371 protein-coding genes, 7 tRNA genes, 1 other RNA gene, 6 riboswitches and 2 other annotated features (1 of these 387 only partly in view) are annotated in these 390,700 nt (G+C 26.7%); of the genes, 320 read left to right on the top strand and 59 right to left on the bottom strand.

Translation table 11 applies throughout. From position 1 onward, the window contains the following. Positions 1–99: 99 nt before the first annotated feature. The 8 genes from AC4FQW_RS07260 (at position 100) to AC4FQW_RS07225 (ending at position 8,549) form a co-directional block, all read left to right on the top strand. Positions 100–174 (top strand) — tRNA-Asn (locus AC4FQW_RS07260). A 207-nt stretch (positions 175–381) separates the two neighbouring features. Beyond that, a complete protein-coding gene (locus tag AC4FQW_RS07255; RefSeq protein ID WP_303129742.1) occupies positions 382–1,356 on the top strand; it encodes a polysaccharide deacetylase family protein in 975 nt (324 codons plus the stop codon). A gap of 128 nt (positions 1,357–1,484) precedes the next feature. Further along, a complete protein-coding gene (locus tag AC4FQW_RS07250; protein ID WP_303129744.1) occupies positions 1,485–2,168 on the top strand; it encodes a response regulator transcription factor in 684 nt (227 codons plus the stop codon). A gap of 3 nt (positions 2,169–2,171) precedes the next feature. Next, positions 2,172–3,581: a sensor histidine kinase gene (locus AC4FQW_RS07245; protein WP_491148121.1), complete on the top strand. Its 1,410-nt coding sequence runs from the start codon at positions 2,172–2,174 to the stop codon at positions 3,579–3,581. Next, positions 3,571–5,070, top strand: a complete 1,500-nt coding sequence (locus tag AC4FQW_RS07240) for a hypothetical protein (protein WP_303129750.1) — start codon at positions 3,571–3,573, stop codon at positions 5,068–5,070. Before AC4FQW_RS07245 ends, AC4FQW_RS07240 begins: the two co-directional genes overlap by 11 nt. Before the next feature lie 33 nt (positions 5,071–5,103). Then, positions 5,104–6,489 (top strand): TldD/PmbA family protein, encoded by a 1,386-nt coding sequence (locus tag AC4FQW_RS07235; RefSeq protein ID WP_491148119.1) that lies wholly within the window; start codon positions 5,104–5,106, stop codon positions 6,487–6,489. A 12-nt stretch (positions 6,490–6,501) separates the two neighbouring features. Further along, a complete protein-coding gene (locus AC4FQW_RS07230) occupies positions 6,502–7,845 on the top strand; it encodes a TldD/PmbA family protein (RefSeq protein ID WP_491148117.1) in 1,344 nt (447 codons plus the stop codon). 107 nt (positions 7,846–7,952) lie between these two features. Then, on the top strand, positions 7,953–8,549 hold the full coding sequence (locus tag AC4FQW_RS07225) for a DedA family protein (protein ID WP_303129758.1): 597 nt from the start codon (positions 7,953–7,955) through the stop codon (positions 8,547–8,549). A 45-nt stretch (positions 8,550–8,594) separates the two neighbouring features. Here AC4FQW_RS07225 and AC4FQW_RS07220 read toward each other — a convergent pair whose 3' ends face one another. After that, positions 8,595–10,451, bottom strand: coding sequence for an LTA synthase family protein (locus AC4FQW_RS07220; protein WP_303129761.1), 1,857 nt, complete (start codon positions 10,449–10,451; stop codon positions 8,595–8,597). Between the two features lie 165 nt (positions 10,452–10,616). Here AC4FQW_RS07220 and yedF point away from each other — a divergent pair, with 165 nt between their 5' ends. The 3 genes from yedF to AC4FQW_RS07205 are packed head-to-tail and all read left to right on the top strand — an operon-like array spanning position 10,617 to position 13,086. Further along, positions 10,617–11,186: a sulfurtransferase-like selenium metabolism protein YedF gene (yedF, locus tag AC4FQW_RS07215; RefSeq protein WP_491148115.1), complete on the top strand. Its 570-nt coding sequence runs from the start codon at positions 10,617–10,619 to the stop codon at positions 11,184–11,186. Between the two features lie 25 nt (positions 11,187–11,211). Continuing rightward, positions 11,212–12,099, top strand: coding sequence for a diacylglycerol/lipid kinase family protein (locus AC4FQW_RS07210; RefSeq protein WP_491148113.1), 888 nt, complete (start codon positions 11,212–11,214; stop codon positions 12,097–12,099). Between the two features lie 27 nt (positions 12,100–12,126). Then, a complete protein-coding gene (locus AC4FQW_RS07205) occupies positions 12,127–13,086 on the top strand; it encodes an NAD(P)/FAD-dependent oxidoreductase (RefSeq protein ID WP_491148111.1) in 960 nt (319 codons plus the stop codon). On the opposite strand, the gene AC4FQW_RS07200 is transcribed toward AC4FQW_RS07205, so the two are convergent. Both AC4FQW_RS07200 and AC4FQW_RS07195 read right to left on the bottom strand, forming a co-directional pair. Next, positions 13,057–13,635 (bottom strand): GDSL-type esterase/lipase family protein, encoded by a 579-nt coding sequence (locus tag AC4FQW_RS07200; protein ID WP_491148110.1) that lies wholly within the window; start codon positions 13,633–13,635, stop codon positions 13,057–13,059. The two genes, AC4FQW_RS07205 and AC4FQW_RS07200, sit on opposite strands and share 30 nt — an antisense overlap. Positions 13,636–13,649: 14 nt before the next feature. After that, entirely contained in the window at positions 13,650–14,273 is a 624-nt protein-coding gene (locus AC4FQW_RS07195) for a RusA family crossover junction endodeoxyribonuclease (protein ID WP_491148108.1), read from the bottom strand. A gap of 195 nt (positions 14,274–14,468) precedes the next feature. Here AC4FQW_RS07195 and tsaD point away from each other — a divergent pair, with 195 nt between their 5' ends. The 7 genes from tsaD to AC4FQW_RS07160 all read left to right on the top strand — a co-directional run bounded on the left by tsaD (position 14,469) and on the right by AC4FQW_RS07160 (position 22,500). Beyond that, the gene (tsaD, locus tag AC4FQW_RS07190; RefSeq protein WP_303129773.1) at positions 14,469–15,479 is read left to right on the top strand and encodes a tRNA (adenosine(37)-N6)-threonylcarbamoyltransferase complex transferase subunit TsaD; all 1,011 of its coding nucleotides are present in this window, start codon (positions 14,469–14,471) and stop codon (positions 15,477–15,479) included. A gap of 27 nt (positions 15,480–15,506) precedes the next feature. After that, positions 15,507–16,526 (top strand): alpha/beta fold hydrolase, encoded by a 1,020-nt coding sequence (locus AC4FQW_RS07185; RefSeq protein WP_303129774.1) that lies wholly within the window; start codon positions 15,507–15,509, stop codon positions 16,524–16,526. Between the two features lie 162 nt (positions 16,527–16,688). After that, entirely contained in the window at positions 16,689–17,804 is a 1,116-nt protein-coding gene (locus AC4FQW_RS07180; RefSeq protein ID WP_491148106.1) for a S1C family serine protease, read from the top strand. A gap of 199 nt (positions 17,805–18,003) precedes the next feature. Continuing rightward, on the top strand, positions 18,004–18,870 hold the full coding sequence (locus AC4FQW_RS07175; protein WP_491148104.1) for a DegV family protein: 867 nt from the start codon (positions 18,004–18,006) through the stop codon (positions 18,868–18,870). 19 nt (positions 18,871–18,889) lie between these two features. Continuing rightward, on the top strand, positions 18,890–20,251 hold the full coding sequence (locus tag AC4FQW_RS07170) for an MATE family efflux transporter (protein ID WP_491148103.1): 1,362 nt from the start codon (positions 18,890–18,892) through the stop codon (positions 20,249–20,251). 17 nt (positions 20,252–20,268) lie between these two features. After that, complete coding sequence (gene eutH / locus AC4FQW_RS07165) at positions 20,269–21,345, top strand: ethanolamine utilization protein EutH (protein WP_303129781.1); 1,077 nt, start codon at positions 20,269–20,271, stop codon at positions 21,343–21,345. A gap of 18 nt (positions 21,346–21,363) precedes the next feature. Then, positions 21,364–22,500 carry an ABC transporter substrate-binding protein gene (locus AC4FQW_RS07160; protein ID WP_491148100.1) on the top strand — a complete coding sequence of 379 codons (1,137 nt, stop codon included), beginning with the start codon at positions 21,364–21,366 and terminating at the stop codon, positions 22,498–22,500. Here the strand turns inward: AC4FQW_RS07160 and AC4FQW_RS07155 are convergent. After that, on the bottom strand, positions 22,492–23,619 hold the full coding sequence (locus AC4FQW_RS07155; protein WP_491148099.1) for a glycosyltransferase family 4 protein: 1,128 nt from the start codon (positions 23,617–23,619) through the stop codon (positions 22,492–22,494). The two genes, AC4FQW_RS07160 and AC4FQW_RS07155, sit on opposite strands and share 9 nt — an antisense overlap. Positions 23,620–23,741: 122 nt before the next feature. On the opposite strand from AC4FQW_RS07155, the gene AC4FQW_RS07150 reads away from it, so the two are divergent. The 3 genes from AC4FQW_RS07150 to AC4FQW_RS07140 are packed head-to-tail and all read left to right on the top strand — an operon-like array spanning position 23,742 to position 26,488. After that, entirely contained in the window at positions 23,742–24,737 is a 996-nt protein-coding gene (locus tag AC4FQW_RS07150) for a CotS family spore coat protein (protein WP_491148097.1), read from the top strand. Between the two features lie 12 nt (positions 24,738–24,749). Then, on the top strand, positions 24,750–25,427 hold the full coding sequence (locus AC4FQW_RS07145) for a hypothetical protein (protein WP_491148096.1): 678 nt from the start codon (positions 24,750–24,752) through the stop codon (positions 25,425–25,427). 11 nt (positions 25,428–25,438) lie between these two features. After that, on the top strand, positions 25,439–26,488 hold the full coding sequence (locus tag AC4FQW_RS07140; protein WP_303129795.1) for a CotS family spore coat protein: 1,050 nt from the start codon (positions 25,439–25,441) through the stop codon (positions 26,486–26,488). A gap of 23 nt (positions 26,489–26,511) precedes the next feature. Here AC4FQW_RS07140 and AC4FQW_RS07135 read toward each other — a convergent pair whose 3' ends face one another. Beyond that, positions 26,512–27,633: a glycosyltransferase family 4 protein gene (locus tag AC4FQW_RS07135; protein WP_303129796.1), complete on the bottom strand. Its 1,122-nt coding sequence runs from the start codon at positions 27,631–27,633 to the stop codon at positions 26,512–26,514. A gap of 106 nt (positions 27,634–27,739) precedes the next feature. Here AC4FQW_RS07135 and AC4FQW_RS07130 point away from each other — a divergent pair, with 106 nt between their 5' ends. From AC4FQW_RS07130 to AC4FQW_RS07115, 4 genes are all read left to right on the top strand, one after another. Continuing rightward, positions 27,740–28,741 (top strand): CotS family spore coat protein, encoded by a 1,002-nt coding sequence (locus tag AC4FQW_RS07130; protein ID WP_303129797.1) that lies wholly within the window; start codon positions 27,740–27,742, stop codon positions 28,739–28,741. Positions 28,742–28,837: 96 nt separating this feature from the next. Then, positions 28,838–29,719, top strand: coding sequence for a sporulation peptidase YabG (gene yabG, locus AC4FQW_RS07125; protein ID WP_303129799.1), 882 nt, complete (start codon positions 28,838–28,840; stop codon positions 29,717–29,719). Positions 29,720–29,919: 200 nt separating this feature from the next. After that, positions 29,920–30,156: a Veg family protein gene (locus AC4FQW_RS07120; RefSeq protein WP_303129802.1), complete on the top strand. Its 237-nt coding sequence runs from the start codon at positions 29,920–29,922 to the stop codon at positions 30,154–30,156. A gap of 329 nt (positions 30,157–30,485) precedes the next feature. Continuing rightward, the gene (locus tag AC4FQW_RS07115) at positions 30,486–32,048 is read left to right on the top strand and encodes a DUF3794 and LysM peptidoglycan-binding domain-containing protein (protein WP_491148095.1); all 1,563 of its coding nucleotides are present in this window, start codon (positions 30,486–30,488) and stop codon (positions 32,046–32,048) included. A 58-nt stretch (positions 32,049–32,106) separates the two neighbouring features. Here the strand turns inward: AC4FQW_RS07115 and AC4FQW_RS07110 are convergent, their stop codons facing one another. The 5 genes from AC4FQW_RS07110 to AC4FQW_RS07090 form a co-directional block, all read right to left on the bottom strand. After that, positions 32,107–33,105 carry an ABC transporter ATP-binding protein gene (locus AC4FQW_RS07110; protein WP_491148093.1) on the bottom strand — a complete coding sequence of 333 codons (999 nt, stop codon included), beginning with the start codon at positions 33,103–33,105 and terminating at the stop codon, positions 32,107–32,109. A 4-nt stretch (positions 33,106–33,109) separates the two neighbouring features. Then, positions 33,110–34,069 (bottom strand): ABC transporter ATP-binding protein, encoded by a 960-nt coding sequence (locus AC4FQW_RS07105; protein ID WP_491148091.1) that lies wholly within the window; start codon positions 34,067–34,069, stop codon positions 33,110–33,112. Between the two features lie 13 nt (positions 34,070–34,082). Next, on the bottom strand, positions 34,083–34,970 hold the full coding sequence (opp4C, locus tag AC4FQW_RS07100) for an oligopeptide ABC transporter permease (RefSeq protein WP_303130492.1): 888 nt from the start codon (positions 34,968–34,970) through the stop codon (positions 34,083–34,085). A 20-nt stretch (positions 34,971–34,990) separates the two neighbouring features. Then, positions 34,991–35,956: an ABC transporter permease gene (locus AC4FQW_RS07095; protein WP_491148089.1), complete on the bottom strand. Its 966-nt coding sequence runs from the start codon at positions 35,954–35,956 to the stop codon at positions 34,991–34,993. 114 nt (positions 35,957–36,070) lie between these two features. Further along, the gene (locus AC4FQW_RS07090; protein ID WP_491148087.1) at positions 36,071–37,738 is read right to left on the bottom strand and encodes an ABC transporter substrate-binding protein; all 1,668 of its coding nucleotides are present in this window, start codon (positions 37,736–37,738) and stop codon (positions 36,071–36,073) included. 313 nt (positions 37,739–38,051) lie between these two features. Here AC4FQW_RS07090 and AC4FQW_RS07085 point away from each other — a divergent pair, with 313 nt between their 5' ends. From AC4FQW_RS07085 to rho, 10 genes are all read left to right on the top strand, one after another. Beyond that, positions 38,052–38,897 carry a cyanophycinase gene (locus tag AC4FQW_RS07085; protein ID WP_303130488.1) on the top strand — a complete coding sequence of 282 codons (846 nt, stop codon included), beginning with the start codon at positions 38,052–38,054 and terminating at the stop codon, positions 38,895–38,897. Next, on the top strand, positions 38,869–41,481 hold the full coding sequence (gene cphA / locus AC4FQW_RS07080) for a cyanophycin synthetase (RefSeq protein WP_491148084.1): 2,613 nt from the start codon (positions 38,869–38,871) through the stop codon (positions 41,479–41,481). The genes AC4FQW_RS07085 and cphA overlap by 29 nt, the downstream gene beginning before the upstream one ends. A gap of 134 nt (positions 41,482–41,615) precedes the next feature. Then, the gene (gene ispE, locus AC4FQW_RS07075; RefSeq protein ID WP_303130485.1) at positions 41,616–42,458 is read left to right on the top strand and encodes a 4-(cytidine 5'-diphospho)-2-C-methyl-D-erythritol kinase; all 843 of its coding nucleotides are present in this window, start codon (positions 41,616–41,618) and stop codon (positions 42,456–42,458) included. 60 nt (positions 42,459–42,518) lie between these two features. Then, positions 42,519–43,001, top strand: coding sequence for a stage II sporulation protein R (locus tag AC4FQW_RS07070; protein ID WP_491148083.1), 483 nt, complete (start codon positions 42,519–42,521; stop codon positions 42,999–43,001). Then, positions 42,943–43,341 carry a stage II sporulation protein R gene (locus AC4FQW_RS07065; protein WP_491148082.1) on the top strand — a complete coding sequence of 133 codons (399 nt, stop codon included), beginning with the start codon at positions 42,943–42,945 and terminating at the stop codon, positions 43,339–43,341. Before AC4FQW_RS07070 ends, AC4FQW_RS07065 begins: the two co-directional genes overlap by 59 nt. Positions 43,342–43,464: 123 nt before the next feature. Beyond that, positions 43,465–44,454 carry a tRNA 4-thiouridine(8) synthase ThiI gene (locus AC4FQW_RS07060; protein WP_303130482.1) on the top strand — a complete coding sequence of 330 codons (990 nt, stop codon included), beginning with the start codon at positions 43,465–43,467 and terminating at the stop codon, positions 44,452–44,454. A gap of 12 nt (positions 44,455–44,466) precedes the next feature. Beyond that, on the top strand, positions 44,467–44,880 hold the full coding sequence (locus tag AC4FQW_RS07055) for a YwiB family protein (protein WP_303130481.1): 414 nt from the start codon (positions 44,467–44,469) through the stop codon (positions 44,878–44,880). Positions 44,881–44,981: 101 nt separating this feature from the next. Continuing rightward, positions 44,982–45,275, top strand: a complete 294-nt coding sequence (locus tag AC4FQW_RS07050) for a hypothetical protein (RefSeq protein WP_491148080.1) — start codon at positions 44,982–44,984, stop codon at positions 45,273–45,275. 187 nt (positions 45,276–45,462) lie between these two features. After that, positions 45,463–47,073 (top strand): CTP synthase, encoded by a 1,611-nt coding sequence (gene pyrG / locus AC4FQW_RS07045; RefSeq protein ID WP_491148078.1) that lies wholly within the window; start codon positions 45,463–45,465, stop codon positions 47,071–47,073. 422 nt (positions 47,074–47,495) lie between these two features. Beyond that, positions 47,496–48,896, top strand: coding sequence for a transcription termination factor Rho (rho, locus tag AC4FQW_RS07040; protein ID WP_491148077.1), 1,401 nt, complete (start codon positions 47,496–47,498; stop codon positions 48,894–48,896). Between the two features lie 20 nt (positions 48,897–48,916). On the opposite strand, the gene AC4FQW_RS07035 is transcribed toward rho, so the two are convergent. After that, a complete protein-coding gene (locus tag AC4FQW_RS07035; RefSeq protein WP_491148170.1) occupies positions 48,917–50,032 on the bottom strand; it encodes an MGDG synthase family glycosyltransferase in 1,116 nt (371 codons plus the stop codon). A 129-nt stretch (positions 50,033–50,161) separates the two neighbouring features. After that, a complete protein-coding gene (gene rpmE, locus AC4FQW_RS07030) occupies positions 50,162–50,365 on the bottom strand; it encodes a 50S ribosomal protein L31 (protein WP_303129960.1) in 204 nt (67 codons plus the stop codon). A 173-nt stretch (positions 50,366–50,538) separates the two neighbouring features. Between rpmE and AC4FQW_RS07025 the strand changes: the two genes are divergently transcribed. From AC4FQW_RS07025 to upp, 8 genes are all read left to right on the top strand, one after another. Then, positions 50,539–51,126, top strand: a complete 588-nt coding sequence (locus tag AC4FQW_RS07025) for a thymidine kinase (protein WP_491148075.1) — start codon at positions 50,539–50,541, stop codon at positions 51,124–51,126. Between the two features lie 11 nt (positions 51,127–51,137). Further along, positions 51,138–52,910, top strand: a complete 1,773-nt coding sequence (gene prmC / locus AC4FQW_RS07020; RefSeq protein WP_491148073.1) for a peptide chain release factor N(5)-glutamine methyltransferase — start codon at positions 51,138–51,140, stop codon at positions 52,908–52,910. A gap of 52 nt (positions 52,911–52,962) precedes the next feature. Continuing rightward, positions 52,963–54,045 carry a peptide chain release factor 1 gene (gene prfA / locus AC4FQW_RS07015; protein ID WP_491148071.1) on the top strand — a complete coding sequence of 361 codons (1,083 nt, stop codon included), beginning with the start codon at positions 52,963–52,965 and terminating at the stop codon, positions 54,043–54,045. Positions 54,046–54,104: 59 nt separating this feature from the next. Beyond that, positions 54,105–54,692 carry a hypothetical protein gene (locus tag AC4FQW_RS07010; RefSeq protein WP_303129950.1) on the top strand — a complete coding sequence of 196 codons (588 nt, stop codon included), beginning with the start codon at positions 54,105–54,107 and terminating at the stop codon, positions 54,690–54,692. A gap of 17 nt (positions 54,693–54,709) precedes the next feature. After that, positions 54,710–55,756 carry an L-threonylcarbamoyladenylate synthase gene (locus AC4FQW_RS07005; RefSeq protein WP_491148069.1) on the top strand — a complete coding sequence of 349 codons (1,047 nt, stop codon included), beginning with the start codon at positions 54,710–54,712 and terminating at the stop codon, positions 55,754–55,756. A gap of 18 nt (positions 55,757–55,774) precedes the next feature. After that, entirely contained in the window at positions 55,775–56,227 is a 453-nt protein-coding gene (locus AC4FQW_RS07000) for a low molecular weight protein arginine phosphatase (RefSeq protein WP_303129947.1), read from the top strand. Positions 56,228–56,291: 64 nt separating this feature from the next. After that, positions 56,292–56,741: a ribose 5-phosphate isomerase B gene (rpiB, locus tag AC4FQW_RS06995; protein WP_491148067.1), complete on the top strand. Its 450-nt coding sequence runs from the start codon at positions 56,292–56,294 to the stop codon at positions 56,739–56,741. A 19-nt stretch (positions 56,742–56,760) separates the two neighbouring features. Then, entirely contained in the window at positions 56,761–57,390 is a 630-nt protein-coding gene (gene upp / locus AC4FQW_RS06990) for a uracil phosphoribosyltransferase (RefSeq protein WP_303129943.1), read from the top strand. Between the two features lie 56 nt (positions 57,391–57,446). On the opposite strand, the gene AC4FQW_RS06985 is transcribed toward upp, so the two are convergent. Further along, the gene (locus AC4FQW_RS06985; protein ID WP_303129942.1) at positions 57,447–57,941 is read right to left on the bottom strand and encodes a deoxycytidylate deaminase; all 495 of its coding nucleotides are present in this window, start codon (positions 57,939–57,941) and stop codon (positions 57,447–57,449) included. Between the two features lie 259 nt (positions 57,942–58,200). Between AC4FQW_RS06985 and AC4FQW_RS06980 the strand changes: the two genes are divergently transcribed. The 16 genes from AC4FQW_RS06980 (at position 58,201) to mreB (ending at position 72,213) form a co-directional block, all read left to right on the top strand. Next, entirely contained in the window at positions 58,201–59,379 is a 1,179-nt protein-coding gene (locus AC4FQW_RS06980) for an acetyl-CoA C-acetyltransferase (protein ID WP_303129941.1), read from the top strand. 582 nt (positions 59,380–59,961) lie between these two features. Next, positions 59,962–60,324, top strand: a complete 363-nt coding sequence (locus tag AC4FQW_RS06975; protein ID WP_303129940.1) for an ATP synthase subunit I — start codon at positions 59,962–59,964, stop codon at positions 60,322–60,324. A gap of 4 nt (positions 60,325–60,328) precedes the next feature. After that, positions 60,329–60,979: a F0F1 ATP synthase subunit A gene (locus tag AC4FQW_RS06970; protein ID WP_303129939.1), complete on the top strand. Its 651-nt coding sequence runs from the start codon at positions 60,329–60,331 to the stop codon at positions 60,977–60,979. Positions 60,980–61,042: 63 nt separating this feature from the next. After that, positions 61,043–61,288 (top strand): ATP synthase F0 subunit C, encoded by a 246-nt coding sequence (gene atpE / locus AC4FQW_RS06965; protein ID WP_303129937.1) that lies wholly within the window; start codon positions 61,043–61,045, stop codon positions 61,286–61,288. Positions 61,289–61,343: 55 nt separating this feature from the next. Then, positions 61,344–61,835: a F0F1 ATP synthase subunit B gene (locus AC4FQW_RS06960; RefSeq protein WP_303129935.1), complete on the top strand. Its 492-nt coding sequence runs from the start codon at positions 61,344–61,346 to the stop codon at positions 61,833–61,835. A 2-nt stretch (positions 61,836–61,837) separates the two neighbouring features. Then, positions 61,838–62,377: a F0F1 ATP synthase subunit delta gene (locus AC4FQW_RS06955; RefSeq protein ID WP_303129934.1), complete on the top strand. Its 540-nt coding sequence runs from the start codon at positions 61,838–61,840 to the stop codon at positions 62,375–62,377. 10 nt (positions 62,378–62,387) lie between these two features. Then, a complete protein-coding gene (gene atpA / locus AC4FQW_RS06950; protein WP_303129933.1) occupies positions 62,388–63,896 on the top strand; it encodes a F0F1 ATP synthase subunit alpha in 1,509 nt (502 codons plus the stop codon). Between the two features lie 45 nt (positions 63,897–63,941). Next, positions 63,942–64,796: an ATP synthase F1 subunit gamma gene (gene atpG, locus AC4FQW_RS06945; RefSeq protein ID WP_303129931.1), complete on the top strand. Its 855-nt coding sequence runs from the start codon at positions 63,942–63,944 to the stop codon at positions 64,794–64,796. Positions 64,797–64,813: 17 nt separating this feature from the next. Beyond that, positions 64,814–66,211, top strand: coding sequence for a F0F1 ATP synthase subunit beta (gene atpD / locus AC4FQW_RS06940; protein ID WP_303129929.1), 1,398 nt, complete (start codon positions 64,814–64,816; stop codon positions 66,209–66,211). Between the two features lie 14 nt (positions 66,212–66,225). Further along, positions 66,226–66,624, top strand: a complete 399-nt coding sequence (locus AC4FQW_RS06935) for an ATP synthase delta/epsilon chain alpha-helix domain-containing protein (protein ID WP_303129927.1) — start codon at positions 66,226–66,228, stop codon at positions 66,622–66,624. 163 nt (positions 66,625–66,787) lie between these two features. Beyond that, positions 66,788–67,408 (top strand): hypothetical protein, encoded by a 621-nt coding sequence (locus tag AC4FQW_RS06930; protein WP_491148062.1) that lies wholly within the window; start codon positions 66,788–66,790, stop codon positions 67,406–67,408. A 21-nt stretch (positions 67,409–67,429) separates the two neighbouring features. After that, positions 67,430–68,689: a UDP-N-acetylglucosamine 1-carboxyvinyltransferase gene (murA, locus tag AC4FQW_RS06925; protein ID WP_491148060.1), complete on the top strand. Its 1,260-nt coding sequence runs from the start codon at positions 67,430–67,432 to the stop codon at positions 68,687–68,689. A gap of 115 nt (positions 68,690–68,804) precedes the next feature. After that, entirely contained in the window at positions 68,805–69,830 is a 1,026-nt protein-coding gene (gene spoIID / locus AC4FQW_RS06920) for a stage II sporulation protein D (RefSeq protein ID WP_491148059.1), read from the top strand. A gap of 124 nt (positions 69,831–69,954) precedes the next feature. Further along, complete coding sequence (locus AC4FQW_RS06915; RefSeq protein ID WP_491148057.1) at positions 69,955–70,731, top strand: peptidoglycan DD-metalloendopeptidase family protein; 777 nt, start codon at positions 69,955–69,957, stop codon at positions 70,729–70,731. Between the two features lie 68 nt (positions 70,732–70,799). After that, a complete protein-coding gene (gene spoIIID / locus AC4FQW_RS06910) occupies positions 70,800–71,051 on the top strand; it encodes a sporulation transcriptional regulator SpoIIID (protein WP_303129917.1) in 252 nt (83 codons plus the stop codon). A 127-nt stretch (positions 71,052–71,178) separates the two neighbouring features. Continuing rightward, positions 71,179–72,213 (top strand): rod shape-determining protein MreB, encoded by a 1,035-nt coding sequence (gene mreB, locus AC4FQW_RS06905; protein ID WP_303129915.1) that lies wholly within the window; start codon positions 71,179–71,181, stop codon positions 72,211–72,213. Positions 72,214–72,242: 29 nt separating this feature from the next. Here mreB and yyaC read toward each other — a convergent pair whose 3' ends face one another. Next, positions 72,243–72,782, bottom strand: coding sequence for a spore protease YyaC (yyaC, locus tag AC4FQW_RS06900; protein ID WP_303129913.1), 540 nt, complete (start codon positions 72,780–72,782; stop codon positions 72,243–72,245). A gap of 106 nt (positions 72,783–72,888) precedes the next feature. Here yyaC and AC4FQW_RS06895 point away from each other — a divergent pair, with 106 nt between their 5' ends. The 8 genes from AC4FQW_RS06895 to metK all read left to right on the top strand — a co-directional run bounded on the left by AC4FQW_RS06895 (position 72,889) and on the right by metK (position 76,694). Beyond that, positions 72,889–73,497: a hypothetical protein gene (locus AC4FQW_RS06895; protein WP_491148054.1), complete on the top strand. Its 609-nt coding sequence runs from the start codon at positions 72,889–72,891 to the stop codon at positions 73,495–73,497. 164 nt (positions 73,498–73,661) lie between these two features. After that, positions 73,662–73,747 (top strand) — tRNA-Tyr (locus tag AC4FQW_RS06890). Between the two features lie 9 nt (positions 73,748–73,756). Continuing rightward, positions 73,757–73,832, top strand: a tRNA-Val gene (locus tag AC4FQW_RS06885). A gap of 27 nt (positions 73,833–73,859) precedes the next feature. Beyond that, positions 73,860–73,935: transfer RNA gene (locus tag AC4FQW_RS06880), tRNA-Thr, on the top strand. 5 nt (positions 73,936–73,940) lie between these two features. Next, positions 73,941–74,026 (top strand) — tRNA-Tyr (locus AC4FQW_RS06875). Positions 74,027–74,147: 121 nt separating this feature from the next. Continuing rightward, a complete protein-coding gene (locus tag AC4FQW_RS06870; RefSeq protein ID WP_491148052.1) occupies positions 74,148–74,882 on the top strand; it encodes a hypothetical protein in 735 nt (244 codons plus the stop codon). After that, complete coding sequence (locus AC4FQW_RS06865; protein ID WP_491148050.1) at positions 74,883–75,206, top strand: PadR family transcriptional regulator; 324 nt, start codon at positions 74,883–74,885, stop codon at positions 75,204–75,206. It begins immediately after the preceding gene. A 126-nt stretch (positions 75,207–75,332) separates the two neighbouring features. Beyond that, positions 75,333–75,442: riboswitch (SAM riboswitch) on the top strand. Between the two features lie 76 nt (positions 75,443–75,518). Further along, positions 75,519–76,694 (top strand): methionine adenosyltransferase, encoded by a 1,176-nt coding sequence (gene metK / locus AC4FQW_RS06860; protein ID WP_491148048.1) that lies wholly within the window; start codon positions 75,519–75,521, stop codon positions 76,692–76,694. Positions 76,695–76,726: 32 nt separating this feature from the next. Here metK and AC4FQW_RS06855 read toward each other — a convergent pair whose 3' ends face one another. Continuing rightward, positions 76,727–77,353, bottom strand: a complete 627-nt coding sequence (locus AC4FQW_RS06855; protein ID WP_491148046.1) for a hypothetical protein — start codon at positions 77,351–77,353, stop codon at positions 76,727–76,729. Positions 77,354–77,572: 219 nt separating this feature from the next. Between AC4FQW_RS06855 and AC4FQW_RS06850 the strand changes: the two genes are divergently transcribed. From AC4FQW_RS06850 to AC4FQW_RS06840, 3 genes are read left to right on the top strand one after another with little or no spacing between them, the layout of a single operon-like run. After that, the gene (locus tag AC4FQW_RS06850; RefSeq protein WP_491148045.1) at positions 77,573–78,319 is read left to right on the top strand and encodes a DeoR/GlpR family DNA-binding transcription regulator; all 747 of its coding nucleotides are present in this window, start codon (positions 77,573–77,575) and stop codon (positions 78,317–78,319) included. 2 nt (positions 78,320–78,321) lie between these two features. Then, a complete protein-coding gene (gene pfkB, locus AC4FQW_RS06845; RefSeq protein WP_491148043.1) occupies positions 78,322–79,227 on the top strand; it encodes a 1-phosphofructokinase in 906 nt (301 codons plus the stop codon). A gap of 16 nt (positions 79,228–79,243) precedes the next feature. Then, positions 79,244–81,127 carry a PTS fructose transporter subunit IIABC gene (locus AC4FQW_RS06840; protein WP_491148042.1) on the top strand — a complete coding sequence of 628 codons (1,884 nt, stop codon included), beginning with the start codon at positions 79,244–79,246 and terminating at the stop codon, positions 81,125–81,127. Positions 81,128–81,212: 85 nt separating this feature from the next. On the opposite strand, the gene nagA is transcribed toward AC4FQW_RS06840, so the two are convergent. Continuing rightward, positions 81,213–82,349, bottom strand: a complete 1,137-nt coding sequence (gene nagA, locus AC4FQW_RS06835; protein WP_491148040.1) for an N-acetylglucosamine-6-phosphate deacetylase — start codon at positions 82,347–82,349, stop codon at positions 81,213–81,215. 123 nt (positions 82,350–82,472) lie between these two features. Here nagA and recD2 point away from each other — a divergent pair, with 123 nt between their 5' ends. The 7 genes from recD2 to AC4FQW_RS06800 all read left to right on the top strand — a co-directional run bounded on the left by recD2 (position 82,473) and on the right by AC4FQW_RS06800 (position 91,544). After that, complete coding sequence (gene recD2, locus AC4FQW_RS06830) at positions 82,473–84,716, top strand: SF1B family DNA helicase RecD2 (RefSeq protein ID WP_303129719.1); 2,244 nt, start codon at positions 82,473–82,475, stop codon at positions 84,714–84,716. Positions 84,717–84,728: 12 nt separating this feature from the next. Then, the gene (locus tag AC4FQW_RS06825) at positions 84,729–85,709 is read left to right on the top strand and encodes a hypothetical protein (protein ID WP_491148038.1); all 981 of its coding nucleotides are present in this window, start codon (positions 84,729–84,731) and stop codon (positions 85,707–85,709) included. Further along, positions 85,682–86,317, top strand: coding sequence for a ComF family protein (locus AC4FQW_RS06820; RefSeq protein ID WP_491148036.1), 636 nt, complete (start codon positions 85,682–85,684; stop codon positions 86,315–86,317). Before AC4FQW_RS06825 ends, AC4FQW_RS06820 begins: the two co-directional genes overlap by 28 nt. 440 nt (positions 86,318–86,757) lie before the next feature. Then, complete coding sequence (hpf, locus tag AC4FQW_RS06815) at positions 86,758–87,285, top strand: ribosome hibernation-promoting factor, HPF/YfiA family (RefSeq protein WP_303129713.1); 528 nt, start codon at positions 86,758–86,760, stop codon at positions 87,283–87,285. Positions 87,286–87,483: 198 nt separating this feature from the next. Next, a complete protein-coding gene (gene secA / locus AC4FQW_RS06810; RefSeq protein WP_491148034.1) occupies positions 87,484–90,009 on the top strand; it encodes a preprotein translocase subunit SecA in 2,526 nt (841 codons plus the stop codon). 70 nt (positions 90,010–90,079) lie between these two features. Beyond that, positions 90,080–91,184, top strand: a protein-coding gene (prfB, locus tag AC4FQW_RS06805) for a peptide chain release factor 2 (protein WP_303129709.1) whose coding sequence is annotated in 2 segments (ribosomal slippage) — positions 90,080–90,145 and positions 90,147–91,184 — 1,104 coding nt in all. Because the reading frame shifts where the segments join, the coding sequence is not laid out codon by codon here. A 96-nt stretch (positions 91,185–91,280) separates the two neighbouring features. Then, on the top strand, positions 91,281–91,544 hold the full coding sequence (locus tag AC4FQW_RS06800) for a hypothetical protein (protein WP_491148031.1): 264 nt from the start codon (positions 91,281–91,283) through the stop codon (positions 91,542–91,544). A gap of 54 nt (positions 91,545–91,598) precedes the next feature. Here the strand turns inward: AC4FQW_RS06800 and AC4FQW_RS06795 are convergent, their stop codons facing one another. The 3 genes from AC4FQW_RS06795 to AC4FQW_RS06785 form a co-directional block, all read right to left on the bottom strand. Then, entirely contained in the window at positions 91,599–92,189 is a 591-nt protein-coding gene (locus AC4FQW_RS06795; RefSeq protein ID WP_491148029.1) for a metal-dependent hydrolase, read from the bottom strand. Positions 92,190–92,285: 96 nt separating this feature from the next. After that, entirely contained in the window at positions 92,286–93,644 is a 1,359-nt protein-coding gene (locus tag AC4FQW_RS06790) for a M28 family metallopeptidase (protein WP_491148027.1), read from the bottom strand. Between the two features lie 80 nt (positions 93,645–93,724). Further along, a complete protein-coding gene (locus AC4FQW_RS06785; RefSeq protein ID WP_303129697.1) occupies positions 93,725–94,057 on the bottom strand; it encodes a hypothetical protein in 333 nt (110 codons plus the stop codon). 152 nt (positions 94,058–94,209) lie between these two features. Between AC4FQW_RS06785 and AC4FQW_RS06780 the strand changes: the two genes are divergently transcribed. The 11 genes from AC4FQW_RS06780 (at position 94,210) to AC4FQW_RS06730 (ending at position 105,101) form a co-directional block, all read left to right on the top strand. Next, the gene (locus AC4FQW_RS06780; RefSeq protein WP_491148026.1) at positions 94,210–96,369 is read left to right on the top strand and encodes a Tex family protein; all 2,160 of its coding nucleotides are present in this window, start codon (positions 94,210–94,212) and stop codon (positions 96,367–96,369) included. Positions 96,370–96,546: 177 nt separating this feature from the next. Further along, entirely contained in the window at positions 96,547–97,098 is a 552-nt protein-coding gene (locus AC4FQW_RS06775) for a hypothetical protein (RefSeq protein WP_491148024.1), read from the top strand. A 129-nt stretch (positions 97,099–97,227) separates the two neighbouring features. Next, positions 97,228–97,704: a PTS galactosamine transporter subunit IIB gene (agaB, locus tag AC4FQW_RS06770; protein WP_303129690.1), complete on the top strand. Its 477-nt coding sequence runs from the start codon at positions 97,228–97,230 to the stop codon at positions 97,702–97,704. 65 nt (positions 97,705–97,769) lie between these two features. Next, entirely contained in the window at positions 97,770–98,537 is a 768-nt protein-coding gene (agaW, locus tag AC4FQW_RS06765) for a PTS N-acetylgalactosamine transporter subunit IIC (protein ID WP_303129688.1), read from the top strand. After that, positions 98,527–99,378, top strand: a complete 852-nt coding sequence (locus tag AC4FQW_RS06760; protein ID WP_303129686.1) for a PTS system mannose/fructose/sorbose family transporter subunit IID — start codon at positions 98,527–98,529, stop codon at positions 99,376–99,378. The genes agaW and AC4FQW_RS06760 overlap by 11 nt, the downstream gene beginning before the upstream one ends. Positions 99,379–99,542: 164 nt before the next feature. Continuing rightward, positions 99,543–100,271 carry a GntR family transcriptional regulator gene (locus AC4FQW_RS06755; RefSeq protein WP_303129684.1) on the top strand — a complete coding sequence of 243 codons (729 nt, stop codon included), beginning with the start codon at positions 99,543–99,545 and terminating at the stop codon, positions 100,269–100,271. A 75-nt stretch (positions 100,272–100,346) separates the two neighbouring features. Further along, positions 100,347–101,510 carry an SIS domain-containing protein gene (locus AC4FQW_RS06750; RefSeq protein WP_491148022.1) on the top strand — a complete coding sequence of 388 codons (1,164 nt, stop codon included), beginning with the start codon at positions 100,347–100,349 and terminating at the stop codon, positions 101,508–101,510. Positions 101,511–101,533: 23 nt separating this feature from the next. Then, complete coding sequence (agaF, locus tag AC4FQW_RS06745; RefSeq protein WP_491148020.1) at positions 101,534–101,968, top strand: PTS galactosamine/N-acetylgalactosamine transporter subunit IIA; 435 nt, start codon at positions 101,534–101,536, stop codon at positions 101,966–101,968. A gap of 48 nt (positions 101,969–102,016) precedes the next feature. Then, positions 102,017–102,874: a tagatose bisphosphate family class II aldolase gene (locus AC4FQW_RS06740; protein ID WP_491148019.1), complete on the top strand. Its 858-nt coding sequence runs from the start codon at positions 102,017–102,019 to the stop codon at positions 102,872–102,874. 20 nt (positions 102,875–102,894) lie between these two features. Then, entirely contained in the window at positions 102,895–104,205 is a 1,311-nt protein-coding gene (locus AC4FQW_RS06735; RefSeq protein ID WP_491148017.1) for a class II D-tagatose-bisphosphate aldolase non-catalytic subunit, read from the top strand. 70 nt (positions 104,206–104,275) lie between these two features. Beyond that, positions 104,276–104,394: riboswitch (FMN riboswitch) on the top strand. A 125-nt stretch (positions 104,395–104,519) separates the two neighbouring features. Then, positions 104,520–105,101: an ECF transporter S component gene (locus tag AC4FQW_RS06730; RefSeq protein ID WP_303130999.1), complete on the top strand. Its 582-nt coding sequence runs from the start codon at positions 104,520–104,522 to the stop codon at positions 105,099–105,101. Between the two features lie 65 nt (positions 105,102–105,166). Here the strand turns inward: AC4FQW_RS06730 and rimI are convergent, their stop codons facing one another. From rimI to tsaE, 3 genes are read right to left on the bottom strand one after another with little or no spacing between them, the layout of a single operon-like run. Next, positions 105,167–105,613 carry a ribosomal protein S18-alanine N-acetyltransferase gene (gene rimI / locus AC4FQW_RS06725; RefSeq protein ID WP_491148014.1) on the bottom strand — a complete coding sequence of 149 codons (447 nt, stop codon included), beginning with the start codon at positions 105,611–105,613 and terminating at the stop codon, positions 105,167–105,169. Continuing rightward, the gene (gene tsaB / locus AC4FQW_RS06720; protein WP_491148012.1) at positions 105,594–106,313 is read right to left on the bottom strand and encodes a tRNA (adenosine(37)-N6)-threonylcarbamoyltransferase complex dimerization subunit type 1 TsaB; all 720 of its coding nucleotides are present in this window, start codon (positions 106,311–106,313) and stop codon (positions 105,594–105,596) included. Before tsaB ends, rimI begins: the two co-directional genes overlap by 20 nt. Continuing rightward, a complete protein-coding gene (tsaE, locus tag AC4FQW_RS06715; RefSeq protein ID WP_303130993.1) occupies positions 106,307–106,771 on the bottom strand; it encodes a tRNA (adenosine(37)-N6)-threonylcarbamoyltransferase complex ATPase subunit type 1 TsaE in 465 nt (154 codons plus the stop codon). Before tsaE ends, tsaB begins: the two co-directional genes overlap by 7 nt. A gap of 179 nt (positions 106,772–106,950) precedes the next feature. Between tsaE and AC4FQW_RS06710 the strand changes: the two genes are divergently transcribed. The 5 genes from AC4FQW_RS06710 to AC4FQW_RS06690 all read left to right on the top strand — a co-directional run bounded on the left by AC4FQW_RS06710 (position 106,951) and on the right by AC4FQW_RS06690 (position 110,837). Further along, positions 106,951–107,832, top strand: a complete 882-nt coding sequence (locus AC4FQW_RS06710) for a metal ABC transporter substrate-binding protein (RefSeq protein WP_303130991.1) — start codon at positions 106,951–106,953, stop codon at positions 107,830–107,832. Between the two features lie 48 nt (positions 107,833–107,880). After that, positions 107,881–107,956, top strand: a tRNA-Trp gene (locus AC4FQW_RS06705). Positions 107,957–108,141: 185 nt separating this feature from the next. Then, entirely contained in the window at positions 108,142–108,570 is a 429-nt protein-coding gene (locus AC4FQW_RS06700; RefSeq protein ID WP_303130990.1) for a universal stress protein, read from the top strand. A gap of 23 nt (positions 108,571–108,593) precedes the next feature. Continuing rightward, positions 108,594–109,583, top strand: coding sequence for a Gfo/Idh/MocA family protein (locus AC4FQW_RS06695; protein ID WP_491148008.1), 990 nt, complete (start codon positions 108,594–108,596; stop codon positions 109,581–109,583). Positions 109,584–109,799: 216 nt separating this feature from the next. Continuing rightward, positions 109,800–110,837 (top strand): M42 family metallopeptidase, encoded by a 1,038-nt coding sequence (locus AC4FQW_RS06690; RefSeq protein WP_491148006.1) that lies wholly within the window; start codon positions 109,800–109,802, stop codon positions 110,835–110,837. 48 nt (positions 110,838–110,885) lie between these two features. On the opposite strand, the gene AC4FQW_RS06685 is transcribed toward AC4FQW_RS06690, so the two are convergent. Beyond that, positions 110,886–111,953 (bottom strand): NAD(P)H-dependent flavin oxidoreductase, encoded by a 1,068-nt coding sequence (locus AC4FQW_RS06685; protein ID WP_491148004.1) that lies wholly within the window; start codon positions 111,951–111,953, stop codon positions 110,886–110,888. A 152-nt stretch (positions 111,954–112,105) separates the two neighbouring features. On the opposite strand from AC4FQW_RS06685, the gene AC4FQW_RS06680 reads away from it, so the two are divergent. The 12 genes from AC4FQW_RS06680 to AC4FQW_RS06625 all read left to right on the top strand — a co-directional run bounded on the left by AC4FQW_RS06680 (position 112,106) and on the right by AC4FQW_RS06625 (position 125,046). Further along, positions 112,106–112,181 (top strand) — tRNA-Trp (locus AC4FQW_RS06680). Positions 112,182–112,428: 247 nt separating this feature from the next. Next, positions 112,429–113,034: a hypothetical protein gene (locus tag AC4FQW_RS06675; protein ID WP_491148002.1), complete on the top strand. Its 606-nt coding sequence runs from the start codon at positions 112,429–112,431 to the stop codon at positions 113,032–113,034. Positions 113,035–113,141: 107 nt separating this feature from the next. After that, the gene (locus tag AC4FQW_RS06670; RefSeq protein ID WP_303129458.1) at positions 113,142–113,327 is read left to right on the top strand and encodes an alpha/beta-type small acid-soluble spore protein; all 186 of its coding nucleotides are present in this window, start codon (positions 113,142–113,144) and stop codon (positions 113,325–113,327) included. Positions 113,328–113,492: 165 nt separating this feature from the next. Continuing rightward, positions 113,493–114,623 (top strand): metallophosphoesterase family protein, encoded by a 1,131-nt coding sequence (locus AC4FQW_RS06665; protein ID WP_491147999.1) that lies wholly within the window; start codon positions 113,493–113,495, stop codon positions 114,621–114,623. Then, positions 114,613–117,357, top strand: a complete 2,745-nt coding sequence (locus AC4FQW_RS06660) for an AAA family ATPase (protein ID WP_491147997.1) — start codon at positions 114,613–114,615, stop codon at positions 117,355–117,357. The genes AC4FQW_RS06665 and AC4FQW_RS06660 overlap by 11 nt, the downstream gene beginning before the upstream one ends. Before the next feature lie 74 nt (positions 117,358–117,431). Beyond that, the gene (locus AC4FQW_RS06655) at positions 117,432–118,316 is read left to right on the top strand and encodes a metal ABC transporter solute-binding protein, Zn/Mn family (protein WP_303129455.1); all 885 of its coding nucleotides are present in this window, start codon (positions 117,432–117,434) and stop codon (positions 118,314–118,316) included. Between the two features lie 110 nt (positions 118,317–118,426). Continuing rightward, complete coding sequence (locus tag AC4FQW_RS06650) at positions 118,427–120,232, top strand: MutS-related protein (protein ID WP_491148168.1); 1,806 nt, start codon at positions 118,427–118,429, stop codon at positions 120,230–120,232. Between the two features lie 24 nt (positions 120,233–120,256). Then, entirely contained in the window at positions 120,257–121,174 is a 918-nt protein-coding gene (locus tag AC4FQW_RS06645) for a 3'-5' exonuclease (RefSeq protein ID WP_491147995.1), read from the top strand. Positions 121,175–121,245: 71 nt separating this feature from the next. Further along, positions 121,246–121,659: a CBS domain-containing protein gene (locus tag AC4FQW_RS06640; RefSeq protein WP_303129453.1), complete on the top strand. Its 414-nt coding sequence runs from the start codon at positions 121,246–121,248 to the stop codon at positions 121,657–121,659. Positions 121,660–121,798: 139 nt separating this feature from the next. Further along, a complete protein-coding gene (locus AC4FQW_RS06635; protein WP_303129462.1) occupies positions 121,799–122,068 on the top strand; it encodes a metal-sensing transcriptional repressor in 270 nt (89 codons plus the stop codon). Between the two features lie 27 nt (positions 122,069–122,095). Then, entirely contained in the window at positions 122,096–124,780 is a 2,685-nt protein-coding gene (locus AC4FQW_RS06630) for a heavy metal translocating P-type ATPase (protein WP_491147992.1), read from the top strand. Between the two features lie 59 nt (positions 124,781–124,839). Continuing rightward, positions 124,840–125,046: a heavy-metal-associated domain-containing protein gene (locus AC4FQW_RS06625; RefSeq protein WP_303129451.1), complete on the top strand. Its 207-nt coding sequence runs from the start codon at positions 124,840–124,842 to the stop codon at positions 125,044–125,046. Between the two features lie 42 nt (positions 125,047–125,088). Here the strand turns inward: AC4FQW_RS06625 and AC4FQW_RS06620 are convergent, their stop codons facing one another. Then, positions 125,089–125,613, bottom strand: a complete 525-nt coding sequence (locus AC4FQW_RS06620; protein ID WP_491147990.1) for a hypothetical protein — start codon at positions 125,611–125,613, stop codon at positions 125,089–125,091. 153 nt (positions 125,614–125,766) lie between these two features. On the opposite strand from AC4FQW_RS06620, the gene rpsA reads away from it, so the two are divergent. Further along, positions 125,767–126,903: a 30S ribosomal protein S1 gene (gene rpsA, locus AC4FQW_RS06615; protein ID WP_303129449.1), complete on the top strand. Its 1,137-nt coding sequence runs from the start codon at positions 125,767–125,769 to the stop codon at positions 126,901–126,903. Between the two features lie 132 nt (positions 126,904–127,035). Here the strand turns inward: rpsA and pyk are convergent, their stop codons facing one another. Next, the gene (gene pyk / locus AC4FQW_RS06610) at positions 127,036–128,451 is read right to left on the bottom strand and encodes a pyruvate kinase (RefSeq protein WP_303129448.1); all 1,416 of its coding nucleotides are present in this window, start codon (positions 128,449–128,451) and stop codon (positions 127,036–127,038) included. Between the two features lie 186 nt (positions 128,452–128,637). On the opposite strand from pyk, the gene AC4FQW_RS06605 reads away from it, so the two are divergent. The 37 genes from AC4FQW_RS06605 to AC4FQW_RS06425 all read left to right on the top strand — a co-directional run bounded on the left by AC4FQW_RS06605 (position 128,638) and on the right by AC4FQW_RS06425 (position 166,962). Further along, a complete protein-coding gene (locus AC4FQW_RS06605; protein ID WP_491147987.1) occupies positions 128,638–130,089 on the top strand; it encodes an aminoacyl-histidine dipeptidase in 1,452 nt (483 codons plus the stop codon). 113 nt (positions 130,090–130,202) lie between these two features. Then, the gene (locus tag AC4FQW_RS06600) at positions 130,203–131,000 is read left to right on the top strand and encodes an SPOR domain-containing protein (RefSeq protein ID WP_303129447.1); all 798 of its coding nucleotides are present in this window, start codon (positions 130,203–130,205) and stop codon (positions 130,998–131,000) included. Positions 131,001–131,196: 196 nt separating this feature from the next. Continuing rightward, a complete protein-coding gene (locus tag AC4FQW_RS06595; RefSeq protein WP_491147985.1) occupies positions 131,197–131,763 on the top strand; it encodes a Maf-like protein in 567 nt (188 codons plus the stop codon). Positions 131,764–131,806: 43 nt separating this feature from the next. After that, the gene (gene radC, locus AC4FQW_RS06590; RefSeq protein WP_491147983.1) at positions 131,807–132,496 is read left to right on the top strand and encodes a RadC family protein; all 690 of its coding nucleotides are present in this window, start codon (positions 131,807–131,809) and stop codon (positions 132,494–132,496) included. Between the two features lie 18 nt (positions 132,497–132,514). Then, entirely contained in the window at positions 132,515–133,528 is a 1,014-nt protein-coding gene (locus tag AC4FQW_RS06585; RefSeq protein WP_303129444.1) for a rod shape-determining protein, read from the top strand. Between the two features lie 4 nt (positions 133,529–133,532). Then, positions 133,533–134,378 (top strand): rod shape-determining protein MreC, encoded by an 846-nt coding sequence (gene mreC / locus AC4FQW_RS06580; protein WP_303129443.1) that lies wholly within the window; start codon positions 133,533–133,535, stop codon positions 134,376–134,378. Positions 134,379–134,389: 11 nt separating this feature from the next. Then, complete coding sequence (mreD, locus tag AC4FQW_RS06575; protein WP_303129442.1) at positions 134,390–134,881, top strand: rod shape-determining protein MreD; 492 nt, start codon at positions 134,390–134,392, stop codon at positions 134,879–134,881. Continuing rightward, entirely contained in the window at positions 134,878–137,916 is a 3,039-nt protein-coding gene (locus AC4FQW_RS06570) for a penicillin-binding transpeptidase domain-containing protein (protein ID WP_491147981.1), read from the top strand. The genes mreD and AC4FQW_RS06570 overlap by 4 nt, the downstream gene beginning before the upstream one ends. Positions 137,917–138,096: 180 nt before the next feature. After that, entirely contained in the window at positions 138,097–138,741 is a 645-nt protein-coding gene (minC, locus tag AC4FQW_RS06565) for a septum site-determining protein MinC (protein ID WP_303129440.1), read from the top strand. A 26-nt stretch (positions 138,742–138,767) separates the two neighbouring features. Further along, positions 138,768–139,565: a septum site-determining protein MinD gene (minD, locus tag AC4FQW_RS06560; protein ID WP_303129439.1), complete on the top strand. Its 798-nt coding sequence runs from the start codon at positions 138,768–138,770 to the stop codon at positions 139,563–139,565. A gap of 13 nt (positions 139,566–139,578) precedes the next feature. Then, the gene (gene minE, locus AC4FQW_RS06555; protein WP_303129438.1) at positions 139,579–139,851 is read left to right on the top strand and encodes a cell division topological specificity factor MinE; all 273 of its coding nucleotides are present in this window, start codon (positions 139,579–139,581) and stop codon (positions 139,849–139,851) included. A gap of 217 nt (positions 139,852–140,068) precedes the next feature. Next, the gene (gene rodA / locus AC4FQW_RS06550; protein WP_303129437.1) at positions 140,069–141,238 is read left to right on the top strand and encodes a rod shape-determining protein RodA; all 1,170 of its coding nucleotides are present in this window, start codon (positions 140,069–140,071) and stop codon (positions 141,236–141,238) included. Positions 141,239–141,575: 337 nt separating this feature from the next. After that, positions 141,576–142,622, top strand: coding sequence for a galactose ABC transporter substrate-binding protein (locus tag AC4FQW_RS06545; RefSeq protein ID WP_303129436.1), 1,047 nt, complete (start codon positions 141,576–141,578; stop codon positions 142,620–142,622). Positions 142,623–142,732: 110 nt separating this feature from the next. Further along, the gene (mglA, locus tag AC4FQW_RS06540; RefSeq protein WP_303129435.1) at positions 142,733–144,232 is read left to right on the top strand and encodes a galactose/methyl galactoside ABC transporter ATP-binding protein MglA; all 1,500 of its coding nucleotides are present in this window, start codon (positions 142,733–142,735) and stop codon (positions 144,230–144,232) included. 15 nt (positions 144,233–144,247) lie between these two features. After that, complete coding sequence (mglC, locus tag AC4FQW_RS06535) at positions 144,248–145,279, top strand: galactose/methyl galactoside ABC transporter permease MglC (RefSeq protein ID WP_491147978.1); 1,032 nt, start codon at positions 144,248–144,250, stop codon at positions 145,277–145,279. 14 nt (positions 145,280–145,293) lie between these two features. Beyond that, on the top strand, positions 145,294–145,473 hold the full coding sequence (locus AC4FQW_RS06530; RefSeq protein WP_303130890.1) for a hypothetical protein: 180 nt from the start codon (positions 145,294–145,296) through the stop codon (positions 145,471–145,473). Between the two features lie 154 nt (positions 145,474–145,627). After that, a complete protein-coding gene (locus AC4FQW_RS06525; protein ID WP_303130888.1) occupies positions 145,628–147,229 on the top strand; it encodes a response regulator in 1,602 nt (533 codons plus the stop codon). Between the two features lie 9 nt (positions 147,230–147,238). Next, on the top strand, positions 147,239–149,050 hold the full coding sequence (locus AC4FQW_RS06520; protein ID WP_491147975.1) for a sensor histidine kinase: 1,812 nt from the start codon (positions 147,239–147,241) through the stop codon (positions 149,048–149,050). Then, positions 149,037–150,023: a substrate-binding domain-containing protein gene (locus AC4FQW_RS06515; RefSeq protein ID WP_303130885.1), complete on the top strand. Its 987-nt coding sequence runs from the start codon at positions 149,037–149,039 to the stop codon at positions 150,021–150,023. Before AC4FQW_RS06520 ends, AC4FQW_RS06515 begins: the two co-directional genes overlap by 14 nt. Before the next feature lie 22 nt (positions 150,024–150,045). Beyond that, positions 150,046–151,080, top strand: coding sequence for a galactose ABC transporter substrate-binding protein (locus AC4FQW_RS06510; protein WP_491147973.1), 1,035 nt, complete (start codon positions 150,046–150,048; stop codon positions 151,078–151,080). An 87-nt stretch (positions 151,081–151,167) separates the two neighbouring features. Next, positions 151,168–151,914 (top strand): peptidoglycan DD-metalloendopeptidase family protein, encoded by a 747-nt coding sequence (locus AC4FQW_RS06505; protein WP_491147971.1) that lies wholly within the window; start codon positions 151,168–151,170, stop codon positions 151,912–151,914. Positions 151,915–151,922: 8 nt separating this feature from the next. Continuing rightward, positions 151,923–152,792 (top strand): site-2 protease family protein, encoded by an 870-nt coding sequence (locus AC4FQW_RS06500; protein ID WP_491147969.1) that lies wholly within the window; start codon positions 151,923–151,925, stop codon positions 152,790–152,792. A 119-nt stretch (positions 152,793–152,911) separates the two neighbouring features. Next, positions 152,912–153,235: a hypothetical protein gene (locus AC4FQW_RS06495; protein ID WP_491147967.1), complete on the top strand. Its 324-nt coding sequence runs from the start codon at positions 152,912–152,914 to the stop codon at positions 153,233–153,235. A 77-nt stretch (positions 153,236–153,312) separates the two neighbouring features. Continuing rightward, entirely contained in the window at positions 153,313–153,849 is a 537-nt protein-coding gene (locus AC4FQW_RS06490) for a MutS-related protein (protein WP_491147965.1), read from the top strand. Between the two features lie 231 nt (positions 153,850–154,080). After that, positions 154,081–155,937 carry a sulfatase-like hydrolase/transferase gene (locus AC4FQW_RS06485; protein ID WP_491147963.1) on the top strand — a complete coding sequence of 619 codons (1,857 nt, stop codon included), beginning with the start codon at positions 154,081–154,083 and terminating at the stop codon, positions 155,935–155,937. A gap of 215 nt (positions 155,938–156,152) precedes the next feature. Continuing rightward, positions 156,153–158,018 carry a TIGR03960 family B12-binding radical SAM protein gene (locus AC4FQW_RS06480; protein WP_303131025.1) on the top strand — a complete coding sequence of 622 codons (1,866 nt, stop codon included), beginning with the start codon at positions 156,153–156,155 and terminating at the stop codon, positions 158,016–158,018. Then, positions 157,993–158,694 (top strand): TIGR03936 family radical SAM-associated protein, encoded by a 702-nt coding sequence (locus AC4FQW_RS06475; RefSeq protein WP_491148167.1) that lies wholly within the window; start codon positions 157,993–157,995, stop codon positions 158,692–158,694. The genes AC4FQW_RS06480 and AC4FQW_RS06475 overlap by 26 nt, the downstream gene beginning before the upstream one ends. Before the next feature lie 12 nt (positions 158,695–158,706). Then, positions 158,707–160,155, top strand: a complete 1,449-nt coding sequence (locus AC4FQW_RS06470) for an Rne/Rng family ribonuclease (protein ID WP_491147961.1) — start codon at positions 158,707–158,709, stop codon at positions 160,153–160,155. 363 nt (positions 160,156–160,518) lie between these two features. Further along, positions 160,519–160,830, top strand: coding sequence for a 50S ribosomal protein L21 (gene rplU, locus AC4FQW_RS06465; RefSeq protein WP_024613332.1), 312 nt, complete (start codon positions 160,519–160,521; stop codon positions 160,828–160,830). Positions 160,831–160,834: 4 nt separating this feature from the next. Further along, positions 160,835–161,221: a ribosomal-processing cysteine protease Prp gene (locus AC4FQW_RS06460; protein ID WP_303129907.1), complete on the top strand. Its 387-nt coding sequence runs from the start codon at positions 160,835–160,837 to the stop codon at positions 161,219–161,221. A 4-nt stretch (positions 161,222–161,225) separates the two neighbouring features. Beyond that, positions 161,226–161,525 (top strand): 50S ribosomal protein L27, encoded by a 300-nt coding sequence (gene rpmA / locus AC4FQW_RS06455; protein ID WP_024613334.1) that lies wholly within the window; start codon positions 161,226–161,228, stop codon positions 161,523–161,525. Positions 161,526–161,773: 248 nt separating this feature from the next. Next, complete coding sequence (obgE, locus tag AC4FQW_RS06450) at positions 161,774–163,060, top strand: GTPase ObgE (RefSeq protein WP_303129909.1); 1,287 nt, start codon at positions 161,774–161,776, stop codon at positions 163,058–163,060. 11 nt (positions 163,061–163,071) lie between these two features. Continuing rightward, positions 163,072–163,383, top strand: coding sequence for a YhbY family RNA-binding protein (locus AC4FQW_RS06445; protein ID WP_303129901.1), 312 nt, complete (start codon positions 163,072–163,074; stop codon positions 163,381–163,383). Then, positions 163,383–163,988, top strand: coding sequence for a nicotinate-nucleotide adenylyltransferase (gene nadD / locus AC4FQW_RS06440; RefSeq protein ID WP_491147957.1), 606 nt, complete (start codon positions 163,383–163,385; stop codon positions 163,986–163,988). The genes AC4FQW_RS06445 and nadD overlap by 1 nt, the downstream gene beginning before the upstream one ends. Position 163,989: 1 nt before the next feature. Next, positions 163,990–164,556, top strand: coding sequence for a bis(5'-nucleosyl)-tetraphosphatase (symmetrical) YqeK (gene yqeK / locus AC4FQW_RS06435; RefSeq protein ID WP_491147955.1), 567 nt, complete (start codon positions 163,990–163,992; stop codon positions 164,554–164,556). 27 nt (positions 164,557–164,583) lie between these two features. Continuing rightward, entirely contained in the window at positions 164,584–166,023 is a 1,440-nt protein-coding gene (locus AC4FQW_RS06430) for an LCP family protein (protein WP_303129894.1), read from the top strand. Between the two features lie 30 nt (positions 166,024–166,053). Continuing rightward, the gene (locus AC4FQW_RS06425; RefSeq protein ID WP_303129892.1) at positions 166,054–166,962 is read left to right on the top strand and encodes an RluA family pseudouridine synthase; all 909 of its coding nucleotides are present in this window, start codon (positions 166,054–166,056) and stop codon (positions 166,960–166,962) included. Between the two features lie 249 nt (positions 166,963–167,211). On the opposite strand, the gene AC4FQW_RS06420 is transcribed toward AC4FQW_RS06425, so the two are convergent. Next, the gene (locus AC4FQW_RS06420; protein ID WP_491147953.1) at positions 167,212–168,507 is read right to left on the bottom strand and encodes a serine hydrolase; all 1,296 of its coding nucleotides are present in this window, start codon (positions 168,505–168,507) and stop codon (positions 167,212–167,214) included. Between the two features lie 125 nt (positions 168,508–168,632). Between AC4FQW_RS06420 and AC4FQW_RS06415 the strand changes: the two genes are divergently transcribed. From AC4FQW_RS06415 to AC4FQW_RS06330, 18 genes are all read left to right on the top strand, one after another. Continuing rightward, entirely contained in the window at positions 168,633–169,394 is a 762-nt protein-coding gene (locus tag AC4FQW_RS06415) for a helix-hairpin-helix domain-containing protein (RefSeq protein WP_491147951.1), read from the top strand. A gap of 84 nt (positions 169,395–169,478) precedes the next feature. Further along, the gene (selD, locus tag AC4FQW_RS06410; RefSeq protein WP_303129885.1) at positions 169,479–170,504 is read left to right on the top strand and encodes a selenide, water dikinase SelD; all 1,026 of its coding nucleotides are present in this window, start codon (positions 169,479–169,481) and stop codon (positions 170,502–170,504) included. 28 nt (positions 170,505–170,532) lie between these two features. Then, positions 170,533–171,921 carry an L-seryl-tRNA(Sec) selenium transferase gene (gene selA, locus AC4FQW_RS06405; RefSeq protein ID WP_491147949.1) on the top strand — a complete coding sequence of 463 codons (1,389 nt, stop codon included), beginning with the start codon at positions 170,533–170,535 and terminating at the stop codon, positions 171,919–171,921. Continuing rightward, positions 171,918–173,792 carry a selenocysteine-specific translation elongation factor gene (selB, locus tag AC4FQW_RS06400; RefSeq protein WP_491147947.1) on the top strand — a complete coding sequence of 625 codons (1,875 nt, stop codon included), beginning with the start codon at positions 171,918–171,920 and terminating at the stop codon, positions 173,790–173,792. The genes selA and selB overlap by 4 nt, the downstream gene beginning before the upstream one ends. A 78-nt stretch (positions 173,793–173,870) precedes the next feature. Further along, the gene (locus AC4FQW_RS06395) at positions 173,871–174,578 is read left to right on the top strand and encodes a hypothetical protein (RefSeq protein ID WP_491147945.1); all 708 of its coding nucleotides are present in this window, start codon (positions 173,871–173,873) and stop codon (positions 174,576–174,578) included. 22 nt (positions 174,579–174,600) lie between these two features. Beyond that, on the top strand, positions 174,601–174,966 hold the full coding sequence (locus tag AC4FQW_RS06390; protein ID WP_491147943.1) for an RDD family protein: 366 nt from the start codon (positions 174,601–174,603) through the stop codon (positions 174,964–174,966). A 34-nt stretch (positions 174,967–175,000) separates the two neighbouring features. Next, positions 175,001–176,371 carry a 23S rRNA (uracil(1939)-C(5))-methyltransferase RlmD gene (gene rlmD, locus AC4FQW_RS06385; RefSeq protein WP_491147941.1) on the top strand — a complete coding sequence of 457 codons (1,371 nt, stop codon included), beginning with the start codon at positions 175,001–175,003 and terminating at the stop codon, positions 176,369–176,371. Between the two features lie 198 nt (positions 176,372–176,569). Then, complete coding sequence (locus AC4FQW_RS06380) at positions 176,570–177,463, top strand: hypothetical protein (protein WP_491147940.1); 894 nt, start codon at positions 176,570–176,572, stop codon at positions 177,461–177,463. A gap of 313 nt (positions 177,464–177,776) precedes the next feature. After that, complete coding sequence (locus tag AC4FQW_RS06375) at positions 177,777–180,287, top strand: glycyl radical protein (protein WP_491147938.1); 2,511 nt, start codon at positions 177,777–177,779, stop codon at positions 180,285–180,287. A gap of 18 nt (positions 180,288–180,305) precedes the next feature. Next, positions 180,306–181,091, top strand: a complete 786-nt coding sequence (locus AC4FQW_RS06370) for a glycyl-radical enzyme activating protein (protein ID WP_491147936.1) — start codon at positions 180,306–180,308, stop codon at positions 181,089–181,091. Between the two features lie 226 nt (positions 181,092–181,317). Continuing rightward, positions 181,318–181,977, top strand: coding sequence for a hypothetical protein (locus AC4FQW_RS06365; RefSeq protein ID WP_491147934.1), 660 nt, complete (start codon positions 181,318–181,320; stop codon positions 181,975–181,977). 121 nt (positions 181,978–182,098) lie between these two features. Continuing rightward, positions 182,099–182,599: a hypothetical protein gene (locus tag AC4FQW_RS06360; RefSeq protein WP_303129863.1), complete on the top strand. Its 501-nt coding sequence runs from the start codon at positions 182,099–182,101 to the stop codon at positions 182,597–182,599. Positions 182,600–183,083: 484 nt separating this feature from the next. Further along, positions 183,084–183,797 carry a hypothetical protein gene (locus AC4FQW_RS06355; protein WP_303129861.1) on the top strand — a complete coding sequence of 238 codons (714 nt, stop codon included), beginning with the start codon at positions 183,084–183,086 and terminating at the stop codon, positions 183,795–183,797. Positions 183,798–183,824: 27 nt separating this feature from the next. Next, positions 183,825–185,939: a Z1 domain-containing protein gene (locus AC4FQW_RS06350; protein ID WP_491147932.1), complete on the top strand. Its 2,115-nt coding sequence runs from the start codon at positions 183,825–183,827 to the stop codon at positions 185,937–185,939. A 193-nt stretch (positions 185,940–186,132) separates the two neighbouring features. After that, positions 186,133–188,556 carry a UvrD-helicase domain-containing protein gene (locus AC4FQW_RS06345; protein ID WP_491147931.1) on the top strand — a complete coding sequence of 808 codons (2,424 nt, stop codon included), beginning with the start codon at positions 186,133–186,135 and terminating at the stop codon, positions 188,554–188,556. Next, entirely contained in the window at positions 188,549–191,155 is a 2,607-nt protein-coding gene (locus tag AC4FQW_RS06340) for a hypothetical protein (RefSeq protein WP_491147929.1), read from the top strand. Before AC4FQW_RS06345 ends, AC4FQW_RS06340 begins: the two co-directional genes overlap by 8 nt. Continuing rightward, on the top strand, positions 191,142–193,238 hold the full coding sequence (locus AC4FQW_RS06335) for a UvrD-helicase domain-containing protein (protein ID WP_491147928.1): 2,097 nt from the start codon (positions 191,142–191,144) through the stop codon (positions 193,236–193,238). Before AC4FQW_RS06340 ends, AC4FQW_RS06335 begins: the two co-directional genes overlap by 14 nt. A 968-nt stretch (positions 193,239–194,206) precedes the next feature. Beyond that, the gene (locus AC4FQW_RS06330; RefSeq protein ID WP_491147926.1) at positions 194,207–195,559 is read left to right on the top strand and encodes a uracil-xanthine permease family protein; all 1,353 of its coding nucleotides are present in this window, start codon (positions 194,207–194,209) and stop codon (positions 195,557–195,559) included. Between the two features lie 188 nt (positions 195,560–195,747). Here AC4FQW_RS06330 and AC4FQW_RS06325 read toward each other — a convergent pair whose 3' ends face one another. Continuing rightward, on the bottom strand, positions 195,748–197,226 hold the full coding sequence (locus AC4FQW_RS06325) for a C69 family dipeptidase (RefSeq protein ID WP_491147924.1): 1,479 nt from the start codon (positions 197,224–197,226) through the stop codon (positions 195,748–195,750). Between the two features lie 307 nt (positions 197,227–197,533). Between AC4FQW_RS06325 and AC4FQW_RS06320 the strand changes: the two genes are divergently transcribed. From AC4FQW_RS06320 to AC4FQW_RS06260, 13 genes are all read left to right on the top strand, one after another. Next, positions 197,534–198,772 carry an MFS transporter gene (locus AC4FQW_RS06320; protein ID WP_491147922.1) on the top strand — a complete coding sequence of 413 codons (1,239 nt, stop codon included), beginning with the start codon at positions 197,534–197,536 and terminating at the stop codon, positions 198,770–198,772. A gap of 81 nt (positions 198,773–198,853) precedes the next feature. Further along, positions 198,854–198,955, top strand: a riboswitch (purine riboswitch). A 112-nt stretch (positions 198,956–199,067) separates the two neighbouring features. Continuing rightward, positions 199,068–200,411 (top strand): uracil-xanthine permease family protein, encoded by a 1,344-nt coding sequence (locus tag AC4FQW_RS06315; RefSeq protein ID WP_303130550.1) that lies wholly within the window; start codon positions 199,068–199,070, stop codon positions 200,409–200,411. A 124-nt stretch (positions 200,412–200,535) separates the two neighbouring features. Further along, positions 200,536–201,336: an FAD binding domain-containing protein gene (locus AC4FQW_RS06310; RefSeq protein ID WP_303130551.1), complete on the top strand. Its 801-nt coding sequence runs from the start codon at positions 200,536–200,538 to the stop codon at positions 201,334–201,336. Continuing rightward, the gene (locus AC4FQW_RS06305; protein WP_491147919.1) at positions 201,326–201,784 is read left to right on the top strand and encodes a (2Fe-2S)-binding protein; all 459 of its coding nucleotides are present in this window, start codon (positions 201,326–201,328) and stop codon (positions 201,782–201,784) included. Before AC4FQW_RS06310 ends, AC4FQW_RS06305 begins: the two co-directional genes overlap by 11 nt. Positions 201,785–201,787: 3 nt before the next feature. After that, positions 201,788–204,070 (top strand): xanthine dehydrogenase family protein molybdopterin-binding subunit, encoded by a 2,283-nt coding sequence (locus AC4FQW_RS06300; RefSeq protein ID WP_491147918.1) that lies wholly within the window; start codon positions 201,788–201,790, stop codon positions 204,068–204,070. Between the two features lie 152 nt (positions 204,071–204,222). After that, positions 204,223–204,324: riboswitch (purine riboswitch) on the top strand. 188 nt (positions 204,325–204,512) lie between these two features. Continuing rightward, on the top strand, positions 204,513–205,844 hold the full coding sequence (locus tag AC4FQW_RS06295) for a uracil-xanthine permease family protein (protein ID WP_491147916.1): 1,332 nt from the start codon (positions 204,513–204,515) through the stop codon (positions 205,842–205,844). Between the two features lie 68 nt (positions 205,845–205,912). Beyond that, positions 205,913–206,488 (top strand): xanthine phosphoribosyltransferase, encoded by a 576-nt coding sequence (locus tag AC4FQW_RS06290; RefSeq protein WP_303130556.1) that lies wholly within the window; start codon positions 205,913–205,915, stop codon positions 206,486–206,488. A gap of 199 nt (positions 206,489–206,687) precedes the next feature. Then, positions 206,688–207,464, top strand: coding sequence for a hypothetical protein (locus AC4FQW_RS06285; protein ID WP_491147914.1), 777 nt, complete (start codon positions 206,688–206,690; stop codon positions 207,462–207,464). Between the two features lie 154 nt (positions 207,465–207,618). Then, positions 207,619–207,810 carry a hypothetical protein gene (locus AC4FQW_RS06280; protein WP_491147912.1) on the top strand — a complete coding sequence of 64 codons (192 nt, stop codon included), beginning with the start codon at positions 207,619–207,621 and terminating at the stop codon, positions 207,808–207,810. A gap of 222 nt (positions 207,811–208,032) precedes the next feature. Then, positions 208,033–208,239 carry a hypothetical protein gene (locus AC4FQW_RS06275; RefSeq protein WP_303130562.1) on the top strand — a complete coding sequence of 69 codons (207 nt, stop codon included), beginning with the start codon at positions 208,033–208,035 and terminating at the stop codon, positions 208,237–208,239. A 93-nt stretch (positions 208,240–208,332) separates the two neighbouring features. Then, positions 208,333–208,573, top strand: a binding site (T-box leader). Between the two features lie 122 nt (positions 208,574–208,695). Further along, positions 208,696–210,009: a dicarboxylate/amino acid:cation symporter gene (locus AC4FQW_RS06270; protein WP_491147911.1), complete on the top strand. Its 1,314-nt coding sequence runs from the start codon at positions 208,696–208,698 to the stop codon at positions 210,007–210,009. A 224-nt stretch (positions 210,010–210,233) separates the two neighbouring features. Further along, positions 210,234–212,018, top strand: a complete 1,785-nt coding sequence (locus AC4FQW_RS06265; protein ID WP_491147909.1) for an oleate hydratase — start codon at positions 210,234–210,236, stop codon at positions 212,016–212,018. A gap of 193 nt (positions 212,019–212,211) precedes the next feature. Next, positions 212,212–213,060 carry a YitT family protein gene (locus AC4FQW_RS06260; RefSeq protein ID WP_303130796.1) on the top strand — a complete coding sequence of 283 codons (849 nt, stop codon included), beginning with the start codon at positions 212,212–212,214 and terminating at the stop codon, positions 213,058–213,060. 52 nt (positions 213,061–213,112) lie between these two features. Here the strand turns inward: AC4FQW_RS06260 and AC4FQW_RS06255 are convergent, their stop codons facing one another. Beyond that, the gene (locus AC4FQW_RS06255; protein WP_303130795.1) at positions 213,113–213,361 is read right to left on the bottom strand and encodes a CPF_0552 family protein; all 249 of its coding nucleotides are present in this window, start codon (positions 213,359–213,361) and stop codon (positions 213,113–213,115) included. Between the two features lie 260 nt (positions 213,362–213,621). Here AC4FQW_RS06255 and AC4FQW_RS06250 point away from each other — a divergent pair, with 260 nt between their 5' ends. Next, positions 213,622–215,256, top strand: a complete 1,635-nt coding sequence (locus tag AC4FQW_RS06250) for a diguanylate cyclase (protein WP_491147906.1) — start codon at positions 213,622–213,624, stop codon at positions 215,254–215,256. Between the two features lie 33 nt (positions 215,257–215,289). Here AC4FQW_RS06250 and AC4FQW_RS06245 read toward each other — a convergent pair whose 3' ends face one another. The 3 genes from AC4FQW_RS06245 to mscL form a co-directional block, all read right to left on the bottom strand. After that, positions 215,290–215,739: a hypothetical protein gene (locus AC4FQW_RS06245; RefSeq protein WP_303130792.1), complete on the bottom strand. Its 450-nt coding sequence runs from the start codon at positions 215,737–215,739 to the stop codon at positions 215,290–215,292. A 292-nt stretch (positions 215,740–216,031) separates the two neighbouring features. Then, positions 216,032–216,391 (bottom strand): CoA-binding protein, encoded by a 360-nt coding sequence (locus tag AC4FQW_RS06240; protein ID WP_491147904.1) that lies wholly within the window; start codon positions 216,389–216,391, stop codon positions 216,032–216,034. Positions 216,392–216,406: 15 nt separating this feature from the next. Beyond that, on the bottom strand, positions 216,407–216,850 hold the full coding sequence (gene mscL / locus AC4FQW_RS06235) for a large conductance mechanosensitive channel protein MscL (protein ID WP_491147903.1): 444 nt from the start codon (positions 216,848–216,850) through the stop codon (positions 216,407–216,409). Between the two features lie 357 nt (positions 216,851–217,207). Here mscL and AC4FQW_RS06230 point away from each other — a divergent pair, with 357 nt between their 5' ends. The 12 genes from AC4FQW_RS06230 to AC4FQW_RS06175 all read left to right on the top strand — a co-directional run bounded on the left by AC4FQW_RS06230 (position 217,208) and on the right by AC4FQW_RS06175 (position 229,839). After that, positions 217,208–218,563, top strand: coding sequence for an FAD-binding oxidoreductase (locus tag AC4FQW_RS06230; RefSeq protein ID WP_491147901.1), 1,356 nt, complete (start codon positions 217,208–217,210; stop codon positions 218,561–218,563). A 558-nt stretch (positions 218,564–219,121) separates the two neighbouring features. Continuing rightward, complete coding sequence (arcA, locus tag AC4FQW_RS06225; RefSeq protein ID WP_491147899.1) at positions 219,122–220,360, top strand: arginine deiminase; 1,239 nt, start codon at positions 219,122–219,124, stop codon at positions 220,358–220,360. Between the two features lie 114 nt (positions 220,361–220,474). Beyond that, positions 220,475–221,470, top strand: a complete 996-nt coding sequence (argF, locus tag AC4FQW_RS06220) for an ornithine carbamoyltransferase (protein WP_303129498.1) — start codon at positions 220,475–220,477, stop codon at positions 221,468–221,470. Between the two features lie 76 nt (positions 221,471–221,546). After that, complete coding sequence (gene arcD / locus AC4FQW_RS06215) at positions 221,547–222,989, top strand: arginine-ornithine antiporter (RefSeq protein WP_303129497.1); 1,443 nt, start codon at positions 221,547–221,549, stop codon at positions 222,987–222,989. Positions 222,990–223,178: 189 nt separating this feature from the next. After that, positions 223,179–224,123 carry a carbamate kinase gene (gene arcC / locus AC4FQW_RS06210; protein ID WP_303129496.1) on the top strand — a complete coding sequence of 315 codons (945 nt, stop codon included), beginning with the start codon at positions 223,179–223,181 and terminating at the stop codon, positions 224,121–224,123. A gap of 109 nt (positions 224,124–224,232) precedes the next feature. Next, on the top strand, positions 224,233–224,688 hold the full coding sequence (locus tag AC4FQW_RS06205) for an arginine repressor (protein WP_303129495.1): 456 nt from the start codon (positions 224,233–224,235) through the stop codon (positions 224,686–224,688). A 295-nt stretch (positions 224,689–224,983) separates the two neighbouring features. Beyond that, complete coding sequence (locus AC4FQW_RS06200) at positions 224,984–226,297, top strand: ClC family H(+)/Cl(-) exchange transporter (RefSeq protein ID WP_491147896.1); 1,314 nt, start codon at positions 224,984–224,986, stop codon at positions 226,295–226,297. A 16-nt stretch (positions 226,298–226,313) separates the two neighbouring features. After that, positions 226,314–226,703, top strand: a complete 390-nt coding sequence (gene gloA2 / locus AC4FQW_RS06195; protein WP_303129493.1) for an SMU1112c/YaeR family gloxylase I-like metalloprotein — start codon at positions 226,314–226,316, stop codon at positions 226,701–226,703. Between the two features lie 75 nt (positions 226,704–226,778). Beyond that, positions 226,779–226,974, top strand: a riboswitch (cobalamin riboswitch). Between the two features lie 168 nt (positions 226,975–227,142). Beyond that, the gene (locus AC4FQW_RS06190; protein WP_303129492.1) at positions 227,143–227,886 is read left to right on the top strand and encodes an energy-coupling factor ABC transporter permease; all 744 of its coding nucleotides are present in this window, start codon (positions 227,143–227,145) and stop codon (positions 227,884–227,886) included. Continuing rightward, positions 227,886–228,200, top strand: coding sequence for an energy-coupling factor ABC transporter substrate-binding protein (locus AC4FQW_RS06185; protein ID WP_303129491.1), 315 nt, complete (start codon positions 227,886–227,888; stop codon positions 228,198–228,200). The genes AC4FQW_RS06190 and AC4FQW_RS06185 overlap by 1 nt, the downstream gene beginning before the upstream one ends. Beyond that, positions 228,194–228,961 carry a cobalt ECF transporter T component CbiQ gene (gene cbiQ, locus AC4FQW_RS06180; RefSeq protein WP_491147894.1) on the top strand — a complete coding sequence of 256 codons (768 nt, stop codon included), beginning with the start codon at positions 228,194–228,196 and terminating at the stop codon, positions 228,959–228,961. The genes AC4FQW_RS06185 and cbiQ overlap by 7 nt, the downstream gene beginning before the upstream one ends. 26 nt (positions 228,962–228,987) lie before the next feature. Next, positions 228,988–229,839: an ATP-binding cassette domain-containing protein gene (locus tag AC4FQW_RS06175; RefSeq protein ID WP_491147892.1), complete on the top strand. Its 852-nt coding sequence runs from the start codon at positions 228,988–228,990 to the stop codon at positions 229,837–229,839. Between the two features lie 88 nt (positions 229,840–229,927). On the opposite strand, the gene AC4FQW_RS06170 is transcribed toward AC4FQW_RS06175, so the two are convergent. Then, positions 229,928–231,229: an MFS transporter gene (locus AC4FQW_RS06170; protein WP_491147890.1), complete on the bottom strand. Its 1,302-nt coding sequence runs from the start codon at positions 231,227–231,229 to the stop codon at positions 229,928–229,930. 404 nt (positions 231,230–231,633) lie between these two features. On the opposite strand from AC4FQW_RS06170, the gene AC4FQW_RS06165 reads away from it, so the two are divergent. Beyond that, complete coding sequence (locus AC4FQW_RS06165) at positions 231,634–232,524, top strand: patatin-like phospholipase family protein (protein ID WP_491147888.1); 891 nt, start codon at positions 231,634–231,636, stop codon at positions 232,522–232,524. 41 nt (positions 232,525–232,565) lie between these two features. Here the strand turns inward: AC4FQW_RS06165 and AC4FQW_RS06160 are convergent, their stop codons facing one another. The 5 genes from AC4FQW_RS06160 to AC4FQW_RS06140 form a co-directional block, all read right to left on the bottom strand. Further along, positions 232,566–233,177, bottom strand: coding sequence for a hypothetical protein (locus AC4FQW_RS06160; RefSeq protein ID WP_491147886.1), 612 nt, complete (start codon positions 233,175–233,177; stop codon positions 232,566–232,568). 132 nt (positions 233,178–233,309) lie between these two features. After that, the gene (locus AC4FQW_RS06155) at positions 233,310–233,759 is read right to left on the bottom strand and encodes a hypothetical protein (RefSeq protein ID WP_303129485.1); all 450 of its coding nucleotides are present in this window, start codon (positions 233,757–233,759) and stop codon (positions 233,310–233,312) included. A gap of 178 nt (positions 233,760–233,937) precedes the next feature. Next, positions 233,938–234,213 (bottom strand): hypothetical protein, encoded by a 276-nt coding sequence (locus AC4FQW_RS06150; protein WP_303129484.1) that lies wholly within the window; start codon positions 234,211–234,213, stop codon positions 233,938–233,940. 266 nt (positions 234,214–234,479) lie between these two features. Then, positions 234,480–235,097, bottom strand: a complete 618-nt coding sequence (locus tag AC4FQW_RS06145; protein ID WP_303129483.1) for a hypothetical protein — start codon at positions 235,095–235,097, stop codon at positions 234,480–234,482. A gap of 174 nt (positions 235,098–235,271) precedes the next feature. Beyond that, on the bottom strand, positions 235,272–235,781 hold the full coding sequence (locus AC4FQW_RS06140) for a hypothetical protein (protein ID WP_491147883.1): 510 nt from the start codon (positions 235,779–235,781) through the stop codon (positions 235,272–235,274). A gap of 328 nt (positions 235,782–236,109) precedes the next feature. On the opposite strand from AC4FQW_RS06140, the gene AC4FQW_RS06135 reads away from it, so the two are divergent. The 4 genes from AC4FQW_RS06135 (at position 236,110) to AC4FQW_RS06120 (ending at position 238,828) form a co-directional block, all read left to right on the top strand. After that, a complete protein-coding gene (locus tag AC4FQW_RS06135) occupies positions 236,110–236,643 on the top strand; it encodes a 2'-5' RNA ligase family protein (protein WP_303129481.1) in 534 nt (177 codons plus the stop codon). Between the two features lie 288 nt (positions 236,644–236,931). Then, a complete protein-coding gene (locus tag AC4FQW_RS06130; protein ID WP_303129480.1) occupies positions 236,932–237,381 on the top strand; it encodes a hypothetical protein in 450 nt (149 codons plus the stop codon). A 17-nt stretch (positions 237,382–237,398) separates the two neighbouring features. Beyond that, complete coding sequence (locus tag AC4FQW_RS06125; protein ID WP_303129479.1) at positions 237,399–237,824, top strand: MarR family winged helix-turn-helix transcriptional regulator; 426 nt, start codon at positions 237,399–237,401, stop codon at positions 237,822–237,824. 227 nt (positions 237,825–238,051) lie between these two features. Next, positions 238,052–238,828 (top strand): MJ1433 family protein, encoded by a 777-nt coding sequence (locus AC4FQW_RS06120; protein WP_491147879.1) that lies wholly within the window; start codon positions 238,052–238,054, stop codon positions 238,826–238,828. A gap of 47 nt (positions 238,829–238,875) precedes the next feature. Here AC4FQW_RS06120 and ilvA read toward each other — a convergent pair whose 3' ends face one another. After that, positions 238,876–240,075 carry a threonine ammonia-lyase gene (ilvA, locus tag AC4FQW_RS06115; protein WP_491147877.1) on the bottom strand — a complete coding sequence of 400 codons (1,200 nt, stop codon included), beginning with the start codon at positions 240,073–240,075 and terminating at the stop codon, positions 238,876–238,878. 154 nt (positions 240,076–240,229) lie between these two features. Between ilvA and AC4FQW_RS06110 the strand changes: the two genes are divergently transcribed. From AC4FQW_RS06110 to AC4FQW_RS06045, 14 genes are all read left to right on the top strand, one after another. Next, on the top strand, positions 240,230–240,607 hold the full coding sequence (locus tag AC4FQW_RS06110) for a RidA family protein (RefSeq protein WP_303129476.1): 378 nt from the start codon (positions 240,230–240,232) through the stop codon (positions 240,605–240,607). Between the two features lie 199 nt (positions 240,608–240,806). After that, entirely contained in the window at positions 240,807–241,094 is a 288-nt protein-coding gene (locus tag AC4FQW_RS06105) for a DUF503 domain-containing protein (protein WP_303129475.1), read from the top strand. 200 nt (positions 241,095–241,294) lie between these two features. Further along, a riboswitch (SAM riboswitch) is annotated at positions 241,295–241,425 on the top strand. A gap of 117 nt (positions 241,426–241,542) precedes the next feature. Next, the gene (locus AC4FQW_RS06100; RefSeq protein ID WP_491147875.1) at positions 241,543–242,502 is read left to right on the top strand and encodes a methionine ABC transporter ATP-binding protein; all 960 of its coding nucleotides are present in this window, start codon (positions 241,543–241,545) and stop codon (positions 242,500–242,502) included. Then, positions 242,502–243,140 (top strand): methionine ABC transporter permease, encoded by a 639-nt coding sequence (locus AC4FQW_RS06095; protein ID WP_491147873.1) that lies wholly within the window; start codon positions 242,502–242,504, stop codon positions 243,138–243,140. Before AC4FQW_RS06100 ends, AC4FQW_RS06095 begins: the two co-directional genes overlap by 1 nt. A gap of 35 nt (positions 243,141–243,175) precedes the next feature. Then, complete coding sequence (locus AC4FQW_RS06090) at positions 243,176–243,988, top strand: MetQ/NlpA family ABC transporter substrate-binding protein (protein ID WP_491147871.1); 813 nt, start codon at positions 243,176–243,178, stop codon at positions 243,986–243,988. Between the two features lie 234 nt (positions 243,989–244,222). Further along, positions 244,223–245,284 (top strand): YkvA family protein, encoded by a 1,062-nt coding sequence (locus tag AC4FQW_RS06085; RefSeq protein WP_491147869.1) that lies wholly within the window; start codon positions 244,223–244,225, stop codon positions 245,282–245,284. A 17-nt stretch (positions 245,285–245,301) separates the two neighbouring features. Continuing rightward, a complete protein-coding gene (locus tag AC4FQW_RS06080) occupies positions 245,302–245,970 on the top strand; it encodes a ribonuclease H1 domain-containing protein (RefSeq protein ID WP_303129470.1) in 669 nt (222 codons plus the stop codon). 95 nt (positions 245,971–246,065) lie between these two features. After that, complete coding sequence (locus AC4FQW_RS06075; RefSeq protein ID WP_303129469.1) at positions 246,066–246,239, top strand: YtxH domain-containing protein; 174 nt, start codon at positions 246,066–246,068, stop codon at positions 246,237–246,239. Positions 246,240–246,519: 280 nt separating this feature from the next. Then, positions 246,520–247,575 carry a DUF2776 family protein gene (locus tag AC4FQW_RS06070; protein ID WP_491147867.1) on the top strand — a complete coding sequence of 352 codons (1,056 nt, stop codon included), beginning with the start codon at positions 246,520–246,522 and terminating at the stop codon, positions 247,573–247,575. A 276-nt stretch (positions 247,576–247,851) separates the two neighbouring features. After that, positions 247,852–249,153, top strand: a complete 1,302-nt coding sequence (locus tag AC4FQW_RS06065) for a helix-turn-helix domain-containing protein (protein ID WP_491147865.1) — start codon at positions 247,852–247,854, stop codon at positions 249,151–249,153. Between the two features lie 15 nt (positions 249,154–249,168). After that, positions 249,169–250,428 carry a transcriptional regulator gene (locus AC4FQW_RS06060; RefSeq protein ID WP_491147863.1) on the top strand — a complete coding sequence of 420 codons (1,260 nt, stop codon included), beginning with the start codon at positions 249,169–249,171 and terminating at the stop codon, positions 250,426–250,428. A gap of 397 nt (positions 250,429–250,825) precedes the next feature. After that, positions 250,826–253,429 carry an ATP-dependent chaperone ClpB gene (gene clpB, locus AC4FQW_RS06055; RefSeq protein ID WP_491147861.1) on the top strand — a complete coding sequence of 868 codons (2,604 nt, stop codon included), beginning with the start codon at positions 250,826–250,828 and terminating at the stop codon, positions 253,427–253,429. A 104-nt stretch (positions 253,430–253,533) separates the two neighbouring features. Beyond that, entirely contained in the window at positions 253,534–253,932 is a 399-nt protein-coding gene (locus AC4FQW_RS06050; RefSeq protein WP_303129464.1) for a hypothetical protein, read from the top strand. 396 nt (positions 253,933–254,328) lie between these two features. Next, positions 254,329–255,501 (top strand): cation:proton antiporter, encoded by a 1,173-nt coding sequence (locus AC4FQW_RS06045; RefSeq protein WP_491147858.1) that lies wholly within the window; start codon positions 254,329–254,331, stop codon positions 255,499–255,501. 63 nt (positions 255,502–255,564) lie between these two features. Here the strand turns inward: AC4FQW_RS06045 and rd are convergent, their stop codons facing one another. Further along, positions 255,565–255,726: a rubredoxin gene (gene rd, locus AC4FQW_RS06040; RefSeq protein WP_491147857.1), complete on the bottom strand. Its 162-nt coding sequence runs from the start codon at positions 255,724–255,726 to the stop codon at positions 255,565–255,567. Positions 255,727–256,028: 302 nt separating this feature from the next. Here rd and rpsD point away from each other — a divergent pair, with 302 nt between their 5' ends. The 13 genes from rpsD (at position 256,029) to AC4FQW_RS05975 (ending at position 267,499) form a co-directional block, all read left to right on the top strand. Further along, a complete protein-coding gene (rpsD, locus tag AC4FQW_RS06035; RefSeq protein ID WP_303131162.1) occupies positions 256,029–256,622 on the top strand; it encodes a 30S ribosomal protein S4 in 594 nt (197 codons plus the stop codon). 281 nt (positions 256,623–256,903) lie between these two features. Further along, positions 256,904–257,623, top strand: coding sequence for a Bax inhibitor-1/YccA family protein (locus tag AC4FQW_RS06030; RefSeq protein ID WP_491147854.1), 720 nt, complete (start codon positions 256,904–256,906; stop codon positions 257,621–257,623). A 605-nt stretch (positions 257,624–258,228) separates the two neighbouring features. Then, complete coding sequence (locus AC4FQW_RS06025) at positions 258,229–260,304, top strand: molybdopterin oxidoreductase family protein (protein WP_491147853.1); 2,076 nt, start codon at positions 258,229–258,231, stop codon at positions 260,302–260,304. A gap of 57 nt (positions 260,305–260,361) precedes the next feature. Further along, positions 260,362–261,555: a molybdopterin molybdotransferase MoeA gene (locus AC4FQW_RS06020; RefSeq protein ID WP_491147851.1), complete on the top strand. Its 1,194-nt coding sequence runs from the start codon at positions 260,362–260,364 to the stop codon at positions 261,553–261,555. Between the two features lie 2 nt (positions 261,556–261,557). Continuing rightward, entirely contained in the window at positions 261,558–262,133 is a 576-nt protein-coding gene (locus tag AC4FQW_RS06015) for a molybdenum cofactor guanylyltransferase (RefSeq protein ID WP_303128722.1), read from the top strand. After that, positions 262,105–262,641 (top strand): molybdopterin-guanine dinucleotide biosynthesis protein B, encoded by a 537-nt coding sequence (mobB, locus tag AC4FQW_RS06010; protein WP_491147848.1) that lies wholly within the window; start codon positions 262,105–262,107, stop codon positions 262,639–262,641. The genes AC4FQW_RS06015 and mobB overlap by 29 nt, the downstream gene beginning before the upstream one ends. A 5-nt stretch (positions 262,642–262,646) precedes the next feature. After that, positions 262,647–263,138, top strand: a complete 492-nt coding sequence (locus AC4FQW_RS06005) for a MogA/MoaB family molybdenum cofactor biosynthesis protein (RefSeq protein WP_303128726.1) — start codon at positions 262,647–262,649, stop codon at positions 263,136–263,138. Continuing rightward, positions 263,123–263,908 carry a molybdate ABC transporter substrate-binding protein gene (gene modA, locus AC4FQW_RS06000; RefSeq protein ID WP_491147846.1) on the top strand — a complete coding sequence of 262 codons (786 nt, stop codon included), beginning with the start codon at positions 263,123–263,125 and terminating at the stop codon, positions 263,906–263,908. The genes AC4FQW_RS06005 and modA overlap by 16 nt, the downstream gene beginning before the upstream one ends. 1 nt (position 263,909) lies before the next feature. Continuing rightward, a complete protein-coding gene (modB, locus tag AC4FQW_RS05995) occupies positions 263,910–264,566 on the top strand; it encodes a molybdate ABC transporter permease subunit (protein ID WP_491147844.1) in 657 nt (218 codons plus the stop codon). A gap of 14 nt (positions 264,567–264,580) precedes the next feature. Next, complete coding sequence (locus AC4FQW_RS05990) at positions 264,581–265,600, top strand: molybdopterin-binding protein (protein WP_491147842.1); 1,020 nt, start codon at positions 264,581–264,583, stop codon at positions 265,598–265,600. Position 265,601: 1 nt separating this feature from the next. Continuing rightward, a complete protein-coding gene (gene moaC / locus AC4FQW_RS05985) occupies positions 265,602–266,078 on the top strand; it encodes a cyclic pyranopterin monophosphate synthase MoaC (protein WP_303128731.1) in 477 nt (158 codons plus the stop codon). Positions 266,079–266,095: 17 nt separating this feature from the next. After that, complete coding sequence (gene moaA / locus AC4FQW_RS05980) at positions 266,096–267,067, top strand: GTP 3',8-cyclase MoaA (protein WP_491147840.1); 972 nt, start codon at positions 266,096–266,098, stop codon at positions 267,065–267,067. A gap of 3 nt (positions 267,068–267,070) precedes the next feature. Beyond that, positions 267,071–267,499 (top strand): MOSC domain-containing protein, encoded by a 429-nt coding sequence (locus AC4FQW_RS05975; protein ID WP_303128735.1) that lies wholly within the window; start codon positions 267,071–267,073, stop codon positions 267,497–267,499. A gap of 45 nt (positions 267,500–267,544) precedes the next feature. Here AC4FQW_RS05975 and yjeM read toward each other — a convergent pair whose 3' ends face one another. Further along, positions 267,545–269,041, bottom strand: coding sequence for a glutamate/gamma-aminobutyrate family transporter YjeM (gene yjeM / locus AC4FQW_RS05970; protein WP_303128737.1), 1,497 nt, complete (start codon positions 269,039–269,041; stop codon positions 267,545–267,547). Positions 269,042–269,272: 231 nt separating this feature from the next. On the opposite strand from yjeM, the gene AC4FQW_RS05965 reads away from it, so the two are divergent. Together AC4FQW_RS05965 and AC4FQW_RS05960 are read left to right on the top strand one after the other, a co-directional pair. Next, a complete protein-coding gene (locus AC4FQW_RS05965) occupies positions 269,273–271,438 on the top strand; it encodes a YhgE/Pip domain-containing protein (protein WP_303128739.1) in 2,166 nt (721 codons plus the stop codon). A gap of 36 nt (positions 271,439–271,474) precedes the next feature. Then, positions 271,475–273,634 (top strand): YhgE/Pip family protein, encoded by a 2,160-nt coding sequence (locus AC4FQW_RS05960; protein WP_491147837.1) that lies wholly within the window; start codon positions 271,475–271,477, stop codon positions 273,632–273,634. 44 nt (positions 273,635–273,678) lie between these two features. Here AC4FQW_RS05960 and AC4FQW_RS05955 read toward each other — a convergent pair whose 3' ends face one another. From AC4FQW_RS05955 to AC4FQW_RS05935, 5 genes are all read right to left on the bottom strand, one after another. Next, positions 273,679–274,836 (bottom strand): AI-2E family transporter, encoded by a 1,158-nt coding sequence (locus AC4FQW_RS05955; protein ID WP_491147835.1) that lies wholly within the window; start codon positions 274,834–274,836, stop codon positions 273,679–273,681. Between the two features lie 147 nt (positions 274,837–274,983). Beyond that, positions 274,984–275,166 (bottom strand): alpha/beta-type small acid-soluble spore protein, encoded by a 183-nt coding sequence (locus AC4FQW_RS05950; protein WP_303128742.1) that lies wholly within the window; start codon positions 275,164–275,166, stop codon positions 274,984–274,986. 251 nt (positions 275,167–275,417) lie between these two features. Then, complete coding sequence (locus tag AC4FQW_RS05945) at positions 275,418–276,383, bottom strand: P1 family peptidase (RefSeq protein ID WP_303128743.1); 966 nt, start codon at positions 276,381–276,383, stop codon at positions 275,418–275,420. A gap of 56 nt (positions 276,384–276,439) precedes the next feature. Then, positions 276,440–277,030, bottom strand: a complete 591-nt coding sequence (locus AC4FQW_RS05940) for an ECF transporter S component (RefSeq protein ID WP_303128745.1) — start codon at positions 277,028–277,030, stop codon at positions 276,440–276,442. A gap of 273 nt (positions 277,031–277,303) precedes the next feature. Then, entirely contained in the window at positions 277,304–277,522 is a 219-nt protein-coding gene (locus AC4FQW_RS05935; protein WP_303128746.1) for a PspC domain-containing protein, read from the bottom strand. A gap of 182 nt (positions 277,523–277,704) precedes the next feature. On the opposite strand from AC4FQW_RS05935, the gene AC4FQW_RS05930 reads away from it, so the two are divergent. From AC4FQW_RS05930 to AC4FQW_RS05780, 31 genes are all read left to right on the top strand, one after another. After that, positions 277,705–278,661, top strand: a complete 957-nt coding sequence (locus AC4FQW_RS05930) for a PD-(D/E)XK nuclease family protein (RefSeq protein WP_303128747.1) — start codon at positions 277,705–277,707, stop codon at positions 278,659–278,661. 2 nt (positions 278,662–278,663) lie between these two features. Next, complete coding sequence (locus AC4FQW_RS05925; RefSeq protein ID WP_303128748.1) at positions 278,664–279,230, top strand: NUDIX hydrolase; 567 nt, start codon at positions 278,664–278,666, stop codon at positions 279,228–279,230. Positions 279,231–279,385: 155 nt separating this feature from the next. After that, the gene (locus AC4FQW_RS05920; protein WP_303128750.1) at positions 279,386–279,823 is read left to right on the top strand and encodes an ACT domain-containing protein; all 438 of its coding nucleotides are present in this window, start codon (positions 279,386–279,388) and stop codon (positions 279,821–279,823) included. A 147-nt stretch (positions 279,824–279,970) separates the two neighbouring features. Continuing rightward, a complete protein-coding gene (locus tag AC4FQW_RS05915) occupies positions 279,971–280,468 on the top strand; it encodes a GNAT family N-acetyltransferase (protein ID WP_303128752.1) in 498 nt (165 codons plus the stop codon). Positions 280,469–280,479: 11 nt separating this feature from the next. Beyond that, positions 280,480–281,160, top strand: a complete 681-nt coding sequence (locus AC4FQW_RS05910; RefSeq protein ID WP_491147832.1) for an HD domain-containing protein — start codon at positions 280,480–280,482, stop codon at positions 281,158–281,160. 100 nt (positions 281,161–281,260) lie between these two features. Further along, positions 281,261–281,737, top strand: coding sequence for a hypothetical protein (locus tag AC4FQW_RS05905; protein WP_491147830.1), 477 nt, complete (start codon positions 281,261–281,263; stop codon positions 281,735–281,737). A 212-nt stretch (positions 281,738–281,949) separates the two neighbouring features. Beyond that, positions 281,950–283,095, top strand: coding sequence for a 1-propanol dehydrogenase PduQ (locus AC4FQW_RS05900; RefSeq protein WP_491147828.1), 1,146 nt, complete (start codon positions 281,950–281,952; stop codon positions 283,093–283,095). 193 nt (positions 283,096–283,288) lie between these two features. Then, positions 283,289–284,113, top strand: coding sequence for a MerR family transcriptional regulator (locus tag AC4FQW_RS05895; RefSeq protein WP_491147826.1), 825 nt, complete (start codon positions 283,289–283,291; stop codon positions 284,111–284,113). 478 nt (positions 284,114–284,591) lie between these two features. Beyond that, positions 284,592–285,644 carry a DMT family transporter gene (locus AC4FQW_RS05890; protein WP_491148166.1) on the top strand — a complete coding sequence of 351 codons (1,053 nt, stop codon included), beginning with the start codon at positions 284,592–284,594 and terminating at the stop codon, positions 285,642–285,644. A gap of 5 nt (positions 285,645–285,649) precedes the next feature. Continuing rightward, entirely contained in the window at positions 285,650–285,916 is a 267-nt protein-coding gene (locus AC4FQW_RS05885) for a hypothetical protein (protein ID WP_303128764.1), read from the top strand. 22 nt (positions 285,917–285,938) lie between these two features. Continuing rightward, entirely contained in the window at positions 285,939–286,235 is a 297-nt protein-coding gene (locus tag AC4FQW_RS05880; protein ID WP_303128765.1) for a BMC domain-containing protein, read from the top strand. A gap of 16 nt (positions 286,236–286,251) precedes the next feature. Further along, positions 286,252–286,551 (top strand): BMC domain-containing protein, encoded by a 300-nt coding sequence (locus AC4FQW_RS05875; RefSeq protein WP_039316665.1) that lies wholly within the window; start codon positions 286,252–286,254, stop codon positions 286,549–286,551. Positions 286,552–286,578: 27 nt separating this feature from the next. Beyond that, complete coding sequence (locus tag AC4FQW_RS05870; RefSeq protein ID WP_491147823.1) at positions 286,579–288,063, top strand: aldehyde dehydrogenase family protein; 1,485 nt, start codon at positions 286,579–286,581, stop codon at positions 288,061–288,063. Between the two features lie 24 nt (positions 288,064–288,087). Then, positions 288,088–290,634: a choline trimethylamine-lyase gene (gene cutC / locus AC4FQW_RS05865; RefSeq protein ID WP_303128768.1), complete on the top strand. Its 2,547-nt coding sequence runs from the start codon at positions 288,088–288,090 to the stop codon at positions 290,632–290,634. Between the two features lie 65 nt (positions 290,635–290,699). Next, positions 290,700–291,653, top strand: coding sequence for a choline TMA-lyase-activating enzyme (cutD, locus tag AC4FQW_RS05860; RefSeq protein ID WP_303128772.1), 954 nt, complete (start codon positions 290,700–290,702; stop codon positions 291,651–291,653). A 1-nt stretch (position 291,654) separates the two neighbouring features. Further along, positions 291,655–292,023 (top strand): BMC domain-containing protein, encoded by a 369-nt coding sequence (locus AC4FQW_RS05855; protein ID WP_491147821.1) that lies wholly within the window; start codon positions 291,655–291,657, stop codon positions 292,021–292,023. Further along, complete coding sequence (locus tag AC4FQW_RS05850) at positions 292,020–292,454, top strand: EutP/PduV family microcompartment system protein (RefSeq protein ID WP_491147819.1); 435 nt, start codon at positions 292,020–292,022, stop codon at positions 292,452–292,454. Before AC4FQW_RS05855 ends, AC4FQW_RS05850 begins: the two co-directional genes overlap by 4 nt. A gap of 16 nt (positions 292,455–292,470) precedes the next feature. Then, the gene (locus AC4FQW_RS05845) at positions 292,471–293,085 is read left to right on the top strand and encodes a cobalamin adenosyltransferase (protein WP_491147817.1); all 615 of its coding nucleotides are present in this window, start codon (positions 292,471–292,473) and stop codon (positions 293,083–293,085) included. Between the two features lie 4 nt (positions 293,086–293,089). Further along, positions 293,090–293,935 (top strand): ethanolamine utilization protein EutJ, encoded by an 846-nt coding sequence (eutJ, locus tag AC4FQW_RS05840; protein ID WP_491147814.1) that lies wholly within the window; start codon positions 293,090–293,092, stop codon positions 293,933–293,935. Between the two features lie 16 nt (positions 293,936–293,951). After that, positions 293,952–294,254 carry a BMC domain-containing protein gene (locus tag AC4FQW_RS05835; RefSeq protein WP_303128777.1) on the top strand — a complete coding sequence of 101 codons (303 nt, stop codon included), beginning with the start codon at positions 293,952–293,954 and terminating at the stop codon, positions 294,252–294,254. Continuing rightward, entirely contained in the window at positions 294,251–294,517 is a 267-nt protein-coding gene (locus AC4FQW_RS05830; protein WP_303128778.1) for a EutN/CcmL family microcompartment protein, read from the top strand. Before AC4FQW_RS05835 ends, AC4FQW_RS05830 begins: the two co-directional genes overlap by 4 nt. A gap of 128 nt (positions 294,518–294,645) precedes the next feature. After that, positions 294,646–295,320, top strand: coding sequence for a EutQ-related cupin domain-containing protein (locus AC4FQW_RS05825; RefSeq protein ID WP_491147812.1), 675 nt, complete (start codon positions 294,646–294,648; stop codon positions 295,318–295,320). A gap of 23 nt (positions 295,321–295,343) precedes the next feature. Beyond that, the gene (locus tag AC4FQW_RS05820; RefSeq protein ID WP_491147810.1) at positions 295,344–295,982 is read left to right on the top strand and encodes a BMC domain-containing protein; all 639 of its coding nucleotides are present in this window, start codon (positions 295,344–295,346) and stop codon (positions 295,980–295,982) included. 26 nt (positions 295,983–296,008) lie between these two features. After that, on the top strand, positions 296,009–297,604 hold the full coding sequence (locus AC4FQW_RS05815) for an acetaldehyde dehydrogenase (acetylating) (RefSeq protein ID WP_491147808.1): 1,596 nt from the start codon (positions 296,009–296,011) through the stop codon (positions 297,602–297,604). A 25-nt stretch (positions 297,605–297,629) separates the two neighbouring features. After that, positions 297,630–298,289, top strand: a complete 660-nt coding sequence (locus AC4FQW_RS05810) for a phosphate propanoyltransferase (protein WP_491147806.1) — start codon at positions 297,630–297,632, stop codon at positions 298,287–298,289. 66 nt (positions 298,290–298,355) lie between these two features. Continuing rightward, on the top strand, positions 298,356–298,643 hold the full coding sequence (gene eutM / locus AC4FQW_RS05805) for an ethanolamine utilization microcompartment protein EutM (protein ID WP_039311881.1): 288 nt from the start codon (positions 298,356–298,358) through the stop codon (positions 298,641–298,643). Positions 298,644–298,975: 332 nt separating this feature from the next. Then, positions 298,976–299,110, top strand: a complete 135-nt coding sequence (locus AC4FQW_RS05800) for a clostri-philic family protein (RefSeq protein WP_303128787.1) — start codon at positions 298,976–298,978, stop codon at positions 299,108–299,110. Positions 299,111–299,274: 164 nt separating this feature from the next. Next, a complete protein-coding gene (locus AC4FQW_RS05795) occupies positions 299,275–299,712 on the top strand; it encodes a GNAT family N-acetyltransferase (RefSeq protein WP_491147803.1) in 438 nt (145 codons plus the stop codon). Between the two features lie 25 nt (positions 299,713–299,737). After that, the gene (locus AC4FQW_RS05790; protein ID WP_303128791.1) at positions 299,738–300,304 is read left to right on the top strand and encodes an NUDIX hydrolase; all 567 of its coding nucleotides are present in this window, start codon (positions 299,738–299,740) and stop codon (positions 300,302–300,304) included. Between the two features lie 86 nt (positions 300,305–300,390). Continuing rightward, entirely contained in the window at positions 300,391–302,529 is a 2,139-nt protein-coding gene (recQ, locus tag AC4FQW_RS05785) for a DNA helicase RecQ (protein WP_491147800.1), read from the top strand. Between the two features lie 32 nt (positions 302,530–302,561). Further along, positions 302,562–302,858, top strand: a complete 297-nt coding sequence (locus AC4FQW_RS05780) for a YciI family protein (protein ID WP_303128794.1) — start codon at positions 302,562–302,564, stop codon at positions 302,856–302,858. Between the two features lie 112 nt (positions 302,859–302,970). Here AC4FQW_RS05780 and aspD read toward each other — a convergent pair whose 3' ends face one another. Further along, positions 302,971–304,602: an aspartate 4-decarboxylase gene (aspD, locus tag AC4FQW_RS05775; protein ID WP_491147798.1), complete on the bottom strand. Its 1,632-nt coding sequence runs from the start codon at positions 304,600–304,602 to the stop codon at positions 302,971–302,973. A gap of 373 nt (positions 304,603–304,975) precedes the next feature. Beyond that, entirely contained in the window at positions 304,976–306,205 is a 1,230-nt protein-coding gene (gene tyrS, locus AC4FQW_RS05770; RefSeq protein ID WP_491147796.1) for a tyrosine--tRNA ligase, read from the bottom strand. 205 nt (positions 306,206–306,410) lie between these two features. Further along, positions 306,411–306,653, bottom strand: a binding site (T-box leader). A 332-nt stretch (positions 306,654–306,985) separates the two neighbouring features. Between tyrS and cax the strand changes: the two genes are divergently transcribed. The 4 genes from cax to AC4FQW_RS05750 all read left to right on the top strand — a co-directional run bounded on the left by cax (position 306,986) and on the right by AC4FQW_RS05750 (position 310,866). Beyond that, the gene (cax, locus tag AC4FQW_RS05765; RefSeq protein WP_491147794.1) at positions 306,986–308,029 is read left to right on the top strand and encodes a calcium/proton exchanger; all 1,044 of its coding nucleotides are present in this window, start codon (positions 306,986–306,988) and stop codon (positions 308,027–308,029) included. 31 nt (positions 308,030–308,060) lie between these two features. After that, positions 308,061–308,576: a nitroreductase family protein gene (locus AC4FQW_RS05760; protein WP_491147792.1), complete on the top strand. Its 516-nt coding sequence runs from the start codon at positions 308,061–308,063 to the stop codon at positions 308,574–308,576. Between the two features lie 108 nt (positions 308,577–308,684). Continuing rightward, positions 308,685–309,884, top strand: coding sequence for an alanyl-tRNA editing protein (locus AC4FQW_RS05755; RefSeq protein WP_491147790.1), 1,200 nt, complete (start codon positions 308,685–308,687; stop codon positions 309,882–309,884). 16 nt (positions 309,885–309,900) lie between these two features. Continuing rightward, complete coding sequence (locus AC4FQW_RS05750; protein ID WP_491147788.1) at positions 309,901–310,866, top strand: aromatic acid exporter family protein; 966 nt, start codon at positions 309,901–309,903, stop codon at positions 310,864–310,866. 53 nt (positions 310,867–310,919) lie between these two features. Here the strand turns inward: AC4FQW_RS05750 and AC4FQW_RS05745 are convergent, their stop codons facing one another. Then, positions 310,920–311,693 carry a histidinol phosphate phosphatase gene (locus tag AC4FQW_RS05745; RefSeq protein ID WP_491147786.1) on the bottom strand — a complete coding sequence of 258 codons (774 nt, stop codon included), beginning with the start codon at positions 311,691–311,693 and terminating at the stop codon, positions 310,920–310,922. A 95-nt stretch (positions 311,694–311,788) separates the two neighbouring features. Here AC4FQW_RS05745 and AC4FQW_RS05740 point away from each other — a divergent pair, with 95 nt between their 5' ends. The 12 genes from AC4FQW_RS05740 to AC4FQW_RS05685 all read left to right on the top strand — a co-directional run bounded on the left by AC4FQW_RS05740 (position 311,789) and on the right by AC4FQW_RS05685 (position 323,085). Further along, entirely contained in the window at positions 311,789–312,139 is a 351-nt protein-coding gene (locus AC4FQW_RS05740; protein WP_303128808.1) for a hypothetical protein, read from the top strand. A 104-nt stretch (positions 312,140–312,243) separates the two neighbouring features. Continuing rightward, the gene (locus AC4FQW_RS05735) at positions 312,244–313,437 is read left to right on the top strand and encodes a TcaA 3rd/4th domain-containing protein (RefSeq protein ID WP_491147784.1); all 1,194 of its coding nucleotides are present in this window, start codon (positions 312,244–312,246) and stop codon (positions 313,435–313,437) included. A 384-nt stretch (positions 313,438–313,821) separates the two neighbouring features. Next, entirely contained in the window at positions 313,822–313,968 is a 147-nt protein-coding gene (locus tag AC4FQW_RS05730; RefSeq protein WP_491147783.1) for a hypothetical protein, read from the top strand. Between the two features lie 81 nt (positions 313,969–314,049). Beyond that, a complete protein-coding gene (locus tag AC4FQW_RS05725; protein ID WP_491147781.1) occupies positions 314,050–314,871 on the top strand; it encodes a hypothetical protein in 822 nt (273 codons plus the stop codon). Between the two features lie 97 nt (positions 314,872–314,968). Continuing rightward, the gene (gene tig, locus AC4FQW_RS05720; RefSeq protein ID WP_491147780.1) at positions 314,969–316,252 is read left to right on the top strand and encodes a trigger factor; all 1,284 of its coding nucleotides are present in this window, start codon (positions 314,969–314,971) and stop codon (positions 316,250–316,252) included. 148 nt (positions 316,253–316,400) lie between these two features. Further along, positions 316,401–316,997 carry an ATP-dependent Clp endopeptidase proteolytic subunit ClpP gene (gene clpP / locus AC4FQW_RS05715; RefSeq protein WP_303131189.1) on the top strand — a complete coding sequence of 199 codons (597 nt, stop codon included), beginning with the start codon at positions 316,401–316,403 and terminating at the stop codon, positions 316,995–316,997. A gap of 26 nt (positions 316,998–317,023) precedes the next feature. Next, positions 317,024–318,322, top strand: coding sequence for an ATP-dependent Clp protease ATP-binding subunit ClpX (clpX, locus tag AC4FQW_RS05710; RefSeq protein ID WP_491147778.1), 1,299 nt, complete (start codon positions 317,024–317,026; stop codon positions 318,320–318,322). A 129-nt stretch (positions 318,323–318,451) separates the two neighbouring features. Then, positions 318,452–320,761: an endopeptidase La gene (gene lon / locus AC4FQW_RS05705; protein WP_491147776.1), complete on the top strand. Its 2,310-nt coding sequence runs from the start codon at positions 318,452–318,454 to the stop codon at positions 320,759–320,761. Between the two features lie 14 nt (positions 320,762–320,775). After that, positions 320,776–321,372, top strand: a complete 597-nt coding sequence (gene yihA, locus AC4FQW_RS05700; RefSeq protein WP_303130113.1) for a ribosome biogenesis GTP-binding protein YihA/YsxC — start codon at positions 320,776–320,778, stop codon at positions 321,370–321,372. A gap of 150 nt (positions 321,373–321,522) precedes the next feature. Beyond that, the gene (locus AC4FQW_RS05695) at positions 321,523–322,041 is read left to right on the top strand and encodes a hypothetical protein (RefSeq protein WP_491147773.1); all 519 of its coding nucleotides are present in this window, start codon (positions 321,523–321,525) and stop codon (positions 322,039–322,041) included. A gap of 45 nt (positions 322,042–322,086) precedes the next feature. Then, entirely contained in the window at positions 322,087–322,359 is a 273-nt protein-coding gene (locus AC4FQW_RS05690) for a hypothetical protein (protein WP_491147771.1), read from the top strand. Positions 322,360–322,506: 147 nt separating this feature from the next. Next, positions 322,507–323,085 carry a hypothetical protein gene (locus AC4FQW_RS05685; protein WP_491147769.1) on the top strand — a complete coding sequence of 193 codons (579 nt, stop codon included), beginning with the start codon at positions 322,507–322,509 and terminating at the stop codon, positions 323,083–323,085. Positions 323,086–323,219: 134 nt separating this feature from the next. Here the strand turns inward: AC4FQW_RS05685 and AC4FQW_RS05680 are convergent, their stop codons facing one another. Continuing rightward, entirely contained in the window at positions 323,220–324,125 is a 906-nt protein-coding gene (locus AC4FQW_RS05680; RefSeq protein WP_491147768.1) for a hypothetical protein, read from the bottom strand. Between the two features lie 89 nt (positions 324,126–324,214). On the opposite strand from AC4FQW_RS05680, the gene AC4FQW_RS05675 reads away from it, so the two are divergent. Next, a complete protein-coding gene (locus tag AC4FQW_RS05675) occupies positions 324,215–325,432 on the top strand; it encodes an extracellular solute-binding protein (protein WP_491147766.1) in 1,218 nt (405 codons plus the stop codon). A 42-nt stretch (positions 325,433–325,474) separates the two neighbouring features. Here AC4FQW_RS05675 and perR read toward each other — a convergent pair whose 3' ends face one another. Then, entirely contained in the window at positions 325,475–325,882 is a 408-nt protein-coding gene (gene perR, locus AC4FQW_RS05670; RefSeq protein WP_303130121.1) for a transcriptional regulator PerR, read from the bottom strand. Positions 325,883–326,247: 365 nt separating this feature from the next. Here perR and AC4FQW_RS05665 point away from each other — a divergent pair, with 365 nt between their 5' ends. Further along, positions 326,248–326,577, top strand: coding sequence for a hypothetical protein (locus AC4FQW_RS05665; protein ID WP_303130122.1), 330 nt, complete (start codon positions 326,248–326,250; stop codon positions 326,575–326,577). 131 nt (positions 326,578–326,708) lie between these two features. Then, positions 326,709–326,855: a hypothetical protein gene (locus AC4FQW_RS05660; RefSeq protein WP_303130123.1), complete on the top strand. Its 147-nt coding sequence runs from the start codon at positions 326,709–326,711 to the stop codon at positions 326,853–326,855. A 73-nt stretch (positions 326,856–326,928) separates the two neighbouring features. Here AC4FQW_RS05660 and AC4FQW_RS05655 read toward each other — a convergent pair whose 3' ends face one another. Beyond that, positions 326,929–328,404 carry a nicotinate phosphoribosyltransferase gene (locus tag AC4FQW_RS05655; protein WP_303130124.1) on the bottom strand — a complete coding sequence of 492 codons (1,476 nt, stop codon included), beginning with the start codon at positions 328,402–328,404 and terminating at the stop codon, positions 326,929–326,931. 110 nt (positions 328,405–328,514) lie between these two features. Between AC4FQW_RS05655 and AC4FQW_RS05650 the strand changes: the two genes are divergently transcribed. The 4 genes from AC4FQW_RS05650 (at position 328,515) to AC4FQW_RS05635 (ending at position 334,480) form a co-directional block, all read left to right on the top strand. Then, positions 328,515–330,530 carry an ATP-dependent helicase gene (locus AC4FQW_RS05650; RefSeq protein ID WP_491148165.1) on the top strand — a complete coding sequence of 672 codons (2,016 nt, stop codon included), beginning with the start codon at positions 328,515–328,517 and terminating at the stop codon, positions 330,528–330,530. Between the two features lie 89 nt (positions 330,531–330,619). Continuing rightward, on the top strand, positions 330,620–331,804 hold the full coding sequence (locus tag AC4FQW_RS05645) for a M20 metallopeptidase family protein (protein WP_491147763.1): 1,185 nt from the start codon (positions 330,620–330,622) through the stop codon (positions 331,802–331,804). Between the two features lie 67 nt (positions 331,805–331,871). After that, on the top strand, positions 331,872–332,843 hold the full coding sequence (locus AC4FQW_RS05640) for an RluA family pseudouridine synthase (RefSeq protein ID WP_303130126.1): 972 nt from the start codon (positions 331,872–331,874) through the stop codon (positions 332,841–332,843). Between the two features lie 14 nt (positions 332,844–332,857). Continuing rightward, the gene (locus AC4FQW_RS05635; protein ID WP_491147762.1) at positions 332,858–334,480 is read left to right on the top strand and encodes a putative polysaccharide biosynthesis protein; all 1,623 of its coding nucleotides are present in this window, start codon (positions 332,858–332,860) and stop codon (positions 334,478–334,480) included. A 100-nt stretch (positions 334,481–334,580) separates the two neighbouring features. Here AC4FQW_RS05635 and spoVB read toward each other — a convergent pair whose 3' ends face one another. After that, entirely contained in the window at positions 334,581–336,074 is a 1,494-nt protein-coding gene (gene spoVB / locus AC4FQW_RS05630; protein WP_303130130.1) for a stage V sporulation protein B, read from the bottom strand. Between the two features lie 150 nt (positions 336,075–336,224). Between spoVB and AC4FQW_RS05625 the strand changes: the two genes are divergently transcribed. The 20 genes from AC4FQW_RS05625 (at position 336,225) to AC4FQW_RS05530 (ending at position 355,931) form a co-directional block, all read left to right on the top strand. Beyond that, positions 336,225–337,508, top strand: coding sequence for a PQQ-dependent sugar dehydrogenase family protein (locus AC4FQW_RS05625; RefSeq protein WP_491147759.1), 1,284 nt, complete (start codon positions 336,225–336,227; stop codon positions 337,506–337,508). Between the two features lie 151 nt (positions 337,509–337,659). Next, complete coding sequence (locus tag AC4FQW_RS05620) at positions 337,660–338,154, top strand: hypothetical protein (RefSeq protein WP_303130132.1); 495 nt, start codon at positions 337,660–337,662, stop codon at positions 338,152–338,154. Positions 338,155–338,175: 21 nt separating this feature from the next. After that, entirely contained in the window at positions 338,176–339,837 is a 1,662-nt protein-coding gene (locus AC4FQW_RS05615) for a B12-binding domain-containing radical SAM protein (RefSeq protein ID WP_303130133.1), read from the top strand. Between the two features lie 220 nt (positions 339,838–340,057). Continuing rightward, a complete protein-coding gene (locus AC4FQW_RS05610) occupies positions 340,058–340,384 on the top strand; it encodes a hypothetical protein (protein ID WP_303130134.1) in 327 nt (108 codons plus the stop codon). After that, positions 340,371–342,320 carry a V-type ATP synthase subunit I gene (locus tag AC4FQW_RS05605; RefSeq protein ID WP_491147756.1) on the top strand — a complete coding sequence of 650 codons (1,950 nt, stop codon included), beginning with the start codon at positions 340,371–340,373 and terminating at the stop codon, positions 342,318–342,320. The genes AC4FQW_RS05610 and AC4FQW_RS05605 overlap by 14 nt, the downstream gene beginning before the upstream one ends. 25 nt (positions 342,321–342,345) lie before the next feature. Further along, entirely contained in the window at positions 342,346–342,822 is a 477-nt protein-coding gene (locus tag AC4FQW_RS05600) for a V-type ATP synthase subunit K (protein ID WP_491147754.1), read from the top strand. A gap of 18 nt (positions 342,823–342,840) precedes the next feature. After that, complete coding sequence (locus tag AC4FQW_RS05595) at positions 342,841–343,437, top strand: V-type ATP synthase subunit E (protein WP_491147752.1); 597 nt, start codon at positions 342,841–342,843, stop codon at positions 343,435–343,437. A gap of 16 nt (positions 343,438–343,453) precedes the next feature. Then, positions 343,454–344,455, top strand: coding sequence for a V-type ATP synthase subunit C (locus AC4FQW_RS05590; RefSeq protein ID WP_491147750.1), 1,002 nt, complete (start codon positions 343,454–343,456; stop codon positions 344,453–344,455). Continuing rightward, the gene (locus tag AC4FQW_RS05585; protein WP_491147748.1) at positions 344,448–344,759 is read left to right on the top strand and encodes a V-type ATP synthase subunit F; all 312 of its coding nucleotides are present in this window, start codon (positions 344,448–344,450) and stop codon (positions 344,757–344,759) included. Before AC4FQW_RS05590 ends, AC4FQW_RS05585 begins: the two co-directional genes overlap by 8 nt. Before the next feature lie 18 nt (positions 344,760–344,777). Next, positions 344,778–346,556 (top strand): V-type ATP synthase subunit A, encoded by a 1,779-nt coding sequence (locus AC4FQW_RS05580; RefSeq protein ID WP_491147746.1) that lies wholly within the window; start codon positions 344,778–344,780, stop codon positions 346,554–346,556. After that, positions 346,549–347,928, top strand: a complete 1,380-nt coding sequence (locus tag AC4FQW_RS05575) for a V-type ATP synthase subunit B (RefSeq protein WP_491147744.1) — start codon at positions 346,549–346,551, stop codon at positions 347,926–347,928. Before AC4FQW_RS05580 ends, AC4FQW_RS05575 begins: the two co-directional genes overlap by 8 nt. A 3-nt stretch (positions 347,929–347,931) precedes the next feature. After that, positions 347,932–348,573 carry a V-type ATP synthase subunit D gene (locus AC4FQW_RS05570; protein WP_491147742.1) on the top strand — a complete coding sequence of 214 codons (642 nt, stop codon included), beginning with the start codon at positions 347,932–347,934 and terminating at the stop codon, positions 348,571–348,573. A 242-nt stretch (positions 348,574–348,815) separates the two neighbouring features. After that, positions 348,816–349,772 (top strand): MraY family glycosyltransferase, encoded by a 957-nt coding sequence (locus AC4FQW_RS05565; protein WP_303131155.1) that lies wholly within the window; start codon positions 348,816–348,818, stop codon positions 349,770–349,772. A 90-nt stretch (positions 349,773–349,862) separates the two neighbouring features. Further along, entirely contained in the window at positions 349,863–350,405 is a 543-nt protein-coding gene (locus tag AC4FQW_RS05560; protein WP_303131154.1) for a GNAT family N-acetyltransferase, read from the top strand. Continuing rightward, positions 350,380–351,291 carry a homocysteine S-methyltransferase family protein gene (locus AC4FQW_RS05555; protein ID WP_491147741.1) on the top strand — a complete coding sequence of 304 codons (912 nt, stop codon included), beginning with the start codon at positions 350,380–350,382 and terminating at the stop codon, positions 351,289–351,291. The genes AC4FQW_RS05560 and AC4FQW_RS05555 overlap by 26 nt, the downstream gene beginning before the upstream one ends. Positions 351,292–351,414: 123 nt before the next feature. Then, positions 351,415–352,074, top strand: a complete 660-nt coding sequence (locus AC4FQW_RS05550; RefSeq protein WP_491147739.1) for a TVP38/TMEM64 family protein — start codon at positions 351,415–351,417, stop codon at positions 352,072–352,074. Between the two features lie 37 nt (positions 352,075–352,111). After that, positions 352,112–352,990 (top strand): GNAT family N-acetyltransferase, encoded by an 879-nt coding sequence (locus AC4FQW_RS05545; RefSeq protein ID WP_491147737.1) that lies wholly within the window; start codon positions 352,112–352,114, stop codon positions 352,988–352,990. Positions 352,991–353,164: 174 nt separating this feature from the next. After that, complete coding sequence (locus AC4FQW_RS05540; RefSeq protein ID WP_491147735.1) at positions 353,165–353,908, top strand: transglycosylase domain-containing protein; 744 nt, start codon at positions 353,165–353,167, stop codon at positions 353,906–353,908. Positions 353,909–354,151: 243 nt separating this feature from the next. Further along, positions 354,152–355,009 (top strand): CAP domain-containing protein, encoded by an 858-nt coding sequence (locus tag AC4FQW_RS05535; RefSeq protein ID WP_491147733.1) that lies wholly within the window; start codon positions 354,152–354,154, stop codon positions 355,007–355,009. Between the two features lie 283 nt (positions 355,010–355,292). Beyond that, complete coding sequence (locus AC4FQW_RS05530; protein ID WP_303129320.1) at positions 355,293–355,931, top strand: DUF488 domain-containing protein; 639 nt, start codon at positions 355,293–355,295, stop codon at positions 355,929–355,931. Between the two features lie 14 nt (positions 355,932–355,945). Here AC4FQW_RS05530 and AC4FQW_RS05525 read toward each other — a convergent pair whose 3' ends face one another. Beyond that, a complete protein-coding gene (locus AC4FQW_RS05525) occupies positions 355,946–356,461 on the bottom strand; it encodes a ferritin (protein ID WP_303129322.1) in 516 nt (171 codons plus the stop codon). 172 nt (positions 356,462–356,633) lie between these two features. On the opposite strand from AC4FQW_RS05525, the gene AC4FQW_RS05520 reads away from it, so the two are divergent. Continuing rightward, positions 356,634–358,613, top strand: coding sequence for a fructose-1,6-bisphosphatase (locus tag AC4FQW_RS05520; RefSeq protein WP_491147730.1), 1,980 nt, complete (start codon positions 356,634–356,636; stop codon positions 358,611–358,613). A gap of 161 nt (positions 358,614–358,774) precedes the next feature. On the opposite strand, the gene AC4FQW_RS05515 is transcribed toward AC4FQW_RS05520, so the two are convergent. Further along, positions 358,775–359,908 (bottom strand): DEAD/DEAH box helicase, encoded by a 1,134-nt coding sequence (locus AC4FQW_RS05515; RefSeq protein WP_491147728.1) that lies wholly within the window; start codon positions 359,906–359,908, stop codon positions 358,775–358,777. A gap of 230 nt (positions 359,909–360,138) precedes the next feature. Between AC4FQW_RS05515 and AC4FQW_RS05510 the strand changes: the two genes are divergently transcribed. The 10 genes from AC4FQW_RS05510 to AC4FQW_RS05465 all read left to right on the top strand — a co-directional run bounded on the left by AC4FQW_RS05510 (position 360,139) and on the right by AC4FQW_RS05465 (position 370,057). Continuing rightward, positions 360,139–361,512: an APC family permease gene (locus AC4FQW_RS05510; RefSeq protein WP_491147726.1), complete on the top strand. Its 1,374-nt coding sequence runs from the start codon at positions 360,139–360,141 to the stop codon at positions 361,510–361,512. A 115-nt stretch (positions 361,513–361,627) separates the two neighbouring features. Continuing rightward, complete coding sequence (locus AC4FQW_RS05505) at positions 361,628–362,704, top strand: pyridoxal phosphate-dependent aminotransferase (RefSeq protein ID WP_491147725.1); 1,077 nt, start codon at positions 361,628–361,630, stop codon at positions 362,702–362,704. Positions 362,705–362,769: 65 nt separating this feature from the next. Continuing rightward, positions 362,770–363,309, top strand: coding sequence for an ECF transporter S component (locus tag AC4FQW_RS05500; RefSeq protein WP_303129331.1), 540 nt, complete (start codon positions 362,770–362,772; stop codon positions 363,307–363,309). Positions 363,310–363,510: 201 nt separating this feature from the next. Further along, on the top strand, positions 363,511–365,802 hold the full coding sequence (helD, locus tag AC4FQW_RS05495; protein WP_303129332.1) for an RNA polymerase recycling motor HelD: 2,292 nt from the start codon (positions 363,511–363,513) through the stop codon (positions 365,800–365,802). 130 nt (positions 365,803–365,932) lie between these two features. Next, positions 365,933–366,175 carry a DUF1292 domain-containing protein gene (locus AC4FQW_RS05490; RefSeq protein WP_491147724.1) on the top strand — a complete coding sequence of 81 codons (243 nt, stop codon included), beginning with the start codon at positions 365,933–365,935 and terminating at the stop codon, positions 366,173–366,175. Positions 366,176–366,192: 17 nt separating this feature from the next. Next, positions 366,193–366,588 (top strand): hypothetical protein, encoded by a 396-nt coding sequence (locus AC4FQW_RS05485; RefSeq protein ID WP_491147722.1) that lies wholly within the window; start codon positions 366,193–366,195, stop codon positions 366,586–366,588. A gap of 73 nt (positions 366,589–366,661) precedes the next feature. Next, a non-coding RNA gene (gene ssrS, locus AC4FQW_RS05480) (6S RNA) lies at positions 366,662–366,858 on the top strand. A gap of 638 nt (positions 366,859–367,496) precedes the next feature. Beyond that, complete coding sequence (locus AC4FQW_RS05475; RefSeq protein ID WP_491148163.1) at positions 367,497–367,688, top strand: DUF896 domain-containing protein; 192 nt, start codon at positions 367,497–367,499, stop codon at positions 367,686–367,688. 12 nt (positions 367,689–367,700) lie between these two features. Further along, complete coding sequence (gene hprK, locus AC4FQW_RS05470) at positions 367,701–368,609, top strand: HPr(Ser) kinase/phosphatase (RefSeq protein ID WP_303129385.1); 909 nt, start codon at positions 367,701–367,703, stop codon at positions 368,607–368,609. Positions 368,610–368,680: 71 nt separating this feature from the next. Continuing rightward, positions 368,681–370,057: an aminopeptidase gene (locus AC4FQW_RS05465; RefSeq protein WP_491147719.1), complete on the top strand. Its 1,377-nt coding sequence runs from the start codon at positions 368,681–368,683 to the stop codon at positions 370,055–370,057. A 194-nt stretch (positions 370,058–370,251) separates the two neighbouring features. On the opposite strand, the gene AC4FQW_RS05460 is transcribed toward AC4FQW_RS05465, so the two are convergent. Then, a complete protein-coding gene (locus tag AC4FQW_RS05460; protein ID WP_491147717.1) occupies positions 370,252–371,085 on the bottom strand; it encodes a PHP domain-containing protein in 834 nt (277 codons plus the stop codon). Positions 371,086–371,220: 135 nt separating this feature from the next. Here AC4FQW_RS05460 and AC4FQW_RS05455 point away from each other — a divergent pair, with 135 nt between their 5' ends. From AC4FQW_RS05455 to folK, 7 genes are read left to right on the top strand one after another with little or no spacing between them, the layout of a single operon-like run. Continuing rightward, positions 371,221–371,799, top strand: a complete 579-nt coding sequence (locus AC4FQW_RS05455) for an anthranilate synthase component II (protein ID WP_491147715.1) — start codon at positions 371,221–371,223, stop codon at positions 371,797–371,799. A gap of 1 nt (position 371,800) precedes the next feature. Continuing rightward, positions 371,801–373,114, top strand: a complete 1,314-nt coding sequence (gene pabB, locus AC4FQW_RS05450) for an aminodeoxychorismate synthase component I (RefSeq protein ID WP_491147713.1) — start codon at positions 371,801–371,803, stop codon at positions 373,112–373,114. After that, complete coding sequence (locus tag AC4FQW_RS05445; RefSeq protein ID WP_491147711.1) at positions 373,111–373,857, top strand: aminotransferase class IV; 747 nt, start codon at positions 373,111–373,113, stop codon at positions 373,855–373,857. The genes pabB and AC4FQW_RS05445 overlap by 4 nt, the downstream gene beginning before the upstream one ends. Positions 373,858–373,878: 21 nt before the next feature. Next, entirely contained in the window at positions 373,879–374,430 is a 552-nt protein-coding gene (gene folE / locus AC4FQW_RS05440; protein ID WP_303129346.1) for a GTP cyclohydrolase I FolE, read from the top strand. 10 nt (positions 374,431–374,440) lie between these two features. Beyond that, positions 374,441–374,917 (top strand): HD domain-containing protein, encoded by a 477-nt coding sequence (locus AC4FQW_RS05435; protein WP_491147709.1) that lies wholly within the window; start codon positions 374,441–374,443, stop codon positions 374,915–374,917. Positions 374,918–374,936: 19 nt separating this feature from the next. Then, entirely contained in the window at positions 374,937–375,746 is an 810-nt protein-coding gene (gene folP / locus AC4FQW_RS05430) for a dihydropteroate synthase (RefSeq protein ID WP_303129349.1), read from the top strand. Positions 375,747–375,761: 15 nt separating this feature from the next. Beyond that, positions 375,762–376,571, top strand: coding sequence for a 2-amino-4-hydroxy-6-hydroxymethyldihydropteridine diphosphokinase (folK, locus tag AC4FQW_RS05425; protein ID WP_491147707.1), 810 nt, complete (start codon positions 375,762–375,764; stop codon positions 376,569–376,571). Between the two features lie 32 nt (positions 376,572–376,603). On the opposite strand, the gene AC4FQW_RS05420 is transcribed toward folK, so the two are convergent. Then, on the bottom strand, positions 376,604–377,101 hold the full coding sequence (locus AC4FQW_RS05420; RefSeq protein WP_491147705.1) for a DUF4883 family protein: 498 nt from the start codon (positions 377,099–377,101) through the stop codon (positions 376,604–376,606). A gap of 135 nt (positions 377,102–377,236) precedes the next feature. On the opposite strand from AC4FQW_RS05420, the gene AC4FQW_RS05415 reads away from it, so the two are divergent. The 3 genes from AC4FQW_RS05415 (at position 377,237) to AC4FQW_RS05405 (ending at position 380,791) form a co-directional block, all read left to right on the top strand. Further along, positions 377,237–377,686 carry an N-acetylmuramoyl-L-alanine amidase CwlD gene (locus AC4FQW_RS05415; RefSeq protein ID WP_491147703.1) on the top strand — a complete coding sequence of 150 codons (450 nt, stop codon included), beginning with the start codon at positions 377,237–377,239 and terminating at the stop codon, positions 377,684–377,686. A gap of 164 nt (positions 377,687–377,850) precedes the next feature. Next, positions 377,851–378,882, top strand: coding sequence for a pyruvate kinase (locus AC4FQW_RS05410; protein ID WP_491147701.1), 1,032 nt, complete (start codon positions 377,851–377,853; stop codon positions 378,880–378,882). A gap of 295 nt (positions 378,883–379,177) precedes the next feature. Next, the gene (locus tag AC4FQW_RS05405) at positions 379,178–380,791 is read left to right on the top strand and encodes a putative polysaccharide biosynthesis protein (RefSeq protein WP_491147699.1); all 1,614 of its coding nucleotides are present in this window, start codon (positions 379,178–379,180) and stop codon (positions 380,789–380,791) included. A gap of 27 nt (positions 380,792–380,818) precedes the next feature. Here AC4FQW_RS05405 and AC4FQW_RS05400 read toward each other — a convergent pair whose 3' ends face one another. Together AC4FQW_RS05400 and AC4FQW_RS05395 are read right to left on the bottom strand one after the other, a co-directional pair. Continuing rightward, positions 380,819–381,508 carry an MgtC/SapB family protein gene (locus AC4FQW_RS05400; protein ID WP_303129358.1) on the bottom strand — a complete coding sequence of 230 codons (690 nt, stop codon included), beginning with the start codon at positions 381,506–381,508 and terminating at the stop codon, positions 380,819–380,821. A gap of 126 nt (positions 381,509–381,634) precedes the next feature. Then, positions 381,635–382,240 (bottom strand): ECF transporter S component, encoded by a 606-nt coding sequence (locus AC4FQW_RS05395; RefSeq protein WP_491147697.1) that lies wholly within the window; start codon positions 382,238–382,240, stop codon positions 381,635–381,637. A gap of 379 nt (positions 382,241–382,619) precedes the next feature. On the opposite strand from AC4FQW_RS05395, the gene AC4FQW_RS05390 reads away from it, so the two are divergent. Then, positions 382,620–383,546: a hypothetical protein gene (locus AC4FQW_RS05390; protein WP_491147696.1), complete on the top strand. Its 927-nt coding sequence runs from the start codon at positions 382,620–382,622 to the stop codon at positions 383,544–383,546. 134 nt (positions 383,547–383,680) lie between these two features. Here AC4FQW_RS05390 and fliB read toward each other — a convergent pair whose 3' ends face one another. Next, complete coding sequence (gene fliB, locus AC4FQW_RS05385) at positions 383,681–384,817, bottom strand: flagellin lysine-N-methylase (RefSeq protein ID WP_491147694.1); 1,137 nt, start codon at positions 384,815–384,817, stop codon at positions 383,681–383,683. 405 nt (positions 384,818–385,222) lie between these two features. On the opposite strand from fliB, the gene AC4FQW_RS05380 reads away from it, so the two are divergent. The 3 genes from AC4FQW_RS05380 to AC4FQW_RS05370 form a co-directional block, all read left to right on the top strand. Continuing rightward, a complete protein-coding gene (locus tag AC4FQW_RS05380; RefSeq protein ID WP_303129370.1) occupies positions 385,223–385,819 on the top strand; it encodes a lytic transglycosylase domain-containing protein in 597 nt (198 codons plus the stop codon). 192 nt (positions 385,820–386,011) lie between these two features. Next, positions 386,012–389,119 carry a DEAD/DEAH box helicase gene (locus tag AC4FQW_RS05375; protein WP_491147691.1) on the top strand — a complete coding sequence of 1,036 codons (3,108 nt, stop codon included), beginning with the start codon at positions 386,012–386,014 and terminating at the stop codon, positions 389,117–389,119. A 380-nt stretch (positions 389,120–389,499) separates the two neighbouring features. Further along, positions 389,500–390,700, top strand: partial view of an MFS transporter gene (locus AC4FQW_RS05370; protein ID WP_303129378.1) — the 5' portion only. The gene runs 527 nt beyond the window's last position; the window shows 1,201 of its 1,728 coding nt (coding positions 1–1,201); the start codon lies at positions 389,500–389,502; the stop codon falls past the right edge of the window.

Genomic DNA, 390,700 nt, shown 5'->3' with positions numbered 1-390,700 from the left:
GTAACATGTTCAGCTGACTGATACTAATAGGTCGAGGGCTTGACCAATAAAAACGATCAACAAAAGTCATGTGCAATTTTCAGAGAACAAAATTAATAATCCGCGATAGCTCAACGGTGGAGCACTCGGCTGTTAACCGATAGGTTGGAGGTTCGAATCCTCTTCGCGGAGCCAATTTAAATAAGCTTACGGGCTTATTTTTTTTTGCTTAAAAATAATATATTAAATATATAAATAATAACGTATAATCTAATATACAGTTTAATATATAATAAGACAAACTATTACAAAAATGTAATAGATATTAATTATTTTGTAATAGTAAACTACATTTTATGTTAGTATACTTATAATGTAAATAAACTAGGGGGAAATTTAGGTATGGCGATAAAGAGAAACTCAGATAAAAAAACAATTAAAATACAAATAAAACAAAGTCTATTAATATTAGGAATTACTATTTTATTAGTAATTGGTGCTATGGCTATTTATTCTGCAATTTCATCAAATAATAAAAATGAACAAGCTCTTGCTCAAGATGGTGGGAAAGAAAAAGGTAATGGTGAAAAATCAAATTTATCTTCAGGAGTTGAGGAAAATGTAGATTTAGATAATTCAGGATATTTACTATTAGAACAAGATTCTAATGCAGATGATGCAAAGATTGTGGCAAATAGAACTCAAGGTATTATGAAGGGTGAGCTACATTACCCTGTTAGAGATGATGGGAAAAAAGTTGTATATTTAACATTCGATGATGGTCCATCAACTACTAATACTCCCAATGTTTTAAATATATTGGATAAATATAATATTAAAGGAACATTTTTTGTTATGGGTAAAAGTATTACTTCAAATCCAGAAGTAACAAAAAAGATTTTAAAGAGAATAGCATCAAATGGACATGCTATAGCTAATCATAGTTATAGTCATGATTATAGATATTTATATCCTAATAGAGTAATAAATACAAATAATTTTATGGGAGAATATAATAAAACAAATGATTTATTAAAAGAATATTTAGGAAAGGATTTTTCAACTAGAGTTGTAAGGTTTCCAGGTGGTTATTGGTCTTGGAATGGAAGAGAGAAGATAAGACCTATATTAGATAAAAAAGGTATAGAAATTGTAGATTGGAATGCATTAAATGGTGATGCTGCAAATGGTGGTCATAAAAGTAAGGCACAATTATTGGCTGAAACAAAAGATTCAGTAGAAAAGTTAGGTGATAAAGCTGATAGTATTGTATTTTTAATGCATGATACTTATCAAAAGGAAACAACAGTTGAAGCTCTTCCAGAAATAATAGAATATTTTAAAAGCAAAGGATATGAGTTTAGAACAATGAAATAATTTAATTTTATTTTAATAGGTAAAGTGAAATAATTGTATATTAAGAATAAAAAATATAGACTATAATATTAAAAGAAGCTTAAATTATTAAGCTTCTTTTTTGAAAATAGAAAGAGGTGTGGTTAATATTGGCTAAAATATTATTAGTAGAAGATGAAGTGAGTATAAGAGGTTTTTTAAAGATAAATTTAGCTAGGAATGGATTTGAAATAATTGAAGCTAGCAATGGAGAAGATGGAATAAAAAAAGCTATTGAGGAGAAACCTTCTGTAGCTGTTTTAGATGTTATGTTGCCAGGAATAGATGGATTTCAAGTATGTAGTAAATTAAGAGAGGAGTTCCCAGAAATGGGGATTATAATGTTAACTGCAAAAGGGCAAGATATGGATAAAATAATGGGACTAGAATATGGTGCTGATGATTATATAGTAAAGCCATTTAATCCATTAGAAGTTGTTCTTAGAATAAAAGCAATTTTAAGAAGAATAGAGAGCAAAGAAGGGAAAGTTGTAGAAGAATTGGTTAATGGACCATTTGTAATAAATCTATATTCTCAAAAGATAACAAAAGATGGTGTAGAGATAGAACTTACTCCAAAAGAATATTTAATAATGAAAACATTTATTGAGAATCCTAATAAGGCTTTTTCAAGAGATGAGTTATTAAATAGTGTATGGGGATATAATTATTTTGGAGATCCAAAAATAATTGATGTAAATATTAGAAGATTAAGAGCAAAAATTGAAAAGGATTCATCTAACCCACAGTTTATAGAGACTGTTTGGGGGATAGGATATAGATGGAAAGGATAATATATGAAAAGCATAAAGAATAAGATGATAAGAAACTTTATAATAGTTGTTTTCTCAACAATAGTTATATTGGATATATTATTAATGGTATTTGTTAGACAATATTATTATAAAAATATACAAACTATATTAACTAATCAAATAGATTTAGCTATTAATTTTTATGATAGATATTACTCTAATACATCACTAGAACTTAATGTATATGATAATGTTGATGCTTTCTGGAATCAAACCACTGCACAAGTTCAAATATTTGATAATAAAGGTCGTCTTATTATGGATTCTATAGGTAGTAATGAAATATCTGATGAAAGTAAACAACAGATAAGGAAAGCATTAAGTGGAGAAAGTAGCGACTGGGTTGGAAAGGTAAGATACTCTCCATATAATGTTATGGCAGTAACTAAGCCAATAGAGGTAAATGGAAAAGTAATAGGAGCTATAAGATATGTAACTTCTTTAAAAGAGGTTAATGAATCTATAGCATCTATAATGAGTTTTTTTATAGGTATATCAATTTTAGTATTAATTATAGGTGTAGTTATAAGTATAATTATGGCTAGAAATATAGTTAATCCTATATTAAAGTTAAAAAACATAGCAAAAAAAATGGCAAGTGGAGATTTAAAAGCTAGAAGCAATTTTGACTCAAAAGATGAAATTGGTCAGCTTGCAAATACTTTAGATTATATGGCAGAAGAACTTGACCAAAGAGAAAAAATGAAAAATGATTTTATATCATCTGTATCACATGAACTTAGAACACCGCTTACAGCTATAAAAGGATGGGTAATAACTTTAAATAATGAAAACACTGATAGAGAAACTTTAAAATTAGGATTTGATATACTTGAAAAAGAAACAGATAGATTATCTTCAATGGTTGAAGAGTTATTAGATTTTTCAAGGCTTATAAATAATAAAATATCTCTTAATAAAACTTTAGTTAATATTTCTCATTTTGCAAGTTATATTGAATTATATATGACTCCAAGAGCTGAAAAAGAAAATATAAATTTTCATGTATATAATTCGATAAAAACTCCTAATATTAATATTGATATTGATAGAATGAAGCAAGTTCTTATAAATATAATAGATAATTCATTTAAATTTACTCAAGAACAGGGATTGATAGAAGTTAAATTTTCAGAAGATGTTAAAAATATAATAATAGAAGTTACTGATAATGGATGTGGGATAAGTGAGAATGAGTTAGAAAGAGTTAAGGAGAAATTTTATAAAGGGAGTAATGCAAATTCTAACGCAGGTATAGGATTATCAATAGCTGATGAAATAGTAAAATTACATAATGGAACATTAATAATAAATAGTGAATTATATGTTGGAACACAAATAAAGATTGTTATTCCTAAAGAAAGTAATGAGGAGAAGTTATATGAGATTTAGATGGATTAAAGCTATATTTATAATAATATTAATGTTTTCTTTAACTGGATGTAATAGTATTGATATAAATAATATGATGGAATTAAAGGCTCCTCAAAATAAAGATTTAATTATATTAGGAAGATGGCAAGTAAAAGATTATAAGGTGTTAGATAAAAATATGTATTCATTAGGAGAAGTTGATGATATTGAAGATAAATATATTGATATTGGCGAACATAATATTAATATAGATACTAAAACTTATGATGGTGTAAGATATAAATTAAAAGTTGTAAAAGGAGATTATGTTATATCATATCAAAATAACTTTATTGTAAGGGATTTGGGTATTAATAACAGTGAATTAAATGTAATATCTGCATCAGATAAAAATAATAATATTTTTGAATTTTTTTATGTTAATAAGAATGAAAGTTTTATATACTATCAAGGGGTTTTATTAAATGTTAAATGGATAAGTAATGTTTCAGAAGATGCATTTAATGCAAAAAATATTCCAGATAAAAAAAGTGTTAATTACAATGATTATAATACAGATAAAGGTCTTTATATAACTTTTAAGGAACCAAGAAAATTAAAAGAAGATGGAACATATACAGATGAAAAATATAGAACCCTTTGGATAAGCGCAAAGAAAGATAAGATTCAACCAATTGAGTCTGTTAATGGTATAATATTTCCGAGAAAATCTGGAATATGGACTTTATCAAAAAATAGTATTGATACCAACGGTTATCATAAAGAATATTTTGTTGCAAATGCAATAGATAAAAAAAGTCAAATTACAATAGAAGATAAAGAAAAGAATTTTATTAATGAAAAGTCTAATGTTTATAGAGGCTTAAATTATATAGGTGATAATTATATATCAACAGAAATTTATACTGGTAATAATTTTGAAAATAAATATACTCAATATGAAATGATTCCATTAGATAACTTATTTTCAGATAAATCATTAGCATTTCAAGATATATTTTCAAAAAAATACAATTTAACTTATAATAAGGATTATACAAACGCATATCACAAGTTAACAAAGGATCAACAAGAAAAGGTAAAAAAATATATAGATTACAGTAATTTTGGTGTTGTTAGAGAAAATGGTAATTGGAGAATGGAAGGAAGAATATCACCATCTTCATTAGATGGTGATAAGTATGATTATAAAATATCAATTCAACCACCAGTTAATCTAGTAAGATATGATTCATTATTAATACCTTGGAAAATTTTAAAAAATGATATACCTTTAATAAAAGATGCGTATACTTCACCAGATGGAAAATTAGCAATTGTTATTTTAGATGATAAATTAATAGTTTTTAATACCTCAAATAATAAATTATCAACACCAGTTAAAGAATTCAAACTTAAAAAAGGTGAAAAAGTAATAATGGCACAATGGTGTGAAGGTGATTATGTAGATTATTGGGGAAATACATTTAATGAATATCAAAAACAAGTAAATAAAACAGGTAAATAACATAGTTATTTTAAATAAGGAGGGAAAGAAAAAATGTTATCAAAACAAACTATAGGTCTTGTGTTATCAAAGTGTATGATAACAGGGGGAGATTTTGCTGAAATATATGTAGAAGACAGTATAAGTAATTCTCTTAGTATTTTAGATAATAAAGTTGAAAGTGCCATAGGTGGAAGAAGCTATGGCGTTGGAATAAGAATATTTAAGGGGTTAAAAAGTGTTTATGCATATACAAATGATAATTCACTTAATAGTTTATTAGATACAGCTTATAAGGCAGCACTTGCTCTAGGAGATTTAAAAGAAGAAAAAGATATAATTGTAAATGATTCTATATGGGTTCCAAATAAACATATAATAAAATATTATCCACAAGAAATAGAATATGCTAAAAAAATTGGAGTTATGAAGCTTGCTTACAATAAAGCTAAAGATTATAGTAATGAAATAAGTAAAGTAAGCGTTAGTTATGCTGATAAAGATCAAAAGATTTTAATAGCAAATACAGATGGTATTTGTCTTCAAGATAGAAGAGTTAGAACAAGACTTGGTATAAGTGCAGTTGCATCAAAAAATGGAGAAAATCAAATGGGATTTGAAGGACCAGGAAGGTCTAGAGGTTTTGAGATGTTTAAAGATGAAATAGATCCTGAAATGTATGCATTAGAAGCAGCAAGAACTGCTGTTACAATGTTAAATGCAAAAGATTGTCCAGCTGGAAAGATGACAGTTGCAATCGATAATGGATTTGGTGGAGTTTTATTCCATGAGGCATGTGGACATTCATTAGAGGCTACTTCAGTTGCTAAGGGAAATTCAGAATTTGCAGGCAAGATAGGTGAACAAATAGCATCAGCTAAAGTAACAGCAATTGATGATGGTACTATAGAAAATGCATGGGGTTCTATTAATATTGATGATGAAGGTACAAAGTCAAGAAAAAATGTATTAATTGAGAATGGTATATTAAAGGGATATATGATTGATAAATTAAATGGAAGAAGAATGGGAATGGAACCAACAGGAAATGGAAGAAGACAAAGCTATAAGTTTGCCCCAACTTCAAGAATGACTAATACTTATATAGCTGCTGGAAGTGATAAGCCAGAAGATATAATAAAATCAATAGATAATGGTCTTTATGCTAAAAAGCTTGGTGGAGGTTCTGTAAATCCTGTAACTGGAGAATTTAATTTCTCTGTATCAGAAGGTTACTTGGTGAAAAATGGTGCAATAGTAGAACCTGTTAGAGGGGCCAGCCTTATAGGCAAAGGTAGTGAAATATTAATGAATATAGATATGGTTGGAAGTAATATATGTCAAGCACAAGGTATGTGTGGATCATCATCAGGTAGTATTCCTGTAAATGTTGGTCAACCAATGATTAGATTAAAAGAAATAACAGTAGGCGGAAGATAGGGAGGTGTAATTATGGAATTTAATGAGTTTAAGAATAAGTTATTTGATAAAGCAAGAAAAGAAGGATTAGATGAATTTGAAATATATTTCTCTAATAAAGAAAGTTTAAGTATAAATATATATAAAGAAGAGGTTGAAAAATATAATTTAAATAAATCATTTGGAGTTTCATTTAGAGCAAAACTAGATGGAAAGATGGGATATTCTTATACTGAAATAATAGATGAAGATGCTATAAATATGCTAGTGAAAAATGCTAAAGATTCTGCATTATCAATAGAAGATGAAGATATTCAATTTATATATGAAGGTGATAAAAATTACGAAAAGGTAGAAAATTATCACAAGGATTTAGAAAATATTGATGCTAAGGAACTTATAGACTTAGGACTTTCAATGGAAAAGGAATGTAAGATTTATTCTGATAAAGTTGTTAATTTCTTAGGATGTGGAATAAGCTATGTAAATGTTGAGTATGGACTTATGAATTCAAAAGGACTAGAACTTAAAGATAAATCAAACTTATTAACAGCTTATGTTGTACCAGTAGTTGATATAGATGAAAGAAAGTACGACGGGTTTGGTTATGCAATGGCTAAAAAGGTTTCAGATGTAAATCCTAAAAAGATAGCTAAACAAGCTGTAGATGAGGCTATGGAAAAAGTTGATGCAAAATCAATTAAATCCGGTAAATATAAAATAGTAATAAAAAATGAAGCAATGGTTTCTTTATTACAAGCCTTTTGGTCAGTGTTTGATGCTGACTCAGCACAAAAAGGAATATCTCTTTTAAAAGATAAAGAAGGAGAAATTATAGCATCAAATAAGGTCACTATAATTGATAATCCATTATTGCAAGATGGATTAGCATCAGTTGGATTTGATGATGAAGGTGTTAAGACAATTAAGAAAGAGTTAGTATCTAATGGAGAGCTTAAAACATTACTTCATAATTTAAAAACTGCTTATAAAGCTTCAATAAAATCAACAGGAAATGGATTTAAAAATTCATATGCATCACCAGTAAGTGTTGGACCTACAAATTTCTATATAGAAAATGGTAATAAAAACTTTGATAAGCTTTTAAGTGAGTTAGGAGAAGGGCTTATAATAACAGAATTTTCAGGATTGCACGCAGGGGCTAATGCTATAACAGGAGAATTTTCATTAGCTGCTAAAGGATTTATGATAGAAGACGGAAAAAAATCATATCCAGTAGAGCAGATAACTGTGGCTGGTAATTTCTTTACTTTATTAAAAGATATAGAAGAAGTCTGTGATGATATAAAATTCCCAATGTCTAGCTTTGGTTCACCATCAGTGTTTGTAAAAGAATTATCAGTAGCAGGTGAATAATTAAAAAAGTTAAAGGACTATGCAAAATAAATTTGACATAGTCCTTTATTTTTTTGTTTATTATACGTTAATAAATAAATGATATATTAAAATAGGGAGGTGGGTAAATGAATTTTATATCTATTGTAGAACATTTGGCAGGTCATTTAGGTTACATAGGGGTATTTATAATGAGTATATTATTACCAACAGAAGTTCTATTACCCTTTATTGGATTATCAATATCAAAAGGAATTTATAATTTTCAGATGGCTTTACTATTTACATTTTTAGGAGAGTTATGTTCATCAGTATTTAGTTATGGTTTAGGTATTTGGCTTGGAGAAAGAATTGTAAATAAATTTAAAAATAAAAATAAAAGAAATAAAAATATTTCAGAAAAGGTTGAAAGAATATTTGATGAATATGGTAAATATGCTATTTTAATAGCTAGATTAATTCCATTTGCCCGTACTTATGTATCAATATTAGCAGGGGCTAATAAAATGAAAAAAAGATTATTTATTAAATATACTATAGTTGGAATTTTATTAACTAACTCTGCATTGTTAGTATTTGGTTATTATATTGGAGCAAATGAAAATTCAATATGGAATTTTATACATAAGTATGCAATAAGCTTATTGGGTATTATTTGCTTTATAATTATAATGGCAAGATTAAATAAGAAAAGAAAATTAAAAAGAGTAAAAGATAATAGTTAATATAAAAAGTAGTAACTACTTAATATTAAGTAGTTACTACTTTTGTTATTTATTATTAAAATAATCTGCTCTAATCATTTTATCAGACATTTCTAGCGAACCTTCAATAAGTTCAATGTCTTTTTTTGAAAGGTTTTTAGTATCACCAATAAGTTTTCCATTATTTAAAACTGCATAATTTCTATTGGTATTTAATAAATTTCTACCAAGTGCAGTATTCTCATATTTTTCTCTAGGAATACCAAGAGTATATAATAAAGTTGGCATTATATCGATTTGACCGCCTATTGTATCAAAGGTTTTACCTACAGTTTTTTCTTTATTATATATAATAAGTGGTATTGTTGGAACACCATTATTTGAATACCAATTTTCTTTGTGAGATAAGGTATCTATACTATGTTGATAATATTTATGAACTCCAGTATGATCGCCTTCTATTGCAATAACAGTATTATCTAAAATTCCTGCTTTATCAAGTAAGCTTAAGAAGTAACCAATTTGCGTATCTGTATAGTGAACACTTTCAAAATATCCACCAAGTTCAGTCTTATCAAGTTCAGGGTCTAATTTGAACTTTCTCATACTTTCTGGCAAATCAAATGGTCCATGATTTGTAAGTGTTACAGTAAAAGCATAGAAAGGTTGCTTTAATTTTTCAAGCATAGGAACAACTTGTCTAAAATATGATTTATCACTTAATCCTAAACCAATAATTTCATCAGGATTAAATGAATAGAAATCAGTAAATTTATTAAATCCAATTCCAGTTAATCCATTTTTATAATTCCAGAAAGAACCTTTATCTGGATGTATAGCTTCGCTTGTATATCCTTCGTTTCCAAGTATTAAAGGCATTGAATTATAAACTCTATTAGGATATCTGAAGAATGTTGAACCTCTCCTAAGAGGTAACATTGATGTATTAACCATTAAATCTGAATCTGAACTTGTACCTTCATTAACTTGTTCACATATATTAGGAAAGTATATACCATCTTTTATTAATTTATCCATAACAGGAGTTATTTTTTTACCATTAATAGTTTGTCCTAAAACAAAACTTTCAAGAGATTCAACTTGTATAACTATTAAGTTTTTACCTTTATACATACCATAATATTTGTTATTAGGTAGATTTTCATTTTTAAACTTATAATAATTATTTATTTGATTTTTATCTTCTTCTGATAATTTGTATGGTTTTGAATCCTTGTAAACATTAATAGCATCCATTATATGATATCCAACAGATGAAAAATATTTAACTGTATTTGTTGGATCGTAATTATCAAAAAGATATGAGTTTTTAACATCTTTATTTCCTAGAACATAAAGATTAAAAGGAACATAAAGTATAAATATTATTGGAAGTATTAATGTTAGTAAAAATGATTTTATAGCTCTTTTTTGAACCCTCACATAAGATTTTCTTGTTAAGAATACATATATTCCAAGAACAACAAAATCAATTAAAAATAATAAATCATAACCACTAAACATTGAAAATATACTACCAGACATATTATCTAAATTTGCTGTTTGAGTTAATATAAGGACTGAAGGAACTGTTAAAAATCCTCTAAAATATGTAATATCAGTTAATATTAATACAGTTACTAATGCATCAATAATAAACAAATAAATAACTCTTCCTTTACCTTTAAATAATAATGAAAAACTTAAAAATATTAATGCAAAAGCGTAATAATAGTTTAAAAAGTTATTAGCATTTAAAAATCCTAAATGAAAATTTAAATAATAAGGATTTGTATTATTTATAAATCCTTGAAATAATATACCTTTTAGTACTATTGAAAATAGTGGTATTAAAAATAATATAAGTCTAAATACTGTATCTTTATTTAAAGAAATATTCAATTTCTGGAAAAATTTTTTCATTTATTCACCTCTCATGATATAGTCATATAAAATTATATTATAAGGCATATATTTAATCAATAAGTGTCGAATAGTGTTAAAATATAACAAGGGAAAAATAATATAAAAAATAGTGTATAATATTATTAAAAATATAATAATTAAAAAATAGAGAGGTGTTTGGTTATGAAAAATATTAATTGTATTGGACTTGCATGTCCTAAACCAGTAATTGAAACAAAAAAATATTTTGATTCAATAGAAAGTGGTGAAGCTATTGTAACAGTAGATAATGAGATTGCAAATAACAATGTAACAAGATTTGCAGAAAATGCAGGGTTTACTGTTAATAGCACTTTAGAAGGAGATCTTTTTAAAATCAAAATAACAAAGAAATCAGCTGAAGTAGTTTCAGAAAAAAAAGATACATTTTCAATAATAATAACAACTGATAAAATGGGTGATGGTGATGATAGATTAGGAGAAACTCTTATGAAGAGTTATATGTATGCTTTAACAGAAGCTACTGATATACCAGAAGAAATTGTGTTTTTAAATGCTGGAGTTAAATTAGTTACAGAAGGATCTGAAGTTATAGAAAGTGTAAGAGAACTAGAGAAAAAAGGTGTTAAAATAATAAGTTGTGGAACATGTTTAGATTTCTATGGATTAAAAGAGCAATTATTAATTGGAGAAATTTCAAATATGTATACAATAGTTGAAATTATGAATAGTAAAAGAGTTATAAAAATATAAAAGATAAATGGAGTGCACATAATAGATGAAGCATATTTTTGTTATTAATCCCATAGCGGGTAAAGGAAAAGCTATATACTTTGAATATATGATAAGAGACTTATTTAAAAATATAGACGAGCCATATGAAATAATAATTACAGAAGAATCTGGCGAGGCTACTAAAAAGGTAAAAGATATAGTAAAAAAGGAAAAATGTAGAGTTTATTCCATTGGTGGTGATGGAACTTTAAATGAGGTTTTAAATGGTGTAGTTGGGTCTGAGAGTTCACTTGCTATAATTCCAGCTGGGTCAGGAAATGATTTTGCAAGAACTTTGTATGGAAATTTAGAAGTTGAGAAGATTTTAGAAAAACTAATACATGGAAAAGAGAAGTACATTGATGTTGCTAAAGTAAATGATAGATATTTTTTAAATATAGCATCTGTAGGCTTTGATGCGTGTGTAGTTAATAATGCTAGGCAATATAAAAAGCATAAGCTTATAACAGGTTCTATGGCTTATGGAATTTCTCTTATAAAGACCCTATTTACATTTGGTCATATGAATTTAGAGTTTGAAATAGATAATAAAATAATAAAAAATGATATGTATCTTATTGCTGTTGCCAATGGTAAATGCTATGGGGGAGGAATAAAAATAGCTCCAAATGCAATAATAGATGATGGATTGCTTGATATATATGCTATAAAAAAGCCAAGGCTACATAGAATTATAAGATTTTTACCTAAAGTTGTTACTGGGAAAGATGTTAGTGGCATTGAGGAAATAATTTATACAAAGGTTAAAAAAATGAGAGTAAAATCAAAAGATGATATTATAGTGAATATAGATGGTGAAATAGTGGCTTTAAATGAAATAAATTTTGAAATAGTTGATAAAGCTATAAAAGTTGTAGTTCCAAGAGATTAAGTAATAAATAAGGAGATGGAGTTAAATTTGAGAAAATATGATTTAGTAGTTGTTGGTGGTGGAATAGCAGGAATGACAGCAGCTCTTGCAGCCTTGGAAAATGGTATAAAAAAAGTATTACTTATAGAACGTGAAGAAGAACTTGGCGGTATACTAAAGCAGTGTATTCATAATGATTTTGCAAAAAAATATTTAGAGTGTTCTGTTACAGGACCTGAATTTATTGAATTTATTAAAATAAAATTATCTAAATTTGATTTTAATATTAAAAAAAAGACTACAGTAGTAAATATATCAGAAGATAATATAATAACTTATGTTAATGAAAGAGAAGGGATATGTGATGTGTTAGCTGATGCAGTTATTTTAGCTACAGGGTGTAGAGAAAGATATGCTGGAAATGTTCTAACACCTACTAATAAATTTACAGGTATATTTACAATAGGAAATGCTCATAGATTTATAAATTTTGAAGGATTACTTCCAGGAAAAAATCCAGTAATTATAGCTAAAAATAAGTGGGCTTTGATAGTAGCTAGGCGAGTAGAGATAGAAGGCGGAAAAGTAGCAGCACTTATAATTGATGAAGAAAGTGGATTTAATATTACAGATGAAGATAGAGATATAATTGAAGGTTTTGATATAAATGTTATTGAAAGTGCAAAACTTATAGATATTGATGGAAATAAGAGAATAAATAAAGTTAAAATATTTAATAAAATAAAAGGGTGTATAGAAGAAATAGACTGTGATTCATTATTTTTATCAGTAGGATATTATCCTGAACTTGGATCTGTAAATAAGCTTAATCTTGAGATAAATAAAGAAATGAATACTCCTATGACAGATAATTATGAAACATCTAAAAGGGGATTATTCGCTTGTGGAAATATTATATATGGTGATAAATGCATCAATATGAAGGATATAGATGGATATGATGCTGGAGTTGCAGCATCAAAGTATATCCAAGAAGCATTTAAATAATAAAAGATTTCCTTTTATATTTAAATGAATACCATCTAAAAATATCTTTTCAGATAATGTATGATTTTTAGTTAAAGTATAAAAATCAACATATTTGAAAGGATATTTTTTTTGTAAATTTATAATATGACTTCTAAGAGATGATAAATTTTCATCACAATATTTATAATAATTAGAAGGCATAAATAAAGTTTCAGCCAAATCTTTTATTATAATTGGAGGAATTCCAATTATAATTTCAGAATTATTTTCCAAGCCTTCTTTAATCATTAGTTCTAAATTTTTAACTATATAGTCAACATTACGTCCGCATAATAAATCATTAGTACCACCCATAATAAATATTTTTTTAGGGTTTTTACTTAAAACATCTTTATAATATCTAGTTAACATAGAAGAAGTTGTATCTCCATTTATTCCTTTATTTAAGATAATTTTAGACGTAAATTTTTCTTGTAACTTATATACCCAAGAATCTTTTTTGGAAACTCCATAACCAAATGTTAGGCTATCACCAATTAAAATTAAATCTGGATTGTTTTGATTCATAAAATCACCTCCATTTAGAACAATTTATTAAAGCAACTCTTACATATTAATGTTTTGCCCTTATTTGCTTTTATACAGTCATTTAAAGAAAGCTTTTTATTACAAATTTCACAAACGTTACTTTGAGAAATAGTTGTATTTATAGTATTAATTTTTTCTTTCTTTTTAATAGGAGATTTTTTTAAAGAAGAATATGTTGTAGGTGTTATTTCGTCTTTCCTTTCTTCAATTGAAAAGGATAAAGAAAATTTGCTTAATGGATAAAGTTCAAGTTCAAATCTTGGATCTTCTTTATCATAATATTCTTCAACTATTATTTTAACTATTTGAGCATCATTAACTATAAGACCACTTTTTTCAATACCATCAAATATACTTTTTGAGATATTTATAGTATCTGGATGTCTCTTTTCACTTTTATAATAAACTTTGAGTATTGCAATTAAACTTTCTGTAAAGACTACATTAGGATTTTGAACTCTTGCTACGTAAGCAATTTCTTGTTCATATAATGCATATCTATCGTGATATTTACCTGTATTATAAGGAAGTATGGCTCTTCCATCTTTATTATGAAGCTTAAAGTTTGATTTAGTTATAGGAGATCCTTTAACTACAACCTTTGCATATGATGTCATAAAATAACTCCTTTACGTTTTAATAAAATCTTAAGATGATTTTAGTATAAATTTAATTTATAGAATGTATAGTTTTAATATACATTAATAAATTTTGCTAAACAAGGGTAGCAGTTTCATTGATAATAATTTATTAATGAAGTATAATTACAAATAGTTGAATTTTATATGATTATACAAAAAGAGGGAGTTTCTATGGAAAATAAATTAATTTTAGCAATTGAATCAAGCTGTGATGAGACTTCAGCTGCTGTTGTACGCAATGGTAGAGAAGTTCTTTCAAATATCATAGCATCTCAGATAGATACACATAAAAAATTTGGTGGAGTTGTTCCAGAAGTTGCATCAAGAATGCACACAGAGGTTATAAATGGTGTTGTTAAAGAAGCTTTAGAAGAAGCAAATGTAACATTAGATGATATAGATGCCATAGGTGTTACATATGGACCAGGTCTTGTTGGGGCTTTATTAGTAGGGCTTCAGTATGCTAAAGGACTTGCTATGGCAACAAATAAGCCACTTATAGGAGTAAACCATATAGAAGGCCATATTTCAGCAAATTACATACAACATAAAGATTTAAAACCACCTTTTGTTTCATTAGTAGTTTCAGGAGGACATACTTTTATTGTTTATGTTAAAGATTATGGTAAATATGAAGTTATAGGGCAAACTAGAGATGATGCAGCTGGTGAAGCTTATGATAAGGTAGCAAGAGCAATAGGACTAGGATATCCAGGAGGACCTAAAATAGATAAGTTAGCTAAAGAAGGAAATAAAGATGCTATAAAATTTCCAAGAGCTAAATTTCATGATGATACATTAGATTTTTCTTTTAGTGGATTAAAATCAGCAGTACTTAATTACATAAATAAAGCTAAAATGAAAAATGAAGAAATAGTTCCAGCTGATATTGCAGCATCATTCCAAAATGCTGTAGTTGAGGTATTAAAAGATAATGTATTTGAAACTTGTAAAAAGAAACATTTAGATAAAATAGCTATAGCTGGTGGAGTTGCATCAAATTCAGCATTAAGAGAAGCACTAATAGAAGAAGGAAATAAAAAAGGAATAAAAATATTATTCCCAGCACCTATACTATGTACAGATAATGCTGCTATGATAGGAAGTGCTGCATACTTTAGATTTATAAATGGTGAGGAATCATCACTTGACTTAAATGCAAAGCCTAATCTTAAACTTTAGTGTTTAGTGGCTTATAGGAGGAAAGATATGAAATTATTATCTAATTCTAACAGCTTACATACTGTAAATATGAAAGAAAAAATTCCTAAATTTATGCTTTTCAAAAGAATAGTATTAGTGATATTACTTATTATAATTACAGGGATGATAATTCAATGGGGCCATAATTTTTATACAAATGAAAAGTCAAGCTCAAGGATGTCGTATACTAGAGTGAATGGAAAAAAGATGGAGTATAAAGTAAGTGGATTTGGAGATTATACAGTTATTTTTGATGGAACTACTGGAGCAACAGCAGAAGAATGGAATAAAGTTGCTAAAGATGTTTCAAGTAGTTTGGGAGTAAAAACATTTGTATATAATAGAAGAGGTTATGGAGAAAATGATGGTGGTAAATTACAGACACCAAAAGAACAAGCAGAAGATTTGAAAATACTTCTTAGAAAAGCTGCAGTTAGCTCACCATTTATATTAGTTGGAGAAGGATATGGTAGTTTAGTTATGACTAATTTTGCAAGTCTTTATCCAGAAACTGTAGCAGGTGTAGTTTTGGTAAATCCTTATGATGAAGAAAAGTTAAAAGAAGAAAGTTTAGGTATTACAGGAATGGCTGATTTAGTAAGGAAAAAGATAGAGGCTATAGGATCTAATATTTCTTTAACTTTAATTATGGATAAATTAGGACTTGTAAGCAGTATACCTGATTTTTCTAATAATTTATCAGAATCTGAAAAAAAACAATTTGATTATAAAAAGAATCAAAATAATTATAGAGATGCTGTTTATAATGAAACTAAAAATATATATAATATATCAAATGATAGTCAAAAAAATGGTATGTTTAAAGATATTCCTTATTATATAATAAGCAATCAAGATAATAATTCATTGAAAAGACTTGGTGGTAATAATCTAACATTTGAATATAAAAGCAGTTATAGTGGCAATGTATATTCAATGATGGACTCAGATAGCGTTAAAAACTCAATAAAAAAAGTTGTTGAGATAGCTAGAAAAATTAAAAAGGTTAATGAAAAAACTAACTAAAATTATTAAATATTATTAATAAAAAATATATGGATATAATAATACTGGATGAATAAATTCATTCAGTATTTTTTATTAATTAAAAATTTTTTTATATGCCATATAGTTGACACAAAATTTTTTTATACTGATATTAAGAAATCACAGTGCAGGAGGTAATTAATGAATACAGATCAAAATATAAATAATGAATTTAATAGTCAAAAACCAAAGAGAAAAAAGGGTAATACTTTTATTATGGTTGTAGTTGTAATAGTTACTGCAATGCTTGCTGGAATATTTAGTAGTGGAATAACATATATGATTATGAAAAAGGATAGTCAAAAAATAAATACTCAAAATGAATCTCCTTCAAATTTTAAGGAGGTATCTCAACTTACTACAGAGCAAGCTTTTAATAAAGTTGCACCAGCAGTTGTAATAGTTTCAACAAAGGGGTTAAGTCGTCAAAATGGAATTATTCCACAACAGGTTGAAGGGATTGGAACAGGGTTTATTATAAATGATAAAGGAGATATATTAACTAATTATCATGTTATAAAAGGAGCTCAAGAGGTTACTGTAACATTAAGTACTGGAGAAGAGATAAAAGCTAAAGTTATTAATTATGATGAAAATCAAGATATAGCCATGATTAGAATGCAAGGAAAATTTAAAGTTCCTGCTATAGCAGAACTTGGTGATTCTTCAAAACTTAAACCGGGTGAGGAAGTTATAGCAATTGGAACACCTCTTTCAAAGGAATTTGCTCAAACAGTAACTAAAGGGGTTATAAGTGCAGTTGGAAGAACTGTTAATACTGAAACTGGAAAACAAGTGAATTTGATTCAAACAGATACAGCTATAAATCCAGGTAATAGTGGTGGTCCATTAGTAAATACAGAAGGGCAAGTTATAGGAATAAATACTATGAAGGTATCTGGTGGAGCAGAAGGTATAGGATTTGCAATTCCTATAAATGAAGTTAAACAAAAATTAGATGTTTTATCAAAGCCAATATTAACTTTAGGAGTAAAGGTTAGAGAAATAGATAAAGCATTATCAAAACAATATAATTTACCAGAAGGAATATACGTAGTTGAAGTAGAAGAATTTTCACCAGCTGAAAAAGCTGGAATTAGACCAGGTGATACTATCACTGAGTTTGGAGGAAAGAGAGTTAAAACCCTTCAAGAATTAAATGAAATAAAAAATAAGAAAAATGCTGGAGACACAGTAAAGGTTAAAGTTGAAAGAGACGGAAAAAATGAAACTTTAGACTTAACATTGGAAGCATAGTTTATTAATAAATACACACTAATTTAGTTAAAACATAAATTAGTGTGTATTATTTTTTTGTTATAAAAATAACTATATATTATAATTACAATTGAACTTATAATGGAAAAAAATAATATACTTTAATAATAATATCTAGTCTAAATATATGATTATGATATAATTTTATTTATATAATTTAAAATTTGTGGAGGTAGAAATGGGCGTAAGAGTGGTAACTGATAGTACTAGTTATATACCTAAAAATATTAGGGAAAGTTTAGGTATAGAAGTAGTTTCATTAAGTGTAATATTTAATGGACAAGGGTACAGGGAAATGGATTTAACAAATGATGAATTTTTTAAAATGATGAATGAAAGTGGAGAAATACCAACATCATCACAACCAAATATAGGGGAAGTGAAAGAAACTTTTCAAAATATTATAAATCAAGGTGATAAGATTGTAGGGATATTTATATCATCAGATATGAGTGGAACTTATCAATCAGCTAAAATGATTAAAGATATGATATTGGAAGAAAATGAAAATGCACAAATAGAAATTATAGATTCAAGAAGTAATTGTATGCAAATGGGGTATGCTGTAATTGAAGCTGCAAAGGCAGCTAAGTCAGGAGAGGATATATTAGAAGTTGCTAATAAAGCAAAAAGTGTTATAAGCAATAGTAGATTTTTGTTTATACCTGAAACACTAAAGTATTTAAAAAAAGGTGGAAGAATTGGAGGAGCAGCTGCTCTTTTAGGAAATATATTAAAAATTATTCCTATTCTTACGGTAACAGATGGAAAAACAACAGTTTTTCAAAAAGTTAGAACTAGAAAAAAAGCAATAAATACTATGATAAATCAAATGTTTGAAGATATACATGAAAAAGATTTTTGTCATATAACAGTTCATCATATAAACTGTGAAGATGATGGAATTATATTAAAAGAACAGATAGAAGAAAAGTTAAGAGTTAATGGATTAAAGGGAGATGTTATTGTACAACCTATAGGACCTATTATCGGCTTACATGTTGGACCAGGAAGTATAGGAATTGCATATTATACTAAAGGTTAAAGAAGTAAGAGGAGCTAGCATGAATAAAATATTAAATATAGATAAAAGATTTTATAAAAAGGTTGCTATTATAGCTTTACCTATTGTTATACAAAATTTTATAACATCATCTTTAAATATAGTAGATACTATGATGATTGGGAAGCTTGGAGAAAATGAAATTGCTGCAGTTGGAATAGCAAATCAATACTTTTTCTTACTTAGTATATTAATGATGGGATTATTTAGTGGTATAGGAATTTTTGTATCTCAATACTTTGGAAAAAAAGATAATGAAAATATAAAAAAGTTAATTGGAATAGGAATTGTATGTGCAATTGTTATGGGAAGCATATTTACTATTACAGCTCAAATATTTCCAGAGGGCATAATTGGAATATTTAATAAAGATTTTGAAGTTATAAAACTTGGTGTTGAATACCTTATAATAGTATCGCTAAGTTATATTTTTACTACTATTACGTTTAATTATGGAATAGCGCTAAGATGTATAGAAAAAACAACTATACCTATGATAGGAAGCTCAATAGCTTTAATAATTAACACTGTACTTAATTATATACTTATATTTGGTTATTTTGGAATGCCAGAGCTTGGTGTTAAAGGTGCAGCAATAGCAACATTAATTGCAAGAATAATTGAATTTTTAATAATTATAGGTTACGTTTATTATAGCAATAATATTTTAGCTGGAAATTTAAAAGAGTTATTTTCTTTTGATTTATCTTTTGTAAAGAAAATATATATAACAGTTCTTCCAGTAGTTTTAAATGAAGCTTGTTGGGGATTTGGTTCTGTTATGTATAATATTATTTATGGAAGAATAGGAACGCAAGCTATAGCATCTGTCCAGATTGCAACAACTATAAATAATTTATTTATGGTAATTATTTTTGGTATAGGAAATGCTGCTTTAGTTATGGTCGGAGCACAAGTTGGTAGAGGAGACGAAGAAAAGGCTGATGAGTATGGAAAGGATTGTATTAAACTTGGATGTTTAATTGGACTAATTATAGCAATAGCATTATCTTTATGCGCAAGTTCAATAATATCTATATATGATGTTTCAGAGCAAGTTAAAATTTGGTCAAGGTATATAATATATGCAACATCAATTGTTATGGTTATAAGAGTTTATAATATAATAGCAATAGTAGGAGTAATGAGAGGTGGAGGAGATGTTAAAGCTTCATTTCTTATAGAGAGTATAACTATGTGGTTTATAGGAGTACCGCTTGCATTATTAGGAGCATTTGTTTTTAAATTACCAGTTTATTTGGTTTATGCTCTTTGTACATTTGAGGAAATAAGTAAGGGGATTGCTTGCTTTAAAAGAATATCATCAAGGAATTGGATAAAAAATTTAGTATCTGAAGGATAAAGGTAAAAGAGGGGTTTATGGAAAAAATAATATTATATATAATTGCTGTTTTTTTTGTAATAGGAGCAGTTGATTATTTTTTAGGAAATAAATTAAAACTTGGAATGTGTTTTGAAGAAGGAATAAAAAATATGGGAGCATTAGCTATATCAATGGTTGGAATTATATCTTTAACTCCAGTTATAGCATCTTGGCTTCAAAGTGCATTAATGCCAATTTCAAATTATATAAATATAGATCCATCTATATTTGTATCAACTATAATTGCTATAGATATGGGAGCATTTAGTATAGCAAATGATATAGCATTAAATAGTAATATGATTTATTTCTCAGGAGTTTTAATGGCATCTATATTAGGGTGTACTTTAAGTTTCACCCTGCCATTAGCTCTTGGAATTATAAAGAAAGAAAGCTTGAAGGAATTTTTATTAGGAATAATATTTGGTATAGCAGTTCTGCCTTTAGGTTTATTTTTAGCAGGAATATTTCTAAAAATACCTATTAAGATTATATTATTAAATTTAATTCCTTTATTTATAATTTCTATACTTATGATTATTGGTATAGTTTATTTTAAAGACTTAACAATAAATATATTAATTAAACTTTCAAAAGGAATTTTGTTTCTAAGTATACTTGGATTTGTAATTGTAGGATTTCAACAAATATCAGGAGTTATAATATTTAAGGAATTAATGCCACTTAAAGATACTTTGTCTATAGTTGGTAATATTGCAATATTCTTAGGTGGAGCATATGTAATGTTAGAGGTTATAAATAAATTTTTAAATAAGTACTTGCAAAATATAGCTAATAAATTTAGTGTAAATAAATATTCTATAACAGCTTTTATTGGAAGTTTGGCATCAGCTATAATAATATTTACCTCATTTGAAAAATTAGATAAGAGGGGGAAAATATTATGTAGTGCTTTTTCTGTTAGTGGTGCATATGTACTTGGTGGACAACTTGGGTTTGTAGCAAGTGAGGCAAAAGAAGTTATAGGAATTTATATATTTACAAAATTATTTTGTGGAATATTAGCATTAGCTATAGCTATGATATACTTGAAAAAGAAAGTTAAGTCATAGTTTAGAAGGGTTGATTTTATGAATAACAGAATAAAAACTATAATAATAACTATAATTACAGTTATTGTTTCTATACTTATAATAAATTTTTTTACTAAAGATAGAGAAGGTGTTATAAGTGGTACTATAACTGTAGTTACTGATAAATATACTAATGAATATATATCTGAATTAGCAGAGAATTATATGAATGGGCATAGTAGAACTAAAATAAATATTGAGCTAATAGATAATATTAAAGATTTAGATAATAAATTTAAAGAAGGTAAAAAAGACAACCTTCCTAATATAGCTATTTTAAATAGTTATGAGTTAGATTATTTAAAGAATAAATATAAGTTAAATTTTGAAAATGAAGAAGATTTATTAAATATATATAAAAGAAATTTTACAAAAAGTAGTCTTCAACAAATAACTATTGACGGAAAAGAAATGGGTATTCCATTAACAACTAATCCTTTAGTTTTATATTTAAGAGAGGATGTATTAAAACAATATGGATATAAAAGTTCTGATATAAATACATGGGATGACTTTATTAAAGTATCCAAAAATATTTATAAAAAAAGTAATGGTAAATATAAGGGGTTAAGTACAATAGATGATGATTATGAAAATCTTATAAAGGTACTTATTATGCAGAATATTGATTATTTTAATAATAAAGAAGAAGTTATAAAGGCAGTAAAAAAGGATTATAAAAACTTAGAAGACAATAAAATTTTAGCTAGAGAAGGTGATGACTTTTTTGCTATAATTTCATCAATAAATACTATGAAAATACTTAAAGATTTAAGAAAAAAGTGTGAGTGGACTGTAAATGATATTCCAGCCTATAAAATTGGATCAAATAGATTTTTTGTGGCTGATGGATATAGTTCATTTGTAATTAATAATGATAAAAAAAATAGAGAACTTATAAATAGTTTTTCTGAATATATGATTACAAATACAGATATAGCATTAGAGTATGCGCTTAATGGAGATTTGTTTCCAACATATATTTATGCTTATAACAATAAAGAAATAGAGAAGAGTATGAATAATTTTATAGGAAAGAGCCCTCTTGTTGTAATGAGTAATATATCAAAGAAGGCTCCTAAAATAAAAAATTATAATTTATATAAAGAAGTTAAAAAAGAGCTATTAAAATAAGGAATTTAATATATTTTCGTAAGCGTTAAGTGTATTAAGTGCTGTTTTCCTCCAAGAAAATTGGAGGCTTCTTTTATATGCTTTATCTTCTAATTTTGTTCTTAAATCTTTATCTTCTAAAATTTTAAATATATTTTCAGATAAACTATCATTATTTAAAGGGTTAATAAGTATAGCACAATCACTTGTAACCTCTGGTATTGAGGTTGTGTTAGAGGTTATAACTGCAGTTTTACAACTCATTGCTTCAAGTGGTGGAAGACCAAAACCTTCATAATAGGAAGGATATACAAATAAATCAGCACCACTATATAAAATTGGTAGATAGGAGTCTTCTACAAATCCTGTAAAAATTATATCATCAATAATATTTAAATCTTCAGCATATTTTTTTAAGTTAAGTCCCTCATCTTTTAATGATCCAACTAAAACTAATTTATATTTATTAGTTAAGTTTTTATTTATTTTTTTAAAAGAGTCAATTATTCCTTTTACATTTTTTCTAGCACTAAATCCACCTATATATAATAAATATGGAGTATCAAAGTTATATTTATTGTTGACTATTTTTCTTGATATATCTTTATCATGAGGATAAAACTCAGAATTTGTTGATAAGTGTGTAACGAATATTTTATCTTCTGGATAGCCTTTAAAAAATCTTAAAATATCTTTTTTTGAGTATTCTGAAACAGTAATTATTCCTTTTGCGTTTTCTATTATATCAGGCATAGTTTTTAAGAATTTTTTTAAATACGATTGGCCAACTGTTTCAGGCATTATATAGGGTATTAAATCATGAATTGTAACTACTGTATTTATATTTTCATCTAATGGTGAGCCTATTCCATTTTGAGGTATGTGATATAATTCTAAGTTTCTTTCTTTAATAATGTTTGGAATATAATATTTATCAAAAAAATTAGAGCGCCTTCCAGAGCAATGTATTAGTTCAGTATTATTATTTAAAAAGATTGGATCAACTTTTCCAGTCCATATAAGTGTGAATAAAGAATTTTTATCTAAGTTTATCATTTCAGAAATTAAGTTTTTAGTATAGGTACCTATTCCTGTACCACCATGTAAATTAACACTTCTAGAATCTATACAAATTTTCATTAAAACACCTCGAATTAGCTATATATTATAAAATATTATGAATAACATATTTTGTGAATAAAATCACATTAAATTAAATGAACTCATATAATGAAAGATAAATAAGATGGGGAGTGTATTTTATGAATGAAAATAATGTGAAAGTACTCATAGAAAAAGAATATGGTATAGAAGTTAAAAGTATTATAAAGCATAAAAATACTTTTAAGATAAATGGAAATAGTGGATATTGCTTTAAGGTTTTAAATTATGAGTTTGGTCATTCATATTATATAATTTCAGCTATTAAACATTTAAATAATAAAGGCTTTAGTACTGTACTTAATATAATTAAGACAAGGAACGGATTAGATTATGTTGAATTAAATGAAGGTGGATATGGGTATTTAACAGAATGGTTTGAATCTAGGGTAAGTAATTATAATGATTTAAGTGAACTAAAAAATGTATCAAGAGCATTATCTAAATTGCATATAGCAAGTAGAGATTTTAATATAACTCCTATGATGACACCAAGGATATATTGGTTTTCATGGATAAATGTATTTAAAACTAGAAAAGAAGAAATATATGATTTTGCAAAAAGAATAAATCAAAAAGCTCATAAAAATAAATTTGATGAAGTATTTTTAAAAAATTTAAATGAGCAGATAGCAATTGCAGATAAAAGTATTAAGGGACTTATAAATAGTAATTATGTTGAGATAATGGAAAGGCATATGTTAAAAAGAGAGTTTTGCCATCATGATTATGCAAATCATAATATTTTAATAGGGAAAAACAATGAAATTAAAATAATAGATTTTGATTATTGTATACTAGACAGTCATATTCATGATTTAGCTTCATTACTTATAAGAGCTATGAAATATAATAGGTGGGATAAAAATAAGGCAAACGTAATATTAGATGCTTATTCAGAAAATATAGAAATAAGTAAAGATGAATTAAATGTTATAAAAGAATTTATAAGATTTCCACAGGACTTTTGGCAAAGGGGTCTTCAAATGTATTGGGAACAACAACCTTGGGGAGAGGAATTTATTTTAGGTAAGCTTAATAAATATTTAGAAGATAGAAAATATAGAGATGAGTTTATTGAAAATTTTTTTAGGTAAGGGGAAATGATAATGAATGAGGGAGCTTTAAAAAAGTATTTATTAGAGAAGGATATACATTTAATTGGAGATTATTTTAAAAGAGATAGTTCTAAAATCAATGTATCATCACAAATTGATTTAATTATTAAGTTGCAAGATGTTCTTATGGGATATCATTCAATAGAAAAAAATAGTATATTAAGTGAAATTGGTAAAAGAGTAGATAGATTAGTTGTTAGTAATAAGAAGTTAGAAAATATTATTTCAAGAGATAACCTTTATGGAAGGTTAATACTTGCTAGAGCAAAAATTGAACTTGATAAGTTGGATAATATATATCTTGAAGATATATATAAAAGAGCTATGAAAAAAGATGAAATATGCATAGATAAAGTTGATGAAACAAATTTAAGAGTGATGGAAAAAGTTGAGGTTGGTAAAATTAAGAAAATTTCATTTAATATAGTAGAAGATGATTTTATAAATTATCTTTTAAAAATTAAAAAAAAGTCTAGTAAAGATGACTTGAAAAATTATGCTGAAGAATATGTTGAGAAAAATAATTTAAGCAAAGATAGCCTAAATTATATAAATTGTATGGTTAATATACCACATGAAGGTATCAAATATTTATATAAAAATAGATTTAATTTAAATGAATGTAAAGATGATATTAAGAAGATAGTAGAAAAGGAACTTGAATTTTAAGGAGGACTATTATGGGAAAGGATAGATACTCAGAAAGGAAAAATCTCTGTAGGTACGACCTTAGTAAAAAGTTTTTTGATGAAATAGGAATAAGTATTTTAGATGTTACACCACTTAGAAAATTATTTATGTTAACGACTGAAGATGGAAAGAAACTTTTGAAAAAAGTTGATTATAATGAAGATAAGATAAATTTCATTGGAAGATCTATTGAATATATTAATGATGATTTTAAAAATATAATGAATATGAATAAAATAAATAAAGATAAAGAATTTATAAATTGGAATGGAGAGAATTATATACTAATGGATTTAATAGAGGGAAGGGAAGCATCTATCAATAATCCATTAGAGGTTGAAATGTGTATTGATGCTGTTGCAAAATTTCATAAGGCATCTTATGGAATAATTAATTATTTAAATGCTAAAGATACTGTGTGCATATATGGAGAAGATTTGTTTAACTATTATAAAAATGCTGAAGAAGATATGTTAGATATAAAAAGATGGGTAAGTTTATATAGTTATAAAAATGATTTTGATAAGTTATTTATGGAAACTTGTGATGAGTATATATTTGAGTTATCAAAGGCTAAAGACATGCTTTGGATTAGTAATTATGATAAGCTTATAAATGACAATAAATTTATATCACTTTGTCATAATGATCTTGCAAATCATAACTTTATAATAAATGATTCAGGTGTAAATATAATAGACTTAGATTACTCAACAATTGATTTAAGAGCTTTAGATATTGCAGACTTTATATTAAAATGGATAAAAAATAGTACATTTAGTATTGAAAAATGCAAAAAGATTATAGATACTTATAATAAAGTTATACCACTTACAGAAGAAGAATATAAGCTGATATATATATTTATGAGTTTTCCAAGGGATATATATTCAATAATAAAATCATATTATCATAAAAACAAAGAATGGGATGAAGAAATATTTTTGCATAGATTTAAAACAAAATTAGAAAATGATATATTTAGAAGAAAGTTTTTAAGTGATTATAAAATGCTTTATAAAGAAGAGTTAGCTAAATAAATAAGGGTGCAGTATTTGCACCCTTATTTATTTATTATAGAATTATAAGCATTTATTGTATTTTGAGCTGTTCTTTCCCAAGAGAACTGTCTACTTCTAATAATAGACTTTTTAACCATAGCAAGTACAAGTAGACTATCACTTAAAACTCTTTCCATAGCATGACTTAATTCATGAGGGTCATTAGGATTTATAAGTAATGCAGAATCGTAACATACTTCTGGTAATGAAGTTACATTAGAAGTTATAACTGGTGTTCCACAAGCCATTGCCTCTATTGGAGGAAGACCAAATCCCTCATAAAAAGAAGGATATACTAACATTTCTGATGCATTATAAAAATAAGGTAAATATTCTAATGGGATAAAACCAGTAAATATAACATCATTAAGTACATTAAGTTCTCTAGCTCTATTTAAATAGAGATTGTATGATATCCCCTTTTTACCTGTTATAACTAACTTTGTATTTTTTCTGTAAGGTAAAGGAAGTAGAGAATATGCTTCTATAAGTCCTAATATATTTTTTCTAGGACTAAATCCACCAACATATAATATAAAATCTGATTTTATATTATATTTATTTTCTAATATTTTTTTACATTGATGCTTTCCAAGTGGTTTATAAATTTTTTCGGCAGCTAAATGAGTAACAAATATTTTTTCCATTGGAAAATTAAATTCTTTGTGTATATCTCTTTTAGAAAATTCTGAAACTGTTATAATTCCATCACATTGTTTTAGAATATTTGGCATATCATTATTAAAAATTTTTAAATATCTTTTACTAACTGTTTCAGGCATTTTTAGAGGAATTATATCATGCAATGTAATTACTTTTTTACAGTTTACATTATCAGATAATCCAACACCATTTTGGGGAACGTGATACAAATCAATATTACTATTTGATAAAATATTTGGAACTCTAACTTCATCCCAAAAATTTTCACTAAGCAGTTCATTAACCTTTTCAATTTTAAAGTTTCTATTTAAATTTTTAAACTCAGGGTTTTCAGGTGTGAAAATTAAATAATCATTATTAAAATCTATATAATTTAAGCTTTTTATTAACTGATGAGTATAAGTACCAATGCCTGTTCCTCTATACCATTTTGCAGCTCTTCCATCAATTCCAACTCTCATTATTTAATCCTTTCAAATTATTGTTAATTTTATTATATTTTTATAAGTTAGAAAGTGTTAATAAAATAAATATAATGTACATATAAATATTAAGGGGGTGGTTAAAATGATGAGAGAGTTTGAAATAGAAAGACAATTCGATATAGAAATAGAAACTCTGAAAGCGAGTAAAGGCGTATATTATTTAAAAACAAATAAAGGGGAGAGATGTTTAAAGAAAATAAATTATGGACCACAAAAATTATTATTTGTATGTGGTGCTAAAGAGCATTTAATAAAAAATGGATTTGATAAAATAGATAGATATTTTTTAAATACTGATGGAGAGCCGTATGCATTAGTAAATGAAGATTTATATACTTTATCTAATTGGATTGAAGGAAGAGAATGTGATTTTCATGAAATAGAAGATGTTAAAATTGCAGCTGAAACATTAGCTAAGTTACATGAGGCATCAAAAGGATATGATCCACCTGAAAATTCAAAATTAAAAAGTGATTTAGGCAGATGGGTAAATCTTATGCAAAAGAGAGTTAAATCACTAGATAAAATGAGAGATATGGTTAGAAAGAAGCATCATAAAAGCGATTTTGATTTAATATATATTAAGTCAATGGAATTTTATAAAGAAATGGGAAAAGAAGCATTTAATACATTAGAAAGTTCAAATTATCTTGAACTTTGTGAAATTGCTGAAAAGGATAAAAGTTTATGTCATCATGATTTTACTTATCATAATATAATAATTGATAAGAATAATGATGTTAATGTTATAGATTTTGATTATTGTAAAAGAGAAATAAGAGTATTTGATATATCAAATTTTATTACTAAAGTTTTAAAAAGAGTTGAGTGGAATTTTGAATATGCAAAATCAATAATAGAATCCTATAATAACATATCTCCATTAAGAGAAGATGAATACAAGGTTTTATATGCTTACTTACAATTTCCACAAAGATATTGGAGATTAGCTAATAGATACTATTATAATGAAGTAAATTGGGGACAAAATACTTTTGCTAAGAAGCTTCAAAATATAATAGATGAAAAAGAAAATTATTTAAATTTCTTAAGTCAATTTAAAGAAGAATATAATATTAAATAAAAAAGGGCTGTTTTTTAAGCAGCCCTATTATTTTTTAAATCATAAATCTATATTAATACATATAATGAAATAATAAATAATATTTTAGAGGGTTTTATGGTTGTAGGAGATATAGTTGTAAGAAAATCATATGATAAAGATGTAACATTTAAAGTTATAGACATAAAAGAAGAAAATGGAGAAGTACGTTATATTTTAAAGGGAATTAATATAAGAATAATAGCAGATGCTAGTGTTGATGATTTAGAAAAAGTAGAAGATGATTATTCAGCTGAAAAGGATAAAATATTAAATAGCAGAGTAAGTGCTGCATTGAAGTCTGCTATATCATCAAGAGGTGAGCTTGCTAAGCATGGTGTATTAAGAGCAAGCAAAACTATAAAAAAAGGTAAGGGAAATGATGAATTGGTTTTTGGAAGACCTGGAAAAATACTTCATGTAGATGGAGATAAGGAATATATGGATACTTGTTTAAAAGTATATAAGCAATTATCTTTAGATGCAGTAGGAGTATCAATACCAGAATGTGAACAACCTAAAAAAATTGTTGATTTAGTTAAAAGAATAAAACCAGATATAGTAGTATTAACAGGTCATGATGGTGTCTTAAGAGGAACAAGAGATTATTTAGATTTAAATAACTATAGAAATTCGATTTTTTATAGAGATGCAGTTAAGGCGCTTAGAGATTATAACTCTAGTTATGATGAACTAATAATTTTTGCAGGTGCTTGTCAAAGTTGCTATGAATGTATGTTAGATGCAGGAGCAAATTTTGCATCATCCCCAAGTAGAGTGCTAATTCATTGTTTAGATCCAGTATTTGTTTGCGAGAAGTTAGCATACACTAAAATAACTGATGTAGTTTCAATAAAGGATGTTATAGAAAATACAATAACAGGAATAAAAGGTGTTGGAGGTTTACAAACAAGAGGTAAGTACAGAGAGGGGTATCCTAAATCCGAGTATATAATATAAAAAGGAACTTTTAATAGTTCCTTTTTATATTTTAATTCCAATAAACATGTATAAAATTTAGTCTATATACAGATAATAAAAATGTAAATTAAATATCTAAAAAATATTGACATTATAAATGTAAAGTGTTAAAATAAAAATTTTACTTGAAATCAATTCAAAAAAATGGTATAATAATTAAAAGAAAGAGGGTGTTTTTTATGGAAAGTATTAAAACAATTGCTTCAATTAAAAAAAGTATTGAGGGACACCTTGGAGAAAAAGTTACCTTAAAAGCCAATGGAGGAAGAAAAAAAATCCTTGTTAATGATGGTGTTTTAGAAAGTATTTATCCAAGTATATTTGTAATAAGATTAGATGACGACACCCAAAGAACTGTGACATATAGTTATTCAGATGTGTTAACTCAAACGGTACAATTGCATTTTCCAGGTTAGAAAAAGACTTCGATTTATTTCGAAGTTTTTTTATGCAAAAAAAAGAAAGATGGTGGGTTTCCATCTTTCAACTATGGTATAAAAGGGTATTGAGAATTTATGAGAGGTTATATGGTCAATAACCACTTACTATACTACGACAAGAAACTACTTTTGTCAACAAAAAAATTAAAAAATTTTTTATAGAAATTTATAACAAAAACAATTTACCTTAAAATGGATAAAATATTTGATATTTATAAAAATAAATAAAATAATCATCACAATAGTAATACATTTTGAATATTTTTATATACATAGTAGTAGGAAGTTTATAAGGAGGAATGAAAATGTCCAAAATAGATGTTATAAAAGAGAATGTTCAGTTTGAACAGTTATTAAAGGAAAGTAATACTACAACTATGTTAAATGATGAATATTTAATACCAGATACTCATCCAGATGTAGAGAGAGTACTTATGGTAGAAGCTAATCCTTATATATTATCTAAAGAAACATTAGGAGATAAAGTAAATATAGAAGGAAAAGTTGATTATACAGTTATTTATTTAGCTAAAGAAGAAGAAATGGTAGTTTCATCAGTAAACTATTCTCAAAAGTTTAGTAATAGTTTAGATTTAGGTGAAGCTGAACATAAATTAGTATTTGAAGTAGAATGTAAGGTAGAACATATTGAAGCTCAAATAATAAATGAGAGAAAAGTTTCTATTGATGGAGTACTTAATTTTAATTGGGAAATATATAAAGGAAGAGAATTGGAATTAATAAAGGACATTGAAGGTGATGAAAGAATTGAAATACTTAAGAAAAATGAAATTATAAATAGTACTAGTGCAAATGAAAATGTTGATATAACAGGAAAGTCCATTATAAGAGTTAGTATGGATAAGCCTCAAATTGCAAAAGTATTAAAATCTAATATGGAACTTTATAAAAAGGAAATAAAAGTAGGGGAAGATAAAATATATTGTGGATGTTATTGTAAGATTTTTATGGCTTATTTAAGCAATGAAAGTAGAGAAATATATTGCTTAGAAGATAGTATATATTTATCAAAAGAATTAGAAGTTCCAGGTGTTACTCCTGATATGCAAGTTTTAGCAGATTATAATATAAAAAATAAGGACATAAATGTTCAAGAAGATGATTTAGGAGAATCAAGAATTGTTAATACAGAAGTTTTAGTTAATTGCAGTATAAAAGCTTTTTCTAAGAAAAATATTGACGTAATAACAGATGCTTATTCACCTAAGTTTCCTGTAAATATAATTAAAGATGAATATGAAATGGGTATGCTTCAAGGTATTTATAATAATGAAACAATAGTAAAGGACAATATATATATTAATGAAGGAGATATGACACCTGAAAAAATAATAACATATTCAGGTAATATTATAGTAACAGAAAAATCAGTTGTAAAAGATAAAGTTTTAGTTGGTGGTTATATAAAGGTTAATGTAATATATAAAACTAGTGATGAAGAAAATTATTTAGATAAAGTTTCAGGGGAGATACCTTTTAATATAGCTATAGAAACAGACGGAACTAATGAAAATATGAAAGCTATGGTTAAGTGTTGTATAGAAAATATGGAGGCTTCAATAGAAGCTAATACTATAGCTATAAAAGCAACTGTTATAACAACAGCAAAAGTTTTATTTGAAATTAAAAAAGAATTTATAAATGATGTAGTTGAAGGTGAGGGAGAAGAGCTTAAAAAGAAAGCAAGTATAACAATATATGTTGTAGGTGCTGGAGATACGCTTTGGAAACTTGCTAAAAAGTATAATACAACTATGGAAGAAATAATAAAATTAAATGAATTAGAAGATGTAGATAATTTACAAATTGGTGATAAATTATTAATTCCAGGTAGGTTAGTAGTTTAAAATGATGTGGAGAAGATATTTTTAAATATCTTCTCTTTTTATAATTAAAGTTAAATTGTTAGAATAAATGGCATGCTATTAAATGATTAGGTGATATTTCTTTATAACAAGGAGATTTTATTTTACAAATATCCATACAATTTGGACATCTTGTATGAAAGCGACAACCATTTGGGATATTTGTTCCATTTGGAATAGATCCTTTTAATAAAATTCTTTGTTTTTTTTCTAGAGGGTGGCTTACTGGCATTGATGAAATTAATACTTTAGTGTAAGGATGAAGTGGATTTCTTTTCAATTCATCTGTTGGTGCACTTTCTACTATTTTTCCTAAGTACATTACAGATATATCATCACAAAAATTCATAACAACACTTAAGTTATGAGATATGAAAAGATATGTAAGTGAAAGTTCTTCTTTTAAATCCAACATTAAATTTAAAATTTGAGATTGTATTGATACATCTAAAGCAGCTGTAGGTTCATCACACACTATAAATTGAGGATTAAGTGATAAAGCTCTTGCAATACAAATTCTTTGTCTTTGTCCACCACTAAATTCATGAGGATACTTATTTAAATAACTTTTATCCATTCCACATAAGTTTAATAATTCTATACATCTATTTTCAATTTCTGATGAAGGTATTATTTTGTGTTTTTTTATTCCTTCTGATATTATATTTTTAATTGTCATTTTAGGATCTAAACTTCCGTAAGGGTCTTGGAATATTATTTGCATATCTTTTCTAATGGAGTTTAGATGTGCTTTTGGAAGTTTAATATTTTTCTCAACATCAAAAATTAGTTTATTATTGAATTTTACAGTTCCTCCTGTAGGTTGTATTAAATTTAATATAGTTTTTCCTACTGTTGATTTTCCACAACCAGATTCACCAACTAATCCTAAAATCTTACCTTTTTTTATAGAAAAAGATATATCATCAATTGCTTTATTATAAAATTTACTTCTAGAAAAAAATTTATTTTTAACGGGAAAATATTTTTTTAAATTTTTTACTTCTATTAAAGTATCAATATCACTTGAATTTGTCATAAAATCACTCCTTATTAAGCCAACAACATACTGTATGATTAAAATTTATTTTTTTTATTGGAGGAGCTTTAATAAAGCATATGTCTATACATTTATCACATCTAGTATTATAAGGACAACCTTTTATATGTTCATAAGGGCTAGGAATTGAACCTTTTATAGAAAAAAATCTTTTATTGAATTTTTGTGGCATAGATTTTATAAGTGCTTTTGAATATGGATGTAATGGATTATTGAAAAATTCTAATACATCACATTCTTCAACTATTTTTCCTTTATACATTACAATTACTCTATTAGCAAGTTCTGCTATTATACCAAGGTCATGAGTGATAAATAACACTGAACAATTATTATGTGTAGTTATATTTTTTAATAAATCTAATATTTCTGCTTGAGTTGTAACATCTAGTGCTGTAGTAGGTTCATCCGCTATAATAATCTCTGGATTACACGCCATAGCAATGGCAATCATAATTCTTTGACACATACCACCACTTAATTCAAAAGGATATTTTTTTATTATTTCCTCTGGGTTAGGAATTTTTAAGTTATTTAATATTTCTAAAACTTTTTGTTTATTTTCAGTTTTTGATCCTTTTTTATGTATTTTTAAAACTTCAAGTATTTGATTACCAACTGTAAAGACTGGATTTAATGAAATCATAGGCTCTTGAAATATCATTGAAATTTTATTTCCTCTTATATTACACATTTCAGAATCAGATAACTTTAATAAATCATTATTATGAAATAATATTGAACCTTTTTCTATACATCCATTTGGCTTAGGAACTAAATTCATTATTGAGAGAGAGGTAACACTTTTTCCACTACCAGATTCACCAATTATTCCAAGAACTTCCCCTTTTTTTAAGGAAAAAGAGATATCATCAACAGCGATTATTTTACCGCAATCTGTATTAAAAGTTGTTGTAAGGTTTTTTATTTGTAGTAAATTCATTATTGTAATCTCCTTAAATTTTTATTTTAGGATCTAATGCATTTCTTAAACCATCACCTAAGAAATTTATTGATAAAACCGTTAATATTACCATAATTCCAGATGGTACCCATAGCCACCATTCATTTTGAAGAGTTTGTATATTTTGAGCAGCTGATAACATACTTCCCCAACTTGGATTTGGAGGTCTAACACCCATACCTAAGAAACTAAGTGATGCTTCAGTAAGTATTCCATCTGCAACACAAAGTGTTGAAGCAACCAAAATAGGAGATATTACACTTGGAATTAGATGTTTTATTATTATTTCCATAGAACTTAAGCCTAAAGCTTTAGCAGAGAGTATAAAATCACTTTCCTTTAAGGAAAGTATTTCAGCTCTTACTATTTTAGCTATACCTGGCCACATTAATATTCCAATTATTAATATTAAATTAAAGATATTTGGACCAACTATTGATGCAATTGTAATAGCTATAACGAAAAATGGAAAGCACATTATTATATCAATTAATCGCATTATAATAGAATCGACTAAACCACCATAATAACCGGCAATAGAGCCTATTGTAACGCCAATAATTAATTGAATAAACATAGATGCTATTCCAACAGATAGAGATATTCTGCCACTATATAAAAGTCTTGAAAATACATCTCTACCTACCTCATCAGTTCCTAATATGTGGATAGCGTTTGGTGGTGATTTTATATTATATAGGTCAGTAGTACTAGGATTATAATTTGTGATAAATGGGGCAAGTATGGAAAAAAGTGATAATAAAATAATTATTATTAATCCTAATACAGCCAATTTATTTTTGGTGAATTTTTTAATAGACATATATTTTAAAGGTGATAAATTATTTAATTTTTTTGATCTAATCTTAAGTATGTTCATAAAATTTACCTCCGTACGAATCATCTATCAAGTCTTATTCGAGGATCTGCAATTGCATATAAAATATCAGCTAATAAATTTGAAAAAACTATTAAAATAGCTAACATCATAGTTATACCCATAATCAATGGATAATCTCTATTTATAACAGCTTCATAATTTAATCTACCTATACCAGGCCAAAGAAATATAGTTTCTGTTATTAATGCACCTGAAAATAATGAGGGAATCTGCATACAAAGTATTGTTATTATTGATATAAGTGAGTTTTTAAAACCATGCTTCCAGATTGTAGCTTTTAAGCTTAACCCTTTAGCTCTAGCAGTTTGAATATAATTATTTTTAAGTACATCTATCATTGAAGATCTGCTATATCTTATAAGAGAAGCTATTTGGGTTAAAGATAAAACTATAACTGGTAAAATCATATGTTTACCAATATCAAATATTTTAGTTATTCCGCTATGGCTTGCACCTAAAGTGCTCATACCAGATGAAGGTAGAAAATTTGTATTAAAACAAAATATTTTTATAAGAATTAATCCAAAAAAGAATGTAGGAATTGATAAACCTATAAATGATAGTATAGTAGTAATATAATCAAAAATAGAGTTAGGTTTATATGATGATATTACTCCAACTAGTATTGCAATGATAGTTCCAATAGTAAAAGAAAAAATTGATAACAAAAATGTATTCCAAATTCTTGATGATATAACTGTTATAACTGGTAATTTATAATGTATAGAGTATCCAAGGTCGCCTGTAATTGCTCTAGTTAACCATTTAATATATTTCAATGGAAAAGGATCGTAATAACCTATTTTTAATAACATTTTTTCAACTGTTTCTGGTGGTATAGTTGGATCTATCATAGTTGAATAAGGATTTCCAGGTTGAAACTGAACTAATGTAAATACGATAAGGGATATACCTATTAGTATTATAATTGATGTTCCAATTCTTTTGATTATATAATTTATCATATTTTATAGACATTTATTATAAAATGAAATGTCGTAATACCTCCTTTATAATTTTGTATATATTTGAAATATATTAAAATAAAAAGAAGGGACTAAAAATCCCTTCTTTAATTATTATTCTTCTATATACCAATTTTTTATATTATTAAATTCATCGAAAGTAGAAGGTTTGAATTCTTTAAGTTTTGAGTTATACATTATTTCATTGTTTTGTACATATAAAAATGCTTCTGGAACATCTTCGTTTAATATTTTACCAAATTCAGCATAAACTTCTTTACGTTCATCTTGATTTATAGTTTCAAGGCCTTTATCTAATAAAGCATCAACTTTAGAATTTTTATATGAAACTATATTCCAACCTTGTTCACCTTTTTTATCAGAAGCTGCTTTAGAACTCCAAAATGGTTTTGGATTTGGATCAAGTGATAAAGTATTACCCATTAAATATAAATCAAATTCATGATTTGCAACTACTTGTTCCATTAGTGTTGAAAATTCCATAGAAGATAGTTTTACATTAACGCCTACTTTCTTTAAACTTTCTTGAATTATTAGAGCGGTTTGTTCTCTAGATTTTAATCCAGTAGGATATTTTAATTCAACTGTAAATTTTTCACCTTTAGAATTTTCAAGTATACCATCATTATCTTTATCAGTCCAACCAGCTTCTTTTAATAGAGATTTAGCTTTTTCTACATTGTAATTATATTCATTTAATTTAATATCTTTTGGATAAGCCCAACTAGTAGGTAATAAAGGTGTATTTATAACTTCACCATTACCTTCTAACAATTTATCTACTAAAAGTTTTCTATCTATTGCATACATAAATGCTTGTCTAACTTTTTTATCTTGGAATTTTTTTTCTCTCAAGTTAAAGCCCATATATTGGAACATATAATCAGGATAAGTTATTGTATCAAAACCATCCTTTTTTAATGCTTCTACTTCAGATTTACTCATATCATTTACATTAGCTATATCTACATTTCCATTTTTGAATTCAGCTTGTAATGTATCAGGATTAGTTACCTTTAGTATAAATTTATTGGTTTTAGCTTTTCCATTAAAATAATTATCAAATGCTTCTAATTCAACATACTGCCCTGATTCAAATTTAGATAGTTTATAAGCTCCAGAACCAACAGGGTTATTTAATAATTTAGTTTCTTTATCCCAATTTTGTACTGGTGATTTTGACCAAATATGTTTTGGGATTGGTTTTAAGTTTAATATAGCATTTAATGATGGTGAGTAAATTTTTTCAAAATGGATAGTTATAGTATTATTATCTACCACCTTTATTCCTTCAATAGATTTTGACTTTCCTTCAGTAAAAGCTCTTGCACCTTTTATATTGCCTAATTCACCAGCAGAGCCACCTGTATAGTTTGGATTTAACATGGAATATATAGTAAAAGCAACATCTTCAGCAGTTATAGGTTTATCATCATGCCATTTTGCTTTAGGATTTAATTTCAATGTTAAATCTTTTTTATTATCTGAGATTTTATAGCTTTCAGCTATACATGGTTGAATAGAACCATCTTCATTAACAATTAATAGAGGATCATATATGATATCGTTTACCTTAACGTCATATCTAGTATCGCATATTAGTGGATTAAATACACCAGTTGGAGAAGTATTTAATGCATATACTATTTTATCCTTTATTTTTCCAGTTTTTTCATCTGATTTATTGCTACAACCAGTTATTGATAATCCAACTAATAAATTAGTAGCAATTAACATAGATATTAATCTTTTGCCTCTCAAAAAAATTCCCCCTTTAGTAATCTTACAAAATAATTATATATCTATATATGTAATTATTCTATTTCAATTAATTTAATTAAATTAAAGAAAACGTTTAAATTCTTGAAAAAACTAGAAAATACTTTGTTATGCATATAAAAATTAAAATTTACTATTTATTAATGAAATTGTTATTTAGTTAATAATTAGATTATAAAGAATTTAATATATATTTTTAATATTACACGCTATTTTATAGAGGTTATAGAAATCTTTTGAATAAATAGTAATTTTGTTGGAAATAATAAAAAATGCATGATTTGAGGTGATTATTATGAAATCTAGGTTAAACTATAAGCTTATTATAATAGGTGGTGCAGAAGATAAAAAAGGTAGAAAAAAAATATTAAATGAAGTATGTGAATTAATAAATAAAGATAAAGATACATTACTTGTTGCAACTATTGCATCAGAAGTTCAAGATGAAATGAAAGATATTTATAATAAAGTATTTAATGAAATAGGAGTAAAAAACATAGAGTTTTTAAATATAGATGATAGAAAAGAAGCTTATCTAGAAGAAAATATAGAAAAAATTACTTTATCTAAACTTATATTTTTTACTGGAGGAGATCAGCTAAGAATAACCAGTCTTATAGGTGGAACGCCTATTAATGATGCTCTTTTAGACAGTTTACATAATGGAAAAATTATTGTTGGAACTTCTGCAGGAGCTTCAGTTATGAGTTCAACTATGATTTTAGAGGGGGATGATGAAGAAGCCCCTAAAAAGCATAGTATTAATATGTCACCTGGATTAGGTTTTTTAGAAAATATTATAATTGATCAACATTTTATACAAAGAGGAAGAATAGGAAGGCTTCTTACTGGTGTTGCAGAAAATCCAGAATATTTAGGGGTAGGTATTGATGAAGATACGGCTGTAATTATTGATGAGAGAAAGTTATTAAGAGTTATTGGAAATGGTGCAGTTTATATAATAGATGGAAGTAAAATAGATCATACTAATATATCAGAGCAATACAGAAATAAGCCATTAAGTATATTCAATGTAAAATTACATGTATTAATAGAAGGAAATAGATTTGATTTATTAAAAAAGATACCTTTTGAGGAGGAAGTAATAAGAGATGAGGATAACAGGGATAAGAATATTTAATGGAAGGAATATTTACTCTCATAGAAAGTGCGTGAGAATGGATGTCGATTTAGAAGGATATTCTGAAATACCAAGTAAAAAAATTAATAATTTTAATGAAATATTATTAAGAACATTACCAATTCTTAAGGAACATAGATGTGGAATAGATGTAGAAGGTGGTTTTGTAATAAGATTAAATGAAGGAACGTATCTATCACATATATGTGAACATATAATAATTGCAATTCAAAATATGATAGGATTAGATGTATCTTATGGTAAAGCTAGAGAATGTGAAGGAGAACATTATTATATTATTTATGAATATGTATATGAAGATACTGCTATTGAAGTTGGAAAGTTAGCAGTAGATTTTATTAATTCTTTAATAGAAGAAAAGGGAATTAATTTCAATGAAAGATTAGATTTAATTATTGAAAATATGAGATATGAATCCATTGGACCTAGCACAGAAGCAATAAAAAAAGCAGCTGAGGATGTTGGAATGCCGGTCTTTCAGCTTTATAACTCAGGGTATTATCAAATTGGATATGGAAAACAAGGCAGAATGATAGAAGCTACTATAGGTAATTCTACAAAATGTATAGGTGTAGATATAGCTTGTGATAAGTTATTAACTAAAAAACTTTTATGTAGTCAAAGTATACCAGTTGTTAGAGGAGAAAAAGTTTATAACATAATAAATTTATTAAAAGCAGCTGAGGATATAGGTTATCCAGTGGTTTTAAAGCCTAAATGTGGGAATCAAGGCAAGGATGTATATTTAAATATAAAAGATGAAAAAGAACTTATGCAAGTTTATAATAAGTTTAGTTTAGATAAAAAGGAAATAATTATAGAAAAATATATATCAGGAAATGATTATAGAGTTTGTGTTGTAGGTAATGAAGTTGTAGCAGTTTCACTAAGAATACCGCCTAAAGTTTATGGGGATGGTAAAAGAAATATTAGAAGTTTGGTTGAAGAATTAAATTCTGATCCTTTAAGAGGAGAAGATCATGAAAAACCTCTAACAAAAGTTAAAATTAATGAAGAAATGAATTTAATTTTAAACAAGCAAGGTTTTACTATAGATAGTGTTCCAAATGAAGGTGAGGAAATAACTTTAAGAATAAATGCCAATCTTTCAACTGGTGGAGTAGCGGTAGATTGTACTGATTTAATATGTAAAGAAAATAAAGAGTTTTGTATAAGGGCTGCTAAAGCTATTGGACTAGATATATGTGGTGTAGATATAATAGCAAAAGACATAAGTAAGCCAATAAATGAAGATGGGGCTATAATAGAAGTTAATGCAGCTCCAGGAATAAGAATGCATCATTATCCAACAAAAGGAAAAAGTAGGGATGTTGGAAAATGTATATTAAATCATATTTATGGTGGAAATCCTAGAAATATACCTTTAGTATCAATAACAGGGACTAATGGAAAAACAACTACTACAAGAATTATAGCTTATGTGTTGAAATTAATGGGTAATACTGTAGGTATGACATCAACTGATGGAATATGTATAGGTGATGAGTGTATAGATATAGGAGATGATACTGGATATGAAAGTGCAAGAGCAGTTTTATTAAATAAAGATGTAGATGTAGCTGTACTTGAAACTGCAAGAGGTGGAATGATAAGAAATGGTTTAGCATATGATTTAGCTGATGTTGGTATTATAACAAATATCACTGATGATCATTTAGGAATTGATAATATAAATACTCTTGAGGATTTAAGTTTTGTTAAATCTTTAGTTATTGAAGCTGTAAAGCCAAATGGATATTCAGTTTTAAATGCAGATGATGAGTGGAGTAAGAAACTAATAAATAGGGCTAAAGGAGAAGTAATATTTTTTGCAAAATCTAAGGATAATCCGTTGATACAAAAAAATATCAATGAAGGTAAAAAAGCAATATTCATAGAAGATAATATGTTATGTGTGATAAACAATAAAAGAAAATATAATGTTATAAACATAAATGATATACCAATAACTTTAAATGGAACTTTAACATTTAATATAGAAAATGTTCTTGGTGCTTGTTCAGTATTAGTTGGATTAGGTATAGATTATTGTATGATTGCTAGGGGATTAAGTAAATTTAAGTTAGATAGTAATCATAATTCAGGTAGATTTAATATGTATTATGTAGATGGTAAAAAAGTAGTATTAGATTACGGACATAATATTGAAGGATATAAAGCTATTTTTAAATCCTTAAAAAATATGAATTATAAAAAGTTAATTGGAGTAATAGGAATTCCGGGTGATAGAAGTAATAAGATGGCAAAAGAAATAGGAAAAATAAGTGGAGAGAATTTAGATTATGTAATAATAAAAGAAGATGCTGATAGAAGAGGTAGAGAACCTGGAGAAATTGCCAATTTAATAGAAGAAGGATTACAGGAAAGTGTTAATAGAAAAATAATATTAAATGAAGTTGAAGCTTTTAAAGAAGCTTTGAGAGTTAGTGGTGAAGGAGATATTGTTATAGTATTTTTTGAACAGCTAAATCCACTAAGAGAAGTTATTGAATTAATTAATAATAAAATAAAAGAAGATAAAGAGGATTTGGTGAATTTATAATAGTTTGAGCATATAAATTTCTTGAATGATTTCAATGAATTTTATATGCTTATTATTTTATATTACAAAAATAGACATAAAAAATCAGCTATGATAAAATATGAAATAACATTATCAGAGGGAAGGTATACATTATGAAAACTAAAGCGTATGCTAAAGTTAATATAGCATTAGATATAATTGGTAAAAGAGAAGATGGGTATCATTTATTAAGAATGATAATGCAAGCTATAGATTTATATGATGAGATAACAGTAGATAAAATAAAAAGAGGAATAAAAATAAGCTGTAATAAACCGTATGTTCCAACAGATGAAAGGAATTTAGCTTATAAAGCAGCTAAGTTATTTATAGAAGAATTTAATATAGACTGTGGAGTAAACATAAATATAAAGAAAAATATACCTGTATCGGCTGGTTTGGCTGGAGGAAGCACAGATTGTGCAGCTGTATTAAAATTAATGAATGAATTATTTAACACTAAACTTACTGAAAAACAACTTATGGATTTAGGGGTAAGACTTGGTGCTGATGTTCCCTATTGTATAGTAGGTGGTACAGCTTTATGTGAAGGGATAGGAGAAAAATTAACTAAGTTAAAATCTTTCAAAGATAAAATATTAGTTTTAGTAAAACCACCATTTGGTGTTTCAACTAAAGGTGTATATCAAGAATTTGACCTTTCAAAAGTTGTATTTCATCCAAAGGTAGAAAATCTTATAGAGGCAATGGGGAATGATAATTTAGAATTTGTATCACAAAATATGAAAAACTTACTTGAGAATGTAACACTTTCTAAATATAAAGAGATTGTATCAATAAAACAAAGTATGATGGAAAATGGGGCTATAGGTAGTATGATGAGCGGTAGCGGTCCAACTGTTTTTGCATTTTTTGATGATATGCTTAAAGCTCAATTATGTTTTGAAAATATGAAGAAAAAATATAAAGATGTATTTATAACAAGAACTATATAAAATAAATGTATAAAACTCTCTTTAATGGTAATAATGATTACTAGATAAGGGGGTTTTATTATGAAGAAAGTTATATTTGGTATTATGTTTGGGGTTATATTTGTTTTAAATTTTAGTACAAGCTATTTTGAAAGTAGTGCAAAGGTAAAAGATAACTTAAATAATGAAGTAATATATGATTATGATAAAATTAAAGATGAGATTATAAGATTTCATGTTATAGCGAATAGTGATAGTGAAAAGGATCAAAAATTAAAACTTGAAATTAGAGATGAAGTTATAAAATATTTAGAGCCAAAGTTAGCTCAATCAAAAAGTATAAATCAATCAAGGAAAATAATAAAAGAAAATGATAAGAAGGTTAAAGAAATAGCTAAAAATGTGGTTAAAGATAAAGGATATAATTATAAGATAGATAGTCAATTATCAAAAGAAAATTTTCCAGAAAAGGTTTATGGTAACATAACATTACCTCAAGGTGAATATGAAGNTAGCTCAATCAAAAAGTATAAATCAATCAAGGAAAATAATAAAAGAAAATGATAAGAAGGTTAAAGAAATAGCTAAAAATGTGGTTAAAGATAAAGGATATAATTATAAGATAGATAGTCAATTATCAAAAGAAAATTTTCCAGAAAAGGTTTATGGTAACATAACATTACCTCAAGGTGAATATGAAGCTTATAGGATACTTATAGGAGATTCGGTTGGGCAGAATTGGTGGTGTGTAATGTTTCCACCATTATGTTTTGTTGATGTAACTAAAGGAGAGGTTGCGTATAATGAAACTGAAAAGAGAATGGATGAAATAGTACAAAAAGAAGAAAAAGAAAATTATAATTTGAAATTTAAGTTTATAGAAGTATTAAAAGATGTGTTTTAATATTATGTTATATTAAAATTTAACTTGATAAAACTAAAGAAGAATCATAAACTATAATTTGTAACAATTTATGAATTTAAAATATGTAGTTTTGAATTATGTGAAATATAGGAGGAAAATTTAATGACTAGAGCATTAGCAATGATTTCAGGTGGATTAGATAGTATATTAGCTGCAAAATTAATAAAAGATCAAGGGATAGATGTTATAGGAATTTGTTTTAGATCATACTTTTTTAATGAGGAAAATGCCTTAAGAATGACTAAACAAATAGATATACCTTTAGAAGTTGTAGATTTTTCAAAGGAACATTTTGAAATGGTTAAGGACCCTAAAAATGGTTGGGGAAAAAATATGAATCCTTGTATAGATTGTCATGCTATGATGATGAGATATTCAGGAGAATTATTAAAGAAGTTTAATGCTGATTTTATAATAACTGGTGAAGTTTTAAACCAAAGACCAATGTCTCAAAATAGACAAGCTTTAAATAAGGTAAGAAAAGAATCAGGCTTTGATGATAAAATACTTAGACCTTTATGTGCTAAAAATCTTGACGAAACTGATATGGAGAAGAATGGATTAGTAGATAGAGAAAAGCTTCTTAATATATCAGGAAGAAGTAGAAAGATTCAAATGGAGCTTGCTGATAAGTGGGGAATAAAAGATTATCCATCACCAGCTGGTGGATGTAGATTAACAGAACCAAATTATTCATTAAGATTAAAAGAAACACTTCAAAGAAATGGTGATGCAACACCAACCGAAATAGAATTATTAAGATATGGAAGACATTTTGTTAGTGATAATGGATGTACTATAATTGCAACAAGAACTAAAGTAGAAGGTGATGAGATAAAATCATTTTTAACAAAAGAAGATTTAGTATTTTATCCAACTAGTCATAATGGTGCAATGGTAATTATTCATGGCAAATGTAATGAAGATGATAAAATTTTAGCAGCTAAAATAGCGGGAAGATATTGCAAAGGAAAAGATTTAGATGAAGTTGAAATATCTTATGGTAAATTTGGATGTAAGTTTGAAGGTGTATTGAAGGTTAAACCTGCAAGTGAAGAAGAAATACTTAAATACATAATACAAATAAAATAAGGGGGGATAGATTTGGAGAAAAAAGCAGTTATAAAAATAGTAAGTAATGCTACTATGCAAAATGATGAACTTATAGAAGTTATTACACCTGGAATTTTAAGTTTAGAAAATAATGAATTTATTGCATCATATAAAGAAACAGAAATATCAGGAATGCAAGGAACTGATACTAAGCTTAGAATAGGTGAAAATTATGTTGTGCTTGAAAGAGAAGGAAGTACAAGTACTAAAATGCATTTTGAGAAAAATAAACCTACCGTATCTCTTTATAATACACCATATGGGATGCTTGAATTATCTATTGATACTAAAAATTTAGAAATAGATGTTAAAGAAGATGGTGGTAAAGTAACTATAGAATATGAAATGCAAGTTGCAGGACAACCTGCTATAAAAACAAAGTTAAAATTAGATATAAATGCATAAAAAAGATGGTAGATAGAATCTACCATCTTTTTATATATTTTTTTATTATACATATTAAAAATACAAAAAATGGTAATAATTAAATTAGGAGGTAATTATATATGATAATGAAAACAAGATATGTTGAAATTATAGAGGAAATAAGTCAGATGAAAAATTTATCTAATGAGGAACTTATTCATATACTAAAAGAAAAAGAAATGAGATATTTAATACTTTTATTTTTAAAAAAATATGATTGTTTTAATGAAGAGAATATAAAAGAAATTTTAAATGTAAAAACAAAGAAAGGTATAAATTATAATTATCAAAAAGCAGAAGAAAAATTGCTTATAAATAAGAGGTTTAGGGATAAATATTTTGAATTAGAAAGAAAACTTGAAGCAAGAATATAAATGTAAATAAAATTTAAATAAAAAATGACTAGATATTAATAATTAATTATGGTAGTATATTATCTATGTTATTAAAAGAAATTAATACAGCACACATACCCCATAAATAAAATTTATGGGGTAATATCTATTATAATTGTAAAAATGCTGTATGTCAATAAATATTTCTCATAGGGAGGAAATTAAAATGAATAAACAAACTAAATATGTATTTGTAACAGGTGGAGTAGTATCAGCATTAGGAAAAGGAATAACAGCTGCATCACTTGGAAGATTATTAAAAAACAGAGGTTTAAATGTATCAATACAAAAGTTTGATCCATATTTAAATGTTGATCCAGGAACAATGAGCCCATATCAACACGGAGAAGTTTTCGTAACTGATGATGGAGCTGAAACAGATTTAGATTTAGGACATTATGAAAGATTTATAGATGAAAATTTAACTCAAAATAGTAATATAACAACTGGTAGAATATATTGGTCAGTTATTTCAAAAGAAAGAAGAGGAGAATACTTAGGAGGAACAGTTCAAGTAATACCTCATATTACAAATGCAATAAAAGATAAAGTTTATAGAGCAGGAAAAGAAAGAGATGTAGATGTTGTAATAACAGAAATTGGTGGAACAGTTGGAGATATAGAATCACAACCTTTCTTAGAAGCAATAAGACAAGTAAGAAGTGAAGTTGGAGCTGAAAATGTATGCTTTATACACGTTACTTTAGTTCCATACCTTGGAAAAGCTGGAGAGTTAAAAACTAAACCAACTCAACATTCAGTTAAAGAGTTAAGAACAATAGGAATTCAACCAGATATAATAGTTTGTAGATCAGAAAAAGAATTATCAGATGACATAAAAAATAAAATAGGATTATTCTGTAATGTAGATGGAAGATCAGTTATTCAAAACTTAGATGCAGAACACTTATATGAAGTACCATTAATGTTACATTCAGAAGGATTAGATAATTTAGTATGTGAAAAATTACATTTAGGATGTAAAGACATAGATAATTCACAGTGGATTGATATGGTACATAGAATAAAGAATTTAGAAAAAGAAGTTACAATAGCTTTAGTTGGTAAATATGTTGAATTACATGATGCATATATATCAGTTGTAGAAGCATTAAGTCATGGTGGACTTACAAACAATGCTAATGTAAATATAAAATGGATTAATGCTGAAGAATTAGAAAATCAAGATGTAAATGAAGTTTTATCAGGAGTAGATGGAGTATTAGTTCCAGGTGGTTTTGGAGATAGAGGAGTAGAAGGTAAAATAGAAGCTATAAGATGGGCTAGAGAAAATAAAGTACCTTTCCTTGGAATATGTCTTGGAATGCAGTGTGCTGTAATTGAATTTGCGAGAAATGTTGTAGGATTAGAAGGGGCTCATAGCTCAGAATTAAGTAGTGATACAAAATATCCAGTTATAGATATAATGCCAGAGCAAAAAGATATTGAAGACTTAGGTGGAACAATGAGACTTGGATTATATCCTTGTAAGTTAGATAAAGAAACAAAAGCTTATGATTCATATAAAGATGAAGTTATTTATGAAAGACATAGACATAGATATGAATTTAACAATGAATATAGATCACAAATAACTGAAATGGGAATGAAGATTTCAGGAACAAGTCCAGATGGAAGATTAGTTGAGATAGTTGAAATAGAAGAACATCCATGGTTTGTAGCAGCTCAATTCCATCCAGAACTAAAATCAAGACCAAATAGACCACATCCATTATTTGAAGGTTTTATAGAGGCTTCATTAAATCATAAAAAATAATATATTATAAAAAGGATATTCTAATAAAGAATATCCTTTTATTTTTGTGATATTAATATTAATTTCTTTAACAAAATTTTGTAAATTTAAATTATAAGTAGTATTATATAATTAAAGTAAAAAATAAATATATTAGTTTTGTCTATAATAATGAATGATTGTACATAATAATTAATAGTTTTAATTATTACATATATCTTGAAATTGTTATAGGATTAAAAGATAATTAATGTTATAAATCTTATCTAGAAATCTTATCTAAATAATTCCACTAAAATTAGTTTATATAAAGTTAATTTATTGTGTAGATAATATTTATTAGTCTATACAAACTTTTGCTAAATTATTTAAATAGCGATGTTTTAAAATAAAATATATATTAATTTGGGCTTAGGATAAATTAAAAATATGGAGGTGCCATTTTGACAAAAGAAGTTTATGAAGGCATGACTTTAGCAAAACTTAAAGAAGTTGCTAAAGAATTAGGAATAAAAAATATATCAAAATATAAAAAAGGCGAATTGATAGAGGAAATATTAAAACACAGTGTAAATTCAATAGAAAAAGACGGTGTTATATTAAAGGAAAAAATAGCTCCAAAGGTTAAAGAGAATTATAGTAATAATAACAATAGAAATTATTATAATAATAACAACAATAATAATAGTAATAATAACTTAAATGGAGATAGAAGCTTTAATCAAGCACAAGTAGTTTCAGGAATATTAGAAATACAAGAAAATAATAGCTTTGGATTTTTAAGAGGAAAAAATTGTTTAAGTAGTAGTGAAGATGTTTATGTATCTCCAGCTCAAATAAGAAGATTTAACTTATCTACTGGTGATAAACTTGAAGGAAAAGTTAGAGAGCCAAAAGAAGGAGAAAAATTTAAAGCTTTAATATATTTAGAAAAGGTTAATGATGAAAGTCCTGAAAAAGCTATAGGAAGAACACCTTTTGAAAAATTAACACCTATATATCCGAAAGAAAGAATTAGACTTGAAAGACCGGAGGAAAATGATCTTTCAACAAGACTTATGGATATAATATGTCCATTAGGAAAAGGTCAAAGGGGGATGATTGTTGCACCACCAAAAGCGGGTAAAACAACTCTTTTAAAGAAATTAGCTCAAAATATTTCAAAGAATTGTCCAGAAGTTAAGCTTATAGTACTTCTTATAGATGAAAGACCAGAAGAAGTTACAGATATGCAAAGATCAATTAATGGAGAAGTTGTCTATTCAACATTTGATGAAGAACCACAAAATCATGAAAAAGTATCTCAAATGGTTTTAGAACATGGTAAGAGAAGAGTTGAACAAGGTCAAGATGTAGTTATACTTTTAGATAGTTTAACAAGGCTTTCAAGAGCTTATAACTTAACAATAACTCCAACTGGAAGAACTTTAACTGGAGGGCTTGATCCTGGTGCATTAATTATGCCTAAAAAGTTTTTTGGTGCTGCTAGAAATATAGAAGAAGGTGGAAGTTTAACTATATTAGCTACTGCATTAGTTGATACAGGATCAAGAATGGATGATATGATATTTGAAGAATTTAAGGGAACTGGAAATATGGAAGTTCATTTAGATAGAAGACTTCAGGAAAGAAGAATTTTCCCTGCAATAGATATATATAAGTCAGGAACTAGAAAAGAAGATTTATTATTAACAAGCGAAGAAAAAGATGTTGCATATACAATAAGAAAAGTAATGTATAATGAAGGAAATATAGATAGTGTAACAGAAAAACTTATAAAGACATTATCAAAAACTAAAAATAATGAAGAATTTATAAGGAATTTTGAAAAGAATAATATTTAAAAAAAGAACTAATATAAAGGCTATTCCTTTATATTAGTTCTTTTTATTAAATCATCTGCTAATTTTACAATTGAATTTAAAGAATAAGTATTGGATAATTTCGAAATTTTAGATTTCATTTTAGTTAAGTTATTAGGATTATCAATAAGAGAATCTATAATTTTATTGATATCTTCTATCTTTTTTACTTCTATTGCATAACCTTCAGAAGTTAAAAACTCTGTATTTTCTTGTTCTTGACCAGGTATTGCGAAAGGAATTACTAATGGTAAATCTTTAACTATAGATTCGGTAACTGTAAGTCCGCCTGGCTTTGAAATTAATACATCTGAATATTCCATAAAAGATGCTATATCATTTGAAAATCCAAGAATGTGTAATTTTTTATCAGGATATGCTTTAGAGCAGTTTTTTATTAAGTCTTCTTTTAATTTTTTATTATTACCACAAACAACGGTTATTCTAAGTTTATGTTTATTCTTAAGAAGTTCGGTTAGGACATAAGAAATATTTTTTAGTCCCATACTTCCGCTCATTAATAAAATATTGAAAAAATCGTTACTTTTTATATTTGGTATGTTTTCGTCATTTTCAAAAAATGATTCCCTAATTGGTATTCCTAAAGGATAAATTTTTTCTTTTTCAATTTTTTTATCTATTAAAGAATTTTTGGTGAATTCGCTTCCAGTAATGTAGGCGTCCACATTTTTTCCTATGTAACTATAATGAGCTTTAAAATCTGTAACTACTGATACAAATGGAATATTTAATCCGTCTTCCTTTAATTTATCCATTATACATATACTTAAAGGATGCGTCGATATTATAATATCTGGTTTTTCTATATTTATTAAGCTTAAAAGTCTTTTTTTTACTAAAAAGAATGGTATACGTGTTAATGAATTTATATATTTGTTATTAGTTAGTTTGTAGACAAATCCATAAATGTTTGGAAAATTCATGGCAGAAATTTCATACCCACCAACAATAGCTTCTATTAAAAATCTACTGCTATTACTTAAAAAGTCATAACTTACGCATTTAAAATCATTTTTTTTAAATAATTCGCTAAGTGATTTTGCAGCTTGATTATGACCCTGTCCAGTTGAAGTGGTTAATATAAGAACCTTTTTCATGTAATTCACTCGCTTCATCTAAAATTTATTATAATTTCAATCATATATAGTCTATCATTATTTTTGATTAATTAAAATAAAATTTATAAAAAGAAAATGGGAAAGACAAAAAGTCTTTCCCTAAATTTCTTATTTAATGTTGAATTTCTTCTTGAACTTATCAACTCTTCCACCAACGTCAACAATTTTTTGTTTACCAGTGTAGAATGGATGGCACTCTGAGCATATTTCTACTTTAAGTTCTTCTTTAACTGAACCAGTTGTAAAAGTATTTCCACATGCACACTTAACCACTGCGTCGTGATGGTATTCTGGATGTATGCCTTTTTTCATATTTTTCACCTCTTTTGAGAAAATTTCATTGTGATTAACACAACAAATAACCACTAAAGTATATCATATTGGTGTATAGCAGTCAATAAAAGACAAAATTAAAAAAAACTTTTTATAAATAGATAGAAATGCTATAATCGTAATAACTGTTATGTAAAAGGAGAGGAAAAAATTTGAGTAAATTATATTTTAGGTATGGTGCTATGAACTCAGGAAAATCAACGCATTTAATGCAAGTTGCATATAATTACGAAGAAAGAGGAATGAGAGTTATATTAATGAAACCTTCAACTGATAAGAAGGGTGGAAATAAACTTGTTTCAAGATTGGGAGTAGTTAGAGAAGTTGATATATTAGTTAAAAAAGAGGAAAATATTTTAAATTTAGTAAAAAATAATGTAAAAGAATATGGGAAATTAGATTGTATATTAGTAGATGAAGTTCAATTTTTAAAGAAGGAACAGATAGATCAATTATTTGAAATTGCTGTAACTTTAAATATACCAATAATATGTTATGGATTAAGAACAGATTTTAAAATGGAAGGCTTTGAAGGCAGTGAAAGATTATTACTTTTAGCACATAGTATTGAAGAAATGAAGACTATTTGTAAATGTGGTAACAAGGCACTTTTAAATGCTAGAAAAATAAATGATAGATTTGTATTTGAAGGAGAACAAGTTGCAATAGATAACATGGATAATATAACTTATGAATCTTTATGTGGGGAATGTTATTTTAAATATAAAAACAAGCAATAGGAGGGGATATATTGAAAAAATGTGATGTTGGTGGTCAAGCCGTTATTGAAGGGGTTATGATGAGAGGTAGCAAAGGAATGGCTACCGCAATTAGAAAAGATAACGGAGAAATAGATGTAAAGTTTGAAAAAGTAGTTCCTATAACTAAGAAATATAAAATATTGAATATACCGATTATAAGAGGTGCATTTGTTCTTATTGATTCAATGGTTCAGGGAATAAAACTAATAAATTATTCAGCATCATTTTTTGAAGAAGATAGTGAACCATCTAAATTTGAAAAATGGCTTAAAAGCAAATTTGGAGAGAGATTTGATGATATAATAATGGCTGGAGTAATGATATTTGCAATAATAATGTCAATATTGTTATTTGTGGCATTGCCAACTGGGATAGCATCAATATTTAAATGGTTTAATGTTCCAAGTATAGGGCTTAATATAATTGAAGCAACAATAAGAATAATAATTCTTTTAGGATATATGACTTTAGTAAGCAAGATGGAAGATATGTATAGATTATTTCAATATCATGGAGCAGAACATAAAACTATTTTTTGTTATGAAGCAGGAGAACCTTTAAAGGTTGAAAATGTAAGGAAATATTCAAGGTTTCATCCAAGATGTGGAACCAATTTTTTATTTTTAATAATGTTTGTAAGTATAATAATATTTGCATTTACTGGGTGGGGAACTTTTTTAGAAAGATTAGTGCTTAGAATAATATTAATTCCAGTTGTTTCAGGAGTAACTTATGAATTAATAAAATGGCTTGGAAAATCAAATAATAAATTTGCAAAAATTATTGCAGCACCAGGCTTAAAGCTTCAAAAAATAACTACAAAAGAGCCAGATGATGATCAAATAGAAGTTGCAATAAAATCACTTCAAGTGGCGGAAGGATTACCGGAGGAAAAAATGACAATATTAGAACTTTTAGATGAAGGAACAAAAACTTTATCAAGTGTGGATATAGATACTGCAAGATTAGATGCTACTCTTTTACTAGGACATATAATAGGTAGAGATAGATTATATTTATTAACTCATAGTGATGAAAAGATAAATAATGATAACAAGAAAAATTACTTTGAATTAATAGAAAAAAGAAAAGAAAAAATGCCTATAAAATATATTTTAGGTACTTGTGAGTTTATGGGATTAGAGCTTTTTGTTGAGGAAGGCGTATTAATTCCTAGAGGTGATACAGAAATACTAGTAGAAGAAGTACTTAAGAATATAGATGATAATGAAAGTTTAGAAATATGTGATTTATGTTCAGGGAGTGGAGCAATTGGAATAGCAATTGCAAATTATAGAAATAATGTAAAAGTAGATTCAATAGATTATTTTGAAAAACCTGAGAAAGTAACCAAAAAAAATATAGAAAAACTTAAATTAAAAGATAGAATGACCTTTATAAAGAGTGATTTATTAACTGAAGTGATAAATCAAGGAAAAAAATATGATATTATAGTTTCAAATCCTCCATATATTAAGGAAGAAGAAATTAGTAATTTAATGGAAGATGTAAAAGGATATGAGCCTCATACTGCTTTAAGTGGAGGATTAGATGGATTAGTTTTTTATAGAAAAATAATTGATGATAGTGTTTTGGTTTTAAAGGGAAAAGGTATATTAGCTTTTGAAATTGGCTATGATCAAGGAGAAGATGTAAAAAAACTTATGATTGAAAAAGGATTTAAAAATGTTAATGTTTTAAAAGACTTAGCAGGACTTGATAGGGTAGTAATTGGCTATTTACCTATATTGAAAAAAGATTAGTATATATGCTATAATAGTTAAATATGAAAATAGATATTACGGAGTGATAAGAATGTTATTAGATAAATTAGCATTTATAGAGAACAAGTATGATGAATTATCAGTAAAAATTAGTGATCCATCAATAATGGCAAACCAAAATGAATGGAGAAAACTATGCAAAGAACATGCTGAATTAGAAATCATAGTTGGAGCATATAAAGAATATAAACAAGTAATCGAAGATTTACAAGATAGCAAGGATATGCTTGAAATGGAATCTGATAAAGAAATGAAAGAAATGCTTAATGAAGAAATAAATGAGCTTAAATCAAGAGAAGAAGAATTAGAAAATAGAATTCAAATTCTTTTATTACCAAAAGATCCTAATGATAATAAAAACGTATTTGTTGAAATTAGAGCTGGTGCTGGTGGTGATGAGGCCGCGCTATTTGCAGCAAATCTTTTTAGAATGTATACAAGATATGCTGAAAATAACAGATGGACTGTTGAACTTATGAGTGTAAATGAAACAGGAATAGGCGGAATGAAAGAAGTAGTATTTATGATTAAAGGTAATGGTGCTTATTCAAAGCTTAAATACGAAAGTGGAGTTCATAGAGTACAAAGAGTTCCAGATACAGAATCAAGCGGTAGAATTCATACATCAACAGCTACTGTTGCAGTACTTCCAGAAGTTGATGATGTAGAAGTTGAAATAAACGAAAAAGATATAAAATTTGATGTATTTAGAGCATCAGGTAATGGTGGTCAGTGCGTTAATACAACAGATTCAGCGGTAAGACTTACTCACTTACCAACAGGAATAGTAATTTCATGTCAAGATGAAAAATCACAGCTTAAAAACAAAGAAAAGGCTATGAAAGTATTAAGAGCTAGATTATATGAAATGGCAGAAGCTGAAAGAGCAGCTGGAATCGCTGAAGATAGAAAGTCACAAGTTGGTACTGGAGATAGAAGTGAAAGAATAAGAACTTATAACTATCCACAAGGAAGAATAACAGATCATAGAATAGGATTAACTTTATACAAGTTAGAAACATTCCTAAATGGTGATATTGATGAAGTTATAAATGCACTTATAACTGCAGATCAAGCTGAAAAAATGAAACAAATGGGAAATACAGAAATGTAATTTTCCTAAAAGCCTTACATTAATATGTGAGGCTTTTAGAATATAGAAGGAGTATGGCGATGGATATATATTTAGCATTGAAAAAGGAAAAAAAATCTTCAAGAAATTTTTATATATGCATGTCTGCATTAGCTATATTTTTGCCTATGACCTTATGGTTAACTGGAATAATAACTAAATTTTATATAATTTATGTAATAATTTTAGAGTTACTTATATTATTAGCTATTTTAAAGAAAATTGATAATAATAAATTAGAGTTTTCTTATAAAAATAATAAACTTAGATTTAAAGTAGGATTATTTAATCAAAGTAATACTATATTATGTGATAAAATAGCAGTAGTTCATACAGATGGAATTGAAGATTACATGAAAATTATAATTATTACGGATACTAAATTAAGAAATAGAAGAATGAAGCCTGTAACAGAAGGTTTATTAAATAGATATAAAGATGTTGCAGATGAATATAAAAAAGTAAGAATAATAAATCCAGATAAAAAATATTATTTTCAAATAATAAAAAAAGGAGGGCTTAAAAAGTATCCATTTTTAGATGAGATATTTAAATATTCTCCTAAAGCACATTTCACAAAAGATTGTATTCAAAATGTAAAAATTGCTCGTGGGCAAACTTTAGATTAAGAAAGAAGGAATTAACTTTGGAAACAAAGATTGCTACTATAAAAAAAGTAAGCGATGATAAGAAATATATAGAAGACGCCGCATTAGTTATAAAAAATGGTGGAACAGTTGCATTTCCAACTGAAACAGTTTATGGGTTAGGAGCAAATGCATTAGATGAAGAGAGTGTTAAGAAAATATTTATTGCAAAAGGAAGACCGCAAGATAATCCTTTAATAATTCATGTTGCATCTAAAAATATAGATGAATATGTTAAAAATGTACCAGAGGTTGCTAAAAAATTAATGGAAAAATTTTGGCCAGGTCCAATGACATTAATATTAGAAAAAAAGGATATAATACCTATGACAACAAGTGCTAATTTAGATACAATAGGTGTTAGAATGCCATCTAATGAAATTGCATTAGAGTTAATCAAGGAATCAGGAGTTCCTATTGCTGCACCATCAGCTAATATAAGTGGGAAACCAAGTCCAACAGATTTAGAAAGATGCGTGGAAGATTTAACAGGGAGAGTAGACTATATAATAGGTGGAGAAAAAAGTAAGGTAGGTGTAGAATCAACAATAGTGGATTGTACAGTTAATCCTCCACTTGTATTAAGACCAGGTGGAATAACTTTAGAGATGCTTAAAGAAGTTGATAAAAATATAGAAATAGATAAAGGGCTTATTAGTAATTCAAAAGATTTTAAGCCAAAAGCACCAGGAATGAAGTATAGACATTATGCTCCAAATGCAAAATTAAAAATTATAAAAGGAAATAGAAAAAAAACTATTGAAAAAATTAATGAAATGGTACAAAATTATATAGATGCAGGAAAAAGAGTTGGAATACTTACAACAAAAGAAAATAGTAATAGCTATGTAAATGGTGAAAAAGTAATTTTAGGTGAATCAAATAACCTAGAAGAGATTGCATCAAATCTTTTTGAATCATTAAGGGCTTTCAATGATTTAAATGTTGATATAATATTAGCGGAAGCTTTTGATGAAGAAGGATTAGGAGTTGCTATTATGAATAGATTAAATAAAGCAGCTGGATATGATGTTATAAACGTATAAGATTTTGGAGGTTTTTTTATGAAGGTACTCTTCGTGTGTACAGCAAACACTTGTAGAAGCCCAATGGCTGAGGAAATATTTAATAAATTAATAAATAGTTCTGATATAGTAGCTCAATCAGCAGGAATTACTATTGTACCGGGTAGTTTTGTTACTGAAAAATCAGCTGAACTTATAAAAGAAGAGTTGAATGTTGATGTAAAAGATAAGCAAGCTATTCAATTAAATGATAGTATGATTAAGAATTCAGATATTATATTAACTATGACTAATTATGGTAGAGACTTTATAAAAGAAAACTATCCAAATTATAAAGATAAAGTATTTTCAATTTGTGAATATGCTGGCGTTAAGGGGGAAGTGACTGACCCTTACGGTAGCACCATTTCTGTTTATCAAAAAATATATAAAGAGTTAGAAGGCGTAATGCCTTTATTAATAGATAAATTAAAGAAAGTTAGAAGTGTGTAATGTTTTATTACATGCCTTACTTTCTTTTTTTATAAATTTAAATAAATATTTGGAGGTGTTTTTCATGAAAATAGCATTAGGATCAGATCATGGTGGATATAATTTAAAGAATGAAATAATATCATATTTAAAAGAAAATGGATATGAAACAAAAGATTTTGGAACATATAGTACAGAATCATGTGATTATCCAGATTATGCATTAAAGGTTGCTGAAGCAGTAGCTAATAATGAATTTGAGTTTGGAATATTAGTATGTGGAACAGGTATTGGAATTAGTATATCAGCTAATAAAGTACCAGGAATAAGAGCAGCTTTATGTTCAGATACATTTAGTGCTCATGCAACAAGAGAACATAATAATGCTAATATATTAGCATTAGGCGAAAGAGTTGTAGGAACAGGTCTTGCAATTGATATCGTGAAAACTTTCTTAAATTCAAACTTTGAAGGAGATAGACATCAAAGAAGAATAGACAAAATATCTAAAATAGAAGAAAAATATAATAAATAAAATTTGGAGGCGTTAAATAATGAGTAAAGTTACAGAAATCAATCACCCATTAATACTACATAAGTTAGCATTTATAAGAAGTAAGGATACTGGATCAAAAGATTTTAGAGAATTAGTATCAGAAGTTTCAATGTTAATGGCATATGAAGTTACAAGAAACTTACCAACAGAAAATGTTGAAATAGAAACACCGATATGTAAAACAAAATGTAGAATGCTTGCAGGTAAGAAACTTGCAATAGTTCCAATACTAAGAGCAGGTCTTGGAATGGTAGATGGTGTTTTAAAACTTATACCAGCAGCTAAAGTTGGACATATAGGATTATATAGAGATGAAGAAACATTACAACCAGTTGAATATTTCTGTAAATTACCTCAAGATATAGCTGAAAGAGAAATAATAGTTGTAGACCCAATGCTTGCAACTGGTGGATCAGCTATAGATGCTTTAACAATGCTTAAAAATAAAGGAGCTAAATTCTTAAAGCTTATGTGTTTAATTTCATCACCAGAAGGAATAAAGGCTATAAAGGAAGCTCATCCAGATGTTGATATATTCGTCGCTGAAATAGATGAAAAGTTAAATGAGCAAGGATATATAGTACCTGGTCTTGGAGATGCAGGGGATAGATTATTTGGTACTAAATAATTATTATAAGGTTTAAAAATAAATCCTTCTATTTATAAATAGAAGGATTTATTTTTTTAAATATCATCTACATTAAATGAAAGTTCTATTTTTTCTACTGAAGGTTTCAATTGAGTTAATTTAACTCCAGCTGCATTAAACATTTTTTTAGAAGCTTTAACAACATCTGTATTAGAATATTTATCGCTTAAAAAAATCACTTCTTTTATTCCACTTTGTATTATAGCCTTTGCACATTCATTACAAGGGAATAGAGCTACATATAATTTTGCATTTTCAAAAGATACACCTCTATTATTTAATATGGCATTAAGTTCTGCATGAACAACATAAGGATATTTTGTTTCAAGAAATTCTCCTTCTCTATTCCAAGAAAAATCATCATCAGAACAACCAAAGGCAAATCCATTATAACCAACAGATAATACTCTATTGGTAGGACTAACTATACATGCTCCAACTTGTGTACTTGGATCTTTACTTCTTTTTGCTGATAAAAGAGCAAGTCCCATAAAATATTCATCCCAAGATATGTAATCTGTTCTCTTCATAAATAAAAGCTCCTTTTATAAAAATTATGTAATTTTACTATTTATATATATTAATAACATTATTAAATTAATAAACTAATATTAATTTAATTAATATTATAATACAATCACAAAAAAAGTAAAAATATTATAAAAAGTATTTGTTTAAAATTTAACAAAAACTATTGATTATTAGGAATGAAATGGTTATAATAAAAGTATGTTAAGAGTTTAACAAAGATTATGGTTTAAAGTAATCATATATTAGGAGGTTTTGTTAATGAGAGAAGTAGTAATAGTAAGTGCTGTTAGAACAGCGTTAGGATCATTTGGAGGATCTTTAAAAGATGTTCCAGCAGTAGATTTAGGAGCAACAGTAATTCAAGATGCAATAAAAAGAGCAGGAATTAAACCAGAAATGGTAGAAGAAGTATTAATGGGAAATGTTATTCAAGCAGGTCTTGGTCAAAATACAGCTAGACAAGCAGCTATAAAGGCAGGACTTCCAAATGAAGTACCAGCAATGACCTTAAATAAAGTTTGTGGATCAGGATTAAGAGCAGTTAGCTTAGCAGCTCAAATGATAAAAGCTGGAGATGCTGATATAGTAGTAGCTGGTGGTATGGAAAGTATGTCAAGAGCTCCATTTGCTTTAGATACAGCAAGATGGGGACAAAGAATGGGTAATGGAAAAATGATAGATACAATGATAACTGATGGATTATGGGATGCATTCAACAATTATCATATGGGAGTAACAGCTGAAAATATAGCTAAACAATGGAACTTAACTAGAGAAGAACAAGATGCTTTTGCTGCAGCTTCACAACAAAAAGCAGAAAAAGCTATAAAAGAAGGAAGATTCAAAGATGAAATAGTTCCAGTTGTAATTCCTCAAAGAAAAGGAGAACCAAAAATATTTGATACTGATGAATTCCCAAGATTTGGAACAACTGAAGAAACTTTAGCAAAATTAAGACCAGCATTTATTAAAGAAGGAACAGTTACAGCTGGTAATGCATCAGGAATAAATGATGGAGCTGCTGCATTAGTTGTAATGAGCGCTGAAAAAGCTGAAAGTTTAGGAATTAAGCCAATGGCTAAAATTCTTTCATATGGATCAAGAGGAGTAGATCCAGCAATTATGGGATATGGACCATTTGGTGCAACAAAGAAAGCATTAGAAGGAACTGGCTTAGAAGTTAAAGACTTAGATCTTATAGAAGCAAATGAAGCCTTCGCAGCTCAAAGTTTAGCAGTAGCTAAAGATTTAGGATTCGATATGAGTAAAGTTAATGTAAATGGTGGAGCTATAGCTTTAGGACATCCAGTTGGAGCTTCAGGAGCTAGAATATTAGTTACATTACTTCATGAAATGGAAAAAAGAGATTCTAAAAAAGGTTTAGCTACACTTTGCATAGGTGGCGGAATGGGAACTGCTATAATTGTTGAAAGATAATTATAATATATAATTAAAAATATACCTTAAGAAATTTTCTTAAGGTATATTTTTTTTTGAATATTTTTTTGAATATTTTTAATGATTTATAAGATAATAATGTTTATAATAAAAATATAAAGAATAAATGATTATTATAAATAAAAATATGTAGAAATATAAATTAATATATGCATAAACATGAATAAATTAATAAAAATATTAATAATTAAAGAACACAATGAATAAAAAATAAAAGGTTTATTCAAACTACATATGAAGTTAAACATTATAAGCTTTTAAGAAAATGTATACATAGTAGCAAAATTTAAAAAATATTATAAAACTTATGAAAAATATAGTAAAAGTTAAAATGAGGAATGTATTAGAAATCTGAATATTCAGAAAAAAGAAATTAAACAACCTATTTCTTTCTCCATAACTGAAAAATATACTAAATCAAAGGAAATAACAGTAATCAGTAAATAAAATATAATAAACTGAAATAAATTAAGAAAATACAGGTATTTGCTTTAAAATTAAGTTTTAGAGAAAAAAACATATAAACTATAATAGTTAGTATGATTGCCGAGGAGGGAAGTTATGGTTGGAGATTTAAGTGGGATACTAAAACAAACTTTTAAGAGTAGTTTAGTTATCTTGACTGCAGGGCTAATAATTTTATATTTCATAAATATTAATTACCAGATTCCCTTTGTCATTGGATCTATAGTTAGTATTTTTAATTTTTTAATAAGTGGTGCAGTTATGACAAAGACTGTAGAAAGTGATATAGGCTTTAAGGGCTTAATGTTAATGGTTAGTTTTGTAATAAGAATAATTATTATTGCAATAGTTGGGTTGTTATTATTGCAAAACCAATATAATGTTATAGCTTATGTAATAGGTTATATGTCCAACTTTATTTCTTTGTTTATGGCAATTAAATATGAAGAAAGGAAGTGATTGAGTGGAAACATTGTTTAAAGAGATTGGGTCTACAGTATTACAACAATGGGGAATAATAATAATAATAGCTATTGTACTTATATTAATGACAAGAAATCTTTCAGTTATTCCAAAAGGAAAAAGTCAAACAATAATTGAAATTTTCGTTGAAGGAATTAGCAATTGGGTTAAGAACACAATGGGCGATAAATATGCAGGATTTGCAGCTTATATTGGTGCATTAGTATTATTTTTATTCTTTATGAATGTTACAGATCTTATAGGATTACATCCACCAACAGCAGACTATAGTGTTGCTTTAGTGTTATCACTTACAACATTCTTAATTATTCATATAAATTCAATTATAAAGAATGGTGGAATAGGATACTTAAAAGGATATGCCCATCCAAGTCCAGCTTTAATACCAATCAATATACTAGAAAGAATAATGTTACCTATAACATTAAGTTTCAGACTTTTTGGTAATATTACAGTTGCTACAGTAATTATTGAATTGTTATTACAAGCACTAAGTAAAGTGACTTGGTTTGCTCAATTAGCTATCCCAGTGCCATTTATGGCATACTTCGATTTGTTTGATGGTTTCTTACAAACATTTATCTTTACAATATTAACAATGATTTATATAAAGATGACAGCAGAAGAATAATTCAAGCAATAAAAACTAATATTAAAATGAAATCTATTTGTCAATTTTAAGGAGGAATCATTTATGACTGGAGCAGAATTTATAATAGGAATGCGTGCAATTGGTGCAGGACTTGCAGTTATTGCAGCAATAGGTGCAGGAGTTGGTATTGGTAACGCAACAGCTAGTCTTCTAAAGAGCATAGCAAGACAACCTGAAGCAAGCGGTAAACTTATGTCTACATATTTCATCGGTTGTGCATTAGCAGAAACAACTGCAATATACGGATTACTAGTTTCATTAATTTTATTATTCGTTGGTATTCACTAATTAATAATATAATACAGAATAGGGTTTTAATAAGCCTGGAAGGGAGGCTTTAGATTTGGAAATTAATATGAATATTAACATACCAGAAATGATAGTAACTGTAGTTAACCTACTAATATTATTTTGGGTTGTTAAACATTTCGCTTTTGATAAAGTAAACAAGATTTTAAAAGAAAGAAAAAGTCGTATAGAAGATACAATAAATAAAGCTGATGAGGATTTAGAAAAAGCTAGAGTTATAAAACTTCAAAATGAAAAAGAAATCGGAACAGCTAGAAAAGAAGGAAAAGAGATTGTTAGTCAATATAAGGCTAAAGCAGATAACATCTATAAAGAAATAATAGATGATGCAAAAAGGGAAGCTAGCTCTATTGTAGAAAAATCTAAAGTAGAAATTAACAGAGAGCGTACAAAAGCTCAATCAGAAATTAAAACTCAAGCAGTTGAATTAGCTGTATTTCTTTCTGAGAAGGCCCTTGGTGAAGCTATAGACGAGAAAAAACATAGAGAACTTATCGATGACTATATAAATAAGGTAGGTATTTAATTATGTACGAATATTTAGATCGTAGATATGCTTTAGCATTATATAAAGTAGCAGAAGAAAAGGGAAAAGTTGAAGAATATCTAAAAGATTTAAGAGAAATCTGCGATATTATTGATAACAATCAAGAGTTTTACGAAATTATTAAATACCCTCAAATAAGTACTAAAAAGAAGAAAAAAATATTTATAGACGTATTTAAGGGAAAAGTTGATGAGGAGCTATTATCTTTTTTACTAATATTAGTTGAAAAAGGAAGAATTCTTTATTTAAGAGAAAAACTTAACCAAATGGAACAAATCTATTTGGAAAAAAGAAATACAGTAATAGCTAAAGTCAAGAGTGTTATTGATCTTACAGAAGATCAAGAAAAAAGACTAAAAGAAAAGCTAGAAAATAAATATAATAAAAAAGTAATTATAGAACATGAAATTGATAAAAGCATAATAGGTGGATTATATGTAAGAGTTGGAAATGACGTTATTGATGGATCAATAAAGGCAAAACTTGAAGATATGAGAGCACTAATGCTTAAGATGGAATAGAGGTGAACCCATGAATATCAAACCAGAAGAGATTACTTCTATAATTAAGAGAGAAATCGAAAAATATGATAAAGAAATAAAAACAGTTGATTCAGGTACAATCATTCAAATTGGTGATGGAATTGCTAGAGTATATGGTTTAGATGATTGTATGGAAGGTGAATTATTAGAATTCCCTAATGATGTTTATGGTATGGCATTAAACCTTGAGCAAGATAATGTAGGATGCGTTTTACTTGGTTCAGAAGAAGGAATCAAGGAAGGAGACGTTGTTAAGAGAACTGGAAAAATTGTTGAAGTTGGAGTTGGATCAGACTTAATAGGAAGAGTTTTAAATGGACTTGGAAATCCTATTGATGCTAAAGGTCCAGTTAAACCAGAAGCATATAGACCAATTGAAATACATGCTCCTAGTATCTTAGATAGAAGCTCAGTTAACGAGCCATTACAAACAGGAATAAAAGCAATTGACTCAATGATTCCAATAGGTAAGGGACAAAGAGAACTTATAATTGGAGATAGACAAATTGGTAAAACTGCAATTACAATAGATACAATTATAAATCAAAAAGATAAAGATGTTATTTGTATTTATGTTGCAATAGGTCAAAAACAATCAACAGTAGCAAATATAGTTAATACATTAACAGAGTTTGGTGCTATGGATTACACAATAGTTGTAGCAGCTACAGCTTCAGAATCAGCACCACTTCAATACTTAGCACCTTATGTTGGATGTTCAATTGGTGAACATTTCATGCATCAAGGAAAAGATGTATTAGTTGTATATGATGACTTATCAAAGCACGCTGTTGCTTATAGAACAATGTCATTATTACTTAAGAGACCACCAGGAAGAGAAGCTTATCCTGGAGATGTTTTCTATATTCACTCAAGATTACTTGAAAGAGCAGCTAAACTTTCAGAGAAGAATGGTGGAGGTTCATTAACTGCACTTCCAATTATAGAAACATTAGCAGGAGACGTAACAGCTTATATCCCAACAAATGTTATATCAATAACAGATGGTCAAATATTCTTAGAATCAGATCTTTTCTATTCAGGACAAAGACCAGCTGTTAATGCAGGTATATCTGTATCTAGAGTTGGTGGTAATGCACAAATTAAAGCTATGAAACAAGTTTCAGGTACATTAAGACTAGAACTTGCACAATATAGAGAATTAGCATCATTTGCTCAATTTGGATCAGATTTAGACCCAGATACTGCAAGAAGACTTGAAAAAGGTAAGAGAATGGTTGAAGTTTTAAAACAAAAACAATATTCTCCTATGGCAGTTGAAAAACAAATAATGATTCTTTACGCTGCAGTAAATGATTATTTATCAGATATAAAAGTTGAAGATGTAAGAAAATTTGAAGAAGATTTCTTAGAATATATGGATACTCAACATAGAGAATTAGGAAAAGAAATTTTAGCTAAGAAAGTCTTAAATGATGAAATTAAGAAAGAGCTAGAAGAAGCAATTACTGAATTCAAGAAAATATTCTTAAAATAAAGCATAGCTTATTATAAGCTATGCCATCTTTTAGGAGGTGGAGGTATGGCAGGAGCTGGACTTATTGAAATAAAGCGTAGAATTAAGTCAGTAGAAAATACAAAAAAGATAACAAAAGCCATGGGACTTGTTGCCACTTCTAAGTTAAGAAGAGTCAGAATGGAATTAAACAAAAATAACAAATATTTTGAAGCTACTAAAAATATAGCACAAGAAGCTTTTTCATCAGTTGATATTGAAAAAGAAGGTATATATTTTAAAGGTGGACAGTCAAAAAGAAAGTTATATATTGTTGTAACATCAGATTCAGGATTATGTGGAGGATATAATGTTAGTGTTGCATTAGGACTTAAGAATCACGTTGGAGATGAAAAATCAGATAGCTTAGTTATGTGTTTAGGAAAAAAAGGTGTATCTTATATGAAGAGATATGGTTTCCAAACTGTAGCAGAATATGTTGATATAAAAGAAACAAGTGATATGAAAGAAGTTTCAATGATTTATAAACATGCATTAAGATTATATAATTCAAATGAAGTTGGAGAAATTAATGTTGTATATACAGAATTTACATCTCCAGTTTCTCAAGTTGTAAAGGTAGAAAAATTATTACCTATAGAATTTGATGAAATTGAAGAAGATAGAGGTTTCATGGTAGAGCCTCATAGTGAATCTTCAATAGAGGCAACTTTTGATTTTTATTTAAAATCTAAATTAGTTAATTGTATTTTAAATGCAAAAACTAGTGAACAATCTGCAAGAATGACAGCTATGGATGGCGCTACAAAGAATGCAGATGACTTATTAGATTCATTACATACAAAATACAATAGAATAAGACAAAGTGCTATAACCCAAGAAATAGCAGAAATAGTAGGTGGGGCAGAAGCACAAAAATAGTGAGGAGGTATAATCATATGCCTAATAATATAGGAGAAGTAGTTCAAGTTATTGGACCAGTAGTTGATATAAAATTTAATACTGAGTCACTTCCAAACATATATAATGCTATTGAAATAGAAATGGACGGAAACATATTAGTAACAGAAGTTGAGCAACACGTTGGTGATGATATAGTAAGAACAATAGCTATGGAAGCGACAGAAGGATTAAGAAGAGGAATGAAGGCTGTAGATACAGGAAAGCCAATTTCTGTTCCAGTAGGTGAAGTTGTTTTAGGTAGAATATTTAATGTTTTAGGAAATCCAGTTGATTTAGACTTAGCTGGAAAAATTGAAGCAAAAGAGTTCTATCCAATACATAGACCAGCACCATCATTTGCAGAGCAATCAGTTAAGCCAGAAATGTTTGAAACAGGGATTAAGGTTGTTGACCTTATAGCTCCTTATCAAAAGGGTGGTAAAATAGGTCTATTCGGAGGTGCTGGAGTTGGTAAAACAGTACTTATCCAAGAACTTATAAATAATATAGCTAAAGAACACGGTGGATTATCAGTATTTACAGGTGTTGGAGAAAGATCAAGAGAAGGTAATGACCTTTACTATGAAATGAAAGATTCAGGAGTTTTAGCAAATACAGCATTAGTATTTGGACAAATGAATGAGCCACCTGGAGCTAGAATGAGAGTTGCTCTTACAGGACTTACAATGGCAGAATATTTTAGAGATCAAGGTCAAGATGTGTTATTATTCATAGATAATATATTTAGATTCTCACAAGCTGGTTCAGAAGTTTCAGCTTTATTAGGTAGAATACCTTCAGCAGTTGGTTACCAACCAACACTAGCTACTGAAATGGGTTCTCTTCAAGAAAGAATCACATCAACAACTCATGGATCAATCACATCAGTTCAAGCAGTATATGTTCCTGCTGATGACTTAACAGACCCAGCACCAGCAACAACATTTACACACTTAGATGCAACAACAGTTTTATCAAGAAGTGTAGCTGAACGTGGAATATATCCAGCAGTTGACCCACTAGATTCAACTTCAAGAATATTAGATCCAAGAGTAGTTGGAGAAGAACATTATGAAGTTGCATCAAAAGTTAAGCATATATTAGAAAGATATAAAGAACTTCAAGATATTATAGCTATACTAGGTGTTGACGAGTTATCAGATGAAGATAAAGTTACTGTAAGTAGAGCAAGAAAAGTTCAAAACTTCTTATCTCAACCATTTACAGTTGCAGAACAATTTACTGGAATGCAAGGTAGATATGTTACAATTCAAGATACAATAAAAGGTTTCAAAGAAATTATTGAAGGTAAGCATGATGAATTACCAGAATCAGCGTTCCTATTTGTTGGAACTATAGAAGAAGCTATAGAAAAAGCAAAAACTTTAGCGTAAGGGGATGATGCGATATGGCAAATACCTTTAAACTGAAGATAATGACACCAGACAAAATTAAGTTTGAAGAAGATGTTATAAGTATTTTAACAAAGACTGAAAATGGCAAAGTTGAAATACTTGCAAACCATGCATCTATAGTAATCAATACAATACCATGTATTACAGAGATAACTAGATCTAATGGTGAAAAAATAGAACTATTTACTTCAACTGGTGTAATTGGATTTAAAAAGAATGTTTTAGATTTTTGTTGCGAAGCTTCTGAAACTAGAGAAGAAATAGATTCAGGAAGAGCACAAGAGGCAAAACAAAGAGCTGAAAAGCATATGAAAGAAGAAAACTTTGATAAAGAAAGAGCTGAATTAGCATTAGCTAGAGCTTTAACAAGATTAGAGTTAAAGAAAAGATAAAAAAAGACTTAGGTAATATTACCTAAGTCTTTTTTCATTTATAGCTATTTTATGACAATGTATCACAAAAAATAATAAAAATTATATATTATAGTATAAGATAAATTATATGAATAATAAAATATAAAAATGATAATAATTATGATGTAAGGAGTTGGGGATAATGGGGATAAAAAACTTTTTCATCTATATTATTATTTTTTCTATTAATTTATCAGGAGTTTCAATTAATAATTTAGAAAATATATCTTTTTATCAATTAGAAAATTTTTTGATTAATAAAACTGAATTTAATGAAAATGGAGTTAAGTTACAATATAATATTGGATCAAATAAAGATTATGAATTAAATAGAATATTAGGATTGATGAGTGATAAATATAAAATTGAAAATATAAATAATAAATATCATTTTTATTTAAAAAGTAATAATATTATTGAAATAAAAATTTGGGAAGAAGATAATATTACATTTGTTGAAAGCTTCATAATAAATAAAAATAAATGTATGTCAACTGAAGATTTAAAAAGAGAATTAGATAATATTTTATCAAGTAAAGTTAGAAATAAAATATACTTTAAATATTATAAGGGAGAAATATCCAATACAGATAATTTTGATATAGATAATATAGAATTAAAAAAAGAATTATTAAAAATTGAAAATGGATATGTAGGAAAAGAAACATTAAAGAATGGAGAAAAGCTAAGTTATGGAATTATGAAATATAACACAGGAGTATATCTTGTTATAGGTACACCAGTTATATTTACAACATACTAGAAATTTATTATGGAGGAAAATATGGAAAAGATTATAGTGAGAGGTGTAAAAGAACTATCAGGGGAAGTTAATATAAATTCAGCTAAAAATTCAGTACTACCAATAATAGTTTCAACAATATTATCTCCAAACAATATAATAATAAAAAAGACGCCAATGTTAGAAGATGTTCAAGTTATATTAAATTTACTTAAAGAGTTAGGTGCATGCATTAGTTATTCAAAAATAGATAATTCTTTAAAAATAAATACAAGCAGTATAAAGGTTTTTGATTCAACAAATGAATTAGTAAGAAAAATGAGAGCATCGTTTTTGATAATGGGACCTATGCTTTCAAGGTTTGGATATTGTAAGATTGCCATGCCTGGAGGATGTAATATAGGAAGTAGACCTATAGATTTGCATTTAAAGGGATTCGCTGCTTTAGGTGCAGAAATAATAAAAGGACATGGTTATATAGAAGCAAAAGCAAAAAGATTAATAGGAAATAGAATATATTTAGACTTTCCATCAGTTGGAGCTACAGAAAATATAATAATGGCTGCTGTTTTAGCAAGTGGAACTACAATTATAGAAAATGCTGCTGAAGAACCAGAAATATGGGATTTAGCTAACTTTTTAAATTCAATGGGAGCCAAAATAAAAGGTGCTGGACTTGGAAAGATTACAATAGAAGGTGTAGATTCACTAAAAGGATTAGAATATAAACCTATTTATGATAGGATAGAGGCTGGAACATTTATGGTTGCAGCAGCAATGACTAATAGCGTTATAAAAATAAATGATATAAATGAAGAACATTTAAGACCGTTAATAGAAAAGTTAAAAGAATGTGGAATTATATTTAATGAAGAAGAGGATGGAATAATAGTAGATGGTAGGTTTGATAAAAAGCCTGTTGATATAAAGACGTTACCATATCCAGGATTTCCAACAGATATGCAACCTCAGATGATGGCTTTATTATCAATTTTAAATGGGTCTAGTTTAGTTACAGAAACAGTATTTGAAAATAGATTTATGCATGTTCCTGAATTAGTAAGAATGGGAGCTAATATCAAAATTGATGGTAGAGTTGCAGTTGTTGAAGGTGTAAGAGGATTAACTGGATGTGAAGTTAAAGCCACAGATTTAAGAGCTGGTGCTGCTATGATATTAGCAGGTTTAGTTGCTGATGGAGTAACAGAAATATCTGATATATATCATATTGATAGAGGGTATTTAGATATAGAAGAAAAATTTAGAAATCTTGGTGCAGAAGTTTATAGAATAAAAAAATAGAAGGTATAATACCTTCTATTTTTTTATGTGCTTTACATAAATATAGCTTTAAATGTACTATTTTTATTTAAAAATCATATAAATAAATTGTATACATAAAGAGGAGGGAATGGGAATGAGGGAGAAAGATATAATAGAAAATATTAAAGATATATGTATAACAACATTATTTATTATGGTATTTATTCTTATTATTCCATATATACTTATGGGAAGTGGTATAGAAAATTTTACTTCAAATGAAAATTTAAATGATAGTTCTATTATTAATATAAATATAAAGGGTGAGGAGAATGTTAAAGTATTTAGGCATAGTACTAATAAAATTGAAACTATTCCTGTAGAAGAATATTTGTTAGGTGTTGTTTCAAGCGAGATGCCAGCGAGTTTTGAGTTGGAAGCATTAAAGGCTCAGGCTATAGCTGCTAGGACATTTTATTATAGTAAAAGGCTTAATAATTGTAAGGAAGCAAAAGGTGGGGAAATATGTGATGCTGTCCATTGTCAGGCATATATGAGTAAAGAAGAAAGGTTAGAAAAGTGGAGTGATAAGGAACGTAAGAATAATTATGAAAAAATAAAAAAAGCAATAAATGAAACAAAGGATATGGTATTAATATATAAAGGAAAACTTGTTTTATATCCACAATTTTTTTCAACAAGTTCTGGAAAAACAGAAAATGCTGAAGATGTATTTTCATCTGAGGTACCTTATTTGAAATCTGTTTTTAGTAAGGGGGAAGAAGTTTCTAATTCTTATGAATCAGAAAAAATAATAAATAACAATGATTTTATAAATATAATAAATACAAGTTATGCTAAAGCCGGTCTTACAGAAAAAAATATAAGAAGTAAAGTAAAAATAAAATCAAGAACTGAGGGGGGATCTGTAAAAGAAATTAAGATAGGAAATATAACTATTAAAGGAACAGATTTTAGAAAGATGTTCGATTTAAAATCTGCAAACTTTACTTTGGAGTTTTCAAAAGATAATGTTAATATATCTTGTAAAGGTAGCGGGCATGGAGTTGGAATGAGTCAATGGGGAGCGAATATAATGGCCAAAAATAATAAAAAATATGATGATATATTAAAGCATTATTATACTGATATTGAAATTGGTAAGGTAAAATTCAAATAAATTTATAGATATTTAAAGAGTGATATTTGATTAAAAATCAAATATCACTCTTTTTATTATAATTTTTATTAAAAATGTATTATTTTTCATATTATGGACACAATACGAAAAGGAGGTGTTTATTATGAACAAAAAATTAAATGGATTAAATGAAAAATTTAAAGGTGTAAAAACCTTCTTTAAGAAAGAAGGTTTTTATGTAGCGTTATTTGTTGGATTATGTGTAATCACTATAGGTGGAGCTATAGCAATAAAAAGTGCAACAAATAATAAAGAAGATCAATCACAAACTCAATCACAACAAGAGATAACACTTAATGTTGAGGAAAATAAAGAAGGAAAAGTTGATAGTGTTATGGAGAATTCCGAAAGAGTTGATAGTACACAAAACAACAAGAAAGAAGAAAATAAACAAACAAGTCAGGCTGTAGGAAATACTAATAAAATGAATTTTACTAAACCTGTAGATGGAATATTACTACAAGGTCATAACGAACCATACCTATTTAAGGATGGAAAGGTTGTAAAAGATGGAGAAAAGGGAGATTCAAGTTATAGCTATGGTGGAATATCTGTTAAAGCAAAATTTGGAACTCCTGTAAAAGTAGCTGAAGCTGGAGTTGTTGATGAAATTGTCGAAAATGATGTTACTTATGGCGTTACTGTTGTAGTTAAACATGCAAATGGAATGAGAACATCTTATGCAAATTTAGATAAAGCATTAAAAGTTAAAAAAGGTGATAAAGTTACTAAAGGTCAAGAAATTGGAAAAATTGGTAATACATCAAGCACTTTAAAGATGTGTGTTAAAGAAGACTTTTTACATTTAAAAGTTTTATTAAATAAGAACAACAAATACACAGAAGTAGATCCATTAAAATACTTTAATTATAAAAAATAATTAGGTGAAAAATATTAATCAGCCATTTTAATATGGCTGGTTAATATAAATTTAAGGAGGTAGTACTCTTGAAAGATTATATTCAAGAAAGAGTTTTAGAAGTAGCACAATATATAATAGATTCGAAATCAACAATAAGAAAGACTGCTAAAGTTTTTGGAGTAAGTAAGAGCACTATTCATAAAGATATGACCGAAAGATTACCTAAAATAAACCCTATAATTGCTGAAAAGACTCATAATATTTTAGAACTTAATAAAGCAGAGCGTCATATAAGAGGTGGAAAAGCTACTAAAATGAAATATAAATCAGCTGAATAGGACTATTATTAAGAAGCTTAAAGTTAAATAAGTAAGTTGAATTAAATCCACATTCAATATATAATTTACTTTATATTAAAAGTGTAAAATTTTCTAATATATAAATAAATTAGGAGTGGATTTTAAAATGTGGTTTTGGAAAACAGGAAGTGAATTAGGGATAGATTTGGGAACAGCAACTGTATTAGTTTATGTAAAAGGAAAAGGTATAGTATTAAAGGAGCCTTCAGTTGTTGCAATTAATAGAAATAATGGAAAGGTTTTAGCAGTTGGAGAAGAAGCAAGAAAAATGATTGGAAGAACACCAGGAAATATTGTTGCGGTTAGACCTTTAAAAGATGGAGTTATATCAGATTATGATATGACTGAAAAAATGTTAAAAGAATTAATAAGAAAAGCTTGTGGAAGCAAAAAGATAATGGCGCCAAAGGTTATGATATGTATACCATCACAAGCATCAGAAGTTGAAAAGAGGGCTGTTATGGACGCAGCAAGAAATACTGGTGCAAAAAATGTTCATCTTATAGAAGAACCCCTTGCAGCTGCAATAGGCGCAGGCCTTGATATAACTAAGCCAGATGGATATATGATAGTTGATATAGGTGGAGGAACTTGTGATGTTGCAGTAATATCATTAGGCGGAGTAGTAGTTAGAAAATCAATAAAAGTCGCAGGAGACAAGTTTGATGAAGCTATTATAAAGTATGTAAGGAATAAATATAAAATAATGATTGGTGAAAAAACAGCAGAACAAATTAAAATTGAAATAGGATCAGCTTTTGATAATTCTGCAGAAGAGAAAATCTCAGTTAAAGGTAGAAATTTAAGAACAGGGTTGCCAGATGAGATTATGTTAAATTCAACAGAAATAAGAGAATCTCTAATAGATACAGTTAATTTGATAGTAGATTCCGTTAAGTCAGTACTTGAGAAGACACCACCTGAAATATCAGCAGATATAATTGAAAAAGGAATCTTAATGACTGGTGGAGGTTCATTACTTAAAGGATTAGATAAACTCATAGAGGTAGAAACAGGCGTTTCAGTTAAAGTTGCAGAGAATTCAATTGAAGCTGTTGCAGAAGGTACAGGTTCTGTTTTAGGATATATTGATAAATTAGATAAAATTGTAAATCGCGAAGAAGTAGTTTTAATAGAGTAACATTATAAATACCCCTTTTATAGGGGTATTTATAATGTTTTTTTTTCTTGATAATTGTATTCATAATAAGCATGTAAAATACCTTTTGAAATAACTTTTGCAATATCAAATACAAATGATAGTCTTATTGAGCGTTTATAAAATAAATCTGCATGTTCATTTGAATCTATAATACCAACTATGGATTTTTGACCTACATCAGGTAATGATTTTCCTACACCTTTTCCAGGCCTAATAGGAAAATCTCGAATGTGAACTTCACCTATAGAAGATTCTTCACCTAAACAAGCATCTATACCTATAATGTATGAGTTAGGATGGTCAGATAATATAGACTTTAATTTTTTATCTATATTTAATGCATGAATTGGAGAGTCAATTGAACCATAAACAGGAATTGGTAGCATACTTTCTTTTAATAATGTTCCAACTAAAGGCCCAAGGCAATCACCTATACATTTGTCAGTACCTATACAAACAATAACTAAATTTTCAGAGAAGCATTCTAGTATAGATTGAGCAATTGTATAGTAAGCAAAAGGGTCATTGTAATGAACCTTTTTTTCCATATATACACCTCCTTGAAATATATATATGAAATTGAAATATAGAATAGAAGATATGAATAAGAAAAAGTAAAATGGACAATATCTAATATAGGAGGTGTACATAAATATGAAAAAATTAGTAATAACAATTTTATTAGCAATGGCAACATCCTTGACTATTTATTTTATTAGCTTTTGGACTCCTAGCAATAATATTATTGATATAGAAAAATCAAGAGTTAATAATGTAGGGGAAGGTAGTAATGATAAAAATATAGAAGACAATAAAAAGAATGATGTTGTTAGTAAGGATAATATTAAAGATAAAGGGGATAAATCAAAATTAAGTGATGAATCTATTAAAAATAAAAAAGAAAATTTACTAAATGAGAAAGATAATAAATTAAACTATAATGAAGAAATAAAAAAAGATATTAATCATAACAATGAAGGTAAATCAAGCGAAGCGAGCGTAAAAATATTTAATGTAAATAAAAATGAGATATTTGAAAGTCTAAGTTTAAAAGATAAAACTAAGTTATTGTCTGTTGCAAAAAAGATATCAACAGTTGATGGAGAAAAAATAAAAAATAGTATTAAAAATGAAGATGAATTTAGAGGAGTTAGTGAAGCTTTTAAAATAATTAAGCTTAGGCTTACAAAAAAGGATTACAATGAAGTAAAAGAGATACTTTCACCATATATAAATATAGAATTATTAGAACAATTAGTATAATATAAGTTTTATAGTAAAATGGTGAAAAAGATAGAATTTTAAAGTTAAATAAAAATAATTCTGTTAAATGGCATGGTTTTTAATTTGAAATAAATATGAGTTAACTATATACTAACTATTGTCGGTTGAGCGAGTAAGCCAAACGACTTAAAACTTTAAAAGCTGGTGGAGTTCCCGAGTGGCCAAAGGGGGCAGACTGTAAATCTGTTGTCAGTTGACTTCGAAGGTTCGAATCCTTCCTCCACCACCATTTATTTATGGGCGCATAGCTCAGCTGGGAGAGCACCTGCCTTACAAGCAGGGGGTCACAGGTTCGAACCCTGTTGTGCCCACCATTAACTTTTAAAGATGAAAATAAATATGCTGATGTGGCTCAATTGGCAGAGCAGCTGACTTGTAATCAGCAGGTTATCGGTTCAAGTCCGATCATCAGCTCCAAATTAGGTGGAGTTCCCGAGTGGCCAAAGGGGGCAGACTGTAAATCTGTTGTCAGTTGACTTCGAAGGTTCGAATCCTTCCTCCACCACCAAGCACTAAGAGTATTCTTAGTGCTTTTTTTATTTTCCTTAGTACCTTGTTTGACAAAGTATATACCTTGTAATACAATGTATATATAATTATAAATAGATTTTATAAGGGAAGTGAATAAGATGAGTATAAAGGGTGTATATTTAAAAGAAATAAATAAGTTAAGTCGATTAATGAGAGAGAAAGATAAAATAATATATGAAGAAATTATAATATATATGAGATTATCAGGTTTAAAGGATATAGATATAGAAGAAACTTTAATAGAAATAGGGGATATGATTATACAGTCAGAGAATGATAATAAAGATATAAATTATTTGATAGGAGATAATTATATAAAATTTTGTGATAATATAATTAACGAAATAAAATCTAAGTATAGTAGATTTGATAAAATAATAAATAATTTTAAAGTTCAGGTATTTTTAATATCCATGGCTGTTTTATTTACTATAAATTATTTAATTACTCAAGGAATAACTTTATTCAAAGATGAAGGGTTTACTTTAAATTATAATCTTACAATTAATCAATTAATTTCAAATTTAATAATAAGTATAATTTGCTATTTAGTATTTTTAGAGATAAAAAAAGATTCTATAAAGAATTATAAAATCAAATCTGATGTAAATTTTAAAAAAATAGATAACAAATTAATAAAATTCATTATTTTATTTTCTATGATTTCATTTGCTATAATGATAACTGTTAAGACAATAGTTCCGCAAATAAATTTAATTGATACAAAAATATATTTTTTAGTATTACCATTTGGGATTTTATATGAATTAAATGAATATATTAATGAGAAAGAATATAAAAAAAGAAGAGGGATAAAGAAAGAGTTGATATAAATGAATAAAAAAACACAAATGCTTAAGGGAACATTAGAAGGGTGCATATTAGCTATAATATATAAGAAAGAAACTTATGGATATGAAATAATATCAACTTTAAAAGAATATGGGTTCGATAATGCTTCAGAGGGAACTATGTACCCTTTACTTTTAAGATTGGAGAAATCCGGATTTTTAACTGCAACTATTAAGGATTCTGGTGTTGGTGCAAAAAGAAAATACTATAGTCTAACTGAAGAGGGAATAAATGAATTAAATAATTTTATAAAAAATTGGAATGAATTAAAAATGAATATAGATAATATAATTAGTTCAGTATAAATCGATTAAATTTAAATATAATTTAATGGATTTATATATTTAATTAAAATAATACAATATAAAAATATTGACTATTAAAAATCTATGTGTTAAAATTGCGATTAGTAAAATAATTAAATAAAGAAGCTCTTATCAAGAGAGGTGGAGGGAGACGGCCCTATGAAGCCCAGCAACCTACAAATATTTAAATATTATGTGTGGTGCTAATTCCAGTAGTTTATACTACAAGATAAGAAAGATTAGAATACAATCTCTTCTTATCGAAGAGTTTTTTTTATTGTAAAAATATTAGAAAATTCGGAGGAAAAAGGAATGAGAAGATTATTTACATCAGAATCAGTTACAGAAGGACATCCAGATAAAATCTGTGACCAAATTTCAGATTCAGTATTAGATGCTATATTAGCAAAGGATCCACATGCTAGAGTTGCTTGTGAAACATGCACAACTACTGGTATGGTAATGGTTATGGGAGAAATATCAACTAACTGTTATGTTGATATTCCTAAAGTTGTTAGAGAAACAATTAGAGAAATTGGATATGATAGAGCTAAATATGGATTTGACTGTGATACATGCTCAGTAATGACAACTATAGATGAACAATCAGGAGATATCGCTATGGGTGTTGATGAAGCACTTGAGTCAAGACAAGGAGAAAAAGATGAAGTTGAAGCAGTAGGTGCTGGAGACCAAGGTATGATGTTTGGATATGCTACAAATGAAACAGAAGAATTTATGCCTACTCCAATTGCTATGGCTCATAGACTTTCAAGAAGACTTACAGAAGTAAGGAAAAATGGAACATTATCATACTTAAGACCAGACGGAAAAACTCAAGTTACAGTTGAGTATGAAAATGATAAGCCAAAGAGAATAGATACTATAGTAATTTCAACTCAACATGATGAGTGTGCTACTTTAGAACAAATTCAATCAGATTTAAAAGAACATGTTATAAATGCTGTAATTCCAGCAGAATTATTAGATGAAAATACAAGATATTTCATAAACCCAACTGGAAGATTTGTTGTTGGTGGACCACAAGGAGATAGTGGATTAACAGGAAGAAAGATAATAGTTGATACATACGGTGGAATGGGAAGACACGGTGGTGGAGCATTCTCAGGAAAAGATGCAACTAAAGTTGATAGATCAGCAGCATATGCAGCAAGATGGGTTGCTAAAAACTTAGTAGCAGCTGGAGTAGCTGATAAATTAGAAATACAATTAGCTTATGCTATTGGAGTTGCAAAACCAGTATCAATTCAAGTAGATACATTTGGAACTGGAAAAATAGATGAAGCTACTATAGTTAATATAGTAGAAAAAGTATTTGATTTAAGACCAGGAGCTATAATAAGAGATTTAGATTTAAGAAGACCAATATATAAGCAAACAGCAGCTTATGGACACTTTGGAAGAACTGATGTTAAACTTCCATGGGAAGAGTTAAATAAGGTAGAAGCAATAAAGAAATTATTATAATTTAAAAAAGATGCCAGATTTCTGGCATCTTTTTAATCTTCTGAATTAAAATTTTTTAATTTTGGAAACTCACATTTATAGCATTCTATATTTCTTAAAAAGTCTAAACATTCTTTAAGGTTATTCTTTAATGTTAATCCATTTTCTTCTAATACTTCTATTAAATTTTGATTTTCAAATTCATAATATCTATAATATTCTCTAGCTGAATCCTCATAAGCTTTTAGTAAATTTTTATCTTTAAGTTTATTTTTAATTTCCTTACATAAAAAGAAATTGCAAACTGGAGTTCTAAATTGAGGTGGGATAGAGCATCCTTTACCATCTTCAACAAAAGGACATGCTTTAAAATGTATTGATAAATCTGTTCCTTTAAATAAATCACTTCTAGTATGGTTTTTAAATTTTTCATAGTTAATTTTATCAAAATATCCAATTGCTTGGATGTAATAATTAAAAATCTTTATGTTTTTATTATTTAATATTCTTTTTATGACTAATTGTCCTTCTTTAGATTTAGTCATTCTTTGTAAATCAAATAAATTGAACTTAGGGATAATAAAAGCAACATCCTCTATGTTTAAATTTGCATAAACTTTCTGCAATATCACTATGACAATCATAGCATTTATCACAAAAATATCTAGGAATTTTTTCATTAGACTTTACACATAAAACCATAATAATATAACACCTTCTTTAATTATTTTATAGAATAATTTATTTTAAAAAGTATAAGTTAAGTATAAGATAAATATTTGTATTTTCCATAAAATAACTATGTATACAAAGTAAAAAAAGTCTTTGAATTATTTTGAATGAAAATGATTGACTTTGATTGAAAATGATTGTATTATATAGACAAAGAGGTGATGTAAATGTTATCTGAAGAAAGATTTGAAAGAATCTTAAAGCTTTTAGAAGAAAAAAATACAATTACAGTCACAGAATTAGTTAAAGAATTAGATACTTCTGAATCTACAATAAGAAGAGATTTGAATCATTTAGATAAAATGAGAAAACTTAAAAAAGTTCATGGTGGAGCAAAGTCAATAACTAGAACTTATGAAACTAGAGATGATGAAGTGATTGTAAGACAAGGTCTAAACGTAGATGATAAAATTAAAATAGCTAAATATGCAGCAAGTCTTATAAATGAAAGTGATTTTGTTTATATTGATGCTGGAACTACAACTGAACTTATGACAGATTATATAACTGAAAATAAAGCTATATATATAACAAATGGAATAGCACATGCTAAGAAATTAATTCAAAAAAAGTGTAAGGTATATATAATTGGTGGAGAATTAAAATTATCCACAGAAGCTATAATTGGAGTTGAGGCTATAGATAGTTTAAAGAAATATAATTTTACTAAAGGTTTTTTTGGAACAAATGGAATTGATAAAGACTCAGGATTTACAACTCCTGATATTCAAGAAGCATTAGTAAAAAGAGAAGCTGTAAATAGAAGTAATAAAGCCTTTATACTTGCAGATGATTCAAAGTTTGAACACATATCAGCAGTTACATTCGCAGAAATAGATAGAGCAACAATAATTACAACAAATCTTAAACATCAAGAGTTTAAGAAATATGCAGAAATATTGGAGGATAATTAAAAATGATATATACTATGACATTCAATCCATCATTAGATTATATAATGAAGGTTAAAGATTTTAATTTAGGAGTTGTTAATAGAACTTATGAAGAATCAATATTTCCAGGTGGAAAAGGAATAAATGTTTCAATAGTTCTTGGAAATTTAGGAATAGAAAATAAGGCGTTCGGATTTATAGCTGGATTTACTGGAGAAGAAATAGAAAAGAAAGTTAAAAATTCAGGATGTATAGCAGAATTTATAAAATTAAAAGAAGGTAATTCAAGAATAAATGTTAAGCTTAAGAGCAAAGAAGAAAGTGAAATAAATGCTCAAGGACCTAAAATTGATAAATATGCAATAGAAAGTTTATATAAAAAGTTAGATGAAATAAAAAATGGAGATATTTTAGTTTTGGCAGGTAGTATACCAAATACTTTACCATCAGATATGTATGAAAATATAATGAAGCACTTAAATGATAAGGATATAAAGGTTATAGTAGATGCAACAAAAGATTTATTATTAAATGTACTTAAATATAAACCATTCTTAATAAAACCAAATAAACATGAACTTGAAGAAATGTTTAACGTTTCAATAAATTCAGAAGAAGAAATAATTAAGTATGCGAAAAAACTTCAAGATATGGGAGCGATTAATGTACTAATATCAATGGCTGGAGATGGTGCAATACTTATAAATGAAAATGGAGAAGTTTTAAAACATAAAGCTCCTAAGGGAGAAGTTAAAAATTCAGTTGGAGCAGGAGATTCAATGGTTGCTGGATTTACAGCTGGATATATTATGAAACAAAATTATAAAGATGCATTGAAATATGGAATTGCAACAGGAAGTGCAAGTGCATTCTCAGAAGATTTAGCAACTAAAGAGAAAGTAAAAGAAATACTTGAAATGATAAGTTAAACAAGGAGGAAACGTTATGCGTATAATAGACCTTTTAAAAATTGAAGGAATTGAGTTAGATTCAAAAGTAACTTCAAAAAAAGAAGCATTAGATAAGTTAATTGACCTTATGGATAAGGAAGGAAACTTATTAGATAAAGAAGTTTACAAGGAAGCAGTGCTTAAGAGAGAAGAATTAAGTACAACTGGTATTGGTGAAGGAATAGCAATACCTCATGGTAAATCAAAAGGAGTAAAAAATGCAGGACTTAGTTCAATAGTTGTAAAGAATGGTGTTGATTTTGATTCATTAGATGGGCAACCAGCTAAATTATTCTTTATGATAGCAGCACCAGAAGAGGCTAATAACTTACACCTTGATGTGCTTGCAAGATTATCAACTATATTAATGGATGAAGATTTTAGAAATGAACTTATAAATGCAAAAAGTAAAGAAGAATATTTAAAGCTTATAGATAACAAAGAAAAAGAAAAGTTTGAAACAGAGCAAAAGGAAGAAAATAGAGAAGAAGGATACAGAGTATTAGCAGTTACTGCATGTCCAACTGGTATAGCACATACTTATATGGCTGCAGAAAGCTTAGAAGAAAAAGCTAAGCAAATGGGAGTTTCAATAAAGGTTGAAACAAATGGTTCAGGAGGAGCTAAAAATGTTTTAACAAAAGAAGAAATTGAAAATGCAGAATGTATTATAGTAGCAGCAGATAAAAATGTTGATATGGCAAGATTTGATGGAAAAAGATTAATAAAAACTAAAGTTGCAAATGGAATTCATAAAGCTACAGAGCTTATTGAAGAAGCAACAAGTGGTAAGGCTCCAATATATCATGCTGATAAAAAATCAGAAGGTGGAGATGAGAGTATAGAAAAAGAAGGTGTTGGACACAGAGTATATAAGCACCTAATGAATGGTGTATCACATATGTTACCATTTGTTATAGGTGGTGGTATACTTATAGCATTAGCATTCTTATTTGATGATTATAGTATAAATCCAGCAAACTTTGGTATGAATACACCATTTGCAGCATTCTTAAAAACTGTTGGTGGTATTGCATTTGGATTTATGTTACCAGTATTAGCTGGATACATTGCAATGAGTATAGGAGATAGACCAGCATTAGCAGTAGGTTTTGTTGGTGGTATGCTTGCAAATGAAGGTGGATCAGGTTTCTTAGGTGCTTTACTTGCTGGATTTATTGCAGGATATTTAGTGTTATTCTTAAAGAAAGTATTCAGTAAATTACCAGAAGACTTAGAAGGTTTAAAACCAGTTTTACTATATCCATTCTTCGGAATACTTTTAATTGGTGCTATTATAATGTTCTTAATAAACCCACCAGTATCAGCTATAAATACAGGATTAACTAATACTTTAAATTCTATGGGAGAAAGCAGTAAAGTAGTACTTGGAATAATCCTTGGAGGAATGATGGCAATTGATATGGGAGGTCCTATAAATAAAGCTGCTTATGTATTTGGTACAGCAGGACTTGCTAGTGGGCAATTTGATATAATGGCAGCAGTAATGGTTGGAGGTATGGTTCCACCACTTGCAATAGCGTTATGTACTACATTCTTCAAAAATAGATTTACAAAAAGAGAAAGACAATCAGGTATTACTAACTATGTAATGGGATTATCATTTATAACAGAAGGTGCAATACCATTTGCAGCTTCAGATCCATTAAGAGTTATACCAGCTTGTGTTGTTGGGTCAGCAGTTGCAGGAGGACTTTCAATGATGTTTGGTTGTTCACTTAGAGCACCACATGGTGGAATATTCGTAGTACCTGTTATAGGAAATCCATTAGGATACTTAATAGCACTAGTTGTAGGTTCAATAGTAGGAATGATTTTATTAGCTATATTAAAAAGACCTATTAAAGAAAATGCTTAAAAGTTAAATAAAAAAAGATACTAAATTAATTTAGTATCTTTTTTTTATAATTTAATTTTAATAATTAAATTGTTATTTTATATAATTAAGCCTCATGTACAACTTTTCCATTTACTATAACTTTTTTAATATTTATTTTATCATCAAAAAGAATTAAGTCAGCATCATATCCTTCTTTAATAAATCCTTTTCTATCTTCAACATGGCAATGTTTAGCACCATTATAAGTTGCCATTTTAACAATTTCATATAATGGATAATTTGAATTTTCATAAACATTTCTTACAGCCTTATCAAGAGTTAATATAGATCCTGCAAGTGACCCTGATAATATTCTAGCAGCACCATCTGAAACTTTAACTTCTTGACCACCTAATGAATAAGTTCCATCTGGCATACCACAAGCCATCATAGCATCAGTTATTAAAAGAACTTTATCAGTTCCTTTTTGCTTATATGCAACTCTAAGAGCAGGGTATGATATATGAATACCATCAGATATAGTTTCAGTTGTAATATCAGTATCAAATGTTGCCCCAACAACTCCAGGAGCTCTATGAGTAAATGGAGTCATAGCATTGAAAAGGTGAGTAGAATGGGAACATCCACATTTAATACCTTCAACAGCCTCTTCATAAGTAGCTTTTGTATGACCTATTGAGCAGACAACACCTTTATCACTTAAATATTTAATAAGTTCTTTTGCACCAGAAACTTCAGGCGCAATTGTTATAGAAACTACTGCATCTTCACAATCTCCAACCATTTTGTTATATGTTTCAATAGAAGGGATTTGCAAGAAGTTTGGGTTTTGAGCTCCAATGGCATTTGGGCTTATAAATGGACCTTCAAGATGTGCACCTAATACATTTGCACCATCTGTACCCTTAAGCTTAGCTTCTTTAATAGCTGACATTGATTTTCTTATATCTTCTATAGCAACAGTCATAGTTGTTGGGGTAAAAGATGTTGTACCAAATTTACAAATAGTTTTTGAAATTTCATTTATAGCTTCATATGTTCCATCCATAGTATCATATCCTCCAGCACCATGAATGTGAACGTCTATAAATCCAGGAGAAAGATACATTCCATTAGCATCAATAATTTCCGTATCTTGTACATTTTGAGGGTTTATTTCTTTAATTTTACCATTCTCTATTAAAACTGATCCCATCTCTATTTTATCTAAGAAAATTATATTACAATTTCTTATTAACATATTAATACCTCCACATTTCTCAATTTTTATTCCATAGAATATATGTTAAATTTTCTATGATATAATTATATATTATACAGGAAAAAATAAAAATAACTTATATTGAAGATTTGGAGAAAAGGTATGGAAAAGATTGTTGGATTTGTTGAAGCAATTGTTTTTAGAGGAGAAGATACTGGTTATACAGTTGCAAAAGTAAATATGAATAAAGATACTATAACAGCTGTTGGTACGGTACCATTTATGAAAGAAGGTCAGAATGTAAAATTAAAGGGTGACTGGATAGTTCATAAACAATTTGGGAAACAATTTAAAATAGAGGAATTTGAAGAGATACTTCCAACATCAGTAGAAGCTATAGAAAAATATTTAAGTGCAGGAATAATATATGGAATAGGACCTGTAACTGCTAAAAAGATAGTTAATCATTTTGGTGAAGAAACCTTTGATGTTTTAGAAAATAATATAGAAAGACTTATGGAGATAGAAGGTATAGGACAAAAGAAATTTAGAATTATATACGAATCATATATAGAACAAAAAGATTTAAAAGATATAATAATGTTTTTTCAAGCGCATGGAGTAACAAATAATCAATGCATAAAAATATACAAGAAGTTTGGTATAGATGCTAAAAAAATAGTTTCAGATAATCCGTACATATTATGTAAAGAAATATCAGGAATAGGTTTTAAAACAGCAGATAAAATCGCTATGAACTTAGGTGTAGAAGCTGAATCTCCATTTAGAGTTAAAAGTGGAATAGAATATGTAATAAATAAATTTTGTGCTGCTGGTAACACTTATATGCCAAAAGATAAGTTGATAAAAGATGCTTGTGATACATTAGTAGTTAAAGAAGATATAGTAGAAGAAAATATATATAATTCTGTTCTTGAAAATAGAATTATAGCAGAAAAGATAAATGAAGAAGAGGCAGTATTTACATTGCCTTATTATTATTGTGAACTTGGAATAACTAATAAAATAGTTACGCTTGGTATAGAAAATTTTAGAACTATAAATACTGATGTTGAGCATGAAATAGAACTTTTTGAGAAAAAATATAATATTGAGCTTGCTAAATCTCAAAAGGAAGCTATAATTGCAGCATTTTCAGAAGGAATAGAAATTATAACTGGTGGTCCAGGTACAGGTAAAACAACAATTATAAAATGTATATTGGATATATATGAAAAAAATGGAATGAAAGTTCTTCTTGGAGCACCAACAGGAAGAGCGGCTAAGAGAATGAGTGAATCTACTGGAAGAGAAGCTAAAACGATACATAGGCTGCTTGATATGGGAGTTCAGGATGAAAGAGAAGAAGAAAAGTCTGTATTTGTAAAAGGAGAGTCAGATCCTCTTCAAGCTGATGTAATAATTATAGATGAAGCATCTATGATTGATGTAATGTTAATGTATAATTTATTAAAAGCGATAAAACTTGGAACTAGAATAATAATTGTTGGAGATGTTGATCAACTACCATCAGTAGGACCTGGAAATGTATTAAGAGATTTAATAAATAGTGAGCTTATAAAAGTTGTTAGATTAAAAGAAATATTTAGACAAGGTTCTGAAAGTCTAATTACAGTAAATGCACATAGAATTAATAATGGGGAGATGCCTTATCTTAATAAAAAGGGAAATGATTTTTACTTTATAAGGGAAGAAAGTGCAGAAGCTATATTAAATACAATAATTGATTTAATAAATAGAAGATTACCTAAGTTTAACGATAAATGGGATAAATTAAAGGATATACAAGTACTTACACCTATGAGAAAGGGAACTCTTGGAGTAAATAATTTAAATGAAAAGATACAATCAATATTAAATCCTGAGGCAGATTATAAGAAAGAAAAGAAAGTTAAGGAAATGATATTCAGAGAAGGGGATAAAGTTATGCAAATTAAGAATAATTATTCCTTAAAATGGACTAGAATATCAGGAGAAGGAGAACCAGAAGGTGTTGGAGTATTTAATGGTGATATGGGCTTTATTCAGTCAATAGATGAAGAAGAAAAAGTAATAACTGTAGTATTTGATGATGAGAGAAGAGTTAAATACGATTATGTGTATTTAGATGAATTAGAACTAGCTTATGCTATAACAATTCATAAAAGTCAGGGAAGTGAGTTTAAAGTAGTAATATTACCTTCATTTATGGGTTCACCTGTTCTTATGAATAGAAATCTTTTATATACTGGAATAACAAGGGCAAAAGAACTTGTAGTTGTTGTTGGTATGCCAAAAGGACTTAAATTTATGGTAAGCAATACAAAAAGTATGGAGAGATATTCAGCTCTTAATCATAGAATAAAAGACATAATAGCTAATGATATTATAGAAAATGATAATTAGAAGGTGGTTAATGTGGCTAAGGTAGCTAAGGGAGAGATTAGTTTCAATAAAAAAAATATAATAAGTTTTTTAAATAATGATAATGAATTATTAACCTTAATAAATAAGCCACTACATGGAAATAAAGTTTTATATGATGTAATAAGAGAAGCTATATTAAAAAAAAATAAAGTATTATATTTATTTGGAGGAGATAGAGTAGATAAGGACTTATTATCATATATAAATAAAAAAGAACATTATTATACATTTACAAGAGATGATTTAGAAAATAAAAATTTAGTATTTATGAATTTGAAATTTTTATATAATCTAAACAAAAAATATGATCTTATAATAATAGATGATATAAGTAATTATTTAAATATAACAAAAAACAATTTTGATACTTTATATGAAAGGTTAAAAAAACATTCAAAAAAAATAATATTATATTCTAGTATAAATTATAATAATTCCGATTTTATGTATATAAATGATGAAGAAATATTAAGAGAACCTAGAGTTATATCAACAAGAATAGATTTAAGATATGATATACCATATATTTTATATGAATATATACTTTGGTTTAAAAATAATAATAAAAATGTTGCCATATATGTTCCATACAAGGAAGAATTAGATATGGTTTATGAATATTATACAAAAAAGGTAACCTTAAAAGGAGCCAGAATATTAAAAGGTTCCGATAAAAAATTAAAAAGTAATGTATTAAATTTAAGAGATAAGTCAACATTTCTAATAACAAACAATATTGAAGAAATATTAGATTCATCAAATATAAATGCAATAATAGTTATTTGTGCTGATGATAAAAATATAGATTACAAAAAAATATTATTTATGTGTGGCAAGGTTTCTTTAAAGAAAGATAAATTCTCAGAAGTTATATTAGTTTGTAGAGAAGAAAGTGAAGAAATTGAAATGTCTAGAAAAATAACTAGGGAGTTTAACAAAAAATTATGGGAAGAAGAATATTTAAGTTATTAGATTATTTAAAAGAAAGTATACTAGATATAATATTTGAAAGTCCTTATAAATGTATTGTATGTAATGAAATAGAAGCAGATGGAATATGTAATGAATGCGTAAAGACAATACATTGTTGCACAGAAGATGAGTATTATGGATACTATAAAGGAGCTCTTAAAGATTTAATACACTTGTTTAAGTTCAAGAAAGATTTTTTAGCGGGAGATATATTAGTCCATATGTTAGAGTCTAAAATAAAAAACATAGATAAAGATTATATATTAACTTATATACCTATTGGAAAAGAATCTATGAAAAAAAGAGGATTTAATCAATGTGAATATATAGCTAAGAAATTATCTAAAAGATTAGATTTAGAACACAAAGAAACAATAATAAAGTGTAAAGATACAAAAATTCAAAAAGAATTGAGTAAAAATGAGAGAAAAGAAAATATAAAAAATTCCTTTAAAGTAAAAGATAAAAAGTATGTAGAAGGAAAGAAATTTGTTTTAATAGATGATGTAATTACAACTGGCGCAACTATACAAGAGGGAATAAAGGTTTTAAAAGAAAGTGGAGCTAGTGAAATAAAAATATTGACTATTGCTAAAAGTCGTATATAATAATAATGTAAAGTTAGGTCTGTGGTTGAAAGTCGATGCCAGTCGCAGGCAAAACGATCCACATAAGCTAGACAAAGTTCTAGTGAGCATGGTGCGGTATAGAAGTAAGTCCTACCAAGTTTTAACTTGAGAGGGTTAGTAGTGAGAGGTTAATTCCGGGTAGCGAAATCTCCAGTAGGCGAGTGTGGGGGCAAAAACCAGGTCAGCTAACTTTACTAAAAATAATCCATATTAAAGTGATAATTTGTATCATTTTAATATGGATTATTTTTTTATTTAAAATTTGGTAATTATGATAAAATATAAATAAAAATAATTTTCAGTAAATTCAGAAAACTAACTTGTCTTTACATAAGAAAAGTAGTAAAATAAATATATAAAATAAATAAATATTTTAAGTCTTCTAATTGAACTTAAATGTATTGAGAGGAGCTGGACGTATGAAAGTAACAGTTGTAACAAAAAACATTGAATTGACTCCTGCTTTAAAAGATATGGTAGAAAAGAAGGTTTCAAAGCTTGATAAGTATTTTGAAAGTGATGTAAATGCTAAGGCTACATTATCAGTTCAAAAGAACAGACATAGAATAGAAGTAGCTATTCCTTTCAACGGAATATTACTTAGGGCTGAAGAAATGACAGAAGATATGTATAAATCAATAGATAAGGTAGAAGAGAAGTTAGAAAGACAAATAAGAAAGCAAAGAACTAAACTTGCAAGAAAGCATAATAATTCATTAAAATTCTCAGAGCTTGCAGCAGATGCTCAAGAAGATGAACATCAAGGTAAAGTTGTAAAAACAAAGAAATTTGCTGTTAAGCCAATGGATGTTGAAGAAGCTATTTTGCAAATGGAGCTTATAGGACATAATTTCTTCGTTTATAAAGATGCTGAAACTAATGAAATAAGCGTATTATATAAGAGAAAAGATGGAGATTATGGATTATTAGAACCAGATTATAAGTAAAATACAAAATTTAATAAGCTAAATATGGACTCTATAAAGAAGGTTATACTTCTTTATAGAGCTTTTTAATTTTAAAATATCAATAATTGTTAGAAAGTTGAAATACATTAAGTAAAAATGGTATAATTTATAAATGTATACTAATATGTAAATAGAAAAATACTAATAATTATTTATAGTGTTTGAAAGGATGAATATATGGGAATATTTAAAGCCTTATTTGGCTCATATAGTGAAAGAGAAGTAAAGAGAATAAAACCATTAGTTGATAAGATAGAAAGTTTAGATTCAGCGATGGGAGCATTAAGCGATGAAGAACTTAGAGGAAAAACAGAAGAATTCAAGGAAAGATATAAAAATGGTGAATCACTAGATGATTTACTTCCAGAAGCATTTGCTGTAGTTAGAGAAGCTTCATGGAGAGTATTAAATATGAAGCATTACAGAGAGCAATTAATTGGAGGTATAGTCCTTCATCAAGGTAGAATTGCAGAGATGAAAACTGGTGAAGGTAAAACATTAGTTGCTACACTTCCTGCATATTTAAATGCAATATCAGGAGATGGTGTTCATGTAATTACAGTTAATGATTACTTAGCAGCCAGAGATAGAGAGTGGATGGGTCAAGTTTATGAATTTTTAGGATTAACAACAGGAGTTATAGTCCATGATTTAAATAATAATCAAAGAAGAGATGCATATAATGCAGATATAACATATGGAACTAATAATGAATTTGGATTTGATTATTTAAGAGATAACATGGTTGTTTATAAAGAAGAAAGAGTTCAAAGAGGACTTAACTTTGTAATTGTAGATGAGGTTGATTCAATTCTTATAGATGAGGCTAGAACACCACTTATAATTTCAGGTGCTGGAGAAAAGTCAACAGAGTTTTATAAAGTTGCAGATTATTTTGTAAAAACTTTAGTTGAAGAAAAAGATTATACTATAGATGAAAAAGCAAATGCTGCTATGCTTACAGAAGAAGGTATAGAAAAAGCAGAAAAAGCATTTAAAGTTGAAAACTATGCAGATGCTGAAAATATGCAATTACAACATTATGTAACTCAAGCATTAAAGGCCAACTATGTAATGAAACGTGATAAGGATTATATGGTTAAGGATGGAGAAGTTATAATTGTTGATGAATTTACAGGAAGACTTATGGAAGGTAGAAGATATTCAGATGGTCTTCACCAAGCTATTGAAGCAAAAGAAGGAGTTAAAATAGCAAGAGAGTCAAAAACTTTAGCAACAATAACATTCCAAAATTATTTCAGAATGTATAATAAATTATCAGGTATGACAGGTACTGCTTTAACAGAGGAAAATGAATTTAGAGAAATTTATGGATTAGATGTTATAGTAGTTCCAACACACAGACCGGTTCAAAGAGTTGATAATGATGATATAGTATATAAAACAGCTAGAGGAAAATATAATGCTATAGTTGAAGAAATTGAAAAGGCTCATGAAAAAGGTCAACCAGTGCTTGTTGGTACATCAAGTATAGAAAAATCAGAAATAATATCATCTCTTTTAAAGAAAAAGGGAATTAAGCATAAAGTTTTAAATGCTAAGTATCATGAACAAGAAGCAGAAATTATAGCTGATGCTGGAGAAGTTGGATCAGTAACTATAGCAACAAATATGGCTGGTAGAGGTACAGATATTAAGTTAGGTGAAGGTGCATTAGAAGTTGGTGGACTTAAGATAATTGGTACTGAAAGACATGAATCAAGAAGAATAGATAATCAGCTTAGAGGACGTTCAGGTAGACAGGGAGATATAGGGGAATCAACATTCTTTGTTTCATTAGAAGATGATTTAATGAGAATATTCATGTCAGAGAAAACTCATGCTATGGTTGATAAGCTTGGCTTAGAAGAAGATGATGCAATTGAAAGTAAAATAATAACAAGATCAATAGAAAGTGCTCAAAAGAAAGTTGAAGGACATAACTTTGATATAAGAAAGAATCTTTTAGGCTATGATGATGTTATGAATATGCAAAGGGAAGTTATATACAAGCAAAGAAGTCAAGTTCTTGAAGGAGAAAACTTAAAAGAACAAATTGAAGAAATGATAAAAGAAGTAATAAGTGATGCAGTTGATGCGCATATTACAGGAGTAGAGGATAACTATGAAAAAGAATTTAAAAATTTAATTCTTTATCTAGATGACATATGTCTTCCTGCAAATAGAGTAACTATTGATGATTTATTAAATCTTTCAAATGATGAAATAAAAGAAAAACTTACTAATATTGCATTAGAAATATATAAAGGTAAAGAAACTGAGTTTGGAGAAGAAAAGCTTAGAGAGATAGAGAGAGTTGTACTTCTTAAAAATGTTGATATAAAATGGATGGATCATATAGATAATATGGATCACTTAAAGCAAGGAATTGGACTTAGAGCATTCAAGCAACAAGACCCAGTTCAAGCCTATCAAGTAGAAGGTAGTGCTATGTTTGATGAAATGATTGAAGCTATAAAAGTAGATACAGTTAAATATTTATTCCACGTTCAAATGGAAAAAGCACCAGAAGAAAGAGAAAGAGTTGCTAAGGAAACACAAGCAGTTCATGTTGGTGGTGGAGATGGAGAAAGTCCTAAAAAGAAAGAACCAGTAAGAAAAGAAGTAACAGTTGGAAGAAATGAACCTTGTCCATGCGGAAGTGGAAAGAAATTTAAAAATTGTTGTGGCAGAGAAGTATAGGGCTTAAATATTGGGCATCGTTATTTAACATAACGATGCTCTTTAAGATTAAAGATAGAGGTGATTTTGTATGAGAATAGAGCTTGAAAAAGCATTAGGAAAAATGCCAAGTTTAAAGTCAAAAATAGATGAAATGAGGGCTTCACTTTGACAAGGAAGCTTTAGAAAAACAAATTGAAGAATTAAATCTTAAAATGCAAGAGGTAGGATTTTGGGATGATATAAAACAAGCTGAAGAAGTAACAAAAGAAAGTAAATTCTTAAAATCAAGATTAGAAAGATTTAATTTATTAGAAAGAAAAATAGAAGATATAGAAGTTTTAAATGAAATTATGGAAGAAGATGATGATGAATCAATAAATGAAATAATTTCAGAAATAAAGGAATTAGATAAATTAGTTGAAGAATATAGAATAGAAATAATGCTTTCAGGTGAATATGATAAAAATGATGTGATATTAACACTTCATGTTGGTGTAGGTGGTACTGATGCTAATGATTGGACAGAAATGCTACTAAGAATGTATACAAGATGGTGTGAGAAAAAAGGATTTACTGTTGAAACTTTAGATTTAATACAAGGTGATGAAGCAGGAATAAAAAGTGTTACATTAAAAGTAAAAGGTGATTTTGCATATGGGTATTTAAAAGCAGAAAAGGGAATCCATAGATTAGTTAGAATATCACCTTACAATGCTAATGGTAAAAGACAAACTTCTTTTGCATCAGTTGAAGTTTTACCAGAGCTTACAAAAGATCAAGACATAGATATAAGACCTGATGACTTAAAAATTGATACATTTAGAGCAAGTGGAGCTGGTGGACAGCATGTTAATAAAACTGAATCAGCAATTAGAATAACTCATATACCAACTGGTATAGTAGTTCAGTGTCAAAATGAAAGAAGTCAATTCGCTAACAAAGATACTGCTATGAATATGTTAAAGTCAAAGCTTATTGAATTAAAAGATAGAGCACATAAAGAAAAAATAGAAGATTTAACAGGAGAACTTAAAGATATGGGATGGGGAAGTCAAATAAGATCATATGTATTCCATCCATATAATATGGTTAAAGACCATAGAACTGGAGAAGAAACATCAAATGTTCAGGCTGTCATGGATGGTGAAATTGATTCATTTATAAATGCGTATCTTTCAAGTGAACTAAATTAATAAATAAAGCAGGGATTAATATATTAATTAAAGAATATAAAATATAGTATAATTAAGAAGTAAAAATTTAAATTAACTATAGAAGAAGGTATAAAAATGTATAAAGAACAATTAGAGAAAATTTATCTTAATAAAGAAATTACTTTAAAAGAATTTTGGGAAGCTTTTTTTAGTGAATTATCATTTAAGGAATTTATTAAAGAGAATAAGATAAGTGAAAAAGAAGAAATTGGCGATGAGAATATTGTAAATATAAGTTATAAAGGTGAGAAATATAAAATAAAACTTTATGTTGAAGATCTTAGACTTGAAGATTTAAAGGACTGTATTTGTAAAGTAGAATATATAAAAAGTATATAATAAAAATTTAAGGTGAAATTAAAGTTTATAATTTTAATTTCACCTTTTATAATTTTAAATTATAGGTTTAATTTTTAATAAATCTAAAATATTAATGTTAAAAACATTTTTACTTATAATATAAAAGCTATATATTAAAGTTAATGCTGTCAAAAATTTTAGAGTTCTATTAAAATATTTCTCTCCATTAGAATTAGTTTTTATAAAGAAAATACTTATATTAGCCTTAATAGGATAAAAAAGTTCTATTCCTTCCTTTGTTAATAAATCAAGAAAAAGGTGAGATATATATCCTAATAAAAAGCCATAGCACATACTTAAAACTATAATGTTATTATTGCTCGTTTTTATAAAAACTTGAAATGCAAAAAATATAATAAAAACACATACTAGGCTATGAGTAAAACCTCTATGTCTAAATCTTCTTCCAAATAATCTTGATATAAAAGGGTGTCTTTTACTAATAAAAGAACTTTTCATATCTATATCAGGGAAAAGTGAACCAACATGAGAAGTATAGAAAAATATTAATATAGATAATAATGCATAACCTAAATTATAATTTATTAAATATTTTGTAATAAAAGTGTTTAATGTAATAAGAGCAATAAAGAATCCTCCTGATGAATGTGTTTCTCTAGTCATATCTTATAGCACCTTTTAAAATAATTATTTAATCATAGTATACACATTATATAGTTATATGCCAAGTATTACAAATCTTATTTATAAATATTGAAATTATGAATGAGAATTTTTATGATTTTCAATTTTTTTTAAAATTGGATAACTTATTAATACTAAAAAGCAAACGAAGGAAATTGCATGTAATGTAGGATTAAAAATAAATAATTTACTTTTCGGATAAAGTTCATTAACTAAATAATTATCAACAATCTTGAAAACATTATCAACAGAATCTGTAGATATATTTTCAACTTTATCAGATGGAGTGTGGATTTTACTAACATCTGAATGACATATAGTTAAAGCATCAAAATTATTATTTATAAAACTTGCATGATCGCTTGAATCTTCGTATTTTATATTATAGTCTTGATTTTTTGTTAAACATATATTTTCAAAATCTTTAAGTAAAGGTGAAGGCATATCTATAGATTTACTACCTCTAATAAATGTAATAGGATAATTTTTTGCTCCTATCATATCAAAATTAATAACTTTTGCATCTTTTAAAATATCTTTATATTTTGATGAGAATTTTTGAGAACCCAAAAGTCCAAATTCTTCTCCATTTAAGGCTACAAATATAATATCTCTATTTGGTTTTGGAAGAGATGATAAGTAAGAAGCCAGTTCTAATAAAAATGATGTTCCAGATGCATTATCTAATGCTCCACAATATAAGTTATTCAAGCAATCAATACCCATATGGTCAAAGTGAGCAGTTAGGATTAATGGCGGATTATCATTATTTCTACCTTCTATTTTTCCAACTACATTAAATGTTTCTGTATTTACTAATTTATAAGGCAATGTTACTGAAATTTTCAAATCTTTTTTTAAGCTTTTTATCATATAATCATAGGTTTCTTTTGATATAGCAATTGCAAATGATATTGGTGATTGATATACAAAAGAACTTCTAAAATTAAAATTATTTTCTTTGCTAACATAAAATAAAAAAATATCTTTACCTTTTCTAAATGATATTGAAGATGGAGATATATTTATACTATCATCAGAAGATAATGTTACATCTGAAATTTTAAAATTAAGCATATCTTCTTTAAAGTCTTCTCCGTATTTAAAGTCTTTAATAACTTTTTCTGAATTAGTTATTTGTAATTTAGCACTTGTATTATTTTTAATTGGGGTTACTACTTGAAAACTTTCTTTATAATCAGAATCTAAAGGTTTTAAACCTAAAGATTTAAAAGTTTCAGATATGTAGTTTGAAACATTATCATTTTCTTTTGTTCCGCAAAGTCTTCCTGCAAATTTCTCTGATGAAAGAAATTCAATATTATTTTTCACATCTTTTGAATCGAATGTATCAATAGAGCATCTTAAAATTAAAAATGAAATAAAAATAATTGCAGAAATAGCAGTTAATATTTTATAAGTTTTTGACTTCATTAAATTCTCCTAAAAAATTGTTTTAATAAAGTTTATTAACCTTCTGCAATTATTATGATAAAAACAATATTAAGTTTAAGTTAAGCCTTTTTATATAGCATATCAACAATTGCATAAACTATAGTAAATAACAAACATATGCATATTAAGAAATTAACTTTAGATTGATAAATTAAAAGCAATCCACCAAAAAGAGTGGTTGTGAGAATAACATAATTTATAAATTTATGCATACCAGCTTTTTTACCTGTTATAACAGAAACTGATGATATTAATATTAAAGATAAGGTTAAAAAAGAAAGAGATTCTCTTAAAATACTAGAAAATTCTATTATTTTAAAGTAATCAAAGGTTAATAATGTTATAAAAATTATTAATAGCAAAGAAATAACTTTTTGAATTTGAGAATTCATAAAAACACCTCTAATCTGGAAAATATTTACAATTAAAATTATACTAGAACTTAACATAATTACAATATGTAATATTAAGTAAATATTATAAAACAAAATTTTATTATAGGGTATAATAGAAAGATAAGGAAATTTAAGTGTGGAGGTATAAAATGAATATTAATGATAGATTATCAAAAGAATTAGGTCTTAAATTAAATATAATTAATAATGTTATTGAGTTATTAGATGGAGGGAATACAGTTCCTTTCATAGCTAGATATAGAAAAGAAATGACAGGCGGTCTTTCTGATGAAGTTTTAAGAAACTTAGAAGAAAGATTAGTTTATTTGAGAAATTTACAAGAAAGAAAAGAAACTGTAAGAAAATTAATTGAAGAGCAAGGAAATCTTACTGAAGAAATAGAGAATAACTTAAAAAAAGCAGATACTTTAACAGAAGTAGAAGATATATATAGACCATTTAAGCCTAAAAAGAGAACTAGAGCTACAATTGCATTAGAAAAAGGTTTAAAGCCTTTAGGTGAACTTATTTTAAGTGGGGAATTTAAGGGCAATATAGAAGATGAGGCAGAGAAGTTTATAAATGAAGAAAAGGATGTAAATAGTAAGGAAGACGCAATTAAAGGTGCGCTTGATATAGTTGCAGAAATAATATCAGATGAAGCAAAATATAGAAAGTGGATTAGAACATTTGTATTTAATGAAGGTTTAATTGAAACTAAAGGTGGAAGTGAAGAACAAACTCCATATGAAATGTATTATGATTATAGTGAAGAAGTTAAGAAAATACCTTCACATAGAATACTTGCTATAAATAGAGGAGAAAAGGAAAAAATTCTTTCTGTAAAGATAGTTTCAAATGAAGATAAAATAATAAGCTACTTAGAATCAAATTTATTAAAAGGAAATAAGGAAACGGATATATTATTAAGTGAAGCAATAAAAGATTCACTAAAGAGACTTATATATCCTTCAATAGAGAGAGAAATAAGAAGTGAACTTACAGATAAAGGTGAAGAAGGTGCTATAAATGTGTTTAAAGAGAATTTAAAAGCATTATTACTTCAAGCTCCTATAAAAGGAAAAGTAGTTATGGGATACGACCCAGGATTTAGAACTGGATGTAAAATAGCAGTTTTAGATAGTACAGGTAAATTTTTAGAAAATACAGCCGTATATCCAACTGCACCCAAAAATGATGTTGAAGGAACAAAAAATACATTAAAAAATCTTATTAAAAAATATAGTGTTGATGTTATATCACTTGGTAATGGAACAGCTTCAAGAGAATCAGAAGAAGTTATAAGTGAGATGATAAAAGAAATAAAAGATGAAACAGGAAAAGAAGTAGCTTATGTTATTGTTTCAGAGGCAGGAGCATCAGTTTATTCAGCATCAAAACTTGCAAGTAAAGAATATCCAGACTTAGATGTTACAGTTAGAGGAGCTATATCAATAGGAAGAAGACTTCAAGACCCACTTGCTGAACTTGTAAAAATAGATCCAAAGGCAATTGGAGTAGGACAATATCAACATGATGTAACTCAAAAAAGATTAGAGGAATCTTTAAATGGTGTAGTAGAAGATTCAGTAAATAAGGTTGGAGTAGATTTAAATACAGCAACACCAAGCCTTTTAACACATATATCAGGAATAAATTCAAGTATTGCTGATAATATAGTAGCTTATAGAGACGAAGTTGGTTTATTTAAATCAAGAAAAGAATTGCTTAAAGTTAAGAGATTAGGTCAAAAAGCATTTGAACAATGTGCAGGTTTTTTAAGAGTTATGGAAAGTAAAAATCCATTAGATAATACTTCAGTTCATCCTGAATCATATGATGCAGCTAAAAAGCTTATAGAAATTTTAGGATATACTATAGATGATTTAAAAAATAAAAAGCTAACTGACATAGAAGAAAGAGTTAACAAAAAAGGATTAAATAATCTATCAAAAGAAATTAAAGTTGGAGAACTTACTCTTAAGGATATAATTAAAGAATTACAAAAACCTGGTAGAGATCCAAGAGAAGATATGCCAAAACCAATATTAAAAACAGGAGTTATAGAATTAAAAGATCTAAAGTCTGGTATGATACTTATGGGAACAGTTAGAAATGTTTCAGACTTTGGAGCTTTTGTAGATATTGGAGTACATCAAGATGGGCTAGTTCATAAAAGTCAAATGGCTAATAAATTTGTTAAACATCCACTTGATATAGTTAAGGTTGGAGACGTAATAAAAGTTAAAGTATTAGATGTTGATGAAAAAAGAAAAAGAATAGCACTTTCTATGAAAGAGGTTGAATAGTAAAAAATAATATTTTTATTATATAAAGTTTGAAGACTATATAATATATGTAAAAAAATGTCTATCTTAATTAATTAGATAGGCATTTTTTTATGAAATTAATCGGAATTTTTAGAGAACGTTTTCTTGTTAATGGTAAAAAATGGATGATATAATATTATTAGAAAGGAGGAAAATATGAAATATATATTATCAATTTTAATAGTGATGGTTCTCACTTTTATATCAATGTTTATGTTTACTATTAATATGAATAAGGATAAAAGTATAAAGTTAAATGCAAAATTATCATCTGTAATGATTATAGTTGCATTACCTATAATCTCTTTGGTTGGTGGAACATTATTTTTAGCCTTTAAGTTAATAGAAACAATATTAAATTTAAATATAAAAACCTATGATATATTTTTAATTTCAATAATAGGAGTATTTATAATATTTATTTGTGATTTAATAAGTAAAAAAATAATAGGAGAAGTAGTACCATCTATTTTTGCAAAAAAATATAAAGAACAAGATTTAAGTGAAGAAAAAATGTTAGAAATAATAAATAACTCAAGAAAAAACTTTAATATATGTACTTTAGTAATAATGTATCTTTTAAGTCTACTGTTTTATCTTATAGTAATGAAAATCATATCAGTAGAAGTCTCTTTATTATTCTTAATCTTAATATCTTTTATAAATTTAGTCAGCTATAAGATATTTTTTAGAACATCAATAAAATAATAAAAATATGTAATAAAAATAAAAAAATATAAATATTAATTAATAGAGAGAAGAAATTATATAAAAGCTTATAAAAAATTATGTTTTAAATAAAGTGGTACTTACCACTTGGAGTTGGGAGGAGTTAAAATGCCAAATATTTTATTAACAAGAGTGGATAATCGTCTTATACATGGACAAGTTGGAGTAACTTGGGTAAATCATTTAGGTGCTAATTTAATATTAGTTGCAAATGATAAAGTTGCAGCAGATCCTGTTCAACAAAGCTTAATGGAAATGGTTTTACCAGACGCAATACAAACAAGATTTTTTACAATAGATAAAACAATAAATATAATTCATAAAGCTTCAGATAGACAAAAAATATTTTTAGTTTGTAGAACACCACAAGATGCATTAAGACTCATAGAAGGTGGGGTACCAATAAAAGAATTAAATATAGGAAATATGCATTTTAGTGAAGGAAAAGAACAAATATCATCAACAGTATCACTAGATGAAGATGATAAAAAGACAATAAGAAAAATTATTGACTTAGGTATTAAAGTTGAAATTAGAAGAGTTCCTGACGAAAGAGTTGAAGTTGACATAGAAAAGTACGTTTAATTCTAAGTTGCTTTCATTTTAATTATTTAATATATTTTAAAATTTAATAAAGGGGGAACTATTAAATGTTAGTAGAAGCATTGTTAATTGCTATCTGGGCTGGTATAGCTGGTATCGATATGTTCGATGGCTTAACACATATACACAGGCCAATAGTAACAGGACCAATTGTAGGACTTATACTTGGAGATATGACTACTGGACTTATTGTAGGAGCTTCTTTAGAAGTTGTATTTATGGGAATGGTACCACTAGCTGGTGCACAACCACCAAATGTTGTTATCGGAGGTATTATAGGTACAAGTATTGCAATTCTAGGAAAACTTGATCCTCAAGCAGCAATTGGAGTTGCTATTCCATTTGCTGTAGCTGCACAAGCTGGAATTACATTATTATTTACTATTTTCTCACCAGTAATGCATAAAGCTGATAAATATGCGGAAGAAGCAAATACCAAAGGAATTGATAAAATTAACTATATGGGAATGGTAGTTTTATTTATATCATATTTCATATGTGGATTTTTACCAATATTCTTTGGAGCAGAACAAGCTGCTGCAATAGTTAATAAAATTCCTACTGTTATAATTGAAGGATTATCAGTAGCAGGTGGAATGATGCCAGCTATAGGATTTGCTATGTTACTTAAAATTATGCTTAAGAAAGAATATGTTGCTTTCTTAATTGGTGGATTTTTATTAGTAACTTACTTCAATATTCCAATATTAGCCCTTGCTTTAATTGGATTATGCATAGCTTTATATGATTATTATGCAAAATCTAATGAACCTGAAAAAGTTGTTGTAAAGGAGGAGTATGAAGATGGCATCTAAAGTAGAATATAAACAAGCATCTGAATCAGTTAGCTTAGGATATAAAGATGCTAGAACTGATAAGGTAATAACTAATAAAGATTTAAATAAAATGGTATGGAGATCTTTATTCCTTCAAGCATCTTTTAATTATGAAAGAATGCAGGCGTGTGGATGGTTATATGGATTATTACCAGGTCTTAAGAAAATTCATACAAACAAAAAAGACCTTTCAGATTCAATGAAAGATCATATGGAATTTTTTAATACACATCCATTCTTAGTTACATTTATAATGGGACTTGTAATTGCCATGGAAGAAAATAAAGAAGATAGAAATACAATAAGAGCTATAAAGGTTGCTACAATGGGACCTTTAGGCGGAATTGGAGATGCTTTATTTTGGCTTACAGCACTTCCAATTTGTGTTGGTGTAGGAGCATCACTTGCAAGTCAAGGAAATATTGCAGGACCTATAGTATTTTTATTATTATTTAATGCATTACATTTCTTCCTAAGATTTTTCTTAATGAAGTATGGTTACAACACAGGTGTTAAAGCTATTTCAAATTTAAAAGAGCAAACTAAAAAGATTTCACATGCAGCTTCAATTGTTGGATTAACAGTTGTTGGTGGGCTTATAGCATCAATGGTTAACTTAAAGACTACATTTGTTGCAACAGTTGGTCAAGCTGAAGTAAAGATTCAAGAAGGAGTTTTAGATGCCGTAATGCCAAATCTTTTACCTTTACTTTATACATTTTTAATGTATAAGCTTCTTAAGAAAGGTATGTCACCTATTATGTTAATAGGAGCTACTGTAGTAATTGGTATTTTAGGAAAGGCAATTGGTATATTATAAATTAAAAATATTAAACTTTGGGGGATTACTTAATTAAGTCCCCCTATTTTATTGTAAAATATAAATAGGTAGTTACCAGTTTGAAAATTTAAAGTTTATATTGAAAAATTAGTTTGTAATTGATTATAATTAAATTATAATTATAAACAAGGTGGTAATTAACAGTGAAAGTAATAGATAAAAGTTCTAAGATACCTCTATACTTACAGCTTATGGATATACTGATAGATAAAATTAATAAAGGTTTAAAAGAAAATGATAGATTATTATCAGAAAGAGAAATATGTGATATATATGATGTAAGTAGAACTACGGTAAGACAAGCTTTAGATGAATTAGAAAGAGATGGTTATATATATAAGTTACATGGAAAAGGTACGTTTGTAGCGCCAAAAAGGGTTAATCAAGATTTAGTATCATTTTATTCTTTTACAAATGAAATGAAAAAAATTGGGAAAGAGCCATCTTCTCAAATAATTAATTTTGAGATAGTAGAAGCTGGAGAAAAGATTTCAAATAAATTCAATATTAAAGCTGAAGAGTTACTTTATAAATTAGTAAGAGTTAGGAAAGCTGATAATGTACCTATGATGTATGAAGTTACATATTTACCATTTGAAAGATTTTATGAATTATCTAAAGAAAAATTAGAAGGCAAAGCCATGTATGATGTACTTAAAGAAGAGTATAATGCAAACTTAACATTTGCAGAAGAATATTTTGAGCCTATATTAACTAATAAGCTAGAAAGTATTTATTTAGAAATACATGAAGGAGCTCCTAGTTTAAAGATCGAAAGATATACTTATGAAAGTAAAAGATTAATAGAATATACAGTAAGTATAGTAAGAGGAGATAAATTTAAATATAGAGTTCAGTTAAACAATAATTAAATTAAATAAAAATAAAAATAAAAATTTTTAAAACAAGTGGTAATGACAACATTATCAGTTAAGGAGGGTAATAAAATGATTTTTGAATTAACAGAGGAATTTTGGGGAGAGGTTAATGGTATATTTACTGCTAAAGAGATAAGGCAACAACCTGAGCTTTGGAAACAAACTTATGAAATCATAGAAAATAATAAAGAAAATATCAAAAATTTTTTAAATAAAAACTTAACTGAAAAAACTAGAATAATTTTAACTGGTGCAGGTACATCAGATTATGTAGGAGATACTATTTATTTATATTTAGCTAAAAAGTTAAATTTAAGAGTTGAAGCAATTGCAACAACTGATTTGGTATCAAACCCATATGAATTTATAGAAGAAGACACAAAAACAATATTAGTATCATTTGCAAGATCAGGAAATAGTCCAGAAAGTATTGGTGCCTATGAATTATTTCAAAATAATGTTAAAGATATAGCACAAATGGTTATTACATGTAATAAAAATGGTGAATTAGCTAAGAAATCAGAAGAATATGAAAACACACTATGTTTATTAATGCCAGAAAGGTCAAATGATCAAAGTTTTGCAATGACAAGTTCTTTTAGTTGTATGGTGCTTGCAACATTATTAGCTTTTGATATAGATAATTTAAAGGAAAATAAAAAATATGTTGATATAGTTGTAAAGCAAGGAGAAAAAATATTAGAAAATAAATTTAAAGATGTTAAAGAGCTTGTAGATTTAGGATGTAATAGAGTTGTTTATTTAGGTTCAGGAGCATTAAAGGGATTATGTCAAGAAATGGCTCTTAAAAATTTAGAGTTAACTAGTGGAAAGATAGTTACTGTTTGTGAATCAATTTTAGGATTTAGGCATGGTCCAAAGTCTATTATAGATGATAATACATTAGTTATTTTTATGAATTCAATAAATAGTTATACAAATCTTTATGATTTGGATTTAATAAAAGAAATACATGGAGACAATGGAGGGCATAAATTAGCTGTAATTAGCTATAACAAAAACAATGAACTTAATTCATTATGTGATAAGTATATAGAAATAGATGGGAAGGATATTCCAGAAATATATACAGTATTTAATTACATGCTTTTTGGACAAATGTTTGGATTATTTAGTTCACTTAAGTTAGGAATATCTCCAGATAATCCAAGACCTGATGGAACAGTAAATAGAGTAGTCAAGGGTGTAATAATACATGAATATAAGAAATAGTCTATAAGTAGGGGGAATTTTAAATGGTAGGAATAATATTAACAGGTCATGGGAATTTTGCAACAGGCATGTTAAGTTCATTAAAGCTTATTGCAGGAGAGCAAGAAAATTTAAGATGTGTAGATTTTATTGAAGGGGATAGTACAGAAGCTTTAGAAAAAAAATTAAAATGTGCAATTTCAGAATTAAATACTGATGAAATTTTAGTTCTTTCAGATTTAGCAGGTGGATCTCCTTTTAAAATTTCAGTTCTATTAAGTCAAAAATTACAAAATAAAAATATGAGAGTATTAGCAGGGACAAATCTTGGAATGCTTCTTGAAGTTTCATTATGTAGAGATGGAATGAATGTTAATGAGTTAATAGATTTTGCTATTAATTCAGGAAATAATTCAATAAAGGCTTTTGAAGTAAAGAAAGAAAATAAGGAAGAAGTAGATTTTGTAGATGGAATTTAATATGAACTTAGGTACAGTTATAAGAGTTTAAGAAAGAGGGTAAAGAGAATGGGGAAAATATTATCAACTAGAGAAATGCTTAAAAAAGCTCAAAGAGAGGGATATGCGGTACCAGCATTTAATATACACAACTTAGAAACTTTACAAGTTGTTGTTGAAACTGCATCAGAACTAAAGTCACCAGTTATATTAGCTGGAACACCATCAACTATTAAATATGCTGGCGCTGATTATATTGTTTCAATGGCTGAGGTTGCTGCAAAGAAATATAAAATTCCTATAGCTATACATTTAGATCATTTTGAGGATATAAGTGATATAAAAGATTATATAGACAAAGGTTTTAAGTCAGCAATGATTGATGCATCTTATGAAAAGTATGAAAATAATATAAAAATAGTTAAAGAAGTTGTTGAATATGCTCATAAATTTGATGCTACAGTTGAGGCAGAGCTTGGAAGACTTGGTGGGCAGGAAGATGATTTGGTTGTTGATGAAAAAGATACAATGTATACAAATCCTGACCAAGCTAAAGATTTTGTTGATAAAACTGGTATAGATTCATTAGCAGTTGCAATTGGTACTGCTCATGGACTATATAAAGGAAAAGCAAAGCTTGATTTTGAAAGATTAAAAGAAATAAGAGTAAAAGTTTCTATTCCTTTAGTTTTACATGGTGCATCAGATGTGCCTGATGAATTAGTTAAAGAAGCTATAAGGTGTGGAATATGTAAAGTTAATGTAGCTACAGATTTAAAAATACCTTTTTCAGATGCTGTAAAGAAATATTTTGTGAATCATCCAGAAGCTAATGATCCAAGAAATTATATGACACCTGGTAAAGAAGCAATGAGAGATATAGTTAAACATAAGATAATTATATGTGGAAGTAATAATAAAGCTTAAAAAAGAGGTGAATAATATAAATGCATCCTATTAAAGAAATAGTTAATAAATATAAGAGGGGAGAAATAGTAGGAATATTTTCTGTTTGTTGTTCAAATCAATATGTAATTGAGGCTGCAATGGAAAGATTAAGAGATACTAATATGAATCTTTTAATTGAATCAACAGCAAATCAAGTAGATCAATTTGGTGGATATACTGGAATGAAACCAAAAGAATATATAGATTATATTTATAACTTAGCTTATAAAAATAATTTTCCAAAGGAAAGAATAATCCTTGGTGGAGATCATTTAGGACCTTTAACATGGACAAACTTAGATTCTAAAATAGCTATGGAAAATGCAAAAGTATTAGTTAGAGAATATGTTCTTGCAGGATTTACAAAAATTCATTTAGATACAAGTATGCCGCTTAAAGGTGATATTGAATCAGGAAAATTTGGAGATGAGATAATAGCTAAAAGAGCAGCTATTCTTTGTGAGGTATGTGAAAATGCATATAAAGAATTGTTAAATATAAATAAAAATGCAATCCATCCAGTTTATATAATTGGTAGTGAAGTTCCAATACCTGGAGGAGCGCAAGTAGAGAATGATGAAGAAGAAGGAATAAAGGTTACAAGAAAAGAAGATTTTGAAACAACTGTAAATACATTTAAAGAAGCTTTTTACAATAGAGGATTACGAGAAGCTTTTGATTATGTTGTAGGAGTAGTTGTGCAACCAGGAGTTGAATTTAGTAGTGATAATGTTTGGGAATATAATAGAGATTCAGCAAAAGAATTAAGTGATGCTATAAAGAAATATGATAATTTAGTATTTGAAGCTCACTCAACTGATTATCAAACGCCTAAAGCTTTGAGAGAAATGGTTGAGGATGGATATATAATTTTAAAAGTTGGACCAGCTTTAACATTTGGCTTTAGAGAAGGTGCCTTTGCATTAAATGCAATGGAAAATGAATTATTAAAATATAATCCAGATTTAGAATTATCAAGGTTTATGGATGTATTAGATTTTAATATGGTTAAAGATCCAAAGGATTGGATTAAACATTACTCAGGTACAAGTGAAAAAATAAAATTTGATAGAAGATATAGTTTATCAGATAGATGTAGATATTATATGCCAAGAGAAGATGTAAATTTTGCATTGGAAAAGATGATGGATAATTTAGAAAAAGTTGAAATTCCAATAACTTTAGTAAGTCAATTTATGCATAGTCAATTTAAAAAAATTAGAGAAGGCAAGTTAAATATTTCGGCGAAAGAGTTATTAAAGGATAGAATTGGTGAATATATAGATGATTATATTTTTGCGATAAAATAATACAAAAAATATAATGTTATTTTATTGACAATGATAAGTTAAGGTGATAGGATTAAATTGTAAATTAAATAAATATCTTCAGGGCGGGGCGTAATTCCCCACCGGCGGTAAAGCCCGCGAGCTAATGGTTTAGCATGATTCGGTTAGATTCCGAAGCCGACAGTATAGTCTGGATGAAAGAAGGTAAAATATTAATAACTTTAGGTTTGAAACTTAACGCCCTGATATAATTAAATATCAGGGTTTTTTATTTAAAAAATTAGTTATTAATAGTTACCCACCAAAAGAAGATAATTTGGGGGAGGAATTATAAAATGACATCAAATTTAAACAAAACCGTAAAAATTTCATTATTAGCAGGTATGGCTTTCATATTAATGTATATTGAAATACCTTTAATACCAATTTTTCCATGGCTTAAAATGGATTTAAGTGATGTTCCAGCAATTATGGGAGCATTTGCTTTTGGACCAATTGCAGGTGTAATTATAGAATTAATAAAAGTTTTTATGCACTTTCTATTAGCGGGAAGTGGAACTGGTGGAGTTGGAGAAGTTGCAAACTTTATTATAGGAGCATCATTTGTTTTACCAGCTGCATTTATTTATTCTAGAAATAAGTCAAAAAAGACTGCAATATTAGGTATGGTAGTTAGTATAATATTAATGGAGTTAGTTGGAATAATTGCTAATGTGTATTTTTTATTACCAGCTTACGGAATGCATATGGATTCAACACAACTAATGCAATATGTAACAGTAGGATTGTTACCTTTTAATGCTATAAAAGGAGTAATAGTATCTGTTGTAACTTATGCATTATATAAAAAGGTGTCAGTATCAGTATTTAAATGTGATCCAAACTTTGGAGAAAAGCGCAAAGAAAAAATAGCATAACAAAATTGTATTTTATAAAATAAAGGAGTTATTTAAAAATAACTCCTTTTGTTTTGCTTTAAATTTTATATATTATGAAGCCACATTATTATTGCATCTTCTTTGTTATCTTCATAAAAGTTTTTTCTTATACCTTCTTCTTTAAAACCTAAGGATTTGTAAAGATTTTGAGCAATAATATTTGATTTTCTAACTTCTAATGTAATATCGGTACATCCTTTATTTTTTAAAACAAAGATTAGTTTTTCCATTAAATATTTTCCTATTCCTTTGCCCCTAGAATTAGGATGAACAGCTACATTAGTAATTTGTCCTTCAGATGCTATAAGCCATGAGCCTGCAAAGCCTAAAACCTTAGAATCTTCTAAGCATACAATATATGTTGCCAATTTATTATTTAGTTCTTTTTCTATTGAATTTAAACTCCATGTTTCCTTAAGACTTAGAGAGCTAACCTCATATACTCCTTCTAAATCGGAGAAGTCCATTTCTTTAAGAATTAGATTCGCCATTTGTCATTTGTAGCCTTTTTTCTAATTCTCTAACTGCTTGAGGTTTTTTTAAGTAAAGTGGTGATGAATTTTCATCATCTTTTATTCCTTTTTTTAATAGTTTTAAACCAACTTCACCTATTTGAGAAGCTCTTACTGTATTTAGATGAATAGGAGCAAAGTAAGAATTTTTTATATTTTTAGATAAATATTCTTTATGTTTTATTGCACCGTCACCAGTTAGAAGTACTTTTTCATTTAACTTATTAAGTTCTTCTTTTAGTTCAGGTAAATCCATAGATGTACAATCTATCAATGTTTCAATAGTACCATTTTTACATCTATATATTGCAGTAAAAACATTTTCTCTTACTGCATCCATAATAGGACATATTATTCCATCAAAGTATGTAAGAGATGAAGCTAAACCTTCTAATGTTGATACACTTACATAAGGTTTATTACTTCCAAAGCTAAGCCCTTTTATTGTAGCCATTCCTATACGAAGACCAGTAAAAGAACCAGGTCCCTTTGATACAACAAAACCGTCAACATCATTTATAGAAAGATTAGAATCTTTTAATACCTTGTCTATCATTCCCATAAGAAGAACAGAATGTTCTCTTTTATTATTTAATGTATATTCAGCAATAACCATATCTTCATTAAGAAGTGCTACAGTAGCACATTTTGAAGAAGAGTCAACACTTAAAACTAACATAAAGTCAGCTCCTTTACGTAATTATATTTTTCACCATATGGAGTAATAGAAATTTTTCTATAATTTTCTCCTTTTGATAAATCTTTTTGTATATATATATGAAGATAATCTTTAGGTAAAATTTCTTCTATATAATTTGCCCATTCTATAATAGAAACACCTTCACCAAATATGTAATCATCAAATCCAATTGCATAAATCTCATCAGGATCACTTACTCTATACACATCAAAATGGTATAATTTTAATCTTCCAGAGTCGTATTCATTAACAATTGTAAATGTAGGGCTTGTTATATTTTCAGTTATTGAAAGTCCTTCAGCAATACCTTTTGTTATATGAGTTTTACCTGTTCCTAAATCACCAGTTAAACAAACAATATCACCAGGGTTTAAAATTTTACCTAATTGTCTACCGATATTCGTAGTTTCCGCAATACTATTAACTTCAAAATCCATATTAAAAAGCTCCTTTCTATAATTATTAACTTATCCTTATATTCTATCCAAATTTTAAAAAAAAGAAAAGTAAAAGTAATATAATTGTAATTGCATAACTAAAATAAAAAGTGTAGAATATATTAATATAAGTATTTACAAAAAATAACTATAGATTATGGTTTTGAAGAGGTGAAATCATGAAAAAGTTAACAGCTGCAATGCTAATTATAACAGCAGCGTTTTTTTTAGGCATTGGTGTAGTATCTAAACCACTTATGGCAGATACTTCTGAAAATGATAAGAATAATAGAGATGTATATTTAAATATAATGACAATAAATAAACCACAATATGAAATGATTAAAAAATTATGTGGTGATAAACATAATGTACAATATATGTTTAATAATTTTAATGATATAAAGAATTATAAGTATGATAAAAGTATAGTAGATAATATTTCAAATATGGATTTATTCTTTTATTCAGCAGTTACATATAGTGGCTTAGAAATAAACAATATGATTTCAGAACTTGATAAAAGTAAACTTGGAGTAATAAATTTATCAAGAGGGATAAGAGAAATTTCAATTGAATTAAATAAGAAAACTGTAACTAATCCATATTATTTTTTAGGAATTCCTGAATATAAAATAATGATTTATAACGCAAAATCAGCATTACAAGAAAAGGATCCTGCGAATAGAAATTTTTATGAACAGAATTATAATAGTTTAGTTAAGAAATTAGATGAAATTCAAAAAGGTTTTGAAAAAAATATTTCTGATTATAAAAAGTTCAAATTTATATTACAAGATAATAGCTTAGAATATTTCTTTAGAGGTATAGGATTAAATTTTGAAACTCTTCCTAAAGAAAAATCCTTAGATGATTATATTAAGAATAATAATTTAAAATCAGAGGATGTAGTTTTTGTACAAAACTCAGCTGATAAAGAAGTTAAGTCTAATAATAATATTAAGAATATAAAGTTAGAAGTTTTTGATGATAATAAAGAATTTATAGATATTATTCAAGGCAATATTGAAAAAATGCAATCTTTAATAAAAAATAAATAATATTATTGCTTTTTTGATAAATATATATTATAATCATTATTGTCCTAAAGGGGTATGGCTCAATTGGTAGAGTAGTGGTCTCCAAAACCATTGGTTGTGGGTTCGAGTCCTACTGCCCCTGCCATAGTGATAAAGACTAAAAACAATTGTTTTTAGTCTTTTTTTTATAAAAATTTATTTTTATTAAATTATAAAAAATATAATAATGGTAAATTTAAATAATGTATTAATTTACATTTTTAAATAAAGATAAAAAATTGTATAAGATGTATAATTATATAAAATAAATTTATACGAGAGGTGTTAAAAATGGAAAAGAAAAAAATATTAATACCAGTAGATGGCAGTGAAAGAAGTTTAATAGCATTACAATATTTAAATAATAATTTTAAACCAGAAGATGTTGAAGTAGTACTTCTTAATGTAAGAGAGATAGTATTTATAAATGGTATGGCAGTATCAGAAGAAGTAAAAGATTCTGAGATTATAGGAAAAAGAATATTAAAAGATGCAGAAGAACAGTTGAATAAATTAAATAAAGAATTTGATTATAAAAAAGAATTTTCTTTTGGGTATGCAGGTGATGAAATTTTAAGATATGCAGAAGATAATAATATTGATACAATATTAATGGCGAAGAATACTAAGAAGAAGTTTACTGCGCTAGTTGGATCAGTAACAGCTCATGTTGTAAAGAAGGCAAAATGTGTTGTAATAATGATACCAGAGGTATATTAATAAGAAAGTTAGGGGAATGAGAAATGAATAAAGTTAGATTTGGGGTTATAGGAACAAGTGCAATATGTGAAAGATTTTTAAATGCTGCAAGTACACATGAAAATTTTGAACTTATAGCTGTTTATTCAAGAAAGCTAGAAACGGCAAAAGAATTTGGAGAAAAACATTGTGCTAAATTATTTTTTGATAATATAGAAAACTTTGCAAAGTGTAAAGAGATAGATGCTGTATATATAGCATCACCAAATGCTTTTCATGCTGAGCAAGCTATTGTATGTTTAAATAATAAAAAGCATGTTCTTTGTGAAAAACCAATGGCTTCTAATTTAAAAGAAGTAGAGAATATGATAAAAGTTGCTGAAAAAAATAAGGTTTTATTAATGGAGGCTATGAGACTTACTGTATTACCTAATTTTTTAAGTGTTAAAGAAAATATTCATAAGATTGGAAAAATAAGAAGATACTTTGCATCATATTGTCAATATTCTTCAAGGTATGATAAGTACAAAGAAGGTATAATACTTAATGCATTTAAGAAGGAACTTTCAAATGGAGCACTTATGGATATTGGGGTATATTGTATACATCCAATGGTTTCACTTTTTGGAAAACCAAACGATGTTATTAGTAATGGAATATTTTTAGATACTGGAGTAGATGGTCAAGGAACAGCAATATTTACTTATGATGATTTTAGTTCTGTAATAATGTATTCAAAAATAAGTGATTCAAATTTACCTATTGAAATTCAAGGTGAAGAAGGAACTATAATATCAGATGGAATACATTTTAATAATGTAAAAATAGTATATAGAGATGGTAGAGAAGAAAATATATCTATATGTCAGAGAAAAGATGATATGTATTATGAACTTGATGAATTTATAAAATTAATAAATAATAATGAAATAGATTCAAATAAAAATTCTCATTTAAATTCTCTTATTGCTATAGAGCTTATGGATAAAATAAGAAAAGAGATAGGATTAGAGTTTCCTGCTGATTTAAGATAGAAAAATAAGGAGTATTAAACTCCTTATTTTTATTGTTTGAATTAATTTAATAGTGAATATTTAATTGTTCGTATAATATATTTAAATGTTATAATAAAAAGAGAATATTTTTGAATATTTTACTAAAAAATGCTTTGAATAAAAAAGCATTTTTAAAATTAAAAAAATATAGATTAGAATCTATGTTATATATAGAGTTTATAGGAGGGGAAGATTATGAATTTAAATTTAAACAAAGAATATTTATTAAATACTGCTAAACAATTATTAGAGTTTAATAGTCCAAGTGGTTTTTGTTTTGAAATAATAAATATGGTAAAGGAAAAGGTAGAAAAACTAGGTTATAAATGTTATGAAACAAATAAAGGATGTTTAGTAATAGATATAAAAGGTAAATCCAATGAAAAGGTTATTGGTCTTTCAGCTCATGTAGATACGTTAGGGGCTATGGTAAGATCTATTACAAATAAAGGTACACTTAAGTTTACTTTAATTGGAGGGCCAATTGTACCAACATTAGATGGTGAATATTGTACTATAAGAACTAGAGAGGGAAAAGAATATTCAGGTACATTTTTAAGTAGCAGTGCAGCTGTTCATGTGTATGAAGATGCATCATCTAGAAAAAGAGATCCAGAAAATATGGAAATTAGAATAGATGAAGTTGTAAAAAATAAAGAGGATGTATTAAATTTAGGAATATGTTCAGGAGATTTTGTATTTATAGATCCAAAAACAACTATAACTGAAAGTGGATTTGTAAAATCAAGATTTATAGATGATAAAGGTAGCGTAGCTTGTTTAATATCACTTTTAGAATTATTAAGTAGAGAAAAAATTGTTCCAAATTTTGATACTAAAATTTTGATATCAACATATGAAGAAGTAGGTCATGGAGCTTCATATATACCAGAAGAGATAACAGAAATGATATCCGTTGATATGGGATGTATTGGTGATGATTTAAACTGCACAGAATATGATGTTTCTATATGCGCAAAGGATTCAGGTGGGCCTTATGATTATAATATGGTAACAGAATTAGTTAATCTTTCAAAAGAAAATAATTTAAATTATGTAATTGATATATACCCAAGATATGGTTCAGATGTAGGGGCAGCGCTTAGAGGTGGAAATAATATAAGAGGAGCACTTATAGGACCAGGAGTACATGCATCACATGGAATGGAAAGAACACATTATAGTGCTTTAGAAAATACTATAAAATTACTATATTTATATCTAACAAAATAAATATAGTATTAAGTAATTAGAAAAGGGAAGAATTTATTCTTCCCTTTTTTAAATTGCTTTAATTTCGTTTTCTAATTCTGTCATTAATTTTTTTACTGTAGTTATATTTTTAATTTTACTTACATTTTCACCACAGAAGATAAGACCATTCTCTAAGTCTCCATTAACTGAATTTATAAGAGCTTTACTTATGCAATAAGGTGTTGTAGAAGGATTACAAGGGGTTAAGCAATTATAACATTTTATAACTTTGATATTTTCATTTAAAGTTTTATTTACAAAAGAATTTAGTATAGCTCTACCTGGCATCCCAACTGGGCTTTTAACAATTCCGATATTTTCATTTGTAGCATTTATATATGATTCTTTAAATTCTTTTGATGCATCACATTCTTCTGTTGCTACAAATCTAGTAGCCATTTGTACACCGGAAGCACCAAGATTTAAATATTTAACTATATCGTTACCGTTGAATATGCCACCAGCTGCAATTATAGGAATAGATTTATTATATTTAATTTCATAATCTTTAACATGTGATACTATAGCTTTTATAGTATCATCAAAAGTTTCATTTGAAATTTCAATATCTTCTTTTTTAAAACCTAAATGTCCTCCGGCCTTTGGTCCTTCAACCACAATCATATCCGGTGCTATATTATCGTGTTTATCCCATAATTTAAGAATTACTTTTGCTGCTTTTAGTGAAGAGACTATTGGAGCCAATTTTACATTATATCCTTTGGTGAGTTTTGGAAGAGTTGTGGGCATGCCAGCTCCAGAGATAATAAGGTCTATTCCAGATTCTATAGCAGTTCTTACATATCTTGCATATTCATTTGTTGCAACCATAATATTAACTCCTATTATTCCGTTATTACATTTTTCTTTAGCTAATTTTATATGTTTTTTTAATGCTCTAAGGTTTGCTTCTAAAGGATTATTTTCAAAATCTCTTTCTTTAAATCCAATTTGAGCTGAAGAAATAATTCCTATGCCACCTGCGTTTGTAACAGCAGAAGCTAGATTAGAAAGAGATACACCAACACCCATTCCACCTTGAATTATAGGTAACCTAGATACTAATTCTCCTATTTTTAAGGGTTTTATATTCATTTAAACACCTCACTTAATTTGAAATTAAAATATTTTGACAATCAAAATATTTTAGTATATTATAATCTAAAATATAAAAATTAACAATATGTTGTTACAAAAAAATAATATTGACATAGCATAATATTTTATGATAAAATAAATAGCGTCTTAGGGGTATGGCTCAATTGGTAGAGTAGTGGTCTCCAAAACCATTGGTTGTGGGTTCAAGTCCTACTGCCCCTGCCAAAAGCACTTAGTTTAGTGAAACTAAGTGCTTTTTTTGTTGTTATAAATAATATTTCAAGTAAAATATTAAATATATTTTAAAAAAACTCCTATAATTTTAGAAAATATAGAAAAAAATATTAAAATGTAATTAATTTGTCAAAAAAGAAAACAAAAAAGAGAAAATATTAATATAATTGAAAAAAAATTAATATTTAATTAAAAAATATGGTATAATTTAATTATGAAGCAATGTAGGAGGGGAAATATGAGTAAAAATAAGAAGAAATTTGTAATGGGCATTTTAATTCTTGTAGTTACTTTAGTTAGTATAATTTTTATAGATAGGATAATACATACTCAAACTAGAGTTATTCTTTCAGAAAAACATGAAGTTATAAGTGTGGATAAGGAACAAAAAATAAATGATGTTGTTGACACTATTGTAGATACTGAATATAAATCAATAAAAAAATTAAAAGATAAGGATGTATCTAGTGTGTATGTAATAGTAGAATCCGAAGATGCAAATATAAACAAGAACGTACCTGAAATTATTGATTTTGCAAATTCATTAAAAATTAAACTAACATTTTTAGAAAATGAACAAATTGACGATGAAAATAAACAGTATTATGGTTTAATGCAAAAAAATGGTCATACAATTATACCAAAATACTTAGATATTAAAAATATATTAGATAAAAATAATGTTCAAATTATAGATGAAAAAATTGATTTAATTGATTTAAATAATCAAGATATAGCTTTTTATATAGATTTAAATAAAATTAATAAAGAAGAATATAATAAATTAGAAAATAAAATAAATGACTTAAATAAAATGGGATATAAGTTTAAAGCATTAATGTAATTGGAAAAAGTTACTTGGGATTAAATTTTATCCTCAGGATAAACTATGATTGTAAGATAAATTAAAATTTATTTTACAATTACCGTAAGCCTGAGGAGGGATCAATTATGTCAAATAGAGTGATAGTTCCAGAAGCTAAAAAGGGTCTAGCAGCATTTAAAAATGAAGTAGCTAGAGAATTAGGAGTTCCATTTAGTGATTACAACGGAGATTTAAGCTCAAGACAATGTGGATCCGTAGGTGGCGAAATGGTTAAGAGAATGGTAGAGGAATACGAAAGTTCTCTAAAGTAAACACCTACTGAAAGGGTTTTAAGTAACTCTTTGTAATTACACCATTTAAGGAATACGTATTTCAATGCCAAGAGGATGATTTTAGTAAATCATCCTCTTTCTTTTTGCGTAAAATGTATGATAAAATGAGAACAAAAGTTCGTTAAATAGAAAGGTGGATTTATTATGGAAAAAGTAAAAATACTTCATTGTGCAGATATACATTTTGATACACCATTTAAAGAATTTAGAAATAAATTAGCAGATAAAAGTAAAGAGGAAATAAAAGAAGTTTTTAGTAATATAATTAAAATATGTAATGAAGAAAATGTAGATATAATGCTATTAGCAGGAGATATATTTGATAATTATACGTTAGATAAAAGTACATTAATTTTTATACAGGAAGAATTAAAGAGATTAAAAAGAACAAAAGTTTTTATAAGTCCAGGAAATCATGATCCTTATAACTTTAAATCGTTTTATAAGCTAGTTGATTGGCCAGAAAATGTACATGTTTTTAAAAGTTCTTTAGAAAAGGTTTTTATAAAAGAGTTAAAAACTAATATTTATGGAGCAGCTTTTGAAGATAATTATGTTGGACAATCTATGTTAAAAAATATAGAAGTAGATAAAAATTTTATAAATATAGCTGTTATTCATGGGGAATTATCAAATCAAGGAACTACAAATGAATATAATCCTATAACAATAAAGGATATAGAAGAATCGAAATTAGATTATATAGCTCTTGGACATAGGCATAAATTTAATGGAGTGCAAAAGGTTGGAACAACAAGTTATGCTTATAGTGGATGTCCTCAAGGAAGAGGTTTTGATGAATTAGGTGCAAAGGGAATTTTAATCGGATATGTAGGAAAAGGTTATGTTGATTTAAATTTTAAAAAAACATGTAAAAGAGAGTATATAGAGAAGGATGTAAATATAGAAAGTGCATTTGGGTATAGAGAAATAAAAAGAAAAATCTTAGAAGAACTTAAAGATTTTGATTTGAAAATTAATATATTTAAAGTAAATTTAGTTGGTGAAATTGACGCAAGTTTTAAGATAAATGAAAAAATATTAAAGGAAAAGTTAGATAGTGAATTTTACTTTGTAAAGATTAAAGATAAGACAAAAATAAAAGTTAAAATAGATGATATAGAAAATGAACATTCAACAAAAGGAATATTTGTAAAAAAAATTAGTAATAAAATATCTGAGGCAAGTGGAGAAGAATTAGAAATATTAGAACTTGCTTTAAAAATAGGACTGCAAAGCTTGACAGAAGATGAGGTGAATTTGGATGATTATTAAAAAGATTAGAATTAAATCCTTTGGAGGGATTAAGGACAGAGAAATAGATTTAAATAATGGAATGAATTTATTATATGGTGAAAATGAAAAAGGGAAAAGTACAATTCAGAATTTTATAAGAATTTGGTTATATGGATTTGGGAGTTCTAGAGGTGGAAAGAATAATTTAAGAAAAAAGTATATGCCATTTTCAGGAGAAAAAATGCAAGGTGAGCTTATAGTATCACATGAAAATAAAGATTATATCATTAAAAGAAGTTTTGGTTTAACTAAAAAAGATGATGTATCTATTATATATGATGAATTAACTGGAGAAGAAGTAAAAGATATAAATAAAGATGAGCCAGGCTCATATTTTTTAGGGGTAAACTCAAATACATTTTTAAAGACATTATTTATACCTCAACTTGGAGTTGTTGTATCAAGGGATAAAGATGAACAAATAATACAAAAAATAATTGATATATTTGGCTGTGGTGAAGGAGAGGTTTCAGCATATTCTGCTATTGAAAAGCTTAAGGCTACTAGAAAAGAATTAACTACAACAAGAAAAAATGGTGAACTTGATATATTAAAAGAAAGATATAATAATGTCATAGAAGAAAGATATGAAGCTTATAAAATTTCAGAATCTAACTTAATTAATGAGAATGAATTAATAAATAAAAAAGAAGAGAGAAAAAAGTTAAGAGAAGAAATAGAGAAATTAGAATTATTTAAAAAATACTTAAAGAAAATTAATCTTCAAAAAGAATATGGAGAAATAATAAATTACTTAAAAAAGAGTGAAGATTTAAAAAGAAGAGAAAAGGAAATTGAAACAGAACTAAGAAGAAATAATGGGATAATAGATGAAAAATATATAAATGAACTTAGTGAAGAAAATAAAAAGTATTTAACTTTTTTAGACATAAAAAATGAGAATGAGTATGAATTAAAAGAAGTAGAAAATAGAATAAAGGATGAAAGTGAGAAAATAAAGAGATATGAAGTATTTTCTTCAATGGAGGATGGATTAAAAGAAAAGTTAATAAGGTTAAATGCAGAACAAGAAGGTCTTAGAGAAAGAGCTTTATTAAACAAGAAGTTAAAGTTATCTATTGAAGAAGAAGAGGACAAGATAAATAAAAAGAAAAAGTTTTTAGGAGATTCATTAAAGCTAATATCACATAGAGATAAAGTAAAAAATTTATTTAAAGAATATGAAGAAAAGCTTTATAAAGTAAAAAATTTAGTTGAGGATTCAGATAATTATGATGATAAAGTTTTAATAGAAAAATCTAAATTAGAAAGCAAGAGGAAACTAGGATTTATATTATCAGCAATAAGTGGAGTATTAATTGGTATCAATATAGCATCAATAAACAATATATTTTTATACGTAATATTTGCAATATTTATAGTATTAGGAATAGTAATTATTTTAATTAGTAATAATTCATTAAATAATGTGAATAGTGGTTTAGAAAGTAAAAAAGTTGTTGATAATTTGAATAGTGAAATCAAAAATATTGAAGAGCAATTAAATGAATATGTAAAATTAATAAAATGTAATAATTACAAAAATCTGTTAATGGCTATAAATACATTAGAAAGTTTTTATGTTGCAGAAAGCCAATCAAAATTAAGAATTGAAGAGAGAAAAAAACAACTAGATAATTTATCTTTTGAAAAAGATGAAGATAGATACAAACAAAATGAAAAAATACTTTCATCAATAATGAAACTTTGTAATTGTGATAATTTAGAAGAAATTTACTTAGAGCTTGATGAATATAATAAAATAAAAAACAATTTAAATTTATTGAATATAGAATATAATTCCAAGAAAGAAAATTTAGATAGAATAATATCAGAGTTAAAAGAAAAAGAAAGAGAAATAAAAGAAAAATTAACTGTTATGGATTTAGAGCATATTCAATTAGTAGACTTAGAAATGTATTTAAAAGAATTTAGAGATAAAATTTTAAAGAAGAAAGAATTAGAAAGTTCATTAAAAAGCGTTGATGAAACATATAAAGTATTACTAAAAGACAGAAATATTGAAGAGATAAAAGAAGAAATAAAAGATGTATTAAATGGCAATATAAATTATAAATATAATTCAGAAGAAGAAATAGAAAGGGAAGTAAAAGAGAAATCAAATCTTTTAATAGAAGTAGAAAAGAAAATAAAAGATTTAGAAAATATAATAAAAACTAGTTTTTTAGGTAAAAGAAATATAGTAGATATAGAAGAAGATTTAGAAAACATAGTAGAAGAAATTAATATTTTAGATAAAAAATTAAAAGCTATAGACGTTGCAATAGAAAATTTAGAGGCTTCAGGAAGAGAAGTAAGAGAAAGCTTTGGGCCAGCGCTTAATAAAAAAATATTAGAGATATTTAAAAAATTAACTTTAGATAAATATTCAGAAGTTAAGCTTGGAGAAGACTATAATATGACAGTAAGAGACAAAATAAACATATTTCCCGGAGAATATTTAAGTAATGGGGCGAATGATCAGTTATATTTAGCTCTTAGGATAGCTTTTATACAATTAATATTTAAAAATAAAAAAGTTCCTATAATATTTGATGATTCGTTTGTTCAATATGATGACATAAGAAGGGAAAGAGCAATAGATGTTATAAATGATATGAATTTTGCTCAAACAATAATATTTTCATGTCAATCAATTGATAAAAATATTATTAAAAATAAAGAAATTAAAGCAAACTTTATAAATATTTAGAATTGACATTACTGGGAAATTATATTAATATGATTTTATGCAAATGCAAATCATATGCAAATGAGGTGTAGAATTTGAAAAAAATTATAGGTATAATTTCCGTACTGCTTTTGACTATAGGATTGATTGGATGTTCTGGTGAGAAATCTAATGAAATTAAAAAAGATGGAAAGTTAAGTGTTGTAGTTTCAATTTATCCGTTAGAGCAATTTACAAGAATGATTGGTGGAGATAAGGTTAATATATTAACTTTAGTTGGTCCAGGTCAAGAACCACATGATTTTGAATTAAAACCAACTGATTTAAAAACTCTTACAGAAAGTGATGTTTTTGTATATAATGGTTTAGGTTTAGAGCATTGGTTAGATCAAGTTAAGGGTCAATTAAAAGATAGCAAAACACTTATGGTGGATTCAAGTAAAGATGTTAAGGTAATAAAAGATGGGGATAAGATAGATCCGCATGTTTGGCTTAGTTTAAAAGAGGCACAGGTTCAAGCTAATAACATAAAAAATGCATTAATAGAAAAAGATCCAAATAATAAAGATTTTTATCAAAAGAATTATGAAGATTTAAAGGTAAAATTCAATAAATTGTATAATGAATATAAACCAAAATTTGAAAAACTTAAAAATAAAGATTTTGTAACTGGTCATGCTGCTTTTGGATATCTTTGTAGAGATTTTGGATTAAAACAAAAATCTATAAGTGATTTATATGCTGATGGAGAAGCTACTCCAAAGACATTAGAGAATCTTGCTAAGTATTGCAAAGAAAATAACATAAAAACAGTATTTTCAGAAAGTTTAGCATCACCAAAAGAGTCTGAAACATTAGCAAGAGAAGCTGGAGCTAAAGTTGAAAAAATATACACTTTAGAATCAAAAGAAGATGATAAAACATATTTAGAAGGTATGGAATATGACCTTGATGTTATATATAAAAGTTTACTAGAATAAAACTGATTCAATAAAGGTTTGATTTTACTAATAAATAGTGAATCAAACCTTTTTTTAAAGTAATGTGATATAATTATATATGTGAAATTTTGTAAAAGGAGGCGTTCTTTATAAAAGCTTTAGATTATTATAAAAGTAATGTTGAAAAAAGTAACATTAAAATAAGAGAATTAAATAAAAATATAGCTTTATTTGGGTGGAGTAGACTTTTAATAGTATTGTTAATTATAGGTAGTGGATATTTTTTTTATAAAGAAAATAAGACTAACTTACTTATACTATCAGAAGTTATATTGGTTATTTTAGGAATAATTATTGTTGTGTATCACAATAAACTTATAAATAAATTTGAAACTTTAAAAATGTTTTTAGAAATAAACGAAAAAGGATTAAAGAGAGTAACTGGAAAGTTTAAAGAAATAGAGGATAATGGAGCAGAATATATTGAAGATAAGCATCCTTTTGTATCAGATATTGATATATTTGGGAAAAGTTCTTTATTTCAATTAATAAATGATACTATAACAAAAGGTGGAAGAGATAAGCTTGTTAAGTATTTAAAGCTTAATAAATTACCAAATAAAATTGATATAGAAAATAGACAAGAGGCAATAAAAGAATTAGGCAGTGATATTAAGTGGAGACAGAACCTAATAGTAAAAGGGAAGCGTAATTTTAAATTAAAGAAAAAAGAAATAAATGAGTTGGAAATATTCTTAAATTGGAGCAAGGAAAAGTCAAATAAAGGCATAAGTAAAAAAATTATAGCTTATTTATTTATAATTTTAACTTTTTCTAGTATTGTTTTTTCAATAATAGGATATATAAGACCAACTTATATATTATTAGTTTTAATGATTAACTTTATTGTTATTAAGTTGCTAACAAGAGAAAATAAAGAAGATTTAGTATTATTTAATGAAATTAAATATACAATAAAATCTTATGCTGAAATATTAAATATGATTGAAAAAAAGGAATTTAAGTCATCATATTTACTTAATATTAAATCAAAGCTTAAAAATAACAAAGGTAGCTCTTGTGGAGAAGAGATGAAAAAATTATCTAATTTATTAGATTGGATTGGAGATAGTGTTGGTAATGCATACTATTTAATAATAAATTTATTTATATTTTCAGATGTTTTTATAATAGATAATGTAAATGAATGGAGAGAAGAAAATAGAGAATATTTAGAAGGTTGGCTTGAAGTTATTAGCGAGATAGATGCTTTAAGTAGTATATCAAATTTATATTTTGATTTTGAAAATTGGAATTTTCCTAAGATATTAGAGGAAAAAGAAGTTAAAGGTAAGATGATTGGTCATCCGTTGTTAGGAGAAAAGGCTGTTAGAAATAACTATTCTCTTTCAAATAATAAAAAGGTAACTTTAATAACTGGATCTAATATGTCTGGTAAAAGTACTTTTTTAAGAACTATAGGTTTAAATTTAATTCTTTCATATATAGGAGCACCAACATTTAGTGAAGAATTTGAATGTGGAATATTTAATGTTTATACATGTATGAGAACTAAAGATAATTTAGAAGAAAATATTTCATCATTTTATGCTGAGATTCTTAGAATAAAAATACTTATAGAAGCCAGCAAAAGAGGTGAGAAAGTATTCTTTTTATTAGATGAAATATTTAAGGGAACAAATTCAGTAGATAGACATATAGGTGCTACTGAGCTTATAAAGCAACTTATAAATAGCGGAGCTATTGGATTAGTTTCAACTCATGATTTAGAACTTTGTGATTTGGAAAAAATAGATAATCGAATAGAAAATTATAATTTTAGAGAGTATTATGAGGATAATAAAATAAAGTTTGATTATAAGCTTAGAAAAGGCAAAAGTGAAACTCAAAATGCAATACATTTAATGAAACTTGCTGGTATAGAATTTAATTAATATTTATAAGAGAGGGTATTTTATATGGGGTACGTAATAATAGACTTAGAATTTAATAATCTAAATAATATAAAAAAGTACTATCCAAATATATTTTATGATTATTCTGAGTTAAATAAAATTAGTGTGAAAAATGAGATAATAGAAATTGGTGCAATTAAAGTAGACAAATATATGAAGGTTATTGGAAGGTTTAAGGCGTATATTAAGCCTTCCATAATACCAATATTAAATCCTGAAATAAAAAATATAACAAATATTACAGAGAAGGATTTGGAAAATGGATTAAGCTTTAGCGATGCTATGATTAAGCTTAAAGACTTTATAGGTGATGATATAGTTTGTTCTTGGGCAAAAGATGATATTGCACAAATAATAATAAATGCACATTATCATAATTTTAAAGATTTAAAGTGGATTAGAAAATATTTAGATATACAAGAATATGCTAGTAAAGTATTGGGTGCAAAAAAATCTTTAAGTTTAAAAAATGCCTTAAAAAGATTAAACATAAAAATTGATAGCAGACTTTTACATGATGCTTTAAATGATGCTAACTTTACTGTTCTTGTTTTTAAAAATTTATATAATTATAGAATAGTTAAAAATTATATAATTGATGATATATATGATATGCCAGCTATTACTATTAATAATGTTGAAGAATTAACTTTAGAGAATGAAAAAATTAATTCTTTATGTCCAAAGTGCAATAAGAAAATACAACTAGACTTTGATTATATGCCTAATAAATGGAGATTTATTTCTGTTGGAAAGTGCTCAAAATGCAATAATGAAATTGTAAATGAAGTAATAGTGAAAAAAACATTACATGGAGAATATGTATATTCTGAGATTAGTAGTATGATAAGTGAAAAAGAATATTTAGATTATTCATATAAATTAGATAAATATTTTCTTAAGAAAGAAAGAGCTCTATAACAAAGCTTATAAATTATGTTAAAATAAACTTAGACATTTAAATTAAAATATTAAAAAGGAAAGGGATAACTATGAATATAGCATTTTTTCTTACTCCTAAGAATGAAGTAGTTTATGAAAATCAAGAATCAACAATGAGACAAGTTATGGAGAGAATGGAGCACCATGGTTATACAGCAATCCCGTTACTGGACAAGCATGGAAGATATGTTTCAACATTAACTGAAGGAGATTTACTATGGAAATTAAAAAATACTCCTGATCTTAATTTTAAAAATACAGAAAGTGTAAAGGTTAAGGATATAAAGACTAGAAGAGCACATAAAAGTGTTTCGATAAATTCAGATATTCAAAGTCTTATATCTCTTGCAGTTAATCAAAATTTTGTTCCAGTTGTTGATGATGAAGGAATATTTATTGGTATAATAAAAAGAAGTGATATAATAAATTATTGTTATAATGAATTAGAAATTAAAGAAGATTAAATTTTTAGAGCTGTTTTTTTAAAACAGCTCTATTTTTATAAATAATATGAATAAAAAAGATAAATTGACATTAAATAAATGAAGGAGTATTATAAAAATATAATACACCCCTATTGGGAGGGGGTAAGGAGTGATTGTTTTGAATGATGATAAGAAGAAAGCATTACAAGTATTAAAAACTTGTAGGGGACAAATAGATGGAATTATAAAAATGATAGAAGATGAGAGATATTGCGTTGATATTTCAAATCAAATAATAGCAGCACAAGGTCTTCTTAAAAAAGCTAATAAGCATATATTAACACAGCATATGCATCATTGTGTTAAAGAAGCTTTAGTTAGTGAAGAAGAAAAGGACATTAAAATAGAAGAAATAATAAAAATACTTACAAAATTAATTGATAAATAATTATTGAAATTTGTAAGGAGGTATAAAGTGAAAAAGGAATTTAAAATAAGTGGAATGACATGTGCATCATGTTCAGCGAGGGTTGAAAAAGTTGTAAACAAGATGGATGGTGTAGATAATGCTGTTGTAAATTTAGCAACAGAAAAAATGATAGTAAATTTTGATGAAGATAAAGTTACTTCTAATGATATAGAGGAAAAGGTTAAGAAAGCTGGATATGAAGCTAAAGAATTAGAAAACAAAAATATTATTAATGAAAATTATAAAATAAGTGGAATGACATGTGCATCATGTTCATCAAGAGTGGAAAAAATTTTAAATAAGATGAATGGAATAGAAGAAGCTACTGTTAATTTAGCAACTGAAAAAGCAAATATAAAATATGATAAAAGTGTAATTTCACCAGAAGATATTGTAAAAAAGATTGAAAAGGCTGGATATGGTGCAGAAAAGATAAATGATAAAAATAAAAGAGAAAGTAAATTTAAGGTTAATGGAATGACATGTGCATCTTGTGTAGCACGTGTTGAAAGAATTGTTAGAAAGATAGATGGAGTTGATGATGTAGTAGTGAATTTAGCTACATCTAATATGAATGTTAAATATGATAATAAAAAGCTTTCATCAAAAGAAATTGAAGATGCTGTTAAAAAAGCTGGTTACGAAGCAGTAGAATTAAATGATAATGAAAATAAAAATTTAAAAAATGATAGTGATCAAAAAATAAAATCTGCAAGAAATAGATTAATATGGTCAGCTATATTTGCAATACCGTTAGTAATAATATCAATGGGACCTATGATGGGATTACCTGTACCTAATATTATAAATCCAAACAATAATCCATTTAATTATGCATTTATTCAACTTATATTAGCATCAGTAGTAATTATTGTAGGAAGAGATTTTTTTATACATGGATTTAAAAATTTAATTCATTTAAATCCTAATATGGATACACTTATAGCATTAGGCAGTTCTGCATCAGTTTTATATGGTGTGTATGCTTTAATTAAAATTGGATACGGGGAACATCATTTTGCTCATCATTTGTATTTTGAATCAGCAGGCATGATTATAGCTTTTATAAGTCTTGGTAAATATTTAGAAGCACTTACAAAAGGTAAAACTTCAGATGCTATAAATAAACTTATGGGACTTGCACCAAAGACTGCAACAATATTAGTTGATGGAAAAGAAAGAGTAGTTAACATAGATGATGTTTCAGTTGGAGATATTATTTTAGTTAAACCAGGAGAAAAGTTACCAGTTGATGGAATAGTTATAGAAGGAACTACAACTATAGATGAAGCAATGCTTACAGGTGAAAGTATTCCAGTAGAAAAATCTGTTGGTGATGAGGTTTTTGGTGCTAGTATAAATAAACATGGAATGTTTAAATATAAAGCAACAAAAGTAGGGAATGATACGGTATTATCACAAATTATAAGTTTAGTTGAAGAAGCTCAAGGAACTAAAGCACCAATTGCAAAGCTTGCTGATATAATATCAGGATATTTTGTTCCTACAGTAATTGCTATATCAGTAGTATCCTTTTTAGTTTGGTATTTTATTGGAAATAAAGATTTAGAATTTTCTCTTAATATATTAATTTCTGTTCTTGTAATAGCTTGTCCATGCGCTCTTGGATTAGCAACACCAACAGCGATAATGGTAAGTACAGGTAAAGGTGCAGAAAATGGAGTTTTAATAAAAAGTGGTATAGCACTTGAAGAAGCACACAAAATAAACACAATAGTATTTGATAAAACAGGCACTATTACAGAAGGTAAACCAAAGGTTACAGATATAATTAAAATTACAGAAGACTTTGATGAAAATGAAATTCTTAAATTTGCAGCTGCTGCTGAAAAAGGTTCGGAGCATCCTTTAGGAGATGCAATAGTTAAAGAAGCAGAATATAAAAAAATAGAATTACCTTCTATACAAGAATTTAATTCAATACCAGGTGAAGGTATAAATGCAACTATTAATAATAAATGTGTTTCAATTGGAAATAGAAAAATTATGAATAGAAATAATATAAGCATTAATTTTATAGAGGAAAAAGCAAATAACTTAGCAAGTAGTGGAAAGACAGCAATGTTTATAGCTATAGATGGAATTTTAATTGGAATTATAGCTGTAGCAGATACTGTGAAAGAAAATAGTGAGAAAGCTATTAAAGCACTTCATAATATGGGAATTGAAGTTGTAATGTTAACAGGGGATAATGAGAAAACTGCAAAAGCTATTGCTAAACAAGTTGGAATAGATAGAGTAGTTTCAGATGTATTACCTGAAGGTAAAGCAAATGTAGTTAAAGAGTTACAATTAGAGGATAAAAAAGTTGCTATGGTTGGTGATGGAATAAATGATGCACCGGCACTTGTAACTGCAGAAATTGGTATAGCTATAGGTTCAGGTACTGATGTTGCCATAGAATCAGCAGATATTGTACTTATGAGAAGTGATATTTTAGATGTAGTTACAGCAATACAGTTAAGTAGAGCAACAATAAAGAATATAAAAGAAAATTTATTTTGGGCATTTGGGTATAACGTATTAGGTATACCATTTGCAATGGGAGTAATATATGCTTTTGGAGGTCCTCTTTTAAATCCAATGGTTGCATCCTTTGCAATGAGCTTAAGTTCAGTTTCTGTTTTATTAAATGCATTAAGACTTAAAAAATTTAAACCAAAGTTTTAATGAGTTAACAATTAAAAGTTAAAATATTATAAAGGGATAAAATTTAAGGAGTGATTATTATGGCAAAGTTTGAAATTAAAATTGATGGAATGGGATGCGAAAAATGTGTTAAAAATGTTGAGGAAGCATTTGCAGGAGATCCAAGAGTAAAAGGTTATGAAGTAAAGGTTGGAGAAGCTATAGTATATGGTGATTTAACTAAAGAATCAATTAATGAAATAATTGATGATGCTGGATATGATTTAATAGAAGCTAAAGAAATTTAATTATACTAAAAGAAGGCTACTTAAAAATTGTAGCCTTTTTTATTAAATATACTTTTTAAGTTCTGTATCTAAGTTAAATTCAGTAGGTATAAATTCAGGAACATCATTTATTTTTTTGAATTCTTCTGACAAATTAGATTCAATTTTTGAAAATTTTTTAATAGAGGAAGAAAGTTCTTTTGAATTATTATTTTCATAATTAAATACTATATTAGAATATTCAACTTCAAATTTTTCTAATAAGGTGTGTATTTTATATTTACAATAATAAATGTGACTTACTAAATTTTTAAGCTCTAGAAAGTCATTATAAGCCATCAACTTTTTTTGAAGGGCCTTTTTTGCAAGTTTAATATTATCTTTTTTTATTGCTAATGTAACTTTAGTTTCATATTCAACATATATGTCTTCAAGAAATTCAAGGTCAAGCTCAAGGTCTGAAAGTCTATCTAATAGATTAGCAAAATCTTTTGAATAATTATCTAAAACATTTTTCATTTCAATTAATTCTTCATATCTTTTTAATGAGGAATTTTTTAAAAGATTAAATTTTTTTAATAATTTCATATAGTCCCCCACAATAAGTAATACTATATATTATATGAATTTTTGTATTTAATGTTTAAATAATATCCTATAATTTAGCTATTTTTCTTGTATTAGAATTATCATTGGATTAAAATTAGATTATATGTGGGGAAATAGAAGGAGTGATTTTATATGACAAATGAAAACAATATGAGTCAATTATTAGAATCTTATGATGTTAAAAGAATTAATAAAGGTGATATATTAAATGGTAAGGTAATCGATGTTAACGATAAACAAGTTACAGTTGATATAAAATATGCCTTTGATGGAGTAATAACTAGAGAAGAACTTACAAATAATGATGAAAATCCAATGGAGGTTGTAAAGCCTGGAGATGAAATAAATGTAGTTGTTCTTTCACCAAATGATGGGGAAGGCTTTGTAAGTCTTTCAAGAAAAAGAGCATTATTAAAAGAAGAAAGAGAAGCAATAAAAAATGCTTTTAAAAATGACGAGATATTAACTGTAAAAGTTAAAGAAGAAGTAAAGGGTGGATTAGTTTCATACTTTGGTTCAGTAAGAGTATTTATACCAGCATCACAAGCTTCAAGAGAAAGAATAGAATTAAAATCTTTAATAGGAAAAGATTTAGATGTTAAAATAATAGAATTAGATTTTAATAATAATAGAATAGTCGCTTCAAGAAGAGTTATTGAAGAAGCAGAACATAAGAAAAAAGAAGATGCTTTATGGAAAGAATTAAAAAGTGGTGAAAAAAGAAAAGGTATAGTTAAAAAAACTGTTAAATATGGGGCTTTCGTTGATATAGGAGGCATACAAGGTTTAGTTCATATAAATGATTTAGCTTGGGAAAGAGTTAAGAGAGTTGAAGATGTAGTAAAAGTAAATGATGAAGTTGAAGTTTACATTGGAAACGTAGATTTAGAAAATAAAAAGTTATCATTAGTATTAAAAGATGTAGCTAAAGAACCATGGACTTTACATGGAGATGAACTAAAAATTGGTGATACTTTAGAAGGTAAGGTAGTAAGACTTACAAGCTTTGGAGCTTTTGTTGAAGTGTTTAAAGGAATAGAAGGATTAGTTCATATAACAGAAATAACTGATGAACACATAGCGAAACCTGAAGAAGTATTAAAGGTTGGTCAAAAAGTCAAAGTTAAAGTTTTAAATGTTGATAAAAATGAAAAGAAATTAGCTTTAAGCATAAAAGATGCAACTGAAAAGAGCAAAGAATATCTTCAATATGTTGATGACAATGATGAAGGAGTAACACTTGGAGATTTATTTAAAGATTTATTTTAAATGATTATAAATAATAAAATTAAGTATAATTTTTAATTAAAACATATATTAATTTAAGTATTAAATTATATTTGTAAATAAAAGATAGCTGAAAAATTATATATTCAGCTATCTTTTTATATATTATTTTAATTAAATTTTTTCTATTTTTAACATATTAGTACCGCCTGTATGAGTTGTTGGCATACCAGCTGCTACTATTATTTCTGAATTTTCTTTTACAAAATCAAAAGTTTTAGCAACTTTCTTAGCTTCAACTAATATTTCATCTGTAGTATTAAACATTTTACATTTAACAGGGAATACACCAAAATCTAAAGCTAGACCTCTCATTACATAATCAAAAGGAGTTATAGCAATAATTGGAGCTTTAGGTCTATATTTTGCAATTAACTTTGCAGTAGCGCCACTTTGAGTTGCAGCAACTATAGCTTCTGCACCTACAGCATTTGAAGTTCTACAAGCTGAATAGCTTATGGCATCAGCAAATGAAAGGTCAGATGGCTCAACTTTGGAATTTATAAAATCATATTCTAAGTTTTCTTCTGTCTCCTTAGCTATTTTTGCCATTGTTCTTGCTGCTTCTAAAGGAAAGTTACCAGAAGCACTTTCACCGCTTAACATAATTGCATCAGTTCCATCAAATATAGCATTACATATATCGCAAGCCTCAGCTCTAGTTGGAAGTGAATTTCTAATCATCGAATCTAACATTTGCGTTGCTGTAATAACTATTTTTCCAGCTTTATTACATTTTTTAATTATTTGCTTTTGAATTATTGGAACTTTTTCTATTGGTATCTCAACACCCATATCACCACGAGCAACCATTATGCCATCAGCTACTTCAATTATTGAGTCAATATTATTAACTCCCTCTTGACTTTCAATTTTACCAATTACTTTTATGTGTTCTCCACCATGTTCTTTTAAGATATTTTTAACATCTAAAATATCTGAAGCTTTTCTAATAAAAGATGCGGCTATAAAATCAACTCCAGTTTGACAACCAAATATTATGTCTTCTTTATCTTTTTCAGTTACAGAAGGTAAGTTTATACTAACATTTGGAACATTTACACCTTTATGATTTTTTATAGTTCCTGAAACTTCAACTATACAGTTAATAGTTTTTCCTTTAATTTCCTTGATTTTAAAGGAAAGTAGCCCATCATCAACAAGTATAGTACCGCCTGGTTTTACATCTTTATAAAGTTCGTCATAAGTAATTGAACATTTATTTTCATCACCTAAAATTTCTTCACCACATATAAATGAGAAATTATCACCTTCTTTTAAATCAACACCATCATTTTTGAAGTTATGAGTTCTTATTTTAGGACCCTTAATATCAAGAACTATAGCTGTTGGGGTTTTTAATTCCTCTCTTAAGCTTTTAATTAAATCAATTTTTTCTTTATGAGATTCATGAGTTCCGTGAGAAAAGTTAAGTCTTGCAGCACTCATGCCTATTTTCATAAATTCACTTAAAACTTCTCTTGAATCACTTGCAGGACCAATAGTAAAAATCATTTTAGTTTTTTGCATAAAAATCACCTCGCAAATATGTTATTAATAAATATTAAAGTATACTAATTTATTATGTGAATATTTGTAATAACTAATTTAAAAAAGTTATTATTTAGTTTAAAATTTAAATAATATACTGTGATATACTAAAATTATATTCACAATATAATTTTATCATAAAAAATATGGAAAGGATGATAAATGATGTCAGTTTTAGAAAACTTAGAACCAAAGTTAGTGTTTAAGTATTTTGAGGAAATATCACAAATTCCAAGAGGTTCAGGAAATGAAAAGCAAATAAGTGATTATTTAGTTTCATTTGCTAAAAATCTTGGATTAGAAGTAATACAAGATGAAGCTTTAAATATAGTAATTAAAAAACCTGCCACAAAAGGATATGAAAACGCTCCAGGAGTAATAATTCAAGGACATATGGATATGGTTTGTGAAAAAAATAAAGATACAGAACATGATTTCACAAAAGATCCAATAAAGTTAAGAATTGATGGAGATAATATATATGCAACTGGTACAACACTAGGAGCTGATAATGGTATAGCAGTAGCTTATGGAATGGCAATACTTGCAGATGATACTATAGAACATCCAAGCCTAGAATTACTATTAACTACAGATGAAGAAACAGGTATGACAGGTGCAATGAATATATCACCTGAACATATTGATGGAAAAATATTATTAAATCTTGATTCAGAAGAAGAAGGAGAAATATTAGTAAGTTGTGCGGGTGGAGTTAGAACTAACGCATCAATGACTATAAATTGGGAAGAAGTATTAGAAAATCATGTAGGATTAGAAATTAAAATAAGAGGTCTAAAAGGTGGACATTCAGGTCAAGAAATAACTAAAGGCCGTGGAAATTCAAATAAACTTATGGCGAGATTATTAAAAAATCTTAGTGAAAAATTTGACATAAGACTTGTACAAATTGAAGGTGGTTCAAAAGATAATGCAATTCCAAGAGAAGCTGATGCTATATTAACAGTAAATAAAACTGAATTAGAAGAAGTTAAAAATACTATTAAAGAATTTGAAGAAATGTTTAGACATGAATTAAGAATTCAAGATCCTGGAATTACTATAGAAGCTATTGATTATGAAGGAGTTAATAAAACTTTTGATAAAAAATGCACAGAGAATATTATAAATCTTTTATATATTTATCCAAATGGAATAAATACAATGAGCAAAGAAATACATGGATTACCTGAAAGTTCAACTAATATTGGAGTAGTAATGACAGAAGGAGATAAAGTTATATTTAAGAGTGCTGTTAGAAGTTCAGTTGCTACATTAAAAGATGAAATAGTTTTAAGAAGCAAAACTATGACAGAAATGTTAGGTGGAGGCTTTGAAACAGTAGCTCCATATCCAGCTTGGGAATATAACAGTGAATCAAAAATAAGAGAAATTTGTATTGATGTTTATAAGAAAATGTATAATGAGGAACCAAAAATAATTGCAATTCATGCAGGGGTGGAATGTGGATTATTTAAAGAAAGATTAGGAGATATAGATATGATAAGCTTTGGTCCAAATCTTTATGATGTTCATACTCCAGATGAGCATATGAGTATAAAATCAGTTCAACATGTTTGGGATTATTTATTAAACATTTTAAAAGCAATAAAATAATAAAATTATAAAAAAATCTTCACTTTTAAATAAGTGAAGATTTTTTTACATAATGAATATTATAAGAAACCTCTTAATATATTTTAATAAAGTAATATTTTAGGAGGGATAAGATGGGATACACAAGATATAATTATAAACCGAAAAAAAGAAATAAAAGAAATAATAATAGCAATTTTTTAATAATGTCACTTGTTGTTATACTAATTGCAGTAGTTGTTGGTTTATTCCTAGGACCTATTATATTTAAAGGAGATGGAAGTGGAGGAAATGCTGAGGTAAACGCTAAAGTAGACAGTGAAGATAAAAGCAATGAAAAAGAAAATGATAGTAAAAATAAGGTTGAAAATACTGAAGGAACTTCAGAAGATAAAACAAATAATGAATCTGAAGCTAAAGTTGAAAACATAAAAGGTAAGGAAATATTCATGATACAATGTGGATATTATGGAAAAAAGGAAAATGCACAAAGTGCTCTAAAGGAAATACCATCAAGTTATAATAAATTTATAATAGAAGAAAATAAAAAATTTAGAGTTATAGCAGGAATATATTTGGAACCTGAAGCAAATAAAATAAGTGATGAATTAACTAAAAAGGGAATAGCCAATGTAAAGATTAAATGCAATTACAATAATAATGATAAAAATGATTTAGTTAGTTATGAAATTCTTACAGGATTTATGAAGATAATAAATAATTTAGAAAATAAGGATGTTAAAAGTATAAAAACAACAGAATTTAAAGAATGGACTAAAAAACTATTCGAAAGTAAAAAGATTGATAAAGAAAATAATGAACTAAAATTGTTAAGAGAATATATAGAAAAATTACCAAATGAATTAGATAGAAAAGGTGCTGAGAAGTCCTTAGAGTTTATATATAAAATCCTTATAAAACATAGAGTATAAGCAAATCTTAAAAAAAAATTAATTCTATTTTAATAATAGTTTTTTACTTGTTTATGATGTTATAAAATGATAAACTATATTAGGTGTAGTGATGTATTACTACACCTAATATTGCGTTTGGAAAAAATTACAGTAATTACATATTTAGGTTTATAACTGTATAATATACCAAAAGGTAGTTTAAAAGAGGGATATTATGAAAGTTATTTTAGCATCAGCGTCTCTTAGGAGACAGGAACTATTAAAAAGAATAAGTAAAGATTTTGAAATTAAAATTAGTGATTTTGATGAGAAGTCTATTAATTTTAATGGAGATGTTAATAACTATGTTAAAGAATTAGCACTTGGAAAAGGTAAGGCTATTTCAAAACAAGTTTCAAAAGAAAATATAATAATATCTGCTGATACAGTTGTTTTCTTTAATGGTAGCATCTTAGGAAAACCAAAAGATAAAGAGGATGCCTTTAAAATGCTAAGTAACCTTAGTGGTAATACTCATGAAGTTTATTCAGGTGTTTGTATAATAAATAATGAAACTGGAGAAATACTTTGTGAAAGTTTTAAAACAGAGGTAACTTTTTCTGAGGTTGAAAGTGACATAATAACAGAATACATAAATAGCGGAAGTCCATTAGATAAGGCAGGTGCTTATGGGATACAAGATAAGGGTGGACTTTTTGTAGAAAAAATAAATGGATGTTACTATAACGTAGTTGGGTTACCCCTTAATGGGACATATAAAATGCTTAAAAAATTAATGTAATTTTATGGGGATGGGTATTCTAATAAAGCAAGGAGTGTAAAACTTGAATAATTACCTTAAAATATTAGATATGCCTGAAAATGAAAGACCTAAAGAAAAACTATTAAGATATGGTGCAGAATCTTTGAGTAATCCAGAGTTACTAGCAATAATACTTAGAACTGGAACTAAAGGGGAAAATGTATTGTCTTTAAGTCAAAGAATAATTTCAGAATTTAATGGCTTAAATGGTATTTTAAATGCATCAATAAAGGAAATGACAGAAATAAAAGGCGTAAAAGAGTCAAAAGCTTCCCAAATGATTGCAATTGCGGAACTTTTTAAAAGATTTAACACTTACAAATCTTTTAATGAATTTAAGAGAGTTACCTCTCCAAATGATGTAGCAAGTATGTTGTATGGAGAGATGGGTACATTTAATCAAGAAGTGTTAAAACTTATAATACTTAACACAAAAAATGAAATAATAAAGATTAAAGATGTTTTTAAGGGAAGTTTAAATTCTTCACTTATACATCCAAGAGAAATTTTTAATGAAGCTATAAGAAATAGCGCTGCTTCAATAATAATATGTCATAATCACCCGTCAGGAGACCCAACTCCAAGTGATGAAGATATTAAGGTTACTATTAGACTTAAAGAGTGTGGTGAAATTATAGGTATAAAACTTATAGACCACATAATAATTGGTAGAAATATTTATGTAAGCTTAAAAGAAAAAGGAATTTTATAATCGAAAGGGGAATGAAAAATGGGATTTTTCGGAACTAGTAAAGACATGGGTATAGATTTAGGAACTGCCAATACTCTTGTATTTGTTAAGGGGAAAGGTGTAGTACTTAGAGAACCTTCAGTTGTTGCTATAAATAGCACTACAAGAAAGCCACTTGCAGTTGGTACAGAAGCAAAAATGATGATTGGTAGAACACCAGGAAATATAGTTGCAATAAGACCGCTTAGAGATGGAGTTATTGCAGACTTTGATGTTGCACATACAATGATTAAATCATTAATAGAAAAGGCAGCAAGCAAGAGCGCATTTAAGGCTCCAAGAATAATAGTATGTTATCCATCAGGAGTAACAGAAGTTGAGAAAAGAGCAATCGAAGAAGCTACTAAACTTGCAGGAGCAAGAGAAGTTATACTTATGGAAGAACCAATGGCAGCAGCAATTGGAGCAGGACTTCCAGTAAGTGAACCAACAGGAAGCATGATTGTTGATATCGGAGGCGGTACTACTGAAGTTGCTATTATTTCACTTGGTGGAATAGTTACAAGTAAATCATTAAGAGTTGCTGGAGATGAGTTAGATCAATCAATAATTGCTTATGTTAAAAAAGAATTTAATTTAATGATAGGTGAAAGAACAGCTGAACAAGTTAAGATGGAAATCGGATCAGCTTACAAGATTGATGATGAAGAAAAAGTTATGGAAATTAAGGGTAGAGACTTAATTACAGGACTACCAAAGGTTATAGAAATAACAGAAGCACAAGTTAGAGAAGCTTTAAAAGAGCCTGTATATGCAATAATAGAATCAATAAAGACAACTCTTGAAAAAACACCACCTGAGCTTGCAGCAGATATAATGGAAAAAGGAATAATGTTAGCAGGTGGAGGCGCTATGCTTAAGGGATTAGATATTTTAATAACTAAAGAAACTAATATGCCTGTACATATAGCTGAAACACCATTAGATTGTGTTGTTCTAGGAGCTGGAAAGGCTTTAGAAGATTTCGACAAAATAAGCAAGGAAGACAGATAAGAACATGAAGCGTCTTAACAACAAACTGACAGTTACTATAATAGTACTGTCAGTTACATTTTTAGGGTTAATTATTTTTACGTTTAATGAACCTAATAAAGGTATAGTAGAAAGTGGTGCAGGAGCGGCTTTAAATCCAATACAAAAAATTGCGTATACAGTTAATACAAAGGTAAAAGACTTTGTAGATTTATGTTTAAATTTTTCCACAGTAAAAGAAGAAAATAAGAGACTTACTCAAGAAAATGCTAATCTAAAAAAAGAAATATTATCATATTCAGGATTAAAATCAGAAAATGATGAGCTTAGAAAAGTTTTAAATTTTAAAGATTCTAGAAATGACTACGATTATATTGCTACAAATATAATAGGATATAGCGGTGGAAATATATTAGATGGTTATATTGTAGATAAAGGAAAAAATGATGGAATAGAAAAAGGTATGATAGTTATAGCTGCTGATGGATTAGTAGGTCAAGTAACTTCAGTTGGCAGTAATTGGTCAATAATAAAGACAATTTTAAATGAAGATGTTGCTGTTAGTGTTAAGGTTAGTAGAACAAAAGAAAATACAGGTATACTTAGAAGTTATAGAGAATCAGTTGATAAATCAATAGTTAAAGTTGAAAATTTACCTATGAATTCAGATGTAAAGGCAGGGGATAAAATAGTTACATCAGGACTTGGACAAATATATCCAAAAGATATAGTAGTTGGTACTGTTAAGTCAGTTGAAGAAGACAAGGTAAATGTAATGAAAAATGCTGTCATAGAACCGGAAGTTAATTTTAATAAGCTTGAAGAATTATTTATTGTAGTTCCAAAAGATAAACGTGATATTAAATATTAAGAGGTGATGATATGAAAAAATTAATTTTAGTTTTAATATCTCTACTCTTACTTATACTTGATAATTCATTAATGCCTTTTTTAAGTATATGGGGGGCATTTCCAAGCTTATTATTTATATTTGCAGTTATATATTCACTTATAAATGGATATGGTGAAGCTTTATTTATCGGTGTTGTAAGTGGAATACTGCAAGATATATTTTTTTCAAATGGAATTGGGGTAAATGCTTTAGTTAACATGGTTATATGTTTAATAGTTGCTTATATAGGAAATGGAATTTTTAAAAGTAAAAAAATTGTTCCAGTTGCAATAGTATTTGCTGCAACTATAGTGAAGCACTTAGTTATATTTGTAATAATGCATTTACTTAAAATTAGTGCTCCAATTAATAATATTCTTATAGTAGCATTATATAATTCTGTAATAGCATTTATAGCATATAAGTATGTTTTAAAACTTTCAAATACTGAAGATGTGAATGATAAATGGAGGTTTAGATGATAGTTAATAAGCCAAAACAAAAAAAGAAAAAACTTTCCAGATATGCAGTTCTTACTATAATAATGATTGTAATATTTTCAGCTATATGTGTTAGATTAGCATACTTACAAGTGTATAAGCATGATGATTATGAAGATAGAGCAAATCAAAATGCTGTTAGGTTTATTGCTGAAAAAGCACCTAGAGGTGAAATATTAGATAAGAATGGGAATGTACTTGCAACAAATAGGCAAACTTATACATTAACATATACAACAACTGATAATGCACAAAAGAACTTTTATAAAACAATGGATACAATATTTGATATTCTTAAAGAAAATGGAGAATCTGTTCAAGATGATTTATTACTTAAGATAGATGATAAAGGTAATTTTTACTTTGCTTATAAGAGTTCATCACCAGATGCACAACAATATGAAAAACTTAGATTCCTAAAAGATAGAGGAATGAATGAAGAAATTCAAAAAGAATTAAAAATTAATAGTGATGATTTAACTGATGATCAAATTGCAAAAATTGATAAAGAGTTAATTAATGTAACTCCAGAACAAGCTTTTTATTATTTAGTAAAAAGTTATGATATGATAAGTCTTATTAATCCCGAGCCATCAAAGGAGCAAAAAGAACAATATCAAAATATGAATGGAAAGCAATTAACAGATTTAATTTTAAAATCTTATTCATTAGATGATATAAGAAATTATATGGTAGTAAAAGATGCGATTAAAATGCAAAGTTTTAAAGGATATAAATCTGTAACTATTGCAAGTAATATAAAGAAAGATACAGCTTTTATAATTTATCAAAAACTTAATGATTTGCCAGGCATAGGAGTTGAACTTCAACCAGTTAGAGAATATCCTTATGGAAAGTTAGGTTCAGCTGTACTTGGATATGTTGGTCAAATTGATAGTTCATTAGAAGAAGACTATAAATTAAAAGGTTATGACCCTTCAACAGATCTTATAGGTAAGGCGGGTATTGAATCCGCTTTTGAAGATGAATTAAAAGGTGTTAAAGGTGGTAAAACTGTTAAAGTTAACTCAGAAGGTAGAATTACAGAAGAGCTATTTAAATTATCATCTTACCCAGGTAACACTGTAAATTTAACAATTGATAAAAATGTTCAATATGCAATGCAACAAGCTTTAAAAGATACTATAGATAAGGTAAGAACAGGAACTTCAGATTCAAGTGGAAATGTATTCCCAAATGCAACTAGAGGAGCAGCGTTAGCTGTAGATGTTAAAACTGGAAAGATACTTGCGCTTACAAGCTATCCAGACTTTGATCCAAATCTTTTTGCAATTCCTGGACAGCTTACAAAGCAACAAACAGAAGAATATTTCTCACCTAATCTTGAAAAGTTTGGGAAAGAACTTATAAAGAAAACAGGTGTACATAAATCAGTAAATGATTTATTCCCTAAAGATAAAAATGGATATAGAACAGATCCTTATGATTTATATCCAAAACCATTTTATAATTATGCTACACTTGGTACATTACCACCAGGATCAATATTTAAGCCATTAACTGCATTGGTTGGACTTCAAGAGGGAGTAATAAAACCAGATACAGTTGTAAATGCTACTGGTAAATTTAATGTACATCCAGAAACATTTGGTAAGAGCTTTGCTCCTGTATGTTGGATATATCCAGGAAGTCATGGTCCTACAAATGTTGAAAAGGCATTAGAGGTTTCATGTAACTTCTTCTTCTATGAAACAGCATATAGACTTTATATGAAAGCTGGAGGAGATGCTAACAGACCAGAATCATTAAATGCTATTGCAAAATATGCTTGGAAATTTGGTCTTGGAGTAGATCCAAATGGTAAATCAAATCCTTCAACTGGAATAGAAATAGAAGAAAATACAAGTGGTCAAACATATAACTTTAAATCATTTAAAGAGAGTATAATTGGTTTATCAAATTTTGAACTTGCTGGGTACTTAGAGGATGAAACACCAAGTGGATCAGCACTTGCAAATTATAGAGGAATGTCTTCCTTTATACCATTTGATTTTACATTTAGTGATGATGATAGTGATAAGGTAAAAGAATTAAAAACTGATTTAAAATCTAAAATTAAAGATAGATTTGAGGAAGTATTTGTTAATAAAGATGCTATGAAACAAGATCAATTTGCCTTAAGTATATTGCCAGATGTAAAAGGTATAATGCAAAATTCAAATAAGTATAAAGCAAATGTAAAAAAATACGAAGATAAATATAATAAAAAAGCTAATTTAGATGAGCAAGCATCATTAGTATCAAATGCAATTGCAAGATTTGTTGTTGTTGATAAATCAGCAGAAATGACATCACCAGGTCAGCTTATTTATTCAGCTATAGGTCAAGGTATTAATCATTATACACCAATTCAGCTTGCATCATATATTTCAACTCTTGCAAATGGAGGAACAAGATATGCACTTCATTTAGTAGATAGTGTTACAGATCCAAATGGTAAAGTAGTTGAAAAATTTGAGCCAAAAGTATTAGATCATATTGATATAAATAAATCAGCTTTAGCAGCAGTTAAAGAAGGTATGAGAAGAGCAAATGATGCAGATGAAGGTACAGCATCTTCAGTATTTAACTCATTCCCAATACCAACAGCAGGTAAGACTGGTACTGCGGATTATTCAAATGATCAAAGAACTTATGGAAGATCTCCATATGCAACTTATGTCAGCTTTGCTCCAATTGATGATCCACAGATTGCTTTTGTAGGTGTTATATATGATGGTGGTCACGGATCATTTACAGCTCCAGTTGCAAAAGCTACTTATGAAGCATATTTTAAAGATGAGATACTTAAAAAGCATCCAGATTATGCAAAGAGCTCAAGTTCATTTAAAAAGTATGTAACTGATGCTCCAAAAGATAATAGTGAAGAAGCAATAAAAGAAGCTGAGAAAAAGGAAAAACAAGAAGCTGAAAAGAAGAAAGCAGATGAAAAGAAAAAAGAAGATACTAAAAACAAAGATGCAACAAAGAAAGATATAAATTCTAACAATAATTAAAGTAATATTAATTAATGAACTTAAATAACACTTATGACATTATACATAAGTGTTATTTTTTCCTTAATAAACAAAGTAAAACTACAAATACTTACATTTTAATGATATAATATAAAAAGGACTTTTATTCTAAATTGTAGAATAATGCTTATAGTGACAAAGATTGGTGGAGGGAAGCCAATGATGGATGATAGAATAATTATAAAAGGCAATAAAGATGGATTAAGTGCCGTTATAAATATGAATAAATTTAGTGGTTTTGGAGAAATGTTAGAGTTACTTATAGAGAAGTTATCAAAAGGAAAGCGTTTTTATAAAAATTCTACTCTTACGATAAGCACTAATTTGAACTTAATAAATGAGAAGGAACTATTGCATTTAAAAAATGCTCTATTTGAAGAAATAGAAATAAAAGATATTATACTACAAGAAGAACTTATTAAGGACAAAGAAAAAGATAAAAGAACCTTTTCAGGGGTTTATGAGGGAAAAACAAAATTTATAAGAAAAACAGTAAGAAGTGGTCAATGTATAAAATATAATGGTAATATTGTTATAGTTGGAGATATAAATAGTGGAGCAGAAGTTATAGTTACTGGAAATATAATTGTTTTAGGTAGTATAAAAGGAAATGTTAGTGCTGGTTCTACTGGTAATAAAAAAGCTATAATTGCAGCATTTAGTCTTCAACCTGAAATATTAAAGATTGCAGATCTTGTAACTTTATCACCAGATTCTCAAAAGCCTGAGTATCCTGAAGTTGCGAAGATAAAGGATGGGGCTATAATTGTAGAACCGTATTTACCAAACAAATATATATATTAAAAGAAAAATCATGGAGGGATTGTTTAATGGGAGTATCTATTGTAATTACATCAGGAAAAGGTGGAGTAGGTAAAACTACAACAACAGCTAATATTGGTACTGCATTAGCTGCGCTTGGAAAAAAAGTTGTTGTTGTTGATGGAGATACAGGACTTAGAAATTTAGATGTATTAATGGGATTAGAAAATAGAATTGTATATACTATAATAGATGTTATTGAAGGAAGATGTAGATTAAAGCAAGCTTTAATTAAAGATAAAAGATTTCCTAATCTTTGCTTACTTCCAACAGCTCAAACAAAAGATAAAGATGATATAAGTCCACAACAAATGCTTAAAATAATAAAAGAATTAAAAGAAGATTTTGATTATGTAATAATAGATTCACCAGCTGGTATTGAGCAAGGATTTGAAAATTCAGTAATAGGTGCAGATAAAGCTGTAGTAGTAGTAAACCCAGAAATAACATCAGTTAGAGATGCTGATAGAGTAATTGGAAAGCTAGATGCTAAGGGGTTAGAAGATCACTCTGTTATAGTTAATAGATTAAATTTTGCTATGACTCAAAGAGGAGATATGCTTGATGTTAGTGATATAATTGAAACTCTTTCAATTGAGCTTTTAGGTGTTGTACCAGATGATAAGGAGATAACTGTTTCAACAAATAAAGGTGAACCTATTGTTTTAGAAGAATCATCAAGAGCTGGTCAAGCTTTTAGAAATATAGCTAAAAGAATAACTGGAGAAACTGTTCCATTTATGAATTTAAATGAAGAGCCACAGGGATTCTTTGGATCTTTAATGAAGTTATTTAAGCGTAAATAGGGGGTATTTTAATATGGGGTTCTTTAGTAGTTTAACAAATAGTAGACCTAAACCAAAAGATATAGCTAAAGATAGATTAAAGCTTATACTTATTCATGATAGAGGAAATATTCCAACAGAAACATTAGAAAAGATAAGATTAGAAATATTAGAAGTGCTTTCAAAATATATAGAAATATCAGCTGAAGATGTTGAAATATCAGTTAGTAAAAGTGATATTGAAGAAGGTGAAGCAAGTTCAGCTTTAGTAGCTAATATACCAATTAAAAATATAAGAGGACAATAATAATTTTAGTTATTTTCTTATGGTATTTTAGAAAAAATTAAACATAATAATATAAGAGTAAAAAAACTGTATACTAATTTTGTGTACAGTTTTTTATGTTAAGAATAATTTTATATATTAAGATTTTATTATTTTTTTATTTAGAGAATGAATTAATATAGAGAATAAATTAATAATGAGATATAATTAAAATACATGTTTTTAGGAGGTGAAGACCTTGTTGAGAGGAGATTTGCTGTTTGATAGGAGAGAAAGTTCATATAGTAGATATAAGCTTGATTTTAAAAAAATTAGAGATATAGATAAATTATTACTTTTATCTATGGTTCTACTAGTTTTATTTGGTATATTAAACATATATTTAGCAACTAAAGGAAAAACGGGTGGAACACTATATCCTATGAAGCAAACAATATGGTTTATTGTTTCACTTTTAGTTCTTTACATATTTATGGCAGTAGATTATAGAGTATTATATAATTATGTACCTATATTTTATTGGGGATCTGTAATATTACTTATAGCAACAATGTTTTTAGGTTCAGTAGTTAATGGAGCAAGAGGGTGGATTAAGTTAGGTCCGGTTTCTATTCAAGCCTCTGAGATAGCCAAGTTTGGTATGATACTTATGCTTGCAAGAAAATTAGAAGAAATGGATATGCAAATAAATAATTTGAAAAATTTCTTTACACTTGTTTTTTATGCTGCAGTACCAGTATTATTTATAGTAATACAGCCTGATATGGGAATGACTATGGTTTCATTCTTTATAGTTTTAGGTATATTTTATGTTGCAGGACTTGATAATAAAATAATTGGTGGTGGACTTTTAGCATTAGTTTTAGGTATTCTTATAGTTTGGAATTCGGGAATCATACAAGATTACCAAAAAACAAGAATTACATCTTTCATGAATCCAGAAGCTAATATGTCTGGTTCTGGATACCATTTAAGTCAATCACTTATAGCAATAGGATCAGGTGGAGTTTTAGGTAGTAGGCCATCATTAACAAATGATGGAACATCAGGGTATGCAGCTCAACATGTTCCGGAGGTTCAGACTGACTTTATATTTTCAGCAATAGCAGAGCATTGGGGATTTTTAGGAGTTATGTTCTTGCTAACCTTATATGGAATATTAATATTTAGAATGATATCAATAGCAAGAACCTCAAAGGATATTTTTGGTTCTATAATATGTGTTGGTATAATATCATATTTTTTATTTGCTATATTACAAAATATAGGAATGACAATCGGACTTTTACCTATAACAGGTATTACATTACCTCTTATAAGTTATGGAGGTAGTTCGCTTTTAACTACAATTATGTCAATTGGTTTAGTACTTAATGTAGGAATGAGAAGAAAAAAAATAAGATTTTAAATTTAAATATTAAGATGATTTTTGAATATAATTCAAAAGTCATCTTTTTTTTATTTATAAAAAATTATATAAGGTAAATTATAAAAATATTTAAATAATATACAAGACTAAAAATATTATATTTTTAAACTATACATATACCCCTAAAGGAATATTTAAATAAAATAAAAGATTAAAAAATAGAATTATATAAATTTTAAATATATATTTTTATATAAAGATAGTAGAATTTCGATATAATTGTTAAGAATTTCATATGGATAAAAAAGGAATATGAAAATATAATGGAAACGTAAACAAAGTTTGAATAATTTGAATTTTATATGGAGGGGTTAATATGGTAAAAGTTAAGAAGTTAGTCGCTATGGCAATGGCAACAATGATGATTGGAGGAGTACTTGCAGGTTGTGGTGGAGAAAAGGCAACTGGGGGAGCAGCTGGAGGAGAAGGTGATCCAGTAAAAGTTGGAGTTTGTTTATATAAATTTGATGATACTTATATTTCAACAGTTCGTCAAAGTTTAGAAAAGATTCAATCAGAAAATGCAGGAAAAGTTGAATTCGAATTTGTTGATGGTAAAGGTGACCAAGCTACTCAAAATGATAGTATTGATACATTATTACAAAAAGATGTTGATTTATTAATGGTTAACTTAGTTGATACAGGAGCTGCACAAGCAGTTATAGATAAAATTAAGGGTGAAGAAGTTCCAGTTGTTTTATTTAACAGAGAACCAGAAGCTAAAGCTATAAAATCATATGATAAGGCTATGTTTGTTGGAACAAATGCAAAAGAAGCTGGAGTTTTACAAGGAAAAATATTAGAAAAAGAATGGAAAGCAAATAAAGCTTTAGATAAAAATGGTGATGGAGTAATGCAATATGTAATGTTACAAGGTGAACCAGATAATCCAGAAGCTATAGCTAGAACTGAATATTCAGTATCAACAATTAAAGATGCTGGAATAAAAGTTAAACAAGTGGCTCACCAAGTTTGTAACTGGGATCAAGCACAAGCTCAAAATGCTATGGAAGCATGGCTTTCAAGATATAATGATGAAATTGAAGTTGTAATCGCAAATAATGATGGTATGGCTCAAGGTGCTATAGCAGCTCTTCAAGCTCAAGGATATAACAATGGAGATGAGAAGAAAACAATTCCTGTAGTTGGAGTTGATGCTACAGCAGCAGCTCAAGATTTAATATCAAAAGGTTTCATGACAGGTTCAGTTCTTCAAGATGCACCAGCTATGGCTAAAGCTCTTTATGAATGTGGAATGAACTTAGCAGAAGGTAAGAGTGGAATTGAAGGAACTGAGTATAAATTTGATGATTCAGGTATAGCAGTTCGTATTCCATACCAAGAATATACTAACAAAAAGTAATTATACAAAAAGTTTGAAATATAGTAAGTAAAATTAAAGTTGCACTGCATTATAAAAAATAATGTAGTGCAACTTATAAATAAGCAAAAAAGTAGGTGAAAGCAAGGGTTATGGAAAAAGCAAAGTATATATTAGAGATGACAAACATATGCAAAAGCTTTCCAGGAGTAAAGGCTTTAGATAATGTACAACTTAAAGTAAGGCCAGGAACTGTACATGCTCTAATGGGGGAAAATGGAGCAGGTAAATCAACCTTAATGAAGTGTTTATTCGGTGTTTATATAGAGGATGAAGGTAAAATATTAATAGATGGAAAAGAGTGTAAGTTTTCAAATCCAAAACAAGCTATGGAGAATGGTGTATCAATGGTTCACCAAGAGTTAAATCAAGTTCTTCAAAGAGATGTAATGGATAATATTTGGCTTGGAAGATATCCTGGAAAAGGTGGTTTTGTAAGTCAAAAAATAATGTATGAAGAAACTAAGAAAATATTTGATGATTTAGGAATAGATGTGGATCCAAGAATAAAAATGGCGAAACTTTCAGTATCACAAAGACAAATGGTTGAAATTGCAAAGGCAGCTTCTTATAATGCAAAAATATTAGTTCTTGATGAGCCAACATCATCATTAACTCAAGAAGAAGTTGATCATCTTTTTGAAATTATAAATAAATTAAGAAAAAAAGGATGCGGAATTATTTATATATCTCATAAAATGGAGGAAATACTTCAAATATCCGATGATGTAACTATAATGAGAGATGGAAAGTGGATAGATACTATACCAGCTAAAAATTTGACAACAGATAAAATAATAAAACTTATGGTCGGTCGTGATTTAACAAATCGTTTTCCACCAAAGACTAACGAGCCAAGTGAGGTTATATTAGAAGTTAAAAATCTAACTGGTACTTATCAACCTTCTATAATAGATGCTTCTTTTGAGCTTAGGAAGGGTGAAATTTTAGGTGTAGCAGGACTTGTAGGTTCTAAGAGAACAGAACTTCTTGAGACAATATTTGGAATAGCTCATCATAATGAAGGGGAAATTATTTTAAATGGAAAGAAAGTTAACAACAAGGATTCTAGAACAGCTATAAAAAATGGTTTTGCATTATTAACTGAAGAACGTAGAGCAAATGGAATCTTTGGAGGACTTGATATAAAGTTTAATGCTACTATTGCTAACATAGATAATTATAGTAAAAGTGGTGTCCTTAATAATAAGCAAATGACAGATGATACTAAATGGGTTATTGATAGTATGAGAGTTAAAACTCCTAATCAAAAAACTCAAATTAGAACTTTATCTGGTGGTAACCAACAAAAGGTAATTATAGGAAGATGGCTATTAACTAATCCTGAAATACTTTTATTAGATGAACCTACTAGAGGTATAGATGTTGGTGCCAAATATGAAATATATCAGCTAATTATAGACTTAGCTAATAAAGGAAAAGGAATAATAGTTGTTTCTTCTGAAATGCCAGAACTTCTTGGTATTTGCGATAGAATACTTGTTATGTCAAACGGAAGAATCGCAGGAATAGAAGATACAGAAAAACTTAATCAAGAAAAGATTATGGAACTTGCAGCTAAGTATATTTAAAGTGGGGTGGAATTTATGGAGAACGTTAAAAATAATAATTTTAATAAAGAAAAATTTAAAACCTTTATGGTTAATTATGCTTTATATATAGTACTTGCAATGATGATTATATTCTTTGTAATAAAAGAACCATCATTCTTATCATTTAAAAATCTTACTAACATATTAAGTCAAGCATCAACTCGTGGTATATTAGCACTTGGAGTTGCAGGTCTTATAGTATTACAAGGAACTGACCTTTCAGCAGGACGTATTTTAGGATTTACTGCAATAATCTCAGCTTCTTTACTACAGTCTGCAACATATACATCAAGAATGTATCCTGATTTACCAGTACTACCATTAGTAGTTCCACTTATTCTTGCAATAATAATTGGAGGTATATTTGGAGCAATAAATGGTTTTGGTGTGGCCAAGCTTAAAGTTCATGCATTTATAATAACTCTTGGAACTCAACTTATTGCATATGGTGCTTCTTGTTTATATATAGATAGACCACCACTAGGGGCTCAACCAGTAGCTAACTTAGATCAAAGATATGTAAATATAGTAACTGGTTCATTAAAACTTGGACCGATAGAAATACCTTATTTAATATTTTATTTAGCAATAATTGCTTTAATAATGTGGTTTATTTGGAATAAAACAAAGCTTGGTAAAAACATGTTTGCTATAGGTGGAAATCCAGAGGCAGCTGCTGTATCAGGAGTTAACTTAGCTAAAAATATAATGATTATATTTATAATATCAGGTATGCTTTATGGTATCGCAGGATTTTTAGAAGCTGCAAGAGCAGGTTCAACAACTACAAGTACAGGTTTTAACTATGAACTTGATGCAATATCAGCATGTGTTGTTGGAGGAGTTTCATTTACAGGTGGAGTTGGAACAATTCCTGGAGTTTTAATAGGAACAGTTTTACTTCAAGTTATAAATTATGGATTAAACTTTATAGGAGTTAATGCGTATTGGCAATTTATAATTAGAGGATTAATTATAATAGTTGCAGTATCCCTTGATGTAAGAAAATACTTATCTAAAAAATAATTGAGGTGTATTATATGGAAAATGGAAAAGCTATAGATGAAAATTTAGAAAATAAAGTTGAAGAAAAACCTAAACAAAATCTTAGAGACTCAATATATAAAAACATTGATATACCTTTAAAAACTATGGATAAGTTTATAACTATATTATTAGTATTACTTGCCATTGCGTTATTTTTTGGAATAGCAACTTAAAATAAGAAATTTAAGCTATATTACAATTTTATTTGTGATATGGCTTTTTTCTTTATAAATATTGAATATTGATGTATTTATGATATAATGAAATAATCTAAATTAGGAATAATTTGTATTTTAAAACAATTTATACAAAAGTATGGGGTGGGGTATGAATTTATATAAGGTACTAATAGTTGATGATGAAGAAGAAATTCGTCAAGGAATTATAAAGAAAATTGATTGGGAAACTTATGGATTTAAAATTGTTGGAGATGCTGAAAATGGAGAAGATGCATTGGAAAAAGCAGAAAAACTACAACCTGATATTGTAATGACAGATATTAAAATGCCATTTATGAATGGTTTAGAACTTGGAGAAAAGTTAAAGGACTTAATGCCTTCTACTAAGATAATAATTTTTTCAGGGTCAGATGATTTTGAATATGCTAAAAAAGCAATAAAAATTAATGCCTTAGGTTATGTATTAAAGCCTATAAATTCAATGGAATTAATTGAGGTTTTAAAAAAGCTTAAAAAACAAATAGATGAAGAATATAATGAGAAGAAAAATATAGAAAATTTAAAGAAATATTATGAGGAAAGTTTACCGTTATTTAAAGAGAAGTTTTTAGTTGGAGCAATAGAAGGAAGAGTAAAGTTTAAAACTTGGAAGGAAGAAGCAAAAAAGATAGGGTTGGAATTTGACTTTCCCTTTAATGTTATAGGTGTTATTCATTGTGATAACTATATTGGTAATGAGAAAGATAATATATTTGAAGAAGAATTTAAATACATATCAATTAAAAATATATGTGATGATATTATAAAAGATTACTGTGAATATGAAAGTTTTATTTATTCAGGTTTAGTTGTAGTAATTGGAAAACTTAGTTCTAAAGAAGATGTTTATAAGTTTATTAAAGGTATAAATGAAGTGTGTAGTAGGTCTGAACGTATTATGGATATGAAGGTATCAGCAGGTATTGGAAATGTATGTAATGACTTTGAGCAAATTAGATTTTCTTATAAAGAAGCGAAAAATGCACTTCATTATAGAATAATACTTGGAACGGGAAAAGGAATATATATAGAAGATGTTGAACCAGATAATGGGGTTAATATTCAATTTGATGAAAATGATGAAAGAACTTTAATAAATACAATAAAGATAAAATCTTCTAAAGATATAGAGTTTATAGTAAATAATTTATTTAAGAAACTAGAAGAATTGCTATTGCCATTTAATCATTACAATATTTATTTAATAGAAATAACAACAGGATTATTAAAGCTTGTTAAAGCATATAACTTAAATATAGATGAAGTATTTGGAGAAAATTTTAATTGTTATAGTCATTTAGAAAAGTTTGAATCAATAGAAAGTGTAAAGAAGTGGTTTATAGAAAAATCTATAACTATAAATAATCTTATAAAAAGAGAAAGAGTTGATTCATCTAAATTACTTATAGAAAAAGCAAAGCAATATATACATGATAATTATAGCGATAGTGAAATATCAGTCGAAAATCTTTGTAAACATTTGCATGTAAGTCCTACGTACTTTTCAACTATATTTAAAAAAGAAACAAAAACTAGCTTTGTAAATTATTTAACATCAGTACGTTTAGAACAAGCTGTAAATCTTTTAAATACAACGGATTATAAGTCATATATTATAGCTGAAAAGGTTGGATATCCTGAAGCAAATTATTTTAGTTATGTATTTAAAAAACAATATGGAGTACCTCCATCTAAATATAGAAATAGGTAGGTACAAAATATGAGGTTTAAACATTTAAGCTTAAAAAACTTTTTTAGAAATAAAAGTTTAAAATATATAATATCTATTTCTTTTACTATAATAATGATTTTAGCAATAATTACATTAGGACAAGTATTATATATTAAATTTGTAAAAATAAATGAAGAGATTATATCTAAAAACAATAAGGCAATTGTAAATCAAGTTAATTTAAATTTAGATAGTTACTTAAGAAATATAATGAGAATATCTGATGGAATGTATTATAACATAATAAAAAAATCAGATTTAAATGTAGATAATATAGATAAAGAAATGAATTTAATATATGAAACAAATAAAGATTTTCTTGTAAGTATAACGCTTTTTTCAAAGTATGGAGAAGTAATAAATGGATATCCTTTAAAGGAAGTAAAAAATACAGTAGATACAAGACAAGAAGATTGGTTTATAAATGCTATAAACAAAAAAGAAAATTTACATTTTTCAACTCCACATGTTCAAAATATATTTATTGATTCAAGTAATAAATATAGATGGGTTGTATCTTTAAGTAGGGCAGTAGAATTAAATTTTGATGGTGAAATAAGTCAGGGAGTTCTTCTTGTTGATATGAACTTTAGTGGTATTGAACAAATATTTAAAAATATTGATATTAGTAAATCTGGATATGTTTATCTTATGAATGGAAAAGGAGAGATTATATATCATCCTAGGCAACAACTTATATATTCAGATTTAATAAATGAAAATAATAATATAGCAAAAAAATATGAAGATGGAACTATAAAAGAAAAGTTTAATGGTGAAAATAGATTAGTTACCGTAAAAACTGTTGGATATACTGGATGGAAGATAGTTGCAGTTACTCCTGTTACTGATATTATAGATAGTTATAGTCATATGAAGATATTTACTATATTTATACTTTTCTTTGGAATATTAGTTTTAACTATTATAAATATAGTAGTATCATCACGTATTACTAATCCTATAATAAGACTTGAAAGAAAAGTTAAAAAGTTTGAAGAAGGAGTTAGAAATATTGACTTTTCAACTGAAATAGGTTCTTATGAGGTAAAGCATCTTGGAAAAGCTATAAATTCTATGGTTGAACAGATGGATTTACTTATGAAAAATATTGTAAAGGAACAAGAAATTAAAAGGAAAACAGAACTGGATGCACTTCAAGCTCAAATAAACCCTCATTTTTTATATAATACTTTAGATTCTATAGTTTGGATGATAGAAAGTGAAAGATATGATGGTGCAACTACTATGGTTACAGCCTTAGCAAGATTTTTTAGAATAAGTTTAAGTAAAGGAAGAAATATTATAACTTTAAGAGATGAACTTTTACATGTTGAAAATTATTTAACCATACAAAATATACGTTATAAGAATAAATTTAATTATAGAATTGAAGTAGATGAGGAGATATTAGATTGTGCAAGTATAAAACTTATAGTACAACCCTTGGTTGAAAATGCAATATATCATGGTATGGAGTTTATGGATGGAGATGGTGAAATTTTAGTTAAGGCTTATAAAAATAATGGAAATATAAGCATAGATGTAATAGACAATGGACTTGGAATGCCAGAGGAAATAGTTAAGACATTACTTAAAGGAGATAAAAAAAGAAAAGGAAAAGGGTCAGGCGTTGGATTAAGAAATGTAAATGAAAGATTAAAGCTATATTTTGGTAAGGAATATGGCTTGGAGATATTTAGTGAACCTGATGAAGGAACAACTATAAGAATAAATATTCCAATTATAGATTATAAAAGTTATGAAAAAAGAGAGGAATTTAAAGATGATGAAAATTAATAAAAAAAGGTTAGTTATATTTTTATTAACATTATTTATTATATTCTCTACACTAATTTTAAATTATTTAATTGGAATGAACGATAATGATAAAATTTTAAAAATATCATATATAAGTATGGAAGATAAGAGTGAAAATTTAAAATTTATAACTCAGGGAATTGAGCAAGCTGAAAAAGATATGAAAGCTAAAGTTAACGTATGCGTTTTAACTGATGAGAATAAAATAGAAAATCAAAGGAATTTATTAAGAAAAGAAATAAAAAATGGTGCAGATTTTATAATAATATCACCTATAGATTATAAAGAACTTTCGAAGGATATAGAAGAAGCAAATAAAATTGTCCCTATTATATTGATGGATTCTAAGGTTGAATCTAATAAAAAAATGTCTAATATTTCAGTGGATAATTATAGTATTGGTAAAGCTTTAGCAGAGGAAATAATTAAAAATGGAAATACTAGAAGCATTATAGGGATTGTTGAAAAAGATATTAATTGTAGTAGTTTATATGAAATTAAGTCTGGATTTATGGATGAAATTAAATATAGCAAAAACAAATGTATAGATTTAAGAATTAATGGTAGTAAGGAAAGTTATTATAAACAAATAGGAAGTCAAATAAAAGATAATAATGTAGATGTATTAGTATCTTTTAGTTCAGATATTTTAGAGATAATATCGAAAATTAAAGAGGATAAGTATTATATTAAAAATAAGAATAAAGATGTTGAAATATACGGAGTTGGAAGAAGTGATAAAATATTAAGCTATGTTGAAAATGAAATAATAGATGCAGCCATAATAAAAAATGATTTTAATGCAGGATATTTAGCAGTGGAGATTGCAACAGATAAAGTTAGAAATACACGCAAAAATAGAAAAGAAGCAAAGATAGATTTCTTAGTAATAAATAAGAGGAATATGTATTCGGAAAAGAATCAGAAATTGATTTTTCCTTTTATTGGTTAAATAAGTTTTTGTGGAGGTTGGTATGAAAAAAGGGTTAAAAAGTTTATTGTTAATAGTTTCATCAATTGCTTTTTCTAGTGCTTTAATAGGATGCAATGAAAAGTCTTCAATTTCAAATAATAAGTTAAATGAAATAAAGTTTGGAGTAAGTATATATGAAAAGTCAGATATATTTATATCAAAAATAATTGAGAGTTTAGAAGATGGGTTAAGTAAAAAAGAAGATATAAATAATTTGAAATTTGATTTAACGGTAGTTGATGCGGGGAGAAATCAATATAACCAAAATGAGCAAGTAGATGAATTTATAGCAGAAGGAGTAGATGTTCTTTGTATAAATTTAGTTGATAGAAGATCCGCTTCATCTATAATAAATAAAGCAAAAACAGCTAATATTCCTGTAATATTTTTTAATAGAGAACCTGTAGAAGAAGATATGAATATGTGGGATAAAATTTATTATGTTGGTGCAAAGGCAGAACAATCAGGAATAATGCAAGCTGATATAGTTCTTGATATTTATAAGAAAAATTGTAGGAAAGTAGATAAAAATGGTGATGGGAAAATACAATATTTAATGCTTGAAGGAGAAGCAGGACATCAAGATAGTACAATAAGAACAGAATATTGCATAAATAGATTAAAAGATAAAGGTGTTAAAGTAGAAAAATTAGATAGTGATGTAGCTAATTGGAGTAGAGAACTTGGAATGAAGAAAATGGGAGAATGGATAGATAAATATAAAAATATAGAAGTAGTTTTTTGCAATAATGATGAAATGGCATTAGGTGCAATTGATGCAATGAAAAAATCTAATTTTAAAAGATTTCCTATAGTTGTAGGTGTTGATGGAATAGATGATGCTTTGCAAGAAATTAAGAAAGGTAATATGACAGGAACTGTATTAAGTGATGCGAAAAAGCAAGGAGAAGGTATATTAAATATAGCTTTAGAATTAGTTTTAAATAGAGATTCAAAAATACTAAATAGGAAATATACAAGAGAGAGCCATATGAAAGTAACGAAAGAAAATTTAAGTGAATTTATAAAAGAATAGTTTATAATTTGATGAAATTATAGAAGTTTCATAAATTTTATATCTCATAAATATAATTAAATATATAGCAATATAGGAGATATAAAAATGGGAGATTACAGAGAATTATATAGAAGATATTATAATGGGATTGAGAATGAAGATATAGGAAATGATTATAGTTATGATGTGGAAAGTATAAGGTCAAAAGGCAGAAATAGAAGTAACTATAGCTATTCAGGAAGAAATTATAATTATAAAAAAAATAAAGGTGGTACATTAAAGGTTATAACAATTCAAAGTGTTGGAGCAATTTCATTAGTATGTTTAATTTCGGCATTTAAATATTTACCAAATACTGAAATTAATAAAATATACTCAAAGGCTAAAGCGGTTGTTTCTTATAATCAAAATTTTAAAGAATTAGAAACTGTTGAAGTTTTTAATAAAATAAAAGATAAGTTAGAAGATGTAGTTGTTTATAATGAAGATAATAAAAAAGTAAGTTTTATACCTCCTTTAATAGGTAATATAGAAAGTTATAAAGACGGTATAATAATAAAAAATAATACAAAGAAAGATGTATTTGCAGCCTTAGATGGAGAAGTTAAAAAGGTTGAATTAAGTGGAGAAAAAGCAAATATAATTATAGATCATAAAAATGGATATGAAACATATTATGAAAATATAACTAAGCCTTTAGTTAAAGAAAAAGATAAAATAGAAGTTGGAGAATGTATAGGAAGCAACACTAAAGTTTCAGATAAAAATTATGAAATAAAATTTAAGGTAAGTTATATGGGAAAATTGAAAAATGCACAAGACTATATTAAATTTATAGAGGATAATGCGTAAGTTTAGGTATGATTAAAGATAATATGAAAAGATCATATACTTTAATGATTATAGAGGTTATAGTTTTATTACTTGCCATTAGTTTTGAAAGTAAAACTTTAGTTGCAGTTGTTTCAATTTTAATACATGAATTTACACATATATTAGTAGGAAATAAATTAGGATGCAAACTTTATAATATTAAATTTAGTTTAACAGGTGCAAATGCACAATTATCAGATTTAGATGATTTGATAGATAAAGATAAAGTATTACTTTATTTAAGTGGACCAATGTCAAATTTAATTATTTCTATAATAATGTATATATTATATAAGCTTACCAATATACAAATATTTGAAGTTGTATCTGGAATTAATATGTGGCTTTGTATATTTAATTTAATACCAGCTTATCCTTTAGATGGTGCAAGAATATTAGAAATTATAATATCAAATAAAAGTTCTTATTTAAAGGGAAAGAAAATAACTTCAATAATAAGTTATATAGTATCATTTATTTTGCTAGGGTTATTTTTAACTTTAATATTTGTAAATAAAATAAACATAAGCATACTTTTCATATTATTATTAATAATTTATTCTACTGTATTAGAAAAAAAGTGGACAATGTATATTGTTATGGGAGATATTATAAAAAAAAGAAGAAGGCTTGAAAAGTATGATTTTATGGAGAATAAATCTATATCTGTTTTTTATAAAAATGGATTGTTAGATTTAATGAGATTAGTAGATAGGAATAAGTTTAATACTTTTTATATATTAGATGAAGAACTTAAGCTTATTTCAATACTTCACGAAGATGAGCTTTTGGAGGCTCTTAAAACATATGGAAATATAACTTTAGAAGAATATAATGAAATGAAAAGCTCCTTATAAAAAGGGGCTTCTTTTATTTTAATTTAATAAAATGTTATTTTTTCTAAATTAACTAAATTATGTTACAATATTTATAAAATATATTTTGTATAAAATTAAGTTTTAAAATGAGGTATAATATGCAGTTTATAGTAGCAAGTATAATTACAATTTCAATATTTTGTTTATCTTTTGCTACAAGTGATGCCTTGGCATTTAATGAAGTACTTAGTCTTTTCTTTTTACGTGAAGTTAGAACTTTTGAGAGAATAAATAAAACTTTATATAAAAATATTAATGAATTGAAAAAGCTATATGATTATGTAGGAGAGATAGATAGCTTAATAGCTGTAGCATCTTTTAGAATAGCTATTAATGAGTATTATACTCCTAGTTTTAACTTAAATGGAAATAAAGAAATAAATTTTAAAGATATTTATCACCCATTAATTAATGAACTGTAAAAAATAGTTTAGATGTAAATAAATCTTTATTAATTACTGGATCTAATGCATCAGGTAAATCTACATTTTTAAGAACTTTGGCAATTAATGTTTTATTTGCTCAAACTATATACACAGTTTTTGCGAAGAAGTATATTAGCTCTTTTATGAAGTTATATACTTCTATGGCTTTAAAAGACAATATTATAAACAATGAAAGTTACTATATGGTTGAGATAAAATCTTTAAAAAGAATATTAGATAATATTAATGAAAATATACCAGTTTTGTGTTTTGTTGATGAGATATTAAGGGGAACTAATACCATTGAAAGAATTTCAGCATCATCAGAAATATTAAATCATTTAAGTCAAGAGAACTGCCTATGTGTAGCAGCTACTCATGATATAGAACTTACATATATATTGAAAAACAGCTTTTTAAATTGTCATTTTCAAGAAAAGGTTAAAGATAATAATATAATCTTTGACTATAAATTATATAAAGGAAAATCAATCACTAGAAATGCAATTAAAATACTATCTATTATAGGATATGATGAAGGGATTATTGAAAAAGCAGAAAAACGTGCAAATTTTTTTGAGGTTAATAATTATTGGCAAGAGATTAAGTAATTTAACTTGAAAGGCTGGAAAAACGAACATATAAAATAATTTTATAAAAATATAAAATATATAGTATATTACATATTTTATTTAATTAATAATATAAATATTTATATTAAAATTCATTTAATATTATAAAAAAATGTGGTAATATGATGACATGTGAAAATTTTTAAATATATTTGAATTATCTAGAAATTTTTGCTAAATAAAATAAGTTGAATTTTTAGGGGGAAATATATGCAAATACTAAGTTATGTAATTGCTGGAGTTTTACTAGCTCTAACAGATTATTTTTTATTTGAAAAAAATAAAAATATTATGTCTGTTATAAAGAAATTATTATCTTACATTATATTATTTAATATAGTTTCTTTAAGTATTTTAAAGTTTGTTTTTAATAAACCTAATGTTCTTAAAGGTTCTTTATATGGAGGAGCTTTTTTCTTTAAATATGTTATTTTTACATTAGTTTTAGGAATAATATATTTATTTATAAAAGGAATATTAAATTCAAATGTTGATTTTGAGTTATCAAAAGACAAAAGCAATTGGAAGATTAGAACAATAAAAATATTATCAGTTATATTCTTAGGAATAGGAGCATTTTTTGTATTCTTTTCTAAGTGGTTTATTGATTATTTTGGTAACATTACACCAGAGCAGTTCTTATTTAATTTAAATTCACCACTTAAAGGTACAAGTACTGATATGTATAGAGAAATATTCATGACACCGGTATTCTCAGTTGTATCAACTATAGTAATATTTTCAATTATAATAAACTTTCATTATGACATATGGATAAAAGTGAAAAATAATAACATAAAATTATTAAGCCAAAAAGCTTTAAGAATAATAACTTTTATAGTTTCTATAATTTGTCTTGTTGGTGGAGTAACATATGGAGCAAAGAAATTAAGTTTAGATAAAGTTTATAAAGCTTATGTTTCAGATACTCCTTATATTAAAGATAATTACGTTGATCCACGTAATGTAAAAATGTCTTTCCCAGCAAAAAAGAGAAATTTAATCCACATTTATTTAGAATCAGTTGAAAACTCATATTTATCTAAAGAATTAGGTGGAAATATGAAAGTTAACTTAATGCCAGAACTTACTCAGTTATCAAAAGAAGGTATTAGTTTTTCACATTCTGATAAATTTGGAGGCCCTTATCAAACATATGGTTCAAGTTGGTCTGTAGCATCTATGATTAACATGAGTATGGGACTTCCATTAAAAATACCTATGGGTGGAAATTCATACGGAAAATCAGGTAGTTTCTTACCAGGTGCTATTAGTATAGGGGATATATTAGAAGCGCAAGGATATGAGCAAACAATAATGTTTGGTGCAGATGCTGACTTTGGAGGTTTAACTACTTTCTTTACTACACATGGTAATTTCAATATTTTTGACCATAAGGCAGCAATTGAAAAGAAATTAATCCCAAAAGACTATAATGTTTGGTGGGGATATGAAGATGATAAATTATATGAGTATGCAAAAAATGAGATAACACGTTTATCTAAAACTGGAAAGCCATTTAACTTTACAATGGAAACAGCAGATACTCACTTCCCAGATGGATATCTATCTAAAAAAGCAAGTAAAAAGTATGATTCACAATATGCAAATGTTATTGCTTATTCAACAAAAGAAGCTGTTAATTTTATAAAATGGATTCAAAAACAACCATTCTATAAAGATACAACTATAGTAGTAACAGGGGATCACTTAAGTATGGATAAAAAGTTCTTTAAAGATTTTGATAAATCATATCATAGAACAATATTTAACTTAATACTTAATCCAGCAACAACTACTAAGAATACTAAAAATAGACAATTCTCACCAGTTGATATGTATCCAACTATTTTAGCTAGTATGGGTGTGCAAGTTGAAGGAGATAGATTAGGATTAGGAACAAACCTTTTCTCAAATAAACCAACTTTAATTGAAAGAGATGGATTAAAAGTTGTAGGAGAAGGTTTTGAAGGTAAAAGTAATTTCTTTAACAATACATTTGTTTCAGAAAAGATGAATAGTAATTTTGAAAACACATTAGTAACTCAAAGAAAGAGTGATAAATAATTTTAAGAGCATCGTTTTATTCGATGCTCTTTTAAATTTATTTAGAAAAATTTTTTGGAATTAATTTAATACTTATAAGAGATTTATCCATTAATTTATTAGTAGAACTAAATTTTAATTTATGCTAGAATATAGGGATGTATACAGAAAGATAAGTGGAAAACAACTTAATTAATAATCTGTATATAGAGTAATTTTTAGGAGGATGTAATTAAATGAATAGAATTTCAGATAACATCTTATGTAGAGTTGAAAAACCAACTAGATATGTTGGTGGAGAACTTAATCAAGTTATTAAAAATCCAGAAGAAGTAGATATTAGATTTGCTTTTTGTTTTCCAGATGTTTATGAAGTAGGAATGTCTCACTTAGGTACAAGAATACTTTATCATACTATAAATGAAAGAAAAGATACATATTGCGAAAGAGTATTTGCGCCATGGCCAGACATGGAAGAAGAAATGAGAAAAAATAATGTTTCTCTATACGCTTTAGAAACTAAAGATTCTTTAGATAAATTTGATATATTAGGTTTTACATTACAATACGAAATGAGTTATACAAATATACTAAATATGCTTGATATGTCAGGAATAACTTTAAGAGCATCAGAAAGAGGAGAAGATGAGCCAATAGTTATGGCTGGAGGTCCTTGTGCTTATAATCCAGAACCTTTATATGACATAGTTGATTTCTTTGAACTTGGTGAAGGCGAAGAAATGATGAATGATGTACTTGATGTATATAAAAAATATAAAGGCAAGGGTAAGAAAAAAGAATTTTTAAGAGAAATATCAAAAATAAGAGGAATATATGTACCTTCATTATATAATGTAACTTACAATGAAGATGGAACTATAAAAGAATTTAAGCCTAAATATGATGATGTTCCACAAGTTGTTAAAAAGAGAATAATAACTAACTTTGATAAGGTTGATTTCCCAATAGAGGATATGATTGTTCCTTATACAGAAGTTGTTCACGATAGAATAGTTTTAGAGACTGCAAGAGGATGTACAAACGGATGTAGATTCTGTCAAGCAGGTATGATTTATAGACCTGTTAGAGAAAAAACTAGAGAAACTTTATTAGAACAAGCAAGACAATTGGTTAAAACAACTGGTTATCAAGAAATATCACTTGCTTCATTAAGTATATGTGACCATTCAGATATTGAAGGTCTTATACACGGATTAATGGAAGAACATAGTGAAAATAAAGTTGGGATATCACTTCCTTCAATAAGAGTTGATGCTTTCTCTGTTGATCTTATAAAGGAAATTCAAAAGGTAAGAAAAACAGGATTAACTTTTGCACCAGAAGCAGGCTCTCAAAGAATGAGAGATGTAATAAATAAAGGATTAACAGAAGAGAGAATACTTGAAGCTACAAAAAGTGCTTTTGAAAATGGATGGAGTACAATTAAACTTTATTTCATTATAGGACTTCCATATGAAAAAATAGAAGACTGTGAGGCAATTGGTGAGCTTGCAGAAAAAATGGTAGAGAAATATTATGAAATTCCAAAGAACGTTAGAAAGAAAGGGCTTAGAATTACAGTAAGTACTTCAATACTTGTACCAAAGCCATTTACACCATTCCAATGGGCACCTATGGAAAGAATGGAAGAAGTAACAGAAAAAATAAAGGCTGTTAAAGGATCAATAAAATCAAGAGCTATAACATATAACTATCATGCGCAAAAGACTTCATATATGGAAGCTGTATTTGCAAGAGGAGATAGAAAACTATGTGATGTTTTAATTAAGGCTTTTGAAAAAGGATGTAGATTTGATGGATGGTCAGAATACTTTAATTTTGATGCTTGGCTTGAAGCATTAGCAGAGTGTAATGTTGATGGAGACTTCTATGCTTATAGAGAAAGAAGTTATGATGAAATATTACCTTGGGACTTCATTGATATTGGTGTTAATAGATCATACTTAGTTAATGAAAATGAAAAAGCTAAGAGAGTTGAACTTACACAAAACTGTAGAAAAGGATGTACAGGATGTGGAATTAACGTTAACTTTAAAGAAGGGAAGTGTTTTGAAGGTGCGATATCTAATAAAGTTCACTAAAGAAGCAGATATAAAATTTGTAGCTCATTTAGATTTAATGAGAACAATACAAAGAATAATAAGAAGATCAGGTCTTCCAATAGAATATTCAAAGGGATTTAATCCTCATATGACTCTTTCAATAGCACAACCACTTTCAGTTGGAGTATATTCAGAAGGGGAGTATATGGATATAGTTCTAAAAGAAGAACTTGATACAGAAGAAGTTTTAAATAAATTAAATGAAAGAACAGCAAGTGGAATTAAATTTTTAAAAGCTATAAAAATTCCATTAATACCAAATGAAAAAAAAGTTCCTCAATCAATGGCACTTGTTGATGGGGCTAGATATACAGTTAAAATAGAATATAGTGATACATCAAAATTTGAAGAAGAAATGAAAAATCTTCTAGAGAAAAAAGATTGGGTAATGACAAAAAGAACTAAGAAAGGTCAAAGTGAAGTTGATATAAAACCGTTAGTTCATGAATTAAAATATTGGGTTAAAGATAATGAAGTAGTACTAAACATATTAATAAGCTCAGGAAGTAGAGTTCATTTATCACCAGATCTTTTAGTTAAACTTATAAAAGAAAATACAAGTAATTGTAATGATGAAGCTTTCGTTCAAATAAAGAGAGAAGAAATGTACTTGCTTAAAGATGACGTTTTAGTACCTCTTTATAAATGTATATAGGAAGTGGAAGTTATGAGAGAAATTTTTGTTGAAAGAAGAGAGAATTCTTTAAGGGTTGCTGTAAAAGATAATAAACAATTGGAAGAATGTTTTATAGAAGAAAAAAGTAAAGAGCCTTCCTTTGGTGAAATATACAAAGGAAGAGTTAAAAATATAGTTCCTGCTATAAATTCAATATTTGTTGATTTAGGATTTGAAAGAGAAGGATATATGTATTTTAGTGAGGAACTTAAAAAACAAGGAATAAAAAAAGGTGATGAACTTTTAGTAGAAGTACTAAAAGAGCCTTTAAATGAAAAAGGTGCTAAGGTAACAAATAAATTTAGTATACCAGGTAAATATTTAGTATTTAATTATGGTGAAAGTGGTATATCATTCTCAAAAAGATTTAATGATGAAGTTAAGAAAACACTTATACTTGCAGAAATTGAAGAAGTTCCAGGAGTTAATATAGTTATTAGAACTGAAGGCGCTAATGTACCTATAGAAATACTTAAGAAAGAAAGGGATAAGCTTAAAGATATATTAGATAATATGAATAGAAAGCTTAACTTTAGTACAGAAATTTCAAAGGTATATGGGGAAGATGCATTATTAAATAAAGTTCTAAGAGACAATATAACAAAAGGTAATATAAAAATATATGTTGATAACAAAGAAGATGAAGCTTTAGCTAATAACTTTATTGATGGAGAAAAAGATATAGAAGTTATATTATATAAAGGTTTTAGAGGACTATTTGATTATTATAATATAGAGAAAGAAATACTAAAACTTAGACATAATAAAGTTAAGTTAAATTGTGGTGGAAATATAGTTATTGAAAAAACAGAAGCTATGTATGTTATTGATGTAAATAGTGGAAAGAATATAAAAGAGAGAAACTTAAATAAAACAATACTTCAAACTAATTTAGAAGCAGCAAAGGAAATTGGAAAGCAAATACTTCTTAGAAATTTAAGTGGGATAATAGTTATTGATTTTATAGATATGAGAGACCCAAAACAAAGAATTCAAGTTATGAGAGCTATTAAAGATGCTTTGAAAGCTGATAAAGGTAATAGTAAAATTTATCCTTTTACAGAGCTTGATTTAGTTCAAATAACAAGAAAACGTAGAGGAAAAAGTATTTATGATTCAATAGAAGAAGCATGTCCAAGATGTAAAGGTAGTGGAAATATATTGAAGTTATCTTATATAGAAGACTTAATAAGAAATGATATATTAAAAGCAGTAGAAGAAAATACTATAGAAAGTTTCTTTATAGAAATTGATAGTAATTATAAAGAGGCAGTAAGTGGAGATATGGTAAGTTTCCTTAAAAATATAGATGGATTAGATAAAGAAATATTCTTAAAGTTTTCAGAAGGAATAGAAGGCTACAAAATAGAGCCTATAATATTTCAAAGTCAAAAGAATACTTTAGAAGATTATAAAATAAAAGGAATAGAAAGATATTAATAAGATTTATATATTTAAATAAAAATATTTTAAGATTGTAATTTATATTTCTAACTTTTTATTTGTAATTATATTTATTTAGTATAAACTTTAAATTATTTAAATTTTTAAAGCTTAATTTAAAGTTTAAAGCCGATTAATATAGTTATATAATTTTTTTATGAAAATGAATAATATCTAAAAATATATTTATAAATTAGTAGTAATTTATTACTATTTACAATAAATTATAAATTAATATTGACAATGACAAATAGGTATGTTAACTTTAATTAGTAAACCGCTCACGATAGGGTTTTTTGTCAAACAAAGAATTATATCTTTGTACCCGTAGTGGCGAGACCGTTATGAGGAGGTGTTTTAATGTACGCAGTAGTATTAACTGGAGGAAAACAATACAGAGTTCAAGAGGGAGACGTATTATTCGTTGAAAAATTAAACGCTGAAGTTGACTCACAAGTTGAATTAACAGAAGTATTAGCTGTTTCTAATGGAGAAACTTTAACAGTTGGAAAGCCAATGGTTGAAGGAGCTAAAGTTGTTGCTAAAGTTGTAGCACAAGGAAAAGCTAAGAAAATTACAGTATTCAAGTATAAGGCTAAAAAGGACTACAGAAGAAAGAATGGTCACAGACAACCTTACACTAAATTAGTTATCGAAAAGATCGAAGCATAGTCAAATGATTAGTGCAAAGATTTTAAGAAAAAAAGATAATATAATAGGTTTCATTATAGATAGTCATGCAATGCCAGAAGACAGAGATTTTAATAATGATGTTTTATTGGTAGGAGAAGCTTTTGATATGGTTTGTAACTCAGTTTCAGTCTTATCACAAAGTGTTCTTATAGGTATAGATGAAGTTTTAAAGCTTAACTGTACATATGAAATGGCTGATGGATACCTTAAATTAGACTTAACTGATTTTTCGGAAGAAGAATTAAAGCAGTCTCAGGTTTTACTTAAAACTTTCGAGAAGAGTCTAGAAAGTGTAATTTTTAGCTTGGATGAAATGTTTGGAATTAATAAACGTAGAGAATATATAAATTTATTAAAAGAGGAGGTGTAGTGACATGATGATAATGAACCTTCAATTATTTGCCCACAAAAAAGGGGTAGGTAGCTCAAAGAACGGTAGAGATTCTGAGTCAAAAAGACTTGGTGTTAAATCAGCAGACGGAGAATTCGTTTTAGCTGGAAACATCATCGTTAGACAAAGAGGAACTAAAATCCACCCAGGAAACAATGTTGGAAAGGGTAAGGATGATACTCTATTCGCTAAAATCGATGGAGTTGTTAGATTCGAAAGAATGGGAAGAGACAAGAAGAAAGCTTCTGTTTACCCAATGAACGTAGAAGTAATAGCTGAATAATAGTTATTAATATAAAGCACCCATGAATTTGGGTGCTTTTTAAATATAAAAAAAGATTTTTAAAATGTATTTGTAATCTTTTTTTGTTTATATATAACGGTATTATGATATAATTAAGAAAATATTTTATTTGAATATATTTAATTTATTATCTATGGAAATAATACTAAGAGGAATATAAATTTTTTGCAGATATATTTTAAATTTAAAAAATAAATTTTCACAAAAGGAGAGGTGAAATTATGAGCATGTTTATAGATAAAGCCAAGGTCTTTATTAAATCTGGTAAAGGTGGAGACGGTAATGTTTCATTTAGAAGAGAAAAATACGTTCCACTTGGTGGTCCAGATGGTGGAGATGGTGGTAGAGGCGGAAGTATTATCTTTAAAGTTGATACAGGAATCACTACATTAATGGATTTTAAATATAAGAGAAAATTCGTAGCAGAGCCAGGAGAAAATGGTGGAGGATCAAAATGTTACGGAAAAGATGGAAATGATCTTTATATAAGAGTACCTTTAGGTACAATTATAAGAGAAGCTGAAAGTAATAAGATTATATGTGATCTTTCAGAAAAAGACGATGAATATGTTGTATTAAGAGGTGGAAAGGGTGGTAAAGGAAACTGTAAGTTCTGTACACCTACAAGACAGGCACCAACATTTGCTGAGCCTGGAATGCCTGGAGAAGAAATGAACATAATCTTAGAGCTTAAATTACTTGCAGATGTTGGTCTTTTAGGATTTCCTAATGTAGGAAAGTCAACATTCTTATCAATGACAACAAAAGCAAAACCAAAGATAGCAAATTATCACTTTACAACATTAAAGCCAAATCTTGGGGTTGTTGCAGCTGAAGGTGTAGAACCATTTGTTATGGCTGATATTCCAGGAATTATTGAAGGAGCAAGTGAAGGTGTTGGTCTTGGTCTTGAATTCTTAAGACATATAGAAAGAACAAGATTATTAGTTCATGTTGTGGATCTTTCAGGAATTGAAGGAAGAGATCCTTTTGAAGATTTCTTAAAGATAAACGAAGAACTTAAAAAATATTCTGTTAAACTTTGGGATAGACCTCAAATAGTAGTTGCAAATAAAATTGATCTTGTATTTGAAGAAGGTGTATTTGAGGAATTTGAAAGAAAAGTTAAAGAATTAGGATTTGATAAAGTATACAAAATGTCAGCAGCAACTAGAGAAGGTGTTGATGAAGTAATTAAAGAATGTGCAAGAATGCTTAAAGAAATTCCTATAACAGGACTTGAAATTTCAGAAGATGAAAGATATGTACCAGATGAAAAGAGATTTACTTATGATGTTAGAGTCGAAGAAGGTGACGAATTCGATACTTACTATGTATTTGGAAGTTTCGTAGATAGACTTTTAAGTGCAGTTAATGTAAATGATGCTGATTCATTAAGATACTTCCATAAAGTATTAAAGAATAAGGGAGTATTAGATAAGTTAAGAGAAATGGGAATCAAAGATGGTGACATGGTAAATCTTAACGACTTTGAATTTGAATATATACTATAGGAGGATTTTAGATGTTAATAGGAAAACAAAGAGCTTACTTAAGAGGGTTAGCTAATGATATGCAACCTATATTTCAAATTGGTAAAAATGGAATAGAGGAAACTTTTTTAAATCAAGTAAGAGATGCTTTAGAAAAAAGAGAACTTATTAAAATAAAAGTTTTAGAAAATAGTGGGCTTGAAGCTAGAGAAGCTTCAGATTATATATGTGAAAAGTTAAAATGTGAAGGTGTTCAAGCGATTGGAAGTAAGATAGTTTTATATAAAAGATCATCAAAAAATCCAAAAATAGAAATACCAAGAAAAGCTAAAAATAGAAAGTAATGAAGAAGTATGGGATTATAGGAGGAACCTTTGATCCTATCCATAATGCTCATCTTTACATAGCTTATGAGGCTAAGAAGAGATTAAACTTAGATAAAATAATATTTATACCAAATGGAAGTCCCCCACACAAGCTAAATAAGAAGGTAACGGGGGCTTCTTTGAGGTATGAAATGGTAAAGGAAGCTATAAAAGATTTTGAGGATTTTGAGGTTTCAGATTATGAAATAGAAAAAGAAGAATTAAGTTATACTTATAAAACTTTAGAGTATTTTAATAAGGATAATGTTGAGTTATACTTTATAACGGGAGCAGATTGTCTTGTAAGCTTACATAAGTGGAAAAATGTAACTGAAATATTTTCTTTATGTAATTTTGTTGTATTTACAAGACCAGGATTTAAAGAATCAGATTTAAAAAAGGAAAAAGAATTAGCAGAGAAGAAATATAATGGAGAAATTATATTTTTAAATGTACTTGATTTAGAAATATCTTCAACAGAAATAAGAAAAAGAATAGAAAATGGGGATAGAGTAGATTTTTTTGTACCAGAAAGGGTAATGAAAGTTATTGAAAGAGAAAAGCTTTATTATAAGGAGAAGTAATATGGATTTTAGTTATATTTATGATTACTTAAAGGAAAATTTAAAACCTAAAAGATATATGCACACTTTAGGTGTTGTATCTACAGCTAAAAAATTAGCTGAGTTAAATGGTGTAGATGAGTATAAAGCAGAAGAAGCTGCGCTTTTTCATGATATTGGAAAGAATTTATCAAAAGAAGAATTATCAAAAATTATTGAAGATAATAATATAGAATTAACGTTAACAGAGAAAAAAACACCAGAGCTTTGGCATGGAATAGTGTCTAGAATAATTGCCAAAGAAAAGTTTAATATAGATGATGAAGAAGTACTTGAAGCTATGAGATGGCATACTACAGGTAAAGAAAATATGAGTAAACTTGAAAAGATTATTTATATTGCAGATATGATTGAACCTTCAAGAACTTATGATGGAGTAGATAAAATCAGAAGTGAAGTTTTAAAGGATTTAGATAGTGGAGTTCTTATGGGGATGGAACACACTATAAAATATTTACTAAGTAATGGCCAACTTATAGATATAAATACTATTAAAGCAAGAAATTATTTAGTTATGAATAAACTTTAACTTAAAATTATATTGGGGGGAACTAAAGTGGCAGATGATAGGAAAAATGTAGATCCTAGAAGAAGAAAAAGGATGGCAGAAAGAGAAGAAGTTATTAGGAGAAGACGTTCTAACAGAGAACAGGAGTTAAGAAGAGGGAGATCAATTCCTGCAAATGATGCAAGAAGAAGAGTTGATGATGGAGTAATTTCAAGAAAAAAACCTCAAAAGAATCAAAGGTTAAAGGATAAGCCTTCTAAGAAACCTAAAAGAAAGAAAAAAATTACTTTTAAAAGAATAATAGGAATAATAATTGCTGCTATACTTCTAATTACATTAGTCACTGGCGTTAGGATTGCAATGCTTTTAGATAAAGTAAGCACAGATAATATAATAAAACCTAATCCAGTTCCAATGAATCAAACTGTAAATATTTTAGTTCTTGGATTAGATGTTGGAGATGTTAATAATCCAAATGATGAATCAATAAAAAGAACAGATACTATGATGCTTATAAATTTTAATCCACAAACAAAAAAAGTAAATATAGTATCTATACCTAGAGATACTATGATTTATATAAATGGACGTAGGTGGAAGATAAATGCAGCTTACCCTATAGGGGGAGATGAAAGAGTAATTAAAGAAGTACAAGATATTTTATCCGTTAATGTAAATTATTTAGTTAAGGTTAATTATGCAGCATTTAGAGATTTTATTGATGCAATAGGTGGAGTTGATATGAAAATAAAATATGATATGGACTACACTGATAAATCTCAAAATTTACGTATAAAATTTAAAAAAGGAACTGAAGAACATTTAGATGGTAAAAGGGCTGAAGAGTTCTTTAGATGGAGAAAAAATAATGATGGAACAGGGCTTCCAAATGGAGATATAGATAGAATAAAAAATCAACATGAATTTTTAGCTCAAGTTGTTAAGAAGTGTGCAACTCCGGCTATAATATTTAAAATGCCTAAAATACTTAAGGTAATGGAAACAAATATTGAAACAAATATGCCAGGAACTACTATATTCAAATATGCATTGAAGCTTATGACATTAAAAGCAGGAAATATAAATATGACTACAATAAAGGGAACTCCACAAATGATTTCAGGTCAGTCATACTTTGTATTTAATAAACAAGCTAATCAGCAACTTATAAATTCTTTAAATTCAAATGGCGATAGTGGTCCAATATCACCTCAAGATGTAAGGATTAAAGTATTAAATGGTACAAAAATAAGTGGATTAGCTGCAACTTATAAAGTTCAACTTAACCAATTAGGATATACTAATGTTGATACTGGAAATACTAATCTTGTAAAGCAAAGTGTTGTTATGGTTAATAATGATAATATAAAATCTGAGCTTCAAAAGAAGTTTACAGCTATAAATAAAATTGAATCTATAGATTCAAGATATGAAGAACCAGGATATGATGTAATAATTGTACTTGGAGACGATGCTAAAAATTATTAAAGGTTAAACCTAGGAGGATTTTAGGGATAGATGAATACCTTAGAGAAATGTGTAACATCAAAAGATAATGGTGTGAATATAAGAGATTTTTTAAAAGATGAACTTGGATTATCTTCAAGACTTATAAGAAGATCAGCAAGAGAAAAAAGAATTTTTGTAAATGATGAAGCTGTAAAGATGAGTTTTAATCTTTCTGAAGGTGATAAAGTTAAAATAAATTTGGATAGAGAAGAAAGTCAAGATATAGTACCAGAAAAAATGGATTTAGATATTGTTTATGAAGATCAAGATATCTTAGTAATAAATAAAAGACCTTTTATGGTAGTTCATCCAACTAAGACATATCAATCTGGAACATTAGCAAATGGAGTAATTAATTACTTTAAAGAAACAGGTCAAGGATGTATTGTAAGACTTGTAAGCAGACTTGATATGAATACATCAGGGCTCATTGTAATAGGTAAAAATCAATATGCACATATGGCTTTATCAAAGGATATGAAAGAAAATAAAATGCAAAAGCGATATCTTGCTATAGTTCATGGAAATCTTAAAGAAAAGGAAGGTACTATAGACCTTCCTATATATAGACCAGAAAAAGAAGATGGCTTTAGCAGTATAAAGAGAGTTGTTGATGAAAGAGGTCAAAGAAGCATAACTCACTATAAAGTATTAGAAAGTTTTAATGGTGGAGATTTAGTTGAATGTCTTTTAGAAACAGGAAGAACTCATCAAATTAGAGTTCATTTATCAAGTTTAGGTCATCCTATATATGGAGATTTTCTTTATGGAGATGGAGATAATGAGTTAGATCTTATAAATAGGCAAGCACTTCATGCATATGGATTAGACTTTGAATCTCCAAGAAATAAGAAACCTTTAAGTCTTAGGGCTGAAATGCCAGATGATTTTAAAGAGCTTATAGAAAAGATAAAATAATATTATTTTAAGTTAATCTGTATTTAGTATAAATCTAAAAGGTTCATTATTTAAAATAATTTCAATTAAAATTATTTTATCTTAATTTATAATAATAAAGTTCTGAATTTTGAATATTTAATAATAGAAGAATATATGATTAAATAAAAATAACACCTAATAAGAGTAGTCAATCTTATTAGGTGTTATTTATCTATATAATTATTTATAAAATAAAAATTAAGGTATTTAAATTTTTGTTTTATAAAGTTATCTTTTTCTATTTCTTATATGTTTCCACTTTTTTTCAAAAGCTAATTTTTTTCTTTTCTTTTTAACATATATAATTCTTAAAATTAGTAAAACTAATATTGTTAAAGTAATAGATAAAGGAATTATAATAATTTTATTTCTATTAAAAAGCTCAGTAATTGCTATTTTAAAATTATATTCTCTATCTATTCCACTTAATAAATTAACTTTAGTTAATAAATGACCATCAACAAGTATATCAGCAGTTGTGATTGTTTCACCTAATTTTAATGGTTTTCTTTTTATATTTTTAGGTAATTCGTATTGTAAAGTAGTATTTACCTTATTAATTTCTGAATTTGGAGCAGAGATTAATATATCTCTATCTATGTATATAGGTAAATTCATATTATTATTTAGTTTTATATTTTCTATATTTTGATTTTTTTTGTATAAACTAATTTCTGTAAAATTATTAAAACCATAATCTAAAAGGTTTGCCATGTCTTCAAAGTTTTTATTTTTATCTTCAGCCTTTAAGAAAGTTGCGATTAAAGTTCTATTATCTTTTTGTGCTGATATTACAAAAGTATGTCTTGCTACATCTGTATAACCACTTTTACCAGCAAGGGCATATTTATAATAATATTTTGAGTTTTTATTTATTAAGTGATTATGATTATTTGCCCATCTCTTTTCTTTATCTAAGTTACTTGGTGGAAGTTCTACTGATATTTTTCTAGATATATTAATGTAATCAGGATTTTTAATTGCTTCTTTTAATATTAGAGCTAAATCATAAGCTGTTGATACATGTTTATCATTTGGTAAACCACTTGGATTCTCAAAATTTGAATCATTGCAACCAAGAGCTTTTGCTTTTTCATTCATCATTTTTACAAAATTACTAGTTGTTCCTCCAACATATTCAGCTAAAGCTTCTGCGCAATCATTTCCTGATTCTAATAGAAGTCCTGTTAAAAGAGTTTCTACAGTAAATTTTTCACCTTCTTTTAATCCGATTGAGCTTCCATCAGCAAATGGTGGGTTTTTACCAACTGTAACTACATCCGTTAACTTAGCATTATCCAAAACAACCAAAGCTGTTAAAACCTTTGTTGTTGATGCAGGAAATTGCTTTTTATTAGCTTCTTTTGAATATAATACTTGCCCTGTCTTAGCATCCATAAGAAGTGCTGATTCTGCATTTAAATTTGGAGGTTTTTCTTCAGCAAATGCATTAATAGTAAAAACATTAAGTGAAATCAATGCTAAAAATAAAAATCTACATATAATTTTAAATGTGTTTTTCATAATTTCTCCTTGTCTTTAAATTTATGAGAATATTGTAACAAAAAAAATATTCTTAATCCACAATTTTGGAATAATTTGTTTCTAGAATGTGAATAATTAGAAAAAAATGTTATTAAGGTGATTATATGAAATTAGATAAGAGAACTTTAGGTTTAATAAGTTTAGCAATTATAATAGGTGGATTTTCTTTGTTTTCATATATAAATGGAGGTAGAGAAGATTTAAATGGTAATAAAGGTCATGAAGAAATGTTTGTAGATGAAGAAGCAAAGGACGTAAGTAAAAGTGATAATAAAAGTGAAATTTCTGAAGTTTTTAAAGATAATGAGAAAGCAAAAGATAATAATGTAGATAATGAGGAAATTTCATTAAAAGATAGAAGCATTGCTGTAGATATAAAAGGAGAAGTTATAAACCAAGGAGTTTATTATCTCAATGAAGGAAGTATTGTTGAGGATTTAATAAAAAAGGCAGGTGGAGTAACAAAAAATGCTTCATTAGAATTTGTAAATAGAGCAGAAAAGCTTGAAAATAATAAGTGTGTAGTAATTCCAAGTAAGGAGGAAGTAAAGAAAATGAAAGAAGGTAATAATGATAATAGTGAGTCAGGGAAAGCTACTTTAGATAATAATATAATAAGTGGAAGTAACAATTCTACGGTTAATTCAGGTAAGAAAAGTAATTCAAAGGAAAATAGTAAGATAAATATAAATACTGCAAGTTTAGATGAACTTGATAATATAAATGGAATTGGACCTTCAAAGGCAAAAGCTATAATTGAATATAGGGAAGAAAATGGTGGATTTAAGTCTATAGAAGATATAAAAAATGTAAGTGGAATTGGTGAAGGAACATTTTTAAAAATAAAAGAATCTATAACGGTTTAGTATAAATATAGCTTTAAATTTTGAAATTCTTAAAGGATGATGTAAAATAGTTATATATAACCTTTAAGAAAGGGTGGTAAAGTTATGATTAAATTAACAAATTATGCAAAGACTGCAGGCTGAGCAGCTAAAATAGAGCCGGGTGCTCTTTCAAATATTTTAAAAAGTATACCAAAAATGGTAGACGAAAACTTACTAGTAGGAATTGATACATCAGATGATGGAGCTGTATATAAGTTAAGTGATGATATAGCACTTATTCAAACATTAGATTTCTTTACTCCAGTTGTTGATGACCCTTATACATTTGGACAAATTGCAGCGGCAAATTCTTTAAGTGATGTTTATGCAATGGGTGGCGAACCTAAAGTTGCATTAAATATAGTATGTTTCCCAAATTGTTTAGATAGAGAAATACTTGGTGAAATACTTAAAGGGGGAGCTGATAAAGTATTAGAGGCAGGAGCTGTTGTAATTGGTGGTCATTCTGTTCAGGATGATGAACCAAAATATGGGCTTTCTGTTTCAGGAGTTGTACATCCAGATAAAATACTTAAGAACTGTGGCTCAAAAGAGGGAGATATATTAATACTTACAAAACCATTAGGAATAGGTCTTATAAACACAGCTGCTAAGGGAGAAATGGCATCAAAAGAAAGCTTAGATGAAGCTATAAAGTGGATGTCACTTTTAAACAAATATGCAGGGGAAGTTATAAGAAAATATGATATATCAGCTTGCACTGATATAACAGGTTTTGGTCTTATAGGTCATGCTTATGAAATGGCTGAAGGTTCTGATATGACATTTTGTATTAATAAAGATAATATACCTTACATAAAAGAAGCTAAAGAATATGCAGATTTTGGACTTGTACCACAAGGGACATATCAAAATAAGTATTATATACAAGATAAGTATAAGCTAGAAAATGTGGAAAGATGGCTTGAAGATATTTTATTTGATCCACAAACATCAGGTGGACTTCTTATATCATGTAGTATAGAAGAAGGTAATAAAATATTAAAAGAATTTAGAGAAAAAAATATAAAGTCTTGGATTATTGGAGAAGTAAAAGAAAAAGAAGAATACAGCATAATAGTAAGATAAAAGTTTATAAATAAAATGGAGGGCTTTTATGAATCTATTAAGAAATTTACCAAAGGTAGATGTACTTTTAAAGGAAGATGAAGTTAAAAAATATATAGAAAAACTACCTAGGAAATTAGTAGTAGAAAATCTTAGAAACTCCATAAATATTGTAAGAGAAAATATTTTAAAAATGGGGGATTATTCCCCCGTTTTTTCTTTGAAAGAACAATGTTTAATGGAGTTTAGAAAAAGCATAAAACAAATAGAAGATTTTAAATTAAAAAGAGTTATAAATTGTACAGGAACTGTAATACATACAAACCTTGGTAGATCGATTTTATCAAAACGAAGTATTGAAGCTTTAAATGAAGTTGCAAATAATTATTCAAATTTAGAATATAATCTTTCAGAGGGAAAACGTGGAAGTAGATATGATAATGTTTTAGATTATATAAAGTATTTAACTGGAGCTGAAGATGCTTTAATTGTAAATAATAATGCTGCTGCAGTTCTTATAACTTTAAATACTGTATGTAATGGAAAAGAAGGAATTATTTCAAGAGGGGAATTAGTTGAAATAGGTGGTTCTTTTAGAATTCCTGAAATAATGAAATTAAGTGGTGGAATACTTAAAGAAGTTGGAACAACAAATAGAACACACATAAATGATTATCAAGAGGCAATAAGTGAAGAAACTGGTGCAATAATAAAAGTACATACATCAAATTATAAAATATTAGGTTTTACAAAAGAAGTAGAGGTAAAAGAGCTTATTAGTATTAAAGAAAAAAATAAAATACCAGTTATTTTGGATTTAGGTAGCGGATTAATTAAAAGAATAAATTTAAATGGAATAGAAGATGAAAAAACAGTTAAAGAATATGTTAATGAAGGTGTTGATATCATTACTTTTAGTGGGGATAAATTACTTGGTGGACCCCAGTGTGGAATAATTGTTGGTAAGTCTTTTTGGATAGAAAAGATAAAGAAAAATCAACTAAATAGGGCATTGAGAGTAGATAAGTTTACATTAGCAGCTTTAGAAGGAACTTTAAAAGATTATATTTTAGAAGATTATTTAAGCATTCCAACACTTAAACTTTTAACATTAAATTTAGATGCTATTGAAGATAATATAGATAAATTAAAAGACAAACTTAAATTTTTACATAATAAATTTAATATAACAAAGGCAAAAGAAAAATCATTAGTAGGTGGAGGAGCTTTACCTACCTCAGAATTTGACACTTTTGTACTTAAGATAGATAGTAATTTAATAAAAGAAAATAAAATTGAAGAAAAACTTAGAAATAATAGTATACCTATAATTACTAGAATAAATGGGGGGAAGGTAATTATTGATGGAAGGTGCTTAATTAATGATGATATAGAAGTTATAACAGAAGCTTTTAAAGGAATTGGTGAAAGTATATGAAGACGATAATAGTTGGAACTTGTGGACATATAGATCATGGAAAAACATCACTTATAAAAGCGTTAACTGGAATTAATACAGATAGACTTAAAGAAGAAAAGATAAGAGGAATTACAATTGATTTAGGCTTTACTAATTATAAATTACCATCAGGAAATAAAATCGATTTTGTTGATGTTCCAGGTCACGAAAAATTTATAAGAAATATGATTGCTGGTATTACTGGTGTATCAGCAGTTTTATTTGTAATTGCAGCTGATGAAGGTGTTAGAGAGCAAACAATAGAACATCTTCAAATAATAGAAGGACTTGGAATAAAAAAAGGAATAATAGCACTAACTAAATGTGACAATTGTGATGAAGAAATACAAGAATTATCAATTGAGTATATAAGAGAAGCTTTTAAAAATACAAATCTTTGTAATGTACCTATAGTTAAAGTATCAAGTAAAACAAAGTTTGGAATTGAGAATCTTATAAGAGAGCTTGAAAATCTTTTTTTAAATATTGATGATGAAGAATATGAAGAAGAATTTAGAATGGCTGTGGATAGGGTATTTACAGTTAAAGGTTCAGGGACAGTTGTTACAGGAACAATAATAGAAGGAAAGGTTAAAGAAGGAGATATACTTAAACTTTATCCATCATTAAAGGAAATTAGAGTTCGTGAAGTTCAAAGTCATGGAAAAAGAATATTTGAATGTATTAAATGTAATAGATGTGCTTTAAATATTACTAATGTTTCAAAGGATAATATAAAAAGAGGTGAGGTTTTAAGTAGTAATTTAAATTTAGAAACATCTTCTATAATAGATTGTTCTTTTTATAAGATAAAAGAGAAGCAAATTAAAAAAGGCCAGAGAGTTAGAGTATATAGTGGAACAAAAGAAGTTATAGGAAGATTATATCCTTTAGATTTAGAAAATAAATATATACAATTAAGATTAGAAAATGAAATATTAGTTAAAAAAAATGATAGCTATTATATAAGAAATTATTCACCTGTTTATAATTTAGGTGGAGGGAAAATAATAGAGGCAAAAGGTAAAAAGTTTAGAAAAGATATAGAAAAGTATAAAGATAATGTTATATTAAAGGAAAAAGGAACATTAGAAGAGAGAATATTAGATTTATTAAAGAAAGAAAAATTAATGTATTTAAAAGATTTACTTAATAATATAAATTGTAATTTAGATGAAATAGATAATGAAATAAATAAATTAACAGAAAAAAAATATGTTAAAGTATTAAATTGTAATGAAAAAATTATAATCTATAGTAAACAATTAGATATAATATTAAAAGACCTTAAAATTATTCTTTCAAATTATCATAAGAAAAATCCATTAGAAAATGGAATGTCTAAAGAAGAATTAAGAAAAAAATTATTAGTAAAAGAACTTAAGATAAATGAATTTAATGAGCTTTTAAATGCTATAAAATCTGAAGATATAATAAATATTCAAAAAGGTATAGTTTCTCTAAAAGGTTTTAATAAAAGATTAGGATTAAATGAAAAAAAGTTTAAAGATGCTTTGATTACTGAATTAAATCAAGGTTTTGTTTCTGTGGATATAAAATTACTTAAAGAGAAGTATAAAATAAACGATTCATTATATTTTAAGATATTAAAGTTTTTAGAAGAAGAAAAAGACATAGTTATTTTAAATGATGGAGTTATATTAAGTTATAAATCATTTAATATTGGGAAAATAAAAATAAAAGAACACTTAAAAGAAAAAGGTGAAATAACCCTTGCTACGTGCAGAGATATTTTAAATACTAATAGAAAAATTGCACTAGCTTTCCTAGAAGAATTAGATAAGCTTCAAATCACTAAACGACTAGAAAATAAGCGTGTAATGCTTTAAGTATTAGAGTTAGAGTGATATAATTAAGAAAATTGAAGATTTTAGGGGAATTTAGGGTTAAAAGAGGAGGTAGTAATAATGTCAAAAAAAATTATAGGATTAATAATATCATCTACTTTATTATTTTCATTAGCTGGTTGTGGAAATAAAACAAATGAAATAAATGAATCAACTAATAATGCTACAAAACAAGCACAAGTTACAGAACAGCAACAAAAGAAGTTTGATGGTTTAAAAGGTTCTTGGATAATGGATTTTACTCATGATGAGTTTGTAAAAGAAGGGGACACTTTAATGACTAAAGTTGAAGACTTAACTAAGGAGCTTGAACTTGAGTATAAAAAAGAAGATGAAGTAGATAAGGTAAATGGAGTAACTGCTAATATAAAATCAATATATTTAGATAATAAAAATCCAGAAGCAAATAAATTAGAGAGTATGCAATTTGAAGAGCAACTTATTGGAGATGCTCAAGATTCAGGAAGATTTCAAATGAAGCTTTCACTTAAGTTTGATGGAGAAGGGGCTATTAAAGATGGTAAATTTAATATAGGCGATACTTCTTTAGCAAAATATTCAGCTATAATGACTGGTGAAGCTAATAGAAATTATGATGAAATAAATAAGAAAATAATGGATATAATTAAAAGTGATAAGACAGAAGGAATAATAGATAACACAATAAATGGATTAGTTGAAGAGTATGCAGTTAGTAAAGATTACATAGTTTATACAATATCAACTAAAATATATAAGTTTACTAATAAGTCAGAGGGACTTAAATAATTAACTTTGGGAGGCTTTTTAATTGAGTAATAATAAAGATAATAATTTAGAAGTTAATGAAAAGGTTGAAGTTATAAAAGAAGATAACATTAAAGAAAAAAATGAAATTAAAGAAAATAAGTCTAAAATAATTGATAATGAAATTGATGAAAATCCATCATTTATAAAAACTTTATTTGCAACTATATTAGACGAGGCTATAATATTAGGTGTATCAGCTATAGGTTTAGTAATATTTGATATTTTAATAGGACTTATGGGATATATGGTTAGTGATATATCAGGAGTTCTATTGATTATATTTATAATATTTAATATACTATATAAATCTATATTTGAAATAAAGAAAAAGAGAACTATAGGAAAAAGAATATTAGCTATAGGATAAAATAAAAATTAAATGATAGGAGAGATATAAGTTAGTGAGCAGAAGAGGAAGAGGTAGAGGAAGAGAAATTACAGTTAAAATAGATAAAACTGAGTTTCCATCAGTTGGTGTTGGAATTTTAGATGACACTAAAGTATTAGTAAAAGGAGCATTCCCTGGAGAAATAGTAAAGGCAAGAGTTAAGAAAAATAGAGAAGCTTATACTGAAGCTAAGCTTTTAGAAGTTATAGAAAAAGCACCTTATGAAATAGAACCAAAGTGTCCTCATTTTGGAATATGTGGTGGATGTTCATCACAAAATCTTTCTTATGAAAAGCAATTAGAGCTTTTAGGAGAAGAAGTTAAAGATTTATTTGTAAAGGCTGATGTTACTACTGGAGAATACGAGGGAGTAACAGGAAGCGAAGATCAATTTGAATATAGAAATAAAATGGAATTTACTTTTGGTGATGAATTTAAAGGTGGAGAACTTTGCCTTGGAATGCATATGAAAAATGCAAGTTTTGGAATAATAACTGTTGATGAGTGTAAACTTGTTGACGAAGATTTTAGAAAAGTTATAAAGGCAACAGTTGAATATTTTAGAGAAACTAATCTTCCATATTATAGAGTTATGAAGAGAGAAGGCTACTTAAGACATTTAGTTATAAGAAAAGCTAAAAATACAGGAGAGCTTTTAGTTAACTTAGTTACAACAACTCAAGTTGATTTTGATTTAACAAATTGGGCTGAGATTATTAAAGGATTAGACTTTGACGGAGAGCTTGTATCACTTCTTCATACAGAAAATAATTCATTCTCAGATGCTGTTATACCAGAAAAGGTTAATCTTCTTTATGGAAAAGATTATATAATGGAAGAACTTTTAGGATTAAAGTTTAAAATATCACCATTTTCATTTTTTCAAACTAATACTAAAGGGGCAGCAAGCCTTTATAGTATAGTTAGAGAATTTATGGGTGATTCAGATAACAAAGTTGTCTTTGACCTTTATTGTGGAACAGGAACAATAGGTCAAATTGTAGCACCAAAAGCTAAGAAGGTTGTTGGACTTGAGCTTATTGAGGAAGCAGTTGAAGCTGCTAAGGAAAATGCTAAGCTTAATGGTCTTGATAATTGTACATTTATAGCTGGTGATGTTGCAGAAACTATTAAACAAGTTACTGATAAACCAGATATTATAATTTTAGATCCACCAAGAAGTGGAGTTAGTCCTAAGGCACTTGATTATGTTATAAGATTTGATGCTAAGGAAATAGTTTATGTTTCATGTAATCCTAAGACTTTAGTTAATGATCTTCAAGGTCTTGTTAATGCAGGATATGTAATTGAGAGAACAAGAGTTAAGGATATGTTCCCAAACACTCCTCATGGTGAGACTGTTGTTAAGCTAATTAAGAAGTAGTAAATAAAGTTCTTGAAAATTTCTAGTTTATAGAATTTTCAAGGGCTTTTTTATTTTATTATTAAGTATAAATAATTAGAGTTAAAAAATATTTTATTTAACTTAAAATATAAAAAATAAATATAAAAAATAAATATAAAAATAAATAAACTTTTGATAACATATAATTATGTTATAAAAGGGGAGGAAAGTTTAATATTGGGAATACAAAATATAAAATCATTAAGGTGGCTTGCATTAGGTGTAATCATAGTAAATATAGTGTCAGATTTACTATATGTTCTTGAGCAAAAAGGATACTATTTTGCTTATTTACAAGAAATAAATATAGAAATAGTAACAAGAATGACTGGATTTATTTTAATAGCTTTATTTATATCAGTGGCCTTCAATAAAACTCCTGAATTATCAGAAGAAGATAAATTTAGGATAAAAATAAAGTTAACTCCATTAATATTTTTAAATATAGTTTTTATAGTTTATATTTTAATTACAATAATTATATTTAAGGACTTGCTTTTAATAACATCTTCATTAATTATGGAAGTGGCTTATATATGCTTAATAATTTATACAAAGAGAATATACGCAACAATATTTACAGATCATAGACTAAAATGGAAAATGGCTATGGCTGGAGCTGACGAAGATACTTTATATAGTAATATACTTTGGAGATATAAAATTTGGTTTAATCCAAAAGAAGATATTCCACAAAATCGAAGAACTTTTAAAGAAATTTCAATAATTTATACATTAGTATCTATATTGTTTGCATATGAGTTTGCTAACTCTATATTTGTTTTAATTTTTGCTGTAATAATATTTAAAAATATTTCTTCATTGCTAGAATATTTTTTGGGGTTTTACACATCTTTAACTGGAGTGTGTACAGGTATAGAAGATTTTACAGAAAAGGGTGGAAGACGTTATTATAGAATTTATGTAACTGACTTTAAGAATAAAAGAGAAATAGTATTTGAGATGTACGATACTCCTTATTTTAGTAAAAATAGTAATATTAAAGTTGTACATGGTGTATTTTCTAAGTGTGTAATAATGGTAAATAATATGAAAGTAAATTATAGATAGTAGTTTATTAAAAGGAGGACTTTTCAAAGGTGATAAAGTCCTTTTTTATTAGTTATAAATTTTTTAATATATTTTAGTTCCTTTGATATTTAAATTTTTAGTACATTAGTATTTATTAATTTTAAAATATTACTTAAGACTTCTGTATTCTTATCTATTTTATTATTATATTTTTTTATAAAAACAATAAAACAAAATAAATAACAGAAAAATAAATGTAAATAAATTGAAAAAATGTAAAAATAGTTATAAAATATAATTGTAAAATAATAAAAAAGAAAATAAAAGATTTAAATATATTTGGGAGGCGAGTATGGGGGAAGAAATTTATGAGATAAAGAAAAGTTCAAGAATTACTAGGCTTGTAGATAATTTATTTAAAAAGATGCCTGAAATAGAATCAGATAGGGCTAGGTTATTAACAGAATCGTATAAAATGACAGAAGGAGAACCTATTATAGTAAGGAGGTCTAAGGCATTTTCTCACATATTAAAAAATATTCCTATAATTATTAGGAATGATGAATTAATAGTTGGAAGTGCAACAATAGCTCCAAGAAGTTGTCAGGTATTTCCAGAGTTTTCTTATGAGTGGCTTGAAAAAGAATTTGATACAGTTCAATTTAGAAGTGCAGATCCTTTTTATATATCAGAAGAAAATAAAGCTATATTAAGAGATGTGTACAAGTATTGGAAGGGAAAAACAACAAGTGAATTAGCAACTTCTTATATGGCGAAGGAAACAATTAATGCTATAAATCACAATATATTTACTCCAGGAAATTATTATTATAATGGTGTTGGACATGTTACTGTAAAATATGAAAAAGTTTTAGAAATAGGATATGAAGGAATTATAAGAGAAGTAGAAGAGGAACTAGAAAATTGCAATGTAGCAGATATGGATTATGCTAAAAAGAGTAATTTTTTAAGGGCAGTTATTGAATCTTTAAAAGCTGTAATAGAATATGCAAATCGTTATGCAAATATGGCACGTTATATGGCAAAAAACTGTAATGATGCTGTTAGAAGAGAAGAACTTTTAAATATTGCATCAAATTGTGAGAGAGTTCCAGCAAAGGGAGCAACAAGTTTTTATGAAGCTTGCCAATCTTTTTGGTTTGTACAAATGTTACTGCAAGTAGAATCAAGTGGACATTCTATATCACCAGGAAGATTTGATCAGTATATGTATCCGTATTATAAGGCAGATATTGAATCAGGAAAAATTACTAAGGAATTTGCTCAAGAATTAATGGATTGTATATGGGTTAAATTAAATGATTTAAATAAAGTAAGAGATGAGGCATCAGCAGAAGGTTTTGCAGGATATGGATTATTTCAAAATTTAATAGCTGGTGGACAAGATGCAAATGGTTTAGATGTAACAAATGAATTATCTTATATGTGTATTGAGGCATCAATGCATGTAATGTTACCTCAACCATCTTTATCAATTAGAGTTTGGAATGGAACTCCACATCAGTTTTTAATTAAAGCAGCTAAGTTAACACGTACAGGTATAGGGCTTCCAGCTTATTATAATGATGAAGTTATTATTCCATCATTACTTAATAGGGGGCTTACATTAGAAGATGCTAGAGATTACAACATAATAGGATGTGTTGAACCACAAAAATCAGGTAAAACAGATGGATGGCACGATGCAGCATTTTTCAATATGTGTAAGCCATTAGAATTAGTTTTTAGTAATGGATATTTTGATGGTGAGTTAGTTGGTATTGAAACAGGCGATATTAATGATATGAAAACTTTTGAGGATTTTTATGATGCTTATAAAAAACAAATGAAATATTGTATTGAATTATTAGTTAATGCAGATAATTCAATAGATGTAGCTCATATGGAAAGATGTCCTCTTCCTTATTTATCTAGTATGGTTGATGATTGTATAAAAAGAGGAAAATCAGTTCAAGAGGGCGGAGCTGTATATAACTTTACAGGACCACAAGGTTTTGGAGTTGCAAATATGGCTGATTCATTGTATGCAATTAAGAAATTAGTTTTTGATGAAAAGAAAGTAACTTTAAAAGAATATAAAGAAGCTCTTATAAATAATTATGGACAAGGATTATCAAAGGAAAGTATTGAAACTATAACAAAAAAAGTTATAGAAAAATTAGCAAGTGAAAATAAAGAAATAAATATAGAAACAATCAAAGAAATAACAAAATCAATTTCTAAAGTTCAAAATAAAAATTATGAAAAATTACTCAATTTAATTAATGATGTACCTAAGTTTGGAAATGATATTAAGGAAGTTGATGCCTTTGCTAGAGATGTAGCTTATGTATACACTAAGCCATTACAAGAATACAAAAATCCTAGAGGTGGTAAATATCAAGCAGGACTTTATCCTGTATCTGCAAATGTTCCACTAGGAGCACAAACAGGGGCAACACCAGATGGAAGATTAGCTTATACTCCAGTAGCTGATGGAGTTTCACCGTCAGCAGGAAAAGATGTTTTAGGACCAACAGCAGCGGCAAATTCAGTAGCTAGATTAGATCATGGAATTGCATCAAATGGAACATTATTTAATCAAAAATTTCACCCATCAGTTTTAGCGGGAAGAACTGGAATTGAAGCTTTTATTAATTTTATTAGAGGATACTTTGATCAAAAAGGTAGTCATATACAATTTAATGTAGTTAGCAGAGAAACATTACTAGAAGCTCAAAAATATCCTGAAAAATATAAAAGTTTAGTTGTTCGTGTTGCTGGATATAGTGCTCTTTTTACATCTTTATCTAAGTCATTACAAGATGATATTATTAATCGTACAGAACAAAATGGATTTTAGTATATGGAATGCTTTAATATGAATTATTTAGATGTTAAGGGAAGAATATTTGATATACAAAAATTTTCAATGAATGATGGTCCAGGAATTAGAACAATAGTATTTTTAAAAGGATGTATATTTAGGTGTCAGTGGTGTTGCAATCCAGAATCACAAAATTTTGACATAGAAAAAATGATTGTAAATGGTAAAGTTAAAACTATTGGACAAGATGTAACTGTAAGAGAAGTTTTAGAAAAAATAGAACAAGATAGACCATATTATAAACGTTCTGGTGGAGGTGTAACTTTATCAGGAGGAGAATGTATGTGTCAAAGATTATTTTCAAAAGCATTGCTTCATAGTTGCAAGGAAATTGGAATATCAACAGCTATAGAAACAACAGCAGGTGTTGATAAAGCGATTGTTAAAGATATTGTTGAAGAAGTAGACACTGTTTTAATGGATATAAAGCATATTAATGGAGAAAAACATAAGAAGTTTACAGGGCGAGATAATAAAATTATTTTAGAAAATGCAAATATAATTGCAAAGTCTCATTCTAATTTAATTATAAGAGTTCCAGTAATTCCAACCTTTAATCATACAAAAGAAGAAATAAGAGAAATAGCAAAGTTTGCAAAGGGATTAAATGGTGTAAGAAAACTTCATCTTTTGCCTTATCATCGTATGGGACAAGATAAGTATACTGGGCTTAATCGTAAATATATTATGGAAGGTATTGATATTTTAAGTAATGAGTATATGAATATGCTGTTAGAAGTTGTACTAGAAGAAGGACTTGAAGGACAAATTGGAGGATAATAATTAAAATATTAGCAAATTGATTATAAATTAATGTGAATTTAATTTATTGAATTTAAAAAGTTAAGTGAAGTAATTTACTTAACTTTTTTATTTATAAAAATATAAAAGACATATAGGATTAAGAGGTATTTATATTTTATTATAAAATTAATTTCTAGCTTTTTGATATATAATTAATAATAAGTAAGGTGAAAGAAGAATTTTTGCATTGGAGATGTTAGTTATGACTATAGAAAAAAATAATGAGATAAACTATGTAGATTTATTTAATGAATATTATGAAGATAAAAGATATATTGTTTCTGATATAGTTTTTAAAGAAAGTATTAGTAAATATATTTTTATTTTAGAATCTCCTCATAATGATGAAGTAAAGAATGGATATCCTGTTGCAGGAAAAAGTGGTATTGATATGGGAAAGTTTATGGGGATTTCTATTAATGAAAGCTTTGGAAGGTATGTTAAATTTAATCTTAATAAGGATATTTCAATTATAAATATATCAAAAGTGCCACTTCAAGAAATAAATATTTTGGATAATAAATATAAGTCATTATTAAATGGAGTATGTAAGCTTATAAGAAGTGGTTATAAAACTTTATTAAAGCATAGAGATAATGAAGCTAATCTTATAGAAGAAAAGCTTTTGAAAGATTTTAAAGTTAGATTTAATAATATAAATTCAGATAATAGAACTAAAATAATAGTTTGTGGAAAGTTTGCAGAAAGTTATTTTAATAAAATAAAGGAAGAATTAATTTTAGACGGAAGAGAGATTTTATATGTACCTCATCCTTCAAGACATCAATGGGATAATCCTAAAGGAGATTTACTTAAGTTAAGAAATATTTTTAAGTATAAACAAAGTAATAATAAAAAATAAATATTTATATGATTTGTATACTTTTTCAGAAAATTTAAATATAATTAATTATGTAAATATATGGTTTATAATGAAATGAATTTTAAAAGTATAATGATTTGGGTAAAAGGGGATAGAAAATATGGGAATAACTAATATGCAGGGGACTTCAGGTTATATAGAATATATAGGAGAGAGAAAAACAAAAAAATATAGTTGTAGAAATTGTTTTAATTATGTGGATGGGGTATGTAAAGTGAAAAATATAGCTTTAGAATATATTAATGGTAATGGAAAATTATGCTCTAACTTTGATCCTATAGATAAATTTGAAAACAGAAAATATAAGAGAAAAACAAATAAGATAAATAAGATTGAAAATATAGGAAGCATTAAAAATAAAGATATATCTAATGTTATAATAAATGCTCAAAAGAATAGAAGAATAGGAAGGAATAAAAAGTTTGTAGGTAGTAAGAGTAAGGTATATATTTGTGATAGCAAAAATAAAAGTAAAGTAATAATTATTAATATGAATGATAAAAATTTAGATAGAGATCTTTTTAATAGATTATTGGATAAGCAGATATCATCAAGTGTATTGTATAAGAATGTTATATACTTAATTACACAAATATTTTAAATTTTAATAAAATATCCGATATATACAGAAGATTTACTTAAGTTAAAGAAATACTTTTATTGAGAGGTAATAATATTTTAGGAGATAGAGTGAAATATATTTTTATTATAATATATGTAAATATTAGACAGACATACTGTAAATGAAGTATTCGCAGAGTTTTTAAATAATGAAAACTTAAATTCTTCTCAAATACATTTTGTAAAACTTATAGTTTATTATGTAGTTAAAAATGTAATGAGAGATGACAATAGAGTTTTAACTGAAGATCGTTTAGAACTGTAGGTAATATAGTTGAACTTTTTAAAGATGATATTTATGTTAGAAGTAAGTTGTTAAGTACAATAAAAGAAATTAAAGAGAATGCAATAGAAATAAGTTAAAATATTATTTTATGATAAGAGGTTGTATTAAAAATATACAATCTTTTATCTGTATATTAATTTTAAGAAAATATATTGTTTATTGAAAGGAAAGTATATTTATGGATATGAAAGTATTTGAATTTTTGAATGTAGAAGCACCGAGTTCAGTTGGAGATATAAGAGAAGCACTGGATCTATTAGTAGCATCAATAGATAGCGCTATAGAGCAAGTTGGAGAAAAGTTAAATGTATCTTTTGTAAATAAGGAGTTTAAAAAGGTATCAGAATTAAATTCAAATAGTGAAGAATTATATAATATAAATAAAAGAATACAGAAAGTAATAGATGATTTAGATACAATTATAGATGAGAGAAATATAGAAGAATCAAATGAGAAAGAAGAAAGTTATGGAAAACAAATACCAAATTATAGTGATTATTTAGTAGATACAAATATAGAGCATAATTTATATGAAGATTTAACAAATAAAAGACCATGTGCATTTATGATAGAAGGTAAAAAATATGAAATTAAAGATTGGAAAGGAGCACTTACACAAACAATAAATTATTTAGCAAGTAAAAATAAAGATATTATTACAAATTTTGTTGATGATCCTAAGATGAATGGGAAAAAAGTTATTTATTTTTCAAGAGTAAAATTACCAACAATGAAATCTCCTAGAGAAATAAAAAATGCCAATATTTATGTAGAAACTAATCTTAGTGCAAATAGTATAAGAAACTTAATAATAAAAATGTTAAATAAATATAATATAAAACTTAATGATTATAAGATATATTTAAAAGCTGATTATTCAGAATTGCATTAATTATATATGTCAATTGGAGGAGAAAATATGATATTAGATGGAGAATTCTTTAGTATAAAAAGTGAAGAATATAGTAAAGATACATATGAATGTGTTGTACAAGCTGTTTCTAAATTAGATGAAATAGGAGATAAACCATTAATGATGTTAGGAAAAATACAAAGTGGTAAGACAAGATCCTTTATAGGGGTAATTTCTTTAGCTTTTGATAATGGCTACGATTTAGCAGTTGTATTAACAAAAAACTCAAATGCATTAGCAAAACAGACTACAGCAAGAATGAGACAGGAGTTTAATTATTTTATAGATGATGATATTTTAGATATATTTGATATTATGTGTATGCCTCCAAGTATGTCTAAATTTGAATTAGATAAAAAAATGATAATTGTAGTTAAAAAAGAAAAAAATAATCTACCTAAACTAATAGATTTTATAGAAAAATATGCTTTAGATAAAAATAAGAAATGTTTAATAATAGATGATGAAGCAGACTTTTGTAGTATAGGTTATGATAAGAATAAAGAAACAGATGATTTTGATTTAAGAAAAATTGCATCTCAAATAAATGATTTAAGATTACAGTTAACTTGTAAGTTTATACAAGTAACAGCAACACCATATTCATTATATTTGCAGCCAGAGACTATAAACTTGGGACAAGATAAAGATATAAAGCCTATAAAGCCAGCAAATACAATTTTAGTTCCATATGGAGAAGGATATATAGGAGGAGAATATTATTTTGATAGGGAAAAGAATCCACTTGGAGAATATTTATTTCATGCAATAGATGAAAATGAATTAAGTATTATTAAGAGTAGTGATAGAAGACGTTTTAAAGAAGAAGAGATTCTTGTGAGTGATAAGGTTAAAGGATTAAGAACTGCCATAATTAATTTTATTATAGCTGGATGTATTAGAATAATGCAAAATGGAGGCAGGCCAAGAGGTAAAAATAATAAATTTAGCTTTATAATACATACAGAGATAGCTAAAGCAGCACATAGAAGACAAGAAAATTTAATATCTGAATTAATTGAAAAATTAGAAGATGAGGCAAGATCAAATAGTAAATTATTAGACAAGTTTATTTCAGAAGGATATAAAAATATTTACGAATCTATAAAAGCTTATGGATTTGAAATTCCCAAATTACAAGAAGTAAATGAATTCGTAAAAAAGGCTATAAAAGAAGAATGGATAACTAGAGTAATAGTTAATTCAGAGAATGATATTAATGCACTATTAGATGATGATGGTCAATTAAGGCTTAGAACCCCATTAAATATATTTATAGGTGGGCAAATATTAGATAGAGGTATAACAATATCAAATCTTATAGGGTTTTATTATGGAAGATCACCTCAAAAGATGCAACAAGACACAGTATTACAACATTCAAGAATGTATGGGTATAGAAGCAAAAAAGATTTATCTGTAACTAGATTTTATACAACTAGAGATTTATATGATAGAATGTCTAAAATTAATGATTTTGATTCTAAGTTAAGAGAAGATTTTGAACAAGGAAATTTTGAAAAGGGCGTAATATTTATCAGCAAAGATGAAAGAGGTAAAGTAATACCATGTTCGCCTCAAAAAATTAGAATTAGCAATACTCATGTACTTAGACCAGGAAAAACTACAACTCCAGTAGGTTTTCAAACTGGATATAAAACATACATTAGAAAAAATATTGAGGCCATAGATAATATTATAAAGATTAATAATAATGGAAAGATAGCTGGTACATTTTCTATTAGTAAAGAGGAAGCGTGTGAGATTATTAGAAATGTATATGAATCTATAGAAATTGAAAGTGATAATTGTATTGATAAAGAGGCTTTTATATCATTAATTAATTATTTAAGCAGAGAAAAGGTTAATATTTATGTAGGTATAAATAGAGAAATATCAAGGCTTAGAAAAACGTCAAGATATTATTCTGATATGCCTTACAATAGAGATAATGATTTAAGAAAAGCTAAATTAATGGCAATATATGAGCCTACATTAATGTTAATGAAACAAACGGGAAAAGAAGTATTAGGATGGAGAGGTGCAGAGTTTTACTGGCCTGTATTAGTTACACAAGAGAATGTTAATACGGCAGTATATACATCAGAAGTATTTAAATAAAAGTATAAAGATTAAATAAATTATAAACAAGAGGTTGTACACTTTAAGTGCAGCCTCTTATTTATAATCAGAATCAATACAATAGAAAAATGTAAAATGCAAATTTATGTGGTAAAATATAGTAGAAAAGAGAGATGTAATCAGATAAAATATCAGATAAATATAAACAGAAGTATATTAGGGGGAGTAGGAAGTGAATGATCCGAAATATTCGATTATTCTTTATTATGATGAACTATTAGAGGAGGATATTGAGAGAATATACGATTATTTAAGTAGAGGAATAATTGTTCATTTATTTTTAAGCGGTAATTTTGAAGAAGAATTATCTTTAAATGAATATGACTATGAATTATTTAAAAAATCATTAGATAATAAATTATTATATCTATATGAAGAACAAGAATATATAGCAAATGATAATATTGTAATAGCTATTGATAATATGATTTTAGAAAAAGATATTTACCGAAATATATCTAATAATAAGGAGTGTGAGTTCAATAATAATCAGTATGATATTATTACAGCACCTGTAGATTCAAATATTATAGTTATTTCTGGTGCCGGAACTGGTAAAACAACAACTATGATTAACAGGCTAATTTATTTAAGAAAAGTAATGAAAGAGTTTAGTTTTGAAGAAGCTGTTTTAATTACTTTTACTAATAAAGCTAGCATTGAAATGAAAGAAAGGCTTTTAGAAGTATTAGATAGATATTTTAAAGTTACAAATGATCCAACATATCTTGACTTAATGGAGGAGGCAGCAAGATGTTCAATTTCTACAATTCATAAATTTTCTAAGAAGTTATTAAATAAATATGGAAAGCATATTGGAATTAATAAAGACATTCAGGTTAGATCGTTTAAATATAAAAGGCAAGAAGCTATTAATGAAGCTTTAAACAATATTTATAAAGAAAATAGAGAACTATATGATTTAATTAAGTATTATCCAATATATGAAGTAGAAAAGAAGCTGTTGAATGTGTGGGAAATTTTGGATAACTATTCTATAGACTTAAATTCAAATAAATATAAAGTTAATTTTGATGAAAAAAATGGTGGTTTTTCAGAATTAATAAGTAGAGTTTTAAAGACAGCACAATCTATATTAGATGAAGAAAAGGCTAATAAATTAGAGATAGCTGATCTAATGAAAAAATTATCTTATAATGATTTGTTTAATGGAATAAAAAAAGATTATAAGGTGATTATGGTAGATGAATTCCAAGATAGTGATAATATACAAATAGAATTTATAACAGAGTTATGTAAAAGAATAGATGCGAATATTTTAGTTGTTGGAGATGAAAAACAAAGTATTTATAGATTTAGAGGAGCAGAACACACTGCATTTGATAAATTAAAAGAATTTTTAAAAGATAGTAAAAAACAACTAAAAGAGTATGAAATGATTAGGAACTATAGGACTAATTCTAATCTTTTAAAAGAAATAAATAATATATTTATTAATGTAGATAAAAAGATAGAGTGTTTCAATTATAAAGAAAAAGATTATATTTATTCAAATTTAGAAAAATGGAAAAATACAAAAATAGAACGGGTTAATTTTTATGACATAGAGGATAAAGTTAAGTTTTATAATGATTTATTAGATCAAAAAAAAGAGAATGAAAATGTGGCAGTACTACTTAGATCTAATAATGATATTAAAGCATTTAAAGAGTTTTGTGATAGGAAAAATATATTATGTAGAGTTGATATTTCAGGTGGATTTTATAGGCATGAGGCTGTAAGAGATTTTTATGTAATGATTAAATCAATTATAGAAGAAAGAGATACTTTAACTATGTATTCCTTTATATGTACACCTTATATAAATAAAGAAATAGATAAAGGAATTATACTTAATGGAACAGAAAAAGAAAAAAGTGATTTTCTATATTCAATAATTCAAGAATGTGGATGGATTGAAAAAAGAAATACAGTAACATATAAAAATCCCTTGGTTTTAATTGATGAAGTAATTTCTTCATTTAATCCAGTTAAAAATTATTATGAAAAAATTCTAATAAGTTCAAAGAAAAATCAGAAAAAATATAAGGATATAGCTTATATAAAAGCATTAGAATATAAGTTGAATTTAGAACATTTATTATTCTTAATAAAGCAGGAATTTTCTGAGAACATAACTTCAATGTACCAAATAGAGCAATTTTTAAAAATTAAAATTGCTACTGATAATAGTATAGATGTTAGAAAGTCGGGTAAATTTGAAGATGATTATATTCAATGTTTAACTGTCCATAAAGCCAAAGGATTAGAGTATGATTATGTTGTTCTTGATAAATTAACTAATAAATTTTTAAATTTATCAAGATCAGTAAATTTAATATTAAAACCAGAAAATGACGAAATATTGGTTGGTTATAAGATTAATCTAGGAGAAGATGAATACAAGAATAAAACATATTCATTATATTTAAAAGATGAAAAAGAAGAAATAAGAGGTGAAGAAGCTAGATTACTATATGTTGCATTAACTAGATGTAAGAAAAAACTATATTTAAATACTACAGGTGAGATTGCAGCTACAGATAATATAAATACATGGAAAGGCTTAGTCGGAGGGGTTAGTGACTATGTATAAGGTAGAAACACATAATAATTCTAAAGAATATTTTTCAAATATAGATATAGGAGAAGATTATCTTCATGTTACATCAAATACTGGATTGAGTAATATGATAAAAGAAGTTTCTAATATTGAACTAGAAAAAAGTTGGAGAATTATTGATATAGAGAATCTAATGGAAACTTTATATAGTAAGTGGTATGAGCCGTTAAATAAGTTGAGATTAAAAGGTGAGATAAGAAATATATTAGTTAATTTAAAAGAAGAACAAGAAGAATTTAATTTTTTAGAAGAAATAAATTTTTTAGAAGATAATATAGATACTCTAACTAATGATATTATGAATATTGCTGAGGCTGGAGTTAAGAATATTAAGTATGAAAATTTGAGTAACACTAAATTGTTAATTAAAGAAATATATGAAAGATTAGTACAAACAGATACTTTTAAGGATATATCTATTCAAATTTTAAATTATTCTAATACGGTAGAATTTTATAAAAAATTAAAAGGCTATAATGGTGGCAAAATAAAAAAGATATATTTTTATAATTTAAATAATATTGATTTGAAAAGATATATGATTATAGAGCTTTTAAGAACACTAGGTTTTCAAGTAGTATTTAGAATACCATATTTTCATGATTTGAATGTAATAAATAAATGCTGGGATAAAGTTTATAATGATAAGGAAATTTTTTATTTAGATCCTAAAAATAATAGTAGTGCTAATACAGATTCAAAATTTATTTCATTTCTAGAAGGAAAAATAAATAATAGAAAAATTAATGAAAAAGTAGAATCTAAGACTTACATGGAAGTAAGTGATTTTAGAAATAGACTTAAAAATAAAAGAGTAATTACTTTTTATAAAGATAGTATATCAGCATGTTTAGATAAGTATAAATATAATAATAATCATGGATTTCAAACTGCAATAGGCAGATTTTTATTTAATCTTTATTCAGTAGAGATTATTAAAGATGATGTTAAGATTGATTTTGATATATACAGGGAATTAATAACTTCAGGATGGATGGAGTATAAAGAATGGAATGGAGTTAGGCTAATAGATTATTTAACAAATAACGAATCATATTTTAGTGGTGTCAATTCAATAAATGAAATCATAAATAGAATAGAAAAAATTAAGGAATTAGAAGAAGTAAATGATGTCTTTGAAGAACAGGTTAAGATAAGAATAAAGAATGATAACCAAAAAAGATTTTTATCTAATCCATTTAGAGCATTAGGTTATAATAACTGCGAAAAATATAATATAACTAGTAATTATATGTATGAAGTTACACTAAGGCTTAAAAGATTTATTATAAAAGCGTTAAAGAATGAAAACGGATTTATTGATATAAGTGACCATTTTGAATTACTGAAAATAGTATTTAGGAATCACTATATTATCAATCGAAGTAAAGATGGAAATGAATTTGAGAAGAAAGTTATAAAGAAAATATGGGCTGTGTTAAATAGTGAAAATAATGTAAAAGAAAAATTAAATAAAGATGACATAAGAGAATTGTTCAACATTAGCCTAAGTATGGAGATAAAAGAAGATATAGATGAAGAAAAAGATTTTGGTATAGATCAATTAGAAGGTATGATTCTAAGAAACTCTAAGATAGAAAAGGTAAATGGGGAAAGTATTATATATTTATCAGATTTATCTTTTAAAGCTTACGAGGAATATATAAATAAAAAATATTTATATGGAAAGATATTAGTTTTAGAAGATTACAAAGACATATTGAGTCATTCATTAGATGGACGACATAGGGAGATCGTTGTTAAGGGATTAGAGTTTCAGAATAAGAGTATAAAATCTATTGAATCATATATAAAATTTGCTATTGGTAATTTATTTATAAATTTTAACGGAGTAAAATCATTTAGTTGGATATCAAGTTTAAGGGAAGATGATACTGAATCTATATTATTAAAACAAATTAAGGCGATATATAACTTAGAGGGTGAATGTGTAAGTAATGGTTTAGATTTTAATGATATTGTTGAAGAACAAAAAATTGATAGTAAAAATTATTTTTATAATTATAAGGAGGAATTAAAAAGTGGGTTTTCTAAATATTCAGAAGCTGCATATAGAGATCTAGATTTTTGTTTATGTAAATTTTTATATTCTTCTATATTACAGCCTTATCCTATGTATTATACTAATTTTCATCAAAAATTAGTTTTTTCCGGTATTGTATCAATATTAAAAAATAGTATAGAGGATAGTTATAAAAATATTGCACAGTTTGTTTTTCCATTATTTCCTCAATGGAAAGAGGTTGTTAAATCTAATATATTAACATGCGAATTTGGAAGAAAAAATATTAGAAATTATAAATATTTTGAAGGGATTAATTATCCTAAAAATATAGATGCTATATACTTATTAAAAAGTAAATATATAGTAGGAGAAAATTGGAAAATAAAAAATAGATATAACAAAGGTAATTTTAAAGCTGATGAGTACTACAAAGAATTTATAAATGCTTATTTAGATGATGATATTTATAATAGTGGGATACACTGTTCTATGTGTCCTCATATTTATGTTTGTAAGAAGGGAGAGTTTTTAGTTGGCACTAAGTAATGATAGTAGATTGTTTTTTAGTAATTTATCAAAGGTATGGCAAAATTTCAAAGACTATACTTATTTAGAAGGCATAAATCTTTCTCAAGAACAAATAAATATAATTGAACAAGAAGAAGACCAATTATTAATTGAAGGGTACGCAGGTACAGGAAAGAGTTTAACACTTATATATAAGTTTATAAATATACTAATAAGAGAAGATAATAAAAGAGTTTTATATGTAACGTTTAATGATACGCTGATTGATGATACTAGAAAGAGATTAGAGTCATGCAGTGAGTATGTTGAAAATAGTAGTAAGCATAAAGTAGAGATATGTACATTCCATGAAATAGCTTCAAAGCTATTGAAGCAGAAAAGGATAATAGAAAAAGGTGTTGGCAAATTAACTGCATCAAAAGTTGATGATTATAGAGGTACGGCACTAAGAAGAATTGCGGCTATTTTATCTAGGTATACGGAAATAAACGGGAAATATTATGAAGAATTACCTAAAGAAGAGAGATTATATAAAACTCACGATGCAAGTTTTATTACTGACGAAATTGCATGGATAAAAGCTATGGGTTTTAGAGAGAAAGAGAAGTATTTAGAAACAGATAGAATAGGTAGAAGTAAAAGTATAAGACTTACGAGAGTACAAAGAAACACTATATTCAAGATATATGAAGAATATTGTGATGAATTGAAAAGTAAATATCATGGATATTTAGACCTTGAGGATTATGCATTAAATTTAATTGAAAATGAATATTTACTTAAAGATTTAAAATTTGATTATATATTTGTTGATGAAGTTCAGGATTTGGATCCAATGCAAATTAAAGCATTATGTATATTAACTAAAAAATCTATAACTTTATCAGGAGATGCAAAACAAAGAATTTATAAAAAATGCCCAATAAAATATGAAGATATAGGATTAAAAGTTAAGGAGAAAGGTAAAAGAAAATTACTTAATAAAAATTATAGATCAACTCTTGAGATAGTTAAGCTAGCTAATTCAATAAAGTTTACAGATAATAATGATAAATATAATGAAAAGCAATTTGTAAGATCAGGATCTAAGCCTATAATTAATATGACTTTTGATAAAAAAAGTACGATTAAGTATATAAGTAGTGAAATTAAAAAGATATTCGATAATGATCCTTATAAAACCATTGCAGTAATTCACAGAGAAGAAGGTGTAAGTAAACAAGCACAAAGAGATGAATTTAAAAGATTATTAGAATTAGAGCTTATGGTATCAATTTCGGATATTAAGACATATGCAAATAAGTTTAGGTTTAAAGAAAAGAAACAAGTATTTTATACTAATCCGTATGATATTAAAGGATTAGAGTTTGATGTTGTATTTATAACTGACTTTAATAATAAAAGTTATCCAAATTTTAAAGAGTTACAAAAGATAGAAGCTGAAAATGATGGTAAAGAAAGCACTCTAATAAAAGATGATATTTTAGAGTTTATAAATAGAGAAAAGAAGTTATTATATGTTGCTATGACTAGAGCAAAAGATAATTTATATTTGATAGCTAATGGATGTAGAAATGAACATAATATATCAAGTTTTATATATGATTTTAATAAATTAGATTATATAAATAAAAATTTTACTAAAAAAAATGTAGAAAAAAATTTTGTAACTTATAATATAGAAATGAAAAGGAGATATGGTATTACGTATAATAATTTAGAAGATGAAAAGGTAGATAATAATAAGTTAAATAAAAGTACAGACATAGATTTAGTAGAAGATAATGAAATACTTAATGAGAGAGTATTGGATATATTTACTGAAAAAAAGAAGAAAGAAAAAATGGTACAGCCTAAAACTATTATTAATAATAATAAATCTTTAGATGAAGAGGAACTGAGACAATTACTTTTAAGTAAAGGAGCTGAAATTATAGATAATAGAGGAAAACAAGGTGCACTTTGGGTAGTTGCCGGATCAGAAGTTAAAGATATAATGAGAGAATTATGTCAAAAAGGATACAAATTTATATTTAAAAAAGAAGGTGGACGAGCATCTAAATATAAGCCTGCATGGTATTTAAGTAAAAATACTAAGTAATAGTTATAAGATTAATATAACTATTTATTATAAATTTAAAGTAATAAAAAATTAATTAATTCTAAAATATATTTTATAGAGTAGATGAAGTAAAACAAGGTTACTTTATATAAGTTTTTCATTTGCTATATGATTATAAAGTTAGAATGAACTTTAATGAGTAAGAAAATACTTTAAAAGTATATAAATTTAAAGCTTACAAGAAAAATGATAAAATGCACAAAAAACATATGAAAATAGGAATTTAAACAAAAATATAGTGTATATTTTATTCGTTTTTAAGAGTTTTCAAAATATAATACAAAAATTTGTTATTAAAGTATTGAGTAATATCTATAATAAATTAAACAATATTACTTGGAGGTAATTTAAAATTATGATTAAAAAATAAAAGATAAAATCATTACATTAATATTTCAAATGTATATAATGATTAAAGGAATAATTTATGTAGGGAATATTGAAAATATAAATACACATATACAATATATTGTTTATATTATATATATGTTCTTGGAATTAGTATTAATCTTCTTAACTGGCTTAAATTTTATGAATATTATCAAATAGAAAAAAGATAGGCAATTAATAGGTCTATCTTTTTATATTAATAAAAAAATATATTATCCTAAAATTAATGTTAAAATCAATATTAGCGTAATTTCAAATGTAAATTACTAGTATAGGAATTCCTAAATTACTAAGAGTAATAACACTTTTATTTGTTTTAAGAACTAAATGAAAAGTAACAAATAAAGTGGTGGATAAAATCCAATTAAAACATATAGATAAGTTAAATTTAAAGATTATTTTTATAAGTACTATTAAGTTTTATAGTTAATTAAAAAATTTATTATTTATATATCAAGTTGAATAATAGAAAATGTAGTTAAATTTCTAGCATTAATTTAAACGTTTTCTAATATTAATAAGTAAGGATAATATTAATTTATAAAGGAGTTTTCATTTTGAACATTAAGAAGGAAAATATGTATCAATTAGAGGGAAGAGTACCATTATTTGATGCTATTCCACTTGGTATGCAACATGTTCTTGCAATGTATGCAGGTAACTTAGCACCTCTCTTAGTTGTTTCAGGTGCTCTTAATATGGATGTAGGAACTAAGGTAACGTTACTACAAAATGCAATGTTTGTTGCAGGTCTTATAACATTAATTCAACTTTATCCAGTTTGGAAGATAGGTTCTGGATTACCAGTTGTAATGGGAACAAGTTCAGGTTTTATACCAGTTAGCTTAGGGGTTGGAAGTCAATTTGGTTACGGAGCAATTATGGGTGCATCCTTAATTGGTGCTATAATGGAATTTTTACTAGGATTTATAATTAAACCTTTAAGAAAAATATTACCTCATGCAGTTACTGGTACTGTTGTATTAATTCTTGGTATTTCATTAATTAATGTAGGAATACAATTTGTTGGTGGAGGAGTTGGAACTCAAGGAGATCCAAGTTTTGGTTCTATTAGAAATATATCAATAGCCCTTACTGTATTTTTAGTAATAATTATATTGAAACAATTCTCAAAAGGATTTTTAAGTATTTCAGCAATATTAATTGGTATTGCTGTAGGTTATATTATAACTATTTGTTTAGGTATGGTAGATTTTACTCCAGTTAAAGAAGCAGCATGGTTTGCTATACCAAAGCCTATTTTTATGATTGAAGGATTAGAATATAGTTTTCATATTGAAGCTATTATTCCATTTATATTAGTATATTTGGCTACTACTGTTGAGACTATTGGAGATAATACAGGAATTGCAATTGGTGGTCTTGGAAGAGATATTACAGATAAAGAGCTTCAAGGTGCTGTTCATGCTGATGGTTTTGGTAGTGCATTTGCAACTCTTTTTGGTGTAATGCCTAATACATCTTTTAGCCAAAATGTTGGTTTAATTGCAATAACAAAAATAGTTAATAGATTTGTTCTAATGACTGGTGCAGTATTTTTAATTTTATGTGCATTTGTGCCAAAGCTTGGTGCAATAGTTGCATCTATACCAAATTGTGTTTTAGGTGGCGCAGTAATATTAATGTTTGCAATGATTAGTATTAGTGGGCTTAATCTTTTAATGGAAGATGGAAAAATTTCAGAAAGAACAGGATTAATCGTTGCTGCATCTTGTGCTGTTGGACTTGGTCTTAGTGGATGTCCAGAAGTTATGCAACATCTACCACAATGGTTTCAAAATATGTTCAGTCAAGCTATAGTAGGTGGATTTGTAACTGCAACTATACTTAATTTAATATTACCTAAGGAACTAAATAATAAAGTATTAAATGAAAGTAAAAAGAGGTAAATTATAATTAAACTAATTATAGTTATAAGGTTATTTAAAAATTAATTTAATAAGTTTACATTAAATAAAAGCATTTTAAAGATGAAGCATAAAAGTTATTATTAAGATAAAAAACACCTATAAGAATTATAAATCTTATTAGGTGTTTTTATTTTGAGTAGTTATATTTAATAAGTTAAAAATTTATTTTATAAATTACTATTATGATGTACTGGTGTTTGTGAAGTTGTTGCTTTTAATAAATCACCATTTAATTTTCTAACTTGTTTCAATGAATAATTAGAAATATCTTTACAGTGTTCAGTCATATAGTTTTCAGCCTTTTTGTGACTTCTCTTATAAAGTTTAAGAGCTTCTTTGTCACTAGCTTTTAAAGAATTATTTAATTTATCTTGAATAGCATCTAATTGAGGTTTAGTATATTTTTTCATATAGTCATTATAGTAAGGTGTAGTTAAAGCACCAGTTGTTCTATAAGTCCAGTAAGCTGAATTTGTATCAGGTGTGTCTGTTCCTTCTCTATATTGCTTTGGTGTTTGATTTATTCCTGAATAGAAAGGTACAAATACACTAGTTTCAGGTACTCCAAGAGATATCCAATGTATACATCCTATATCACTTGGAAGATTTGGTCTACATTGTAATATATGAGATTCCATTGTAAAAGCAACGTTTATAGGTCTGTATTTTCCTTTGTAATCTCCATAAGGATCATATGGAGTTCCGTTAAAGTGAGATTTTAAAACTGTACTAACATCAGATACAGATATTTTTTTATCTGGTTTTAAAAACATTTTAAAATTTTTACTTGTTATATTTTGTTTTAAAGAAGGTGTTAAAATTCTTTGTCCATCCCACATTCTTGGATTATTATATTTAGCGTCTTCTTCGCTTTCTGTTCCAAAAGCTTTTTTGAAGCTAAAATATTTATCTTTTTTTGGATTATATAAGTTTTTTTCTTTAGCAAATTTAACTAAATCTTTTGAACCCATGTAATTTTTAGTATCTTTTAAATCAACTTTATCAATACATAATTTGTTTGGAATTACTGCATATTTTGAATCAGGTACTCTAGTTGCAACCCAATGATGTCCAGAACCTATTTCCATGTACCAAACTTCATTTTTATCAGAAAAAATTACTCCATTAATTTCAGCAGAGCCTTTCTTTTCAACTATTTTTCCAAGTCTTTCAACTCCATCTCTTGCATTTTTTATGTATGGTAAAACAACAGTAACCATTGAATCTTCACCGATTCCGTTTTTTACTAGTGGATCAGCTTTAAGTGCTTTATCATTTGCAGTTGCACTTTCTGTTGCACTCATTGCAACTCCATGTTCATTAATTCCTGCTTCTTCAAATTCCCCATCTTTTTTTGTCCATTCAGGAGTAGCAGTATATTTATAGCTTGTTTTTGGGAGTTTATATGTAAATCCATTTCCTTTTGATTTATAAGTTTCTACTTTATGTGTAGTTTTTTTAGGATGTACAACAAACCTTTTAGTCCAAGCTGTTTTAGCATCTTCATTACGTGCTATAATTGTTGAACCATCAGTAGTAGCAGATTTACCAACGACTACTGTAGTACAAGCAAAAGCATTGGTAACAATAGCTAAGTATGCCGCTAAAGTAAAGCAAGAATACTTAATTAACTTTCTTAATGACATAAAATCACTCCTTATCTTTTGTATACGTTTTCCTTTTAAATTTTAGAAGGTTAGATTTAAAAATTCAATTAAATATAGATGCTTTTTACAAAGTTAACGTAAAGATAATATTATTAATAAATTTAATAATTAATATAAAAAAATATAATAATTATTTTTATTATGAATTATTAAATATTAAATGAGAAATACTAAATTAAATAATAATTACCAAAAATAATTAAATTCAGAGGAGATTAAATATTATGAATAGTAATTTAAAAAGTGAATTTAAGTCTTATTTAACTAATGAAATGGAAGTTTAAATATGGGAATAAAAAATAGTGTTTTATTTCAGAAAAGGGAATTAAGACAGTTTTGTATTTTAAGATTTATTTTTGGTATTAGTTATAGCTTCATGATTCCAATTATACCTTTGTATTTTGATTCAATAGGAGTTAGCACAGTAGTTATAGGAATATTTATGTCACTTTACGGAGTTAGTAAAGCATTAGCTCAAATTCCTTTTGGATTAGTATCAGATGCAATAGGAGATAAATTGCTTTTAATGATAGCTTTAGGATTAATGACTTTTGTTCCATTTGCTTATACTATAGCACCTAATAATTTCATAGCTTGTTTTACTTATGTTATTCAAGGAGGAATTTTAGGTATGGCAGCACCTGCTACATTTTCAGTATTATCAAGGTCTTTAGATGAAAAGAGAAGGGGAGAGTGTACAGGATTTGCATCTTCAGTTTTTACTCTTGGAGGAGGTATTGGAGCTGCAATTGCTGGATTTATAATTGCAAAGTTTAATAATTATAATTTAGTATTTTATCTTTCTTCAATAGGGATTTTATTAACTTTAATATTTACTATATTTAAAATAAAAAAAACAGAAAGTGCTAAAGAGAAAAAAGATAAATCATTAAAGTTTTTAAATAGAATAAAAACAATAGTAAAAGATATAAAAGAACATAAATTAGGATGTAAAATCTTACTTTTAGGGGTTATAGCTTTTTTAGGTGATTTTATATATGGGTGTGTAGTATCAATATTTCCTTTCTATGGTCAAGATGTCCTTGGAGCATCTTTGGGATATACATCTATGATTATATCAATATATTTATTTATATTTGGCTTTGGAGCTCCAATAGGTGGTTATACAAGTGATAAAATAGGTAATAAAAGACAATTATTTATTTCTTTTATAGTTATGAATTTATCACTTCTAGGCCTATCAATATTTAGAAATATACCTATGTTTACAGTGATTATAATAATATATTTTTTAGGTGCTACTTTTTTAAATGCATCTCTTCAAAGTTTGCTTTCAGAATTTGGAGAAAATGAAAATATAAAAGGAATAGTTTTTGGATTTGTTGGAGCATCTGAAGCTACTGGATATGCAGTAAGTCCTATTGTATCAGCATTTATATATAACTTTAATAAAAATTTTTTATTTATTGGAGTTTTAATTGTCTCAGTATTAGTGTCTATAATTTATTTATTATTATGTAAAAAAGCCTGTATAACAAATAATAATTGCAATAAAAATAAATAATATTTCAATAAAAATTTAATTATATTAATTAAAATTACGAACAATAAAAAACTTGAAAAATATAAAATTCGTGTTATAATACGTATGTAAAATAAAAAATCTCGTATATAATCGGTAATATGGTCCGAAAGTTTCTACCTGCTAACCGTAAAACAGCAGACTACGAGGGCTCCTTATAGTATATACACGATAAAAATAAAATGTATACACCAAAAAAGCAGCACCTCATGGACGGATGAGGTGCTGTTTTTTTGATTATTAGATAAACTTCTAGAGAATTGAGGGGGAAAACAGAATGAAAAAAGGAAGTATTTATGAATTAGAAGGAAGGGTACAGTTAAAGGAAGCAGTTCCTCTTGGTATTCAACATGTTCTTGCAATGTTTTTAGGAAATGTTTCACCACTTATTATTATTTGTGGATTATTAAATATTGATATAGGGACTAAATCTATATTAATACAAAATGCAATGTTTATATCAGGTATTGCAACATTAATTCAATTATATCCAAAATTTAGAGTGGGAAGTGGACTTCCAATAGTTATGGGTACAAGCTCTGGGTTTATAGGAACAGAAAAGGTTATTGGGTTAACCTATGGATATGATGCAATTATGGGAGCATCATTAATTGGAGCAATTTTAGAAATTATATTAGGATTTTTTATAAAACCTCTTAAAAAGTTGTTTCCTCCAATAGTAACAAGCCTTGTTATTATTTCTATAGGTCTTTCATTACTTCCAGTTGGAATTAAATATTTTGGTGGAGGTTCGGGTTCTGATGAATTTGGTTCACCAAAAAATTTAATTGTTGCAACTGTAGTTGTATTAGTAATTATTGCATTAAAACAATGTAAAAAAGGTTTCTTAAATGTTTCATCTATATTAATTGGGATTGTAGTTGGTTATATTTTGTCTATATTTTTAGGAATGGTAGATTTTACTGCTGTTAAAGAAGCAGCTTGGATTAGTATGCCAAAGCCTTTTGTAACAGGATTTCAATTTAAGATAGATGCAATTATTTCAATGAGTATTATGTATGTAGCAACAGCAGTTGAAACTATTGGAAATATTTCAGCAATAACTGTTGGTGGGTTAAATAGAGATCCAAAAGATAATGAGTTATCAGGAGGAGTTATTGCAGATGGAGTAGCAAGTGGTATAGCATCAATGTTTGGTGTTCTTCCAAATACAGCTTTTGGACAAAATGCAGGGCTTGTTGCAGTAACTAAAGTAGTAAATAAATTTGTAATTATGACAGGTGCAGTATTTTTAATATTATCAGGATTTATTCCAAAGCTTAGTGCTTTATTTTCTGTTATGCCTCAATCAGTTTTAGGTGGAGCAGCTGTTATTATGTTTTCAATGATTTTAATTAGTGGAATTCAATCATTAATGAGAGAAGGCTTAGATGAAAGAAATAGTTTAATTGCGGCCTTAGCACTTGGGATTGGTGTTGGAATTGGATATGTTCCAGAAGTTTTAGCAAAACTTCCAGAATGGGTAACACAAGTTTTTGCTCATAATAGTATAGTTATGGTTTTTGTTATAGCAACAGTTGTAAATTTAATTTTGCCAAAGAAAAAAAGTGAAGATGAAGTTATAAAAGAAAAAGATTTACAAATTAATAGTGTAAGTTAAAAGTATTTGCTTATGTTTTAAATAAATATTTACTTAAATATAGATTTTAGATTGTTTTGAGACATTATTAATTAAATTTAATATATTAAGAGTTTTATTGATTTTTTGCGGAGGGAATTTGTTTATGTTTACTATTAAAAATTATGTAGTAGCACAAAGTTTAGAAGAAGCTTATGAGTTAAATCAAAAAAAGAATAATGTTGTTTTAGGCGGAACAGCCTGGCTTAAAATGGGAGAACGTAATATACAAACAGCTATAGATTTATCAAAACTTGGACTTAATAAAATTGAAGAAACTGAAGATGCTTTTAATATAGGGTGTATGTGTACTTTAAGAGATTTAGAAGTGAATGCTTCATTAAATTCATATTTTGATGGAGTTATAGCAAAAAGCTTAATGAATATAGTTGGCGTTCAGTTTCGTAATGTAGCAACTATTGGTGGAAGTATATATTCAAGGTTTGGGTTTTCAGATATACTTACTTCTCTTTTAGCCTTAGATACATATGTTGAGTTATTTAAAGGAGGAATTATACCTTTAAGTGTGTATAAGGACATGCCTTATGATAATGATATATTAGTGAGAATTATAATAAAAAAAGATAATAGAAAGGTTTCATATTTAACACAAAGATTAAGTGCAACAGATATTCCAATACTTACTTGCTGTGCATCAAGGTTTAATGGTAAGTGGCAAATTGTATTAGGTGCAAGACCTAAGAGAGCAGATTTTATTAAAAATAGTGATGAAATTTTAAGTGAAATACCAACTAAAGAAGAAATAAAATTATTACTTGATAGAAATTCTAAAGAAATGAAATTTGAAAGCAATATGAGAGGTAGTAAAGAGTATAGAGCAATATTAGCAAGTGTTCTTGTAGAGAGAGGAATATGTGAAATTACTGGAGGTAACTATGAAGATTAAAATGTGGATTAACAATAAGATTTTTGAAGATGACATATTAGAAGATACTTTATTAATTGATTTTATAAGAAGTAAGGGATTTTTTAGTGTAAAGAGAGGATGCGAAACTTCAAATTGCGGATTATGTACTGTACATTTAGAAGGAAAGCCAATATTATCATGTTCAACTCTTGCCGTTAGAGCAAATGGACTTCATGTTACAACTATTGAAGGTTTAAAAGAAGAAGCAGAAGAATTTGGTGCCTTTATGGCAGATGAAGGAGCAGAGCAATGTGGATTTTGTAGTCCTGGATTTGTTATGAATGTAATAGCTATGAAAATAGAACTTAATAATCCAACTGAAGATGAAATAAAGAATTATCTTTCTGGCAACCTTTGTCGTTGTACTGGATATATGGGACAACTTAGAGCTGTTAAAAAATATTTAAATTCATTAAAGGAGGACTAATAAATGAAGTATGTAAATAAAGGAATAAGAAAAAAAGATGCTATGGCATTATTAACTGGTAAACCAGTATATACTGAAGATTTACTTCCAGCTAATGCACTTGTTGTAAAACTGCTTAGAAGTCCTCATCCTCATGCTTTAATTGAAGATATTAATACAGATATAGCAAGCAAAGTTCCAGGTATTGAATGTATTTTAACTTATAAAGATGTTCCAAATTCAAGATTTACAATGGCTGGACAATCTTATCCTGAACCAAGTCCATACGATAGGCTAATTTTGGATAAGAGACTTAGATGTTGTGGAGACCCTGTTGCTATTGTTGCTGGAACTAATGAAAAGTCTGTTGATAAAGCTATAAAACTTATTAAAGTTAAGTATGAAGTTTTAGATGCAATATTAGATTTTAGAGAAGCTAAAGACAATAATATTTTAGTTCATCCAGAAGAAAATTTTAAAACATTATGTGATGTTGGAGCTGATAATAAAAGAAATATTTGCTCAACAGGTGGATTTGAACATGGTAATGTAGAAGAAGAATTTAGTAAATGTAGCCATATAATAGAACAAACTTATCACACTAAAGCAAATAATCAAGCTATGATGGAGACATTTAGAACATTTACAGAACTTGATACTTACGGAAGACTAAATATAACAAGTTCAACTCAAGTACCTTTTCATGTAAGACGTATATTGGCAAATGCATTAAATATTCCAAAATCAAAAATAAGAGTTGTTAAACCAAGAATAGGTGGAGGTTTTGGAGCAAAGCAAAGTGTTGTTTCAGAAGTTTTCCCTGCAATAGTTACATTAAAGACTGGAAAACCAGCAAAAATGATATTTACAAGAGAAGAAAGTATGACTAATGGAAGTCCAAGACATGAGATGGAAATAAAGGTTCGTTTAGGTGCTGACCACAATGGAATAATTAAAGCAATTGATATATATACATTATCAAATGCTGGAGCTTATGGGGAGCATGGACCTACAACTGTTGGACTATCAGCACATAAGTCAATGCCACTTTATAGCACTCCAAATGCATATAAATTTAATTATGATGTAGTTTATTCAAATACAATGGGAGCAGGTGCTTATAGAGGATATGGAGCAACTCAAGGTATTTTTGCATTAGAATCTGCAATAAATGAACTTGCAGCTAAGTTAAATATTGATCCTATTAAGTTGAGGCAAATGAATATGGTTAAAGAAGGAGATATTATGCCAGCTTATTATGGAGAAAAGGCAAATAGTTGTACTTTGGATAAATGCTTACAAAGAGCTAAAGAGATGATTGATTGGGATAATAAATACCCATGTAGAGATGTTGGAAATGGAAAAGTAAGATCTGTTGGAGTAGCAATGGCTATGCAGGGTTCTGGAATATCACTAATTGATACTGCTTCAGTTGAAATTAAATTAAATGATGATGGATTTTATACTTTAATGATTGGGGCATCTGATATGGGAACTGGATGTGATACAATATTATCTCAAATGGCAGCAGAGTGTTTAGATTGTAACATTGATAATATTGTAGTTCATGGTGTTGATACCGATCAATCCCCTTATGACACAGGTTCTTATGCATCAAGTACAACTTATCTTACAGGAATGGCTGTTGTTAAAACTTGTGAAAGTTTAAAGAAAAATATGCTTTTAGAAGCTTCAAAATTATTAAATTGTAATGTTGAAAATCTTGAGTTTGATGGAGAAAGAATTTTCTCATTAATAGATGAAAAAGAAATATTACTTAAAGATTTAGCAAATAGAAGTTTAGTTGGTGGAAGTAAAGCAATAAGTGCAAGTGAATCACATTATTCAGAAGTTTCTCCTCCACCTTTTATGGTTGGAATTGTGGAAACAGAAGTGGATAAGTTAACAGGAAATGTGGATATAATTGATTATGTTGCAGTAGTTGACTGTGGAACTATAATAAATCCAAATCTTGCAAGAGTTCAAACAGAAGGTGGAATAGTTCAAGGGATAGGAATGGCTTTGTATGAAGATATAAAATACAATAAAAAAGGTCAAATGATGAATAATTCATTTATGCAATATAAAATTCCAAGTAGATTAGATGTAGGAAATATAAGAGTTGAATTTGAAAGCAGTTTTGAGGAAAGTGGGCCTTTTGGAGCAAAATCAATTGGAGAAATTGTTATAAACACACCATCACCTGCAATAGCTAATGCTGTTTATAATGCAACTAAAGTAAATGTAAGAACACTTCCTATAACAGCAGAGAAAATAGTTATGGGGATGATGAAAAATAAATTATAAAAATTTTTTAATATTTTTATGCAAAATAAAATTATAAAAAGAATAAATTAAAATATTAAGATTAGAAAAAATAATAGAAATATTAGGTATAAAAGAGAAAATGAAATAAATTCAAACTATTGATAAAATAAGTTTTCGTGTTATAATACTACGTATATAATAAAAAACGGACTCGTATATAATCGGTAATATGGACCGGAAGTTTCTACCTACTAGCCGTAAACTAGTGGACTACGAGGAGTTGTACAAGGTATGATATTGTATCTAAGGACAGCACCTCAGCTTTTAAGAGGTGCTGTTTTTTTATAAGTATAACTTCTATTATAGTCAATAAAATTAAAGTACACTTTTTTTATTTGAGTTCAATTTAGTTTTCTATATAAATATACGCAATATTACAAATGACAATAAATAACATTATAAACAATAAGGAGATGAAGGAATGAAAAAAGATAGTACAAATGCTATTGAAGTTAACTTAATTTATGGTGTTGATGATAACTTAGGATTATTTAAAAAAATATTATTTGGATTTCAACATATATTTGCAGCATTTGGTGGAATAATAGTAGTTCCACTTGTAATATCAACAGCACTTGGCTTTGATACAAAAACAACTACTGCATTAATTAGTGCATCAATATTAGCATCAGGTCTAGCAACAATAATACAGGCTAGGGGAATAGGCAAAGTTGGTTCTAGAGTGGCATGTATTATGGGAACAGATTTTACTTTTGTATCACCAGCAATTTCAGTAGGCTCAGTACTTGGACTTCCAGGAATAATAGGAGCAACAATTTTAGGATCTTTATTTGAAATTATATTAAGTTTTTTTATAAAGCCTTTGATGAAGTTTTTCCCACCTCTTGTTACAGGTACAGTTGTAACATTAATTGGATTAACACTTCTTCCAGTTTCAATAGATTGGGCAGCAGGTGGTGTAGGTGCATCAGATTATGGTAGTTTAAAAAATGTTTTAATAGCAATGTTTGTTTTAGTAATTACACTTATATTAAATAATTACGGAAAAGGAATAATTAGTAGTGCATCTATATTAATTGGTATAGTAATTGGATATATTGTTTGTATTCCAATGGGATTAGTTGATTTTACAGCAATAAAAGAAGCAAGCTTTTTTTCATTCCCAAGAATATTAGAGTTTGGAGTTACATTTGACATAAAGTCAGTAATAGCATTTATTCCAGCTTATTTTGTAGCAACAATCGGAACAGTTGGTTGTATAAAAGCAATAGAAGAAACTTCTAACATATCTGGAGATGATAAAAGAGTTGCAGGTGGAGTATTAGCAGATGGTGTAGGTAGTGCACTTGGTGGATTTTTAGGCTCATGTCCTAATACATCATTTACACAAAATATAGGAATTATATCATTAACTAAAGTTGCTAGCCGTCATGTTGCTGTTATGGCAGGTATATTATTAGTTATATTAGGATTTTTACCAAAGATTTCTGCAATAATTACTGCAATACCAAGTCCAGTTTTAGGTGGAGTTGGAATTATGATGTTTGGAACAGTTGCGGCAGCTGGAATTAGAACATTAAGTAATGTTAAACTTACAGAACGTAATTTACTTATAATTGCAATATCAATGGGATTAGGTCTTGGAGTTACTTTTAGACCAGAGGTTATAAGTCAGTTACCAGAATCATTAAAAATGATATTTTCATCAGGAATTTCTACGGGAACAATAGTTGCACTAATACTTAATATAGTATTAAAAGATAAAAGCAAAAATAAAGAAGTTATAGATTAGAAGAAAATTTAGAAAAATATTAATGAACATAAAAGATGATTAATTTATAGATAGGGGAGATAAGTATAATGGAAATTTTAAAAGAACGTATATTAAAAGATGGAAGAGCATTAAGCGATACTGTATTAAAGGTTGATTCATTTTTAAATCATGGAGTAGACCCAAAGCTAATGTATCAAGTAGGAACATATTTTAAGGAATATTTTAAAAATCACGGAATAACTAAAATATTTACAATAGAAAGTTCAGGAATAGCACCAACAGTAATGACTGCAATGCAAATGGATTTACCAATGGTTACATTAAAAAAACAAACTTCAAAAATTTTAAATGGTGAAGTATATCAAACAACAGTACATTCTTTCACAAAAGGATCAGACTATGAGTTAACATTATCTAAAAAGTACATAAATGAAAATGATAAAATATTAATAATAGATGATTTCTTAGCAAATGGTGAAGCAGCTCTTGGAGCTATAAGATTAGTTGAGGAAGCTGGAGCTAAAGTAGCTGGAATAGGAATAGTAATAGAAAAATCATTCCAACCAGGAAGAAAAATGTTAGATGAAAAGGGATATGATGTATATTCATTAGCTCGTATCTCAAAACTTGGAGAAAACTTAATTGAATTCAAAGAAGATTAATATCATTAATTTAAAAGTTTTATAAAATAATAAATTTATAATTATTAAAAAGATAACTAAAAATTTTTAGTTATCTTTTTGTTTTAATTTATATTTTTTCATTATAAATTTATGACTAAGTTTTTATGCTTAGTCTTTTTTTATTTTTATAAAACTGCATATATACATATTAGAGATATTTTTATTGAGAGGGGTAAGTATGATGAGAAAATTTATTATGGGATATTCACAAGAAAAATTACTTAATAAAAATCTTGATATAAAAGATATTATGATAATAGATTTCATAGTTAATTTTATTAAAAGTGGAAAATTAGTATATAGAAATATAGATGGAAAAGACTATTTTTGGATAAAGACAAAACTTATAATAGAGTGCTTACCTATACTTAATATATCAAGTAAGGAAATGATTAGAGCAAGGCTTAAAAAATTAATAAAGCTTAATATTTTAGAATGTAAGCTTGTAAAAGAAGAAGGAAACTATACTTTTTATACTATTGGAGAAGGATATTATGATTTAAAAAGATTAGATAATATTTCTGAAGAAAATAATGGAGTATGTAAAGAGAAAGTTATCGAAGATAATTTAGATAAAAGTAATATTGAATTAACTTTAGAAGCTGATAAAGATTGTGACGAAGAAGATGAAGAAAGAGTTTATGAAAAAGATAGTAAAAAAGAGTATGAAGAAAATTATAAAGAAAATATAGATGAAATTAATAAATGTTATATAAGGAAAAAGAAAATAAACATAGATGTTAATAATAAAAAATTAGATTTTAATAAAAGGGAGTTTTTTTGCCTTAAAGAAACTGACTATAACATTAATAGGGTATATAAATTTAAAACGTCTGATGTCGTCTTAAAAGTAGAAACAAAAAATAAACAGTTTAATAATAATAAAGAAAAATATAATAAAAAAATATATACAAAAAAGTTTTGGGTATATAAATACTTTTTAAACGGTCATTAGCTATAGAGAATTTCTATAAAAATAAAATTATAAAATTTATTCAAAAATAACTGTATAAAAATTAATAAAATAAGGTATAATATGAATAATAATACAAAAAAATTATATAATATATATATAAAGATAAATAATTATATTATACGGAGGGAATTTTATGAAATTAAGTTCAGGGGATTTAGTAAGATACAATTCAATATATGGTATGGAGAATAATAAATGCAGTATATGTAATAGAGATACTTATTACATGGATTATTGGTGTAATAATCATAATTTCTATTCACCAGAATGTGAAGACAAGTATTATAATTGGTTAAATAGAAAGTCTAATAACATACAAAGATAAAAGCAAAACCCCCTTTTATTAATTTAGGCAGGTTAAGTTATAAATTTATATTTATGTTAACAAATATGTAAAATTATTTAAAAGTATAAAATATAAGATTATTATAAAATAAAGAGATTATTATAAACTTATTTGAATATTATAAAATTTAAAAATAAGCTTGTTAATTATTTATGTAAATTTATACAAAAGATTATTTGAAAATAAAAGGGGGCTTATACTATGGATATTATTCTATATTTTTTACCTGCTGTAGCGGTTATAGGGGGAATAATGTTATTAGTTGGATTTAAGAGCAAATTTAATAAGTTAACATTAGTTCAAAAGTTAGGAATTATTTTAGTTGAAATAGGTGTTATTACTCCAGCTGTAATTGATTTTGCAACAGGATTTATGCAAGGAGTTATTAAATGTGCAGAATCTTTCTAGTAATTTTATAAACTATTTTTATCAAATTAGTCGGAATTAATTATTGACATGCTAAAAAAAATAATATATCATAAAATCAATTAAAAACGGAATTTAAATGCGTTGAAGAGGGAAAGTAGATAATATAAGTTACTACAGAGAATGGTTAGTTTGCTGAGATAACCTGTAAGGAGTATTATTGAAGTGCCCCTCGGAGCTTAAAGGTCGAATTATTTAGTAGATTTTTATGGGAACTCCCATTATAGAGTTAGAGTATATTAGTACTTGAAATTGAGATGGATATTTTATTATCTAATCAGAGTGGAACCGCGGAATTTAACCTTCTGCCTCTGTAATTTTACAGAGGTGGAAGGTTTTTTTATTAATTAAATATAAATGCATGTACTTTCCGATTTTAATTATAAATAAATTTGTTGGCCAGCAAATAGAAAACTAAATTTAAAGGAGAAGAAATATATGATTAATTTTAATTTAATTTTATCAATAATATTATCAATATTATCAATTTATATTATTTACATAGTTAGAAAAAAGACAAATAAGTTTTCATTTGCAACATTAACAGCACTTACTTTAGGATTAGTACTTGGAGTTATATTTAAAGAGAATATTTTATTTTTAGATGTAGTTGGAAAAGGTTATATGTCATTAATTAAAATGATAGTTGTACCATTAGTTATGGTTTCTTTAATAACAAGTATAGTAAGACTAAAAAATTTAGATACATTAAAGTCAATTGGAGTTAAAACATTTATTATATTGCTTGGAACAACAGGTATAGCTGCATTTATAGGAATTATAATAGCTAATTTATTTCATGTTGGAGAAGGATTGAAATTTGTTGGAAGTACTGATTTTACAAGTCGAGAAATACCTGGATTTTCAAAGGTTATATTAGATATGCTTCCATCAAATCCTATAGCTGCAATAGTTGATAATAAAATAATACCAGTTGTAATATTTTCACTATTTATTGCAGTAGCATTAGTTATAGAAGATAATTTAAATCCAGAAAAAACAAAACCATTTAAAGATTTTATTTTATCTTTTTATGATATAGTTCTTAGAATTACTAAAATGGTTTTAAGGTTAATACCTTATGGAGTATTTGCACTAATTGCAGTAGCTGGTGCAAAAAATGGAATAGATACTATTAAATCATTAATAGGAGTTATATTGGCTGTTTATATATCAGCATTAATTCAAATGGGTGTGGTTCATACAGGATTAGTTGCATTTATAGCAAAGAAAAATCCGTTTAAATTTTTAAAAGGAATCTTCCCAGCACAAGTTGTAGCTTTTACAAGTCAAAGTAGTTATGGAACATTACCTGTTACAATTAAATCTTTAGTTGGAAATTTAGGAGTTAAAGAAGAAATTGCAAGTTTTGTAGCTCCACTTGGTTCTACAATAGGAATGAATGGATGTGGAGGACTTTATCCAGCAATAGTTGCAGTTTTTGTAGCTAATGTTTTTAATATAGAGCTTACTCCTTATTCATATACTTTAATAATAATTACAACAATATTATCTTCAATAGGGATTGCTGGAGTACCAGGTGCTGCAACTATGTCAACAACTGTTGTACTTGCAACCTTAGGTCTTCCAATTGAAGGAATGGCAATGGTTATTGCAGTAGACTCTGTAATTGATATGATAAGAACTACAACAAATGTAACTGGTTCAGCAGTTGCGGCAGTTGTAGTTGATGAGACAGAAAAAAGGAAAAATAAAAATATAGCAAATATAGAAGTAGTGAAAGAAATATAAAGAAATTATACGAGCTTTTTTATTTTAAAAAGCTCGTATTTTTATATCTTTACTATAATAAATTTTTAGTAATTAATAAAGTTGTGTAAATAAAATGTCAATTCTTAATAATGTGCAAATATTTACATAAGGTAATAGTTTTTTTGCTTTAAAGAATTATAATGAAGTAAAGAATACAAAAGGTTTTAAAGGGAAAATATATTTTGAAAGGTAAGGGATGTTATATGAAAAATTTAAGAAAAGGAAATTATAAAAATTTAAGTTTACTTAAAAATAAAAAGCTTAATAAAAAGGAGATAGATAAGAGTACTTTAATTAAAATTGGTGCTATAGCTGGTGCTGCAACAGTAGCTGCCATAGGAGCTAAAAAACTTAAAGAAAAATCAAAGGTAAAAGAAGAATATAAAGTAACATATGTAAATTATGAAGATAGAAAGGTTTATTTTGTAGGTGGAGGTATTGCTTCACTTGCAGGTGCAGCTTATCTTATAAGAGATTGTAATTTCAATGGTGAAAACATTCATATTTTTGAAGGAATGAATATTTTAGGTGGAAGCAATGATGGAATAGGAACTCCAGAGGGTGGCTTTGTATGTCGTGGAGGTAGAATGTTAAATGAGGAAACTTATGAAAATCTATGGGAACTATTCTCTAGTATACCTTCATTATATATGCCTGGTATGAGTGTAACCGAAGAAATATTAAATTTTGATCATTTACATCCAACTCATGCTCAAGCTCGTTTAGTAGATAAAGATGGTGTTATTTTAGATGTTAAGAGTATGGGATTTACAAATGCTGAACGTATGGCACTTGGAAAACTTATGATGATTGATGAAAAGAAATTAGATGACCTTACTATCGAAGATTGGTTTAAGGATATGCCACATTTCTTTGAAACAAATTTCTGGCATATGTGGCAAACAACATTTGCATTCCAAAAGTGGTCTAGTCTTTTTGAATTTAAACGTTACATGGGACGTATGATTTTAGAATTTTCACGTATTGAAACATTAGAAGGGGTTACACGTACTCCTTATAATCAATATGATTCACTTATTCGTCCATTAGAAGCTTATTTAGATAAATATGGAGTTAACTTCCATACAGATACTGTTGTTACTGATATAGATTTTAAGGATGGAGAAGGTATAACAGTAAGTAAGATACATGTAAATGAAGATGGAACTGAAAAAGAAATTGAACTAAGTGATAATGATGTTTGTATTATGATAAATGGATGTATGACAGATTGCGCAACTTTAGGTGATTTAAATATAGCTCCAGAATTTAATTCAGCAAATCCAATATCAGGAGACCTTTGGAGAAAAATAGCAGTTAAAAAAGAAGGACTTGGAAATCCAGAACCATTCTTTGGACATCCAGAACAAACTAATTGGGAAAGTTTCACAGTTACATGTAAAGGAAATAAAATGCTTAAACTAATCGAAGAATTTTCAGGAAATATTCCAGGAAGTGGTGCTTTAATGACATTTAAGGATTCAAGTTGGCTTATGAGTATAGTTGTTGCAGCACAACCACACTTTGTAAATCAACCAATTGATGAGACAATATTCTGGGGATATGGATTGCATACAGATAGAGTTGGAGATTATGTAAAGAAACCAATGCGTGACTGTACAGGTAAAGAATTATTAACAGAACTTATTTATCAATTACACATGGAAGAACATTTAGATGAAATAATGGACAGTGTAGTCAATGTAATACCATGTATGATGCCATATGTTGATTCACAATTCCAACCACGTAAAATGAGTGATAGACCACAAGTTGTACCTGAAGGATCAACTAATTTTGCTATGATTAGTCAATTTGTTGAAATACCAGAAGATATGGTATTTACAGATGAGTATTCAATACGTGCAGCAAGAATTGCTATATACAAATTATTTAATGTAAAAGATAAAAAGGTATGTCCAGTAACTGAATATAAGAAAAATCCTAAAGTGTTAAAGATGGCATTAAAAACTGCTTATAGAAAATAAATTAAAAAATAATTTGAAAATATACTAAAAATATATATAATATATAGAGCTAAGTAATACTAAATATAGTGCTGTATTATTTAGCTCATTTTAATTATGCAAAAATTTTATTAAATTTATTTTATGAATACAAAAATGGTGTATAATATGGAAGAAATAATAAAAAATATGATAAGGAGGTAATAAATTTAATATGAAAGTGTTTTATAGAGTAATAGCGACTATTGGTTATGGATTGTTGGCAGGTATTGGAATAAATTCATTCTTAACTCCTGCTAAAGTATATTCTGCTGGAGTTACTGGATTATCACAGTTATTATCAGCAACTGGAACTGATTTTTTAGGAATTAATATAAAGATTTCAACTTGGGTATTATTAATTAATTTGCCACTTATATTTTTATCATGGAAAAAGCTTGGAAAAAAGTTCACTTTTTATAGCCTTTTAGCAGTACTTTCATCATCATTCTTTATTAGAATAATACCATCTTATAAGATTACAGATAACATACTTTTGGCATCAATTTTTGGGGGAATACTTACTGGAGCAGGAGTTGGATTTTGTTTTAGATTAGGTTTTTCAACTGGAGGAACAGATATTATAATACTTGTAATTCAAAAAATGACAGGTAAATCTGTTGGACAGCTTGGATTTATATTAAATGGAATTATATTATTTATGGCAGGAATAATGTATGGTTGGGAAATGGCATTATATAGTTTAATTTCAATATATGCTACTACAAAAGTTCTTGATTTATTCTACATTCAGCAATATAAATTAACCGTTAATATATTTACAAAGAAGGAAAAAGAAGTTGTACAAGGATTACTTGAAAACAACTTGCGTGGAGTTACTGTAAATGCTAATTTGCGTGGTGGATATACTAACGAAGAATTAAGTTCAATAGTTACAGTTATATCAAAACAAGAACTATTTTTTATAAAAAAAGTAATTTTAGATATAGACCCAGATGCATTTGTTAATGTTCAACCAACAATTGAGGTTATGGGTAAATTTATAGATAAATCTTTGATATAGTAATTTCTAATTAAAAATAAATCCCTAAAAGTTTTACTTTTAGGGATTTATTTTATATTGTTGCTACTTTAGCATTTACTCCATCAAGATTATTTAATTTATCTTTTAATTCATTAATTTCGTCTTGATTTTCATTAAGTAAGTCTAAAATTATAAGACCAGATTGAGAGCATGAGTTTGTGCTAGCTTCATGAAGACCAAGTCTTGTTTTAATTATACATCCATGTTTAGTTAAAAGCTCTTGAACTTTTGGTGCAATTTCATTTCTTGGTGAAATTTTAATTAACATAATTGAAAACATAAGCTACCTCCTAATATGTATTTAATATTAATCTTATCTTTAATATCTTTCTATAGTATTAACAAAAATCCTTTATTTAATTATGTAAATAATAATAAAACAATCAATTAGATAAGCAATATAATATACAAATTGTAACATAAAGGTTAAATGTTTAAAAATATTTTAAAATTATTAGTAAAATTAGGTATAATAGTAATATAATTTAATTATATTAAATTTTATAGTTAAAAAATAAAACCAAAGGTAATAGAGTACTTATGAAGAGAAGAAAAAAGAAGATTATTTTATTAATAATTTTTTCTGTAATAATAGGAACATTAATTATATCGCTTACATTAATTTATAAAAACAAAGAAAATAAGCCTTATATAGAAATTAAAAATAAAACATTAATTGAAATTAGAAAGTATATTGAAGATAGAGATTACAATAAGGCTGAAGGGAAAATTAATAGCCTGTTAAATAATAAAATTATGCAGGAATTATTATGTGGAAATGAAAAATTTATATTATATAATTATCTAGGTATTATAAATTTACAACAAGGAAAATTTTTAAATGCTATAGTTAATTATGAAAAATCAAATAAATATGCTGATAAAAGTAATAAATTAAAATCACTTATAAATATAGCAATATCTTATAGAAATATTGGTGAATATGTAAAAAGTTCAGAGATGTTACTTAAGATTTCTAAGGAAAAAATATATGATAGGCAGGAAAGTGCTTATATTAAAGCCTATTCATTACTTAATTTAGCAGAAATACATTTAAGGGTTGGAAACTTTAGAGAGTTTAAAAATGTTCTAGACAATTCATATCAATATATTAATTATATATCTCCTGAATATAAAGATGATATATTAATTATTTATTATACATATGTAACTTTAGACAATATAAATAATGGGAAGTTAGATGAAGCAGAAAAATGTTTATCTAAAATTAAAGAGTTGCAAAAAAGAAATAAAAGAATAGATTTTACTGAATTAGATGTATTAAGGCTTAGAGCTATTGCAAACTTTTACTTAAAAAAGGGTGAAGATAAAAAATCAGAAGAGTATTTTAAAAAGTTAGAAATAGAGGCACATAAAGAAGGGGAAACATACTTAGAACTAGAAGCTTTAGGTAAAAGAATAGATATTTCAAAGAAAATAAATAAACAACAGTATATTAGACTTTTAAAAAAATATTATGATAGAGAAGAAGAAATAGAGCAGCTTGATAATTCTCAATGTAAATATCATTTAAATAATAAATTTATTGAAGAAATTAATAATTCAATGAATAAGGAACTTTGGAAGTCTATATTAATACTTACTGTTTTATTTTGTATATTAGTATTTTTATTAGTTAAAAAGGTAAGTAAATCTGAAAAGGAATCTATGAAAGATCCATTATGTGATATTTATAATAGAAGATTTTTAAATAATTATATGGAGAAAATAAATAAAAAGGACATTCCAATATCTATACTTATGATAGATGTTGATTATTTCAAACTTTATAATGATAATTATGGTCATCAAAAGGGGGATTTGGTTTTAAAAACAGTAGCAAATGTTTTAAAAAGAAGTTGTAGAAAAGGTGATGTAGTTGCTAGATATGGTGGAGAAGAATTTTGCATTGTATTGAAGAAAACATCAAAAGAGGAAGCAATAGATATAGCAAGAAAAATAAAATATAACATTAATAAAGAAAATATTTCTCATAATTTTTCAAATGTTGAAAAATTCGTAACTTTAAGTATTGGAATTGCAAATATATATTCTTTAGATCACTTAGGAAGTTCGATAAAATTAGCAGATAAAGCTTTATATGGAATTAAGAATTCTGGACGTAATGGATATATTCATATAGAAGATATGATAAAAGAGGGGTTAGTTGATTAAAACTTAACCATAAATAATGGTTAAGTTTTAATTTTAAGGAGCCTCTTTATATTTATAATTAAATTTCCAGCTTATATTATCTAAATTTGTATTTTTTAAATTAAAAGATTTATTGTTAAAGGTAAATTGAACTCTTTTAGCATGGAATGGATAGAAAAATTTAGGTATATCTATTTTATCTAGTATAATTCTTGCAAATGGTGTTCCTTTTGAATCGGTTAACTCTAATTCAAAATCTTTTATTTCTGTTAAAGTTAAATTAGTTCCGTTGTAAATATAACCATCTAGAACTAAAGTATCAGATACTTTATATAGATTATTTACTATTAAATTTACGTTGTTTGCTTGAACAGAAAAATCACTTGTGCTGAAAAGTTTCTCTTGAGGTTTAGATTTAGGTTGTGATGCATTAGCTTTAATTGGTATTAAAATCATCGTAAAAATTATAAAAAATCCAAAGATTTTATTGAATTTTGACTTCATTAGTATTCCTCCTTAATTAGACATATATAGTATATAAATCAAGTTTTTCTATCTTTATATAATATTGTTTGCTAAAAAGAGGAATTTATACTAAATAAATTTAAAAATTTATAAAAATAAAAGACCTCCGTAAATAACGAAGGTCAATTAGAAAGGGTTTAATATAAATTGCTAAGGTGTGATCTTAACAATATTGGGATTGGGGGGAAATAATTTAAATTTTAAATTATTTTATTGGGTATTATAATAATTGCCATATAATCAATAAAATATTCAAAATATAAAAAATTTTTTATAAATCTACAAGAGCACAACCTTGTACTGCGTTTAAATTATTTTTAATACAATAATCTAGTATATCTTTACTTTCAGCACCAGGTTGTATAAGTATATTTTTAATTCCTAAAGAATTAGCTTCTTTTATGTATTTAAGTCCTTCAGCACTATTTATGCATAAATCAATAGCTTCTATTTTATAAGGAACTTCTTTTAAAGATTTAAAAATTTTATTTCCACCTTTAGGATGTACACCATTAGCATTAAGTCCATTATTTTTAAGTTTTTTTAATATTTTATGTGCATATTTTGATTCATTAGAGACATCTCCAATAACAACCCAATTATTAAAAGTTCTAAAAATTTCTACGCTCATAAAAACATCTCCTTTTTAAAGTTCAGATGTACAATGAGGACATCTAGTAGCTTCAATATTTATTTCAGTAAAGCAATAAGGACAATCTTTTGTAGTAGCTTCTTCCGTAGCCTTTTCTTTTCTAAAGGCTCTATCTTTAATTTTATTTAATTGTCTTATTACTATAAATATAGAAAACGCGATTATTAAAAAGTTAAGTATATTATTTAAAAATATTCCGTAATTAATAGTGGCTGCACCAGCTGCTTGAGCTGCTTTAAGTGAATCATAGTGTTTACCACTTAAGTTTATATATAAGTTAGAAAAATCAACTTTACCAACAAGAGAACCAACAGCAGGCATAATAATATCATTTACTAAAGAAGTAACTATCTTTGAGAAAGCACCTCCAATAACAACACCAATAGCTAAATCAACAACATTGCCTCTCATTGCAAATTTTTTAAATTCATTCCACAAAACAATCTCTCCTTTCTTTTTATAATATTGTATCCTAATTAAATATAAATAATAGTAATGTATTAAAAAATTATCACAAAATTTTTAAAAAGGTAACAAATTATTAAAAAATAATACATTTTAGGTAATAGTATGATTTTTTTGATAATTATTATAAATAAATATTCTATATAGTTAGAGATTTATTTTAAAAATGAATATAAAAAATATAATAGATAAATATTTAATTAAATAAATTTTATAAAATTAAATAAAAATATATTAAAAAGTCTTTAAGCTTACTATATTTTTAATATTTTTTATTATAAGAAAGTATTATAATAAATTTATATGTTTTTAGAAATAGAAGGTGAAAAGATGAGAGATTTAGATTATAAAAGTTTAAGTAGTGAAATTATAACAAGAAATAATTTTTTATATGAAGAAAATAGAGAAGCATGGAATAGAGCAATACAAAAATATCCTAAGGCTATATGTTATCCAAAGACAACTAAAGAAGTTATAGAAGCTTTAAAATTTGTAAAAGAAAATAAAATTGAATTTAGAATAAGGTCAGGACGTCATCATTATGAAGGATATTCAACTGGAAATGATATATTTATTATAGATGTAAGCAAAATGAATAATATTTATGTTGATGAAGATAATAAAACAGTAAAAATAGATGGTGGAGTAAGAAATAGAGAACTTTATGAAGCTTTAAATTCACTAGGATATCCTTTCCCAGGAGGAGGATGTCCAACTGTAGGAGTTATAGGATTTACGTTAGGAGGAGGTTGGGGATATTCAAGTAGATTACTTGGACTTGGATGTGACAACTTAATAGAAGCAGAATTAGTTAATTGTGATGGGGATTTACTTACTTTAAATAATGATGTAAATAAAGACTTACTTTGGGCACTTAAAGGTTCAGGGGGAGGAAATTTTGGAATAGTTACTTCAATGACATTTAAGCTTCCAAATAAAATTGAAATGGCAACTTTAATAAATATTGATTTTAATAATATTGATATTGAAGAAAAAATTGATATAATTGAAGAACTTCAAAATACATATAAAACTTTAGATAGAAGAATGAATTTAAAAACAGCTATATATAATTCACAAGAAAAAGGTCACGGTATAAAAATGACAGGACTTTTTTATGGAAAGAAAGAAGAAGCTAATAAGATTTTACAAAGTATTAAGTCTAAGGGAAGTAAAATGTACTATAATTTAGAGTACATGACTGTTTTAGATGCTAATAGATGGATACAAGATAGTCATCCAGATTATGAAAAGTATAAGTCTGGAGGAAGATTTGTTCTTAGAGATTATAATAGAGAAGAAATTAAAAAAATTATAGAAGTTGTATCAGAAAGAGCAGAAGGTTCAACATATACAGCTGTTTCATTTTATGGTTTAGGTGGAGCGGTTTCTGATATTGAAAAAAATAATACAGCATTTTATTATAGGAATGCAAAATTTATAATGGGCTTTCAATCTGTATGGGAAGATTTAAAGTATGCAGAAATAAATGTAAATTGGGTTAAAGAAAGATTTGAATTTATAAAATCAATTACAGAAGGTTCATTTATAAACTTCCCAATAGATTCATTAGATGACTATGAGAAAGAATACTACGGAAAAAATATAGTGAAATTAAAAGAAGTAAAAAGAAAATATGACTCTAATAATACATTTAATTTTGAGCAAAGTATAAAGGGTATTTAATGATAATATAAGGATTAAAAGTTAAGATATAAATATAAAAAGCTCTAGTAATTTATAAAAATTATAAATTACTAGAGCTTTTATTAACTTTATAATGAATATTCACTTTATGCATTATAAAATTTATGCAAAAATATATAAAACAATTTACTTATGAAGGAAAAATTTCAATATATTACATTGAATATCCATCAAAATAGTGGCTTTTAAGGGGTTTTTATTAAAAAATATCTTAAATTAGCGAAAAAAGTGTATATTTTACAAAAAAATATAAAAAAAATATTCCTAATTTATGCATTGAATATTCATATAATTGAAGGAAATCCTTCTTAATAAAATTTCGTGCAAGAGTACAGTTAATAAGGGTTAATACATTATATGTAATTAATAATATTTTTTGGGGTGAATAAAATCAAAAAATACTATACACTTTATGTAAAAAAATGTCTTGTAATCGTTTTTTGAGGGGCTATAATTATAACTGTAAACAGCGTTAGCAAAAAGCATTTGACCCCTAACATGTTTATAAAATAACTAAAGAAGAAAGAGAGTGATAATATGAAGAATAATAGAGCTTTAAATGTTACCTCAGAAATAGGTAGATTAAAAACAGTTTTATTACATAGACCTGGAGAAGAAATTGAAAATTTAACTCCAAATCTATTAGACAGATTATTATTCGATGATATCCCATACTTAAAAATTGCAAGAGAAGAACATGATGCATTTGCAAAAACTTTAAGAGATGCAGGAGTAGAAGTTCTTTACTTAGAAGAACTTGCAGCAGAAGCAATTTCAACTAGCGAAGAAGTAAAAAAAGAATTCATAAATGAATTTATTACAGAAGCTGGAGTTGAAAGTGAATCATTAAGAGAAGCATTAATGAAATATTTCTTAAGCTTCGAAAATAAGCCAATGGTTGATAAGATGATGGCAGGAGTTAGAAAAGAAGAATTAAAAGAATATCATAGAGATTCTTTATATGATTTAGTAAACAGCACTTATCCATTTGTTTGTGATCCAATGCCAAATCTTTACTTTACAAGAGACCCATTTGCAACAATTGGACATGGTATAACATTAAACCATATGAGAACTGAAACAAGAAATAGAGAAACATTATTTGCAAAATATATCTTTAAATATCATCCAAGATTTAAAGATAAAGATGTTCCATTCTGGTTCAACAGAGATGAAACTACTTCATTAGAAGGTGGAGATGAATTAATACTTTCAAAAGATACATTAGCAGTTGGTATCTCACAAAGAACTGATTCAGCTTCAGTTGAAAAGCTAGCTAAGAGAATATTATTCAATGATGATACAACATTCAAAACAGTTTTAGCTTTCCAAATACCAGTAAGTAGAGCATTTATGCACTTAGATACAGTATTTACTCAAGTTGACTATGACAAATTCACAGTTCATCCAGAAATAGTAGGACCTTTAAATGTTTATGCAATAACAAAAGATCCAGAAAATCCAAACATGCTTAAGACTACTAAAGAAGTGGATACACTAGAACATATATTAAGCAAATATTTAGATAGAAAAGTTACATTAATTAAATGTGGTGGTGGAGATGAAATAATCGCTGCTAGAGAACAATGGAATGATGGTTCAAATACATTAGCTATTGCACCAGGAGAAGTTATTGTTTACTCAAGAAACTATGTAACTAATAAAATACTAGAAGATTATGGAATTAAAATACACGTAATTCCATCATCAGAATTATCAAGAGGTAGAGGCGGCCCAAGATGTATGTCAATGCCACTAATAAGAGAAGATCTATAATTTAAAACAATATAAATATACAAATAGTTTAAATATATAAATTTAAGTGTTTACTATTTTAAGAGAAATATAAAAAATAGTAAACACTTAGATTAAACTAAGGAGGAAATGAAGATGGCAGTTAATTTAAAAGGAAGAAGTTTTTTAACATTAAAGGATTTTACACCAGAAGAGATTAGATATCTTTTAGACTTATCACATGATTTAAAGGCTAAAAAAAGAGCTGGAATATTAGGTGACACTTTAAAAGGAAAAAATGTTGTTTTATTATTTGAAAAAACATCAACTAGAACAAGATGTGCATTTGAATGTGGAGCAGCAGAAGAAGGAGCTCACGTAACATTCTTAACAAACTCTCAAATGGGTAAAAAAGAATCAATAGAAGATACTGCAAAAGTTCTTGGAAGAATGTATGATGGTATCGAATTTAGAGGATTTAAACAATCAACAGTTGAAGAACTTGCAAAATATGCAGGAGTTCCAGTATGGAATGGATTAACTGATGCAGATCACCCAACTCAAATATTAGCAGATTTTCTTACAATAGAAGAACATGCACATAAGCCTCTTAGTGAAATTAAATTAGTATTTGCTGGAGATACAAGAAATAATATGAGTTATGCATTAATGTATGGTGCAGCTAAAATGGGAATGCATTTCGTAGCACTTGGACCTAAGAGCTTAGAACCAGATCCAGAAATAGTTAAAGAAATGCAAGAATACTCAAAACAAACAGGAGCAATAATTGAATTCTCAGATAACGTTGATGAAGCGGTTAAGGGAGCAGACGTTATTTATACTGATATATGGGTATCAATGGGAGAAGATGAAAGCCTATATCCAGAAAGAGTTAAATTATTAACTCCATATAAAGTAACAAGAGAAATGATGGCTAAAACTGGAAATAAAAATACATTATTTATGCATTGCTTACCATCATTCCATGATGAAGATACAGAAGTTTGCAAAGACATGATGGATAGATTAGGTCTTGATATTAGAGAAGTTGAAGACGAAGTATTTAGAAGCAAAAATTCAGTAGTCTTTGATGAAGCTGAAAATAGAATGCATACTATAAAAGCCGTAATGGTAGCTACAGCAGGAAAATAATTTGTCATTAGTCGGCTATTTTAATTAAAATAGCCGACTAAACTTTTCTTATAAAAATTAAATAGGGGTGATATATATGTCAGAGCAAAATTCTACTGGTGAACAAAGAAATCTTGGATTCGCTTCACTTGCAGCATTAATTGTTGGTTCTATGATAGGTGGAGGAGCGTTTAACCTACCATCAGATATGGCAAGAGGAGCAGGTACAGGTGCAATTATTATAGGTTGGATTATAACTGGTATTGGTATGATAGCGCTTGCTTTTGTTTATCAAACATTAGCAAACAGAAAACCTGAACTTAGTGGTGGTGTATATAGTTATGCTAAAGCTGGTTTTGGAGAGTACATAGGATTTAACTCAGCCTGGGGATATTGGCTTAGTGCTTGGATTGGAAACGTATCCTACTCAGTTCTTTTATTTGGAGCCATAGGTTACTTTGCACCTATATTTGGTGAAGGTAATAACTTAGCATCAATAATCGGGGCTTCAATTCTTGTTTGGGCATTTACTTTCTTAATATTAAAAGGAGTAAGTGGTGCAGCCTTTGTTAACTTAATAACAACAATAGCAAAATTAGTTCCTATATGTGTATTTATAGTAGTAGCAATTTTTGCATTTAACTTAGATAACTTTACTTTTGAGTTCTGGGGTTCAACAGATCTAGGTAGTATTTTAGATCAAGCAAAGAACACTATGCTAGTAACATTATGGTGCTTCATAGGAATTGAAGGTGCAGTAGTTGTATCTGGTAGAGCTAAAAAACAAAGTGATGTTGGTAAAGCAACAGTAATTGGATTAATAGGAACTTTATGTATATATCTTTTAATTTCCTTAATGTCTTTAGGAGTTATGAATAGAGTACATTTAGCAGGTTTAGATAACCCATCAATGGCATATGTTTTAGAATTTGCAGTTGGTAAATGGGGAGCTGTACTTATTAATTTAGGACTAATAATATCATTATTTGGATCATTACTTGGATGGTCACTTTTAGCAGCTGAAATTCCATTTGTTGCTGCAAAAGATGGTGCACTTCCAAAAATATTTGCAAAAACAAATAAACATGGAGCTCCAGCAGCATCATTAATTATAACAAATATATTAGTTGAATTATTTTTAATATTAACATTAGTTGCAAGTAGTACTTATCAAGCATTATATTCTGTTGCAAGTACTGCAATTCTTGTTCCATATCTTTTAAGTGCAATGTATGGACTTAAACTTGTTATAACTGGTGAAACTTATGATACAAATCCACAAGGTAAAACAAGAGATAAAGTTTGTACAGTTATAGCAACAATTTATGCTATATGGTTATGTTATGCAGCAGGTTTAAAATATTTATTATTATGCTTCATTCTTTATGCAGTAGGTATAATTTTCTACTATGTTGCAAAGAAAGAAAACAACAAAGATGGAAAAGTATTTGTTGGTAAAGAATCATTAATTGCTGTAATTATTTTAGTTGTAGCTGTAATAGCAGTTATAATGCTAGCAACAGGAAAAGTAACAATTTAATTAAGCTAATAAGTATTATTTTAGTAATACCTTTTAAAATACACTTTTACTAAAGATAAAATTATTGATATATAAACAAAAGATAAATTTAAATAAACAAAAGATAAAGATTTTAAATTAATCAGATGAACAAAAGATAAAATTGCATTTAATAATTATTCAGTAATTATTTATAAGGAGGAACAAAAGATGAAAATAGTTTTAGCATTAGGAGGAAATGCATTACAAGCAGATCCTAAAGATAAAAGTGCAGAAGGTCAATTAAAGACTTGTAAAGAAACTGCAAAATCAGTAGTTGATTTAATTGAAGCTGGACATAGAGTATCAGTTGTTCATGGAAATGGACCTCAAGTTGGTCAAATTTTAGCAAGTGTAGAAGAAGCTTATCAAGCAAATAAAAATAATACACTTTTCCCATTTGATGTTGTAGGTGCTTTTTCACAAGGATATATAGGATATCACTTACAAAATGCAATTTCAGAAGAACTTCATAAGAGAAAAATAAACAAATCTGCTGAAACAATTGTTACTCAAGTTGTAGTAGATAAAAATGATAAGGCTTTTGAAAATCCAACAAAGCCAATAGGATCATTTTATTCAGAAGAAGAAGCTAAACAACTTGAAAAAGATAAAGGATATGTAATGAAAGAAGATGCAGGTAGAGGTTACAGAAGAGTTGTAGCATCACCAAAACCTGTTGATATTGTAGAAAAAGATGCTATAAAAGCAATGGTTGATAATGGATTTGTTGTAATTGCTTGCGGTGGTGGTGGAATACCAGTAATTAAAGAAGGAGATAACTTAGTTGGGGTTCCAGCAGTTATTGATAAAGACTTCGCAGCAGAAAAACTTGCAGAAATATTAGATGCTGATCTTTTATTAATACTTACAGCAGTTGATAGAGTATGCGTAAACTATAATAAACCAAATCAAAAAGAATTAAAAGAAATTGGTATAGACGAACTAAATAAATATATAGAAGAAGGCCAATTTGCACCAGGAAGTATGCTTCCAAAGGTTGAAGCTTGTAAGAAGTTTGTTTTATCAACTGATAACAAACAAGCTATAATAGCATCACTTTCTAGAGCAAAAGAATCTTTAGAAGGAACATCTGGAACAAAGATTGTAAAATAAAATATTTTAGGGAGAGGGCTTAAGCCTTCTCTCTAAGCTAATTATTATCATTTTGAATATTGTTAAGTTTAATTTGTTGATAATTTTTTATAAAAAGAGGTCGATTATTATGGGAAATGATTTAAAGAAGAGAAGAAGAGAAGCTATTTTAAACATAATAAAAAATGAAGATATAGGAAAACAAGAACAACTTGTTTTGAAATTAAAACATTTAGGCATAAATGCGACTCAAGCAACATTATCACGTGATTTAAGAGAAATGCATATAATTAGAAAACTAATGAAAAATAAAGAGTATAAGTATGTACTGTTAACTGAAGAAAATGTAGGTAAAAGATGTAATAATATATTTAAAAATTCAGTTGAAAGTATATGTGTACAAGAATATTTTATAGCAATAAGAACTATGAAGGGCATGGCAGATGTTGTTGGTGAATTTATTGATAGATTAAATGATAAAAGAATTCTTGGAACAGTTGCAAACAATTATAGTGTAATTATTGTTTGTAATGGTGAAAAAAACGCAAAGCTTGTGTTCAAAGAGTTAAATGATTTGAGATTTTAAGTATTTTTGTACACATTTATTTAAGTACACCTAAAAATAAAGCATAATAAAATTATACTTCTTAAAGTAATAGAGTCTTATCAAAATTTTGATAAGGCTCTATTATTTTTGTTAATGGAATATTAATAGTCTATTCTTTGAGTACAATCACATTTAAGCTATATAATTAAATTAGGATATAATTGGTTTTTAATTACTTGTATAAATTTAATATTGCTTTTAAATAGTGATAAAAATTTATTTCAATAAGTATTAGTATTTTATTATATAATATAGGAAAGGAAAACTGTAAATTATGCAAAATGAAGATAAAAAGAACATAAAAAGTAAAAATAATTTAAAAGTTAAAACTGTATTAGAAAGTATCGTAGTTGGTGCTATTGCAGGTTTAATAGTTTCTTTATATAGATTAGTTTTAAAGTTTATAGCTCCTTATGAATATAAAGCATATAATTTTATGAAAGAAAATCATTTGTGGATTATTTTGGGTATAATTGTTTTAGTAATTTTTGCTTATATAGTTGGAATTATGGTTGAAAAAAACTCTATGATAAGTGGTAGTGGTATACCTCAAATAGAAGGTATGCTTAAAGATAAATTTGATATTAAAAATCCATTCGAAATTTTAATTCAAAAGTTTATTGGAGGTTCAATTGCAATAGGAGCAGGATTATCACTTGGAATTGAAGGACCGTCTATTCAACTAGGAGCAGAGGCAGCACATGTTTATAGTAATGCAACAAAAAAAGGTATTAGTGATAAAAAGCTTTTAATTGCATCAGCAGCAGGAGCTGGACTTGCAGCAGCTTTTAATGCACCTCTTGCAGGAGTATTTTTTGTTCTTGAAGAAATGTATAAGAGTTTTTCAAAAATGCTTTTTTTATGTTCAATAGGAGCATGTGTAACAGCTGATTTAGTAACTTGGATATTTTTTGGTAGTAAACCTATATTAGAAGTTAATCTTGTAAAATCTTTACCGGCTAAGTATTATATATTTGTAATTATTCTTGGTATTATAGTAGGAATTTGTGGAGTAATATATAATAAAACATTACTTAAAACAATAAAGCTATATAAAGGAATGAAAGTTAAGTTAAGATATAGAATGATAATCCCATTTATGTTTGCATTGTTTTTTGGAATTACACTTCCACAAGTTTTAGGTGGAGGAGATTTACTTATAAATAATATTTTAATAAATGGTGTTGCAATAGAATTTGCTATTGTATTACTTATAAGTAAGTTTATTCTTTCAATAGTGAGCTTTGCATCAGATACTCCAGGGGGAATATTATTTCCTTTATTAAGCTTAGGAGCATTAGTTGGAGTAGTATTTAGTGGAAGTATAGCGTCAATTATAGGAGATAATAATATTTATGTAACAAACTTTATATTACTCGGAATGGCTGGAATGTTTTCATCAATTGTAAGAGCTCCGATTACAGGACTTATATTAGTTTGTGAAATGAGTGGGCCAAAACTAGGATTAGGTGCTGTAACTTTAGTTTGTGGAATATCTTATTTAATTGCAGAAGTATTTAAGTGTAAGCCAATATATGATTCACTATTGGATAATAGATTAAAGGCAATGGGAATAGAAGAAGATTAAAATTAGGGGGATTGTTATGAATTTTACAAAAATACATCATGTAGCAATAATATGTTCAGATTATGAAAGGTCTAAGGATTTTTATACTAATATATTGGGATTTGAAATAATAAGAGAAGTTTATAGAAGGGAAAGAGATTCTTATAAGCTTGATTTAAAGATTGGAGATAATCAAATAGAATTATTTTCTTTTAAAAATCCACCAGAAAGATTAAGTTATCCTGAAGCTTGTGGACTTAGACATTTAGCTTTTGAAGTTTTAAATATAGAAGAAACTGTACAAGAACTTAAAGAAAAAGGGATAAATGTAGAACCTATTAGAATTGATGAATTTACTGGACAAAAGTATACATTTTTTGAAGATCCAGACAAGCTTCCATTAGAATTATATGAAATAAAAAAGTAAAATTTTATAAGAATAAATTGTAAAAATTTTAAAAGTATTGTTTAATGTATATTAATAATGTATAATAAAATACAAATGCATAAAATAAAGTAAGGTTCTAAAATATATGTTTTAGATTAAAAGGGAAGTTGGGTTTAAATCCCACGCGGTCCCGCCGCTGTAATAGAGTAGTTTTTATAAAGTTTATACCACTTGGAGATAAATTTCCTGGGAAGGTTTTATAAAAATGTTGATCCTTAAGCCAGAAGACCTGCCTACTTTAACAACATATAACTCTACGCGGATATAGAGGAGGTGTTACTTATAGATTAATTTATTTTAGTAATTTATTACCTCTTAATGTAAATTTAAGAGGTTTTTTTATGTCTAAAATAGTTAATTTTATAACTAAGTAGTGGAGTTTTGTGAAAATATATTTTATTATGAGGAGTAGATATTTATGTCAAAAAGAATGCAACTTTTTATAGGAGTTTTATTAATGATGTTATGCATACCAATAAAAGCATCAGCTATGCATATCATGGAAGGATTTCTTGAACCAAAATGGTGTATAGCATGGGGAGCTTTTACAATTCCATTTGTTGTTTTTGGAATATTTTCTATAAAAAATACAATAAAAGAGAATCCACGTTTAAAATTATTACTTGCAATGGCTGGAGCTTTTGCTTTTGTGCTTTCAGCACTTAAACTTCCATCAGTTACAGGTAGTTGTTCACACCCAACAGGAGTAGGTCTTGGTGCTATACTTTTTGGACCAACAGCAATGGCAGTTTTAGGACTTATTGTATTATTATTTCAAGCTATACTTTTAGCACACGGTGGACTTACAACTCTTGGAGCTAATACATTTTCAATGGCAGTAGTTGGACCATTTGTATCATATGGAATTTATAAATTAGTTAAAAAATTAAATGGACCAAGATGGCTTGCAATATTTTTAGCAGCAGCTATTGGTGATTTAGCAACATACATAACAACATCAATACAATTAGGACTAGCTTTCCCATCAGATGTCGGTGGAATAATGGCTTCAGTAACTAAGTTTATGGGAATATTTGCAGTAACACAAATTCCTTTAGCAATAAGTGAAGGTATATTAACAGTTGTAATATTTAATGCAATTGCAGCATATGACAGAGAAGATTTAATAAGCCTTAACATATTATCAAAGGAGGGAATCTAATGAAAAATAATCCAAAAAGTAAATTAAAAACAAATATAATACTTATATTAATTGTTATAGCTTTAGCAGTAATACCATTTTTTATAGCTAAAGACGGAGAATTTGGTGGTTCAGATGATGCAGCAGAAGAAGCTATAACACAAATAGATAAAAGTTATGAGCCATGGTTTTCTCCAGTGTTTGAACCAGCAAGTGGAGAGGTTGAAAGCCTTTTATTCGCACTTCAAGCAGCAATTGGAGCTGGTGTTATAGGTTTTGGATTAGGATATTTTAAAGGTCGTAAGACAAAAGAGGGTGCAAATAATAAATGTTAAATATAGATAAATACGCATATTCATCAAAACTTAAAAATATAAATCCTGTCGGGAAATTTGTATTTTCAGTTGTTACTTTAATTATGTGTCTTTTATCTAATAACATACTTGATTCAATTATAGTAATTGGTGTTATGGGAATAGCTACAGTTTTTGTTGGCAAAACACCTTTAAAGGTATTTTTAAAATTATTGACTATTCCTCTTGCATTTTTAATTATTGGAATCTTAACTATAACAATAAATTACTCTGTTAATCCGGATAAATTTATAATATCAACTCATATCTTCGGAGGCTTTATTGGGGTATCAAAACTTGGAATTTATAAAGCAGTAGTTTTATTTTTTAAAGTATTAGCATCAGTATGTTGTTTATACTTTTTATCTCTTAGCACTCCAATGGTGGACATATTAGCAGTACTTTCAAAATTAAAAGTTCCAAAAATAATGATTGAAATGATGAGTCTTATTTATAGATTTATATTTATACTTTTAGAAACTGTAAATACAATGTTTATAGCTCAAAACTCTAGACTTGGATATAATAGTATAAGGTCATCATATAAGTCGCTTGGAGCGCTTGTATCAAGTTTATTTATAAGGTCTTTTAAAAAGGCTAATGATATGTATACATCATTAGAATCAAGAGGGTATGATGGTGAGTTAAATGTTATTTTAGATGAGTATACAAATGATAAAACAATTTACATAATAACAATTTTATTAAATTTATTATTATTAATTATTAAAGTATTAATGTAAATACAGAGAAGAAGGGAAGAAACTAAATGAGTGAAAATATATTAAAAATAGAAGAACTTCACTACAAATATCCAGATGGAACCTGTGCATTAAACGGAATAAATATGGATATAAAAAGAGGTGAAGTAACTGCAATATTAGGTGGAAATGGAGCAGGAAAATCAACATTATTTCACCATTTAAACGGAATAAATAAACCTTCTTCAGGTAAAATATATTTTAACGGAAAAGAATTTGACTATTCAAGAAAGGGATTAAAAAAATTAAGGCAAGATGTAGGGATAGTTTTTCAAGACCCAGATAGTCAATTATTTTCAGCAAGTGTATATCAAGATATATCATTTGGACCTATGAACATGAAGCTAAAAGAAGAAGAAATAAGAAAAAGAGTAGATTTTGCAATCAAGGAAACAAAGATTGAGCATTTAAAGGATAAGCCAACTCATGCATTAAGTTTCGGTCAAAAAAAGCGTGTTTCTATAGCAGGAATACTTGTAATGGAGCCTAAGGTTTTAATATTAGATGAGCCAACAGCTGGATTAGATCCAATGGGGGTTAGTGATATAATGAGTCTTTTGATGGAGATGAAAAAGAAATTAAATTTAACTATAATAATATCTACACATGATATAGACATAGTACCTCTTTATTGTGATAAAGTATTTGTTATGGATAAAGGAAAAGTAATTTTAGAAGGAACTCCAGATGAAGTATTTAGAGAGAAGGAAAAGATAAGAAAAATACATCTTAGACTTCCGCGTGTTGCACATCTTATGGAAATTTTAAAAGAAAAAGATGGATTTGAATTTAGTAATATAGAAAGCACAATTGGAAAAGCTAGAAAAGCATTTAAGGCTTGGAGAGATAATTTAAAATAATAATAAAAAAACAGTAGCTAAATTAATTTAGCTACTGTTTTTTTATTATATTAAATTTAAGTTAGTTGTTTAGGGGAGTATATATTAACTATGCAGTAGCTTTTTTGTTTGAAAAAGCTTTAAACATAGCAATTATTAATATTGAAATTATAAATAATCCAATGAATACAACGTATCCTCTTGAGAATCCACTTAAGTCAATACCTGTTTTATCTATAAATGTTGCCATAACAGGAGGTAATAAGAATCCACCAAAGGCTCCAATTCCACCTATCCATCCTGATGCACCACCCATAGCTTCTGGTACAGCATTTGGAACTATTTTAAATACAGCAGCGTTAGTTACTCCCATACCTATTCCAAGAAGTATAACACCAATTATTGCAAGTGGTAAAGTTCCTGCAAATGTCATAACTATTGAACCTAAAAGGCCAATTATTAAAGCTATAACAGCAACAATTTCTCCACCTTTTTTATCAGCTATTTTACCACCATATATTCTAACTAATGAAGTTAATATTGAATAAAAGGCAGTTAAAAGGCCAGCTATCTTAACATTTAATGAAAAATAAGTCATCCAGTAATTTGGAAGCCAGCTAGTTAAAGCTAAAAATCCACCAAATGTAGTAAAGTATATAAGAACTAAAGCCCATGTTTTCCATGATTTAGCTGATATAATTAAGCTTTCACTTACCTTAGCTTTAGGGAATAATTCTTGACCATGTTCCTTTGAAGCAATTTCTCTTGCTTCTTCTTTAGTAGCACCTTGGTCTAATAATTGGAAGTACCAAGCATTTTGACCTATCTTTATATAAATTAAAGTACCAACTATTAAGAAAATTAGCCATGCTAAATATGAACCTGATAATCCTAAAAGAGGCATAGCTACATTTGGTAATAAAAGAGCAAATATTCCAGGTGCTAAATTACCAACACCACCATAAAGCCCTAAAGCTACGCCTTGCTTATTTTGTGGGAACCAATAAGAGGCTTGGCTTATACCAACTGAGAATGTTGCAATACCACAACCTGAAAGAGTACCAAGTGCAAATAGTAACCAATAATAATTGCTTAAATTTTCTTGGAAAAATGCCATTACTATATAAAGTCCTGTCATACCAATAATTGATAAAACAAGTAAAACTATAAATGGTTTTCTACCACCAGTTGTATCAACCCATGCTGCAAATGGAATTCTAAGCAATGAACCTGAAAGAGATGGTGCAGATACAAGTAGTGCTAGTAAAACTGGATTTAAATCAGTAAATACCTTTTTAAATATAGCAGCTGTTGGTCCATATAGAGAAACGGCAGCAAACCCTATAAAGAATCCAAGTGTAGCAGCAGCTAAACCAAGGTTTGAATTTCCTTTAACTGAATAATTTTTCATATATAAGTCCTCCGTATTTAATTAAACTCGTTAATTCTTTAACGAGTTTATCATAAGTTTAACGGTAAAACTGTGATAATTATCACGATTTTACTAAAAATTTATAAAGTTATTAGGTGATAATTTATAAATATAAATAAATTACATTTAAGGAAAATAAAATAATGATAAATAATTTATATTTGAATATAATAAATTGTTAAAAATTAGATAATTATTAAGTATAAGTAATTTAAGACTTTTAAAAATATTTGAATAAAGTATTATTTAAATTGTCAATTATATAAATGGTACAATTTTTACAATTATATTATATATTATTGAATATAGTTCATATGTATAGAATATTTTTATAAAAGTATGTATAATCTATATAAGTTATATAATGAAAAAAGGGGATTGTTATGAAGATAGGATTAGTTCTTTCAGGTGGAGGCGGTAAAGGTGCCTATGAACTTGGTGTATGGAAGGCCTTAAAGGAGTTAGGACTAGATAAGTATATAGATGTGTTTTCTGGTGCATCAATAGGTGCTTTTAATGCTGTTTTATTTGCTCAAGATGATGAAAATGCTGCAGATGCATTATGGGAAGAAGTTACTATGGAAAAACTTGTTCCTATAAGCAAATTTGATTTATTAAAAAGAGGTATTGAACTTACAATAGGAGGTAAGCATTTAAATTTAGCAAAAAAATATATGCTTCAAAAAATAGAAGAAGGTGGAGTGCCAAAAGATGGAGCACGTGAGATTATAGACGAATATTTAGATGTGGATAAGATGAAAAAAAGAAATAAAATATGTTATGCTGCATGTACTGAACTTCCAGATTTTACTCCTAAGTATTTTAAGTTAAATGATTATGATGATGAAATTGCAAAAAAAATGATTATAGCATCGGCCTCTCTGCCTATGATATATGATTGCACTGAGGTTTTAGGTGGAAAGTTTATTGATGGAGGAGTTACAGATAATACTCCAATACAACCTGTTTATGAAGAAAATTGTGATATTATAATAGTAGTTTTATTATCAAAAGAAGCAAAAATTGATAAATCTATTTATCCAAATGCAAGGATATTAGAATTAGCCCCAAAAAATTTAAATGAAAGTACATTAAAAGGAACATTAAATTTAGATTTAGAAGCAAAGAGAATAAGAATAAGTGAAGGATATAAGGATACTATCAATCTTTTAGAGCCCATAATTTTTATGGCTAATTTAAAGAAAGAAAATGAGGAAAGTGAGAAGTATCCAAAACTTTATAAATTATATAACTGGATAAAGAAAGTTATATAATTTATAAAAAAGGTTTGTATAATTTTAAAATACAAACCTTTTTATATTCCTTCAGCATCTGCACCTCCTAATATGGCATCTATTTGTTCATCTAAGTTAGTTGCATCTTTTAATATATCATCACGTAATTTGATTCTAATTTCAGATGATAATATAGTTGGGATGTAACTAATAGCAATTTTCCTAAAGAAATCTGAATTTAATGCAGTATCTGGATATAACTTTTCATCAAGCTTTCTTTCTTCATATCTTAAAAAGGCTGCTTTAGCAAACAATAATAAGCTTACTATAAGTAAATTTTGCCCCATATCAATAAGAGAATCCAAATCAACTACACCTTCAAATTCAGAATTATTTAATTGCTCAACAATTACAGAGCGACCTAATAAATTTGCCTTTAAGAAATATAAACTTGAATTAATGGAAAGTAATGTGGCAACTATTTCTATATCAAGTATATGCAAATCTGTTTCTAAAAAAAATGGATCATTTTGACTATTTGCAGCACTAGAAATTTTATTTGGATTATTACTTATATCATTTGAATTACTTTTTTTTCTTTTGTTTTTAGAATTACGTTTATTATTGGAATTATGTTTTTTTTTATTATTAGGCTTTGATTTAAGAGAAGAAGTTTTGTTTTTTTTATTCATTAAAATTACTCCAATTAAAAGTATTTTTTAAGAAATATATGGTATAGGGAATAAGTTTTTATATAAAGAAATATTTAATATATAATTAAATTATATTGTTAAAGCTTGTATAAGTATAAGATAAAAAATTATTTAAATAAAACCTAAACCATTTATATCTTTTAAATATAGTTCGTTTAACACTATTACTCTTTCAATATTAGCAATTACACTTAATGCATATGCATTAGCGAGCCTTTTGTATGGAGATGTATTAGTATCAGAGCTTTTAAATTTATTTTCAAAATCTTTTTCATTAAACCTTCCAATGGCAACAGACCATAATACTATAAGTCCAGTTACTACAATTACTTCACCTATAAATAATAACAAATAAGGACTTGTTACATTTTCTGCTTCTTCATTTAAAATTTTAAAAATATCTGTGTTTGAAGCATATATGAAATAAGAATATCCAATAATCAATAAAGAAGCACCAAGTTTTTCTCTATCTGCAAGGTCAAGTTCTAAACCTTTAATTAATTGTTCTATTTCTTCAGGAATTTCAGTAGAAAATATATCTTCAAAATTTTTATTATTCATAAAATAATCACCTGATAAGTAATAAGATATTTTAATATATGAAAGATTAATTTTATATGTACTTAAATAAATGGTTGGATTTTTACATAAAAATTTTAAATTTAAAAATAAATTTTATTACTTTTAATTATTTTATATAAAAAGACTTAAGTTTATGTAAACTTAAGTCTTTTTAAAATTAAAGTTCTTTTAAAATTACTTGTTGCATTGACATTAAAGGTGGCCATTTTTCATCAGGTAATAGATAATAATAATTCATACCTGGAGTAATGTTTTTAACCCTTAATTCATAAGTTTTAAAATTTATAAGAAGAATAGGATTTCCACGAGAATCCGTTCCTATTACACTACATATAGTCCCTCTATCTGTATAATATTTTAAGATAGCATCTAATAAATCTTTCATATTATAATAAACTGTATCAAGCTCTAGTAAGACTTTTCTATTAAACATATTACTTCATCTCCTTGCTTTAGTTTATATTATATATTTTATTCTTTATAGTAACATTAATCAAATTATTTAGTTGAATAAATAATTTATATTCTTTTATAAGTATTGCAATAAATATCAATTTTAAAATAATTAATTTTAGTATTTAATATTTTATTATTAATTTAAATTAATAATAAAATAAATTTATTTTGAAAAATCTTATAAATGATATAAATAAATTATTAAAATTAAGTTTTAAAGATTAATTTAAAAAATTATGTAAATTAGAAACCAAGGGGTCTTATGCTACTTAATACTGCTTTTGGATAAAGTTTGCTAAATTTATTATATATTTCAGATGTTGGATCAATTACTTCTATTTCATCATTATCATATTTAAAGGATACGTAATTAAAATCAAAGTCAAATCTTAAATCACCAGGATATTCTGACATAGAATTATAATTATAATCTTTCATAAAATTAACAATAAGTTGTCTATTTTCATTTAATTTGCAAAGCTCTATTATATATTTTTCTTCAATGAAAAACTTCTTTCTTATTTCTGCAATAAAGTTGCTAAATATTTTTGTTGATGCAACAATTACGTTTCCTTCCATATCAGAAACAACATAACCATTTACAATTTCTTTAGCTAAAAAGCTAGTATTTAAGGACATTAAAATAACTTCCTTTTTTTCTTCTGAAAACTCAGCATATTCTATTCTTATTTTTTCAGAGCTCCAATTAAATAACTCTGAAATATTTTTATCTTTATCAATTATAAGCTTGTCTAATGCTTTAGAATTTTCATAAGGAATATCTTCAAGAAGAGCAGATTTATATTCAGACAACTCTTTAATAAGTTCATCTATTTTTTTAACTTTAAGTTCTTTATTCAAAAAATCATCCCTCCATATGTATATACTTTATATTTTAAAAATATTATATCACTAAATTTATAAAAATTCTCTTTAAAAGAAACAACAAATTTTAAATAAAAAGTCTTTAGCTTTATAAAATTAAATTAAAAAAGCTAATAATATTTAATTTTAAACTATTAAAATATAAACTTATTAGCTTTTATTTTCATAATGAGCTACATAATAGCTTTTTAAATTATGTAATGCATTTAAAAAAGATAAAAAACCTTTAGCTATTTTCTTAGGACTATTATTTTCTATTCCTAAAGATATGTTAGATGTAGATTCTTCTAATGAATTAAACATGTTATTAGCAATGGAAATTAACTCTTTTGACTTAGAAGTATCTAAGTTTTGGGTATTATTTGTAAAATCTAATGATATTTTTTCAATTTGTTTTTTGTAAGTATTTAAATAATTTATATAATCTGATTTTTTATTTCCTTTTTTCTTTATGTTAGAAATTAATAGGGTACTATCACAAAGGGCATTGTTTAATGATTCTTTAAAATAATCATTAACTTTATAATTAGAAGAATTAGCTTCTATAGTTGAATTATTTTTTCGAGAACATCTATAATAACTAGAGCAACTAATGATATTAAAAGAAAATAAAATATATATAAATAGGAATATAATTCTTATATTTTTATTTAATCTCATATACACACCTGCTTTTTAATTACAATAAAAATATTGTATTCTAAATATAATAAATTAATACTTTATAGTAATATTTTATCATAATTAGCAATTTAAAAGTATTTGTTTTGATTACATTTACATTTCGATTTTGTAAGAAATACACAATAAAATTCCTGAGTTTTATAAAAATATAGTAATTTTTAGTTATTTTACGACAAATATAGTAAAAAAATATTTAACTATAACTGAATATAAACATATTATAAATAAATATGATAAAATATAAATATTAAAATAAAATGGTTAATAATGCTATATGGGTAGGCTAACTAGGGAGGAAGAGTTAATGTATATAGTAGATATGTTTTTAGATAATAGAGCATCAAGGTATGTTACGTATATTTGGCAGTCACTTAGTGATAAAGGAATAGATTCTAGTTTAATTGATACAGAGGGATTATTTCCACATATAACTTTAGCAATTTATGAAGATGTAGATGAGAATAGATTTATAGCAAAAATGAAAGAATTTAAAAATAAATTAAAGAGTATAGATACAAGATTTGATGCTATAGGTGCCTTTCCAACTACGGGGACATGCTTTGCAAAGCCAGTAGTAACTGAAGAAATTATTAAGATGCATAGGGAATATTATGAATTTTTTAAAGAGTTTAATGATACAGCAAGAACTTATTATTTGCCTGGAAAGTGGAATCCACACTGTAGTTTAGCAATAGGATTAAATAAAGAAAAATTAAAAGAAGTAATGAATTTTGTTATAGATATTTATGAACCTTTTGATGCCAGTTTAGAAGGTATAGCATTATACAAAGTTGAGATGGAAAACGGAAAATTTACTGATAGCATAAGATTATTTTAAAATTTATATTTGCTGTAATAAAATTTTTATTATAAATTTTTAAATAATGTTGAATAAACATTTATTTTTTAGGGCAATATAATAATGTAATCAAGGAGTGAAAACTTAGACAATTGATTACAGGACACTGCTTATTTGATAAGTGGTGTCTTTTGTTTATAAAAATATTATCAAATTATAAAAATTTAATATTAATGAATAATTGTTATTGACAAAGATAATGGTTAGGAATATAGTATTAATATGATAGTTCGCATAAGAACTATTTTAAATTTAGGAGATGATATTATGAAAGATTTTATAAAAGTTAATAAAAGAACTTTATTATTAATAGCTGGTTTAGTATGGGGATTCGCAGGTTTTAGGGTATTTACTATAGGTATAGGAGATGTAGAGTCACATCATGGAAGCTTTATATATAGCATCATATTTGCAGCAATAATATTTTTTGTATTTTTTAAATTTATATTTAGTAAAATGTTTAAAAAACATACAACAAGAATAATAAATAGTGAATTAAAAAAACATTGTGCATTTTCATTTTTTGATGTTAGAAGTTATTTAATAATGGGCTTTATGATATTCTTTGGTATAACTGTAAGAAGTATTGGAATATTTAATCCAGTGTATGTTGGAACATTTTATATAGGATTAGGTTTTGCATTATTTATGGCAGGAGTTCTTTTCCTTATAAGTTCATTTAAATTTTCAAGTACTAATTTAAAATTTAAAATGTAACTTTAGGAGTTTTTAAAATGAAATGTGATTCATTCGAAATAGCTATGCTAATTAAGGAAATATACTCAAATACAGTTAATATAATAAGTGATAATTTAAAAGATAGTGGTCTTACTTATCAACAAATTATGGTTATAAAATTAATAGCACATAATGGACAAGTTAATATTTCTAAAATATGTGATGAGATGTCATTATCTAAAGGAACAGTTTCTGGAATTGTTACTAGATTAGAATCATTAGGGTATATAAATAAAATTAAAGATCCTAATGATAAAAGAAATACTTATATTGAATTTTCGAAAAAGGGTATAGAATTTGCAAAAGAATTTAAAAAAACAATTAATGATAGTTTTGAAAATGTATTTGAAAATTTTACAGACGAAGAATTAGCTAATTTAAAAGAAAATTTAATATTTACTAAAAATAAAATAAAAAGATAAAAAGGATATTTTAAAATATCCTTTTTTAATGCATTAATTTAATTATTTAAAGTAATTATAAAATTTTATGAAATATAAATTTTATTTAAAATCTTACATGAATTTAGAAATATTTTATAATATAATTGGTAAATAATTGTTTGTATTGAAAATGAAAAATATTTATAATTATATGGAAATTTAAAGATAGATTTATTTTATATATGTTGGGGAGGAATAAGGGTTATATGAATAAACATAAAAGAGAAACTATAATGATTGGGGTAGGGCTTATAGCATTATCACTATTTTTACATTACCTTCATTATTTAGTTTTTAGGGACTTACATCATACTTTGATATTTTTATTTGCTGACATAGCATTTATACCAATGGAAGTATTTTTCACAGCATTTATAATTGAAAAGTTATTAGAAAATCGTGAAAAAGAACATAGAATGGAAAAGTTAAGTATGATAAAAGGGGTTTTCTTCTCAGAATTTGGAGCAGACCTTTTAGAAGAATTTGCAAAAGGGGATAAAGATATTAAAAATCTTGCAAATGTAGCAATAGTTAATAAAGATTGGAGCAAAAAGGATTTTAAAGAGCTTGAAGATATTATGGAAAAACATGATTTTTCAGTGGATATTAAAAAAATAGATGTGGAAAAAGTTATAACTATTTTAAAATTAAAAAAAGAAATGTTAATATCTTTTATAGGAAATGAAGCCTTAATGGAGCATGAGATATTTTCAGAGTTACTTATGTCATTATTTCATCTTTTAGAGGAATTTGATGACAGGTATTATAATCTTATATGCAATTGTTGTGATGAGTCTCATATAGAAAAGGATATAACTATAGCATATGAGCAATTAAGTAGAATATGGGTTAGGTATATGAAGCATTTAAAGGGAGATTATCCTCAATTATTTTTAAAAGCAATGCTTCATAATCCATTTGATACTAGAAGTGTTGAAGAAAAACTTAAAACATGTGGATTAATTTGTAAAACAAAAAATTAAGATAAAAAAAGGCTTTTTCAAATTTAGAAAAAGTCTTTTTTATATCTTTAGTAAAGTTGTTGTATTATATAACCTTCGGTTTTAAATGTATCTTTAATTGTATTTATATGATCTTCACCATTCGTTTCAACTGTAACTTCAAGTAAAGTATTTCTAAGTTTATTAGCGGCTTTAAATTGATTATGTTCAAGTTTAACAACATTTGCACGAAGGTTTCCAAGTATTCTAGTAATATTATTAAGTTCACCAGGAGCGTTTGGAAGCTCTATAGTAAAGCAGAATAGTCTTTTTCTAGAAACTAATGCACTATTAATAAGTGAAGTAATAGTAAGCATGTCTATATTACCACCACTTATTATACAAACAACATTTTTATCTTTTATATTAAGCTTGGATAAAGCAGCAAGTGAAACTGCTCCAGATGCTTCAGCAACTAATTTTTGTTTTTCAATTAATGCTAAAAAAGCATCAACAATTTCATAATCAGTAACTGTTACAACTTCATCAACATAATCTTTTATAATTGAGAAAGTAAGGTCTCCAGGTGATTTAACAGCAATACCATCTGCAATTGTACTTACAGAAGGAAGTGGAGTTAATTTACCTTTTAAGAAGCTTTGCTCCATTGCGTTAGCACCAGATGCTTGAACACCTATTATTTTTATGTTAGGATTAATTTCTTTTAATGCTAGTGATATACCGCTTAATAATCCACCACCACCGATTGGACAAATCACTACATCTACATCTTTAAGGTCTTCAATTATTTCAAGACCTATAGTACCTTGTCCATATATTACATTTATATCGTTAAATGGGTGCAAAAATACAGCACCTTCATCTTTTTCTATTTGCTTTGCAAAGTTATATGCATCATCATATACTTTACCATTTAATATAACGTTTCCACCTAAGTCTTTAGTAGACTTAACCTTTAAATATGGAGTAGTTGTTGGCATAACTATGGTTGATTTTATTCCCATAAGATTTGCAGCATAAGCAACTCCTTGAGCATGATTACCAGCTGATGAACATACAACACCCTTTGATTTTTCTTCATCAGTTAGACTCATCATCTTATTTAACGCACCTCTTAATTTATAGGCGCCAGTCAATTGTAAATTTTCACATTTCATATAAACATTATTGTTGCTTTTTTCAGAGAAGAATTTACTATAAAGTAATGGTGTCTTTACAACCACATCTTGAATTTTTTCTCTAGCAGCTTTAATATTATCTAAATGCATACATAACACCTCTCTCATGTATTATTCTCACAAACATTATAACATTTTTGTAAATTTTTGAGTCAAGTATTTTTTAAAAATAATTAAAATATTTAGACTTTTTAAAAAAATTAACCTATAATAAAGAAAATGATATAAATTGGAGGGGATTTTTATGGATAAAAAAATAATAAAAACTGATAAGGCACCAGCTGCCATTGGACCATATTCTCAAGGAATTAAAATTGGAAATTTAGTTTATACATCAGGACAAATTCCAATAAATCCAGAAACTAAAGAATTAGTTACAGAAATAAAAGCTGCAACTAAGCAAAGTTTAAATAATATAAAGGCAATACTTGAAGAAGCTGGAACAAATATGGATAAAGTTATAAAAACTACAGTTTTTGTAAAAGATTTAAATGATTTTGCAGCTGTTAATGAAGTTTATGCTACATTTTTTGAAGGAGAACCACCAGCAAGAAGCTGTGTTCAAGTAGCTAAATTACCATTAGATGCAAAAGTTGAAATAGAAGTAATTGCATTAGCTTAAAAATAATAGAATATTAAATTTTTATGCTTTTTTAAACAATATAATCAACTTATTCATTAATTACAAATTTTGTGAATAAGTTGATTATTTTTTGTGAAATTATAAGTAATACAATTTATATTGGTTAGAATATGTATTATTATAAAAATATAAATTGCTTATATCAAAAAAATACTTTATAGAAAGGAAATAGGTATTTATGGATATTTTACTTATGAAAATAACAATTAGAGCATCTTGGGTAAATTCTTTAAAGGAAAAAAGGATGATTGTAAAAAGCATAACTCAAAAATTAAAAAATAAATTTAATATATCTGTTGGTGAAGTAGATAGACAAGATGAACACAAGATGGCGGTAATTGGTATATCAGCAGTTTGCACAGATGTAAAAATAGCTCATTCTATGAAAGAAAAGATTATAGATTTTATTGAAGAAAATTGTGATGGTGAAATTGTAGATATTGAAGAGGAAACAGAAATATTCTAAGTTATGAAGTTATTAAAACTTAAATTTTGAAAGTTATTTAATAAATAAAGTTGTAACAGTTTTAATTAATAGACATAGATTATTTATATAAAAAATATTTATATAGAAAACTATTTATATAAAAATTTTTAAAACTTATTGACAATAAATGTATAAGATATTATATTATTATACAAGAAGTTTGAAAATAAAATATTAGGTTCTTATCAAGAGCGGTGGAGGGACTGGCCCTATGAAGCCCGGCAACCTATGTAATTAGTAATGATTTAAAGTTATTACTTTATATGTGGTGCCAAATCCTGCAAGTATTCATATACTTGATAGATGAGAGAGTAATTTTATAGGGCAAGTTATACTTATATGCGCTAGAGATATTATTCTCTAGCGCATTTTTATTTTAAACTAATACATTAAAAAGAGATTTTTAACAAAAAGGGGGTATATAGGTTTGATAGAAATAAAAGGATTATCTAAAACATTTGGGGATTTTAAAGTTTTAAATAATATATCACTTAACATTAAAAAAGGAGATATATATGGAATTATTGGACATAGTGGAGCTGGAAAATCAACATTACTTAGATGTTTAAATGGCCTTGAAAAATATGATGAGGGTAGTTTAAAAGTTATAGGAAAAGAAATAAAAAATTTGAGTAAGGAGGATATCAGAAATATTAGAAAAAATTTGGGGATGATTTTTCAAAGTTTTAATCTTTTAGATAGAAAAACAGTATATGAAAATATAGCATTACCTCTTGAAGTTTGGGGATATAAAAAAGATTATATAAATTTAAGGGTTTTAGAACTTTTAAAATTAGTTTCACTAGAGGATAAAAAAGATAGTAAACCAAAGGAATTAAGTGGAGGCCAGAAGCAAAGAGTAGCAATAGCTAGAGCTTTAGCATTAAAGCCAGAAATTTTACTTTGTGATGAAGCAACATCAGCCTTAGATCCAAAAACAACAAAAAATATATTAGCACTTTTATCAAAAATAAATAAAGAATTAAAAATAACAATTGTTGTTGTAACACATCAGATGGAAGTTGTAAAAGATATTTGCGAAAATATAACTCTTTTAGAAGGGGGAGTAGTTAAAGCACAAGGAAAAGCTTCAGAGTTATTTTTAAAACCAGGAGTTTCTCTTAGAAAATTTTTAGGAGAAGATGATGATACTTTACCAGAGGAATGGGTTAATATAAGAATATTTTTTCCAAAAAGTTTTTCTGAAAATGCAATTATAACAAAAATGGCAAGAGAGATGAATTTAGATTTTTCGATTGTTTGTGGAAGACTTGAAAAGTTTAGAGATGATGTTTTAGGAAGCTTAGTAATAAATGTTTCGGAGAAGGAAAAAGAAGATGTAATAAATTATCTTATAAATAAAAGTGTTGAATGGGAGGTGATTTAATGTTTAATGAAATATTAGTAGCTACGCTAGAAACTTTTTATATGGTTATATTATCAACAGTTTTTGCTTTTATAGGGGGATTTGTAATTGCAATAGTTTTAACTTTAACAGCAGAAGATGGTTTAAGGCCAAATAAAAGTGTTTATAGAATTTTAGATTTTGTGGTAAATACCCTTAGGAGTTTTCCTTTTGTAATACTTATGGTAGCGCTTTTTCCATTAAGTAAATTTATAATTGGGACAACTATTGGAAAAGAAGCTATGATAGTACCACTTTCAATTGCAACAGCACCTTTTATAGCAAGAATAATTGAAGCTTCACTAAGAGAAGTGGATAAGGGTGTTATAGAGGCAGCAAAATCTTTTGGAGCAACAGACAAACAAATAATATTTAAAGTTATGTTTAAAGAAGCAATGCCAAGTATGGTTTCTGGACTTACTTTAACTATAATAAGCGTTATTGGATATTCAGCTATGGCAGGGGCAGTAGCTGGTGGTGGACTTGGAGATGTAGCAATAAGATATGGATATCATAGATATCAAACTGACTATATGATAGTAACTATAATAATTTTAATAGTTATAGTACAAGTATTACAATGTCTTGGTAATTATTTCTATAAAAAACTTTCAAAATAAAATATAAGCAATAAATAAAGAGGGGGCATTTAACTATGAAAAGAAAAGGATTATTAACAAGTATATTAATTGGGGCGTTATCATTATCATTAGTAGCATGCGGAGGAAATAAGTCATCAGATGATAAAACAATAAATATAGGTGTATCGCCTGTACCACATAAGGAAATTGTAGAACATATAAAACCACAACTTGAAGATTTAGGATATAAAGTTGTGATAAAAGAATTTACTGATTATGTAACACCAAATAAAGCACTTTCAGAAGGAAGTCTTGATGCAAATTATTTTCAGCATATTCCATATTTAAATGAACAAAATAAGGCAGATAACTTAGGCCTTACCTATACTGAGAAAGTGCATCTAGAGCCATTAGGTTTATATTTAAAAAAAATTAAAGGTATAGAAGAACTTAAAGATGGAGCTTTAATAGCAATACCAAATGACCCATCCAATGAAGCAAGAGCCTTAAGGCTTTTGGAAGGAAAAGGACTTATAAAAATTAAAGAAGGAGAGCTTGTAACTCCAAAAGATATAACAGAGAATAAAAAGAATTTACAATTTAAAGAGTTAGAAGCAGCTTCAATACCAAGGTCATTAGAAGATGTAGATGCTGCTGTAATAAATGGTAATTATGCAATTGATTCTGGATTTTCAGTTAAAAAGGATGCCTTGATAATTGAAGATAAAAATTCAAAAGCAGCTGAGCTATATTCAAATATAATAGCTGTAAGAGAAGATAATAAAGATAGTGAAAAAATTAAAGCATTAAATAAAGCTTTAACATCTGATGAATGTAAAGAATTTATAAATAGTAAATATGATGGGGCTGTAATACCTGTATTTTAATGATAGAATAATTTTAATTTATATATTTTATAAATTAAGATATTATAATAAAATGTAAATTTAAATTTTAATATTAAAAAATTATTAGTTAAAATAGAAGAATTTAATGTAATATATATTAAATGAAGCTAAATAAGGTTAAATTTATTCCTTATTTAGCTTTTTTTTTGTTATAATTTCATTATACAAAAACATATGTAAAATTTAAAAAGGATATTTGGGGAGGAAAACTTTATGAATATATCAAATGTATTAGTAAGTCTTACTGGAAATGATATTTTAAGTATAATAAATGATTTTGTAAAAGTTGACAGTTTATTATTAGATGAAGTTATAATAGATGAAAATATTTTAATTAGAGGAAGCTTTACTAAAATAATAAAAATAAAATTTGAAGTTACTTTAGATGATTTAAAAGTGGTAGATGGAAAGGTTAATGGAAGATTTTCTAAATTAAAAGTATATAAACTTGGAATGATTAGAATGATTAGAAGTTTATTACTTAAATCATTATTAAATATTTTTGGAGATATAGGAATAGAAGAAAATAGAGATGAACTTATTATAAATGTAGATGATTTATTAAAAGGTGTTCCATTTTTAAAAATAAATGTAGAAGAAATATTTTTTAAAGATAAAATGATAAATGCAACTGTAAAAAATGTGGATATAAATATTAGTAAATTAAACTTAAATAAAGGGACAGAAGAAGTTAAAGAAGAAAATATAAATGATGAAAAAATTTTAGACAATAATATAAGCGAAGAAGAACTTTCATTAGAAGAAAATATAGGATTAAATGAAAAAATAGAGAATGAATTTATAGAAGAAGATGAAATAATAGAAAATAAGGCAAATGATTATTATTCAAAAGGAAGAGATGAAGTTAAAGAAAAATTAGAAAATAAACTTCCAGAGAATGCAAAAGATTTTTCAGAATATTTATTTTTAATACCAGATTTATTAGCACTTGTATTAAGACTTCTTAAAGATAAGAGAGTTCCTATAAAAACTAAGGTTTCAGTATCTGCTTCTATTGCATATATAGTATGTCCAACTGATATGATACCAAGTAATATACCTTTTATAGGTAAAATTGATGATTTAGCAGTTTTATTTTTTGCACTAAATAGAATTTCAAAAGAGGTACCTTTAAATGTATTATTAGAAAATTGGTCAGGTAAAGAGGAATTAATTTTAGTTTTAAGAAGTGGTCTTGAATATGTAACTAATTTTACAGGAGCTAGAAATATAGAAAAAATTTATAGTGTTGTTGAAGAATTATCTACACTTTAATAAAGGAGATTAAATAAATGGCAAAGTTTTATTCAGTATATAAAGGAAAATCAGGAGAACCTAAAATATTTACTTCATGGGATGAATGCAAAAAAGAAGTAATAGGATTTAAGGGGGCTATATATAAAAGTTTTAAAACTATGGATGAAGCGAAGGAATTTATACTTCTTAATGCTGAAGGAAAAGGTAGAGATTTTAATTTTTCAAAACCAAAAATAGTGAGTGAAACATCAAGGTTAAATAAAGAAGATAGAGAATTAGATTTAAAAGATTCTTTAGTTATATATGTTGATGGAAGCTTTTCTTTAGAAAAGAAAAACTTTTCTTATGGACTTGTAGCAACAAAAAATGGTGAAGTTATATATGAAGAAAATGGAGCTGGAAATGATGAAAAGGCTATTCCACTTAGAAATGTTTCTGGAGAAGTATTAGGATCAATGAAGGCAGTAGAATATGCTATAAATAATGGATACAATGAAGTTTATATAGTATATGATTATCAAGGTATTGAAAGCTGGGCTTTAGGAACTTGGAAAAGAAATAATGAAATAACTTCAAATTATCATAGTTTTATGCAAAATAAAATGAAAGAAATAAATATTAAATTTAAAAAGGTAAAAGGTCACAGTGGCGATAAATTTAATGATAGAGCTGATATTTTGGCAAAATCAGCACTTGGAATTTAATGATAAAATATAAACATAATTCCTAGTTTAAAAAGTAATAATTTACATACCATAAATATAGCATCAAAAATAATTATTATAAAGAGGTGTTATTTATGAGTAAATTAATCAAAGGAATGGTTGCAGGTGCAGCACTAGGAACAGCAATAAGTATGGCAGTATTACCACAACTAGATAGAAAGACACAAAGAACTGTTAAAAGAGCAGGAAAAAGATTAATGAATGCTGCAGGTGATACTGTAGAAAATATGATGTCAATGATGAAATAATTAATTCATTGCTTGAGGTTTATTAAATAGATATCTATTTAATAAACCTTTTTTATTTAAATAAATTATTTAAATACTACTTTCATAGATTTTAGTTAAATTTACAACTTATCAAATTTTGATTAGGAATTATTTAAAAATTTTAACTATGAGTTCTTTGACTTCAATTTTGGCTAATCATATAATTTATATATATCGGATAATAAATAAAAATCAAAGGGATTTTGTATAATAAATAATTTTGATTTTTATTTATCTCTAAGAAAATGGAGGGATAAATATGAATAGATTCATGAGTGTATTTTTTCGTTTAGTTCCTTTAATAATGGGAGCTATATGTATAACATATGGATTTTATGTTAAGGTGCTAGAAGAGACGACAGGTAAAGGTTATATTGTTGCAAGTCATGTACTTATAGCATTAACTGCTATATGTATTGCTTTATTTACAACAGCGGCAACAATTATAAGACAATTAATAAACAAATATAATAATTTTTATAAATTTTTACTCCCTATAATAGGATATGCAGTTAGTTTATTTACTGTATTTTCAGGAGTTTATATTTGGAAAACGGCTGGAGATAATGCACCGTATTTTGTATCAGGAAATATTGTTTTTGCTATAGGCTTAATAGCTTGTTGTGTTTCCACAGTTGCAACAGCATCAACTAAGTTTGTACTTATAACAAAAAATGAAGCAACATTAAAATATGGTGAAAAACAAATAAATGCTTTTTCAGATTTTCAAGGAAAGATATTGATAGCAGTTCCGGTTATTTGTGCAATAATAGGTTTTTTAAGAGGATTTTATTTATTATTTAAAGAGAGTATACCACCATATTTTATAGCAGCACATGTAGTTATTGGTCTATCTCTTATATGTTCATGTTTAATAGCGTTAGTTGCAAGTATAGTTAGACAAATACAAAATATATTCACTAATGAAGAAAGATGGAAGTGGAGTATATTTGTACTCTTAATTGGAACTATAAACGTATTATGGGGAGCAATGGTATTAATAAATTGTACTAATGATGCATTTATAGCACCAGGGATAGTATTAATTGGTCTTGGACTTATTTGTTATAGTATATCAAGTAAAGTTATATTATTAGCAGCAGTATGGCGTAGAGAATTTAAGTTAGCAAACAGAATACCTATAATTCCAGTAGTAACAGCTCTTATATGTTTATTTTTATCATCTTATTTGTTTGAAGCAAGTTTATTTAATTCAGCTTATTTTGTTCCAGCACATGTTATGGTTGGACTAGGGGCAGTGTGTTTTACATTATTTTCAATAGTTTCAATACTTGAAAGTGGAACATCAAAGTAATAGATTTTAATATAAATATAAATAAATTAAAAATATCAGTTATAAGTTTTAATATTTATAACTGATATTTTTTTGTATTAAGTAGTTTATTAATAAAAATATGAATTAGTTAACAAAGTTTTAATTTAAATTAAATTATTGCATGAAAAAAAATAACAAAGTTTAACAAAAATATTGTATATTCTCAGATTATCGTGATATAATTAATTTAAATTTAAACAAAATATGAATAAGATTAATAAAAAATGAATAATATAAAGCAAAGGAAGATACTGTATGGAGATTTTATCTTTAGGAGAAAAAATTAAAAGAAAAAGAAAAAAATTAAATATGACTTTAAAAGATTTAGCTAAAGACAGAATAACACCAGGACAAATTAGTTTAGTTGAATCAGGTAGATCCAATCCATCAATGGATTTATTAGAATATTTGGCTAGTAATTTAAAAACTACAGTAGAATATTTAATGGAATCAGAAGAAAGCCAAGCCCATAAAGTGTGTACTTATTATGAGCAAATAGCAGAAGCTTATATGTTTAATAAAAAATATGACATCAGTGAAAATTACATATCAAAAGCTTTAGAATATGCAAATAATTATAATCTAGAATGCAAAAAAGGAATGCTTATAAATCTTAAAGCTAAAATATATTTAAGTAAAAATGAATTGAATTTAGCTAAACAAAATTTTTTATCTGCTAATGTTATTTTTACTAAAAATAATAATTATAGAGAAATTATAGAAACTTTTTTAAATCTTGCAAAAATAGCTTTAAAGCTTAGAACTTATTATTCAGCAAATAGTTATTTAAAACAAGCAGAAAAAGTGTTTTTAGATAATAACCTTACAGAATATTATCTTTTAGGAGAAATATATTTTTATTTAGCAAAAACATATTTTGAAATGGATAATATAGGACAAGCTATGAATTATTCTATACTAGCTAAAGAGAAATTAGATATAGTAAATAATAAAGAAAAACATGCAGAAATATTATTAAAATTAGCAGAAGAGTGTAACGAAAATGGAGACTTAGAAAATGCAATAAAATATTCAAATGAAACTTTAAAGTTTTATAGAGAAATTGAAGATATATCAAATACTTCAGATTTAGAAAATGAACTTGGTAAGCTTTTTTATAATTTTGAGAATATAGATGAGTCATTTAAAAGATATGAAGTAGCAAAAAATATTAGAATACAAAATAATGACAATAAAGTTATAGATACACTTATAAATATGTGTAGAAATTATTTGAAAGTAAAAGATATTAAAAGGTGTACAGAAGTTTTAAATAACATTTATGAAAAATTACCAGAAAATAACGTTAAAGAATTAATAGAATGTAATTTAATAAAATATAGAATACTTATTATAAACGAAGATAATATAGAAGCTGAAAAGGTTTTATTAGAAAGTTACACAATTGCAGTAGAAAATGACTTATTAAAAGTAGCAGGAGAGATTGCAATTATGATTGGTAAGTTTTATATAGATAATAAAAAAGAAGATGCAGCAAAATTATATTTAAATGAAGGGGTTAGAATTTTCAATAAAGTTGGAATACTAGCTAACTAAAGAAGGTGGGGAATTATGGAGATACTTTCAACAGGAGAAAAAATAAAAAGAGCAAGAATATATAGAGGTATTACACTTAAAGAATTATGCGGTAATAAAATATCTATTTCTAAAATGAGCTGTATAGAAAATGGTAAAGTTAAAGCTGATGAAGAAATTTTAAGATACGTTTCAGATGTAATAGAATTAGATTACGAATATATTGCTAAAGATGTTTATGATCAAATAATAGAGAATATAGATATTTTTGAAAAGAGAGAAACATCAAATTTATCTTTAGAAAGCGATATAAAATTAAACTTAGATTATGCAATTGGATATAAATATTATGAATTAGCATTTAAATTAATTCATAAGCTTTTCAATTATTATTTATTAAATAATAAAAAAGATGAAATATTAGATATAATTCCAAAATATTATGATTTATATAGAAGAAATAATTCTGATGAAAATAATATAATATATTTTAATGATATGGCAGAGTATTTTTACAAAATAAAAGAATATAGTGAAGCTAAAACTTATTACATTAGGGTTATTGAAACACTAGAAAAAAATAAAGAAAACCAAGAAAAGGAGATTTATTGCTATAGCATATATAGAGAGGGAATGTGTTTTTTAAAGTGCAATCAATATGATGAAGCTGAAAAATACTTAAAAAGAGCTAAAGAGCTTTCAATTAATATAAAAAATAAGGAAATAATAAGTAAAGTGTATTATGCAAATAATATTATTGCAATACTAAATAATAATTTAAATTTATTAGATATTGAAAAGTCATCAGAACTTTTAGACGATATAACTAAAATTGTATCATTTAAAATAGATTATGCAGAAGCTTATTTCTTAATAAATAAAGAAGATGAAGCAATTAGACAAATTAATGAAGCAATATCACTTTTACCTCAAAATTTTACTTATGAAATAGGTGAAATATATATAAAATTTGCCAATATACTTAAAGATAATGGTAAATTAGAATTTGCAGAGGAGTTGGTGGATAAAGCTTTAAATATTGCAATTGAAATAAATGATATAATACTTATAGAAAAGGCATATTATTTAAAAGGAATACTTCTTCAAAGACAAAATAGATTTAGAGAAGCAGAGTTATATATGAATTTATCTTTAGATTCATTAGTTAAGTTTGGAACTAAAAGTGATTTATATAAAAGATATATTGATATAGCAAATATGTATCATAAAACTCAAGAAATACAAGATTCAATAAAGTATTTCACTTTAGCTATGAATATAAAAAGTAAAATATAATTTTAAAAAATACCTATAAGTTAAATTTATAGGTATTTTTTTTTATGCTTAATTATAAATTTGTAAACTTTATACATAAATTTAATAGATAATGAAGAATTTTTAAAGAAATATAGAGAAAAATAAATTTATAGTAAATAAAAGATTTTATATAAATTTATTTTTAAAAAAGAATGGCTATTTTAAAAGGTTTAGGATTAGTTTAAGAAAAATCTTTTTATTATGATTATTAACAAAATAAAAAACTAAGAAAAATGGAGTAATATATAGAAAATAAGAGTAATTATAAGTAAATATTCAAAAAACCAAAAAAAATATTCAAAAATAAAACTTTGACTTTCTTTGACTAATATAATATTATGATATCAAGATAAAATACGTAAGAGGTGAATTAAAGATGAATGTAGATAGAATGACACTAAGAGTTCAAAATGCTTTAAATGAGGCTAACTTAATAGCCGTTAAAAATAATAATCAACAAATGGATGTAATTCATCTTTTTGCTAGTTTAGTAGAACAACAAGATGGATTAATTCCAAATATATTAAACAAAATGGGAATTCAAGTAAAGAGCTTAGAGAACGCAATAAATCAAGCAATTTCACGTCTTCCTAAGGTAACAGCATCATCTGGTGCAGAATCAAATGTTTATATAACAAAGAAAATACAAGAAGTTTTAATAAAGGCAGATGAGATTTCAAAGAAATTTGAAGATTCATATATAAGTGTTGAGCATTTAATGCTTGCAATTATGGAAATAGATAAAAATGGAGAAGTTGGACATTTATTAGATATGTATGACATATCAGAACATAAATTTATGGAAGTATTAAAGGAAGTTCGTGGAAGTCAAAGAGTTGATACTCAAGATCCAGAAGGAACTTATGATGCTTTAGCTAAATATGGTACAAATTTAAATGAATTAGTTAAAAGTCATAAATTAGACCCTGTTATTGGAAGAGATGAAGAAATAAGAAGAACTGTTAGAATACTTTCAAGAAGAACTAAAAATAATCCAGTATTAATTGGGGAACCTGGTGTTGGTAAAACAGCAATAGTTGAAGGTTTAGCACAAAGAATAGTTAATGGAGATGTACCTGAGGGATTAAAAGATAAAGTAATATTCTCATTAGATATGGGTTCACTTATAGCAGGTGCTAAATATAGAGGAGAGTTTGAAGAAAGATTAAAAGCTGTACTTAAAGAAGTTCAAAATAGTGAAGGTAGATTAATATTATTTATAGATGAAATTCATACAATTGTTGGAGCTGGTAAAACAGATGGCGCAATGGATGCAGGTAACCTTATTAAGCCATTACTTGCAAGAGGTGAATTACACTGTATTGGTGCAACAACTTTTGATGAATATAGACAATATATTGAAAAAGATAAAGCACTAGAGAGAAGATTCCAACCTGTAATTGTAAATGAACCATCAGTAGATGATGCAATTTCAATTCTAAGAGGATTAAAAGAAAGATTTGAAATTCACCATGGAGTTAGAATACATGATTCAGCTATAGTTGCAGCTGTTAAATTATCAGATAGATATATTCAAGATAGATATTTACCAGATAAAGCAATTGACTTAATTGATGAAGCTGGAGCTATGATAAGATCAGAAGTTGATTCACTTCCAACAGAACTTGATGCTGTTAGAAGAAAAATATTCCAATTAGAAACTGAAAAAGAAGCTTTATCTAGAGAAAAAGATGAAAATTCTAAGAAGAGATTAGAAGTAATAGAAAAAGAATTAGCAGATCTTAAAGAACAAAATGATGGAATGAGTGCTAAGTATGAAAAAGAAAAAGAAAATATAGTTGATCTTAGAGAATTAAAAGAGCAATTAGATGAAGCTAAAGGTGATCTTGAAAGATATGAAAGAAATTATGATTATAATAAAGTAGCTGAAATTAGATATAGTATAATTCCAGAATTAGAAGAAAAGATTAAAGCAAAAGAAGAGGAAGTAAAAGAAAACTCAGATGGTGCTTTATTAAAAGAAGAAGTAACAGAAGAAGAGGTTGGAGAAGTTCTTTCAAAATGGACTGGAATTCCTGTTACAAAGCTTATGGAAGGTGAAAGAGAAAAACTTTTAAGATTAGATGAAGAGTTACAATCAAGAGTAATAGATCAAGAGGAAGCTGTTGATTCAGTATCAAACGCTATACTTAGAGCAAGAGCTGGACTTAAAGATGAAAATAAACCAATTGGATCATTTATATTCTTAGGACCAACTGGTGTTGGTAAAACAGAACTTGCAAAAACTTTAGCAAGAACATTATTTGATAGTGAAGAAAGTATGATAAGAATTGATATGTCTGAATATATGGAAAAACAATCAGTTTCAAGATTAGTTGGACCACCTCCAGGATATGTTGGATATGAAGAAGGCGGTCAATTAACAGAAGCTGTTAGAAGATATCCATATTCAGTAGTTTTATTTGATGAAATAGAAAAAGCACATCCAGATGTATTTAATATATTCCTACAAATACTAGATGATGGTAGACTTACAGATAATAAAGGTAAAACTGTAGACTTTAAAAATACTATAATAATTATGACATCAAATATAGGTTCACATTTCTTATTAGAAGGTACAAAAAATGGTGAGATTTCAGAAGAAGCAAGAGGCTATGTAATGAATGAAATGAAATCAAGATTTAAACCAGAGTTCCTAAATAGAGTTGATGATATCATAATGTTTAGACCATTATCAGAAAATGGTATTAAGAAAATTATTGATATATTCTTAAAAGATGTTGAAAAGAGATTAACAGAAAAGAATATTAAGCTTGAAGTTACAGATGGAGCTAAAGATATATTAGCTAAAGAAGGATATGATCCAGTATATGGTGCAAGACCACTTAAGAGATATATTCAAAACACTTTAGAAAATAGATTAGCTAGAATGATAATTAAAGGAACTATTGGTTATGGTTCAATTGTAAAAATTGACGGTGAAGGCGATAATTTAACAATTAAACCTAATAATTAAAAGTATATAAACCCCTAAATAGCATAAAATAAAGACAAGATGGGTGGGTAAGATTAATATCTTTTCCTACCCGTTTTTTAAAATGTAAATTAGGAGGGATTTTAATGGAATACATAACCCCAGAAGATAATTATCTAGTAGTATTTCCTGATGGAAGAGGTGTTACTTTTAAAGATATTGAAGGTTGTAGTGCTTATATAAATAGATATTATGAAGAAAGAGTAAGGATTCATGCAATGGAAGAAGTTTATGAAAATTATGATTTAACAAAAGAAGATGCAAGAGATAGAATATCTACGATAATTGGTGCTGAAGAAGGAGAACCTAAAATATATTATTTAGATGATGTTTTTGAAGCTATACAAAATTCAGGTGCTTTTTTAGAAGAACAACAAGAAGTAATAAGTAATCTTTTAGGTAGAAATTCAAAAATAAATACTACTCACTATGGTTTAGATAAAATATTAATAAATGTTAATGATATAATAGAGGGTAGATTATAAAAAATATGAACAAAAATGTTTTTCTTATAATTTAGTCAAACTTTAATTATAAATTTTAATTATAAAAATAAATAATTATTAATGTAAATTTTAATCGGTATATTTAATATATGCTGATTTTTTTTATTAATAAAAAAGTTAAAGATATATAGGTTAAATAATTAAATTTTTTGATTTAAAACTTATTTTAATAATTACAAAGTTGTTATAAGTAAAAAGAAAATTAAAAAGTTATTATTATTAATGAGAAAAAAATAAAATATTATAAGTTGTTTTGATTAAAATTTATTATATTTAAAATAATTTATAAATAAGAATAGAATTAATTGCATATTTATATATGGAAATATTTATAATGGACGAACAATTTTGCGTAAAAATGTGGGGGATTGGAGTATGTTACATTACGGATTTCTATTAGATATAGCAATTATTTTATTAAGTACAAAATTTTTAGGAATATTAACTAGAAAATTTAGAATGCCGCAGGTAGTTGGTGCATTACTTGCAGGGCTTATACTTGGACCAGCTATGTTTAATACACTTAGAGAAACTGAATTTATTCAACAAATGGCCGAACTTGGAGTTATAGTACTTATGTTTACAGCAGGACTTGAAACAGATATTACTGAACTTAAGAAAACAGGAAAGGTTTCTTTTGTAGTTGCACTATTTGGAGTATTATTTCCACTAGGACTTGTTTTTATAGTATCAAGTATATTTTATGGAGGTAAACTTTTTAACCAAAGTTCAAATGAATTATTACAAAACATATTTATAGCAGTAATATTTACAGCAACATCTGTTAGTATAACTGTTGAAACATTAAAAGAATTAGGGAAAATAAATACTAAAGCTGGAAATACAATACTTGGAGCAGCTCTTATTGATGATGTTTTAGGAGTAATAGGACTTACAATAATTATGAGTATATCAGATTCATCAGTTGTAATATGGAAGGTTTTCTTAAAGATTATATTATTTTTTATTTTCTCTATTTGCATAGGATATATTTTTTATTTAATATTTCAAACACTTATAAAAAGATATCACAAAGATATGAGGAGATTTGTAATAATCTCTTTTGTATTTTGCTTGATTTTATCATATGCTGCAGAAGAATTTTTTGGAGTTGCAGATATTACAGGAGCTTTTATTGCGGGGCTTATAATATCTAATACTGAAAAAACAAAGTATATTAATTCAAGATTTGATACATTATCATATATGTTATTATCTCCAATATTTTTTGCAAGTATAGGGATAAAGGTTGAGATTTCAGGAATGTCTAATAAAATAATAGCATTTACTTTAATATTATTTATTGTAGCATTAATAAGTAAAATTATAGGGTGTATGTTAGGAGCAAAACTATTTAGATATAGTAATAAAGAATCATTTCAAGTAGGAGTTGGAATGGTTTCTAGAGGAGAAGTTGCACTTATAGTTACAAGTAAAGGTATTGGAGCAGGTATTATAAGTGAAATGATATTAGGACCAATAGTTATAGTAGTAGTTCTTACAACAGTAATTACACCTGTATTATTAAAGTTTGCATTTAAAAATTAATTAAGTAAATAAAAAGCAAGAAAATAAAATTTTATTTTCTTGCTTTTTATTTTATATTTATTATTATTCAGTTTCTGAGAATTGATCTTTACCTACTCCACATAAAGGACAAACCCAATCATCTGGAATATTTTCAAAACTAGTTCCAGAATTAACTCCATTATCTGGATCACCTACAGCTGGATCATAAATATAACCACAAACATCACATATATACTTTTTCATAAAAAACCCTCCTAAAAGCTTATTGCTATTTATATGATAATTATACAACTATTTATTTATAAAATGGATTAAATTTAGATGAACAATATTAATGGTAAATATATATTTAATATATATCTATTAATATAAAATTTTATTAAGTTTATTTCAAAAATAAAGTATTAATAAATAAATAGGAGAAAAAGTTAATATGAAAAAGATAAATAAAAATAATGAAAGAATTTAATAGTGATAATCATTTTCAATTATTGTGATAAGATGATATTATGTGTACATAAAGTATTTTTATAGGAGGTAAATAAATGGCGAAAATGATGGGACCACGTTTTAAGATGTGCAGAAGACTTGGACTTAATGTCATAGGTCATCCAAAGGCAATGAAGCGTGCGAGCAAAGGAACAAGTAGAGCAGATAAAAAGTTATCTGACTACGGCGTAAGGTTATTAGAAAAACAGAGACTTAGAGCTTATTATGGAGTGCTTGAAAAGCAATTTGAAAGATATGTTCAAGAAGCATTTAAGGCAAAAATTCAACCTGGTGATGCTTTGTTATTAAGATTAGAATCAAGACTTGATAATATAGTTTATAGAATGGGTTTTGCAAACTCAATAAGAGCAAGTAGACAAATGGTTAATCACGGTCATTTTTTAGTTAATGGAGAGAAAGTGAATATTCCATCATACAAACTAAATCCTGGAGATATAGTAACTCTTAGAGAGAAATCTCGTAAAGTAGAATTATTTGTTAATACATTTAAAGAAAATGAATTAAATACTTTCCCTTATATAGAGAAAGATATTGAAAATTTCGTTGGTACTTATGTTAGAGAACCAGAGAGAAATGAGTTGCCAATAGAAATTAATGAACAATTAATAGTGGAGTTTTATTCTAAATAGTATGAATTAGAATATAGCCTTTAAAGCCTCGTATATTAATACAGTATATTTTGCCATTATGTAAGTACCAAATCTGTGCTGGGATTTGGTACTTATTTTTATTTTTTATAATTTAATTATTTATTTTTATTCTTTTTATTAATAGGTAATTTTATTACGTTTCATATATAAAATAGATAAGTTTTTGTAAAAATTTATATTTTTAAACATAATATGCAACAAATCTAAATAATTACACTGTATAATATAATTAATAAAATTTAATATGAGAGGTGTTTTTTATGGGTATTGAAGAGATTAATCCAGCTTTAGCTAGAGGATTTAAAAATGCTACTTATGATAGTACTACAATGTCAATTAGTGGAACAATAACTAAGATATTGATATTACTTTCTATAGTAACAGGAGCATTTATTTATAGTTGGTTTTATATACCATATAGCGATAGCGTTATGATGTTAGTAGCAATAATAACATTTGCTGTAGCAATATTTACGGTTATATCACCAAAAAGTGCTCAATTTTCCTCTATAATATATGCTGCATTTGAAGGATTATTTTTGGGAAGCATATCAAAGGTTTTTGATAATTTTTATTCGGGTATAATAATACCTGCTATATTAATTACAATTGTTGCTGTAATAGTTACATTGTTTGTATATGGTAAAAAGCCAAGTATTGCAGAGAGAACAGAAAAAAGTGTAAGAATTGCAATTACAACTATTTCAGTAACTTTACTTATGGGAGTTTTGTTAAGTTTTTTTGGGATAGTATTACCTATTTATGAAAACGGTATAATTGGGATAGTGTTTAGTTTAGTAGTTGTTTTAATAGCTACAATAAGTTTAATTCAAGATTATGAATTTATATTAAAGGGAGCAGAAGTTGGAGCTCCAAAATATATGGAGTGGTACTCAGCCTTTGGGCTAATGGTAACACTTGTATGGTTATATACTGAGCTTATACGATTTTTAGGAAAAATTTTTTCAATTAATGACTAGTATATAATTAAGTAATTATTATATATAAATTACTAAAGGTAAGTTTGTGATAAAACTTACCTTTTATTTTTTACATTGTTAAGATAAAATATAAAGCTTATTAATCTAAGGTATATAAGTAAAATAATAATTAAGAAATAAATTTTATATTTTAATATATTTTTGGATAAAAGGTTAATTTAAAAGTGATAAATAAGTTGATATATTTAATATGTTTAAAAGTATTATAAAGTGTAAATATTAAATCAATAAGGAGTATAAGGGAAAATTTTATATATATTTTTAATGATTAAAATTTTAAATGAAAGTTAAAATATAGTATTTATGAATGTAAATAATAAATCAAATTGAATATTTATTTAAAAAAGTAATATGAGTGTTGAAAGACTAATTTTTAATAAATATAATAGTATTTAAATATCTTTGTTATGGATAAGTAAAGTATATAATTTATAGAAATAATAACCTATTAAAATTTAAAAAATATTATATATAATTTATTCAAATTTCAATAAGTGTGATAAATATCACGTTATAAAAGAAAAATGAATGTTAAAATTATAACAACTAAAAGTAGTTAGGACTTTAAAAGGAGATGTTTTTTTATGGATGTTAAACAATCAGTATGTAATTATTGCTCTACTGGATGCAATCTTAATTTTAATATAGAAAATGATAAAATAGTTAAAATAATGGGAAAAAAAGGTTACCCTGTTAATGATGGAATGGCTTGTATAAAAGGACTTAATCTAGATAAGCAACTTACTATGTATGGACAGCAAAGACTTCCTCTTCTTAGAGGTGAAGATGGAAAAATGCATGAAATATCATGGGAAGAAGCATTTGAAGTTTTTGCTAAAAAAATGACAGAGATTCAAAATAAATATGGTAAAGAAAGTGCCGCTTTTATAAGTACAGGACAGCTTCCTATGGAAGAAATGGCTATATTAGGATACGTAGGAAGAGGGCTTATGGGAATGCATGGAGATGGAAATACAAGACTTTGTATGGCTACATCAGTTGTTGCATATAAGCAAAGCTTTGGATTTGACGCACCACCATACACATTAGAAGATTTAGAACTTTCAGATACACTTATATTTATAGGGGCAAATCCAGCTGTTGCTCATCCAATATTATGGGGAAGAATAAGAAAAAATAAAGATGCTAAGAAGATTGTTATAGATCCAAGAAAATCAGAAACTGTAAAGGGATGTGATGATTGGTATCCAATAAAACCAAAAACTGATTTAAGATTTTTATATACATTAGCTAATGTTTTAATAGAAAAAGGATACATAGATGAAGAATATATAAAAAAATATACAGAGGACTTTGAAGGATTCAAAGAACACGTTAAAAAGTATAAATTAGATAATATTTATGAAACTACAGGAATTTCAAAGGAAAGAGTATTAGAGCTTGCAGAAACAATACATAACGGTAAAAAGGTTTCAATTTGGTGGACTATGGGAGTAAATCAAGGTTATGAAGCTGTAAGAACTGCTCAGGCTATAATAAATATTTGTGTAATGACAGGTAATATAGGAAGGGAAGGAACAGGTCCTAATTCAATTACAGGTCAATGTAATGCTATGGGGTCAAGATTATTTAGTAATACAACTTGTATTTATGGCGGAAGAGATTATGCTAATGAAGAAGATAGAAAATTTATAACAAAAGTTATGGGAATAAAAGATGAGCATATCCCTAAAAAACCAACTATGGCATATCCAGAAATAATACAAGGAGCATTAGATGGAAATATAAAAGCACTTTGGATAGTTTCAACAAATCCAGCTGATTCATGGATAGATAACAAAAAATTTAAAGAAGCTGCAGAAAAAATTGATTTTTTAGTTGTTCAAGATTTATATTCAGATACTGATACAGCTAAATTATGTGATCTTTTCTTACCTGCTATACCAGGAATTAAGAAAAATGGTACATATATTAATACTGAACGTAGAATGTCAGCATTAGTTCCTATGCTTTCAAGAGGTGAAAAAGAGCTTACTGATTTTGAAATTATAAGGGGAATAGGAAAAGCTTTAGGAAAAGAAGAAGAATTAAAGCTTTGGAAAACTCCAAGAGATGTATTTGAACTTCTAAAAAAATCTACTGAAGGTATGCCATGTGATATTACTGGAGTAGAATATGATATGGTTAGAGAAGGGAACGGAGTACAATGGCCTTTTAAAAAGGGAGATAAGTTAGAGAAAGACCAAAGAAGACTTTTTGAAGATGGAATTTATTATAGACCTAATGGAAAAATGAAATTTATGTATGAAGATATAATGGAAAATAATGAAAAGCAAACAGAACAATTTCCTTATATTTTTAATACAGGAAGAGGGACTGTAGGACAATGGCATACTCAAACAAGAACTAGGGAAATTCCTATGGTTACAAAAATGGTTTCAGAAAAAGCTTATATTGAAATTAGTTCAGAAATAGCGAAAGAGCATGATGTTAAAGATGGAGATATAATAGAAGTTACATCATCAAATGGAGAAACTGTAAGAGTAATTGCTAAAATAAATGATGGCTTATTAAAAGATGAGATGTATGGACCTATGCATTATATAGAAATTAATATGTTAACAAAAGGAAAATATGACACATATTCAAGAGAGCCATCATATAAATATGTAACATGTAATTTAAAGAAAATAGATTAATTAAATAATGCTCATTCTTTTAAAGAGTGGGCATTAATGTTTTAAGGAGGGTTATTTTTGATAAGTTTAGAGGAAGCTAAAAAATTAATTTTAGGAAAAGTGAAAAGTTTAGGTTCAGAAGAAGTTAATATTGAAGATTCTGTAGGAAGAATTTTATATGAAGATATATATTCTCCTATAAATAACCCACCATTTCCAAGATCTCCTTTAGATGGATATGCCATTAGAAGCGAGGATACAAAAGGTGCAACGAGAGAAAATCCTATTAATTTAAAAGTAATAGATAAAATATATGCAGGGTATGTATCAGATAAAATAGTAAAACAAAATGAAGCTATAAGAATAATGACAGGGGCACCAATTCCAGAAGGAGCAGATACGATAATAAGACAAGAAGATACTGATGAAGGAGTAGAATTTGTTAAGATATATACTGCACTTAATGAATATGATAATTACTGTTATGAAGGTGAAGATTTTAAAGAAGGAACAAAATTGTTAAAAAGAGGAAAATTTATAACTTCATCAGAGGTTATAGCTCTTGCCTCAATTGGATTTAATAAGGTTAAAGTTTATAAAAAAGCAATAGTTGGAATAATAAATACTGGTGATGAAATCCAAAATCCTGGAACAAAATTAAAAAGTGGAAAAATTTATAATAGTAATGGATACTTTTTAAAAGCAAGACTTTCAGAATTGGGTTTTGAAAGTATTTTGTATAATTTAATTTGTGATGAGGATGAGGAAATAATAAAAGCTATAAAGTACTTAGAAGATAAATGTGACATTATAATTTCAACTGGTGGAGTATCAGTTGGTGAAAAAGATAGAGTTATGATAAGTGCTGAGAAAGCAGGATATAATATATTATTTTGGAAAGTTGATATAAAGCCAGGTTCACCAATGTTTGCTGCATTTAAAGAAGACAAATTATATATAGGATTATCAGGTACTCCAGTGGCAGCAGCAACGACGTTTGAATTAACATGTAGAGATGCTTTATCAAAAATGTACAATACAGATAGTTTATGTATCAAAAATAGAATAGGAATATTAATGGACAATTACACTAAATTATCAAATAAAAGAAGATTTTTAAGAGTTTATATTGATAATGAAAATAAAGTTTTTATAAATAATGTATATCAAACTCCAGGGCAAGTTCACACTATGATAAACAGTAATGCAATACTTGAAATTCCAAAAATGAAAGAACTAAAAAAAGGTGAGAAGGTAGAGGTATTAATTTAAATATGATAAATAAGTCTGTAATAATATTATCAGGTGGTAAAAATAGCAGAATGAACTATAAGACAAAAGCTTTTTTGAAGATAGATGGCATAAGGTTTATAGATAAAATTTTTTTAGAAACATCAGACTTTGAAGAAAAAATTTTATCTTGTAATGATATTAATCTTTATGAAGAATTTAAAAATCAAGCTTTATTAGTTAAAGATGAATTTAAAGATATAGGTCCAATGGGAGGTATATATTCATGTCTTAAAAAAAGCAACTTTGAATCTTCTTTGGTGGTTGCAAGTGACATGCCTTTTTTAAATAAAGATTTTTTGAATTATATTTCAAGTTATAAATTCAATGAGGATGCTTTAATACCAGTAGTAAATGGAAAAATAAATCCTCTTTGTGGAATATATAAAAAAAGTATTTTAAAAATTATAGAGTCAATGATTTTTAAAAAAGATTATAAGCTTAAAAATTTATTAGAAAAAATTAGTACAAAATATATTGAATGTAATGAAATAAACAATTTTATAAATGTAAATACAGAGGTTGAGTATAATGAGTTGTGCAAAAGAAAATTTAAATAAGCGTCCTTTTGTTGTAAATATTGTAGGAGAAAGGTCTAATGTTGGTAAAACTACATTAATTGAAGGGCTTATAAAAGAATTGGTAAAAAGAGGTTATAAAGTTGGAACTATAAAACATGATATACATGGATTTGATATAGATAAAGAAGGAAAAGATACGTATAAACATAGAGTGGCTGGAGCATCAACTGTAATAATATCATCAAAAAACAGAATGGCAATGATAAAGGAAGTTAATGAGGAAGAAAAATTAGAAAATTTAATAAAACTGTTAAATGATAAAGATTTTATTATTGTAGAAGGTTATAAAAAAAGTAATTTAAAGAAAATTGAAGTATTTAGGAAAGGAGTAAGTAGTAGAATTATAACGCCAAATGATAAATTAATATGTGTAGCAACGGATATTCCACTTAATTTAAATAAAATAAAAGAAATTAAGTATAACGATTACAAAATGTTAATAGACTTATTGGAAAATTTAAAATATAATCAAATAGAGAGGAGTTGATAGATATGTATACTTTGGGAATAATAACCAGCAGTGACAAAGGCTCGAAAGGGCAAAGGGAAGACAAAAGTGGAGAAGTAATAAAGAAAATATCTGAATCTAAAGGCTTTAAATTAGAAAGATATACAATACTTCCAGACGAAAGAATTAAGCTATCAGAAGAAATGAAGTATATGGCAGATGAGCTTAATTTAGATTTAATACTTACAACCGGTGGTACAGGCTTTAGTGAGAGAGACATAACACCAGAAGCTACTAAGGATGTAATAGAAAAGGAAGCTTTAGGTATAGCAGAAGCTATAAGAAATTATAGTTTTACTATAACAAAAAGAGCTATGCTTTCAAGAGGAACAGCAGGAATTAGAAAAAGAACATTAATAGTTAATATGCCTGGAAGTCCTAAGGCATGTGAGGAAATCTTAGATTACATATTAGAGGACTTAAAACATGGATTGGACATAATGAAAGGAAGTGCTTCAGAATGCGCAAGAAAATAATTAGTGCATTTTTAATATCATGTTTATTTGTAACTACATTACTTGTTGGATGTGCTAGTAAAGATGATAGTAAAAAGGCAGAAGGAAAAGAGTTAACAGTAAGTATAGCAGCTAGTCTTAAAAAACCTATGGAAGATATAGCTAAGAAATTTAATGAAGAAACAGGAATTAAAATAACTTATAATACAGGTGGATCAGGTACATTAAAGAAACAAATATCAGAAGGTGCTAATGTTGATTTATTCTTTTCAGCAAATACTAAGTATATTGATGAATTAATAAATGAAAAATTAGTAAATAAAGATGATACATATAACTTTTTAACAAATTCATTAGTTTTAATAGAAAATAACGATATGAAAAAAGATATAAAATCATTAAATGATTTAAAAGATACTAAAGGAAAAATTGCAATAGGTGATTTAAAAACAGTACCAGCAGGTCAATATGCAAAACAAACATTAGATAATTTAAAATTATGGGATTCATTAAAAGATAGATTCGTATATGCTAAAAGTGTATCAAATGTTGTAAGCTATGTTGAAAATGGAGATGTAGATTATGGATTTGTTTATAAAACAGATGCAAAAGATATTAAAGGTATTAATATAGCTTATGAAATATCAAATAAATATCACAAGAAAATCCAATATTCTTTATGTGTATTAAAAGATAGTAAAAATGCTGAAGAAAGCAAGAAATTTGTTGAATTCTTAAAAGGTGATGAATCTAAAAAAGTATTTAAGGAATATGGATTTGGAGTAGAATAATATGTTAATAAATGCTTTTATTATATCATTTAAAGTAGTTGTAATTGCAGTTATTATAAGTTTAATTTTATCAATAGTTGGAGCATACATTTTAATTGAAAAAAAAATAAAGCTTAAACATATTATAGAAACAATAATACTATTTCCTATGTTTTTGCCACCATCTGCAATTGGTTATTTAATACTTATATCTTTAGGTAAAAGAGGTTTTATAGGAGAATTTCTTTTGAATAACTTTAATATAACAATAATATTTACTTGGACTGCAGCTGTAGTAGCAGGGGTTGTTGTTTCTATGCCTATAATGTATCAGAGTATAAAGGCGCAATTAATAGGAATAGATGAAGATATAAAAAATGCAGCAAAAGAAATGGGAGCAAGAGATAGAGTAGTATTTAGAAAAATAAGTTTACCATTATGTAAAAAAGGAATATTTACAGGAATAATATTAAGTATAGCTAGAGTTTTTGGGGAATTTGGAGCAACAATACTTGTAGCAGGGAACATACCAGGTAAAACTCAAACAGTTCCAATGGCTATGTATTATGCTATAGAAAATAATGATGACAGAACTTCTAAGATTATACTAATAGCAATTGTTATTATTTCAGTGACATTAACTTTTTTATATAATAAAATACTTAAGAGAATAGCATAAGGGGGTAAATAGAAATGAAAAGTGTAAGAGTACAAGATGCAGTAGGTATGGTATTATGCCATGATATAACAAAAATAGTTCCAGGAGAATTTAAGGGGAGAGCTTTTAAAAAAGGTCATATAATCAAAGAAGAAGATATAAAGGAATTATTATCAATAGGGAAAGAGCATATATATGTTTGGGAAAATCAAGATGGTATGCTTCATGAAAATGATGCAGCTATAAGACTTAAAAACTTAGTTTGTGGAGAAGGATTAGAATTTGGAGAAATAAAAGAAGGAAAAATAAGCTTTATGGCTTCAAAGGACGGTCTTTTAAAAATAAACAAGGAAAAACTTTTAGAGCTTAATATGTTAGGAGAAATAATAGTTGCAACTATACAGAACAATACTCCTGTAAAAAAAGGAGAATTAGTTGGATCTACAAGGGTGATTCCTTTAGTAATAGATGAGAAAAAAATAATAGAAGCTGAAAATTTAATAAATGAAAAAATTATAGAAGTTATTGATATAAAACCTAAAAAAGTACATATGATAACTACAGGAAGTGAAGTTTATCATGGAAGAATTAAAGATGCCTTCGGACCTGCAGTTAGAAAAAAATTAGAATACTATGGATGTTCATTAGAAAATCAAGTTATACTACCAGATAACAAAGAAATGATTGTTTCTGAAATAAAGAAAGCATTAGAAAGTGGAGCAGAAATGATAGTATGTACAGGTGGTATGTCAGTGGATCCTGATGACGTTACTCCAACAGCAATAAAAGAATGTGGAGCTAACCTTATAACATATGGAGCACCAGTTTTACCAGGAGCAATGTTTTTATTAGCATATAGTGGTGATGTTCCAATAGTAGGCCTTCCAGGATGCGTTATGTATTGTAAGAGAACAATTTTTGATTTAGTTCTTCCAAGAATATTAAGTGATGAGAAGCTAAATCTTAGAGATATTGCTTTATATGGACATGGAGGTTTATGTTTAAGCTGTGAAGTTTGTACATTCCCTCATTGTTCATTTGGAAAAGGAGAATAAAATGAATGATAAGTTAACACATTTTGATAATAAAGGAAATGCAATTATGGTTGATGTAGCTCTTAAGAATAAAACAGAAAGAGTTGCTATAGCTACGGGAAAAGTTAAAACAAGTAAAGAAATAATAAATAGAATAAAAGAGGGTACAATAGGAAAAGGTGATGTTTTAGCTGTTGCAAGAGTAGCAGGAATTATGGCAATAAAGAAAACATCAGATTTAATTCCAATGTGCCATCCAATAATGATAGATGGATGTAGTATAGATTTTGATATAGATGAAGAAAATTCAGAAATAATAATAAATTCTAAAGTTAAAATTGTTGACAAAACAGGAGTTGAAATGGAAGCATTAACTGGTGTTTCAGTTGCTGCACTTACTATATATGATATGTGTAAAGCCGTAGATAAAAGAATGGAAATAGGCGAAATACATTTAGTTAAGAAAACTGGTGGAAAAAGTGGAGAATTTAATTTTTAAAGCTTTGAGGTGGTAGTGTGTTAGATAGATTTGGAAGAAATGTAGACTACCTTAGAATTTCTATTACTGATAAGTGTAATTTAAGATGCCTATATTGTATGCCAGAGAAAGGAAATACTTTTTGTAGTGATGAAAAAAAACTTTCTAATGATGAAATACAAAGAATAGTTAACTTATCTTCTAAGCTTGGTATTAGAAAAGTAAGACTTACAGGAGGAGAACCTCTTGTTATGGATGGGGTAGTAGATCTAATAAAAAACATAGATTTAATTGACGGAATAGAAGAAATAGCAATAACTACAAATGGAATATTGCTAGATGATAAAATTGAAGCTTTATCGAAGTGTGGTCTTAAAAAAGTAAATATAAGTCTTGATACTTTAAATAAAGATAAATATTTTAAGATTACAAGAGGTGGAAACTTAAGTAAAGTTTTATCAGCTATAGACAAGGGGATAAAGCTTGGAATTAAGATTAAACTTAATACAGTTATAGTTGAAGGTATTAATGATGATGAAATATTGGATTTAATAGATTTAACAAAAAAAATTCCGGTTGATGTTAGATTTATTGAACTTATGCCAATTGGAGAAGGTAAGAAATTTAAAGGATTATCTAATGAGAATATATTAAAATTCATAACACAAAGTAATATTGAATTTGAGGAAATTAAAAGAAATTCTCATGACGGACCGGCAGAATATATAAAACTTAAAGGGGCTTTAGGACGAGTTGGATTTATAAGTGCAATGAGTAATTGTTTCTGTAAAGATTGCAATAGAATGAGAATTACAACTGATGGATATTTAAAGCAATGTTTAAATTGGAAAAGTGAAATAAATTTAAAATCTATAATAAAATCAGGAGCAAATGATGAAGAGATAAAGAATATAATAGAAAAAGCTATATATAATAAGCCAGAAAAATATCTTTTCAAAAGTGTTGATGAAAACAAAGAAATAAAATTTATGAATGAAATAGGAGGCTAATTCATGGCAAAAATAGTAGCGATTTGTACAAGTCCTAAAAAAGGAACTGCAAAGAAACAAGTAGAAGAGGCTATTTTAATAGAAGATTTTGGTGTTAAAGATGATGCGCATGCAGGAAAATGGCATAGACAAGTAAGTCTTTTAGAACTTAAAAAAATAGATGATTTTAATAAACAAGGTGGAAATGTTAAGTTTGGGGACTTCGGCGAAAACATTGTAATAGATGGAATTGAAGTTGATAAATTAAATATAGGACAAAAAGTTAAAATTGGAGAAGCTATTTTAGAAGTAACTCAAATCGGTAAGAAGTGTCATAGTGAATGTGAAATATTTCATAGAGTAGGAAAATGTATAATGCCTATACATGGTGTTTTTACAAAAGTATTAAAAGGTGGAACTATCAGAGTTAATGATATAGCAGAGTTAATATAAATAAAAAAATGACTATCAATTAAGATAGTCATTTTTTTATTTATATTATTTTAATTTCATTTTCTTTTCATATCTATCATAAAGAATTAGTGCAATTGCACCAAATATTATAGGACCTGCGATTTGGAATAAAGTTGCAACGTAATCTCCTGAATCTAAAGCAGGTTTTATTATTGTAAATATGTTTGCAAATATAATAGTAATTATTACAATAACAGTCCAAATTTTTGTTGTAGTATGGTTTTTATACATAACAAAAGGTTTATGTATTTCTTCCTTTTTCTTAAAGGCAATAAAAGCAAATGCTATAAATATATAAGGTATAGTCATTGCAACATTGCTCATAAGAATTAAGTAGTTTAAGAAAGCTGATGCAGTTTTACCACCAAGTGAAGAAATTAAAATTATAGCAACAACAATTATACATTGTATCCACATTGCATTTTTTGGCATATCATTTTCATCAAGTTCACTCCATGATTTTGGCCAAATTTCTTTTGGTGTTCCTTCAATAAGTTGCTTAATAGGTGAATAAGTTAAGGTAAAGAATGAACCCATTAAGGCTAAGAACATTGAAAGTCCAATAAATCTTGCAAATGAAGCACCAAGTATTTGAGCTCCAGAAGTTCCAAGGTTAAAGGCTAAACCTAAAGTATAACCTAAATTACTCATAACAACATATCCGGCATTTGCCATATTTACTGTTGAAGAATTTAATGTTGTTGACCAATTAGTAAAGAAGCCAACACACAATATTCCTAAAGAATAACCAATAGCAATAATTACAGCTGCTATTTTAATTCCTTTTGGGAATGTTTTTTCAGGATTTTCAGTTTGATCAACTAATCCTCCGATTGCTTCAAGTCCACCATAAGCAAAAATTGCAAATACCATAAATCCTAATACTCCAATTGGAGATTGATAAGTTGGATTTGGTGATGAAATAAGTGAATATGTACTAATAGGTTGTGCAAGTTCAAATTTATTAGCAATAAGAACTACTATTGCACCAATTAATAAAACTATATTTGCTAAGGCTATAAAAGTACCACCTATTGATGTAACTTTTGTTATGCTTTTTAAACCTTTTGAAGCGGCAAATGTTATTATGATAAATAAAGTTATACCAAGTAATGCCATTGTATGTGAGGCATTCATTCCAAAAAGGCTCCAAGTTGAAGTTCTATCTTCTCCAAATATAACATTAGAAAGTGGTACCCAAATTGATGATGATGTAGAAACCATCCAAATTATATAAGAAGTATACCACATGAAAGTAACTATAAATGCATATTTAGGGCCGACAGATTTATTCATCCAAGAATAAATTCCACCTTTTTCGTCTTTGAATGCAGCACCATATTCAGAAAGCATAAATGAATATGGAATAAAAAATGTTATTGCTGAAATTATATACCAAGGTATAGCTGAATATCCCATAAGTAAGAATGCTCTAGCTATATTTGTAAATCCAAAAACTGATGTAAATGTCATTAATATTAGTGCGATTAATGTAAGTTTTTTGTTATTATGTTTGCTCATAAGCTCCTCCTTAGAAGTAATGTTAATAATTTACTTTATCACATTAAAGTTATGAAATAATGAAGTATAAATTAATATTTTATTAATAGTATTTAACAATATGAGTGGACTATACTTATTTAATATAAAATAATAAATGGAAGTACATAGAATGTTTAATAAAATTTAAAATTTAATACATTTAATGCTGATAATATTAATAGTATTATTAATAAACTTTGGAGGTCAGTTATGAAAAAAATTCTTTCTATATTTAAGAGAGATATGAAGGCAATAATAAAAAATCCAGTTGCAATTTTAATAATTGGTGGACTCTGTATTATTCCTTCACTTTATGCATGGGTAAATATAAAAGCTTGCTGGAATCCATATGAAAATACTAGTACAGTTCCTATTGCCATTGTAAATAATGATAAAGGAGCAACAATTGATAATAAAAATATAGACATTGGAAAAAGTGTTGTTTCGGAACTTAAAAATAATAAGGCTATAGGATGGACTTTTGTAGATTCGAAAAAGGCAGAGCTTGGAATTTTAAATGGTGATTATTATGCAGTAATTGAAATTCCAGAAGATTTTTCAAAAGATTTAACAAGCCTTGCAACAGATAAACCAGTTAAGCCGGAAATTATATACAAAGTTGATACTAAGTCAAATCCAGTTGCAGGAAAAATAACAGAAGTTGCTGAAGAGCAGTTAGTTGATCAAATAAAATCTAATTTTGTATCAACAGTAAATAAAACAATTTTTGCATCATTAAATAATGTTGGTAAAACTCTTCAAGCAAATAAAGATCAAATAATAGGATTAAAAGATGCAATAATAAAAATAAATAAAAATATGGATATTATAATTAGCACGTTAAATTCTACAAGTAGCAATGCTAAAAATCTTAATACATATTTAAATAATGTAAAAGCAACTATGCCAGAATTAACAAAAGGTGTAGATGCAATAAAAGATGGGGCGAATCAGTCAAAAAAATTAACTACATATACAAAGAATGCTATAAATAATTCTTTTGACAGTTTAGATATGAACATAAATCAGATAAGTTCATCAAATAAAAAAATAAGTTCACTTATAAAAGGTTTAAATGATTCAATATCATCGGGAGGTAAAGATGGTGTAGGTACAGCTATATCTTCTATAAGTCAAGAGATAGATTATACTATAAATAATGTTGATACTATTAGTAAGTTTTTAAAAGAATTAAATAAAAATACTAATACAAATAATATTGACTTATCAAATGTAATTACATCATTAGATAGTTTAAAATCAACATTAAATAGTGAAAAAGATAAGTTGAAAGAATTGGAAACTTCATTTAGTTCACAAGGGGAATTAAGCTCTAGTATAGTTAAAGATATAACATCAATAAATTCAAGTATGAGCAGTAAAGTTAAGAGTATATTAGGTGAATATAATACTTCAACTAAAAGTTCAATAAATAAAATATGTAATAATTATATAGATGCTACAAATGAAGCTAATAAGATTTTAGATGGTTCAAAAGATATGATAGCTAGTATTGATAGTATACTTAATTCTGGAGTAAATGCTACAAATTTAACATCTGATATATCAAATGATTTACTTAAAAAATTTAATTACTTTAAAGATAGTATAAGTGAATTAAGCAAAAAGCTAGAGGAAATTAATGATAATAATTTAAGTGAGATAGTAACAATCCTTCAAAGTAAACCGGAAATTATGGGTTCATATATTTCAAGTCCTTTTAATGTTAAAGATGAATCAATTTATAAAATTGCAAATTATGGCTCAGGAATGGCACCAATATATTCAGTACTTGCAAGTTGGGTTGGATGTCTTGTATTGACATCACTGCTTTCTACTGAAATAAAACCATTTGAGGGAAGTGAAAATCTTACAATAAGAGATAGGTATTTAGGAAAACTTGTTACATTTACTTTTCTTGCTGTTATACAAGGCTTTATTATAGCAGCAGGTGACAAATATATATTAGGAGTTCAAACAGTTAATACACCTTTGTTTATTTTCTTTGGAGTATTAGCGTCATTTAGTTTTTGTATAATAGTTTATACACTAGTTTCATTATTTAGAAATGTTGGTAAAGCATTAGCGATAATATATATGGTAATACAAATAGCAGGTTCAGGAGGAAGTTATCCAATACAAGTAGACCCTAAGTTTTTTAGAGTATTACAACCATTATTTCCATTTACATATGCACTTGGAGGTTATAGAGAGGCAATAGCAGGACCTCTTCTAAGTAGTGTTGCATTAGATATATTTATGCTACTTTTATTTGCAGCAATATTTTTTATAATAGGAACATTCTTTAAAGAAAAGATATGGAAATATGTAAAAAGATTTGAGGATAAATTTGAGGAATCAAGAATAGCTGAATAAAGTTTTATTCCATTAATTATTACAGGAGAGGATATTATGAAGAAAATATTTAAGATTTTCAAAAGAGACTTGAAAAATATTATTAAAAATCCAGCAGCAATAATAATTGTAATAGGTTTATTCTTTATTCCTTCACTTTATGCATGGGTAAATATAAAGGCTTGTTGGAATCCTTATGTAAACACAGGAGCATTACCAGTAGCTGTTGTAAATGAAGATACAGGAACAAAATTTAATGGTAAAAATATTAATGTTGGAAATGAAATAGTAGAGGAATTAAAGAAAAATAAAGATATAGGATGGCAGTTTGTTGGAGATTGGCAAGGAAACTATGGACTAAATGAAGGAAAGTATTATGCACTTATAGAAATTCCGCAAAACTTTTCAAGTGATTTAACAAGTCTTTTAAGTTCAAATCCTATAAAACCAAATATAATATATAAAGCTAATGAAAAGGCAAATGCAATTGCAACAAAAATAACTCAAGTAGCTGAAAATAAATTAACAGAAGAAATAAAAAGTAACTTTATAAATACTGTAAATGAAGAAGCATTTAAATATTTAAATAAGTTTGGAGATAATATAAAAAATAATAAGCCACAAATATTAGAATTAAAAGATACATTGAATCAAGCTGAAAACAATATTAGTAAAATAAGTAATGAACTATCTAGTTCTGTTAAACAAATAAATAGTACAAAAGGAAATTTAAATAATTTAAAAAATGATTTACCTGCTATTACAAATTCAATAAATAATCTTCAAAGTATGGTTACAGGAAGTAAGGAATTAGTTTTAAATACTAAATATAGTATTCAAAATTTAGGAAATGGACTTAAAAATGATTTATCACAAATTCAAATGACACAAAATAAATATAATGAATTGTTAAATAATATATCTACAGTAACAAAGGATAACTTAGATAAAGAAAAGATTAATAAAACAATAAAAGATATGAACTCTATATTAGATTCAATAAATACTAGTATAGATAGTGCAAAAGCAGTTTTAATAAAATTAAATGAACAAATGCACAACAATTCAATACAAGGTCAAATAGATAAATTAGCTAGTTTACAAAGTGTAATAGTACAAGAAAAAGAACAATTATCTATTTTAAAATCTTTAATAGATAATAATAAATTTGCAGAAAAAGGACAAAATGTAATAAATAAATTAATTGAGCTAAATAATAATTTTTCAAGTAAGACAACAAATGCATCAAATAATTTATATAGCAATATTATTCCTTCATTAAGTGCTTTTGCAGATACATTTGCACAAGGTGGGGATAGTGCAAATAATGTTTTAGAGGCGAGTAAAATAGTTGTGCCACAATTAAATGGGCTAGCTAATCTTGGAATATTAAGTGGAGATGTTGCTTCATCTCAAATAAAAGATGTAAATAAGAAGGTAGAGTATTTTAGTAAAAAGATTAATAAGCTTCAAGATGAAACTAAAAATATAACAAGTAAAAATATAGATAGTGCAATAGAGTTATTAAGCAAAAATCCAGAAACAATAGCTTCATTTATGTCATCACCAATAAACGTAAAAACAGTAGAAGTATATAATACAGGAATATTTGGAGTAGCTTTAACACCATTTTATACAGTTTTAGGAATATGGGTTGGAATACTTCTTATGGCTGCATTACTTACAACAGAATGTGATGAATTTGAAGATGGTGAAAAATTATCATTTCTTCAAAAGCATTTTGGTAAAATGTTATTATTTTTATTTATTGGTGTAGTTCAAACATTAATTGTAATTACAGGAAATATACATATACTTGGAATAAATCCCGAAAATACAGGATTATTATTTGCTATGGCATTACTTTCATGTATAGTATTTACTATAATTATATTTACGTTAGTATCTTTATTTGGGAATATAGGTAAAGCTATTGCAGTTGTAATAATGGTATTTCAAATAGCTGGTGCTGGAGGAATATATCCAATACAAACAAATCCTGAGATATTTAGAATGCTTGAGCCTTTATGGCCATTTACTTATGCAATAGATGGATTTAGGGAAGCTATAGCAGGGCCAGTATGGAGTAGTACAATGAAAGATATTAAAATGTTATGTATATTTGGAATTGTATTTTTAATATTAGGAATATTTAAAAAGAGCTTAAATAAAATAAGAATATTTATGGAAGAAAAGTTTGAAGAAGCTGAATTATAAAAGAAAGACTGTTACACTAATAAATCATAGTGTAACAGTCTATTTTATTTATTATTTATATCAGATATTGATAACCCTTTTTCAGCTAATTTTCTATTTGTATTTTTTCTAGTAATTTTATATATTACTCCAAATAGAGGAATACCAAGTAGAAACCCTAAAAATCCAAATAAACTTCCACCAATTAACATAGCAAACATTACCCAAATAGAAGATAAACCTATTGAATTTCCAACAACTTTTGGATATATAAGATGTCCTTCAAATTGTTGTAATACTATTATAAATATAATAAAAATTACAGCTTTAATAGGACTTATTATAAGTATTATAAAAGCTGATGGAATAGTTCCTATAAATGCTCCAAATATAGGAATTAAGCTAGTTACACCAACTACAAATCCTATTAGTAGAGAATATGGAAGCCTTAAAATAAACATTCCTATAAAACATAAAGTTCCAATTATAACTGCCTCAATACATTGACCACCAATAAATTTTTGAAATGTTTCGTTAGATATTCTTCCTATTTCAAGAATTTTATCTGCATGGTTGTCCTTTAAATGTGCATATATAAATTTTTTACATTGAAAAATAAGTTTTTCTTTATTAGAAAGCATATATATTGAAAAAACAAGAGCTAATAAAAAATTAAATATACCAGATGTTATGCTCATAGTTAAATTTAAAATATGATTTAATGTAAATCCTAATACTTGGCTTGCAACACCTAATATATCTTTCCAAGCATTCATAAATGTGCTCCAAATAGAATCAAAACCATCAATATTTCCTAAGTTTTTAAGAACAATATTTTCAAATGATTGTATATATTGTGGAACGCTATCAACTAACTTAGATACGCTATCTAAAAGTTGAGGAATTATAAAAATAACTAAAGTACTTAACAATCCTATAACTAGTAATAGGGTAATTACAATGGATAAAGGTCTTTTTAATGAATTTAAAAATTTAAAATTTTTAACTTTTGAGATAGGTGTAAGTAATTTATTTTCAATTATTCTCATAGGTATATTTAATACAAATGCAATACCTATAGCCATTAAAAATGGAGCGGAAATATTTAAACTCCATTTTAGAAAATTACCAACAGTAGATAGATTCAGAAAAATATATGATAAAACTATTATATATGTGGAAATTAAAAGTGATTGTTTGACTTTACTATTTAAATTTTTCAATTAAAATTCCCCTTTCATTATTTTCAGTAAATATAGTTATAGAAAATATTATACATATATAAAAAATTTATAGCAATGAAAAGAGATAAATATTTAAAAAGAGAAATGGTAGGATAATTATCCTACCATTTCATCTTTAGATTGTTATTATTTTATTGTTTTCTCGTATTGTTCTACCATTCTTTTAACCATTTCTCCACCAACGCTTCCGCATTGTTTTGAAGATAAGTCTCCGTTGTAGTCAGTGAATGGAACTCCCATTTCATTAGCTACCTCATTTTTGAATTTTGCTAATCCGTCTTTTGCTTCTGGTACTAATTTTCTTGCCATTGTTCATTCCTCCTTATACGAGATATTTTTGTAAAGTTTATTTGATTTACTTTACATTCATAGTTTATGTTTTTTTAGAATTTATAAACTATGTTTCTAAAACCATATATGGAATATTTATGAAATAATTTTGCTAAAAATATTTTAGAGTTTAATTCTTATATTTCATATGTGGTAATAGATTATTTATAGTTTAACCAGGAAGAAAAAAAATACTACAAAAAAATTAATCCAATTTATACCTAAAAATTTTAAAGCAAATCTTTATAAGCTTTAATTCCATTTAATGAATCTGCTTCTTTTATTGCTCTTAATATAGCTTTTTCCATAACATTAGAAGCTATCATACCTACAGTTGTAACATCTATATCAACTTCATTTGTAGCCATTGTAAATATAGTATCTCCATCAAACATTGTATGAGCTGGTCTCATAGTTCTTGCATAGCCATTATGAGCCATTGAAGCTACTTTTTTTGCATTAGCTTTTGAAAGATTAGCATTAGTTACTACTAAGCCTATAGTTGTATTTCCTTTGAATGGAGTTTTAGGGTTTTTTAAGTTATTAATTAAAATATTTTCACTATTTAAAAATTTGTTTGTATTTTTATCTAAAGCACCTGCAATAATATTTGATGTTTTAGGATCTATAACATCTCCAAGACAATTAACTGCAACTATAGCACCTACTTTTAAATTACCAACTTCTACAGCATATGTTCCAAGTCCACCTTTCATAGCAGTATGTGGACCTAAAATTTTACCAATAGTAGCTCCGTATCCTGCACCTATATTACCATTTATATCATCATTATAAGTTTCACTATTAACACAGGCTTCGTATCCCATAGATTTATCAGGTCTTATTTTAGGATTTCCAAAAGCTAAGTCAAAAAGAACAGCAGAGCAAACTATTGGAACTTTAGCAACTTGAACATCAAATCCTATATTTTTTTCTTCGAGATATTTCATAACACCTGAAGATGCATCAAGACCAAAAGCACTTCCACCTGACAGTACAACAGCATGAATTTTTTCTATCATTTCAGAAGGATCTAAAAGATCTGTTTCACGAGTGCCAGGAGCTCCACCTCTTACGTCAACACCACCAGTTGCACCTTTTTCACAAAGTATTACAGAACATCCAGTAAGGCCTTTAATATTTTGAGCATGACCCAATTTTATTCCGTTTATATCAACAAATTTAATTTCTCTCATAAAAATTAACCCCCTAAATCAAAAGCTCCTATAAAAGATAGGAGCATAAAATCAAATTATTTTTTTATTTTTTTAATAGTTAAAACTACTGGTATTGTTATAAGCGCTGATAATAAAGCTTCTGGAATACCATTAGTTGCACCAACAGTTGCAATAACAGTTCCTGCTGCTGTTGGATCTATGTTTAAAGCTTTTGAATACTGTTCTAAATAAAAAACATAAGTAAGCCCCAAAACACCAACAGTGTTTGTAATAGTTCCAAGTACAGCTGCAACTCCTATAGGAATTGATTCTTTTCTAAACTTATTTTTTAATAGTTTATAAACATAATAAGCTACTATACCAATTAATATTCTTGGAACAATTGCAATTATTGGATTATAAAATATAAATGATGTTGGACCAGGAGCTGTAAATGCTTGATACATAGAAAAAATACCAAAAACGCCTCCTACTAATGCACCAACTAAAGGACCTTCAACTATTGCGCCAATTATTACTGGTATATGCATTATTGTAGCTTTCATAAAAGGTAGCGGTATAAATCCTAGTCCTGTAAGTCCTAGAAATATTGATATACCTGAAAGCATACCTACAATAACCATTTGACGAAGTCCTAAAATTCTTTTGCTTGCACTTCTTTCCATTTTGTAACCTCCGTTCTTATTCCCCCATTTAGGATATAATTCGGCAAAAAACAATATAAAAATTTTGAATTTTGCGTTCAGTTTCAAAAAATTTGAATACCGACAGTATATATTTTACAATGAAGAAAAAGGAGTTTCAATAGAAATTGTTAAAAATTTATCGATATTTTTCAATAGAATTTAAAATATGAGTTATTTACTATATTTAGGAATGAAAAGTAGTTTTATTCAGAAAATTTAAAAAAGAGTAACTTTATTAGCTACTCCTTGAAATTAGTATGAATTATTATCAGTATTTTTAATTATATCGTCTTTATTTGGCATTATAAAAATACAAGCAATATATCCAGCTATACCTGCCCCAAAAGAACAAAAAGTAAATATAATCCAAATAAGTCTTATTACAGTAACATCAATATTTAAGTATTCTGATATACCTTGACAAACACCGCTTATCTTACCCTTATCAGGAACTTTATATAATCTTTTCATTATAATTACCCCCTAAAAGCTTTTAATTAATAAATACAGTATATTTAAAAATAATGTAATATACAATATAGTTTGTTGGACTTAAATTAACATTTATATTTTTTTAAGAGTTTAATATACTTTCTTAAGAATTTAAAAAATAAATAGTATAATAATATTATAGTATGTCTTAGGAGGAAGTTATGAAAGAAAATAATTATATTGTGAAAGCTTATCCAGAGAAATCTTGGAGTATTTCTAGGGTTAAGACATTAAAAAACTGCTTAAGGCAGTATTATTACACATACTATGGTTCACATAGAGGATGGGAAATGGAAGTTTCAGAGGAAAGAAAATTAGCTTGGAGATTGAAAAAATTAACAAATATATGGATATATTTTGGAGATATAATTCATGAAGGAATAAAAAATATAATAAAATTTCAAAGTAATAACCAAGGTAAAGAAATTGATGTGGACAAGTTTAAGGAATTTATTAGACTTAAATTAAATATATTAGTTAAACAAAGTAGTAAAAAGAATCGAGATGTTGAATGGGATACTTATCCTAAAGGAAACATGCTTCAAGAATATTATTATGATGGAAAAATAAATAAAGAAGATATAGATGAAATTAAAGAAAGAATAGAACAATGTACTGAGAATTTTTTTGAGAGCAAAACATTTTTTGATATATCAAATGGTAACTTTAAAAATATCATAGAAATTGATGAAGGGAGCTTTAATCACATCTTTATCCACAAAGTTAAAGTTTTTTCTATAATAGATATGCTTTATGTTGATAAAAATGATAACTGGGTAATTGTTGATTGGAAAACTGGTAAATATGATGAGGAAAATAAAGATCAAATTTTGGTTTATGCAATATATGTTATGGAAAAATATAATATTCCAATAAATTATATAAAGGGTAGAGTAGAGTATTTATATCTAGGAGAAAATTATGAATATGACTTTACTAAAGAGGACATCAATAATATGAAAGATAGAATAAATTTAGAATTGAATGTTATAGATGCATTATTGGAGGATAAAAATATAAATAAGCCAAAAAATAAGGAAAGTTTTTTAATGTGTGAAGAGGATTATAAATGTTATATATGTAAATATAAAAGATTATGTAAGAAGGGTGGATATTAGTTATGAAATTACTTAAATTAAAAAAGCAAACAAATAATAAGTATTTAAATATGTATGAAATGGAATTAGAAAATAAAAAAGGAAATTTAAAAAAATATTATTTTGCAACAAGGAGAGAAGAAAAAGATCTTGCTTGTAAGACAAAAAATCATAATAAAGCAGATGGTGTTATGATAATTCCAATAACAAGTGATAGAGAAGTTGTATTAGTTAAGCAATATAGACCTGTAATAAGTGATTATATATATGAACTTCCAGCAGGAATAATAGATCCAGGAGAAACTATGGAAGAAGCAGCAAAAAGAGAGTTATTTGAAGAAACTGGTCTTAAATCAACAAGTTATGAAGTTTTTTTAAAGCCTAGTTATACATCAGTTGGTATGACTGACGAAACTACGGCTATAGTAAAAATGGATGTATGTGGAGAGATAACTTCTGATAATGTAGAAGAAAATGAAGAAATTGAAGTTATTAAAGTTAAAATAGATGAGGTAATTGATTTTGTAGATAAAAATAATGTATCAATAAAAGGTGGTATAATATTAAAATTAATTAAAAATTTATATTGATATGTTAAAAAAGTTAAAAAAATGTGTATACAAATAAAATACAGTTGTATACAATAAAGACACATGTTATTATAATGATGGCAGTAACAATTTTATTACATACACTAGAGATGAGTAATATATATTTGGGGGCTATTATTATAGAGGTGTAGTGAATGAAAGGCAATTATTTAGTTGTAGATAAAAAAGTTTTACCTGAGGTGTATTCAAAGGTTATAGAAGTTAAGAATATACTTAAAGATGGAAAAATAAAAGAAATAACAGAAGCTACTAAGATAGTAGGGATAAGCAGAAGTGTATATTATAAATATAAGGATCATGTATTTGATTTTGCAGAAAGCGTCCAAGGAAGAAAAATGACTTTTAGTATGATTATAAAGCATGAAAAAGGAGTTTTATCAGATACATTAAATTATATATCAGATAAAGGTGGAAATGTACTTACAATAGATCAAGGCATTCCTATAAATGGAGCTGCAAATCTTAGTGTAACTATAGATATGACATCTTTAGAATGTGATATAACGGCTCTTTTAGATGGACTAAGAGAGATGTCTAGTGTAGAAAAGGTTGACTTTATAGCGATGGAATAAATTATTTTAATTTAAAGGCTTAATAAACTTTTAGTTTATTAGGCCTTTTTAAATAAATATAGTGTTTAGAATTTTAATATTATTAAGTATATATACTTATTATGGTATAATATAACAAGAATAAGTTAAGATAGAGGTGTTTAATTTATGGGGGAAATGTTAGAAAGTATTAACTTAAGAAAGGCAGTAGAAAGTGACATAAATTTAATTGTAGGATTTATAAGAGAAATAGCTGAGTATGAAAAAATGTTAAATGAAGTTATTGCAACAGAAGATGAGGTATATGAGTCTATATTTAAAAGAAAAGAAGCAGAAGTTTTAATAATAGAAAAGGATAGTAATCCTATAGGATATGTAGTTTATTTCTTTAATTATTCTACATTTATTGGAAGATCAGGTTTTTATTTGGAGGATATATATATAAAGCCTAAATATAGAGGTAAGGGTTATGGAAAAAAGGTATTTAAATATTTAACAAAGTTAGCTTATGAAAAAGGTTGTCATAGAATGGAATGGAGTTGCCTTAATTGGAATAAGCCATCAATTGAATTTTATAAAAGCCTAGGAGCTGTTCCTATGAGTGAATGGACTGTATATAGATTAACTAGAGATAAGTTTAAAGATGTTTATGAAAGTAAAATGTAGAGGTGAAAGATATGGGGGATAGTAAATATTATAGTGTTGTAAGAGATGAAGTTAAAAAGCTTATAAAGGAATATTGTAAAGAAGGAGCTCATGATATATATCATCTAGATAGAGTATATAAGATAGCTTTATATATAAATGAAAAAGATAAATTAAATGGAGATTTAGATATTTTATGCTTAGCATCATATATGCATGATTTACACAGACTACAATTAAAAGATGATGTTGAATTAAAACATTCAGATGATATAGAAGAAATATTTAATGATATATGTTTGAAATTAAAAATTGATAATAATTTAGTAGAAAAAATAAAAGAGTGTATAAAATTAACTGACAAACATTCTTTTTGTGGTGATGTAATTAAAGAATTAGAATCACCTATAGAGGGTATAATACTAAGGGATTCTGATAATTTGGATTCATTAGGAGCAGTTGGAATAGCGAGAGCATTTATGTTTGGTCAATATATAGGAGAAGAAATGTATAATCCAAATCAAAAGTTAAATGATAGAGAATATGATTTAACTTCTAGAAGTAGTTCTATAATACATCATTTTTATGAAAAATTATTTAAGCTTGAATATGATATGATAACAAATACAGCTAAAGAAATTGCAAAAGATAGAGTTGATTATATGGAGGAATATCTTAATAGATTTTTTGAAGAATTTGATGTTATAATATAAATTTAATAAATAATTAAATATATAAAAACAATTTATATATATTTTTAATTTATTATTATGAAATGCAAGAATTTATTTTATAATATGAGGGTGGCAAAAGATGAAAAAGAAAACTAAAATTATTTTATCTATATTAATATCTGTATTAATATTAATTTTATTGATTTTAAACACAATAAGAGAAGATAAAATAATAAAACAATTTGAGCAATACTTAAACAGTCATAAAACTGAATTTAGTGAATATATGATTGGAAAAGAAGAAAAAGAATATAAACAATTAAAGAAGAAGGCTGATAGTGTCATAAAATTTAAAAATGTAAAAATAGTTCCAGAATTAGAAAGTCAAATGAATGAACTAATAAATAGAGCTAAGACTGATAATGAAAAAATATTAAACAATCAATTAAATGATATTAGAAATTTTGATTTAAGTAAATTTAGTGATTCTAAAAAGAAATCAATAAAAGATGAGATAAAAGAAATTCAAAGTTTAATTGATAATAAAAAATATAGTGATGCAAGTAAAAAAATTAAAAATTTAAAAAATAAAATGTATAGTTCTATAAATAATTAATTTATTTTATTCAATTTAATTACTATAAGTTTTTAAAATAATAGTGTTAAAAAAGATGATTTTTAAAAATCATCTTTTTTAATTTTAAATAATTTTTAAATATTTTATTTTACATATTAAAAAAAAATGATACAATGTAAATATCAATATTGGAAACGTATACTTTAAAATCTTATTTTTATCTTTTTATTAAGATTAAGGAGAAGATAAAAATGAAAGAATTTAGTCTAAAAACTAAAATATATTTTGGTGAAGGAGCTTTAAATAAATTAAGTGAAATTTCAAATAAAAATGTTCTGATTATATGTGATAAATTTATGGAGGAAAGTAAAACAGCAGAAAAAATTGCAATTAAATTAAACAATTGTAATGTTTCTATTTTTAGTGATATAGTTCCAGACCCTAGTGTTCAAATAGTTGCACTAGGAGTGAAAAAGCTTAAAGAGTTAAATGCAGATATAATTATTGCATTAGGTGGAGGGTCTTCTATAGATGGAGCTAAAGCTATACGTGAATATTATAATAATTTATTTAAAGAGAATTCAAAATATATAGAATTTTATGCTATACCTACAACAAGTGGAACTGGATCAGAAGTTACGGAATATGCAGTAATAACTAATAAAGAAGAAAATTTAAAATATGCATTAACTAACAAATCACTTTTACCAGACGTTGCTATTTTAGATGCAGAACTTACAAAAACTGTTCCTAAATCTATAACAGCAGATACTGGAATGGATGTAATAACACATGCAATTGAAGCGTATGTTTCAAAAGGTTCTAATGATTTTTCTGATGCTTTAGCAGAAAAAGCACTATGTTTAGCCTTTAATAATTTAAAATTAGCGTATAATGAGCCAGAAAATTTAATTTTTAGAGAAAAACTTCATAATGCATCTTGTCTTGCAGGGATGGCATTTAATGCTTCAGGTCTTGGAATAACTCATAGTTTAGCTCATGCTATAGGAGGAAAACTTCATATACCTCATGGAAAGGCAAATGCTATAATACTTCCATATGTTATGGAGTTTAATGCTAATATTAATAATAATTTATATATGCAAGATTATGATTTAGTTGCGTTAAAATATCAAAGATTAGCAAAACTTTTAGATATAAATGCATGTAGTACTGTTATAGGAGTTAATAATTTAATAAGAAATATAGCAAATTTAAAATCAGATTTATCTATTCCTAAAAACTTAATAGAACTTGGAGTAGATATAAAACTAATTAATGACTTTAGAGATGAAATAATAGAGGCTGCATTGAAGGATGTATGTACTAGTTCAAATCCTAGAGAAGTTTCTAGAGAAGATTTAAATCTATTACTAGATAAGATAATTGGAATTTAAAATATAGAGGTTAAGCATATTTTATGTTTAACCTTTAATTTATTTTATAGGTTTTTATAAAGTTATTTAAGTATTTTTATAAGTTTTAATAAATAATAAGAAAATATTGACAATAAATTCTCAATATGATAATGATAAATAATAACAATTAATAATTTTTACTCAAGGTTAACAAAGGATAGGAGGAAGAAATATGAAGGATGAAATGTATTATATCGGGAAAGTGGAGAAAATTTGTAAGATAAGCAAGAAAACATTACGATATTACGATAAAGTAGGGGTATTATCTCCTGATGTTGTACATGATGAAAACGGATACAGATATTATAGTAAAGATAATATGTTATCTATTCCAGTCATAAAGTATTATAAGCAAAGCGGATTTAAACTTGAAGAAATTAAAAATTTAATTTATGAATGTGAGTGTAGTGAAATTGAAGAGAATTTTAGAGAAAAAATTAAAGAGCTTGAGGAAGTTGAAAGAAATTTAAATTTGAAGAAAAAATCTATTATAGATTGGTATTCATTAGTTAAAGAGGCAAAAATGGTTATTGATAATAATTTAAATGAGGTTTCGGTAAAATATATTAATAAAGTTGATATGCTGTTTTTAGATCAAGATTTTGATTATGATTATATAGATTCTATAATAAACATTGATTTTACTAACTATATAGAGAGTATTGATAATGCGATTACAGGACCTGTTATAATACAATTTCCATCCTATAAAGAAAAAATTAATGGCACTTGTAAAACCATGAGAATAATTCAGCAAAGTTTAATAAAATGTGAAAAAGAAAAAACTATTGAATTCGGTGGAGAATTAGTAGCTTCATGTTATCATATAGGATCTCATGATAATATAAATAAAACTTATGAAAAAATACTAGATTGGATAAAATTACATAACTATGAATGTGAAGATGAATGCTATGAAAGATATGTAGTTGATTATTGGACAAGCAAAGATAGTAGAAATTTTGTCACAGAAGTTATGATAAAAATTAAAAATTAGATTAATTATTAAGTTATATAAAAAAGCTTACCCTTAGGTGAAAGGTTTTTTATATAACTTTTTTTGTTTTATATTACAAATTATAGAAAAAAGTATTAAAAAATGGAATTATAGCATTATAAATATAGAATTATTTAAAATAAAGTTAATAAAATTTAAATAAATATAAAAATAACGTTTACAAAAGTTTTGAAATTTGTTATTGACCTTTAACTTAAGTGGAGGGATTATAATCAAATTGAATAAAGCGAAGATAAAAATAAGAAGTATACAATATTCCAATTTAAGAAATTTAATTTGTAAGTACATTTATATTATTTTGGTAAACGTTTAATAGTAAAGTGATTGCTAAAAAATTAACAATGCAATCGGTTTATTTATAAATCAATTAATATGGGAGGAGTTCTTATTTATGTCAGAGATATCAGTAGGAGTTGATTCTAAAGCAAATACTAATGATCAAAGAATTAGTAAGGCGATGGAATTAAAAGCAAAAATGAAAAGCAATTTCTTTAAAAAAGGAGTTGCAATAGCACTATTTTCAGGTATTTCATATGGTCTTTATACTGCATTTTTAACAATGGGAATGAGTAAAGGAGTTTGGGAAGATTGGTATGGAGCAAATACAGCAGGTCTTTCAGCATTTGTTATAGTTTATTTACTTGCTGCCCTTGGAAATGCAATTAATGATACTTGTAGTGCTGTTTGGGCAATTGGAAACTCTTTAGTCCAAGGTAAGTTTAAAGATTTTATAAGATGTTTGGCTTCTAAACCAGGAAGAATAATTATAGGAGCAGCACTTTTAGGAGGTCCATTAGCAGGAACAGCTTATGTTGTTGCTCTTCAAATGGCAGGTCCAATTATAGTTCCTATATCAGCTCTTTGCCCTGCAATTGCTGCAATTCTTGGAAAAATACTTTACAAGCAAGAAATTACAAAACGTATGGCAGTAGGAATTGCAATATGTGTATTTGCAAGTTTCTTAATAGGAAGTACAGGATTTGCAGGAGGAGTTTCAGGAACTGTATTTTTAGGAATTTTCATAGCAGTTATAGCAGCTTTAGGCTGGGGATTTGAAGGTTGTGTTGCAGGATATGCATCAACAATGGTTGATCCACAAATTGGAATATGTATCCGTCAATTATCATCAGGTATAGCTAATTTATTTATAGTAGTACCTATAATGGGACTTTTAGCAGGAGATTTACAAATTTCTAAAAATTTAGCTATTCAAGCATTTACTAGTGGCCCTGCAATGATATGGTTCATTTTAAGTGGATTATTAACATTCTTAACATTTATGGCTTGGTATAAAGGAAATAGTATGTGTGGTGCGGGACTTGGAACTGCTTGTAATGGTACATATTCATTCTTTGGACCTTTCTTCTGTTACTTAGTTTTAGGAGTTATTTCAGGTATGGATGGATGGTCACTACCAGCAGTAGCTTGGATTGGAGCTATTATAATGATGTTTGGTATTTTAACTATAGCTACAAATCCTTTAGACTTTTTTAGAAAGAAGGAGGCATAAAGTTTATGAAACCTTTAAATTATGCTATATTAAAACATTTTACAAAAGTTCATGAAGCTTCAGCATTAGATGTTATGGAAGCTTTAAAGGGAGATTACTCAAGCTTTAGAACATTTAATAAAGAATCTATAATTGATGCCTTATTAACAGCAGAAGCTAATGGATTAATCGAAGAAACTAGAGTTGATTTAGATGAAAATGATGAGCTTATTATTTTTTATCATGCAAATGAAGAAGGTAAAGCTGCAATCAATGGATATATAAAGGATTAATTTAAGATGGAGGTATTCATATATGAAGTATTATGGAGATGAAGCTTTAGGGCTTGTAGAAACAATAGGTTTAGTTCCTGCACTTGAGGCAGCAGATAAGATGCTTAAAGCTGCAAATGTTGAATTAGTTTCATACGAAAATATAGGTTCAACTCTTGTTACTATAATGGTTAAAGGTGATGTTGCTGCTGTAAAATCTGCTGTTGAAGTTGGAGCAGAAGCTGCAAGAGCTATAGGAAAGCTTACAGCAAAAAATGTTATGCCAAGACCAATTAGAGAAGTTGGAAAAATAGTATCAGTTCATGATATTGATGAATAGAAAGGAAATGGTTAATATGATTAGACGTGAAGCAATAGGATTAATTGAGACATTTGGATTAGTTTTTGCTTTAGAAGCAGCAGATGCTATGTGTAAAGCAGCGGATGTTGAATTAGTCGGTTATGAAAATGTGGCATCTGGTTATATTTCAGTTATAGTAACAGGAGATGTTGGAGCTTGCAGAGCTGCTGTTGATGCTGGAGTAAGAGCTGTTGAAGAGATGGAAGATGGAAATCTTTATAGTTCAGTAGTTATAGCAAGACCTCATAATGATCTTCAAAAAATTATAGATAAGTATTCTTTAGAAGTACTTTAATAAAGTTTTAGAAAAGGGGAGATGAAAATGAATATTATAGATAATGATTTACTCTCCATGCAAGAAGCTAGAATACTTGTTGAAAATGCAAGGGAAGCTCAAAAAAGTTTAGCTACATTTCCACAAGAAAAGCTAGATGAGATAGTAAACCGTATGCTTGAAGTTATTAAAGAGTATGATGGTGAATTAGCTAGATTAGCTTTTGAAGAAACAGACTTAGGAAGAGTAGAAGATAAATTAATAAAAGATAGGTTTGTAGTTTCTTATCTTAGAAAAAAGTTAGATGGAATGAAGTGTGTAGGAATAATAGAAAAAGATGATAGTAATAAAACTATGGATATTGGAGTTCCAATAGGAGTAATTACAGCTTTTTGTCCTATGACAAGCCCAGTTTCAACAATAATCTATAATTCAGTTATAGCTATAAAATCAGGAAATGCAATAGTATTTGGTCTCCATCCTAAAGCAAAGAATGTTATGAAAAGAACTTTAGATATTCTAATTAGAGCAGCTGAAGGTTATGGACTTCCAGAAGGAGCAATTTCTTATTTAAGTATAGTATCTGAAAGTGGTTTTATAGAACTTATGAAACATAAAGATACATCATTAGTTATGAACACTGGTGTTAAAGATTTATTAAAAGTTTCAACTAAATGTGGAAAACCAGTTATTTATGGTGGAACAGGTAATGGGCCAGCGTTTATAGAGAGAACTGCTAATATAAAAAAGGCAGTTAAAGATATTATAGATAGCAAAAGTTTTGATTATGGGGTAGTTTCAGGTGCAGAGCAATCTATAGTTGTAGATAGTCCTATTGCAAAAGAAGTGAAAGATGAGCTTATTAAAAATGGAGCTTATTTTATGAGTGAAGATGAATCTAAATCTCTTGAGAAAATTATATTTGATAAGTATGGAAATCTTGAAAAAGAGTTTATTGGAAAGTCACCAGAATTTATAGGAAAAAGAGCTGGAATAAATATTGCATCTGATGTAAAGGTTTTGATATCAACTCAAAAGTTTGTTTCCTTAAATAATCCTCATTCTAGAGAAAAACTTTGTCCAATACTTTCATTTTATGTAGAAGATGATTGGATGCATGCTTGTGAGAAATGTATAGAATTGCTTTTAAGTGAAAGACAAGGTCATACCCTTATAATTCATTCAAATGATAAAGAAGTAATAAAGCAGTTTGCTCTTAAAAAACCAGTTGGAAGAATTTTGGTTAATACTTCAGGAGTATTTGGAAGTATGGGGGCTACAACAAATCTTTTCCCATCAATGACACTTGGAAGTGGATCTGTTGGAAAAGGAATGACCTCTGATAATGTATCTCCAATGAACTTAGTATATATAAGAAAAGTTGGTTATGAAATAAGAAATAAAGATGAATTTTTAAATTCTATAGGCATGAATAGAGAGGTTAATAATATTACTGATAAAAGTTTAGATAATTCTTTAGATAATATGCAACTTCTTAAAAATGTTTTAACTCAAATTTTAAAAGAAAAATAATTAAATAGAAAAGGAGTAGATAAAATGGATATTCGTGAATTTTCAAATAAATTTATGGAAGCAACTAAAAATATGTCTGAAAATGAACGCCAGGCATTATTAAAAATGTTTGAAAGTGTTTCAGATGAAATAAAAAAAGATGATCAACCTGTAGTTGCAGAATGTGCAGTATCTTCAAATGATGGGAAAGTTCCAGATGGAATAACAGAACGTTTAAAGAAACTTAAGGAAAATTATTTAAAGCAAGTTCCTTCAATAACAACTCATAGAGCAAGAGCTATAACTGAAATAGCAAAACAAAACCCAGGAACACCTAAATCAATATTAAGAGGTAAATGTTTCAAACACTGCTGTGAAACTGCACCATTAGTAATTCAAGATAATGAACTTATAGTTGGAGCTCCAAATGGTGCACCAAGAGCAGGTGCATTTTCACCAGATATAGCTTGGAGATGGATGGTAGATGAAATAGATACTATAGGAGAAAGACCTCAAGATCCATTCTATATTTCAGAAGAAGATAAGAAGTTCATGAGAGAAGAATTATTCCCATTCTGGAAGGGTAAATCAGTAGATGAATATTGTGAAGATCAATATAGAGAAGCAGGTGTTTGGGAACTTTCAGGAGAATCATTTGTTTCTGATTGCTCATACCATGCAGTAAATGGTGGAGGAGACTCAAATCCAGGATATGATGTTATTTTAATGAAAAAAGGTATGCTTGATATAGTTAATGAAGCTCAAGAAAAATTAAAAGAGCTTAACTATGCAAATCCAGAAGATATAGAAAAAATATACTTCTATAAATCAGTAATTGATACTGCAGAAGGTGTAATGATATATGCAAAACGTATGTCAGAGTATGCAAGAGAGTTAGCTGAAAAAGAAACAAATCCTAAGAGAAAAGCTGAACTATTTAAAATTTCAGAAGTAAATGCTAAGGTTCCAGCTCATAAACCAGAAACTTTCTGGGAAGCTATCCAAGCTGTTTGGACAATAGAATCACTATTAGTAGTAGAAGAAAACCAAACAGGAATGTCAATTGGACGTGTTGACCAATATATGTATCCATTCTTTAAAGCTGATTTAGAATCAGGAAGAATGACTGAGTTTGAAGCTTTTGAACTTGCAGGATGTATGCTTATTAAGATGTCAGAAATGATGTGGATAACAAGTGAAGGTGGATCTAAGTTCTTTGCAGGATATCAACCATTCGTAAATATGTGTGTTGGTGGAGTTACAAGAGAAGGTAGAGATGCAACTAATGATTTAACTTATTTATTAATGGATGCAGTTAGACATGTTAAGATTTATCAACCATCATTAGCTTGTCGTATTCATAAGTCATCACCACAAAAATATCTTAAAAAGATAGTACAAGTTATAAGAGCAGGAATGGGATTCCCAGCATGTCACTTTGATGATGTTCATATAAAGATGATGCTTGCTAAAGGAGTTTCAATTGAAGATGCTAGAGATTACTGCTTAATGGGATGTGTTGAACCACAAAAGTCAGGTAGATTATATCAATGGACTTCTACTGGATATACTCAATGGCCAATATGTATAGAATTAGTACTTAATAATGGAGTTCCATTATGGTATGGAAAGCAAGTTTGTCCAGACTTAGGTGATGTTGATAGCTTTAAAACTTATGAAGAATTTGAAGCTGCTGTTAAAGAACAAATTAAATTTATTACTAAATGGACAAGTGTAGCAACAGTAATATCTCAAAGAGTTCACAGAGAGCTTGCACCAAAACCACTTATGTCAATTATGTATGAAGGATGTATGGAAAAAGGAAAAGGTGTTGAAGCTGGTGGAGCTATGTATAACTTTGGACCAGGAGTTGTATGGAGTGGACTTGCAACTTACATTGATTCAATGGCTGCAATTAAGAAATTAGTATTTGATGAGAAAAAATATACATTAAGAGAAATGAAAGAAGCATTAAAAGCTGATTTTGTTGGATATGAAAAATTAAGAAAAGATTGTTTAGAAGCACCAAAATACGGTAATGATGATGATTACGCTGACTATATTGGAGCAGATCTAATAAACTTTACTGAAATGGAACATAGAAAATATAAAACATTATATTCAGTTTTAAGTCATGGAACATTATCAATTTCAAATAATACTCCATTTGGACAATTAACAGGAGCTACTGCAAATGGACGTAAAGCTTGGACACCTCTTTCAGATGGTATTAGTCCAACTCAAGGGGCAGATTTTAAAGGTCCAACTGCTATCATTAAATCTGTTTCAAAAATGGCTTGTGACAATATGAATATAGGAATGGTTCATAACTTTAAATTAATGTCAGGTCTTCTTGATACTCCAGAAGGAGAACAAGGAATTATAACTTTATTAAGAAGTGCTTGTGCTCTTCAACTTGGAGAAGTTCAATTTAACTATTTAGATAATAAGACATTAATAGAAGCTCAAAAGAACCCAGAAGCTTATAGAGATTTAATAGTTAGAGTTGCTGGATATAGTGCATACTTCGTAGAGTTATGCAAAGATGTTCAAGATGAGATTATTAGTAGAACTATGCTAACACATTTTTAATAAAACTATAGATTATGTAGTAGTTTTTCTACTACATAATCTTAAGAAAGCTGGAGAGTTTAGATATGAATAATAATGCAAATGGAATTATTGAAAGACAAGCAAGAATTTTCAATATACAAAAATACAATATGTATGATGGCCCAGGTGTTAGGACTATAGTATTCTTTCAAGGATGCCCACTTCGTTGTAAATGGTGTGCTAATCCTGAAGGGATGATGAAGAAAAATAGGGTAATGTTTAAAAGCAATCTTTGTGAAAATTGTTTAGAATGTGTAGATGTTTGCCCTGTTGGTATTCATACAGTAAATAGTATTACAAATACTCATGAAATAAATAGAAATATAGATTGTATTGGATGTAAAAAATGTGAAGAAGCTTGCGTAAAATCAGCAATAAATATAATTGGTGAAAATAAAACAATATCAGAGCTATTAGAAATCATTGAAGAGGATAGAACTTTTTATGAGATGTCTGGTGGCGGAGTTACCCTAGGTGGTGGTGAAGTTTTAATGCAACCTGAAGCGGCCTTAAGTCTTCTTATGGCATGTAAAAATGTTGGAATTAATACTGCTATAGAAACTTCAGGATATACAAAAACAGAAACTATTTTAAAAATTGCAGAATTTACTGATTTATTCCTATTTGATATTAAACATATAAACTCTGATGAGCATTTTAAATGGACAGGAGTTAGAAATGAACAGATTTTAGAAAATTTAAAAAATCTTCTTCAAAATAAATTTAATGTCCAAATACGTATGCCTCTTTTAAAAGGTGTAAATGATAGTGAAGAAGCTATAACAAAAGCTATGGAGTTTTTACTTCCATATAAAGAATATAAAAATTTTAAAGGTATAGATTTATTACCATATCATAAGATGGGAGTTAATAAATATAACCAACTTGGAGTTGAATACCCTGTATACGGTGACCCTAGTTTAAGTGATGAAGATTTAAATCGAATTGAATCTTATATAAAAAGATATGATATGAATGCGAAGGTAGTTCGACATTAAAATGAATGTTGGAGAAATAGTTAACTTAAAAGAAAAAAATATACAAAGGGTAATTCAAGAGTCAGTACCAGGAAAGCAGATAACTTTATCACACATTATTGCATCTCCTATGAAAGATATTTATGAAAGATTAGGAATAGATGAAAAAGGAGCTATAGGTATACTAACGTTAACACCATATGAAACTGCAATTATAGCTGCAGATATAGCAACAAAAGTTGCTGATGTAGAAATTGGTTTTTTAGATAGATTTACAGGATCAGTTTTAATAAGCGGTAACGTAGATAGCGTTTATGAAGCGTTAAATTCAGTAAATGAAACTTTAAAAGATATGTTAGGTTTTACAGTATGCCCTATAACTAGAACATGAGGAAAAAGAGAATAATGGTTGTTGGGCGAAGAAATTCAGGGAAAACAACTATTGTAAATTATTTAAATGATTATGATGGTCCTCTAAAACGGACAGCCGATGTTATTTATGGTGAAAATACTATGGACATTCCTAGTTCTTATTTAGATAGTGCTTGGATGTATAAACATATAATAGCATTAGCTCAAGATGCTAAAAAAATAGTATATGTTTTAGATTATGAAAATCCTAATGAAATAATTAGTGAAGGATTTGCGAATCTTTTTAATATAGAGGTCATTGGGGTTGTAAACAAAGTTAGTAGTAACTATGAAAATATAGATAAATGCAAAGAAAATCTAAAGAGAATAGGAATTATAGAGCCATATTTTTTAATTAGAGAAAATAGTGATGTAGATATGAAGAAACTTAAAGAATATCTACTTAAATAGGTAGGTGAATAGATATATGTTTAGATTTATTACTGAGGATTATTTAAAAGACTTATATAGAAAGGAACCCTTTAAGGAATTTAAGCTTAATGAAAATGAAAAGCTTACTCCAGGAGGTAGACAATACTTACTTGATAAAGGGATAAAGATCAATAGTAATTTACCTACAGATAGCAAAAAAGAAGAAAAAATAGATGAAACTTTAATAGATGAAAATAATAAGTATGGTTATAAGACTATTACATATAAATGTAAATCTATTGAAGCATCATTTTTAGAGTCAGCAAGCAAGATAATTAATGAGGACTTAAATTTAGCTCAGAAACTTATTGATTTAGGAAGAGAAATAAAGAATATAAGAGAGTTTACAGAAGGAAAAACTAAATTAGAATCCAATCCTAAAATTTGTAACTTTTATAATGAAGAAATAGAAATTACAGACGTTTATATACACCTAAAAAATAGTAAGCAAATATTAAATCTTTACATCCTCCTTTGTAAACTTAATGAATTTAAATATTATCTTCTAGAAAAATATGAAAATGATGAGCTAGTAAAAGAGATTTTAATTAATTTAGAAAATATTATAAATATATTATCTATGACTATATCTAAAGAAATTGGAGGATAAAAAATTGAGTGATAAAAGTAAAACTTTCGAGTACTGTGATGAGTTAGTAAGTGAGTTTGAAAAAGTTATAAAAAAACCTATCTTAGAAAAATCATCTGTTTATTACACAGGAGTTGATCTTGGAACTGCATGCATAGTTTTAGCAGTTTTAGATGAAAATTATAGACCAGTTGCAGGAGCATATAGATATGCTGATGTAGTAAGGGATGGTATGGTAGTTGATTATATAGGTGCAGTAAAAATAGTTCGAGAGCTTAAGCAACAAATAGAAGAAAAATTAGGCACTGAGCTAATTTATGCTGCAGCAGCTATACCGCCAGGAACAGATTCTTTAGATGGTGGTGCTATAAAAAATGTTGTACAAGCTGCTGGATTTGAATTAACAAATCTATTAGATGAGCCTACAGCTGCAAATCAAGTATTAAAAATTCAAAATGGTGCAGTTGTAGATATAGGAGGAGGAACTACAGGTACTTCCATTATAAAAGATGGAAAAGTAGTTTATGTGGCAGATGAGCCTACAGGAGGAACACATTTCTCTTTAGTTATATCAGGTGCATATGGAATGAAATTTGATGAAGCAGATAATTTTAAAAGAGATAATAGCAATCATTCAGAGTTATTACCAGTTTTAAAACCTGTAATTGAAAAGGTTGGATCAATAATTAATGATCATATAAAAAATCACGATGTTAGGGAAATATCATTAGTTGGAGGGACTGCTTGTCTTACAGGAATAGAGGAAGTAATAGAAAACAAAATAAAAGTATATACGCATAAACCAAAAAATCCAATGTTTGTTACGCCACTTGGAATAGCACTTAGTTGCACAAGTGAGATTATAGATTAAATGGAGTTGGAGCCTTATGGATTTTAGACTTATAAAATCGCCAACAGAAGGAACAAAACGTGCTCTTATAAAGAGAATGGGTATAGAAGGAAAAGAAGCAATAAAAAATGTAGATGCTATTGGGCTTGCTCAAGGCAAGCTAATTGAAATGATTTGTGCTATAGATATTGCAGAAAAGGCAGCTGGAGTAATAGTTGAAGATATAAAAGGAATTTGTCCTCAACATATGACCTCAATTGCTATACTTGGAGATACTTCATCAGTAGAATCTGCAATAGAAGAAATCAAATTAAAGTTGAAAGAGGGAAGAGTCTTATGATAACAGCAAAATTAATAGACAATATTTGGGCAACTAGAAAAGCTGATAATCTTTACGGATTAAAGTTTATGTTAGCTGAAGAAATTGGCGGAAGCTTTAATGGTAGAAGATTTATAGTGGTAGATAATATTGGAGCCGGAATTGGAGATAGAGTTATCGTAAGTACAGGATCATCTGCAAGAAAAATGCTTAGGGATGATGAAATTCCAGTTGATGCAGCAGTAATAGGAATTATTGATGAAGATTGCAAATTTAGTGAGTAAACGATATATATAGCATCTTACATGTATTTTAATTAATTAAATATGAATGATAAGAAATTAATCAATATGCTTGATATAAAACAAAAGATATAAATAGAATTATAAATCTTTTGAAAGGATGTGAGAAAATGAAGAAGTTGATTTGTGCAAAAGATATGGAAGAATTTTTAGAAACTGGAGAAAAGGTTTTCTATATAGACAAAGACGTAATTTTAACTCCATCAGCTAAAGATATAGCTAAAAATAATGGTATTTCAATTACTACAGAAAAAAGTATAGAGAAAAAAGTATGTAGTAAAAGTGATAAATGCTTAGAAGGCATAGAAACTAAAAATTTAGATTCTATGAAATTATTAGAGATGTTTAAGCAAATGGTTAATGAAGGTTTGCTTCAAGAGATGCTAAAAATATTAGCTACTGGTGAAGCTTCAAAATTTGTATCATCAACCGATGAAAGTGGACTTAAGGTTATAAAAGGAAGTTCAGTAAAAATGGATGTATTTGATACTGGAAATCCAAATGATAGAGTATTTTTTCAAGAGTTAATAAGTAAAGATGAATCTAAAATGAGTGCTGGTTTTTTAACTATTGAAGACTCAAGGTTTGAATGGGAATTAACTTATGAGGAAATAGACTATGTTATTGAAGGAACTGTAACTGTAGAAATAAACGGCAAAACTTACGAAGCAAATGCTGGAGATGTGTTATTTGTTCCTAAAGGATCTAAAGTAGTTTGGGGATCACCTAATAAAGCTAAGTTATTTTATGCAACATATCCAGCCAATTGGGCAGATTTACTTTAATTACTTAAGGAGGATAGATAATTATGCAAGCAATAGGAATGATAGAAACTAAAGGATTGTTAGCTACTATTGAAGCAGCTGATGCCATGGTGAAGTCAGCAAATGTTAATATCCTTGAAAAAGTATATATTGGTGGAGGATATGTATCAGTTACTGTAACAGGAGATGTTGGAGCTGTTAAATCAGCAGTTGATGCTGGAGTTTCAGCAGTAAATAGACTAGGCGATAATATTTTAGTTTCACACCATGTGATTGCAAGACCACACTATGAATTAGAAAGCATAATAGAAACTAAACCTGCTATAGAGAGATTAGAAGAATCTATAGAAGAAACTGTTTCATGCGAAATAGTAGAAGAAGCTATTAAAGAAGAAATTAATGAAAATATAGAAGAAGAAATAATAAGTGAAGCCTTAGAGGAAGTTGAAGCTTTAGAAGTTGTAAACAATAGTATGGATTTAGAATTTACAAAAGAAGAATTAGACAAGCTTGTAGAAGAAAAAGGATTAGATGAGGCTTTTGAGATTTTAGGTAATTTAAAAGTATCTAAAATAAGAAAGTTAGCAAAAGAATTTAAAAATATTGATATAACAAGTAAGGCTATTTCAAAAGAAGATAAAGATTCTCTTCTAATTAGACTTAGAAATTATTATAAAAAATAGTCTTTTAAAGAAGGAGGAAAATTAATTTGGAAAATTTCGATAAAGATTTAAGATCAATACAACAAGCTAGAAATTTAGCAAGAAGAGGAAAAGTAGCGGCAAATAAAATTGCTGATTTTAACGAAGAACAAATAGATAAAATAATTAGAAATATGGTTAGAGTGGCAAAGGAACATGAAGTTTGCTTAGCAGAGATGGCCGTTGAAGAAACTGGATTTGGTAAAGTTTTAGATAAGGCTACTAAAAATAATTTAGCATCAACAGTTTTATATGATTCAATAAAAGACATGAAAACTATAGGTACTGTTAAAGAGGATAAGGAAAATAAATTAATTGATATAGCTGAACCAGTAGGATTAGTTATGGGAATAGTTCCTTCAACTAACCCAACATCAACAGCAATTTTTAAATCAATTATAGCTATAAAATCAAGAAATGCTATAGTATTTTCACCACATCCATCAGCAGTAAAATGTACAAGTACAGCAGCTAAGCTTATGCATGATGCAGCTGTAGAAGCAGGAGCACCAGAAGATATTATAACTTGTGTAGAATTAACTTCACTAGGAGCTACTAATGAGCTTATGAAGTCAAAAGAAGTAAGTTTAATTATAGCAACTGGTGGACCTGGTATGGTTAAAGCAGCTTATTCTTCAGGTAAACCTGCATTAGGTGTTGGAGCTGGAAACTCACCAGCATATATTGAAAGAACTGCAAATATTGAAAAAGCTATAAGAAACATTATAGCTAGTAAAACATTTGATAATGGAACTATATGTGCATCAGAACAATCAATAATTTGTGAATACTGCAATGAAGCTAAAGTAGTAGAGGAACTTAAAAAACAAGGTGGATACTTCATGACAGAAGAGGAAACTAATAAGGTTTGCAATATTTTATTTAAGCAAGGTAATGCTATGAATGCTGCTTTTGTTGGAAGATCTGCTGATGTAATAGCAAAAGCTGCAGGATTTTATGTTCCAGAAGGAACTAAAGTACTTATAGGAAGACAAGGAGGAGTTGGTCCTAAATATCCACTTTCATATGAAAAGCTTACTACAGTACTTGGATTTTATGTAGTAAATGACTGGATGGAAGCTTGTGAATTAAGTATAGAACTTCTTCAAAATGGAATAGGACATACAATGAGTATTCATACAGAGAATGTTGAAATAGTTAAGAAGTTTGCTAAAAAGCCAGCATCAAGAATATTAGTTAATACAGGTGGATCATTTGGAGGAACAGGAGCTTCAACAGGACTTATGCCATCATTCACTTTAGGATGTGGAACATGGGGAGGAAGTTCAGTATCTGAAAATGTAACTCCAATGCACCTTTTAAATATAAAGAGAGTAGCTTATGGATTAATAGATTGTGAAAATATAGTTAGAAATAGAGAACTACAAGAAACAACTTTTAAACCTCAAGCTAATAATGTTAGTTGTTGTGTAGAATCAAGCAGAAGAAGTTATTCAGAAATGAATTTAAGCCCTGCAGAAATTCAAAGAAAAGCAGAGATACCAGAAACTACTGCTAATACAATAATAGAAAAAGTCAATAACTTAGATAATGAGGAAGTAATGGACTTAGTAAATAAGATCATAGCAACTATGAAAAAATAGAGACTATGAAGAGGAAGATTTGAACATGGAAAATTTAGACGAAGTATTAAAGCTTTTACTTACAGCAGTTAAGGAAAGTGAAGAAAAGAAAAAACAAATTAAAGAATCATTTGAAATACCAGTAGGAATTTCTAATAGACATATACATCTTTCAAAAAAGCATGTAGAAATACTTTTTGGAGAGGGATATGAATTAACAAAGTTAAAAGACTTATCTCAAAAAGGACAATATGCTTGTAAAGAAACTATAACAATATGCGGACCTAGAGGTTCTATAGAAAAAGTAAGAGTACTTGGACCTGTTAGAAGTAAAACACAAGTTGAACTATCAATAGGAGATTGTAGAAAAGCTGGAGTATCACCAAGTGTTAGACTTTCAGGTGATTTAAAAGATACATCAGGTATTACTTTAATAGGACCTAAGGGAAGTGTCCAATTAGAAGAAGGAGTTATAGTAGCTCAAAGACATATTCATATGAACAATAAACATGCGGAACATTTTGGAGTCACTGACGGGGAAATCGTAAAAATTGAAGTAGATGGACTTAGAGGTGGAATATTAAATAATGTAAGTATTAGAACAAATGATTCATTTAGTCTTGAATGTCATTTAGATGTTGAAGAGGCAAATTCATTTGGTATAACACCAAAATCAAAAATTAAAATTGTTAGGGAAAGTGCCTAACACAAATAAAATAAGTTAAAAAATAATTTAAATAAAAAATAATTGGATTTTTAGGAGGATTTTAATATGAAATACGATGCTTTAGGAATGATTGAAACAAAAGGATTAGTAGGATCAATAGAGGCTGCTGACGCAATGGTTAAGGCTGCTAATGTTTACTTAATAGGAAAAGAATATGTTGGAGGCGGACTTGTAACTGTAATGGTTAGAGGTGATGTTGGAGCTGTTAAAGCTGCTACAGATGCTGGAGCTGCTGCTGCTCAAAGAGTTGGAGAGTTAGTTTCAGTACACGTTATTCCAAGACCACATTCAGAAGTTGAAGTTATATTACCTGCTTCAAAAGAAGAAAAATAATTAATAAATATAGTTAAAATAGTTAAGAAAGCTACCTTATTTAAGGTAGCTTTTTTAGTTGTTAAAAAGTGAGAGGTTAAACTAAAAATTTTTATTAAATAAATTAAAAATGAAATACTAAAAATACAAATTTAAATAAAATTCTATACTTTAATTTAATTGTATTTTAGTAAATTTAAAATATATACTATGGGTTAAAGTTAGTGAATAAAAATATTTTATATTAGGTTATTAATGATATTTAAAGTTTTTAATTATTTAATATAAAGAATAATTATATGTATACTAAATTTAATTAGAGAAAAAATAATTTTGAGGAAGGAGATGATATTATGCCAAAGAAAGATAATTTAGGCAATCCTATGCAAAAGGGAGAAAGAAGACAAAGGTTACACGAAAAACAAAACAATGTAGGAAATAGTAAAAAGCCTTCAGGATATAAAACTTTTGATGGTGAAGAAATATAATAAGTATATTTTAGGACTTTAATAAAAATAATTAAAGTCCTTTAAATTTTTATTATAAATTATAGCTAAAGAAAAATATTAAATTATAAAAAATAATAATTAAATTATTTTAAAAATGATATAATTATAAAAAATATAGATATATAAAAATAAGGGGTATTATTATGAGGTATAGAATTTTTAATATAGAACATTTAGAAGAAGTTTCAAAGCTTTATGTAAAATCATTTAATGCACCTCCGTGGAATGATAAGTGGACAGAGGATACTGCTAAAAAAAGATTACAGCAGATGTTAAATTGTGAAGGAGCGTATGGGCTTGTATGCTATTTAGATAATGAAATAGTTGCTATGATTTTGGGAAACCATGAATACTATTATGACGGAATGCATTTTAATATAAAGGAGTTTTGTGTAGATCATTCTAAAAAGGGAAAAGGTATAGGAAAAAAAGTATTAAATGAATTTACTGTTAGGCTAAAAGATAGAGGTATAAATAATATATATTTATGGACATCTAGAGGAGATATGACAGAAGGTTTTTATGAGAAAAATGGCTATAATATTGTAGATAAGCTAGTTGTTATGGAAAAAAATTTATAAGAAATATAAATTATAGGGAGAAGTTATGAGGTTTAAAGAAGAAATAGAAAAATATATTCCAATAAATGAACAAGAGGAAAAAGATAAGCAAGCTATATTAATGTGTATAAATAATTTTAATGATGTATTAACAAGGAAAAATGTTGTTTGTCATTTAACTAGTTCGGCTTTTGTAGTAAATAAAAATAAAGATAAAGCACTTATGGCTTATCATAATATTTATAAATCATGGGCTTGGACAGGTGGACATATGGATGGTGATAGTGATTTTTTAAAGGTTGCATTTAAAGAATTAGAAGAAGAAACAGGGCTTAAAGGTGCAAAGTTACTTTATAATGGAATAGCATCAATAGATATACTTACAGTTGAAGGACATATAAAAAGAGGAGAATTTGTATCACCACATCTTCATTTGTCAATTGCATATCTTTTTGAAGGTGATGAGAATGAAAAACTTAGAATAAAAGAAGATGAAAATAGTGGTGTTAAGTGGATTTCTTTAAAAGATTTAAAAAAATGTACTGAAAGAGAACCATTTATGTTAAATGTATATAAGAAAATCTTAAATAGAGGGAATATAAAAATTGACTAAAAGGAATTGTATATACAATTCCTTTTTATAATTTAATTAATTAGTCTATAATGATAGTAAGTAAAGTGTGAAAAAGGAGAAATGTTTTGAGTAATGCACTAAAAATCTTAAAAGAGTATTTTGGATATAGTAATTTTAGAAAAGGTCAAGAAAAAATAATTAATGAAATAATTAATGGGAATGATGTTGTAGCAATAATGCCAACAGGAGGAGGAAAGTCCATCTGTTATCAAGTTCCTGCTTTACTTAAAGAAGGAATAACTATAGTAGTTTCACCTTTAATATCTTTAATGAAAGATCAAGTAGATACATTAAATAGTATAGGAGTAGAATCTGCATATATAAATTCTTCGCTTTCAGATATTGAAATGAAAAATACATTTAAAAATATAGAAGATGGAAATATAAAAATATTATATGTAGCACCAGAAAGGCTAGAATCATTAGAATTTTTAAATATAATATCAAATAAAGATATAGCACAAATAGCCGTAGATGAAGCACATTGTGTATCAGCATGGGGACATGATTTTAGAAGTAGTTATAGAAGAATTAAAAATTTTATTGAAGTATTAAAAGAAAGACCTATAGTTACAGCATTTACTGCAACAGCAACAAAAGAAGTTAGAGAAGATATAATAAATCTTTTAAATCTTAATAATCCAAAAGTATTTATATCAGGATTTGACAGGGAAAATTTAAAAATAATAATAGAAAAAGGAGTTAATAAAAAACAATATATATTAGACTATGTAGATAAAAATAAGGATCTATCAGGAATAATATATTGTGCTACTAGAAAGGAAGTTGATTATTTATATGACTTATTAAGACAAAAAAATTTATTTCTCGGGAAATATCATGCTGGGTTATCTGATGATGAGAGAAAGAAAAATCAAGAGGATTTTGTATATGATAAAACAAATTTAATGATAGCAACTAATGCTTTTGGTATGGGCATAGATAAACCTAATATAAGATATGTAATACATTATAATATGCCTAAAAATATAGAGGGGTATTATCAGGAAATAGGAAGAGCAGGAAGAGATTTAGAACCTTCAGAATGTATAATGTTATTTTCACCTGGCGATGTTCAAACTCAAAAATATATTATAGAAACAGGGACAGTAAATCCAAATAGAAAATTAAATGAATTATCAAAACTTAAAAGCATGACAGACTTAGTTTATTTTAATGGATGTTATAGAAAGTATATACTTAGTTATTTTGGGGAAGAGCTTAAAGAAGATTGTAATAATTGCAGTAATTGTGAATCAGATGGAGAAGTTGTTAATAAGACAATAGATGCTCAAAAGGTAATATCATGTATATATAGAATGAAAAGACCTTATGGAATAGGGATGATAATTGATGTATTAAGAGGTTCTAATAATAAAAAGATAAAAGAATTAAACTTACATGAATTAACTACTTATGGAATAATGAAAGATTATTCAAAAGAAGAATTAAAGGATTTTATAAATACTTTAATTGCTCATGGATATATTAATTATGGTGGTGAGTATCCTGTTGTTAAACCAAATTCAAAATCTCTTGAAGTAGTTAAGGGAAGTGAAACTGTATTATTTAAAGAGCAAAGAAAGATAATTAAATTAATAGAAAATAATGATTTATTTAATATATTAAAAGAACTTAGAAGAGATATTTCAGAAAGTGAAAAAATACCACCGTATATGGTTTTTGGAGATAATACTATAAAGGAAATGAGTATTAGAATGCCTATTAATAATACTCAGCTTATTGAAATAAGTGGAGTAGGTGAAAAGAAAATTGAGAAGTATGGAAATATTTTTATAAGTAAAATACAAAATTATATAAATGAAAATAATATAGATAAAAAATGGGACAATGAAAATTTAAATAATAATAAAGAAAAAATAAAAAAGCAAAAATCTTATGAAATAACAGTAAATATGATTAAAGATAATATGTCTTTAGAAGAAATAGCAAGCAATAGAAAAATCACAATATCAACTATTATATCTCACATAAATCAATATGTATCAGAAGGGTTTGAAGTCGATTTTAATATTAATTTTAATAAATACTTTACTGAAGTAGAAGAAAAAATTATATTAGAAAAAGTAAAAGATATTGGATATTTAAAGATAAAGCCAATAAAAGAAGCATTACCAAGCAATATAACTTATGACCAAATAAAGTTAGTTATATTAAAATATAATATGGAAAGTAATAGATAGATATTTAATAATGAGATTAGGAGGAAAAATAAATGAAATATTTTATAGTTGAAGGTATATTAAAAAATGTAGATAAAATAAATGATAGTATTATGAAAGAACATATGGATTATACTAAAAAAGCTATGGATGAAGGACTTATATTAATGTCTGGACTTAAAGAAGACATGAGTGGAGGAATGTTTGTTATTAAATTAGAGTCCTTACAAATGGTACAAGAATATTTATCAAATGAACCTTTTAATATAAATGGAATACAGGAATATAAAATTATAGAGTTTAATCCACATTATTTTAATGAATCACCAAAAGCATGGTTTAATAAATAAAATTAAGATTATAATTAATACTTTATAAAATTTACGATTTATATTTAAAATTATTAGTATAAATAGATAAAGGGTAAGCAGTTTGCTAACCCTTAATTTTAAATTTAAAAATTTATTTAGTTGTAGAATTCCATTCTTCAATTAAATTTATCATAAGTCTACGCATTACTTTACCTATAGTATAATATTCTTGATCATCTAGATTTGCAAGAGAAACTCTAAGAGACCATTCTGAATCATCAAAACCACTTCCAGATAAAACTATTATCGAACATTCTTTAGCTAATTCATAAAGTATATATACTAATTTATAATTATCTTGTAAGTAATTAGCGAAATCTTCACCAAAAGAATTTCTAGCCCATTTAAGTATATTAAATTCAGTGTAATAGTAAGCACTATATTTATTATCCTTAAGTTCAATTCCTAAGCCATCAAACAATAATTTTTTACGACGACGGCAAATTTCTATTGTTAGCTTTTTATAATTATCATCTTTATCAAGTAGTGCAAAGGCACAGAAAAAAGCCATTTGTACTTGCTGTGGTGTTGAAAGACCAGCGGTATGATTAAGAGCAACCTGTCTGCTATCTGCAACCAATCTATCAATAAAAGGGATATTATCACAATTTGTAGATAAATCTTTATAACGAGATTTAATTAGATTTTTCTTTTCTTTAGGAAGTTCTCTAATTAATTTATCTAAAACATTATCTTTTTGAAGAGCGATAGTTCCGAGACGATAACCTGTAACACCAAAATATTTTGAAAAAGAATATACTCCAATTGTATTATAAGGTAAATCAGCCATTAATGAACGAAAACCTGGCACAAAAGTTCCATAAACATCATCTGATATTATTATTAAATTTGGATTATTTTCTTTTACTATTTTTATTAAATTATCTTTGCTTTCGTTTGTCAAAGCAACAGAGGAAGGATTCCCAGGATTTACTATAAACAATGCTTTTATAGAATTATCTTTAAGTTTTTCTAATTCTTCGGAAGGTACTTGCCATGAATAGTTACCGGTATTTGGATTTTCATTTGCTTTAATTTGTATAATATCAAGGCTATATCTTGGTATTTTTGGTATCTCTAAGTAAGGGGTAAATACTGGGGTGATTATAGCAATTCTATCTCCTTTGCATAAAAGTTCATTTGCTTTTAATGAATCAAATATATAACACATAGCAGCAGTTGCACCTTCTACTGCAAATATATCAAAGGATGAATTACTAAAATCAGAAGAACACATTTCCTTAACTAAATAATCATGAACTATGCTTTCTATATGACTTAACATTCTATCAGGGAATGGATAGTTGTCTCCGATTATTCCATCTGTAAGTTCATAAACCCAAGAATCAGCATCAAAATTTTTATTATTAATACCATATTCTATTATATTTATTAAAAGTTCTATACCTGGTGAATTTATATTTTCATCTGCAAATTCTTTAAATCTATTATATATGCCTTTTTTATGAGGCATACCTGCAAGATCTCCATCTTTCCAAACTCTTTGAGTTTCAAGAGCAGCAAATTGACCAAAAGTAAAGAAGGCTTGACGTGGTGTTGCGCATGTCCAGTTTGGATTTCCTCTTCCAGCATCAAGTAAAGGACGTTTACTAACATCTAAATCTTTTTTTGCAATTTCTATAAGTTTATCTTTAAACTCAAAGGGACTTATTTTTCCATAAACTTTTTCTATTTGTTTAATGTCTGAAGTATTAATTTTCATATAAAAAATCCTCCTGAAAATAATATATAAATTTAGCCCCAAAAAAACTATACAACAACTTTTGTTCAATAAAATAGATAAACAGTAATAATATTGTTAAATTTTTTTAGAGTGATATTAAATTATTTTTATATAAATTTTTAATAGTTATAATGGGTATTTTTTTGTGAATTATACATAAAAGTAAATTTTTATAGAGTATTTATGTGAAAAAATAGAATGAATTTATTTAATATATTAGATTTTAAATTATATTTATAAAAAGTTAAATTGATATTATAAAATAATATATACAAGTTTATAGTAATGAAAGAAAAGGATATCGATTTTGTATTTTTCGATATCCTTTGATAAATGGTTTAATTAAGAAATATTATTTTATTATTAATTTAGTAAAGCCTTTTTTACCTTTTTTTATCATAGCAAAGCCTTGATTAAAGTGTTCTTTTTCTAAAGTTTTTCCAAAGTCTTGAACTTTTTCATCATTTAAAGTTAGACCACCTTGAGTTACAAACCTTTTAGCTTCTGATTTTGATGGGAAGATTTTAACTTCAACTAGTATGTCAATTAAGTTGTTTCCGATTTTTGTATTTTCTAATTCAATAGTAGGGACGTGTTCTAAATTAATACCACCTTCAAAGAGTGCTTCTGAAGCTTTTAAAGCTTTTTTTGCTTTATCTTCACCATGAACTAATTTAGTTATTTCAAAAGCTAACTTCTTTTTAGCTTCATTTATAGCAGAGCCTTCAACTGAACATAATTTATCTATTTCATCAAGTGGAACAAAAGTTAAAAGTTTTAAGCATTTTTCTACATCAACATCAGCGATATTTCTCCAGTACTGGAAGAATTCAAAGGGAGAAACTCTTTTTGGGTCAAGCCACAAAGCTCCACCAACAGTTTTACCCATTTTTTCACCTTCGCTATTAGTAAGTAGGGTACAAGTCATAGCATATACGCTTTCACCTTTTTTCTTTCTTACTAAATCAACCCCTGCAATCATATTTGACCATTGATCATCTCCACCAAGCTCCATCTTACAACCATATTTTTTATTTAAAATAAGGAAATCGTAAGCTTGCATTAACATATAGTTAAATTCTAAGAAAGATAAACCTCTATCAAGGGCAAATCTTCTTTTGAAAGCATCAGCAGCTAACATTTTGTTAACAGTAAAGTGTCCACCAACTTCTCTTAAGAAATCTATGTAATTTAAACCTCTAAGCCAATCAGCATTGTTTACTAATATTGCTTTTCCATCTTCAAAATCTATGAATTTTGAAAGTTGATTTTTTATTGACTCAACATTATGTTGAATTTGTTCATCAGTTAACATTTTTCTCATATCAGTTTTGCCACTTGGGTCACCGATAGTAACGGTTCCACCACCAACGAGAACGATAGGTCTATGGCCAGCTTTTTGCATATGAGCCATAAACATCATTGCTATAAAATGCCCAACATGTAGGCTGTCTGCAGTTGGATCAAATCCAATATAAAAAGTAACTTTCTCTTTTCCAAGTAATTCTCTTGTTTCTTCTTCATGTGTGAATTGTTTAATGTATCCACGCTCTTTTAGAACATCTAAAACATTTCTTTCCATGTTCATTACCTCCAATAATTAATGTAATTTATATATTTAGCATTAATTATTGACCTTCTTTAAAAAAAACAATATAATTATATTTGGGAAAAAATAATATTGTAGAAGATCAATAATTATGCTTAATTATTAAATCTTTTATTAAAACTATATAAACTATGTTTATATAGTTTTTTAATTTGAATAAAATAAAAAAATCTCATCCAATAAGGACGAGATTACTCACGCGGTACCACCTTAATTTGAAACATACAAATAAATAGTATGTAACATCTTAATAAGTTAATAACGGTTCTTAACCGATAACATCTAATTCCTATTAAAATATAATAGGGTTCAATGTATGACTCCAAGATGTATTCAAAATAACTGATTTAGTGCCTCTCATCAACCGGCAACTTTCTGTTAAATCTTAGATATTTTTACTTGTTCTTTTCATAGTCTTTAATATTATTACAATACAAATAATTTTTTGTTATATGAATTCATTATAATATTATAAATTTTTATAGTCAATAATATTTAAAAAATATTTCAATTTAAATTAATATTTGGTTAGTTTGTAAAATTTAATTATATAAAAATATAGTTATTTAAAATAAAGAAATTAGAGAAGTTAATAGTTTTCTTATTTAAAATTTATTAATATTTATATTGTATAATTTTTAAATAAGAAAACTATTATATTAAGTCAAAATAATAGTTAAAAGCTTTAAATTAAGTTATAGAATTTTGTATATTAAAGGTTTATATAAATTTAAATTAGGAAGAGGTTTGAATATGAAAATATTAAAATACTTATTAATATTTATTCCTATAAGTATTATTGCAGAATTTATGCATGTATCTCCAACAATAATATTTATATTAGCTGCACTTTCAATAATTCCTCTTGCAGGACTTATGGGGGAAGCTACTGAAGAAATATCATTTTATACAGGACCTAAAATAGGAGGGTTTTTAAATGCTACATTTGGTAATGCAACAGAACTTATAATATCATTTTTTGCTTTAAAAAGTGGATTATTTGATGTAGTAAAAGCATCTATTGCAGGTTCAGTTATAGGAAATGTTTTATTAGTTTTAGGAGCTAGTATGTTAGCTGGTGGATTAAAATATAAAATTCAAAAATTTAATGAAAAGATTATAGATATAAGTTCTAGTATGCTTTTGTTTGCAGTTATAGGACTTAGTATACCAGCAATATTTACTCATACTGTAAGTCCGGAATTATTAAATACAAAATATGAAGGACTTAGTATTATAGTAGCTATAATTATGTTTCTCATATATATACTAAGTTTAGTTTTTTCATTTTTTACACATAAGGACCTATATAATTCAGAAGTTGAAGAAGGTGGAAATGCTAAATGGTCAATGAAAAAATCAATTTTAATTTTAGCAGTATCTACAGTTTTAATTGCTATAGAAAGTGAACTTTTAGTAAGCGGAGTTGAACCTATAACTAAAACTTTAGGGCTAAGTGAATTTTTTGTAGGTATAATATTAATACCTATAATAGGTAATGCAGCTGAACATAGTACTGCAGTAGTTATGGCACTTAAAAATAAAATGGATGTTTCTGTTGAAATAGCATTAGGATCAAGTCTTCAAATAATATTATTTGTTGCACCAGTATTAATATTTTTAAGTTTGATTTTTACGCCAATGAGTATAGTATTTAATCCTTTTGAACTTGTTGCTTTAATAGTTTCTGTTTTAATAGCAAATAAAGTTGCATTAGATGGAGAATCAAATTGGTTAGAAGGGGTTCAATTATTAGCAGTTTATATTATAATAGCAGCTTCATTTTTTATAGTATAATAAAATAAATATTATAAAGGGTGGTTAGATTATGGTTGAATTATTAAGTAAAAGAAGAAGTATAAGAAAATATAAAAATAAAATGGTGGAAGATTTTAAATTAGAACAAATACTTAAGGGAGCACTTCTTGCACCATCTTCAATGAATAAAAAGCCAGTAGAATTTATTGTTGTTAATGATAAAAATATATTAGAGAAATTAGAAGGGTGCAAAGATAAAGGGACAGTTGCATTAAAGACAGCACCTGTGGCTATTGTAGTATTAGCAGATTTTGAAAAAAGTAATGTTTGGATTGAAGATGCATCTATTGCATCAACAAATATTATGTTGGAAGCTGAAGATTTAGGACTTGGTTCTTGCTGGATACAAATTAGAAATAGAAAATCTGGAAATATATCATCAGAAGATGCTGTAAGAGAAGTTTTAGATATACCAAGTAATATGGCAGTATTAAATATAATTACATTAGGTTATAAGGATGAAGAAAAGTTAGCTTATAAATTAGAGGATTTAAATTTTACAAAAACTCATTATAATAAATATTAATAAAGTAAGAGCTTAAATATTTTATAGAGTATTTAAGCTCTTGTTACATTTATTAGTGTATAAATGATATACTATGTACAATACTGTTAGAAGGGAAGTAGATTATTTTTGGAAAAATTATATTATATAGATCAGTATATAAAGGAATTTACAGCTGAAATTGAAAATGTAGTAGAAAGAAATGGTGAATACAATGTTGTATTGGATAAAACTGCATTTTTTCCAGGTGGGGGAGGTCAACCTTGTGATATAGGCTTTATAGAAAATTGTGAAGTTATAAATGTTTATGAAGAAAACGGAAATGTAGTTCATGTATTAAATAAAAAACCAATAAAAATACATAAAGTAAAATGTAAAATAGATTGGGAAAGAAGATTTGATTATATGCAACAGCACTTAGCACAACATACTCTCTCAGGATGTTTCTTTAAGTTGTTTAATCAAAATACAGCTGGAATTCATTTAGGAAAAGAAATAAGTACCATAGATATAGTTGGAGAACTTACTGAAGGAAAAATAAGAGAAGCAGAGCAGTTTGCTAATAAAATGATAAATGAAAATTTAAAGGTTGAGTTTTTATTGCCTGAGAAAAGAGAACTTAAAAAGCTAGGACTTAGAAGAGATTTACCTAAAACAAATGAAAAGATTAGGGTAGTAAAAATTGAAGACTTGGATATAAATGCATGTTGTGGAGTACATCCAAGTAGAACTATAGAACTTCAATGTATAAAGCTTTTAAGATTTGAAAAGCACAAAGGAAATACAAGAATAGAATATTTAGCAGGAAATAGAGCCATAATAGATTATCTAAAAAAAGATGAATTTTCAAGGAGTATATGTAATTTTTTAAGTTGTAATGATAAAGAAGCTATAAATAGTATTAAAAAATTAAATGAAGAAGTTAAAGAGCTAAATAGTAAAAATAGAAGTCTTACATTAGAAATTTCAGATTACAAAGGAAAGGAACTTATCGAAAATTCGCCTAAGATAGGAAATATATCTGTAATTAAAGAAATATATGATAATGAAGATGTGAAATATATTAGCAAAATAGCTACAAAACTTTCAGAGTGTGATAACGTAATAGCTTTATTTGCAGTTAAAAATGGTGAAAGAGCTAATTTGATTTATTCATGCTCAAAGGGAGTAAATATAAGTATGAATGATTTACTTAAAGATTCAATTAGTTTAATTGATGGAAGAGGTGGTGGAAATTCAATACTTGCACAAGGCGGAGGAAAAAATAATAATAATTTAGAATCTGTTTTAGATTATGCTTTTATGAAAATAAAAGAAAATTTAAAATAATAATTTAGGGGAATATATGAAAATTTTAACTAATAATACATTTAAAATGGCTACATCAGCTACTATGGCTATAATGATAGCAGAAGCATTAGGATTAAAGTTTGGTGTTACAGCAGGGATAATAGCAATACTTAGTATACAAAGAACAAAAAAAGAAGCATTATTAGTTGGCTTTAGAAGATTAATAGCTGCAACTATAGCAGTTGGATTGTCTTATATTTTGTATGTTATGCTTGGAAATGATTCAATAGTATTTGGGTTATTTTTACTTATTTTTATTCCTGCTACTAAAATTTTAAAAGTAGAAGAAGGTATGGTGGTTGGAGCTGTTTTATCAACACATCTTCTTGTAAGTTCTAATATAGATTTAACATGGATAATAAATGAGGAACTAGTTACTTTAATAGGAATAGGAGTAGCTTCACTTTTTAACTTATATATGCCATCTTTAAGTGATGAATTTAATAAAAATAAAGAAAAAATAGAAGAGACTTATAGGGATATAATAAACGATATGTCAAAGAGTTTATTAATAAAGGCAGTTCCCATAAATGAAAGAAAAAGACTTAGAGAAATAGATAGAGTAATAGAAGAAACTAGAGAAATAGCATATAAGATAAATAATAATTATATATTTAAAAATGAATATTATTATATAGACTATATAGAAATGAGAAGTAAACAATTAGAAACTATAAAGAGAATGAATTCTCACTTTTCAAGATTTTCTATAACTTATGACCAAACAAAAATAATGGCAGAGTTTACTGAAAATATTGCAAATAATATATATTCAAATAACGATTGTATAGAACTTATATATAATTTAAATAAGTTAAGAGCTAGATATAAAGAAATGGATCTTCCAAAAACAAGAGAAGAATTTGAAAATAGAGCTATGTTATTTCAATTTTTAAATGACCTAGAAGATTTTCTATACATAAAGAAAGATTTTATGAAATTACATAAAAATAATAAATAAGGTTGTCCATAACGAGGGGATAATAAATTCTCTCGTTATAGATAACCTTATTTTTATAATTTTATAATATGAATTTTTCTTTCCTTAAAGTAAACTGGAGTAAGGTTACATTCTTTTATAATATTTAAGGCTACATCAAAGTTTTTACCAATAGATTCTTTATTGTGTGAATCAGACCCTATTGTTACATACTTGCCACCTAATTCTCTGTATCTTTTATATATAGGTATTAATGAATCAATAGCTTTCTTATCATTTAACCTTCTAGTATTTAATTCAATAACTTTATTTTTTTTAATTAAAACTTTAAAAATTTCATTTATGTAATTTTCATATTCAGATAAATATATGTTATTGTCTTTAAAGTGTAAATATCTACAAGGATAATCTATATGAGCTAATGAATCAAAGTTATCAAAAAGCTTTATATCATTTAACATTTCTTCAAAATATGATTTGAAAAATTCTTCTTTTGACATATTATCTTTATTAGAGTCTGAAAAAATATCTATATTATTAATAGAATGTATTGAACCTAAAATAAAATCAAAAGGAAAAGAATTTGTAATTAAAGTAGCCTCTTCAATTATAGTTTTAGAAAGACCAACTTCTATTCCTAAAAGTAAATTATCATTTCTATATTTTGAGTATTTTTCAAAGAATAATTTGCAGTCAACTTTAAATAAATCCTCTACTGGATAATTTAAATCTAAGTGTTCTGTTAATATACATCCTATATTAAGCTTAGAAGATTTATCTAAAATATCAGATAATAATATTTTGCTATCAGAAGATAATTCTGTATGCATATGACTATCAAAAATCATGAATTTAAGCACCTCCAATTATAAAATTGCTTTTTTATATTATAGCATAGTATTATAATAAAGAAGATTAAGGCCTATAATAAGGAGGATGTATTATGAAAGAATTATTTAAAATAAAAGATATGTCTTTTTATGAAGAAGACTTTTTAGATGATATTAATGAATTTGAGGATATAATTCCAATTATTAAAGAATTAGAAGATAATTTAACTTATGAAGAAATTGAATGTGTTGAAATTAATGAGTGCTGTAAGATAAGTAAGAAAAATTATTATGTTGAAATACATGGATATATAAATTCTAATGATGAATTTGTAACAAAAGAAGAAAAAGAGCAATATGAAAATGTTCTTAAAAATGAAAAGTTTGATCTTTTTGTTATAAGAGTTTATAAATGTGTTGATTGTGGTAAATGGATAATAGATATTTTAGAATCAATGGACTAATAGTTTGTACGAGTGAATTATTCACTCGTTTTTTTATATAAAAATATTGATTTTTATTGTATAAAGGGTATTATATATGTAAAAAGTAATGAGGTGGGAGTTATTTGAGAGAAAAATTAAAAGAATTAATGGGAGATATAAAAGTATTTATTATAAAAAATAAAATTATAGTTGTTTTTTCTGTATTAATGATATTTTTAATAATGGGTTACATGTTAGGAAGTATTAATAGTAATAAAGAAAGTGTAATGAAAAAATTTGAATTAGGACTTGAAGAGGGAAGCTATAATAAACTTAAAGATGTACTAAGAATAAATGGAAAGAAAATTTCAAGAAAAGAATTAAAGCCTTTAATAGAATATTATAAAGGAGAAAACTCAGAAGTAAATACTATAGTAGATGCTTTAAATAGTACTGGTAAAAGTAAGGTATTTGAACTTAAAGAAGATAAAGGATTATTTTTAGATGATTATTATATAAGTTTAAAAACTTTAGAGTTAAAAGTTACAAGTAATTATAAAGATGCTTCTATTTATTTAAATGATAATAGTATAAAGCAAGGTGAAGTATTAAAAAATTTAATACCTGGTATTTATAAATTAAGTGGAAATCTTAAAAATAAATATGGTGAAATGAAATCAACAGAAAATATTGTTTTAATGGATAATAAGGATGTAGAATTTAAATTAAATGGATTATTAGTTAGTGTAGAAAGTGAGTTTAAAGATGCTAATGTACTTGTAAATGGAGAAAATAGTGAAATAAAAGTTTCTGATTTTAAAAATATAGGACCTATGCCATCAGACGGAAGTATAAAGCTCTCACTAAGTAATAATTTCCCTTGGGGAACAATAAAAGGGGAAGAAGTAACAGTAAAAGATGTTCCAAATATATCATTAAGTTTAAATATAACTAATAATAAGCTTTGGAGTGAGATAGATAATACTATGAATTTATTTTATAAGAGTGTGTTTAATTCCTTAAATAATGAAGATAAAAATGAAATACAACTAACAACAGAGGGAACTAAAAATAAAATATATTCTATATTAGAAGAAAAATATTTTATATTAAAAAATAAATATACCTTAATATCTCTAGAATTAGATAAGGAAAAAAGTAAATTTCAATATAAAAATGGAGAGTATGTAGGGACCGTTGTTTGTAATGCAAATTATGATACTAGTAAAGTTTTATTTGGAATTGGTAGGGAAGAAAAAAGCAAAAAGTTTTTAACAAAAGTATTATATAAGAATAATGAATGGATTATAACAGATATAGAAAATTTTTCATTGTAAATAAATCATACATGCCTTGATTGCATGTATGATTTAAATAAAAAAACCTGTACTAAAATTAGCACAGGTTAAAGGGTTATGTTCATTTAAGAAAGGGAATAAATGAACATTTTGTGGGGTTTATTTAAACTCTATAGCGTTTGCTAATAGAGTGGTATGGGCAAATTTGTTTTATTTATTTGTTAATATAATTATAACTAAAATAAAAAAATAAATCAAATAAAAAGATATATTTTTACTGTTTGTTAATATATAGTTTAAAATGTATTTAAAAATAGAAAATTGTATTTATTAATAAAGTTATAAATAAGTTATTATTTATTATTATGATAGCTTATTTATGATAAAATGTAGTTTATTAATTAATGAAGGAGTAGAAAATTTATGTTAAGAATAGAGAAAAAAACACATTTAAAAGATACACCAGAATATGAAGGGTATACAGAAAATATAGCTAAGCTTACAAAGAAAGAACAAAGTGAATTAGGAATAAGACAATGTAATTGTAAATGCAAAAATAAAAATAAATAAAAATAAGAAAAATTTTATTATTTGATAAGATTTATATTATATAATAAATATCAATAGTTAATAAAATTAGGAGGGAATATTTTGGCGAAACCAAGTATTTTTAGTAAAGATTACGAAAGAAAAATGAAAAAAAGAAAAATAAAAATAACTATAGGCGTTATTTTAGCGGCCATAATAACGGGTATACTAATTTATAAGCTTAAAATAGAAGATATGGATTTTTCAAATGTAAGGTCAAAATTACAAGCGTGGGTTGATAGTGATAGTACAAACAACAATAATAAGCCTGAAACGCCAAAAGAAATAGTTGAGGAAGCTCCTCCAAAGCAAGAAGAAGTTAAAGAAGAAGTTCCAAAGAAAAAAGAACTTGAAGTAAAGCTTAGCAAAAATGATACTATAAAATGTGAATACGAAGAAAAAGATAATAAAAAAGAATTTATAGGAATAGAAGATAAAAAGGGAATAAGCTATGATATATCTCCTGATAAACAAATGATTTTAGTTTTAGATAAAGATCAAAATTTGAAAATAATTGATATAGATGGCAAAATTAAAGATATAACAAGAAAAGAATATATTTCAACTAAACGAGAAAAATATCCAAAAGATGTTATGTTAAATAAATATAAGGGTTATATATGGCATTCACAAGCTAAATTTATAGATAATGAAAATATCGCTTATGTAAGTAACTTACCTTACTTTGGAAGTGCAGCAAAGAAACAATATATTTGGATATATAATTTGAAAAATGAAACTCAAAAAATTGTACCAAAGTCTGGTGGTAAAAATATAGAGTTTGGAAAAGTTGTAGATAAAAAAGGAATAGAAGTTAAAATTGACAAAACTGAATATATATTAAACAATAAGGGGAGTATTTTAAGTGATAATACTTCAAAATAACTATATATAACAAATGGTTTGATAATAAGTAGAAATTTATGTTATAATAACCTAGTTAATAAATGTGATTAAAGAACTATTTTAGGAGGAAGAGCAAATGGAAGCTAAAATGGAAAAGATAGAAGCTAATGTTGTTAAATTTGAAGTAAAAGTAGAGGCAGAAAAATTTACTGCCGCTTTAAATAAAGCATACAACAAAAATAAAAATAGATTCAGTGTACCTGGATTCAGAAAAGGTAAAGTGCCAATGGCAATGGTTAAGAAGCACTACGGAATAGAAGTACTTTTTGAAGATGCTATAAACACTGTAATAAATGAAACATATCCAAAATTAATAGAAGAAAACAACTTAAGACCAGTTGATTTCCCAAAAGTAGATGTTTTAGAAGTTGGAGAAGGTAAAGATTTAGTTTATACTGCTGAAGTTACTTTATATCCAGAAATCGAACTTGGAGAATACAAAGGATTAAATGTAGAAAAGAAAGAAGCTGTTGTTGAAGATTCAGAAATTGAAGCACAATTAAAAAATATGCAACAACAAAATGCTAGAATAGAAACTAAAGAAGATGGAGCTATCGAAAAAGGTGATATAGCTGTTATAGATTTTAAAGGATTTATAGATGGAGTTGCTTTTGAAGGTGGAGAAGGACATGATTATTCATTAGAAATTGGATCAGGTTCATTCATAGATAACTTTGAAGATCAATTAATTGGATTAAGTGTTGAAGAAGAAAAAGAAGTTAAAGTTACTTTCCCAGAAAACTACGGAAGAGAAGAATTAAATGGTAAAGAAGCTACTTTTGAAGTTAAAGTAAAAGAAATAAAAGTTAAAGAATTACCAAAATTAGATGATGAATTTGCTAAAGAAGTATCAGAGTTTAATACTTTAGATGAATTAAAAGCAGATATCAAAGGAAAAATTGAAGAAACTAAGAAAGCTTCATTAGAAAGAGAATACGAAGATGCTTTAATAACAGCTGTTATTGAAAATTCAAAAATGGAAGTTCCAGAAGTAATGGTAGAAAAAGAAATAGATAACATGGTTAGAGATCTTGAAAATAGATTAAAATACCAAGGATTATCATTAGAGCAATACATGCAATTCACTGGAAGCACTGAAGAAAAAATGAGAGCTTATATGAAAGAAAATGCAGATAAGAAAGTTAAAGCTGACTTAGTTTTAGAAGCAATAGCTAAAGCTGAAAAAATAGAAGCTACAGAAGAAGAAGTTAAAGAAAAAGCTACTGAAATAGCTAAAATGTATGCAGGAGATGAAGCTGAAAAAATGGCTGAAATGTTAATGCAAACTCAAAAAGCTATGATAGAAAGAGATATCGTTATTGCAAAAACAATAAAGTTATTAGAAGATAACTGCAAATAGTTTTGATATATTAAAATTTAATAAATGTAACTATAAGATAATTGCCAGAAAAGTATTTTCTGGCAATTATTTCAAATAAAAATATTAACAAAAGAATAATCTTAGAGTATAATTTTATTTAAGTTACATTAAAAAGGAGGGAACGATTATGAGTTTAGTTCCAATGGTTGTTGAACAAACTAATAGAGGAGAAAGAAGTTATGATATCTTCTCAAGACTATTAAAAGATAGAATAATAATGATTAATGGTGAAATAAATGATGTTACTTCAAATTTAGTAGTAGCACAATTATTATTTTTAGAAAGTGAGGATCCAGATAAGGATATTTATGTTTACATAAACAGTCCAGGAGGATCAATAACATCAGGTATGGCTATATATGATACTATGCAATATATAAAGCCAGATGTTTGCACTATATGTATAGGAATGGCTGCATCAATGGGAGCTTTCTTGCTTTCATCAGGACAAAAAGGAAAAAGATATGCTCTTCCAAATGCTGAAATAATGATACACCAACCATTAGGTGGATTCCAAGGTCAAGCAACAGACATTGATATACATGCAAAGAGAATTCTAAGAATAAAAGATAAATTAAATCAAATACTAAGTGAAAATACAGGTAAACCTTTAGAGCAAATAAAAGCAGATGTTGAAAGAGATTACTTCTTAGAAGCAGATGAAGCTATGGAATATGGATTAGTTGATAAAGTTATAACTAAGAATGAAATAGAAAAAGCTTAAGGTTTGCCATACAGTGAGGTGAAAATATGGCTAAATATGAAGAAAAGAAACAATTAAAGTGTTCTTTTTGTGGTAAAGGTCAAGATCAAGTTAAAAGATTAATAGCTGGTCCTGGAGTATATATTTGTGATGAATGTATAGAATTATGCTCAGAAATTATTGAGGATGAATTCGAAGAAACAAGCGATGTAATGACAGAAGAATTACCAAAGCCACAAGAAATTAAAGAATATCTTGATTCATATATTATAGGGCAAGATTCAGCTAAAAAGTCATTAGCTGTTGCTGTTTATAACCACTATAAAAGAATTAACAGTAAAAAGTCATCAAATGATGATGTAGAACTTCAAAAGAGTAATATATTATTATTAGGACCAACAGGTTCAGGTAAAACATTATTAGCACAAACATTAGCTAAAGTATTAAATGTTCCATTTGCAATAGCAGATGCAACAACATTAACTGAAGCTGGATATGTTGGTGAAGATGTAGAAAATATTCTTTTAAAGCTAATACAAAATGCTGATTTTGATATAGAGAAAGCTGAAAAAGGTATAATATATATTGATGAAATAGATAAAATTGCAAGAAAATCTGAAAATCCATCAATTACAAGAGATGTATCAGGTGAAGGTGTACAACAAGCCCTTTTAAAAATATTAGAAGGAACTGTTGCCTCAGTACCACCACAAGGTGGAAGGAAACATCCTCATCAAGATTTATTACAAATAAATACTTCAAATATATTATTTATTTGTGGTGGAGCGTTTGATGGAATAGATAAAATAATTGAAAAGAGAACTAGAAAAAGTTCAATAGGTTTTGGAGCAGATATACAATCAAAACAAGAAAAAGATTTAGGGACATTATTTAAAGAAATAATGCCAGGAGATCTTTTAAAGTTTGGATTAATACCAGAATTTGTTGGTAGATTACCTATATTAGTAACTTTAGAATCTCTTGATAAAAAAGCTTTAGTTAAAATATTATGTGAACCAAAAAATGCTTTAGTTAAGCAATATAAAAAATTATTTGAGCTTGATGATGTAGAATTAGGATTTACAGAAAAAGCATTAGATGCTATAGCAGATGAAGCTATGAGCAGAAATACTGGAGCAAGAGGTTTAAGAGCTATAATAGAAGAAATGATGATGGATATAATGTTTGAAATTCCTTCAGACGAAAGAATAACAAAGGTAACTATTACAGAAGATACTATTAAAAAAGGTTCAAAGCCAGAAATTCAAAGATTACCAGAAGGCTCAGTTAGACCTTCTCTTGCTGAAAAATCATTAAAAAATAAAGATGATATGGAAACAGCTTAAATAAAAAACACTCTTTTTAATAAGAGTGTTTTTTTCTTAATAGATGGAATTATTGAAAAAAGTTATGGTTATGGTATACTTATTAAGTCTAATAAAAATAATAATTATTAATATAGGAGGAAGATAGGTATGACAAATGAAAATATTCTTCCTTTAATTCCTCTAAGGGGAATAACTATTTTTCCGAATATGGTAACTCACTTTGATGTTGGAAGAGATAAATCAAAAGCAGCTGTTGAGGCAGCTATGCAAAATGGAGAGAAAATATTTTTGGCTCCGCAAAAAGATCCAGAAATAGATGATCCTAAAAAAAGTGATATAAACAATGTTGGAACAATATGTGATATAAAACAGATAATAAAGCTACCTGATAATGTTATAAGAGTATTAGTTGAAGGCAAAGAAAGAGCTAAAATTAAAAAATATCAGGCTAAAAAAGTTTATTTAGAAGTTGAATTAGAGAGAATTAAAGAAGAAGAAGTAAAAGGTGTTGAAATAGAAGCTTATATAAAATCTTTAAAGAGTATATTTATAAAATTTATGAAACTTACAGGAGAAAGTTCTAAGGATATTATAAAAGCCATAGAAATTGATAATAAAGTTCATGAATTTGTAGATATGGTAAGCACGGTTGCTATAACTAGAGAAGATTATAGACAAGAATTATTAGAAACTATAGATTTAAAGAAAAGAATTGAAAGAATGTTAGTTATGATTCATGAAGAAATTCAAATTATAACAATTCAAAAAAAGATTTCTAATAAAGTAAAAGAAAATACTGAGAAGAGCCAAAAAGAATATTATTTAAGAGAACAGCTTAAAGTTATTCAAGAAGAACTTGGCGAAGATGATGAGACTAAGATTGAAATTAAAAAATATGAAGATAAAATTTCTAATGCGAAACTTCCAAAAGAAGTTAAGGAAAAGGCTGAATATGAGCTAAATAGATTAAAAAGTATGGGACCATCAAGTTCAGAGGAAGCTGTAATAAAAACATATCTTGATTGGATACTGGACATGCCTTGGAAAAAGAGTAGCAAAGATACAATTAATATAAATAAGGCAGAAGATGTATTAAACAATGAACATTATGGACTAAAAGATGTAAAAACAAGAATTATTGAATATTTAGCAGTTAAGCAAATGAGTAAAAGTATGAAGGGACCTATACTTTGCTTGGTGGGACCTCCTGGTGTTGGTAAAACATCTATAGCTAAATCAATAGCTGAGGCTATGAATAGAAAGTATTCAAGAATAGCCTTGGGCGGGATGAAAGATGAGTCAGAAATAAGAGGTCATAGAAAAACTTATGTAGGTGCTATACCAGGTAGAATAGCATATTCTTTAAAAGAAACAGGAACAAATAATCCTCTTATATTATTTGATGAAATTGATAAAATTAGTTCAGATTATAAGGGAGATCCAGCAGATGCTCTTCTTGAAGTTTTAGATAGTGAACAAAACTTTAATTTTAGAGATAATTATTTAGAATTACCAATTAATTTATCTAATGTATTTTTTATTGCTACTGCAAATAGTTTGGATACTATACCTAGAGCATTACTTGATAGAATGGAAGTTATCGAGGTATCAGGATATACTTATGAAGAAAAATTCCATATAGCTAAAGATCATTTAATTCCAAAACTTTTAAGAGAATATAACTTAGAAGAAAATAATATAAAAATAAGTGATTCTGCTATAAAAGAAATGATTGAGGGATATACTAGAGAATCAGGAGTTAGAAGTTTAAAAAGAGTTATATCTTCTATTCTTAGAAAAGCTATAACAGAAATGATAAAGAAAAATAAAGAAAAATTAAGTATAAATTCTAAGAAAGTGGAGAGTCTATTAGGTAAAAAAGTATTTAATTATGATAAAATTGATATGGAAGATAAAATAGGTGTTGTTACAGGACTTGCATGGACTGCTTATGGAGGAGATACACTTCCGGTTGAAGCTATGATTATGGAAGGTACAGGGAAATTACAATTAACAGGTAAGCTTGGAGATGTTATGCAAGAATCAGCAAAAGCAGCCCTTACTTATGTTAGAGCTAATGCAGGTAAGTATGGAATAGATTTAGATTTTTATAAAAATAAAGATATTCATATACATGTTCCAGAGGGGGCAGTGCCTAAAGATGGACCATCTGCTGGGGTTACTATGATAACTTCATTAGTTTCAGCATTATCAAATAAGCCTGTTAAACATAATGTGGCAATGACAGGTGAAATAACTTTAACAGGAAGAGTTTTACCAATAGGTGGACTTAAAGAAAAATCACTTGCAGCTGTTAGAGCTGGTGTAGATACTATAATAATTCCTAAAGGAAATGAAAAAGATATAGAAAGTATACCAGCATCTATTAAAAAGGGATTAAATATAATAGTTGCAGAACAAATTGATACTGTTTTAAATAATGCAATAGTAAAATAATTGGAGTGATAAACGTGAGAATAAAACAATCTGAATTTATAACATCGGCAGTTAAGCAAAGCCAATATCCAGTTGATAATAGAGTTGAAGTTGCTTTTGTTGGAAGATCAAATGTTGGAAAAAGTTCAATAATAAATGCTTTAACTAATAGAAGAAAATTAGCTAAGGTAAGTCAAACTCCAGGAAAGACTAGACTTATAAATTTTTTCTTAATAAATAATGATTTTTATTTAGTTGATTTACCAGGATATGGATATGCTAAAGTTTCTAAAAAAGAAAAGGAAAGTTGGGGAAAGGTAATTGAAACCTACCTAAATGGAAGAGAAGAATTAAAGAGAGTAATTCTTTTAGTTGATTCTAGACATAAGCCAACAGCAGATGATGTTATGATGCATGAGTGGATAAAACACTATGGTTATGACGTAATAGTTGTAGCAACTAAAAGTGATAAATTATCTAATAATAATTTAAGAAAGAGTGAAAAAGTTATAAGAGATACTCTTAAGTTAGATAAAGAAGATAAATTATATTTTTACTCATCACTTACTAAAAAAGGTACAGAACAAATAATTGAAAATTTATTTGGAGATGTAGCTGAAGATACTGAATAACAAAAAAGGTTTAAAGAAGTTATTTTAACTTTCTTTAAACCTTTTTTATTTTGTAGAACTTTATCTTAATTTAAAAAAATAGTGTCAAATAATTTGCTGAAGAATAATATATACTATAAAAACAAATAAGGAGGAGGTCAGAAGAGATATATGGAGATTAATGATATCCTAAATGGCTTCAGTGATTGTCCGGATTCAGATGATTGCAATTGTAATGACGAATGTTGTAATTTTGATGAAAATGAATTTGATTGCAATTTTGATGATGGAATAGGAGATTATGATGGTTGTGGATGTGATTGGAATTGTGATGATAATTTTAATTGCGGAAATAACTGTGGTTGTGGAAATAACACATGGCTCATACTAATTTTATTATTAGCTTGGTGTGGTTGCCAAAGAAATAACTATGGATATGGAGGGTATAATGATATGAGTAAAAATTGTTGTTGCTGTTGTTGCTGTGATGAACCTAAATTTAAAAAAGTAAAACAAACAGTATATGTACCAGAATGTGGATTACAAGGTGCTAACGCTTATCCAGCTTATGATGGATACGGTGGATATGGTGGATATGGAAACTGTTGGTGGTGGATTATAATAATTTTAATTTTCTGTTGCTGTGGAAATAATGGATTTGGAAACTGTGGAAACAATTGTGGATGCTAGTAAAATAAATTAAATAGATTTGGATAGATAAAGGAGGAATTTTTTATGTCACACAAAAATTGTTGTTGTAATGATAGAACTATCGTAGTTTCACCTTATGCTCAAGCTCCAGTTCATAATCATGATGGATTTGGCGATGGATGCTGGTGGTGGATTATAATAATATTACTTTTATGTTGCTGTGGAAATAATGGATTTGGAAACTGTGGTGGATGCGGAAATGATGGATGCGGAAATAATGGATTTGGTAATTGGTGGATTATAATAATCTTAATTTTCTGTTGTTGTGGATGCGGAACAGGTTATGGAAGATACTAATTAGTATAATAAAATAAATTAATCAATTTAATATAAATTGATAATTGTTGGAGGGTTTTATACCCTCCAAAAAAAAGCTCAAAAATAATAACCAATACAAAATATATACATATAATAGAATTAAAATAGTTTTTGGGAGGAGCTAATATGGCTAAAAAAAGGCATAGAAGTAAGAGTGATTCTAATGAAAAACATATGTCATTTAATGATTTGAATAATAATCCGTTTGGTATAGATCCAAATCAACTTATGAATATGATTGGGAATATAGATCAGAATAAGTTAAACAACATAATTGCATCTATGGAGAAGGAAGGAATTGATTTAAGTTCATTTCCAAACATGAATGGATTTAACAATAGTCAAAACACTAATCAAAATGATAATTCAAATGCAAGTCAAAATAATATGAATGTAAATAATATGAATCCTATGGAATTTCTTAATAACATGAGTGCTAATATGGGAAATTTTAATGGAAATGGTATGAATAATATGGGAAATTTAAATCCTATGGCAATTATAGCTCAACTTATGCAAATGAATAATATGAATAATCAAAGCAATCAAAATAAAAATAATAACAATAAAAAGAAAAGTAACAAATACAATACGGGAGATCCTAATATGGATATGTTATTAGCCCTTAGAAATGCAGTGTCAGGAGATAGAGTTGAATTTGTAGATAAGATTATAGGACTATATAAAAAAGGAGATTTAGATTAAGAAATATTGTATAAAACTTTTATATGTAGTCAATAATATAATTGTACCGGAGAAATGTTCTCCTACAAGCTATATTATATTATATTATAATATAGCACCCCCCCATCCCCCTTTTAGGCCGCACGAGCGGCCTTTTATTTTATGCTAGATATTTTGAAATTATTATTTTCATCTCTTGAAGATTCAACATTTAATTTGAAAATTTCTTTTTCATTAGAGATTTTATTAATTTTTTCAAATTGTAGAGACCAAGAGATATTTTGTAGGACACCATTTTTATCAACTTCGTTGTCATAAAAGAATCCATTTTTAAAGGAATACATAAAATCATTTTTATTTAAAGACCATATAGGTGATATTGAATCATCAGTTGCATTTTTATGAAAAATATTGGGATAATCAACTACTTCATATTCTAAGCATATAATATCAATTAATTTTAATATTTCTGATGCTCCATATGTCTTAATTGAATTTTTACTTATATCTATTAAATTATTATTTATTATCATAAAGTTTTTAAAGGACTTATTTAAATCAGAGCTATTAAAAAAAGCTATTTGTGGGGTTCTATTAAGATTAGAATCTATAATTCCAGAAATATTGCTGTTATTACAGTAGTATTCTAATTTGAAATTTTTATCAGTATAAGAAAATAAATATGTTACAGGTTTTTCTTTTAAATATCCTTGAACTAATATCCTAGGTTTATTATCTCTTGAAATATTTAATAATCGAACTTTAATAGAGTATGAATTGCTACAATTAGATAAATAATTATTTTTTGTTAATGAACTTAAAAGAAATGTTTTATCAATTGTAGTTATCTCAATATCTTGTTTATTGTTATCTATTTGAATTATTTTTATACTTTCAAAGTTACCATCGTTATTTAAATCTACATTTGAATTGTTTTGTAATACTGTTGGAGATGTTACATTTATTGTTTCTTTGTAATTAACTTTAGTTAAATATATTATAAATATAACAAATACTAAAACAAAAATAGATAGGGATAAAGTTTTAAAAATTTTATTCATGTAAAAAACCTCCTTCAATAAAGTATATGAAACATATATAATTTAATGAATACTTAGGTAAACTATAATAAGAAAGGAGGAGGTTTAAAATGAACAAAAAAATATTAGTTTTAAGTTTAATTAGTATTATGGCTATAAGTATTTTGGGGTGTAGTATGAAAAAAAATAATAATAATGATGAAAATACTTTAAATTTGTATTATAATACTATAGATACAAAATCTATAAGCTATATACCAGAAATAATAAAGGAATATGAAAAAGAAGAAGGTATAAAAATAAATATAGTTCCTTTAAAGAGTAATGAAGAGATGTTAAAGAAAATTACAGAAGATAAAGAAAGCTGTTTATTACTATTAGATGGTTATAGATTTAGTGATTATAATTTAAAGGGAATTTTAAGAGAGCTTACATATCTTTTTAAATCTGAAAAGACAAAACAAGAATTTACAGATATAAGTACTTTATATGGTATTTTTGAAGGAAGAAATTTTGGATTAGGCCTTAGTCCGTATTCAGTATCACTTGTTTACAATAAAACTGAACTTGAAAAGTTAGGTATAGCAGTAGAGGAAAATGATTTAAATTATTTATTTAAAAAATTAAATGAGAAAAATATAAAAATACCTACAAAGATGTACAGTGAGTATAGTAAAGAATTATTAATAAGTGCATTAATAGCAAATGATAGTATAATATATGATATGTATAAACTAGATTACATAAATGACATGGATAAGAAGATATATTCTATAGAAAATGGTCAAAAAATATTTGATATAATGAATGATTTATATAATAAAAATATAATAAAAGAAAATATGTTTATAGAAGATGATGATGCTGTAAAGAAATTCAATGAGGGAAAAACCCCTGTCGTTTTAATGACTACTTTAGGAGCTAATGATATAAAAAGCGATTCTGATAATATAGGTGTAGTAGATCAAATGCATATAAACAATAAAATAGTAAATTCACCAATATTAACAGATACAATATTGTGTTCATCTGTAGGAAGTAAAAATTTTGATGCTGTTGATAAATTTTTTAGATATATTATAAATAGTGGAATTTTTCAAAAAATATCTTCAAAAAATTATATAACAGGAAATAAAATTGCTGATAGCAATCTACAAGGTGTTCAAATAAAAATGGCAAATGGAATATCAAGTGCGGAAGAAATAAACAAAGTATATTTTAATGTAATTTCAAACGAAAATATAAAAAAAATAAATGATGAATGTAGAAATGTATTAAGTGGAAAATATGACGGTAAAGAATGGAATAGGATTTTAGATAAAAAATAAAAGCAAATCATTAATGATTTGCTTTTTATTTTATAGTAATGTCTATTGACAATCCTTACAAAGACCGTAGAAATAAGTTTGGTTAGATAAAACTTTATAATTTGACTTTTGTTCAACCTCACTATTTAAATGATCTAAAGATATATTCATTAAATCATCTACTTTACCACAATTAATACATTGTATATGAGGGTGTGAATTCATATTTCCGTCATATCTAAAGTTGCCTTCGCCTACATTTAATTCTTGAACTAAACCAACCTCAACTAAAGTTTTTAAAGCTTTATAAACAGTAGCTAAACTCATAGTAGGAAAATCTTTCTGTATAGCTTTATATATTACTTCAGCTGATGGGTGTTCTTTTGTACTCATTAAATATTTATAAACAGCAAGTCTTTGAGGTGTTAACTTAAGCTTTTTTTCTTTGAAAATAGCTGTTATATTCTCCATACTTTTACACTCCTTAACCTGTAATACTATTGTTATTATATGCTTTTTAAATCACATAGTCAATAAGTATTAAAAAATTATCATAATTTACTAATAATATATATTAAATAACAAAAATAATATTTAAAAAAATTACTTGATATTTATAATGAACAATGTTAAAATATAAACAAAGTTGTTAATTGATTAACAAATTCCGTGTTCATTTCATTTTACATAGAACAGCAATAAAGACTGTTCTATATTTTTTTTATATTTAAATTTTAATAAAGAATTAAATTTAAATTTTAGAGTAAAGTATAGTTGAACCCAAAAAACTAAAATGGTAATATATATTAAAAAATATAATTCTAGGAGGAATTACTATGAGTAAATATAAAGTTGGAGACGAATTATTAATAATAAATGATCCTAATGAAGAAAAGGAAAAACTTAAAGAATTAACTAGATTACATATAGAAAATGATTTTGCTCAAATTTCATGGGGAATAAAAATATTAAAAGTAGAGTATGATAAGCCTAATGTTACACTTACATATAGAAACATAAATGGAGAAACTAATAAAGTTTTTGCTGTATGCAAAAATATAGAAAACTTTAATAAAGAAAAAGTATTAGAAAAAGCTTTATTAAAAGCATTCCAAAATGAAATAATAGATATATCAGTAGGAAAAAATACTGGTTGTTTAAGATAATAAAAGGAACCTCATTTAATGAGGTTCTTTTTATTTTACAATTATTATAAAAATTGTAAAAAGTATTTATTTTTAAAAAAAGTTAATATATAATGAAGATGTATATAAGGTACTTTATGGGGTGAGGAAATATGAGAATGTGTCCGTTTTGGTCAACGGAAGAAGAACAGGTTAACTGTTATAAAGAATGTCCTATAGTTCAAGAGTTAGAAAAAAGTGATGAATGCGTCTTTAGAGAATATTTAGAATTTAATGATTTTAAACTTATAGAACTATAGAAAATATAATTTATAAAATAATATTTAAAATAAAAATAACATTGATACTTAAATATCAATGTTATTTTTATTGTTATGAGTAAAAGTTTGTTGTTGAATGAAGTAAAGTTTGCTTTAAGGACCATAGTTTATCAGATAAATCAACATAATAAGTATGAGGATTTTCAAATCTTAAAACTTCAGGCCAAAGTTTTTCAGTTTCTTTTTTAGCATAATCTCTTATTTCCATTACAGATGGAGAATTATAAACTAATGTTCCTTTATCAAAAATTTTAACCATTAAATCTTTAACATAGTAATTAGTTAATCTTTTCTTTTTCCATGTGTGAATAGGATGGAATATAGTTAAAGGTTCATTTTCGTTTATTATTTCATCATGTAACATTATTAAATCTGCTATTGCTGTATGTGTAGTTTTATCAAAAATTCTTATTGTTTTCTTAAAACCTGGATTTGTTATCTTTTCGTTATTTTCACTTATTTTTATTTTAGGAACTATTTTACCTTCTTTTTCTACAGCTACTAACTTATAAACACCACCAAATACAGGCTCTGATTTAGCTGTTATAAGTCTTTCACCAACACCAAAAGAATCAATACAAGCGCCTTGACTTAATACATCTCTAATAATATATTCATCTAAAGAATTTGAAACAACAATTTTACAATCCTTATATCCAGCTTTATCTAATATTTCTCTACACTTTTTAGTTAAATAAGTTATATCACCAGAATCTATTCTTATACCGACAGGTCTTTTTCCAAGTGGCTTTAAAATTTCATCAAATACTTTTATAGCATTTGGTATTCCGGATTTTAAAACATTGTATGTATCAACAAGTAAAAGACAATTGTCAGGATAAACTTCAGCCCAAGTTTTAAATGCTTCATATTCAGTATCAAATAATTGAATCCAACTATGAGCCATAGTACCAACTGCTGGTATATCAAAACGTTGATCTGCTATAGTACATGCAGTAGCATTACAACCACCAATCATAGCAGCTCTTGCTCCATATATTGCTCCATCATAACCTTGAGCACGTCTTGATCCAAATTCCATAACTGTTTTTCCATTTGCAGCTCTACAAATTCTATTAGCTTTAGTAGCTATAAGAGTTTGATGATTAACTGTTAATAAAATCATAGTTTCGATAAATTGTGCTTGAACAACAGGTCCCTTTACTGTAACAAGTGGTTGATTTGGGAATACTGGATTTCCTTCTGGAACAGCCCAAACATCACAAGTAAATTTGAAATTTTTAAGATATTCTAAAAAGCTATCTGAAAAAATATTTTTAGATTTCAGGTAAGCTATATCATCTTCTGTAAATTTTAGTGAACTAAGATATTCTATTAATTGCTTAACACCAGCCATTATACAATATCCACCACCATCTGGAACTCTTCTAAAGTACATATCAAAATAAGCTATTCTATCTTGAATCCCTTTTTCAAAGTAACCATTTCCCATAGTTAATTCATAAAAATCAACTAACATAGTTAGGTTTCTGTTATCTCTAACATCAAAAGTTGTTATACTATTCATAAGTCAACTCCTCTAAAAAAATACTTAAAACTATTGTACAACTTAAATAGAATTATTACAATATAGTTATTCCCTATAAGATGTGGCAATAATCAATAATAGAGGAGGGAATTTTTTTGAAATTAGATTCATTTCAAAATGAAGCTGTAAATGCTAAAGAAAGAAATATTTTAGTTGTTGCAGCTCCAGGTTCTGGAAAGACAACAGTTATAATAAATAGAATAGATTATTTAGTTAGAGAGCTTAATATATATAACAAGAATATAATAGTTATAACATTTACCAAAGCTGCTGCATTAAACATGAAAGATAGATATAAAAATAGATTCGATAGAGTTAATTCACCTTTTTTTGGAACATTTCATGGACTTTTTTATAAAATGCTAATTAGAGAAGGTTATGAAATAAATATAATAGAAGGGTATAAAGTAAATAAGCTAATAGAAAGTGTTTTAAAAAAGTATTTTGATGATATAAATGAAGATAAAATAAAAGAAGTAATAAATAATATATCTTTATTTAAAACATCTAGAGTAAATTTAAGTGAATTTAAACCATCATTAACAAAAGAAATATTTGAAGATTGTTTTAAATCTTATAGTGAATATAAAGAAAAAAATAATTTGTGGGATTTTGATGATTTAGCAATTAAAGTTATAAATCTTCTTGAAAAAGATAGTAGACTTAAGGAAGGTTATAAAAATTTATTTAAATATATATTGGTAGATGAATTTCAAGATTGTGATGAACTTCAAATACAATTTTTAAAGATGATGAATGAAGGAGAATATAATCATTTATTTGCAGTAGGAGATGAAGATCAATGTATATATTCATTTAGAGGTTCAAAGCCAGAGTATATGGTTATATATAATAAAATATTTAAAGATGCAAAAAAATATTATTTATCTAAAAATTATAGAAGTTCTAAAAATATAATAGATGGAGCTAAATGTATTATAGAAAAAAATATTCAAAGAAATAAAAAACATATTATAGCTAATAAAGATATTGATGGAATTATAAAGATAAATAAACCTTATGATGAACAAATTCAAGGAGAAAGTATAGTTGATGAAATAAAATCTTTAGTAAAAAATAAAGGCTATAATTATAAAGATAATATAATTTTATATAGAACCAATATGGAATCAATGACTTTTATTGATATATTTACTAGAAAGAAAATTCCATTTACTTTATTAGATAAAGAATATAATTTTTTTGAACATTTTATATGTAAGGATATTTTAAATTATTTAAATCTTTCAATAGATCCTAATAATAGGGAAATGTTTTTAAAAATAATAAATAAACCTTTTAGATATGTTAGTAAAAGTAGTTTAGATTATGTAAGAAATTTTAAGGAGTATAAAAATCCATTTGATATTTTGATAGAGAAAAAAGATACACCACCATTTCAAGCTAAAAAGTTAGATGAGTTAAAAAAAGATATAAATTATTTATCAAAATTGTCATTAAATAGTGCAATTCAATTTATAATAAGTGATTTAGGATATTTAGATTATTTAAAAGAGTATTGTAATAAGTTTAATCAAAATATAGATGATTTAGAAGAAATAATAGAAGAATTTAAAATTTCAGCTAATGGATTTAATACAATATTTGAGTTTTTTAGCCATATAGAAAATGTAAAAGAAGAAATAGAAAACTCAAAAAATAGAAAAGATGAAGATAGGGTAATATTAAGCACTATACATAGAGTTAAGGGAATGGAATTTAAAAATGTGTTTCTTGTAAATTGTAACGAAGATACAATTCCTCATGTATCAGCTGGAGAAGAAAATATAGAAGAAGAAAGAAGACTTTTTTATGTTGGAATAACAAGAGCTATAGATAATTTATATATATATTCTCCAAAGACTAAGGGAGGAAAATTTAAGGAGATTTCTAGGTTTATAGAAGAAACTGAATTTAAAAATGATGATGAAGTTCCAAGTGAATTTAAAAGAGGAGTAAATATATTTCATAATGGAAGAAAAGAGCATGGGGTTATAGATAGTATAGATGGTGATAAAATAAAAATATTATTTGAAGATGGTACTTCTAGAACTTTTTCTATAAAAGTATTGTTAGAAAGAAATTTAATCACAATAATAGGATGATAGTTATAAATTATAAAATATAACTTAAAAAAATGGTATAATTAACTCTAGGAGTTTTAAATAGTACCTTTAAAATAAGGAGGGATAAAATGATTAATTTTAAAGACGAAGCAAATAAGATAAAAGAAGAATTAATAAACATAAGAAGAGATATACATATGCACCCAGAGGTTGGATTTGAAGAAGTAAGAACTTCAAATTTAATAAAAGACTTTTTAAAAAGGGAAGGTATTGAATATATAAGTGTAGCTACTACAGGAGTATGTGGAATTATAAAGGGAACTAAAGAAGGTCCTGTAAAGACAATTGCATTAAGAGCTGATATGGATGCACTTCCAATACAAGATAAAAAGGTTTGTGAATATAGTTCAAAAATTCCAGGAAGAATGCATGCCTGTGGACATGATGCTCACACAACAATTCTTTTAGGGGCTGCAAAAATATTAAATGATAATAAACATTTATTCAGTGGAAATATAAAATTATTATTTGAGCCAGCAGAAGAGACTACAGGTGGAGCTAGTGTAATGATTAAAGAAGGAGTACTTGAAAATCCTAAAGTTTCAAGAGTTATAGGTCTTCATGTAGCAGAGGATGTTGAATGTGGAAAAATAAAAATAAAAAAAGGTGTAGTAAATGCTGCATCAAATCCATATAAAATAAAAATAACAGGAAGTGGTGGACATGGAGCATCACCAAGTGCAACTATAGATCCAATAGTTATTGGTGCAAATGTTGTATCAACACTTCAAACAATAGTTAGTAGAGAAATTTCAGCTGTTAATCCTGCTGTCGTTACAGTTGGAACTTTCCATGGAGGAACAGCTCAAAATATAATTCCAGAGTCAGTAGAAATATCAGGTATTATAAGAACTATGACTCCAGAAGATAGATATTTTGCATGTAAAAGAGTTTGTGAAATATCAGAAGGAATAGCTATGACTGGAAGAGGAAAGGCAGAAGTTACAATAGAAGAAAGCTATCCATGCCTTATAAATAATGACGAATGTGTAGATTTAGTAAAAAATGCTGCAATAAGCGTATTAGGCAATGAAAATGTATTAGAGCAAAAGTCGCCAAGCATGGGGGTAGAAAGCTTTGCATACTTTGCAATGGAAAGAGATTCAGCATTTTATTTTCTAGGAACAGCAAATATAGATAAGGGAACGGATAAATCAGCTCATAGTAGTTTGTTTGATATAGATGAAGATGCGATACCATTAGGAGTTGCTATTCAGTGTCAATCAGCCTTCGATTATTTGACAATGGAATAAATAAAGATTAATCTATAAAAATGAGAAAAAGATTTACTAAAGAACTTTAAATAGGAGTGATTATATAGTGAGAATAGAAATAGGAGCTAATGAAGCTGGCCAGAGGCTAGATAAATTCTTAAGAAAATTACTTAAGGATGTTCCGTTAAGTGCAATATTTAAAGCACTTAGAAAAGGTGACATAAGAGTAAATGGTAAGAAACAAAAGGAAAAATATACATTAGAAATAAATGATGTAGTTGAAGTTAGATATATACAAAGTAAAAAAATGACTGAGAGAGAAGATAACTTTATAAAAGTTGATGCAAGGTCATTAAAGATAGTTTATGAAGATGAAAATATGGTTGTAGTTGAAAAGTGGCCAGGAGTATTAGTTCACCCTGATACAAATAAAAAAATACCAACACTTACTGATTATGTTTTATCTTATTTAAATGAAAAAGGAGATTATCTTCCAGAAAAAGAAGTAACATTTACTCCAGCACCATGCAATAGACTTGATAGAAATACTTCAGGTGTTGTAGTTTTTGGTAAAAACTTTGAAGGATTAAGAGAGCTTAATGAGATAATTAGAGAAGGTAAAGTCAAAAAATACTATATGGCTTTAGTTAAGGGAAGAATAAAGGACGGACTTTATAAAGGTTACATATTAAAAAATGAAGAAAGCAACATATCAAAGGTTTATGATAATAAAGTAAGAGATTCAAAAGAAATATCAATGGAAGTTAAAACAATCCAGAGTGATGGATTATTTTCACTTTTAGAAATTGATTTAATAACAGGAAGAAGTCATCAAATAAGAGCGCATCTTTCACACATTGGTAATCCTATAATAGGGGATACTAAGTATGGAGATAAGAAATTAAATTCACATTTCTTAAATAAATATGGATTAAATTATCAGTTCTTATATGCATATAAATTAAACTTTAAAAATGTAGACGGAAAACTTGCTTATTTGAAAAATAAAATTATAGTAGAAGCTCTTCCACCTATATTTAAGAAAATTAAGCACGATGTATTTAAAATTAGATTATAGATAGGGGATTTAAAATGAGGGAAAAGTCATCATCTACTAAAGGATTTATGATACTATCTCTTGCTGGAATTATAGCTAAAGTTTTATCAGCATTTTATGTGCCACTTCTTACTAGAATTATAGGAACAAATGGAGTTGGGATATATTCTAGAAGTTATGAAGTGTTTATGTTTGTTTATGCACTTACAAGCATGGGATGTCAGCCAGCTGTAGCAAAGATAGTAGCTGAGATAAGAGCTTTAGGAAATGAGAAAGATGCTATAAAAGCACTTAAGGTATCTAGAAAAGTTTATGGGATAGTAGGATTAGTTCTGTCCATTTTAGTAATAATTATAGCAGGTCCACTTACTAATTTAATAAAGATTAGTAATGCAAAATTTGCAATAATGTTTTTAGCACCAAGTATAGTATTAACTGCTGTTTTATCTGCTTATAGAGGATATTTTCAAGGAAAAGATGAAATGTCAGGTATTGCTATTTCTCAAGTTTTAGAACAAATATTAAATGTTGTAGTAAGTTTATTATTTGCATTTCTTTTTATACATATAAGTGAACCAATGGGGGCTGCTGGAGGAACTATAGGTACTTCAGTTGGAGCTTTAATTGCAATATTTTATCTTATTTATGTTTATGATAAGAAAAAATTTGAAGAAGATATTCTTACAGAAAATTTACATGGAAAGAAAATTACAACTAAAACTATAGTAAGGAAATTGGTTAGATATGGATTACCAATAACTTTGAGTGCGGGAATACAAAACTTTGGTGGTTTAGTTGATATGGCAAATGTTAATTTAAGGCTTTTAAGTGCAGGCTTCACGGTAAATCAATCTGATACTTTATATGGATTATATTATCAGTATAAAACGCTTCTTGGTGTACCACTTATAATAGTAACAGCACTTACAACTATTATATTACCGGCTGTATCTAAAGCTTATGCATTAAGAGATAGAAAGCAAATAAAAAAAAGTACAAATTTTGCTTTCAGAATAACATTTGCAATAACAATACCTGCAGCGTTTGGACTTGCGATTTTAAGTGATGACATATACACAATATTATATGGAAGCTCTCAAGGAGCATATCTTATGAGGTTAGGTTCAATAATACTTATATTTATGGCTATTGCTCAAGTAGAAGGTGTTATACTTCAAGGTATTAGTAGATTTTATCCAATGATAGTTTCATTTACTATTGGAATTATATTTAAAATTTTAGCAAACTATATTTTCGTTGGAATAAAAGAAGTAAATATTATGGGTGTATTAATTGGTAACTTCTTATGTTATTTACTGCCAGTCATAATTAACCGTAGAATAATAGGAAAAGCTATAAGAACTAGGATATCTATGATTAGAAATTGTATAAAACCTATAATGGCATCAGTTTGTATGGCTATAGTAATATTTATATTAAAACAACCTATAGAAGTTTTAGGTAGCTTTATTGGAAATGGAAGAATAATTGTATTTATATATACTCTAATTTATACTATAATCTTAGTTGGAATTGGAGGATTTGTGTATTTTTATATAATGATTGTACTAGGTGGAATTAGAAAGCTAGATATAGAAGCTGTATCACCTAGAATATATAGAATTCTTCCAAGATTTATAAGAAAGAAAATAAGATAATTTAAAAAGGCTATGTATAATTAATAAAAATTTATTATACATAGCCTTTTATATTTGAAATTAAATTTTTATAATAGTATTTTAATACAATTATCTATAATTAATATTCTCCAAATTTAGAGTAATATATAAAAATTATAAATGTAATAGCTACAATAAATAATGTTTCAATTGAACTAAGTGGATGTAATACATTTTTTATAAATATGTTTAAAACTAAAAATGTTAATATTGATAGTAACACAAAAATAATTATATTTGTTATTGATAAATTTATATTAATTTCCTTTCTTACCTCATATAAGTTTATTGCTAGTGAAACAACTGATGTTATAAAAAGATTTAAGCTATAACCATAAACATTAATTTGAGGAATAGAAGTAAATATAAATAAACATATAAGTTCAAGTACTGCTATTATTAGAGAATTTCTAACTATTATTCCTTGTTTATTTAATCCATTTAAAATTCCAAACATAGTAGAGGACGTGAAAAATATTGGTGCTGATAATGATGCTATAAATATATAAGAACCAAGATCGTTCCTTCCATAAAATAAATTACCAAGTTCATAAGGAACAAGTGAGCAAATTACGGTAGTAGATAAACCTAATAAAAATGCTATTTTCATAACTTTTTTTATTCTTAATGAAGCTTCGTATGTGTTTCCTTTACTTAATGTTTGAGATAAGTCTGGAATAAGTAATGTATTAATAGAGCCTACTACAATAAGTGGTATACCTATTAAAGTAACTGCCATACCTGTATATTTTCCAATTAAAGCTAATGCTTCAGGGTAAGAAAAACCAGCTGCCATAAGTCTTCTTGGAACTAATAAAGTTGACATTGTAGCAAATATATTATTTAAAAAACCATTTAAGCATAATGGTATAGAAATAACTAATACATTAAAAAGAAGTTGTGCTCTTCCATCAGCTTTAAATCTAGGTTTTGGAAGCTTAGACACACATCTTCTATAATATATAAATAGTAAAATTAAACTTTGAAGTTCTCCAATAGCTAATGATACATAAGCTAATGTAACTAAAGTTGATAAGTTATTAGAAGCAAATGAATATACTAATAAAGTTATTGTAACAATCCTCATAGCTTTTTCAAAAATATCAACAATTGCTGGCACAATAATTTTAGAAACTCCTAAAAAATATCCTTTTAAAATATTACTTAAAGAAATAAAAACCATAGCAGGACAAGTTACCCTAATAGCATTTATTGTTCTAGGGTCATTTATACCATATTTACCTATGTAAGGAGCTAATAAAAATACTACTATTCCTATCAATAAAGACCATACAATATTAAATACAGCAACTGTATTTATAGTTTTAGTCAAGTTATTAGTTTGGGATTTTTCGTAGTAAACTGCAGAAACCTTAGAAAGAGCTGCTACTACTCCAGCAGTCATAAGACATATAAATAAATTGTATACTGGCATTATTATATTATAAAGACCAATTCCTTCTGCTCCTAATATTTTTGATAAATATATAGAGAAGGCAAATCCCAATAGACCTGTCGTTATATTTGATGTTGTTAATAAAAAAGAGTTCTTAAAAAAATTATCTTTCTCCAAAAGCAAATCCCCCTTTATATAAGCTAAATAATATTAAATATATGCACCTAACATATTAAATATTTTATTTAAAGTATTTAAATAATAGGAATATTATATGTGTTATATAAAATATAAATTTAATAAGGTAAAGAGGGGTGGGGGTTAATTGTGCTTAGGTTTTTAAAGTTCTTTATAAGTTCAGTAATTATAGTTACTTTAGCACTAGGGATATACAAGTATTCTAATAAGCATACTATGGATATTTTAATGGAAGATATAAAAATAGATTTATTTATTAAAGGCTTTGAAGAAGCTGTTGCTATTACAAATGGTGAAAAAAATGAATTATATATAGCTTATGATGATGAAATAGTAAAAGTGGATAATCAAAATAAAGTAAAAAGAGTAATTAAAGATTTTACTTTTAATATTGATGATTTAATTTATAAGGATGGGATAATATATATATTATCAAAAGAAAACTTAATTTCTATAGATAAAGAAGGAAATAAAAAGATACTTAAAAATAACCTTTTATATGAAGGTGAAAATATAGATAGGAATTTATTAATAAAAGAAGATAGTTTATTAATATCAATTGGAGCTGCTACAAATTCTGGAATAGCAGAAAAGAATGGAGTTAAAGATATATCACCTTTAAATTTACTTTTAAATGGTATAAATTATGGAAAAATAAAAACAGGAGCTTTTAAAAATTATGGTGAAGTTACAAAAAATAATGAAGTTATATTAGGAGAAGAAATAGGAAATGCATCTATAATAGAAGTTAATTTAAAAACATTATCAACAAAATTATTTGCATCTGGAATAAGAAACGTAGAAGCTTATCATATTAATAGTAAGGGTGAAATTTATGGTATAGTAGGTGGAATTGAAAACAAAGGTGAGAGACCTGTAATTAGAGATTCAGATTATATATATAATATTAAAAAGGGACTATGGTATGGGTGGCCAGATTTTAGTGGTGGAAATCCAATATCTTCACCGAGATTTACAGATTCAGAAAAAATAAGCGAATTAATAAAGGATCCACCTGAAAAACGTGGACAAACTCCTTATTATGAGTATAACGATATAAATTCATTAAAAGAATTGGCCATAGATAAAAATGGAGTAATACTTAATAAAGATGACATTATATTGTATGATAAAAAACAAAAAGTTTTATATGGATTAACTAAAAAAAATGGATTAAGAAAAATTATTAAATTAGATAATGAAAGTGATATTAATGATTTAATAATAGTTAATGATTCGTGCTTTTTATTAGATAGTAAAAATGGATATATTTATAGAATTTATAAAGGTAATTCAATTATAGATGGAAATATACCTAAAATTGTTATAGTAATGATTTTAATAACAATGATATTTATTTTAGGTTATTCAGTAATTAGATTCAAAAAGAATAATTTTTCAAATAAAAAGTAGTTAACAGTTTTGTTAACTACCTTTTATTTATATACAAAATTTTAATATTGTATGTTTACAATTAAATAAATATTTATATTTATTTTTATCTTTGATATAGAGTTAAATAAATGATAATATATAGATAAGTTATGGGTAGAGGGGGGTTTTTATGAAAAAAACTATAATTTTAAATCTTGAAGATATAAAAATTGAAGGGGATATTTTGGATGTATCTTGTGAAAACTCTGGTATAGTATGTAGCTTGTCTGTTGATGCAAAAGATGAAGTAGCATTAGATAGTGAATGTGATGATGTAAATGTTATAAAAAATAAAAAGTATGATGCATGTACATTTTTCTTTAATTTAAGTTCTCTATGGACATTAAATAAAAAAGAATCATTAATAAATGAAGTATCAGAATTATTAAAAGAACATGGAGAAATATATATATGGGATATAAATAAAAATGTAGGTGAGCTTGTAGATAGTAAGCTAAGAGTTTTATTACCAAATGGAAATATTGATGAATATAATATAAAAAACAATAATATTTTTTCTTCATCAAATTATGAAGAAACAAAAAGTATACTTGAAAAAACTTTTAAAATACAAGAAACTAAAGTTTGGGAGGATGTATACTTTATTAAGGGAGCAAAAATTTAAACTTTAGAGAGGAAGAATTTTATGAAAATATTACTTACAGCTATAAATTCAAAATTCATTCATAGTAATCTAGCTGTTAGATACTTAAAGGCATTTACTAAAGATATGGATGCAGAATGTAAAATAAGAGAATTTTCTATAAATGATAGAGAAGAGAGAGTATTAGAAGAAATTATAAAAGAAAAGCCAAATGTAGTATGTTTTTCAACATACATATGGAATGTTGAAATGGTAAAAAGGCTTTCAGACCTTATAAAACAAGTTGATTCTAATATAGAGATATTATATGGTGGACCAGAAGTATCATATGATAGTATGGTAATACTAGAAGAAATTTCTGGTGACTATATAATAGAAGGAGAAGGCGAAAAAACCTTTAGAGAATTTGTAGAATATAAGCTTGGTATAAAAGATATTGAATCAATAAGAGGTTTATTTTATAAAAAGAATGGAAAAGTTAATTTCAATGGTAGTAGACCACTTATGTCTATGGATGAATTAGTATTTCCTTATGAAGATGATGAAGATTTAAATAATAAAATTGTATATTATGAAGCATCAAGAGGATGTCCTTTTAATTGCAAATACTGTTTATCATCTACCATACATGGAGTAAGATTTCATAAAATTGATAGAGTTATAGAAGAACTAAATTATTTTATAGAGAAGAAAGTTAAATTAGTTAAATTTGTAGATAGAACATTTAATTGTAATCATAAATTTTCAATGGCTATATGGAAGTTTTTGATAGAGAGCAATACAGAAACTCAATTCCACTTTGAAATATCAGCAGATATTTTAAAAAATGAAGAAATTGAATTATTAAGGGAAGCACCAGAGGGAAGATTTCAATTTGAAGTTGGTGTACAAACAACAAATGATGAAGTTTTATCTAATATAAATAGATTTGTTAATTTTTCCGATATTAAAGAAAAGGTTGTAGAGTTACTTTCAATAAGAAACATTAAACAACATCTTGATCTTATTGCAGGACTTCCAGGAGAAGATTATGATTCATTTAGAAAATCATTTAATGATGTTCATTCAATACATCCAGAAGAAATACAATTAGGATTTTTAAAACTGTTAAAAGGATCTTCTATGAGAGAAGAAAGTGATAAGTATAATATGAAATATTCACCATATCCTCCGTACGAAATATTAAGTACAAACAAAATAAGTTATTTTGAACTTATAGATTTAAAGAAAGTTGAGCATATGGTTGATAAGTATTACAATAGCCAAAAATTCAATAATATATTAAATTATTTTTATCCTAAATTTAAAGAACCTTTTGAATTGTTTCATGAATTAGCTATGTTTTATGATAAAAAGGGTTACTTTAATAGAAGCATAGGAAGTAATGAATACTATAAGTTATTTTTAGATTTTAATGAAGAAGTATTAAAGGAAAATAATTTTATTTTAAGAGAAATAATAAGATACGATTATTTATTGCATAATAAGAGAAGAGGTATACCAGATTACATTAAAAGCAATATAACTAAAGAAGAAGAAAGAAAAATAAAGGATGAATTAAGAGAAGAATATTCATTTAGAGATTATAGTGTAGAAAAATTCTATATAGATATAATTAAATTTATAGAAGAGGATAAAATATTAGAGTCAGAAGTTTACGCACTTTTAGATAATGATAAAAATTTTATTATGTTAAACAATTAATTAATGTATAGTTAACAAAAAATGTAGAAAATGTATACATATTAAATTAGAGTTTATAAAATTAACATGTAATTAATATTTATATGGACAAATATCAATAAATTTATTGAAATTATCCGTAAAAAGTGTATAATTAAAAATATGAATAAAAAGTAATTAATACTATATAAAGTATTAATTCATATATTATTACACATTTAAGTGCAAAGGTGGTGAGATTTTGGCATTAGAAGCAATTAAAGAGATTAAGAGAGTAGAAGCAGAAGCGGAAGCATTGATAAAGTCTGCAAACGCCGAAGCAAAGGATATCGTTCAAAAAGCTACCATAGAAGCTACTGAAAGTTACAATAGAGTTTTAGAAGGGGCTAAGAACAAGTGCAATAGTATAATGAATGATGCTGTTGAAGCAGGCAATAAACAAGCTGAACCTATATTAAACAAGGGAAAGCAAGAAGCCAAAGATATCTATGACATTAAAGAAGATAAAAAAAATAATGCTGTAAAATTAGTGATTGAGAGGATTGTGAAGATTCATGGCAATAGTTAAGATGAACAAATTCACTTTGCTTAGCTTTGAATCACAAAAAGATAATCTTTTAAAGAAGCTACAAGGCTTTAGGGAGGTAGAATTCATAAACCTTCAAAATGATGAATACATCCAAGGCAAAGAAGCTTTAGAAGGATTATTAAAAGACGAAGTTGATTCAGAATTTGCAAAATGTGAAGAAGACTTATCAAAAGCTAGATTTGCCCTAGAATTTTTAAGGGCTTATGTACCTCAAAAATCAGGATTAAAAGCAATGCGTGAAGGAAAAAGAACTTTAACATTAACAGAACTTGAAGAAGTAGTTAATAAAAGTAATTGGATTGATATTTATTCAATGCTTAAAGAAAAAGAAGTTCACCTTGCAAATCTAGAAAACGAGAAGACAAAACTTGAAGGCGTCATAGACTCTCTAAAACCATTAGAAGGACTAGATGTATCCTTTGAAGATTTAAAGAGTATGAAGACACCATACTTCTTAGGAAGCGTTTCTAAGCAATATGAAGAAGAACTAAAATCAAGTTTAGAAGATTATTACTTAGAAATAATATCAAAAACTAACGATGACATTTTCTTCTTATGTTTAGCTTATAAAGATAATGAAGAAGATGTTGAGGAAATTTTAAGAGGTCTTGGATTTAGTTCATTTAAGACTGAACAAAATGAAACTCCAATAAGAGTTATCCACCAAAGCATGGATAGAATTGAAAAAATAGAATCAGAAAAGTTTTTTATAAAAGAAGAATTAGAAACTCTTGAAGAAGAAGTTGAAACATTAGAATTAGCATTTGAATACTTCTCAAATGTTTATTCAAGAAAAACAGTTAAGAATAATTTCTTAAGAACTGAAAAGGTAAGCTTAATACAAGGATGGATTGCTACTTCAGATAATAATGACTTTGAGAAAGTAATAAAAGATACGCTTGGAGAAGATTATTACCTTGCATTTGAAGATGTAAAGGAAGAAGAAATAGAAGAAGTTCCAATAAGATTACAAAATAATGATTTAAATAAATCGTTTGAAAGTATAACAGAAATGTATAGTTTACCAAGATATGATGAAATAGATCCAACACCACTTTTAGCGCCGTTCTTCTTATTATTCTTTGGAATGATGGTTGCAGACGTTGGGTATGGAGTATTACTACTTGTAGGATCAATAATAGCACTTAAGGCATTTAAATTAGATGATGGGCAAAAGCAATTTGCTAAGTTCTTCTTCTATTTAAGTTTTCCAACAATAATCTTTGGACTTATATATGGAGCGGTCTTTGGTGATTTGATAAAATTACCAGCTCTTATAGACACTAACAAAGATGTTACAACAATACTTATTATGTCAGTAGTTTTTGGGGTAATTCAAATCTTCTTTGGACTAGGAATAAAAGCTTATGTATTAATAAGAAATGGAAGAACATTTGATGCTTTCTGTGATGTAGGATCATGGGTTATAACATTAGTATCAATTGGAGTATTTGGATACGGTGCATTTGCAGGAAATCCACTTGTAAAAACAATTGGTATGTGGTGTATGATAATTGGTATGGTACTTATTGTATTAACACAAGGAAGACACATGGAATCAGTTGGAGGTAAGCTAGGAGAAGGTTTATATGCTTTATATGGAATAACAGGCTACATAGGAGACTTAGTTTCATATACAAGATTAATGGCCTTAGGATTAGCTGGAGGATCTATAGCTGGAGCAATTAATCTTATTATAAGTATGTTCCCAGGAGTAGCATTCTTTATATTTGGACCATTAGTATTTATCTTAGGTCAAATATTCAACTTTGGATTATCATTATTAGGAGCTTACGTTCACACATGTAGATTAGAGTACGTTGAGTACTTCTCAAAATTCTATGAAGGTGGCGGAAAGCCATTTAAACCATTTAAGACACTAGATAAATATATAAAAATAAAAAAAGAGATTTAATGTTAGTAAACAGGAGGAATTTAAAATGAATACTTGGATAGAATTTTTTACACAAAATGGAGGATTTGTATTTGCAGCAATAGGTGTTGCATTAGCAGTCGGATTATCAGGAATAGGTTCAGCTAAAGGGGTTGGACTAGTTGGGGAATCAGCAGCTTCATTAATGACAGAACAACCAGAAAAGTTTGGTAAAGCATTAGTACTTCAATTATTACCAGGTACACAAGGTTTATACGGATTCGTTATTGGATTATTAGTTTTCTTAAAGATTACACCAGATATGTCATTCCAAAATGGATTATACTTATTATTTGCATGTTTACCAATTGCTATAGCAGGATTATTCTCAGGTATTGCTCAAGGTAAAACAGCAGCAGCTGGTGTTCAAATATTAGCTAAAAAACCAGAACAAACAACTAAAGGTATCATATTTGCTGCCATGGTTGAAACATATGCATTATTAGGATTCGTTGTATCAATCTTATTAGTATTCAAGTTTTAATATTGAGGAAGTGAAGTTATGTCAGACGTAAAAAATCTTACTTCTAAAATCTTAAAAGATGCGGAAGAGAGAAAGGAAAGTATTCTTAATGCTGCTAATGAAGAAAGAGCAAAAATAATTGCTAAAAAAGAAGCAGCAGCTAAAATGGAAGAAGCTTCTATGCTAGAAAAAGCAAAGATTGAAGCTAAAACAAGACAAGAAAGAATAGTTTCAAGTGCAGAGCTTAAAGCAAGAAATGAAAAGCTAAAAGCTAAACAGGAAGTTATAGATTCAGTTTTTGAAAAGAGTATAAATGAATTATGTTCAATGTCAGATGAAGATTTAAAAAACTTCATTAAAAATATGATAATTAACTCAGATATTACTGGGGATGAAAATATTATATTAAACGAAAAAGGTAAATCAGTTGTAGATAATTCACTACTTAATACAATAAATAGTGAATTAAAAGAAAAAGGAAAAAAAGGAGAACTTACAATCAGTGATGAAGTAAGAACTTTTAGAGGTGGATTTATCTTAGAAAAGGATGGAATAGAAATAAATAATACTTTCGAAGATTTAGTAAATTCATCAAGAGATGATTTAGAATTCGAAGTAGCTCAAGTATTATTTTAATTAAGGAGGAAACAGAATGAATTCAATGGAATTTACTCAAGTTATACCAAGACTTAGAGTATTAGAAACAAGACTCCTTGATAAAGCTAAAATCGATAGAATGATTGATGGAGATTCTGCAAATGAAGCACTTAAGGTGCTTCAAGAATCTGAGTATGCCAATGTTATGACAGGTGTTAAAAGAGCTGAAGATTATGAAATAATACTATCAAAAGAGCTTAAAAGAGTATATGAGCTTATGTATGATGCATCACCATCAAAAGCTTTAATAGACTTAATGAGTATAAAGTATGACTATCATAATATAAAAGTTCTTTTAAAAGGTATATTCCTTCAAAAAGATTTCAGTGAAATGTTAATATCAGTTGGTAAAATTGATATTCATACATTAAAACAAAGTATAAATAATAATAACTTAGGTGATTTGCCAAAGGTTATGAGAGAAGCTATAGAAAAAGCTAAAGAAGCTTTTGAAGCTAACAAAGATCCACAGGAAATTGACATTATTTTAGATAATGCTATGTTCACTGAAATGAAGGATATTGCTAAAGAATTAAATGATATGTTTATTGATAAATATGTTAAAGCTTTAATAGATTTAACTAACATAAAAACTTTATTAAGAGTTAAGAAGCAAAATAAAAATAGAGACTTTTTACAAGAAGTTATAATTAATGGTGGGGCAATTGATAAAGAAACAATAGTAAGCTTTTTAAATGATGCACCAGAAAACATATCAAACAAATTATCTTTCACTGATTATAGTGAACTTATAAAATTAGGAATTGAAGATTATACAAAGACTGGTTCAGCAGGTCTTTTAGAAAAATTAATTGATAACTACATTATGAATATGATGAAAGAAGCTAAGTTCATTCCTTTTGGAGTTGAACCAGTATTAGCTTATATATATGCAAAAGAAACAGAAATAAAAGTAGTTAGAATTATAATGGTTGGTAAACTCAATAATATCTCAGGGGAAGTAATTAGAGAAAGGCTGCGTGATATTTATGTATAAGAAGATCGGTGTAGTTGGAGATAAAGATTCAGTTTTAGCATTTAAAGCTTTAGGAATTGATGTATTTCCAGTTGTTGAAGCTGATGAGGCAAGAAAAACTATAGATAGATTAGCTATGCAAGATTACGCAGTTATCTTTGTAACAGAGCAGGTTGCAAAAGAAGTAGAAGAAACTATTGAAAGATACAATAGAGCAACACTTCCAGCTGTAATATTAATTCCAAGCAATCAAGGATCATTAAATATAGGAATGCAAAGAATTAGCGATAATGTAGAAAAAGCTGTTGGCGTTAATATCTTATAGGAAGGTAGGTTTTGTAAGGTGAAGACCGGAAAAATAATCAAAGTTTCAGGACCTTTAGTTGTTGCTGAAGGTATGGATGAAGCTAATATATTTGACGTATGTAAAGTTGGAGAAAAAGGTCTTATCGGTGAAATCATAGAAATGAGAGGCGATAAGGCATCTATACAGGTATATGAAGAAACTTCAGGAATAGGACCTGGAGACCCAGTTATAACAACTGGAGAACCTTTAAGCGTTGAGCTTGGACCAGGACTTATTGAAGCAATGTTTGATGGAATTCAAAGACCTCTTGATGCTTTCATGAAGGCAGCAGGTTCAGACTTCCTAACAAAAGGAGTTTCAGTAAAATCATTAGATAGAGAAAAAACTTGGGATTTTAATCCTATAGTTAAAGTTGGAGATGAAGTGGAAGCTGGTGATGTTATAGGAACAGTTCAAGAAACAGCAGTAGTACTTCACAAAATAATGGTTCCTTATGGAGTAGAAGGTAAAGTAAAAGATATAAAATCAGGAAACTTTACTGTTGAAGATGTAGTTTGTATTGTTGAAACTAAAGATGGAGATAAAGAAGTTAAGATGATGCAAAAATGGCCAGTAAGAAAGGGAAGACCTTATGCAAATAAGTTAAACCCAGTTGCGCCACTTACTACAGGACAAAGAGTTATAGATACATTCTTCCCAGTTGTTAAAGGTGGAGCAGCAGCAGTTCCAGGTCCATTCGGAGCTGGTAAAACAGTTGTTCAGCACCAAGTTGCTAAATGGGGAGATGCTGAAATAGTTGTTTACGTTGGATGTGGAGAACGTGGAAACGAAATGACAGATGTTCTTAATGAGTTCCCAGAACTTAAAGACCCAAAAACAGGTCAAAGCTTAATGAAGAGAACAGTTCTTATAGCAAATACATCAAACATGCCAGTTGCTGCTAGAGAAGCATCAATATATACTGGTATTACAATAGCTGAATATTTTAGAGATATGGGATACTCAGTAGCTATCATGGCTGACTCAACATCAAGATGGGCAGAAGCATTAAGAGAAATGTCAGGAAGACTTGAAGAGATGCCTGGTGACGAAGGTTATCCAGCATACTTAGGATCAAGACTTGCAGATTACTATGAAAGAGCTGGTAAGGTTGTATGTCTTGGTAAAGATGGAAGAGAAGGAGCTGTTACAGCAATCGGTGCAGTATCACCTCCAGGAGGAGATATTTCAGAACCAGTTACTCAATCTACTTTAAGAATTGTTAAAGTTTTCTGGGGACTAGATGCTCAACTTGCATATCAAAGACATTTCCCATCAATTAACTGGTTAAACTCATATTCATTATATGCTGATAGAATTGGTGAATGGATGGATGAAGAAGTTGCTTCAGATTGGTCAGAACTTAGAGTTGAAGCTATGGCTTTACTTCAAGAAGAAGCAAATCTTCAAGAAATAGTAAGACTTGTTGGTATAGATGCACTTTCAGAAGGAGATAGATTAAAACTTGAAATTGCTAAGTCAATAAGAGAAGACTATCTTCAACAAAATGCTTTCCATGAAGTTGACACATATACTTCATTAAATAAGCAACATAAAATGTTAAAACTTATACTTCAATTTAAGCATGAAGCAGATAGAGCTTTAGAAAATGGAGTATATTTAGATAAAATTTTAGGTATGAGTGAAATCAGAGATAGAATAGCTAGAGCTAAGTACATCTCTGAAGAAGATATAGCAAAGATTGATCAAATCGGAGTAGATTTAACATCTGAAATGAACAAACTTATCAGCGAAGGAGGGGTTCTAAATGCCTAAAGAATATAGAACAGTTACGGAAGTAGTAGGACCTTTAATGGCTGTTGAAGGTGTTGAAGGTGTTAAATATGACGAATTAGTTGAAATAGAATTACAAAATGGAGAAAAAAGAAGAGGTAAGGTACTAGAAGTTAATGGTTCAAAAGCTATGGTTCAGATCTTCGAAGGTTCTTCAGGAATAAACTTAAAAGGAACTAAAGCAAAATTCTTAGGAAGACCACTTGAACTTGGTGTTTCAGAAGATATGCTTGGAAGAGTCTTTGATGGTATGGGAAGACCAATAGATAATGGTCCAAAGATAATACCAGAAAAAAGACTTGATATAAATGGAGAAGCTATAAACCCAGTTGCTAGAGATTATCCATCAGAATTTATTCAAACAGGAATATCAGCAATAGATGGACTTAATACTCTTGTTAGAGGACAAAAGCTTCCAGTTTTCTCAGGATCAGGACTTCCACATGCAGAACTTGCAGCTCAAATTGCAAGACAAGCGAAAGTTTTAAATTCTGATTCAAAATTCGCTGTTGTTTTTGCAGCAATAGGTATTACATTCGAAGAAGCACAATTCTTCGTTGATGAGTTTAAGAAAACAGGAGCTATAGATAGATCAGTTCTATTTATGAACTTAGCTTCTGACCCAGCTATCGAAAGAATAGCTACTCCAAGAATGGCTCTTACTACTGCTGAATATTTAGCGTATGAAAAAGGAATGCACGTGCTTGTAATAATGACAGATATAACAAACTATGCAGAAGCTCTAAGAGAAGTTTCAGCTGCTAGAAAAGAAGTTCCAGGAAGAAGAGGATATCCAGGATACTTATATACTGACCTTTCTACTTTATATGAAAGAGCAGGAAGACTTAGAGGAAAAGAAGGTTCAATTACTCAAATTCCAATACTTACAATGCCTGAAGATGATAAAACACATCCAATTCCAGACTTAACTGGATATATAACAGAAGGACAAATAATACTTTCAAGAGAACTTTATAAGAAAGGTATTATGCCTCCAATAGATGTATTGCCATCACTTTCAAGACTTAAAGATAAAGGTATAGGTAAAGGAAAAACTAGAGAAGATCATGCAGATACAATGAACCAATTATTCTCAGCATATGCTCAAGGTAAACAAGCAAAAGAATTATCAGCAATCTTAGGAGAATCAGCTCTTTCAGAAACAGATAAAGCATTTGCTAAATTTGCAGAAGCCTTTGAAAATGAATATGTTGCACAAGGTTTCACTACAAATAGAACTATAACTGAAACTCTAGATTTAGGATGGAAGCTATTAGCATTACTTCCTAGAACAGAGCTTAAGAGAATTAGAGACGAATATCTTGAAAAATATATGCCAAGAGAGGAAGAATAGGCTATGGCTAGATTAAATGTGAATCCTACTAGAATGGAACTCACAAAGCTGAAGAAGAGATTAACTACAGCTACTAGAGGTCATAAGCTTTTAAAAGATAAGCAAGATGAGTTAATGAGACAATTTATCAATCTTGTTAAATATAATAATAATTTAAGAAAAGAAGTTGAAGGTGAGCTAGAAGGTTCATTAAAAGATTTCGTTATGGCTAGAGCTGTAATGAGTTCTGAATTCTTAGAGGAAGCAATTGCTTATCCAAAAGAAAGTATCTCAGTAGATGTTGGAAATAAGAACATAATGAGCGTTAATGTTCCAGTTATGAACTTTAAAAGACAGCTTGAAGGAGATGAAGGTAGTATCTTCCCATATGGATTTGCGAACACATCATCAGAACTTGATGATGCTATAACAAAGCTTTATGGAATATTACCAAAGCTTTTAGAATTAGCAGAAGTAGAAAAGTCATGCCAACTTATGGCAGATGAAATAGAAAAGACAAGAAGAAGAGTTAATGCTCTTGAATATATGACAATTCCTCAACTTCAAGAAACTATCAAGTACATAAGAATGAAACTTGATGAAAATGAAAGAAGTGCTCTAACAAGACTTATGAAGGTTAAGAGCATGATAGAGCAAAGAGGATAACTTTATTTATTACACCTTAGAATAATTCTAAGGTGTAATTATTTGTCAAGATACTAATACAATTAATATAATTAATATAATTATAGTACTTAAGATGTAATGTTTTATTTTTGAAAACATTACAACAAAATTAAAATTAGAGCAATTCAATTGATAATAAATTATATTAATAGTATAATTCTTATTAGATTATAAAGTTATATTAAAATTTTATAGTCTAACGAGAGTTAGGAGAATGGAAAATGGATTATTTTATAGAATTTATAGTTTCATTTTTAATAGTGGCTATACTTATGCCATTAATAATGAAGCTATCTAATAAAATAGGTTTTACGGATAAGCCTACAAAGAGAAAGAAGCATAAAAAGGTAACACCACTTTGTGGGGGACTTACTATGTTTATAGGGTTTTTTATAGTTTACTATTTTATAGCTAATGAATTTGATAGTGCTCATGGAATATGGATATTTGTAGCGTCGGTTCTTATATTAGTTATAGGTTTAGTAGATGATTATTATAAATCAATAGGAAAGGAATTTCCTATATTACCTAGACTTATAATACAAATATTAGCGGCAATAATAGTTTTTAATGCTGGTGTAGCGTTTAAAGGTTTTACTAATCCTTTTACAGGGGTATATATTGAATTAAATACTTTTTTACAGTTTATTTTAAGTATAACTTGGATATTTGGAGTTACTACGGTGATAAATTGGTCAGATGGAATGGATGGACTTGCAGGAAGTATATCATTAGTTTCTTCAATTACATTTTTTATTGCAGCTATAATATTATCTCAAGAATATTCAGCAAGCATATCTGCAGCATTAGCAGGAGTAATAGCAGGATTTTTAATTTACAATAAATATCCAGCAAAGGTTTTTATGGGAGATTCTGGAGCGAATTTTTTAGGATTTATTTTAAGTATTATAGCCTTAGATGGCGCATTTAAACAAGCTACAGTATTAAGTCTTCTATTACCTATATTAGCTTTAGCAGTGCCGATATTTGATAATTTATTTGTAATATTTAAAAGATTTAATGAGGGGAAACCTGTATATCAAGCAGATAGAAGTCAAATGCACTTTAGATTAGAAGAAAAGGGTTTTACAAAACCTCAAATAGTACATTTTATTGTAGGAATAAGTATAGTCTGTTCGTTTTTATCGATAATATTATTATTTTATAATCATCCATAGAAGTTTAAAGCATTACTTTTTAGTAATGCTTTTGTTTTTATAATTATTAATATATAATATAGTTTAAAATACAATTGGGGGCTGATTATAATGTATATAGGAAGTAAAGTTCTACTTAGAGCTTATAATGAAGAAGATATTGAAAAGGTATTAAATTTTGTAAATGATTTTGAGGTTAAAAAGTTTTTAGACTTAAATATACCATTTCCTATAAGTAAACGAGAAGAAGAAATATGGATAAAAAAGAATAGAGAAATAAATGGTTTAACTTATGATTTTGCAATAGAGGAAATAAGCACTGGAAATATTATAGGTGGTTGTAGTATAAATGCTGTTAATATAAAAAATAGAAACTGTACTATTGGAATTATGATAGGTGATAAAAATTATTGGGGCAAAGGATATGGATATGATGCATTATCTATATTAATTAAATTTATATTTGAAGAATGCAATATGGAGAAAATAAAGCTTGGAGTATTTTCTTTTAATGAAAGAGCAATTAATTGTTATAAAAAATTAGGGTTTGAAGAAGAAGGAGTACTTAAAAAAGAAATATATAGATGTGGTAAGTATTATGATGAAATAGTTATGGCAATGTTTAAAGATGAATATTTTAATAGATGTAAATAAGTTTAAGAGAGATGATTATATTTTGAACATAATAGATAATTTTGATAAAAATGTAGTAATTTTAGATGGAGCTATGGGAACTATGCTTCAAGATGTTGAACTTAAAATGATTAAAAATCCAGAAGATTATAATATTACAAATAAAGATAAAATAGAAAAAATTCACAAGATGTATGTTGATGCTGGAGCAGATATAATATTAACTAATACTTTTGGAGCTAATGATGTAAGATTAAAGTCTAGTTCTTTTACTGTATATGAAATTGTAAAAAGTGCAGTAGAAATAGCTAAAAAGTCTGTTAATGGAACTAAGTGTTTAGTGGCTCTTGATGTAGGGCCTCTTGGTGAGTTTATAAAGCCAAAAGGAAGTATAGAATATGAAGATGCAATAGAAATATTTAAAAAGCAGATTAAAGTGGGCGTAAATCAAGGTGTAGATTTGATAATGATTGAAACTATGATGGATTTGTACGAGATGAAATCTGCTGTAATTGCAGCAAAGGATATTACAAATAAGCCGATATTTGCCACTATGACTTTTAATAAAGATTTAAAAACGATTTTTGGATATACAGTTAAAGACATGGTTATTGAATTAGAGAAGTTAGGAGTAGATGCTTTAGGATTTAATTGTTCAACAGGTCCTAAGGATATGATAGAACTTGTAAGAGAAGCTGGGTATCTTACTAAATTACCTATAATAGCAATGCCAAATAGGGGGAAACCAAAAGTTATAGAAGATAAGCTTGTATATGATATGACAAAAGAAGAATTTTTAAATTATATAAAACAAATAATAAGTAGTGGTGCAAATATAGTTGGAGGTTGTTGTGGAACAACTCCTGAATTTATAAGTGAATTGAATAAAAACCTTAATAAAAAATAAAGATATCCTTAAGGATATCTTTAAATTTTTAAACAAAAATGAAATATGTTGTTTTAATCTTTACATTATTTATTTTATATGTTTAAGTTAAATTACTTAATATTTAGTATAGGAGATTTTAAATTGAAAAAAAATTTATCAAAAATAAAGTTTTGTATTTTTATAATAATACTTGTAGTTGGATTAATAGTTCTTGCTATTAACTTTGAGTATTTAAAAACATTAGATATGAATCAAGTTTGTCAATCAATTAAAGATAATAAGGTATTAGCTAGTTTAGCTTATATTGGAGTCTATATAATAAAACCATTTTTTGTTTTTATACCAACTAATATATTAGCAGTATTTAGTGGTATATTATTTGGCCCGGTATATGGTTTTATATTTACTATGATTGGATTTTTTATATCAGGAACAATTGCTTTTTTTGTAGCTAGATATTTAGGAAGAGATTTTGTTAATGGAATAATAGGCAATAAGCTTTTGAAGTTAGATGATAATATGGAGAAAAATGGTTTTAAAATTTTGCTTTTATTAAGGTTGCCACCAATTCTTCCATATGATCCATTAAGTTATGCTTGTGGACTTACAAAAATAAGATATAAAGATTTTATTATAGCATCTTTAATAGGTGTTTTACCTGAGACTATGTGTTATTCAATTATTGGAGAAAACTTTTTGGATCCATGTTCACCTAAATTTATAGTACCTATAATCATACTTATAGCTGGAGTATTATTATCTAAAAAAATAATAGGATCAAAAAATAAAATAAAAGTATAATATTTAAAATATATTATAGAAGGAAAGAGGAGTAAATATGATTAAAAGTTTCTGCGATTTGAATTCAAAAGAAAAAGATAATTTACTTATATTTATGAATAGAAAAGAATATATTTCTCTTTCAGAGATGGAAAGTATGTTTAATACAAAAACATATAATTATGGTGAAGGTATAGCTATAATATTCGATTCTGACAAAGTATTAGGTATTGGAAGAGCTATACTTAAAGAAATATCTATAACAGGTATTGCTTATATATATTCATTAGATATTTTAGAGTGCTATAATGATAAAAAGTACATTATAGAGGAATTAATTAAATTTTTATATTATATATGTAATAAAAATAATGCTAATGAAATTTTATTAGGATTTAGAAAAAAAGAAACTAAAGAAATAATTGAAAAGTTAGGATTAAAAGTTTCTTATTCAGCAAAGATAATGGAAATAAATGATAAGAGTGAAAAAGAACATATTTTAAATTTGGAAAAATTAAATGATAAAAATAAATTAAAATATATGAGTTTATATAATAAAGCATTTAATAATATGCCTCATGGAGCATCGCTTAATGAACTTGAGCTAAATGAATATTTAAATGAATCTTATACTGGAAATTATTATTTTATAGTTTTAGATAAAAATAAAAGAATAGGAGTAATGAATGTATATGTAAATGGCAATAATGCTACTTTTGATATAGGGCTTCCGGTAGAGTTTAGGGGACAAGGATATGGTAAAAGATTATTAGAGACGGCAATACAGTTTTTAGTGAATAAAAAAATAAGGAATATATATTTAGTAGTTATAGAAGTAAATAAAATAGCTTACAATATGTATAAAAAAAGAGGTTTTAAAGAAAAAGGCATTTTAAGTTATTGGGTTACACTTAAAAATAAGGATTTAGTAATATAGGGTTACTTTAGTAACCCTATAATTTTATATTAATTTCTTGTAGTTTAAAGTTTGATTTTCTTATTTTTTGAAAAATTGAAAGAAAAAAGTAAGAAAATTAAATGTTAAATTTAAAAATATAATTTTATAATTAAATTATAATAAATATTTTTATTAAGAAAGGTTTGTAATTATATGAACTTAGTTTTAAGGTATAAAAATATATTAATGATTATTATTGTTTTATTATTATTTACTTCTATTGGACTAAGTTATTTAGAAAATAAATGTTTATACGATAATAAAATAATAGATAAAAAAGTACAAGAAATCAAAAAAAGACCTAATTATGTAAAGATAGAAAATATAGATGAAAAATATTTAAATTCGGTAATTGATATAGAAGATCATAGGTTTTATGAACATGGAGCTATAGATTTTATATCTATATTAAGGTCAATAATACATAATATTATTGCTGGAAAAGTAATAGAAGGTGGAAGCACTATAACACAACAATTAGCTAAAAATATGTGTTTATCAAATGAAAGAAATCTTAGTAGAAAAATAAAAGAATTGCTTTTATCAATACAATTAGAAAGAAAATATACAAAATCAGAAATTCTTGAATTGTATGTAAATATAATATGTTTTGGAGATGGTTATTTTGGTATAAGTAATGCTTCAAAAGGATATTTTAAAAAAACACCTTGCGAATTGAATTTTAATGAGGCTACTATACTTGCTGGAATTCCTCAAGCACCTAGTATTTATGCATTAAGTAAAAATAATGGACTAGCTAAAAAAAGGCAAAAGCAGGTTATAAGAGCTTTAATAAAGTACGGAAATACATATAAAAATAATAAGTGTAAATATAATGACGATAATTTATTGCATAATATTAAATTCAACTTTCATAAGTTAGCAGAATTTGTATGAAATTTTGAATAAAAGTATTAAAACTTGCAAATAAAATGAAAAAATATACCTAGTAATTTTATACAAGTTAAATTATGGGATAATCGTCTTAGGCTAGTAATACTGTAAAATTAGCTATTGTTATAAATTCCATATAAGTATAGTTTTTGTTTAAAAGTATTATATATTCATAAATGTTATTAATCTACCATAAGAAAAGTGGAATATTTATGGTATAAATGTATTGACAGATGGAACAACACAATGAAAAGAAAAAAAGGAGTTGTAAAAATGAAATACAGATTAATAGCAATGCTTATACTATCTTCATCATTAGTTGGGTGTTCAGGAATAAATGTAGGTTCTTCAAATAAGAAAGATACAAATAAAGAAGTAGTACAAGTTGAAGAGAATAGCAATGTGGAGAATACTAAAGAAAAAAATGTTAAAGAAAATAAGGATGTTAAAATATTAAGTAAAGATTCAAAAGTATTAAAAAATGAATCTAAATCTAATATAAAAAAAGAGACAAGCGATAATAAACAGTCTGCAACCAAAAAAGAAGATAGTAATAAAAATGAAATTATCAAAAAATCAGAAGATAGCACTAAAGTAAACAATAACATTGAAGAAAAAGTAACTAATAATAATTCAAGTGATAGTAAAAAATTAAATTCAAATGAAAAACATTCATCTGTAAAAGAAAGTTCAAGCAATAGTAATTTTATGTCACAAGTTGAATCAGAGATATTTAGATTAGTTAATATAGAAAGAAAAAAGGCAGGGGTTAATACTTTAAGTTATAGTAATACTATGCAAAAATATGCAAGAATGAAATCAGAGGATATGGCAGTTAGAAAATACTTTGATCATAGGGATCCTCAAGGTAATTTAATTACTGAAAAGATGAAAAATGATGGAGTTAAATATAGTAGTTGGGGAGAAAATATAGCTTATATCGGAGGAGAATCAGCAGATGTACTAGCTAGTAAGTTCATGAGGAACTGGATGAATTCACCTGGACATAGAGCTAATATATTATCACCTAACTTTACTGGCATAGGTGTTGGCGCATATAAATCAGGAAACACAGTATATGCAACACAAGAATTTTATAGTTAAAATTATTAAGGTTACTTTTTGAGTAACCTTTTTAATATTTTATAATTTGCACATAATATTTAAGTAAACTTATTTAAAGTAAGAATTATGGTTAAAATTATTAATAAAGATAGAAAAATACTATTATAATAAAGTTGCTATTAACGATATTGTGAGCTTTTATAGAAATATGTAAATAAAATATTTAATGAAAAATTTACTATAATTATTATAGAATTGTTTATTAAATTTACATAAATAAATTAAGTTATATAGATTTAAATTTAAGATAAGGGGGATGAATATGGATATATATACAATAGGTCATTCAAATTATAGTATGGAGAAATTTATAGAAATGCTTAAGATGTTTAATATTAATTGCATAGTAGATACTAGAGCTATTCCATATTCTAAATATAATAAACAATTTGATAAAGAAAATATTAAAAAAACATTGTTAAGTGAAGGTTTTTATTATATTTATATGGGAATGGAATTAGCAGCAAAAAGGGTTAATAAGTTATCATATAATAATGAAGGTTTTGCAGATTTTGATAAAGTTATAAAGGAAAAAGAATTTCAAAATGGTGTTAATAGACTTAGAAACGGATGCAAAAAAGGATATAAAATAGCAATACTTGGTGCAATGCAAGATCCTATAAGATGTCAAAGAGGAATTTTAATAGGAAAATATTTATCAAGTAATGGATTTAATGTTAATCATATATTAGATAATTTAGAGATTGCATCACAAAAAGATATAGAAAAGTTTTTATTAGAAAAGTATTTTAAGGATAGAAATCAATTAACAATTGATTCACTTCTTGGAACAGCTATGAGTGAAGAAGAAATGATAAAAGAATGCTATAAATTAGCTAATAAAGATATTGGATATAGAATAGAGAATTTAAAAAAAGCTACCACTAATATAGTAAAGTAGCTTTTTAGATTTTATTATTGTCCGTTATTATTTATAGGAACAAAAACTCTTTTTGCAAGTTCATCATCCATCATATATATAGCAGCTGGATTTCCTTCTGACCTTTTAACTCTTTTTAAAAGAGAGTTGAAATTATTTTCTTCTTCAACTTGTTCATCAATAAACCAATTAAGTAAGCTCATTGTAGCATGTTCTCTTTCTTCAGAAGCAATATCAGCTAATTTATAAATTCTACTTGTAACTAATTGTTCGTGTTCGTAACCTTTTTGGAAAACATCAATTATGCTTTCAAAGTCAGCTTTAGGTTTAGGAATATTATCTAAAGTAACTTTTCCGTTCTTTTGGAATATGTAATCATAAAATTTCATTGCATGAGCTAATTCTTCTTGTGCTTGTACTCTAAAAAAGTTTGCAAATCCACTTAGATCAACTGATTCAGCATATGCTGCCATTGATAGATATACATAAGATGAGTAAAATTCAAAATTTACTTGTTCATTAAGATTATTTAATAGATTTTCACTTAACATTTGTTTCTCTCCTTTATACCTTAAAATAAAATATCACTTAATAGGTATTGTACCCCTTAAGCAGTAAATTATCAATTAAATAAAGCTTATTTATATAAAAAATTATAAATTTGGATAAATATTAAAAATGTTATATAATTTATTAAACGGTTACAATGAGGGGATTGAGAAAATGGTTATTAGTGATGAAGAAATTATTAAAAATTTAAAGTATTTAAAACTTTTATCAATGCAATATAAAACAGTTGCAGAAGCTTCAACGGAAATAATAAATTTAGCTGCTATATTAAACTTACCAAAGGGAACAGAACATTTTTTAACTGATTTACATGGAGAATATGAACCATTTGTACATGTACTTAAAAATGGCTCTGGTGTTATTAAAAGAAAAATAGATAGGGTATTTGGAAAATCTCTTATGGATAGTGAGAAAAAGAGTTTAGCAACATTAGTTTATTATCCGGAACAAAAAATAGATATAGTTTTAAGAGAACAAGAAAATATAGATGACTGGTATAGGGTTAATTTATATAGGCTTATAGAACTTTGTAGAAGTGAATCATCAAAGTATACTAGATCAAAGGTAAGAAAAGCACTACCAAAAGATTTCAGTTATGTAATTGAAGAATTATTGCATGAACAATTTTATGGTATAAATAAGCAAGAGTATTATGATGGAATAATTACAACAATTATAGATATAGGAAGAGCAAAAGAATTTATTATAGCTTTATCAAATCTTATTCAAAGATTAGTTATAGACAGATTGCATATATTAGGAGATATATATGATAGAGGGCCTAGAGCTGATATAATAATGGAAAAGCTTATGGAACATCATTCTGTTGATATTGAATGGGGAAATCATGATATGCTTTGGATGGGGGCAGCAGCAGGAGAAAAAACTTGTATGGCCAATGTTATAAGGATAGCTACAAGATATGGGAGTCTTGATACATTAGAAGACAGTTATGGAATAAATATTATGCCTCTTGCAACATTTGCACTTAAATATTACAAAGATGATCCATGTATAGAATTTATGCCAAAAGTTAGTGATGCTAGTAGGTATGGAAAGTTTGAGATGGATTTAACAGCAAAAATGCATAAAGCAATTTCAATAATACAATTTAAATTAGAAGAAAAAATAATAAAGAGAAGACCAGAATTTAAATTAGACAATAGGTTACTTTTAGACAAAATAGATTATGATAAAGGAACAATTATAATAAAGGGCAAAGAATATAAATTAAAGGATTGTTATTTTCCAACTATAGACCCTAAAAATCCATTTAAGCTTACAGAAGAAGAGGAAAAATTAATTGAAAAGTTGCAAATATCATTTGTAAATAGTGATAAATTACAAAGGCATATAACATTTTTATTTTCAAAAGGAAGCATGTATCTTACTTACAATAAAAATTTATTACTTCATGGATGTATACCTTTAAATGAAGATGGAACTTTTAAAAGCTTTACTATAAATGGTAAAAAATATTATGGAAGAAAATTATTAGAAAAATTTGATGCATTAGCAAGAGAAGGATATTTTAATAAAGTAGGAACTAAAGAAAAGTTATATGGTATGGATATTATGTGGTATTTATGGACTGGTCCTGTATCATCTTTATTTGGTAAAGAAGAGATGACAACTTTTGAAAGATATTTTATAGAAGATAAAAAAACTCATATAGAGGCTAAAAATCCATATTATGCATATAGAAATGATGAAGAGATAGTTTCAAAAATATTAAAAGAATTTGATTTAGATGTTGAAGAATCAAAGATAATTAATGGACATGTTCCTGTAAAAGAAAAGCTAGGAGAAAGTCCAATAAAGTGTGGTGGAAGAGTTTTAGTTATAGATGGTGGGTTTGCAAAAGCTTATAGAAAAGATACTGGAATTGCAGGATACACTTTAATATATAATTCTTATGGGCTTCAATTAGTATCACATCAACCATTTGAATCAATAGAAAATGCTATTATTGAAGAAAATGATATTTTATCAACTAGTATAGTTGTTGAGAGAAAACTTGATAGAAAAAGAGTTGGAGATACTGATATAGGAATGGAGCTTAAAAATCAAATAAAGGAATTAAAAATGCTTTTAGAAGCATACAGAAAAGGATTAATAAAAGAAAAAAGATGAATTCCATTAAACAAAAGTTTTTATAAGAAAGTAATAGGGTAAATATAAAAATAAATTTTAATATATAATAATAAATGGCTTAAAGATACTGTAATTATTATATAATGATATGGTACTTAAAGTAATAAAATATATTACTTTAAGTACCATATTTTTAATAGTTAAATAAGTTTTCCGTGAGATAATTCCATTTTCTTAAACTTTATTTTAAATTGCTTTTCATATTGTTTAAGGTTTCTAAGTTCTTTAGGTGTAACTAAAGAAACTGTAATACCTTTATTATTACCCCTAGCAGTTCTTCCAGCTCTATGTAAATATTCATTAGCATTAATTGGAAAGTCTAAGTTAATAATATGAGATATATTAGGGATATCTAAACCTCTTGCAGAAATATCAGAAGAAACAAGTATATCTATAGAACCATTTCTAAATTTCTCAAGAGCTTGTTGTCTTTGTTCTTTAGTAATTCTTTTATGCATAGCAAAAGCGTTTTTGTGATGATAATTAAGTTTATCAGCTATAAGTTCAACATTAAATCCGCGATTGATAAATACTAAAGTTTTAGAAGGATTTTCAGCTGCAACAAGTTTTCTTAGTACTTCTGGTTTATCTCTTTCTTCAACTTCAATATATATGTGTTCAATATTAGGATTTAAAGAAATTTTTTCTTTATTTTTAAAAATAACAGGTTCTTTCATTAAATCTTTAAGGATATCCATAGCTTTTGGACTTATAGTCGCAGAGAACACTAAAAGTTGTCTATCTCTCATAGTACTTTTAATTATATCTTGTACAGTTCTTAAGTGAGTATTATCTAATAAATTATCACCTTCATCAAGAACTATAGTTTTTATAGTATGAGCTTTAATTTTTTTCTTTTTAATTAAATCTAAAACTCTACCTGGGGTTCCAATTACTATATTAGGTTTAGCTTCTTTTAATTTTTTTATTTGTTTATCCATATTTACATCACCAATAATTGGTGTAGAACTAATATTTATATCAGAATTTTGTGCTAGTAGCTTACATTGTTTTTCAATTTGTATAACAAGTTCTCTAGTTGGAGCAAGAATCAAAACTTGAACTCCTTGAGTATTTTTATCTATTTTTTCAAAAAGTGGTGCTAAAAAAGCAAGAGTTTTTCCGCTTCCTGTATGAGCTTCACCTATAACATCCTTATTAAGTAAAATTTCTGGAATAGTTAAAGCTTGTATTTCAGTTGGTGTATCAATTGATTGTTTTTTTAAGCCTTCTATTATGTTATTGCTTAAATTCAAATCTTGAAATGTATTCATAAATTTTATCCTCCTATGTTAGATAGTCATAACTTATAGTATATACATAATATAAAGAAAAGTGTACTTAAATTATAAAATAAAACAAATAAATATTAACTCTTTAGCAAAAAAGTTAATAATAAATTAGTTGTAAATATTGATATAATTAATAATGAAAATTATATAATATATTTTATGTTTTATTAATAAAAAATTAAATATAATAGTAATTTTTTAGGAAAAAGAGGGTGGATGAGTTGAATATATTTAGAACGCAGAATATTGACAAATTTTCTGCTAATATAAAAGATTCACAAAAGCATTTAGGAACTCTTGACTTAACACTTATGAGTATTGGTTCAGTAATTGGTACTGGAGTAATGGTTCTTACAGGAATAGTTGCAGCAAAAGAAGCTGGACCTGCTGTTGCAATTTCTTTTGCATTAAGTGCTATTGCAGCAGCTTTTATAGTACTTTGTTATGCTGAACTTAGTGCTAGTATACAAAGTTCAGGAGGGTCTTATACATTTGCTTATTTAACTTTTGGAGAGGTAATAGCATTTATAGTTGGAATGTGTGTTGTAATAGCATATATTTTATCGGCTGCAACAGTTGCATCAGGATGGGGAAGTTATTTATTAAGTTTACTTGATGTAATTAATATACATATTCCAAAATCTTTTACCAATATACCATCTCAGGGAGGAATTATAAACTTACCGGCTATATTAGCTATATTATTTATAACTTTTGTTATATCTGGAGGAACAGGTTCAAGTAAGATTGTTGATAATATAATGGTATTAATAAAAATAGGTGTTATATTACTATTTTTAATAGTTGGTTCAAGGCATATGTCAGCTTCAAATTGGGTTCCTTTTGAACCATATAAAATGTCGGGAGTTATGACTGGAGCAGCTTCAGTATTTTTTGCATATTGTGGATTTGATGCAACAGCATCAGCTGCACCATATGTAAAAAATCCTAAAAAGGCATTACCAATAGGTTTATTAACATCACTTTTTGTGTGTGCAATTATTTATATAGGAGTATCATTAGTTTTAACTGGTATAACTTCATATATAAATTTAGATGTTCCAGATGCTCTTTCATACACATTAAAATTAGCAAAAAGACCGGAAACTGCATTTATAGTTTCACTTGGTACTGTAATTGGAATACTTGCAGTTATATACGCAGGAAATTTTGCAACTTCTCAAATATTACTTAAAATAAGTGAAGATGGGTTATTACCTAAAATATTTAGTAAAAAGAACAAAAAAGGTTCACCAATTATTTCATTATGGACAGTTGGTATAATTTCTTCAATTCTTGCTGGATTTTTTAATTTAAAGGATTTAGCTAACTTTGCAAGTATTGCATTTTTACTTGTTTATTCTATAGTTTCTCTTTCAGTAATAGTATTTAGGAAAAAATATCCTAACATAAAAAGAAGTTTCAAAACTCCTTTAGTACCATTTATACCTTTATTAGGAGCAATATGTTGTATAATTTTAATGATTAATTTAACAAAGATTACTTGGGTTATATTTGGAATAATTTTAGTATGTATATTAATTGTATATTTTTTATATGGAAAAAATCATTCAGAACTTAAATAAAATTATTTTATAAAGGATTGTATCAAATTAAAAATAACATTATTTGATGCAATCCTTATTAATTTTAAAAAACTTTACTATAATATAGATATAAAGGTAATTAGGAGGAATTTTTATGGCAATTAAACATGGGGCTAATTTATTTGATTTAGCAAATGAATTAGGAATTAAAAAAGAAGATTTTTTAGACTTTAGTTCAAATATAAATCCATTTGGAGCATCAGAAAAAGCAAAACAAGCTGTAATAGATAACATAAATATGGTTTCAATATATCCAGACCCAGAATATAAAGAACTTAAAAATGTAATTTCAGATTATTGTAAGTGTAATTTTAAAAATATTATATTAGGAAGTGGAGCAACTGAATTAATAGCTTCGTTTATAAAAGATATTAATCCTAAAAATGCAATGCTTTTATCTCCATCATATTCTGAGTATAAAAGAGAATTAAAAAAAATAGGCTGTAATATAATAAAATACTTTGCAAAAGAAGAAAATGATTTCGTAGTTGACTTAATTGATTTTAAAGAGAAGATAAGAAAATCAAAGGTTGATTTAATTATAATTTGTAATCCTAATAATCCAACAGGTTTTGCATTTACACAAATAGAAATAGAAGAAATTTTAAAAAGTACAAATGCATTTGTTATGGTTGATGAAACTTATATTGAATTTACTAATAAGGAAGTTTATTCATCAACTAATTTAATTGATAAATATAAAAATTTATTTGTTATAAGAGGAACATCAAAATTTTTCTCAACTCCAGGAATAAGATTGGGTTATGGCCTTATATCAAATGAGGATGTAAGAGATAATATATTAGATAAATTAGATTTATGGAATATAAATATTTTTGCAACTATCCTTGGAGAAGCTATGTTTAAAGATGAGAAGTATATAGAAAAAACAATTTTACATATGACTAATGAAAGAAATTATTTAAATAAAGAACTTAAAAATTTTAAAGATATAAAGGTATATGAAAGTAGAGGAAACTTTATATTATGTAAAATTGAAAGAGCAGATATAACTTCTGAGGATATATATGATAAGTTAGCTAATAAAGGAATAATAATAAGAAACTGTTCTTCTTTTGAAGGTCTTAATAATAAATTTTTTAGGGTTTGTGTTCTTAAGCATGATGAAAATGCTTTATTAATAAGGTATTTAAAAGAGATTCTAGAATAAAAGATTTACATGTGTAAAATTATACTTTATACTAGTGTATATACACTAGTATAGGGGGAGTATTTATGAATAATAAAATTAAACAAATGGTATATGCTGCACTTTTAATAGCACTTGCAATTATTATTCCGGTGCAATTTAGCTTTTTAAAGATTTATATACCACCATTTAGTGCTACACTTTTTGCACATGTACCTATGTTTGTAGCAATTTTAATATCACCAATGGTAGCAGTTGTTACAGGAATCGGATCAACTATTGGTTTTTTGATAGCAGGTATGCCAATGCCAGTAGTTTTTAGAGCTGCAACTCACATTGTGGTAGGATATTTTGGAGCAAAATATATTCAAAAGCATAAATCATATTTAAAAATGTCATTATTTACATCAATAATTCATGGTGGTCTTGAAGCATTAGTAGTTATACCATTTATAGGATTTGATATTTATCAATTAATAATAGTTACTGGAGTAGGAGCTGTTCTTCATCATATGATAGACAGTGCGTTAGGATATGGGCTTGTTAATGTAATGGCTAAAGGAAGAAATAAAAGTATTTATACTTTATTTGATAATGTAAAAGAAAAGAACGAAGTTGTAATGTAAGAGCTACTTTTTAAGTAGTTCTTTTTATATTAAAGTATTTTTCTTATTAATACAATTAAATATAAGAAAGTATATATTAAGATTAGTTTTTTGTTAAATTTGGAATGCGATAATAAATTTACTTTAAAATTATCTATGATTAAGTATATAATGAATATTGATACTTTTTTAGTAAATAAAATTTAGTATGAGGTAGTTATTTTGAGTAATATTATTTTAGATGAAGAAAGAAATATCTTAATAGAAAAAAGAAAATTAATAGATGAGGAGCTAAAACAAAAAGAAGAATATATAGAAGGTGTAAACAAGAAGTTTACAGAGCTTAGTAAAGCATTAAAGGGAAAGTATAATGCAGAGAAGGATACTACAGAAAAGGCTTTAAATCTAGCTAAAAAAGATATAGAAAAATATGAGGAAGCTTATAATACACCATATTTTGGTAGAGTTGATTTTAGAGAAAAGAGATCAGCTGATGTAGAACAGATATATATAGGAAAACATGGGATAAATAGCTCTGAAACTGGAGATGAAATTGTAGTAGATTGGAGAGCACCAGTTGCAGATCTTTATTATAGTGGAACTGGGGGAGAAGCATATTATAAGGCACCAGCTGGAATAATAGATGGGGAGTTATCTCTTAAAAGAAAGTTTTTATTTAATGATGAACGTGAATTGGAGAGAGTATTTGACGAGAGTATAAATGAAATAATGATAAATGGTGAAGAAGGCCAAGGTCTTGTTGATGAATTCCTTAAAATAAATCTTGAAGAAAGCAGAGGAAAAAAGCTTAAAGATGTTGTTGCTACAATTCAAAAGGAACAAAATGAGATAATAAGATGGCCAAGAAATCTTCCTATAATCGTTCAAGGTTCAGCAGGTTCAGGTAAAACTACAATAGCACTTCATAGACTTGCTTATTTAATATATAGATATAAAGAAAATATGAGTGGAGAAGATATATTGGTTCTTGCTCCAAATAAATTATTTTTAGATTATATTTCTGAAATACTACCAAACCTTGGTGCTCATGAAGTAAAACAGAGTACATTTGAGGATTTAGTAAAATCAAAGGCTAAAATTAAAAGAAAAATATATAATAAAGATGAAAAAATAAAAAACATTATGGAAGAAACTGATGAAGAGAAGAAAAAGTTAATAGTAAATTCAGCAAAACTTAGAGGATCATTAGCTTTTAAAGTAATGCTTGATAGATATATTACTTTATTAGAAAGCAAAGCATTAGATATAAAGGATATAGAAATTGCAGGTCAAGTTATTTTTACAAGAAAAGAAATAATGAAATTATATTTAAAGGATTTAAAGGCATATCCAATAAATAAAAGAAAAGATGAAATAAAAAGATATTTAAGTTTAAAACTTAAGGAAAGAATATTAGCTGTTATACAAAAGGTTGATAAAGCTTGGGATATAAAAATAAAAGATATAAAGATGGAAGAGGGGGATTCAGAAGCTAGAAGAAATAAACTTATACAAGTTTATGATGAAAGAGATAAAGTTAAAGAAAATATTAAAAAGAATGGAAAAAATGCATTAAATGAGTATTTTAAGGCATGGAGAGGAATAAGCTCAACTGACATATATAAAGGATTTTTCAATGACGAAGATCTTTTTGATATAGCAACAGATGATAAAATTCCAGAAGTTCTTGCTGATTTTATGAAAAAAGAATTTAATGAAAGATATGAAGCTGGTTTTGTAGATGAAGATGATTTAGCAGCAATATTATATATAAGAGTTTTATTAGAGGGAATAGATGACTCTGAGAAGTTTAAACATATAGTTGTAGATGAAGCTCAAGATTATAGTCCATTTCAAATTTATTTAGTAAATGAATTAGCACGAGGAAATTCTTTAACTTTAGTTGGAGATTTAGCACAAGGCATATATTATTATAAAGGATTAAAGAAATGGGAAGATGTAACAGAAGGACTTTTTAAAGGTAAAGCTACCTTTATAAGTTTAAGTCAAAGTTATCGTTCAACAGTAGAAATTATAGATTTTGCAAAAGAAGCATTAAAAGCTCAAAATTTAGGACTTAAAGATTCTATACCGGTATTAAGACACGGTATGGAGCCTAAAATAATAAAAGTAAAAGATGATATAGAAATTTCTGAAAAGGTAGATGAAATAATAAAAAAGACTCACCAAGAAGGAAAAAGTGTTGTTGCTTTAATAACAAAAGATTCGAATGAAGCTGAAAAGCTTGAGAAGATTTTAAAGAAAAAAAGTAAGAATAAGTTTCAAAGGATAAAAGGAAAAGAAAAAGAAACTAAATCTGATAACATTATAATCCCATCTTATTTAACTAAAGGATTAGAATTTGATTGTAGTATAATTTATAATCCAAGTGATAAAAATTATGATGGAAATAGTACACTAGATCAAAGATTATTATATGTTTCTTTAACTAGAGCACTTCATACAGAATATATATTAGAATTAGATAATATAACAAATCTTATAAAAAAATAAATGGGTTAAAATAAAAAAGAGTTAGAATATAAAATATCTAACTCTTTTTTAAAATTACCTATATTAGGTTTGTGTTTATAATAAAATGTATTTATAATAAGAAAAGAATATACAGTAGGAGGATAATTTAATGGAAGAAAAAGAGATAATGTCTTTTAAAGATGAAGAGGGAAATAAAGTTGATTTTGAAGCAGTAGCAAGAATATTTCTTGATGAAAAAGAATACTTACTACTAACACCAGTAGAGGAAGAAGCTGAAGATATATTTATATTTAGAATAGACAAGACAGATGATAAAGAGGAATTAAATCTTGTAGAAGATGATAAAGAATTTATCGCTGTAAAAAAAGAATATAAGAAGCTTTTATACTAAGGAGAGTGTTAATATAAATGAACGCTTTTGAAATATCACAAAGATTAGAACAAGAAGGATTAACTGAAATTGAAGAAATATTAGTAGAAGATGATAAAGTTATTTTAGAATTTTTTTATGATTTTGATAGAGAAGAGCTTAATGCTGCTAGAGCTTATGCGAATGAAGAAAGTGATTTAGAAGAAGATAGTAATGAATGGAAAGTAGATTGGTACATACCATATTTATTAGATATAGCAAGAGATAATATAGAAAATATAATTGAAGAAGTAAGTGATGAATTAGAAATTTCAGGAGTATTCCAAGAAGTAAAAATAGATGGAAATAATAATGACTACATAAAGTTTATTGCTGCGTTTTGTACAGATGACTTTGATATGGAATTAGAAGAAGTGTTAAACGATTACTTATAATAAATTAAAGGGTTTTTAAGTATATATAAAAACTACTTGAATTCAAAAAAAATTGTGATATAATTAAAACATAACATACCTGAGATGTTCGCCAAGCTTATCGTATTCAACCTACATATGAGATACGGGATTTGCGATATTATTATTGATGTCGGGCTTCAAGCATTTAGCTTCATATTATGACGGAAGATGGCAGAGAGGTAATATGAGCAGAACCCACCTGCGAGGAGCAGGTTTTGAATATATAAGCAAACGGCATGTTGGGGTGCTATATAATTACAGAAATTAATACCTCTTTTGAGGTATTTTTTTTGTACTTTTTTAAAATAAATGGAGTATCTTAACTCCATTTATTTTAAAAAAAGTTTTTAAGCTGCTAGTTTATTGAAGGTTTTTACTTTGTAATTTCTTTTGTGGATTTTATAAAGAAGACATTGGTATGTGCTTATATCTTTGTCTAAATTTTGAGAAAGTATGACAATAAGTTTATTAGAAGGATTTATAAATTTTAGTAGTAGATTTAATAAAAACTTTCTGTATTTTATTCTTTTTTTTATCTTTTTTACCGTCATAAACAACACCTCATCTGTAAAATAAATGTATTTATAGTCATATTATAACAGTTATTGGAAATAAGTAAATTAAAATAAAAGTACAAATATTTACAAAAATATATATTAAATATTATAAAAATAGAATAAAATCAGTATAAAATAGATTAATATAAGTGAATAAAATTTAATTTGTCGAAAAATAAAAATAAAATATTTATTAAAATGTAAATAAGTTGTGTAAAACTTTAAATCAATAGTTATTAAAGTTGATTAAACAGTTATTTATAGGTAAAATAAACATAAGTGTAAATAAAAAGTTTTCAAGGAGTGACTAAATTAATGAATACTAAAGATATGAATGTAGATGAAATGAAGATAGATGATGTTATAGAGAAAATAAATGAAATATATAAAAAAAGTAAAGAAGAAGGATTAACAGAAGACGAAAAAGAATTACAACAAAAGTTAAGAAGAAGATATATAGATAGTGTTAAAGCTAATTTTAAGGTTCAACTTAGTGGGATAGAGCCTAAGAAAAAGAAATAAAGGGTGATTGTGATGGCGGTAACTGTTGAAAAGTTAATTAAAGATTTTAATTTGGAGGTTTTAGTAGAAGGCAATCCAGAAGAGGTAATAAGTGTAAGTGATGTAAATAGACCTGGACTTCAGTTATCAGGTTTCTATAATTATTTTACTCCAGAGAGAATACAAATTATTGGAAAAGCTGAGTGGAGCTTCTTAGATGATATGCAAGTTGAACTAAGAAGAAAAAGACTAAAAAAATATTTTAGTTTTAATATGAAATGTGTAATTATAACAAGGGGAATTGAACCACATGAAGAACTAATAAAATATGCACAAAAACAAAATATTTGGGTTTTAAGAAGTAATTTAGTTACAACTAAGTTTATTAGTAAACTTACAGTATATATGTCAGATAAACTTGCACCTGAAACTAGACTACATGGAGTTTTGGTAGACGTTTACGGAATTGGTATACTTATAACTGGTGAAAGTGGAATTGGCAAAAGCGAAGTTGCCCTTGAGCTTATAAAAAGAGGTCATAGATTGGTAACAGATGATGCTGTTGATATAAAAGAAACCGATGGGGAGCTTATAGGATCATCACCAAGGATAACTATAGGAATGCTTGAAGTTAGAGGTATAGGAATTATTGATGTATCAGCATTATATGGCTTAAGTTCAATACTTCAACAAAAGGATATAAAACTTGTAATGCATTTTGAACATTGGAAAAATGATGGAGATTATGATAGACTTGGAACTGACTATGAATATATGGATATTCTTGGTGTTCCTGTTAGAAAACTAACTGTGCCAATAAGACCAGGAAGAAATATTGCTGTAATAATTGAAGCAGCGGCTGTAAACTTTAGGTATGCACTTATGTCTAATGAAACACCAGTAGATATAATTGAAAGTAGAATGGGCGAAATTAGTGATTAAGATTAGTATTAAATCTACTTGTTAGATAATAATATTATATAAGCAAGTTAATAAAAAGGGAGGCACTAAAAATGAGCAAAAACGCTTGGGAAAAATACGATGAAAAAGGCATAAAGGAAATTTTTGAATTTAATGAAGGATATAAAGAATTTATGTCAAAATGTAAAACAGAAAGAGAATGCGTTAATGAATCAATAAGAATCGCAAAAGAACATGGATTTAGAGATTTAGAAGATGTAATAAGCTCAAATGAAACTTTAAAACCAGGAGACAAGGTATATGCTAATAATATGGGGAAAACATTAGCATTATTTGTAATAGGAAATGAGAAAATGGAAAAGGGTCTTAAAATACTAGGAGCACATATTGATTCACCTAGATTAGACTTAAAACAAAATCCTTTATATGAAGATACAGATTTAGCATTATTAGATACTCACTATTATGGTGGAATTAAGAAGTACCAATGGGTTACTTTACCACTATCTTTACATGGTGTTGTAGTGAAAAAAGATGGAACTAAAATAAATGTAGTAGTTGGAGAAGAAGAAAATGATCCTGTAGTTGGTATTTCTGATCTTTTAGTTCACCTTTCATCTGATCAAATGACTAAGAAAGGTTCAAATGTAATTGAAGGAGAAGATTTAAATGTATTAGTAGGAAGCATGCCTTTAAAAGGAGAAGAAAAGGATGCTGTTAAAGCTAATATTTTAAAAATACTTAAAGAAAAGTATAATTTTGAAGAGGAAGACTTTTTATCAGCAGAAATAGAAGTTGTTCCAGCAGGAAAAGCTAGAGATTATGGTTTAGATAGAAGTATGATTATGGCTTATGGACATGATGATAGAGTATGTTCATATACATCATTATTAGCATTAACTGAGGTAGAAAAGATAGATAAAACTTGTGTATGTTTACTTGTTGATAAAGAAGAGGTTGGAAGTATTGGAGCAACAGGAATGCAATCAAGATTTTTTGAAAATATAGTTGCTGAAGTTATGGATAGAGTTGGAGATTATTCAGAAATAAAATTAAGAAGATGTTTAACAAATTCAAAAATGTTATCATCAGATGTTAGTGCTGCATTTGATCCAAATTATCCATCAGTTATGGAAAAGAAAAATTCAGCGTATTTTGGAAAAGGAATTGTATTTAATAAATATACAGGAGCTAGAGGAAAATCAGGATGTAATGATGCAAATGCTGAGTATATGGCAGAACTTAGAGCAATTATGGAAAAACATGATGTATCATTCCAAACAGCAGAACTTGGTAAGGTAGATCAAGGTGGCGGTGGAACAATCGCTTATATTTTAGCTCAATATAATATGAATGTAATTGATTGTGGTGTTGCACTTCAAAATATGCATGCTCCATGGGAGATTGCTTCAAAGGTTGATATATTTGAAACTAAAAAAGGATATGTAGCTTTCTTAAAAGAAGCTTAGAATTTAATAAAAGGTACAGGTTATTAAAAATAACTTGTACCTTTTTTATTTTATTAGTTCATTATTTAAAAATTAATCATAAAATATATTAATGAAATAAAAGATAAATAATAAATTAAAGAATTATTAAAAGGCACCTCTTAATTTAAATAAGAGCATCTATATCTTGAATAAAGAGTAGGTGCTCATTTAATTTAATTAAAATTTAGTGCTTTTAAAAATTTAGATAAATCTTCTTCTGGAAGTTTCATATCACCTATATCACCGTGACGATCGTCATTTATAAAATCCCCATGACAATCAGAACCAGCTGTTATTAAAAGATTATTTTTTTTAGCAAAACTTATTAAATATTTTTCTTGTTCTTTTGAATTTAAATAATATATTGCTTCGATTCCATCTAATTTAAATTTTAAAAATTCTTCTAATGGAGTATTTTTAATTAATATAGGATGAGCTAAAACTGTTATAGCATTGAATTTATGAAGTATTTCAATACCTTCTTCTAAAGAAATTTTAGTAGTTGGAATATAAGCGGGTTTATCTTTGCCTATAAAGTTATCAAAAATATAATCTTGAGTATATGGATAACCAGCATCTATTATAGCTCTAGCAATATGAGGTCTTGCTATTATATTTCCTCCTAATTCTAATACTTTATTAAAATCTATATTTATGTCAAATTTTTCTTTAAGTTTTTCTATCATATTTTTTGCTCTTATAATTCTTCTATTTTTAATTTCATTTAATATATTTGATAATTCTTGAGATTTATAACTATCATCTTTAAAAAATCCTAATAGGTGAATACTTTCATTATTATAATTACAAGAAAGTTCTATGCCAGGAATTAATTTAATATCTTTATCATTAGCTACAGATATTGCTTCAATAATTCCATCTACAGTATCGTGATCAGTTATTGCAAGTATTGAAACATTATTCTTTTTTGCTCTATCAATAACATTTTTTGGACTCAGTATACCGTCAGAAAAATTAGTATGTACATGAAAATCTGTTCTTTTCATAAATTTCAAATCCCTTCAATCTAAAATATTTTTTCATATAAGAAGCTGTGTTATAATTTAAAATAAATATTATAAGTATTGTAGCATAATGATAGTATAAATGTAATAAAAAATATGAAAAATGGTGGTTATAATATGTTGATAATGATAGATAATTATGATTCATTTGTGTATAACTTAGTTAGATATTTTAATGAGTTAAATGAAGAGGTACTTATTTTTAGAAATGATGAAATAAATGAAGATTTAATTAAAAATTTAAATCCTAATGGTATAGTTATATCACCTGGACCTAAAGCACCAAAAGATGCAGGGGAAGTGCTTAACATAATAGGTAAATTTAAAGGGAAGCTTCCTATTCTTGGTATATGTTTAGGTCATCAAAGTATAGGAGAGTATTTTGGTGGTGAAATTATAAAAGGAAAAAGACCAATGCATGGAAAAATTTCAAAAATAATTACTGATGGGAAAAATATATTTAAAAATATTCCTAAGGAATTTAATGTTACTAGATATCATTCTCTAGTTGTAAATGAAGAAACTTTACCAGAAGAATTAGAAGTAACAGCAAGAGCTGTAGATGGAGCTATTATGGGAATTAAACATAAACATTATAAAATATATGGTGTTCAATATCATCCAGAAGCAGTTTTAACTGAATATGGATATGAGGTTTTAAATAATTTTATAAAAATATGTAAGGAGGGAAAATAGTTTGGATTTTAAAATTAAAGAAATAAAAACTAATCTTACTCCTTTTGATATATATAATTTATTTAAAGATGAAAAAAATAGTGTGTTTTTAGATAGTTCAAAAGAAGATGAAAATTTATCAAAATATTCTTTTATAGGGTTAAATCCCCTTGAAGTATTTGAACCTAAAGCTTTTAATGATCCATTTTTAGAATTAGAAAAAAGAATAAATGATAAAAAAATTAATTTTAAAAGTGATATACCACTTATTTGTGGATATATAGGATACATATCTTATGATGCAGGAAGACTTATAGAAAAGTTACCAAACACTTCAAAGGAAGATTTTAATATTCCTAATATGAGATTTATACTTTATAACAATATAATAATTTTTGACTTATTAAATAATAAATGTTTTATAACGGCTATTGAAAATAAAGAAGAATCAATAAATGAAATTGAAGAAAAAATATTAGGTGGAAGTAAAATAGAAGAAAAATCTTTTATGGAAGGTAATAATAAATTTTATTCAAATTTTACTAAAGAACAGTATATAAAAGCTGTGAAAAGAATGAAAGATTATATAGTAGATGGTGATATATATATAGCCAATATGACTCAAAGGTTTTATTGCCATTGTACAAAGGATTCTTTTGATATTTATAGTCATTTAAGAAGTATAAATAAGGCTCCGTTTTCCGCTTATTTAAATTATAATGACTTTCAAATTATAAGTTCATCTCCTGAAAGATTTATACAAATCAAAGACGGAAGAGTAATAACTAGACCTATAAAAGGAACAAGACCTAGGGGAAAAAATAAAAATGAAGATGATTTTTATAGAAAAGAGCTTGAGAATAGTGAAAAGGATAAAGCAGAACTTTTAATGATTGTTGATTTAGAAAGAAATGATTTAAGTAAGGTTTGTGATAAAAATTCTGTAATTGTAAGTGAACTATTTAAAATAGAGGAATATGCTACAGTATTTCATCTTGTTTCAACAATAGAGGGAAATTTAAAACCTGAAAATTCAGCTGTTAAGTGTATAAGAGAAGCTTATCCAGGTGGATCTATAACTGGAGCACCAAAGATAAGAGCAATGGAAATAATAGAAGAACTTGAAGGAATTAAAAGAAATTTATATACGGGAATTATAGGATATTTTGATTTAAGAGGAAATAGTGATTTTAACATAGTAATAAGAACTATATTAAAAAAAGATGATAAGGCTTATTTTGGAGTTGGTGGTGGAATCACCTATGAGTCTAATGAAGAAGATGAGTATGAAGAAACTATTCAAAAAGCTAAGGCTTTAATGAAGGTGCTTAAATGAGAAATATAATAATAGGTGATGGAGATATAAAAATAGATAACGGAATATTTTTTGGTGCTGGAGTATTTGAAACAATCTTAATAAATAATGGGGCAAAATTTTTAGAATTTCACATGAAAAGACTTAAAGAAGCACTTAATGTTTTAAATATAAAAGAAATATCTTTAAAAGAAGAAGAGGTTATATTTGATTATATAAAAAGTTTGAAATGTAATAATAAAGCTTTAAAAATAACAGTTACAGAAAAAAATATAATTATAACATTAAGAAATAATACATATACAGAAGATATGTACAAAAAAGGACTAAGTTTAAAAATATCCAGTGTACTTAGAAATTCAACATCTATAATGCCAAAAATAAAATCAGTAAATTATATAGAAAATATAATTGAAAAGAGAAAAGCGATAGAAAATGGTTTTGATGATGCATTATTTTTTAATGAAAAAGGATTTTTATGTGAAACAGCAGTAGCAAATATATTTTGCATTAAAGAAAAAAAAATTTATACTCCTAATTTAAAAAATGGTCTTTTAAATGGTACCGTTAGACAATGGATAACTAAAAATTTCAAGGTTTATGAAGAAAACATAAATTTAGAAATGTTAATAGGTATGGATGAAATATTTTTAACTAATAGTTTAGTTGGAATAATAAAAGTTAATAGAATAGATAATTTTAACTTTGATAAAAATAAATTTATAGATATAATAAGTGATAAATACAAAAGTGAAATTTTATAATAATGGGGGCGAAGGTATTTTATGAATAAAGAAAAGATAATTGAAGGGGTAAAACTTATATTAGAAGGTATAGGGGAAGACCCAAATAGAGAGGGATTATTAGAGACACCAGATAGAGTATATAGAATGTATGAGGAAATATTTTCAGGATTAAATAAAGATGGAAAAGAATATTTAGAAAAATCATTTACAGTTGAAAATGATGATTTAGTTATAGAAAAAGATATAGTATTTTATTCAATGTGTGAACATCACTTAGTTCCGTTTTTTGGGAAAGCCCATATAGCATATATACCAAATGGTAAAGTTGCAGGGCTTTCAAAACTTGCAAGAACTATTGATATACATTCAAAGAAACCACAGCTTCAAGAAAAACTAACTTCAGAAGTGGCAGATGATATAATGAAATATTTAGATGCTAAAGGTGTTATTGTAATGATTGAAGGCGAGCATACTTGTATGACAATGAGAGGTGTTAAAAAGCCAGGTACTAAAACTATAACAACTTCATATAGAGGAATGTTTAAAGAAGATAGAGCACTTAGAAGCGAAGCTCTTTCACTTATGAAATAGAGGTACTTTAATGAATAAAGTAAATGAGATATTAAGTAATGATTTATTTAAAAAATCTATAAAAGAACTAGAAAAACTAGAAGAAAAAAGAGAATTCTGTAAGCATGATATGGAACATAGTTTAGATGTAGCAAGAATTGCATATATAAAAATACTTGAAGAAAATTTAAATATTTCAAAAGAACTTATATACGCAGTAGCATTATTACATGATATAGGACGAGTTCTTCAATATAAAGAAGGTATACCTCATCATGAAGGAAGTGCAATAATAAGTAGAGAAATATTAAAAGATACATCATTTAGCGAAGAAGAAAAAAATATTATAATTGATGCTATAAAAGAACATAGAGAAGATTTAGCAAAAAGTGATTTTCAAAAAATAATACAAATGAGTGATAAGTTATCTAGAAACTGTTATAATTGCAAAGCTTATAATAATTGTTATTGGAATTATGAAAAAAAGAATCATATTATAAAATATTAAGACTTAGGAGTGATATAAATTGAGGCTTGGAAATAGAGAGTTTAATTTAGGTGAAAGAACATACATTATGGGAATATTAAATGTTACTCCGGATTCTTTTTCTGATGGAGGAAAATTTAATAGTATAGAAGCTGCACTTAAGCAAACAGAAAAATTAATAAATGATGGTGCAGATATTATAGATATTGGTGGTGAATCAACAAGACCTGATGCAAAATTTGTTGGTGTAGAAGAAGAGATAAAAAGAGTTGTTCCTGTAATAAAAGCAATAAAAGAAAAATTTGATATTCCAATATCAATAGATACATATAAAAGTGAAACAGCAGAAGCTGCAATAAAAGCTGGTGCAGATATAATAAATGATGTATGGGGATTTAAAAGAGATAAAAACATGGCAAATGTTGCAGTTAAATATGATGTTCCTTGTATTTTAATGCATAATAGAGAAAATACAAATTACAAAAATATAATGAAAGATATGATAGAAGATTTAAATGAAAGTATAGAAATTGCAAAAAGTGCTGGTGTTAAGGATGAAAAAATAATATTAGATCCAGGTATAGGCTTTGCAAAAACTTTAGAAGATAATTTAGTAGTTATGAATAATTTAGAAAAAATAAAAGATATGGGATATCCAGTTCTTTTAGCAACATCAAGAAAATCTATGATAGGATTAACTTTAAATTTGCCTAAGGATCAGAGAGTTGAGGGAACTATTGCTACAACTGTAATTGGTATTATGAAAGGATGCGAGTTTATTAGGGTTCATGATGTATTAGAAAATAAAAGAGCTTGCATAATGACTGATGCTATAGTTAAGGCAAAATAGAAAAGAGGAATTTATATGGATAAAATACACTTAAAGGATGTAGAGATATTTGCAAATCATGGAGTATTTGAAGAAGAAAAAAGATTAGGGCAAAAATTTATATTCGATATAGAACTTGAATTAGATCTTTCTGTAGCAGGAAAAACAGGAGATTTAAATTCTTCAGTTCATTATGGAGAACTTGTTTATGAAATTGAGAAAATAGTTTCAGAAAAAAGTTATGATTTAATAGAAACTGTTGGAGAAAAGGTTTGTGAACATATATTATTAAAATATAGAATGATTAAAAATGCAAAGGTTAAGGTTAAAAAACCTTGGGCACCTATTGGTAGACATTTAAGCTATGCAGCTATTGAAATTAATAGAGGATGGCACGAGGCTTATATTTCAATTGGAAGTAATATAGGTGATAAAGAAAAAAATTTAATAGAAGCAATTAATAATTTAGAAGATATAAAAGGAATTATTATAGATAAAGTTTCAAGTTTTATAAAAACTGAGCCATGGGGACTTAAAGAGCAAGATGAATTTTTAAATGGAGCTATTAAAATAAAAACTGTACTTTCTCCAAGAGAACTTATGGAAGTATTATTAAATATAGAAAAGACTATGAAAAGAGAGAGAATAGTTAAATGGGGACCAAGAATAATAGATTTAGATATTATTCTTTATGATGATTTAGTAACTGATGATGAATATGTAACAATTCCACACCCAAGAATGGAAGAGAGGGAATTTGTACTTAAGCCACTTTCAGAAATAGCACCAAACAAAGTACATCCATTATCTAAAAAAAGAATATTTAAAATGTTAGAAGATTTATAAAAATAAGATGCAAGGAGTTAATTCTTTGCATCTTATTTTTTATTTTGAATATATGAGCAAAAATCATATAAATTATAATGAATTGGAAGGTTATCCATGCTAATTATATCTTCACTGATTCTACCATCAAATGGATATAACTTAGCAAAAGTTTTATTATATATTTTAAAAATGTATTTATTTTCTCCTTCATTAGAATCATTAAAATTAATTATTAATTTAAATTTTTCTTTTGATTTAAAATCATCAGTTTCTTCTTCTAGGAAGTTACTATTATCTAAAGAATCAATAAAATTTTTAAGAACTATAGTATCCTTTTCATCTACTGAAAAATATTTATAAATATTTGTATCAAAAACTTGTAAAGTATATTTTTCTCCATTAGATAGTTTTTCTTTTATTTGATTATAATAATAATTTTTACTTTCATTTTCTTCAAAATGAAAATACCTTGGAGAAAAATTATAAGTACAACCTTGTAATAGTAGTAAACTTAAAAACAATAACATAAATTTAAAAGGTTTTAACAAAAAAATACCTCCTTATCTTTATAAATAAGTTTGAAATTATATTCTTTAATAACTTATTCTAATCTATGTAAATTTAGAACATTTTATAATTTACTGAATATAATATAATAAATTTTAATCCTTGGAGGTATTTTTATGAAAGTTGGTATAGATATAGATAATCTTGATATTTCCAGGGCAGTAATTAATGAACTAAAAAACGAAGGATATTATGTAGTAAATATGTCTTTAGATAAGTGTGAACCTATAGGTCAAGAAGTTTTTAAAAAAGCTATATTAGCAAACTCAGCAAAATTAGATTTTTTTTTATTAATTAAAACTCAAAGTAATCAAAATAATATTCATGTTTATTATAAAAATAATACTTTGTCAAAATATTTTTCAATTAAATTTATAAAATTATTAAATAAATTTGGTATTAACAATTTAAGAATTAATAAAGGTGAAGAGTTTTATTTAATAAAAAATATAAAGGCTCCTACTGTAATTATAAAGTTAAATACAGATAATAAAAAAATACAAAAAGATGAATTAATAAAAAGTATACTTTATTGCATAGAATGCATAAAAGATAAATATTTTTAATATTAACTTTAAATATGTTTTAAGTGAATGTTGATTTTAATATGAGCTATAAATTATTTAATTTTGAAAGTATTATATTAAAATCAACACTAGTTTAAAACATAAATGAAAAATGAAACAGTATAAAAAGAGAAAAAATATATCTAATATTTTGGGGGAAGTATATGAGAATAATAGCAACTTTAGGGCCAAGTATAAAGGAAGCATGGGTAATAAAAGAAATTATAGAAAGCGGAATAAATACATTTAGATTTAACTTTTCTCATGGTTCAATAAATGATTTTAATGAAAAATATAAGATTATAAAAAATATAGATGATAAGGTAGAAATAATGGTAGATTTGCCTGGAAGTAAAATAAGAATTTCAGATAGTTTACCATATATATATAAAATTTATAACGGAGAAGAATTAATATTTTGTGGAGAAGATACATATGTAAATGAAGGATACTCTATAAAAAGAGGAAAAAGAAGGATTATTCCATTAAATATAAACAATGAGTTTCTTATAAATAAGAATATTAATTGTATTTCAATGAAAGATGGAACTATGAAATTTAAAATATTAAATATAGATAATTCAGGGGTTCATGTTAAAGTTAAACGTGGTGGTATAGTAAGAGCGGGTAAGGGTTGTAATATTAAAAATTTTAATAGAGCAAATATTGGTTTAACTGATAAAGATAAAATAGCAATTAACTGGGCAATAGAAAATTCAGTAGATATAATAAGTCAATCTTTTGTTGAAAATATAACTGATGTAACGAATATTAAAAATTATATAAATGAGTTAAATATAGATAATAAAATAAAGTTATTTTCAAAGTTAGAAACACCAAAAGGTATAGATAATTGTGTTAATATTTCAAAAGTGGTTAATGGAATAATAATTGGTAGAGGTGATTTAGTTCCAGAAAGTGGCCTTATAGAAGTGCCAATATATCAAGATAAAGTATTTAAGTTATTAAAAGATTATAATGGTGAACTTATAATAGGAACACATATATTAAATAGTATGAAACAAGGAAAGTCATCTGAACTTGCAGAAGTAGATTGTTTATATAATTTAATGAAAAATGGAGCTAATGGATTTTTATTATCTGGTGAAACATCAGTAGGAAAAGCACCGATAAAGACAGTTAAATTTTTATTGGAAATTTTAGAAAGGTATAAAAGGAATTTTAATTATGAGTAAAAGTGAAAAAGATGGCAATAATATTAATACAAAACTACTTCAAGGGGCCTGGATTATACTTGGTGCAGGCATGTTATTTTTAATTTATACAGTCATAAAAAAATTAATTTAATTTTTTAAGCTTCTCTTTTAAAGAGGAGTATTTTTTTATTAAAACTAAAATTATATATAAGTAATATTAATAAATATAATTTAAATAATATAAAAATTATAAAAACTTTTTAAAAATAAATCACCATTTGCTAATGAGTTATATATAATTAAAATAATTGTTAAATTATTTGGGGGATTATATATGAAGAAAGAAATATCGTCAGCTAAGGGGTTTATTATATTATCCTTTGCAGGAATATTTGCTAAAATTTTAGCAGTATTCAATACTCCTTTATTAAGCAGAATTATTGGAGTACAAGGAATGGGAATGTATTCTAGAAGTTATGATGTATTTATGTTTGTTTATGCTATTACAAGTATGGGATGTCAGCCGGCAGTTGCAAAGGTTGTAGCAGAGTTTATGGCTATAGATAATAAAAATGCTGTAGAGACAACATTAAAAATTTCAAGGTTAGTTTACGGTTTTATAGGTTTAAGTCTTATGATTTTACTTATATCTTTAACTTATCCTATAACTGAATTTGGGAATATAGTAAATTCAAGATATTCGATAATGTTTTTAGCGCCAAGTATATTTTTTACATCTATATTATCTGCATATAGAGGTTACTTTCAAGGGAAGAATGAAATGTCATCTATTGCTATTTCACAAATGATAGAGCAAATTTTAAATGTAGTTATAAGTTTGTTATGTGCATATATTTTATCAAAATTAAGTTTGCAAATGGGAGCAGCTGGAGGAACTATTGGAACTTCTGTTGGGGCTTTGATTTCTATTTTCTATTTGGTTTATTTTTATAATAAAAATAAAGAAGATGAAAGGCTTTTTAGACAAAGTAAAGAACAAAAGGAAGTTACATCAAAAATTATATTAAGAAAATTATTTAGTTATGCATTTCCTATAACATTAAGTGCTGGTATACAGAATTTAGGTAGTTTAATTGATATGATTAATGTAGGGAGGAGACTTATATATGCTGGATTTACAAATGCTCAATCTGACGCTTTGTATGGATCACTAAGTTATTATAAAACTTTAATTGGTGTACCTCTTATAATAGTTACAGCACTTACTACGATTGTATTACCACAGGTATCAAAAGCGTTTGCATTAAGAGATAAAAAATTAATAATAAATATTATTAATTTTTCATTTAGATTAGTTCTTTTATTAATTATACCATCAGCTGTTGGATTAGCTATATTACATAAAGATATTTATGAAATATTATTTAAAGGAGACAATCATTCTTATATAATGCTTTATGGTTCATTTATATTAGTATTTATATCTATTGCTCAACTTCAAAGTGTAATACTTCAAGGAATAAGTAAATTTTATTTAATGATTTTGTCTTTTACTACAGGAATAATATTAAAGATTATAGCAAACTATATTTTTGTTGGAATTACATCAATAAATATTTTAGGAGTTTTAATAGGAAATTTTCTATGTTTCTTTATTCCGGTAATTATAAATAATAAGATAATTTATAAAAGTATAAATTATAAAGTTCCTCTAATTAAAATGTGTGTTAAACCTACAGGAGCATCAATTGTTATGGCAATTACAATAATGGTATTAAAAGAGACTATTAAGATGTTAGAAAAAGTATTTATGGTATATAATTTTGAACTTATTATTTTATATACAATAATACTAGTTTGTGTAGGATTTTTTATATATATTTTTTTTATGGTATCAATAGGAGGCATAAAAAAATCAGATTTAGTATTTATTCCAAGTAGATTTTATAAATTTATACCTAATTTTATTATAAAAAAATTAAAATAAAAATAAGCCAAATTATTTGGCTTATTTTTAATCATTTAATACATTCCAACCTATTGAAGCAACACCGTGTTCTAAACTTAAAACACCTATAATTCGCTCCATTATCATATCACTTTTTGACATACTCATAATTTCAGCTTTAACTCTGACCTTGCTTTCATTTTCAATTTCTATGCTTTCAAGTTTTTTTAGAAAAATTTTTTCTTCGTTAACCATTTGCATAAGTAATGATCTAATGTTAAATTCTTCGCTTTCAAGACATTTTATACTTATACCATACAAGTATTCACCATCATTATTAGAAGATTTTACATGATACATTTTTTTAGCAATTGGTCTTAAAATTATGTTTAATAAAACTATTACGATTGCGGATATAATAGCATATATTAAGTTACCTGTGCTTGTAAGAATACCAACTGCCGCTGTACACCAAAGTGTTGCTGCTGTATTTAAGCCTCTAATATTAAAGCCATCTCTTAAAATAACTCCTCCACCTAAAAAACCAACTCCAGTTACAACTTGTCCAGCAATACGATGATTATCAACACCAACTGCAATATAAGAATACATTACAAATAGGCAAGCGCCAACACATACTAATACATTTGTTCTTATACCTCCAGCAATAGTTTGCCTATATTGTCTTTCTAATCCTATAATAAAACCTAAAACTATAGCTACTAATATTCTTATTGTAAAGTCTAAAACCGTCATGTAACCACTCCTTGAAATATAAAATAAATTGATAAATATTAAAATAAATAATTATATAATCAATTTACCATAAAACAATAGGTGGGTTAATAAATTTTAAAAAAATATAAAAATTTATTTTAGTAATTAAAATCGATTTTTATATTTTTTTATAGAAGATACAACAGGTAATGAAATTGCAATAGCAATTCCAGCTGAAACGAATCCATTTAGTGTTAGTGCAATGAATGTAGAATTAGCTGCAAATTCACTTATTCCAAGAACTCTAATATATTCATAAAAATATAGTATATATATTGCGGAAAGAACACCTATAGTATTAGTAAAAGATCCTATAAATGTTGCTATAATTATTTTTAAAGAGCCTTTTTTTATGACTTTTAATAACTTTATAGTTAACCAAGGAGTTATTCCAATTAATATTCTTGGTAATACTGAGACTAATGGATTTAAGAATATAAAAGAAACTGGTGTAGGAGATTTTATAGCTTGAAACATGCTAGTTAATCCAAATATAAGACCTAAAAAGCCACCTATTATTGGACCTTCTAAAATAGAACCTATTATAACAGGTATATGCATTATTGTAGTATGAAATGGTGGTATAGGTATAGGGATATAACCTAGACCTGTAATACCAAACATTATTAGTAATGATGATAACATACCGGTAATTGTAATTTTTCTCGCTTTAAATTTTTTTCTTTCTTGTGATTTTTCCAAAATGTTCATCCTCCATTCTTATTCCTTATAGGATATAAGTTGAATTTTATTAAGTTAGTAAGAAATAAAAATTAAACATTATTAAGTTTAGTTACAATAAAAGTATACCAACTAAATTTAACTTTTATTTACAAGGAAAATTATATAATGTATTACTTATTATTACAATAAAATATTGTTAAAAAATAATCAAACTATTTTGTAAATTTAAGGTTAAGTTAGAAATAATCTAATATTAGATAAATGTAAAATAAATATGAACTGTATGAAAAAATATATTTGAATTAATAAAATTCATACTGTATACTGAAGGTTGTTTTAAAAATGAGCATTATTTTATATAAAGCAAATTTAATAAATAATTGATTATATAACAGGGGGATAAAAGATGAAAAAAGGATATAAGATATCAATAGGTGTGATTATTATTTTTATAATTTTAGGAATAGCATCTTATTTATTTTATAATAATTTAAGTGCAAGTAATGCATTTAAAGAGGGAACAGAATTTATTGATGAAGGAAAGTATGATAAAGCTTTAGAAAAATTTAATTTAGCATTGAATTATAAATCAAATTATAAGAAAGTTTTAGAAGAAAAAGAAATGATAGAAGAATATTTGTGTTCTAAAAAATTATTTAATGAAGAAAAAATAAAGGAAGCTAATGAAGAAATAAATAAAGTTAATAACAATTACAAGGAAATTAATAATTTTAAAGATGATGTTGATAAATTAAAAGTTGAAATAAATCATTCAATAGAAAATATGAATAATATAAATAAAATTAAAGAATTAATAAATAAACAAGATTTTAATAATGCTAAGAGTTTGATTAATAATATAGAAAAAGAAAGTTTAAGTAAAAATCAAAAAAATCAAGTTAAAGATTTAAAAGTAAAAGTTGATTCAGAATTAAATAAAATAGAGAATGAAAAAAGAAAAATAGAGGAAGAAAGAAAAAAGCAAGAGGAAGTAAAAAAAGAGAAAGAAATAAAAAATGAAGAAAACATAAATAAACAAAAAAATAATAATATCCATAATAAGGTTATAAAAAATAAAGAAAATAATGAATCAGAAAAAGCCAATAGTAAAGATAGAGCTATTAGTTTAGTTAAGAAATTAACTTCAGGATATACTAATTTAGATTATAATGGAATGATAAATATAGATAATAGAATATATCATGAAGTTGTAGCTAGTGGTGAGGGGTATGGAAGAGCTACATATCTTGTACCAGTAGAAAAAACTAATGAAGTCTATGTTGTTGTAAGAGGTGATGGAGGCAAACCAGATTTATATTTAGCAAGTTATTAGTAAAATTTGGTTTATTACAGAAAAATAGTTTATAATTTATTAAATAAGTAGTATAAGTTATAATTATGATTTTATTAATTATAATAAATTATAACAATAAAAATTAGAGTAAATACAATATGTATTTACTCTTTTTAACTATTTTCTAAAATTTCTTTAAAAACTTTATTATGCTCAGTATCTTTACTTAGTGCTTGAATAATCTTTATTATATGATGTTCTGTTAATAATTCTTTAGAATATGTACATGAACATAAAATATAAGCTTTAATTATTCTATAAGTATTTATAACAACTTTTATGCTAGCACCTAAATTCATTCCTTTATTAAAAGGTATTATATCTTTAAAAATTTGATTTACTAAGTAATTTTCAAAAATGTAGTTATAATTATCTAGGTTAATTTTATTTAAATTTATATTTTTAAAATCTTTCTCTATTTTTAATATGTCTTTTCTTAATTTTTGTAAAAAAGATTTTATCTTAACACCAATAACATTATTAAATAAATTATCACTTAAAATTAAATTATAAAAATCAGTATTTTCAGTAAAGTTACTTTCTTTTAGTGAATTAAAATTAAAATTTTCATCATTTAAATTTTCTAGAAATATTTCTATATTATAAAAATCATTATTATCTCTTAATTTTTCAAGATTAGAATAAAAGTTTTTAAGAATAGAAAGTCTTTCTTCAATATTAAAGTTTCTATTTTGCATAATATTTATAGATATAACCCTTATATCCCAAAAATATTGTAGTAGACTATCACTTCCAATAAAAGCTTCGCTATCTATCATTCTTCGTATTTCAATAGAATTTTCATCTATAATTTCAGATGTTTCTATAAATTCCATTTTATCTTTATTTAGAAATGCTTTTTTGCAAACTTCTTCACAAGAAGGAATTCCACTTTTTTCATATATATTATCGACAATATTAAATACTCTAGGATATCTTCTACAAGTTATTGATAAATTTTCTTCACCACAATTTCCGTGAATATCACATAGCATACTATCATTTAAAAAGGGACATTTATTTGTATTTTCTATAACCATAAATCCATAATTAAATGAATCATTACTTTTTTTATTTTGTATATATTTATCCTTAACTAAAAGTTTAAGTTTATCCTTGCTATTTTCATATTTGTTAAAGGTATATTCATCTATGTTTATATCCCAACCAGCACAGCAAGTATCAGTACAGTTTGGACCTATACATTTAAAGTTAGCCATATATTTTGGCATAAAGAAATTTAACTTCAAAACTAACACCATCTTTCTTAGATAAAAATATAATTTATTTAAGTATTGTAATTATGTATCAAATTATATTTTCTAATTAGTTATTAGTTTTGACTAAATTTAATATAAGATTACAGGTTCTCTTTTAAATATTTTATATTATCATCTTTATCTTTAGTTTGTTTTAAGACATACTTTAATATTTTAGCATTTATTTTTATAAAATAATATAATAATATTTAATAAAATAAGAATTATGTTTGTTGTAACTTATTTATATAGATGTATAATTTATTATAAAGGTAAAGCATTAAAATAAATTATTTGATTGACTATAAATTTTTTATAGATTATAGACATTAAAATTATAAAATATTTAATATTAATGTAAGTATTAAATGAGATAATGATGTAAAAGGAGGTAGTATGAATAAAAAAAGAAAACAAATGCAAATAAGACGTAGAATAACATCATTGACAATACTTGTTTTACTATTATTTTTCGGAACAAAGCTTGCATTTTCTATAAAAGATAGGGTAGAGAAATTACAATATCCTTATAAGTATGAATCTATAGTAAATAAGTATAGTAAAAAATATAATTTAAACCCATTATTTGTTTTATCAGTCATTAAAGTTGAAAGTAATTTTGAAGAAAAGGCAAAGTCATCTGTAGGAGCTATTGGCTTAATGCAAATAACAGAAGAGACTGGAAAGGAAATTGCAAATAAAATAGGATATAGAAATTTTATGGTAAATGATTTATATAATCCAGAAATTAATATAGAATTTGGGTGTTTTTATTTAAAAGATTTATTTAAGGAGTTTAATGATAGGGATTTAGTTATTGCAGCATACAATGGAGGAAGAGGGAACGTTAACAATTGGCTGAGAGATCAAAAATATTCAAAAGATGGAGATAATCTTCATAATATACCTTTCCCTGAAACTAGAGAGTATGTTGAAAAAGTAAATAAGGCATATAAAATGTACAAAAAGATTTATGGTAATGAAGAAAAATAATATATTGAAGCAAGTATTGAAAGTCAGTAATGACTTTCTTTTTTTATAAAAATAAAATTATCTTCAATATATTTAGAGATTTTGTATAAATTTTAAAATAGGTATTTTAGCTATTTAAAAGAAAAAGTAAATTAAAAATTTAATTTATAAATTATGATATAATACTTTATTGAATAAGGAGGTGGGGTGTATTTGAATTTAGAAATAATGCAAAAAGGGATGATAAGATTAAGCTCTTTATATACAAGAACACAAGGAGAAAAACTATTAAAAGAATCATATATAAAAGATTTAAAAGGAAAAAATATAGATAATATATATCACATATATGGTAAAGTTTTAAATGATAATAAAAGTAGCATATATAGAACTCATATAAAAATCAATAATAAAACAGATAAAATAATTGATACAAAATGTACTTGTGAAACATTTAAAGAAAATAGAAAACAGATAAAAAATTATGTTTGTAAGCATATAGTAGGAACATTTTTTGCCTTTTATAGTGTTGCAAAGAAAAACATAAAAAAGAAAGAAGAAAAATTAGTAAGTAAAAAAGATGAGAACTTAGAAAAATGTTTAAAAAGTAAAAGGTTTTTATCTTTAGATATAATAATAAAATGTATTGTTAATGATGGAATAAAATCATTTCAATGTGAATTTAAAATAGGGGTTTTAGGTACTCATTTAATAACAGACATAAAAGAATTTATAAGAAAAAGTGAAACTAAAGAGTATATAAAATTTAATGAGGCTTTTACTTATAATAAGAATAAAGATGAGTTTATAAAAGAAGATAAAGAAATAATTGAATTTATAAAGAAAAATAAAAATAGAGCAAATGGAAAATGCTTAAAATTATATCAAAATGAGATAAAGGATTTTTTAAAATTAATAAATAAAGACAAGAAAATAATATTGAATTATAATTTTATAAATTATGAAGTTAAGGTAAAAAAGATAAATGTACCAGTTTCATTAACAGTAAGACTTAAAGATAATAAACTTATTTTAAGGCATCATAATAAATTTCCTATTTTACTTAATAATTATGGTGATGTAATGTTATTTGATAGAAATATTTATTTACCAAAAGAAAAACAATTGAATTCTTATATACCTTTATATAAAAAGTTAATTAAATCTAGTGAATTATATTATGAAAAATCATTAGATAGTTTAAATAAATTGTTAGAAGAACTTAATAATATATCTAATAATGTTGTATTAGATGAAAATATAAAAGAATACAAAAAGAATTTAATTAAGCCTAATTTTTATTTTTATAAAGAAAAAGAAAAAATATATTGTAATGTAAAACTTAATTATTCAGGATATATAATTGATTTAATAAAAAATCAAAGTGATAATAGTTTCTTAAGAGATTATAAAAAAGAAATATTAATAAGTATGGAGCTTGAAAAACTTAAATTTATAAAAAAAGATAAAGATTTTATGTTTATAGGAAATGATGATGATATATTTAATCTTTTAAATATAGGTTTTAAAAGATTAAATGAAATTGGTACAGTTAAAATTTCAAAGGATTTAGAAGACTTTAATTTAATAAATTCATCATCGATTCATTCAAGCTTTGAAGAGTTTGATAACTTTTATACTCTTAAATATAATATTTCTGATTTTACTATAAAAGAAATTAAAGAAGCTATAAGCAATATGAGAAATGGAAATAAGTTTTATAAAAGAAAAAATTCTTATTTAGATTTAGAAGACCCTGGGGTTGTGCAGTTTTTAAATCTTATAGAAGATTTAGGTTTTGATAATATAAAGGAGAATGAAATTTACATAGATAAAAATAAAAGTATTTATATTAGTGAAAAATTAAAAAATAGAAATTTATCTTTTATAAAAGGTAGTAATATATTTCAGGAAATAGTTAAAAAGTTATTAAATAAAGAATATAAAAGAAAACTTGTACCAAAGAAATTAAATGGAACACTTAGAAATTATCAAAAAGATGGCTTTAAGTGGATAAATGAAGTAACTTCATTAGGTTTTGGATGTATAGTTGCAGATGATATGGGACTTGGAAAAACAATTCAAATAATAGCATTTTTATTATCTCAAAAAAAGACAAAAAGTTTAGTAGTCACCCCAACTGCATTAATTTATAATTGGAAAGAGGAGTTTGAAAAATTTGCACCTACAATTAAAGTTGGTTTAGTACATGGCAACAAAAGTACAAGAGAAAATATAATAAATAATTATAAAAATTATGATGTAATATTAACTACATATGGAACACTTAAAAATGATGAAGAAAAATATAAAGATATAACTTTTGATTACTTTATAATAGATGAAGCTCAAAATATAAAAAATCCTACTGCTAAAATAACTGAAACAGTAAAGCATATAAAGTCAAAAAGTAATATAGCATTAACTGGAACTCCAATAGAAAATAATTTAATAGAACTTTGGTCAATATTTGATTTTATTATGCCAGGATATTTATTTAGTAAAGAAAGGTTTAGGGAACGTTTTATAAATACTTCTAATACAGAAGAATTAAAATCTCTTATAACACCATTTGTACTTAGAAGAGTAAAAGAAGATGTTTTGGATGAGCTTCCTGATAAGGTTGAAAAGAAATACTTAGTTGAACTTAATAGTAAACAAAAGAATATATATAAATCATATGTAAAAGAAATAAAAAATAAAATAAAACAATCTAATAATATAAATTTATTTTCATATTTAACTAAATTAAGAGAGTTATGTTTAGACCCATCCCTTGTAATTGAAGATTATTCTTTTAAAAGTTCTAAGATTGAATTTGTTAAAGAAATAATAGATAATGCAAAAACAAATAAAAAGATACTTTTATTTTCACAATTTACATCTGTTCTTAAGAATATAGAATATGATTTTAAAGAAAGAGGAATAAAGTATACATATTTAGATGGAAAAACTTCGGCAAAGGAAAGAGTTGATAGAGTTAAATTGTTTAATGAAGATAAGGATATAAAAGTATTTTTAATTTCATTAAAAGCTGGGGGAGTAGGTTTAAATTTAACATCAGCTAATTTAGTAATACATTTTGATCCTTGGTGGAATCCAGCCATTGAAGATCAAGCGACAGATAGGGCACATAGATTTGGACAGAAAAATATTGTAGAAGTAATAAAACTTGTAGCAAAAGATACTATTGAAGAAAAAATTGTGCTTATGCAAGAAGATAAGAAGGAACTTATTCAAAGTCTTATGGATGGAAAAGTTATGGATGGACAAAAGCTTAAGAAATTAACAGAAGAGGAAATAATGAAGTTATTTGATTAATAGTATTTTATGTATTTTAGAAAATAATATAAATTATTAATAATATGAAGTAATTTACAATATGAAATGAAGCATGTTTAAAAAAGAAATATAACATTTATAAAGCAAGTGTTTTTAAGACTTTAAGGGTAAATTTTAAAAAATTATAATTAAATATGATTTAAAATAAGAAATATTTATATAAAGTATTTCTTATTTTTTTATATACAATTTGAACATAATTTTAAAAGAGTGTATAAATAAAAATAAAATAAAAATAAAATTAATAATAATTACAAATTAAATTAAAGAAAATCTAACAGTTTTAACATAGCCTTTTGAATATGATAATTTTACAATATAAGTGTAAGAGTAATTGATAAATATACAGGAGGTACAAAATGGAAAACGAAAATGGATATAGTAAAAAAGTCCAGAATATACTTATGGTAATGTTTTTATTGGGAATATTCATAGGGGCTATGGACGATGGAATTGTTTCACCAGCAAGAACAATTATAGCAGATGCTTTAAATGTAAGTGCGGATGTTTCAATTTGGATGATTACAATATATACTTTAGTTTATGCAGTTGTTATGCCTATTTCAGGAAAATTAGCTGATAGATATGGAAAGAAAAAATTATTTGTAATATCAATAGCTATATTTGGTATAGGTTCAGCATTAAGTGGAATTTCTGATTACTTAAATAGTTATTCATTTTTAATTGTTGCTAGAGTAATACAAGCTGTTGGTGGTGGTGGAATAATGCCAATTGCAACAGCATTTATAGGAGAAAGTTTTCCGAAGGAAAAAAGAGGTAGTGCACTTGGAATTACTGGAGCAACTTATGGAATAGCAACAACACTTGGACCTACAATTGGTTCAGCTATACTAAATTTATTTGGTAATGATAACTGGGGAATATTATTTTTTATAAATGTTCCTATATGTATAATAGTGTTATTAATATCAATAAAGGTAAAAATACAAGAACCTAAATATACAGATAGAAAGCTTGATGTTAAGGGAAGTGTAATTTTATCTTTAATGATACTTGGAATTATGTATGGAGTTACTAATTTAAATTTCCATGATTTTTATAGTTCAATAACATCAACAAAGGTATATCCTTATTTAATAATATTTGTTGTATTATTACCTATATTTATATATTTAGAGAAAAAAGCAGAAGATCCAGTATTAAATTTAAATTTCTTTAAAAATAGAAATATAGTTATAACTTTAATAATGGCTTTTGTAGTAGGTTGTGGAATGATGAGTGTAGTTTTTATTCCACAATTTGGAGAAAATGTTCTTAGAATACCTCAGGGATCAGGTGGTTATTTAATTACTATAGTGGCCCTTTGTTCTGGTATGGCAGCACCTATTGGTGGAAAATTTATAGATAAGTTTTCAGCTAAAGCCGTGCTTTTAGTTGGATTTACATTTTCTATAGTAAGTTCTTTGTTACTAGCATTGAATGTTTGTAAGACCAATAGTGCTCCAATGTTATTTATAGCCCTTATATTAATGGGTATAGGTATGGGATTAACAATGGGAACACCACTTAATTATTTAATGCAAGTAAATGTTAAGAAAA

The organism is Clostridium sp. TJA085 (assembly GCF_058310235.1).
Note: the sequence above shows the minus strand (reverse complement) of the source record. Positions and strands in the feature narration are given on the sequence as shown.

Coding starts and splice junctions, on each gene's coding strand:
- AC4FQW_RS07255 (WP_303129742.1), top strand. CDS start 382: ATGGCGATAAAGAGAAACTCAGATAAAAAAACAATTAAAATACAAATA.
- AC4FQW_RS07245 (WP_491148121.1), top strand. CDS start 2,172: ATGAAAAGCATAAAGAATAAGATGATAAGAAACTTTATAATAGTTGTT.
- AC4FQW_RS07240 (WP_303129750.1), top strand. CDS start 3,571: ATGAGATTTAGATGGATTAAAGCTATATTTATAATAATATTAATGTTT.
- AC4FQW_RS07235 (WP_491148119.1), top strand. CDS start 5,104: ATGTTATCAAAACAAACTATAGGTCTTGTGTTATCAAAGTGTATGATA.
- AC4FQW_RS07230 (WP_491148117.1), top strand. CDS start 6,502: ATGGAATTTAATGAGTTTAAGAATAAGTTATTTGATAAAGCAAGAAAA.
- AC4FQW_RS07225 (WP_303129758.1), top strand. CDS start 7,953: ATGAATTTTATATCTATTGTAGAACATTTGGCAGGTCATTTAGGTTAC.
- AC4FQW_RS07220 (WP_303129761.1), bottom strand. CDS start 10,451: ATGAAAAAATTTTTCCAGAAATTGAATATTTCTTTAAATAAAGATACA.
- yedF (WP_491148115.1), top strand. CDS start 10,617: ATGAAAAATATTAATTGTATTGGACTTGCATGTCCTAAACCAGTAATT.
- AC4FQW_RS07210 (WP_491148113.1), top strand. CDS start 11,212: ATGAAGCATATTTTTGTTATTAATCCCATAGCGGGTAAAGGAAAAGCT.
- AC4FQW_RS07200 (WP_491148110.1), bottom strand. CDS start 13,635: ATGAATCAAAACAATCCAGATTTAATTTTAATTGGTGATAGCCTAACA.
- AC4FQW_RS07195 (WP_491148108.1), bottom strand. CDS start 14,273: ATGACATCATATGCAAAGGTTGTAGTTAAAGGATCTCCTATAACTAAA.
- tsaD (WP_303129773.1), top strand. CDS start 14,469: ATGGAAAATAAATTAATTTTAGCAATTGAATCAAGCTGTGATGAGACT.
- AC4FQW_RS07185 (WP_303129774.1), top strand. CDS start 15,507: ATGAAATTATTATCTAATTCTAACAGCTTACATACTGTAAATATGAAA.
- AC4FQW_RS07180 (WP_491148106.1), top strand. CDS start 16,689: ATGAATACAGATCAAAATATAAATAATGAATTTAATAGTCAAAAACCA.
- AC4FQW_RS07175 (WP_491148104.1), top strand. CDS start 18,004: ATGGGCGTAAGAGTGGTAACTGATAGTACTAGTTATATACCTAAAAAT.
- AC4FQW_RS07170 (WP_491148103.1), top strand. CDS start 18,890: ATGAATAAAATATTAAATATAGATAAAAGATTTTATAAAAAGGTTGCT.
- eutH (WP_303129781.1), top strand. CDS start 20,269: ATGGAAAAAATAATATTATATATAATTGCTGTTTTTTTTGTAATAGGA.
- AC4FQW_RS07160 (WP_491148100.1), top strand. CDS start 21,364: ATGAATAACAGAATAAAAACTATAATAATAACTATAATTACAGTTATT.
- AC4FQW_RS07155 (WP_491148099.1), bottom strand. CDS start 23,619: ATGAAAATTTGTATAGATTCTAGAAGTGTTAATTTACATGGTGGTACA.
- AC4FQW_RS07150 (WP_491148097.1), top strand. CDS start 23,742: ATGAATGAAAATAATGTGAAAGTACTCATAGAAAAAGAATATGGTATA.
- AC4FQW_RS07145 (WP_491148096.1), top strand. CDS start 24,750: ATGAATGAGGGAGCTTTAAAAAAGTATTTATTAGAGAAGGATATACAT.
- AC4FQW_RS07140 (WP_303129795.1), top strand. CDS start 25,439: ATGGGAAAGGATAGATACTCAGAAAGGAAAAATCTCTGTAGGTACGAC.
- AC4FQW_RS07135 (WP_303129796.1), bottom strand. CDS start 27,633: ATGAGAGTTGGAATTGATGGAAGAGCTGCAAAATGGTATAGAGGAACA.
- AC4FQW_RS07130 (WP_303129797.1), top strand. CDS start 27,740: ATGATGAGAGAGTTTGAAATAGAAAGACAATTCGATATAGAAATAGAA.
- yabG (WP_303129799.1), top strand. CDS start 28,838: ATGGTTGTAGGAGATATAGTTGTAAGAAAATCATATGATAAAGATGTA.
- AC4FQW_RS07120 (WP_303129802.1), top strand. CDS start 29,920: ATGGAAAGTATTAAAACAATTGCTTCAATTAAAAAAAGTATTGAGGGA.
- AC4FQW_RS07115 (WP_491148095.1), top strand. CDS start 30,486: ATGTCCAAAATAGATGTTATAAAAGAGAATGTTCAGTTTGAACAGTTA.
- AC4FQW_RS07110 (WP_491148093.1), bottom strand. CDS start 33,105: ATGACAAATTCAAGTGATATTGATACTTTAATAGAAGTAAAAAATTTA.
- AC4FQW_RS07105 (WP_491148091.1), bottom strand. CDS start 34,069: ATGAATTTACTACAAATAAAAAACCTTACAACAACTTTTAATACAGAT.
- opp4C (WP_303130492.1), bottom strand. CDS start 34,970: ATGAACATACTTAAGATTAGATCAAAAAAATTAAATAATTTATCACCT.
- AC4FQW_RS07095 (WP_491148089.1), bottom strand. CDS start 35,956: ATGATAAATTATATAATCAAAAGAATTGGAACATCAATTATAATACTA.
- AC4FQW_RS07085 (WP_303130488.1), top strand. CDS start 38,052: ATGAAATCTAGGTTAAACTATAAGCTTATTATAATAGGTGGTGCAGAA.
- cphA (WP_491148084.1), top strand. CDS start 38,869: ATGAGGATAACAGGGATAAGAATATTTAATGGAAGGAATATTTACTCT.
- ispE (WP_303130485.1), top strand. CDS start 41,616: ATGAAAACTAAAGCGTATGCTAAAGTTAATATAGCATTAGATATAATT.
- AC4FQW_RS07060 (WP_303130482.1), top strand. CDS start 43,465: ATGACTAGAGCATTAGCAATGATTTCAGGTGGATTAGATAGTATATTA.
- AC4FQW_RS07050 (WP_491148080.1), top strand. CDS start 44,982: ATGATAATGAAAACAAGATATGTTGAAATTATAGAGGAAATAAGTCAG.
- pyrG (WP_491148078.1), top strand. CDS start 45,463: ATGAATAAACAAACTAAATATGTATTTGTAACAGGTGGAGTAGTATCA.
- AC4FQW_RS07035 (WP_491148170.1), bottom strand. CDS start 50,032: ATGAAAAAGGTTCTTATATTAACCACTTCAACTGGACAGGGTCATAAT.
- rpmE (WP_303129960.1), bottom strand. CDS start 50,365: ATGAAAAAAGGCATACATCCAGAATACCATCACGACGCAGTGGTTAAG.
- prfA (WP_491148071.1), top strand. CDS start 52,963: ATGTTATTAGATAAATTAGCATTTATAGAGAACAAGTATGATGAATTA.
- AC4FQW_RS07010 (WP_303129950.1), top strand. CDS start 54,105: ATGGATATATATTTAGCATTGAAAAAGGAAAAAAAATCTTCAAGAAAT.
- AC4FQW_RS07000 (WP_303129947.1), top strand. CDS start 55,775: ATGAAGGTACTCTTCGTGTGTACAGCAAACACTTGTAGAAGCCCAATG.
- rpiB (WP_491148067.1), top strand. CDS start 56,292: ATGAAAATAGCATTAGGATCAGATCATGGTGGATATAATTTAAAGAAT.
- upp (WP_303129943.1), top strand. CDS start 56,761: ATGAGTAAAGTTACAGAAATCAATCACCCATTAATACTACATAAGTTA.
- AC4FQW_RS06985 (WP_303129942.1), bottom strand. CDS start 57,941: ATGAAGAGAACAGATTACATATCTTGGGATGAATATTTTATGGGACTT.
- AC4FQW_RS06980 (WP_303129941.1), top strand. CDS start 58,201: ATGAGAGAAGTAGTAATAGTAAGTGCTGTTAGAACAGCGTTAGGATCA.
- AC4FQW_RS06975 (WP_303129940.1), top strand. CDS start 59,962: ATGGTTGGAGATTTAAGTGGGATACTAAAACAAACTTTTAAGAGTAGT.
- atpE (WP_303129937.1), top strand. CDS start 61,043: ATGACTGGAGCAGAATTTATAATAGGAATGCGTGCAATTGGTGCAGGA.
- AC4FQW_RS06955 (WP_303129934.1), top strand. CDS start 61,838: ATGTACGAATATTTAGATCGTAGATATGCTTTAGCATTATATAAAGTA.
- atpA (WP_303129933.1), top strand. CDS start 62,388: ATGAATATCAAACCAGAAGAGATTACTTCTATAATTAAGAGAGAAATC.
- atpG (WP_303129931.1), top strand. CDS start 63,942: ATGGCAGGAGCTGGACTTATTGAAATAAAGCGTAGAATTAAGTCAGTA.
- atpD (WP_303129929.1), top strand. CDS start 64,814: ATGCCTAATAATATAGGAGAAGTAGTTCAAGTTATTGGACCAGTAGTT.
- AC4FQW_RS06935 (WP_303129927.1), top strand. CDS start 66,226: ATGGCAAATACCTTTAAACTGAAGATAATGACACCAGACAAAATTAAG.
- AC4FQW_RS06930 (WP_491148062.1), top strand. CDS start 66,788: ATGGGGATAAAAAACTTTTTCATCTATATTATTATTTTTTCTATTAAT.
- murA (WP_491148060.1), top strand. CDS start 67,430: ATGGAAAAGATTATAGTGAGAGGTGTAAAAGAACTATCAGGGGAAGTT.
- spoIID (WP_491148059.1), top strand. CDS start 68,805: ATGAGGGAGAAAGATATAATAGAAAATATTAAAGATATATGTATAACA.
- AC4FQW_RS06915 (WP_491148057.1), top strand. CDS start 69,955: ATGAACAAAAAATTAAATGGATTAAATGAAAAATTTAAAGGTGTAAAA.
- mreB (WP_303129915.1), top strand. CDS start 71,179: ATGTGGTTTTGGAAAACAGGAAGTGAATTAGGGATAGATTTGGGAACA.
- yyaC (WP_303129913.1), bottom strand. CDS start 72,782: ATGGAAAAAAAGGTTCATTACAATGACCCTTTTGCTTACTATACAATT.
- AC4FQW_RS06895 (WP_491148054.1), top strand. CDS start 72,889: ATGAAAAAATTAGTAATAACAATTTTATTAGCAATGGCAACATCCTTG.
- AC4FQW_RS06870 (WP_491148052.1), top strand. CDS start 74,148: ATGAGTATAAAGGGTGTATATTTAAAAGAAATAAATAAGTTAAGTCGA.
- AC4FQW_RS06865 (WP_491148050.1), top strand. CDS start 74,883: ATGAATAAAAAAACACAAATGCTTAAGGGAACATTAGAAGGGTGCATA.
- metK (WP_491148048.1), top strand. CDS start 75,519: ATGAGAAGATTATTTACATCAGAATCAGTTACAGAAGGACATCCAGAT.
- AC4FQW_RS06855 (WP_491148046.1), bottom strand. CDS start 77,353: ATGAAAAAATTCCTAGATATTTTTGTGATAAATGCTATGATTGTCATA.
- AC4FQW_RS06850 (WP_491148045.1), top strand. CDS start 77,573: ATGTTATCTGAAGAAAGATTTGAAAGAATCTTAAAGCTTTTAGAAGAA.
- pfkB (WP_491148043.1), top strand. CDS start 78,322: ATGATATATACTATGACATTCAATCCATCATTAGATTATATAATGAAG.
- AC4FQW_RS06840 (WP_491148042.1), top strand. CDS start 79,244: ATGCGTATAATAGACCTTTTAAAAATTGAAGGAATTGAGTTAGATTCA.
- nagA (WP_491148040.1), bottom strand. CDS start 82,349: ATGTTAATAAGAAATTGTAATATAATTTTCTTAGATAAAATAGAGATG.
- recD2 (WP_303129719.1), top strand. CDS start 82,473: ATGGAAAAGATTGTTGGATTTGTTGAAGCAATTGTTTTTAGAGGAGAA.
- AC4FQW_RS06820 (WP_491148036.1), top strand. CDS start 85,682: ATGGGAAGAAGAATATTTAAGTTATTAGATTATTTAAAAGAAAGTATA.
- hpf (WP_303129713.1), top strand. CDS start 86,758: ATGAAAGTAACAGTTGTAACAAAAAACATTGAATTGACTCCTGCTTTA.
- secA (WP_491148034.1), top strand. CDS start 87,484: ATGGGAATATTTAAAGCCTTATTTGGCTCATATAGTGAAAGAGAAGTA.
- AC4FQW_RS06800 (WP_491148031.1), top strand. CDS start 91,281: ATGTATAAAGAACAATTAGAGAAAATTTATCTTAATAAAGAAATTACT.
- AC4FQW_RS06795 (WP_491148029.1), bottom strand. CDS start 92,189: ATGACTAGAGAAACACATTCATCAGGAGGATTCTTTATTGCTCTTATT.
- AC4FQW_RS06790 (WP_491148027.1), bottom strand. CDS start 93,644: ATGAAGTCAAAAACTTATAAAATATTAACTGCTATTTCTGCAATTATT.
- AC4FQW_RS06785 (WP_303129697.1), bottom strand. CDS start 94,057: ATGAATTCTCAAATTCAAAAAGTTATTTCTTTGCTATTAATAATTTTT.
- AC4FQW_RS06780 (WP_491148026.1), top strand. CDS start 94,210: ATGAATATTAATGATAGATTATCAAAAGAATTAGGTCTTAAATTAAAT.
- AC4FQW_RS06775 (WP_491148024.1), top strand. CDS start 96,547: ATGAAATATATATTATCAATTTTAATAGTGATGGTTCTCACTTTTATA.
- agaB (WP_303129690.1), top strand. CDS start 97,228: ATGCCAAATATTTTATTAACAAGAGTGGATAATCGTCTTATACATGGA.
- agaW (WP_303129688.1), top strand. CDS start 97,770: ATGTTAGTAGAAGCATTGTTAATTGCTATCTGGGCTGGTATAGCTGGT.
- AC4FQW_RS06760 (WP_303129686.1), top strand. CDS start 98,527: ATGGCATCTAAAGTAGAATATAAACAAGCATCTGAATCAGTTAGCTTA.
- AC4FQW_RS06750 (WP_491148022.1), top strand. CDS start 100,347: ATGATTTTTGAATTAACAGAGGAATTTTGGGGAGAGGTTAATGGTATA.
- agaF (WP_491148020.1), top strand. CDS start 101,534: ATGGTAGGAATAATATTAACAGGTCATGGGAATTTTGCAACAGGCATG.
- AC4FQW_RS06740 (WP_491148019.1), top strand. CDS start 102,017: ATGGGGAAAATATTATCAACTAGAGAAATGCTTAAAAAAGCTCAAAGA.
- AC4FQW_RS06735 (WP_491148017.1), top strand. CDS start 102,895: ATGCATCCTATTAAAGAAATAGTTAATAAATATAAGAGGGGAGAAATA.
- AC4FQW_RS06730 (WP_303130999.1), top strand. CDS start 104,520: ATGACATCAAATTTAAACAAAACCGTAAAAATTTCATTATTAGCAGGT.
- rimI (WP_491148014.1), bottom strand. CDS start 105,613: ATGGCGAATCTAATTCTTAAAGAAATGGACTTCTCCGATTTAGAAGGA.
- tsaB (WP_491148012.1), bottom strand. CDS start 106,313: ATGTTAGTTTTAAGTGTTGACTCTTCTTCAAAATGTGCTACTGTAGCA.
- tsaE (WP_303130993.1), bottom strand. CDS start 106,771: ATGGATTTTGAAGTTAATAGTATTGCGGAAACTACGAATATCGGTAGA.
- AC4FQW_RS06710 (WP_303130991.1), top strand. CDS start 106,951: ATGAAAAAGTTAACAGCTGCAATGCTAATTATAACAGCAGCGTTTTTT.
- AC4FQW_RS06700 (WP_303130990.1), top strand. CDS start 108,142: ATGGAAAAGAAAAAAATATTAATACCAGTAGATGGCAGTGAAAGAAGT.
- AC4FQW_RS06695 (WP_491148008.1), top strand. CDS start 108,594: ATGAATAAAGTTAGATTTGGGGTTATAGGAACAAGTGCAATATGTGAA.
- AC4FQW_RS06690 (WP_491148006.1), top strand. CDS start 109,800: ATGAATTTAAATTTAAACAAAGAATATTTATTAAATACTGCTAAACAA.
- AC4FQW_RS06685 (WP_491148004.1), bottom strand. CDS start 111,953: ATGAATATAAAACCCTTAAAAATAGGAGAATTAGTATCTAGGTTACCT.
- AC4FQW_RS06675 (WP_491148002.1), top strand. CDS start 112,429: ATGAGTAAAAATAAGAAGAAATTTGTAATGGGCATTTTAATTCTTGTA.
- AC4FQW_RS06670 (WP_303129458.1), top strand. CDS start 113,142: ATGTCAAATAGAGTGATAGTTCCAGAAGCTAAAAAGGGTCTAGCAGCA.
- AC4FQW_RS06665 (WP_491147999.1), top strand. CDS start 113,493: ATGGAAAAAGTAAAAATACTTCATTGTGCAGATATACATTTTGATACA.
- AC4FQW_RS06660 (WP_491147997.1), top strand. CDS start 114,613: ATGATTATTAAAAAGATTAGAATTAAATCCTTTGGAGGGATTAAGGAC.
- AC4FQW_RS06645 (WP_491147995.1), top strand. CDS start 120,257: ATGGGGTACGTAATAATAGACTTAGAATTTAATAATCTAAATAATATA.
- AC4FQW_RS06640 (WP_303129453.1), top strand. CDS start 121,246: ATGAATATAGCATTTTTTCTTACTCCTAAGAATGAAGTAGTTTATGAA.
- AC4FQW_RS06625 (WP_303129451.1), top strand. CDS start 124,840: ATGGCAAAGTTTGAAATTAAAATTGATGGAATGGGATGCGAAAAATGT.
- AC4FQW_RS06620 (WP_491147990.1), bottom strand. CDS start 125,613: ATGAAATTATTAAAAAAATTTAATCTTTTAAAAAATTCCTCATTAAAA.
- rpsA (WP_303129449.1), top strand. CDS start 125,767: ATGACAAATGAAAACAATATGAGTCAATTATTAGAATCTTATGATGTT.
- pyk (WP_303129448.1), bottom strand. CDS start 128,451: ATGCAAAAAACTAAAATGATTTTTACTATTGGTCCTGCAAGTGATTCA.
- AC4FQW_RS06605 (WP_491147987.1), top strand. CDS start 128,638: ATGTCAGTTTTAGAAAACTTAGAACCAAAGTTAGTGTTTAAGTATTTT.
- AC4FQW_RS06600 (WP_303129447.1), top strand. CDS start 130,203: ATGGGATACACAAGATATAATTATAAACCGAAAAAAAGAAATAAAAGA.
- AC4FQW_RS06595 (WP_491147985.1), top strand. CDS start 131,197: ATGAAAGTTATTTTAGCATCAGCGTCTCTTAGGAGACAGGAACTATTA.
- AC4FQW_RS06585 (WP_303129444.1), top strand. CDS start 132,515: ATGGGATTTTTCGGAACTAGTAAAGACATGGGTATAGATTTAGGAACT.
- mreC (WP_303129443.1), top strand. CDS start 133,533: ATGAAGCGTCTTAACAACAAACTGACAGTTACTATAATAGTACTGTCA.
- mreD (WP_303129442.1), top strand. CDS start 134,390: ATGAAAAAATTAATTTTAGTTTTAATATCTCTACTCTTACTTATACTT.
- AC4FQW_RS06570 (WP_491147981.1), top strand. CDS start 134,878: ATGATAGTTAATAAGCCAAAACAAAAAAAGAAAAAACTTTCCAGATAT.
- minC (WP_303129440.1), top strand. CDS start 138,097: ATGATGGATGATAGAATAATTATAAAAGGCAATAAAGATGGATTAAGT.
- minD (WP_303129439.1), top strand. CDS start 138,768: ATGGGAGTATCTATTGTAATTACATCAGGAAAAGGTGGAGTAGGTAAA.
- minE (WP_303129438.1), top strand. CDS start 139,579: ATGGGGTTCTTTAGTAGTTTAACAAATAGTAGACCTAAACCAAAAGAT.
- AC4FQW_RS06545 (WP_303129436.1), top strand. CDS start 141,576: ATGGTAAAAGTTAAGAAGTTAGTCGCTATGGCAATGGCAACAATGATG.
- mglA (WP_303129435.1), top strand. CDS start 142,733: ATGGAAAAAGCAAAGTATATATTAGAGATGACAAACATATGCAAAAGC.
- mglC (WP_491147978.1), top strand. CDS start 144,248: ATGGAGAACGTTAAAAATAATAATTTTAATAAAGAAAAATTTAAAACC.
- AC4FQW_RS06530 (WP_303130890.1), top strand. CDS start 145,294: ATGGAAAATGGAAAAGCTATAGATGAAAATTTAGAAAATAAAGTTGAA.
- AC4FQW_RS06525 (WP_303130888.1), top strand. CDS start 145,628: ATGAATTTATATAAGGTACTAATAGTTGATGATGAAGAAGAAATTCGT.
- AC4FQW_RS06520 (WP_491147975.1), top strand. CDS start 147,239: ATGAGGTTTAAACATTTAAGCTTAAAAAACTTTTTTAGAAATAAAAGT.
- AC4FQW_RS06515 (WP_303130885.1), top strand. CDS start 149,037: ATGATGAAAATTAATAAAAAAAGGTTAGTTATATTTTTATTAACATTA.
- AC4FQW_RS06510 (WP_491147973.1), top strand. CDS start 150,046: ATGAAAAAAGGGTTAAAAAGTTTATTGTTAATAGTTTCATCAATTGCT.
- AC4FQW_RS06505 (WP_491147971.1), top strand. CDS start 151,168: ATGGGAGATTACAGAGAATTATATAGAAGATATTATAATGGGATTGAG.
- AC4FQW_RS06500 (WP_491147969.1), top strand. CDS start 151,923: ATGATTAAAGATAATATGAAAAGATCATATACTTTAATGATTATAGAG.
- AC4FQW_RS06495 (WP_491147967.1), top strand. CDS start 152,912: ATGCAGTTTATAGTAGCAAGTATAATTACAATTTCAATATTTTGTTTA.
- AC4FQW_RS06485 (WP_491147963.1), top strand. CDS start 154,081: ATGCAAATACTAAGTTATGTAATTGCTGGAGTTTTACTAGCTCTAACA.
- AC4FQW_RS06480 (WP_303131025.1), top strand. CDS start 156,153: ATGAATAGAATTTCAGATAACATCTTATGTAGAGTTGAAAAACCAACT.
- AC4FQW_RS06470 (WP_491147961.1), top strand. CDS start 158,707: ATGAGAGAAATTTTTGTTGAAAGAAGAGAGAATTCTTTAAGGGTTGCT.
- rplU (WP_024613332.1), top strand. CDS start 160,519: ATGTACGCAGTAGTATTAACTGGAGGAAAACAATACAGAGTTCAAGAG.
- AC4FQW_RS06460 (WP_303129907.1), top strand. CDS start 160,835: ATGATTAGTGCAAAGATTTTAAGAAAAAAAGATAATATAATAGGTTTC.
- rpmA (WP_024613334.1), top strand. CDS start 161,226: ATGATGATAATGAACCTTCAATTATTTGCCCACAAAAAAGGGGTAGGT.
- obgE (WP_303129909.1), top strand. CDS start 161,774: ATGTTTATAGATAAAGCCAAGGTCTTTATTAAATCTGGTAAAGGTGGA.
- AC4FQW_RS06445 (WP_303129901.1), top strand. CDS start 163,072: ATGTTAATAGGAAAACAAAGAGCTTACTTAAGAGGGTTAGCTAATGAT.
- nadD (WP_491147957.1), top strand. CDS start 163,383: ATGAAGAAGTATGGGATTATAGGAGGAACCTTTGATCCTATCCATAAT.
- yqeK (WP_491147955.1), top strand. CDS start 163,990: ATGGATTTTAGTTATATTTATGATTACTTAAAGGAAAATTTAAAACCT.
- AC4FQW_RS06425 (WP_303129892.1), top strand. CDS start 166,054: ATGAATACCTTAGAGAAATGTGTAACATCAAAAGATAATGGTGTGAAT.
- AC4FQW_RS06420 (WP_491147953.1), bottom strand. CDS start 168,507: ATGAAAAACACATTTAAAATTATATGTAGATTTTTATTTTTAGCATTG.
- AC4FQW_RS06415 (WP_491147951.1), top strand. CDS start 168,633: ATGAAATTAGATAAGAGAACTTTAGGTTTAATAAGTTTAGCAATTATA.
- selA (WP_491147949.1), top strand. CDS start 170,533: ATGAATCTATTAAGAAATTTACCAAAGGTAGATGTACTTTTAAAGGAA.
- selB (WP_491147947.1), top strand. CDS start 171,918: ATGAAGACGATAATAGTTGGAACTTGTGGACATATAGATCATGGAAAA.
- AC4FQW_RS06395 (WP_491147945.1), top strand. CDS start 173,871: ATGTCAAAAAAAATTATAGGATTAATAATATCATCTACTTTATTATTT.
- AC4FQW_RS06375 (WP_491147938.1), top strand. CDS start 177,777: ATGGGGGAAGAAATTTATGAGATAAAGAAAAGTTCAAGAATTACTAGG.
- AC4FQW_RS06370 (WP_491147936.1), top strand. CDS start 180,306: ATGAATTATTTAGATGTTAAGGGAAGAATATTTGATATACAAAAATTT.
- AC4FQW_RS06365 (WP_491147934.1), top strand. CDS start 181,318: ATGACTATAGAAAAAAATAATGAGATAAACTATGTAGATTTATTTAAT.
- AC4FQW_RS06360 (WP_303129863.1), top strand. CDS start 182,099: ATGGGAATAACTAATATGCAGGGGACTTCAGGTTATATAGAATATATA.
- AC4FQW_RS06355 (WP_303129861.1), top strand. CDS start 183,084: ATGGATATGAAAGTATTTGAATTTTTGAATGTAGAAGCACCGAGTTCA.
- AC4FQW_RS06350 (WP_491147932.1), top strand. CDS start 183,825: ATGATATTAGATGGAGAATTCTTTAGTATAAAAAGTGAAGAATATAGT.
- AC4FQW_RS06340 (WP_491147929.1), top strand. CDS start 188,549: ATGTATAAGGTAGAAACACATAATAATTCTAAAGAATATTTTTCAAAT.
- AC4FQW_RS06325 (WP_491147924.1), bottom strand. CDS start 197,226: ATGTCATTAAGAAAGTTAATTAAGTATTCTTGCTTTACTTTAGCGGCA.
- AC4FQW_RS06320 (WP_491147922.1), top strand. CDS start 197,534: ATGGGAATAAAAAATAGTGTTTTATTTCAGAAAAGGGAATTAAGACAG.
- AC4FQW_RS06315 (WP_303130550.1), top strand. CDS start 199,068: ATGAAAAAAGGAAGTATTTATGAATTAGAAGGAAGGGTACAGTTAAAG.
- AC4FQW_RS06310 (WP_303130551.1), top strand. CDS start 200,536: ATGTTTACTATTAAAAATTATGTAGTAGCACAAAGTTTAGAAGAAGCT.
- AC4FQW_RS06305 (WP_491147919.1), top strand. CDS start 201,326: ATGAAGATTAAAATGTGGATTAACAATAAGATTTTTGAAGATGACATA.
- AC4FQW_RS06300 (WP_491147918.1), top strand. CDS start 201,788: ATGAAGTATGTAAATAAAGGAATAAGAAAAAAAGATGCTATGGCATTA.
- AC4FQW_RS06295 (WP_491147916.1), top strand. CDS start 204,513: ATGAAAAAAGATAGTACAAATGCTATTGAAGTTAACTTAATTTATGGT.
- AC4FQW_RS06290 (WP_303130556.1), top strand. CDS start 205,913: ATGGAAATTTTAAAAGAACGTATATTAAAAGATGGAAGAGCATTAAGC.
- AC4FQW_RS06285 (WP_491147914.1), top strand. CDS start 206,688: ATGATGAGAAAATTTATTATGGGATATTCACAAGAAAAATTACTTAAT.
- AC4FQW_RS06280 (WP_491147912.1), top strand. CDS start 207,619: ATGAAATTAAGTTCAGGGGATTTAGTAAGATACAATTCAATATATGGT.
- AC4FQW_RS06275 (WP_303130562.1), top strand. CDS start 208,033: ATGGATATTATTCTATATTTTTTACCTGCTGTAGCGGTTATAGGGGGA.
- AC4FQW_RS06270 (WP_491147911.1), top strand. CDS start 208,696: ATGATTAATTTTAATTTAATTTTATCAATAATATTATCAATATTATCA.
- AC4FQW_RS06265 (WP_491147909.1), top strand. CDS start 210,234: ATGAAAAATTTAAGAAAAGGAAATTATAAAAATTTAAGTTTACTTAAA.
- AC4FQW_RS06260 (WP_303130796.1), top strand. CDS start 212,212: ATGAAAGTGTTTTATAGAGTAATAGCGACTATTGGTTATGGATTGTTG.
- AC4FQW_RS06255 (WP_303130795.1), bottom strand. CDS start 213,361: ATGTTTTCAATTATGTTAATTAAAATTTCACCAAGAAATGAAATTGCA.
- AC4FQW_RS06250 (WP_491147906.1), top strand. CDS start 213,622: ATGAAGAGAAGAAAAAAGAAGATTATTTTATTAATAATTTTTTCTGTA.
- AC4FQW_RS06245 (WP_303130792.1), bottom strand. CDS start 215,739: ATGAAGTCAAAATTCAATAAAATCTTTGGATTTTTTATAATTTTTACG.
- AC4FQW_RS06240 (WP_491147904.1), bottom strand. CDS start 216,391: ATGAGCGTAGAAATTTTTAGAACTTTTAATAATTGGGTTGTTATTGGA.
- AC4FQW_RS06230 (WP_491147901.1), top strand. CDS start 217,208: ATGAGAGATTTAGATTATAAAAGTTTAAGTAGTGAAATTATAACAAGA.
- arcA (WP_491147899.1), top strand. CDS start 219,122: ATGAAGAATAATAGAGCTTTAAATGTTACCTCAGAAATAGGTAGATTA.
- argF (WP_303129498.1), top strand. CDS start 220,475: ATGGCAGTTAATTTAAAAGGAAGAAGTTTTTTAACATTAAAGGATTTT.
- arcD (WP_303129497.1), top strand. CDS start 221,547: ATGTCAGAGCAAAATTCTACTGGTGAACAAAGAAATCTTGGATTCGCT.
- arcC (WP_303129496.1), top strand. CDS start 223,179: ATGAAAATAGTTTTAGCATTAGGAGGAAATGCATTACAAGCAGATCCT.
- AC4FQW_RS06205 (WP_303129495.1), top strand. CDS start 224,233: ATGGGAAATGATTTAAAGAAGAGAAGAAGAGAAGCTATTTTAAACATA.
- AC4FQW_RS06200 (WP_491147896.1), top strand. CDS start 224,984: ATGCAAAATGAAGATAAAAAGAACATAAAAAGTAAAAATAATTTAAAA.
- gloA2 (WP_303129493.1), top strand. CDS start 226,314: ATGAATTTTACAAAAATACATCATGTAGCAATAATATGTTCAGATTAT.
- AC4FQW_RS06190 (WP_303129492.1), top strand. CDS start 227,143: ATGTCAAAAAGAATGCAACTTTTTATAGGAGTTTTATTAATGATGTTA.
- AC4FQW_RS06185 (WP_303129491.1), top strand. CDS start 227,886: ATGAAAAATAATCCAAAAAGTAAATTAAAAACAAATATAATACTTATA.
- cbiQ (WP_491147894.1), top strand. CDS start 228,194: ATGTTAAATATAGATAAATACGCATATTCATCAAAACTTAAAAATATA.
- AC4FQW_RS06175 (WP_491147892.1), top strand. CDS start 228,988: ATGAGTGAAAATATATTAAAAATAGAAGAACTTCACTACAAATATCCA.
- AC4FQW_RS06170 (WP_491147890.1), bottom strand. CDS start 231,229: ATGAAAAATTATTCAGTTAAAGGAAATTCAAACCTTGGTTTAGCTGCT.
- AC4FQW_RS06165 (WP_491147888.1), top strand. CDS start 231,634: ATGAAGATAGGATTAGTTCTTTCAGGTGGAGGCGGTAAAGGTGCCTAT.
- AC4FQW_RS06160 (WP_491147886.1), bottom strand. CDS start 233,177: ATGAATAAAAAAAACAAAACTTCTTCTCTTAAATCAAAGCCTAATAAT.
- AC4FQW_RS06155 (WP_303129485.1), bottom strand. CDS start 233,759: ATGAATAATAAAAATTTTGAAGATATATTTTCTACTGAAATTCCTGAA.
- AC4FQW_RS06150 (WP_303129484.1), bottom strand. CDS start 234,213: ATGTTTAATAGAAAAGTCTTACTAGAGCTTGATACAGTTTATTATAAT.
- AC4FQW_RS06140 (WP_491147883.1), bottom strand. CDS start 235,781: ATGAGATTAAATAAAAATATAAGAATTATATTCCTATTTATATATATT.
- AC4FQW_RS06135 (WP_303129481.1), top strand. CDS start 236,110: ATGTATATAGTAGATATGTTTTTAGATAATAGAGCATCAAGGTATGTT.
- AC4FQW_RS06130 (WP_303129480.1), top strand. CDS start 236,932: ATGAAAGATTTTATAAAAGTTAATAAAAGAACTTTATTATTAATAGCT.
- AC4FQW_RS06125 (WP_303129479.1), top strand. CDS start 237,399: ATGAAATGTGATTCATTCGAAATAGCTATGCTAATTAAGGAAATATAC.
- AC4FQW_RS06120 (WP_491147879.1), top strand. CDS start 238,052: ATGAATAAACATAAAAGAGAAACTATAATGATTGGGGTAGGGCTTATA.
- ilvA (WP_491147877.1), bottom strand. CDS start 240,075: ATGCATTTAGATAATATTAAAGCTGCTAGAGAAAAAATTCAAGATGTG.
- AC4FQW_RS06110 (WP_303129476.1), top strand. CDS start 240,230: ATGGATAAAAAAATAATAAAAACTGATAAGGCACCAGCTGCCATTGGA.
- AC4FQW_RS06105 (WP_303129475.1), top strand. CDS start 240,807: ATGGATATTTTACTTATGAAAATAACAATTAGAGCATCTTGGGTAAAT.
- AC4FQW_RS06095 (WP_491147873.1), top strand. CDS start 242,502: ATGTTTAATGAAATATTAGTAGCTACGCTAGAAACTTTTTATATGGTT.
- AC4FQW_RS06090 (WP_491147871.1), top strand. CDS start 243,176: ATGAAAAGAAAAGGATTATTAACAAGTATATTAATTGGGGCGTTATCA.
- AC4FQW_RS06085 (WP_491147869.1), top strand. CDS start 244,223: ATGAATATATCAAATGTATTAGTAAGTCTTACTGGAAATGATATTTTA.
- AC4FQW_RS06080 (WP_303129470.1), top strand. CDS start 245,302: ATGGCAAAGTTTTATTCAGTATATAAAGGAAAATCAGGAGAACCTAAA.
- AC4FQW_RS06075 (WP_303129469.1), top strand. CDS start 246,066: ATGAGTAAATTAATCAAAGGAATGGTTGCAGGTGCAGCACTAGGAACA.
- AC4FQW_RS06070 (WP_491147867.1), top strand. CDS start 246,520: ATGAATAGATTCATGAGTGTATTTTTTCGTTTAGTTCCTTTAATAATG.
- AC4FQW_RS06065 (WP_491147865.1), top strand. CDS start 247,852: ATGGAGATTTTATCTTTAGGAGAAAAAATTAAAAGAAAAAGAAAAAAA.
- AC4FQW_RS06060 (WP_491147863.1), top strand. CDS start 249,169: ATGGAGATACTTTCAACAGGAGAAAAAATAAAAAGAGCAAGAATATAT.
- clpB (WP_491147861.1), top strand. CDS start 250,826: ATGAATGTAGATAGAATGACACTAAGAGTTCAAAATGCTTTAAATGAG.
- AC4FQW_RS06050 (WP_303129464.1), top strand. CDS start 253,534: ATGGAATACATAACCCCAGAAGATAATTATCTAGTAGTATTTCCTGAT.
- AC4FQW_RS06045 (WP_491147858.1), top strand. CDS start 254,329: ATGTTACATTACGGATTTCTATTAGATATAGCAATTATTTTATTAAGT.
- rd (WP_491147857.1), bottom strand. CDS start 255,726: ATGAAAAAGTATATATGTGATGTTTGTGGTTATATTTATGATCCAGCT.
- rpsD (WP_303131162.1), top strand. CDS start 256,029: ATGGCGAAAATGATGGGACCACGTTTTAAGATGTGCAGAAGACTTGGA.
- AC4FQW_RS06030 (WP_491147854.1), top strand. CDS start 256,904: ATGGGTATTGAAGAGATTAATCCAGCTTTAGCTAGAGGATTTAAAAAT.
- AC4FQW_RS06025 (WP_491147853.1), top strand. CDS start 258,229: ATGGATGTTAAACAATCAGTATGTAATTATTGCTCTACTGGATGCAAT.
- AC4FQW_RS06015 (WP_303128722.1), top strand. CDS start 261,558: ATGATAAATAAGTCTGTAATAATATTATCAGGTGGTAAAAATAGCAGA.
- mobB (WP_491147848.1), top strand. CDS start 262,105: ATGAGTTGTGCAAAAGAAAATTTAAATAAGCGTCCTTTTGTTGTAAAT.
- AC4FQW_RS06005 (WP_303128726.1), top strand. CDS start 262,647: ATGTATACTTTGGGAATAATAACCAGCAGTGACAAAGGCTCGAAAGGG.
- modA (WP_491147846.1), top strand. CDS start 263,123: ATGCGCAAGAAAATAATTAGTGCATTTTTAATATCATGTTTATTTGTA.
- modB (WP_491147844.1), top strand. CDS start 263,910: ATGTTAATAAATGCTTTTATTATATCATTTAAAGTAGTTGTAATTGCA.
- AC4FQW_RS05990 (WP_491147842.1), top strand. CDS start 264,581: ATGAAAAGTGTAAGAGTACAAGATGCAGTAGGTATGGTATTATGCCAT.
- moaC (WP_303128731.1), top strand. CDS start 265,602: ATGAATGATAAGTTAACACATTTTGATAATAAAGGAAATGCAATTATG.
- AC4FQW_RS05975 (WP_303128735.1), top strand. CDS start 267,071: ATGGCAAAAATAGTAGCGATTTGTACAAGTCCTAAAAAAGGAACTGCA.
- yjeM (WP_303128737.1), bottom strand. CDS start 269,041: ATGAGCAAACATAATAACAAAAAACTTACATTAATCGCACTAATATTA.
- AC4FQW_RS05965 (WP_303128739.1), top strand. CDS start 269,273: ATGAAAAAAATTCTTTCTATATTTAAGAGAGATATGAAGGCAATAATA.
- AC4FQW_RS05960 (WP_491147837.1), top strand. CDS start 271,475: ATGAAGAAAATATTTAAGATTTTCAAAAGAGACTTGAAAAATATTATT.
- AC4FQW_RS05950 (WP_303128742.1), bottom strand. CDS start 275,166: ATGGCAAGAAAATTAGTACCAGAAGCAAAAGACGGATTAGCAAAATTC.
- AC4FQW_RS05945 (WP_303128743.1), bottom strand. CDS start 276,383: ATGAGAGAAATTAAATTTGTTGATATAAACGGAATAAAATTGGGTCAT.
- AC4FQW_RS05940 (WP_303128745.1), bottom strand. CDS start 277,030: ATGGAAAGAAGTGCAAGCAAAAGAATTTTAGGACTTCGTCAAATGGTT.
- AC4FQW_RS05935 (WP_303128746.1), bottom strand. CDS start 277,522: ATGAAAAGATTATATAAAGTTCCTGATAAGGGTAAGATAAGCGGTGTT.
- AC4FQW_RS05930 (WP_303128747.1), top strand. CDS start 277,705: ATGAAAGAAAATAATTATATTGTGAAAGCTTATCCAGAGAAATCTTGG.
- AC4FQW_RS05925 (WP_303128748.1), top strand. CDS start 278,664: ATGAAATTACTTAAATTAAAAAAGCAAACAAATAATAAGTATTTAAAT.
- AC4FQW_RS05920 (WP_303128750.1), top strand. CDS start 279,386: ATGAAAGGCAATTATTTAGTTGTAGATAAAAAAGTTTTACCTGAGGTG.
- AC4FQW_RS05915 (WP_303128752.1), top strand. CDS start 279,971: ATGGGGGAAATGTTAGAAAGTATTAACTTAAGAAAGGCAGTAGAAAGT.
- AC4FQW_RS05910 (WP_491147832.1), top strand. CDS start 280,480: ATGGGGGATAGTAAATATTATAGTGTTGTAAGAGATGAAGTTAAAAAG.
- AC4FQW_RS05905 (WP_491147830.1), top strand. CDS start 281,261: ATGAAAAAGAAAACTAAAATTATTTTATCTATATTAATATCTGTATTA.
- AC4FQW_RS05900 (WP_491147828.1), top strand. CDS start 281,950: ATGAAAGAATTTAGTCTAAAAACTAAAATATATTTTGGTGAAGGAGCT.
- AC4FQW_RS05895 (WP_491147826.1), top strand. CDS start 283,289: ATGAAGGATGAAATGTATTATATCGGGAAAGTGGAGAAAATTTGTAAG.
- AC4FQW_RS05890 (WP_491148166.1), top strand. CDS start 284,592: ATGGAATTAAAAGCAAAAATGAAAAGCAATTTCTTTAAAAAAGGAGTT.
- AC4FQW_RS05885 (WP_303128764.1), top strand. CDS start 285,650: ATGAAACCTTTAAATTATGCTATATTAAAACATTTTACAAAAGTTCAT.
- AC4FQW_RS05880 (WP_303128765.1), top strand. CDS start 285,939: ATGAAGTATTATGGAGATGAAGCTTTAGGGCTTGTAGAAACAATAGGT.
- AC4FQW_RS05875 (WP_039316665.1), top strand. CDS start 286,252: ATGATTAGACGTGAAGCAATAGGATTAATTGAGACATTTGGATTAGTT.
- AC4FQW_RS05870 (WP_491147823.1), top strand. CDS start 286,579: ATGAATATTATAGATAATGATTTACTCTCCATGCAAGAAGCTAGAATA.
- cutC (WP_303128768.1), top strand. CDS start 288,088: ATGGATATTCGTGAATTTTCAAATAAATTTATGGAAGCAACTAAAAAT.
- cutD (WP_303128772.1), top strand. CDS start 290,700: ATGAATAATAATGCAAATGGAATTATTGAAAGACAAGCAAGAATTTTC.
- AC4FQW_RS05855 (WP_491147821.1), top strand. CDS start 291,655: ATGAATGTTGGAGAAATAGTTAACTTAAAAGAAAAAAATATACAAAGG.
- AC4FQW_RS05850 (WP_491147819.1), top strand. CDS start 292,020: ATGAGGAAAAAGAGAATAATGGTTGTTGGGCGAAGAAATTCAGGGAAA.
- AC4FQW_RS05845 (WP_491147817.1), top strand. CDS start 292,471: ATGTTTAGATTTATTACTGAGGATTATTTAAAAGACTTATATAGAAAG.
- AC4FQW_RS05835 (WP_303128777.1), top strand. CDS start 293,952: ATGGATTTTAGACTTATAAAATCGCCAACAGAAGGAACAAAACGTGCT.
- AC4FQW_RS05830 (WP_303128778.1), top strand. CDS start 294,251: ATGATAACAGCAAAATTAATAGACAATATTTGGGCAACTAGAAAAGCT.
- AC4FQW_RS05825 (WP_491147812.1), top strand. CDS start 294,646: ATGAAGAAGTTGATTTGTGCAAAAGATATGGAAGAATTTTTAGAAACT.
- AC4FQW_RS05820 (WP_491147810.1), top strand. CDS start 295,344: ATGCAAGCAATAGGAATGATAGAAACTAAAGGATTGTTAGCTACTATT.
- AC4FQW_RS05810 (WP_491147806.1), top strand. CDS start 297,630: ATGGAAAATTTAGACGAAGTATTAAAGCTTTTACTTACAGCAGTTAAG.
- eutM (WP_039311881.1), top strand. CDS start 298,356: ATGAAATACGATGCTTTAGGAATGATTGAAACAAAAGGATTAGTAGGA.
- AC4FQW_RS05800 (WP_303128787.1), top strand. CDS start 298,976: ATGCCAAAGAAAGATAATTTAGGCAATCCTATGCAAAAGGGAGAAAGA.
- AC4FQW_RS05795 (WP_491147803.1), top strand. CDS start 299,275: ATGAGGTATAGAATTTTTAATATAGAACATTTAGAAGAAGTTTCAAAG.
- AC4FQW_RS05790 (WP_303128791.1), top strand. CDS start 299,738: ATGAGGTTTAAAGAAGAAATAGAAAAATATATTCCAATAAATGAACAA.
- AC4FQW_RS05780 (WP_303128794.1), top strand. CDS start 302,562: ATGAAATATTTTATAGTTGAAGGTATATTAAAAAATGTAGATAAAATA.
- aspD (WP_491147798.1), bottom strand. CDS start 304,602: ATGAAAATTAATACTTCAGACATTAAACAAATAGAAAAAGTTTATGGA.
- tyrS (WP_491147796.1), bottom strand. CDS start 306,205: ATGGAAAGAAATGTTTTAGATGTTCTAAAAGAGCGTGGATACATTAAA.
- cax (WP_491147794.1), top strand. CDS start 306,986: ATGAAAATATTAAAATACTTATTAATATTTATTCCTATAAGTATTATT.
- AC4FQW_RS05760 (WP_491147792.1), top strand. CDS start 308,061: ATGGTTGAATTATTAAGTAAAAGAAGAAGTATAAGAAAATATAAAAAT.
- AC4FQW_RS05750 (WP_491147788.1), top strand. CDS start 309,901: ATGAAAATTTTAACTAATAATACATTTAAAATGGCTACATCAGCTACT.
- AC4FQW_RS05745 (WP_491147786.1), bottom strand. CDS start 311,693: ATGATTTTTGATAGTCATATGCATACAGAATTATCTTCTGATAGCAAA.
- AC4FQW_RS05740 (WP_303128808.1), top strand. CDS start 311,789: ATGAAAGAATTATTTAAAATAAAAGATATGTCTTTTTATGAAGAAGAC.
- AC4FQW_RS05730 (WP_491147783.1), top strand. CDS start 313,822: ATGTTAAGAATAGAGAAAAAAACACATTTAAAAGATACACCAGAATAT.
- tig (WP_491147780.1), top strand. CDS start 314,969: ATGGAAGCTAAAATGGAAAAGATAGAAGCTAATGTTGTTAAATTTGAA.
- clpP (WP_303131189.1), top strand. CDS start 316,401: ATGAGTTTAGTTCCAATGGTTGTTGAACAAACTAATAGAGGAGAAAGA.
- clpX (WP_491147778.1), top strand. CDS start 317,024: ATGGCTAAATATGAAGAAAAGAAACAATTAAAGTGTTCTTTTTGTGGT.
- lon (WP_491147776.1), top strand. CDS start 318,452: ATGACAAATGAAAATATTCTTCCTTTAATTCCTCTAAGGGGAATAACT.
- AC4FQW_RS05695 (WP_491147773.1), top strand. CDS start 321,523: ATGGAGATTAATGATATCCTAAATGGCTTCAGTGATTGTCCGGATTCA.
- AC4FQW_RS05690 (WP_491147771.1), top strand. CDS start 322,087: ATGTCACACAAAAATTGTTGTTGTAATGATAGAACTATCGTAGTTTCA.
- AC4FQW_RS05685 (WP_491147769.1), top strand. CDS start 322,507: ATGGCTAAAAAAAGGCATAGAAGTAAGAGTGATTCTAATGAAAAACAT.
- AC4FQW_RS05680 (WP_491147768.1), bottom strand. CDS start 324,125: ATGAATAAAATTTTTAAAACTTTATCCCTATCTATTTTTGTTTTAGTA.
- AC4FQW_RS05675 (WP_491147766.1), top strand. CDS start 324,215: ATGAACAAAAAAATATTAGTTTTAAGTTTAATTAGTATTATGGCTATA.
- perR (WP_303130121.1), bottom strand. CDS start 325,882: ATGGAGAATATAACAGCTATTTTCAAAGAAAAAAAGCTTAAGTTAACA.
- AC4FQW_RS05665 (WP_303130122.1), top strand. CDS start 326,248: ATGAGTAAATATAAAGTTGGAGACGAATTATTAATAATAAATGATCCT.
- AC4FQW_RS05660 (WP_303130123.1), top strand. CDS start 326,709: ATGAGAATGTGTCCGTTTTGGTCAACGGAAGAAGAACAGGTTAACTGT.
- AC4FQW_RS05655 (WP_303130124.1), bottom strand. CDS start 328,404: ATGAATAGTATAACAACTTTTGATGTTAGAGATAACAGAAACCTAACT.
- AC4FQW_RS05645 (WP_491147763.1), top strand. CDS start 330,620: ATGATTAATTTTAAAGACGAAGCAAATAAGATAAAAGAAGAATTAATA.
- AC4FQW_RS05635 (WP_491147762.1), top strand. CDS start 332,858: ATGAGGGAAAAGTCATCATCTACTAAAGGATTTATGATACTATCTCTT.
- AC4FQW_RS05620 (WP_303130132.1), top strand. CDS start 337,660: ATGAAAAAAACTATAATTTTAAATCTTGAAGATATAAAAATTGAAGGG.
- AC4FQW_RS05615 (WP_303130133.1), top strand. CDS start 338,176: ATGAAAATATTACTTACAGCTATAAATTCAAAATTCATTCATAGTAAT.
- AC4FQW_RS05605 (WP_491147756.1), top strand. CDS start 340,371: ATGGCAATAGTTAAGATGAACAAATTCACTTTGCTTAGCTTTGAATCA.
- AC4FQW_RS05600 (WP_491147754.1), top strand. CDS start 342,346: ATGAATACTTGGATAGAATTTTTTACACAAAATGGAGGATTTGTATTT.
- AC4FQW_RS05595 (WP_491147752.1), top strand. CDS start 342,841: ATGTCAGACGTAAAAAATCTTACTTCTAAAATCTTAAAAGATGCGGAA.
- AC4FQW_RS05590 (WP_491147750.1), top strand. CDS start 343,454: ATGAATTCAATGGAATTTACTCAAGTTATACCAAGACTTAGAGTATTA.
- AC4FQW_RS05585 (WP_491147748.1), top strand. CDS start 344,448: ATGTATAAGAAGATCGGTGTAGTTGGAGATAAAGATTCAGTTTTAGCA.
- AC4FQW_RS05575 (WP_491147744.1), top strand. CDS start 346,549: ATGCCTAAAGAATATAGAACAGTTACGGAAGTAGTAGGACCTTTAATG.
- AC4FQW_RS05570 (WP_491147742.1), top strand. CDS start 347,932: ATGGCTAGATTAAATGTGAATCCTACTAGAATGGAACTCACAAAGCTG.
- AC4FQW_RS05565 (WP_303131155.1), top strand. CDS start 348,816: ATGGATTATTTTATAGAATTTATAGTTTCATTTTTAATAGTGGCTATA.
- AC4FQW_RS05560 (WP_303131154.1), top strand. CDS start 349,863: ATGTATATAGGAAGTAAAGTTCTACTTAGAGCTTATAATGAAGAAGAT.
- AC4FQW_RS05555 (WP_491147741.1), top strand. CDS start 350,380: ATGAATATTTTAATAGATGTAAATAAGTTTAAGAGAGATGATTATATT.
- AC4FQW_RS05545 (WP_491147737.1), top strand. CDS start 352,112: ATGATTAAAAGTTTCTGCGATTTGAATTCAAAAGAAAAAGATAATTTA.
- AC4FQW_RS05540 (WP_491147735.1), top strand. CDS start 353,165: ATGAACTTAGTTTTAAGGTATAAAAATATATTAATGATTATTATTGTT.
- AC4FQW_RS05535 (WP_491147733.1), top strand. CDS start 354,152: ATGAAAAGAAAAAAAGGAGTTGTAAAAATGAAATACAGATTAATAGCA.
- AC4FQW_RS05530 (WP_303129320.1), top strand. CDS start 355,293: ATGGATATATATACAATAGGTCATTCAAATTATAGTATGGAGAAATTT.
- AC4FQW_RS05525 (WP_303129322.1), bottom strand. CDS start 356,461: ATGTTAAGTGAAAATCTATTAAATAATCTTAATGAACAAGTAAATTTT.
- AC4FQW_RS05520 (WP_491147730.1), top strand. CDS start 356,634: ATGGTTATTAGTGATGAAGAAATTATTAAAAATTTAAAGTATTTAAAA.
- AC4FQW_RS05515 (WP_491147728.1), bottom strand. CDS start 359,908: ATGAATACATTTCAAGATTTGAATTTAAGCAATAACATAATAGAAGGC.
- AC4FQW_RS05505 (WP_491147725.1), top strand. CDS start 361,628: ATGGCAATTAAACATGGGGCTAATTTATTTGATTTAGCAAATGAATTA.
- AC4FQW_RS05500 (WP_303129331.1), top strand. CDS start 362,770: ATGAATAATAAAATTAAACAAATGGTATATGCTGCACTTTTAATAGCA.
- AC4FQW_RS05490 (WP_491147724.1), top strand. CDS start 365,933: ATGGAAGAAAAAGAGATAATGTCTTTTAAAGATGAAGAGGGAAATAAA.
- AC4FQW_RS05485 (WP_491147722.1), top strand. CDS start 366,193: ATGAACGCTTTTGAAATATCACAAAGATTAGAACAAGAAGGATTAACT.
- AC4FQW_RS05475 (WP_491148163.1), top strand. CDS start 367,497: ATGAATGTAGATGAAATGAAGATAGATGATGTTATAGAGAAAATAAAT.
- hprK (WP_303129385.1), top strand. CDS start 367,701: ATGGCGGTAACTGTTGAAAAGTTAATTAAAGATTTTAATTTGGAGGTT.
- AC4FQW_RS05465 (WP_491147719.1), top strand. CDS start 368,681: ATGAGCAAAAACGCTTGGGAAAAATACGATGAAAAAGGCATAAAGGAA.
- AC4FQW_RS05460 (WP_491147717.1), bottom strand. CDS start 371,085: ATGAAAAGAACAGATTTTCATGTACATACTAATTTTTCTGACGGTATA.
- AC4FQW_RS05455 (WP_491147715.1), top strand. CDS start 371,221: ATGTTGATAATGATAGATAATTATGATTCATTTGTGTATAACTTAGTT.
- AC4FQW_RS05445 (WP_491147711.1), top strand. CDS start 373,111: ATGAGAAATATAATAATAGGTGATGGAGATATAAAAATAGATAACGGA.
- folE (WP_303129346.1), top strand. CDS start 373,879: ATGAATAAAGAAAAGATAATTGAAGGGGTAAAACTTATATTAGAAGGT.
- AC4FQW_RS05435 (WP_491147709.1), top strand. CDS start 374,441: ATGAATAAAGTAAATGAGATATTAAGTAATGATTTATTTAAAAAATCT.
- folK (WP_491147707.1), top strand. CDS start 375,762: ATGGATAAAATACACTTAAAGGATGTAGAGATATTTGCAAATCATGGA.
- AC4FQW_RS05415 (WP_491147703.1), top strand. CDS start 377,237: ATGAAAGTTGGTATAGATATAGATAATCTTGATATTTCCAGGGCAGTA.
- AC4FQW_RS05410 (WP_491147701.1), top strand. CDS start 377,851: ATGAGAATAATAGCAACTTTAGGGCCAAGTATAAAGGAAGCATGGGTA.
- AC4FQW_RS05405 (WP_491147699.1), top strand. CDS start 379,178: ATGAAGAAAGAAATATCGTCAGCTAAGGGGTTTATTATATTATCCTTT.
- AC4FQW_RS05400 (WP_303129358.1), bottom strand. CDS start 381,508: ATGACGGTTTTAGACTTTACAATAAGAATATTAGTAGCTATAGTTTTA.
- AC4FQW_RS05395 (WP_491147697.1), bottom strand. CDS start 382,240: ATGAACATTTTGGAAAAATCACAAGAAAGAAAAAAATTTAAAGCGAGA.
- AC4FQW_RS05390 (WP_491147696.1), top strand. CDS start 382,620: ATGAAAAAAGGATATAAGATATCAATAGGTGTGATTATTATTTTTATA.
- AC4FQW_RS05380 (WP_303129370.1), top strand. CDS start 385,223: ATGAATAAAAAAAGAAAACAAATGCAAATAAGACGTAGAATAACATCA.